Source organism: Pseudoduganella sp. R-43, assembly GCF_049913255.1.
Taxonomy (GTDB): Bacteria; Pseudomonadota; Gammaproteobacteria; order Burkholderiales; family Burkholderiaceae_D; genus Rugamonas.
On the sequence record NZ_CP183988.1, the window covers coordinates 2,039,404 to 2,489,090 of the forward strand.

413 protein-coding genes, 3 tRNA genes, 3 rRNA genes, 1 other RNA gene, 2 pseudogenes and 3 riboswitches (2 of these 425 only partly in view) are annotated in these 449,687 nt (G+C 61.9%); of the genes and pseudogenes, 225 read left to right on the forward strand and 197 right to left on the reverse strand.

Features of this window, described 5'->3' with window-relative positions; all coding sequences use genetic code 11:
- Positions 1-309: the 3' portion of a hypothetical protein gene (locus tag ACN9M3_RS09240; protein ID WP_426321981.1), read on the forward strand. The gene continues 153 nt to the left of window position 1, outside the view; only the last 309 of its 462 coding nucleotides appear in the window; its start codon lies beyond the left edge, outside the window; its stop codon occupies positions 307-309.
- Here ACN9M3_RS09240 and ACN9M3_RS09245 read toward each other — a convergent pair.
- A complete protein-coding gene (locus ACN9M3_RS09245) occupies positions 306-1,484 on the reverse strand; it encodes an MFS transporter (RefSeq protein WP_426321983.1) in 1,179 nt (392 codons plus the stop codon). The two genes, ACN9M3_RS09240 and ACN9M3_RS09245, sit on opposite strands and share 4 nt — an antisense overlap.
- Before the next feature lie 55 nt (positions 1,485-1,539).
- Here ACN9M3_RS09245 and ACN9M3_RS09250 point away from each other — a divergent pair, with 55 nt between their 5' ends.
- The 3 genes from ACN9M3_RS09250 (at position 1,540) to ACN9M3_RS09260 (ending at position 4,828) form a co-directional block, all read left to right on the forward strand.
- Complete coding sequence (locus ACN9M3_RS09250) at positions 1,540-2,253, forward strand: substrate-binding periplasmic protein (protein WP_426321985.1); 714 nt, start codon at positions 1,540-1,542, stop codon at positions 2,251-2,253.
- A 4-nt stretch (positions 2,254-2,257) separates the two neighbouring features.
- Complete coding sequence (locus ACN9M3_RS09255; RefSeq protein ID WP_426321987.1) at positions 2,258-3,754, forward strand: dipeptidase; 1,497 nt, start codon at positions 2,258-2,260, stop codon at positions 3,752-3,754.
- A gap of 132 nt (positions 3,755-3,886) precedes the next feature.
- Complete coding sequence (locus ACN9M3_RS09260) at positions 3,887-4,828, forward strand: TraB/GumN family protein (protein ID WP_426321989.1); 942 nt, start codon at positions 3,887-3,889, stop codon at positions 4,826-4,828.
- Here the strand turns inward: ACN9M3_RS09260 and ACN9M3_RS09265 are convergent.
- The 3 genes from ACN9M3_RS09265 to ACN9M3_RS09275 form a co-directional block, all read right to left on the reverse strand.
- Positions 4,825-5,184, reverse strand: coding sequence for a hypothetical protein (locus ACN9M3_RS09265; RefSeq protein ID WP_426321991.1), 360 nt, complete (start codon positions 5,182-5,184; stop codon positions 4,825-4,827). The two genes, ACN9M3_RS09260 and ACN9M3_RS09265, sit on opposite strands and share 4 nt — an antisense overlap.
- Before the next feature lie 76 nt (positions 5,185-5,260).
- The gene (locus tag ACN9M3_RS09270) at positions 5,261-5,659 is read right to left on the reverse strand and encodes a VanZ family protein (protein ID WP_426321993.1); all 399 of its coding nucleotides are present in this window, start codon (positions 5,657-5,659) and stop codon (positions 5,261-5,263) included.
- A 143-nt stretch (positions 5,660-5,802) separates the two neighbouring features.
- Positions 5,803-7,665 carry a methyl-accepting chemotaxis protein gene (locus ACN9M3_RS09275; RefSeq protein WP_426321995.1) on the reverse strand — a complete coding sequence of 621 codons (1,863 nt, stop codon included), beginning with the start codon at positions 7,663-7,665 and terminating at the stop codon, positions 5,803-5,805.
- A gap of 190 nt (positions 7,666-7,855) precedes the next feature.
- On the opposite strand from ACN9M3_RS09275, the gene ACN9M3_RS09280 reads away from it, so the two are divergent.
- The 3 genes from ACN9M3_RS09280 to ACN9M3_RS09290 are packed head-to-tail and all read left to right on the forward strand — an operon-like array spanning position 7,856 to position 8,961.
- Positions 7,856-8,059: a hypothetical protein gene (locus ACN9M3_RS09280; RefSeq protein WP_426321997.1), complete on the forward strand. Its 204-nt coding sequence runs from the start codon at positions 7,856-7,858 to the stop codon at positions 8,057-8,059.
- A gap of 2 nt (positions 8,060-8,061) precedes the next feature.
- On the forward strand, positions 8,062-8,517 hold the full coding sequence (locus ACN9M3_RS09285) for a hypothetical protein (protein WP_426321999.1): 456 nt from the start codon (positions 8,062-8,064) through the stop codon (positions 8,515-8,517).
- Between the two features lie 6 nt (positions 8,518-8,523).
- Positions 8,524-8,961, forward strand: coding sequence for a hypothetical protein (locus ACN9M3_RS09290; RefSeq protein ID WP_426170135.1), 438 nt, complete (start codon positions 8,524-8,526; stop codon positions 8,959-8,961).
- A gap of 135 nt (positions 8,962-9,096) precedes the next feature.
- Here the strand turns inward: ACN9M3_RS09290 and ACN9M3_RS09295 are convergent, their stop codons facing one another.
- The 4 genes and pseudogenes from ACN9M3_RS09295 to ACN9M3_RS09310 all read right to left on the reverse strand — a co-directional run bounded on the left by ACN9M3_RS09295 (position 9,097) and on the right by ACN9M3_RS09310 (position 12,286).
- Complete coding sequence (locus ACN9M3_RS09295; protein ID WP_426322001.1) at positions 9,097-9,861, reverse strand: SDR family NAD(P)-dependent oxidoreductase; 765 nt, start codon at positions 9,859-9,861, stop codon at positions 9,097-9,099.
- A gap of 32 nt (positions 9,862-9,893) precedes the next feature.
- Complete coding sequence (locus ACN9M3_RS09300) at positions 9,894-10,418, reverse strand: TPM domain-containing protein (protein ID WP_426322003.1); 525 nt, start codon at positions 10,416-10,418, stop codon at positions 9,894-9,896.
- A 587-nt stretch (positions 10,419-11,005) separates the two neighbouring features.
- Positions 11,006-11,497: pseudogene (locus ACN9M3_RS09305) on the reverse strand (TPM domain-containing protein); the annotation flags it as partial.
- 195 nt (positions 11,498-11,692) lie between these two features.
- On the reverse strand, positions 11,693-12,286 hold the full coding sequence (locus tag ACN9M3_RS09310) for a LemA family protein (RefSeq protein ID WP_426322005.1): 594 nt from the start codon (positions 12,284-12,286) through the stop codon (positions 11,693-11,695).
- A gap of 121 nt (positions 12,287-12,407) precedes the next feature.
- Between ACN9M3_RS09310 and pyrF the strand changes: the two genes are divergently transcribed.
- Positions 12,408-13,229, forward strand: coding sequence for an orotidine-5'-phosphate decarboxylase (gene pyrF, locus ACN9M3_RS09315; RefSeq protein WP_426322007.1), 822 nt, complete (start codon positions 12,408-12,410; stop codon positions 13,227-13,229).
- 79 nt (positions 13,230-13,308) lie between these two features.
- Here pyrF and sbcB read toward each other — a convergent pair whose 3' ends face one another.
- Positions 13,309-14,754, reverse strand: coding sequence for an exodeoxyribonuclease I (gene sbcB / locus ACN9M3_RS09320; RefSeq protein WP_426322009.1), 1,446 nt, complete (start codon positions 14,752-14,754; stop codon positions 13,309-13,311).
- Positions 14,755-14,804: 50 nt separating this feature from the next.
- Between sbcB and ACN9M3_RS09325 the strand changes: the two genes are divergently transcribed.
- The gene (locus ACN9M3_RS09325; RefSeq protein WP_426170155.1) at positions 14,805-15,365 is read left to right on the forward strand and encodes a DUF5610 domain-containing protein; all 561 of its coding nucleotides are present in this window, start codon (positions 14,805-14,807) and stop codon (positions 15,363-15,365) included.
- 80 nt (positions 15,366-15,445) lie between these two features.
- On the opposite strand, the gene ACN9M3_RS09330 is transcribed toward ACN9M3_RS09325, so the two are convergent.
- On the reverse strand, positions 15,446-16,417 hold the full coding sequence (locus ACN9M3_RS09330; RefSeq protein WP_426322011.1) for a diguanylate cyclase: 972 nt from the start codon (positions 16,415-16,417) through the stop codon (positions 15,446-15,448).
- Between the two features lie 66 nt (positions 16,418-16,483).
- Here ACN9M3_RS09330 and ACN9M3_RS09335 point away from each other — a divergent pair, with 66 nt between their 5' ends.
- Positions 16,484-17,257, forward strand: coding sequence for a helical backbone metal receptor (locus ACN9M3_RS09335; protein ID WP_426322013.1), 774 nt, complete (start codon positions 16,484-16,486; stop codon positions 17,255-17,257).
- Positions 17,258-17,260: 3 nt separating this feature from the next.
- On the opposite strand, the gene ACN9M3_RS09340 is transcribed toward ACN9M3_RS09335, so the two are convergent.
- The 4 genes from ACN9M3_RS09340 to ACN9M3_RS09355 all read right to left on the reverse strand — a co-directional run bounded on the left by ACN9M3_RS09340 (position 17,261) and on the right by ACN9M3_RS09355 (position 20,644).
- Positions 17,261-17,617, reverse strand: coding sequence for an HPF/RaiA family ribosome-associated protein (locus ACN9M3_RS09340; RefSeq protein ID WP_426170162.1), 357 nt, complete (start codon positions 17,615-17,617; stop codon positions 17,261-17,263).
- Between the two features lie 54 nt (positions 17,618-17,671).
- Entirely contained in the window at positions 17,672-18,316 is a 645-nt protein-coding gene (locus ACN9M3_RS09345) for a DUF1345 domain-containing protein (protein WP_426322015.1), read from the reverse strand.
- Between the two features lie 13 nt (positions 18,317-18,329).
- Complete coding sequence (locus ACN9M3_RS09350) at positions 18,330-19,553, reverse strand: MFS transporter (protein WP_426322016.1); 1,224 nt, start codon at positions 19,551-19,553, stop codon at positions 18,330-18,332.
- A 65-nt stretch (positions 19,554-19,618) separates the two neighbouring features.
- Positions 19,619-20,644, reverse strand: coding sequence for a CDP-6-deoxy-delta-3,4-glucoseen reductase (locus ACN9M3_RS09355; protein ID WP_426170170.1), 1,026 nt, complete (start codon positions 20,642-20,644; stop codon positions 19,619-19,621).
- Between the two features lie 12 nt (positions 20,645-20,656).
- Here ACN9M3_RS09355 and ACN9M3_RS09360 point away from each other — a divergent pair, with 12 nt between their 5' ends.
- The 3 genes from ACN9M3_RS09360 to ACN9M3_RS09370 all read left to right on the forward strand — a co-directional run bounded on the left by ACN9M3_RS09360 (position 20,657) and on the right by ACN9M3_RS09370 (position 22,267).
- Entirely contained in the window at positions 20,657-21,541 is an 885-nt protein-coding gene (locus ACN9M3_RS09360; RefSeq protein ID WP_426170173.1) for an SDR family oxidoreductase, read from the forward strand.
- Positions 21,542-21,586: 45 nt separating this feature from the next.
- Positions 21,587-21,811 carry a hypothetical protein gene (locus ACN9M3_RS09365; RefSeq protein ID WP_426170175.1) on the forward strand — a complete coding sequence of 75 codons (225 nt, stop codon included), beginning with the start codon at positions 21,587-21,589 and terminating at the stop codon, positions 21,809-21,811.
- A gap of 213 nt (positions 21,812-22,024) precedes the next feature.
- Positions 22,025-22,267: a hypothetical protein gene (locus tag ACN9M3_RS09370; RefSeq protein ID WP_130315086.1), complete on the forward strand. Its 243-nt coding sequence runs from the start codon at positions 22,025-22,027 to the stop codon at positions 22,265-22,267.
- A 79-nt stretch (positions 22,268-22,346) separates the two neighbouring features.
- Here ACN9M3_RS09370 and ACN9M3_RS09375 read toward each other — a convergent pair whose 3' ends face one another.
- The 3 genes from ACN9M3_RS09375 to ACN9M3_RS09385 form a co-directional block, all read right to left on the reverse strand.
- Positions 22,347-23,516 carry a glycine-rich domain-containing protein-like gene (locus ACN9M3_RS09375; protein WP_426322019.1) on the reverse strand — a complete coding sequence of 390 codons (1,170 nt, stop codon included), beginning with the start codon at positions 23,514-23,516 and terminating at the stop codon, positions 22,347-22,349.
- 335 nt (positions 23,517-23,851) lie between these two features.
- On the reverse strand, positions 23,852-25,636 hold the full coding sequence (locus tag ACN9M3_RS09380) for a CHASE domain-containing protein (protein ID WP_426322021.1): 1,785 nt from the start codon (positions 25,634-25,636) through the stop codon (positions 23,852-23,854).
- 120 nt (positions 25,637-25,756) lie between these two features.
- Entirely contained in the window at positions 25,757-27,508 is a 1,752-nt protein-coding gene (locus tag ACN9M3_RS09385) for a glutamine--tRNA ligase/YqeY domain fusion protein (RefSeq protein WP_426322023.1), read from the reverse strand.
- Between the two features lie 233 nt (positions 27,509-27,741).
- Between ACN9M3_RS09385 and ACN9M3_RS09390 the strand changes: the two genes are divergently transcribed.
- Genes ACN9M3_RS09390 through ACN9M3_RS09405 form a run of 4 tightly spaced genes read left to right on the forward strand, consistent with a single transcriptional unit; the run spans position 27,742 to position 30,209 of the window.
- Entirely contained in the window at positions 27,742-28,035 is a 294-nt protein-coding gene (locus ACN9M3_RS09390; RefSeq protein ID WP_426170185.1) for a DnaJ domain-containing protein, read from the forward strand.
- A 22-nt stretch (positions 28,036-28,057) separates the two neighbouring features.
- Positions 28,058-28,558 (forward strand): hypothetical protein, encoded by a 501-nt coding sequence (locus ACN9M3_RS09395; protein WP_426322026.1) that lies wholly within the window; start codon positions 28,058-28,060, stop codon positions 28,556-28,558.
- 2 nt (positions 28,559-28,560) lie between these two features.
- The gene (locus ACN9M3_RS09400; RefSeq protein ID WP_426170189.1) at positions 28,561-29,337 is read left to right on the forward strand and encodes a hypothetical protein; all 777 of its coding nucleotides are present in this window, start codon (positions 28,561-28,563) and stop codon (positions 29,335-29,337) included.
- Positions 29,337-30,209, forward strand: coding sequence for a hypothetical protein (locus ACN9M3_RS09405; protein WP_426170191.1), 873 nt, complete (start codon positions 29,337-29,339; stop codon positions 30,207-30,209). Before ACN9M3_RS09400 ends, ACN9M3_RS09405 begins: the two co-directional genes overlap by 1 nt.
- A 58-nt stretch (positions 30,210-30,267) precedes the next feature.
- Here ACN9M3_RS09405 and ACN9M3_RS09410 read toward each other — a convergent pair whose 3' ends face one another.
- The gene (locus ACN9M3_RS09410; protein ID WP_426170194.1) at positions 30,268-31,158 is read right to left on the reverse strand and encodes a LysR family transcriptional regulator; all 891 of its coding nucleotides are present in this window, start codon (positions 31,156-31,158) and stop codon (positions 30,268-30,270) included.
- A 76-nt stretch (positions 31,159-31,234) separates the two neighbouring features.
- Between ACN9M3_RS09410 and ACN9M3_RS09415 the strand changes: the two genes are divergently transcribed.
- Both ACN9M3_RS09415 and ACN9M3_RS09420 read left to right on the forward strand, forming a co-directional pair.
- Entirely contained in the window at positions 31,235-32,434 is a 1,200-nt protein-coding gene (locus tag ACN9M3_RS09415; RefSeq protein ID WP_426322029.1) for an MFS transporter, read from the forward strand.
- Between the two features lie 73 nt (positions 32,435-32,507).
- Positions 32,508-32,837 (forward strand): hypothetical protein, encoded by a 330-nt coding sequence (locus ACN9M3_RS09420; RefSeq protein ID WP_130315077.1) that lies wholly within the window; start codon positions 32,508-32,510, stop codon positions 32,835-32,837.
- 136 nt (positions 32,838-32,973) lie between these two features.
- Here the strand turns inward: ACN9M3_RS09420 and ACN9M3_RS09425 are convergent, their stop codons facing one another.
- Entirely contained in the window at positions 32,974-34,200 is a 1,227-nt protein-coding gene (locus ACN9M3_RS09425; protein ID WP_426170199.1) for a CaiB/BaiF CoA transferase family protein, read from the reverse strand.
- 70 nt (positions 34,201-34,270) lie between these two features.
- Here ACN9M3_RS09425 and ugpQ point away from each other — a divergent pair, with 70 nt between their 5' ends.
- The 6 genes from ugpQ (at position 34,271) to ACN9M3_RS09455 (ending at position 42,002) form a co-directional block, all read left to right on the forward strand.
- Positions 34,271-35,023, forward strand: a complete 753-nt coding sequence (ugpQ, locus tag ACN9M3_RS09430; RefSeq protein ID WP_426170202.1) for a glycerophosphodiester phosphodiesterase — start codon at positions 34,271-34,273, stop codon at positions 35,021-35,023.
- A 123-nt stretch (positions 35,024-35,146) separates the two neighbouring features.
- Positions 35,147-37,759, forward strand: coding sequence for an alanine--tRNA ligase (gene alaS / locus ACN9M3_RS09435; protein WP_426170204.1), 2,613 nt, complete (start codon positions 35,147-35,149; stop codon positions 37,757-37,759).
- A gap of 189 nt (positions 37,760-37,948) precedes the next feature.
- Positions 37,949-38,176 (forward strand): sulfurtransferase TusA family protein, encoded by a 228-nt coding sequence (locus ACN9M3_RS09440; RefSeq protein ID WP_426172164.1) that lies wholly within the window; start codon positions 37,949-37,951, stop codon positions 38,174-38,176.
- A 147-nt stretch (positions 38,177-38,323) separates the two neighbouring features.
- On the forward strand, positions 38,324-39,073 hold the full coding sequence (locus tag ACN9M3_RS09445; RefSeq protein WP_057261578.1) for an electron transfer flavoprotein subunit beta/FixA family protein: 750 nt from the start codon (positions 38,324-38,326) through the stop codon (positions 39,071-39,073).
- An 84-nt stretch (positions 39,074-39,157) separates the two neighbouring features.
- Complete coding sequence (locus tag ACN9M3_RS09450; protein ID WP_426322032.1) at positions 39,158-40,090, forward strand: electron transfer flavoprotein subunit alpha/FixB family protein; 933 nt, start codon at positions 39,158-39,160, stop codon at positions 40,088-40,090.
- 121 nt (positions 40,091-40,211) lie between these two features.
- Positions 40,212-42,002: an acyl-CoA dehydrogenase gene (locus ACN9M3_RS09455; RefSeq protein ID WP_426322034.1), complete on the forward strand. Its 1,791-nt coding sequence runs from the start codon at positions 40,212-40,214 to the stop codon at positions 42,000-42,002.
- A 29-nt stretch (positions 42,003-42,031) separates the two neighbouring features.
- On the opposite strand, the gene ACN9M3_RS09460 is transcribed toward ACN9M3_RS09455, so the two are convergent.
- The 4 genes from ACN9M3_RS09460 to ACN9M3_RS09475 form a co-directional block, all read right to left on the reverse strand.
- Complete coding sequence (locus ACN9M3_RS09460; RefSeq protein ID WP_426322036.1) at positions 42,032-43,090, reverse strand: bifunctional transcriptional activator/DNA repair enzyme AdaA; 1,059 nt, start codon at positions 43,088-43,090, stop codon at positions 42,032-42,034.
- On the reverse strand, positions 43,077-43,271 hold the full coding sequence (locus ACN9M3_RS09465; RefSeq protein ID WP_426170216.1) for a hypothetical protein: 195 nt from the start codon (positions 43,269-43,271) through the stop codon (positions 43,077-43,079). Before ACN9M3_RS09465 ends, ACN9M3_RS09460 begins: the two co-directional genes overlap by 14 nt.
- A 93-nt stretch (positions 43,272-43,364) precedes the next feature.
- A complete protein-coding gene (locus ACN9M3_RS09470; protein WP_426170219.1) occupies positions 43,365-44,273 on the reverse strand; it encodes a polysaccharide deacetylase family protein in 909 nt (302 codons plus the stop codon).
- Positions 44,270-45,259: a proline dehydrogenase family protein gene (locus ACN9M3_RS09475; protein ID WP_426322039.1), complete on the reverse strand. Its 990-nt coding sequence runs from the start codon at positions 45,257-45,259 to the stop codon at positions 44,270-44,272. The genes ACN9M3_RS09470 and ACN9M3_RS09475 overlap by 4 nt, the downstream gene beginning before the upstream one ends.
- A 60-nt stretch (positions 45,260-45,319) precedes the next feature.
- Here ACN9M3_RS09475 and ACN9M3_RS09480 point away from each other — a divergent pair, with 60 nt between their 5' ends.
- Positions 45,320-45,940, forward strand: a complete 621-nt coding sequence (locus ACN9M3_RS09480) for a LysE family translocator (RefSeq protein ID WP_426170224.1) — start codon at positions 45,320-45,322, stop codon at positions 45,938-45,940.
- Here ACN9M3_RS09480 and ACN9M3_RS09485 read toward each other — a convergent pair.
- Positions 45,937-46,350 carry a glycine zipper 2TM domain-containing protein gene (locus ACN9M3_RS09485; protein ID WP_426322041.1) on the reverse strand — a complete coding sequence of 138 codons (414 nt, stop codon included), beginning with the start codon at positions 46,348-46,350 and terminating at the stop codon, positions 45,937-45,939. The genes ACN9M3_RS09480 and ACN9M3_RS09485 overlap by 4 nt on opposite strands.
- 147 nt (positions 46,351-46,497) lie before the next feature.
- Between ACN9M3_RS09485 and ACN9M3_RS09490 the strand changes: the two genes are divergently transcribed.
- Genes ACN9M3_RS09490 through ACN9M3_RS09500 form a run of 3 tightly spaced genes read left to right on the forward strand, consistent with a single transcriptional unit; the run spans position 46,498 to position 49,613 of the window.
- Positions 46,498-47,433, forward strand: coding sequence for a glycosyltransferase (locus tag ACN9M3_RS09490; RefSeq protein ID WP_426322043.1), 936 nt, complete (start codon positions 46,498-46,500; stop codon positions 47,431-47,433).
- A 4-nt stretch (positions 47,434-47,437) separates the two neighbouring features.
- A complete protein-coding gene (locus ACN9M3_RS09495) occupies positions 47,438-47,821 on the forward strand; it encodes a GtrA family protein (protein WP_426322045.1) in 384 nt (127 codons plus the stop codon).
- Positions 47,814-49,613, forward strand: coding sequence for an ArnT family glycosyltransferase (locus tag ACN9M3_RS09500; protein ID WP_426322047.1), 1,800 nt, complete (start codon positions 47,814-47,816; stop codon positions 49,611-49,613). The genes ACN9M3_RS09495 and ACN9M3_RS09500 overlap by 8 nt, the downstream gene beginning before the upstream one ends.
- On the opposite strand, the gene ACN9M3_RS09505 is transcribed toward ACN9M3_RS09500, so the two are convergent.
- Positions 49,610-50,026: a hypothetical protein gene (locus ACN9M3_RS09505; protein WP_426322049.1), complete on the reverse strand. Its 417-nt coding sequence runs from the start codon at positions 50,024-50,026 to the stop codon at positions 49,610-49,612. The two genes, ACN9M3_RS09500 and ACN9M3_RS09505, sit on opposite strands and share 4 nt — an antisense overlap.
- 186 nt (positions 50,027-50,212) lie before the next feature.
- Here ACN9M3_RS09505 and rpsP point away from each other — a divergent pair, with 186 nt between their 5' ends.
- From rpsP to ACN9M3_RS09550, 9 genes are all read left to right on the forward strand, one after another.
- Positions 50,213-50,458, forward strand: coding sequence for a 30S ribosomal protein S16 (gene rpsP / locus ACN9M3_RS09510; RefSeq protein WP_057261569.1), 246 nt, complete (start codon positions 50,213-50,215; stop codon positions 50,456-50,458).
- A gap of 15 nt (positions 50,459-50,473) precedes the next feature.
- Complete coding sequence (gene rimM, locus ACN9M3_RS09515) at positions 50,474-51,016, forward strand: ribosome maturation factor RimM (RefSeq protein WP_426170238.1); 543 nt, start codon at positions 50,474-50,476, stop codon at positions 51,014-51,016.
- Between the two features lie 14 nt (positions 51,017-51,030).
- Entirely contained in the window at positions 51,031-51,777 is a 747-nt protein-coding gene (gene trmD, locus ACN9M3_RS09520) for a tRNA (guanosine(37)-N1)-methyltransferase TrmD (RefSeq protein WP_426322051.1), read from the forward strand.
- 105 nt (positions 51,778-51,882) lie between these two features.
- A complete protein-coding gene (gene rplS, locus ACN9M3_RS09525) occupies positions 51,883-52,263 on the forward strand; it encodes a 50S ribosomal protein L19 (protein ID WP_426170243.1) in 381 nt (126 codons plus the stop codon).
- A gap of 74 nt (positions 52,264-52,337) precedes the next feature.
- Positions 52,338-53,000, forward strand: a complete 663-nt coding sequence (locus ACN9M3_RS09530) for a CoA pyrophosphatase (RefSeq protein ID WP_426322054.1) — start codon at positions 52,338-52,340, stop codon at positions 52,998-53,000.
- A 44-nt stretch (positions 53,001-53,044) separates the two neighbouring features.
- Positions 53,045-54,004, forward strand: a complete 960-nt coding sequence (locus ACN9M3_RS09535; protein WP_426322056.1) for a CobD/CbiB family protein — start codon at positions 53,045-53,047, stop codon at positions 54,002-54,004.
- 82 nt (positions 54,005-54,086) lie between these two features.
- On the forward strand, positions 54,087-54,392 hold the full coding sequence (locus tag ACN9M3_RS09540; protein WP_055936782.1) for a DUF3579 domain-containing protein: 306 nt from the start codon (positions 54,087-54,089) through the stop codon (positions 54,390-54,392).
- A gap of 40 nt (positions 54,393-54,432) precedes the next feature.
- Positions 54,433-57,126, forward strand: a complete 2,694-nt coding sequence (locus tag ACN9M3_RS09545; protein WP_426322058.1) for a M16 family metallopeptidase — start codon at positions 54,433-54,435, stop codon at positions 57,124-57,126.
- The gene (locus ACN9M3_RS09550; RefSeq protein WP_426170253.1) at positions 57,123-57,917 is read left to right on the forward strand and encodes a hypothetical protein; all 795 of its coding nucleotides are present in this window, start codon (positions 57,123-57,125) and stop codon (positions 57,915-57,917) included. The genes ACN9M3_RS09545 and ACN9M3_RS09550 overlap by 4 nt, the downstream gene beginning before the upstream one ends.
- Before the next feature lie 3 nt (positions 57,918-57,920).
- On the opposite strand, the gene ACN9M3_RS09555 is transcribed toward ACN9M3_RS09550, so the two are convergent.
- Positions 57,921-58,661 carry a GntR family transcriptional regulator gene (locus ACN9M3_RS09555; protein ID WP_426322060.1) on the reverse strand — a complete coding sequence of 247 codons (741 nt, stop codon included), beginning with the start codon at positions 58,659-58,661 and terminating at the stop codon, positions 57,921-57,923.
- A 280-nt stretch (positions 58,662-58,941) separates the two neighbouring features.
- On the opposite strand from ACN9M3_RS09555, the gene ACN9M3_RS09560 reads away from it, so the two are divergent.
- The 3 genes from ACN9M3_RS09560 (at position 58,942) to ACN9M3_RS09570 (ending at position 63,663) form a co-directional block, all read left to right on the forward strand.
- The gene (locus ACN9M3_RS09560; protein WP_426170258.1) at positions 58,942-61,590 is read left to right on the forward strand and encodes a TonB-dependent receptor; all 2,649 of its coding nucleotides are present in this window, start codon (positions 58,942-58,944) and stop codon (positions 61,588-61,590) included.
- 70 nt (positions 61,591-61,660) lie between these two features.
- The gene (locus ACN9M3_RS09565) at positions 61,661-62,599 is read left to right on the forward strand and encodes a glycosyl hydrolase (protein WP_426322062.1); all 939 of its coding nucleotides are present in this window, start codon (positions 61,661-61,663) and stop codon (positions 62,597-62,599) included.
- Positions 62,596-63,663: an acyltransferase family protein gene (locus ACN9M3_RS09570; protein ID WP_426322064.1), complete on the forward strand. Its 1,068-nt coding sequence runs from the start codon at positions 62,596-62,598 to the stop codon at positions 63,661-63,663. Before ACN9M3_RS09565 ends, ACN9M3_RS09570 begins: the two co-directional genes overlap by 4 nt.
- Here the strand turns inward: ACN9M3_RS09570 and ACN9M3_RS09575 are convergent.
- The 7 genes from ACN9M3_RS09575 to tssK are packed head-to-tail and all read right to left on the reverse strand — an operon-like array spanning position 63,653 to position 69,991.
- A complete protein-coding gene (locus ACN9M3_RS09575; protein WP_426322066.1) occupies positions 63,653-64,717 on the reverse strand; it encodes a M949_RS01915 family surface polysaccharide biosynthesis protein in 1,065 nt (354 codons plus the stop codon). The genes ACN9M3_RS09570 and ACN9M3_RS09575 overlap by 11 nt on opposite strands.
- Entirely contained in the window at positions 64,710-65,201 is a 492-nt protein-coding gene (locus ACN9M3_RS09580; protein ID WP_426170268.1) for a hypothetical protein, read from the reverse strand. The genes ACN9M3_RS09575 and ACN9M3_RS09580 overlap by 8 nt, the downstream gene beginning before the upstream one ends.
- A complete protein-coding gene (locus ACN9M3_RS09585; protein ID WP_426322071.1) occupies positions 65,198-66,457 on the reverse strand; it encodes a hypothetical protein in 1,260 nt (419 codons plus the stop codon). The genes ACN9M3_RS09580 and ACN9M3_RS09585 overlap by 4 nt, the downstream gene beginning before the upstream one ends.
- Positions 66,454-67,068 carry a hypothetical protein gene (locus ACN9M3_RS09590; RefSeq protein ID WP_426322073.1) on the reverse strand — a complete coding sequence of 205 codons (615 nt, stop codon included), beginning with the start codon at positions 67,066-67,068 and terminating at the stop codon, positions 66,454-66,456. Before ACN9M3_RS09590 ends, ACN9M3_RS09585 begins: the two co-directional genes overlap by 4 nt.
- 16 nt (positions 67,069-67,084) lie before the next feature.
- Positions 67,085-67,831, reverse strand: coding sequence for a hypothetical protein (locus ACN9M3_RS09595; protein ID WP_426322075.1), 747 nt, complete (start codon positions 67,829-67,831; stop codon positions 67,085-67,087).
- A 47-nt stretch (positions 67,832-67,878) separates the two neighbouring features.
- On the reverse strand, positions 67,879-68,637 hold the full coding sequence (icmH, locus tag ACN9M3_RS09600; RefSeq protein ID WP_426322077.1) for a type IVB secretion system protein IcmH/DotU: 759 nt from the start codon (positions 68,635-68,637) through the stop codon (positions 67,879-67,881).
- A 13-nt stretch (positions 68,638-68,650) separates the two neighbouring features.
- Complete coding sequence (tssK, locus tag ACN9M3_RS09605) at positions 68,651-69,991, reverse strand: type VI secretion system baseplate subunit TssK (protein ID WP_426170274.1); 1,341 nt, start codon at positions 69,989-69,991, stop codon at positions 68,651-68,653.
- 204 nt (positions 69,992-70,195) lie between these two features.
- Between tssK and ACN9M3_RS09610 the strand changes: the two genes are divergently transcribed.
- Genes ACN9M3_RS09610 through tssH form a run of 8 tightly spaced genes read left to right on the forward strand, consistent with a single transcriptional unit; the run spans position 70,196 to position 79,444 of the window.
- On the forward strand, positions 70,196-70,810 hold the full coding sequence (locus ACN9M3_RS09610) for a tetratricopeptide repeat protein (RefSeq protein ID WP_426170275.1): 615 nt from the start codon (positions 70,196-70,198) through the stop codon (positions 70,808-70,810).
- A gap of 26 nt (positions 70,811-70,836) precedes the next feature.
- On the forward strand, positions 70,837-71,340 hold the full coding sequence (gene tssB, locus ACN9M3_RS09615; RefSeq protein WP_426170277.1) for a type VI secretion system contractile sheath small subunit: 504 nt from the start codon (positions 70,837-70,839) through the stop codon (positions 71,338-71,340).
- Between the two features lies 1 nt (position 71,341).
- The gene (gene tssC, locus ACN9M3_RS09620) at positions 71,342-72,823 is read left to right on the forward strand and encodes a type VI secretion system contractile sheath large subunit (protein ID WP_426170279.1); all 1,482 of its coding nucleotides are present in this window, start codon (positions 71,342-71,344) and stop codon (positions 72,821-72,823) included.
- Between the two features lie 30 nt (positions 72,824-72,853).
- Positions 72,854-73,345 carry an Hcp family type VI secretion system effector gene (locus ACN9M3_RS09625; RefSeq protein WP_426170281.1) on the forward strand — a complete coding sequence of 164 codons (492 nt, stop codon included), beginning with the start codon at positions 72,854-72,856 and terminating at the stop codon, positions 73,343-73,345.
- A gap of 41 nt (positions 73,346-73,386) precedes the next feature.
- Positions 73,387-73,848 (forward strand): type VI secretion system baseplate subunit TssE, encoded by a 462-nt coding sequence (gene tssE, locus ACN9M3_RS09630; protein ID WP_426170283.1) that lies wholly within the window; start codon positions 73,387-73,389, stop codon positions 73,846-73,848.
- 1 nt (position 73,849) lies between these two features.
- Entirely contained in the window at positions 73,850-75,694 is a 1,845-nt protein-coding gene (gene tssF / locus ACN9M3_RS09635; protein ID WP_426322081.1) for a type VI secretion system baseplate subunit TssF, read from the forward strand.
- A complete protein-coding gene (tssG, locus tag ACN9M3_RS09640; RefSeq protein ID WP_426322083.1) occupies positions 75,658-76,749 on the forward strand; it encodes a type VI secretion system baseplate subunit TssG in 1,092 nt (363 codons plus the stop codon). Before tssF ends, tssG begins: the two co-directional genes overlap by 37 nt.
- Positions 76,750-76,759: 10 nt before the next feature.
- The gene (tssH, locus tag ACN9M3_RS09645) at positions 76,760-79,444 is read left to right on the forward strand and encodes a type VI secretion system ATPase TssH (protein ID WP_426170289.1); all 2,685 of its coding nucleotides are present in this window, start codon (positions 76,760-76,762) and stop codon (positions 79,442-79,444) included.
- On the opposite strand, the gene tssA is transcribed toward tssH, so the two are convergent.
- The 5 genes from tssA to ACN9M3_RS09670 form a co-directional block, all read right to left on the reverse strand.
- On the reverse strand, positions 79,445-80,485 hold the full coding sequence (gene tssA / locus ACN9M3_RS09650) for a type VI secretion system protein TssA (protein WP_426322086.1): 1,041 nt from the start codon (positions 80,483-80,485) through the stop codon (positions 79,445-79,447). It abuts the gene before it with no gap.
- Between the two features lie 14 nt (positions 80,486-80,499).
- The gene (locus ACN9M3_RS09655) at positions 80,500-81,249 is read right to left on the reverse strand and encodes an OmpA family protein (RefSeq protein ID WP_426170292.1); all 750 of its coding nucleotides are present in this window, start codon (positions 81,247-81,249) and stop codon (positions 80,500-80,502) included.
- A 1-nt stretch (position 81,250) separates the two neighbouring features.
- The gene (gene tagF / locus ACN9M3_RS09660; RefSeq protein ID WP_426170293.1) at positions 81,251-82,228 is read right to left on the reverse strand and encodes a type VI secretion system-associated protein TagF; all 978 of its coding nucleotides are present in this window, start codon (positions 82,226-82,228) and stop codon (positions 81,251-81,253) included.
- Positions 82,225-86,067 carry a type VI secretion system membrane subunit TssM gene (gene tssM, locus ACN9M3_RS09665; RefSeq protein WP_426323722.1) on the reverse strand — a complete coding sequence of 1,281 codons (3,843 nt, stop codon included), beginning with the start codon at positions 86,065-86,067 and terminating at the stop codon, positions 82,225-82,227. The genes tagF and tssM overlap by 4 nt, the downstream gene beginning before the upstream one ends.
- A gap of 160 nt (positions 86,068-86,227) precedes the next feature.
- On the reverse strand, positions 86,228-87,067 hold the full coding sequence (locus ACN9M3_RS09670) for a M15 family metallopeptidase (protein WP_426170295.1): 840 nt from the start codon (positions 87,065-87,067) through the stop codon (positions 86,228-86,230).
- Positions 87,068-87,446: 379 nt separating this feature from the next.
- On the opposite strand from ACN9M3_RS09670, the gene ACN9M3_RS09675 reads away from it, so the two are divergent.
- Positions 87,447-88,067, forward strand: coding sequence for a hypothetical protein (locus tag ACN9M3_RS09675; RefSeq protein WP_426322089.1), 621 nt, complete (start codon positions 87,447-87,449; stop codon positions 88,065-88,067).
- Between the two features lie 27 nt (positions 88,068-88,094).
- On the opposite strand, the gene ACN9M3_RS09680 is transcribed toward ACN9M3_RS09675, so the two are convergent.
- Genes ACN9M3_RS09680 through ACN9M3_RS09695 form a run of 4 tightly spaced genes read right to left on the reverse strand, consistent with a single transcriptional unit; the run spans position 88,095 to position 91,523 of the window.
- A complete protein-coding gene (locus ACN9M3_RS09680) occupies positions 88,095-89,015 on the reverse strand; it encodes a hypothetical protein (RefSeq protein ID WP_426322091.1) in 921 nt (306 codons plus the stop codon).
- Positions 89,016-89,021: 6 nt separating this feature from the next.
- The gene (locus ACN9M3_RS09685; protein WP_426322093.1) at positions 89,022-90,014 is read right to left on the reverse strand and encodes a hypothetical protein; all 993 of its coding nucleotides are present in this window, start codon (positions 90,012-90,014) and stop codon (positions 89,022-89,024) included.
- 24 nt (positions 90,015-90,038) lie between these two features.
- Positions 90,039-91,001, reverse strand: coding sequence for a hypothetical protein (locus ACN9M3_RS09690; protein WP_426322095.1), 963 nt, complete (start codon positions 90,999-91,001; stop codon positions 90,039-90,041).
- Complete coding sequence (locus ACN9M3_RS09695) at positions 91,002-91,523, reverse strand: hypothetical protein (protein ID WP_426322097.1); 522 nt, start codon at positions 91,521-91,523, stop codon at positions 91,002-91,004.
- 107 nt (positions 91,524-91,630) lie between these two features.
- Here ACN9M3_RS09695 and ACN9M3_RS09700 point away from each other — a divergent pair, with 107 nt between their 5' ends.
- The gene (locus ACN9M3_RS09700) at positions 91,631-92,731 is read left to right on the forward strand and encodes an RNA-guided endonuclease InsQ/TnpB family protein (RefSeq protein WP_426322099.1); all 1,101 of its coding nucleotides are present in this window, start codon (positions 91,631-91,633) and stop codon (positions 92,729-92,731) included.
- Between the two features lie 30 nt (positions 92,732-92,761).
- On the opposite strand, the gene ACN9M3_RS09705 is transcribed toward ACN9M3_RS09700, so the two are convergent.
- The 13 genes from ACN9M3_RS09705 to ACN9M3_RS09765 form a co-directional block, all read right to left on the reverse strand.
- A complete protein-coding gene (locus ACN9M3_RS09705) occupies positions 92,762-94,456 on the reverse strand; it encodes a PoNe immunity protein domain-containing protein (RefSeq protein WP_426322101.1) in 1,695 nt (564 codons plus the stop codon).
- A gap of 164 nt (positions 94,457-94,620) precedes the next feature.
- Entirely contained in the window at positions 94,621-95,913 is a 1,293-nt protein-coding gene (locus tag ACN9M3_RS09710) for a tetratricopeptide repeat protein (RefSeq protein ID WP_426322103.1), read from the reverse strand.
- Between the two features lie 95 nt (positions 95,914-96,008).
- Positions 96,009-97,106 carry an ABC transporter ATP-binding protein gene (locus ACN9M3_RS09715; protein WP_426322105.1) on the reverse strand — a complete coding sequence of 366 codons (1,098 nt, stop codon included), beginning with the start codon at positions 97,104-97,106 and terminating at the stop codon, positions 96,009-96,011.
- Between the two features lie 3 nt (positions 97,107-97,109).
- Positions 97,110-98,399 (reverse strand): MFS transporter, encoded by a 1,290-nt coding sequence (locus tag ACN9M3_RS09720; protein ID WP_426322107.1) that lies wholly within the window; start codon positions 98,397-98,399, stop codon positions 97,110-97,112.
- 16 nt (positions 98,400-98,415) lie between these two features.
- Positions 98,416-99,903: a glycoside hydrolase family 3 N-terminal domain-containing protein gene (locus ACN9M3_RS09725; RefSeq protein ID WP_426170310.1), complete on the reverse strand. Its 1,488-nt coding sequence runs from the start codon at positions 99,901-99,903 to the stop codon at positions 98,416-98,418.
- Positions 99,900-100,703, reverse strand: coding sequence for a carbohydrate ABC transporter permease (locus tag ACN9M3_RS09730; protein ID WP_426322110.1), 804 nt, complete (start codon positions 100,701-100,703; stop codon positions 99,900-99,902). The genes ACN9M3_RS09725 and ACN9M3_RS09730 overlap by 4 nt, the downstream gene beginning before the upstream one ends.
- A complete protein-coding gene (locus ACN9M3_RS09735; RefSeq protein WP_426322112.1) occupies positions 100,700-101,539 on the reverse strand; it encodes a carbohydrate ABC transporter permease in 840 nt (279 codons plus the stop codon). The genes ACN9M3_RS09730 and ACN9M3_RS09735 overlap by 4 nt, the downstream gene beginning before the upstream one ends.
- Positions 101,536-102,900, reverse strand: coding sequence for an ABC transporter substrate-binding protein (locus ACN9M3_RS09740; RefSeq protein WP_426322114.1), 1,365 nt, complete (start codon positions 102,898-102,900; stop codon positions 101,536-101,538). The genes ACN9M3_RS09735 and ACN9M3_RS09740 overlap by 4 nt, the downstream gene beginning before the upstream one ends.
- A gap of 17 nt (positions 102,901-102,917) precedes the next feature.
- Positions 102,918-103,931: an SIS domain-containing protein gene (locus ACN9M3_RS09745; RefSeq protein ID WP_426322116.1), complete on the reverse strand. Its 1,014-nt coding sequence runs from the start codon at positions 103,929-103,931 to the stop codon at positions 102,918-102,920.
- Entirely contained in the window at positions 103,921-105,033 is a 1,113-nt protein-coding gene (gene nagA, locus ACN9M3_RS09750; RefSeq protein ID WP_426322118.1) for an N-acetylglucosamine-6-phosphate deacetylase, read from the reverse strand. Before nagA ends, ACN9M3_RS09745 begins: the two co-directional genes overlap by 11 nt.
- Positions 105,030-105,707: a GntR family transcriptional regulator gene (locus tag ACN9M3_RS09755; RefSeq protein ID WP_426172167.1), complete on the reverse strand. Its 678-nt coding sequence runs from the start codon at positions 105,705-105,707 to the stop codon at positions 105,030-105,032. Before ACN9M3_RS09755 ends, nagA begins: the two co-directional genes overlap by 4 nt.
- 60 nt (positions 105,708-105,767) lie before the next feature.
- On the reverse strand, positions 105,768-106,637 hold the full coding sequence (locus ACN9M3_RS09760; protein WP_426170319.1) for a BadF/BadG/BcrA/BcrD ATPase family protein: 870 nt from the start codon (positions 106,635-106,637) through the stop codon (positions 105,768-105,770).
- Between the two features lie 283 nt (positions 106,638-106,920).
- Positions 106,921-108,285, reverse strand: a complete 1,365-nt coding sequence (locus ACN9M3_RS09765) for a GIN domain-containing protein (protein WP_426322120.1) — start codon at positions 108,283-108,285, stop codon at positions 106,921-106,923.
- A gap of 193 nt (positions 108,286-108,478) precedes the next feature.
- Between ACN9M3_RS09765 and ACN9M3_RS09770 the strand changes: the two genes are divergently transcribed.
- The 8 genes from ACN9M3_RS09770 (at position 108,479) to ACN9M3_RS09805 (ending at position 114,469) form a co-directional block, all read left to right on the forward strand.
- The gene (locus ACN9M3_RS09770) at positions 108,479-108,664 is read left to right on the forward strand and encodes a hypothetical protein (RefSeq protein ID WP_057261510.1); all 186 of its coding nucleotides are present in this window, start codon (positions 108,479-108,481) and stop codon (positions 108,662-108,664) included.
- Positions 108,665-108,667: 3 nt separating this feature from the next.
- Positions 108,668-109,144, forward strand: coding sequence for a hypothetical protein (locus ACN9M3_RS09775; RefSeq protein ID WP_426170322.1), 477 nt, complete (start codon positions 108,668-108,670; stop codon positions 109,142-109,144).
- A gap of 9 nt (positions 109,145-109,153) precedes the next feature.
- On the forward strand, positions 109,154-110,824 hold the full coding sequence (locus tag ACN9M3_RS09780; RefSeq protein WP_426322123.1) for an AAA family ATPase: 1,671 nt from the start codon (positions 109,154-109,156) through the stop codon (positions 110,822-110,824).
- Position 110,825: 1 nt separating this feature from the next.
- Complete coding sequence (locus ACN9M3_RS09785) at positions 110,826-111,698, forward strand: general secretion pathway protein GspB (protein ID WP_426322125.1); 873 nt, start codon at positions 110,826-110,828, stop codon at positions 111,696-111,698.
- Positions 111,695-112,216: a molybdopterin-guanine dinucleotide biosynthesis protein B gene (gene mobB / locus ACN9M3_RS09790; RefSeq protein WP_426170326.1), complete on the forward strand. Its 522-nt coding sequence runs from the start codon at positions 111,695-111,697 to the stop codon at positions 112,214-112,216. Before ACN9M3_RS09785 ends, mobB begins: the two co-directional genes overlap by 4 nt.
- 52 nt (positions 112,217-112,268) lie before the next feature.
- Entirely contained in the window at positions 112,269-112,469 is a 201-nt protein-coding gene (locus tag ACN9M3_RS09795; RefSeq protein WP_426170328.1) for a YjfB family protein, read from the forward strand.
- Between the two features lie 116 nt (positions 112,470-112,585).
- Positions 112,586-112,852: a DUF2282 domain-containing protein gene (locus tag ACN9M3_RS09800; RefSeq protein ID WP_426322127.1), complete on the forward strand. Its 267-nt coding sequence runs from the start codon at positions 112,586-112,588 to the stop codon at positions 112,850-112,852.
- 3 nt (positions 112,853-112,855) lie between these two features.
- Positions 112,856-114,469, forward strand: coding sequence for a DUF692 family multinuclear iron-containing protein (locus tag ACN9M3_RS09805; protein WP_426322129.1), 1,614 nt, complete (start codon positions 112,856-112,858; stop codon positions 114,467-114,469).
- Here the strand turns inward: ACN9M3_RS09805 and ACN9M3_RS09810 are convergent.
- From ACN9M3_RS09810 to fumC, 3 genes are read right to left on the reverse strand one after another with little or no spacing between them, the layout of a single operon-like run.
- Complete coding sequence (locus tag ACN9M3_RS09810) at positions 114,449-114,736, reverse strand: DUF883 family protein (RefSeq protein ID WP_426322131.1); 288 nt, start codon at positions 114,734-114,736, stop codon at positions 114,449-114,451. The two genes, ACN9M3_RS09805 and ACN9M3_RS09810, sit on opposite strands and share 21 nt — an antisense overlap.
- Positions 114,737-114,761: 25 nt before the next feature.
- Positions 114,762-114,992, reverse strand: coding sequence for an RNA-binding S4 domain-containing protein (locus ACN9M3_RS09815; protein ID WP_028100522.1), 231 nt, complete (start codon positions 114,990-114,992; stop codon positions 114,762-114,764).
- A 53-nt stretch (positions 114,993-115,045) separates the two neighbouring features.
- The gene (gene fumC / locus ACN9M3_RS09820) at positions 115,046-116,443 is read right to left on the reverse strand and encodes a class II fumarate hydratase (RefSeq protein WP_426322133.1); all 1,398 of its coding nucleotides are present in this window, start codon (positions 116,441-116,443) and stop codon (positions 115,046-115,048) included.
- 125 nt (positions 116,444-116,568) lie between these two features.
- Between fumC and ACN9M3_RS09825 the strand changes: the two genes are divergently transcribed.
- Positions 116,569-117,777 carry a type IV pilus assembly protein FimV gene (locus ACN9M3_RS09825; protein WP_426322135.1) on the forward strand — a complete coding sequence of 403 codons (1,209 nt, stop codon included), beginning with the start codon at positions 116,569-116,571 and terminating at the stop codon, positions 117,775-117,777.
- A gap of 331 nt (positions 117,778-118,108) precedes the next feature.
- On the opposite strand, the gene ACN9M3_RS09830 is transcribed toward ACN9M3_RS09825, so the two are convergent.
- Together ACN9M3_RS09830 and ACN9M3_RS09835 are read right to left on the reverse strand one after the other, a co-directional pair.
- Positions 118,109-118,375, reverse strand: a complete 267-nt coding sequence (locus ACN9M3_RS09830) for a flagellar protein FliT (protein ID WP_426170339.1) — start codon at positions 118,373-118,375, stop codon at positions 118,109-118,111.
- 162 nt (positions 118,376-118,537) lie between these two features.
- Positions 118,538-119,353, reverse strand: a complete 816-nt coding sequence (locus tag ACN9M3_RS09835; RefSeq protein ID WP_426170341.1) for an HDOD domain-containing protein — start codon at positions 119,351-119,353, stop codon at positions 118,538-118,540.
- A gap of 232 nt (positions 119,354-119,585) precedes the next feature.
- On the opposite strand from ACN9M3_RS09835, the gene ACN9M3_RS09840 reads away from it, so the two are divergent.
- From ACN9M3_RS09840 to ACN9M3_RS09850, 3 genes are all read left to right on the forward strand, one after another.
- Positions 119,586-121,631 (forward strand): M13 family metallopeptidase, encoded by a 2,046-nt coding sequence (locus tag ACN9M3_RS09840; RefSeq protein ID WP_426322138.1) that lies wholly within the window; start codon positions 119,586-119,588, stop codon positions 121,629-121,631.
- Between the two features lie 9 nt (positions 121,632-121,640).
- Positions 121,641-122,255, forward strand: coding sequence for a class I SAM-dependent methyltransferase (locus ACN9M3_RS09845; protein WP_426322140.1), 615 nt, complete (start codon positions 121,641-121,643; stop codon positions 122,253-122,255).
- Positions 122,256-122,335: 80 nt separating this feature from the next.
- Positions 122,336-122,542: a CsbD family protein gene (locus ACN9M3_RS09850; protein WP_057261494.1), complete on the forward strand. Its 207-nt coding sequence runs from the start codon at positions 122,336-122,338 to the stop codon at positions 122,540-122,542.
- 51 nt (positions 122,543-122,593) lie between these two features.
- Here ACN9M3_RS09850 and ACN9M3_RS09855 read toward each other — a convergent pair whose 3' ends face one another.
- From ACN9M3_RS09855 to ACN9M3_RS09870, 4 genes are all read right to left on the reverse strand, one after another.
- A complete protein-coding gene (locus ACN9M3_RS09855; protein ID WP_426170347.1) occupies positions 122,594-124,720 on the reverse strand; it encodes a hypothetical protein in 2,127 nt (708 codons plus the stop codon).
- Between the two features lie 155 nt (positions 124,721-124,875).
- Entirely contained in the window at positions 124,876-125,538 is a 663-nt protein-coding gene (locus ACN9M3_RS09860; protein ID WP_426322142.1) for a glutathione S-transferase family protein, read from the reverse strand.
- 637 nt (positions 125,539-126,175) lie between these two features.
- Positions 126,176-128,392: a DPP IV N-terminal domain-containing protein gene (locus ACN9M3_RS09865; protein WP_426322144.1), complete on the reverse strand. Its 2,217-nt coding sequence runs from the start codon at positions 128,390-128,392 to the stop codon at positions 126,176-126,178.
- 80 nt (positions 128,393-128,472) lie between these two features.
- Positions 128,473-129,840 (reverse strand): MATE family efflux transporter, encoded by a 1,368-nt coding sequence (locus tag ACN9M3_RS09870; RefSeq protein ID WP_426322146.1) that lies wholly within the window; start codon positions 129,838-129,840, stop codon positions 128,473-128,475.
- 97 nt (positions 129,841-129,937) lie between these two features.
- Between ACN9M3_RS09870 and ACN9M3_RS09875 the strand changes: the two genes are divergently transcribed.
- The 5 genes from ACN9M3_RS09875 to ACN9M3_RS09895 all read left to right on the forward strand — a co-directional run bounded on the left by ACN9M3_RS09875 (position 129,938) and on the right by ACN9M3_RS09895 (position 135,043).
- Positions 129,938-130,624 (forward strand): beta/gamma crystallin-related protein, encoded by a 687-nt coding sequence (locus ACN9M3_RS09875; protein WP_426322148.1) that lies wholly within the window; start codon positions 129,938-129,940, stop codon positions 130,622-130,624.
- 175 nt (positions 130,625-130,799) lie between these two features.
- Positions 130,800-132,623, forward strand: a complete 1,824-nt coding sequence (locus ACN9M3_RS09880; RefSeq protein WP_426322150.1) for a hypothetical protein — start codon at positions 130,800-130,802, stop codon at positions 132,621-132,623.
- Between the two features lie 401 nt (positions 132,624-133,024).
- Positions 133,025-133,213: a hypothetical protein gene (locus tag ACN9M3_RS09885; RefSeq protein WP_426170357.1), complete on the forward strand. Its 189-nt coding sequence runs from the start codon at positions 133,025-133,027 to the stop codon at positions 133,211-133,213.
- Positions 133,214-133,861: 648 nt separating this feature from the next.
- Entirely contained in the window at positions 133,862-134,728 is an 867-nt protein-coding gene (locus tag ACN9M3_RS09890; protein ID WP_426170359.1) for a DnaJ C-terminal domain-containing protein, read from the forward strand.
- A gap of 3 nt (positions 134,729-134,731) precedes the next feature.
- Entirely contained in the window at positions 134,732-135,043 is a 312-nt protein-coding gene (locus ACN9M3_RS09895; RefSeq protein ID WP_426322153.1) for a chaperone modulator CbpM, read from the forward strand.
- Between the two features lie 12 nt (positions 135,044-135,055).
- On the opposite strand, the gene ACN9M3_RS09900 is transcribed toward ACN9M3_RS09895, so the two are convergent.
- Both ACN9M3_RS09900 and ACN9M3_RS09905 read right to left on the reverse strand, forming a co-directional pair.
- Entirely contained in the window at positions 135,056-135,370 is a 315-nt protein-coding gene (locus ACN9M3_RS09900) for a hypothetical protein (RefSeq protein WP_426322155.1), read from the reverse strand.
- A gap of 92 nt (positions 135,371-135,462) precedes the next feature.
- Positions 135,463-136,380 (reverse strand): LysR family transcriptional regulator, encoded by a 918-nt coding sequence (locus tag ACN9M3_RS09905; protein ID WP_426322157.1) that lies wholly within the window; start codon positions 136,378-136,380, stop codon positions 135,463-135,465.
- 100 nt (positions 136,381-136,480) lie between these two features.
- Here ACN9M3_RS09905 and ACN9M3_RS09910 point away from each other — a divergent pair, with 100 nt between their 5' ends.
- From ACN9M3_RS09910 to pncB, 3 genes are all read left to right on the forward strand, one after another.
- Complete coding sequence (locus ACN9M3_RS09910; protein WP_426322159.1) at positions 136,481-137,095, forward strand: FMN-dependent NADH-azoreductase; 615 nt, start codon at positions 136,481-136,483, stop codon at positions 137,093-137,095.
- Between the two features lie 141 nt (positions 137,096-137,236).
- On the forward strand, positions 137,237-138,079 hold the full coding sequence (locus ACN9M3_RS09915; protein ID WP_426322161.1) for a cysteine hydrolase: 843 nt from the start codon (positions 137,237-137,239) through the stop codon (positions 138,077-138,079).
- The gene (gene pncB, locus ACN9M3_RS09920; RefSeq protein ID WP_426322163.1) at positions 138,079-139,269 is read left to right on the forward strand and encodes a nicotinate phosphoribosyltransferase; all 1,191 of its coding nucleotides are present in this window, start codon (positions 138,079-138,081) and stop codon (positions 139,267-139,269) included. Before ACN9M3_RS09915 ends, pncB begins: the two co-directional genes overlap by 1 nt.
- On the opposite strand, the gene ACN9M3_RS09925 is transcribed toward pncB, so the two are convergent.
- Both ACN9M3_RS09925 and ACN9M3_RS09930 read right to left on the reverse strand, forming a co-directional pair.
- On the reverse strand, positions 139,257-140,219 hold the full coding sequence (locus ACN9M3_RS09925) for a GlxA family transcriptional regulator (RefSeq protein WP_426322165.1): 963 nt from the start codon (positions 140,217-140,219) through the stop codon (positions 139,257-139,259). The genes pncB and ACN9M3_RS09925 overlap by 13 nt on opposite strands.
- Before the next feature lie 2 nt (positions 140,220-140,221).
- On the reverse strand, positions 140,222-141,202 hold the full coding sequence (locus ACN9M3_RS09930; RefSeq protein ID WP_426322167.1) for an SLAC1 anion channel family protein: 981 nt from the start codon (positions 141,200-141,202) through the stop codon (positions 140,222-140,224).
- 223 nt (positions 141,203-141,425) lie between these two features.
- On the opposite strand from ACN9M3_RS09930, the gene ACN9M3_RS09935 reads away from it, so the two are divergent.
- Complete coding sequence (locus tag ACN9M3_RS09935; protein ID WP_426322169.1) at positions 141,426-142,766, forward strand: trypsin-like serine peptidase; 1,341 nt, start codon at positions 141,426-141,428, stop codon at positions 142,764-142,766.
- Between the two features lie 9 nt (positions 142,767-142,775).
- A complete protein-coding gene (locus tag ACN9M3_RS09940; RefSeq protein ID WP_426322171.1) occupies positions 142,776-143,855 on the forward strand; it encodes a hypothetical protein in 1,080 nt (359 codons plus the stop codon).
- 82 nt (positions 143,856-143,937) lie between these two features.
- On the opposite strand, the gene ACN9M3_RS09945 is transcribed toward ACN9M3_RS09940, so the two are convergent.
- The 6 genes from ACN9M3_RS09945 to ACN9M3_RS09970 all read right to left on the reverse strand — a co-directional run bounded on the left by ACN9M3_RS09945 (position 143,938) and on the right by ACN9M3_RS09970 (position 148,388).
- Positions 143,938-144,237 (reverse strand): hypothetical protein, encoded by a 300-nt coding sequence (locus ACN9M3_RS09945; protein WP_426170375.1) that lies wholly within the window; start codon positions 144,235-144,237, stop codon positions 143,938-143,940.
- 56 nt (positions 144,238-144,293) lie between these two features.
- Positions 144,294-144,725 (reverse strand): YybH family protein, encoded by a 432-nt coding sequence (locus ACN9M3_RS09950; RefSeq protein WP_426170376.1) that lies wholly within the window; start codon positions 144,723-144,725, stop codon positions 144,294-144,296.
- Positions 144,725-145,024 (reverse strand): antibiotic biosynthesis monooxygenase family protein, encoded by a 300-nt coding sequence (locus ACN9M3_RS09955; protein WP_426170377.1) that lies wholly within the window; start codon positions 145,022-145,024, stop codon positions 144,725-144,727. The genes ACN9M3_RS09950 and ACN9M3_RS09955 overlap by 1 nt, the downstream gene beginning before the upstream one ends.
- Positions 145,025-145,072: 48 nt before the next feature.
- Positions 145,073-147,160 carry a TonB-dependent receptor gene (locus ACN9M3_RS09960; protein WP_426322174.1) on the reverse strand — a complete coding sequence of 696 codons (2,088 nt, stop codon included), beginning with the start codon at positions 147,158-147,160 and terminating at the stop codon, positions 145,073-145,075.
- 100 nt (positions 147,161-147,260) lie between these two features.
- Positions 147,261-147,539: a hypothetical protein gene (locus ACN9M3_RS09965; protein ID WP_426322176.1), complete on the reverse strand. Its 279-nt coding sequence runs from the start codon at positions 147,537-147,539 to the stop codon at positions 147,261-147,263.
- Between the two features lie 57 nt (positions 147,540-147,596).
- Complete coding sequence (locus tag ACN9M3_RS09970; RefSeq protein WP_426322178.1) at positions 147,597-148,388, reverse strand: substrate-binding periplasmic protein; 792 nt, start codon at positions 148,386-148,388, stop codon at positions 147,597-147,599.
- A 71-nt stretch (positions 148,389-148,459) separates the two neighbouring features.
- Here ACN9M3_RS09970 and ACN9M3_RS09975 point away from each other — a divergent pair, with 71 nt between their 5' ends.
- Positions 148,460-148,744: a HigA family addiction module antitoxin gene (locus tag ACN9M3_RS09975; RefSeq protein WP_426170384.1), complete on the forward strand. Its 285-nt coding sequence runs from the start codon at positions 148,460-148,462 to the stop codon at positions 148,742-148,744.
- On the opposite strand, the gene ACN9M3_RS09980 is transcribed toward ACN9M3_RS09975, so the two are convergent.
- From ACN9M3_RS09980 to ACN9M3_RS09995, 4 genes are all read right to left on the reverse strand, one after another.
- Positions 148,724-148,969, reverse strand: a complete 246-nt coding sequence (locus ACN9M3_RS09980; RefSeq protein ID WP_426170386.1) for a hypothetical protein — start codon at positions 148,967-148,969, stop codon at positions 148,724-148,726. The two genes, ACN9M3_RS09975 and ACN9M3_RS09980, sit on opposite strands and share 21 nt — an antisense overlap.
- Before the next feature lie 57 nt (positions 148,970-149,026).
- Positions 149,027-149,395: a hypothetical protein gene (locus ACN9M3_RS09985; protein WP_426170387.1), complete on the reverse strand. Its 369-nt coding sequence runs from the start codon at positions 149,393-149,395 to the stop codon at positions 149,027-149,029.
- A 2-nt stretch (positions 149,396-149,397) separates the two neighbouring features.
- Positions 149,398-149,805 (reverse strand): hypothetical protein, encoded by a 408-nt coding sequence (locus ACN9M3_RS09990; protein WP_426322181.1) that lies wholly within the window; start codon positions 149,803-149,805, stop codon positions 149,398-149,400.
- A gap of 81 nt (positions 149,806-149,886) precedes the next feature.
- Positions 149,887-150,240, reverse strand: coding sequence for a gamma-glutamylcyclotransferase family protein (locus tag ACN9M3_RS09995; protein ID WP_426322183.1), 354 nt, complete (start codon positions 150,238-150,240; stop codon positions 149,887-149,889).
- An 85-nt stretch (positions 150,241-150,325) separates the two neighbouring features.
- Between ACN9M3_RS09995 and ACN9M3_RS10000 the strand changes: the two genes are divergently transcribed.
- Complete coding sequence (locus ACN9M3_RS10000) at positions 150,326-151,471, forward strand: alpha/beta hydrolase family protein (RefSeq protein ID WP_426322185.1); 1,146 nt, start codon at positions 150,326-150,328, stop codon at positions 151,469-151,471.
- A gap of 200 nt (positions 151,472-151,671) precedes the next feature.
- Here ACN9M3_RS10000 and ssrA read toward each other — a convergent pair.
- The 5 genes from ssrA to ompA form a co-directional block, all read right to left on the reverse strand.
- Positions 151,672-152,034: a transfer-messenger RNA gene (ssrA, locus tag ACN9M3_RS10005) on the reverse strand.
- Between the two features lie 41 nt (positions 152,035-152,075).
- Complete coding sequence (locus ACN9M3_RS10010; RefSeq protein ID WP_426322187.1) at positions 152,076-153,050, reverse strand: hypothetical protein; 975 nt, start codon at positions 153,048-153,050, stop codon at positions 152,076-152,078.
- A gap of 84 nt (positions 153,051-153,134) precedes the next feature.
- Positions 153,135-153,827, reverse strand: coding sequence for an HAD family hydrolase (locus ACN9M3_RS10015; RefSeq protein WP_426322189.1), 693 nt, complete (start codon positions 153,825-153,827; stop codon positions 153,135-153,137).
- Positions 153,828-153,874: 47 nt separating this feature from the next.
- Positions 153,875-154,570: a bifunctional 2-polyprenyl-6-hydroxyphenol methylase/3-demethylubiquinol 3-O-methyltransferase UbiG gene (gene ubiG, locus ACN9M3_RS10020; protein WP_426170405.1), complete on the reverse strand. Its 696-nt coding sequence runs from the start codon at positions 154,568-154,570 to the stop codon at positions 153,875-153,877.
- 147 nt (positions 154,571-154,717) lie between these two features.
- Entirely contained in the window at positions 154,718-155,440 is a 723-nt protein-coding gene (gene ompA / locus ACN9M3_RS10025; RefSeq protein ID WP_426322191.1) for an outer membrane protein OmpA, read from the reverse strand.
- A gap of 265 nt (positions 155,441-155,705) precedes the next feature.
- Between ompA and gyrA the strand changes: the two genes are divergently transcribed.
- From gyrA to ACN9M3_RS10120, 19 genes are all read left to right on the forward strand, one after another.
- A complete protein-coding gene (gene gyrA / locus ACN9M3_RS10030; protein WP_426170408.1) occupies positions 155,706-158,327 on the forward strand; it encodes a DNA gyrase subunit A in 2,622 nt (873 codons plus the stop codon).
- Positions 158,328-158,412: 85 nt separating this feature from the next.
- Positions 158,413-158,937 (forward strand): DUF2059 domain-containing protein, encoded by a 525-nt coding sequence (locus ACN9M3_RS10035; RefSeq protein WP_426322194.1) that lies wholly within the window; start codon positions 158,413-158,415, stop codon positions 158,935-158,937.
- Positions 158,938-158,947: 10 nt separating this feature from the next.
- On the forward strand, positions 158,948-159,454 hold the full coding sequence (locus ACN9M3_RS10040) for a DUF2059 domain-containing protein (RefSeq protein WP_426170411.1): 507 nt from the start codon (positions 158,948-158,950) through the stop codon (positions 159,452-159,454).
- A gap of 11 nt (positions 159,455-159,465) precedes the next feature.
- Entirely contained in the window at positions 159,466-160,548 is a 1,083-nt protein-coding gene (serC, locus tag ACN9M3_RS10045) for a 3-phosphoserine/phosphohydroxythreonine transaminase (RefSeq protein WP_426322196.1), read from the forward strand.
- Positions 160,549-160,679: 131 nt separating this feature from the next.
- Entirely contained in the window at positions 160,680-161,753 is a 1,074-nt protein-coding gene (gene pheA, locus ACN9M3_RS10050) for a prephenate dehydratase (RefSeq protein ID WP_426322198.1), read from the forward strand.
- A gap of 21 nt (positions 161,754-161,774) precedes the next feature.
- On the forward strand, positions 161,775-162,893 hold the full coding sequence (gene hisC / locus ACN9M3_RS10055) for a histidinol-phosphate transaminase (protein ID WP_426322200.1): 1,119 nt from the start codon (positions 161,775-161,777) through the stop codon (positions 162,891-162,893).
- Positions 162,886-163,884, forward strand: a complete 999-nt coding sequence (locus ACN9M3_RS10060) for a prephenate dehydrogenase (RefSeq protein ID WP_426322202.1) — start codon at positions 162,886-162,888, stop codon at positions 163,882-163,884. The genes hisC and ACN9M3_RS10060 overlap by 8 nt, the downstream gene beginning before the upstream one ends.
- A gap of 9 nt (positions 163,885-163,893) precedes the next feature.
- Positions 163,894-165,225, forward strand: a complete 1,332-nt coding sequence (gene aroA / locus ACN9M3_RS10065; RefSeq protein ID WP_426322204.1) for a 3-phosphoshikimate 1-carboxyvinyltransferase — start codon at positions 163,894-163,896, stop codon at positions 165,223-165,225.
- A 136-nt stretch (positions 165,226-165,361) separates the two neighbouring features.
- A complete protein-coding gene (gene cmk, locus ACN9M3_RS10070; protein ID WP_426322206.1) occupies positions 165,362-166,030 on the forward strand; it encodes a (d)CMP kinase in 669 nt (222 codons plus the stop codon).
- Positions 166,031-166,107: 77 nt separating this feature from the next.
- Complete coding sequence (rpsA, locus tag ACN9M3_RS10075; RefSeq protein WP_155453574.1) at positions 166,108-167,784, forward strand: 30S ribosomal protein S1; 1,677 nt, start codon at positions 166,108-166,110, stop codon at positions 167,782-167,784.
- Between the two features lie 16 nt (positions 167,785-167,800).
- Positions 167,801-168,106, forward strand: a complete 306-nt coding sequence (locus ACN9M3_RS10080) for an integration host factor subunit beta (RefSeq protein WP_028100433.1) — start codon at positions 167,801-167,803, stop codon at positions 168,104-168,106.
- Positions 168,107-168,326: 220 nt separating this feature from the next.
- Positions 168,327-168,632 carry a LapA family protein gene (locus ACN9M3_RS10085; RefSeq protein WP_426170425.1) on the forward strand — a complete coding sequence of 102 codons (306 nt, stop codon included), beginning with the start codon at positions 168,327-168,329 and terminating at the stop codon, positions 168,630-168,632.
- 7 nt (positions 168,633-168,639) lie between these two features.
- Positions 168,640-169,815: a lipopolysaccharide assembly protein LapB gene (gene lapB, locus ACN9M3_RS10090; protein WP_426170427.1), complete on the forward strand. Its 1,176-nt coding sequence runs from the start codon at positions 168,640-168,642 to the stop codon at positions 169,813-169,815.
- Positions 169,816-169,863: 48 nt separating this feature from the next.
- Complete coding sequence (gene rfaE1, locus ACN9M3_RS10095; RefSeq protein WP_426322209.1) at positions 169,864-170,796, forward strand: D-glycero-beta-D-manno-heptose-7-phosphate kinase; 933 nt, start codon at positions 169,864-169,866, stop codon at positions 170,794-170,796.
- 169 nt (positions 170,797-170,965) lie between these two features.
- Entirely contained in the window at positions 170,966-171,934 is a 969-nt protein-coding gene (locus ACN9M3_RS10100) for an OmpA family protein (protein ID WP_426322211.1), read from the forward strand.
- Positions 171,935-172,034: 100 nt separating this feature from the next.
- Positions 172,035-172,340, forward strand: coding sequence for a ComEA family DNA-binding protein (locus ACN9M3_RS10105; RefSeq protein ID WP_426170433.1), 306 nt, complete (start codon positions 172,035-172,037; stop codon positions 172,338-172,340).
- Between the two features lie 143 nt (positions 172,341-172,483).
- The gene (locus tag ACN9M3_RS10110) at positions 172,484-173,062 is read left to right on the forward strand and encodes a transcriptional regulator (RefSeq protein WP_426322213.1); all 579 of its coding nucleotides are present in this window, start codon (positions 172,484-172,486) and stop codon (positions 173,060-173,062) included.
- Position 173,063: 1 nt separating this feature from the next.
- Positions 173,064-174,107: a sensor histidine kinase gene (locus ACN9M3_RS10115; protein WP_426322215.1), complete on the forward strand. Its 1,044-nt coding sequence runs from the start codon at positions 173,064-173,066 to the stop codon at positions 174,105-174,107.
- On the forward strand, positions 174,104-174,850 hold the full coding sequence (locus ACN9M3_RS10120) for a LytR/AlgR family response regulator transcription factor (protein ID WP_426322217.1): 747 nt from the start codon (positions 174,104-174,106) through the stop codon (positions 174,848-174,850). The genes ACN9M3_RS10115 and ACN9M3_RS10120 overlap by 4 nt, the downstream gene beginning before the upstream one ends.
- Here the strand turns inward: ACN9M3_RS10120 and ACN9M3_RS10125 are convergent.
- Positions 174,837-176,549, reverse strand: coding sequence for an FAD-dependent oxidoreductase (locus tag ACN9M3_RS10125; protein ID WP_426322219.1), 1,713 nt, complete (start codon positions 176,547-176,549; stop codon positions 174,837-174,839). The genes ACN9M3_RS10120 and ACN9M3_RS10125 overlap by 14 nt on opposite strands.
- Before the next feature lie 64 nt (positions 176,550-176,613).
- On the opposite strand from ACN9M3_RS10125, the gene ACN9M3_RS10130 reads away from it, so the two are divergent.
- Both ACN9M3_RS10130 and cysM read left to right on the forward strand, forming a co-directional pair.
- Entirely contained in the window at positions 176,614-177,174 is a 561-nt protein-coding gene (locus ACN9M3_RS10130) for a GNAT family N-acetyltransferase (protein ID WP_426170438.1), read from the forward strand.
- 23 nt (positions 177,175-177,197) lie between these two features.
- A complete protein-coding gene (gene cysM / locus ACN9M3_RS10135) occupies positions 177,198-178,100 on the forward strand; it encodes a cysteine synthase CysM (RefSeq protein ID WP_426170440.1) in 903 nt (300 codons plus the stop codon).
- Positions 178,101-178,151: 51 nt separating this feature from the next.
- On the opposite strand, the gene ACN9M3_RS10140 is transcribed toward cysM, so the two are convergent.
- The 5 genes from ACN9M3_RS10140 to ACN9M3_RS10160 form a co-directional block, all read right to left on the reverse strand.
- Complete coding sequence (locus ACN9M3_RS10140; RefSeq protein ID WP_426170441.1) at positions 178,152-178,493, reverse strand: hypothetical protein; 342 nt, start codon at positions 178,491-178,493, stop codon at positions 178,152-178,154.
- 246 nt (positions 178,494-178,739) lie between these two features.
- On the reverse strand, positions 178,740-179,852 hold the full coding sequence (mltB, locus tag ACN9M3_RS10145; protein ID WP_426322222.1) for a lytic murein transglycosylase B: 1,113 nt from the start codon (positions 179,850-179,852) through the stop codon (positions 178,740-178,742).
- Positions 179,843-181,858, reverse strand: a complete 2,016-nt coding sequence (locus ACN9M3_RS10150) for a transglutaminase TgpA family protein (RefSeq protein ID WP_426322224.1) — start codon at positions 181,856-181,858, stop codon at positions 179,843-179,845. The genes mltB and ACN9M3_RS10150 overlap by 10 nt, the downstream gene beginning before the upstream one ends.
- Positions 181,855-182,790: a DUF58 domain-containing protein gene (locus tag ACN9M3_RS10155; RefSeq protein ID WP_426322226.1), complete on the reverse strand. Its 936-nt coding sequence runs from the start codon at positions 182,788-182,790 to the stop codon at positions 181,855-181,857. The genes ACN9M3_RS10150 and ACN9M3_RS10155 overlap by 4 nt, the downstream gene beginning before the upstream one ends.
- Positions 182,791-182,839: 49 nt before the next feature.
- Positions 182,840-183,760 carry an AAA family ATPase gene (locus ACN9M3_RS10160; RefSeq protein ID WP_426322228.1) on the reverse strand — a complete coding sequence of 307 codons (921 nt, stop codon included), beginning with the start codon at positions 183,758-183,760 and terminating at the stop codon, positions 182,840-182,842.
- Positions 183,761-183,833: 73 nt separating this feature from the next.
- Here ACN9M3_RS10160 and ACN9M3_RS10165 point away from each other — a divergent pair, with 73 nt between their 5' ends.
- Both ACN9M3_RS10165 and ACN9M3_RS10170 read left to right on the forward strand, forming a co-directional pair.
- On the forward strand, positions 183,834-184,760 hold the full coding sequence (locus ACN9M3_RS10165; protein WP_426322230.1) for a histone deacetylase family protein: 927 nt from the start codon (positions 183,834-183,836) through the stop codon (positions 184,758-184,760).
- A gap of 1 nt (position 184,761) precedes the next feature.
- Positions 184,762-185,364, forward strand: a complete 603-nt coding sequence (locus ACN9M3_RS10170; protein WP_426170447.1) for an energy transducer TonB — start codon at positions 184,762-184,764, stop codon at positions 185,362-185,364.
- Between the two features lie 8 nt (positions 185,365-185,372).
- Here the strand turns inward: ACN9M3_RS10170 and ACN9M3_RS10175 are convergent, their stop codons facing one another.
- The 6 genes from ACN9M3_RS10175 to ACN9M3_RS10200 form a co-directional block, all read right to left on the reverse strand.
- On the reverse strand, positions 185,373-185,651 hold the full coding sequence (locus ACN9M3_RS10175) for a PAAR domain-containing protein (protein WP_426170448.1): 279 nt from the start codon (positions 185,649-185,651) through the stop codon (positions 185,373-185,375).
- A gap of 175 nt (positions 185,652-185,826) precedes the next feature.
- Complete coding sequence (locus tag ACN9M3_RS10180; protein WP_426322233.1) at positions 185,827-187,329, reverse strand: tetratricopeptide repeat protein; 1,503 nt, start codon at positions 187,327-187,329, stop codon at positions 185,827-185,829.
- Positions 187,330-187,412: 83 nt separating this feature from the next.
- Positions 187,413-187,796 (reverse strand): phospholipase D-like domain-containing protein, encoded by a 384-nt coding sequence (locus ACN9M3_RS10185; protein ID WP_426322235.1) that lies wholly within the window; start codon positions 187,794-187,796, stop codon positions 187,413-187,415.
- Between the two features lie 162 nt (positions 187,797-187,958).
- A protein-coding gene (locus ACN9M3_RS10190; RefSeq protein WP_426317910.1) for an IS3 family transposase occupies positions 187,959-189,127 on the reverse strand; the annotation gives its coding sequence in 2 pieces (ribosomal slippage) (positions 187,959-188,860 and positions 188,860-189,127; 1,170 coding nt in all).
- Between the two features lie 59 nt (positions 189,128-189,186).
- Positions 189,187-190,719 carry a phospholipase D-like domain-containing protein gene (locus tag ACN9M3_RS10195; protein ID WP_426322237.1) on the reverse strand — a complete coding sequence of 511 codons (1,533 nt, stop codon included), beginning with the start codon at positions 190,717-190,719 and terminating at the stop codon, positions 189,187-189,189.
- A 35-nt stretch (positions 190,720-190,754) separates the two neighbouring features.
- Entirely contained in the window at positions 190,755-193,484 is a 2,730-nt protein-coding gene (locus ACN9M3_RS10200; RefSeq protein ID WP_426170451.1) for a type VI secretion system Vgr family protein, read from the reverse strand.
- Positions 193,485-193,667: 183 nt separating this feature from the next.
- Between ACN9M3_RS10200 and ylqF the strand changes: the two genes are divergently transcribed.
- Positions 193,668-194,615: a ribosome biogenesis GTPase YlqF gene (ylqF, locus tag ACN9M3_RS10205; RefSeq protein WP_426322239.1), complete on the forward strand. Its 948-nt coding sequence runs from the start codon at positions 193,668-193,670 to the stop codon at positions 194,613-194,615.
- A gap of 124 nt (positions 194,616-194,739) precedes the next feature.
- On the opposite strand, the gene ACN9M3_RS10210 is transcribed toward ylqF, so the two are convergent.
- The 3 genes from ACN9M3_RS10210 to ACN9M3_RS10220 are packed head-to-tail and all read right to left on the reverse strand — an operon-like array spanning position 194,740 to position 198,594.
- The gene (locus ACN9M3_RS10210) at positions 194,740-195,528 is read right to left on the reverse strand and encodes a DODA-type extradiol aromatic ring-opening family dioxygenase (protein WP_426322241.1); all 789 of its coding nucleotides are present in this window, start codon (positions 195,526-195,528) and stop codon (positions 194,740-194,742) included.
- Between the two features lie 19 nt (positions 195,529-195,547).
- Positions 195,548-196,408 (reverse strand): hypothetical protein, encoded by an 861-nt coding sequence (locus tag ACN9M3_RS10215; RefSeq protein ID WP_426322243.1) that lies wholly within the window; start codon positions 196,406-196,408, stop codon positions 195,548-195,550.
- A complete protein-coding gene (locus tag ACN9M3_RS10220; RefSeq protein ID WP_426322245.1) occupies positions 196,405-198,594 on the reverse strand; it encodes a M1 family metallopeptidase in 2,190 nt (729 codons plus the stop codon). Before ACN9M3_RS10220 ends, ACN9M3_RS10215 begins: the two co-directional genes overlap by 4 nt.
- 84 nt (positions 198,595-198,678) lie before the next feature.
- Positions 198,679-198,874, forward strand: a riboswitch (cobalamin riboswitch).
- 72 nt (positions 198,875-198,946) lie between these two features.
- Here ACN9M3_RS10220 and ACN9M3_RS10225 point away from each other — a divergent pair.
- The 3 genes from ACN9M3_RS10225 to ACN9M3_RS10235 all read left to right on the forward strand — a co-directional run bounded on the left by ACN9M3_RS10225 (position 198,947) and on the right by ACN9M3_RS10235 (position 201,978).
- Entirely contained in the window at positions 198,947-200,890 is a 1,944-nt protein-coding gene (locus ACN9M3_RS10225; protein WP_426322247.1) for a TonB-dependent receptor, read from the forward strand.
- A 116-nt stretch (positions 200,891-201,006) separates the two neighbouring features.
- Entirely contained in the window at positions 201,007-201,663 is a 657-nt protein-coding gene (locus ACN9M3_RS10230) for a thiol:disulfide interchange protein DsbA/DsbL (protein WP_426170461.1), read from the forward strand.
- Positions 201,664-201,666: 3 nt separating this feature from the next.
- Complete coding sequence (locus ACN9M3_RS10235; protein WP_426170463.1) at positions 201,667-201,978, forward strand: hypothetical protein; 312 nt, start codon at positions 201,667-201,669, stop codon at positions 201,976-201,978.
- A 29-nt stretch (positions 201,979-202,007) separates the two neighbouring features.
- Here the strand turns inward: ACN9M3_RS10235 and ACN9M3_RS10240 are convergent, their stop codons facing one another.
- Positions 202,008-202,505: a transcriptional regulator, SarA/Rot family gene (locus ACN9M3_RS10240; RefSeq protein ID WP_130314940.1), complete on the reverse strand. Its 498-nt coding sequence runs from the start codon at positions 202,503-202,505 to the stop codon at positions 202,008-202,010.
- A gap of 297 nt (positions 202,506-202,802) precedes the next feature.
- Between ACN9M3_RS10240 and ACN9M3_RS10245 the strand changes: the two genes are divergently transcribed.
- Both ACN9M3_RS10245 and ACN9M3_RS10250 read left to right on the forward strand, forming a co-directional pair.
- Positions 202,803-203,117 (forward strand): hypothetical protein, encoded by a 315-nt coding sequence (locus ACN9M3_RS10245; RefSeq protein ID WP_426322250.1) that lies wholly within the window; start codon positions 202,803-202,805, stop codon positions 203,115-203,117.
- 193 nt (positions 203,118-203,310) lie between these two features.
- Positions 203,311-206,184, forward strand: a complete 2,874-nt coding sequence (locus ACN9M3_RS10250) for a TonB-dependent receptor (protein ID WP_426322252.1) — start codon at positions 203,311-203,313, stop codon at positions 206,182-206,184.
- Between the two features lie 69 nt (positions 206,185-206,253).
- Here ACN9M3_RS10250 and ACN9M3_RS10255 read toward each other — a convergent pair whose 3' ends face one another.
- Entirely contained in the window at positions 206,254-207,228 is a 975-nt protein-coding gene (locus ACN9M3_RS10255) for a LysR family transcriptional regulator (RefSeq protein WP_426170468.1), read from the reverse strand.
- 106 nt (positions 207,229-207,334) lie between these two features.
- Here ACN9M3_RS10255 and ACN9M3_RS10260 point away from each other — a divergent pair, with 106 nt between their 5' ends.
- Positions 207,335-208,360, forward strand: coding sequence for a zinc-dependent alcohol dehydrogenase family protein (locus tag ACN9M3_RS10260; protein ID WP_426322254.1), 1,026 nt, complete (start codon positions 207,335-207,337; stop codon positions 208,358-208,360).
- A gap of 211 nt (positions 208,361-208,571) precedes the next feature.
- Here ACN9M3_RS10260 and sodB read toward each other — a convergent pair whose 3' ends face one another.
- Complete coding sequence (sodB, locus tag ACN9M3_RS10265) at positions 208,572-209,150, reverse strand: superoxide dismutase [Fe] (RefSeq protein WP_426322256.1); 579 nt, start codon at positions 209,148-209,150, stop codon at positions 208,572-208,574.
- A gap of 67 nt (positions 209,151-209,217) precedes the next feature.
- A complete protein-coding gene (gene xseA / locus ACN9M3_RS10270; protein WP_426322258.1) occupies positions 209,218-210,561 on the reverse strand; it encodes an exodeoxyribonuclease VII large subunit in 1,344 nt (447 codons plus the stop codon).
- Positions 210,562-211,455: 894 nt separating this feature from the next.
- Here xseA and ACN9M3_RS10275 point away from each other — a divergent pair.
- From ACN9M3_RS10275 to ACN9M3_RS10375, 21 genes are all read left to right on the forward strand, one after another.
- Complete coding sequence (locus tag ACN9M3_RS10275) at positions 211,456-212,061, forward strand: MotA/TolQ/ExbB proton channel family protein (RefSeq protein ID WP_426170474.1); 606 nt, start codon at positions 211,456-211,458, stop codon at positions 212,059-212,061.
- Between the two features lie 21 nt (positions 212,062-212,082).
- The gene (locus tag ACN9M3_RS10280) at positions 212,083-212,502 is read left to right on the forward strand and encodes an ExbD/TolR family protein (RefSeq protein WP_057260354.1); all 420 of its coding nucleotides are present in this window, start codon (positions 212,083-212,085) and stop codon (positions 212,500-212,502) included.
- Entirely contained in the window at positions 212,502-213,581 is a 1,080-nt protein-coding gene (gene lpxK / locus ACN9M3_RS10285; RefSeq protein ID WP_426322261.1) for a tetraacyldisaccharide 4'-kinase, read from the forward strand. Before ACN9M3_RS10280 ends, lpxK begins: the two co-directional genes overlap by 1 nt.
- Complete coding sequence (locus ACN9M3_RS10290; RefSeq protein ID WP_082507565.1) at positions 213,562-213,738, forward strand: Trm112 family protein; 177 nt, start codon at positions 213,562-213,564, stop codon at positions 213,736-213,738. The genes lpxK and ACN9M3_RS10290 overlap by 20 nt, the downstream gene beginning before the upstream one ends.
- Positions 213,739-213,741: 3 nt before the next feature.
- Positions 213,742-214,500, forward strand: coding sequence for a 3-deoxy-manno-octulosonate cytidylyltransferase (kdsB, locus tag ACN9M3_RS10295; RefSeq protein ID WP_426322263.1), 759 nt, complete (start codon positions 213,742-213,744; stop codon positions 214,498-214,500).
- Positions 214,501-214,578: 78 nt separating this feature from the next.
- Positions 214,579-215,235, forward strand: a complete 657-nt coding sequence (gene adk / locus ACN9M3_RS10300) for an adenylate kinase (RefSeq protein WP_426170479.1) — start codon at positions 214,579-214,581, stop codon at positions 215,233-215,235.
- Positions 215,236-215,439: 204 nt separating this feature from the next.
- Positions 215,440-217,650, forward strand: a complete 2,211-nt coding sequence (locus ACN9M3_RS10305) for a sodium-translocating pyrophosphatase (RefSeq protein ID WP_426322266.1) — start codon at positions 215,440-215,442, stop codon at positions 217,648-217,650.
- A 56-nt stretch (positions 217,651-217,706) separates the two neighbouring features.
- Complete coding sequence (locus ACN9M3_RS10310) at positions 217,707-218,213, forward strand: hypothetical protein (protein WP_426170481.1); 507 nt, start codon at positions 217,707-217,709, stop codon at positions 218,211-218,213.
- Between the two features lie 64 nt (positions 218,214-218,277).
- Complete coding sequence (locus ACN9M3_RS10315) at positions 218,278-219,039, forward strand: 3-hydroxyacyl-CoA dehydrogenase (RefSeq protein ID WP_426322268.1); 762 nt, start codon at positions 218,278-218,280, stop codon at positions 219,037-219,039.
- Between the two features lie 117 nt (positions 219,040-219,156).
- The gene (gene ggt / locus ACN9M3_RS10320) at positions 219,157-220,899 is read left to right on the forward strand and encodes a gamma-glutamyltransferase (RefSeq protein WP_426322270.1); all 1,743 of its coding nucleotides are present in this window, start codon (positions 219,157-219,159) and stop codon (positions 220,897-220,899) included.
- A 75-nt stretch (positions 220,900-220,974) separates the two neighbouring features.
- Positions 220,975-222,144, forward strand: coding sequence for a patatin-like phospholipase family protein (locus ACN9M3_RS10325; protein ID WP_057260261.1), 1,170 nt, complete (start codon positions 220,975-220,977; stop codon positions 222,142-222,144).
- Between the two features lie 44 nt (positions 222,145-222,188).
- Positions 222,189-226,367, forward strand: coding sequence for a two-component regulator propeller domain-containing protein (locus ACN9M3_RS10330; protein ID WP_426322272.1), 4,179 nt, complete (start codon positions 222,189-222,191; stop codon positions 226,365-226,367).
- A gap of 18 nt (positions 226,368-226,385) precedes the next feature.
- A complete protein-coding gene (locus tag ACN9M3_RS10335; RefSeq protein ID WP_426322274.1) occupies positions 226,386-227,093 on the forward strand; it encodes a response regulator in 708 nt (235 codons plus the stop codon).
- Between the two features lie 129 nt (positions 227,094-227,222).
- Positions 227,223-228,869 (forward strand): AMP-binding protein, encoded by a 1,647-nt coding sequence (locus tag ACN9M3_RS10340; RefSeq protein WP_426322276.1) that lies wholly within the window; start codon positions 227,223-227,225, stop codon positions 228,867-228,869.
- A gap of 8 nt (positions 228,870-228,877) precedes the next feature.
- Positions 228,878-231,253 carry a bifunctional salicylyl-CoA 5-hydroxylase/oxidoreductase gene (locus ACN9M3_RS10345; protein WP_426322278.1) on the forward strand — a complete coding sequence of 792 codons (2,376 nt, stop codon included), beginning with the start codon at positions 228,878-228,880 and terminating at the stop codon, positions 231,251-231,253.
- Between the two features lie 5 nt (positions 231,254-231,258).
- A complete protein-coding gene (locus ACN9M3_RS10350; RefSeq protein WP_426323725.1) occupies positions 231,259-232,050 on the forward strand; it encodes an SDR family NAD(P)-dependent oxidoreductase in 792 nt (263 codons plus the stop codon).
- Between the two features lie 13 nt (positions 232,051-232,063).
- A complete protein-coding gene (locus ACN9M3_RS10355; protein ID WP_426170495.1) occupies positions 232,064-232,549 on the forward strand; it encodes a MarR family winged helix-turn-helix transcriptional regulator in 486 nt (161 codons plus the stop codon).
- Entirely contained in the window at positions 232,546-233,400 is an 855-nt protein-coding gene (locus ACN9M3_RS10360) for an enoyl-CoA hydratase family protein (protein WP_426170497.1), read from the forward strand. Before ACN9M3_RS10355 ends, ACN9M3_RS10360 begins: the two co-directional genes overlap by 4 nt.
- A gap of 1 nt (position 233,401) precedes the next feature.
- The gene (locus ACN9M3_RS10365; RefSeq protein WP_426322281.1) at positions 233,402-234,562 is read left to right on the forward strand and encodes an acyl-CoA dehydrogenase family protein; all 1,161 of its coding nucleotides are present in this window, start codon (positions 233,402-233,404) and stop codon (positions 234,560-234,562) included.
- Positions 234,563-234,571: 9 nt separating this feature from the next.
- A complete protein-coding gene (locus ACN9M3_RS10370) occupies positions 234,572-234,964 on the forward strand; it encodes a RidA family protein (protein ID WP_426322283.1) in 393 nt (130 codons plus the stop codon).
- A gap of 42 nt (positions 234,965-235,006) precedes the next feature.
- Positions 235,007-235,798 (forward strand): PEP_CTERM-anchored TLD domain-containing protein, encoded by a 792-nt coding sequence (locus ACN9M3_RS10375; RefSeq protein WP_426170502.1) that lies wholly within the window; start codon positions 235,007-235,009, stop codon positions 235,796-235,798.
- On the opposite strand, the gene ACN9M3_RS10380 is transcribed toward ACN9M3_RS10375, so the two are convergent.
- From ACN9M3_RS10380 to ACN9M3_RS10430, 11 genes are all read right to left on the reverse strand, one after another.
- Positions 235,719-235,967, reverse strand: coding sequence for a hypothetical protein (locus ACN9M3_RS10380; RefSeq protein WP_426170503.1), 249 nt, complete (start codon positions 235,965-235,967; stop codon positions 235,719-235,721). The genes ACN9M3_RS10375 and ACN9M3_RS10380 overlap by 80 nt on opposite strands.
- A 139-nt stretch (positions 235,968-236,106) precedes the next feature.
- Entirely contained in the window at positions 236,107-236,370 is a 264-nt protein-coding gene (locus tag ACN9M3_RS10385) for a PAAR domain-containing protein (RefSeq protein ID WP_426170504.1), read from the reverse strand.
- Between the two features lie 134 nt (positions 236,371-236,504).
- Entirely contained in the window at positions 236,505-237,899 is a 1,395-nt protein-coding gene (locus ACN9M3_RS10390) for a hypothetical protein (RefSeq protein WP_426322286.1), read from the reverse strand.
- 228 nt (positions 237,900-238,127) lie between these two features.
- Positions 238,128-238,682: a hypothetical protein gene (locus ACN9M3_RS10395; RefSeq protein WP_426322288.1), complete on the reverse strand. Its 555-nt coding sequence runs from the start codon at positions 238,680-238,682 to the stop codon at positions 238,128-238,130.
- 43 nt (positions 238,683-238,725) lie between these two features.
- Positions 238,726-239,511: a putative type VI secretion system effector gene (locus tag ACN9M3_RS10400; protein WP_426322290.1), complete on the reverse strand. Its 786-nt coding sequence runs from the start codon at positions 239,509-239,511 to the stop codon at positions 238,726-238,728.
- A gap of 82 nt (positions 239,512-239,593) precedes the next feature.
- A complete protein-coding gene (locus ACN9M3_RS10405; RefSeq protein WP_426322292.1) occupies positions 239,594-240,376 on the reverse strand; it encodes a hypothetical protein in 783 nt (260 codons plus the stop codon).
- A 99-nt stretch (positions 240,377-240,475) separates the two neighbouring features.
- Complete coding sequence (locus tag ACN9M3_RS10410) at positions 240,476-241,267, reverse strand: putative type VI secretion system effector (protein ID WP_426322294.1); 792 nt, start codon at positions 241,265-241,267, stop codon at positions 240,476-240,478.
- A complete protein-coding gene (locus ACN9M3_RS10415) occupies positions 241,264-244,152 on the reverse strand; it encodes a T6SS effector BTH_I2691 family protein (RefSeq protein ID WP_426322296.1) in 2,889 nt (962 codons plus the stop codon). Before ACN9M3_RS10415 ends, ACN9M3_RS10410 begins: the two co-directional genes overlap by 4 nt.
- 22 nt (positions 244,153-244,174) lie before the next feature.
- Entirely contained in the window at positions 244,175-245,071 is an 897-nt protein-coding gene (locus ACN9M3_RS10420; protein ID WP_426322298.1) for a DUF4123 domain-containing protein, read from the reverse strand.
- Positions 245,072-245,078: 7 nt separating this feature from the next.
- A complete protein-coding gene (gene tssI, locus ACN9M3_RS10425; protein WP_426322300.1) occupies positions 245,079-247,835 on the reverse strand; it encodes a type VI secretion system tip protein TssI/VgrG in 2,757 nt (918 codons plus the stop codon).
- Positions 247,836-248,126: 291 nt separating this feature from the next.
- Positions 248,127-248,201, reverse strand: a tRNA-Arg gene (locus tag ACN9M3_RS10430).
- A 78-nt stretch (positions 248,202-248,279) separates the two neighbouring features.
- Here ACN9M3_RS10430 and ACN9M3_RS10435 point away from each other — a divergent pair.
- The 44 genes from ACN9M3_RS10435 to ACN9M3_RS10650 all read left to right on the forward strand — a co-directional run bounded on the left by ACN9M3_RS10435 (position 248,280) and on the right by ACN9M3_RS10650 (position 302,342).
- Positions 248,280-250,193 carry an ATP-binding cassette domain-containing protein gene (locus ACN9M3_RS10435; protein WP_426322302.1) on the forward strand — a complete coding sequence of 638 codons (1,914 nt, stop codon included), beginning with the start codon at positions 248,280-248,282 and terminating at the stop codon, positions 250,191-250,193.
- Between the two features lie 128 nt (positions 250,194-250,321).
- Entirely contained in the window at positions 250,322-251,062 is a 741-nt protein-coding gene (locus tag ACN9M3_RS10440) for a CAAX prenyl protease-related protein (protein WP_426170534.1), read from the forward strand.
- A 23-nt stretch (positions 251,063-251,085) separates the two neighbouring features.
- The gene (epsL, locus tag ACN9M3_RS10445; RefSeq protein ID WP_426170535.1) at positions 251,086-252,273 is read left to right on the forward strand and encodes an XrtB/PEP-CTERM-associated polysaccharide biosynthesis outer membrane protein EpsL; all 1,188 of its coding nucleotides are present in this window, start codon (positions 251,086-251,088) and stop codon (positions 252,271-252,273) included.
- A gap of 15 nt (positions 252,274-252,288) precedes the next feature.
- Entirely contained in the window at positions 252,289-253,671 is a 1,383-nt protein-coding gene (locus ACN9M3_RS10450) for an undecaprenyl-phosphate glucose phosphotransferase (RefSeq protein ID WP_426170537.1), read from the forward strand.
- 60 nt (positions 253,672-253,731) lie between these two features.
- The gene (locus tag ACN9M3_RS10455) at positions 253,732-254,613 is read left to right on the forward strand and encodes an EpsD family peptidyl-prolyl cis-trans isomerase (protein ID WP_426170538.1); all 882 of its coding nucleotides are present in this window, start codon (positions 253,732-253,734) and stop codon (positions 254,611-254,613) included.
- Positions 254,614-254,633: 20 nt separating this feature from the next.
- The gene (gene epsE, locus ACN9M3_RS10460) at positions 254,634-255,425 is read left to right on the forward strand and encodes a polysaccharide export protein EpsE (protein ID WP_426170540.1); all 792 of its coding nucleotides are present in this window, start codon (positions 254,634-254,636) and stop codon (positions 255,423-255,425) included.
- Positions 255,426-255,434: 9 nt separating this feature from the next.
- Positions 255,435-256,841, forward strand: coding sequence for a chain length determinant protein EpsF (gene epsF / locus ACN9M3_RS10465; protein WP_426170541.1), 1,407 nt, complete (start codon positions 255,435-255,437; stop codon positions 256,839-256,841).
- Between the two features lie 10 nt (positions 256,842-256,851).
- A complete protein-coding gene (gene epsG, locus ACN9M3_RS10470) occupies positions 256,852-257,724 on the forward strand; it encodes a chain length determinant protein tyrosine kinase EpsG (protein ID WP_426170543.1) in 873 nt (290 codons plus the stop codon).
- Positions 257,725-258,609 (forward strand): exosortase B, encoded by an 885-nt coding sequence (xrtB, locus tag ACN9M3_RS10475; RefSeq protein ID WP_426322306.1) that lies wholly within the window; start codon positions 257,725-257,727, stop codon positions 258,607-258,609.
- On the forward strand, positions 258,606-259,292 hold the full coding sequence (gene epsI / locus ACN9M3_RS10480; RefSeq protein ID WP_426322308.1) for an exosortase-associated protein EpsI, B-type: 687 nt from the start codon (positions 258,606-258,608) through the stop codon (positions 259,290-259,292). Before xrtB ends, epsI begins: the two co-directional genes overlap by 4 nt.
- 9 nt (positions 259,293-259,301) lie before the next feature.
- Positions 259,302-260,834: a hypothetical protein gene (locus ACN9M3_RS10485; RefSeq protein ID WP_426170548.1), complete on the forward strand. Its 1,533-nt coding sequence runs from the start codon at positions 259,302-259,304 to the stop codon at positions 260,832-260,834.
- A 153-nt stretch (positions 260,835-260,987) separates the two neighbouring features.
- The gene (locus tag ACN9M3_RS10490; RefSeq protein WP_426170549.1) at positions 260,988-263,363 is read left to right on the forward strand and encodes a heparinase II/III domain-containing protein; all 2,376 of its coding nucleotides are present in this window, start codon (positions 260,988-260,990) and stop codon (positions 263,361-263,363) included.
- 25 nt (positions 263,364-263,388) lie between these two features.
- The gene (locus ACN9M3_RS10495; protein ID WP_426322311.1) at positions 263,389-264,897 is read left to right on the forward strand and encodes a hypothetical protein; all 1,509 of its coding nucleotides are present in this window, start codon (positions 263,389-263,391) and stop codon (positions 264,895-264,897) included.
- The gene (locus ACN9M3_RS10500; protein ID WP_426322313.1) at positions 264,894-266,015 is read left to right on the forward strand and encodes a glycosyltransferase; all 1,122 of its coding nucleotides are present in this window, start codon (positions 264,894-264,896) and stop codon (positions 266,013-266,015) included. Before ACN9M3_RS10495 ends, ACN9M3_RS10500 begins: the two co-directional genes overlap by 4 nt.
- Positions 266,012-266,986, forward strand: coding sequence for a glycosyltransferase (locus ACN9M3_RS10505; protein WP_426322315.1), 975 nt, complete (start codon positions 266,012-266,014; stop codon positions 266,984-266,986). The genes ACN9M3_RS10500 and ACN9M3_RS10505 overlap by 4 nt, the downstream gene beginning before the upstream one ends.
- Positions 266,987-266,989: 3 nt before the next feature.
- On the forward strand, positions 266,990-268,243 hold the full coding sequence (locus tag ACN9M3_RS10510; RefSeq protein ID WP_426322317.1) for a glycosyltransferase: 1,254 nt from the start codon (positions 266,990-266,992) through the stop codon (positions 268,241-268,243).
- Positions 268,224-269,570: a phenylacetate--CoA ligase family protein gene (locus ACN9M3_RS10515; RefSeq protein WP_426322319.1), complete on the forward strand. Its 1,347-nt coding sequence runs from the start codon at positions 268,224-268,226 to the stop codon at positions 269,568-269,570. The genes ACN9M3_RS10510 and ACN9M3_RS10515 overlap by 20 nt, the downstream gene beginning before the upstream one ends.
- On the forward strand, positions 269,567-270,634 hold the full coding sequence (locus ACN9M3_RS10520; RefSeq protein ID WP_426170558.1) for a glycosyltransferase family 4 protein: 1,068 nt from the start codon (positions 269,567-269,569) through the stop codon (positions 270,632-270,634). Before ACN9M3_RS10515 ends, ACN9M3_RS10520 begins: the two co-directional genes overlap by 4 nt.
- Entirely contained in the window at positions 270,631-272,589 is a 1,959-nt protein-coding gene (locus ACN9M3_RS10525) for an alginate lyase family protein (protein WP_426322321.1), read from the forward strand. Before ACN9M3_RS10520 ends, ACN9M3_RS10525 begins: the two co-directional genes overlap by 4 nt.
- Positions 272,586-273,896 (forward strand): nucleotide sugar dehydrogenase, encoded by a 1,311-nt coding sequence (locus ACN9M3_RS10530; RefSeq protein ID WP_426170561.1) that lies wholly within the window; start codon positions 272,586-272,588, stop codon positions 273,894-273,896. Before ACN9M3_RS10525 ends, ACN9M3_RS10530 begins: the two co-directional genes overlap by 4 nt.
- Complete coding sequence (locus tag ACN9M3_RS10535; protein ID WP_426322323.1) at positions 273,880-275,121, forward strand: glycosyltransferase family 4 protein; 1,242 nt, start codon at positions 273,880-273,882, stop codon at positions 275,119-275,121. The genes ACN9M3_RS10530 and ACN9M3_RS10535 overlap by 17 nt, the downstream gene beginning before the upstream one ends.
- Positions 275,118-276,272 (forward strand): sugar phosphate nucleotidyltransferase, encoded by a 1,155-nt coding sequence (locus ACN9M3_RS10540; RefSeq protein ID WP_426170564.1) that lies wholly within the window; start codon positions 275,118-275,120, stop codon positions 276,270-276,272. Before ACN9M3_RS10535 ends, ACN9M3_RS10540 begins: the two co-directional genes overlap by 4 nt.
- Entirely contained in the window at positions 276,269-277,684 is a 1,416-nt protein-coding gene (locus ACN9M3_RS10545; RefSeq protein ID WP_426170566.1) for a mannose-1-phosphate guanylyltransferase/mannose-6-phosphate isomerase, read from the forward strand. Before ACN9M3_RS10540 ends, ACN9M3_RS10545 begins: the two co-directional genes overlap by 4 nt.
- Entirely contained in the window at positions 277,665-278,660 is a 996-nt protein-coding gene (locus ACN9M3_RS10550) for a TIGR03790 family protein (protein WP_426322326.1), read from the forward strand. The genes ACN9M3_RS10545 and ACN9M3_RS10550 overlap by 20 nt, the downstream gene beginning before the upstream one ends.
- Before the next feature lie 106 nt (positions 278,661-278,766).
- On the forward strand, positions 278,767-281,760 hold the full coding sequence (locus ACN9M3_RS10555) for an ExeM/NucH family extracellular endonuclease (RefSeq protein ID WP_426170570.1): 2,994 nt from the start codon (positions 278,767-278,769) through the stop codon (positions 281,758-281,760).
- A gap of 11 nt (positions 281,761-281,771) precedes the next feature.
- On the forward strand, positions 281,772-282,383 hold the full coding sequence (locus ACN9M3_RS10560) for an NF038129 family PEP-CTERM protein (RefSeq protein WP_426322328.1): 612 nt from the start codon (positions 281,772-281,774) through the stop codon (positions 282,381-282,383).
- A gap of 191 nt (positions 282,384-282,574) precedes the next feature.
- Positions 282,575-283,264, forward strand: coding sequence for a winged helix-turn-helix domain-containing protein (locus ACN9M3_RS10565; RefSeq protein ID WP_426322330.1), 690 nt, complete (start codon positions 282,575-282,577; stop codon positions 283,262-283,264).
- Positions 283,258-283,953, forward strand: coding sequence for a LuxR C-terminal-related transcriptional regulator (locus ACN9M3_RS10570; protein ID WP_426322332.1), 696 nt, complete (start codon positions 283,258-283,260; stop codon positions 283,951-283,953). Before ACN9M3_RS10565 ends, ACN9M3_RS10570 begins: the two co-directional genes overlap by 7 nt.
- A 194-nt stretch (positions 283,954-284,147) precedes the next feature.
- Positions 284,148-284,873, forward strand: coding sequence for an NF038120 family PEP-CTERM protein (locus ACN9M3_RS10575; protein WP_426322334.1), 726 nt, complete (start codon positions 284,148-284,150; stop codon positions 284,871-284,873).
- Between the two features lie 49 nt (positions 284,874-284,922).
- Positions 284,923-288,087, forward strand: a complete 3,165-nt coding sequence (locus ACN9M3_RS10580) for a S8 family serine peptidase (RefSeq protein ID WP_426322336.1) — start codon at positions 284,923-284,925, stop codon at positions 288,085-288,087.
- 143 nt (positions 288,088-288,230) lie between these two features.
- Positions 288,231-288,587 (forward strand): hypothetical protein, encoded by a 357-nt coding sequence (locus ACN9M3_RS10585; protein WP_426170578.1) that lies wholly within the window; start codon positions 288,231-288,233, stop codon positions 288,585-288,587.
- Positions 288,588-288,941: 354 nt separating this feature from the next.
- Positions 288,942-289,613 (forward strand): NF038120 family PEP-CTERM protein, encoded by a 672-nt coding sequence (locus ACN9M3_RS10590; protein WP_426170579.1) that lies wholly within the window; start codon positions 288,942-288,944, stop codon positions 289,611-289,613.
- A gap of 31 nt (positions 289,614-289,644) precedes the next feature.
- Positions 289,645-292,818, forward strand: a complete 3,174-nt coding sequence (locus ACN9M3_RS10595; protein ID WP_426322339.1) for a S8 family serine peptidase — start codon at positions 289,645-289,647, stop codon at positions 292,816-292,818.
- Positions 292,819-292,983: 165 nt separating this feature from the next.
- Entirely contained in the window at positions 292,984-293,418 is a 435-nt protein-coding gene (gspG, locus tag ACN9M3_RS10600) for a type II secretion system major pseudopilin GspG (protein ID WP_426322341.1), read from the forward strand.
- 19 nt (positions 293,419-293,437) lie between these two features.
- On the forward strand, positions 293,438-294,622 hold the full coding sequence (locus ACN9M3_RS10605) for a type II secretion system F family protein (RefSeq protein ID WP_426170585.1): 1,185 nt from the start codon (positions 293,438-293,440) through the stop codon (positions 294,620-294,622).
- Positions 294,619-296,304, forward strand: a complete 1,686-nt coding sequence (locus ACN9M3_RS10610; protein WP_426322343.1) for a GspE/PulE family protein — start codon at positions 294,619-294,621, stop codon at positions 296,302-296,304. Before ACN9M3_RS10605 ends, ACN9M3_RS10610 begins: the two co-directional genes overlap by 4 nt.
- A complete protein-coding gene (locus tag ACN9M3_RS10615; RefSeq protein WP_426322345.1) occupies positions 296,297-297,076 on the forward strand; it encodes a hypothetical protein in 780 nt (259 codons plus the stop codon). Before ACN9M3_RS10610 ends, ACN9M3_RS10615 begins: the two co-directional genes overlap by 8 nt.
- A complete protein-coding gene (locus ACN9M3_RS10620; RefSeq protein ID WP_426170588.1) occupies positions 297,073-297,618 on the forward strand; it encodes a hypothetical protein in 546 nt (181 codons plus the stop codon). The genes ACN9M3_RS10615 and ACN9M3_RS10620 overlap by 4 nt, the downstream gene beginning before the upstream one ends.
- A complete protein-coding gene (locus ACN9M3_RS10625) occupies positions 297,615-298,145 on the forward strand; it encodes a hypothetical protein (protein ID WP_426170589.1) in 531 nt (176 codons plus the stop codon). The genes ACN9M3_RS10620 and ACN9M3_RS10625 overlap by 4 nt, the downstream gene beginning before the upstream one ends.
- Entirely contained in the window at positions 298,142-298,702 is a 561-nt protein-coding gene (locus ACN9M3_RS10630; RefSeq protein ID WP_426170591.1) for a hypothetical protein, read from the forward strand. Before ACN9M3_RS10625 ends, ACN9M3_RS10630 begins: the two co-directional genes overlap by 4 nt.
- Complete coding sequence (locus tag ACN9M3_RS10635; protein ID WP_426170593.1) at positions 298,699-300,720, forward strand: secretin N-terminal domain-containing protein; 2,022 nt, start codon at positions 298,699-298,701, stop codon at positions 300,718-300,720. Before ACN9M3_RS10630 ends, ACN9M3_RS10635 begins: the two co-directional genes overlap by 4 nt.
- A 2-nt stretch (positions 300,721-300,722) precedes the next feature.
- Complete coding sequence (locus ACN9M3_RS10640; protein WP_426322348.1) at positions 300,723-301,193, forward strand: prepilin-type N-terminal cleavage/methylation domain-containing protein; 471 nt, start codon at positions 300,723-300,725, stop codon at positions 301,191-301,193.
- Positions 301,187-301,561 (forward strand): type II secretion system protein, encoded by a 375-nt coding sequence (locus tag ACN9M3_RS10645; protein WP_130314880.1) that lies wholly within the window; start codon positions 301,187-301,189, stop codon positions 301,559-301,561. Before ACN9M3_RS10640 ends, ACN9M3_RS10645 begins: the two co-directional genes overlap by 7 nt.
- Positions 301,527-302,342: a type II secretion system protein gene (locus tag ACN9M3_RS10650; RefSeq protein WP_426322350.1), complete on the forward strand. Its 816-nt coding sequence runs from the start codon at positions 301,527-301,529 to the stop codon at positions 302,340-302,342. The genes ACN9M3_RS10645 and ACN9M3_RS10650 overlap by 35 nt, the downstream gene beginning before the upstream one ends.
- Positions 302,343-302,354: 12 nt before the next feature.
- Here the strand turns inward: ACN9M3_RS10650 and murJ are convergent, their stop codons facing one another.
- Positions 302,355-303,905, reverse strand: coding sequence for a murein biosynthesis integral membrane protein MurJ (gene murJ, locus ACN9M3_RS10655; RefSeq protein WP_426170598.1), 1,551 nt, complete (start codon positions 303,903-303,905; stop codon positions 302,355-302,357).
- A 195-nt stretch (positions 303,906-304,100) separates the two neighbouring features.
- Here murJ and rpsT point away from each other — a divergent pair, with 195 nt between their 5' ends.
- On the forward strand, positions 304,101-304,367 hold the full coding sequence (gene rpsT, locus ACN9M3_RS10660; protein ID WP_055937377.1) for a 30S ribosomal protein S20: 267 nt from the start codon (positions 304,101-304,103) through the stop codon (positions 304,365-304,367).
- 88 nt (positions 304,368-304,455) lie between these two features.
- Here rpsT and ACN9M3_RS10665 read toward each other — a convergent pair whose 3' ends face one another.
- Both ACN9M3_RS10665 and ACN9M3_RS10670 read right to left on the reverse strand, forming a co-directional pair.
- On the reverse strand, positions 304,456-304,740 hold the full coding sequence (locus tag ACN9M3_RS10665) for a hypothetical protein (protein WP_426322353.1): 285 nt from the start codon (positions 304,738-304,740) through the stop codon (positions 304,456-304,458).
- Between the two features lie 79 nt (positions 304,741-304,819).
- Positions 304,820-305,383 carry a pseudouridine synthase gene (locus ACN9M3_RS10670; RefSeq protein WP_426322355.1) on the reverse strand — a complete coding sequence of 188 codons (564 nt, stop codon included), beginning with the start codon at positions 305,381-305,383 and terminating at the stop codon, positions 304,820-304,822.
- 102 nt (positions 305,384-305,485) lie between these two features.
- Here ACN9M3_RS10670 and icd point away from each other — a divergent pair, with 102 nt between their 5' ends.
- Together icd and ACN9M3_RS10680 are read left to right on the forward strand one after the other, a co-directional pair.
- Entirely contained in the window at positions 305,486-306,739 is a 1,254-nt protein-coding gene (gene icd, locus ACN9M3_RS10675) for an NADP-dependent isocitrate dehydrogenase (protein WP_426322357.1), read from the forward strand.
- 135 nt (positions 306,740-306,874) lie between these two features.
- Positions 306,875-307,564, forward strand: coding sequence for a hypothetical protein (locus ACN9M3_RS10680; protein ID WP_426322359.1), 690 nt, complete (start codon positions 306,875-306,877; stop codon positions 307,562-307,564).
- Here the strand turns inward: ACN9M3_RS10680 and ACN9M3_RS10685 are convergent.
- Together ACN9M3_RS10685 and cspE are read right to left on the reverse strand one after the other, a co-directional pair.
- The gene (locus ACN9M3_RS10685; RefSeq protein WP_426322361.1) at positions 307,561-308,073 is read right to left on the reverse strand and encodes a GNAT family N-acetyltransferase; all 513 of its coding nucleotides are present in this window, start codon (positions 308,071-308,073) and stop codon (positions 307,561-307,563) included. The two genes, ACN9M3_RS10680 and ACN9M3_RS10685, sit on opposite strands and share 4 nt — an antisense overlap.
- 83 nt (positions 308,074-308,156) lie before the next feature.
- Complete coding sequence (cspE, locus tag ACN9M3_RS10690) at positions 308,157-308,360, reverse strand: transcription antiterminator/RNA stability regulator CspE (protein WP_130314874.1); 204 nt, start codon at positions 308,358-308,360, stop codon at positions 308,157-308,159.
- Positions 308,361-308,685: 325 nt separating this feature from the next.
- Here cspE and clpS point away from each other — a divergent pair, with 325 nt between their 5' ends.
- A complete protein-coding gene (clpS, locus tag ACN9M3_RS10695) occupies positions 308,686-308,988 on the forward strand; it encodes an ATP-dependent Clp protease adapter ClpS (protein WP_055937573.1) in 303 nt (100 codons plus the stop codon).
- Positions 308,985-311,285 (forward strand): ATP-dependent Clp protease ATP-binding subunit ClpA, encoded by a 2,301-nt coding sequence (clpA, locus tag ACN9M3_RS10700; protein ID WP_426170608.1) that lies wholly within the window; start codon positions 308,985-308,987, stop codon positions 311,283-311,285. The genes clpS and clpA overlap by 4 nt, the downstream gene beginning before the upstream one ends.
- A 49-nt stretch (positions 311,286-311,334) precedes the next feature.
- On the opposite strand, the gene ACN9M3_RS10705 is transcribed toward clpA, so the two are convergent.
- The 6 genes from ACN9M3_RS10705 to prpR form a co-directional block, all read right to left on the reverse strand.
- Positions 311,335-312,093 (reverse strand): LytR/AlgR family response regulator transcription factor, encoded by a 759-nt coding sequence (locus tag ACN9M3_RS10705; RefSeq protein WP_426322364.1) that lies wholly within the window; start codon positions 312,091-312,093, stop codon positions 311,335-311,337.
- Positions 312,090-312,731, reverse strand: a complete 642-nt coding sequence (locus tag ACN9M3_RS10710; protein ID WP_426322366.1) for a LytR/AlgR family response regulator transcription factor — start codon at positions 312,729-312,731, stop codon at positions 312,090-312,092. The genes ACN9M3_RS10705 and ACN9M3_RS10710 overlap by 4 nt, the downstream gene beginning before the upstream one ends.
- The gene (locus ACN9M3_RS10715) at positions 312,728-313,768 is read right to left on the reverse strand and encodes a sensor histidine kinase (protein WP_426322368.1); all 1,041 of its coding nucleotides are present in this window, start codon (positions 313,766-313,768) and stop codon (positions 312,728-312,730) included. The genes ACN9M3_RS10710 and ACN9M3_RS10715 overlap by 4 nt, the downstream gene beginning before the upstream one ends.
- 115 nt (positions 313,769-313,883) lie before the next feature.
- On the reverse strand, positions 313,884-314,348 hold the full coding sequence (locus tag ACN9M3_RS10720) for a DUF6328 family protein (protein ID WP_426170616.1): 465 nt from the start codon (positions 314,346-314,348) through the stop codon (positions 313,884-313,886).
- Positions 314,318-316,297, reverse strand: coding sequence for an acyltransferase family protein (locus ACN9M3_RS10725; protein WP_426322371.1), 1,980 nt, complete (start codon positions 316,295-316,297; stop codon positions 314,318-314,320). Before ACN9M3_RS10725 ends, ACN9M3_RS10720 begins: the two co-directional genes overlap by 31 nt.
- A gap of 79 nt (positions 316,298-316,376) precedes the next feature.
- On the reverse strand, positions 316,377-318,005 hold the full coding sequence (gene prpR, locus ACN9M3_RS10730; protein ID WP_426322373.1) for a propionate catabolism operon regulatory protein PrpR: 1,629 nt from the start codon (positions 318,003-318,005) through the stop codon (positions 316,377-316,379).
- Positions 318,006-318,151: 146 nt separating this feature from the next.
- On the opposite strand from prpR, the gene prpB reads away from it, so the two are divergent.
- The 4 genes from prpB to prpF are packed head-to-tail and all read left to right on the forward strand — an operon-like array spanning position 318,152 to position 324,001.
- On the forward strand, positions 318,152-319,039 hold the full coding sequence (prpB, locus tag ACN9M3_RS10735; RefSeq protein ID WP_426322375.1) for a methylisocitrate lyase: 888 nt from the start codon (positions 318,152-318,154) through the stop codon (positions 319,037-319,039).
- Positions 319,040-319,064: 25 nt separating this feature from the next.
- Positions 319,065-320,216, forward strand: coding sequence for a bifunctional 2-methylcitrate synthase/citrate synthase (gene prpC / locus ACN9M3_RS10740; protein WP_426170623.1), 1,152 nt, complete (start codon positions 319,065-319,067; stop codon positions 320,214-320,216).
- Between the two features lie 2 nt (positions 320,217-320,218).
- Positions 320,219-322,816 carry a Fe/S-dependent 2-methylisocitrate dehydratase AcnD gene (acnD, locus tag ACN9M3_RS10745; RefSeq protein ID WP_426322377.1) on the forward strand — a complete coding sequence of 866 codons (2,598 nt, stop codon included), beginning with the start codon at positions 320,219-320,221 and terminating at the stop codon, positions 322,814-322,816.
- Positions 322,817-324,001, forward strand: a complete 1,185-nt coding sequence (gene prpF / locus ACN9M3_RS10750; protein ID WP_426322379.1) for a 2-methylaconitate cis-trans isomerase PrpF — start codon at positions 322,817-322,819, stop codon at positions 323,999-324,001.
- A 35-nt stretch (positions 324,002-324,036) separates the two neighbouring features.
- Here prpF and ACN9M3_RS10755 read toward each other — a convergent pair whose 3' ends face one another.
- The 7 genes from ACN9M3_RS10755 to tssI (ACN9M3_RS10785) are packed head-to-tail and all read right to left on the reverse strand — an operon-like array spanning position 324,037 to position 330,396.
- A complete protein-coding gene (locus ACN9M3_RS10755; RefSeq protein WP_426322381.1) occupies positions 324,037-324,456 on the reverse strand; it encodes a hypothetical protein in 420 nt (139 codons plus the stop codon).
- The gene (locus ACN9M3_RS10760) at positions 324,431-324,856 is read right to left on the reverse strand and encodes a hypothetical protein (protein WP_426322383.1); all 426 of its coding nucleotides are present in this window, start codon (positions 324,854-324,856) and stop codon (positions 324,431-324,433) included. The genes ACN9M3_RS10755 and ACN9M3_RS10760 overlap by 26 nt, the downstream gene beginning before the upstream one ends.
- On the reverse strand, positions 324,853-325,224 hold the full coding sequence (locus ACN9M3_RS10765; RefSeq protein ID WP_426170630.1) for a hypothetical protein: 372 nt from the start codon (positions 325,222-325,224) through the stop codon (positions 324,853-324,855). The genes ACN9M3_RS10760 and ACN9M3_RS10765 overlap by 4 nt, the downstream gene beginning before the upstream one ends.
- 52 nt (positions 325,225-325,276) lie before the next feature.
- Positions 325,277-325,660 (reverse strand): hypothetical protein, encoded by a 384-nt coding sequence (locus ACN9M3_RS10770; protein WP_426322385.1) that lies wholly within the window; start codon positions 325,658-325,660, stop codon positions 325,277-325,279.
- Entirely contained in the window at positions 325,661-326,902 is a 1,242-nt protein-coding gene (locus ACN9M3_RS10775; RefSeq protein ID WP_426170633.1) for a PAAR domain-containing protein, read from the reverse strand.
- Between the two features lie 2 nt (positions 326,903-326,904).
- A complete protein-coding gene (locus tag ACN9M3_RS10780; protein WP_426170635.1) occupies positions 326,905-327,735 on the reverse strand; it encodes a DcrB-related protein in 831 nt (276 codons plus the stop codon).
- Between the two features lie 12 nt (positions 327,736-327,747).
- Entirely contained in the window at positions 327,748-330,396 is a 2,649-nt protein-coding gene (gene tssI, locus ACN9M3_RS10785; protein ID WP_426322388.1) for a type VI secretion system tip protein TssI/VgrG, read from the reverse strand.
- A gap of 249 nt (positions 330,397-330,645) precedes the next feature.
- On the opposite strand from tssI (ACN9M3_RS10785), the gene ACN9M3_RS10790 reads away from it, so the two are divergent.
- Complete coding sequence (locus ACN9M3_RS10790; protein WP_426322390.1) at positions 330,646-333,942, forward strand: sensor domain-containing protein; 3,297 nt, start codon at positions 330,646-330,648, stop codon at positions 333,940-333,942.
- On the opposite strand, the gene xth is transcribed toward ACN9M3_RS10790, so the two are convergent.
- Positions 333,939-334,703: an exodeoxyribonuclease III gene (gene xth / locus ACN9M3_RS10795; RefSeq protein WP_426170640.1), complete on the reverse strand. Its 765-nt coding sequence runs from the start codon at positions 334,701-334,703 to the stop codon at positions 333,939-333,941. The genes ACN9M3_RS10790 and xth overlap by 4 nt on opposite strands.
- A gap of 364 nt (positions 334,704-335,067) precedes the next feature.
- On the opposite strand from xth, the gene ACN9M3_RS10800 reads away from it, so the two are divergent.
- Positions 335,068-335,415 (forward strand): hypothetical protein, encoded by a 348-nt coding sequence (locus ACN9M3_RS10800; protein WP_426170642.1) that lies wholly within the window; start codon positions 335,068-335,070, stop codon positions 335,413-335,415.
- A gap of 10 nt (positions 335,416-335,425) precedes the next feature.
- Positions 335,426-335,884: a hypothetical protein gene (locus ACN9M3_RS10805; protein WP_426322393.1), complete on the forward strand. Its 459-nt coding sequence runs from the start codon at positions 335,426-335,428 to the stop codon at positions 335,882-335,884.
- A 47-nt stretch (positions 335,885-335,931) separates the two neighbouring features.
- Here the strand turns inward: ACN9M3_RS10805 and ACN9M3_RS10810 are convergent, their stop codons facing one another.
- Entirely contained in the window at positions 335,932-337,428 is a 1,497-nt protein-coding gene (locus ACN9M3_RS10810) for a leucyl aminopeptidase (protein ID WP_426322395.1), read from the reverse strand.
- 42 nt (positions 337,429-337,470) lie between these two features.
- Between ACN9M3_RS10810 and lptF the strand changes: the two genes are divergently transcribed.
- From lptF to ACN9M3_RS10835, 5 genes are read left to right on the forward strand one after another with little or no spacing between them, the layout of a single operon-like run.
- Positions 337,471-338,586, forward strand: a complete 1,116-nt coding sequence (gene lptF / locus ACN9M3_RS10815; protein ID WP_426170646.1) for an LPS export ABC transporter permease LptF — start codon at positions 337,471-337,473, stop codon at positions 338,584-338,586.
- On the forward strand, positions 338,583-339,752 hold the full coding sequence (lptG, locus tag ACN9M3_RS10820; protein WP_426170648.1) for an LPS export ABC transporter permease LptG: 1,170 nt from the start codon (positions 338,583-338,585) through the stop codon (positions 339,750-339,752). Before lptF ends, lptG begins: the two co-directional genes overlap by 4 nt.
- A 1-nt stretch (position 339,753) precedes the next feature.
- Positions 339,754-340,134, forward strand: a complete 381-nt coding sequence (locus ACN9M3_RS10825; RefSeq protein ID WP_426322399.1) for a sirohydrochlorin chelatase — start codon at positions 339,754-339,756, stop codon at positions 340,132-340,134.
- Positions 340,124-340,366: a nitrilase-related carbon-nitrogen hydrolase gene (locus tag ACN9M3_RS10830; protein ID WP_426322401.1), complete on the forward strand. Its 243-nt coding sequence runs from the start codon at positions 340,124-340,126 to the stop codon at positions 340,364-340,366. Before ACN9M3_RS10825 ends, ACN9M3_RS10830 begins: the two co-directional genes overlap by 11 nt.
- Positions 340,363-340,881, forward strand: coding sequence for a nitrilase-related carbon-nitrogen hydrolase (locus ACN9M3_RS10835; protein WP_426322403.1), 519 nt, complete (start codon positions 340,363-340,365; stop codon positions 340,879-340,881). The genes ACN9M3_RS10830 and ACN9M3_RS10835 overlap by 4 nt, the downstream gene beginning before the upstream one ends.
- On the opposite strand, the gene ACN9M3_RS10840 is transcribed toward ACN9M3_RS10835, so the two are convergent.
- Genes ACN9M3_RS10840 through ACN9M3_RS10870 form a run of 7 tightly spaced genes read right to left on the reverse strand, consistent with a single transcriptional unit; the run spans position 340,878 to position 347,575 of the window.
- Complete coding sequence (locus ACN9M3_RS10840; RefSeq protein WP_426322405.1) at positions 340,878-341,612, reverse strand: hypothetical protein; 735 nt, start codon at positions 341,610-341,612, stop codon at positions 340,878-340,880. The two genes, ACN9M3_RS10835 and ACN9M3_RS10840, sit on opposite strands and share 4 nt — an antisense overlap.
- Before the next feature lie 31 nt (positions 341,613-341,643).
- Positions 341,644-342,360, reverse strand: a complete 717-nt coding sequence (gene cobA, locus ACN9M3_RS10845; RefSeq protein WP_426170654.1) for a uroporphyrinogen-III C-methyltransferase — start codon at positions 342,358-342,360, stop codon at positions 341,644-341,646.
- A gap of 26 nt (positions 342,361-342,386) precedes the next feature.
- Positions 342,387-343,694: a sulfate adenylyltransferase subunit 1 gene (locus ACN9M3_RS10850; protein ID WP_426322407.1), complete on the reverse strand. Its 1,308-nt coding sequence runs from the start codon at positions 343,692-343,694 to the stop codon at positions 342,387-342,389.
- The gene (cysD, locus tag ACN9M3_RS10855; protein ID WP_426322409.1) at positions 343,694-344,617 is read right to left on the reverse strand and encodes a sulfate adenylyltransferase subunit CysD; all 924 of its coding nucleotides are present in this window, start codon (positions 344,615-344,617) and stop codon (positions 343,694-343,696) included. The genes ACN9M3_RS10850 and cysD overlap by 1 nt, the downstream gene beginning before the upstream one ends.
- Positions 344,618-345,331: a phosphoadenylyl-sulfate reductase gene (locus tag ACN9M3_RS10860; protein WP_426170659.1), complete on the reverse strand. Its 714-nt coding sequence runs from the start codon at positions 345,329-345,331 to the stop codon at positions 344,618-344,620.
- 2 nt (positions 345,332-345,333) lie between these two features.
- Positions 345,334-345,891 carry a DUF934 domain-containing protein gene (locus ACN9M3_RS10865; RefSeq protein ID WP_426322411.1) on the reverse strand — a complete coding sequence of 186 codons (558 nt, stop codon included), beginning with the start codon at positions 345,889-345,891 and terminating at the stop codon, positions 345,334-345,336.
- Positions 345,884-347,575: a nitrite/sulfite reductase gene (locus ACN9M3_RS10870; RefSeq protein WP_426322413.1), complete on the reverse strand. Its 1,692-nt coding sequence runs from the start codon at positions 347,573-347,575 to the stop codon at positions 345,884-345,886. The genes ACN9M3_RS10865 and ACN9M3_RS10870 overlap by 8 nt, the downstream gene beginning before the upstream one ends.
- A gap of 148 nt (positions 347,576-347,723) precedes the next feature.
- Here ACN9M3_RS10870 and ACN9M3_RS10875 point away from each other — a divergent pair, with 148 nt between their 5' ends.
- From ACN9M3_RS10875 to ACN9M3_RS10885, 3 genes are all read left to right on the forward strand, one after another.
- Complete coding sequence (locus ACN9M3_RS10875) at positions 347,724-348,665, forward strand: CysB family HTH-type transcriptional regulator (RefSeq protein WP_426170664.1); 942 nt, start codon at positions 347,724-347,726, stop codon at positions 348,663-348,665.
- On the forward strand, positions 348,662-349,114 hold the full coding sequence (locus ACN9M3_RS10880) for a hypothetical protein (RefSeq protein ID WP_426322415.1): 453 nt from the start codon (positions 348,662-348,664) through the stop codon (positions 349,112-349,114). Before ACN9M3_RS10875 ends, ACN9M3_RS10880 begins: the two co-directional genes overlap by 4 nt.
- 89 nt (positions 349,115-349,203) lie before the next feature.
- Positions 349,204-350,286, forward strand: a complete 1,083-nt coding sequence (locus tag ACN9M3_RS10885; protein WP_426170666.1) for a porin — start codon at positions 349,204-349,206, stop codon at positions 350,284-350,286.
- A gap of 79 nt (positions 350,287-350,365) precedes the next feature.
- Here the strand turns inward: ACN9M3_RS10885 and ACN9M3_RS10890 are convergent, their stop codons facing one another.
- The 3 genes from ACN9M3_RS10890 to ACN9M3_RS10900 all read right to left on the reverse strand — a co-directional run bounded on the left by ACN9M3_RS10890 (position 350,366) and on the right by ACN9M3_RS10900 (position 353,311).
- Positions 350,366-351,037 carry a sensor histidine kinase gene (locus tag ACN9M3_RS10890; RefSeq protein WP_426170668.1) on the reverse strand — a complete coding sequence of 224 codons (672 nt, stop codon included), beginning with the start codon at positions 351,035-351,037 and terminating at the stop codon, positions 350,366-350,368.
- A gap of 71 nt (positions 351,038-351,108) precedes the next feature.
- On the reverse strand, positions 351,109-351,876 hold the full coding sequence (locus ACN9M3_RS10895) for a LytR/AlgR family response regulator transcription factor (protein ID WP_426170669.1): 768 nt from the start codon (positions 351,874-351,876) through the stop codon (positions 351,109-351,111).
- Between the two features lie 64 nt (positions 351,877-351,940).
- The gene (locus tag ACN9M3_RS10900) at positions 351,941-353,311 is read right to left on the reverse strand and encodes a sensor histidine kinase (RefSeq protein WP_426170671.1); all 1,371 of its coding nucleotides are present in this window, start codon (positions 353,309-353,311) and stop codon (positions 351,941-351,943) included.
- Positions 353,312-353,757: 446 nt separating this feature from the next.
- Here ACN9M3_RS10900 and ACN9M3_RS10905 point away from each other — a divergent pair.
- The 5 genes from ACN9M3_RS10905 (at position 353,758) to rrf (ending at position 358,764) form a co-directional block, all read left to right on the forward strand.
- Positions 353,758-355,288, forward strand: a 16S ribosomal RNA gene (locus ACN9M3_RS10905).
- 67 nt (positions 355,289-355,355) lie between these two features.
- Positions 355,356-355,432, forward strand: a tRNA-Ile gene (locus tag ACN9M3_RS10910).
- A 7-nt stretch (positions 355,433-355,439) separates the two neighbouring features.
- Positions 355,440-355,515: transfer RNA gene (locus ACN9M3_RS10915), tRNA-Ala, on the forward strand.
- A gap of 178 nt (positions 355,516-355,693) precedes the next feature.
- Positions 355,694-358,565, forward strand: a 23S ribosomal RNA gene (locus tag ACN9M3_RS10920).
- Positions 358,566-358,651: 86 nt separating this feature from the next.
- A 5S ribosomal RNA gene (rrf, locus tag ACN9M3_RS10925) occupies positions 358,652-358,764 on the forward strand.
- The 16S, 23S and 5S rRNA genes sit together here with 2 tRNA genes alongside, the layout of an rRNA operon.
- A gap of 66 nt (positions 358,765-358,830) precedes the next feature.
- Here rrf and ACN9M3_RS10930 read toward each other — a convergent pair.
- Positions 358,831-359,604 (reverse strand): LytR/AlgR family response regulator transcription factor, encoded by a 774-nt coding sequence (locus tag ACN9M3_RS10930; protein WP_426322419.1) that lies wholly within the window; start codon positions 359,602-359,604, stop codon positions 358,831-358,833.
- Between the two features lie 112 nt (positions 359,605-359,716).
- On the opposite strand from ACN9M3_RS10930, the gene ACN9M3_RS10935 reads away from it, so the two are divergent.
- The 3 genes from ACN9M3_RS10935 to ACN9M3_RS10945 all read left to right on the forward strand — a co-directional run bounded on the left by ACN9M3_RS10935 (position 359,717) and on the right by ACN9M3_RS10945 (position 363,185).
- Positions 359,717-360,721, forward strand: coding sequence for a formylglycine-generating enzyme family protein (locus ACN9M3_RS10935; protein WP_426322421.1), 1,005 nt, complete (start codon positions 359,717-359,719; stop codon positions 360,719-360,721).
- 19 nt (positions 360,722-360,740) lie between these two features.
- On the forward strand, positions 360,741-361,940 hold the full coding sequence (locus ACN9M3_RS10940) for a sensor histidine kinase (protein ID WP_426170676.1): 1,200 nt from the start codon (positions 360,741-360,743) through the stop codon (positions 361,938-361,940).
- Between the two features lie 111 nt (positions 361,941-362,051).
- A complete protein-coding gene (locus tag ACN9M3_RS10945; RefSeq protein ID WP_426322423.1) occupies positions 362,052-363,185 on the forward strand; it encodes a tetratricopeptide repeat protein in 1,134 nt (377 codons plus the stop codon).
- 41 nt (positions 363,186-363,226) lie between these two features.
- On the opposite strand, the gene ACN9M3_RS10950 is transcribed toward ACN9M3_RS10945, so the two are convergent.
- Both ACN9M3_RS10950 and ACN9M3_RS10955 read right to left on the reverse strand, forming a co-directional pair.
- Positions 363,227-363,808 (reverse strand): C39 family peptidase, encoded by a 582-nt coding sequence (locus tag ACN9M3_RS10950; protein WP_426170679.1) that lies wholly within the window; start codon positions 363,806-363,808, stop codon positions 363,227-363,229.
- Positions 363,809-363,820: 12 nt separating this feature from the next.
- A complete protein-coding gene (locus ACN9M3_RS10955) occupies positions 363,821-364,465 on the reverse strand; it encodes a hypothetical protein (RefSeq protein WP_426170680.1) in 645 nt (214 codons plus the stop codon).
- Positions 364,466-364,620: 155 nt separating this feature from the next.
- Positions 364,621-364,715: riboswitch (glycine riboswitch) on the reverse strand.
- Between the two features lie 169 nt (positions 364,716-364,884).
- Here ACN9M3_RS10955 and ACN9M3_RS10960 point away from each other — a divergent pair.
- The 8 genes from ACN9M3_RS10960 to ACN9M3_RS10995 all read left to right on the forward strand — a co-directional run bounded on the left by ACN9M3_RS10960 (position 364,885) and on the right by ACN9M3_RS10995 (position 375,138).
- Positions 364,885-366,108, forward strand: coding sequence for an ABC transporter substrate-binding protein (locus tag ACN9M3_RS10960; protein ID WP_426322426.1), 1,224 nt, complete (start codon positions 364,885-364,887; stop codon positions 366,106-366,108).
- Positions 366,109-366,123: 15 nt separating this feature from the next.
- The gene (locus ACN9M3_RS10965; protein WP_426323727.1) at positions 366,124-366,942 is read left to right on the forward strand and encodes a carbohydrate ABC transporter permease; all 819 of its coding nucleotides are present in this window, start codon (positions 366,124-366,126) and stop codon (positions 366,940-366,942) included.
- A complete protein-coding gene (locus ACN9M3_RS10970; RefSeq protein ID WP_426322428.1) occupies positions 366,939-367,784 on the forward strand; it encodes a carbohydrate ABC transporter permease in 846 nt (281 codons plus the stop codon). The genes ACN9M3_RS10965 and ACN9M3_RS10970 overlap by 4 nt, the downstream gene beginning before the upstream one ends.
- Positions 367,785-367,788: 4 nt before the next feature.
- Positions 367,789-368,883, forward strand: a complete 1,095-nt coding sequence (locus tag ACN9M3_RS10975) for an ABC transporter ATP-binding protein (RefSeq protein WP_426322430.1) — start codon at positions 367,789-367,791, stop codon at positions 368,881-368,883.
- Between the two features lie 16 nt (positions 368,884-368,899).
- Positions 368,900-369,931 (forward strand): LacI family DNA-binding transcriptional regulator, encoded by a 1,032-nt coding sequence (locus tag ACN9M3_RS10980; RefSeq protein ID WP_426322432.1) that lies wholly within the window; start codon positions 368,900-368,902, stop codon positions 369,929-369,931.
- 81 nt (positions 369,932-370,012) lie between these two features.
- The gene (locus tag ACN9M3_RS10985; protein ID WP_426322434.1) at positions 370,013-371,380 is read left to right on the forward strand and encodes a GH1 family beta-glucosidase; all 1,368 of its coding nucleotides are present in this window, start codon (positions 370,013-370,015) and stop codon (positions 371,378-371,380) included.
- Positions 371,381-371,391: 11 nt separating this feature from the next.
- Positions 371,392-373,872 (forward strand): glycoside hydrolase family 3 N-terminal domain-containing protein, encoded by a 2,481-nt coding sequence (locus ACN9M3_RS10990; RefSeq protein ID WP_426322436.1) that lies wholly within the window; start codon positions 371,392-371,394, stop codon positions 373,870-373,872.
- The gene (locus ACN9M3_RS10995) at positions 373,873-375,138 is read left to right on the forward strand and encodes a sugar MFS transporter (RefSeq protein ID WP_426322438.1); all 1,266 of its coding nucleotides are present in this window, start codon (positions 373,873-373,875) and stop codon (positions 375,136-375,138) included.
- Here the strand turns inward: ACN9M3_RS10995 and ACN9M3_RS11000 are convergent.
- From ACN9M3_RS11000 to ACN9M3_RS11015, 4 genes are all read right to left on the reverse strand, one after another.
- On the reverse strand, positions 375,096-376,619 hold the full coding sequence (locus ACN9M3_RS11000; protein WP_426322440.1) for a tryptophan halogenase family protein: 1,524 nt from the start codon (positions 376,617-376,619) through the stop codon (positions 375,096-375,098). The two genes, ACN9M3_RS10995 and ACN9M3_RS11000, sit on opposite strands and share 43 nt — an antisense overlap.
- An 11-nt stretch (positions 376,620-376,630) precedes the next feature.
- On the reverse strand, positions 376,631-377,662 hold the full coding sequence (locus ACN9M3_RS11005; RefSeq protein WP_426322442.1) for a cupin-like domain-containing protein: 1,032 nt from the start codon (positions 377,660-377,662) through the stop codon (positions 376,631-376,633).
- The gene (locus ACN9M3_RS11010) at positions 377,646-378,353 is read right to left on the reverse strand and encodes a SapC family protein (protein WP_426322444.1); all 708 of its coding nucleotides are present in this window, start codon (positions 378,351-378,353) and stop codon (positions 377,646-377,648) included. The genes ACN9M3_RS11005 and ACN9M3_RS11010 overlap by 17 nt, the downstream gene beginning before the upstream one ends.
- 64 nt (positions 378,354-378,417) lie before the next feature.
- Entirely contained in the window at positions 378,418-381,336 is a 2,919-nt protein-coding gene (locus ACN9M3_RS11015) for a TonB-dependent receptor (RefSeq protein ID WP_426322446.1), read from the reverse strand.
- Positions 381,337-381,717: 381 nt separating this feature from the next.
- Between ACN9M3_RS11015 and ACN9M3_RS11020 the strand changes: the two genes are divergently transcribed.
- Genes ACN9M3_RS11020 through ACN9M3_RS11030 form a run of 3 tightly spaced genes read left to right on the forward strand, consistent with a single transcriptional unit; the run spans position 381,718 to position 385,103 of the window.
- A complete protein-coding gene (locus tag ACN9M3_RS11020) occupies positions 381,718-382,206 on the forward strand; it encodes a hypothetical protein (protein WP_426170701.1) in 489 nt (162 codons plus the stop codon).
- Positions 382,207-383,613 (forward strand): DUF2868 domain-containing protein, encoded by a 1,407-nt coding sequence (locus ACN9M3_RS11025; RefSeq protein WP_426322448.1) that lies wholly within the window; start codon positions 382,207-382,209, stop codon positions 383,611-383,613.
- Entirely contained in the window at positions 383,610-385,103 is a 1,494-nt protein-coding gene (locus ACN9M3_RS11030) for a DUF3482 domain-containing protein (RefSeq protein WP_426322450.1), read from the forward strand. The genes ACN9M3_RS11025 and ACN9M3_RS11030 overlap by 4 nt, the downstream gene beginning before the upstream one ends.
- On the opposite strand, the gene ACN9M3_RS11035 is transcribed toward ACN9M3_RS11030, so the two are convergent.
- A complete protein-coding gene (locus tag ACN9M3_RS11035; RefSeq protein WP_426170705.1) occupies positions 385,055-385,783 on the reverse strand; it encodes an SDR family oxidoreductase in 729 nt (242 codons plus the stop codon). The genes ACN9M3_RS11030 and ACN9M3_RS11035 overlap by 49 nt on opposite strands.
- A 103-nt stretch (positions 385,784-385,886) precedes the next feature.
- Here ACN9M3_RS11035 and ACN9M3_RS11040 point away from each other — a divergent pair, with 103 nt between their 5' ends.
- Both ACN9M3_RS11040 and ACN9M3_RS11045 read left to right on the forward strand, forming a co-directional pair.
- Entirely contained in the window at positions 385,887-386,810 is a 924-nt protein-coding gene (locus ACN9M3_RS11040; RefSeq protein WP_426170706.1) for a LysR substrate-binding domain-containing protein, read from the forward strand.
- A 51-nt stretch (positions 386,811-386,861) separates the two neighbouring features.
- Complete coding sequence (locus ACN9M3_RS11045; protein ID WP_426170708.1) at positions 386,862-387,785, forward strand: exopolyphosphatase; 924 nt, start codon at positions 386,862-386,864, stop codon at positions 387,783-387,785.
- A gap of 55 nt (positions 387,786-387,840) precedes the next feature.
- On the opposite strand, the gene ACN9M3_RS11050 is transcribed toward ACN9M3_RS11045, so the two are convergent.
- Complete coding sequence (locus tag ACN9M3_RS11050; RefSeq protein ID WP_426170709.1) at positions 387,841-389,100, reverse strand: nitronate monooxygenase; 1,260 nt, start codon at positions 389,098-389,100, stop codon at positions 387,841-387,843.
- Positions 389,101-389,113: 13 nt separating this feature from the next.
- Positions 389,114-389,599 (reverse strand): YajQ family cyclic di-GMP-binding protein, encoded by a 486-nt coding sequence (locus ACN9M3_RS11055; protein ID WP_057262600.1) that lies wholly within the window; start codon positions 389,597-389,599, stop codon positions 389,114-389,116.
- 134 nt (positions 389,600-389,733) lie between these two features.
- On the opposite strand from ACN9M3_RS11055, the gene murB reads away from it, so the two are divergent.
- The gene (murB, locus tag ACN9M3_RS11060; RefSeq protein ID WP_426322454.1) at positions 389,734-390,759 is read left to right on the forward strand and encodes a UDP-N-acetylmuramate dehydrogenase; all 1,026 of its coding nucleotides are present in this window, start codon (positions 389,734-389,736) and stop codon (positions 390,757-390,759) included.
- A gap of 81 nt (positions 390,760-390,840) precedes the next feature.
- On the opposite strand, the gene ACN9M3_RS11065 is transcribed toward murB, so the two are convergent.
- The 13 genes from ACN9M3_RS11065 to ACN9M3_RS11125 form a co-directional block, all read right to left on the reverse strand.
- Entirely contained in the window at positions 390,841-391,857 is a 1,017-nt protein-coding gene (locus ACN9M3_RS11065; RefSeq protein WP_426170714.1) for a diguanylate cyclase, read from the reverse strand.
- A gap of 9 nt (positions 391,858-391,866) precedes the next feature.
- A complete protein-coding gene (gene cheB, locus ACN9M3_RS11070; RefSeq protein ID WP_426170716.1) occupies positions 391,867-392,895 on the reverse strand; it encodes a chemotaxis-specific protein-glutamate methyltransferase CheB in 1,029 nt (342 codons plus the stop codon).
- Positions 392,892-395,189 carry a hybrid sensor histidine kinase/response regulator gene (locus ACN9M3_RS11075; protein ID WP_426322456.1) on the reverse strand — a complete coding sequence of 766 codons (2,298 nt, stop codon included), beginning with the start codon at positions 395,187-395,189 and terminating at the stop codon, positions 392,892-392,894. The genes cheB and ACN9M3_RS11075 overlap by 4 nt, the downstream gene beginning before the upstream one ends.
- Complete coding sequence (locus ACN9M3_RS11080) at positions 395,186-395,857, reverse strand: chemotaxis protein CheW (protein WP_426322458.1); 672 nt, start codon at positions 395,855-395,857, stop codon at positions 395,186-395,188. Before ACN9M3_RS11080 ends, ACN9M3_RS11075 begins: the two co-directional genes overlap by 4 nt.
- Before the next feature lie 15 nt (positions 395,858-395,872).
- Positions 395,873-397,186 (reverse strand): CheR family methyltransferase, encoded by a 1,314-nt coding sequence (locus ACN9M3_RS11085; RefSeq protein WP_426322460.1) that lies wholly within the window; start codon positions 397,184-397,186, stop codon positions 395,873-395,875.
- Positions 397,183-397,641, reverse strand: coding sequence for a chemotaxis protein CheW (locus ACN9M3_RS11090; protein ID WP_426322462.1), 459 nt, complete (start codon positions 397,639-397,641; stop codon positions 397,183-397,185). Before ACN9M3_RS11090 ends, ACN9M3_RS11085 begins: the two co-directional genes overlap by 4 nt.
- The gene (locus ACN9M3_RS11095) at positions 397,638-399,449 is read right to left on the reverse strand and encodes a methyl-accepting chemotaxis protein (protein WP_426322464.1); all 1,812 of its coding nucleotides are present in this window, start codon (positions 399,447-399,449) and stop codon (positions 397,638-397,640) included. Before ACN9M3_RS11095 ends, ACN9M3_RS11090 begins: the two co-directional genes overlap by 4 nt.
- A 96-nt stretch (positions 399,450-399,545) precedes the next feature.
- On the reverse strand, positions 399,546-400,778 hold the full coding sequence (locus tag ACN9M3_RS11100; RefSeq protein ID WP_342119563.1) for an argininosuccinate synthase: 1,233 nt from the start codon (positions 400,776-400,778) through the stop codon (positions 399,546-399,548).
- A 59-nt stretch (positions 400,779-400,837) separates the two neighbouring features.
- On the reverse strand, positions 400,838-401,764 hold the full coding sequence (argF, locus tag ACN9M3_RS11105; RefSeq protein ID WP_426322467.1) for an ornithine carbamoyltransferase: 927 nt from the start codon (positions 401,762-401,764) through the stop codon (positions 400,838-400,840).
- Between the two features lie 45 nt (positions 401,765-401,809).
- Positions 401,810-404,644: an ATP-binding protein gene (locus tag ACN9M3_RS11110; RefSeq protein ID WP_426322469.1), complete on the reverse strand. Its 2,835-nt coding sequence runs from the start codon at positions 404,642-404,644 to the stop codon at positions 401,810-401,812.
- A 10-nt stretch (positions 404,645-404,654) separates the two neighbouring features.
- Complete coding sequence (rsgA, locus tag ACN9M3_RS11115; protein WP_426170731.1) at positions 404,655-405,554, reverse strand: ribosome small subunit-dependent GTPase A; 900 nt, start codon at positions 405,552-405,554, stop codon at positions 404,655-404,657.
- Positions 405,551-405,892 (reverse strand): 4a-hydroxytetrahydrobiopterin dehydratase, encoded by a 342-nt coding sequence (locus tag ACN9M3_RS11120; RefSeq protein ID WP_426170732.1) that lies wholly within the window; start codon positions 405,890-405,892, stop codon positions 405,551-405,553. Before ACN9M3_RS11120 ends, rsgA begins: the two co-directional genes overlap by 4 nt.
- Complete coding sequence (locus tag ACN9M3_RS11125) at positions 405,889-407,160, reverse strand: M48 family metallopeptidase (protein ID WP_426170734.1); 1,272 nt, start codon at positions 407,158-407,160, stop codon at positions 405,889-405,891. The genes ACN9M3_RS11120 and ACN9M3_RS11125 overlap by 4 nt, the downstream gene beginning before the upstream one ends.
- 57 nt (positions 407,161-407,217) lie before the next feature.
- On the opposite strand from ACN9M3_RS11125, the gene orn reads away from it, so the two are divergent.
- A complete protein-coding gene (gene orn / locus ACN9M3_RS11130; protein WP_426322472.1) occupies positions 407,218-407,805 on the forward strand; it encodes an oligoribonuclease in 588 nt (195 codons plus the stop codon).
- A gap of 28 nt (positions 407,806-407,833) precedes the next feature.
- On the opposite strand, the gene ACN9M3_RS11135 is transcribed toward orn, so the two are convergent.
- The 8 genes from ACN9M3_RS11135 to ACN9M3_RS11170 form a co-directional block, all read right to left on the reverse strand.
- Complete coding sequence (locus tag ACN9M3_RS11135; RefSeq protein WP_426322474.1) at positions 407,834-409,195, reverse strand: DUF3526 domain-containing protein; 1,362 nt, start codon at positions 409,193-409,195, stop codon at positions 407,834-407,836.
- Entirely contained in the window at positions 409,196-410,629 is a 1,434-nt protein-coding gene (locus tag ACN9M3_RS11140; RefSeq protein ID WP_426170740.1) for a DUF3526 domain-containing protein, read from the reverse strand.
- Positions 410,626-411,351 (reverse strand): ABC transporter ATP-binding protein, encoded by a 726-nt coding sequence (locus tag ACN9M3_RS11145; RefSeq protein WP_426322476.1) that lies wholly within the window; start codon positions 411,349-411,351, stop codon positions 410,626-410,628. The genes ACN9M3_RS11140 and ACN9M3_RS11145 overlap by 4 nt, the downstream gene beginning before the upstream one ends.
- Positions 411,352-411,368: 17 nt before the next feature.
- Positions 411,369-413,477 carry a TonB-dependent siderophore receptor gene (locus ACN9M3_RS11150; protein ID WP_426322478.1) on the reverse strand — a complete coding sequence of 703 codons (2,109 nt, stop codon included), beginning with the start codon at positions 413,475-413,477 and terminating at the stop codon, positions 411,369-411,371.
- 60 nt (positions 413,478-413,537) lie between these two features.
- A complete protein-coding gene (locus ACN9M3_RS11155; protein WP_426170743.1) occupies positions 413,538-413,876 on the reverse strand; it encodes a hypothetical protein in 339 nt (112 codons plus the stop codon).
- A gap of 68 nt (positions 413,877-413,944) precedes the next feature.
- Complete coding sequence (locus tag ACN9M3_RS11160) at positions 413,945-414,277, reverse strand: hypothetical protein (protein WP_426170745.1); 333 nt, start codon at positions 414,275-414,277, stop codon at positions 413,945-413,947.
- Positions 414,278-414,351: 74 nt separating this feature from the next.
- Positions 414,352-415,173 carry a crotonase/enoyl-CoA hydratase family protein gene (locus ACN9M3_RS11165; RefSeq protein ID WP_426322481.1) on the reverse strand — a complete coding sequence of 274 codons (822 nt, stop codon included), beginning with the start codon at positions 415,171-415,173 and terminating at the stop codon, positions 414,352-414,354.
- Positions 415,174-415,187: 14 nt separating this feature from the next.
- Positions 415,188-415,877, reverse strand: coding sequence for a UPF0149 family protein (locus ACN9M3_RS11170; RefSeq protein WP_426170748.1), 690 nt, complete (start codon positions 415,875-415,877; stop codon positions 415,188-415,190).
- A 66-nt stretch (positions 415,878-415,943) separates the two neighbouring features.
- On the opposite strand from ACN9M3_RS11170, the gene ACN9M3_RS11175 reads away from it, so the two are divergent.
- Positions 415,944-416,921, forward strand: a complete 978-nt coding sequence (locus ACN9M3_RS11175; protein ID WP_426170750.1) for a serine/threonine protein kinase — start codon at positions 415,944-415,946, stop codon at positions 416,919-416,921.
- 187 nt (positions 416,922-417,108) lie between these two features.
- Entirely contained in the window at positions 417,109-419,397 is a 2,289-nt protein-coding gene (locus ACN9M3_RS11180) for a hypothetical protein (RefSeq protein ID WP_426322483.1), read from the forward strand.
- Between the two features lie 76 nt (positions 419,398-419,473).
- Here the strand turns inward: ACN9M3_RS11180 and ACN9M3_RS11185 are convergent, their stop codons facing one another.
- Together ACN9M3_RS11185 and ACN9M3_RS11190 are read right to left on the reverse strand one after the other, a co-directional pair.
- Positions 419,474-419,836 (reverse strand): hypothetical protein, encoded by a 363-nt coding sequence (locus ACN9M3_RS11185; protein ID WP_426170753.1) that lies wholly within the window; start codon positions 419,834-419,836, stop codon positions 419,474-419,476.
- A complete protein-coding gene (locus ACN9M3_RS11190; protein WP_426170754.1) occupies positions 419,836-420,867 on the reverse strand; it encodes a DUF475 domain-containing protein in 1,032 nt (343 codons plus the stop codon). The genes ACN9M3_RS11185 and ACN9M3_RS11190 overlap by 1 nt, the downstream gene beginning before the upstream one ends.
- Positions 420,868-420,935: 68 nt before the next feature.
- Here ACN9M3_RS11190 and ACN9M3_RS11195 point away from each other — a divergent pair, with 68 nt between their 5' ends.
- From ACN9M3_RS11195 to ACN9M3_RS11215, 5 genes are all read left to right on the forward strand, one after another.
- On the forward strand, positions 420,936-421,358 hold the full coding sequence (locus ACN9M3_RS11195) for a divergent PAP2 family protein (RefSeq protein ID WP_426170755.1): 423 nt from the start codon (positions 420,936-420,938) through the stop codon (positions 421,356-421,358).
- Positions 421,359-421,583: 225 nt separating this feature from the next.
- Entirely contained in the window at positions 421,584-422,768 is a 1,185-nt protein-coding gene (locus tag ACN9M3_RS11200; RefSeq protein WP_426170757.1) for an efflux RND transporter periplasmic adaptor subunit, read from the forward strand.
- A gap of 39 nt (positions 422,769-422,807) precedes the next feature.
- On the forward strand, positions 422,808-426,020 hold the full coding sequence (locus ACN9M3_RS11205) for an efflux RND transporter permease subunit (protein ID WP_426170759.1): 3,213 nt from the start codon (positions 422,808-422,810) through the stop codon (positions 426,018-426,020).
- A gap of 81 nt (positions 426,021-426,101) precedes the next feature.
- The gene (locus ACN9M3_RS11210; RefSeq protein ID WP_426322487.1) at positions 426,102-429,311 is read left to right on the forward strand and encodes an efflux RND transporter permease subunit; all 3,210 of its coding nucleotides are present in this window, start codon (positions 426,102-426,104) and stop codon (positions 429,309-429,311) included.
- Between the two features lie 156 nt (positions 429,312-429,467).
- Positions 429,468-430,916 (forward strand): OmpP1/FadL family transporter, encoded by a 1,449-nt coding sequence (locus ACN9M3_RS11215; RefSeq protein ID WP_426322489.1) that lies wholly within the window; start codon positions 429,468-429,470, stop codon positions 430,914-430,916.
- A gap of 45 nt (positions 430,917-430,961) precedes the next feature.
- Here the strand turns inward: ACN9M3_RS11215 and ACN9M3_RS11220 are convergent, their stop codons facing one another.
- Positions 430,962-432,185, reverse strand: a complete 1,224-nt coding sequence (locus ACN9M3_RS11220) for an NADH:flavin oxidoreductase/NADH oxidase family protein (protein WP_426322491.1) — start codon at positions 432,183-432,185, stop codon at positions 430,962-430,964.
- A 133-nt stretch (positions 432,186-432,318) separates the two neighbouring features.
- On the opposite strand from ACN9M3_RS11220, the gene ACN9M3_RS11225 reads away from it, so the two are divergent.
- On the forward strand, positions 432,319-432,750 hold the full coding sequence (locus tag ACN9M3_RS11225; RefSeq protein ID WP_426322493.1) for a MerR family transcriptional regulator: 432 nt from the start codon (positions 432,319-432,321) through the stop codon (positions 432,748-432,750).
- A 45-nt stretch (positions 432,751-432,795) separates the two neighbouring features.
- Here ACN9M3_RS11225 and ACN9M3_RS11230 read toward each other — a convergent pair whose 3' ends face one another.
- From ACN9M3_RS11230 to ACN9M3_RS11285, 12 genes are all read right to left on the reverse strand, one after another.
- Positions 432,796-433,122, reverse strand: coding sequence for a hypothetical protein (locus ACN9M3_RS11230; RefSeq protein ID WP_426322495.1), 327 nt, complete (start codon positions 433,120-433,122; stop codon positions 432,796-432,798).
- 41 nt (positions 433,123-433,163) lie between these two features.
- A riboswitch (SAM-I-IV-variant riboswitch) is annotated at positions 433,164-433,266 on the reverse strand.
- Between the two features lie 115 nt (positions 433,267-433,381).
- Positions 433,382-434,026: a GNAT family N-acetyltransferase gene (locus ACN9M3_RS11235; RefSeq protein WP_426322497.1), complete on the reverse strand. Its 645-nt coding sequence runs from the start codon at positions 434,024-434,026 to the stop codon at positions 433,382-433,384.
- Between the two features lie 147 nt (positions 434,027-434,173).
- Entirely contained in the window at positions 434,174-434,656 is a 483-nt protein-coding gene (locus tag ACN9M3_RS11240) for a hypothetical protein (RefSeq protein ID WP_426170766.1), read from the reverse strand.
- Between the two features lie 17 nt (positions 434,657-434,673).
- Positions 434,674-434,940 (reverse strand): hypothetical protein, encoded by a 267-nt coding sequence (locus ACN9M3_RS11245; protein ID WP_426170768.1) that lies wholly within the window; start codon positions 434,938-434,940, stop codon positions 434,674-434,676.
- Between the two features lie 18 nt (positions 434,941-434,958).
- Positions 434,959-435,318: a helix-hairpin-helix domain-containing protein gene (locus ACN9M3_RS11250; protein WP_426170769.1), complete on the reverse strand. Its 360-nt coding sequence runs from the start codon at positions 435,316-435,318 to the stop codon at positions 434,959-434,961.
- A 289-nt stretch (positions 435,319-435,607) separates the two neighbouring features.
- A complete protein-coding gene (locus ACN9M3_RS11255; RefSeq protein ID WP_426322500.1) occupies positions 435,608-436,339 on the reverse strand; it encodes an ATP-grasp domain-containing protein in 732 nt (243 codons plus the stop codon).
- A gap of 326 nt (positions 436,340-436,665) precedes the next feature.
- Positions 436,666-436,953, reverse strand: a complete 288-nt coding sequence (locus tag ACN9M3_RS11260; protein ID WP_426322502.1) for a barstar family protein — start codon at positions 436,951-436,953, stop codon at positions 436,666-436,668.
- 127 nt (positions 436,954-437,080) lie between these two features.
- On the reverse strand, positions 437,081-437,488 hold the full coding sequence (locus ACN9M3_RS11265) for a hypothetical protein (protein ID WP_426322504.1): 408 nt from the start codon (positions 437,486-437,488) through the stop codon (positions 437,081-437,083).
- 84 nt (positions 437,489-437,572) lie between these two features.
- Entirely contained in the window at positions 437,573-437,959 is a 387-nt protein-coding gene (locus tag ACN9M3_RS11270; RefSeq protein WP_426322506.1) for a hypothetical protein, read from the reverse strand.
- Positions 437,960-438,348: 389 nt separating this feature from the next.
- Entirely contained in the window at positions 438,349-438,756 is a 408-nt protein-coding gene (locus ACN9M3_RS11275) for a hypothetical protein (RefSeq protein ID WP_426322508.1), read from the reverse strand.
- A 513-nt stretch (positions 438,757-439,269) separates the two neighbouring features.
- Positions 439,270-439,737 carry a hypothetical protein gene (locus tag ACN9M3_RS11280; RefSeq protein ID WP_426170774.1) on the reverse strand — a complete coding sequence of 156 codons (468 nt, stop codon included), beginning with the start codon at positions 439,735-439,737 and terminating at the stop codon, positions 439,270-439,272.
- Between the two features lie 17 nt (positions 439,738-439,754).
- Positions 439,755-440,123 carry a transposase gene (locus tag ACN9M3_RS11285; RefSeq protein ID WP_426170776.1) on the reverse strand — a complete coding sequence of 123 codons (369 nt, stop codon included), beginning with the start codon at positions 440,121-440,123 and terminating at the stop codon, positions 439,755-439,757.
- A 644-nt stretch (positions 440,124-440,767) separates the two neighbouring features.
- Between ACN9M3_RS11285 and tnpB the strand changes: the two genes are divergently transcribed.
- From tnpB to ACN9M3_RS11300, 3 genes are read left to right on the forward strand one after another with little or no spacing between them, the layout of a single operon-like run.
- Positions 440,768-441,118 carry an IS66 family insertion sequence element accessory protein TnpB gene (gene tnpB / locus ACN9M3_RS11290; protein WP_426170777.1) on the forward strand — a complete coding sequence of 117 codons (351 nt, stop codon included), beginning with the start codon at positions 440,768-440,770 and terminating at the stop codon, positions 441,116-441,118.
- Positions 441,070-441,621 carry a transposase domain-containing protein gene (locus ACN9M3_RS11295; protein WP_426170778.1) on the forward strand — a complete coding sequence of 184 codons (552 nt, stop codon included), beginning with the start codon at positions 441,070-441,072 and terminating at the stop codon, positions 441,619-441,621. Before tnpB ends, ACN9M3_RS11295 begins: the two co-directional genes overlap by 49 nt.
- A complete protein-coding gene (locus ACN9M3_RS11300) occupies positions 441,590-442,090 on the forward strand; it encodes a hypothetical protein (protein ID WP_426170780.1) in 501 nt (166 codons plus the stop codon). Before ACN9M3_RS11295 ends, ACN9M3_RS11300 begins: the two co-directional genes overlap by 32 nt.
- A gap of 418 nt (positions 442,091-442,508) precedes the next feature.
- On the opposite strand, the pseudogene ACN9M3_RS11305 reads toward ACN9M3_RS11300, so the two are convergent.
- The 5 genes and pseudogenes from ACN9M3_RS11305 to ACN9M3_RS11325 form a co-directional block, all read right to left on the reverse strand.
- Positions 442,509-442,904, reverse strand: a pseudogene (locus ACN9M3_RS11305) (IS66 family transposase).
- A 2-nt stretch (positions 442,905-442,906) separates the two neighbouring features.
- Positions 442,907-443,194, reverse strand: a complete 288-nt coding sequence (locus tag ACN9M3_RS11310; protein ID WP_426170781.1) for a hypothetical protein — start codon at positions 443,192-443,194, stop codon at positions 442,907-442,909.
- A gap of 103 nt (positions 443,195-443,297) precedes the next feature.
- Positions 443,298-443,678: a hypothetical protein gene (locus tag ACN9M3_RS11315; protein WP_426322511.1), complete on the reverse strand. Its 381-nt coding sequence runs from the start codon at positions 443,676-443,678 to the stop codon at positions 443,298-443,300.
- 24 nt (positions 443,679-443,702) lie between these two features.
- On the reverse strand, positions 443,703-444,221 hold the full coding sequence (locus tag ACN9M3_RS11320) for a hypothetical protein (RefSeq protein ID WP_426170784.1): 519 nt from the start codon (positions 444,219-444,221) through the stop codon (positions 443,703-443,705).
- A 360-nt stretch (positions 444,222-444,581) separates the two neighbouring features.
- Positions 444,582-444,899, reverse strand: coding sequence for a hypothetical protein (locus ACN9M3_RS11325; protein ID WP_426170785.1), 318 nt, complete (start codon positions 444,897-444,899; stop codon positions 444,582-444,584).
- Between the two features lie 823 nt (positions 444,900-445,722).
- Between ACN9M3_RS11325 and ACN9M3_RS11330 the strand changes: the two genes are divergently transcribed.
- Positions 445,723-448,026 carry an alpha-amylase family glycosyl hydrolase gene (locus ACN9M3_RS11330; RefSeq protein WP_426322514.1) on the forward strand — a complete coding sequence of 768 codons (2,304 nt, stop codon included), beginning with the start codon at positions 445,723-445,725 and terminating at the stop codon, positions 448,024-448,026.
- Between the two features lie 46 nt (positions 448,027-448,072).
- Here the strand turns inward: ACN9M3_RS11330 and ACN9M3_RS11335 are convergent, their stop codons facing one another.
- The 3 genes in view from ACN9M3_RS11335 to ACN9M3_RS11345 are tightly spaced (at most 15 nt apart) and all read right to left on the reverse strand, a layout consistent with a single transcriptional unit that may run on beyond the window.
- On the reverse strand, positions 448,073-448,423 hold the full coding sequence (locus ACN9M3_RS11335) for a hypothetical protein (RefSeq protein ID WP_426170789.1): 351 nt from the start codon (positions 448,421-448,423) through the stop codon (positions 448,073-448,075).
- Between the two features lie 15 nt (positions 448,424-448,438).
- On the reverse strand, positions 448,439-448,798 hold the full coding sequence (locus ACN9M3_RS11340) for a hypothetical protein (RefSeq protein ID WP_426170790.1): 360 nt from the start codon (positions 448,796-448,798) through the stop codon (positions 448,439-448,441).
- A 12-nt stretch (positions 448,799-448,810) separates the two neighbouring features.
- A protein-coding gene (locus ACN9M3_RS11345; protein ID WP_426170792.1) for an NAD(P)H-hydrate dehydratase crosses the window boundary here: on the reverse strand, positions 448,811-449,687 show its 3' portion. It continues 50 nt past the right edge of the window; only the last 877 of its 927 coding nucleotides appear in the window; its start codon lies beyond the right edge, outside the window; its stop codon occupies positions 448,811-448,813.

Consider the following 449,687-nt stretch of genomic DNA (forward strand, 5'->3'; position numbering starts at 1 on the left):
GGCGCCGTGACCGACAGCCGCCTGTCGCTGGGCTTCCACGATGGCGGCCAGCCGCGCTACATCGTGCTGCGCAATGTGCGCGGCACGGTCGACATGTTTGCCATCGGCCTGAACGTACAAGCCCGCCCCGACGGCAGCGGCGATTACATCGCCATCACGCTGCCGTCGCAAATGCGCTACACAAACTTCGGCTTCGAATCAATGAGCGTGCAGAACGACCCCAACGCCGCCGTCACCGGCAACCTTGGCAGCGTCAATATCAACGGCAACTTGCAGATGCAGGGCGAGTTCCGCATGTGGGCGCATTAATCGCGGCGCTCGGTCGCGAACAGCAGCAGCGCCAGCAAGGGAAACAGCAGCCCCGCCACCAGCACGCCGTTCCAGCCGTAGCGGGCCCAGGTCCAGCCGCCAAGCCACGAGCCGAAGGCTCCGCCGGCGAAGAATATCGAGATATACAGGCCATTCAGGCGGCTGCGCATTTCCGCGCCCAGTGCGAAGATGGCGCGCTGGCCGACGACCAGGTTGCCCGAAGCGCCCATGTCCAGCACGATCCCGCACAATACCAGCAGCACCAGCGTGAACTCTCGGCCGCCATGCAGCAGGAGCGGCGCGCCAAAAGCTGCCGCAGCGGCCAGCAGCGCCATCAGGGTGGTCGAGCGGCTCTTGCCCTGGTCGGCGCGCCGGCCGGCGATCGGCGAGGCGATCGCACCTGCCACGCCAAGCAGCGCAAAGATTGCGATGCCGGTTTGCGAAAGGTTGAAGGCGGGGCTGGCCAGCACCAGCGGCACCGTGGTCCAGAACAGGCTGAAGGCGGCGAACATGCAGGCCTGGTAGGCCGCGCGCCGGCGCAGCACAGGCGTGGTGCGCAGCAGCGTCCACATGGAGGCTAGCAATCCGCCGTAGCGGTAGCCGCCCTCCGGCCGGCGCTGCGGCAAGCGTAGTTGCAGCACCACGGCCAGCACCGCGATGGCAGCAGTGGAGATGAAGAAGATTGCATGCCAACCCAGCGCGTCGGTCACCAGGCTTGATACCGGCCGCGCCAGCATGATCCCCAGCAGCAGCCCGCTCATTACCGTGCCCACCGTCTGGCCACGATGTTCCGGCGCCGACAGGTGGGCGGCAAACGGCACCAGAACCTGCGCTGCCGCCGAACATAGCCCGATGAAGAAGGCCGCCGCGAGGAAGGTCGCGGCATTGCCCGCCATCGCTGCGCCGAGCAGCGCCAGCGAGGTTGCGCCCAGCAGCGTCACGGTCAGGCGGCGGTTTTCCAGCAGGTCGCCCAGGGGCACGATGAAAGCCAGGCCCAGGCAGTAGCCGATCTGCGTCAGCGTGACGATCAGGCCCGCCGCGCCGGGTTCGATCCCGGTGGCGCGGCTGATCGGGCCCACCAGCGGCTGGGCGTAATACAGGTTGGCGACTATCAGTCCGCTGGCGACAGCCAGCAGCAGGATCATGGCTGGGGTGATGTGGTGCTCTTGTTTCATGGCGCAGGAGGATAGCACCGAAACAAAAAGCCTGCTGGTGGGTTAATATTTCCAAATGAAAGCCATTTCCGCCATCGTGTTCTCCCTGCTGACCGCTGCTTCGGCGCGCGCCGAAAAAGTGGTCATGCTGGTCGATACCGGCACTGAAATGCCGATGGCGGATATCCGCGGCGGCGAAGTCGTTGGCGGCATCCACAAGGATCTGGCAGAAGCGCTGGCGCAAAAAATGGGCCGCACGGCGGTGACGCTGGCGATGCCGCGCAAGCGCATCTCGATGGCGCTCGAATCGGGGCAGGGCGACGTTCTGTGCATGTACCTGCCCGAATGGCTGCAGGGGCGCTTCGGCTGGACGCAAGCCTTCATGCCGCAGACTGAAACAGTCATTACCTCGCGGACTGTGGCGCAGCCGCAAAGCCTGCTTGAACTGTGGGGCCAGCCGATCGGCACGGTGCTTGGTTTCCAGTATCCCGAAATGGAAAAGGCGATGGGGACCGGCTTCGTGCGCGCCGACGCGCACTCCAACCTGGCCAACCTGCGCAAGCTGGCAGCCGGCCGCCTGCGCCACGTCGCCACCATCAAATCGTTCTACGATTACCAGCTGCACAGGGGCGAGAAGGTCAACGTCCATGAACCGCTGGCAGTGCGCAGCTACTATACGCGCTGCGCCGTGTCGGAAAAGGGCCGCGTGGCCCTGGCCGAGGTCGACGCCGCCATCACCCAGCTGGTGCGCGAAGGCGCCATCAACAAAATCCTGTCCAACTACCAATAGCACAATGATCAAGAGACTCGCACTAGCCACCACGCTGGCCTTTGCCACCGCCCATGCCGCAACTCCCCTCAGCAGCGACGCCACGGCAGCCGCGCGCCACGCCCGCCAGGCATATGGAGAAAAGGTGATCGACAGCCTGGCCAATATGGTCAGCTTCAATACCGTGGCCAACGACAAGGTACCGTTCGAGAAGAACCCCCAGCACATCGGCTTCAAGCGCTTCATCAAGGAAGAAGCCAGGCACCTGGGGCTCGACTTCACCGACCATGGCTACATCATGGTGGTCGGCCTGGGCGAAGGCAAGGAGCGGGTTGGCGTAATCACCCACGGCGATGTGCAGCCGGTCGACCCGAGCAAGTGGAAGCAGTCGCCATTCAAGCTTGATCGCACCAGCGAAACAGGCTTGCTGCTGGGACGCGGCACCGAGGATGATAAAGGCCCGATCGCCACCGCCATGTATGCGATGAAGGCGATCAAGGACCGCAAGGTGCCCTTGAAAAAACGCATCGAGCTGTATATCTACATGGCCGAGGAGTCGGACTGGGCGCAGCTGGAAGACTTCCTCAAGACCCATACGCCGCCGCAGACCAACATCACCATCGACGCCGAATATCCAGCGGTGACGGCCGAAAAGGGTTGGGGCGCCGTGCGCGTGACCTTGCCGGACATGGCGCCGGCGCCGGGCAGGGGGGCGCTGGTGACAAGCTTTACCGGCGGTTTCTTCGACAGCCAGATCCCGGAAGATGCGCGCGCCGTGATCGACAATGCCGATGTGGCGCTGGAGACAGCGATCCGCACCCGCGCCGCGCAGCAGAAAGGCATGCGCTACCAGTACGCGTGGCAGGGAACGCGACTGACCGTCACCGCCAAGGGCCTGGCCGCCCATTCTTCCAAGCCGGAGGACGGCGTGAACGCCATCGCCATGCTGGCCGATGCGCTGGACGTGCAGCACTGGGGCGCCAGCCAGGCCGGCATGATGGTCGATTTCGTCAACGACATGATCGGCACCGGCCTGAAAGGTGAGAAGTTCGGCAAGATTGCCTACAGCGATGACTTCATGGGGCCGATGACGGTAGCTCCGACCACGTTGAAGGCAAGCGACAAGGGGCTGGTCCTGGGCATCAACCTGCGTCGCCCGCGCGGAAAAACAACAGCCCAGCTGACGGCGGAAATCAATGAGGCCTTTGACGCCTGGAAGGCGGAAAACCAGCCGCGCGCGACCCTGGCCGCGCAGATCGGCGAGCCGTGGGTGCAGGACAAGGCGCCGCAGTTGCCAACCCTGATGAAGGTGTTCTCGCACTACACCGGCATCAAGGATCCCCAGCCGATCGCCATTGGCGGCGGCACCAACTCGCGCCTGTTCCCGCGTGCAGTGAGCTTCGGCCCAACCATGCCGGGCAAGGTCTATACCGGCCACTCGGAGCATGAGTTCATAACGGAAAAGCAATTACTTCTCAACCTGGAAATGTACACCGCAGTCCTGGTCGAGCTGGCGAAGTAAATGTCGACATTGTTGGCGAAACGAGTATTGCTTTACGGCAGCAAATGACCTTACCATGGGCAACAAGGCTTTCGCACCGGAAGCCTTCAGCCCATGCCTGGCTGCGCTACAGGCATCCCATGAAAAGATGCCATGTTCCGCAAGCTTGTCTTCCTGACTGCATTGTCATTTTCCCTGTCGGCACACACCATGGATATGAGTATCCCGCCGGCGAATTCCGCCGGGCCCGCGGATGCCATCCAGGTCAACGACGTGCCGCGCCGCGGCACGCTGTACCGCGTGCATCACGAAGGCAAAACCTCTTACCTGTTCGGCACCATCCACGTGGGCAAGCAGGACTTCTTCCCTTTAGAGCCTGAAGTCACCGAAGCGCTGGCCAAGTCCAGTTCGCTGGTGCTCGAACTCGACGTGCGCGCCAGCGGCCCTTATTATCGCGCGCTGGAACGGCATGGCCAGTACCCGGCCGGGCAAACCATTCGCAACCACTTGTCGCCCGCCGCCCTGGCCAGGCTGCAGGCCGCGTTGGACAAGGTCAAGCTGCCGCTGTCCAGCGTCGAGCATTACCGCCCATGGGTGGTGGCGAATATCCTGGTAGGACAGGAAATCGAAAAGGGCGGCTTCAACCGCGGCCTGGGCGTGGAAGGCTATTTGCTGAGCAACGCCACGCGGCAAAAGAAGCCACTGCAGGAACTGGAAACCGCCGATTACCAGCTTAGCCTGTTCGGCTCACTGAGCGATGCGCAGCAGGAAGCCTACCTGCTGGAGAACATTGCCGATATCGACAGCGGGGCAGCGCTGCGCAAATCGGCAGGCCTGGTGGACGCATGGGGCGCGGCCGATGCTTCACGCATCGCGGCGCTGACGCGGGAGTTGACCACGGGCGACACGGTGTCCGCCCGCTTCATGGACCGCACCTTGCTGGGCAAGCGCAATCCGGAAATGGCAGCCAATATTGAAGCGATCATGCGCAAAGGCGATGCCTTCATCGGCATCGGCCTGTTGCACTTGGTGGGCGACAAAGGCGTGCCGGCCTTGCTGCGCCAGCACGGCTACCAGGTCGAAAAGGTCTACTAATATTTCGGGCTGGTGCTCAGCGAGCCGTTCGCATAGCGGACGTTGTCGCCCACGCGATAGCTGGGCATGCTGTCCACATTCACGGTCTCGATGGAGCCGTCGGCCTTTTTCACGGTGACGCGGTAACCGCTGCCGCTGCCGGCCGCTGCTGCGCCAACCGCACCGCCTGCCGACATCGAACCTGCCGGGTCGATCGACTGCACCACGCCATCCCAGTTGCCGGCAAGCGGGCTTCCTTCCGAAGCGCTGGCCGTCGAGGTGCTGGTGTCTTGATCCATGCTGGCGGTTTTCTTGCTGCTGTCATGGGCGCAGCCCGCCAGGGCCAGGCTCACCAGCATGATTACGGAAAGTTTCATACATCCTCCATAAGAAGCCCACGTAAGGTCTGCGCGCCGGGGAAGTGTACGCCGTTCCGTCAACGGCCGACGCACGTCAAGCGGCGGGGCGCTTGCGCAAGCTCCACAAGGCCCACATCAGCGTCGAGGCGATGATGGCAGCCGACATGTCGACCAGCCAGTCATCCACCGAGCCGTGGCGGTAGGGGAAGAAGGATTGAACGAATTCATCGATGGCGCCCATGACGGCGATGCCGAACACCGCCTTCAGCGCGCGCTGCGCCGGCTCGCCCTTGCAGCCGGTGAACAGCATGAAAGCCAGTACCGAATAGCCGAAGCTGTGCAGCACCAGGCCGCTGGCATATTCCGCCGCTTCGGCACGGGCGCCGGGAATCGATCCAACGATGCAGTTAAGTACGAAGAGGGTGATGGCGCCCCAGAAGCGCAAGCGTGCGTGGGCGTCGCTGAGGAACAGCAGGGTCAGGAATTTTTGCATGGGTGGGAAGATACCACGGAAGCGGTTGCGCCGGCACAAGGCCGGCGCACCTTCTGGCGCCACGCATATCGATTGCGTGTGCAGCAGATGTGTCCATTATAGGGATTGGCTGTGACAGCACCATGACATAAATCAATCTTCGTTCAAACTTTGAAGAAAGCCACAGCGTCGAGCAGGATGTCGGCCTGGCCCGCCAGTTCTTCCGCAGTGGCCGCAAGCTGTTCGGCGGCGGCGGCATTGCGCTGGGTGGTTTCGCTGAGCTGGTTGATCGCTTCGCTGATCTGGCTGGCGCCGCTGCTTTGTTCGCGCGAAGCCGCGTTGATCTCTTGCACCAGCTCGGAAGTCTTGCGGATGCCGGGCACGATTTCCTTCAGCAGCTTGCCGGCGAGGTTGGCCACGGCCACGCTGTCCTGCGCCACGCCGCTGATCTCCTGCGCAGCGGCCTGGCTGCGCTCGGCCAGCTTGCGCACTTCCGCCGCCACCACGGCGAAGCCTCGTCCATGTTCGCCCGCGCGGGCGGCCTCGATGGCGGCATTCAGCGCCAGCAGGTTGGTCTGGTAGGCGATATCGTCGATGATTGCGATTTCCCTGGTGATCTGCTGCATCGCCGTCACGGTGCGTGCCACGGCGTCGCCGCCTTCATCCGCGTAGCCGGCCACGCGTGCCGCCATCTCGTCCGTCACGCGCGAGTTCTCATGGTTCTGGAAAATCGACGCGCTCATTTCTTCGATTGAAGCGCTGGTCTGTTCCACGCTGGCTGCCTGCTCGGTGGAACTGGTGCTCAGGGCTTGCGCAGTGGCGCTGGCCTGTGCTGCCGCATTGGCCAGCGTATCAGCCGACTGGCGCACGCTGGTCACGGTGGCGTGCAGGCGCTGGGCCATGTCCTGCACCATATAGGCCAGGCTGCGGCGGTCGTCGCGACGCAACTGCATGCGCTGCGTCAGGTCGCCCTGCGCGACTTGCTGCAATACCTGGCATACCTCCGATGGCTCGCCGCCGATCTGGTAAATCAGGTGGTGGCTGATCGCGTAGCCGACCAGGATCGCCAGCGTGGCAATGGCGATGATGCCGCCGGTGAGCAATTGGCGTGTCTTGTTTTGCTCATGCAAACGCTGTTCGATGTGGGCCGACAGCAGGGCGAAGGCGGTATCGTTGGCGCTGAATTGCTGGTCGATGGCGCGCGTGGTGGCGGCGATGTAATCCGGCGCGGCGTAGTCCAGCGTATCGGCCATGACGATGCGGGTGCGCGCCAGTTCCGTCACTTCGGCGGCGGCAGCGGCGGCGGCGGTGACCGGAATGTCCAGCTTCTGCTTCAGCACAGGATTGGCGGCATAAGCCTTGCCCATGGTGCGCTGCATGCCGGCGCTGGAATGGCGCGCCTTGCTGAGCAGGCTGTACATGATGGCGCGGCCTTCGATATCGATCTTGCGGGTGGCCAGGAAGCCGGCGCCGCGGGCACGCATCTGACCCAGGTCTTCGGCCACGCGCGGCAGGTCGAAATACGTGGCGCGCATCAGGTAGTAGGAGTCGGCGTCGGGATCGAGCGAGAGGCCGGACTGGTCGGCCAGCTGTTCGATGAAGAGCAGGATGAATTCGCACAAGGCGGTATGGCGCTGGTAGCTCTCCACCGTGGCCAGGCTGCGCGTGCTGACATCGCGCGCCAGGGCGCTCCACTCGTCGCGGATGCGGGCGAACATTTTGCGGTCCTGGCCATCGCCCTCGGCCAGCATGGACGACATGCCAAGCAGCAGGCGGTTGACTTCGGCCTCCTTGGCGCTGCGTTCACTGGCGAGCTGGCCGGCACCGACGAAGGCTGCCGACAGACCACGGTGCTGCTGGATGCTTTGCAGCAGGTCGAGCGCCTGGGCGCCCGGTTTGAGACCAGTCTGCTCGACGGCGGAAAAGTGGAGGCTGCGGCTGTTTTCCGATAAGAACAAGTAGAACGGTGGCGCGACCAGCAACACGGCAATGATGCCCAGCACTACAAAGCGTTGCCATAGTTTCATCCTATCCAGCAGGGTGGCCACCGCGTTCTCCCAGGATTGGCAGGTCTGATCAGTGTAGCCGGGAATCGCTGGGCCGGATACCGCGGCAAGCCGTGCCGATTCTCGCTGCTATAATTCCGTGCGGAAAAATTGCAGTTTATTTAACTCTGGAATCGTCAGCGCAGAATCCATCCATTCGCGAGACTTGAAAATGAAGAAAAGTACTATAGTCGTTGGGCTCCTGCTGGCAGCAGGCCTGGCACAAAGCGCCTTTGCCGCTGCCAAGGCGCCGCTGCTCAAGCGCAGCGCGGTCATGCAATGTGCAGACCGCAAGATTGAATTGAAGGGCGATTGCTCCAAGCAAGATGAGATCGCCGGCTTGTCCTGCACCAGGCAGCGCCTGAGCAAAGTCTGAATATGAAATCCCTGTTGAAGGCATCGCTTTCGATGATCGCGTTTTGCTGCATGGCGCAGGCAAAAGCAGCAGATGTTTATTCTCCTTACGGCTTGCATTGCCCGGCCGTCTCCACGCCATCTGATGAAGATATCAGCAAGGTTACAGGAAGTCTCGATCAGCGCTACCGTGCAGCCTGGGGGAAAGAGCGGAAGCCTGGCCAGCCGATTCCTACCAAGGCTATCGATCCCAGGTTAATGGAAGAGATTGCAGCAATCTCGGCGTGCGGCGCACTCATGGATCAACCCTCCTGCTCACAGTATTACGACCCTGAGTTTGGCGGGAAGGTTAGCGTCTTGATGGACCTGCGCGCTAAAGCTCCGGTCCGCAGGCAATTTGACGAAGCAATTGCGGCGCTGCCATCTGTCGAGGCGAGGAAGGCAGCCCTGCACTGCATCAAACTAGTTGGAAGGAAATAAGTTCGCATGAAGCCTGCATTTTTAACGGCACTGAGCCTTCTTTTGTCTTGCGCGGCGGCACCAGCGATCGCGGGTGAGGCTTACGCGCCGTTTGGCCTGCGTTGTGTCGCCGCAGCGACGAACGCAGACTCTACAAAAGTTGCGGAAAGCCTCAGCCTGCGCTTTTCGAAAGTCTGGGGAAAAGACTGGCTGACGAAGCCAACGCCGCCCGGCCAGATTGATCCGAAGGTCATGGAAGAAGTTGTCGCCATTTCGGCATGCGCAGCAATCGTAGATTGCCCGAATTACTTTAACCGCGAAATCGGTGGCGACCTGACGGTGTTTACCGACATTGGAACCAAAGTGCCATTGCGCAGGCAATTTGATGCAGCGGTGGCCGCGCTCCCTGCGTCGGAAGGCAAGACCGCGCTGCAAAGTTGCATGAAGCTCGAAGCCAAAAAATAAAAAAAAGCCCGCTGGTTAAAGCGGGCTTAAACTATTTTCTTGGAGGAGAATAGTGGAGACATGTGCAATTATGGTGCGCCGCCACATATTAGTCCAATTTTCGTTTTCGATAATCGTTATTCAGATTTCGTATAACTAATCTTTTACTGGTACAACGTAGTTCAGCGCCATGCGGCCACCATCAACGAAAAGCGTCTGTCCGGTCATATAGCTGGCATCGTCGCTAGCGAGGAAAGCGCATATCGAAGCGACCTCTTCCGGCTCACCGCAACGCCCCAAAGGAGTGCGCGACAAAATGGTGCGTTTTGCTTCCGGGCTGGCCAGGACCGCCTGTTTTGCCAGTTCGGTCAGGATGGTGCCGGGGCCGATGCCGTTGACACGGATGCCATAAGGCGCCAGGTTCAGCGACATGACCTTGGTCAACTGGTTCACGCCACCTTTGGACACCACATAAGGCACTTGGTCCGGGATTGCCAGTTCCGAGTTCACGCTTGACATATTGATAATGCAGCCGCTCTGCTGCTTGACCATTTCGCGTGCCACTGCCTGGCCGCACAGGAACATGGATTTCAGGTTAATGCCAAGCACGCGGTCGAAGTCGGCTTCCGCCAGGTCGAGGAAGCTGCATTTGTGGGTCACGCCGGCGTTGTTGACCAGGATGTCGATGCGGCCGAAAGCGGCCAGGGTGGCAGCGACCAGGGCGTCCACGTCGGCTTTCTGGCTGACGTCCGCGGTGAAGAAGCGGGCCTGGTCGCCCAGGGCTTCGGCAGCCTGGGCCCCTTCCGGCTTGATGTCCACCAGCATGACCTTGGCCCCTTCGGTAATGAGGCGCTGGGCGCAGGCCAGGCCGATGCCCTGGGTTGCGCCGGTGACGATGGCTACTTTATTCGTTAATTTCATAGTGCTTCCGCGGTTCGGTTAGGAAGCTTATTTTAGAGGATGACCGCGTCGTTGGGCAGTTGGTTGGGGCGTGTGCCGTCGGCGGGATAGTGGCGTGCCAACAGTGTGTTGAGCTGCTCCAGTGCCGAAAGAGTGGGGGCGTGGTAGTCGCCCTGGGCGAAGCCGGTGGTCATGGTGCGGCAGATGGTTTGCCATTCGGTGTCGGCAACCAGTCTGCCGACATGGCGGTCGGCCACGATATCCACTTCGCGCGCGGCGAGGTTGATGTAGATGAGGACTCCGCAGTTTTCCTCGGTATCCCAGACGCCGTATTGCGCGAACAGGGCGCGGGCGCGCTGGCGGTTGCTGACGTTGTTGAAGGCTGAAAGGGCGTCCAGGCCCGGTTCCACGATCAGGCGCACTTCGGCGCGATGGCGTTGTTCGCCTTGCGTGATGGCTTGTTCGATCGCTTGCAGCGTGGCTGGCGGGAAGGCGCGCTTGCCCACGCTTGTGCCGCTAGTCATATGCCGCCAGGCGCGCTTGCAGCGGCCGAAGAAACTTGTAGCTTGGGTTGTCATCACCAGTCTCCCGAGGCGCCGCCGCCATCGAAGCTGCCACCGCCGCCGCTGAAGCCGCCGCCGAAGTCGCCGCCACCGCCCCAGCTTCCGCCGCCGCTACGGCTTGCCGCGGCACTCAGGGCATTGCCCAGCGCGGCGCCGATCAGCACGCCTGTTGCGTCCGAACCCCAGCCGCCGCGCCGCAGTCCCCGGCGCGAACCGCCGCGCATCATCGGCAGGATGACGAAAACGCCAAACAGCAGCAGGGGCAAGAGCCAGCCGGCCGACCAGCCGCCGCCATCGCGCCCGCCACGTCCGCTATCGCCATCGCCCGCATTGCGACGGCCGGCCTGGCCCGTGCCTTCATCCGGGCCGCCTGGTGACCGGGTCTCGCCAGCGCTGCCCGGGACATCGGCGCCGCCGGTATCCGCTGCGCTGCGCGCCAAGCCCGATTCTCCGCTGCCTGGAATGCCGCCTGCCCCCGCTGCTGCCGCCATACCGGCCACGCCAGCGTTTCCAGCTGCAGCGCCGCCGGCCGCCGAGCTTTGCTGCGCGCCGCCCAGCGTAGCTCCTGGCGCTGACGCGGATGCGGTGCGCTGTCCTCCCGGCGGAGCAGGGAAGTGCTCCTTATCAAGCAAGGTCGCGATCGAGCTCACGCCGGCCGCCAGCCCACCGTAAAAATCCCCTTGTCGAAAATGCGGCGCTATCACATCCTGCAGGACGCGCTTGGATTGGGCATCCGTCAGCGTCCCCTGGACCCCGCGGCCAGCCTCAATCCTCAGCCTGCGCAGCGAAGACGGATTATCCTTGGCCACTACCAGCAGCACACCATCATCAACGCCCTTGCGTCCCAGCTTCCACGCCTCTGCCACGCGAATGCTGTACTGCTCGATCGCCTCCGGCGCCGTGGACGACACCAGCAGGATGGCAATCTGGCTGCCCGTCTTGCGCTCATAATCGGCCAACACCCCATCGAGGGACGAGCGTTGCTGGGCGGTCAACATGCCCGCCTGGTCGGTAACGCGGGCCGCGTGCGCCGGCACGGCGGCGAAGCCATCGGCCGCCTGTGCGCCGGTGACGACAAGCGCAAGCAGCGCCATGATCGCCAGCCCGATCACCACCCTCAGCCACGGCGAGCCAGGCAAGATGGTCCAGCGCCGCGCATGCTCCGCCAGCCCGCCAGTACGCCGCGCCAGGTCGCGATCGATGAGCGGATCGCTCAACCGATCCTCATCGCGGCTGGAAGCCTTGCCGCCGCCGCGGGTATGCCGAGGTGTAGTCGCCATTGCGACTCCTTACTTCTTGTTGAAGTCCACCGTGGGAGCAGTTGAAATGGATTTTTCGTTCTCGACGGTGAAGCTGGGCTTCACGTCGTAGCCGAACATCTTGGCCGTCAGGTTGGTCGGGAAGCGCCGTGCCAGGACGTTGAAGTCCTGCACCGAGGCGATATAGCGCTGGCGTGCCACGGTGATGCGGTTCTCCGTGCCTTCGAGCTGCGATTGAAGGTCGCGGAAACTGGCATCGGCCTTCAGTTCAGGGTATTTTTCTGCCACCACCATCAGCCGCGACAGGGCATTGGTCAACTCGCCCTGGGCCTGCTGGAATTTCTGCAGGGCCCCCGGATTATTCAGTACATCCGGCGTCACCTGCATACTGGTGGCCGAAGCACGGGCCCGGGTCACCGCCTCCAGCGTTTCGCGCTCGTGCGAGGCATAGCCCTTCACCGTGTTCACGAGGTTCGGGATCAGGTCGGCCCGCCGCTGGTACTGGTTGACCACCTCACCCCACTGGGCCTTGACCGCTTCGTCCTTGGCCTGGAACTCGTTGTAACCGCAGCCGGACAGCAAAACCGTTGCCAGCACACCCATTGCCAAAAATTTTCGCATCATTCGCTCCTTGGAACGTATTATCGAAATATACACGCAATCAGCCGGCGGCCATGTGCGGCAATGCACACACCCGGCCCGTTATAATGGTGGGTTTGCAACGCAAAGAATAAAGAGGCCCGCTGTGACATTTATCGAAAAATTATCCGCTGCCTGGGCAGCCAACGATTCCCTGCTGTGCGTTGGCCTGGACCCGGATATGGCGCGCCTGCCTGCGCAATTCCAGAACAATCCGCAAGGCATTGTCCAGTTCTGCACCGGGATCATCGACGCCACTGCCGACCTGGCATGTTCGTTCAAGCCGCAGATTGCCTATTTCGCGGCACTGGGGGCGGAAGGCCAGCTTGAAAAAATCTGCGCTTATGCCAAGGAAAACTATCCGCATATTCCGTTGATCCTGGACGCCAAGCGCGGCGACATCGGCGCCACCGCCAAGCAATATGCGCGCGAGGCGTTCGACCGCTATGGCGCGGATGCGGTGACCGTCAATCCGTACATGGGTTCCGACTCCGTTGAGCCTTACATGGAGTGGAGCGACCGTGGCGTGATCATCCTGTGCCGCACCTCGAATGCGGGCGGCTCGGACCTGCAGTTCCTGAAGGTGGACGGCAAGCCGCTGTACCAGCATGTGGCCAAGCTGGTGGCGGAGAAGTGGAATGCCAACGGCCAGTGTGCGCTGGTGGTGGGGGCGACCTTCCCGGAAGAACTGGCGCAGGTGCGCGGAATTGTGGGCGACATGCCGCTGCTGGTGCCGGGGATTGGCGCGCAGGGCGGAGATATTGAGGCGACCGTCAAGGCGGGCCGTACTTACAACGGTACCGGCATGATGATCAATTCGTCGCGTGCGATTTTGTATGCGGCGCCGCAAGGCGGGGAGGATTTCGCGGCCGCGGCACGCCGCGTAGCGCTGGAGACGCGCGACGCGATCAATGCACATCGCGCCTGAAACCGGCAAACCAATGTCAGACCCATAGGGTCTGACACTAGGTGTCTGACCCTGTGGGTCAGACAACGCCGTACCGGTTTCAGTAGCGCTCCGGCGCAATCATTTCAACGTATTCGTACAAAGCCCCCAGCACCTCCTGCCCCCGCTCATCGGTCTCCGCCCCAAGCCGATCCAGCTCCGAGAACAACTCATCGACTGTCCGCGCCCCGCCGGCACCTTCAAACAAGCGCGCCGCACGATGCTGTTCCCAATGCTCATGCTCTTCCTCGGACAAAGTCTGCGGGAAGTTACGCGCCCGGTAGCGGAAAAACAGTTCGCCCAACCGGTCATCCTGGAAATGCGGTGACGCCGACGCCAGCTTGGCCGGATGCTCGCGCCGCAAGGATTCCAGCAAGCGCTTGTCGCCATTGCTGACAAAGCCGCCATACAAATCCTCATCGACATCCGCCGGCTCGCCGACAGGGCGCCAGAACACCTGTTCCCAGATCGCCGACATATCCGGCCCTGCCGCAGCACGCGCAGCATGGGCACGCGCCGCCTCCAGGTCCAGTCCCCAGCGCTCGGCCAGTTCCGGCCGCAGCGTCTTCAGGTTCGACACCAGCATTGGCGACTTGTTCAGGTGGATGCTCTTGATCGGCAGGCGCGTCATCCCCTCCGGCATGGCGTCGGCGCGGGTAAACATGCGGATGCGGATCGTCTCCGCATCCAGCGCAAACAGCTCCTGCGGGTCATAAGTGCAATCCCACACCAGCAACTCGTTCTTGTTGGATGGATGCGGCGCCAGCGGCCACACCAGCGCAAGGCAGCCGCGCTCCGCCGGGAACATGCCCGACACGTGCAGGAAAGGCTGGCGCAACTCGCGCGCCAGGTGCAGCCCGATCTCCTCGGAGACGCGGTCCTTCTTGTGCAAGGCCAGGCAGAAATCGAACAGCTTCGGATGCTTCTGGCGGATCAGGCGGGCCAGGGCAATCGTCGCGCGCACGTCGGACAAGGCATCGTGCGCAGCCTCGTGCACCAGGCCATTGGCCTTGGTCAAATGCTCAAGCTTGAAGCTCGGTTTGCCGCTATCATTAAGGGGCCACTCAATACCTTCGGGGCGCAACGCATAGGTCATCCGCACCACATCCAGCAAATCCCAGCGCCCGCACTGGTTTTGCCACTCGCGAGCGTAGGGATCGATCAGGTTACGCCAGAACAAGAAGCGCGTCACTTCGTCGTCAAAGCGGATAGTGTTGTAGCCTACGCCTATGGTGCCAGGCTCCGAAAAAGCCTTCTCGACGGTTGCCGCGAATTTGTGCTCCGGCACGCCCTGTTGCAAAGCTTGCTGTGGGGTAATGCCGGTAATCAGGCAGGCGACCGGGTCAGGCAGGTAATCGTTGGCTGGTTGGCAGAACAACATGATCGGCTCGCCGATTTCGTTCAGCTCTGCGTCGGTACGGATTGCAGCAAACTGGGCTGGGCGATCGCGGCGTGGCACGGCGCCGAAAGTTTCGTAGTCATGCCACAGGAAGGTATGGTTACTCATGGTGCAAATGTTGGTTCTCGTTATCGAATGCTGAGGCAAGGAGGACTGCTGTGTCAAATACCATTTCCGTCAATACCCGTGCCACGCCCGCCGCCGCGAGCAGCGACACGGCCATTTCGGCGTCCACCCGCGCCAAGATGCAACTGAACGTGTCGATCCTGCAGGAATCGGCCTCGGTTTCGCTGAATTCCGAAAATGATCCGCTGGCGCTGGTCTACAAATCGGCAATCACCTCGATCAACGAGCAGCTTGAGTCTGATTTCGGGCCGGATGCGATCCAGAACGCCACCGGGCAGGACAACTCGCCGGAAGGCACGGCGGGGCGCATTGTATCGCTATCGACGGCCTTCTTCAGCGCTTTCCAGCAACAGCACTCCGAGCTGGAGGGGGATGACGCCCTGAATCGCTTCATGGACACGATCAAGGGCGGCATTGAAAAAGGCTTCAAGGAAGCCCGCGATATCCTGAAAGGCCTGAAGGTGCTGGGCGGCGACATTGCCTCCAACATCGACAAGACCTACGAGCTGGTGCAGAAAGGCCTGGATGCCTTTGCTTCGAATCAAAGGCAAGCTTCCTCCACCGACGAGTCCCAAAGCGGCAAGGTGGCGTAATAAAAGTCGGGGTCAGGTCTGGCAATCCGCCATTGCGCGAAGCGCAAAGTTCCTCGAGAAGCCAGACCTGACCCCGACTTTTATTTTGCGACTTCAACGCGGTTGCGGCCGGAATCCTTGGCGCGGTAGAGGGCCGCATCGGCGGCGGCGATGAGGGCCGTTTCGTCCTGGCCGGGACCCAGTGCTGCGACGCCGAAGGAACTGGTGATGTGCGGCAGCGGCAGGCGCATATCGCTGAAGACTATCGCGTCGCGCATGCGCTGGCACAGGCGGCCGGCCACGGCTTCGGCCACCTGCACATTCGTCTCGGGCAGCACCACCATCATTTCTTCGCCTCCGTAGCGAACCGCGAAGTCGGTTGGCCGCAAGGCGCCGGTGAGCACTTGCGCGGCCGCGCGCAGGGCTTGGTCGCCTTGCAGGTGGCCGTGGCTGTCGTTGAATTTCTTGAAGTGGTCGATGTCGAGCATGATCAGCGACAGCGGCTGGCCGGTGCCCTGGGCGCTGGCGACCAGTTGCGGCAGGAAGTCGTTCAGCCAGGCGCGGTTATACAGGCCGGTCAGGCCGTCCACCATCGAGAGCTGGCGATAGAACTCGCCAAGCTTTTGGCGCTTGCGCATCTGCGCGTTGGCGGCGCGGATACGGAAGGAAAGCAGGCGTAACAGATTGCGCGCTACGCCGTTGGCGGCGTCGATCAGTTCCCACGCCAGTTCCGATTCGATCACCAGCAGTTCGCTTTGCTCCAGCGCGGTAATCGCGGCCTGGTTGGCTTCTTCGTCGAGCACAGCCTGTTCGCCGACGCTCTCGCCGGGCAGGACTTTGCTGATGGTGCCGTCGGACATGCCGGTACTCATATCGGCCGCCACCGACAAGGCGCCGCGCAGTACGATGTACAGGCGGGCGCGCTGCGGGTCTGAGACCACTTCGCCTTGTTCGACCTGCACGATCGGGCAGTCCTTCAACAATGGTGCGATGCGCAGGCTGTCGGCGCCGCGGAATAGTTGCAAGGCCTGGATCTGGTAAGCGGAAGTGCCGAAGGTGCCAATCGGTTTCAAGATGAACTTTCTTACTGCGGTATCAACAGGTGTTAATGATAGCCTAAGTGTGGTTCAATATCGGCCATGACTTTTACCGACATCCTGGGCCAGCAACATGCGGCCGCTCCAAACGCGCGCATCGTTTCGCTGGTGCCTTCGATTACCGAGCTTCTTTGCGACCTGGGCCTGGCGCCGCAACTGGTGGGCCGAACGGGTTTCTGCATCCATCCGGCGGACGTGGTGCGTAATATCCCGAAGGTCGGCGGCACCAAGGACGTCAACATCGAAAAGATCCGCAAACTGGCGCCGACCCACCTGGTGGTGAACATCGACGAAAACGAAAAGCCTACCGTCGACAAGCTTGCGGAATTCGTGCCGCATATCGTGGTCACGCATCCGGTCGAGCCGCGCGATAACCTGGCGCTGGTGCAGTTGATGGGAGGCGTGTTCTGTGCGATGGAGCGCGCGGATGCCTGGTGCGGCGAGTACGAACGCGAACTGGCGCTAATGCAAAAAGGCCGTCCGCAGCGCGTGCTGTACTGCATCTGGAAGGACCCGTGGATGACGGTCTCGCGCGATACCTATATCGCCCGCATGCTGGCGCTGATCGGCTGGTCGGTTCCCGAGATCGGCGACGTGCGCTATCCAAGCTTCCAATGGAGCGATGCGCTGGTGCATGACGTGGACCAGGTGCTGCTGTCGTCCGAGCCTTACCGCTTCACGGAAGAACACGTGGACGCACTGGAGCGCCAGATCGGCAAGCTGGTGCAGTTGGTCGATGGGGAAATGATGTCCTGGTACGGCAGCCGTGCCCTGCAAGGTATCCGATACCTGAAAGGCCTGGCCGCCGCGGGTTAGGAATTACTCTTCAGCCTCTTCGAAGTTGGGCTGGGACGTGTGGCGCTTGCCATCGTTCAGGCGGCCCAACGCGCTGTCGATGGCTCGTTGCAGCTTGTCTGCTGCGCCGTTGATGGATTGATGCAGGGTTGCGTCGTGGTCGGTGACGGCAATCGGCTGGTAGCCGTTGACGCGCGCCTCGATCATGCAGCGGATATCTCCGTCAGAGGACTTCTGTGCATTGCCTTCGCTGAGGTGGACGTCGACGCGTCCGATGTGCTCGCCGAACCGGTGGAGTGCAGTCTTGACCACTTCTTTCACATGGTCTTCCAGGCCTGCAGTACGTTCGATGGTTTTGTCGGTGTTCACACTGATTTGCATATGCTGCTCCCGTTTGTTAACCAAAACGTGTTGCCACGCGATTTCATCATACGCCTACATCAGCGAAGCCGCCATATTCACAAATAAACCCAGGATAAGAAGATTGAAGAAGAAGCTCAGCACAGACTGGCCCAGCACCAGTTTGCGCATGGCGGGTGCTTGCACCGACACGTCCGAAGTCTGCGCGGCGACGGCAATCGTGAAGGAGAAATACAGGAAATCCCAGTAATCGGGCTGGGTCTCGCCGCCAGGGAATGACAGGGGGCGCTGGCGCCCCTCGGCCTTGTAATAAAGGTGGGCGTAATGGAAGCAGAACAAGGTACCGACCAGGAACCAGGAGCCTACCAGCGTCATCACCACAAAGGCGTAATGCAGCCCGCGTTCATTGGTGGGCATGTCGCGCAGGCTGGCCAGTTCGCTGCTGATGGCGATCATGCTGGCGACCGTGGCGATTACCAGGCTGGCCAGGATGGTTGCTGCGCGTTCATCCTGGCGTGCGGCGATGCGCTTCACCTCGCGGTGGTCGGCGCGCATCATCATCCAGCCAACTGTGAACAGGTACATCCAGACCGAGATGTCCCAGGCAGACAGCACGCGCACCAGCGGTTTCCAGTGCGATGGCAGGAACACCCCCGCCAGTGCGCCGACCGCGATGGCGGCGCTCAGGTGCGGGCGGCTGCGAACGATGTGGTAGCGCATGCGGTCAATCTTACTACTTGTCGTGATGGGGGAAGCGGTCCATGCGCGACAGGACAGGGAAGCGCCAGGCCCAGATGCCCGTCACGGCCAGCGTGGCGACGCCGCCGAAGACCACGGCGCGCGTGAGTCCCAGCCAGCCGGCAGTGACGCCGGATTCGAATTCGCCGAGTTCGTTGGAAGCGCCAATGAACACTGCGTTCACGGCGCTGACCCGGCCACGGATTGCATCGGGCGTTTCGAACTGCACCAGCAAATGGCGAACGTAGACGCTGATCATGTCGCCTGCGCCCAGCAGCAACAGGCAGGCGAGGGCGAGCGTGAAGCTGGAAGTGGTGCCGAGGATCACGGTGCAAATGCCGTACACGGCGACGCCGCCGAACATCCAGATGCCGACGCGACGGGTAATCGGCCAGAAAGCCAGTGAAATCGAGCACAGTGCGGCGCCAGCACCGGGCGCGGTGCGCAGCAGGCCAAGGCCGGAGGGGCCGATGTGCAGCACATCGTGCGCCAGTGCCGGCAGCAGCGCCGTGACACCGCCAAACAGCACGGCGAACAGGTCGAGCGAAATTGCCCCCAGCATGATGGGGCGCGACCAGACGAAGCGCAATCCTTCCAACACGCTGTGCCAGGTGGCCGGCTCCTTGCGCGTGGCCTGCGGGGCGGGACGGGTCAGGCACATCAGCACCACGGCCATCAGCAGCATGACGGAAGTGACGGCGTACACCGTTGCCGGGCCATACACGTAGAGCAGGCCGCCCAGCGTCGGGCCGAGGATCACGGCGACCTGGAAGGTCGAACTGTTCAGGGCCACCGCGCGGCTGAAGTCCTCGGTGGGGACCATGTTGACCAATACTGCCTGGCCGGCGGGGCTCGAGAAGGCGCGCGCGCTGCCGTACAGTACCAGCACCGCAAAGATAGGCCAGACGGATTCGAAGCCGCTGTGCGTGTAGCCCAGCAGCGCCAGCCCGCACACCAGTTGCGCGCCGAGGCAGGTGGCAATGATGTTGCGGCGGTTGTAGCGGTCGGCGGCATGGCCGGCGTACAGGATCAGCAACAGGAAAGGCGCGAATTGCGCCAGGCCGATCATGCCGAGGTAGTACAGGTTCTTGGTCTGTGCATAGACTTGCCAGCCGATGGCGACGTTCTGCATTTGAACGGCGATGGTGCCGAGCAGGCGGGCTGACAGGTAGAAGGCGAAGTTGCGGTGACGGAGGACGGAGAAGCCGTTGGATGACATACGTTTGCGTGCTTGGGGAGCCGTGGAGCGCTGCGCGCCCCACGGCACGCAGCGCGGGGAAAATCTCAAGGTTGCTGGAGATCCGCTTCGGATGTGAAGGCGTCTGCAAAGAACTCGTCTTCCGGCAGCTTGCAGTCCTTGACGAAATCGCGCTTGGCCGATTCAACCACGATCGGGGCGCCGCAGGCGTAGACCTGGTAGCCCGACATGTCCGGCAGGTCGTCGATCACTGCCTGGTGGACGAAGCCGGTGCGGCCGCTCCAGTTTTCTTCCGGCAGTGCATCGGAAACCACCGGCACGTACTTGAAGTGGGGCAGTTCTTGCGCCCATTGGCGGCACAGCGCGTCCATGTACAGGTCTTGGGGGCGGCGGCCGCCCCAGTACAGCGTCATCGGGCGCTTGGAGCCGCTGGCGCGTTCGTGTTCGACAATGGCCTTGATCGGCGCGAAGCCGGTGCCCGAGGCCAGCAGCACCATCGGCTTGTCGGAATCGTCGCGCACGAAGAAGGTGCCCAGCGGGCCTTCGAAGCGCAGGATATCGCGCTCCTTCATGGTGCTGAACACCTGGTCGGTGAACAGGCCTCCCGGCATGTGGCGGATGTGCAAGGTGATCGCGCCGCCTTCCGGTGCGGTGGCAATCGAGTAGGCGCGGCGCTTGCCGTCGCGCAGCAGGAATTCGAGGTACTGGCCGGCCTTGTACTGGAAGGTTTCGTTGGCAGGTAGCTGCAGCGTCAGCACCATCACGTCCGGCGCCATTTTCTCCAGAGCGTTGACGCGGGTCGGCATTTTCTTGATCGGGAATTCGCCGCTGCCGACCACTTCGCGCGCTTGCAGCACCAGGTCGGAATGCGGAATCGCACAGCAGAACAGGGACATGCCGGCTGCTTCTTCTTCCTCGCTCAGGGCGCGGCGCTGGTGCGCCTTGTGGCTGACGGAGCCCGACACCACCTTGCCCTTGCAGGAACTGCAGGCGCCATTCTTGCAGCCGTAGGGCAGGCCGACGCCGGCGCGCATGGCTGCGGCCAAAACGGTTTCATCGTCTTCGCAGGTGAATTGGTGGCCGCTAGGCTGAACAGTTATTTGGAAAGACATACAATCTTAAAAATGGAAATCAGTAAAAAATTCAACAAGCCGCGCCTGCTGGTCATTGGTTGCGGCGATGTGGGCATGCGTCTGCTGCCTTTGGTGCGCGCGCATTACCGTGTATTTGCCGTGACCAGCCAGCGCGAGCGTTTTGCCGAATTGCGTGCGGCGGGCGCCGTTCCCCTGCTGGCCAACCTGGACCAGCCCGAATCGCTGCGTCGCCTGGCCGGGCTGGCGCACCAGGTCGTGCACCTGGCTCCACCGCCGGGCGAGGGTGTGCTGGATCGGCGCACCCGCAATGTGACCGCCATTTTACCTGACCGGGCGCAAGTGGTTTATGTGAGCACCACCGGCGTGTACGGCGACCTGGGCGGGCGCTGGGCTGACGAAACCCAGACCGTTGCTCCTCGCAATACGCGGGCGCTGCGGCGGGTTGATGCGGAGCAGGTGCTGCGGGACTGGGCGTGCCGCGCGCAAGGGCGACTGGTAATCCTGCGCGTGCCGGGCATCTATGCTGCGGACCGTTTGCCAATCAAGCGCCTGGAGCAGGGAACGCCAGCGCTGCGTCCGGAAGATGACGTTTTCACCAACCATATCCACGCCGACGACCTGGCGCGTGTTGTTTTGGCGGCCTTGCGCAAAGGATTTTGTAACCGTGTGTATCACGCAGTGGATGACACGGAACTCAAAATGGGGGACTATTTCGACATGGTGGCCGATCATTTCGGCCTGCCGCGCCCTCCGCGCCTGGATCGGGCAGCACTGGCGCAGGCCGTGGCGCCAACCCTGTTGTCTTTCATGTCGGAATCGCGCAGGCTGGCGAACCGGCGCCTGAAAGAGGAGTTGCAGGTACGGCTGCAGTACCAGGATGTTGCAGCCGCCTTGAGATGCATCAAGCGCCCGTGATGCTGCCGGCGCTATCTTGTGCCAACGTCTGCCAAGGAGGGCGCCATGTATAGCCATCCCACCAAGGAACAAGTCCGTGCTTACCTGGCCCAGCGCGGCCACGCCCACCTGCCTCCGCCTTCACCCGAGGAAATCAGGCGCCGCCTTGACTGGCGTTCGGAGTACACTCCCATGCCGGCTGCCCTGATGTACCTTCCCCCCGCACTGGCCTGGATCACGTTTGCCTGGCTCTGCTTGCCGTTTACTTTAGCAATAAACGACCATCAGTAGTCTTTTTGTTAAACAAGATGAATTCCTAGCACAGCTTTGTGCGCTACAATCTATCAAAATCTCACGGCGTTAAGCGAACGGCAATAAATCGGTGTATGATACCGTCCGTGTGCCGAAAATTGCGTCAATAACGGCTTTTTCTGGCGCTCTTTGTCGAAAATTCCGCCAATAATTTTGTTGCGACCACGCAACGCATTGAAAAAGTACCCAGTCATGAGCTCTCTGAAAGAAATTACTGCATCGTCGACCTACAATCCGAACCGCGTTCTGGACGCCATCATCGAAAAGCTGCAACTGAAAAATGACGCAGCCCTGTCCCGCGCGCTGGAAGTTGCTCCACCAGTGATCAGCAAGATCCGCCACAACACGCTGCCAATCGGCGCGACGATCCTGATCCGCATGCATGAAATCAGCGATTTCAGCATTCGCGAACTGCGCGAACTGATGGCGCACTGAGCTTTCGCCAGGATGTAAAAAAAACGGCCGCACCTGCTTGGCAGGTGGCGGCCGTTTTCATTTGCGCGCTCGATCGGGCTCAGGCAGCTGCCAGGCGAGGACGGGCGGTGTAGAACAGCGATTGCGATGCGGCCTGGGCTTCGGCGCTGACGCGGCCGGAATAGGCGGTTTTCGCTTCGGCGGCGACACGGCCGGAGTAAGCGGTTTGCGCTTCAGCCGCCACGCGGCCTGAGTAGGCCGTCTTCGCTTCGGCTGCCACGCGGCCTGAGTAAGCGACTTGCGGCGCTGTCCCCGATGCGACGCGTCCGGAGTATGCCACTTGAGGCGCGGCTTCAGCTGCCACGCGGCCCGAGTAGGCCACCGCGACACGGCCGGAGTAGGCGACCTTCGGTGCAGCTTCGGCAGCGACACGGCCCGAGTAAGCCACTTGCGGCGCGGTTTCAGCAGCGACGCGGCCGGAGTAAGCGACCTTTGGCGCCGCTTCGGCGGCGATGCGTCCCGAATAGGCGACTTGCGGCGCGGCATTCGCGGCGACACGGCCCGAGTAAGCCACTTGCGGCGCGGTTTCAGCAGCGACGCGGCCGGAGTAAGCGACCTGCGGCGAAGCCTCGGCAGCGACACGGCCAGAATAGGCTACCTGCGGCGCGGCTTCAGCAGCCACACGGCCCGAATAGGCAACTTGCGGCGAAGCCTCGGCAGCGACGCGACCCGAGTAAGCGACTTGCGCGCCCGCTTCTTCGGCAGCCACGCGGCCGGAGTAGGCCACCTGCTGGCCAGCTTCATCTGCCACGCGGCCCGAGTACGCAAGCTGGGCGCCATCCGCTGCAGCCTCGGTTGCGACACGGCCCGAATAAGCAACCGCGCTGCGGAAATAGTCTTCGCCGAAGGTTTCTTCATACAGCTCCTTCATGCGGTTGCCCACGCGTTCATGCGCCTCTTCATCGTCTTCGCCGCGCAGGCCGATGTACGGGAAGTGGTGCAGGTAGTAGCCGAACACATTTTCGCAGTCGATGAAATACTTCATCGTGTCGAGGATGTGGTAGTGCCAGAAGATGTCCACGTCCATCAGCGGAGCGGTCTGCTCGTTGGGGAACATTTTCATCAGGTACAGGAAGCGACGGTATTCGAATTCGATTGCGTTAACCTTTTCCAGCGACCAGCCTTCGCCAGATTCCACATGCATCAGTTTCACCTTGATAGGTTCGAGGTCCAGGTCGGCAATAGCCTTGAAGCTTTCAGCAGAAATCATGAGTGACATCCCTTTATGGTGAGCGAATTTAAGACTGACTGAAGAGAGAGAAGACGCCGTTCTAGGGGGCTGGTGTTGTACTGCCTGGCATCTGAGGCGTTCGGAGTTGGGAACGCGTGTTGATGTAGATCAACTAGCTCAAGTATAGACATGGCCCCCGCTAATGCAAGTAACAATTCAAGCGTGCGCGGATTAAACAACACAGGAATGCTCCTTTCAAATCAATAGCTTGTCGCATCGCCAAATGTTACAAATGCATTTTTGCTGAGCTAGGGAAAGGGAGTTTGATTTGGATCAACGACGGCAGGCAAAATCCTACCGAGTGGTAAAAATGCCTAAGCGCTGAGGCGCATATCGTCGGCCGGCGCCACGCGGTAGCCGACGGGGACAGCAATGCTGACCGTGGTGCCGCCGTGTGCAAGGCTGGTGATCGAGCAGTTCCCGCCAAGCAGGCTGATGCGCTCCTCGATGCCGACCAGGCCGAAAGAGCCGGCCTTGTGCCGGCTGGCCGTATTGATGCCGATGCCGTTGTCGCTGATGGTCATGCGCAGCATGCCATGCGACTGGTGCAGTTCAACCCGCACCATCGTGGCCGATGCATGCTGGTGGATATTGCTGAGCGATTCCTGCAGCACGCGGAAAAAGGCGGTCGCGCAATGATCGTCGACGCCATGATCGGCCACCGCGTCTTCAGTGAATTCGCACTTGATGCCGGAGCGCAGGCGGAACTGCGCGATCTGCCATTCCACGGCAGCCGACAGTCCGAGGTCCAGCACGTTTGGCCGCAAATCGTTGATGATCTGGCGCACGCTGCGGATGGTATTGTCGATCTGGTGCAGCGTGGCGCGCGCCCGCGCATGCAATCGCGGATGGGTTTTTTCAGTGCGCGTGGCGAGGATATCGGCTTCAATGCGCAGGGCCAGCAGGTTCTGGCCCAGGTCATCGTGGATCTCGCGCGCGATACGCTTGCGCTCTTCTTCCTTGATGTGGTCCGCGTGCGCGGCCAGGCGGCGCAGGCGATGGTGCGACAGCTGCAGGCGCGCCTGGCTGTCGCGCAACTCGCGCGTCATGGCGCGCGCCAGCTTGACGGCGCGGCGGCGCGAAGAGGCCAGCGTGACAAACAATGCATAAATCAACACGCTTGCACCGAAACCCATGCTGCCTGCCAGCGCGGGCAGGTATTGATCGAAAGTCGAATACAGTGCGCGCTTCGGCACGCTGAACTGGGCATGCCAGGTGCGGCCATGGAACTGTATCGGCAGCTCGGTGATGAAATGGCTGCTGTCCGCGCCAGGCATATTAGGCTGGCTGTCGAACAGCAGGGTGGCTAGCCTGCCGATGCTGCTGCTATCGCGCAAGACAACGCGCACGGTGCGCACCGGCATTTCACCGAGCGCCACATCGACCAGGCGCGGCACGCTGAAGCCCAGGCCTACCGACCCGATGCAGGCAAGGCGCCGTTCTGCGACCGTGGTGACCGGCATGCCGTTGCGGTAGATCGGGATGCGCATGGCCATGCCAACATGGCTTGGCGCGCTGCGCAAGGGGATGGGCTGGCCGGAGCTGCTCAAGGCGCCCTGGTCGCGCGCCGAGAACAGGGCGCCCGCGACGCCTGGCCGGGCCGCAATATCAAGCCCATAACGGTCGCCGAAGCCTTCGAGCGGTTCGATCAGCGTCAGCACCGCGTATTCGGGACGTTTTCCTTCAGGGTGGAGGCGGTAGGCGGGGTAGAGCTTGTCTGTGAGCTGGCGCTGGCGGGCTTCCGCCGCCGGACGTTGCTCATCCGTGTAGTACTCGGCGAAGTTGATGTTGTCGATGGCCGGGTAATTGTGTTCCAGGTCCAGGCCTTGCACGTAGCGGTGGAAGGTTTGCCTGGTGACTTCGCCGCCGGCCTGGAAGTAGCTGGCCGCGGCTCGCAAGACATCGGTATATGCCTTGATACTGGTATTGATATTGAACTGCGTATTGCGGGCCTGGTTATGAAAGCGGGTGCGCGCTTCGCTCTCGACGGAGCGGGTGGCAACCGTAAACAGTCCGAGGCCGACGCCCAGCGATAGCGCAATGCCCAGCCACCACAAGGGTTTGGACGGAGAAAACAGGCTGAGCTGTAGGCGGGTCATTGCGCGACTATAAGAATTTCTCCTATTCAAGGTCAAGTTGCAAAAACACCACTTTGATTGAAATCAAACTAACAATAAAAAACCGCCCGAAGGCGGCTTTTTAGTCACAGTTTGGGTCAGTTATTTTGCCCAGCTATCTTTCAGCGTGACGATGCGGTTGAACACCGGCTTGCCTGGCTGCGACAGCACGCGGTCGGCCACGAAGTAACCGTGGCGCTCGAACTGGAAGCGCTGCTCGGCGGTGGCGTCCTTCAGGCCCGGCTCCAGGTAGGCTTGGACGATTTCCAGCGCTTTCGGGTTCAGGAACTCCTTGAAGTCCTTGCCGCCGGCGTCCGGTTTCTCTTCGGTGAACAGGCGGTCGTACAGGCGCACTTCCGCTTCCAGGGCCGCTTCGGCGCTGACCCAGGTGATATTGCCCTTCACCTTGTAGGTGTCGGCGCCCGGGGTGCCGGACTTGGAGTCTTCGAAGTACTTCACGCGCACGGCGGTGACCTTGCCGTTTTCATCCTTGTCGTAGCCGGTGCATTCGGCCACGAAGCCGTATTTCAGGCGCACGCGGGCGCCCGGCTGGTCGCCGACAGGAGGGGTGAAGCGGAAGTAGCCCTTGGCCGGCACTTCCATGAAGTCTTCTTCTTCGATCCACAGTTCGCGGGTGAAGGGGAAGGTGCGGTGGCCCAGCTCAGGGTGGTGCGGGTGGACCGGCGAGGTGCACTCGACCGACTGGCCTTCCGGGAAATTCTCGACGATCAGCTTCAGCGGGCGCAGCACGGCGATGGCGCGCGGGGCTTTCGGGTCCAGGTCTTCACGCACGGCGCCTTCCAGCACGCCGAAGTCGATCCAGCCGTCGGACTTGGTCACGCCGGTGCGCTCGCACATCAGCTGGATGCCCTCCGGGGTGAAGCCGCGGCGGCGCATGCCGGCCATGGTCGGCAGGCGCGGGTCGTCCCAGCCGTCCACGATGCCTTCTTCCACCATCTGGCGCAGCTTGCGCTTGGAGGTGACGATGTAGGTCAGGTTCAGGCGCGCGAATTCGTACTGGTGCGGCACCGGCTTCTTGAAGAAGCCGCCCTCGGACAGGGTTTCCAGCAGCCAGTCGTAGAACGGGCGGTGGTCCTGGAATTCCAGGGTGCAGATCGAGTGGGTGATGTTTTCCAGCGCGTCCGAAATCGGGTGCGTGTAGTCATACATCGGGTAGATGCACCAGTCGTCGCCCGTGCGATGGTGGTGGGCGTGGCGGATGCGGTAGATCGCCGGGTCGCGCATGTTCATGTTCGGCGAGGACATCGCATCTTCGCTGATCTTGGCGCGCAGTGCGTGCTCACCGTCCTTGTATTTGCCCGCCTTCATGTCGCGGAACAGCTGCAGGTTTTCTTCCACCGAACGGTTGCGGAAAGGCGAGTTGGTGCCGGCGACGCCGAAACCGCCGCGGGTGTTCTTCATTTCCTCGGCGCTCTGGCTGTCGACGTAGGCTTTGCCGACCTTGATCAGGTATTCGGCCATTTCGTACAGCTTGTCGAAATAGTCGGAGGCGTAATACAGGTGTTCGCCGGCGCCTACCGGGCCTTTGTAGTTCCAGTCGAAACCGAGCCAGCGCACGCTGTCGATGATGGAATCGACGTATTCCTGTTCTTCTTTTTCAGGATTGGTGTCGTCGAAGCGCAGGTGGCAGCGGCCGCCGAAATCGCGCGCCAGGCCGAAGTTGGTGTAGATGGACTTGGCGTGGCCGACGTGCAGGTAGCCGTTTGGCTCCGGCGGGAAGCGGGTGATGACCGGCGGCAGGCCTTCGCGGGTATGCGCGCCGGAGGCCAGGTCGGCTTCAACGATATTGCGCAGGAAATTGGGCGCTGGGGCGTGGGTTTTGTCGTTGCTCATGTATGTTTTAGTCTTTAAAACCGGTAAACAGGGTCTGACCCGCAGGGTCAGACCCCGTCAGCTCCACCGCCTGGGGCTTGGATTGAAACCCAACCCCCAGCCGTTGAACAGACAGGGTGAGACCCTTGGGTCTGACCATGGTTTACCGGTTTTAGGGTGATATTCAGCGTAAACAGGGCATTTTATAGGATAATTCGACATTACGCGTTTAAAAACCGGCCCGGAGTTGCAATATGGAAAATTTATATAATGTGCTCGGTGTCGCGCCCAATGCCTCTGACGAGGAAATCAAGAAGGTCTATCGTTCCCTGGCCATGCGTTTCCACCCGGACCGCAACCAGGAACCGGGCGCCGACGCCCGCTTCAAGGCCATCGTCAAAGCTTATGAAGTGTTGTCCGACCCCGAAAAACGGGAAGAATACAACCAGAGTGTGCACCACCGCATCATCATTGACCCGGAAGCGGAAGCCTACCAACAATGGCGTTCCATCTTCAGCGTCAACGGCGTGACGATCCCCGCCGCCTGAATCAACAGAAAGACAGCAGCAAATGAGAAAAGTACACCCAGAGTTCGCCTACCAGGCGCGCGAACTGGAAGGGCAGATCGAGGGCATCCTCGGCGATCCGCCTGACCACAAGAACTACAAGAAGATGGTCGAAGCGCTGCGCACCGAATACCTGAACGGCGGCGGCATCGACGATTTGAACATGATGGCATTCGCCCTGGTGGATGTGATCGAATTCCACGACCCGAAGGCAGCTTTTGCCGACGCCGAAGATTTCGAATACGGCGACCCGGCCCGCGTGTTCGGCGCGGCCACCTGCCCGAAAGCGGAAGGCCTGCTGGAAGCGCTGGAAGAGAACCACCCGGACCTGGGGCGCCAGGCCATCATCACCGCGCTGCTGCACAAGCATCCGCGCATGTGGGACGACGAGGACACTTCGCTCGACCGCCTGGCTGAAGGCGACGAGGGCGATGATGAAGACGATTACGCGGATGATGTCGCAACCGACGACTTCACCGGCATCTTTGACCAGCAGGAGGATTGAGCATGACCGACAAGAATCTGCCAGCCATTCGCAAGCAGGTCACCGAACTCGTTCTGGCGGGCTCCCTGGAGCACGCCGAGCGGGCCTTTGCCGAAGCAGCGGACACCCACGGCGACCTGGCCGTGGTCGAAGTGCTGCAAGAGCTGCCGCCGCATGTGACGGCGCTGCACATGTCCGGCTTCGACGGCGGCAAGATGTCGCTGGCGACCCTGCTGGTGCCGCCGAAGCAGTGGGCCGAAAGCCTGGCATACATCGCCGCCACCTGGCCGGACGACATGATCGAAGACGACCCTGAGCGCATCGCCGAATCGCTGTTCGCCCACATGCACGGCGTGATCTTCGGCACTGAAGACGAAGAGCGCCGCGCCGAGCTGCTGAAAGAAGCGTCGGCCACCGACTGGGGCTGCACCGCGTTCGCAATCCTGTTCTCGCTGGCGCCGAAAGAGGTGCTGGAAGTGGCGGGCGAAGTGATCTCGAAGGGTGCCTACCTGACCGGCCAGACTTCGTCCGACAACGACATCGTTCCCGTTGCCGTCGCCCTGGCGCAAGCCAATGAAGACGGCTGGGACCGCGCCCTGTTCGAATTGTTCCCGGAATTCCGCCACAGCGCCGACCTGGCCGATGCGGAATTCAGCGACGATCCGGACGAAGAGCCCGAGCACCTGCAGCGCTCCACCAAGGAGCTGCTGTACCGCCTGCGCAAGCAAGTGCCGACCACCCGCAGTGGCACCGGCCGCGAACGCGCACGCCGCTCGATCGGTACGGGGATCTTCGGCTGATGCTGCCCGCACTCGTCAAAGAAAGCCTGCCGCGACTGACCCGCGCCATCAAACTGCTGCCAGGCGACGACCGCGAAGATGCGGCCAGCATCCTGGCGGAAGAGTTGAGCGGCATCACAGCCATGGTCGCGGACAAGTTCACCAACAACCGCACTGCGGAAGGCATCCAGAAGGCAGTCAACCTGACGGTTGGCGGCGTGTCGCTCGGCCTGGAGCAGGTGCTGACCGTCGATTCCGACGAGCTGGCGCTGGACTACCTGGTGGAGCAGGGCGCTGAGCTGGCCTTCCAGGCGGGCTTCCGCCAGTTGAAAGACCTGGCTGCGATGCCGGAAGATACGCTGATTGGAGAGTACGACAACGACCCGATGTATGCACAGCGCCGCCTGCGCGACCTGTTCTTCGACATCTGCTTCACCGAGCCCGGCGCCAACTGGGATGGACCATCCAAGTACCAGGCGCAGTTGAAGCAGCGCCAGGAAGTGCAAGCCGTGGTGCGCCTGGCGAACTGGCTGCGCCGCCACAACCTGGAAGGCGCAATCAAGGACCCGGACCTGAACGCGGAAGGCGTGATCGCGCTGGCGATCATCTTCGCGGTGGAAGGTGGTGGCCGCATCGTCGCCCGCACCGGCCAGAAGGAGTTCGAACGCTTCGTGAAGGCTGTGCGCAAGGCCAAGCCGGATTACGAAGCGGGCTGGCAAGCGCTGGTCGCAGCGGTGCCCGAGCAGCATCACCCGGTCCTGCTGCATCGCATCGACCTGTACCGCCGCACCTGCACCGTGCTGCAAAAGTTGCCGGGCCGCTACGCAATGAAGACGCTGTGGACCGAGCTGGAAAACTACGCCGGCTCCGAGCTCGACGCCGACTACGATTGATAAACTGGACCAGCGCCAGACGAGCATGCGTGTCTGACCCTGTGGGTCAGACACCGGTTTACCGGTTCTCCTCCAGCGCCACCCGGACAAACGCCTCCACCAACGCCCCGCCATCCCCCCGCCGCTGCGCCAATTGCAGCGAAGTGACCGCCCCCGCATCATCCAGCGGCCGGAACACCACTCCCTCCAGATGCATCGACTGGAACGGCGAAGGCAGCACCGACACCCCAATCCCCGCCGCAACCAGCCCGATAATGGTTGCCGCCTCGCCCGCTTCCATGGCCACCTGCGGCACGAAGCCCGCCGACCGGCACATGCCCAGAATGGCGTGATTGATGCCCACGCCAGACTCCTTCGGATACATTACCCACGGCAGCTCCGCCAGGTCAGCCACCTTGATCATGCGCTTGCGCGCCAATGGCGAATCGCTCGCAAGCACCAGCAACAGCGCATCGCGGCGCAGCGTCGTCAGCTCCAGGTGCTCCGGCAAAGCCACCTCCGGCGGCCGCACGAAACCAAGATCTATCTTGCGAGCCTCCAGGGCATCGATTTGATGCAGCGTCGTCATCTCATGCAAGGTAAGCGCCACGTCCGGATAAAGCTGGCGATAGCGGCGGATCGCGCGCGCAAACAGCGGCGTGAAAGGCGTGGAAAACGTAAAGCCCACACGCAGTTCGCCAGCCTCGCCACGCTGCGCCCGGCGCGCCCGCTTGGCCGCGCGCTCGGATTGCGCCAGGATGGCCCGCGCATCTTCAAGAAACAGCTTGCCGGCTTCGGTAAGGCGCACCCAGCGCTTGCTGCGATCGAAGAGACGCGCGCCCACTTCCGCTTCAAGGGCCTGGATTTGCTGGGACAGCGGCGGCTGGCCGATATGCAGCCGCTCAGCCGCGCGAGTGAAGCTCAGTTCCTCGGCCACAGCCACGAAATAGCGCAGATGACGCAATTCCATAATATGTTGAAGCGATTAATAACGCCTTAAATATATATTGGACAGTAATACAGGGCAATCCTAAGATGAATTCACGATGAAATCCCTCAGCCACCCCACCAATCGCGCCATGTTCTTTGGCGGCTTTTCCTGCTTCGCGCTGTTGTACTGCGTGCAACCCTTGATGCCGCTGCTATCCAGCGAATTTGCGCTGACGCCCGCGCAGAGCAGCCTGTCCTTGTCGCTGGCCACGGCGGCGATGGCAGTCTCGCTGCTCGCGTCGAGCGCCATTTCCGACCGCTTCGGCCGCAAGCCCTTGATGGTGGGAGCGCTCGCGATCTCCGCGATCATGACTTTGCTGTGCGCTCTGGCCGATGGATACGGCCAGCTGCTTGTCGCGCGGGTTTTGCTCGGCGTGGCGCTGGGCGGCATGCCAGCCGTCGCCATGGCATACCTGGCAGAGGAGATCGAACCCGAATCCTTGGGGCTATCGATGGGTCTTTACATCAGCGGCAGTGCGTTCGGCGGGATGGTCGGGCGCATGGTGACATCGATACTGAGCGACTTTTTCTCCTGGCGCGTGGCGCTGGTGGCGATGGGCGCGGCCGGAGTATTGGCTGCAGTCGAATTCTGGCGCAGTCTGCCGGAGTCGCGCCGTTTCCACCGGTCGCCCGGAGGCTGGCGCGCGCTGCCGGAGAATGCGCTCCGCCACCTGCGCGATGACGGCCTGCCTTGGCTGTTCACCCTGGCCTTCCTGTTAATGGGTTGCATGGTCAGCGCCTACAACTACATCAGTTACCGCCTGCTGGCCGTGCCGTTCGAGCTGCGTCAAAGTGTGGTGGGTGGAATTTCGTTTCTGTACCTGCTGGGGATTTTCAGTTCGGTCTGGGCAGGCAAGCTGGCGGACCGTTACGGCCGCAAGGGCGTGCTGTACCTGGTTCTCAGCTTAATGCTGACAGGCATTGTGTTGACCTTGTCGAGCTGCTTGCCGCTGGTAATCGCCGGGCTGGCCCTGTTCACCTTCGCTTTCTTTGCAGCGCATTCCATGACAAGCAGCTGGGTTGGCCGACGTGCTCGCGGGGCGGCATTGGCATCCGCGCTATACCTGTTCTTCTACTACCTCGGCTCCAGCGTGATTGGCTGGGCTTCAGGAATACTGTGGGGAAGGGCAGGCTGGGCGGGCGTGGTGCTGTTGCTTGCAAGCTGCCTCGTCGCAGCTGTCGCGATCGCAATCCACCTGCGCCGGTTGACGCCAATCACGCCAATGTTGAGCCAGATCAAAGCTGAGGCAGGGTGATTGAACCGCCGAGCGCGAACGATCTCCAAGTCCCACCGGCACGCTGGGTGCCGTTTTGAGCGAGGAGATCATCATGATGCACGATCGAGAAATCCGTATCAGGCTCAGCAACATCCAAATGGCTGTCAGCCAGGCCGCGCAAGCCTTATCGGCCGAACGCCACCTGACAGGCGAGCTGCGCGATACGATCCAGAAGCTGGACCGCCGCTCCGACGACATCAGCGAAATGCTGGTGAGTGAAGACTACGCCAACGTACCCAAGTTGGTAGACGACATGGAAATGCTCGGCGCCCGGGCCCGGCGCGTCTGCGCCAGCGAGCGCATGCAAGTGACGCCCGAGATGAAGGCCGCAGTCAACTTCATGCATCGCGAATTATTCGACTTCAAGCAGCACCTGCACTAAAGGCGTACCAGCCGAGCCCGTGTCACACCATGGGGTCACACCCCAGGTGTGACACGGGCTCTTCCGCACTGCGGTTGGGCTCGTGTCACTCTCGGGGTGTGACCCCAAGGTGTGACACGGGCTCGGCCGTAACGCGTTACAGGATGCCTTTGGCGCGCAGGGAGGCGATGTCGGCCTCGCTGCGGCCGAGGACTTCGCGCAGCACTTCGTCGGTGTGCTGGCCAAGCAGGGGCGGGGCCATGTCGGTTTCTGCGGGACTGGCGCTCAGGCGCATTGGGTTGCGCACCAGTTTCACTTTGCCGGCGGTCGGGTGGGCTGTTTCAATCATCATGCCGCGCGCTTGCACTTGCGGGTTCTTGAATACGTCGTGCAGGTCGTTGATTGGGCCGCATGGCACGCCTACCGCTTCCAGCTGTTCGATCCACCAGTCGCGCGGTTGTGACTTCACCATGTCAGCCAGGATCGGCACCAGCTCGTCGCGGTTCTTCACGCGCAGTGGATTGGTGGCGTAGCGTTCGTGTGTGGCAAGGTCGGGGCGGCCGCCCACTTCCACGAATTTCTGGTACTGGCCGTCGTTGCCGGTGGCGACGATGATGTAGCCGTCGGCGCAGGCGAAGGTCTGGTACGGCACGATGTTGGCGTGGGCGTTGCCCCAGCGCTTGGGCGCTTTGCCGCTATTCAGGTAGTTGGAGCCCATATTGGCCAACATCGCGACCTGCACGTCCAGCAGCGCCATGTCGATATATTGACCTTCGCCGGTCCGGTCGCGGTGGGTCAGGGCGGCCAAAATTGCGATGGTGGAGTACATGCCGGTCATCAGGTCGGTCAGGGCCACGCCGGCTTTCTGCGGGCCGCCGCCCGGCAGGTCGTCGCGCTCGCCGGTGACGGACATCAAACCGCCCATGCCCTGGATCAGGAAGTCGTAGCCGGCGCGGTGTGCGTAGGGGCCGTCCTGGCCAAAGCCGGTTACGGAGCAGTAGACCAGGTCCGGCTTGACGGCCTTCAGCGATTCATAATCCAGGCCATATTTTTTCAGCTGGCCGACCTTGTAGTTTTCCAGCACCACGTCGGCGTGCCTGGCCAGTTCGCGGATCAGGGCCTGGCCCTCCGGCTTGGAGATGTCGCAGGTGACCGAGCGCTTGCCGCGGTTGGCGGACAGGTAGTAGGCGGCTTCGGTGGTGTCGGCGCCGGAGGCGTCCTTGGCGTAGGGTGGCCCCCAGGCGCGGGTGTCGTCACCGCTGCCCGGCCGCTCGATCTTGATCACGTCCGCGCCCAGGTCGGCGAGGTTCTGCGAGCACCAGGGGCCGGCCAGCACGCGGCTTAAATCCAGTACGCGAATGTGTCCAAGGGCCTTCGGGGTCATGTTGTCTTCTTCCTACTGTTTTCAGGGAGCGTTAGCTTAACGCATCCAACCGTGTTAGTGTCTTAATCCTATGTGGCCCTACCCAAAAATCGTTGCGCATCGCGGAGGCGGCACGCTGGCTCCGGAAAACACCATCGCCGGCTTGCGTGCCGGCCTGGCTTATGGTTTCCGCGCGGTGGAATTCGACGTCATGCTGTCATCCGATGGCATTGGCGTGGTGATGCATGATCCGCACTTTGGCCGCACGATCTATGGCGATGGCTATGTGCCGAACTTTTCGGCAGCCGAATTGGCGAAGATGGATGCCGGGCGATGGTTCGGCCCTGAGTTCCGCGGTGAGCCAGTGCCTTTATTCCTGGAGTGGGTCGACTACTGCAAAGAGCATAAGATCTGGATGAATATCGAGATCAAGCCGGCTGAAGGCCATGATGAGGCGACCGGCCGTTGGGTGGCGCAGACTGCGCGTGCCCGTTTCGCTGCCGAGGTGGCGGCCGGCGATCCGGCGTCAATGCCTTTGCTCTCGTCCTTCAGCATGCCGGCCTTGGCGGCGGCGCGCGATGCTGCGCCCGAACTACCGCGGGCTTGTCTGTTTGATAAAATTCCCCCCAATTGGCTGGAAACGGCGCGCGACCTTGGCGCGGTGGCGATCCATACCAACCACAAATACCTGACACCGGACCAGGCAAGAGCGGTGAAGGCAGCAGGCCTGGGCCTGTTTTGCTATACCGTCAATACGCCGGAACGAGCGCGGGAAATCCTCGCGCTCGGCGTAGACGCCTTCTGCACCGACCGCATCGACTTGATCGGGCCGGACTTCGCTTGATAAATGGGGACGCACCCCATCTAGAGGAAATTTCCCTCTAAATGGGATACGTCCCCATTTATCAGGCGAACTGTTCACGTATAATCAACCCTTTGCACCAGCCTGCAACCTACCTTTTACGACATGAAATCTGCTGAAATTCGCGAAAAGTTCCTGAAATTCTTCGAATCCAAGGGCCATACGATTGTCCGTTCCAGCCCGCTGGTGCCAGGCAACGACCCGACCCTGCTGTTGACCAACTCCGGCATGGTGCAGTTCAAGGATGTGTTCCTGGGCCAGGATGTGCGCCCGTATTCCCGTGCCACCACCGTGCAGCGCTGCGTGCGCGCCGGCGGCAAGCATAACGACCTGGAAAACGTCGGCTACACCGCGCGTCACCACACCTTCTTCGAAATGCTGGGCAATTTCAGCTTCGGCGACTATTTCAAGCGCGATGCCATCCAATACGCGTGGGAGCTGCTGACCAAGGTCTATGGCCTGCCGCCTGAGAAGCTGACCGTCACCGTCTACATCGAGGACGACGAAGCCTACGATATCTGGGCCAACGAAATCGGCGTGCCGAAAGAGCGCATCATCCGCATCGGCGACAACAAGGGTTCGCGTTACGCGTCGGACAACTTCTGGCAGATGGCCGACACCGGCCCATGCGGTCCTTGCACCGAGATCTTCTACGACCACGGCGCCGACATCTGGGGCGGTCCTCCGGGCTCGGACCAGGAAGACGGCGACCGCTTCATCGAAATCTGGAACCTGGTGTTCATGCAGTTCAACCGCGACGAAGCGGGCGTGATGCACAAGCTGCCGAAGCCTTGCGTGGATACCGGCATGGGCATGGAGCGCCTGGCTGCCGTCCTGCAGCACGTGCACTCGAACTATGAGATCGATTCCTTCCAGGCCCTGATCAAGGCTGCCGCCCGCGAAACCGGCGCGACCGACCTGGAAAACAAATCGCTGCGCGTGATCGCCGACCACATCCGCGCTGCTGCTTTCATGATCGTCGACGGCATCATCCCTGGCCCTGAAGGCCACGGCTATGTCCTGCGCCGCATCATCCGCCGCGCACTGCGTCACGGCCACAAACTGGGCCAGACCAAAGCCTTCTTCTACAAGCTGGTGGCAGACCTGAACACCGAAATGGGCGTTGCCTATCCTGAGCTGGCGGAAGCCAAGGACCGCGTGGCCCAGGTGCTGAAGGCGGAAGAGGAGCGTTTCGGCGAGACCCTGGAAAACGGCATGAAGATCCTGGAAGCCCAACTGGCCAAGGATCCGAAGAACCTGGATGGTGCTACCGCCTTCACCCTGTACGACACCTACGGCTTCCCACTGGACCTGACCGCCGACATCTGCCGCGAACGCGAAGTGACGCTGGACGAAGCAGGCTTCAACGTCGCCATGGAAGCGCAGAAGCAGAAGGCGCGCGAAGGCGGCAAGTTCAAGAAGATGGCTGCCAACGTTGAATACTCCGGCGAGAAGAACAAGTTCGTCGGCTATGACCAGCTGCTGCATGATTCGAAAGTGATCGCCCTGTACGCCAACGGCGCACCGGTGCAGGAACTGAAGACCGGCGAGCAGGGCATCGTCGTGCTGGATACCACCCCGTTCTACGCCGAATCCGGCGGCCAGGTGGGCGACCAGGGCCTGATCACCGGCGCCACCGGCCGCTTCGACGTGGAAGACACGCTGAAGATCCAGGCTGACGTGTTCGGCCACCACGGCGTGGTGGCACAGGGTTCGCTGAAAGTGGGCGACGCTGTCGGCGCTGCTGTGGACCAGCATTCGCGCGGCCGCACCATCCGTAACCACTCGGCGACCCACCTGATGCACAAGGCCCTGCGCGAAGTGCTGGGCTCCCACGTGGCGCAGAAAGGCTCGCTGGTTGATCCGGACAAGGCGCGTTTCGACTTCTCCCACACCCAGCCGATGACCGCCGAGGAAATCGCCAAGGTGGAAGCCATCGTCAACGCCGAGATCCTGGCCAATGCTGCGACCCAGTCGCACCACATGTCCTTCGACGACGCCGTGAAGCATGGCGCCATGGCGCTGTTCGGCGAGAAGTACGGCGACGAAGTGCGCGTGATGGACATCGGTTCCTCGAAAGAGCTGTGCGGCGGCGTGCACGTGCACCGCACCGGCGATATCGGCCTGTTCAAGATCGTATCGGAAGGCGGCGTTGCTGCCGGTATCCGCCGCGTGGAAGCCGTGACCGGCGAAGGCGCCTTGGCGCTGGTGCAGGGCATGGCTCGCAAGCTGAACGAAGCTGCTGCCGCGCTGAAGTCGAACCCGGAAGAACTGACTTCCAAGATCGCCGCCGTGCAGGACCAGGTGAAGTCGCTGGAAAAAGAACTGGCTGCGTTGAAGTCCAAGCTGGCTTCCGGCCAGGGCGACGAACTGGTCAACAAGGCGGTCGACGTCAAGGGCCTGAAGGTGCTGGCTGCAACCATGGAAGGCGCCGACGTGACCGCGCTGCGCGAAACCATGGACAAGCTGAAAGACAAGCTGAAGTCCGCTGCCATCGTGCTGGCTTCCGTCAATGACGGCAAGGTCAGCCTGATCGCCGGCGTGACGGCGGACTCGATCGGCAAGGTCAAGGCCGGCGAGCTGGTCAACTTCGTTGCACAACAAGTGGGCGGCAAGGGCGGTGGACGTCCTGACATGGCGCAAGCCGGCGGCACCAATCCGGATGCACTGCCAGGTGCTCTCGGTGGCGTTGCAGCATGGGTGGAGTCGCGTATCTAAAAGCTGCCAGGGGCCCGCGCTTCCTAGTGCGGGCCTTTCCGATATTGCAAGGTCGTTGTGATTTTGCAACGCAACATTAACTATTTTGGTGCAGTGCGTCAGACGCACAAAATTGGAGTAGTATGTCGGAACCAGTTGTACAGAAGCGAGATATTGATGAGCGAAACTCTTACTCTCGAGTCCGAGACCATGGAATTTCATAAGGACCTCGACGCCCGCGGCCTGAATTGCCCGCTGCCTATTCTGAAAGCCAAGAAAGCCTTGGCGGAATTGGAAAGCGGCCAGGTGTTGCGTATCGTGGCTACCGATCCAGGGTCAGTGCGTGACTTCCAGGCCTTTGCCAAGCAGACTGGCAATGCACTCTTGTCCTACGTCCAGCAGGGCACTGAATTTACGTTTTTGATGCGCCGCAAGTAAAAACTGCGGTATGCTACCGGTTGCTGATTTTCGGCGCCGGATTGTACTTAAAAAACGCACGACCGTGCTTTTATTCGATAAGTGATATCGAATTCCAATATAATCTAGCCCACTAATTTTACTTATCTCTTTTTCAAAGGCACACCTATGAAAGTCCTGGTACCTGTCAAGCGCGTCGTCGACTTCAACGTGAAAGTGCGCGTCAAATCCGACGGCACTGGCGTAGATATCGCCAACGTCAAAATGTCGATGAACCCGTTCGACGAGATCGCACTGGAAGAAGCGACCCGCCTGAAAGAAGCTGGCAAAGTAACCGAAGTGGTTGCCGTGTCCGCCGGCGTGACCCAATGCCAGGAAACCCTGCGCACCGGCATGGCGATCGGCGCCGACCGCGGCATCCTGATCGAAACCGGCGTTGAACTGGAGCCGCTGGCTGTAGCCAAGCTGCTGAAGGCCGTTGCCGACAAAGAGCAACCGCAACTGATCATCCTGGGCAAGCAGGCTATCGACGACGACTCCAACCAGGTTGGCCAGATGCTGGCAGCGCTGCTGGGCTGGCCGCAAGCGACCTTCGCGTCAAAGGTTGAGCTGGGCGACGGCAAAGTCACCGTGACCCGCGAAGTGGACGGCGGCCTGGAAACCCTGGCGCTGCAACTGCCAGCCATCGTGACCACCGACCTGCGCCTGAACGAGCCGCGCTATGTGACCCTGCCTAACATCATGAAGGCGAAGAAGAAGCCGCTGGATACCGTCAAGCCGGAAGACCTGGGCGTCGACGTGACCCCGCGCCTGAAAACCCTGAAAGTGGCCGAGCCTGCCAAGCGTTCCGCTGGTATCAAAGTGCCTGACGTAGCGACCCTGGTGTCCAAGCTGCGCACCGAAGCTAAAGTCATCTAATTATTTGCTAAAACCGGAACTGCAGGTGTCTGACCCATTGGGTCAGACACCGGTCTGCCGGTTTTCACTCAAGGAAAAAATATCATGGTCGCACTCGTAATCGCAGAACACGACAACGCATCCCTGAAGGGCAGCACCCTCCACACCGTTACCGCCGCCGCCAAATGCGCAGGCGAAGTGCACGTGCTGGTCGCTGGCTCGAATGCCGGCGCCGCTGCTGCCGCCGCTGCCAAGATCGCTGGCGTCACCAAGGTGCTGCACGCAGACGCAGCTTACTTCGCGGACGGCCTGGCCGAAAACGTCTCCGAGCAGATCCTGGCGATCGCTGGTGGCTACACCCACATCCTGGCTCCGGCAACCGCTTACGGCAAGAACATCCTGCCGCGCGTTGCCGCCAAGCTGGACGTGGCTCAGATCTCCGAAATCACCAAGGTTGACGCGCCTGATACCTTCGAGCGCCCAATCTACGCCGGCAATGCGATCGCGTACGTGCAATCGTCGGACAAGGTCAAGGTGATCACCGTACGTAGCACCGGCTTCGACGCTGCTGCTGCCGAAGGCGGTTCCGCTGCTGTGGAAAGCGTGGCTGCAGCCGCTGATTTCGGCAAGTCCGCTTTCGTTGGCCGCGAAGTGGCCAAGTCGGACCGTCCGGAACTGACCGCTGCCAAGATCATCGTTTCCGGTGGCCGCGGCATGGGCTCCGCTGACGCCTTCAAGATCCTGGAACCACTGGCCGACAAGCTGAACGCCGCCATGGGCGCATCGCGCGCTGCGGTGGACGCAGGTTTCGTGCCGAACGACTGGCAGGTTGGCCAGACCGGCAAGATCGTTGCTCCTTCCCTGTACATCGCCGTCGGTATCTCCGGCGCGATCCAGCACCTGGCCGGCATGAAGGACTCCAAGGTCATCGTGGCTGTGAACAAAGACCCTGAAGCTCCTATCTTCTCCGTTGCCGACTACGGCATCGTGGGCGACCTGTTCGAGGTTGTGCCTCAACTGGTCAAGGAACTGGGTTAAACCGGTAAAGCAGTGTCAGACCCTCAGGGTCTGACACTGGCTCGCGACGGCCGCCTGATCGGGGTCTGACCCTTGGGTCAGACCCCGTTTTTCAGGTTTCTGGAGATTTTTGGAGACATCAATGAGCTATCAAGCCCCAATGAAAGACATGCTGTTCGTGATGAACGAACTGGCAAACCTGGCTAGCGTGTCCGCGCTGCCAGGCTGTGAAGATGCAAACGCGGAAACCGCGGAAGCCGTACTGGAAGAAAACGCGAAGTTCGTGAGCGGCGTGATCGCCCCGCTGAACCACGCGGCAGACAAAGAGCCTAGCTCCTGGGCTGATGGCAAGGTCATCACCTCGAAGGGCTTCAAGGAAGCCTTCAAGCAGTTCGCGGAAGCCGGCTGGCAAGGCCTGCAGCACCCGACGGAATTCGGCGGCCAGGGCCTGCCGAAGCTGATCGGCACCCCGTGCGTGGAAATGCTGCACGGCTCGAACCTGTCGTTCGCGCTGGTGGCGCTGCTGTCCGACGGCGCGATCGAAGCGCTGCTGACCGCCGGTTCCGACGAGCAGAAGGCGACCTACCTGGAGCCGCTGGTGACCGGCAAGTGGACCGGCACCATGAACCTGACCGAGCCGCAGGCCGGCTCCGACCTGGCTGCCGTGCGCACCCGCGCCGTGCCGCAGGGCGACGGCACCTACAAAGTATTCGGCACCAAGATCTTCATCACCTACGGTGAGCACGACATGGCCGAGAACATCATTCACCTGGTGCTGGCGCGTACTCCTGATGCGCCTCCAGGCGTGAAGGGCATCTCGCTGTTCATCGTGCCGAAGTTCATGGTCAACGCCGACGGTTCGCTGGGCGAGCGCAACGACGCGCACTGCGTGTCGATCGAACACAAGCTGGGCATCAAGGCTTCCCCAACCGCCGTGCTGCAATTCGGCGACAATGGCGGCGCCGTTGGCTACCTGGTGGGCGAAGAGAACCGCGGCCTGGAATACATGTTCATCATGATGAACGCGGCCCGTTTCGGCGTCGGCATGCAGGGCGTGGGCCTGGCGGAGCGCGCTTACCAGCAGGCTGTGACCTTCGCCAAGGACCGCGTGCAGTCGCGCGACCTGAACGGCTCTCCAGCCGGCGTGGCGATCATCAACCATCCGGACGTGCGCCGCATGCTGATGTCGATGCGCGCCCAGACCGAAGCGGCGCGTGCGCTGGCTTACGTGGCTGCCGGCATCCACGACGTGGCTCATCACCACGCCGATGCGGAAGTCCGCGCTGCGAACCAGGCTGTCTACGAATACCTGGTGCCGATCGTGAAGGGTTGGTCGACCGAGATGTCCGAGAACGTGACCCGCGACGGCGTGCAGGTGCACGGCGGCATGGGCTTCATCGAGGAAACCGGCGCGGCGCAGCACTACCGCGACGCCAAGATCCTGACCATCTATGAAGGCACCACCGCGATCCAGGCCAATGACCTGATCGGCCGCAAGACCGTGCGCGATGGCGGCGCTTTGGCCAAGTCGATCATTGCCCAGGTGCGCGCGACTGCCGAAGAACTGGCTGGCGTGAACAGTCCTGACTTCGCGGCGATCCGCAAGCACCTGGTGCAGGGCGCGGACGACCTGGAAGCGGTGGTGGACTTCGTCGTCAACCACGCCAAGTCGGATATCAAGGGCGTATTCTCCGGCTCCGTGCTGTACCTGAAGCTGGCCGGTATCGTGTTCGGCGGCTGGCAGATGGGCCGTGCTGCGCTGATCGCGCAGTCCAAGCTGTCGGCAGGGGAGGGCGACGCTTCGTTCTTCCACGCCAAGATCGTGACCGCGCGTTTCTTCGCGGACCACATCCTGTCCGGTTCCACCGGCATGCGCACCGCCATTGTTGATGGCAGCGCCGGTGTGCTGGGCCTGGACGTCGAGCAGTTCTAAGCCAGAACCATGGTGTCTGACCCAATGGGTCAGACACCGCTTTGCCGGTTCTGCAGTTCATGCGCAAGGAGCCACTTCTTGCGCGCCAATCCCCCTCCGTATCCCGTCAGCGAACCATCCTTGCCGATAATCCGGTGGCAGGGAATGATGATCGCAATCCGGTTCGCCCCATTCGCTCCAGCTACCGCCCGCACCGAGTTGGGTGCACCCAGGCGCGCTGCCAGGTCGGCATAATGCGTCACTTCCCCGAACTTCATTGCGCGCAAGGCATCCCAGACGCCGCGCTGGAAATCGCTGCCCGGTGCGTCCAGCGCCACGCTGAACTGCTGACGTTTGCCTTCGAAGTATTCCGCGGTCTGGGTCTCGGCTTCTCGCGTGTGTGCGTTTTCTCCGGCCAGGATGCGCGCCTTGAACAGGCGCTGCAAATCGCGGAACTCGGTTTCCAGCATGCGTCGGTCGGTGAATTCCAGTAAGCACACGCCGTTCTCGCTGGCGCAGACAAACATTGGCCCAAGCGGCGTCGCAAAGCGGTGCAGCACTAGTTGCTGTGCGCCCTGGCTGGGCGCATTGCCGGTCATCTTCTTGTAGGTATAGGCGAAGCCGCTGAGCGATTCGTAACCGCTGTCGAGCGCTACTTCGGTGGCGCTGCGACCCTCCTTCAGTTCCGTCATGGCCAGGTTGATGCGCAACATGCGCTGGTAGGCCTGGAAGCTGAAACCGTGGTGTTTCTTGAACCAGCGCCGCACCAGTTCCGGGCTGATGCCCAGTTCGCGCAGTTCGGCATCCTGGATGCGCCGCTTGGGATGTTCCCGCACCAGCGCGACTGCGCGGGCGACTTGCGGCGGCACGTCGGGTGCATTTTCGGTCGGGCGGCACACCTTGCAGGGGCGGAAGCCAAGCGCCAGCGGCTCCTTGATGTCGGAGAAAAAGTCGACATTTTCCGCCTTCGGTTTGCGCGCGCGGCAGGTCGGCAGGCAGAAGATGCCGGTGGTCTTGACCGCTGCATAAAAAGCGCCGACATGCTCGGGCGAGCGCGCGACCAGGGCCTGGTAGCAGCGCTGGATGTCGGCGGGATCAGTGAATTTCATCGGCGAACAGGGGCGAGAAGGATTGCTGGTGGCGGGTCGACTCAAGCATGGCCTGCAGTTGCCGCGTCATGGCGCCGTGCACGAAGTTGCCCATGCTGAAACGGGCGGCAGCATACGCGCGGCCACGGGCAACGGTTTCCTCAAGCGCCGCGGCGCGCCAGGCAAAGAAAAATAGAGGCATGAAATGGATTCCGGTTGCAGTGATGGCTGGAGCTTAGCGAGGCTCCAGCTTTGGCGACAACCGAAAAACAGACGACTATTTTTATGCCGGGCGTTACAGTCCTTTCTTTGCCAGTTCGGCGATTTCGTAATCGCCGTCATCGACCAGGCGCTCCCCTCCAGGCGTCAAACCCAATCCCAGGGTGCGCCCCAGCGACAGCAACTGGCTCTGTCCTGCGGCCTTGCGCACCGGCTCCAGCATGTAGACCGGATCGGCAAACGCTTCCGCCGGCGTGATGATCTTCCAGCCCATTTCCTTGAACTGTGCCAGCACGTCGTCCAGCCACAGCGCGTTGAGCAGGTTGTGGTGCAGCAGCAGGACTTGCGAAATATCGCGCCCCTGCAGTTGCTGCGACAGCTCGCGGTAAGCCAGCGCGCGTTGCCTGACGTGGGTCAGGTAAGCGGTCCGGATAGCGCTGATGTCGGCATTTGGATCCTTCTTCAGTACTTGCTCCAGCTTTTCGTTAAGGCGCCAATCGCTGGTGTCCAGGCTCACGCGAGCGTTGCGGTAACCATGGTCGCGCAGGAAGGTGCGCATGCCGTCGATCTTTTCAGGCGTGTTCCCCTCGCGCAGGTAAGTGAAGCGCAGCCATTTCTGGTAGCCGGGCTGGGTGCTGATCAAGCGGTCGCATTCCATCACCTGGCGCTGGTACTCGGCCAGTGGGATTCTTTCCAGGTCCGGATGGGTCACGGTGTGATTGCCGATGGCATGGCCCGCCTTGCTCCAGGCTTGCAGCAGCGGCAGGCCTTGCGGCGTGTTGGCGCCGAAGCCGGAGGTGACGAACAGCGCGGCCTGCACGCGGTGCTTGGCCAGCGCATCCAGAATGGCCTGGTTGCGTTCCGGGGCCGACATGCGGGGCGTGCTGCCTGCGTTCGGACCATCATCGATCGTGATGGCTACCGATTGCGCTTGCGCTGCGCTGGCAGCGGCCAGTGCAGCGGCGGCGAGAAGGCGGCGCATCATACGGCACCCAATGCGTCAATGACGGCCTGGTAGACGCGTACGGGTTCCTCAGAGATGCGGTTCAATACGTACAGGAAGTACTCCTTTCCAAAAACTGCGTATTCACGCGTCGGAAATCCGGCGTCGCGCAGGTGGGCGATGTTCTGCTCGCCCAAGCCTATCAGGGATTCGAATTCATAGGGGCCTGCGGCGATGCCTTCTGCGCGGATCATCGCCGTCAGCTCATCCTGGATCGCCCGGTCATGCGTGGCAATCGAACATTTGTGGCCGCTGCGCAGCAACAGTGCGGCATAGCGGCGATAGGCCGATGCCAGTTCGGGACTATTGCGGGGATAAGCAATTTCCACCGGTTCGAACATCGCGCCTTTGACCAGGCGGATGCGGCCGGGATGGCGCAGCAGCGCGGGGAGATCGTTGGCGGTGCGATGCAGCTTGGCCGGTACCGTGATGCCGACGTTCGACAGGCCATCCTTTTCGTGCAGGCGGCCGTAGATCTCGTAAATGCCGGACGTGCGGTCCGAGGCCTCCATCGAGATCATCACTTCCTGCCCGATTTCACTGGCGGCGCGCGCGATGCGGCGCGCGTTCTGGTAGCCCAGTTCGGGATCGACCAGCGAGCCGACGTGGGACAAGTCGAAGGAGATCGAGCAATCAAGACGCTGCTCGCCGATGGCCTGGACCAGCTGCAAGAAGACGCCAGTCTCCGCATTGGCGAAGGCTTCGTTACGCACGCTCTCGCCCATGTATTCGGCGGAAGCGCGGTGCCCGTTCTGGTTGATCATGGCAGCGCGCACGATCGCGTCCGACACGGTGCTGCCGGCAACGTAGCGCTGCGACACGCGGTCCATGTAAGGGCGCAGCAGCGGGTCTTCGAGGAATCGGGCCTTGGCATCTTCATTGACGGCCAGTTCGCGCAAGGCGCTGGCCGCCCGGTCGACCAGGGGTTGCCACTGGGGCGGGAAATGCGGCGTGGTATTGTCTGTCACAGTGTCTCCTTGCGCGTTTGGACGTTGTATATTAGCTAAAATTTCAATATGGAGCCGGCCATGGATGCTTCAACCCTCATGCTGTTCGTGCCTGCCTGTTTTGCGCTGAACATGGCGCCGGGGCCGAACAACCTGCTATCGGTTAGCAATGCCACGCGCTATGGCTTTCGGCGCTCCTGCCTGGCTGGTGCCGGGCGACTGGTGGCATTTGCGGGAATGATCGCCTTGGCATCGGCAGGGCTGGCAGCGGTGCTGCATACTTCGGAGCTGCTGTTCTACGGGATCAAGACCGTCGGCGCGATCTACTTGTTATACCTGGCCTGGCAATTGTGGCGCGCGCAGCCGGGCGTGCAGGTGGACAACGCTGCGTCGGCGCCAGGCTGGTGGCAGTTGGCGCGGCAGGAGTTTTTTGTCGCATCGGGCAATCCGAAAGCGATCCTGATCTTCACGGCGTTCTTGCCGCAGTTCGTCGATCCCGCCGGGCCGGTAGGCGCACAGTTCTTTGTGCTCGGGGTGTTGTTCCTGCTGCTGGAAGTGGTGGCGCTGGCAGCTTACGCCTGGATGGGCGCACGCCTGCAGAGGTGGTTTGCGCAACCGCGCGGGAAGAGGGTATTCAACCGGATTTGCGCCGGCCTGCTGGCCGGCGCGGGGATGGGCTTACTGCTGTCGCGAAGGACTTAGATGCGGTTCAGGCCGCCGTGCTCGCGCTTGACGTGGTCGCCGTTACGCAGGTTTGGATCGTTCTTCAGGACGACGGTGCCGACCTTGCCGGTTTCGTAGCGGACAGTCACGTGCCATTCCTTGACCTTGTTCATCTTGCCTTCGATCTTCTTGCCAGCGTAAGCGCCGCCTGCAGCGCCAGCAACGGTGGCCAGGGTCTTGCCGGTGCCGCCGCCAACCTGGTGGCCCAGCAGGCCGCCAGCAATACCGCCGGCAACGATGCCGGCTGCGCTGCCTTCGCCGTCTTTTTCGATCATTTTCACTGCGGTCACAGTGCCGCAATCAGCGCAAACAGCGCGCTTTGGCTGTGCGTAAGCGCCAGTCACCGTTACGGCCAGGATGGCTGGCAAGAGGAATTTAATTACTTTCATATGGGTTCTCCAAAAGCGTTGTGGTGTTGGTGAGTATAGGCCATTAGTTTCCTTCTGGAATGCTAATTTGTGACAAGGCGTTGCAGAGGGTGATATGTAAGAACGGCTATAATCGCGGATTGTTAATGCCTTAATTGATTTTTTACTATGATTGGCCAGTCATCCGCGCGCGTCGCAATTTTGGTGCCTTGTTACAATGAGGCGCTTACCATCGAAGCCATCGTGCACGATTTTCGCGCTAGTTTGCCGCAAGCGACAATCTACGTCTTCGACAATAATTCAACCGACGGCACCGCCGAGATTGCCCGTCGTGCAGGAGCCAGCGTGCGCCTGGTACCGCATCAGGGCAAGGGCAGCGTTGTACGCCGCATGTTCGCCGATATCGAGGCTGATGCCTACATTATGGTGGACGGTGACGACACTTATGATGCCGCGATTGCCCCACAATTGGTCGCTAAGCTGTTTGATGAAGGCCTGGACATGGTGGTTGGGAATCGTGTCACCGAGGAACAGGCTGCCTATCGCCTGGGACACCGCTTCGGTAACAACCTGCTGACCGGCTGTGTGTCCATGTTGTTCGGACGTACCTTTACCGACATCCTGTCCGGTTATCGCGTGTTTTCTCGCCGCTACGTAAAATCGTTTGCCGCCCATTCCACAGGTTTCGAAATCGAGACCGAGCTGACGGTGCATGCCCTCGAGTTGCGCATGCCGGTGGCAGAGGTCGAGACCGTATACAAGGCTCGGCCAGAGGGCTCCTTCAGCAAACTCAATACCTACCGGGACGGATGGCGCATCTTGATGACCATCTTGCGCCTGTTTAAGTCGGAGCGCCCGTTGGCATTCTTTGGCATCGGTTTTATGGCTTGCTTCCTGCTTTCGGTCGGCTTGGCCGTGCCACTACTAAGCGTCTATTGGGATACTGGGTTGGTACCGCGACAGCCTACCGCCGTATTGTGCTCGGCCATCATGCTGTTTGGCGTGGTGCTGCTGGTCTGCGGCATTGTCCTTGATGCAGTGACCAAGGCGCGTATTGAACAAAAGCGCTTTGCTTACCTGGCTTACCCGGCCCATGGAAACTAAGGGCGTGCGCCAGTTCCTGCGCTTTGGCATCAATGGAGTTGCCGGTGCGGGGGCCGACATGGGCGCTTTGTACCTGGCGCTGGCGTTGGGTTCGGGGCCGTACCTGGGGCGCCTGCTGTCTTTTCTGTTTGCGGTTTGGGTCACCTGGCGGCTGAACCGGCGGTTTACTTTCCGTGCCACGGCATCGGTCTGGCGTGAATGGTGGCGCTATTTGACGGTCATGGTTGGCGGCGGCGTGATCAACCTGGGCACCTATATGGTGCTGTTGCAGTTTTTGCCTGAAGCGCGCTGGGCACCAGCCGTTGGCGTGGTGGCTGGCTCGCTGGCCGGCATGACTTTCAACTTCATTTCCGCAAAATATTTCGTATTTCGTGAGCTCCATGATTAATAAACTCGTCTACACGCTATCGCATTATTTCGCCTTACTGATCTTCCTGGGGGCATGCTGGGGAGTTGGCCGCGCCATGCTTCGCCGCTGGGCGTCGGAGGTAATCCAGCAGGAACCCGAAGAAGCCCTGCTATGGCATGCCATTGCAGCCACGCTCGGCATGGGACTGTACATATGCGTACTGCAATGGCTGGCTATCGCCGGACAGTTGCGCATGATTCCACTGGTATTAGTGCTGGTGCTCGGCCTCGGTCTATGCCTGGCTGAATGGCGTGCGCTGCAGGGCCGCTGGTGGGCCGCCATGGTTCCGCAATGGCGTGAAGCAAACTGGCCTGCGCGCGGCACCGCCTTGCTGATTGCCTTGATGGTTTTCCCGACCCTCGTCGCTCCGTTGTGTCCGCCAATAGTATGGGATGAGGTGATGTACCACCTGCCGCACGCTCAGGAATGGGCTCGGAGCGGCAGGCTGACTGTCAATGACTGGCTGCGATATCCGTGGTTTCCCTATAATGCAAACCTGCTGTTTGCCGGAGCCATGATCGCCTATGACGATGTGATGACCCACCTGATCAGCGCACTGATGGCGTGGCTTACCACCGTTTTGGTATATGTCACCGGCAAACGTTACGCTGGCCAAGGTGTCGCCAGCATCGCCACCCTTATCTACCTGTATTTGACGCGCAGCCTGTACGATAACGCGATGGTCGATGCCGCCGTCACGCTATTCATTTTTGCGGGCTGCCTGGTCTTCTATCGTTGGCAGCAGCAACCTCAGCGGCGCGCATTGCTGGCGATGGCTTGCTTCTTGTTGGGCGTTGCCGTCGGCATCAAGTACCAGGCGTTGCAGTTACTCCCCGTGCCGGCGATCGTTTTGTTGGTGCGGACACGTTCCCCGCGAGACTGGCTCATCGCGGCGGTCGCGCTGCTCCTGCCTTGCGCATACTGGTACGCCCGGAATTATGTGCTGACCGGTGACCCAGTCAATCCAATCGGTGGCAAGCTATTCGGTTTTAGCGATTGGAACCTGGGGGATTTCCAGCATCAATTCGAAGATCTCAAACGCAACGAGGGGTGGCCGGTGTGGTTTATCTGGCCAGCATTGTTGGCGCCTGTGATCGCCAGCGTGCGCCGCTTGCCAGGCGTGCGTGCCGGAAGCATGCTGGCGGCTCTCAGCATTACGTTGTGGTTGCTGAGCTCGCATTACCCGCGCTACCTGATGCCGCTCTATCCTGTCCTGGCACTGTTGGCGGCGGCAGTCTGGTACTGGCTTTTTGTCGCCGTATGGAAGCTGCTGGCCCGTGGGGAAACGTCGAAGCTGCAAAGCAAGGCGGTCGCAGCTTGTGTCGCCTTGGGGCTCCTGGCCGTTCTGCCAGGTGCACTTAAAACCGTACACAGGACCTGGAAGCTTGTTTCGCCGACAACTGCTGCCCGCGAGGCGGTTTTGCAGCAGAGGATTACCGGCTATCCAATGCTGGTCTATCTGCGCGAGCATCCGATGGGCCGTACCTACCAGTTTGGTCTGGAGGACTCAATCTATTACGCTCCACCGCGAACGGGCGGTGACCATTTTGGCCCGGGGCGCTATCGCGATCACGCCGATCTGCCTCCTGCTGACCTGGCCAAAGCCTTGCGTCGTTCCGGTTATGCCAGCCTGTTGATCCATACGGTGCGTTGGCCGGGCATCGAGACCAAGCCGGGATTCGCGCAGTTCTTCACGCTGGTACATCGGGACGGCCCGGTTTCCTTGTACCGGATTGCAGAACCTGCGCCGAGCGCCGCGCCGGCCAATTAACCGTAGATGCCGCCGGTGTAGAGCAGGTCGAACAGGCGGGCGATGGCGGCGATCAGGCCGAAGGCGCCAAACATCAGGGCGGCGACCAGCACGATCGCCAGCGGCCAGCGCGAGCTGGTTTGCCTGGCGCTGCCAGCGTTGAAGGTGGCGTCCCACTTCTCGTCGGGCATCAGGCCCAGCACGAGGGCTTCGAGGACGCCGGCCAGGATCGACAGGATCAACGGCAGCAGCAGGAAGTAGGGATCGGCTTTCGGCCATAATGCAAACACGGCTGCGACGCCGAGCAGGCTGGCGGCGTGCAGCCAGCCCCATTTGTCAGCCAGGCCGCGCAGGTAGAAGCGGTGCAGGCCGATGCCGCCGGCAACAGCGGCGAGCAGGGCGGCGAATGTTTTGTTCTTGTGTAAAACAGACATGATTGCAGCCGAGAAGTCCGAAAAACCGGCAGTATCGCACAACAAAGCTGTTGCCGACGAGGCCAGTTCAGGGGATAATCCCGGATTGTCCAATTCCCCACCAATTTGATTAATCTTGCCGGTTGGAGTTAAAGCGCGCTATAATTTGCGGCTTTTTCCGACTCAGCACACTTTTTTGGAATTATTATGGTCGTTATTCGTTTAGCTCGTGGTGGCGCCAAGAAGCGTCCTTTCTACAACATCGTTGCAACCGATTCCCGCAATCGTCGTGACGGCCGTTTCGTAGAGCGTATCGGCTTCTTCAACCCAATGGCTACCGGCCAAGCAGAAACCTTCCGCGTTGCTGCTGACCGTCTGGCTTACTGGCAAGGCGTTGGCGCTCAGCTGTCCCCAGCTGTTGCCAAGCTGGTTGCTGGCCAGAAGGCTGCTTAATAGTAGCTTCAAGTTTTGAGCAGCAAGACCGCATCTGGGGCGCAAGCCCCGGCTGACCTGGTTCAGGTTGGCTTTGTTTCTGGTGCCTACGGCATCACCGGCGGGGTCCGTGTCCGACCCTTCTCCACCGAAGCAGATGCGCTGCTGCATGCCACCACCTGGTGGCTCGACAAGCCAAGCCTGCGTGACGTTGAAGTCAAGCGGGCTAAGCTGCATGGTGGCGACGTGGTCACCACGATCGTCGGGATGACGGACCGTAACGAAGCAGAAGCGCTGAAGGGTGCATCGGTGTTCGTGTCGCGCGCCGATTTCCCGCAGCTGGAAGACGATGAATACTACTGGGGCGACCTGATCGGCCTGGCAGTTCAGAATCAACAAGGCGAGAGCCTTGGCACGGTCGCGGACATGATGAGCAACGGACCTCAGTCCATCCTGCGCGTCGAGTACGAGGCCGAAGGTAAGGCGCAAGAGCGCCTGATCCCGTTTGTAAGCCAGTTTGTTATCAAGGTGGACAAGGACGCGAAGCAGATCATCGTGGACTGGGGCCTGGATTACTAATCCGGAACCGCACAATGCAATTCGACGTCATTACCCTGTTCCCTGAGATGTTCGCTGCCTTGACGCAGTCCGGCGTGACCCGCCGCGCGTTCGAGCAGAAGCGCTGGGGCCTGTCGCTGTGGAATCCGCGCGATTTCACCACCGACAACCACCGTACCGTGGATGACCGCCCGTATGGCGGTGGCCCGGGGATGGTGATGCTGGCCAAGCCGCTGGAGCAGACCATCGCGGCCGCGAAGCAGCGCCAGGTGGTTTCCGGCCTGCCGGCGCCGCGCGTGGTGTACATGTCGCCGCAAGGCAAGCAGCTGACCCACGAACGCGTGATGCAGCTGAAGCAGGAACCCGGCCTCGTGATCCTGTGCGGCCGTTACGAAGCGGTGGACCAGCGTTTGCTGGACCGCTGCGTCGATGAAGAAATCAGCCTCGGCGATTTTGTGCTGTCCGGCGGCGAGCTGCCTGCCATGGCCCTGATGGATGCCGTGGTGCGCCAGCTGCCAGGCGTGCTGAATACCGATGCCTCCGCAGTCGAAGACTCCTTCGTCAACGGCTTGCTGGATTCGCCGCACTATACGCGGCCAGAAGTTTACGAAGGCGAGGCCGTGCCGCCCGTGCTGTTGGGCGGTAACCACGCCGAGATCGAGAAGTGGCGCCGCGAGCGCATGCTGGAGGCGACGGCGCGCAAGCGTCCCGACCTGCTGGTAAAGGCCCGCGAAGCCGGCCTGCTCTCGAAGAAGGACGAAAAGTTTTTGACGGGTTTATAAAAACCCGTTGTAGTACCGTGGCAGGCATGTTGCCTGCCGTGTTTCAACCCCATCCTCTACCGGGCATCTTTTTGGCGCCGGCAAGATGGTAATAGGAGTTTTAAAATGAACCTGATCCAGCAACTGGAACAAGAAGAAATCGCTCGCCTGGGCAAGAACATCCCTGAGTTCGCCCCTGGCGATACCGTGGTTGTCAACGTGAACGTAGTCGAAGGCACCCGCAAGCGCGCCCAGGCTTACGAAGGCGTTGTTATCGCCCGTCGTAACCGTGGCCTGAACTCGAACTTCATCGTTCGTAAAATCTCGTCCGGCGAAGGCGTTGAGCGTACCTTCCAGCTGTACTCCCCACTGATCGCTTCGATCGAAGTGAAGCGTCGTGGTGACGTTCGCCGCGCCAAGCTGTACTACCTGCGTGAGCGTTCGGGCAAGTCCGCACGTATCAAGGAAAAACTGCCAAACCGCAAAGTTGCGGCAACCGCAGCGTAATCCATACCCCGGTATCGGATTCGGAAAGGACGCCTTCGGGCGTCCTTTTTTTTCAGCTTGGTACAATGCCGCCTATGCCAAAAACACCTTTCGACCCGACTCAGCTACCGATTGAAGCGATTGCCGGCGAAGCCGCGGTGCTGCTGGAGCATCTTGCGCCGGATTGGCTGCGCCAGCGTTTTGCGCAGCCGCCGGAATGGACGCCCGAACCATCCGAGCCGCCGCTTGGCCTGCATCGCGGCGAGCCGACACCGGCTTCCGTGCTGGTGCCCTTGGTGCTGCGCGAGGACGGCGTCTACCTGCTGCTGACGATGCGCACGGCGCATTTGAACGATCATGCAGGGCAGGTGGCGTTTCCCGGCGGCCGTGCCGAGCCTGCCGATGCGGATGCGATCGACACGGCGCTGCGCGAAACCGAGGAGGAGATTGGCCTGGATCGCCGCCATATCGACGTGATCGGCACGCTGCCCTTGTATTACACCGGCACCGGCTATGCAGTGACCCCGGTGGTGGGGCTGGTGACGCCGCCGTTCGAACTGAAGGCCGATCCGTTCGAGGTGGCGGAGATCTTCGAGGTGCCGTTCCAGTTCCTGATGGATGGCGCCAACCACCAGCGCCTGGCGGCCGAACTTCCGAATGGCTGCCGCACTTTTTACGCAATGCCATACCAGAACTATTTTATCTGGGGCGCAACGGCCGGCATGCTGCGCAACCTGTTTCATTTCTTGCGCGCATAAGCTATCGTAGCGGGCATTGTGGTACTGCTAATCAAAGGATTTAGATGACTTTTCTCTCCATTCTCGTGGCCTTGCTGTTTGAGCAACTGAAGCCCCTGCGAGCGGACAACCCGATCTGGGCTGAATTCAAGCGCCTGGCCGTACGCATGGAGCAGTGGTTCAATGCCGGGCATGCGAGCCACGGCCGCATGGGCTGGTTCCTGCTGGTTGGCGCGCTGACGCTGCCGGCCGGCCTGGTGTACTGGCTGTTGCTGCGCTATAACCTGATACTGGCTGCCTTTGCCTGGAATGTGCTGATTGTTTACCTGACACTGGGCTTTCGCCATTACAGCCATTACTTCACGTCGATCCAGCTCGCGCTGAACGCGGGCGACGAGAGCCAGGCGCGTGCGCTGCTCGCAGAGTGGTGCAAGATCGACACCGTCGGCATGGAGCTGACCGAGATTTCCCGCATCGCCGTGGAAAAAGCGCTGGTCACTACCCACCGCAATGTATTCGGCGTGTTCTTCTGGTTCCTGATGCCGCTCGGTCCTTGCGGCGCCATCCTGTACCGCGTATCCGAATACCTGGCGCGCGCCTGGAACGAGCCGGAACACATGCGCCAGGAAGCTTTCGGCATCTTTGCCGCCAAGGCCTTCTACTGGATCGACTGGGTCCCGGCGCGCCTGACTGCCGTAGCTTTCGCCGTGGTCGGCAATTTTGAAGACGCGATCTACGCCTGGCGCAATTTCGCCCACCGCTGGAAGGATGAGGCGATCGGCATCATCCTGTCGGCCGGCGGCGGCGCCATGGGGGTGCGCCTCGGTACCCCGAATGAAAATGCGGCCAAGATCATCCCGTCCGATGCGGCGACCGTGGATATCAGCGACATGGAAGTGGACCAGCTGCCGGGCGACGAGCCGGGCGTGCGCGCCCTGCAAAGCACGGTCGGCCTGGTATGGCGCGCGTTGTTGCTGTGGATGATGCTGCTGCTGTTGCTGTCCGGAGCGGTGTGGCTCGGCTAAAATGACCTGAACCCGGAGCCCCGTTCAAGTCTTCTATAAGATATAATACTGGGGTTCCTTACAGCAACCGGGTTTCAGGTATATGGCCAGCGAGTTCTTCATTCTTGGGCTTACGACCGACGGCAAACAATTCCGTCCAAGCGACTGGGCGGAACGACTGGCCGGCGTGCTGGCGTGCTTCCGCCCGGAAGGCTCTGGCGGCCGCCACGCCCACCTGCAGTTCTCGCCTTACGTCACGCCGACCGTCGTCAATGGCATCAAGGCCGTCGTCGTCAACGAAGGCCTGCGCGAAATCCAGCCGATGGCTTATAACTTCGTTAAGGAATTCGCCAAGGATAACAAGCTGCAGGTCGTCGAGGCTTGTCTGATACCTGACGAAAAAGCTTAAGTGTCGTAGGATAGGGTTTTGCCAACATGAGCAGAACCCCATGCAAATCAAATACGTCGCAGCGCTGCTGCTGACCGCTTCTTCAGCTTTCGCCCAGACCTTGCCCGCCGGTGTCGCCAAAGGCCCTTCGGTCGAAGGCATCACCGAATACCGCCTGCCCAACGGGCTCAAAGTCCTGCTGTTCCCCGATGCATCGAAACCGACGGTGACCGTCAACGTTACCTATCTGGTCGGCTCGCGCCATGAGAACTATGGCGAGACCGGCATGGCGCACTTGCTGGAGCACCTGATGTTCAAGGGCGCGCCTAACCATCGCAATATCCCGCAGCAGTTCTCCGAACGCGGCATGGAATTCAACGGCACCACTTCGCTGGACCGCACCAACTACTACGAAGTATTCCAGGCCAGCCCGGAAAACCTGAAGTGGGCGCTGGACATGGAAGCCGAGCGCATGACCAAATCCTTCATCGCCAAGAAGGACCTGGATTCGGAAATGACCGTGGTGCGCAACGAGTACGAGAGCGGCGAGAACAGCCCGTTCGAAGTGCTGTACAAGCGCCTGGAAAGCATTGCTTACGACTGGCATAGCTACGGTCGTTCCACCATCGGCAACCGCAGCGATATCGAGAACGTCAAGATCGAGAACCTGCAAGCCTTCTATCGCACCTACTACCAGCCGGATAACGCGGTGCTGCTGGTGGCAGGCAAGTTCGATCCTTCGCAAACGCTGGCCTGGATCAGCAAGACTTTCGGCGCGATCCCGAAGCCGAAGCGCAAGCTGCCGCAATTCTGGACCGTGGAGCCGACCCAGGACGGCGAGCGCCAGTACGCAGTGCACCGCAAGGGCGACGTGCAGATCGTCCTGGTGGGCTACAAGATTCCATCGGGCCTGCATAACGACGCCGATCCGCTGGCCTTCATGGGCCAGGTGCTGGGCGACACGCCAAACGGCCGCCTGCACAAGCAGCTGGTCGAAACCGGCAAGGCGGCACAGGTGTTTGCAATGATCCAGCCCGGCATTGCGCCAAGCCTGCAAGTGTTCGGCGCCGTGGTGAAGATGGGCCAGCCGATCGGGCCGGTGCGCGATGAACTCATTGCTGCAGTGGAGGGCTTTGCCAAGGCGCCGCCGACCGAAGAGGAAATGGAGCGCACGCGCCGCGAATACAGCAACGCGATTGAAAAGGCGCTGAACAATCCGCAGCAGGTGGGCGTGGCCCTGAGCGACCATATTGCTCTGGGAGATTGGCGGCTGCTGTTCCAGGGCCGCGACGGACTCGCGTCCATCACTTCGGCGCAGGTCGCAGAAGCGGCAGGGCGCTACATGAAGCGCGATAACCGCACTGTCGGTACCTTCGTTCCAGACGACGCGCCTCAGCGCGCGGAAATCGGCGCGGCGCCGACGGCGGCCGAACTGCTCAAGGACTACAAGGGCAAGGCTAGCGCACTGACGTCCGAGAATTTCGATCCGAGCCAGGACAACATCATGGCGCGCACGGAGCTCAAGGAAATCGGCAATCTGAAGCTGGCGCTGCTGCCGAAGAAGAATCGCGGCGAGACCGTGGCGGTGGACATGCGACTCCATTGGGGCGACGAAAAGAACCAGTTCGGCAAGCAGATGCTGTCGGCGGCAGCGGACCAGATGCTGGCGCGCGGCACCAGCAAATATTCGCGTGCGCAACTGGCCGATGCGATGTCGAAGCTGAAGATGAGCGGTTCGCTGTACCACTTTGAAACGACGCGCGAGCACCTGCCTGCCGCGCTGCGCCTGGTGGCGCATGTGCTGAAAGACGCTTCATTCCCCGAGACGGAGTTCGAGCAGATGCGCCAGCAATGGATCGTCGGCATCGAGGCTTCGCGCAACGACCCGCAGGCGATGGCCGGCAGGAAGCTGGCCGAATACTTCGACCATTGGCCGAAAGGCGATCCGCGCAGCGTGATGACGCTCGACGAACAGGTCGAGGCGGTCAAGGCGATGAAGCTGGCCGATGTGAAGGCTTACCACGCCGAGTTCTACGGCACCTCGCGCGGCGAGCTGTCGGTGGTAGGGGATTTCGACAAGGCTGAACTGGTCAAGGTGGCGAGCGAGGAACTGGCGGGCTGGCAAAGCAAGGCCGCTTACACGCCGATCCTGGACAAGCATGTCGAGAAGGCGCCGACCCGCATCACGCTGGATGCACCGGACAAGGAAAACGGCATGTTCGCGGCGCGCATCAACATCCCGCTGCGCACGGATGACCCGGACTACGCCGCACTGGAGGTGGCGAACTACATCTTCGGCAATGGCGGCCTGAAGTCGCGCCTGATGGACCGGATTCGCCAGAAGGAAGGCTTGTCCTACGGCGGCGGCTCGTCCCTCGATGCGGGCGACCGCGACGATGCGGGCGGCTTGACCATTGAAGCGATCGCAGCGCCGCAGAACATGGTCAAGCTGGAAGCTGCCGTTCGCCAGGAACTGGAGCGCGCCGTGAAGAGCGGCTTCACCGCTGCCGAAGTGGCAGGCGCCAAATCGGGCCTGATGCAGCAGCGCGTGCAGAACCGTTCGAAGGATGACGTGGTGGCTGGCGCCTGGTCGCACTTCCGCTACCTGGATCGCACTTTCGTGTGGAGCAAGGAGTATGAGGCGAAGCTGAAGGTGTTGACTGCGGAGCAGGTGAGCGCGGCCTTCCGCAAGCATATCGATCCTGCCAAGCTGTCGGTGGTGATCGCCAGCGACGCATCGAAAGCCAAGCGATGAAAAGGGCGCTTGCATTGATACTGGCGCTGGCGGCGGGCACTGCGCTGGCCGGTCCTCCGAACCAGTTATACCTGATCAAGCCGGACGGAAACGCTGCGCCGCTTGCGCGCATCGTTTCCGGCGGTTTCGAGTCCCTGAGCCTGGGCGACGACGAAACGGGCAAGCCGCCGCGCTCACTGCATGTCTATCTCGGCGCCCGGCATGCGGGCAAGGTCAAGGTCGGGGCGGCAGCAAGCCCTGACGACAGCGGCTGCAGCGATGGCGAAAGCCTGGCCCTCGCGCCACTGGCCGGCAGTGAGGTGCCGGGCAGCGGCCTGGCCACATCGCGGCCATTGACCTTGCGGCCGGCACGTCCTGAAATTGCCTTGACGCCGACAGACCTGCGAGGGCTTTCCCAGCTTGCCAGTGCGTGGATGGAAAAGCACGGCGTCAAGCGCAAAGATCGTATTGCCGCATTAAAGACACTGGAGGCGAACGACGCCGGCCAGGCCGTGGCGGTATCGATCAACTACGACAATATCGATGCGAACCAGATGGTGACCCTGTTCTTCCTGGCTGAAAAGCGGGCGGGCGGGGAATTTTCAATGGTGTATGAAGACTCTTACGTCGGTCCTCATGGCGAGGCGGAAAAGGCGAACAAGAAGTACCTGGAACACCTGGACCTTGATGCGGATGGCGTGGATGAAGTCGTGATTTCCGGCAGCGCTTATGAGTCCTGGTTCTACAGCATACTGAAACGGCAGGGCGGCAAATGGGTGGCGGTTCACTCCCAGGACGGCGGCGGTTGCTGAGCATCAGGGCGTGCTGAGCTCCGCCACGAAATCGTACATATCGCCGCGGAAGATCGAGCGGCAGAATTCCACTGCGCGGCCATCGCGCAGGAAGCCAAGGCGTTCGACGGCTAGGCCGGCGTCGCCTTCCTTGGCCTGCAGCAGCTTGGCCTGTTCGCCTGTCAGCAACAGGGCGGACAGGCGCTGCAGCGCGCGTACCGGCCTGTGGCCCGCCGCTTCCAGCGCCTCGTACATCGACACATCCACTGATTCCAGCGACGGCAGCGCATCGGCAACGATGGTCGCGTACTCGACGCACATCGGCACTTCGTCCGCAAAGCGGATGCGGTGATAGCGGTAGACCGGTGCGCCCGGGCTAAGCCGCAGGCGCAGCGCCTCTTCCGGCGTTACCGTGCCTTCCGATTTCTTCAGCCACACGCTGCGCGGGGTACGGCCGCGCGAACGCATATCCTCCGAGAAGGACGTCAGCTTGGCGAAGTTCTTTTCAATGCGGGTGTTGATGAAATTGCCGGAACCTGGCCGCCGCACGAGCAAGCCTTCTTCCACCAGGCCGTCGATGGCCTTGCGTACTGTGATGCGGGAGATATTCAGGTCGGCCGCCAGCACACGTTCGGCCGGCAGGGCCTCGTCGGGGCCGAACACATGCAGGTTGATCGCTTCACGCAAGGCGCGTTGCAGAAGCTGGTAAAGCGGCTGGCTACTGGTCTGCACCAGGTCTTGCATGATCTGCGCGAGCGATGCCATTTAGTCTCCCTTTGTGTGCGGCTGATAATACCAAAAAAAGACCTTATGACCAGCGGTATGCTGCCACCTGCATCCGGCTCCCTCCTTGGATAGCGCTAACAGCAGGGCTTTCTGGCCAAAGTGGTATGTCTTTTCAGTACAACATATGAAAAAAATATGCAAATTGGTAGTGTTCTGGTATTCAATCGGGGTATATTGGCGTCCAATTGGTTTGAACGTGGTTTTAGAAACTGGTAACAACAGACCGGGCTTTGAGACAGCCCATACTTAGGGGGAGTAAATGAACCGCAATATGACACCGATCGCGACTGCAGTCGCCATCCTGACCGCCACCACCGGCATGGCGCAAGCACAGCAGGCTGCTCCGGCCGAGCAGAACGTCGTGATCGTGACCGGCGTGCGTGCCGCACTGGCACAATCGATCAACCAGAAGCGCAACGCCGACTCGCTGGTTGAAGTGATTACCGCTGAAGACGTGGGCAAGATGCCGGACAAGAGCGTGGCCGACTCGCTGCAGCGCGTGCCGGGCGTATCGGTTGCCACGGCCGGCGGTTCGGAAGGCGGCTTCGGCGAGAACGACCGCGTCAGCCTGAAGGGCACTCCCTCCAACTTGGCGCTGACCACCCTGAATGGCCACACCGTGTCGAGCGGCGACTGGTACATCTCCAACATCACCAATGGTGGCCGCTCCGTCAGCTACTCGATGTTCCCATCGGAGCTGATCGGCCGCGTGACCGTGCACAAATCTTCGCAGGCCAACCTGATCGAAGGCGGCGCATCCGGCAACGTCGACATTGAAACCCGCAAGCCTCTGAGCTTCAAGGATCCGCTGACCCTGATGGGCGCCGTGACCGGCGTGTACAGCGAAGGCTCCAAGAAGACCGATGCGCAGTTCAGCGCTCTGGGCAACTGGAAAAATGAACAGAACAACGTGGGCGTGCTGGTCCAGCTGTTCGATGAAAAGCGTACCCTGCGCCGCATCGGCCAGGAATTCCTGTGGTGGGACAAGCTGAGCGCAGGCTATGCGCCGCAGTGGGTGGCCGCCAATCCTGAAGTGGAAGGCAAGTACATCTCCCTGCTGACCGGTACCGCCATGTTCAACCAGGAGCGCGAGCGCAAGGGCGGCATGATCGACGTGCAGGTCAAGGTCAACAAGGAGTTTGACTTCGACATCAACGGCTTCTACACCCGCCTGGATGCGGACAATATCAACGCCAACTTCATGCTGGCGCCATACCAGCCGCTGACCAACAACTGGTCCGGCGTGGGCGGCGTGATTCCTTCCAAGTGGACCGTCACCGGCGACACCATCACTTCGATCACCTTCCCAAGCACCTGCCCGGTGGCGGACTGCTCGAAGATGGGCCCGTCGGTGCAAGACATCATTGCCCGTCCTGGCTCCTATAGCGATTCGAAGTTCGTCAACTTCGACTTCAACTACCGTCCTACCCAGGACCTGAAATTCAAGGGCCAGATCGGCACCACCCGCGGCACCGGCTACGCCCGCGACTACGGCTACGAAGCCTGGCTGGCTTATTCGGGCAGCAGCCTGACCACCCACGGCCTGGATTCGCCAGCCACCGTGACCGTGGATAACGCCGGCACCTTCAACCCGCGTACCGGCGCCGACTTCTTCGGTGGCTGGGCTTCCGACGTGACCGCGAAAGACAAGGAAACCTACGGCCAGATCGACGGCCAGTACAAGACCCAGTGGAATGGCGTGCCAACCCTGCATTTCGGCGTGCGCAACGCGAACCACGAGCGCTCCCTGACCTGGCTGGGCGGTACCGTTGCAGCTGCAGGTTCGCAGCTGGCCAACCGTCCTACCGGCTTGACCAGCTTCCCGAGCAGCCCTCTGCCTAACCTGCTGAGCAATGCGTGGACCTTCGATGCCGAGTCGATGAAGGCCTGGGGCGACAAGTATGTCAGCTTCGCCAACCACGCCTATCAGAGCGAATTCCTGATCAAGGAAAAGGCCACGGCAGCCTACGTGATGGGTGACCTGGAGTTCGGCAACTTCGGCGGTAACGTCGGCGTGCGCTTCGTGAAGACCAAGATCGACGTCGACAACGGTTCGCCGAACAATGTGTGGAACCCGACCCACAGCTCCAACACCTATAACGACTTCCTGCCAAGCATCAACCTGTACACCAACCTGACGCCGGACCTGAAACTGCGCGGTGCCGCCAGCCGTACCCTGGCTCGTCCAGACTTCGGTTCGCTGGGTGCACTGAGCCTGAACGACCTGACCTTCTCCGGTTCCGGCGGCAACCCGAACCTGCGCCCGATCATGTCGAACAACGTCGATGTGGGCCTGGAATGGTACTTCATGCCGAAGTCCCTGCTGGGCATGAACATCTACAACATGAACATGGGTTCTTACGTGACCTTCGGTTCCTCGAAGGCTGACTTCTTCAACCAGTCGGTTGGCAAGATCACCACCTACAACATGAGCTCCGCAGTGAACACCAAGGCCCGTGTACGTGGCGTGGAACTGCAGTATGTACAGGACCTGGGCAACGGTTTCGGCCTGAACGCGAACTACACCTATGCCGACGGCAAGGAAACCGCCGCAGCGCCGAAATCGGCCTGTGCCGACCTGGGTGACTGCAGCATGATCGGCACTTCGAAGAACTCCTATAACCTGGGCGTGTTCTACGAGACCAGCAAGTTCAGCGCGCGCATCAACTACAGCTACCGTTCGGCTTTCCTGAATGGCCTGGACCGCAACAGCGCAATCTACCAGGATGACGTAGGCACCCTGTCCGCAGCCCTGAACTACAACCTGACCGACAACATCACGCTGTCGTTGGAAGGCAAGGACTTGAACGATCCGACCCTGAAGTCCTACGCAACGTCCCGTGACCAGCCACGCGCGTTCTACAAGAACGGCAAGCAGATCTTCTTCGGCGTGCGCGGCAAGATGTAAATGATCCCGATGTGAGAGTGTTATGGCAGGGTTCCTCCGGGGCCCTGCCTTTTTTGTATCCGGAGTTCGAATGCGTAAAGTAATGCTGGCGGTGCTCGCCGCCTTCTCGACTGTTGCCGTCGCGGCGCCGGCAGTCGTCCATAGCCCCTATAAATACCTGTCGCCGTGGGATCCTGCGCAGGGCGTCCAGACCTGGGCCTTCGCAAGCGGCGAATGCGGCGAAGAGCGTTGGGGCGAGGTTGACGGCGCCGCTGTCGCAGCAGCCAACGTGTCGCGCTTCGTCCAGGCTGGCGTTGGCTATATCGTTTCGACAGGAGGGCAGGGTAATATCTTCACCTGCGCCACTGACGAGGGCATCGAGCTGTTCGTGTCGCGCTATATGTCGCCACAGTTGATTGGCTTTGATTTCGATATCGAACATGGCCAGACGGCCGCGCAAATCGATTCGCTGGTGGCGCGCATCGCCCTGGCGCAGAGGGCGCATCCGCAACTGCGGTTCAGTTTCACCATTGCCACCCATGCCGCTTCGGACGGCAGCGCGCGCAGCCTGAATGAAACGGGAGAACAGGTGCTGGCCGCCTTGCGCACGCATGGCGTGCAGGATTACGTGCTGAACCTGATGGTGATGGATTTCGGGCCGGCCAGCCGTAGAGTATGCGTAGTGCGGCGTGCCCGCTGCGATATGGCCGCTTCCGCCATCCAGGCCGCGCAAAATGTACATCACAAGTACAAAGTGCCGTTCGCACAGATTGAACTGACACCCATGATTGGTGTGAACGATGTGGCGGAAAATGTCTACACCCTGGACGATGCGCGCGCCACAGTTACTGCCGTGCGCAAGATGGGCATGGCGGGAGTCCATTTCTGGTCGCTTGACCGCGACCAGCCTTGCGGCAAGCCGTCCAAGGGGGCGGAAGCGAATTGCAGCTCGATGGCGAACGTAGCGGCGGGCTCCTACCGGCGCATCCTGGCGCCGGCTGCGGCAATTCCGCGGGAGGCTTCACAATGACTGCCGCAGCCCGTTACCAGTCTCTGGACGTCCTGCGCGGCCTGACGGTCGCGTTGATGATTATCGTGAATACGCCGGGTGACTGGAGCCACGTCTACTCTCCCTTGTTGCATGCGCCCTGGCACGGGTTCACGATGACTGATTGGGTATTTCCGAGTTTCCTGTTCGTCGTTGGTAACGCGCTTGCGTTCACGCTTCCGCGCTATGAAGGCATGGGTGGCGCGGCCGTGCTGGCCAGGATTGCCAAGAGGACCATTACCATCGTTGCCCTCGGCCTGCTGCTATGCCTATTGCCCAAGCTGGGCGGGCCTTTAAGCGAGGTGCGCCTGCCGGGCGTGTTGCAGCGCATAGGCCTGTGCTTCGGCATCGCCGCGCTGGTGCTGCATTATCTCGGCGAACTCGGTGCAGTGGTGTTCAGTGTCCTCGCTTTGCTCGGCCACTGGCTGGTCATGGCGCTGTTTGGTGACTATAGCCTCGAAGGCAATGCTGGCCGGGCTATCGACCTTTGGGTATTTGGCGCAGGCCACCTGTACCAAGGGGAAGGCCTTCCCTTCGATCCGGAAGGCCTGCTCGGTACTTTGCCCGCCACGGTAAATGTCATCGGGGGATATTTCGCAGGCCGCTACCTGCGCGGGCATGGCGCGACCGTGCGAACGCTCGGTGTGCTGGCCGGCGCTGGCGTCGTGCTGTCGGTTTTGGCGCTGTGCTGGGCTCCGCTGCTGCCGATTAATAAGAAACTGTGGACTGGCAGTTACGTGCTGCTGTCGACCGGCACCGCACTGCTGGTGCTGGTGGCACTGGCGTGGATCATCGAAGTACGCGGCGCCCGGCGCTGGACCTACTTCTTCGAAGTGTTCGGTAAAAACACGCTGTTCATCTACATGCTGTCGCAAGTGGCTGTGGTAGTGCTGGACAAAACCCGCACTTACGCGCCCTTGGCCGCAGCGCTGGAGCCGGTCGGCAGCCCTAAAGCCGCCTCGCTGGCGTTTGCGCTGCTTTTCATGCTGGCCTGCTGGCTGGTGGGGTATTGGCTGGACAAACGGAAAATCTACATCAAGGTGTAGTTTTCACGAACTCGAGGCGATTGTTTTCATATTTCCATTCGTTGTACGGTCCAAAGACTCGCAAGTTTTCCGGACTAACGGAAATCTGCTGCGCGCGCTTCAGTCGCCTGGACAGCGTTCCATCGCTTGGCGGGCCACTGGCCGGCCTGAACGAATCAAGCTTATACAGGCGTTTTCCATCAACGCTCACCATGGCCAGGGCGATCTCGCGCGGCGCTGGACTGAAGTAAATGCGCCTGACAGTCGTGTTTCGGTCCTGCAGATAGACACCGTCGTTGTGCCACTTTGCAAAAAAATAGTCGTCACATGCAGCCTTCGGCGTGTGCTTCCATTCACAGGCGAGCAGGATTTTCACATGGCGGTCATCCAGCCTTTTGATGGAGATGTGCGCCTTGCTATAGCCCCATTTGTCTGGTGACGAATGAAGGCTGTATTCGCCTTCCAGCTCCTGCAATGGGGAGCGTGGCGCGTTCTCGCGTGCGACGCTGCCGGAAGTTTCGTTCCAGATGTTACGCAGGTGATCCAGGAAGGCCGCGTTTTCCGGCAGCAGCAATGCGGCATCCGGCTTTGGCGTTCCGCCGCTTACCGGCTGGGCGGACGTGAAAACAAGTGCCTGTCCCCGCATCGCGTACTTGTCGTCGCCCTGGCGCATGATGGCTTTGATTTCCGATGGCTCCGACTCTGTTCCACAAGTCAGGCTGTATGCGACGGTTACTTCTGCGGTGCCATCGTTATTAAGATCTGTCACCGGGGCGGCATTGGGGAAGAATGTCGGCTTTGCTCCGGAACCTGCGGGACACTCTGCGCCATCCCGGACGATCCATTCCCGCGCCCCGTTCTTGTTGAACGACATGGCGGCAAGGTTGAAGGCCTTTCCAGCACCGCTTTTGGACGCCAGTTCCCGTTCGGTCAGCAGGAGCGTATGGTCGCCATGGTGGTCGCTGTAGCGAACCAACGATACGACTTGCTCGTTTGGCTTCAAGCCTTCCTTGAGCATGGCAGGGATTTCGGATGTGCAGCAAGCGGCCATTAAAAGGCCCAGGAGATTATTCATGAACTTGAGGGGCCAAGGGCAGATACACCAATATCTTTCCAGAAGAGTTACAGGCAACGCCAACAAGCTCTCGGCCAGACTTCGTGACCGTCGTCACATATTTTCTGCAATTGGCGCGGCTGGAGAGAATTGCTGTCGAATTCTTGTTCCTGTTCAGGAGATCGCGAAATTCCCTGGTGAGCCAGGGACGCGCGGCTTCGGGAACAATGAAAATTTCCCGGGCCGGCTCTTTGAGGGAGCTGAACCAGTCTTGTTCCTGCTCCAGCTCCGCGATTAAGGTGTGGAAGTCAGTGGGGCCAGGCACCCAGCCGGAGTCGTCGGGAGTTCCAAAGATCTCCCAGCGGGCGGATTTGACCTCCATCGGGAGATTGACGATTGCGCGCAACGCGGCAATGTCTTCCGACTGCGGCTTCGGGTCTCCGAAGGAGCATCCGCAGAGGAGGAAGATGGTGGCGGCAATGAGAATTCGATTCAGGGTTTTCAATTCTGGATTCCGATCCGGTTGAATACTGCCTCAGTCTTATCATGGCTGGCACTAATCGTTAGAGCGTGAAAACTGCGTGGATACTTTTCGCTCACACTGGAAACGTCTGGCCTTGCCTCAAACCTGAACTTGATGTTCGCATTGCGCTGGAGCGCAAATTCAAACACGTTCACGTTCGTGACCGGCTCGTGTTCCCGTTTCTCGGGAAAGGAGCCGGTCGAAACCAGGTCGGCGAAGAACGTCTTTGGCAAGCCCATACTGTACACACCGATGGGGAAATTCCTCGGGTGCACGGACAGTGTCGCGCTTTCCCAAGTACTCTTCGGAGTCTTGCGATGAAAGTCCACGGAGATCGACCTGAATCCAAAATTCTCCACTCCGAACCACAGTGCTGTTTTGATGGGAGCTCCTGGCTTCTTCGGCCAAAAGTACCTCCCCTCACCGAACACAGGATCGGATTCTTGCAGTGGCCTCTTGTTTTCGATCACCTCACGCATCGTTTGCGTAATGAGGGTCAAATGCTCCCGCTGTTCTGGCGACATCGGAACAGTGGTGGGAAGCTCCCTTGGGTCCATTTTGTCGAAGTTGACCGGGCCGCTTTGATCCATGTTTCTGGTTTCGGTGAATGGATTTCCCAAGTCCTGCGTGCGCACCCACGCAGTCGTGGTTCTGGCAGTGGCAGGGTGTACGTAGCGGATGCGCGTATAGGAATCGTCGCCTTCTAGGGCTGCGACCACGTCGCCGGCAACGAGCAAGCCCTTTCGTTCCTTAATGGTGCCGCCATCTTTGTCGTTAAGTTTTGTCGTTCTCAGAACAACGCGAATACCGATGGCTGGCATCTTCTTCAAGATGGTGTAGCGTGTCGGATGGTCGTCGTCCGGGCCTTTGTCAAAAGTTCCAGCAGCGCTACCGCAACCGGCCTGCGGTTCGTCGGTCTGGATGATCCATTCTCCGTTCTTCTCCCAAACCCTGCCCGGGATGTCATCTTCCTTGCTTCCATCTTGAATGGGAAAAGAATTAATGACGATAGGAGAATTGGCTCGACGGCCGGTCTCCTTGAACAGGAAGCTGCAGGAAAAATGCAGGACCTGGTGCGTCATGCTGAAGGACCCGCGAATGCCTTTGTTGGAAATGGTGGCGATCAGGTGCGAATGATCAAAGACCAGCAGTGTCTCGTTCGCGGCGGTGCTTACGGCCGAGGCGGGACTAGCTGCCAGGCATGCCAGCAGAAACGTCAAATGGGCTTGGATCTTCATTGATCGGTTTGCGAGAATTCAAACTGGCGAAAATCATCGGACAGTATGCCAGTTGGCGAGCCATCGACTTCCGGGTAATTGCTGAACTTGACCGCCAGCCTGCCATTCTGGATCGAATATGCGGAGAAAGCCGTCTCATTTTCCATATGATCGGGGAAAATCGAGCGAGAACAGCTCTCGACTTGCACCTTGCCGAGCACTTTGACTTTCGCATCGCTGATGCTCAGGGCATTCACGAACATCTCGCCACCCGATCCACACTGCCCCATGCCTTCGCCGCCGCTGCTGCGAACCACGGAATTGAACAGGACCACATTGCGTGACAGGTAGGGCTGCAATGCCAAAGGCAGGAATCGGATGTATTTTTCCATGCCGATCAATTCCGGGCCGTAGTTCATGTCGATTCGTTCTACGGTATGCGAGCGGCCGTTGACTGCGATGCTGACAGTGCGGGCTTTCGGCTGATAGTCCAGCGTCAGTGTCCTGCCAGGCAGGCAAAGGGAGGCTCCTGGCTGCTGTTGCTTGGCGCCGGCCGCGCAACCGAAGTCTTTTAACCCGGTCGCTTGCGCAGAAAAAGCTGCGAAGCAAGCGAGTACTGTGATCATGCGCATCAGGTTACTCGCAAGTTTAGTCGTTGATATGTCTCGACGTGACGAGAGGCGGCCGCTCCCCCTCACAATAGCCGGCCTCAGTGCCTTTGCCTTCAGTTGCGGCGTTATCGATGCAGGTCAGATTGCCTGCGCCATTTCGCAAGTAGCTCGTGTGGATTTCCGCAGGTCCTTCCGAATTGTTGCCTATGCGTTCGGATTTCCAGTCAAATCGGTAACCGTTTGGAAGCGAGCGTAATACTGGAACCGGTTTTGCAACGGGCAGCGGCGCGCCTTGATTCGTGACCTCGTTATGCCAAATCGCACGCATCGAGGCCGTCTCTGCGTCGTAAATGAAGTAGTCGACGCTGGCTAAAAAGTGATTAGGACGATATTCGTATTCGTTGCAAACGCGTCGCAGCAGGGCATGTTTTGCCGATGCATCGATTACACGTAAGTTGTACTTGGCGCAGACCGTGCGCCTCGCATTGCGCGCTGCAGCGATGGCGAAGACTTGGACGCTTCCTTTGGAGCTGAATTCAAGATGGCCGCGCGACGGATCAAGTTTCATCCACAATCCGACGTCCTTGATCAGCGGCATAGCCAAGTCTTCAGGGGCCTCCGCATCCGAATAAAGCGAGATACGTGCCCATCGCTGCTTATCGTTATCACCTTGCTTGATGCGTTCGCTCATCGCTTCGCTTTCGCGCTGAGATTTATCCGCGGGGTTGGCAATGGCGGCGCAGCAGGCGAATGGCAGGATGAGGGCGAACAGGATTCTCTTCATTGAAGCAGGCGGCCTTGCCGGGACAGGCCGTCCCGGCAGCAAGTGCATTACGGCAGGGTAATCGTGACGTGGGCTTGTCGCGGCGCCATGCGCACGACGTCGTTATAGGCGCTCACTTGCTGCGCCGTATGGCTGGACAGCGAAGTGCGCAAGCCGATATACGCCAGCGCGGAAATCAATGCGAACACGGAGCACAGCACCCACAGCGGCAGGTCGCTGCGCAGCTTGTGCATGACCTGGTCGGGACGTTCGGCGTGCGGCGCGAAGCCGGGACGGCGGCCCTTCATGTGGGCGATTTCGTCGCCCAGGCGGCTGGTCAGGTAGCCCAGCTTTTCCGAGCCTTCCAGGATGTAACGGCCCTGGAAGCCAAGCAGCAGGCACATATGGAACACCTCCAGCGCTTCCACGTGCTCGCTGCTGCGGGTGCGCAGCGCATCCAGGCGGTTGAAGAAGTTTTCGCCGGCGAGCTGGTCGCCGAACAGGGTCAGTTGCAGCGGCTTCAGTTCCCACGCATCGCGGATGGAAAAGTGGGAGCGAAGGATGATCTCGTCGACCGCGGCGCAGAAGGCGTACTTGGCGGCGTCGATATCGTCGGCAGAGGCGTTCTTCTTGCGCGCATTGCGGCCGAAGTCGTCGAGGAAGCGCGTCATGCGCGACTGGAACTCGGCGTGGTCCTGCGGCGCGCTGCCGTTTTTCAGCATGAAGAGGGCGTAGAAGCCGTCGTACATCATGTCCAGCAAGGAGCCGCTGGCGGCCGGTGCGGCAACTGGGTCGGCGATAAGTGAAGGTGGGGCGATGGTGTTCATGTTCTGCTCTGATTCAGGAGTTCACGGCAATCAATTCAAGTCTCAATTCGCGCATGCCGGCCGGGGCATAGATTTCGATGGACTGGGCCTGCAGCATGCGCTCGTACAACGGGCCTTTGGAGTCCAGGGTGAAGTAGCAGGTGTCCGGGCGCACCGGCACCGCGGCCGGGACTTGCGGCGCATGTGCCAGCCGCACGCCAGGCATGGCGGAGAGCACCAGCTTTTCGACGTCGTCCGGTGCGCCGACCTTGAAGCGCAACGGCACGACTTCCACCAGTTCGACGGCCGGCATCTCGGCGCCGACAGCCAGGTAGAAGGTGGTGTCTTCGCTGATCTTGCCGGAATCGAGCATGCCGCGGTGGTGAGCCGGCTTCGGCTGCGACAGGGCGATGGCAAAGTAGCGCGAGGAAATCACGGTATCCAGCAGTTCGCGCACGATCATGTAAAGCTGCGAAAACGCGGGCCCCGGATCGTCGTGGCGATAAGGCGGCAAGTCCGACAGCGACCAGCTGCGCGAGTACGTCATCAGCGCGCCCGCCAGCGACAGCAGCTGTTCGTACAGGCGTTCCGGATGCAGCTCGGGGTTATGGTAGTAGTGCGACAGCGAAGCGAAGGCGGTGCTGGCGGTATGCAGCAGCCAGAAAGTGGACATGTCGCCGCTGCGGAATTCGATCACGTTGCGGCTAGGCTCGCGATGGTGGCCGTACAGCGCATTGACCTTGGCCTGCAGCGCATCGAGCAGGCGGCGCAGTTGCAGGAACAAGGGCTGGGCGGTGCGAATGGTCAGGCTTGGCGGCACGAAGCTCGGATCGAGTTCGAAGCCGCCGGTGGACAGGCGGCGCAGGCGCAGCAACGGCAGGCACACATAGCCTTCGCGCGGTTCGGCATCGGACACCAGGCGCAGGGATTTTTTCAGGTAGGCCAGTTCGGCTTGCGCAGCCTGGGTGTACAGGTCGGGCGTCTCGGCATTCGCTTGCGAGAAGCGGGCGCCATTCGCGGGCTGGCCGGCTTGCGCGAAATTGCCGCCGAAATGCTTGAACACGGGCAGGGCGGCGTACCAGGTCACGCTGTGCTGCGATTGCGCGAGCTGGCCCAGGTCGATCGCTTCCGGCAGGTTGTCATGGCCCGGCGCTTCAATCAATTCGCCATCCGGCAATACCAGCGACAGTTCGAGCAGGCGCAGCGTGTTATGCGCCAGGGCTTCCATGTCGATCGACAGGCGATCGACGCCCCACGCATACGGATGCACGGCTTTTACGCTGCGATGCAATCGGTGCTCGTGATAGCGGTCCTGCTGCTGGAAATGCTGAGGGCGCAAAAACAGACCTTCGCCCCATAACACCTTGCTGGCCATCTGTGATCCTTCTGATAATTGTTTTCTGGTAAGTGCCAGAACAATAACACTTCCTGAGAAAGCCTGTATTAAAAGGCTCAATCGTGCGCGGGGATGTGGAAATTGGTGAGATTCAATTGTGCGTAGGTAATATTTTTTTTCTGCTAACGTTCGTCCGACGCAATTATTGTAAAAAAGCTATTTGTCCGTTCGATGAGGTTAGTTATGAAGAAAATCACTGTTATCTCCCGTATTTTGTGCATCGCAGCAATCGCTGCTTCCCTGTCTGCCTGCCAGACCATGGATACCGCTAAAGTTGCCGTTCCGGTAAAACCGAAGCTGGAAGACATGCTGGCCCGGGCTACCGAAGCCAAAGTGGCCGGTAAACAAGAGCAGGCCATCACCCTGTGGAAGGAAACTGCCAACGCCTACCCTGCCGATAAGTCGCCATGGGTGAACATCGCCCAGTCCCGCTATGACGCAGGGCAATATGGCGAAGCGATCGTGAGCGCCCAGGAGATCCTGGTGCGCGATCCATCCGACCAGCTGGCCAACAGCATCATCGCCATTTCCGGCCTGCGCCTGTCCACCCGTGCCCTGGGTGACCTGAGCCGCCAGAACAACCTGTCCGGTTCGATCCGTACCGAATCCCAGGACCTGGCCAAGCTGCTGCGCGAGAGCCTGGGCGAAACCGTGCTGGTGCCAAATACCGATAAAAAGCCGCAGGCGCGCAGCAACAACACCGCCAATGCCGCTGCCAATGCCGTCCGGACCAGGGCCCAATCTGCCCGGACGCCTGCATCGACCCCTAGCGCCGACCCATTCGGCGCACTGAAATAACCACCAAGTCCAAAGAAGGAGAAGCCATGTCCAAGAACGAAAGCGTCCAGAAGCGCCTGCAGAAAATCCGTCCGCCACGGGTCCAGATGACCTATGACGTGGAAATCGGCGACGCAATCGAAAACAAGGAACTGCCCTTTGTGATGGGGGTTGTCGGCGATTTCGGCGGCAATTCCGAGGTGGAGAAGAAGCGCCTGAAGGATCGCAGCTTCGTCAACATCGACCGCGACAACTTCGACGAAGTGATGAAGGGCGTGGAACCGCGCGCTGCCTTCCGCGTGCCGAATGAGCTGGGCGGCGAAGGCCAGTTCGGCGTCGACCTGAAATTCAAGGCCATTTCCGACTTCCGTCCGGAGTCGGTGGTGGAGCAGGTGGAGCCGCTGCGCCAGTTGCTGGAAGCGCGCAACAAGCTGGCCGACCTGCGCAACAAGCTGGCCGGCAATGACAAGCTGGAAGACTTGCTGAACGACGTTTTGCGCAGCACCGAGAAACTGGCCGAGTTGGGCCAGAAGCCTGAACAAGGAGAATGAGATGTCGGCACAATTGAACGCCGCCGGTGCACTGGCCACCGCAGAAGTAAACCTGCTCGACCAGATCGTCGAGCAGAGCAAGGTCGCCAAGTCGACCAGCGAGCACGCACGTGCGAAAGACATCATCTCCGAACTAGCGCAGCAGGTCATGGCCGGCACCGTGGTGGTGTCGGATAACCTGGCCGCCACCATCGACGCCCGCGTGGCGGAACTCGATCGCCTGATCTCCTCGCAACTGTCGGTCATCATGCACGCACCGGAATTCCAGAAGCTGGAAAGCAGCTGGACCGGCCTGCATTACCTGGTCAAGAACACCGCGACCAGCACCGGCCTGAAGATCAAGATGCTGAACGCGACCAAGAAGGAGCTGGTCAAGGACTTCCAGGGCGCGCTGGAATTCGACCAGAGCTCCATGTTCAAGAAGGTCTACGAAGAGGAATTCGGCACCTTCGGCGGCGCCCCGTTCGGCGCCTTGCTGGGCGATTTCGAAATCACCCGCCAGCCGGAAGACATGTACTTCATCGAGCAGATGTCGCACGTGGCGGCTGCCGCGCACGCGCCTTTCATCAGCTCCGCTTCGCCCGAGCTGTTCGGCCTGGAGACCTACGCCGACCTGGGCAAGCCGCGCGACCTGTCGAAAGTCTTCGACACCGTGGAATACGCCAAGTGGAAGTCGTTCCGCGAATCCGAGGATTCGCGCTACGTCGGCCTGACCTTGCCGCGCTTCCTGGGCCGCCTGCCGTTCAACCCGGCCGATGGCGCCACGGTGGAAGGCTTCAACTACGTGGAAGACGTGGACGGCACCGACCACGAGAAATACCTGTGGTGTAACGCCGCCTACGCCTTCGGCGTGCGTCTGACCCGCGCTTTCGAGGACTTCGGCTGGTGCGCGGCCATCCGCGGCGTGGAAGGCGGCGGCCTGGTGGAAGACCTGCCAACCCACACCTTCAAGACCGACGAAGGCGAAGTCGCGCTGAAATGCCCGACCGAAATCGCCATTACCGACCGCCGCGAGAAAGAGCTGAGCGACCTTGGCTTCATCTCGCTGGTGCATTGCAAGAATACCGACTACGCGGCCTTCTTCGGCGCGCAGTCCGCGCAGAAAGCGCGCAAGTACAACACCGACGCTGCCAACGCCAACGCCGTGCTGTCGGCCCAGCTGCAGTACATCTTCGCCGTATCGCGAATCGCCCACTATATGAAGGCCATGATGCGCGACAAGATCGGCAGCTTCGCGGCTGCTTCGAACGTGGAGGATTACCTGAACCGCTGGCTGACCCAGTACGTGCTGTTGGACGACAACGCCAGCCAAGAGCAAAAAGCGCAGTTCCCACTGCGTGAAGCTAACGTGCAAGTGTCTGAAGTGCCTGGCCGTCCAGGCGTGTATCGCGCTGTGTCCTTCCTGCGTCCCCACTTCCAGCTCGACGAGCTGTCCGTTTCACTCCGTTTGGTCGCGGAGCTGCCGCAATCGACCAAGTCGTAATTTTTATCTTTAAACACAGAAAGGAATACCATGGCAATCGACGTTTACCTGCAAATCGACGGTATCAAAGGCGAGTCCACCGATACCGCCCACAAGGATTGGATCGAAGTCAAATCCGTCCAGTGGGAAGTCCTGCAGCCAAAGTCGGCCACCGCATCTACTGGCGGCGGCCATACCGCGGAACGCACCGAGCACCGCGATATCGTCATCAACAAGCTGGCCGACCTGGCTTCGCCACTGCTGCTGCAGAATTGCTCCTCGGGCAAAACCCTGCCAAAAGCGAAAATCGAATTCATGCGTGCTGACGGCCAGGGCGACCGCGTCAAGTACTTCGAAATCGAACTGGAAAACGTGCTGATCTCCAGCGTCGCTCCAGAAGTTCGCCAGGGCGACATCCTGGGCGAAGACGTTTCGCTGAAATACTCCAAAGTCAAGTGGAAGTACACCCAGCAGAAAGTCAACGGCGGCACCGGCGGCAACACCTCCGGCGGCTGGGACCTGTCGACCAATAAAGTAGCTTAAGCGGGGACTGAATGACGGTAAGGGGATTTGCGCCGGGGCTGATGGACCGGTTGCTCCAGCCTGGTGATGGCTCCGGCAGTGCGGCCGTCTACCGCATGTCGCTCGACGAGATGAAGGACTCCGTCGCGCGCGACCTGGAAGCATTGCTGAATACCCGAACCGTCATCCCTGAGCATCTGCTCAAACGCTTTCCGGAGTGCGGTCGTTCCATCGTCAGCTATGGGCTGAACGATTTCGCCGGCATGTCGTTGGCGAGCCCGGACGACCGCGCTGCCATTTGCCAGGGGCTGGAACGTGCCATTGCACGGCATGAGCCGCGCCTGCGCAATGTACGAGCCTCACTTGAAATGCAAGAGGGCGGCATCGACCGCCTGAATTTCGCCATTACGGCGCTGCTGGTGCTGCACGCGGCACAGGAGCCGGTCAACTTCGACGCGGTCCTGCAGCCATCCAGCCTGCAATACACGATTAGCAAGGCACGCCGCGCGCTGCCGGGAGCATGATTTGGAAGAGTTACTGCCGTATTACGAGCGCGAACTGGGTTTCCTGCGGCGCTATGCACGCGAATTCGCCGAGCGCTATCCCAAGATTGCTGGCCGCCTGCTGATTGGCGGCGAGGTATGCGAAGACCCGCATATCGAACGCATGATCCAGTCCTTCGCGCTGCTGAATTCGCGCGTGTCGAAGCGCCTGGACGACGATTACCCCGAATTTACCGAAGCACTGTTCGAGGTGCTTTATCCGCACTACCTGCGCCCATTCCCGTCCTGCTCGATCGCGCGCATGGACTATGCCACCACCGCCGCCCAGTTGACGGCGGCCAGCGAGATTGCGCGCGGAACGGTGCTCAACACGCGGCCCGTCAACGGCGTCGCATGCACTTTCCGCACTTCCTATCCGGTGACGGTAGCGCCCCTTGTGCTGAGCCACGCCTCGTTCACCGCGGCGCTGGCCTCGCCGGAATCGGTGCAACTGCCTCCGGGCGCCGGCGCCGGCCTGGCGATCACGATCGATTCGGTGTCCGAGCAGATTGGCCTGCCTGCGATGGGCGTATCGAGCCTGCGCGTCTTCATCGACGGCGAACCCTCGTTCTGCGCCGCCCTGCGCGATGCGCTGTTCATGCGCAGCGCCAAAGCCTGGGTCGAGTGCGATGGCGACGGCCGCTGGCTGCCGCTGGCGCGCATTCCCGTCGCGGCCGCAGGCTTCGAGGAGGAAGATGCGCTGATTGATTTTTCGGCGCGCTCGCACCAGGCTTACCGCCTGCTGACCGAGTATTTCTGCTTCCCCGAGAAGTTCAATTTCTTCGATATCGACCTCGCTGCCCTGTGTGCGCTGCTGCCGATCGGCACCAAGCGCCTGACGCTGCACATCGCCATGAACGGCATCCGTCCCGATTCGCATGTGGCGCGCATGCTGGCGACGCTGTCGACCAACAACCTGCTGCTGGGCTGTACCCCTGTGGTCAACCTGTTCCACCAGCGCGGCGAGCCGATTCGCATTTCGCATACGGCTGCCAGCTATCCAGTGCTGGCCGATGCGCGCCGCGCCTATGCCTACGAGGTTTACTCCATCGACGCGGTGCGCATGGTGCGCCAGACCCCGCAGGGCGAATCGATCGTCGAGTTCCGGCCGTTCTACTCGCTGCGCCACGGCGAGACGCCGGAAAAGCATGGCCATTACTGGGTGATGCGGCGCGATGAACAGATGGCGCACAAGAGCCCCGGCTATGAGACCGAGATCACTGTTGTCGACATCGACTTCGATCCGGCGGAGGTGGAAACGGATACCCTGAGCCTTCAACTGACTTGCACCAACCGCGACTTGCCGGCATCGCTGGCCTATGGCCTGCGAGGCGGCGACTTGTTCCTGGAAGGCGGCTCCAGCGTACGCAGCATCAGCTTCCTGCGCAAGCCGACGCCTTCCCAGCGCTTCGAGCGCGGACATGGGGCGCACTGGCGCCTGGTGTCGCACCTGTCGCTGAACCACCTGTCGCTGTCGGGCGGCGGCCTGCAGGCTTTCCAGGAAATGCTGGGACTGTACGACTTGCCGCGCTCGGCGGCGACCCAGCGCCAGATTCGCGGGCTGGAATCGGTGGAATACAAGCCGGCCAACGCCTGGCTGGCGGGAAACCCGTTCGCCTGCGTGGTGCGCGGCATGGAAGTGCGGCTGACGATCGACGAAGAAGCTTTCGTCGGCAGCGGCATCCATGCCTTCGCCCAGGTGATTGAACGTTTCCTGGGCCTGTACGTGCATGCCAACAGCTTTACGCAACTGGTCGTCGTGGCCGAGAGGACTGGGGAGGAGCTGCTGCGATGCACACCGCGAAGCGGCGATTTGAGCCTGCTGTAATCGAGCGCCTGTTCGCCGAGCCGTTCCGCTTCCAGTTCTTCCAGGCGGTGCGGATGGTGGAGCTATGGCTGCGCCGCAACGGCGTGGCGCAGGAGGGCGCGATCGCCAACTTCATGCGCTTCCAGAACTCGGTGACGCTGCGCTTCCCGGCCAGCCAGCTCGAAACGCTGCATCCGGAGCCGCGCGAGATCCTGCCTACCGCGCCGGCGCTGGCGGATGCCTTGCAGAGCAAGCAGCTGCGCTACCTGCGCATGACGCCCAATTTCATGGGCTTCCTGGGCAGCTCGGGAGCGTTGCCGGCGCATTACACGGAATCCATTGCGGCGCACCAGCTGTACGCGAAGGACGAGGGGCCGCGCGCCTTCCTCGATGCGTTTTCGACCCGCTCGCTGTCGCTTTTCTACGAAGCCTGGTGCAAGTACCGGCTGGAGCTCAAATACCAGGTCGATGGGCAGGACAGGTTCCTGCCGCTGCTGCTGGCGCTGGGCGGGCTTGGCAACAAGGGGCTGACGCAAAGGCTGTCGGGCCGCGAAGCCCAGGCTTCCGGTGCGGTGCGCGACGAGTCGCTGGCTTACTTTGCCACGGCGCTGCGCCAACGTCCGGCTTCGGCATCGACCATGGCGCGCGTGCTGGGCGAATACTTCCGCGTCGATATCAAGGCAACGCAGTTTGTCGGCTGCTGGTGCGAGGTGCCGGCGCTGCAGCAGACCATGCTGGGCGGCGTGCAGGCGCAACTGGGCGCCACCGCCATGATCGGCTCGCGCGTCTGGCAGCGCGACTTGCGCATGCGCCTGACCATCGGCCCGCTGCGGCGCACAGATTTCGATGCTTTCCTGCCCGGTGGTACTGCTGCGCGTGCCCTGGAAAAGCTGCTGTCGATGTTTACCGGGGTCACGCTGGAATACGAAATCTGCCTGGTGCTGCGCGCCGAAGACGTCTCCGGGGCGTCGCTTGGCGCCGGCGCGCGGCTGGGCTGGGACAGTTTCATACCGGACGAGGGTGCAAGCGAAGACCGCACCGATGTCCGCTACTTCATCCATGGATTAACAATGTGAGGACCGCTCGATGAGCATCAACCTGAAAACCCTGATCGGGAAACTGAATGACACTTGCCGCAATGCGGCCACCCGCGCGGCCAGCATCTGCGTTGGCCTTGGCCAGTATGAAGTAGACCAGGAACACCTGCTGCTCGCATTGCTGGAGAACCCGCGCAGCGACATGGTGGCCCTGGCGCGCCATTTTGAAGTCGACACCAGCCGCCTGCAGGCCGACCTGCAGGCCGAGATCGCGCGCTTCCGCAGCGGCAATGCGCGCACCCCGGTGTTTTCGGCGCGCCTGCCGAAGCTGTTCGAGCACGCCTGGCTGATCGCCTCGCTCGACCTGCAGGCCGGCCAGCAAGTCTTCATCCGCAGCGGCCACCTGCTGCAGGCCATGCTGACGGATCCCGAACTGTCGCAGCTGGCTTACCGCAGCTCGGCCCTGTTCCATCGCTTTGAGGCCGACGATATCAAGCACCACCTGGACAAGCTGACCGCCAATTCGGAAGAAGCCGAGGCGGCGGCCGCCACGCGCGCCGCGGGCGCGGGCGGCGACGGCGACCTGGGCGGCGATCCGGTCGGCGAAATGCAGCAGCCCGCAGGCAAGACCCCGGCGCTGGACCAGTTCACCACCAACCTGACCGAACGCGCACGCGCCGGCAAGGTCGATCCTGTGATTGGCCGCGATGCGGAAATCCGCCAGGCCATCGACATCCTGATGCGCCGCCGCCAGAACAACCCGATCCTGACCGGCGAGGCCGGCGTCGGCAAGACTGCCGTGGTGGAAGGCCTGGCCCTGCGCATTGCCCAGGGCGACGTGCCGGACGTGCTGAAGGGCGTGGCGATCCACACCCTGGACATGGGCCTGCTGCAGGCCGGCGCCAGCGTCAAGGGCGAATTCGAGAACCGCCTGAAGAACGTGATCGACGAAGTGCGCAAGAGCCCGACGCCGATCATCCTCTTCATCGACGAGGCGCACACCATGATCGGTGCAGGCGGCCAGGCCGGCCAGAACGATGCGGCGAACCTGCTCAAGCCGGCGCTGGCGCGTGGCGAACTGCGCACCATCGCGGCGACCACCTGGGGCGAGTACAAGAAGTACTTCGAGAAGGATGCCGCGCTGGCACGCCGCTTCCAGGTGATCAAGGTCGAGGAGCCGAGCGAGGAACTGGCTTGCGCCATGCTGCGCGGCATGGCTCCGCTGATGGAGCAGCATTTCAATGTGCGCATCTTCGACGAAGCGATCACCGAGGCAGTGCGCCTGTCGCATCGCTACATCATGGGTCGCCAGCTGCCGGACAAGGCAATCAGCGTGCTCGATACCGCCTGCGCCAAAGTGGCGCTGGGCCAGAGCGCCACGCCGGCGCTGATCGAGTCGCTGCAGCGCCGCCTGGAGCGCATGGCAGCTGAGACGGGCGCGCTGGAGCGCGAACTGGCGGCCGGTGGGGCGCATGAAGAGCGCCTCCAGGAACTGGCTGGCCTGCGCAGCGTGGCACAGGAAGAACTGGCTGCACTGCAAGCGCGCTGGGAGCAGGAGAAGGCGCTGGCAGCGCAGATCGGCGAGGCGCGTGCCAGCGTCGAGGCGGCATCTGCGCAGCAGGCCGGCGCCGGCGGCGCAGCGAGCCAGGCGCACGACATCCAGGCGATGCTCAAGGAGCTGCGCGCGCTGCAAGGCGAAGCGCCGATGGTGCCGGTGCAGGTGGACGGCAACGTGGTGGCTGAAATCGTTGCCGGCTGGACCGGCATCCCGCTGGGCAAGATGGTGAAAGACGAAATCCAGGCCGTGCTGAAGCTGCGCCCTGCGCTGGAAGAGCGCGTGATCGGCCAGCCGCACGCCATCGAAGCGGTGGCGCAGCGCGTGCGCACGGCACGCGCCAACCTGGACGACCCGAACAAGCCTAAGGGCGTGTTCCTGTTCGTCGGCCCGTCCGGCATCGGCAAGACCGAAACCGCGCTGGCCCTGGCCGACGCGCTGTACGGCGGCGAGCGCAAGATGGTGACCATCAATATGAGCGAGTACCAGGAAGCGCACAGCGTCTCCGGCCTGAAAGGCTCGCCGCCAGGCTACGTCGGCTACGGCGAAGGCGGCGTGCTGACCGAGGCAGTGCGCCGCAACCCGTACAGCGTGGTGCTGCTCGATGAAGTGGAAAAAGCCCACCCGGACGTGCTGGAACTCTTCTTCCAGGTGTTCGACAAGGGCGTGATGGACGACGCGGAAGGCCGCGAAATCGACTTCCGCAACACCATCATCATCCTGACCTCCAACGTCGGCTCGGCGACCATGATGCAGGCTTGCCTGAACAAGGAGGCGGAAGAAATGCCGTCGCCGGAAGAACTGGAAGCGGCGATCCGCCCGCAACTGGTGAAAGCCTTCAAGCCGGCCTTCCTTGGCCGCCTGAAAGTGGTGCCGTACTACCCGCTGGGCGACGATGTCCTGGCCAGCATCATCACGCTCAAGCTGGACCGCATCGGCCAGCGCGTGGCCGCCAACCACAAGGCGACCTTCCATTACGACGATACGCTGGTCGAAGCCGTGCTGGCGCGTTGCACCGAAGTCGATTCCGGCGCCCGCAATGTGGACAATATCCTGAATGGCACCTTGCTGCCTGAGATTGCGGAAGCGGTGCTGGCGAAAATGGCGGAGGGCAGTGCGATCGGCCGCATTGAAGTAGCGGCCGACCAGCAGGGGAATTTCAGCTACAGCGTAGTCTGATCAGTTGGACGAGGAGATGCCCAGCATCTCCTCGATATGCTGCAGCGAGTTGGAGTCTTTCACCACGCTGCGCAGCCAGGTGTGCAGGTCCTGCTCACCGGCGTCGGCGGCCTTGTCCGCGAAGTACGAGACGGGGCTGTGCGGCTCGGTGCGGCGGAAGAAGCTGGCGATCTCGCGCAGTTGCGTGATGGCCTGGGCGCGCGAAGCAATCGGGCCGCTCGCTTGCGGCGCAACGCCGGCCACCGGCTGCGCAATGATGATCTGCTCGCCGGCGGGAGCCGTGCCAAGCGGCGTGCCGACCGTGGCCGGCAGGCTGGCGTGCGACGGCATCGCGTCGATCATGGCCTGCACGGCATCGCGCGCTGCTGCAAAGCCGGGGCTGTCATTGCCCAGGAATTCATCGGACACCTGTTCCAGTTCTTTCAGGGCATCCATGCAATAGCGCGCATCGGTCGCGAATTGTTCGCGGAAGCGCGGCGAATTGCGCGAGCGAGCCGTCTCCATGTCGGCCAGTTTTGGCCAGTCCGGATTGCGCGCATGCTCCGGCAGGCTGGCCTGCTTGCGGGCCATGTCGAAGTCGATGGCGGAAAACGCCGTGCCCTGGCCTTCGGTCAGCGGCATTTCACGCAGCAGGGTGGGGGTGCGGCCCAGGATCCAGGCCAGGTTGCCGACGCGCTGCTCCATATCGTCGCCGTCCGGCTCAGGATACAAGCCGTTGTTCCAGAATTCACGGATCAGGCCCGCCAGCAGGCGGAAGGCTTCGCCCAGGCCCTGCATGCGGTGCTGCTTGGCCGCGGCTTCCGCCAGCCAGACCGCCACGCGCAGGTCTTTGCTCTTTTCGCCCAGCAGGGTGCTGCAGCGCTTGACGACGAAGTCCCAGTCGGCCTCTTTCAGTTCGGTGACCCATTCGCCCTGCTCCAGTGAAGGGTCGTCAAAGCGGCGCGCCTGCGCAATGGCGTCGAAGTCGCTGGAGAAGGACAGGTCGTCGCCGGCCGGTTGTGCCGGCGAGATCGGCGCCAGCAAGGTTTCTGCGTTAAACATGGATATCTCCTCGGTTACTGCGCCATGCGGAATTCAATACGGCGGTTGCGTGCACGGCCTTCGACCGTGTCGTTGCTGGCGATCGGGCGATCCGGGCCGGAGCCGGAAGCGACCAGGGTCTCGGCAGCAATGCCCTTGCCGGTCAGGTAGTTGCGGACTGCTTCGGCGCGCGCTTGCGACAGGTTCTGGTTGCTGGCGCGCAGGCCCACGTTGTCGGTATGGCCGATGATTTCAACCTTCTGGCCTTTGAGCTTCAGCATCGCGGCGCCCATTTCGTCGAGGATGGCCCTGCCGGTTGGCGTCAGCACGGCCTGGCCGCTTTCGAACTCGACGATGCGGTTGGCCAGCGTGCGATCGAGCACGCCCTGGTCGGCGGCCGACACGCGCAAGCCGTTGGTGACGGTATAGGTAGGATTCAGCCGGGTGGCAAAGTCGCTGGCAATGCGCTGGCGCTGGGCTTCGTTGGCGACTTCGCCGCGCACGGAAACCGTGGTGCCGTCGATCTTGAGCTGGCCGCGGCTGACCTGTTTCAGGTCGGGCGTAATGAGCTTTTGCACGTAATCGCTCCAGTTGGCCGGCGTGGTGACCTGGCCCACGTTGATCTGGTCGAGCACCTTGTCGGCGCCATAGACTTCGCGCAGCTTGGCCAATACTGCAGCCTTGCTGGCTTCATCGGCCACGGTGCCGCTGGCGACCACCTGGCCGGGTACTTGTGCCTGCGCCGCAAAGGCGGCGCACAGCAGGAGGAGGGGAAGGTAACGCATATCAGTTTCCAATAAAGGAAGTACGCAACGAGTCGTGCGCAGATTTCAGGGAAAGTCCGGGATTGGCGAGGTAGGCCGACACCCTCTGGATCGCATGGTCTTCATTCACCTGGTCCTCGACCCAATTGACCTCGTCGAAGGCGATATGGTGGCCTTCGCCGACCTGCGGGTCCATGATGCTGAGCAGGGTTTGCGGCGAGGCGCCGCTGAAACCGAGCACCAGCACCGGCTTGTCATCCAGCCGTGTCAGGAACAGCGACAGCTCGAAGTCGGCGCGCGCCAGGAATGGCGTGACCACGTGCATCCAGAACGCCGCCACCAGGTAGCGGTAGATCGGGTCGGTAGGCAGGGGCAGCACCAGGCTCTTTTCCAGGCGGCTCGAGCTGCTTGCCATCACCGGTTGCAGCAGGATGCCAAGCGCCAGCAGCACCTGGCGCACGCTGCCGGTGAAGCCGGCCTGCGCCAGCATGGCGTCCAGGCCGCCGACAGTCTGCAGTTCGAGGAAATCGGCAAAGGCGGCATCGTAGGCGCTGGCATGGGTGTCCAGTTCCACGGTGTTGCCGTTCAGGGCTTGCAGCGGCGCGGCCGCATCCTCGGCAGACAGCACGCCGCCGCTCAGGTTTTCCAGGCGGTTCCACAGGCGGTTCAGCACCAGCGGGCTGTTGGCGGCAAAAGACGACGGTTCATCGACGTCGATGCTGCCGGCCATCAGGAACGGAAAGCGGCGGCTGGACTGGTCGCTGCTGGCCGCGATATGGCCGGCGATCGCCGCGCGGCGGCGCGGCCCGAACAGCGCAAAGTGCAGCGGCTGCACGGCGTCGTAGGTCAGTTTCCAGCGCGCGTCGGTGCTCAGCATGTCCATCGAGCGCGCCATCCAGTCGTCCATCATCTGCAGCACTTTCGGGTCGCTGCCGCCTTTTACGAAGTCAGCCCGGCTCGGAATCTTGCCGAAGTAACCGATAGCAGCAGCGCGACTCATTGCGCACCTCCCGCGGCGGCAATGGCTGGTTCGCCACCGGCGCCGGCCGGGGCCGGACCGCCAACCACGGTGTCAGGCAGGCGCAGCTTGCGGAAGCCCTGGCTGGCCTGGGCCGGTGCTGCAACCGGAGCAGGCGCCGAAGGCAACAGGCGCAGGTTGGCTGCCACGGTCACGCCGCCGTTGGTCCAGTTCAGTTCAAAGCTGCCATCCGGACGGCGCTTGCGCTGCGCCGCATCGATCATCTTCTTCAGGCCGAAGTGTCCATTCTCTTCCAGCACCACGACCTTCCTGCCGTCCGGCGTGAAGGCGGTAATGCGCGAACCGGGCACGCCTTGCGGGTTAGGCCAAACCATCGACACCCACGGCTGTTGCTGGCCTTTCCAGCGTACCGACTGGCCATCGATCTCGATGGTGTATTCGCTGACGCCCGTCACGGCCACGGTCTGCAGTTCGAAGCGGGTTTGCGCTTCCTCGCTGCTGGCGGCCTGGTTGGCGACGCCGTTCGCACTGAGCGGCGCAATCCAGCCCGGGAAGGCGGTAGCGACGGCAGGCGAGAGGGTAATGCCCATATTGGCCCAGGTCTTGGCGCTCAGGGAGTCGCCGCGGCGCACCACCAGCGGGCCGATGGTCGTGTTGAAGAATTTCGCCACGGCGCCTTCTGGACCGAACACCTGGCCGATTTCGGCATTGCTGGCTTCCTGCCTGGATTCGGCCGCGAACGGATACTTGGTCTGCAGGTCGCGGCGGAACGGCTCCAGCACCTGCGCCGCCCATACCTTGTTGATCTCGGCTTCGGTCGGCTGCACGATGACAGCAAAGGTTTGCATCAGTGGGCGCACCAGCAACGGACGGATGGCCTGCTTCTGCGGGTCGCTCATGCCGACCAGCATCTGCTCGTCGACATATTTCAGGGCGTCGGCCAGTTCGGAGCCGCTGCCATCCAGCGTTTGCTGCATGAGCTGCTTGGCGCCGGGGCCCGGGTCGCCCTGGTTCTTGATCTGGTTGAAGCGCGCGCGCAGCTTGCCCAGGCTATCCATATAGCCGCGCATCAGCGACGCGTTGTTGTCCTTGACGACCACCAGTTGCGCCACGCCGGCGAATTCCCGGCCGACAGGACCGAGCGGCAGCGGTGCGCCAGGCTGGCCTTGCGGATTTGCCGGCAGGTTGATGTTCACCTGCGAAGGCTTCTGGCGCAGGATGGTTTCGCGGAACCAGTCGCCGATGCCGCGCTGGGCACGCTGCAGGCCGCTATCCAGCAGGGTAGGGTTATCCCACGAGGTTTCCTGGTACACGGTGGTGACCAGCTTGGAAATCGGCGAAGTCTGCGGATCGCCCAGGCGATTCATCGCGGTTGCCGCCGCTTCGAAGCCGTTCAAGTCCTTGATCGCCACGCCCTGCAGGAATTTCTGCCATTCCTTGGCATAGTCGTTCTTGTACAGGTCGACCAGGGCTTTCTGGATCTGCTCAGGGCTGCCTTCCAGCGTCAGGTCGTCCTTGGCGGCGGTCTTCAGCACCCAGTCGGCGCTTTGCAGCTCGTGGTTGGCGGCTTCCTTGAAGGCGTCGCGCACATAGCCTTCCCAGGCGGCACGGGTGTAGGCGCCCGAAATCGAATAGCTGCCCACGACCAGTTCGCGGTCCTGGTCGCCAACGATGCGAGCCACGGTCATGGACGGGAAGCGGGTCGAGGCGCGGGCCTTGACGTCCGCATACACGCGTTCGCGCGCCGGCATGCCGCGCACCACGCCGCGCAGGGTGTTGCGCGACTGGTCGACCAGCGCCAGGCGGTTCTCGACGGTCGGCCAGGAAGGATCGTTGATCTCGGACAGGTAGAAGGCGATCAGGCGTTCGGCGCTGCGGATCATCTGCTCGCGCGGCATCGCCCCGCGATTCGACTCCAGCCATACGCGCCAGAAGCGGGTCAGCTGGTCGTTCAGGTGGCTCGCTTCGGCGCGCGACTTATCACCCAGCATCAGGTAGGTTTTCAGCGCGTTGTAGGCGTCTTCCACGTTTTCTGGTGAGGCGTCCTTGAACTGCTGCGGCCCGGCGTGTGCCACGGCAGGCGCCGGCGTTGCAGGCGCAGTGCCTGGCGTCGCGCCTGGCGCTGCAGGCGCCGCTGCGGCTGCCGGCGTGGCCGCGGCATTGCGCGCCAGCGGTTGCAGGCGCTCGGCATTGGTATTGACTTCGCCCAGGAAGGTTTCCAGGGATTGGCCAACGGGTTTCAGCATCACTTCACGAACGCCGGCGAAGTATTCTTCGCGCAGCTTGCGTTCCAGATAAGCACCCTGGTACAGGCCCAGGCTGACCGACAGTGGACGGTTGTCGCGGAAGCGGTCCAGTTGTTCGATACGGTCCTGCAGGATTTCCAGCGCCTCCAGGCGTGCCGCCAGGTCAGGGCGCTGCTTTTGCAGCTTCACGACTTTGTCGAGATCGGCCTGCACATTGGCCACCAGGGTGCGGTTGCCCATGTAGGACCAGCTCCAGCCGCCCAGCAGCAAGCCGCTCAGCGCCACCGCGCCGAAGAAGGCCGCATAGCGCATGCGCACTTTTGCCGGGCTGGCGTATTGCGCCACCAGGTTCTTGTCCGCAAAGATCACGTTGCGGAACAACTTGAGCAGGAAGTAGCCATGCTGCTGTTCGCTGCCGTGGTGCTCTTCGCGTTGCAGGCTCAGGTCGAAACGCTGCGCCACGCGGTGCGAGGTGGCGGAGACGCCTTCGCCTTCCTGCAGCGCGCTGGTGAAGTAGAAGCCGCGGAACACGGGCTTGAACTGGAAGGGGTTTTCTTCGAACAGCGTCGCGATGAAGGTGCGCAGCGGCGCCTTGACTGAGTTGAACTCCAGCGGGAATGTGAACACGCCGGACGGCAGGCGTTCGCGCCATTGCAGGGCCATATTGGCCAGGCTCATTTCCTTCAGGCCTTCATACAGCTCGTCAAAGCGCGCATCGAACTGGCGCAGCAGGTCTTCGTTCGGCTGGTTCTTGTGGTAGGGCAGGGTGGCGCCCCAGACGCGGTCGCGTTCGCCGATTTCGGAATCGTGGAAGAAGTCGGTGAAGCCGTTGATCAGGTCGGCCTTGGTAAAGACGACGTAGACCGGCGCATGCACTTCCAGCTTTTCGGTCAGCTCCTGCACGCGCTGGCGCAGGTTCTTGGCCAGTTCGATCGCGAATTCCGGGCGCTTGCCGGTCAGCTCGGCGATGCTGACGGCAATGATGATGCCGTTGATCGGTGCTTTCTTGCGGTACTTCTTCAGCAGGTTGAGGAAGCCAAACCATTCGGCGCGGTCTTCGTCGTTGACCGCATAGCGGCCGGCGGTATCGAGCAGGATGCCGTCGGTGGTGAAGAACCAGTCGCAGTTACGGGTACCGCCCACGCCTTGCACGATACGGCTGCCGGCCAGCGGAAACTGCAGGCCGGAATTGGCGATCGCCGTGCTCTTGCCGGCGGCCGGATTACCAATGATCATGTACCAGGGCAGCTCATACAAGGCAGCGCTGCCGGAGCGCAGGCCCAGCTTGGAAGTCTTGATGGTCTGGATCGCATCGAGCATGCGCTTGCGCAGGGCTTCCGTTTCGTGGCGCGGCGCTGGTTCGGCCTTGGCAGGCGTTGTGACGGCCTGCTGTTCCAGCATGCTGCCCAACTGGGTGGCGGCGCGGCGCGCGCGATAGCGACGCCACGACCAGACCATTATGCCAAGCAGCAGGGCGGCTGCCAGCACGGCAAAGGCCAGGGTGTATGGCAATTCCAGCAGCACCGCCGCCACTAGCAGGAATGCCGCGAAGGCAAGCCAGCCGTAGATAAGGAAGGCGGTGCGCGAGGTCAGGATTTCCCGGATTCTGTGCATCATTTTTCTACTCTTGCAAGGTTAGCTAAGGGATTGCGCTTTATTTGCCGGGGCCGGGTGCGGCCGGCCAGCAAGGCGTAACGTTGGGGTGGGGCGCTGTTGGCCAGCGTGAGCGCAAGGGCGCCGCGTCTTGTAAATGTGCTCCAGGCATTCCGAATTCCTATTTCCTTCTCACGCCGTCCACACGCAACTCCGTGTGGCCGAAATCCATCATCTTCCAGCGGCCGCCCCAGGTCAGGCCCAGGCTTTCCGCCACTTCACCGAACAGCTGGTATCCGCGCATGGCCCATGGATCACGCTCCGAGATCACGAGCTTGCCGTCGCGCAGGAAGGCGCAGTCGGCGGCCAGGCCGTATTGGTGCCAGCTCTGGAAGGCCTTGGCATTGGTCACGTTGCTGCCTTGCGCCGCCAGCGCGTCCTGGCGCTCAGGACTGCGGTAGCCTTCCAGGATGGCCATGTCGTAGCCATGGCGCTCCTTCATGATGCGGAACGCCTGCAGCAAGCGCTGCGAATAGTCCTTATCCAGCAAGGCCCAGTCGCGGCTTGCCGACACTAGGCCAGGGCGCACGATTTCGACTTCCGGTGTCATGAACAGCATCGGAGGCAGGGGAGCCGGCGGCACCAGCTGCTCACCGTGCAGCAGCTCCGATACCTGCTGGTTCGCTTCGCGCACCGGCGCATCGAAGCCGCCCACCATGGTGCGGCTGCTGGCCATCCAGGCGACGACTGCCGGCAGCAGCATGATGAACAGCGCCGCAAGCGCGGTCCATTTGTGTTCGCGCAGGAAGTTTCCGCCCTGGCGCATGGCCAAGGCCGATTCCGAACCCAGTGCACCGGCCTGCTCGCCGCCGCGGCGCGCGATGTTCTGCACGCGGCGCTGGAAACGGCTGCCCACCAGCTCCAGGCGGCGCGAGACATAGGCCCGCCCGGCAGGGAACAGGACCATCCAGCTCAGCGCGCAAGCCAGCAGGAAATACAGCACGACAGCGACGAACACCACAATTGACCTCTGGAATCTAAATTACTAATTTGATAACATCGCGGGCGCGTGTCGCCTTAGCAATAAATTATTGCGGGAAAGTATATCTTGAAGTTCTGATAATCTGCTTTTACTTGGATTTCAATCGTGCGCGCCCCCGTTAAAGGCGGTCTGCCCTAGAGTGCGCACCTTTTTCCTGGGATAAAGTATATTAATGATAACCTTTGCCAGGAGTAATCCATTGTCATCAAGCAACGAAACCCGGAAACCGGCAGGCCGTCCAAGCCTGCTTTCGGCCGAGCAGCAAAATGCTCTAGAGAATCAACCAGCTTCGCCGGCAGCGTTTGAGCCGCCGCCTGCGGAAGCTCCGCGTCGCAAACACTTGTGGATTGCCGGCGGCGTGAGCGTCCTGCTGATCGCCGTCGCCCTGGCGTTTGTGTCGTTCGGCGGAAGTGAACCGGCTGCCGAAACAGTGGCTGCCGCAGCGGCGCCTGCAACAGCGCCGGCATCCGCAGCAGCGACCGCGCCTGCTGCCGCACCTGCCGGTGCAGCAGAGCAGCCCGCACAGCCAGCAGACAATTCGCCGCTAGGCGCCTTGAATGCGCCACAAGTCGCAGCCATCATCGATGAATCGCCGCCGCCTGTCGTCGGCAAGCCAAAGGAATCGCTGAAGCAGATGCTGGAAAGCGGGACTCCGGCCGCAAGCAAGCCCGCTGCGGCAAAGGCGGTACGCAAGCCGGCCAAGGAAAAACCAGCCAGGGAGTCCGAGCAGGAAGCCACGCAGCCATCCGCGGAAGAGGAGAATGACGTCCAGCTCCTGGCGGCGCTGGTGGCCCACGCCAAGTACGACACTTCAGCAAACGCCCGCATGTCCTTGTCTAAGGCGCTCGACCAATGCAAGAAGCAGGGCAAGCAGGATGCGGCCCGCTGCCGTCTCCGTGTCTGCGAAGGTCGCTGGAAGAAAAACGAATGCCGCGTTTACAGCCGCAGCAAGCTTGAAAAGGCCGCGATGGGCGCGTGAGGCCCTGAGCTTGGGAGGCGCGGCCCTTCAGTTCGTCGCCGGCATTGCGCGACCTTCGTCATAGTGCGCGCTTGGCAGCAACGACAGCATCAGGATTGAGAGGGAATTGTTGGCGGACCGGATCGCGCCTTCCGACGGAAGGCCGAGTGCTCCGTCATAGCCACATGCCAGGACGGCAACCGGCCGTGAGTCCAGCCATCCGCGCCTTGCTTTCTCGATCGTCACATGCGCGTTTTCCATTTTCAGGAAGGGCAGCGGGAATTGAAAGACTTCTGCCAGCACGCCCGTTTCTTCCGGGGCGGCCCGGTGGACTAGCTCCTTCAGCATTTCGGGATCGCCGCAATGCTGTTCAACCAGTTGCGAGAAGTTGTCGGAATCCAGACTCTCAGTCCCGAACTGAGGCAATGCCGAATACGTGATCTTTTCAACGCCAGTTGATTCGGGCGCAATCCGCGCGCTCCAACCGAAGGTTACCTGGCTTTGCCAGTTGTCGATGCGGATGCCCTGTAGCAGCGGCAGCTTCTCGAGCTTTTTCCAATGGATCTCGTTCGAGTAAATCCGGCCAAGGCCAGCCTTGCGCAGGACAGGGGTGATGTCCTGCCCGAGGAAGAAGGCCCGTTGAGTACTCGTTACGCGCAATGGGGCGCCGTCATGGAACGCCTTCAGATCGCGGAAGGTCTTGTCTGCATACGCTTCGCCTTCGCCAAGGTACTCGAACAGGGGAGTCGCGGCGTAGAGACCGGCATACTGCGGATGCTTCGTCGCGTTGTGAAAAGAGAGCGCCAGTTCCACCTCATGGCCGTTCAGGCGAATCCGGACGTCGTTGATCCTTGTCTCGCCCAGCTGGACGCCGACCGTCAATGGCACTGCATTCTCGAAGTCGTAAGCGAAGCCTGTGCTGGCGAAGCAGGCAGAAATGATGAAGGCCAGGGTGGTCTTAAGCCGCATGTTTGATTAATTTGCTGGTCTGATTCGCTTGAATTTACCGCTTTCGAGAAGCTGGTATTCCGGGTTGCCGTCCTCATCGACGCAGATATATTCTTCAGTGAGGTTGCAGCGTACATTGAGCTGATCGACGACCTTTCCGGATTTAATGGAGAGGTAAGCGCCACCCATGACATCGCGGCCTCTGTTCTCGCCTGCCTCAAGGTCGTTCACTCGAACGACGACAATGCCTTTGAATGGTGGGAGAACGTTAAAGACCGGGTGCAGGCCGTGTGAGAAAGGCGTTGCGTAGTCATCGGCAAAACTTGCGCCACCTTTTCGATAGTCGTGGTGGCCAACAAGCTGCGCGATATAGTTCGCGCTCTCTTTCCTGGCGATATAGGGGTTGAAAACCGGCGAGCATTGACTGGTTTCCCGCAAACCTCCGCCGCGGCCGGCCAGATGGCTCTCGCAATGGTTTGCAAAAATCTCGGCATCGAACGGCAGGTGAGATGGCGAGAGTCCCGCTAACTCGGGCTGGCGGGCTTCGTTGTTCGCGGCCATGCCTCCAGCGCGCACAAAGCTATAAAAGGTCTCGCCACCGGCTGCGACCAACAATCTATCTCCGTCAACCAATACATCTTCGAATTCTTCGCTGCAGTCCTGCGAGGGGCCTTCCAGATGGTAGTAGAAACCGTTCTTGGGGAGTGCAACATCAAACTCTTTCCTGATGAAGGCGCCCAGGGCAGTCTCGCTTACCCCTCCTTTAAGCGCCAACTGAAAGAGTTCGCTGTAATAGTACTTTTTCCGCTGGTACGTGCCTAAGCAACGCGGATCAAAGTTGGTTCGATTGTTGACGATCTGGAGTATCTTTTTGCCGGGTGATCGAACAGTTTTCTGATGACGGTAGTAAGCGCTGGCCTTTTCAAATCGCCAGGTGCCGGAAAGGTCCGCGGCAGACGAATGAGAACAGGGAAGGAGAGCCAGAAGGTAAAGAAGAGTGAAGGATGTTAACCGGTTCATTCGCGTGGCGATCCAGGGCTTTTGTTAGAAGTGCTTGAACTTGCCTGTCGGCTGAAGCTGGTATTGCCTGGTTTCGCCCGCCATGCAGATGTAGTTCTCATTCATGACGCACGTGGCGTTGACCTGGTCGACCACCTTGCCGTCTTTGATCGACAGGAATACGCCGGACATCACTTCGCGTTCTCCATTCTGCGGCTCGAGGTCTTCCACATGAACCACGGTCACGTCTTTCATTAGCGGCAAAACCGTATACACGGGATGAAGCTTGTTCGCAAACGGAGGAGCGTAGTCTTGCGCCATCTGTGCTCCTCGTTTCTCGTAATTATTACTGCCAATTAGCTGTGCGAGCCTGTTCTTGCTTTCGCTATCTGCCACATATGGGTAATAGACGGGGGCACACTTCGTGGTCGCACTGGGTTTGCCGCTCTGGCCAGTGATGTTGGCGGCACAGAGCTTGTAGAAGCCAAGGGTATCGTAAGGCAGCTGGGAGAATCGATGGCCGTCCGCGATCGTCGAGGGCGGATTCGAATTGCCCTGGCCGGCGCCCGTGCGCCGGTAAACGCGAAGAACAACGCCGCCAACAGGAACGAGCAGGGTGTCGTCCTGGACCAGAAGCCGTTTGTAATCATCGCCGCACATGGGTGAACCGACGTCGGATTTGAAGTAGACGGCCTTCGGGCCAAGGTCGAATGAAGCCTGACCCTTCAGGAAATCCTTCAATTTCGCTTCATTGAAGCCATTCCTTAACAGCAGCTGGAAGGCTTCCGAATAGTTGAACCTCTCCTTGTTCGCTTTTCCAGAGCAGTTTTCATTCACCCAGACCCCATTGTCAACAATTTGCAGATAGGGATTTGCAGGGGGCTTCGGTGAATCCATGACCTGGAGAGGGTCGAGGCTGCGTGCATACTTCCAGGTGCCATTGACGTCAGAACCGGAAGCTGCCTGAATTGAGAGTGCGCCGACCAGGGCTGCAGTAAAGCGCATCATTTACTTGAACAGGCGGGCTGCTTCCGCGGACATTGCTTCGTTCACGTCACAGAAATTGCGCTTGCTGGCGACCTTGCCAACCTCTCGGAAGGCCAGCGCCGGTGCGTCCACCGTCTCGGGATCATCATTCTTTTTCAATTCCAGCACCGTGAAGTTCACGCGGCGCTCGTCTGCCCACATGCCATCGCGCTCGGCATAAACCACACGCAGGCCAGACTTTGTCTTGAAAGCGCGGAATCCGCTGATGGCGCAATCGGCGCCAGATTCCAGTTGCAGCGCTGGTACGAAGCGCTTCTTGATTTCGAAGGGAATCTGCTGTGCTGGACCCTTGTCATTGGCGCGGAAGAAGGTAATGGCGCGCAAAGTGTGGGGCGTGTTCCTGTCGATGTCGGTGTACAGCATTTGCAGTTCCATGCCGTTTGTCGAAATGCTTGTGATGTCGCGTTGTGGGGTGATGAATTGCTGCGCGTGCAGCGGCAGGCCGATGGCGAGCAGCAGCGCGCCAAGGAGATGAGCTTTCATGTGATTTGCTCCGAGAAACCCCGTCCTTCAGGGCGGGGAGTGAAAGGAGCCGGCCGCAACGCGGCCGTTCTCCTTGAGATTTGTGAAATACTGTATAAAATTACAGTATGATTCTCGTCTACCGTTTCCGTGTGAAATCGAAAAACGGGCTGCTTGATCTGCAAGCCCGTAAGGTGAATTTCGTCTGGAACTACTGCAATGACCGGCAGAAAGATGCCTTGCGGTTTGAGCGCCCCTGGCTGTCCGGCTTTGACTTGAACAAGCTCACGACCGGCAGCAGCAAAGAATTGGAACTGCACTCCGGTGTGATCAATGCCGTATGCGAACAGTTCGCCAAATCGCGTGCCCAACACCGTCGTCCCTATCTGCGTTTCCGCGGTCGGAAGTCTTTGGGATGGATTCCTTTCAAAGGCCGCGACCTGCATCGGGAAGGCAACGCGTTTCGCTTTGCAGGTAATACGTTCCGCGTGTTCTACTCTCGCCCGCTTCCTGAAGGGAAGATCAAGGACGGCAGTTGCTTTGCGCAAGACGAATTGCGCAGCAATTCGGGCCCCGTGAAAAGCTTTGCCAGCCGCGGTAACTGGTTCCTCAATATTGTGATCGAGGTAGCCGAGCCGCCGGTCCGGCCACTCGACCACGGTGTCGGTATCGATCTTGGCTTGAGGGATCTCGCTACCCCGTCCGAGGGAGAAAAGATTCCGGCGCCGGGCTTTTATCGTGAGGCGGAAGCGGCGCTGGCGGTAGCGCAGCGAGCCCACAAGCGGCGCAGCATCAAAGCCATCCAGGCGCGCACGGCGCGGCGACGGCTGGACTTCTTGCATAACAGGTCGGTGGAGCTTGCCCGCGCTTTCGACCATATCGCTGTTGGCAATGTGAATGCCAGTGGACTCGCCCAAACCAGCCTGGCGAAGTCCGTGCTTGATGCAGGCTGGTCGTCCTTCCGCAAGATGCTGGCGTACAAGGCCATGAGGCATGGCGCACGGTACGTGGAAGTAGACGAACGCTTTACCACCCAGACCTGCTCGAATTGCGGAACCCCAAGCCACATTCGCGCGCCAAGGCGGGGACCGAGAGGTATCGCAGGCCTTGGAATAAGAGAGTGGGAATGCAGCGAATGCGGTGTGGTACATGATCGTGATCGTAATGCTGCGTTAAACATTCTCCGTCGCGGACGTGCGACGCTGGAAGCAGGAATCCCCGTCCTTTAGGGCGGGGGGGACGTCAAGTGATTCTCCGGGTTATGCGATGTGCGAGCGAGCGAAGTCGATCAGCTCGCGCGGATAGAAGTGGTCTTGGCGGTAGCTGGCGTCGTCGATGCCCAGCACGAAGCTGATGGCTGCGGCTTCCAGCGACCAGTAGCCGAAGAACTGGACGCCCTTGCGGTTGGTGCCGAAATACGGTTCGTCTTCGCTCATGTCGTACCAGGCACGCATGTAGCCGGCCATCAGGGCGGGGCGCATTTCGGGAGCTGCGGCGAAAATCGGCAGGGCTTGCGAGTAGGGTCTGCCCCGCGTACATTTTTTTGGCGGGGCTTCGCGGCCAGGCACGAAAGGTGCGACCAACTGCTCCAGCAGCGCGTCGCGACGACGGTTGCCATAATCAAGGATAGGCATGATGCGGGCCAGCTTCTCTTCATGGCCCAGCAGGATGGCGAAACACACCAGCGACAGGCCGGTGTGATAGTCATCGTCTTGCAGGTCCAGCCAGTGCTTGTAGCAGTCCTCGTCCTCGCCGCTCTCCGGCCGTGTAAATGGCGTTAGGAAGCGCGCGTAGTCTTCCCAAAAGCTGAGAGCCAGCGGAAAAAAAGTATTGAGGTCCTCCAATGCATGGCCGGCGCTGTAGCTATTGCGCAGGTGATTCACGGACTCCCATGCCAGCAGGTGTGCTCCGTCATACTGATCCGGGTCGGCGCATTCGTAACGGACCTTGTCGGTGAAGTGCGCCAGGTTTTCCTCGTAGCTGTCATAGCGCATGCGGCTGGAGCGGCGCCGCTGCTCGAAATCGGCAGGGGACAGCTTCTTGTGCCGCCAAAACATGGCCAGGTCTTCGAGCGTATCGGGCGGCGCCAGTTCGGCGCTTTCCACGATGGATGCGGCGACGTACGTCGGCATCTTGCCTGCATTGGCCTGGCGTGCAAAGGCGGCCATGTGCGCCGGATAGTAGGGCAGGTGGCGATAGCTCGCATCGTCGATGCCCAGCACCAGGGTGATGGCGGCCGCCTCCCACGACCAGTAGCCGACGAACTGGTAACCAGATTTGTGCAGGTCGTAATAGTTTTCGCGGCGGCTGGCCTCGTACCATTCTGCGAGATATTGCGCCATCAGTGCCGGCCGTTCGGCGGGCTGCGCGGCAAAGATGGGGAGAACCTTCGAATACGGCAGGTTGCGGCGGCAGATGCCGACAGACGGATCGCGCCCTTCGACGCAGCAACTGAGCAAGCGTTCGACCAGCGCGTCGCGCTTCTCATTGCGGTAGTCGATCAGCGGCACCAGGCGATGCAGCATATCCTGCTTGCCGAGCAGGAGGCCAAGGCAAACCATGGTCAGCGCCTGATGGTACTCCGGACCGGCCAGCGCAACATGCGGCCAAGGAGTCTCGCGATCATTGCTGTCGTTATAGGCTTGGTTGTAGTGGGCGTAGGTTTCCCAATGTTCGACCGCACGGTCGTAGAAAGCTTGAAGCTGGGCGATGTCATGCCCGCCGCTATAGCAGTTGACCAGGAACGCGGTGGCGTCAGTCGCCAGGCGCTTGGTCGTGTTCATCAGGTTATAGAGCGGGATCGCCGAGATCATCTCGGGCGGTTGCTGCAGGCGTTCCCTCACATGCTCGAACGTCTCGAGCTGGTCATGGAAGTTTTCTTCGTAGCCGTGATACCTAAGCAGGGGTTCGCGCAGGGACTGGTGAAAGTCGCTTTCTGACAGCGGGGCATGCATGGGTGTTGCTCTTTCTGTAACGATGCGGACCGCCATTACAGCCTAGAATTTCGTGAACGGCAAGAGTGATTCAATTGAATCGGGGGTGGCAGGCGAAAAAAAGCGGGAAGAGCCCGAAAGCCAATCCCGCTTTGTTGTATTGCATAGACGTTCAGGCGTCCTGCTTAGCCTTGTTTCTCGTCGTCGCCAGCAGTCGCTGGGTACGGACGGTTGACCCACAGGATCCAGTAGCGCGCCAGGTCGGCACGGCCATCGGCGCCTTGCACGGTTTCCAGGATCTTGATGGCTTCATCCTTCTTGCCGGCCATCGCGTAGGAGTAGCCCAGGCGCAGCTTGGCATCTTCCGCGTTTTTCAGGCCGCCCTTGGCGATGCCGTCCTGGATCAGCTGGATACCCTTGTCATACTGGCCCATGGTCACGAACGCGTAACCAAGGTTGACCATGCCGGTGCCGTTCTTGGCCTTGCGGGCCGAAGATTCGGTGGAGGCGATGTTCTTCATGTCGTCTGCGGCTTGCCTGTCAAGTTCGCCCTTCAGCTTCTTGATCTTGGCGTTCTGGGTCACAGCACCGTTGGCGATGCCGGCATCCAGGACGGCCTTGCCTTCGATGAACTGGCCTTCGAGCTGGTCGACTTCGGCCAGTTCCACGTAGTCCTGTTCTTCCATCTTGGTGGTGGCCACTTTCTGCAGGCGAATGATGTCAGCCGAGAAGCGGGTGGAGTAGTTTTCCTTGCCGCGGGTGCGGTACAGCATGTCCGACCAGTAGCGGTCACGTGGATGCCAGCGCACCAGGCCTTCCAGCGCCGTCAGGTAGGTAGCCTTGTCCTTCAGGCGATGCGAGGCGTCGGCCAGCATGTGAAGCTCTTCGCGGGTCATTGGCTGGTTAGCCTTGATGCTGTCGTTCAGCTTCTTCAGTAGGTCGGCCTGCACGCCCTTGTAATCGCCCGATTCGAAGCGGATCGCCATGATCTGGCGCGCCACTTTCGGGTCGCCGGACAGTTCGCCGTACTTCTGCAGGTTTTCGATGGTCTTGGGGTAGTTCTTCTGCTCCTGGTAGTAGCCCGCCAGCGCTTGCGTGAACTTGGCCTTCTCATCTTTCTCCAGGCGGCCCGAAGCCAGCACGTACTCCAGCATTTCGATCAGCTTCGGCTTGTCGCCCATGCCAAGGGCGGTGGCCAGGCGCATGCGGTTGATGAAATACTGCTCGTAGGAGGATTTGTTCGGCATTGCATCTGCCTGGTCCAGCAAGGCGTTCACTTCGCCATATTTTTTGGCATCCAGCAGAGGGGCCAGGATTTTGCTGTCCAGGAATTTAACCATCTCTTTGCGCACCGTCTCTTGTGGAGCCGCGGCAGCCTGTTTGTCTTGCGCGTGTGCGGTCTGGACCAGCGCCGGGACGGCGCCCAGGCCGATGGCTGCCAGCAGCAGGCCGATACGTGCGAAACGATGTTGGGTCATGGTATGTGATCCTTCTTGTGGTTGAGGCAAACGTCTATTCTCCCATAATTTCGTCATGGGACCGGTTTTCTGAAGTAGCCAATTGTAACGATATATTATGGCCGGTCGAGAGCCGTGCCGTCAGCCGCAAACAGCATGCAGCGCTCCGGCGGCAGGAACAGCGTGGCAGCTGCGCCGGGTGCTGGCAGCGGATGATCCTGTGCCAGTTTCACCGCCAGCGCCTCCGCCATGCCGGGCAAGGCCGCGTAAACGATGGACTGATCGCCAAGATACTCCACATGGCTGATCGCGACAGCGGCCGCATTGTAAGCTTCTTCCCGCATTTGCAGGTGTTCCGGACGCACGCCAAGCGTGACGCTGGCGCCGCGCTCGACCTCGCCGGGCAGGACCGCCACTTCGACGATGGCGCCGCCCGGCAGTAGCACCGCCACGTGCGTGGCGCCTACGGCCATCACTTCGCCCGGGATGAAGTTCATGCGCGGCGCGCCGAGGAAGCCGGCCACGAACAGGTTGGCCGGGCTGTTATACAGTTGCTGCGGCGTGCCTGCCTGTTCAACCTTGCCGCCGTTGAACACCACGATGCGCTGGCCCAGCGTCATTGCTTCCACCTGGTCGTGCGTCACATAGATGGTGGTGGTGCCCAGTTCCTTGTGCAGCCGGCCGATTTCCAGCCGCATTTGTACGCGCAGGCCGGCATCCAGGTTGGACAGCGGTTCGTCGAACAGGAACAGCTGCGGCTTGCGCACGATGGCGCGGCCAATGGCCACGCGCTGGCGCTGGCCGCCGGATAGTTCCTTTGGCTTGCGATGGAGCAGGTGGCCGATCTGCAGCGTGGCGGCGGCGCGTTCCACTCCCGCGCGCAATTCGGCGGCGGGCGTGCCGGCCAGCTTCAGGCCGAATGCCATGTTTTCATACACCGTCATGTGCGGGTACAGCGCATAGGACTGGAACACCATCGCCAGTCCTCGCTGGGCCGGCGGCACGCTGTTGGCGAGCCGACCGCCGATATGCAGTTCGCCGCCGCTGATTTCTTCCAGCCCGGCGATCATGCGCAGCAGCGTCGACTTGCCGCAACCGGACGGGCCGACAAACACGGTGAATTCACCGTCCGCGATGTCCAGGTTTATGCCCTGGATGACCGGGTCATTGTCGCCATAGCGCTTGGCGATATTGCGCAGCGAGACCGATGCCATGAATCAGGCCGCCTCGGGCACGGCGTCGCCGCCGGATCGCTCGCGCGACTCCATCGGAATGAACTGCGACAGGACGGTGACGGGGATGGCAGCCACCAGTACCCACAGGAAGAAGTTCTTGTAGCCCAGCGCCATCTGGATATCGCCGCTGATCCAGCGGAATAGTACAAAGCCCCCCTGCATCACGCCGGTAGAGAAGGCGTAGTGCGCCGTGGTGTACTTACCCGGCGCTACGACTTGCATCATGTACAGGATGACGCCGACGAAGCCAAAACCGTAGCCGAACATTTCCACGCTGAGGGCGACGCCGATCGTGGTCAGGTCGGTCGGCAGGGAGTGCGACAGGAAGTAGAAAACCAGGTTTGGCAAGTTCATCGCCAGGATCAGGAACAGGATGGCGCGGCGCAGCGACAGCCAGGACGTGAAATAGCCGCCGGCGATGGAGCCGATGATGAAGGCGATAGTGCCGCTGGTGCCGTAGACGGCGCCTACTTCGGCAGTGCTCAGGCCAAGGCCGCCCGCCTCGCGCGCTTCACGCAGGAACAGCGGGCCAATCGTCTGCACCTGCGCCTCGCCGGCACGGAACAAGATGATGAACAGGATCGAAATCAAGATGCCCGGTTTGCGGAAGTAGTCGGCAATCACTTCCACCAGGGTGCGCGCCACGCCGCCCACGGTATGGTCGTCCATGCGGGCGTTGGGGCTGAGGGGCAGCGCCCAGAGGTTATATGTGCCCAATGCGCACATCGTCAGGCCGAGGATGCCGAAGATGACGGTCCAGGCGGCGGTAACGCCCTGGGTCTTCTCCAGGTAGCCAGCCAGCATCAGCAAGCCGCCTTGTGCCAGGAATCGGCCGGCATTGAAGAAAGTACCGGTCCAGCCGGCGTATTGCGCCTGTGCCTTCTTGTTCAGGCTGGCGATGTACAGCCCGTCACAGGAAATATCATGGGTAGCGGAGGCGATCGACACCAGGAACAGCACGCCGATGCTGGCGCTGAGCCAGAACGGGAATTGCAGCGCGAGCGCCACCAGGCCAAGGCCCACGCCGCCGAACAGCTGCAGGCTGACCACGACCAGCTTTTTGCTGGACGCCAGTTCCAGGAATGGACTCCACAAGGGTTTGAAGATCCAGGCGCCGCCGAGGAAGGCCAGCCAGTGGCTGATTTCCGCGTTCGACATGTTCATGCTCTTCATCATCTGGCCGAAGACGAGCGCAATGGCGAAGTAGGGCAGGCCCTGCGCCAGGTACAGCGTGGGGATCCATTTCAGCGGGTTGTGGCGTGCGGCGTCCATCTTCTCTCCTTAAGCCTTAAGCAAAGCCGGGAACCGGGCAGCGGCCGGTGGCTTCAAGTTCGCCCGACAGCCAGGCGTTGACGGCTTCCAGTGCGGGAGCGGCGAAGCCATAGGTCATCAGGGCCGGGGACTGGATGTCCAGCGCCTGGTACGGGTTCCACAACGCCAGGTGCAGGTCCGGCTTCCAGTTGTTGCGGGCGTTGTCGCCGTAGCGCAGGCGCGATGTGGAGGCCAGCACGGTGAAGCGGCCATCCTGCGGCAGCGCCGACCAGTCAAAGGTGTTGGCGTCGGCGAAGGTGACCAGGTCCACGTCGTACAGCTTGCCCAGCGAAGCGGCCACGGTGGCTGCCGGTACGCCGGCTTCGGAAACGCCATCGCTGACCACATCCTGCCGTACCACCAGGCGCAGTTTGCTGCCCGGCGCGGGACGTTGCGGATTGCCGCGTGCTGTCAATGCGCGACGCCAGCCTTCGGCCATGATCACGCGGTCCGCGGCATCTTCCTTATAGGAGCGCTGCTGGCAAGGATAGGCTTGCGCCAGCGCGTTAAGGCGCGCCAGGCGTTCGTCGACAGCAGACTGCGACAGCGAGCCATCGGCCAGCGCAGCCGCGATGGCGTCCAGGGTTTCGTTCTGGGTTTCGGTGGTGCCAAGCGCCATCACCATGTCGGCCCCGGCCAGCAAGGCGCGCACGGCGGCGTTGCCCACGCCGTAGCGGCCGGCGATGGCGTGCATGTCCATGCCGTCGGTGATGATAATGCCCTTGTAGTTCCATTGCTTGCGCAGGATGCCGTCCAGGATGGCCGGCGACATGGTGGCGGGATTATCCGGATCGATGGCAGGGTAGACGATGTGGGCGGTCATCATGGCCGGCGCCACCGGGGCGGCGGTGCGAAATGGCGCCAGCTCCAGCAGGTCCAGTTCCGGCAATGCCTTGTCGACGGTCGGCAGGTCGCGGTGCGAATCGACGTGGGTGTCGCCGTGGCCGGGGAAATGCTTGACGCAGCAGGCGACGCCTTCGGCATGGCTGCCGGCCATCCAGGCCATGGCCAGTTCCACCGCGCGTTTCGGCTCGGCGCCGAAGGAGCGCTCGGCGATCACAGGATTGTCCGGATTGTTGTTCAAGTCCAGCACGGGCGCGAAATTCCAGTTGAAGCCGAGCGACTTGGCGGCGCGCGCCACGGCAGCGCCGGTGCGGTAGGCCAGGTCGGCATCGTCGGCCGCGCCCAAGCCCATTGCCGCAGGCGGCGCCGGCACCCAGGTCGAACGCACCACAGCGCCGCCTTCCTGGTCGATGGCGATCAGCGCGTTCGGGCCCATGGCGTCGCGCAGGTCGGCGGTCAGCCTGGCCAGTTGCACGGAGTCGGTCATGTTCCCACGGAACAGGCACACGCCGCGGATGCCGTTCGCGCGGATGAAATCGGCAGTCGCCTGGTCCAGCACCGTGCCGGGAAAGCGGATCATGATCAGTTGTCCCGCGATTTTTCGTAGTTCTTGTGTGCTCATTTGACTGCTCCGTCCATGCCGCGCATGAAGTAACGTTGGGTGAAAAGGAATGCCGCCAGTGTCGGCACTATGGTGATGATGGTACCTGCCGCGATCACGCGCGTGCTGCTGCCGAAGGTGCCGCGCAAATACAGCACGCCCACCGACAGCGGGAATTCGTCCGGCTTGCTCATGACGATCGATGGCCAGATGTATTCGTTCCATGCTTCGACGGCGGTCAGGATGCCGACTGTCGCCAGCCACGGGGCGATCAGCGGCAGCATGATCTTGCTGAAGATGGTCCATTCCGAGGCGCCGTCGACGCGGGCAGCATCGACCAGGTCTTGCGGCACTTCCTCGAAAGCCTGTTTCAGCAGCAGGATCGCGACCGCATTCACCACGTTAGGCAGGATCACGCCCGAGTAGGTGTCGACCAGCCCCAGTTCCGTCACAGTGATGAAATTGACCAGGAAGTTGACTTCGGACGGCAGCACCATGGTCGCGACGATCAGGCCGAATACCAGCTTCTTGCCCCTGAAGTGCAGGCGCGCCAGCGGGTAGGCAGCCATGGAGCACAGCACGAGTTTCCACAGCACGGTGCAGGCCGTGATCAGGATCGAGTTTTTCAGGAAGGACCAGATCGGGATGACGCGGAATACCTCGGCGAAGTTCTCCAGCGACGGCTGCCTGGGCCAGAAAGTCGGCGGGTAGGAGAAGATATTGCCTTCTGTGGACAGCGCCGTGACCAGCGTCCACCAGAACGGAAAGATGCACAGCAGCGCGATGGCGGCCAGCAGCAGGTATTGTGCGGTCTTTTTCATCGGTGCTTTGGCTTCAGGTAGCGCAGGCAAAGCAAGGCGATGCCGATGCAGATCAGGGAAACGATGAAGCTTGCCGCCAGGGCGCGCGGCAGCTTCAGGTGCTTGAGTCCCTGGTCGTAGGCGTAGTACAGGGCGGTGAAGGTGGAATTCATCGGCCCGCCCTGGGTCAGGACGTCCACTTCCTGGTAGGCCTTCAGCGCGCCCAGCACGGAAAGGATGGTGCAGACCATGATGGTCGGGCGCAGCATCGGTACCGTGATATGCCAGAAGCGCTGCCAGCGCGAGGCGCCGTCGAGAATCGCCGCCTCCTGCATTTCCTGTGGCACCGATTGCAGCGCGGCCAGGTACATCACCATATACCAGCCAAGGCCGCGCCACAGCGTGACGAACATGATCGCGGCCAGCGCAAAAGTATCGTCCTGCAGCCAGCCGATGCGGGTGCCGAGGATGTAATTCAGCGCGCCCTGTTCGTGGAACATGAAACCCCACATGATGCCGACCACCGAGACAGTCGTCACCACAGGCACGTAATACGCGGCGCGGAACATCTTGACGCCCGGGAGCTGGTTGTTCACCAGCACAGCCAATGTAATGGCGCCGAGCTGCACGCAGGGCACGATCAGCAGGAAAACCAGCGAGTTTTTCAGGCCGGTGACGAACATCTCGTTATTGAAGATGTAGCGGAAGTTGTCCAAGCCGGCCCAATGCGTCGGCCGCACCAGCGAGAAGTCGGTGAACGCCAGCACGGAGCCGAAAAGCACCGGCCAGAACGCAAAGACGGCCAGCAGCACCAATGCCGGTGCGAGAAACAGCCAGGCAGCCAACCAGCGCTTCATTGTCCGTCCCTTACAGCTAACAAGTCGGGGTCAGGTCTGGCAATCGGACACGGGCTCAACCGTAGGCAGGGCCTACGGTTGAGCCCGTGTCCGATTGCCAGACCTGACCCCGACTTTATTAACGCAAGCTTGCGGTTCCAGATGGCGACTGCGGCGTTGAGCGCTTGTTGGATATCCTGGCGGCCGGTGACGCCGGCTTCGACTGCCTTCACCAGCGCGCGCCGCAGTTCGTCGTAGTCTTCGATGCCGGCCACGTACATCGTGCGGGAATAGGGCATCGATACGGCGCCGGCGGCAACGGCTTTTTCCGCTGCGCCAGCATTCGGCGGCACGGCGGTGAAGAAGGGATCATTGGCAGCCTGCGCCGAGGCTGGAAACACGCTGGCCTGGCGCGCGAATTCAAGCTGGTTCGCATCGCTGGTGAGGAAGCGGGCGAACTTGCCGATGCCGGGCAAGTCCGCCGCTGGCACACGGGCCGGCACGCCAAAGTGGATCAGCCAACCGCCGTCGGCGATCCCGGTCGGCCCCAGCGGCGCGGGCGCCACATCGGTGTGGGCGTAGACTTCGCGCGCATCGGCCTGGATGCGCTTCAACGCCGTCGGCGGCGCCAGCAGCATTCCCAGGCGTCCGCTCTTATAGGCCTCCACCGCAGGCGGGAAGTTATCCTCGGCAAACAAGCCATCCTTCAGCAGGCCTCCAGCGCGATAGGTCTCGGCCAGCTTGGCGACAAAGGCGACGTGCGCAGGCGTGTTGAATACCGCCCGTCCGCCAGCCAGTACCGGAAGGCCTTGCTGCAGCATCAGGCCATCAACCTTTGAAAGGGCGGGGCACAGGCCGGCCTTGCCGGTACGCTGGGCGATCTGGCGCGCGAACGCGAGCTGTTGATCGAGATTGCGCGGCGCGTGTGGAATGCCGGCGGCGCGGAAGATCTCGCGGTTATAGGCGATCACAGCGACATTGCTGTACATCGGGAAGCCGTAAGTCTTGCCCGAGAACGAAAGATCGCGCAAGGTGCTTTGCAGATAGCGTGCGCGATCGGCGCCCAGCAGCGGATCGACAGGCGTCAACAGCCCGGCGCGCGCGAACTCCTCGGCCCACGGCACGTTCAGGTTGACCAGCGCCGGCGGCTTACCCGCCACGATGCGCGTGACCAGCTTGGTCTGGATGATGTCCCAGGGGAAGTCGACCCATTCGAGCTTGACGCCGGGATTTGCGGCCTCATAGCGCTGTACCACGTCCTCGAAGTAGGGCGTGAAGCGCGGCTTCATGCTGAAGGTCCAGAACTCGATATGCTGCACCGGCGCGGCGAATGCGGCGCCGGCAACGGCCATCAATGCAGCAAGCAGGAGTCTGTTCTTCATTGATGGCCGCGCGCAAATCAGTGGGTCTTGGTGACTTTGTTCAGGTGGCGCGGACGATCCGGGTCCAGGCCGCGCGCTGCGGACAGCTTGGCCGCCATCACGTAGAAGGCCTGGATCGCAACAATCGGGTCGAGATCCGGCGTGGCCGCAACCGGCAAGGTCAGGTCGCGCGTTGCCACGTCCTCCGGCGCCGCCAGCAGCACGCGCGCGCCGCGGCCGCGCATTTCTTCCGCCAGTGCCAGCAAGCCAGCCTGGGTCGGGCCGCGCGTTGCGAAGATCAGCAGAGGATAGCCTTCCTCGATCAGCGCCATCGGGCCGTGCTTGATTTCCGCGCCGGAGAAGGCTTCCGCCTGCAGGGCCGAGGTCTCCTTGAATTTCAGCGAAGCCTCCAGGGCGACCGGGAAGCTGATGCCGCGCCCGACCACCATGATGTTGCGGGCCGGGGCCAGGACTTCAATGGCCGGCGACCAGTCCACATTGCAGGCTGCGCGCAGTGCATCCGGCAGGGCCGCCAGGCCTTCCAGCAGGTCCGGGTCGTTCTGCCAGTGCGCAACGAGGCGCGCGCCGGCGACGAGGGACGTGATGAAGCTCTTGGTGGCGGCCACGCTCTGCTCCTTGCCAGCGCGCAGCGGCATGGCCCATTCGGCGCTGTGCGCCAGCGGCGATTCAGCGTCGTTGACCAGTGCTACGGTGGTCGCGCCGCCGTCGCGGAAATAGCGGATTGGTTCTACCACGTCCGGGCTCTGGCCGGATTGCGAGACCGACACCACCAGCGTATCGCGCGTGATCAGCGGCGATTTGTGCAGCGTCACCAGGGACATTGGCAGCGAAGCGACCACCCGCCCCAGGCGCGACATGATCAGGTAGGCGATGTAGTTGCAGGCATGGTCCGAGCTGCCGCGCGCCACCGTTAGCGCGGAGTTGAACGGCGTGCTCCTCAGTTTGCGGCCCAGTTCCGCGTAGCGGTCGGTGTCGTTCGCCAGCTGCTGATCCACGCAGTCGGCGGCAGACAGGGCTTCTTTAAGCATCATTGAGGTCACAACGTTCTCCTTCGATATAAACGGCTTTCAGTTTCAAGTCCCGGTCCATCACGACCAGGTCGGCATACGCGCCGCGTGCCAGGCGGCCGCGGTCCTGCAGGCCGAGGTAGTCGGCTGCATGGGTGGAAACTCGTTTGGAGGCGTCGGCCAGGTCGAGGCCCAGCCCGACCAGGTTGCGCAGCGCCTGGTCCAGCGTCAGCGTGGAGCCGGCCAGGGTGCCGTCGGGCAGGCGCACGCCGCCCATGCATTTATGGACGATGTGGCGGCCCAGCATGTATTCGCCGTCCGGCATGCCGGTGGCAGCCGTCGAATCGGTCACGCAATACAGGCGCGGGATGGCGCGCAGCGCGCCCTTGATTGCGCCCGGATGCACGTGCAGGAGATCGGGAATCAGCTCGGCGAATTCGGCGTGCGCCAGCGCGGCGCCGACCATGCCGGGCTCGCGGTGGTGCAGGCCGCTCATCGCGTTGAACAAATGGGTGAAGCCGGTGGCGCCGTGGTCCAGCGCCGCCACGCCTTCCTCATAGGAGCCCAGCGTATGGCCGATCTGGACGCGCACGCCGTGGTTGGCCAGGTCGCGCACCAGTTCCAGGTGGCCCGAGATTTCAGGCGCCACGGTGATCACGCGCATCGGCGCCAGCGTTTCCAGTCGATGGACTTCTTCAATGGTGGCGGCGCGCGCAAAATTTGGCTGCGCCCCGAGCTTGCCGCTATTGATATAAGGGCCTTCCAGGTGAGCCCCCAGCACGCGCGCTTCGCCCTTGCCGCGCTGGCGCACGGCCTTGCCGATGGCGGCCAGCGCCACGTCGATGTCTTCCGGCGGGGCCGTCATGGTGGTGGCCAGCATGGAGGTGGTGCCGTGGCGCGCGTGGATTGCCGCAATGGCGTGCACCGCATCGCCGCCCTCCATCACGTCCTTGCCGGCGCCGCCGTGCACGTGCAGGTCGATAAAGCCGGGCAGGATATAGTCGTCGCCGTTCGCTGCCGGGTCGGTGCTGCTGCCCGCGACGTCCTCGATCCGCTCGCCGAAGGAAATCGTTCCGTTCAGCCAGCCGGACGGTGTCAGGATATTGCCTTTGATTGCCTGGTTCATCGACGCGACTCCGCTACAAATTCATAATAGTCACTCCGGCAGTAGGAGTGGGTAAGTTCTACCGCTGCGCCGCTTTCCAGGTAGCTCACGCGCGTAATGTGCAGCATGGCGGTGCCGGGCGCGATATTGGCCAGGCGCGCCTGCTCGGCATTGGCATTGATGGCGCGGATGTGCTGCAGCGCGCGCATCGGTACATTGCCGCTGGCTTCCAGGTAGCCATACAGCGAGCCGTGCACCGTGCCGGGATCGGGCATGTACATGGCCGGAATGGTCGAGGTCTCGATCGCCATCACCACGTCGTCGGCCGTGCGCAGGCGCTTCAGGCGCGCCACCGGCATGTTGGGCGACAGGCCGAGCGACAGCAGTTCCAGCGGCGCCGCCACGCCGATCTCGCGCTGCAGCCAGCGCGAGCCGGCGGTAAAGCCGCGCTGGCGCAGCTCTTCCGAAAAGCTGGTCAGGCGCGACAGCGGCTGTTCCAGCTTGGGCGTGATGTAGGTCCCGGAACCGCGGCGGCGCGTCAGCATGCCGCGCGCGCACAGCATGTCGATCGCCTTGCGCGCGGTCACCCGCGAGATATTGAGTATTTCCGACAGCACGCGTTCGGAAGGCAGCGCCTCGTTGGCGCGCCAGTCGCCGCTTGCTATGCCATCGGACAGCTTGTTTGCCAACTGCATGTACAGAGGGGTGTCGCTGTCGGCGTCAGGCCGGAAATCGCTCAACTGGGATAGCACGGGCTACTCCTTCAAATGTTGTTGGATCAGGCGCAGGCCACCCGCGGCCGAATCGCCCCTGGGGGGAACAATCCGCTGCAGCAGGGCAGGCGGCAGGAAAGCGCGCAGCGGCTCACCGAGGCCGCCGCACAGGGCGATAGGCAAGGTGCCGCTCGGGTCCAGGCCATGGGCGATCAGCGCCACCTGCTGGCCAGCTTCGGACAGGATGCCGCGCGCGGTCGCATCGCTTTCCCCAAATTGCAGCACGATGCGAGCCAGTTGCGCAAAGGCGGTCTGGTTGGCATTTGCCAGCCAGACCTGGATGCGGTCACGGCTGCCTCCGCACGCCTCGGCCACCGCCTGCGAGAAGGCGCTGCCCCGGACCCGGCCGTCGACCACTTGCTGCACATGGTTGATCGCCTTCATGCCGATCCATGCGCCGCCGGCTTCGTCGCCGGAAGGGAAGCCCCAGCCGCCCACTTCATGGCGCGCGCCATCGGCATGCAGGATTTCGCCCACGCTGCCGGTGCCCAGGGCGATGATGGCGCCCGGCTGGCCTTCGTGAGCACCGAGCACCGTGGTAAACGCATCGGTTTCCAGCGCCACCGCGGCAAAACCGGGATTGGCGGCCACGAAATTGGCGGCCCACTGCTTGTTGTGCACGCCGGCCAGCCCCAGCCCGATCGCAATGTGTTCGCGCGCCGGTTGCGTCACGCCGGCCGCTTCGAAGGCGCGCCCCACGGCTTCTTCAACGGCAGCCCATGCATTCTTAATGCCGTGCAGCAGGGCAGATGGACCGGCTTGGCCTTCGCCCAGCAACTGTCCGTCGGCCCGCGCCAGGCGCACCCGTGTGCCGCTGCCGCCGCCATCGACGCCTATCAGGAATTCGATCATTTTTTCAAGGGATGAAAAGAACTGTGGCGACTATATGAGGAGCACACCAGCTTGTCAACAGGTATTTAACTGGTATTGTTTAGGTCTGCGGCTAAACTCGGATTTGCAATCACAAGTCTTTGATTTGTAATTGAAATTGTGCTGTCGCTAATGGTATGCACTTTGGTATGGACTGTGGTGCCAAAGTTGCAATATGGACGAAAAAAAGCCCGGCACGCTGGCCGGGCTCGGGAGAAAAGCTAATCGCTGCCGGCGCCTCAGGCGTCAGCAGCGATTTCGTCAATCATTCGGCGTGGGCGCCACGACGGTCGACCGTCAGCACACGCTGTTTGTCGGAAATCAATTGCTGGCCCTGGGCTGCGACCTTGCCTTCCACATTAACCGTGGCGTTGCCTGGACCGCGTACATTGACTTCTGCCTGCTTGGCCAGCATGTCGCGTGCATCAAGGCTGCCCGAGCCGGTGAGCTGCGCGTTAAGCGTGCCAGTCCAGCCGCGCAGCTGCACGCCGCCAGGGCCGCTCATCGTGACCTTGACGTCCTTGCACTCCGGTTCGGCCTTCAGGTCGCCCGAGCCGCGCACGTCGGCATCCAGCGAATCGCTTACCTTGCTCAGGTAGATATTGCCGGGGCCCTTGCTGCGCGCAATTGCCTTGGCTACCCGGAGCTGCTTGGCATCGAGGTCGCCGGAACCGCTGACGTCCGCGCTCAGGGTCTCGCTGCTGCCGGACAGGTTCATGCCGCCGGGGCCGCTCAGGCTGACGCGCGTATTCTGGGTTTGCAGGCCGCGCGCTTCCAGGTCGCCGGAACCGTGCACCTCGGCGTCGAACTTCCTGATCTGGCCGCTCAGGCAAGCGCTGCCCGGCCCATTCAGCATGGCGCTGACGTTTTCGACCTGCATGCCGCACGCTTCCAGGTCGCCCGAGCCGGAAATCTCGACGCGCAGGTCGCGGCTGCTGCCGCGCAGTTCGACCGAGCCGGGGCCGCTCATCGCTGCGTTCACTTTATTGGCGCGCACGTCGCCCGCTTCCAGGTCGCCGGAGCCGGACAGCACGGCATTCAGGTCGCCGGTAATCGCCGGCGCACTGACGTCGCCAGGGCCGCTCATGACCAGGTTGACGTTGGTGGCCCGCATACGGTGCAGGTGCATGTCGCCGCTGCCGCTGGCCTTGACGGTCAATTCGGTGGCGGTGCCGGAAGCGCTGACGTCGCCCGGGCCGGTGGAGATCAGCTTCAGTTCAGTGCTGTCCACGCGTTCCAGTTCCACGTCGCCGCTGCCGCTGTTGCTCAGGGCTTTCAGGCCCTTGGCGCTGATTTTAACGATCACCGGTTCGCGCTGTTTGCCGAAGCTGAACACCCAGTGGTGGCGGCGCAAAGGCCGGACGTGCAGGGTATCGCCCTGGACCACGGTTTCCAGCTGTTCGACCTGGCGTTTCGGCCCGCTGACTTCCACCGCAGGCTCGCCTTGGGCATTGATCAGCACCTTGTAGGGGCCGTCCACCTCGATGCGCGAAAAAGCCGTCACCGGGCGGTTTTCCCGGGTCGGCGTGGCATCGGCCTTCTTTTCGCTTTCCGGAGGGCTCGCGTGCAAGGCCGTAACGCCCAGCGCGATCAGGGAAGCAGCGGCGCCGTAGGTGATCAGCTTATTCATTTTGATTGTCACTGTTCAGGATTGGTGATGCTGCAACGATAGGCGAATCGGCGTCGCCGCCGGGCCGGAAAAAGACAGACGCGCAAAAACGAGGAGCCAACTGCATTTTTCCGATACTGAAATGCACACGGTACCGGGCAAAAAGTTGTGATTTCGCCTTGAAATGTCATAATGCTCGTCAGGAGAGACACTTATGATCAAGTACTTGGGAACCAAAAAGACCGACCAGGGTGGAACGGTATACGTGTTCCTGATCAATGGTTTGCAAAAGGAAGTCCGCGAGGGTTCCCTGAAGCAATACCCTGGCTGCTATGAAGCGTTGCCTCCCTCGGCCAAGGCCAAGATCAGTGCCAACCGCGCCTGGTTCCAGAAGTTGTAACTGATGCGTCGATTGCGCTTCCTCACGGCGGCAGGCGTGCTCGCCGCCAGCCAGGCGACGCAGGCAGCGCCGCCTTCCCACTTCGGCGACGTGCTTGGCAATGGCCTGCTGTGCCGCGACCAGACCTCCAACCGTTATTATTTCGACTACCTCAGCCAGTATTTCGGGCGGCCTTACAAGCGCGAGGGCGGAGCCTACTGGTTCCGTACCAATGACGCGATCCTGTGGGGCTTTCCCGTGCTGGAAGTGATGATCAGCGACGAGAGCTTCCCCTACAGCTTTGTCGGCGCCGTGACCGACACCACGCCGGAGGAGCTCGAAAAGGCCATCCTTCGCCAGGACGGCCAGGCCTATGCGAAAATCGACACTTCGCGCTACCCGGTGCGGGAGTCCAAGCCGGGCAGCCGCATCGTCTATTTCAATACGCGCTCCAAGATATACTGCGCCAAATTCAAGCAACTGCCGCCCGCGCTGCGCTAAGCGCCCACCATGTACACGCAATACTTCAACCTCAGACAGCAGCCGTTTTCGATTGCCCCCGACCCGCGATACCTGTTCATGAGCGAACGGCACCGCGAGGCGCTGGCGCACCTCCTGTATGGCGTGGGCAGCGGCGGCGGCTTCGTGCTGCTGACCGGCGAGATCGGCGCCGGCAAGACCACGGTGTGCCGCTGCTTCATCGAACAGATTCCGGCCGACTGCCGCCTGGCCTATATCTTCAATCCCAAGCTGACGGTGGAAGAACTGCTGCAGTCGGTGTGCGATGAATTCGGCGTGGCGCCGGAAGGGGCGAGCGTCAAGTCCTATGTGGATGCGGTCAACAGCTACCTGCTGGAGTCGCATGCGGCGGGCCTGAATAATGTGCTGGTGATCGACGAGGCGCAAAACCTGTCGGCCGACGTGCTGGAGCAGTTGCGCCTCCTGACCAACCTGGAAACGAGCGAGCGCAAGCTGCTGCAGATTATCCTGATCGGCCAGCCGGAACTGCGCCAGATGCTGGCGCGCCCCGAGCTCGAGCAACTGGCGCAGCGCGTGATCGCGCGCTATCACCTGGGGCCATTGTCCGAGGCGGAAGTAGGCAGCTATATCCAGCACCGGCTGGCGGTGGCTGGCGCCGGGGCGGTGGAGCTGTTCCCGCGTGGCCTGCTGCGGCGCATCCACCAATTGAGCAAAGGCGTGCCGCGCCGGATCAACCTCTTGTGCGACCGGGCTTTGCTTGGCGCCTACGTTGAAAATCGTGCGCAGGTCAATGCCGTCATCCTGCGCCGCGCGGCGCAGGAAGTGTTTGCAGGCGAGAGCGCTCCAGTCGGGGCGCGGGCGTGGCGCGTGGCTGCAGCCGGAGTCTTGGCGGGGGCTGCGCTGACAGCCGCCGCGGCCTGGCAGCTGATGCCGTCGGTGCGCTCGCCGTCCGCTACGGGGGCCGCCGCCGCGCCGCGTGCACCCGCTGCCGCGCAGGCTGCTGCCCGTGCCTCTCAGGCGGCTGGCCGCGTGACGCAGGCCGCCGCCGCAAGTTCCGCTTCGGCCGCTGCCACGGCGCCGCAAGGGGCTGCATCGCCAGCGACCCTCGTCGCGCCAAGCTGGCTGACGATGGATGCCGCCCTGGGACAACTGGCGGCGAAGTGGGAAGTGGCATTGTCGGAAGGCGAAGGCTGCGCCGAAGCTTCCCGGCACAACCTGCGCTGCATGCAAGGCAAGGGCGGCCTCGAAGAAATCCGCAATCTCGACCGCCCCGCCATCATCAAACTGCGCGACGGCGATTCGCTGCCGCGCAATGTCCTGCTGACGGCCATCGACGGCAAGAGCGCCACGCTGGTTGGAGCGCGCGGCAGCGAAACGGTCTCGCTCGACGCCCTGGACGCCCGCTTCGACGGCACCTTCACCACCTTCTGGCGCGCGCCGCGCTCCTGGCGCGAGGAAGTCAGCGAAGGCGATAAGGGCCCGGACGTCGACTGGCTGGCCCGCCGCCTGGCACAAATAAACGGGGTCAAGAAACCGCGCGAGAACCTGCCACTAGCCGGCGAAACTTTGCGATACTTGCGCGAGTTCCAGCTTGCCCAGGGTTTGAAGGCCGACGGCGTGGCGGGACCGCGAACTTTCATCCGCCTGTCGCAGCCGGGCCGGGAGACCGAGCCGCACCTGTTGGCCAAGGCGGGTAATTAACATGTCCTATATTCTCGAAGCACTCAAAAAGGCGCAGGCCGAACGCCAGATCGGCAGCACCCCGACCATCCACGCACCCACGCTGGCCAGCGTGCCGGCCGGGCAGGGGGCGCGCAGCAGGCGTACGCCGGTGATCGTGGCCATGGCCCTGATGGCAGCCGCCATCGCCGGCCTCGCGACGATGCTGGTGCGCCAGCAGCCGGCCGCGAGCCAGCAGCCCGCCGCAAGCGCGCCGGCTCCCGCCGCTCCGGCCGCGGGTCCAGCGGCCGCCAACGGCAGCGCCACGCCTGCGGCCACGGCTTCCGGCCTGGGCGGCAACGCCCACAGCGCACCGGCAGCTCCTGCAGTCACCGTTGCCGGCGCCGCCCCGGCAGCGCCGGCCGCAGCGGTCACCGCAAGCCAGGCGCCAGCACGCCCAGGAGAAGCGCCTCCTGCACAGCAAGCTCCCGGCCAGCCAGCGGCCAACCAGCGTGCTGCCGACGCCCACGTCGCCGCTGCGCCACCCCCCGCCCACGCCGCGGAGGCGCCCCGGTTGCCCGCCCAGAAGCAAGCCGGAAACGCGGCCCGCGGTGCAGACGTGACGCAGGCGGTCCCGGTCGCAGCGCAACCGCAGGCTGCAGTCCCGGCGCCAGCGCCGGCAGAAGAACAGGTGCAATCCCTGCGCGAGCTCCCTGAACCAATCCAGCGCGCCATCCCCCAGATCACCCTTGGTGGCTACATGTATTCGAAAAATCCCGCCGATCGCCTGCTCCTGATCGACAAAGTGCTGCGCAGGGAGGGCGAGGAAGTCGCCCCCGGCCTGATCCTGGACAAGCTCCAGCCCAAGCAAGCCATCTTCAGCTTCCGCGGCTACCGCTATCGGGTACCGCTATGAGCAGCAAGCAGAACGTCGTCGGCGTCACCGGCCCCTCGGGCAGCGGCAAGACCACCCTGATCGAGTACCTGGTCACCGAGCTGGCCGCGCGCGGCTGGAAAGTCAACGTCATCAAGCATAGCCACCATGACTTTGAGCTCGAGCCGCCAAGGAAAGACAGCGCCCGTTTCCGCCATGCCGGCGCCGCCGAGGTGATGATCGCCTCGCCTTATCGTTTCGCCATCATCCATGAACTGCGTGGAGCCGAAGAACCCGGCGCCGACGAGCAACTGGCCCGCCTGCAGCCCGCCGACCTGACCCTGGTGGAAGGCTTCCATGCATGGCAAATCGACAAGCTGGAAGTTTACCGCGCCGTCGCTGGCCAGCCGCCGCGTTACCTCGACGACCATACGATTGTCGCCGTCGCCTCCGACCAGCCCGCCCCGGAAGGCCTGCCGCCCCGCCTGCAATGGCTCGACCTGAACCGTCCCGACACCGTTCTGGCCTGGTTAATCAAAAAAATCCCGCGCCAGACCTAAAGTTCGCCAAATCCCATCCGTAAATCTGGATAGATATCAGTGGGAGGTTTAAATGGATGCGATGAGCATTGCAAAGCTGGCAACAACAATGGCCGATACGAGCAATCGTACCGAGGTTGGTTACGCCGTGTTAAAAAGAGCAATGGACGTGCAAGCCTCCAGCGCCCAGGCCCTGATCGAAGCGATTCCGCCAGCGACGCCTGCCGCCAACCTGCCATCCCACCTCGGCCAGAACATCAACACGACCGCCTGAACGCCGGTCGCCAGACCTCGCGCAGGCCGCAACGAACCCGCCGCACCGGCACCGGTGTCAGCGGGTTTTTTTTATGGTCTAATCGCAGACCTGCAAACCTACAGAGGAGACTCCGCATGAAAAACCGCCAAGCCCTGATCGCCGCCGCCCTGGCCACCGTCTGTGCCGCTACCAGCAGCGTTGCTTCCGCAGCCCAGGACAAGCCAGCAGCGGAAAAAGAAAAGTGCTACGGCATCGCCAAGGCTGGCCAGAACGACTGCGCCACCGGCACCCATGGCTGCTCCAACCAGGCCAAGACCGACAATATGGCAGGCGAATGGAAATTCGTCGCCAAAGGCACCTGCGAAAAAACCGGCGGCAAGACCGCTGCGCCAACCAAATAATCAATGACGCAGCAGGCCGTGGCGCGAGGAGCAGGCATTGGATTGCGGGCGCCGCACTACCGCCAGTTCCTCGAGCAGCGGCCACGCGCCGCCTGGCTTGAAGTTCACACTGAAAACTACCTCGACCAGGCCGGCGGCGACTTCCACGTATTGCAGGAACTGAGGCGCGACTACGCGATCAGCCTGCACGGCGTAGGCCTGGGCCTCGGTTCGGCACGCGGATTCAGTGCCGGTCACCTGGAGCGTGTCGTGAGCCTCGCCCAGCGCATTGAACCGGCGCTGGTCTCCGAACACCTGTGCTGGGGCGCCATTGTCGACCGCCACCTCAACGACCTGCTGCCGCTGGCGCTGAACCACGCCGCGCTCGACCTGATGGCGGAGCGGGTAGGACGCATGCAGGACGCCCTTGGGCGCGCCATCCTGCTCGAAAACGTTTCCAGCTTCGTGCGCTTCGCCGACGACGCAATGAGCGAAGCAGAATTCCTCGCTGCGCTCGCGCGCCGCAGCGGTTGCGGCCTGCTGCTGGACGTGAACAACCTCTACGTCAACCAGCTGAACCACGGCGAAGACGCCATGGCGGCGCTGCAAGCGATCGCCCCCGGCACAGTCGGGGAAATCCACCTCGCCGGACACCTCGTCACACCCGATGCCGTGGTCGACCATCACGGCGCAGTCGTCGCCGATCCGGTCTGGCGGCTGTACGAAGCAGCGTTAAGCCGCTTCGGCGCCGTCCCCACGCTGATCGAATGGGACACCGATATCCCGCCCCTGGAAGTCCTGCTTGGCGAGGCCGGCAAGGCAGCTGCGATTGCCGAACACTTCCCGCCTCCTGAGAAAGTCGACTGGGGCTCCGGGAGCCGGAGCGGGCAATGCCTGCCGGTCGGCTGCGACGCCTTGGCCGCGCAGCAGCAAGCATTTTCCGACGCCTTGTTCTCGCCTGCTGCCGAGGCCACGCTACAGCTCAGGCACGGCGAACGCTTCGGCCTGTACCGAGGCAACCTGGCTTCGACCTGGACCAGGGCCCTGGCCGCCGCTTATCCTGTGATTGCGCAACTGGTGGGCGCAGAATTCTTCGCCGCCCTGGCGCGCGAATACGGCCGCGCCCACCCTTCCGACAGTGGAGACCTGAACCGCTTCGGCGCACACTTCGAGCCCTTCCTGCGCAGCTTCGAGCACGTCAAGGACTTGCCCTACCTTCCAGACATGGCGTGCCTGGAATGGCAGCTGCACCGCATCCATTACGCGCGGCACGAGCCCGCGCTGCAGGCGAAGGACATCAACCCGCAAACGGTGGAGGGCCAAAGCTTCCCCTGGCAGCCTACCGCCAAGCTATTTGAATCGGAATGGGCAGTCGTGCCCCTCTGGCTGGCCCATCAGGGCATGCCATTCCCACGGAAGATGGACGAGCCAAGCCGCGCGCTGCTCAGCCGCCCCGAATGGACAGCCCAGGTCACGCTGCTGCAAGTGCCGCAATACGCAGCGCTGCAGGCATTAAAAGAAGGGAAGGCATTCGGCGACGCGCTCGACGCCGCCTTTGCGCTGGATGAGAACTTCGACGTTGCCGCCAGCCTCCAGCAATGGCTGCAGCAGCAAATCCTAGTTAAACGCCCGCATTAACTTGTCTTCGCCGGACAAGTCCCGGTGCAGCAGGTTGGCGCGGTGGGTCGCCTCGATCATGCGCAGGAGCTGCGCGTCTTCACACCGTTCCAGTTCCTCGTTGGCGGCCAGCAAAGCCTGGGCGAGCTTGGCGCGCGCCGACTGGTACAGCACGCTGGTGTAATGATCGGTATTCTTGAGCAGCTCCTCGGCATTCTCGATGACCTGCCGCAGGTCGCCGATCAGTTGTTCCTGGGACTGCACTTGCTTCTCGTCGGGACCATCCATGGAGCTAACCCTCCGCGCGGATCAATCAGGCCGCACTGCCCTCGGCATGAACGTCGATCTGCACGTCGCCCAGGCGCACCTTCTGGCCCGCCCGGATCTTCGCCGTCTTGCGCAACTCCTGTTTGCCGTCGACCTTGACGTCGCCGCTAGCCACGATCTGCTTGCCGGCGCCGCCGCTGTCGCACAGGCCGACCACTTTCAGGAGCTGGTTCAGCTCGATGTACTCGCCTGTCAATTCGAAATCTACTTTCTGCATTTTAATCCTCTTTCTGTTGGGTTGGCGCGGAGGTGTTGTATTCCCACCTGGCATTAACCCTTGCCGCCTGGCTTGGTCATCTCCAGTGGAACAATCCACTCGTTGAACTGGCTTTCGTTCACAAAACCAAGGGCCAGTGCGGCTTCTTTCAAGGTCGTGCCCTCGTGCTGCGCCTTCTTCGCGATTTGCGCGGCGCGATCATAACCGATATGCGGGGCCAGGGCGGTGACCAGCATCAGCGACCGTTCCATCAGTTCTTCGATGCGGCCCAGGTTCGGCTCGATACCGTGTGCGCAATGCTCGTCGAAGCTGCGCATGCCATCGGCCAGCAGGCGGGCGCTTTGCAGGAAGTTGTGGGCGATCAGCGGCTTGAAGACGTTCAGCTCGAAATTGCCGGACGAGCCGCCAACGGTAATGGCCACGTCGTTGCCGAACACCTGGCAGCACAGCATGGTCAGTGCTTCGCTTTGGGTGGGGTTGACCTTGCCCGGCATGATCGAGCTGCCCGGCTCATTCTCGGGGATGCTGATTTCACCGAGGCCGGAGCGCGGGCCGGAAGCCATCCAGCGCACGTCATTGGCCAGCTTCATGAGTGCCGTGGCCAGGGTTTTCAGCGCGCCGTGAGCCGATACCAGGGCGTCATGCCCGGCCAGTGCGGCGAACTTGTTGTCGGCGGTGCGGAAGGGGAGTTTCAGGCGGCTCGCCAGTTCGGCTGCGATACGGCTGGCGTACTCGGGGTGCGAATTCAGTCCCGTGCCCACCGCGGTGCCGCCGGCTGCCAGTTCCAGCACGGCGGGCAGGGTGGCTTCGATGGCTTTCTCCGCATAGTCCAGTTGGGCGACGTAGCCGGAAAACTCTTGGCCAAGGGTGAGCGGCGTCGCATCCTGCAGGTGCGTGCGGCCGATCTTGACGATGCCGTCGAACGCCTGCGCCTTCGCCTGCAACGTGGCGCGCAGCTGGCGCAGGGCTGGCAGCACATTGTTCGCGACTGCCTGTGCCGCCGCCACATGCATCGCGGTGGGGAAAATGTCGTTCGACGACTGGCCTTTGTTGACGTCATCGTTCGGGTGCAGCTTGCGCCCTTCGCCGCGCTCGCCTCCCATCAGCTCGGAGCCGCGGTTGGCCAGCACCTCGTTCATATTCATATTGGACTGGGTGCCCGAGCCGGTTTGCCACACGGCCAGCGGGAACTCGCCCGGGTGCTTCCCATCCAGGACTTCATCGGCGGCCTCCATGATGGCCTTGGCTTTGACGCTATCGAGCACCCCGAGGTCGACGTTCACCTTGGCCGCCGCGCGCTTCACGCTGGCGAGGGCGGCGATCAGTTCGGCCGGCATGCGTTCGCTGGAAATGCGGAAGTGCTCGAGCGAGCGCTGGGTCTGCGCACCCCACAACTGGCTGGCTGGAACTTCAATCGGGCCAAAGCTGTCGCGCTCGGTTCTGCTGTTCATGTACGGCTCCCTCGTTGGAAAGTGATGACTGGATTCTAACGCCAATGCTGCTTACTCTGCCGAGGCCTACAAAATCGGGATATTCTGCCGTTAATGAGTACATTGAAGTAATAGGCCTGTCCTCCATGTTAAGCAAACGATTGATCATTCGCGCCTTTGCGCTGCCGGTCTGCGCTGCTGCCCTGTGCGGTTCGCTGCGGGCGGCCGAGCTGGGCGAAATAAAGGTCAATTCCCACATTGGCCAGCAGCTTTCGGCGGACATCGAATTGGTCGACCTGACGGCGGCCGACTTGGCCGACATCCAGGCTCGGCTCGCCAATCCGGACGTGTTCAAGGGCGCCAATGTGGCCATGCCGCCTGCGCTGGGCGGCCTGTATATCTCGATTGCCAAGCGCGACAACAAGCGCTTCCTGCACCTGACCACGCTGCAGCCAGTGAATGCCGAGGCCTTGCATCTTTTCCTGGAGTTGAATAGTGGAGGGCGGCAGATCATCCGAGCCGCTTCGCTCTGGCTGACGCCGGAACCTTCGGGCCAGCGCGCTGCGGCTGTGGCCGCGATGCCGGCGGCGGAGCCGCTGCCTATGGCCGTTGCAGCAAGCAAGCCGGCCGCAGCCCCTCCCACATCGGGAGACAACGGCGAGGCGGGATTGAATGAAGCCGCCCAGCGTGCCTTTGCCCACCGCCAGCAGGTCGCCTTGGCGAAGGCACAGGAGCGAAGTGCCAACCCTGCGCCGCAAGCTGCACTGGTCACCGGCCCGAAGGCGGGGCCAGGCCTTGGGTCCGGGACGACGGCGCCTGTCCGCCAGCCAACCTCCAAACCGGCACAGCTGCCCACAGCCGTTCCCGCTGCGCCGGCGGCTTCCGCGCCCGCACAGTCTTGCGCCCCTGCGCAGCAGGTGGAAGCCCAGCTCCGTCAATGTGAAGCCATGACAAGCAAGCTGGCCGATATCGAAGGCAAGGTGCATCGCCTGCAAACCGCCATGGTGGCGCCTGCTGCCGCTGCGCCTGCGCGAACAGTCGAGTTGAAACCCGAAGCCGCGCCTGCCAAGCCAGCCGTTGCCCCGAACAAGCCAGGCGCGACGCCAGCCAAGCCGGGCGCCACTCCTGTCAAGCCCGGCGTTGCAGCAGATCTCGCGGCCAACCCGCGCAGCCGGCTGGCCATGATCGCCGGTGGTGTGCTGGCGGGGTTGGCGGCGCTCGGCGGCCTGATCTACTTCCTGCGCAAGCGCCAGGCGAAAGGCCCGCTGAAGATCTGGCAATCCTTCCGCAAGAAAGGGGGCGCGGAGGATGACGTGCCAACGCTGGAGGACGCAGTGGAGGTTGCTGCACACTAGTAACTACCGTTGCATTCCAGTGCTGGACAAGATTTTTTTACCTGCGTTATACTGGGCTCACACGGACCGGGTTCTGCCGCAGTCACCACCGATAGCGTGACGCGAACCGCAGAGCGACGTTGAAGAAACGACCCCGTCTGGAAGCAGTTCATAGCCGACTGAGGCGATATGAACGCCGGGTGCAACCGGCGCTGAGGCGACGCCAGGAGATACCTGGTGCTCGCCCCTCCGAATTCCAGGGCGCCCCAAGTGGGCGCCTTTTGTTTTAAAGGGTACGTCCCTTTAAAACAAAAAAGCGCCCGGAGGCGCTTTTATTGAGGGGCAGGCCGACTTAGCCGTTCAGGCGACTCTGCCAAGGATCGGTCACTTCGCGGATGGTGCGGTCGTTGGCCATGATCTGCTTCAGCAGTTCGATCTTGCGCTTGCGGGCGTCACCCTGCAGGGGAGCGGCACCGCCCATCAGGGCTACCGAAGCCGCAGCGCACTGGTTTTCCATGCTGTCGAGCGAATCCCAGTCGCTGGCTTGCGCGGCGCCCACCATCTGGCTGGTCAAACCGGCAATTTTTTCGTAGGTAGCGAGAATTTGGGTCGAGGACATTTTGAGCCTTGGATTCTGTGCGCGGAGTACCGCATGTCAGGATTAACGTCAGGCTCGGAAGGAACTTTAGGGTCTTTCTGAAAAATATTTGAGAAAATTCCAAAAAAATGCCGTTGCGCCCCCATCCCAAGGGTCACAACGGCAGACATCAAGCGAAATCGATTAGCTGATCAACTCATCCAGGCCGGCGCTCAGCTCGTCCAGCGATGGCATCTGGTCAATCAGCGCGTTCTCTTCCAGGCCCAGGCTTTCGGCAACTTCGGTCGGGTAGCAGGCCGCGATTGCGTCCGGGGACAGTTTGTTCTCGTCGACGCGGGCACGCCAGGCCGCCAGGTGAATCACTGCAGCCAGTTCGTTCTCGCCGGGATTAGGGATGGCGGCAATGGTCTCGCCAAAGGTTGGCGGGAATTTCCAGCGGTTGGCCAGTTCGGCGCCCACGTCGGCATAGGTGTAGCCCAGCGCGTTCTTTTCAATTTCCAGGCGGCGCTCGTCCAGCGGGCTTGCCACTTTGTCGAGTGCCTGCGCTTGCTCGGACATGCCGGCATGGATTACCAGCTGGCCGATCGCATGCATCATGCCAATGGTGAAGGCGAGGTCGGTGTTTTGCTTGCAAGCCTTGGCGATGAACTTGGCGCCCACGGCGGTGCGCAGGCTGTAGCGCCAGAACTGGCGCAAATCCATGCCGGGAACGGTCTTGAAGCCGCTCACCAGGCCGGAGCTGATCACCAGCGTGCGCACGGTGACAAAGCCCAGCATCAGGATGGCATCTTCAACGGTGCCAATCGAACGCGACACATGGTAGTAGGCGGAATTCGCCAGGCGCAGCAGTTTGGCGCTCAGCACGGGGTCGGCCGACAGCTTCTTTGCAATTTCCTCGGTGGAGACGCTGGCCTTGTCGAAGCTGCTGATCAATTCGTCAACAACCTTCGGGGCGGTTGGCAACGCAGTTGGATTCTGGAACAGTGCTTCGAGCTTCATGAAAAATCTCCTCTAAATTCGGCGTTGCTGTGGGTGAAACTATATAGCGATTCCAGAGGGGAGTGCAGCAAGTTTTTAACATTCGTTGGCCGCGCTGCACAGCATTCCCAGCTTTCTGCATTTGATCCCCGAAATTTGCAGTCTGTCGCAACGGGGCGATGTCACGCTTGCGTTGCAGTTAGAGTGCAGCCTGGCTCATTCCGCCACTTATAACTAGATAGGGATACAAAAAATGCAAGCATCCAACCGCGTTACGCCGCTCAAGCTGGCCCTTACCCTGGCCTTCTGTGGAGCCACCTTTGGATTGGCCCCGGCGATTGCCCAACAGGCAGCCCCGGCCGCGCAAACGCAAGACGCCGTCCCGCTGCCGGGCGACGATTTCTTTGGCCATGTGAACGCCGAATGGCTGGCCAAGACCCAGATCCCGGCCGACAAAGGCAGCTGGGGCGCCGGTTCGGCGCTGGGCGATGCGACCAACGAGCGCATCGTCAAGCTGATCGACGAAACCGCCGCCAAGTCGCCAACCGGCGACACCCGCCGCGTGACGGACTTCTACCGCAGCTTCATGGACGAAGCGGCAATTGAAGCGCATGGCCTGAAATCGCTCAAGCCGGAACTGGAAAAGATCGACGCCATCAAGGACAAGGCCGCGCTGGTTCGCGCCCTGGCTACCTCCATCCGCGCCGACGTGGATCCGCTGAACTCCACTAATTTCTACACCGAGAACCTGTTCGGCATCTGGATCGCACAGGGCCTGACCGACCCGAAGCACTACACTCCATACATCCTGCAGGGCGGCCTGGGCATGCCGGACCGTGCCTACTACCTGGACGACAACCAGCGCATGCACCAGCTGCGCACCGCCTACCAGGCCCACATCGCCGCCATGCTGAAGCTGGCCGGCTATAGCGAGCCGGAAACCCGTGCCGCGCGCGTGTATGAGCTGGAGCGCAAGCTGGCCCAGGCCCACGGCAGCCGCGAGGATTCGGCCGACATCCAGAAAGCCAACAACACCTGGACCATGCGCGACTTCGCCGCCAAGGCGCCAGGCATGGACTGGCGCGCCTTCTTCCGCGCCGCCGGCCTGGGCAAGCAGAACAAGTTCATTGTCTATCACCCGACCGCAATTACCGGTAGCGCCGCCCTCGTGAACGAGATGCCGCTGCAAGCCTGGAAGGACTTCCTGGCCTTCCACACCGTGAACCACTTCGGCGGCTTCCTGCCGAAAGCCTTCGTCGACCAGCGCTTTGAATTCTACGGCCGCACCATGAACGGCACGCCGCAACTGTCGCCGCGCTGGAAACGCGGCCTGAGCGCAGTCAATAACGCGCTGCCGGATGCCGCCGGCAAGATGTACGTCGAACGCTACTTCCCGGCTGAAGCCAAGGCGCGCCTGCAAACCATGGTGGCCAATATCGTCGACTCCTTCCGCAAGCGCGTCGATGCGCTGGACTGGATGGCGCCTGCCACCAAGAAGGAAGCGCAGGAAAAACTGCGCACCCTGTACGTTGGCGTGGGCTATCCGGACAAATGGACTTCCTACGAAGGCCTGGAAATCAAGGCTGACGACGCCATGGGCAACGCCCTGCGCGCCGAGCAGTTCCACTACAAGCAGCAGCTGGCGAAACTGGGCAAGAAGGTTGACCCAACCGAATGGTGCATGCCGCCGCACGTGGTGAACGCCGTGAACATGCCGATGCAGAATGCGCTGAACTTCCCCGCCGCCATCCTGCAGCCGCCATTCTTCGACATGAAGGCCAGCGATGCGCTGAACTATGGCGCGATCGGCGCCGTGATCGGCCATGAGATCAGCCACAGCTTCGACGACCAGGGCGCCCAGTTCGACTCCAAGGGCCGCCTGCGCGACTGGTGGACCAAGGAAGACGGCGAGCACTTCAAGCAGGCAGCCGCCAAGCTGGTGGCACAGTACGACGCCTATGAAGCCTTCCCGGACCTGAAGTTGAACGGCACCCTGACCCTGAGCGAAAACCTGGCCGACCTGGCGGGCCTGGCTGCAGCCCTGGACGCCTACCACGTTTCGCTGGGCGGCAAAGCCACCCCGGCGCAGGACCGTGACTTCTTCAACGGCTACGCCGCAAGCTGGGCCAACAAGGCCCGCGACGCCTCGCTGCGCAACCAGGTCATGACCGACGGCCACTCGCCGGCCAAGTGGCGCACCTACACCGTGCGCAACCTGGACGCCTGGTACCAGGCCTACGACGTGAAGCCTGGCCAGAAGCTGTACCTGGCGCCTGAACAGCGCGTGCGCGTCTGGTAAAGTAGGAGGATGGACGACATCGAGCAGATCACCCGCCGCACGCTGGAACACTACGAGCGCAACGCGCAAGCCTTCCTCGAAGGCACGCGCGACCACGACGTAAGCCAGAACATTGCGGCGCTGCTCGATGCGATTGAAGGAACGCCTCCGTTCCGCATCCTCGACCTGGGTTGCGGCCCTGGCCGCGACCTGCGCACCTTCAAGGCGCTTGGACATGAGCCGGTCGGCCTCGACGGCTCAGCCCATTTCGTGGAAATGGCGCAGAACTGGAGCGGATGCACAGTCCTGCACCAGGATTTCGTCGCGCTGGACCTGCCGCCCGTGTCGTTTGACGGCATCTTTGCCAACGCCTCCCTGTTCCACGTTCCCAGTGCCGTGCTGCCCGATGTGCTGAAGCGCCTGCATGCAGCGCTGAAACCGCGCGGCGTGCTGTTCAGCTCCAACCCTCGCGGTCACAATGAGGAAGGATGGAACGGTCCTCGTTATGGCTGTTACTACGATTTCGAGACCTGGTTTGAAGTCGTCACCGCAGCCGGCTTCGAGCCCATCACCCACTATTACCGCCCGGCAGGCTTGCCGCGCGAACAGCAGCCATGGCTGGCTTCAGTCTGGCGTAAAGCCTAGTTCTGTTAGCTTGCGTACAGTGGGTCTCGATGCCGATTCGTATCATTTGCTCGTCTCACTTTTTTAATGAGGAGCGCATCATGAACAAGGACCAAGTGAAGGGCAAAGCCAAGGAAATCGGCGGCAAGATCCAGGAAGAAACCGGCGAACTGGTCGGCAGCTCGAAACAACAGGTGAAGGGCGTCGCCAAGCAGGTTGAAGGCAAGCTGCAGAAACAGCGCGGCGACCTGCGTGAAGCCATCGACGATGCCACGGACGAGCTGATCGACCGCGGCAACCGTCAATAAGTGAACACACGGCAAGGCCGGCCCTCCCGGAGCCCGGCCTTGCTGTGCTAATCAGCTACAGGTAGGGCAGGGCTTGGCGAGCGCGAATGCGGCGTGGTCGTGGGCGTCATAGGTATAAATCTGCCCGTAGCCGTTGACTGCCCAAGCCTGGACCGACAGCGCTTCCGAAAATGCCGCGTTGTCGCATTCGCCCAGGATGTCCGACACCGTGACGTCTTTCCCGTAGACGAAATCCGCGCCTTGGGTAAAGCCATGGGTCCCCGCAGGGTCGCCACTTCTGCCGGTCGTGTCCGCGGCCCCGCTGCTGATTGATGTCGCCGCCCGAGTTGTCTGGAACGTGAACGTGGCAAAGTGGTTCGGATGCCGGGCCAGGAATGACACGTGCGCCTGGCTGTCCGGGCCGGCGTACAGGTGGAAACCGCATTCCGGGTCTGCCGAGACTCCCCCATCCACTGGCAGGATATCCGCCGCGCAGCGGTTGTTGTCGACGCGCAGTACCATGCGGAAGGCGCAGGTCTGTCCTGCTTCGCGCACCCTGTTGTACTCTGGTGCGCTGCTGGTGGTCAGGACGGGTGCTCCGGCCGGTTGATCCATGACGCGCAAATCGATATGCCGGGCATCCCAGTCCACGACCCTCGCGCCGGATGAGTCAAACAGTTCCAGCTTCACTTCATACAGGCCGGCGGCCATGTCTTCCGCCAGCACTGCGTCGGCTCGCGGCGCGCCGGGCAGGATATCGGTTTCAAAGTAGGCCGTCGCCTTGTCAATATGCTCCGACATCTCGTACCAGTAGCCTGAGGTGGACGGGGGATTTGCGGGCTGGATCCTGAACAGGTTTTCGGGACTTGGGCCGACAGCGGGCACTGGACCCATTGGTTCGGATGGATAGCTGTCGCCGTCGCGGTAATAGCGGTAGACGGCATGTGTCATCACGCGCCAGTCGCCCAGCGGAACCGAACCGGGAGCGACAATGGTTGATGTGCCGTTCGGCCCGGTCAAGCGCCGATATGACCATTGATAGTAAGGAATCCCCATCGCGATCAGCGTGGTCCGGCTGAAGTCGACGCGCATTTCCAGGGTGCCGCCAAGCGGTGCTCCGCCCAGGGTCGTGCCCTCCGTGCCGGATGTTTGCAACTGGTTCACCGTGATATTGGAGCCGATGGTGTTGAAGATCAACTGGCAGCCGGACAGGTCAGGGTTCGGGTCGCACGATGGCACCCTGGGGTCGGTGATACGGATCGTCACCTCGCTGCCGCAATGGTAATTCCAGTAAGTGTGGCAAGCCATGGCGGGCCGGTAGACCGTTTCGTAGCCTGCGCCAAAATTGAACTCAACCCAGAAATACACGTCGGGCTGGTCGCCGTGGCAAGGGATGATCAGGGTGGCGTCGAAGTGGCCATTCCCGTCAGTTTCGACGACGGCCATCTCGTCACAGCGCAGCCGGTGCCACCAGTGCGGCCAGTAGCAGAACCATGGAATCAGCACGGTCCAGTTCTCACGCAACATCGCCCTCAGGTGTGTCGACGACGCGCTGCGCAGCATGCGCGGCAAGCCGGCCGGCATGTCGGGCATCTGCAGCGCCATGTCGTTCATTGCCTGTGCTGCCTTGGAAGGAGCCGGTTGTGCAAAGCGTAACGGCAAGCGCAGGGGACCGGGATCGGGGTCTGGTACGGGCGGGAAGCGCAGGATGGCCAGCAAATCGTCGCGCAGGTGGAACAGGTCATGATCGGGCAGGGTATCGATCCAGAACGGAATGCGGTCCACTTCGCAGATGTGCACTCGCGCATGGCAGATCGGGCGATTATCGTCGTTTCGCACTACGCGGCCGCGCACACGGCAGAAGCAGAACGGCCAGATGTCGATCAGGGAGCCTGGAATGTCGATCAGGCTCTCCAGGCGGCCTTCGACATGCAACACAGGTTCATAGGCGCCCATGCGTTCCAGCCTGGCCGGTGTTGCCTTGGCGTCGAGCCGCTCGTTGAACGGTGCGACGAACAGGCGCATATGCCCCAGTCCTCCCGGTGGCAGCGCAAGTTCCGCCTTGCCTTCCTTCACTTCAACGCGCTGCTTGAGTTGCTGTCGGGTGTCGAACAGGTAAAGCACCAGGGGATGTTTGAAGTCGGGACGTTCCTCGCTGGTGATGTGGAACGTAATGGATTTTTCGGCGGACTGAGCCATGGCACACCTCGCTAATGTTGACAATCCAGGGGATTTGCCACCCTGGGTTCCAGGGCGGCATAGCGAGCAATGTATTGCGCATGGGCCTGATGCGAATTGGTGCTGGCACTCAGATTTCGGTGATGGCCCTACTCAGTTTTCGCCGTTTGCGGCGCTTATTCCTCGCCTGCCGGGACGCCCAGCGGGAACATATGGCGGTACGGCTTGGCCTCGGCCCAGGCCCGGGCGAACGAGGGGCGCGCACGCAGGCGCGCCAGATAGGCCAACACATGCTCATGCAGGGCAGGAATCGGATGTGACCAGTGCGCATACAACAGGAAGGGGGCGGCTGCGCAATCGGCCATGCTGAATTCCTCGCCGGCTGCCCAGATGCGATGTGCCATCACGTTGTCCAGCCACGCGTAGGCCGTATCGAGCTTGCGCCGCGCTTCGGCCGTGCCGTAGCCATCGTGCTCGCCTTCGGGGCGCAGGACGTCGGCCACCAGTTTTTGCTGCGGCGTGGCGATGTGGTTGTCGAAGAAGCGGTCCATCATGCGTACTTCCAGCGCCGCCTTCGGATCAGTGGGGAGCAGCTTTACCGTCCCGGGATAGTGAAGCGCCAGGTGTTCGACCACGATGCTGGCCTCCACCACCATGCGCTCGCCGTCCAGTAGGATGGGGAATTTCTGGATCGGCCACAGTCCGGCAAACTGTGCGCAGTTTTCAGGATGTTCCGGCGACAGCATGCGGTACTCGAACGGCGTGCCGTTTTCATATAGCGCAATCAGCGCCTTCATGGAATAGGATGAAAGGGGATGGTAGAAAAGTTGCAGGGACATGAGGACTCCGTCGGTGGTGGTTGGATCGTACCACTACGACGGATGAGACTTTCTTAAATCGACATCTCGCTTCACTTCATTAACATCAACGCGGCCAGTGACCCCAAAAGGCAGGTAAAGCTTAGTCCTGCAATCCAGTTAAGGATGACTCTCGATGCTCGTTGCTCGTCTTTGAGAAATGCGGTGATTCTTTGCTTCATATCTTTTCCTTCGTGGGTACTCCCAGTCTGGCAGGGGAATGGCTATTTGCAAGCGAGCCCGAGCGCAAAAAGAACGACGCAATGCAAAACTGCGGCAATAATCATTGTGAATGTAGATACGCAAAGTAGTCGGTAGTGAAGGAGACAGGCGGCGACCGATCTAAACGTGATTGTCGGTTCGGCTACTGGGATTAGCGCTCCCAAGACGGCGAGCATGCAAGACCACCCGCGAGGCAAATGGTTCGATAGGCGTGCAGATCTTGCCGGCGATGAAGAGCAATGCCAGCGGGGCGAAAACCGGTAGCATGATATTGATGGAGAACCAGCCCATCTTATAAGCGTAGCGCGGCAGTATCGGCACGGGCTTGAGGCGCAGCAAAGAAAAAGCCCGCCGGATTGCGCGGGCGGGCTTCAGGGCAGGGCGCTTGGTCCGGGCCTTAGTTCGATTCCGGCTTCAGGTGCTTGCGGAAGAAGGCGTCGATGTAGGTTTGCACGTGGCGCTTGGCCAGGCGGTTCGACACGCCGTGCTTGGCGCCCGGGTAGGTCATCAGCTCGAACTGCACGCCGCGGTTCACCAGCGCATCGATCATCTTGGTGGTGTTGGTGAACAGGACGTTGTCGTCCGCCATGCCGTGGATCAGCAGCAGCTTCGACTTCAGCCCGTCGACGTGATAGAACACGTTCGATTGCTTGTAGCCTTCCACGTTGTCGGATGGGCGGTCCATGAACTGCTCGGTGTAGTGGGTGTCGTACAGGCCCCAGTCGGTCACCGGTGCGCCGGACACGCCGGCTGCGATCTTGTCCGAGCCTTGCGACAGCAGGCGCAGGGTCATGAAGCCGCCATAGCTCCAGCCGTACACGCCGATGCGCTTGGCGTCCACGAACGGCTGCTGGCCCAGCCAGTCGATGCCGGTCAGCTGGTCTTCCACTTCCACCTTGCCCAGGTTGCGGTAGATGGCGTCGGTGAACACGCGCTCGCGGCGCGAGGAGCCGCGGTTATCCAGGCGGAAGACCACATAGCCTTGCTGCGCCATGTACTGGTCGAATTGCTGGCTGTCCCATTTGCGGGTCACGTGCTGCGAGTGAGGGCCGCCGTAGGTGGACAGGTAGACCGGGTACTTCTTGCTGGCGTCGAACTTGTACGGCTTGATCATCGAGTAGTACAGGGTCTGGCCATCCTTCGCCTTCATGTTGCCGAATTCGACCGGCAACTGGTCCGATTTGTACTTGAAGTAGGGGTGCGACTCGTTGACTTCATTCTTTTCCAGCCAGCTCACCAGCGCACCGTCCGGACGGCGGATCGCGACTTGGGGCGGGGTGGCAGGATCGGACCAGGTATCCACGAACACTTCGCCATGCTTGGAGAAGGAGGCGTCATGCCAACCGTCAGCCTGGGTGATGCGCTTTGGCTTGTCGGCGGTCGAGCCGTCCAGCTTCAGTTCATAGACCTGCTTGTCGTAGACTGCGTCCTTGTTGGAGGAGACGAAGACCTTGCCCGCTTTCTCGTCCACTGCCAGCACATCGTCAAAGCCCCATTCGCCTTTGGAGATGGCGTGTTTCAGCTTGCCGTCCATGCCGTAGAAGTACAGGTGATTGCGGCCAGTGCGCTCGGACGACCAGATAAAGCCCTTGCCGCTTTCCAGGAAGCGCAGGTCGTCGTTGATGGTGGTCCAGGTTTTCGAGGTTTCGGTCAGCACAGGGCGCTGTGTCAGCGTGGCCGCATCGACTGCGATCAGCTCCAGCGTCTTCTGGTCGCGCGACTGGCGCTGGAAGAACAGCGACCGGGAGTCCTTGCTCCAGTCGGCACGCACCAGGTAGATGTCCTTGTTGGCGCCCAGGTCCACGTCGCGGATCTCGCCGCCGGTTGGCGACACGATCTTCAGGCCGACGATGGCATTCTTGTCGCCGGCGGCAGGGTAGCGCTGCTCCACGACGTCGGTGCGGTCGGCATAAATCTCGAAGCGGCGCGCCACCGGCACCTGCGCTTCGTCATACCAGCGGAAGGCAATGGCGGAATCGTCCGGCGCCCAGTAGTAGCCGGTGAACTGGTGCATTTCTTCTTGCGCCACGAATTCTGCTTCGCCGTTATGCACGGTGCCCTTGCCGTCAGTGGTCAGCTGGCGCTCCTTGCCGGTAGCCAGGTCGATCACGAACAGGTTCTGGTTGCGAACAAAGGAAACGTATTTACCCTTCGGCGAAATCTTCGGATCGATGACGCTGCCCGAAGCCACCAGGCGCGCGCTGTCAGGTTTCGACAGGTCGACCAGGTACAGATTGCCGGCCAGCGGCACCAGCAACTGCTTGCCATCAGGTGACCAGTTGTAGGAAATAATGCCTTTCAGGGCCGCGGTGCGGGCGCGTTCGCGCAGTGCTTTTTCAGCGTCGGACAAGTTCTCGACCGGGACCAGGGCCTTGGAGTCGACCAGGCGGCGCGTGGTCTTGTCCTTCATGTTGTATTCCCACAGGTCCATCTGGTATTGGTCGTCCGCGCGGGCGCGCAGGAAGGTGACGCGGGCGCCATCCGGTGAAACCTTGAGGGCGCGCACGCCAGGGCCGGACAGTGCCGGGTCGGCGTACAGGCGCTCCAGTGTCAGGCGTTCAGCGGAAGCGGTACCGGCAGCCAGCAGGGCTGCCAGGGTGAGGATAAGGCGCATTGTTTGTCCCGGAATGGTTTACTTACGAATCGCAAGACAATACCAGAACCCGCCCCCGCTGAAATTCGGAATGCAACGCCCTATGCCGTTTTTCCTTCGGCCACCCGGGAATTCGACAGTGTGCGCAGGTAGGCCGTAAGCAAAATGGCAGCAATTGTCAGGCCGAGCACCAGCCCGATCCAGAATCCGGCTGCCGCCATTTCCTTCCACAAGCCCAGCAGGCAGCCGACCGGCAGCGCAAACACCCAGAACGCCAGCAGCTGGATCAGCATCGGCCCGCGCGTCACCTTGTAGCCGCGGATCGCGCAAGCCGCCGCCACCTGCGTCGCGTCGGACAACTGGAACAGCGCGGCAAACAGCAGCAGGGTGACGCACGTCTGCTGGACTGCGACATCACTGGTGTAGGCGGCCGCGATCTCATTGCGGAATGCGGCAATGAACGCAGCCGACACCACGGCAAACGCCAGCGACATGCCGAGCCCGACCCATGACGCCGAACGGGCACGGCGCGCATCGCCTTCGCCCAGCGCCTGGCCCACGCGCGTCACCATGCCGATGCCAAGGCTAAGCGGCACCATGAACACCAGCGAAGAGAAGTTCAGCGCAATCTGGTGCGCCGACTGTTCGATCACGCCGAAGCGCGCCACCAGCAGCGCCACCGCGCCGAAGGCGCTCACCTCGGCGAAGTAGGTCACGCCGATCGGCAGGCCAAGCCGCAACATGCTGCGGATTTCAGGCCAGTGCGGTCCCTCCCAATGCGTGAAAGGATAGGTGGCGCGATAGGCGCGCGAAATACGCATCCACGCCAGCATGGCGCCCAGCATCAGCCACATGCAGATCCCGGTCGACACCGCGCAACCGACGCCGCCCATGGCCGGCAAGCCCCAATGGCCGAAGATCAGCAGCCAGTTCACGAACACGTTGAAGGCCAGCCCGAACAGGGCAATCACCATCACGGGCTTGGTCTGGTTGATGCTGGCGCTGTAGCCATACAGTGCGCGATAACAGGCGAACGGCGGCAGGCCGATACTGATGATGTGCACGAACAGCGAAGCGCGCTGGTTGACTTCCGGCGCCAGTTGCAGGTGGTCGAACAGCAGGGTGCAGAGATTGGCCAGCAGCATGGCCACAATGCCGACGCCCAGGCCTTTCCACAAGCCCTGGCGCACCAGGTGCGGGATGCGCTGGTAATTGCCGGCGCCCACTTCATGCGCCACCAGCGTATTCATGGCCATCATGGTGCCCATCACGGTCACCAGCACGATCGACCAGATCGCAGCGCCGGTCGACACTGCAGCCAGCTCGGAAGCCCGGGTGTGGCCGGTCATCGCCACGTCCGCCACCGCCATGCCGACCGTGGCGAGTTGCCCAATCAATACCGGCCAGGCCAATTTCCATAATGCTGTTGCTTCGTTGCGTAAATTAGCGGTCGAAATTGTCGTCGGCATGTGTTGCACAGTAGGAATTTGTTACAAGGTAGGGTAGTCTAACGGCCTTTGCGCCGCGTTAGAGCGCTTAGGATGCCTGAATATCGGAGATTTAGTAATGAAGAATACCTTGACCGCCGCTATCCTGCTGGCCGCTTCCCTTCTTGGCCAGGCCGCTTCGGCCGGTGAACTGCAACTCTTCTCGCGCGAAGACTTTCGCGGCCAGCGCGTGGTGATTGCCGACGGCGCCGCCGACAACTTCCGCGACTTCGATTTCAACGACCGCGCTTCGAGCCTGGTGGTGCGTTCCGGCACCTGGGAATTGTGCGAGCACGTTAATTTCCAGGGCCAGTGTGCCGTCTTCGAGCGCGGCGAATATCCTAACCTGCGCCAGTTCAACAACAACTTTTCTTCTGCCCGCGAGATCGAGCGCCGCCGCGACCGTGGCCAGGGCTGGGGCTGGGGCCGCGATAATCGTGATGACCGTGATGACCGCTGGCGTGAAGAGCGTCGCGAAGAACGCCGCGACTATCGTGGATATGAGCAGGAGCAGCGCGGTCCGGCGGTGGAGCTGTTCAACGACAACGGCTTCCGTGGCCGCATCGTGCAGGTCAATAACGACTTGAGTACCCTGCGCGATGTCCATTTCAACGACAACGCGAACTCAATGGTCGTCAACTACGGTACCTGGGAAGCATGCGAACACGCCGACTTTGGCGGCCAGTGCCGCACCTTCGCCCCAGGCCGCTACCCGGACCTGAGGGACTTCAGCGACCGCATCTCCTCGATCCGCCGCGTACGCTGATCGGAAACTGCTCCCAAGAAGAGCGCGCTTCACAGCGCGCTATTTTTTTCGCAACGCCGGAATTGAGCCGGGTTCCAGGGCTGTGCTAGCATTGTCTAATAGTATTTATAATTTCCATATGGAAATATTAATAATGTCTATTAAATAATCTAAATGCTAACAACCTGAGGGCAGAATGAAGTTCAATAAACTGATTTTGGCAAGTGCCGTGAGCATGGCCTTGGCCGCATGCGGCGGCGGCAGCAGTTCAAGCAGCGAAACGACGCCGCCACCGGTACAGACGTCCCCGGTTTCGGTGGTATTCAGCGGTACGGCAGCAGTGGGCGCGCCACTGGCCGGCAGCGTCACCGTCAAGGATTCGAAAGGCGCCACCAAAGTCGCCCAGATTGGCGTCAACGGCGCGTATTCGGTCGATGTCACCGGCATGACCGGCCCGTTCGTGTTCCGCGCCTCTGGCTCGGCCAACGGCCAGGTCTACACCGTGCACTCGATCGCCACCAGCGCCGATGCCTCCGGCAAGATCAATATCACCCAGCTTACCGACCTGATCGCCGCGAATGTAGGCGGCCAGCTTTCGGCGGATTACTTCGACCAGTTCGATAAAAACGCCGCCACCGCAACCGCTGCGACGATCGATGCTGAAGCTGCCAAACTCAAGGAAAAGCTGCAAGCGATTCTGACCGCGCTGGGCGTCGATGCCAACGCCGACCTGCTGCGCACGCCCTTCGTTCCATTGTCGAGCCCGCTCGATAAGGCACTGGACGCAATCCACGTCACGGTAGACTCGAGCACGGCCGTAGCCACCATCAGCACCAGCGCCAACACCTCGGTGATCACCGACGACCTGAAGCAGAAGGCAGCCGTCGAAACCAACCCGACGAAACTGGCAGCGGACAATATCAGCACCGCCACCACCGATGCACCGCTGGTGAAGAAGGCGCTGACCGACTTCATCGCCAAGTTCGCCGACGGCCTGCCGACGGTAGATGCGCTGCTCCCATTTGCAACCACCGGCTTCCTCAGCGACGACGTGGATGCCTCGGCCTTCTTCCGCCACCTGGTGAGTGAACCTGCCCTGGTAGGCGCCACCTTCAGCGACATTGAAATCCACCAGATCGATTACAGCGATCCGGCCAAGATCACTGCCCGCGTATCGTTCACCGTGAAGACCAAGTCTGGCCAGATCATGGACCGCCTGGAAAACTGGAAGATTCGCAAGAGCCCGACCGACGGCGTATGGCGTCTGCACGGCAACCAGCGCGCACTGGAGCTGGAAGCGTTTGCCAGCATGAGCAAGATTGTTGCCGCCAGCGGCACTTGCTACCGCACCGGCATCAATTTCAATATTACCGACCGTACCCTGAACAACAATACGACCGCTGGCACGCTCGACCACATCGTCATCACCGGTCCTGGCATGCCGCTGGCAGGCCTGCGCTACAACGCGCCAGGCGTGGGCGAAAGGTGGGTCAACGCTGTCAACTCGTCGGGTACCTATGTGATGGGCACCGACTGCGGCGGCAATTCTCCAATGGGCGACGATGGCATTGGCCGCCTGCCTGACAATGCGGTGTATGTGCTGACTGCGTATGACGCCGCCAATGCCAAGCTCTCCTTCGCTTCCGGCAGCGCCGACGGCACTTACGTCCTGAAAGTGCAGCGCCGTCCACTGAACCTGACCGAAACCAAGGCCAGCACCGCCTTCGCAACGCTGTCGGAGCAGAGCCTGGCAGCACTGTCCAGCTACAGCACCCGTGACCTCACGCTGGCAGTCTCCAGTGTCAACCCGGGCACAGTGACCTGGCTCTCCATCACCGAGGAAACCTCGAATGGCCGCACAGGCCTGGAGTCGACCGAGTCGCCGACCGCGGCGGGAACCTTCAGCACCAGCTTCAAGCTTCCAGCGCTGGCGACTGGCGAGACTGTCAAGGCGCGCACCGTCTGGATGGAGTCCCGGGACAACTACCAGCGCATCATGGAGACTGTGTATAAGCGCTAATCTGCAGTAATGCCAGGCCAGCGGCGTGCCAGCGCGCCGCTGGCTCTGGGCGCGGCTTCGCTGACGAAGTCACTGAGGCCGCTATCGGGACTGCTTTCTCCGGTCAACTTGGGCATCTGTGCCTGGCACGTGCACGCGGACTTTTGATGCTGGCCGACCAAACACCTCTTCCGCCAGCGGCGCATGGACGCCGTAGAACAAGGCGGAGCGCAAACCTGCCTTAGCACCAAATGCCGCTCGAGTGAGCAGTGCAATGGACATTCGTTCTGCGGTAATAGTGTCGTGGCGCCGTGTCATGACATTTATGCTACAGCCGGACTCAAGAATAGGTCGCCACTTTGGAGTAAACGCGCGCATACTATCGGTATCAAGAGCACCTGCCATTTGACAAGAGGGCTGCCATGTCATCGGAACGGCCAGACCACAACAAGTGCGCGTTAGCCGATGACGCCATTGCGATTGCAAACAGCCAGTCTCGACTCGCCGCCGTTGAATTCCTGTTTGAGCACGGCTGTACCCCAGAGGTCATTGCCCACATCCTGGCGGCGCACATGGAAACTCAATTATCAAATCCGGCGACCGTGGCCTGACGGACCTTACAAAACAGTTGTTTTCGCACGCTCGTATTGTGAATATCCAAGCAAGCCATCTGACGTGTGCATATACTTTCTTTCGGCAAGGAGGTGCATATGTCTAACAGCTTAAGCAAGCCTCAACGGCGGCAAGATCACGAAATGGCGAAGATAGTGCAATGCGGCCTGTCGCTGCTGTATTTGGCAGGTGTGGCGGAAGCTTGCCAGTACATGACTCGTGCAGGGATATCGGGTCATATTGTCGAACGCATTGTGACAGCGCGAAATGTACGTGGGGCCAAGATTCCTGTCCGCGTGAGCGTTAATCGGAGCCCATGACTGGCGGTCTACTTTTCCTCGACCACTCCCCCCGATAAGGCGCCTGGGCGCAAATCCGATGGCTCACCTTACCTAGGGTGCATCATTGAACGCCGTTGGTGGAGGAGACCGAAGACACAGTCGAGAATGCTATTGCGCTATGCCCGAATGCCATCGTGAATCGCACTTCGGGTAGGCGGTTTTGCTAGTATTGTCATCGTATATCCCTTGAGTGAGCTCAATATTCTGTAGTCGTCATTCTGCGCCGTGGCACATGAGAATGCGGCAACGGACGTTTGTGGGCGTTTTCCGCTAGACTGGCAAGGACGCCATTTCGGGAGCGTGTACGTGGAATACAAGGACTACTACGCCACGCTGGGAGTCCCCAAGACTGCCAGCGAAGACGAGATCAAGAAGGCTTATCGGAAGCTGGTCCGCAAGTATCACCCGGACGTCAGCAAGGAAGCCGATGCCGATGCCCGCACCAAGGAGCTGAATGAAGCTTACGGTGTGCTCGGCGATGCCGAAAAGCGTGCCGCCTACGATTCGCTGGGCAGCGGCCAGTACCGCGCCGGCCAGGAATTCCGCCCGCCGCCCGATTGGAGCGCCGGCTTCGGAGGTGGCAGCGCCGAAGATTTTTTTGCCGACCTGTTTGCCCACGTGGGTGGACAGCGCGGCGGCCGCCAGGGTTTCCGCATGCGTGGAGAAGACATTCATGCCGTTCTCGAAATCAGCCTGCACGACGCCTACCACGGCGCCCAGCGCGAGATTTCGCTGGGCCGCGAACGGACGCTCAAGGTGAATATCCCGAAGGGCGTGACGGCCGGCCAGCAGCTGCGGCTGGGAGGACAGGGCCAGCCCGGCATGAATGGCGCCGAGGCAGGCGACCTGTACCTTGAAATCGCCTTCCAGTCCGATGACCGTTACCGTGCCGAGGGCCGCGACGTCTACGAGAAAGTCCCGATCCCGCCATGGCTTGCCGCGCTGGGCGGCGAGCGCGAAGTGAGCACGCCTTCGGGCCGCGTGACCGTGACCGTGCCGCCCAATTCGCAAAGCGGCCGCAAGTTGCGCCTGAAAGGACGCGGCATTCCCGCAGCCAACAGCTCGGGCGTGGCGGGCGACCTCTACCTGATTCTTGAAATCTTCGCCCCGCCAGCCGATACGCCCGCGCGGCGTGCGCTATACGAACAGATGCAACGCGAAATAGGAGGATGAGCGATGCCCAAGGAAGAGATTGTGGAAGGCGTGCCGCTGGAACACCAGGCGCTGACGCTGGATGAACTGGCGCGTGCCTGCGCTGTCGAGCCGGAATGGGTCGTGCATCACGTACAACGCGGCATCCTGGTCGGAAGGGAAGGGGCAAGCATCGAAACCCTGCAATTCACCAGCGTGGACCTGGGGAGGGCGCGTCGCCTGGCCCAGCTTGAACGGGATTTCGATGCGGACGAAGATTTGGCGGCGCTGGTGGTGGATTTGTGCGACGAGGTCCGCCGCCTGAAGTCGCGCCTGCGCGCCGCCGGAATGGCTTAGCTGCGTGACAGCTTAGCGTTGCTGGTCTCGACCGCCGCGATTGCCGCGGTTGCCGGTATTGCCTTCTTCCTCATCCAGCAAGTCATCGCGGCTGCCCTGGCGCTGGCCCTGGCCGATGTCGCTCTGCTTGTTGCCGCGCTCCTGATCGGATTGCTTGCTGCCGCGGTCCTGGTCGGATTGCTTGTTGCCGCGGTCCTGGTCGGATTGCTGGTTGCCACCGGTCACGTTTTCGCGCTGGCCTTGTTGGCGATTGCCGCCGCTCTGGCCAGCTTGCCCAGCCTGGTTGCGCCAATCGTCCGATTGCTCACTGTCCTTGCGTGGTGCCATGATCGCTCTCCTTTATGGTTGAAGCGAATCCATGCTAGGCCGAAGTGGCAGGCAAGCCTGTAGGTGCACACGCCGCTGGCCTGTAGGAATGTTTAGAAAGCGTCCGGCGGCAGCGTATGGTCGATGTCGATGAATTTCTGGCGCAGCCATTTGCCGGCCGGCCCCAGCTCATCGTCGCCGCGGTGGATCACAAACAACGGGTAATCAAGCTCGCGGCCCTCCTGGGTGTGCAGGCTCAGCAGGCGTCGTTCGGCCAGGTCGCGCATGACCATGTGTTCGGGCATATTGCCCCAGCCCAGGCCGCCTAACAGCAGGGCGTGTTTGGAGCCGAGGTCGCCCAGCCGCCAGTCGCGCAAGCCCAACACGCCGAAATCGCGGCCTTCGGTCAACGGGCTGCGGTCGGTCACCACGAGTTGCAAGTGCTCGCGCAAGACCGCAGTCGGGATCGGCGCCCGTTCACGCGACAATGGATGGAGCGGCGAGCAGACCGGCATCATTTTGACGAAGCCGGCGGCATGGCGCTCGATATTGACGGGCGCGGTGGCGGCCATGCCGGCCACGCCCAGCTGGCAGCGGCGGTCGGCCACCATCTGCGCCACGGCGCCTAGCGCCTCCGTATGCAGGCGCAACGAGACGGTCGGGAACTCGCGCTGGAATTGCTCGAGCGCGCGTACCAGCACGCAGGCCGGGAACATGACGTCGACCACCACGCTCAGCTCTGCCTCCAGTCCCATGCCGAGGGCCTTGGCGCGCGAGCGCATGCCATCCACCTTGCTGGTCACCGCGCGCGCATCGGCCAGCAGGGTCTTGCCCGCTTCGGTCAGGGTCGGCTTGCGCGTGCTGCGGTCGAGCAGGGCGATATTCAGCTGTTCTTCGAGGTTGGCGATGGTGTAGCTGATCACCGATTGGGTACGGTGCAAGGCCCGCGCGGCATGGGCAAAACCGCCGTGGTCGATCACCGCGATGAAGACGCGCAACTGGTCGAGGGTGGGAAGGCCGGGATCTCGCATATCAAGAAAATCGATAATTTCTATCGTTATAAAACCTATTTCATCGATAATAAACCCGTTCTAAGATGGCCGCAATCATCAACTTTCTTGGAGCAAGTACATGGCAAACGTTCTCTACATCAATAGCAGCGTGCGTAGCGCTGGTTCCCTGTCCCGCCAACTGTCGGCTGAGTTCATCGCCAAGTGGAAGGCTGCCAACCCCGCTGATACCGTGGTCGAGCGCGACCTGGCCGCCAATCCGGTGCCGCACCTGACGGAACAGATGATGGGCGCCTTCTTCACGCCCGCCGAAGCGCGCAATGCGGAACAGGCGCAGGTGGTCAAAGTATCCGACACCCTGGTTGACGAACTGTTTGCAGCCGACGTGGTGGTGATCGGCGCCCCGATGTACAACTTCTCCGTGCCATCGTCGCTGAAGGCCTGGATCGACCACGTAGCCCGCGCCGGCCGCACCTTCCAGTACACCGCCAACGGCCCGGAAGGCCTGCTGAAGGGCAAGAAGGTCTACGTCTTCACCGCCAGCGGCGGCGTGTACAGCGAAGGCGCGGCGGTCGCATACGACCACCTGACCACCTTCCTGCGCACCGTGCTGGGCTTTATCGGCCTGACCGACGTGCAGTTCATCCGCGCCGAAGGCGTAGCGATGGGCGAACAAGCCGTCGCCGATACGCTGGCCAAGGCCCAGAAGTCGATCGAGCAACTGATCGCAGCCTGATACAGCCCAGCCCGTGTCACACCCTGGGGTCAGACCCCAGGGTGTGACACGGGCTCGACCATTCACTCTCCCCGTAGTGGACTTGGCAGCATCGGCCCGCCGGCCCATGCTGCCTTTTTTATCATTTGCTATCATTGCAAAATGAAACGCCACTACCACTTGCTCATCATCGATCCGCAGAACGATTTCTGCGATTTGCCCGTCGAGGCCAATTCTTCTGCCGTACCGGCCTTGCCGGTTCCCGGTGCCCACCAGGACATGCTGCGCGTCGCCAGCCTGATCGACCAGGGCGGCGCCGGGCTTTCGGCCATTACGGTCACGCTCGATTCCCACCATCGCTATGACGTGGCGCATCCGACCTTCTGGCGTACGGCCGAAGGCACGGCGCCGGGGCCGTTCACGCAGATTTCCGCTGCCGACGTGCGCGCCGGCCACTTCGCGCCGCGCAATGAAGCCGCCTTGCCGCGCGCGCTGGCTTACCTGGATGCGCTGGAATCGGCAGGTCGCTATCAGTTGATGGTGTGGCCCGTCCATTGCGAAATCGGTAGCTGGGGCCACAATGTGCACGACGCCGTGCGCGCTGCCTACAACGCCTGGGAAGAGGCGCGCCATGCCGTAGTCGCCAAGGTCGGCAAAGGCTCCAATCCGTGGACCGAGCACTATTCCGCCGTCATGGCCGAAGTGCCCGATCCAACCGACCCTGGCTCGCAATTGAACCGCGAACTGATCGCCAGCCTGTCGCAAGCCGACACCGTCTACATCACCGGCGAAGCCGGCAGCCATTGCGTGAAGGCGACCACCGAACATATCGCCGATCACGTCGACCCGCGCAAGCTGGTGCTGGTGACCGACTGCATGAGCCCTGTGTCCGGCTTTGAAACCCAATACCTCGAATTCGCGCAAGCCATGCAGCGCCGCGGCGCGCGCCTTGCCACTTCGGCTGAAGTCCTGCCGGAACTGCTGGCCAATGCGGAGAACAAATAATGATCCCTGTCGTCCGCAGCCTGCTTGAAACCGACCTGTATAAGTTCACGATGTGGCAGGCTTTGCTGCATAGCCACCCAAGCGCCCATGCCGAATATGAATTCGTATGCCGCAACCAGACCGTCTTCCCGCTGTCTGAGCTGAAGGAGGAAGTCGAGGCGCAGCTGGACCACCTGTGCGGCATGTCCTTCACCGAGGACGAGCTGAATTACCTGCGCTCCCTGCGTTATATCAAGAGCGACTTCGTTGACTTTCTCGCCGTGTTCCGCTTCCAGCGCAAATTCATCGAAATACGCGCGGAAGGCGATACCCTGGTCATCCACGCCGAGGGCCCCCAAGTGCACATCATGGCGTATGAGATCTTCGTGCTCTACATCGTCAACGAGTTGTACTTCCGCCGCGCCGGTACGCCGGCCGCGCTGGAAGAAGGGCGCAAGCGCCTGGGCGAGAAGATCGCGCAGTTAAAGGCTTTCGGCACGACGCCGGCGCTGCGCCACCCCTTCGAGTTTTCCGACTTTGGCCTGCGCCGCCGCTTTTCTTCCGCATGGCACGATGAAGTCGTCGAGCGCCTGGCACGCGAGGTGCCGCAGTGCTTCAAAGGTACTTCGAACGTCTATATCGCGAAAAAATTTGGCCTGATCCCTATCGGCACCATGGCCCACGAGTACATGCAGTCCTTCCAGGCGTTCGGCGTGCGGCTGCGCGACTTCCAGAAAGCCTCGCTCGAGGCCTGGGTGCAGGAGTACCGCGGCGACCTCGGTATCGCGCTGACTGACGTGGTGGGCATGGACGCCTTCCTCAACGACTTCGACCTGTACTTCGCCAAGCTGTTCGACGGCTTGCGGCACGATTCGGGCGATCCGATCCTGTGGGGCGAAAAGGCCATCGCGCATTACCAGGCCTTGCGCATCGATTCCAATACCAAGCGCCTGGTGTTCTCTGACGGCCTGGACTTCGACACGGCGTTCCGCCTGTACCGCCAGTTCGCCGACCGCATCATGGTGGGCTTCGGCATTGGTACCTGGCTGACCAATGATGTCGGCATCAAGCCGCTGAACATCGTCATGAAGCTGATCCGCCTGAATGGGCAATCGGTCGCCAAGCTGTCCGATTCGCCGGGCAAGACCTTGTGCAAGGACGAGACTTTCCTGGCCTACCTGCGGCAGGTGTTCAACCATCAGGCGTCCTGAGGACGGAAGCGCAGGCGGTAGTCGCCCGGCGTTACGCCGAGGCGGCGCACGAAGGCCCGCCTTAAGCTGTTCTGGTCGTGGAAGCCGCTGCGTGCCGCTATCCGCTTGAGCGGGTTGGCGGTTTCCTCCAGCAAGCGCCGCGCTGTATCGAGCCGCGCGGCTTCGACAAAATCGGCCGGGGTTTCACCAGTATCGCTCTTGAATGCGCGCGAGAAGTTGCGCACGCTCATGCCCGCTTGTGAAGCCAGCTGGTCCACGGTCAGGTCCTCGTCCAGGTTTTTCAGCACCCATTCCTGCACTTGCCGGATCGGGTCGCGTTGCGCGGTTTGCGCGGCCAGGTGGGCGCTGAATTGCGACTGGCCACCAGGGCGCTTGATGAACATTACCAGTTCGCGCGCCACGGCCAGCGCCACGTCGCGGCCAAGGTCTTCTTCGACCAGGGCCAGCGCCAGGTCCATGCCGGCCGTCACGCCGGCCGAGGTATAGAGGTTCCCGTCGCGGAGGTAGATCTGGTCGTGCTCGACCCGCACCTTTTCGAAGCGCCGCGCCAACGAGGCCGAAAGATTCCAGTGGGTGGTGACGCGGCGGCCGTCCAGCAGGCCGGCGTGCGCCAGCAGCCAGGCGCCGGAGCATACGGAGCCGATGCGGCGCACCGCGGCCGCTTGCCGCTGCAGCCATTGCATCAGGCGCGCGTTGCCGGTGACGTCCTGCACGGCGTGGCTGCCGGTGACAAGCAGGGTGTCGACCGCGTGGTCCAGCGTATCGATGGTGGCCGTCGGCTGGAACAACATGCCGTTGTCGGCGCGAACCGGACCTTCCTCCAGCGCGACCAGGTCGAACTGGTAAGCGCCTGGCTTGCCCGACTGTCGGGACGCTTCGTGGAAGACATCCATCGGCCCGGCCACGTCGAGCAATTGCACGCCAGGGAAAACGAGTAAAGCGATACGCATGGTTAGCCTGCCAGGAGTTTGCCGGTGTACAGCGAATATAAGGTACGCACCAGCAGCGCGGCAATCGTCACCGTCAGGAAGGCAAGCAGCACGCCGGCCAGCACCACCACGCCAGCGCTATCGGCCACGGTGGCATATTTGATCGCGGCGTTTACCAGTGCGGCGATCGGGAAGCTGATAGCCCACCAGGCAGGGCCGAAGGGCACCGAACGACGGAACACGCGCGGGGCCAGCACCAGGAACATGAACAGGCCAAAGTAGAACAGCATGGCGGCGAACATGTCGACGTGTTGGGTGACGTTGACGTAGGCCAGGAAGCCGACTTCGAATGGCGCGATCATCACCATCAGCGATGGCAGCATGCCGGCCGGCAGCGCGTCGCCGTGCACCAGGCGGCTGAAGATCATCACGTAGAAGACGATGGCGATGGCCGTGCCGATGCCAAGCGCGATCATGTTCATTTCATGGCCCCAGGCGCCGCCGGTGACGGCGATATCGAGCGAAGCCACGCCGGGAATCAGCCAGGCCGGCACTACATTGGCCGGCGTGATATTCCCTTGCAGGACGCGTGACACCACCACATAACCCAGCACCAGCGTGGCGACCGAACCGACAGTCCACACCAGTTTCTGGAGCTGCTCGCTCCAGGGCGCCACAACGCTTGAAAGCAGCAGCACAGCGATGGCAATCGTGCCGAAGAAGTTGCTCGCCACCGGGTGCGAGAATTCGGCCTTCACAGCATCAGGGAACGCAGCCAGTTTCGACAGGTAGCCCACGGCCAGCACCGCAAACACCAGCAGCGACAGGATGCCGACGCCATCGGCGATCAGCGTGCTGCTGCCGAACAGGTGGGCGGCGCCGCGCCAAGCCAGGGCCAGGCCGGCGATGCCCATGACGGAGCCAAACAGGTTGACGGGGAGGTTTTTGACCGAGGCGCTGCCGGCGGGCAGGGCGGCGATGGTAGTGGTTTGCATGATTTTCATCCGATGGATTTGCGATGAATCCATTATCGGACGGCAAGCTTTTGGCCGATAGTGTGTGCATGCATCATTTTCGGCCAACCCTGCGCCACCCTCGGCCAAGGCCATTCCTTTCGGGGTGCGCCGGCCCGACAATGGCCGTCCCCAAACAAGTTGCATCTTTACAACCCCAGCCCACTTGCTTAGTTGTATATTGAATAATTATTTCTTGGCAATGGGGACTTTTATGTGGAAGTCGCAATTTGCTGCATTGAGTTTGGCGCTGCTGGCCAGTGACGCGATAGCGCAACAATTACTGGCGAAAGAGGAAATTCTGCAGATGAAGAGCGGAACTAATTTCACGCTGAATAATTTGGAGAATGGGCAGACACAAAGCTTCAAGAAATCGCAGTTGAGTGGGCCGCCTCACGTAATTTTGCAAGATCTGGAGGGCAACGTTGTCATGGAGTCGAAACTTTCCGTGAGCCCAATGATGAAATCTGTTCTGGATAAGCTTCATTCACGGCCAGAAATTATGCAAGTAGTTTCGCCGGACGGAATCATCAAATTAAACGAACAGCAGCCGCGTGACGGGCTCATTTCTGCATTTTGTGACCAAGCCGACCAAACCTGCAAGGATGCAATCAAAGCATACGGCACAAGGGCAAAAGAATATGCCTCTGCCATTTCACAAGAGTGCAAGGAGGCAAAAGTCGCGTTAGCAAAAAATGATGCGATGACTAATGGTGATGCTGACAGTATCGATACCAATGACCTTGCATTGGTGCGTACTTACTATGAGAAGTGTACCAGCCATGTTTTTCCAAGCGAAATGCGACAACGAATTGGCGTCATTGTCGACCTGGGCGAGTCGTTGGGCGATGGTCATTCAGGGATCGTCATCAATAGCAAGACTTATCTGCCAATAGGCATGGCTGTACAACTGGCGCCAGACCGAATTTATACGGCAAGGCATGTGATTTTTCGTTGGGCATCTGATGATGGCGCGCTGCAAAGTAAACGACAAATCAGCAGTCTGGTCTTCATTCCCATGAACGCACCGCAGCGTGTCATAAGTCTGATGAGCGAGCTCGGCTCAGCAGAGGATAATCGAGATGACGGCCTGGTGGCCTTTGACCAAGTTATGTTGAAGCTTCAACAGCCGTATAACCCAGGTGGGTTATGGCCAATTGTTCGCGATGAGCGCTCCAAAGTGAGTAGCGAACCGCCAGAAGTAATATTGGCTGGCTTTCACGCCCCGTTTGCTCGAGCGCTTGCAGCGCCATCGTCGAAGCCAGCAGCCATTAAGTTGGCCGACTGGCCGCAATATGTCCGATTTGATTCCTCACTTTCTTGTCGCATCGTCACCAAGAGTGTGGATGGATGCATGATTCATGCGTGCGACACGATTGGCGGCGTCAGCGGAAGCCCAATTTTCCTGGCCAGACTTGAAAGTGGCAGGCCGGTCGTCGTAGGTGTGCATCATGGTACTGCATTCAATACCCAGCACCGCGCTTGCGCCGCTGGAAATACTGGAGTCGTGTTCAATATGGGGGCGATTCCACTCAAAACGGCAATCCAAAACTAAAGGGAATATATGAAAAAAATACTGTGTTTCGCGATGTTGACGGGAGCCTTGTCGTCCGTTGCTCTCGCTGCAGATGAGAAAAAGGAAGTTTCGGCCACCGCAGCGCCACAATTCCCTCGCGCCGATCCGCCCCTGTTCATCGACGTCAGCAACAAATGCCCGGTTACGAAATCCGGGCAGGACGACTCGCCTATGCTGTTGATCGCAGGCGCTCTCCTTAAACCGCTGGTCGATACCGTTGTGCCAGCGGCGACGGGGTGGTTGTATGACAAGGGCGTTCAGGCTCTCGCGAAACACAACGAGAAAAAGACTTCATCTTCTACCGCAGTACAGACTACGATGTTGTACTCGCCAGATGCCAAGAAATTCAGCTTCGGTTGCATCACGTTGATACGTGCCCCTCATGGCAAGGCGGAAAGCGATAATTATTTGAAATTGTCGAAAGATCTCAATGCGAAATTGAGTGCTGACAGCCCTTGGCATGCAATCGACAAGGACAGTGCGATTGGTAAGCTGAATCTCGCGCGCGTGCCTGATTTTTATATGGAGTTGACACTCGGTTCTGAAAAATCTTCCCCTGCACCAGTTGCTCCAGCTGCAGCAAAGAAAACTCCCCCGCCTGAAGCTAAGCAGCCACGTACCTTATATCGTACGTTGCGCCCGGGCCGTTTGGATTACTTCAACACGGGGGCGGAAGATGGCAAGCGCAAACATGTCAGCGTTGAATTGCACATGGATATTATGGAAGCCAATGGCGAATGGAAGCCCTTTTACGCGAAGACGTATGATCTGGGGATGCTAAGCGTCAACAGCGAGAATGTAGATTTGCAATCTCAAGGTAAAGATACATTCCTGCCTCCGTTGCCTCGTACTACTGCGGACGGCTATATCGATCCGATTCCTTTGCGTATTACTGCCGTGTTGACCGAAACCGAAGATAACCTGGATCTAGGACGCGCTATCGAGACTGCCCTTAAAGAAGATCAGCACCGTAAAGCAGTGGTTGATGCAGCGTCTACATCAATCGGCGACGCAATTAAGGATGCTATTGACAAGAAAACTGGTACAGCGTCGACTCCCGCCAAATAATTCTCCAAAGGCCTTGCGTTGGGCCCAACTTCGATGCATGGATTAATTGGTGCGAAATTGGTCTGCGTGGCGCCTTTGGTTGTCACGCTTCCTGCGCGCCGAAGCGCGACATGATGCGGTCGGCCTGCTCGCGCTGGGCGTCATCATCGACGTCCACCGACAGCAGGGCGGCAGGGCGGTCCGGCTTGTCGGTGTTGTCGACATCGTCCGGCGTGAGCGAATCCATGATGTTCTGCACCGCCGAAGCAGTAGTGCTCAGTGGGCGTGCTTCATGCAGGTTCAGTTGTACGGCCGAATTGGCAAAGCCTTCGGCCAGCAGGGCGCTGCGTGCGCCTTCGGCATCGGCGATCTGGCGGAAATTTCGGTAAATGGTGCTTGGCATGATTAGTCTCCTGTTTGGCGGGATTGTCGCGTAAGGCGCTGCGACGTGGCGCGCGCTTACTTCGCCTGCGACTTGCGTGACGACCAGTGCAAATGGACGATCTGCCAGCCGTCGCCCGCTTTTTCCAGCACGGCGGTTTCCAGCCCGAACAGGTGAATCTCGGCATCCTTGTAGCTGCCGGTGGTTTCCGTCTCGCGCATGACGATTGCGGTCGCGCCATCGCGGCGTTCTTCATGGCGCAGCAGGCGCGATTTTGTCGTGCGCAGGAAGTCGATATCGCTGTCGAGATGGTGCGCGGCATATTCGTCGCGGCTATTTTCGGTATAGCCCGATTCGAATATCTTCACCTTGGGACTGAGCAGGGCAAGCGCCGCATCGCGCTTGCCTTCGGCCAGCGCGCGCTGGAAAGCGTCCATCGTCTCGGCCGGCGTGGCGGCCAATGCAGGCAGGCTGGCCGCAGCCAGCATCAGGCAGGCGAGGATTCGCATCAGAATCCGGCGACGACGTTGCTGGTGTGTTCGACGCGCGGGGTGTTGGCGAAGTATTGGCCAACCATGCCGCGCCATGCCTGGAAGTCTTCGCTGCCGCGGAAGTCGACGGTGTGGTTCTCCAGCGTTTCCCACACGATGACCAGCATATAGGTGTTGGCGCGCTCGATCACGCGCTCCAGCCGCATCGACTTGCAGCCTTTGGCGCGCTGGAACAGCGGCACGGCCTTCTGCACCGCTGCTTCAAACTCGGCACCCTGGCCATCCTTGATCTCAAATTCCGCCAGCTCGTAAATCATCGGGACATTCCTTTCGCAAAGTAATGTCCCGATTGTGCCTCAGATGGATCAGAAGCGGTAGCGGGCCGTTACGCGGAAATTGCGCGGCGCGCCCGGCAGGTTAAGCAGCTTGCTTGACCCGTGGCCGGAAACGATGTACTCGCGGTCGAACAGGTTGTTCACGTTCAGCTGCACGTCGTACGACGCGGTGCGGTAAGCCACCATGGCATCGACCACGGTGTAGCCGGGCAGGGTGGTTGTGTTGCCCGGGTTGGCAAAGCGGTCGCCCTGGTAGTTCACGCCGGCGCCGGTGAACCAGCCGCCGCCCAGTGCCTTGTTCAGCCACAGGTTGGCGCTGCGCTTGGGCGTCAGCGTTGGCTGCTTGCCTTGTACGTTCTGGCCGTCGTCGCGGGCGATGGACTTGATGATTTCCGCATCCAGCAGCGCCAGGCCGGAAGCCACTTGCCAGCCCTGGCCCAGTTCACCGGTGAAGGTCAGCTCAAGGCCGTCGGTACGCTGGGTGCCGACCGGCATGACGACGTTGGTGATTGGATCGGTGGCCTTGATGCCGGTGCGCTGCAGGCGGAACAGCGATGCGCCAACAGTCGCCTGGCCATCGAACAGGTCGATCTTGGCGCCCACTTCCTTGTTGGTGGTTTCTTCCGGTTCGATGGCTGCGTTGCTGGCGGCCAGCGCAAAGGTTTCACCCGAAGGCTGGAAGGACTTGCTGAACGAAGCGTAGTAGGAGACCGTGCCGCTTGGCTGGTACACCAGGCCGGCGCGCGGGCTCCATGCGCGGTCGGTGCGTTCCAGGTTCTTCTGGCCGACGCGGCGCTCGCGCGTCTCCTGGCTGAAATCGTCGTAGCGCACGCCTGCCAGCAGTTTCCACTGCGGCGTCAGCGTCGCCAGGTCCTGCACGTAGACGCTCTTGTTCTTCATGATGCCCAGGTTGTCGGTGCCTGGAGCCACGTTGGCTTCCAGTTGCAGCACCGGCAGCACCGGCTTGAACAGGTTGACCGTGGCTACATTGGTCTTGGAACGGTTGACCTGGTCCTTGTCCTGCTTGCCGATTTCAATGCCGTACAGGAGCTGGTGCTGCATGCCGAAGAATTCCGCGCGCTGGGTCAACTCGGTCTGGTTGAAATAGCCGTCTTCCTCGCGGCGCACGTTGCCGTGGGTGAGGGAAGCGGTTTGCGCTGCCTCATTGACGCTGCCCACCAGGGTGTTGTTGCGGTTCAGCGAGTAATCGTAGCGGCGGAAGGCATTGCGCAGCGACCAGTTGGCGTTGAGGCGGTGATCCAGCACCACGGTCAGCGATTTCACGCGCGCCTGGCTGAAGTCCGTGTCGCGCGCATTGGCGGCGCCGTAATAGGTGCCTGGATCCACGTCGACGGGCAGGCCTTTGTAGGATGGGATGCCGAAGTCGGTCAGGCGGCGGTCGGACAGGTATTCGCCCTGCACCAGCAGCGAGGTATCGGCGCTCAACTTCCACAGCAGGGAAGGCGACAGCGCCTCGCGCTTGAGGAATTGCTGGTCGCGGTAGCTGTCCGAATCTTCCTTGGCGCCGGTGACGCGGAAGGCCACGCCGCTGTCCTTCAGGTTGCGCGCCACGTCGAACTCGCCGCGCTTCTTGCTCCAGCTGCCGAAGGTCACGCTGGCTTCCGTGCGGTCAATGCCAGGCTTCTTGGTGATGCGGTTGATCATGCCACCCGACGAACCGCGGCCATACAGCACCGAGGCCGGGCCCTTGATCACTTCGATCTGTTCGACATTGGACAGGTCGCGGAAATACAGCGCGTCGTCGCGCATGCCATCGATGAACTGGTCGGCGATCGCTGTGAAGCCGCGGATGGTCACCTGGTCGCGCTGGCCGTCGCCGTGCGACAGGCCGACGCCCGGGATACCCTTCATAGCATCCTCCATCGAGCTCACGCCTTTGTCGCGCAGCAGTTCCTGCGGCACCACGTTCACAGTTTGCGGAATGTCGCGCAGCGGCGCGTCGATCTTGGTGGCGCTGGTGGCCGTGCCCGGGTTGTAGGCAGCTTCGCGGCCGGCGGTGACGGTGACGGAGGGGAGGGTGGCTTCTTCGGCGAATACGGCGAAATGCGGCAACGCCAGCGCAATGGCAAGCGCCAGCGGGGACTTGTTCAACGACATGCTATTTCCTAAGTGGCTACGTAATGAGAATTGTTATCATTCTCAATTATGCGCCACCCAGGAAATTTGTTCAACAGTAAATCTTGTACTGGATTAAGAATTAGCGTTCGCTGCGGCGGACGGTATCGGGGCCGGTTTGCCGCGCGTCGCCTTGCCGATATTGCGGACCGGTCTGGAAACCGTGCTCGCGTTCGTCCTCATCGACACAGCCGGATAGCAGGTCGTCGGTACGGCCGGCCGTGTCGGCCGATTGCTGGTTGCCTTGCTGGGATTGCGACAGGTTGCGGCGGCCAGTGCAGCCGTCGCCCATGGTCGCAATGCTGCTGGTGCCATCGTGGGTTTGCTGCGCCAGGCTGCGTCCCTTGTTGAGTGTGGACATGATTGCCTCCTTGTAGCTAGGGCCAAAGTTCATTGTAGGCCTGCGGGGAGGAATCTCCTAGTTCTCGGTGTACTTGCGGAGCAGCAGGTTGAAGCGTTTGTTGCCCTCGGTGCCCATCCAGTTCCAGAGCGTATCGACGTCGTGGCGGTGGGCCTCGTAATAGGCGGTATTGGTTGCGATCCAGTTAAAGGATTTGAGCACGGGTTTCTCCAACCGGACCAGTTGGCCCTTGTAGCGGTCGGCCACATACTTGTCGAGGTCCGTCGCGGTGAGCATCGGCACCACAAAGGCATCGATGCGGCCAAGCTGGAGCTTTTCAAAATTGCTCGGGACAGTGGGGGCGCCCTGGTCGATGACGGCGCCGGCCTTCTCCAGCCGCACCGCATAGGACGAGCCAAACATCACGCCCACCCGTTTGCCGCGCACCATTTCCATCGGGTCGAGGTCGCGCGGATAGCCATCTTTGGCGCGCACGAAGGCGGCCACGACCAGGGTGGTGGCGCGCTTGGTGTCTGGCTTGCCCTGTGCATCGCGCGGGATCACGATGCCCGGCTGACCGTCGGCGGTGATGTCGACCGGCACGAAGTCCACGGCGCCGCTGATGAGCGAGCTGCGCAAGCGCATCACCGGCAGTCGCACCAGCTCGATCGCACAGCCACCGCTGGCGGCAAACTCGCGGATCCAATCAACGTTGGCGCCGGGCGGATCGGGCACGGTGGGGCCATTGCCCAGCCAATATGGGGGGCGGTGCTGGTCGGGGTAGGCGTAACGGATCGTGCCGCAGGCGGCATGCACGGTGTTGGCAGCGAATGCGAGGAGAGCAGCCGCAATGAAAGCTATGCATTTCATACTGCTACTATTCTAAGCCAACAGTACAGCGGCAGGCTGGGCAGAGTAGAATCTTATGGAAGGAGGCGACTATGGAAACCACTATGCGCCCGATCCATCCGGGCGAAGTCTTGCTGGAAGAATTCATGGACCCAATGGGGCTGACCGCGAGCACGCTGGCAGGCGTGCTGCACCTGGAACCCGGCTACCTGACTGGCATCGTGCGGCAGGAGCGCAGCATTTCGCCCGCCACCGCCCAGCAACTGGCCAGCTATTTCGACACCACGCCGGAGTTCTGGCTCAACCTGCAAACCACCTATGACACGCGCCGGGCCTTGCTAAAAGGGCGGCGCGCGCTAAAACGCACGCTGCATTGAATCGCCGCGGCGGTCGCTGGAGTGCCAGGGCAGGGATGCGACCGAGCGAACTTGCGTCGGGAAGCGCTCGGCGAAGGAGCGGATCAGCATGTGCTCCACGCCGCACAGGGCAAGGTAGGTATATGCTGCACCCTGGTCGAAAGCCAGGGCTGTGCGCACTGCCATGTCAAAACGTTCGGCAGTGCCGCTGTCGTTGCGTCGTTCCTGGTGACTTCGTTTTTCCACGCTGCCTCCTCGACCAAGCGCTTAGGCTACTGTGCGCGAGTTGGTGTGGTCTGTGCGTCAGTCCACATCGTGCAGCCAATAGCCTTTGTAGCCCGGATCAAGTTTGACTGCGGCGATGCCGACCAGCAGGCCTATGGCGCTTGCGATGAGTGCAGGTGTGGCCGACGTTTGCCAAAATGCGATGACAGGTAACCCAAAAGAGCCAGCAGCGGCAAGTATGGTCGCTATCGACAAAAAGAATGGCTTGCGTTGCGGCGAAGGAGAGTTGTGGACCGTTTTCGCTTCTCTCTCCTCCATGCAAATGATTGCTTCTTCAAGGAGCTTTGCCTCGTTCTCCGAAATGCTGACATTGGAGCGATTCGTCGCGAATCGGTCACGTAGCTTCATCAGGATGTATTGCCGATTTTCAGTATCGTTCTCGGTCATGTTTAAGCTCCCTCTTGTGCGAAATAGCCTAAAGATAGTACTCCAATGACCAAGAGGCTTGCGAAGACCTTGAGCGGCAGTCGAGGTTGCCAGCCTGAAGCTTGCCCGCGTTGATTCATTGCAGCCAGCAATAGCATTAGACAAAATCCTGCACCAATCATACACCCCCATGTTAGGAGTGAACGTTCGGCCCTTCCGACCGCACTTCTGATAGAAGCCTGAATTGCAATGATTAATGCACCGTAAAGCCAACCTAGCGGATCAACCGCTTCACGCCAAGCAAATGCCGGTTTCCAAGACCCTCTCGCTATGGCGATCAACAGGCCCCATAGGCTATAAAGGACGCCAGCGCCGAAAATTGGGAGCAGCCCTTCGAAGATGAGCCATTTCATCGGACCGTCGAGTGCCATTGTGGTATCCCTGGTCTGCAGTAGACCCAGGATACGCGTGAGTCAATCGGTTCGATTGAGCTTGCTCAATGGCTGGTGGCTTCAGCCTAAGTCGCGGGCGTCGACGTAAGCCCACGCAACAGTTCCGGATGCCAGCGTGACGCTGTGCCGACGATACGCTGCCACCTCGTACGAGTCCGCTTGTCGTAGCTCCTCAGGTGTGACAAGGAGTACCGAACCCGTGACAGCATCCTCCTCGCTGCGACTGCGCGAAATGATCGGATGGTGCGTCTTGCCGCTCGTCGCAACCACGGCAGGATCATCGATCTCCTGCAGCCCGAGCTTATACCCGTTCAACTTGTCTGCCATGCCTTCAAGCTTGCGCCCAAACGTCGCAAGCTGAACGTCTTCCTGTTGCAGCGTCCCATAAGAAAACAGCCTCTCAAACTTTTCCATCTCGCCTCCGATGCGAACATTGAATTGTTTTAATGATAATGTAACGCGGCTGTCCACCATTCAAACACCAATACCGGAGCAAAGAATGCGACAAGATATCCAGCCACGTTTCCGATCATTCCTGCGCGTGTTCAGCGGCCTGCTGCTGATGGCCTCCGCAGGCTTCGCAGCCGCAGAACCATGCCGCAAGATCAGCACAGAAGCCGAACTTTCCAGCTACACCCAAACACAGGGAACCCAGGCCACAGTAGCCAGGGACATCTGCTATGCCGAGGGCACAGCGTGGGAGGAGAAGTCGCCAGCCGGTGCTTACGACGTTACGCTGGACCAGCGCTTCGACTTCTATCGACCTGCTTCACTGCCTGCATCGCAAAGGCTGCCCTTGATCATCTGGGCGCACCCGAACGGCATGACCGATAACTTGCCGCAGCAGGGCGACCTTTATGCCAAGCTGGTGACGCCCGCGCTGGCGCTGGGCTTCGCGTTCATGTCGGTCGAATTCCGCCACCCGGTTGCGAGCCAGAGGTATGGCCAGCCGCCCAATCTCGATATCCCCAATACGGACATCGCACGCGCGGTGCAATGGGCGCGGCACCGCTCCGGCATGCTCGGCATTGATGGCATGAATATTTTCATCGTCGGCCAATCACGCGGCACGCTTGGGCTGATGAACGCGTTGTCGAAGAACCTGGCCGATGACCAGAGCCCGTTCCCGTACCAGACCAAGTCTTCGCGTGTCAGGGCCGTGTATGCGGTGCAGGCGCAAACGAGCTACGAGAAAGACCAGGTCAAGGAGACCTTTATCCACCCGGACAGTTGGCCGGCATTCGATGAGCTCTACGCAAACTTCCACCAGCCGGGTAGTGCGATCAACGAAATCTCCACCGACGACCCACCCATCGCGATGCGATATGAGCGCATGCCGACTGACCAGTCGCTGCAGACAGTCGTGCCCCTTCATCTACCTGCGCAGAACGGCAGCTGTGCTTATCCGGAGGGATGCTTCGACTTCCATCATCCGAACTTCGGCTTGAAACTGCACTTGGCATTCAAGGCGCTCTCACCAACCCAGCCGGCTTCGAAATTCGACATCGCGTACAACGTGCCGACCGGGTATCTCTACGTTGACCAAGCGACCAACCGCCCCTATGCCTGCTTCTTCGCGAAGAACCTGACGCTGGAAGGTCGTGCGAATCTGAGCGCTTATGCAGTTGAGGCATGCGGACTGTAAGCGGAATTCTGCGAGGGAAAACGACAAATCACCCTGAAAATGCGAGGGAAAACGACAAATCCGTCTAGATGAGCTGGAAAATGCGAAGGAAAACGGCAAGTCAAGCAATTCTATGAGCGAAAACGACATACCGCTAGAATTGGTGTGCGCCAAAAAACTGGGGCTCCAAGCTTGGCTTGGAGCCCCAGTTTTTGTTCGGTTGGTGGAGACGGCGGGAATCGAACCCGCGTCCGCAAGCACTCTACAGACAGTTCTACATACTTAGCACTATCATTTAATTTAACCTGTACGGCACGGATGTGCACGTTCCGGACAAGCGATTCACCTTAGATTTAGAGCTACTCGAAGTGAACCCTCGTAGCTCGATCCCTTCTAAATGACCCAACACGGCCTTGCGGCCACACCCGAAGGGCGAGGTGTTGTCGGGCAGGTCAGCGATTAAGCTGCCAGTGCGTACGAGTTATCGTTTGCAGTTAGTTTGTTTCTGGATGTATTTACGAGGTGACCAGCCCTCGGTATGCCCTGTTCTGCTTTGCAACCCACGTCGAAACCAGGTCGTCCCCACAGAAGGAAGCTCTATTTTACATGAATCTTTTCCGCCGCGTCACTCTTCGAGCGAAACCAGCGGGCGGGCATCCTCGGGCAGGCGATTGGCGTGGATCTCGCCGCCGGGGCCGAAGGTGAATTCGACCAGGTGGCGGCGCGAGACTGGCACGTTGGCGGACTTCAGGTCGTGGAAGCTGTCGGCTTCCTTGAAGCCGAGGTCGACGGTCAGGCTCTGCAGCTGGTAAGTCTCGACCAACTGCTCCACGCGGTTGCGCCGGTTGTTGCTTTCGATAGTACCGTGGTGGGCAGGTTTTTCGCCTTCGAAGTAGCGGATCAGCGCGCCTTCCATGACTTCGACGTGCGAGCGGGTGGTGGCTTCGCCGAGCGGGTCCTGGGTTGCGGTTTCCACTTTCACATCCATGCGCTTGATCAGCAGGAAGGTGTCGCGCGCGCCGTCATTTTCTTCCACGATGCGGTTGACGGACGGCAGGCGGCCCTTGGCCAGGCGCGATTGCGGATCGCGCGTGATGCCGACGTATTCCACCGTGCTTTCGTACTTCAGGTCGTTCGGGAATTTCTGCAGCAGGTCGTGCGCGGAATAGCATTCCGTCAGCGCGCCCCAGTTCAGCGTGATGTATTTGTCGTGCAAGGTGACGATCGGCTTCTTGAAGGTCGCTTCAAACGGCACTTCCAGCTCGATCGTGAGCGATTCCTTGCGGTTGTCGGTGCCGGCCAGCAGGGGCACGGTCAGTTTCAGGCCGAAGAAGCCCCAGCTCGTGCCTTTCTTGATGTCGAAGCGCAGGCGCGGGCGGGAGACGACGAAGAACAGCAGCTGCTTTTCCATGGTCGCGTCGAGCGCGAACTGCATGCGGCGCTGGTAGCGGCCGATCGGGGCGCGGAAGTCGGGCTCGAGCGGGTCGTTGACCAGCAGGTCGTACCAGTAGAAGCGGCTCTCGGCAACGGAGGCATCCCAGACCTGCGGCGCGCTGCTGCGCGGTGGGAGCGCCGTCTCGATGTTGTCGTCCCCGTCCATAAAATCTCCAGTTGCCTTTTTCTGTAATCGCTACTGACTATAGTATAGAAATTTATTGCCGTTGGGCAAGTGATAACGTAGTTTCTAGGCTGCCAACGGTGTCGGGGATGGTACGGTTGCGCGAATCAGGTCCAGCAAGTCGGCCGGTGAGGCCAGCAGGTGGTCGGCGCCCCAGGCTGCGGGTTCGACCGCGCCGCAATAGCCCCACTGGCAGGCGACGGTGCGCATTCCGGCGGCATGGCCGGCCTGGATGTCGCGCAGGTCGTCGCCGACGTACCAGCATTCTTCCGGCGCCAGGCCAAGGCGGGAAGCGGCTTCCAGCAATGGGGCGGGGTGCGGCTTTGCGTGGGGAGTCGTGTCGCCGGAGACCACGCAGCTTGCCAGTTCCAGGCCGATTTGCGGCACCAGCGGGTCGGTGAAGCGGGCTGGCTTGTTGGTGACGATGCCCCAGCGCAGCCCGGCTTCGGCAATCCCGGCCAGCATTTCGTGAATGCCGTCGAACAGGGTGCTGTGCACTGCCATCGCCGCTTCGTAATTGGTGAAGAAGCCGTCGCGCAGTTCTTCAAAGCCTTCGTCCTGCGGCTTGAGGCCGAAGGATACGCCGATCATGCCGCGGGCGCCGTGCGATGCCTGTGGGCGCAGCACCTCGTACGGCGTCGGCTCCAGTCCGCGCACGGTGCGCAGCAGGTTGATTGCGGCGGCCAGGTCGGGCGCGGTGTCGGCCAGGGTGCCATCCAGGTCAAACAAGATGGCGCGCGGGGCTGGGAACAGGCTCATGGTAGGGAAGGGGCTTTCGAAGCAGGCGGCGCGCAGGCCGCCTGGCTTTATGCGGGGCGGGTGCAGGCCACCAGGTAATTAACGCTGGTGTCGTTGTTCAGGGAGTAGACCTTGGTGAGCGGATTGTAGCCCATGCCCTTCAAGGCATCTACTTGCAGTCCAGCAGTGCGCACATATTGCGACAGTTCGGCTGGAGTAATGAACTTTTCATAATCGTGCGTGCCCTTGGGGAGCATGCGCAGCAGGTATTCTGCGCCAATCACCGCGAACAGGTAGGCCTTGGGGTTGCGGTTCAGCGTGGAGAAGAAGACGTGGCCGCCCGGCTTTACCAGGGCGGCTGCTGCGCGCACGATGGCGCCCGGGTCCGGCACGTGCTCGAGCATTTCCATGCAGGTGACCACGTCGTACTGGCCTGCTTCCTGGGCTGCCATTTCTTCGGCGGCGATCAGCTTGTAGCGTACCGGTACGCCGGATTCCAGGCTGTGCAGGTCGGCTACTTTGAGGGCTTTTTCGGACAGGTCGATGCCGGTGACCTTGGCGCCTTTGCGGGCCATGGACTCGGACAGGATGCCTCCGCCGCAACCGATGTCGATCACGTTTTTCCCGGCCAGCGGGGCGCGGGCGTTGATCCATTCCAGGCGCAGCGGATTGATCTCGTGCAGGGGTTTGAATTCGGACGTGGGGTCCCACCAGTGATGGGCCAGTTCGCTGAATTTTTGCAGTTCTAATGGGTCGGCGTTCATAGGGCGGATGATACTTTAGATTCTTCCGGTGCCCAAGCACAAAACCGGTGAATCTGGGTCTGACCCAAGGGTCAGACCCAGATTCACCGGTTCAAAAAAAAAAGCCCCGCTCAGGGCGGGGCTGCAATAGCGCTTTAGCGCCGGGAATTACTTCTTGGTGCCAACAACCTCGATTTCCACGCGGCGGTTCTTGGCGCGGCCTTCGGCGGTCGTGTTGTCCGCGATTGGCTGCTTCTCGCCCTTGCCTTCGGTGTACACGCGGTTGGCTTCAACGCCCTTGCTCAGCAGGTATGCCTTGACGGCTTCTGCGCGGCGCAGCGACAGCTTGTCGTTGTACTGGTCGGTGCCCATGGAGTCGGTGTGGCCGACGCCGATGATCACTTCCAGGTTGATGCCGTCCAGCTTGCCAGCCAGTTCGTCCAGCTTTTCTTTCGCTTCTGGCTTCAGCACGGCCTTGTCGTAGTCGAAGAAGGCGTCGGCTGCGAAGGAAACTTTCTCAGCGGTCGGTACTGCGGTCGGGGCTGCCGGGGTTGCGACTGGCGGTACGGCGACTGGCGGCTGCTCTGGTGCTGGTGGCGGTGGTGGCAGCACGCACTTGCCATCCTTCAGCTCTTCCGGTGGGGTGCAGAGCGGCAGGTCGCAACCTGGCACGGCATCGGCCGGGGTCCAGTAGCCGGTGCGCCAGCACAGGCCGAACGGATTGCGGGCGATGACGCCGCGGGCATCCTGCACATAGGCGCTCTTTGGCGTCGCGGCCTTGATGTCCTGGGTTACTGGTGCGAACGGAGGAGCGGTTGGCTTGTCTTGTGCTAGCACAGGGCCGGCCAGAACGGAAGACGCAGCAAACACGGTGGCGAGGATTTTCTTCATATTGGTCTTTTCCTTAAACGGGGTGTCACGCAAATAAAACTAGCTTTTTCATTAGTTTCTCGACCATTTTGCCATATTTTGCAAAACCGCATCAAAACTGGGAGAAAAGGGCAGTTTCGCGTATCTGACCAAAATGTTGTTTTGTTGCAACGCAGCGGTCATAATAAGGTGCATTTGTGTCAACCAGATGACTTTCATCCGGCCGCCTTGGCGCCATGCTAAAATCGCAGGCTTGTACGCCTGGACACTATAGATCGACCCGCCAATGGATCAATTCGCAAAAGAAACAATCCCAATTTCCCTCGAAGAAGAGATGCGCAAGAGCTACCTCGATTACGCCATGAGCGTGATCGTTGGCCGAGCTCTGCCGGACGCTCGTGACGGTCTGAAGCCAGTACACCGCCGCGTCCTGTTCGGGATGCACGAACTGAACAACGTGTGGAACCGTCCTTACGTGAAATGCGCCCGCGTCGTGGGTGAAGTCATGGGTAAGTACCACCCGCACGGCGACGCGTCGATTTACGACACGCTGGTGCGCATGGCGCAGGATTTCTCGCTGCGCTACATGCTGGTCGACGGCCAGGGTAACTTCGGTTCCATCGACGGCGACAACGCCGCGGCGATGCGTTATACCGAGTGCCGCCTGGACAAGATTTCGCAGGAACTGCTGGCCGACATCGACAAGGAAACCGTCGATTTCGCGCCGAACTACGACGGCAAGGAGAAAGAGCCTACCGTCCTGCCGACCAAGATTCCTAACCTGCTGATCAACGGTTCCTCCGGTATTGCAGTGGGTATGGCGACCAATATCCCGCCGCACAACCTGACGGAAGTGATCAACGGCGCGCTGCACGTGCTGTCCAACCCGGATTGCTCGATCGATGAACTGATCGAGATCATCCCGGCGCCGGACTTCCCGACCGGCGGCACGATCTACGGCGTATCCGGCGTGCGCGATGGTTACCGCACCGGCCGTGGCCGCGTGGTCATGCGCGCCAAGACCCACTTCGAGGAATACGGCAAGGAAGGCGGCCGCACCGCGATCATCGTGGACGAGCTGCCATACCAGGTCAACAAGAAGTCCCTGCTGGAGCGCATCGCCGAAAACGTGCGCGACAAGAAGCTGGAAGGCATTTCCGACATCCGCGACGAGTCCGACAAGTCGGGCATGCGCGTGGTGATCGAGCTGAAACGCGGTGAAGTGCCGGAAGTGGTGCTGAACAACCTGTACAAGCAGACCCAGTTGCAGGATACCTTCGGCATGAACATGGTCGCCCTGGTGGACGGCCAGCCGAAGCTGATGAACCTGAAGGACCTGCTGGCCACCTTCCTGTCGCACCGCCGCGAGGTGGTGACCCGCCGTACCGTATTCGAATTGCGCAAGGCGCGCGAACGCGGCCACGTGCTGGAAGGCCTGGCGGTTGCACTGGCCAACATCGACGATTTCATCGCCATCATCAAGGCGGCGCCGACGCCGCCGATCGCGAAACAGGAACTGATGGCGCGCGGCTGGGATTCGTCCATCGTGCGCGAAATGCTGAAGCGTACCGGCGAAGAAGGCCAGGGTGGTATCGAAGCCTTCCGTCCGGAGCACCTGCCGAAGCACTACGGCCTGCAGTCCGACGGCCTGTACAAGCTGTCCGACGAACAGGCAGGCGAAATCCTGCAGATGCGCCTGCAGCGCCTGACCGGCCTGGAACAGGACAAGATCGTCAACGAGTACAAGGACGTCATGGCCCTGATCGCCGACCTGCTGGACATCCTGTCCAAGCCTTCGCGCGTGACCGCCATCATCACCGACGAACTGAACGCCTCCAAGCTGGAGTTCGGCGAGAAAGATCCTCGCCGCTCGAACATCGAGAACAACGCGACCGATCTGGAAACCGAAGACCTGATCACGCCGCAGGACATGGTGGTGACCCTGTCGCACATGGGCTATATGAAGGCCCAGCCGCTGTCCGAATACCGCGCCCAGAAACGCGGCGGCCGCGGTAAGCAGGCAGCGGCAACCAAGGATGAAGACTGGATCGACCAGCTGTTCATCGCCAACACCCATGACTACATCCTGTGCTTCTCCAACCGCGGCCGCATGTACTGGCTGAAGGTGTGGGAAGTGCCGCAAGGCTCGCGCACTTCGCGCGGCAAGCCGATCGTGAACATGTTCCCGTTGCAGGACAACGAGAAGATCACCGTGGTGCTGCCGCTGTCCGGCGAAAACCGCACCTTCCCGGAAGACCACTACGTCTTCATGTCGACCAGCCTGGGTACCGTGAAGAAGACCCCGCTGAAGGACTTCTCCAATCCACGCAAGGCCGGCATCATCGCGGTCGACCTGGACGAAGGCGACTTCCTGATCGGTGCTGCGCTGACCGACGGCAAGCACGATGTGATGCTGTTCTCCGACGCCGGCAAGGCAGTGCGCTTCGACGAAAACGACGTGCGTCCGATGGGCCGTACCGCGCGCGGTGTGCGCGGCATGAACCTGGAAGAAGGCCAGAACGTGATCGCGCTGCTGGTGGCAGAGAACGAGCAGCAGTCGGTGCTGACCGCAACCGAGAACGGCTTCGGCAAGCGTACCCCGATCACCGAGTACACCCGCCACGGCCGCGGCACCAAGGGCATGATCGCGATCCAGACCTCCGAGCGTAACGGCAAGGTGGTGGCGGCCACCCTGGTGCAGGCAACCGACGAGATCATGCTGATCACGACCGGCGGTGTGCTGATCCGCACCCGGGTATCGGAGATCCGCGAGATGGGCCGCGCGACCCAGGGCGTGACCCTGATTGCGGTGGAGGATGGCACCAAGCTCTCGGGCTTGCAGCGGATCGTCGAGGCAGACGCCGACGAGCCTGAAGCAGAAGCCGAAAACGGCGACGCGGCCGAATAAGGCCGACCCGCAACGGGCCCCGTCTGAGTGATCAGGCCGGGCCCGTTAGTTTTTTCAACTACCAAATTCGAAAAACGGATAAGCAATGAAGAACATCGTCGTAGCCTTGATCGCTTCCCTCGCCCTGGTCCAGGGCGCATTGGCTGCCGACCCGGCGCCGGCCAATGCCGCCGCAGTGCGCGAACTGCTGGACGCAATGAACTACCGCACCATGTGGAAGGCATCGATGGAGCAGATGTCGAAGACCCTGCCAGGCATCATGCGCCAGCAGATCGAAGCCACGATCCAGGCCGACACCACCCTGACCGAGGCGCAGCGCAAGGAAAAGCTGCAGCAGCTGCAGGCGCAATTGCCGAAAATGACTGAAATACTGAACAGCGTTTTCACGGACCCGGGCCTGATGGCGGATATGGAAGCCGAAATGATCGCGCTGTACTCGCGCCATTTCACTGCCGACGAACTGAAACAGATCGCGGCTTACTACCGCACGCCGGTCGGCATGAAGAGCATGCAGTTGATGCCGCAAGTGATGGCAGAATCGATGGCGATTGGCCAGCGCGTGACCATGCCGCGCATTCAGAAGGCAATGGAGCAGTTCCGTTATAAATAAGGGAGCAAGCATGAAGAAGATCGCCTTTGCAGCTGCAGTATTCGCTTTCGCCGCCTCAGTCCATGCCGCCCCGGCAAGCGAAGCATCGGTCCGTGAGCTGATGGAAACGACTGGCGCCCGCGCCAACATGGCTATTTCGCTGCAAAACCTGGCGAAGACGCTTCCGCAGATCCTGCGCATGCGTGCGGAAACGATGGCGCGCAATAATCCCAAACTCAGCGAGGAGCAGCGCAAGGCGGAACTGGCGACTGTGGAGCGCCGCATGCCGGCCATTACCATCGCGCTGCAAAAGGACCTGAACGATCCGAAACTGGTCGACGAGCTGTACAACCAGGTGGTGCCGCTGTACACGCGTCATTTCACGCAAGATGAAGTGAAGGCATTGACGGCTTTCTACCGCAGCCCGGCCGGCAAGAAATCGCTGGAAGTCATGCCTGTCCTGATGGGCGAAAGCGCACAGGCTGCACAAAAGCTGGTGCAGGAGCGCGCCAAGCGCATTGTCGAACAAACGAAGTGAGGAGTATCGAAGTGACGAACATCTACAATTTCTCCGCCGGCCCGGCCGTGCTGCCTAAGGAAGTGCTGCAACAGGCGGCCGCTGAAATGCTTGACTGGCAGGGTAGTGGGATGTCCGTCATGGAGATGAGCCACCGCGGTCCGGAATTCATTTCGATCTATAGAGCGGCCGAGCGTGACCTGCGCGAGCTGCTGGCCGTGCCGGACAATTACAAGATCCTGTTCATGCAGGGCGGCGGCCTGTCGCAGAATGCCGTGCTGCCGATGAACCTGTGCGGCGGCGCCGACAGCACTATCGATTTCGTGCAGACCGGCTCCTGGTCCAGCAAGTCGATCAAGGAAGCGGCGCGCTATGCCCGCGTCAATGTGGCTGCCTCGTCGCAGGCTACCGGCTTCGACCGCGTGCCGGACCAGAAGGACTGGAAGCTCACGCCGGGCGCGTCCTACCTGCACATCTGCACCAACGAGACCATCGACGGCGTTGAATTCAACTTTGTGCCGACCGCGCAGGGCGATACCGATATCGTGGCCGACATGTCGTCCCACATCCTGTCGCGTCCGGTGGACGTCAGCAAGTACGGCGTGATTTTCGGCGGCGCGCAAAAGAATATCGGTCCGGCCGGCGTGACCGTGGTTATCGTGCGCGATGACTTGATCGGCAAGGCGCTGCCATTCTGCCCATCCGCCTTCGACTTCAAGAACGTGGCGGATAATGAATCGATGTACAACACGCCACCGACCTACGGCATTTATATTGCCGGCCTGGTGTTCCAGTGGCTGAAGAAGCAGGGCGGCGTGGCCGCCATGGAAAAGCGTAATATTGAGAAAGCCGAGCTGCTGTACAACGCGCTCGACGCCGACGACTTCTACCAGAATCGCGTCGCAAAAGGATACCGCTCGCGCATGAACATCCCGTTCTACCTGCGCGACGAATCGAAAAATGAAGCATTCCTGGCCGGTGCGAAGGCGCGCGGGCTGTTGCAGCTGAAGGGCCACAAGTCCGTCGGTGGTATGCGGGCATCGATCTATAACGCGATGCCGATCGAGGGCGTGCAAGCGCTGGTCGATTATTTGAACGAATTTGCTGGCCGTTAAAACCGGCAAACCGGTGTCTGACCCACGGGGTCAGACACCGATACGCGCCCGCCGCAGGCCGGAGGTGCCTGACCCTGCGGGTCAGGCACCGGGTTACCGGTTTAAGCCAGCACAAAAGTGAACGCAAACTAATGACAGACAAACTGAAACCCCTCCGCGAAAAGATCGATTCGATCGACGCGCAAATCCTGGCGCTGCTGAACGACCGCGCCAAAGTCGCGCAGGAAGTCGGCCACGTAAAAGCCGAAACCAACGCGCCCGTGTTCCGTCCCGAGCGCGAAGCCCAGGTGCTGCGCGGCGTGGCCGACCGCAACCCTGGCCCCCTGGGTGCACGCGAAGTGCAGACCATCTTCCGCGAAATCATGTCGGCATGCCGCGCCCTGGAGCGCCGCGTGACCGTGGCCTATCTCGGCCCGGCCGGCACCTTCAGCGAACAAGCGGTGTACGCCCAGTTCGGCACAGCAGTGGATGGCATCCCTTGCGCCTCCATCGACGAAGTGTTCCGCGCGACGGAAGCCGGTACCGCCGATTTCGGCGTGGTGCCGGTCGAGAATTCCTCCGAAGGAGCGGTGAACCGCACCCTGGACCTGATGCTGGCGACGCCTTGCCTGATCTCCGGCGAGATCGCCATTGCGGTCCATCACAGCCTGATGACCAAGACCGGCACCATGGAAGGCGTGCAGGTGATCTGCGCCCATTCGCAGGCCTTGGCCCAATGCCAGGTCTGGTTGAACCAGAATTATCCGCACATCGAGCGCCGCGCCGTGGCCTCGAATGCTGAAGCGGCACGCATGGCGGGCGACGACCCGACCATCGCTGCCATCGCCAGCGAACACGCCGGCGCGCAATATGGACTGGGCGTGGTCAATGCCCACATCCAGGACGACCCGCACAACCGCACCCGCTTCGTGGTGATCGGCAGCCTGCAGACCAACCCGTCCGGCCGCGACCACACTTCGATGGTGCTGGCGGTGCCGAACAAGGCCGGCGCCGTGTACCAGTTGCTGGCTCCGTTGGCCAAGCATGGCGTGTCGATGACGCGCTTCGAGTCGCGCCCGGCCCGCATCGGCACCTGGGAATACTATTTTTATGTAGACGTAGAAGGGCACGTACAAGACCCGTCCGTGACAAAGGCATTGGCTGAACTCAAGGACAATGCTGCCTTCTTCAAAGTGCTGGGCTCTTACCCGACCAGCCTCACCTGACCTTTAAAAGAGATTAGAAACATGTCCAAGACTTACGGCCCTGAATACGTTCGTGCAATCGCTCCTTACCAAGCGGGCAAGCCTATCTCCGAGGTGGCGCGCGAATTTGGCCTGAAAGAAGAATCCATCGTCAAGCTGGCATCGAACGAAAACCCGTTCGGCGTGCCGGAATCGGCGCAGAAGGCCATGGCCGCTGCCGCCGCGGAACTGGGCCGCTACCCGGATGCCAACGCCTTCGACCTGAAGATGGCGCTGTCCAAGCGCTACGATGTGCCGATGGATTGGATCACGCTGGGCAACGGCTCCAACGATATCCTGGAAATCGCTGCACACGCTTTCGTTGAGCGCGGCCAGTCCGTCGTGTACTCGCAGTACTCGTTCGCCGTGTACGCATTGGCGACCCAGGGCATTGGCGCGCGCCATATCGTGGTGCCGGCCAAGGACCATGGCCACGACCTGGATGCGATGGCTGCCGCGATTGAGGCGGACACCAAGCTGGTGTTCATTGCCAACCCGAACAACCCGACCGGCACTTTCGTCTCCGGCGCCGAGATCGAAGCTTTCCTGCAGAAGGTTCCGGCGCACGTTGTCGTGGTGCTGGACGAAGCTTACAACGAATTCCTGAAGAAGGAAGACCAGTACGAGTCGGCTGCCTGGGTCAAGAAGTACCCGAACCTGCTGGTGTCGCGTACCTTCTCCAAGGCCTATGGCCTGGCGGGCCTGCGCGTGGGCTTTGCGCTGGCGCAGCCCGAAGTGACCGACCTGATGAATCGCATTCGCCAACCGTTCAATGTCAACTCGCTGGCGCAGGCTGCGGCGATTGCGGCGCTGAACGACAAGGAATTCCTGGACAAGTCGGCTGCCAACAATGCCGCGGGCTACGAGCAGTTCGTGGAGGCGTTCAAGGATATGGGGCTTGAGTTCGTGCCGTCGTACGGTAACTTCGTGCTGGTGCGCGTGGGTAACGATGACGCGGCTGGCGCGCGCATCAACCTGGCGCTGCTGAAGCAGGGTGTGATCGTGCGCCCGGTGGGCAATTACGGCTTGCCGCAGTGGCTGCGTATTTCCATCGGCCTGCCGCAAGAGAATGCGGTGCTGATTTCTGCGCTGCGCAAGGCGCTGGCGGAGGATCGTGCTTAACAAGGTCGTCATCTTTGGCGTTGGCCTGATCGGCGGCTCGTTTGCGCGAGGGCTGAAGCAGGCTGGCGCTGCTCGGCATATTGTTGGCGTTGATCGCTCGGAGGCATTCCTGGCGCGGGCGCTTGAGTTGGGCATCATCGACTCGGCCGCCCAGACCGGTAACCCGGTGCCTGACCCGCAGGGTCAGGCACCGATACGCGACGGCCGCATACCGGTGTCTGACCCTGCGGGTCAGACACCGCTTTACAGGTTTGAAGACGCAATAAAAGGCGCCGACCTGATCCTGCTCGCCGCGCCAGTCGCGCAAACAGCCCGCATCCTGTCATCGATCCTGCCGCACCTGGACGCCACCACCATCGTCACCGACGCCGGCAGCACCAAATCCGACGTCGTTGCCGCCGCCCGCGCCGTGATGGGCGACAAGGTCAATCAATTCGTCCCCGGCCACCCCATCGCCGGCCGCGAAACCAACGGCCCCGACGCCGCCATCGTCGACCTGTACAAAGGCAAAAAAACCGTCCTCACGCCCCTGGCCGAGAACGCCCCCGCCGCCATCGAGCGCGTGGCGCAAGCCTGGAAAGCCTGCGGCGCCGTCATCCACACCCTGACCCCGGAAGAGCACGACAAAGTGTTCGCCGCCGTCAGCCATCTTCCCCACCTGCTGGCCTACGCGCTGGTAGACGACATCGAACGCAAGCCCCACTCGGATTTGCTGTTCCAATATGCTGCCAGCGGATTCCGCGACTTCACCCGCATCGCCGGCAGCTCGCCTGAAATGTGGCGCGACATCAGCCTCGCCAACCAGGCCGCACTCCTGACTGAGCTGGATGCATATCTGGCACAATTAACCCGTTTGCGCGCCAGCCTTGCCGCTGGCGACGCCGCCGCCCTTGAAGCGACCTACGCCAACGCCCAGCGCGCGCGCCGGCAATGGATCGAGACCATCGAGGCGGCTGAGCCGCCGCAGCCGAAAGACGCGGCGGCAGAATAAGGAACACGCATGACTGATTATCCGCATTACCTCGACCTGCTGCCGGTCGCCCGCGCCGAGGGCACGGTGCGCCTGCCAGGTTCGAAATCCATCTCCAACCGCATCCTGCTGCTGGCCGCGCTGGCCGAAGGCGAAACCCGCGTGATCGACTTGCTAGCCTCCGACGACACTGCCGTGATGCTGGCCGCCCTGCGCTCGCTGGGCGTGGAATGGACCGAGCATCGCGAAGGCGAAAGCACAGTGCACGTGGTGCAGGGCGTGAAAGGCAGCTGGCCGCTGCGCACTGCCGACCTGTTCATGGGCAACGCCGGCACCGCGATCCGCCCGCTGACCGCTGCGCTGGCCGTGATCGGCGGCGACTACAAGGTGCACGGCGTGCCCCGCATGCACGAGCGCCCGATCGGCGACCTGGTCGACGCGCTGAACGCCGCCGGCGCCGATATCGAATACACGATGAACAAGGGCTACCCGCCGCTGCACATCCGCACTGGCGAGTTCAAATCGCAGCGCTTGAAGGTGCGCGGCGATGTGTCGAGCCAGTTCCTGACCGCGCTGCTGATGGTGGCGCCGCTGATGGCGCGCGAGCATGCGGTGACCATCGAAGTGGAAGGCGAACTGATTTCCAAGCCTTACATTGAGATCACCCTGAACCTGATCCGCCGCTTTGGCGGTGTGGTCGAGCAGGATGGCTGGTCGTCGTTCACTACTCCGGCCAGCCAGACCTACAAGAGCCCGGGCACCATCCATGTGGAAGGCGATGCCTCCAGCGCCTCCTACTTCCTGGCTGCCGGCGCGATTGGCCGCGGCCCGGTGCGGGTGCAGGGCGTGGGCCGCGATTCGATCCAGGGCGACGTGCGCTTTGCGCAGGCGCTGGAGCAGATGGGCGCGACCATTGTCATGGGCGATAACTGGATTGAAGCCAGCGCGCCTGGCCCGCTGAAGGCGGTCGACATGGACTTCAACCACATTCCGGATGCGGCGATGACCATTGCCGTGGCGGCGCTGTATGCCGAGGGCACGACCACCTTGCGCAATATCGCTTCGTGGCGCGTGAAGGAGACCGACCGGCTGTCGGCCATGGCGACCGAGCTGCGCAAGCTGGGCGCAACGGTGGAGGAGGGGGTCGACTGGCTGTCCGTGACGCCGCCGGCTACACTGCTGCCGGCTGCCATTGATACCTATGACGACCACCGCATGGCGATGTGCTTCTCGCTGGCTTCCCTGGATGGGTTCATCCGCCAGGGCGCCAAGGTTCGCATCAATGATCCAAAATGCGTCGCGAAGACGTTCCCTGAGTACTTCACCGCGTTTGCGTCTATCGCTAAGCGTGGTAGCGTTTAACTTTTAGCCAAGACCTGGAAAACCGGTAAACCAGTGTCAGACCCGCAGGGTCTGACACTCGGCCTGCGGCTGCCGCGTCATAGGTGTCTGACCCTGTGGGTCAGACAACGGTTTACCGGTTTTAATGATTAAATTTATGCTAACATCGAACATCCCAGTCATCACCATCGACGGCCCGACCGCTAGCGGCAAGGGCACCGTGGCCCACAAGGTCGCGGATAAGCTTGGCTTCCACCTCCTCGATTCCGGCGCCCTGTACCGCCTGACCGCCCTGCAGGCCCTGCGCCGCGAAACCAACCTGAACGACGAGCACGCCCTGGCCAAGCTGGCCGAGCACCTGAACATCCATTTCGCTGGCGACGCCATCTACCTGTCGCAGGAAAACGTCACCGATGCCATCCGCGCCGAGGAAGTTGGCAATACTGCATCGAAAATCGCTGCTTTGCCCGCCGTGCGCCAAGCCCTGTACGGCCTGCAGCTGAGTTTCCGCAAGACCCCAGGCCTGGTGGCCGACGGCCGCGACATGGGCTCGGTCATCTTCCCGCACGCCCCCCTGAAGGTGTTTTTGACCGCCTCCGTCGAAGCGCGCGCCGATCGTCGCTATAAGCAATTGATCGGAAAGGGAATTTCTGCTAGTATGCAAGACCTGCTGATGGATTTGAAAGCGCGCGACGACCGGGATATGAACCGGGCCATTGCACCGCTGGCGCCGGCAGAGGGTGCGTACCTCCTCGATACGTCTGCCATGAACGCTGATGAAGCGACCGAGCAGGTGTTGAAATGGTGGGCTGCCGCCCATAAATAAATAGCTGTTTTTGTTCAACCCTCAACCCAGTTGAAGCCGCATAGTGCGGGCCTTACTGGCTAACCTGGAAATAAATAATGGAAAGTTTTGCAGCCCTCTTCGAAGAGTCCCTGTCGCGTCAAGACATGCGCTCTGGCGAAGTGATCTCCGCTGAAGTCGTGCGTCTGGACCACAACTTTGTGATCGTTAACGCAGGCCTGAAATCGGAAGCTTTCATTCCTGTTGAAGAATTCAAGAATGACCAAGGCGAACTGGAAGTCAAAGTAGGCGACTTCGTTTCCGTGGCCATCGAATCGCTGGAAAATGGTTTCGGCGATACCATCCTGTCCCGTGACAAGGCCAAGCGCCTGGCATCGTGGCTGGCACTGGAAAAAGCAATGGAATCCGGCGAAATCGTCGTTGGTACCGTCAATGGCAAAGTCAAGGGCGGCCTGACCGTTCTGACCAACGGCATCCGCGCTTTCCTGCCAGGTTCGCTGGTAGACACCCGTCCAGTCAAGGACACCACCCCATTCGAAGGCAAGACCCTCGAGTTCAAGGTTATCAAACTGGACCGCAAACGTAACAACGTGGTTCTGTCCCGCCGCGCCGTCATCGAAGCTTCGATGGGCGAAGAGCGTCAGAAACTGATGGAAACCCTGAAAGAAGGCACCGTGGTGACCGGCGTCGTCAAGAACATCACCGACTACGGTGCGTTCGTTGACCTGGGCGGCATCGACGGCCTGCTGCACATCACCGACCTGGCATGGCGCCGCGTGCGTCACCCTTCGGAAGTCCTGACCGTTGGTCAAGAGATCACCGCCAAGGTCCTGAAGTACGATCAAGAGAAGAACCGTGTGTCCCTGGGCGTGAAGCAACTGGGCGACGATCCTTGGACCGGTCTGTCCCGTCGTTACCCACAAGGCACCCGCCTGTTCGGTAAAGTCACCAACCTGACCGACTACGGTGCGTTCGTTGAAGTTGAACAAGGCATCGAAGGCCTGGTTCACGTGTCCGAAATGGACTGGACCAACAAGAACGTGGCTCCTAACAAAGTCGTTCAACTGGGCGACGAAGTTGAAGTCATGGTCCTGGAAATCGACGAAGAGCGTCGTCGTATCTCCCTGGGCATGAAGCAGTGCAAGGCAAACCCTTGGGACGACTTCGGCATGACCCACAAGAAGGGCGATAAGGTCAAGGGCGCCATCAAGTCGATCACCGACTTCGGCGTGTTCATCGGCCTGCCAGGCAACATCGACGGCCTGGTGCACCTGTCCGACCTGTCCTGGACCGAGTCCGGCGAAGAAGCCGTACGCAAGTTCAAGAAAGGTGACGAACTGGAAGCCGTGGTTCTGGCAATCGACGTTGAGCGTGAGCGCGTTTCCCTGGGCGTCAAGCAACTGGAAGGCGATCCATTCAACAACTTCGCAGCCATGAACGACAAGGGCTCCCTGGTGACCGGTACCGTTAAGTCGGTTGAGCCAAAAGGCGCCGTGATCGCCCTGTCCGAAGAAGTTGAAGGCTACCTGCGCGCTTCCGAAATCTCCCGCGACCGCGTGGAAGATGCCGGCACCCACCTGAAGGTTGGTGATTCCGTGGAAGCCCTGGTGATCAACATCGATCGCAAGGCACGTTCGATCCAGCTGTCGATCAAAGCTAAGGACAACGCAGAAACCGCTGAAGTGATGTCGAAGATGGCTGCTGATTCCAGCGCCGCATCCGGCACCACCAGCCTGGGCGCGCTGCTGAAAGCCAAGTTCGACAACAAGAACTAATCTACCGAGCACTTAGATGACTAAGTCCGAATTGATCAACCGACTGGCTGAGCGGTACTCCCAGCTGGTGGCCAAAGATGCGGAGTATGCCGTCAAGACCATCCTCGATGCGATGACCAACGCTTTGGCCGACGGCCAGCGCATCGAGATCCGTGGTTTTGGCAGCTTTGCCCTGAATTCGCGGCCGCCACGCATTGGGCGCAATCCCAAGTCCGGCGACAAGGTGATGGTCCCTGAAAAACGGGTGCCGCACTTCAAGCCGGGCAAGCAGCTGCGCGAGCGGGTCGATGCGATGGTCGGGCAACCGATCATTGAGGACTGAGTCTCTGGCACAGTAGAATGAAGGGGCGGGCATTTGCCTGCCCCTTTTTTTGTTGTTAGAACCGGTAAACCAGGTTTCGAAGCCGCGGGTTTGGTTTCGAGGCCTTTGATCTTTTTCGAAAGTCAAAAGCTCAGAACCAACACCAACGGCCGTCGAGCAGACAGGGTCTGACCCTGCGGGTCAGACCCTGGTTTACCGGTTTTAAAGATAGGAACCAAGAATGAAATTTATTTCCACCGCCTTCGGCGTTGTCCTGTTTGTCCTGTTCTTTGGTTTTGCGTTAAAAAACACGCAGGAAGTCGACCTGCACCTGTTCCTGAATTACGAGCTGCGCGGCCCACTGGTGCTGATGCTGCTGGCCTTCTTCGTGGCCGGCGCCGCCCTGTGCATCCTTGCGCTGACTCCTACCTTGTTCCGCCAGCGCCGCGAATCGAACAAGCAGAAATCCACCATCCAATCCCTGCAGACCGCGGCCATGCAAGTAAACGAGCGCCCGCTGCCGGACAGCATCAACCCCCAGCGCTAAGATAAATATGGATTTTGAACTCTGGTGGCTGCTGGGCATCCCAGCCATGTTTGCCCTTGGCTGGATCGCCGCACGCGTCGATATCCGCGCCGTGGTATCCGAATCGCGCACGCTGCCGCGCGGTTATTTCCGAGGCCTGAACCATCTGTTGAACGACCAGCCGGACAAGGCCATCGATTCCTTCATCGAGATCGTCAAGCTCGATCCCGAAACCGCCGACATGCACTTCGCACTGGGCAACCTGTTCCGCCGCCGCGGCGAAACGGAGCGCGCTATCCGCGTGCACCAGAACCTGCTGTCGCGCCCAGACCTGCCGGCCGAGCAGCGCGCCCATGCCGAATATGAGCTGGGCCAGGATTACCTGAAAGCCGGCCTGCTGGACCGCGCCGAAGAAACCTATACCCGCCTGCTGGACACTTCCTACGCCGTGCAAGGCCGCAAGGCGCTGCTGGAAATCTACCAGCGCGAAAAGGAATGGAAGCGCGCCATCGAAGCCGCGCTTGCGCTGCAGGAGTCCGGTGCCGGCTCGCGCCAGAAGGAAATATCGCAGTTCTACTGTGAACTGGCGCAGGACGCACTGGTGCACATGAAGCCCGAAGAAGCGGAAAGCCTGCTGGAACAAGCCCTGCAGGCCGACCGCAGCAGCGTGCGCGCCACCATCCTGTGCGGCGACGCGCAGCTGGCGAAAGGCGACACCGAAGCCGCGCTGGTCACCTGGCGCCGCGTCGAGCAGCAATCCGTGCCGCATACCGCGCTGGTCGCAACGCGCCTGATGGACGGCTACCGCAAGGTGGGCCGCCCGCAGGAAGGTGTCAGCCTGCTGAAGTCCTACCTGGAACAAGCATCCTCGATCGACCTGCTGGAAGTAGTGTTCAAGGCCGTCATCGAACTGGAAGGCGTGGACGCCGCCAAGCAAGTGGTGCTCGACGAACTGCGCCGCACGCCGACCCTGCTCGGCCTCGACAAGCTGCTGGAAGCGCGCATGATGGACGCGCCGGCCTCCGTGCTGTCCGAGCTGTCAATGGTCAAGAACCTGGTGCACGGCTACACGCAAAAGCTGGCCCGCTACCAGTGCAGCCACTGCGGCTTCAAAGCCCGCCAGTTCTACTGGCACTGCCCGGGATGCAGCCGCTGGGATTCCTACCCGCCGCGCCGCACCGAAGAACTCAACGTGATGAATTAATAGGTGCCTGACCCTGCGGGTCAGACACCGGTTTACCGGTTTTCAAAAATGACCACTAAAAAAGCGCTCGCACTCGACAAAGTACGCATCCTGGTCGCAGGCGACGTCATGCTGGACCGCTACTGGTTCGGCGACGTCAGCCGCATTTCGCCGGAAGCCCCGGTACCCGTGGTGCGCATCGAACGCCGCGAAGCCCGCCTGGGCGGCGCCGCCAACGTCGCACGCAATGCCGCAGCCTTGGGCGCACACGCCGGCCTGCTGGGCATCGTCGGCGCCGACGAAGCAGGATCGGAAGTGGAGCTGCTGCTGCAAAGCGGCGGCATCCACAGCTACCTGAAGCACGACAACGCCATCTCCACCATCATCAAGCTGCGTGTGATCGGCCGCCAGCAGCAGATGGTGCGCATCGACTTCGAAGAGCCGCCAAGCGACGCCGTCTTGCGCAACAAGCTGGTGCAGTTCAAGACCCTGCTGCCGGAATACGACGTGATCGTGCTGTCCGACTACAACAAGGGCGGGCTGGTCGACGTGGCGGAAATGATCGCCACCGCACGCGCAGCCGGCAAGATCGTCATGGTCGACCCGAAAGGCGACGACTTCTCGCCATACAAAGGCGCCACCGTACTGACCCCGAACAAATCGGAACTGAAGCGCATCGTCGGCTCGTGGAACAGCGAAGAACAGCTGGTCACCAAGGCACAGAACCTGCGCGCAGAATTGTCGCTGGACGCGTTGCTGCTGACCCGATCGGAAGAGGGCATGACCCTGTTCACCGACGAAGGCATCTTCAACGTGCATGCCAGCGCCCGCGAAGTGTTCGACGTCTCCGGCGCAGGCGACACCGTGATCGCCACCATGGCCGCCATGCTCGGCTCCGGCGCCGGCTGGCAAGAAGCCGTCGAGACCGCCAACCGCGCCGGCGGCATCGTCGTCGGCAAGCTCGGCACCGCCACCGTCACCCGCGACGAGCTATTCGCATAAAAGTCGGGGTCAGGTCTGGCAATCCGCCACAAAAGGCACGAATGTGCCTTTTGTGGCGGATTGCCAGACCTGACCCCGACTTTTATGGTAATTGCCGCGTGAGATTACCGGCGCGGGAGGGGAGGGATCTTTGTTATATTGGCAATCCGCTCACTCTTCCCGAATTGCCATGCGCCCGATCATCCTTTCCCTGCTGGCTGCCGTGTCGCTGCAAGCGAACGCGCAGCCGAACTTCAATAAAGACATCGCGGGCGGCAGCGACCATCCGCTCGTGCACCGCTATCAAGGTTCGATGCTCTACATGGTCGGCGGCGAAAACCTGGGCCAGGCTAAGGTCGTCGATACCGAAGCCGGCAAGCCGGTACTGAAAAAGGTGGAAGGCAAGACTGCCAACCGTTATTACTGGGGCCCGAAAGGCCGCAGTCCGCTGGAAATCCATCGCAACTACCAGCAGGCGCTGACTGCCGCCGGCTTCAAGGTCCTGTACGCCTGCGAGACCGACCAGTGCGAAAAGGCCAAAGTGCAGAACCTGGTCCAGGAGCTTCCGCGTGAAGTGAACTGGAAATCGTTCGACGCGTATATCAGCAGCACCTTTAATAGCGCCAACCAGCCGGGCTTCCATCTGGTGAGCGCTGCCAAACCGGGGCCCGGTGGAAACACCTATGTCATGGTCGCACTGTCCGAGTACACCGACTTCCAGCGCGTGCGCCAGTTCGTGCAGATCGTCGAACCGACCGTGATGGAGGGCGGCAAGGTCACCGTTGACACCCGGGCCATCCAGGAAGGCTTGCAGCGCGACGGCAAGGTGGCGCTGTATGGCGTGACCTTCGACACCAACAAAGCCGTGATCCGCGAGCAATCGAGCGAACAACTGGAGCAGATGGCCAAGGCCCTGCAGGCGCAGCCCAAGATGAAAGTCTTCATCGTCGGCCATACCGACGACCAGGGCGAGTTCGAAGCCAACATGACGTTGTCGCAGAAGCGCGCCCAGGCCGTGGCCGATGCGCTGGCAGGCAAGTACGGCATTCAGGCCAGTCGCATGATGCCGCGCGGCGTTGCCAACATGGCGCCGGTGGCCAGCAACGCCAGTGATGAAGGGCGGGCAAAGAACCGTCGTGTGGAATTAGTTGTGCGTTGATTGATCTGCCTCAAACCGCGCGCGGCCCGTGTCAGCCGGGCGGCGCGGGCTGCGTTGTGGCGAAACGAGGTCTTCTCGTGTCCACTTTATGGAGGCAATCATGATCAGGAAACTGCTGCTCGCCGTCGCTACGCTGGTCGCTTGCATGGGCATGGCATTCGCCCAGGTTGACGTCAACAAGGCCGACCAGGCCGCACTGGATAGCGTCAAGGGCATTGGCCCGGCCAAGTCCAAGGCCATCATGGCAGAACGCGCAAAAGGGGAGTTCAAGGATTGGGCCGACCTGGAACAGCGCGTCAAAGGCATCGGCGAGAAAAACGCCATCAAGCTGTCGGAAGCTGGCCTGATGGTCAACGGCAAATCGCGCGAAGGCGCGGCGCCACGCAAGGAGACTGCGCGCAAATAAGCCAGGACTCGCCGCGTTAATCCGCAGGCAGCGCCATTTATCGGGACGGGGAGGCGTTCATCGCATGCTTCCCCTGGCGCCAGCGGCATGGGGCACAGTTATGGACATGACAATGTCGTCATGCCATGAGAAACTAACGCCCCATGAAACCCCACGTTGTATTCCTCGCCGCAGTCGCCTCTGTTTCTTTGCTTGCATTAGCCCAGCCCACCGCAAGCCTAGACAAGAGCTGGTACCTCGCCGGTGAAAACCCGGACCTGTACGAAATAGGCGCCGACCCCAATGGCTACCGCCGGGGCAGCTTTGCGAAGTTCCTGCGCGCGAAAACAGATGATCGCAAAGCATGGGCAACGCTGATGCAGACCATCGCTGCCGACAAGTACCGCGGCAAGCGCGTGCGTTTATCTGCGCAGGTGCGTGCCGACAGCATCGGTGCCTGGAGTGGCCTGTGGATGCGGGTGGACCTGGAAAATGGCGAGACGGATGGTTTCTACAATAGCCAGGATAAGCCAATCAAGGGTAGTGCTGATTGGCAGTTGCGCAGTGTGACGCTTGATGTCGCTGAAAACGCGGACGTTGTCTTATTTGGCGTGAATGGCGTCGGCGGCGGCACGGTGTGGATCGATGACCTCAAAATGGAAGTGGTGGACAAGAGCGTGCCGGTCGATAAAATGCCGCCGCGCGAATACTGGCGTGCCCAGCACACCAATCCAAGCTTGTAATATGCAGAACGGACCCAAGGCCGCCTTGCGCGCCCTCTTATCCGTGAGCCTGCGGGAAGGCGCTTCCAGCGCCTGCATATTTTTGCTGGTGGCCGGCTGCGCCGTGTTTGCTGGCTCTTACGACCGGCTTGCCTTGTTCGGCGCGCTCTTGCTCGATGCAGCGATCGTGCTGGCCGGTGCGCTGGCGCTGCGATGGCTGCTGCCGTCAAAGGCTGGCTGGACCTGGTGCTGGGCAGCCCAGCCACTATTGCAACTAATCGCTGCCATGGTAGCGATGCAGGCTTACGCCAAGGGGACAAGCTACTTCCTGCTACTGGCGCTGTCGCCCTTGCAAATGCTGGGGAGTGCGCTGGCTTTCGGAACCATCGTGCTGACGGTCCCGCTCATGTATGCCCATCGCCAGGCGCGTGCCCTGGAAATTTCGGAGTTGCAGCGCGCAGCCTTGCAGGCGGAGTTGAGGTCCCTCCAGGCGCAGGTCGAGCCGCATTTCCTTTACAACACGCTGGCCAATACGCGCTACCTGGCGCGCCATGCGCCGGAACGTGCGGTGGACATGCTGGACCACCTGATCGCCTATTTGCGCACGGCCTTGCCCGACATGCGGACATCGTCGTCGACGCTGGCCCGGGAGTGCGAACTGGCGGGCCATTACCTGGCGCTGATGGAGATCCGTTTCGGCTCGCGCCTGGCCACCAGCATCGATTGCCCGCAAGGGCTGGGCGAGCTGCCGGTGCCGCCGATGATGCTGATGTCATTGGTGGAGAACGCGGTGCAGCACGGAGTGGAGCCGAAACCGGGCGCCGTTTGCGTGAGCGTGGCAGCTGGACTGCGGGGCGATGGCCGGTTGGGCATCATCGTGCGCGACGATGGAGCTGGTTTGCAGCGCGAACAAGGCGCGCAGCTGCTGGGCAGCGGAGTTGGACTGCGCAATGTCCGCGAAAGGTTGCAGGCGTTATACGGCGGCCAGGCCGCGTTCGAACTTCGCCAGGCAGGCGATGGCGCCACCGAGGCGGAACTGTTGTTGCCGGTCGGGGGCGCTGCATGAAACCGCGCATCCTGATCGCTGACGATGAACCGCTGCTGCACGCCGAGTTGCGCGAACTGCTGGCTGCACTGTGGCCCGAAGCGCAGCTGCTGCCCGATGCGGCGGATGGTTTCGAGGCGTTGCGGCTGGCACGCGAGCTGGCGCCCGACGTGGCTTTCCTTGATATCCGCATGCCGGGGCTGGATGGCCTGCAGCTTGCGGCCACCTTCGGCTCACGCACGCACGTCGTATTCGTCACCGCGTACAACGAACACGCACTGGCCGCCTTCGAGCAGGGGGCGCATGACTATTTGCTGAAGCCGGTCGATGCTGCGCGGCTGGCTCGCACTGTCGAGCGGCTGCGCGAACGTGTGTTGCTGCCGCCGCCGGACTTGCGCCGCATCGCCGGCGTTCGCGCGGCAAGCGCCGCTCCAGTGCAGCCGCCGTCATGGATCCAGGCTTCGGTGGGGCAGGCGGTGCACTTCATCGCACTGTCCGACATCCTGTACTTCGTGGCGGAGGACAAGTACACGCGCGTGGTGGCGCTGGGCTTGGAGGCGCACATCCGCACTCCGCTCAAGGAATTGGCCGAAACGCTGGAAGGGGAGGGATTTTGGCAGGTCCACCGCAGCTACGTGGTGGCCGTGAAGCGCATTGCCGCCGCCGTGCGCGACGGCGACAACGCCATGTGGCTTTCTTTGCGCGGGCATGGAGCGCGGCTGCCGGTCAGCCAGCGCTTCCAGCACCGCTTCAGGACGATGTGACAGGCAGGTTGGCCAGGAAAGCGTGGATCTGCGACACCACGGCCGCGCCCTCGCCGACGCCGGCTGCCACGCGCTTGGTGGAGCCGGAGCGCACGTCGCCGATGGCAAACACGCCGGGCACGCTGGTTTCCAGCGGCGCGCGCTGCGGCGCGTCGGCCAGCGTCATCTTGGCGCGGCACTGGTCCTTGATGGCGTCGAAGCCGGTGCGGATGAAGCCCTGCGCATCGACCTCCACGCCGCAGTCTGCCAGCCATGCCGTGTTCGGGTCGGCGCCGATGAACAGGAACAGGCGGCATACGTCGCAGCTATCGACTTCGCCGGTGTCCTTGCAGCGGAAGGTCACGCGCGACAGCCCGTCGTCATTGCCCTCCAGCGCCACGATCTCGGTATGCGTGTGCAGTTCGATATTCGGCGTGGCCTTGATGCGATCGATCAGGTAGGTCGACATGGTGGCCTTCAGGCCGTCGCCGCGGATCACCATATGCACCTTGGAGGCGAAGCTGGACAGGAATACTGCCGCCTGGCCGGCCGAGTTGCCGCCGCCCACCAGCACCACTTCTTCCGACTTGCATAGCTTGCCTTCGATCGGCGAGGCCCAGAAATAGATGCCGCGGCCTTCGAATTCGCCGATATTGTCGAGGGCAGGCCGCTTGTAGCGCGCGCCGCTGGCCAGCACCACGGTCTTGGCGCGCACCACCTGCCCGCCGGCGATCTCGACGCGCAGCGGCCAGCTGTCGCACAGCAGGCGGGTGGCTGGCGCGGGAATGGCAACTTCGACGCCGAACTTCTGCGCTTGCACGAAGGCGCGGCCGGCCAGGGCGCCGCCGGATATGCCGGTCGGGAAGCCGAGGTAGTTTTCAATGCGCGCACTGGCGGCGGCCTGGCCGCCAAAGGCGCGCTGCTCCAGCGCCAGCACGGACAAGCCTTCCGAACCCGCGTAGACGGAAGTCGCCAGGCCGGCAGGGCCGGCGCCAACCACCACCACGTCCCACAGCTTTTCGGTATCGATGTCCGGCAGCAGGCCGATGCAATAGCCTACTTCCGCATTGCTCGGGTTCTTCTTCACCACACCGTCCGGGCACACCACCAGCGGCCAGTCGTCCGGGCCCGGCTCGTAGTACTCGCACAGCGCGCGCGCCTGCTCGTCGTCTTTCGGATCGAGGATGCGGTAAGGGTAGCCGTTACTGCTCAGGAAGCTGCGCAGGTGGAACAGGGCCGCATTGCCGGCCGGGGAAACCAGCACCAGGCCGCCGCCTTCCCTTTCCAGCAGGCCGACGCGGCGCAGGATCAGGGCACGCACGATGCGCTCGCCCAGTTCCGCTTCCGCGATCACCAGCGCCCGCAGGTTTTCCGGCGACACTTCCAGCACTTCGACATCGTCCTTGGCGGTCGCATTGACCAGGGAAGGGCGGCCGGACAGCTGCGATACCTCGGCGGTGAATTCGCCGGGACCATGCTCGGTCAGGAATTCGGAATTGCCAAGGCCGTCGTATTTGCAGATCGTGATCGTGCCTTTCAGCCCGATGATCAGGCCGAAGCAAGTGTGGCCCGCTTCGAGGATGCGCACGCCGCGCGCATACTGGCGCACCGTGCCGAATCGGTGCAGGCGCTTGATTTCCTGCTCGGTCAGCACCGGGTTGACCTGGTGCCGGCGGCTCTCCAGCGTGGAGGGCATGGATATGACTTCGGTGTCGCTCATGGGGTAGGGCTCCTGTGTTATCCGGGTAGTTTAATTCAATTACCCCGGCCTGCTATGATTTGTCATGACCTTTACCATCCGGCCGCTGCATCCAGAAGAATTGGCCGCCTTCTTCCGCTACCTCAACGACCACCTGCTCGATAACGGCCGCGATGGCGCTCCCCTGTTCCAGCCCATGTCGCGCACCAGCGCCGGCTTCCCGCCGGAAAAGGTGAATGGCTTCAGTACCGGCCTGCAGGCCAGTTTTGGCCAGCAAGGCTGGCGCCGGGTCTGGGTCGCGCTGCGCGATGGAGAAATCATGGGCCATATCGACCTGCGTTCGCGCCCCGAGCCGGCGGCACGCCACCGCTGCTTGCTGGGCATGGGCGTGCACCGCGCTGCGCGGCGCAGCGGCCTTGGTACGGCGCTGGTGGAAGCGGCTGCCAACTGGGCGCATGGCCAGGGGCTGGAATGGGTCGACCTGGAGGTTTTGGCGGGCAACCAGCCGGCCAGGGCCCTGTATCGCCGCTGCGGCTTCGTGCAGACGGGCGAGATTCCCGATTTGTTCCGGATCGACGGCGAGAGCCTGGGCTATGTCTTCATGTCCCTGCAGCTCGCCGCTGGAGCGGATAGAATGGGCGTTTGACAGAACAATTCATAGCAGGAACCATGGCATACAAAACAATCGCCGATACCATCGGCAACACGCCGCTGGTGCAGCTGGTGCGCATCCCCGGCGCGGAAGCGGCCGCACGCGGCAATATCATCCTCGGCAAGCTGGAAGGCGACAACCCGGCCGGCTCGGTGAAGGACCGCGCTGCCATGTCGATGCTGCGCCGGGCCGAAGAGCGCGGGCAGATCAAGCCGGGCGATACCCTGATCGAAGCAACCAGCGGCAACACCGGCATTGCGCTGGCCATGGCTGCTGCCATCAGCGGTTACAAAATGATCTTGCTGATGCCGGAAAACCTGAGCGAAGAGCGCCGCATGAGCATGGCCGCCTATGGCGCCAACATCATCCTGACGCCGAAAACCGGCGGCATGGAATACGCGCGCGACCTGGCCGAGCAGATGCAAAAGGATGGCAAGGGCATCATCCTCGACCAGTTTGCCAACGGCGACAACCCGCGTGCCCACTACGAAGGCACCGGTCCTGAGATCTGGCGCGATACCGAAGGCCGCGTGACGCACTTCGTGTCCGCCATGGGAACCACCGGCACCATCATGGGCGTGTCGCAATACCTGAAGGAACAGAACGGGAACATCCGCATCATCGGCGCCCAGCCTGAAGAAGGTTCATCGATCCCGGGCATCCGCAAATGGCCGGAAGCCTACCTGCCGAAGATTTACGACAAGGCGCGCGTGGACCAGGTGGAATACGTGTCGCAGGCCGCGGCGGAACGCATGGCGCGCCGGCTGGCTGCTGAAGAGGGTATCTTCTGCGGGATTTCGGCAGCGGGTGCCTGTGAGATTGCGCTGCGCATTTCGCAGCAAGTGGAAAACGCGACGATCGTGTTCATCGTCTGCGATCGTGGCGACCGCTATCTGTCGACCGGGGTGTTCCCAGCCTGAGCATAGGGCCGCTCACCCTCCCCGGGCGGGGAGGGTCAACCAGGGCTGGAATCAGCCCTCGTTTTTCGAGCCGCCGGCGCCTTCTTTCGGCTTGAACTGCTTGTCGCTGATGCGGAACTTATTGCGGCGGTCGCCCATCAGGTAGCGCAGGTCACGGATGCTCAGGTCGGAAACCTCGTGCATGCGGATCAGCAGCGATGCGCCAACCGGCAAGCGGTGGTGGCGGATCTTGGAGATCACAGGCGGCGCCACTTCCAGAGCGCGCGACAGGGCCGCATCGTTCTTCAGGCGCAGGTTTTCGATCAGGGTGTCGAGCAGACGGTTCGGATTGTACTGCAGCAGATCATCGCCTTCCGACTCGTTGTTCATATCGTTACCGACTTGGTTGGTCATGTCTTCTGTTCCTTCTCTAAAGTTGTCCTGCTAACGACCCACGTCCTGCGACGGATTCCTGTTTAACAAGTTTCATAATATATACACAATTGTACAACAGTGCGGTCAGCAGTACTGGCGTGCAACAAAAAATAGTATATTGCTCTCGAAACGCGTTGTCCTATCGCAACATTCTGAGAGAATTCTACCTGAATTTTTGTGTTAGGGTAATTCTCTACTCTTGTATTTCACACAAGTTACACGCAGTTACAAAGTTTCTTTCATTGAAAGCTTTACGGCGCGCCCAAGTTCGACTACTGACATGGCATAGAAATAACTTCGGTTGTACTTGGTGATAGAAAAGAAATTATTGCTGCCAACCCAGTACTCGGTCGGTTCAGGGCCGTTTTGCAGGTCGACCAGGCCGTACAGGCCCGGCGGCAGGTCGGCGTCCGGGTGCACGCCGGCAGCCAGCAGGTCGGCGCCGCTATATTGGGCTTCCAGTCCGGTGCCCAGGTATTTTTCCCAGCCGCGTTCGGGCGATACGGTTGCCGGATAGGCCAGCCGCGCCGGGTCGTCGCGCTTCCAGCCATGAGCAATCAGGAAATTGGCCACGCTGCCGATCGCGTCGGCTGGCGAATTGCGCAGGTCGACCTTGCCGTCGCCATCGAAGTCCACACCCAGCTTGTAGATATTGCTCGGCATGAATTGCGGCATGCCAACCGCGCCGGCGTAGGAACCGGTCAGCGATAGCGGGTCGATTCCGGTCTGGCGCGCCGAAACAATGGCTGCTTCCAGTTCGCCGCGGAAGAATTCCATGCGCGCTTCGCGGTTCGGCGTCAGCGGGTAGGAGAAGGCCAGGGTGGCCAGTACGTCGAGCACGCGGAACTTGCCCATGTCGCGGCCGTAGATGGTTTCCACGCCGATGATGCCGACGATGATTTCGGCCGGCACGCCATACAGCGCCTCGGCCCGCGCCAGTGTGTCGCGGTTGGCAGTCCAGAACTCGACGCCCGCATTGATGCGCTTGGGTTCGATGAAGCGGCTGCTGTAGGCTTGCCAGTTTTTCGGCTTGCCCGGCGGCGCCGGCTTCACCAGCTGCACCGCGGCGTCGATATAGCGCAGTTCGAGAAACAGCTTTTCGGATTCGGCGATCGGCACGCCATGCTTCAGTTCCAGGTCGCCCATGAACTGCTGCACGTCCTTCCATTGGCCGAAGTTGACGAATTCGCCGCTGTAGTCAATGGCTGGCTTCTTTGGCGCTTTCTTGACCTTGGCCGGCTTGTGGATGGCGGCGTCGGCCACTGGCGCCAGTGCCAGGCCAAGGCAAGCCAGGGCGAGCGTAATGGTGGGGAATTTCTTTAGAAAAGTCATCGGCATTGCTTCAGCAAACTATTCAGTCGTGCGACCGAGTTATCGTTTTGCGCCACCGGTGCGCCATATTTGAGCGCGCCGTATAGCTCCAGGAATCCTGTCATGGCCGCTATTTTCTCGCGGGGCAGGTTCAGCTGCCGCACGCGTTGGGCCAGGCCCAGCGGGCCTTCGTCCGGCGCCTTGTGCACGCCATGCCGCGCCAGCTGGCGGCAGAAGGCGAGGTAAGCAGCATCGACGGGGTCGCGCGCGCTTTCGCTGCGGCGGTATTTGATCATCAGCCACAGCCCGGCGCACAGGGCCAATGCCGCAAGCAGGCGCCAGTCGCCAAAGGCCGTGGCTAGTTCTCTGAGGAAATCTTGCTGCCTGTTTGGATTGTAGTCGAGGATCCATTGATTCCAAGCATTATTCATCGCGCTGATGCCAAAACGCATCTGCGCCAGCCAGGAATCCTGGTCGCGCGCCAGGTCGGCCAGGCCTTGCAAGCCGAAAGGTGCTGCTTGCGGCAAGGTTTGCGCCAGGCTGGTGCGGATGCGTTCCGGCGCCACCGCGGCAGTCGGGTCGATGCGCATCCAGCCGCGCTGGGGGCCCAGCCAGACTTCGCTCCAGGCGTGCGCATCGGACTGGCGCACCGTATAGTAGCCATCGACCGGATTGAGTTCGCCGCCCTGGTAGCCGGTCACCACCCGGGCCGGCAGGCCGGCCGCCCGCATCACGTAGACGAAGGCGCTGGAATAGTGTTCGCAAAAGCCCTTGCGGGTATCGAACAGGAACTCGTCGATTTCATCGCGGCCCAGGCGGCCCGGCTCCAGCGTGTATTCGAAGCCTTTGCGGAACATGTCCAGCACGGCAGCAATGGCGGCTTCGTCGCCGCGTTCGGCGCGCAGGGCCTGGATCTGCGCCGCATAGCGCAGCGTGCGCGGGTTGTAGCCTTTGGGGAGCTGCAGCCAGCGCCTCAGCGCCTGCGGCTCCAGGTCGGGTTGTGCGAGGTAATCCGGATGTGCCACGGAACTGTAGCGCAGGCGCTTGTCGCTGCTGGCCCGCACCAGCTGTTCCAGCTCGCCGGTATAGAACGTATCGCCGTCGCTGGTCCTGGCGCCCGGTTCGCTCAGTTCCAGCATGAACAGGAACTGATGGCGGCCCGGCTCCAGCGTCACCTCGTAGGGATAGGACGGCCCTTTCCAGGCCAGTTGCCTGGAAAGGCGCAACTGGGCGCTTGGAAGCAGCGCCTGGGCGATGCGGTTCCAGGTGCGGCCGTCGTAGTTGCTCATCACCGGGCCGCGCCAGTACAGCAGCGCTTTCGGCGGTGCGGCGCCCTTGAAGCTGGCGCGGAACGCCACCTCTTCTGACAGCGCCAGGCTGCTCATCGAGCCGGGCGACATGGTGTCCGACATGCCGCTCTTGCCCGCGGCGTCGCCCGGCAAGCCCCACAACGGCCCCTGGATGCGCGGGAATCCGACAAACAGCAGCATGCCCAGCGGCGCGGCGATGAGAAAAATGCGTCCGGCCAGCTTCAGGCGTGCGGCCAGCGGTGGCACGGCGCCGGTGAACTGGAAGGTAATCTGCGCCGACAGCAGCACGATGATCGTGGCAATCATCGCCAGCGCCGTGAGAATCGATTGCGAGTAGAAGAAGTTGGTCAGCAGCAGGAAGAAGCAAAGGAAGATCACCACGAACAGGTCGCGCCGTGCATGCATTTCCAGGAGCTTGAAGGTCAGCAGCAGGGCCAGCATGGTGACGCCCGGTTCGCGCCCCAGCAAGGAGCGGAAGGTCAGGTAGACGCCAGCCATGGCCAGCAGCGAGACCGGCAGCAGCAGCCACATGGGCGGCAGGCGGCTGCCGCGCAGCGTGATGGCGCCGCGCCAGGCCAGGGTCAGGCAGACCGCAGCCGAGGTCCACAGCGGCAGGTGACCGAAGTGCGGCAGCAGAACCATCACGGCAGCCAGCAGCAGCAACAGGGTGTCGGCTTTGTCGCGTGTGAGGCGGTTGGCCATGCCGGTCAGGCGCGCAATCATGCACCCTCCTTGCCGTATAAGGCGAGAACGCGCAGGCAGTCGGCGCAATGCGCCTCGCCCAGGCCTTGCGCGATCTGGCGGTGGCCAACGGTCAGGGCGTAGGACAGGGCGCGCCGCTCCGCTTCCAGCACCCAGGCGGTCAGGCGTGACAAGCGTAGTTCAATATCGAGCTGCGGCGGCAGCGCGTTGAGGTCCAGCAGCAAGTCGGATACGGCGCCTCCTTCGAAATGCTTGCTGACCAGGTTGCCCCCATCGGCCGGGTGCAGGCGCGCAATCTGGCGCCAGGCCAGGTGGCGCATCGGGTCGCCCGGCTGGTAGTTGCGGATGCCGGAGAAATTATCCAGGCCCACGGTGCCGTGGCCATCCTCGCGTGCAGCGCCGGTGGTCGGCAGCGGCGGCGGCGCCACTTCCGGCTGCGGATAGACCAGTACTTTCAGGTCCGGTTGCCAGTACGACCAGGCACCGAACAGGCCAAGCGGGAAGCGGGTGAACAGGCGCACGCGCGGCGCCGCCAGCCAGCCGCGTTCCGTGGTGGGGCGCGACAGCACGATAGCCGCGCTGCCTTTCGACGCGACATCGATCGACTGGCGCGGTTCGCCGTCTTCCTGGAAACCAAGCCAGATCGCGTAGCGGTCGCGCGGCGTGGCGTTACGCACCAGCAGTTCGAACTGGGCCTCGTCGCCGGCAAACACCGGCTGGGCACGGCCCGGCGACAAGTGCAGGAAGGCCAGGTTCTTGGCCGTCATGTACATGTCGACGATGGCGCAGGACCCGGTGAAGAAGGTCAGCACGAAGCCCAGGCCAAGGGTGTAGTTGATGGAGCCGATCAGCATGATCAGCAGCAGGCCGATAAAAGCCAGGCCGGGCCTGGTCGGCAGGATGAACACGCGGCGCATCACCAACTGCACCTCGCCCGGTTCCCTTTCCTTCAACTGGAAGATCCAGCCCCTGAGCCATCTCTGCGTTGCAGCAAACATGGACTTAAACAGGTACGGATTTCTGCAGCTGCAGCACCAGGTCGCGGCTGGCCATCGCGGTGCCGTGCGAAGACTTGAGCGGGCGCAGGCGGTGCGCGCAGACCGGCACCAGCACGGCTTGCACGTCTTCCGGCATGACGTGGTCGCGGCCTTCCAGCGCGGCCCAGGCACGCGCCGCCTGCAGCAGGGCCAGCGCGGCGCGCGGGCTCAGGCCTTCGGCAAAGAAGCCGTTCTGGCGCGAAGCCTGCGCCAGCGCCTGGACGTAGTCGATCAGGGCCGGCGAGGCATGGATCTGGCGCAGCGACTGCTGTGCTGCAAAGAGTTCGGCCGGCGTCATGGCCGGCGCCAGGTGCTTGAGCATCTGGCGGCGGTCTTCGCCCATCAGCAGCGCGCGTTCGGCGGCAGCGTCGGGGTAGCCGAGCGAAATGCACATCAGGAAGCGGTCCAGCTGCGATTCCGGCAGCGGGAAGGTGCCGACCTGGTGGGTCGGGTTCTGCGTCGCGATCACGAAGAACGGTTCGGGCAGGGGGCGGGTCACGCCATCGGCCGAAACCTGGCGCTCTTCCATCGCCTCCAGCAGGCCGGACTGGGTCTTCGGCGTGGCGCGGTTGATTTCGTCGGCCAGCAGCACTTGCGTGAAGATCGGGCCCGGATGGAAGCTGAAAGCATTCAGCTCGCGTTCATAGATCGAAATGCCGGCCACGTCGGCCGGCAGCAGGTCGCTGGTGAACTGGATGCGGTTGAACTGCAGGCCCAGCGACAGCGCCAGGGCGTGCGACAACGTGGTCTTGCCGACGCCCGGCAAGTCTTCCAATAAAAGGTGGCCGCCGGCCAGCAGGCAGGTCAGGGACTGGCGCACTTGCAATTCCTTGCCGACGATGACCTGGCCAACCTGGCGTGCTACGGCGTGTAATTTGGTATACATGGTTTTGGTACGTGTTTTGGTGGACCTGCCGCCGCGTGGTAGATTAGTCGCATTCTATGCGAGAACGCGATTCATGAGCACAGCAATTTACAGCCATCCCGACTGCCGGCGCCACGAAATGGGCGATTGGCATCCAGAATGCCCGGCGCGCCTGCAAGCCATTGCCGACCAGTTGATCAACGCCCACATCGACGACCTGCTGGAACACCGCGAAGCCCCGCTGGCCGAGGAAGCTTCCATCGCACGCAACCACACTGCCAACGCCATCGCCATCGTGCGCGACCACCTGCCGGCTGCCGGCGACTACTACCCGATCGATGGCGACACTTCGCTCAACGCGCATAGCTGGAACTCGGCGCGGCGTGCGGCCGGCGCCGCGATTGCGGCCACCGATGCCGTGATTGACGGCGAAATCGACAATGCCTTCTGCGCCGTGCGCCCGCCGGGCCACCACGCGCGGCCGACCGAGCCGATGGGCTTCTGCCTGTTCAACAATGTGGCAATCGCCGTCAAGCATGCGCTCGACGTGCGCGGCCTGGAGCGCGTGGCGGTGGTCGATTTCGATGTCCATCACGGCAACGGCACCGAAGAAGCGCTGCTCGACGAGCCGCGCGCGCTGATGGTGAGCTTCTTCCAGCATCCCTTCTATCCGTATTGCGAAGTGCTGCCGGAGACGCCGAACCGCGTCAACGTGCCGGTGCCGGCCGGTTCCAAGGGCGACACGGTGCGCGCGCTGGTGCAGGAAAAGTGGCTGCCGGCGCTGCACGCGTTCAAGCCGCAGATGATCTTCATCTCCGCCGGCTTCGATGCCCACCGCGAGGACGACCTGGGCGGCATGGGCCTGGTGGAAGCCGATTACGCCTGGATGACGCAGCAAGTGATGGAGGTCGCGCGCCAGCACGCGCAAGGCCGCATCGTGAGCTGCCTGGAAGGCGGCTACAACCTGTCGGCCCTGGGCCGCAGCGTGGTGGCCCACGTAAAGGCCCTGGCCGAGATCTGACATGCTGTCGCTGCTGCTCGCGCTGGCCGGTGCCAGCGCTTTCCCCTATGAGTCGCTGGCCACCCCGGCCAGTTGCACCGTGCCCGAGTGGCCGCGCGAAGCCGTGCGCTACGAAATCGAAGGCACCACCACGCTGCAGTTCCAGGTCGGGCCCGACGGCGCCGTGCGCAATGCGCATGTGAAGCAGGGCAGCGGCTGGAGCATCCTGGACCAGGCGGCGCTGGCGGGCCTGGCGCGCTGCCGCTTCAAGCCCGGCCTGCTGGCGGCGCGCGAAGGCACGGTGTTCCCGCTGCAGTATGCGTGGACGCTGGAAGGCCCGGCGCCATTGCGGCCGGTTCTGATCCCGGGGAGCTGCAAGGCGGAGCCCCACATCGCCGGCTACGCCAACTTCGACCAGCAGGCGGAACTTCGCGCCGGCGTCAAGGTACGCTTCCTGGTCGGTTCCGACGGTGTGCCGCGCAATATCATTCCCGAACCGGGGCGCTATGCCCCACAGGTGGTGCGTGACGCAGTTGCCTACGTCGCCGGCTGCCGCTTCGGCATTGCACCTGGCGCCAGCGGCGAGCGCACCGATACCTCGTTTGGCAGGGTGCTGCTGAAGTAATCGTGCTATCAGCCGACCGAGGCGTTGGAGCTGCCAATCAGCTTGCATCCGCACTCAGTTTCGCAACCTTCCACCGCTACGGGAATTCCGCCGACTGTCAGTGACTCGTGGGCGGTGATGATCTTGTTGATCCCGTGTGGCTTGCCGCCCGGGTAGTGGTCCGGACAATCGACTGCGTCGCCTAGCCGTGCAATGGCCTTGCCGGCGATGTCGTGATCAGGCGAACCACTAATGACTTTGCCGTCATGGCTGGTTTTGTCGCCCACAGTGATGATTACTAAAGACATACTTCCCTTTCGAGGAGAACAGAACGCTTTTCCCGGACCGCATTGCTCGGGACGTGACGTGATCGCTGCATAGCTTGTTCAGCGGCATTGGGAGAGATATTTTGTCAGATGAGCGTAGGCCGCCGGAGGGTAGCTATGCATTCGGTGCGACAAGATGATTTCAATGTGGGTCAATTTAGCTGACCTGCGCATCGGCAGCATCCATTAGGTGCCACGTCAAATCCGTTGCTGGCAGGTCTAGTAGCCAGTCTTTGTCCGCTTGCGGGAAAGGCTGGCCTGCTGTGAGCCATGCCTGTCGCCAAGACTGATTGACGATGCAACTCAAAGCGTGATCTGGGTGCACCCACGGTTGCCAAGTGCCGGTGGCAGGACAAAGATCCTTGGCTGCGGCTGATTGGGCAAGAGGAAGCGGGGCGGTACGCGTAAGTCCGCTTGCCGCGCGTGGTGCGACCGAAGAGTGGTCGTGGCGGATGGTGTCCCAACGTTCCCATACCACGTCGCTGATCAAACGCCCGCCACCATTTGGCTGATAGAAGCGTTCGAAGGGCTCGTCCTGCAAGTACAGGCCTGGCGGGATAGCTGCCAGCGCTGCCTGGATCGTGGCATCCTGACCTGGCGCGGTAGGTTGCCAGTAGGCCGGAGCGGGCGCCAGCACTGCTGGGGCCTTGACTTCAGACTTGCGCAGCGTGAATTCGGCAGCCACGAAGTGTCGGCCTTTGAGTTGGGCCGCTGCGCTTGGTGGTGGTGCAACTGGTGGTGGATTCACACCCATCGCAGCTTTCAGCAAGGATTCTTTCTTGCCGTCCCAAGGAGGAAGTTTAGCTGGAGGCAGTGGCAAAATTTTGTCGAGGTTGGGGAACCGACGGTTGGGGTTAAAGCTCAAAGCATCACCAAGAATTCCATAGCGTTGCGCGCGACTCTTGTCAATTTGTGGTGGCAGCATCTTGGCTGGATCAAATGGCTCGCCGAATTCGATCTGCAATTTGTTAGCACAGTCTGCACAACCCAATTTGACCCCCTCGTGTAAAACCTTCAACGCACGTTCGTTGTTCTCTCGAGTTGGATTGCGGGCGATTTCGCGGTATTCGGACGCCAAGTAGTATGCCGCTGGACCGAAACCTTGTCCAAAGGCGCATTCGAGCATTTTTCTTCCAATAGGGATATTTGCCCAAAATCCATCCGCCGGACTGTCCCAAGTTGCCGTCAATTTCTCGCCAAGGAAAGTCATCGATTGTGGGTTACCCATTTCAGCTGCGCGCTGGAAAAATGAATACGCTTTGGTGGCGTCACTGTCGACTCCTGTGCCATTCATGTAATAAACACCCATGCGATCAAAGGCAGCAGGTACTCCGAGCTGCATCGCGTCTTCGACTAGCTTGATTGCATCTTGCGCGCCGTATTGGGGATCACGTTTTTCTAGGTAAAGGCTGGCCAGATTAAGCATCGCTTTCCAGTGATGTCGCTCGGCGGCCTGCCTCGTCAGCGCAACGATTTGTTTGTAATCACGGTCGTCTACGTAGATGGACGGGTCTTCGAGTTCAATGGCTTTTTTCAACCACGCATCGGCTTGCGCATCAATTGGGGGCAACTTATCAGCCTCGACCGTGCAAGTGAAATCTGGGCGGTGAGGGTTAAAAAGTGGAAGTTCTTGACTTCGCGGGCGGCTGTCATGTGTCATTTTGCAAGCGAATAACGTGAAACATAAGAATGCGAGCGCAGCAAGCGCCCTTAATCGTTGAAAGTTCTGTAGTAGTAGCATGACTAACTAAAACGAATTGTTGAACTGCGATTGTCACTGAAAGGAAGCAGGAAGCCGGTCATGCCTTGCCTCTTTGACTTCTGTATTTTGTTTGTCTTCATCAAATCGGCCCATTTCTTAAATGCTGAAGTAATCTCTTCCGCCGTGCCGTTCCCTCCTGATACTACGTCACCGCTATGCATCTTAAATATGCGCTGCCTCAATTCCGTCGCATGTCGCGGATCGTCGCTCGCGATATTGATCTCGCTGTCGACCGCCATGCTGCGCTGGTTTAAGTTGGCGCTGCCCAACGTGAAGAAACTGTCGTCAACTAACAGCAGCTTTGAATGGATGTAGATTTCGCGATAGCGCCAATGACCTTTGTCGACGCCGCTTGTTTGTAACATGGCAGTGCTCACCCTTAGGCCGAATTGATCTTCCAACATTTTCAGACTAGGCTTGCTGATGGTATTCGCGTACTGCACCACTTCAGGCGGCGGGGCCGGGCCTAAGTCGCGGGCGCCGGCTCGGGTGACTGAGGTGTACTGTCAATAGTGGACACTCTCGTCTCAAGCTGCCAGCACTTCCTTGTTGAAGTCTGCCGCAAAGCGTGCCGGCGATTTGTAGCCAAGGCGCGAATGACGCCGTTGGCGGTTGTAGAAGATCTCGATGTACTCCGTAATGGCCGCCTGCGCTTCAGACCTGCATGCAAAGCGACGATGATGAACCAGCTCATTTTTCAAGCTGCCCCAGAAGCTCTCCATCGGCGCGTTGTCGAAGCAGTTTCCCTTGCGCGACATCGAAGTCTTCATTCCGAATTGGTTCTGCAGTTTCCTGTATTTCTCGGCGCAGTATTGACTGCCGCGATCAGAATGATGGATCAATCCCGCCGCCGGTCTTTTGTTGCGCACAGCCCGCCACAAGGCTTGCGCCGTCAAGTCCTGCGTCATGCGTGGCCCCATCGCATACCCCACCAGCTCGCAGGTGAAAACGTCCTTCACGCCGGCCAGATAGAGCCAGCCTTCCTCAGTCGCGATGTAGGTGATGTCTGCCACCCAGGCTTCGTTTGGCCGCGTCGGCAGGAACGTTTGGTTCAACAAGTTCGGCGCGACCGGCATGTCATGCCCGGAATTGGTGGTGGCCTTGAACTTGCGCTTTTGTCTGCAGCGCAGACCAAGTTCTGTCCGCAACCTGGCGACGCGATCACGCCCGGCCTCAAATCCTTGCTCCTGGAGTTCAGGATGAACGCGCAGCGTGCCATAGGTTTCGCGCGATTGCTGATGCACGGCCTGAATCGCCACCTTCAGCTTGGCGTCCTCCTGAGCGCGGCGCGACGGCTTGCGCCCCTGCCATGCGTAAAAGCCGCTGCGAGAGACATTGAAGACCCTGCAAAGCAAATCCGTCGGGTATCCGTCGAGTCGCACCGACTTCATGAACGCGTACCTGGCAGCGACTCCCTTGCAAAGTACGCCGTTGCTTTTTTTAGCACTTCCTTCTCCATGCGTTCAACGGCCAATTCTTTGCGCAGCCTAGCCACTTCCGCTTCAAGCTCCGCCACGCTGCGACTACCGGGAGCAGCCCCAGTATCATTGCTTCGCTTTGCAGCGTTAACCCAAGTCCCCAGTGTTCCCTTAGGAATGTCAAGCCGCTGCGCGGCTTCCTCCAGTGTCAGTCCCTGTGCGAGGACTAGTTTGACCGCCTCTGCCCGGAACTCCGGTGTGTATGTCTTCGATTTCATAAATGCTTCTCCCGTTGCTAAGTTTAACAAACGAGAGTGTCCGAAAAAGTCAGGTTACCTCAGACTACGATGTGGCGTTTTGGGTTTTCATTGGCGTCTTTGATCAGCTTGCCTTGACCGGTCATGCCATCTTGTTGACCGAGTACGGCAAGGGTGTCGTAGGTGCGGGGAACCATCTGCGCGCGCTCGGGGGCCGGGATGACGATGAATACATGCATGTGGGGCATTTCTTCCATGCTTTTGCCGGCTTTTGCGCGGGCACGGTTCCAGGCGGCGACCACGCTTTTGCGCTTTTCGAGCAGGCGGCGCGACCAGTCTTCATATTGGAAGTACTGGTTCTCCATATACAAATAGCCACCGCCGAGGGCGGCGATATCGGTGGCCTGGAAATAGACCTCTTTGATCGTCATGTCATCATTTTCTTCGGGTTGGGTGCGTACGATCTGGACGGTAGAATCGTCGGGCCTTGCCGGGCGCGCCAAGCGGGCGGGCGGGGCACTGCAGCCATCTTGCCAGCTCGTGCAGGCGCGTTCCGCTGCGCGCGTTCGGTCGTCGACGGCGCGATCCCAAGCAGTGACAAAATTCTTGTACAGGCAGTGCAAGGCAGCGCCTTCAACTCGGCATGCGTAGTCCTGGTAGGGCTTTAGCGTGGCAAAGCCTTGGTCAGGATTAACTATTGCAGTGCCGTCGGCAGCGCTAAGTTGCACGGCCTCCTCGGCTTCTTTCTCGCCCCCACATTCGCGGCGAGAGTCTTCCAGCAAGTGTGCCGTGGTACACCAGTAGTCGGTGACGGAGTTGAGGCCCATAACGTATCCGACGGCTTTCGCCCCCTCATTGTGGGCGTAATCGATCAGGATCGGTTTCTGGTGGTGGGTGCCGCCGTGCACCAGGAGCGCACGTTCGACTTCGCCATCGCGCAGCCTGCCGGGTTTCAGCCTTTCCATGCCAAGGGCGGAGTTGATGGCACTCGCATCTCCTGTACGGACCCGAACTTTAATCAGGCCCAGCAAGCCATGCATCGCCGCCTTGTACCAGCTGCAGCAATATTCGGTGCGAGCATCGGAGTGAATGTTCTCCTGCTTGAGTCTGCTGAAGAAGCCGGGGTCCTTCTGCGCAGCCTGGCGCCGCGCCAGGCTATTTGCAGCGCTAAAGTGTTCCCTGTCGACCCGGTCATCGGTCCAGGGATCATTATCGTGTGAATAGCCCGGCATGTTTTTTTGCAGCCAACTTCCAATGGTGTCGTGCCAAATTAGCAGACGAACTGTGACGCCACGTTTGGCCGCCGCGATTAGCAGGTCGCCGTAGGTAGGTCCTCGTGGCCAGGTTTTCCCCGTGCGCACCAGTTCCATGCCGGGGTCGAAGCCCCAGCACACCAGGTCGATGCTCTGTTGGGCGGCTGCGATTTCTGCTGCGATGTCGGCGAACCCTTCCTGGCCGCAGATGAACAACTTAAGTTGATTGTTGTGCGTGATCGGATGGCTTGCCGCGCCTTTTTTGTTGCGATTTTCGGCAAACCATTGCACTGAACCATTGGCGGTGCGGTTTGTTTCGCAAATGTGCGAGGTTTCAGTTCGTTTGATCGGATCGGTCATGAATTGCTTGAATTACTCTGTCAGATGGTGCCGGTTTAAACATAGGTGCGGCTTTGCGCTTCGCCGTCGAGGGCGCGTGAACCGCGATTGGAAAGCGTTTGTTCCGCATGGGCGGCGTCGCCCGCCTGGGCCAATTGCTCTCTGACGGCCACCACGAACTCTTCGCCGGTCGGCAGTTTGACTTTATATTGCGGCGTTCCTGGCTCGTGATCGATGACGATGCGGCCGAACTCGTCGCTGAGGCCATCCTCGACCTTGGCGTCGCCCTTGTACAGCTCGTAGGGGACGTTGGCGAAAGGCCGCCCGCCGGCGCGCGATCGAATGGTGTAGTGCAATTGCTCTGGTGTGGGCTTGAGGTCCTTGTCAACCAAGGTTGGCGGTGTCGCGTTTTGCGGCCCCACGAGGCTATGTTTTGCGGCGTGGGCGACGAAGTCCCCATTGGTACCATGCTCAATGCCACCGGCTTTATAGATGCTGTAGCTACCCCCGCCGATGATTTTCAGTTCTTCCTTGGCACTGATGGTGATGCGATTGGCAGTCATGCTGATATCGAGTTTGGCGAGCATGTGGATGTTGTGCTTCAGTGCCTGAATGTCGATATCGCCGCTGTAGGCTAGCAGTTTCATGCCCAAGTTCTCGACGAAGAGGCGGAAAGTCTGTTTGACGCTGGCGAACAGGCTGCCGCCGCTGGCGAGCGACAAGTTTTTGCCGGTCGTCAAGGCGGTATCCTGGTCGCTGGCGATATGCGTGGACTGGGCGGTTGTTGTTGCGATGCCAGCGGGGCTGGCCAGCACCAGCAAGGGCTTGCTCAGTTCCGGGAAGGGGCCACTGCCACCCCGGATGGCGTCGTTTTGCTGCTGGATGCCAGCCGCCACGATGGCTTGTTGCTGTGCTTCCTGGGCACCAGCCTGCTGCGCCAGGTCAGCCAGCGCGGCATGGTTTTCGCTCGCCACGTCCAGTCGCCGGGCGGATTCACCCATGTCCTTCACAGTGCCGCGCGCGCGCTCGCGCGCTTCGGTCGAAACCAACATGCCGAGACCGGCCCGGATCACGCCCCAAGCACCGGTGGCGAGTTCAAACCCTTCGCCACGCGTATCTTTGCGTCCGGCATTGTCTTCGATGCGGGTGATCTTGCCGAGGCTGAGTTGGCTGTGCTGGTGATCGCTCTTGAGCTGGGCCTGGATGTTCTGGTTGGTGTCATCGAGGATCAGATGGTTGCTGCGTCCGCCGGCCTGATTGCCGCCGCCCGGTGCCAGCTCGCGGCTGCGCATGCCGGTCAGCGCTTGTTGTTCGGGCAGCTTCCACGCCGGCATATTGTCCTGGTTGCTGACGGCTCCCATGATGATGGGGCGGTCAGGTGAACCATCCAGCCACTGCACGACGACTTCGCTGCCGACCCTTGGCGTTGCGGGGCTGCCCAGTTGGCTGCCTGCCCATGGATTGACGACCCTGATCCAGGCCGAGCTGCGGTCGTCGTGCTGGCCAATCCGGTCCCAATGGAATTGCACGCGGACCCGTCCAAATTCGTCGACGTGGATGCTGTCGTTTCCGTTTGGCCCGACCACCGTCGCTGTCTGTGGCGCAAAGATTTTGGTGTCGATGCTGTTGAAGCTGCGTCCTGGCCGCCATGGAATCATCTTGCGGATGCAGCTCAGGCTATTTGCATACTCGACGGCGTACTCAGGCTCTTGCAAGTAATTATTGGTGGCTATGTGGCGAACCTGAAGAACCAGGAACTCGTTCTGGTTCGAGGTGGCGTTGCCGAAATCCGCAGTGTCATCGAAATGGCCGGTCAAATGGAAGGCGCGACCAGGCATCATGAAGCGGTTGTTACCAGCACCGTCAAAGTGCTTGCCAAGCGCTTCCATCTCTTGCATGCGCAAGGTTGCCAGACCATCGCCGTCCTGGTCTTTGAACCCGTAAGCGCCGGTGTATTCGTAAGATTCGATATCCAGCACCGAGCCTTGCTTGTTCAAGGTGGGAGCAGTGCTTTGCATTTGCGGGCTTTGCAAAGGGTTCTTGAAATCGTACTGGGACAAGCGGACGCTGCCCGGCATAACCTGGCGTGTGGGCGACCATTCGCCTATGCCGTCTTCTTCGGTGGCGCCGCCGTGGCGCTGGAAGGGGGCACTGCCGCTGCCGTCGATGGGGGCGGCAGCCGTGGAGTCGTCCGTCAGGATCAGCTTATGCCCGGTGCTGCTGTGCTCATACCAGTAAAGCAGGCCAGCAGCCTCCCATCGGCGGCTGAGGTAATTGTGGTCGCTTTCGGCAAACTGGCAGGCGTCTGTCATTTGCGGATCCATTCCGGCGACGCGCCAGTCCCAGTCGGGGAGGGCACCGTAGCTGCCCAGGATGGTTTCTGTCTGGCCGTGCAGGTTCTTGTTGTGGAAGAGGTAACTATTCTTACGCAGGCTCAGGTATTTCAGCCAGGGACCGAGCTGAGCCTCGTAAAATGCCACCGCTCCGTCGGTCCGCTTCAGGCGGAATGCAAAGCAGTAACCTGTGAAATAGCGCAGAGTGCCATCGCCCCTGACCAATTCGATGCAAAGGAGCTTTCCTTGAAGTTGTTTGAGTTCCAGGGTGGCGCTGCCTGAGAGGAGTTCGACAGTAAATTCGAAGTCCCGCGACAGGCCCTCGTCCGCGTCGAGGCGGTTTACCAGCAGTTGCGCGGCAGGGCCGTCTTTATGCGGGAAAGCCAGGCGCAAAATACGGTTGTGTTGAGGGGTACTAATGAGTTCCCTGAAACTCTGGATGAACTTACTCATGCATTTTCGGCCCAACCACGAAGGATTGGTGTTGCAAATTGACAATAGTTACAAACTTTACCACATTATCAAAAATCTTCGGGATGGGCAGCGGGCAATCGTGTGAGCCCAAGTGTATGTGGGTAAAAGGCTGTGGCGCCATGTAAAATAGCGGATTGTTTATTCGATTTTTAGGGCAAGAGCATGTCTATCCAATGGTTCCCCGGGCATATGAACGCCGCCAAGAAAAAGGCGGCGGAACAGATGGCCGACGTCGACGTCGTCATCGAAGTGGTTGACGCGCGCCTGCCTGCGGCCAGCTGCAATCCTCTTGTGGAAGAGCTGCGCAAATTCCGCTCGCGCCCTTGCCTGAAGATCCTGAACAAGATCGACCTGGCCGATCCCGATGCCACCGCGGCCTGGATTCGCCATTTCGAGCAGGACAAGACCGTCACTGCCTACGCGATGACGACCAAGAAGCCGTCCGACGTAGCCAAGGTGATCGCCAAGGCGCGCAAGCTGGCGCCGCACCGCAATGAGCCGACCAAGCCATTGCGCATGATGATCATGGGAATTCCCAACGTCGGCAAGTCGACCCTGATGAACGCGCTGCTCAAGCGCCGCGTGGCGAAGGTGGGCGACGAGCCGGCCGTCACCAAGCAGCAGCAGAAGATCTACCTGGATATGGAAACGGTGCTGATCGATACGCCGGGCCTGCTGTGGCCGAAGATCGAGATGCCGTCCGACGGCATGGCGCTGGCGGCCTCGCACGCGATCGGCGCCAACGCGCTGATCGAGGAAGAAGTGGCGGTTTGGCTGGCGGAAGAACTGTTGAAGCGCTATCCGGAATTGCTCAAGGCGCGCTACAAGGCCGACGTGTCGGCGATGGATGGCGTGGCGCTGATCGAACGCGTGGCGCAATTGCGCAGCTACCGCTTGAAGGGCGGCGACTGGGATTTCGAGAAGGCGTCGCATATGCTGCTGCAGGATTACCGCAGCGGCGCACTGGGTCGCATTTCGCTGGAAACGCCGGCCACCCGTGCCGAAGCGCTGGCAGTCCACGCGGAGGCCGAGCGCATCAAGGCGGAAGAGGCGGAGCGCAAGGCCGCAGAGAAGGAAGCAGAGCGCATGAAGGGCAAGCGCGGGACCTGAAACCGGTAAACCCGGGTCAGACCCACAGGGTCAGACCCGCCTGCTCACCTGCAAACTGGAAAGTCTCCAGCAGCAGCTGATTTGACCGGGTCAGACCCTTGGGTCTGACCCTGGTTTACCGGTTTTAGCCGAGCTTAAAGCTGGACACCGCCAGCGCCCCCATGAAACGGTCTTCGTGATACACCACTTCGGCGGCTGCATCCTCGGCCGCACCCACCACCACCATCAAAGGCAGCAAATGCTCTTCGCGCGGATGCGCCATGCGCGCGGCAGGCGCCCGTTCCCATTCCAGCAAGCGCGCCGTGCGTTCACCCGGTGCTGCCGCCATGGTCTCGCGCAACCACGCATCGAACAGGCGTGAAGCCTCTGCGCCAGCGGCGTTGAACGCGCGCAGGTTGTGGAAACTCAGGCCGCTGCCGACGACCAAAATACCCTCGTCGCGCAAAGGACGCAGCAAGCGGCCAATCTCCAGGTGCTCCGCCGGATCCAGCCCGTGGCGCAGCGAAAGCTGCACGATCGGCACATCGGCTTCAGGAAAGGCGGGATACATGGCGCTGAACGTCCCATGGTCGAAACCGCGCTCCGGATCGAGGCGCGCCCGCCCGGCAAGCAGTCCTGCCACGCGTTCGGCCAGTTCCGGCGAGCCGGGGGCGGGGTACTGGATCTGGTAGGTATGCGGCGGAAAGCCGCCGTAGTCGTAGATCATCGGCGGCCTGGCCGACGATGAAACGAGGAAGTCGCGTCCCTCCCAATGGGCGGTGACGACCAGCAGGGCCTTCGGCTTGCCGCCGGCCTGGCGCGGCAAGTCGCGCAGCGATGCATCGAGTTGGTCGTAAGCGTTGCCGAACTGGTCACGCATCCAGGGCCATGGGCCGCCGCCGTGGGACAGGAAGAAGGTGGGCAAGGTAGTCATGCCCACCAATATACTCTGGTCAGCGATTCGTTGCAGACAGCGACATCAGCGCAAACAGGCGGGCGGCGCGCATCCACGCCATCGCCAGGGCGATCAGCTGTGCCAGCACGAACGCAGCTACCAATAGCGCGGCATTGCTGCCGGCCACATTCAGCCGTGCCACTGCCAGCACGGCCGCCAGCAGCAGGCCGCCCGCAGTCAGCGCCGTGTAGGCGCCCAGCATGGCCACGGGCCGGCGCAAGAGAAGCTTGACGCCCCGCCACCAGGCCTTGACGGCAGACGTGCGGCGGCGGTCGATCGCCAATTGGGCGCGCCCGGCATCGAGCGTCAGGTTGGTCAGCGCCACCAGCAGGGCTGTGACGACCGTGGCTGCCAGCTGCCAGCGTGCCGCATCGGCTTCCAGTACTGCCTTGCCGGCATAGTTCTCGGCAGCTTCCGCCAGCGCACCGCCCAGTGCAAACGCCACGCCCAGCGGCACGATCGCCCACAGCAGCATGCGGAACATGCGCGGGTATTCGGCGACCCCGCCTGCGCACAGTTCGCGCAAGGTGGCGGTTTGCTGCGCACGGCCGGCAGTGACGATGGCGCTGGTCAGGAACGGCGACAGAAGCAGGGTCAGGACCAAGGCAGCGATGCCGCCGGCTTGCAGCGAAACGGCGTTGCGCCGCAGTTCGGCGGATATGTCGGTGAAAGCGAGGCCGTCGAGCGCGCGCGCCAGTTCGGGGGCGCGCACCGAGTTGTCCAGCAGCGGCGCCAGGCTATTCCAGATGGGCAGGGCCAGCAGGGCTGTCGGCAGCAGCATGGCGATCAGCCAGATCAGCATCAGGCGCCATTGCAGGGCGGCGCGGGCGGCGTGTTTGAGGTTGGTCGTCAGCTTCATACAGTGGCGATGAAAGAGAGCAGGGTCTGGATGATGGCGGCCAGGTCGAAGGTCCAGCGGCGCGACGCGCTGCCGTCCTTCTTCAGGGTGCGGCTGTCATCGAGCTTGCTGACGTCGAGCAGGTGTTTGCCCTCAGGGTCGAGCTGGGCGGATACCGCTTTCACGGGCTTGGTCCACTCGTAGGTATGCCAGCGCTGTTCGCCGCCCCAGAATACGGTCTCCTTGGTGCCATCGGCAAACGTGACCACCAGCGTCTGCAGGACATCGGCGCCGCGCCGGCGCACGGTGACCCGCGTCAGGTAGGGGAACGGGCCGGTGCCTGGCTTGGCTTCCGGGTTGGCCTTTTCCCATGCATCGCGCAGCTGTTCGACGTGCTTGTCGACCTGCTCTTCGCTCAAGTCGGCAAGCTTGCCGCCCTTCATTTGCCGGCCCGGCAGTGGCAGCACCTCTTCGCTGGTGAAGGAGGAAATGCGGTCGTCCACGCGCGTGGTGGCATAGACCTGCTGCGCGAAGACGGTTTCCACCAGCTGGCGCTGGCCGCTGACTTCTGCCAGCGTCTCACGGAAATCAGCCACGCTTGGGTGGCGGAATTTCCAGCGGCGGTAATACTCCTTGAAGGCGCGCTCCATGGTTTCCTTGCCCAGCTGCGCTTCCAGGTCGTGCATGACCAGTGTGGTGCGCGAATACACCGGGCCAATGCCTTGCAGGCGGGTATAGGCATTCTGGCCCAGCGGGTCGGATGGCTCGTCACGCGGCGTGCCCTGGCGTTCGAACTCGAAGCCCTTGATGGTGGGCGCAAATCCGATCGCGCGCAGGAACGGCGTCGTGAGGTAGGCCTTGCGGCCCGTATCGCGCAGCATGCGCTGGTTCCAGTACTCGTTCAGGCCTTCGTCCAGCATCGGCTCTTCGAACTCGTTGCTGGCGAGGATGCCGTAGAAGTAGCCATGGCCGAATTCGTGAATGGTGACGAAATCCAGCGCCGCCGATGCGAACGTGCCCGGCTTCAGGCCGGCAAAGTTGTCGACAGTGAAGAAGGTGGGGTACTCCATGCCGCCCGCTTCGCTGGCGTTATGCGGAGGAATGACCACAGTCACGGTTTTGTACGGATAGGGGCCGAGGGTCTTCGAGAAGTAGTCCAGCGAATCCTTGGTGGCCTGCAAGGCAGGCGCCGCGTTGGATGCGAATTCCGGCGGATAAAGCACGGTGATCTTCACTTGCGGGCTGCCGGGCCCGGTCCAGGTGCCGGTCAGCGGTGCCGCAGTGCGCTTGTCGGCGGTCCACGCGAAATCGTGCACGTCGCCCTGCACGAAATGGTGGGTCAGCTTGCCGTCCTTTTCCTGCGGGGCGCCCTGCAGTTCGCCGGTGGCTCCCACGGTATATTCCCTGGGGACGGTGAGCTTGACGTCATAGCTGCCAAAGTCCGCGTAATACTCGGATTCCGCGTGGTATTCATGCGCGTTCCAGCGCACCGCGGTGGCGCCCCGTTCGCCCGGCAGTTCCAGCACGGCGATCTTGGGGAACCATTGCGCCACCAGGTGGAAGCTGTCGAAGTAGCCGCTGCGCGCCATCACGCGCGGAAGCTGGTCGAAAAAGGCGATATCGAGCGTGGTGCTGGCGCCCGCTGCGACAGCCTGCGGCAGGTCAAGGCGCACCACGGTCTGGTCGGCCGCCGGGCCGCCGTCGGGATGCACGAAAGTCCACGGCACCTTGGCGCCGCCTTGCTGCACGCTGCGCAATTCCGTGTAGCCCCATTCTCCATCTTTGCTCAGGGCGCTGTTGCGAATGCCGCTGCCGGTTTTGCGCTCCTCGGTGTGGAATGTGCTGTAGCCGTTCTGGAAGGCATTCAGGTACAGGTGCAGGTAGACGCTGCGCACCGGTTCGGCGCTGCGGTTGCGCCAGGTCAGGCGCTGCTTGCCGTCGATGGTGTGCTTGACCGGGTCCAGGCTGGCTTCGATCTGGTAGTCCACCACGCGGTCGGACAGCGTGGCCTCCTGGCCGGTGCGGATGCCGCCCCAGGCGCCGGGAGCGCTGGGCTGCATGACGGCGGCCGCCTTGGCTGGCGCCAGTGCGATGCCGCTACCGGCTTCCGGCACGGTGGCGGACGTCGCGCCACCGGCCCACAGGCTGGCCTGGACCGCGACCCCGCCCAACAGGGCGGCCGCGGCCAAAAGGTGAGTGATGCGCATAAGACTCCATTGGGTTTTTTGCAACACCAAAATATAGCCCGGGTGGCGGCCGATTGCCAAACTTTTATGCCAACTTTAACCGGCGTATAATGGCGGCGCCTTGGTGCCCGCCTCCTGTTCATGGAGGCAGTTAAACGGGAAACGCAATGTGCTGCCCCCGCAACGGTACGCAAGCGCCGTCATTGAGACGGCAGGCCGCGCCAATTAGCCACTGCTGCTGCAGGAAGGTGGCCCGGTCAGTCTTGCCAGCCCGGATACCGGCCAGGGAGGTGGAAGCGCGCCCGCGCAGGGTTCGTCTTCTGTGGATTCCGGCTGCGGGGACGCAGGCGGATACTCTTTCTACTGATTTGCCATGACCTTCATCACTTCGCGCTGCGCCGTTGCCGCAGCGGTTGCCCTGTGCTTTGCCGCAGCGGCCCAAGCCCAATCGAACACCGTTGTCGTTTCCGGTTCCCGCTTCGCCAGCGATCCGTCGCTGCTGCCGATCGGCGCCACCACCATCACCGCGGCCGACATCCGCCGCGCCGGCGTGTCCGACGTCAACCAGGCGATCCGCAAGATCGGCGGCGTGTACGGCCGCCAGAGCCTGACCGGCAGCCCCGACTTCGGCCTCGACCTGCGTGGCTTCGGCACCAACAGCGACCAGAACGTGGTGATTGTGCTGGATGGCGTGCGCCTGAACGAAAACGAGCTGTCCAGCGCAACCCTGTCCACCATTCCGATCGACATGGTGGAGCGCATCGACATCATGCGCGGCGGCGCCAGCGTGCTGTATGGCGAAGGCGCCACCGGCGGCGTGATCCAGATCACCACCAAGCGCCCGCAAGCCGGCGAGCGCAGCGGCAATATGTTCACTGAGCTGGGCCAGTTTGACAGCGGCGAGGTGCGCGCCAGCGTGGCACAGGGCTTCGACGGCTTTGCCTTCGACGCGTCGGCCGGCCACCAGCGCTCCGACAACTACCGCGACAACAATGAATTCAAGCAGTCGCGCCTTAACGGCGGCGTGAAGTTCAGCACCGGCGTGGGCAGCTTCTCGCTGCGTGCCGACATCGCGCGCCAGGACCAGCGCTTCGCCGGCAGCCTGACGGAAGCGCAATTCAACGCCAATCCGCGCCAGACCCTGACCCCGAACGATTTCGGCAAGCTCGATAGCGACCGCTATACCGCCGCCTGGGAGCACAAGGTAGGCGCTTTCGACCTGGCTGCGGAGCTGTCGCATCGCAAGAAGGAAGCGGAAGCCACTTACTTCAGTCCATGGGGCGTTTCCAGCTCCGCCTACGACACGAAGCAGACCCAGTTCTCGCCGCGCGTGCGCCACCTTGGCCAGTTCGACGGCATGCTGAATGAACTGGTCGCCGGCTTTGACTTCGGCCGCTGGAACCGCGTCACCACCGCGTCCTTCTCCGCCGCCGACGCCAGCCAGCGCAGCAAGGCTTTCTACCTGCGCGACGAAATGAAGTTCTCCGGCCCGCAGCAATTCCGCCTGGCCGCCGGCGTGCGCCGCGAACTGTTCGACAAGGATTCGATCGATCCAGTGCCATTCACCACCGCCACCTACAGCGTGAAGCAAGCCAACAACGCCTGGGAAGTGCAGGGCAGCATGCTTGCCGCGCCGGGCCTGACAGCGTGGGCCAAGATTGGCCAGAGCTACCGCGTCGCCAACTCCGACGAGAACGGCTTCACTCCGCAGGCCAACAAGCCGCTGGAAACCCAGACTTCGCACGATGTTGAAATCGGCCTTGGTTATGCGCAGGGCGCCGCCAAGCTTGACGCGCGCATTTTCCGCCACAACCTGGACAACGAGATCTATTACGACCCGACCGCAGGCATGTTCGGCGCCAACACCAACCTGGCGCCAACCCAGCGCAAGGGCTTCGAGCTCGATGGCAGCTACCGCTTCGCGCCGGAATGGCAGGTGCAGGGCCACTTCCAGCAGGTGGATGCCGAGTTCCGCTCCGGTCCGAACGCCGGCCGCGAACTGGCGCTGGTGCCGAAGAACATCCTGACCGTGCGCCTGGCCTGGCTGCCGTCCGACGGCCAGAGCGCCGACATCGGCGTGCAGCGCGTCGGCAAACAGCGCTACGGCAGCGATTTCGACAACAGCTGCGACGCCCGCATGCCGGCGTACACCGTGGTCGATGGCCGCTACGCGCGCAAGTTCGGCCAATGGGAACTGGCTGTGACCGCGCTGAACATGTTCGACAAGGAGCATTTCAGCCAAGCATTCAGCTGCCGCGCAGGCATCTACCCGAACAGTGGCCGTCAACTGAAAGTATCGGCACGCTACGACTTTTAAGCGCTTAAAACAGGCTTAAAAATGCCCCGTTGGCGCCTTTTTGGCCCACGGGGCTGATCACGGCGCGCAAAAAATGGTAATCTCGCGGCGTTTACCATTTACCTGTAAGGATGACCATGCGTTTGCTGCGACTGCTGCTTGCTTCTGCCGCCCTGATGTTCACCGCTGCCGGCGCCTATGCCGCCGAGCCGAAACAAGGCGTTGACTATACGGTTCTCGACACCCCGGTGCGCACCGAAGCCCAGGGTAAAAAGGTCGAGGTGGTCGAGTTCTTCATGTTCACTTGCCCGCACTGCAATGCGCTCGAACCGCGCATGTCGGCCTGGGTCAAGCAGAACGCCGACAAGATCCACTTCCGCCGCATCCACTTTGCCCGCGGTGAAAAAGACGTGCTGGCACGCGCCTACGTCACCCTGGAAACCATGGGCACGCTGGAACCAGCCAGCCAGAAGCTGTTTGACGCCATCCACAAAGAGCACAAGCGCCTGATGCGCGAGGACGACGTGACCGCCGTGGTGGTAAGCGCCGGCGTCGACAAGGCCAAGTACGAAAGCGTCTACAAATCCTTCAGCGTCGAGTCTAAAATGAAGCGCATGGAGACCATCATCGCCCAGTACAAGGTGGACAGTGCGCCAACCCTGGTGATCGATGGCCGTTACGTGACTTCCCCATCAATGGCCGGTCGTCCAGGCCAGCCGGAAGACCAGTCCCAGGCAGCCGCCCTGGCAGTTGCGGACTACCTGGTAGCCAAGGCTGCAGCGACCAAGAAGTAAGACATGGATCAACGTGAAGAAGGCGTGATGCGTGCGTTCCGGGAGTCGGCCCCTGACGAGGCCGGCCTGGTGCAGCGCACCTGGGTCAACCATTTTGCCTGGACGCTGGTGGTCCTGTTGTCCGGGCTGGTGTTCTGGCTCGTGGTGGCCGTGGTGAATGCCGAAAACCAGCGCAATGCGCTGGCCAATATGCAATGCCGCGACCGCGTCTTCAAGGAAGAGATCGACCGCCAGTGCATGCTGAGCGTGCAGTCACGCGAGCACTGGTGGCAGCACCTGGTCTACGCAATGAAGCACACCAAGCCCCAGAAATAAAAAAATGGGGACGTACCCCATTTTTTTAATCAGGCTGTGACGTCGAGGTTGGCTAGCTGGCGCTTGAAGAGCTGTTCCTGCACGCGGATATCGTCGCCGTTGTAGCCGTCGTAAGCGCGGGTGGTGCGCGACCACACTTCCGGCATCACCTGCTCGATCAGGTTGCGGCCGGCATCGGTGAGGGTAATCATCACGCAGCGGCGGTCGCCCGGGCGGTTGCCGCGGGTGATCAGGCCTTGCGCTTCCAGGTCGTTGCAGACCCTGGTCAGGTTGGCCGGCTTTTCCATGCAGGCTTCGCCCAGGTTGGACGCCGTCGAAGTTTCATTCTCCGACCCATACAGCACCGCCAGCACCATGTAGCTGGCATCGACCAGGTCATACTTGCGCAGCACCGAATTCGCCAGGTCCTTCATGCGTTTCTGGACGTGATAGGTCATGCGCAGCAGGCGTACCAGGTCTTCCGGGAATTCCGGGATGCGAGTATGAATATTTTTCAGGCGCTTATTGGTTGCGTCAAAACTACTCATTCTGCAGGCACTCCTGTGCAATTTGTTCAAGCCTGAATTGTACTAGTGTTGACCTAAGGTAAATGCCTTTTTGATCTGTATCAAACCCCAAACGAAAGCTTCGGTGACGCTCGGGTTGCGTCTTTTTTGAAAGTTACATATTGGGAAAACCTTATACTTAAAGGGGAAATTTGGTACAAGCTGGATACGGCCGAAGATGTTTCAGCTTTATTGCCCATGTAACATAGTGTTGGCAACTTCCAACACTGCGCCGCTTGGCCCCTGTTTTCGTTAGATTATTGGAAACAGGAGGACACCATGTCAGGAACCAGTACCCTTGACCCGGACAATATGCCAGCCCAGCCTGACCGCGAAGTCAGCAAGGGCCATGGCACCGGGGCTCTTGGCCCCAGCGATTCGTCCGATTCCGGCAGCGACCTGCAAGGCGCGCGCCCGCCAGGGCCCGGCGACACTGAACTCGACAGTGATTCCGATGCCCAGGGCACCGGCGAACGCGCCAGCGTCGGCCGCGATACGCCGGCCCCGGATGGCGGCGATATCGATGTCGACCATGTCGAATCGCTGCCGGACGCCAAACGCCAGGAACACGACGACGTCGAACGCGGCAGCTAAAGGCTGTTGCTACAAGACTACAACCCACCCCGGCAGGGCGGTCGGGAAGAGGCACGAACGTGCTTTCTCCTCTGGGCCGCGCCGCTGCTCGATATCAAAACTGGTATTAAAGTCGGAAAAGATTTAATTGGATTGCATCCCGCTTGATCCCCTACATTCGGTTTTAACAAAAACCAACTCAGGGAGACCGCAAATGCAACACCAGTTAAATTTGAAAACCACCGTCGCCTGCATGCTGGCCACTGGCCTGCTGAGCAGCGCATCGGTCTGGGCCCAGGAAGCCGCCCAGGCCAATCCTGACGTCGTCGCCGAAAAGAAGGAGGCGACTGACAACGCGACCGTGATCGTCACCGGCGTCAAGGCATCGATGATCAAGAGCCTGGCGATCAAGCGCACCAGCGACCAGGTCCTGGAATCGGTCGTTGCCGAAGACATCGGCAAGCTGCCCGATAATAATGTCGTTGAAGCGCTGCAGCGCGTGACAGGGATCCAGGTCACCAACCGTTCCGGCGGCGAGGTCGGCACCTTGTCCATCCGTGGCCTGCCGGACGTGCAAACCACCTGGAACGGCCGCAACATCTTCACCGCGTCGGGCACCCAGGTCGCGCTCCAGGACATTCCTTCGACCCTGGTGCGCCAGATCGACGTCTACAAGACGCGCGACGCCAGCCAGCTGGACACCGGCATTGCAGGCCAGGTTGACGTCAAGTCGCTGCGGCCGTTCGATTTCAAGGGGCCAAAAGCTTCGCTGTCGGTGCGTGAAACCTATCTCGATCCCGCGAAAAAGGCGAACCCGCAGCTCAGCGGCATGTTAAGCAACCGCTGGCAAACCGGCGTCGGCGAAATCGGCGCCCTGGTCAATCTGTCGGTCAACAAGACGAATTACCGCAATGAAAGCGTGACCCCGGGCGCCATGGTGCCGTTCACCAGCCCCAATGCCGGCGAAGTTCCCCCAGGTTACATCCCGTTGCAGCGCATCTTCGATAATAAGATCTGGACGCCAGGCACCCATGCCGGCTTGCCGATGGCCGAGGGTTCAACGCTGGATTTCAACGGCAAAGCTTATCCTTACTACCTCGCGCGTGACGCCGTTTTCCAGAGCGACACCCACGGGGAGCGAAAGCGTCCGGCCGCCAATATCGCCTTGCAGTGGAAACCGAACGCCGATTCGGTCTACACCTTCGAATCGATGTACAACGGTTATCGTGACAAGTCCTTCAACCGCTTGCTGTTCAGCTTTGTTGACTGGTGGGGGGATCTCGGCAGCAACCCTGCGGGGACCATTACGACGTACCCGGGAACCAACGTTATCAAGAGCCGTCAAGTCAATAACGTCTATGGCTTCAACAGCGGCGACTACACCACGTCGGCAACCGATTCTCGCATATATGCCCTGAACGGCAAGTGGGACCTTGGCGATCGCCTGAGGCTGGAAGGCGACCTGTCGTACCAATCCAGCACCTATCACTCGGAATTCACGGCCACCCGGATTGATCGCGTTGCACCGTCGATCAACGTCAACTTCAATGACGGCGGCAACAATACGGCCTTCCACTTCAACAACGATGCCGACCTGACCGACCCGGCCAAGTGGAATGTTGCACAGTTCTACGATAACGCCAACCGCAACAAGGGCAGCGCCGCGACGGCCAACCTGTCGGGCGTCTACGATGCCAACTGGGGTGCGCTGGAGACGATCCAGTTCGGCGTGCGCTTCGACGACCGCAAGGCGTCGGAGGCCAACCGGACGCAATCGGGCAACCTGGGCCGCACGCTCGCCTCGCTGGGCCCGGCGTATTCCTCCACCAACTTGAACTTCGGCACGGACATTTCGGACGTTCCGCGCTCATGGGTGGAGCCGAATGCCTATTACATCCGCGACCACATCGACGACTGGCGCAAGCTTTATAACTCGGTCGATGCCAACTTCCTGACGACAGACAAACTGAGCCTGCAGAAGACGTTCGAGGTCGATGAAAAGACGAACAACCTCTTCCTGATGGGGAATACCCAGAACGAATTGTTCGGCCGTCGCCTGCGCGGCAATTTCGGTGTGCGCTACGTCAAGGTCGATACCGACATGACCTTCTATAAGGTCGATCCCACCACCAAGGCAGTCTCGTCGTCTACTGCCAGCAAGTCGACTAGCAAGGTCCTGCCTAGCATGACCCTGATTTATGACGCATCCAAGGACGTCGTGACGCGCTTCAATTATGGTGAAACCTTGCGCCGTCCGAAGTTCAGTGACCTCAACCCTATCCTGCAGCTCAACGACGACGTTTCGAAGGTGGGTTATGGCTCGGGCAGCGGCGGCAATCCGGACCTGAAACCGACGCACTCGAAAAACTTCGACCTGACGGCCGAGTGGTATTTCCAGAAGGACAGCGCACTCTACGGCACGCTGTTCAAACGCAAGATCGACGGCTTGACCGTAGACTTGCGCCACAAGGTTCACGTCGATCCGGCGAACGACCCATTCCGCAACTCGACCGCGGGCGGCGACCATACGAACGGCTATGACTACGTCATCAACTCGCCGGTCAACGCCTCCAACGGCACGATCAAGGGCGCCGAGCTCGGCTTCATTTACTTCCCGAAGGGGCTGCCGAGCCTGCTGGACGGCCTGGGCGTCCAGGGCAGCTATACGCGACTGACCTCGTCGCAGAACGTGCCTGACGCCAATGATGCCGGCGTCATCGTCTCGCAACTCGAAACGCCGTTCTTCGGCGTGTCCAAGAGCTCCTATAACGCCACCCTGGCGTACGAAAAGGGCCCGGTCAGCGCGCGCTTGTCCTATGTCTGGCGCTCCGGCTTCCTGGACCGCAACGAAGCCGCCTTGTTTGCCAATCCGATTGGTATCTGGCGTCATCCGGAAAAGAGCGTGGACATGCAGATCTCGTACAAGATCAACGACAACATGTCGTTCGATATCAGTGGCGTCAACTTGACGAACGAAATGCAGCAGCAGTACTACCACTTCGGCAATGCGGGTAACGCGCAGTTGACCAATTTCGGCACGGTGCAGATCGGACGTTCGGTTTCGGCAGCGTTGCGTTGGAGGATGTAAGGCTAGACGGTCAAGAAGACCCCCTAGCCACGCAGGGCGTTGCTCGGTTCACACCGGCAACGCCCTTTTTCATGCACTCGGCCGGTCCCGGCGCTGGTGCAGGTGATCTGCCGCCAGCGGGACCGCAGGGTTCTCCTCCGCGCTCGCGAGGTAGATCGGCGTAACCTCAAGCAGCGTGTCGATTGCGACCCGCAGCTTGGCGGGCATGTAGGGAGTATGGGGCCACACCAGGTGCATGCGCGAGGCTTCCATTTCTCCGCAATCGAACAGCACCTTCAGTTCGCCCCGTTTCACGTACGGGGCCACCAGCCAGCAGGGCAGCCATGCCAGACCCATGCCGCGCGCTGCCGCGTCGGCAATCACCTGCAAGTCATCCACCAGCATGCGCTGCCGCGGCAGCAAGTCGTGCGTGCGGCCGTCCGGCATGGCGACCGTCCATTCTTTCACCACGCGTCCGCGCGAGTACAGGATGCCATCGCGCTCGCAGACTTCCTGGATGTCCAGTGGTTCGCCGTGCGCCTGCAGATAGGAGGGCGCGGCGCAGATCAGCATGCGCTGCTGGCCCAGGGGGCGCGCAGCCAGGCTGGTACTGTTCGGCAGCGGACCGACGCGCAGGCCGAGATCGAAGCCTTCATCCAGCAGGTCCACCACCCGGTCGCTGAACGAGATATCGATGGTCAGTTGCGGGTAGCGCTGGGCCAGGTCCATCATCAGCGGCGCCACAAACTGCCGGCCGAACAGCACCGGCACGCTGATGCGCAAGCGGCCGGTCGGCTCGCTGCGGCCGGTACCGATGCAGGCTTCGCCCGCATCCAGTTCGGCAAGAGCGCGCACGCAGCGCTCGTAATAGGACTGGCCCGCTTCGGTCAGGGCTTGGCTGCGCGTGGTGCGATGGAACAGGCGCACGCCCAGCCGTTCTTCCAGCCGCGCGATGGCCTTGGCCACGGCGGAGCGGGTCTGGTGCAGCCGCGTGGCGGCCGCCGAAAAGCTGCCTGCTTCCACGGCCTGCACGAAGACATTGATGCCATTCAGGCGTTCATTCATATTGTTTCCCTTGGGGCGACAATTTGTCGATAAAACTCCACCACTGTGGATCACGTGGAAACTATATAGTTCTTCTCACTTAACCACAACTTGTAAGGAGATCCAAATGCATGCATACCAAATCACCCCCGGCGGCGGTATCGACAGCCTGGAAGCCGTCAAGCTGCCGAAACGTGAACTGCAATACCACGAGGTTCGCGTAAAGGTGCGCGCGGTTTCGCTGAACTATCGCGACCTGATGGTGGCGCAGGGCACTTACCCGACCAGCGGCGAAGGCGCAGTGGTGCCGGGTTCCGACGCGGCCGGTGAAGTGGTCGAGGTAGGCCCGGGCGTTGAACGATTCCGCGTCGGCGACCGCGTAGCGACCGCGTTTTTCCCTGAGTGGGAAGAAGGCAAGGTCACGCCGGGCAAGACGGCGGTGACGCTGGGGGCGGGCAGCAATGGCGTGCTGTCCGAAGAACTGGTAATCAAGGAAGGCGGGCTGGTCGGCGTGCCGGCGCACCTGAGTTATGAGGAAGCGGCGACCCTGACCTGCGCCGGCGTCACAGCCTGGAATGCGCTGTTCGTGGAAGGCGGCGTGAAAGCTGGCGATACGGTGCTGCTGCTTGGCACCGGCGGCGTGTCGGTGTGGGCGCTGCAACTGGCCAAGGCGGCAGGCGTGCGCACGATCGTCACCTCGTCCAGCGACACCAAGCTGGAACGGGCACGCGCCTTGGGCGCCGACGTGTTGATCAACTACCGCAAGACGCCTGAATGGCAAGACGAAGTGCTGCGCGCCACCAACGGCGAAGGCGTCGACCTGGTGCTGGAAGTGGGTGGCCAGGATACGCTGGCGCGCTCGATTGCCTCGGCCGGCATGGGCGGCAAGGTGGCAGTGATTGGCGGCTTGGGGGGCGGCTTCGAAACCAGCGTTCAACTGCTTGGCATTGTCATTGGCGGCAAGAGCATGAGCGGCATTTACGTCGGCAGCCGCAAGATGCAGGAAGACTTGTCGCGGCTGGTCTCCCAGCGCAACATCAAGCCAGTGGTGGACCGCGTGTTCGACATCCACGAGGCGCGCGAAGCCTACCAGCACCTCGCATCCGGCAACCACTTCGGCAAGGTCGTGATCAGCGTCAAGCCGCGCTATTGATTCTTCAATTCGGGGTCAGGTCTGTCATTTGGACACGCGTACAGTTTGTTTGACAAATCTCAATACGCAAATTCCGTGGAATTAGCGTATTGAGAAATATCAAATGAGAGCGCTAGCTGTCCGAATGACAGACCTGACCCCGAATTTGACCCCGAATTTGGTCGAAAAAAAGCCCGCTCGTAGCGGGCTTTCGATGGGCGAAGAACCGCGATCAAGCGAAGTTCTTGGCCACGAAGTTCCAGTTCACCAGGTTCCAGAAGGTTTCAACGTACTTAGGACGTGCGTTGCGGTAGTCGACGTAGTAGGCGTGTTCCCATACGTCGCAGGTCAGCAGCGGCTTGTCGGCGCCGGTCAGCGGAGTGGCGGCGTTGGAGGTGTTGACGATCTCGACCGAGCCGTCAGCCTTCTTCACCAGCCAGGTCCAGCCGGAACCGAAGTTGCCCACGCAGGACTTGGTGAATTCTGCCTTGAAGTTGTCGAAGGAGCCGAACTTGGCGTTGATGGCGTCAGCCAGGGCACCAGCTGGTGCGCCGCCGGCGTTGGGAGCCATGCAGTTCCAGTAGAAGGTGTGGTTCCAAACCTGGGCTGCGTTGTTGAACACGCCGCCGGAAGACTTCTTCACGATCTCTTCCAGGGACAGGTTTTCGAACTCGGTGCCCTTGATCAGGTTGTTCAGGTTGGTGACATATGCCTGGTGATGCTTACCGTAGTGGAATTCCAGGGTTTCCTTGGAGATGTGCGGCTGCAGTGCGTCCATCGCATACGGCAGTGGTGGCAGGGTATGTTCCATGAATGTTTCCTTTTGATTGAGACGAAAAGTTATTTTTGCCGAAACGGCCACTATTCTAATACGAACGCTAGGTAAGCGTCGGTTGCACGTTGGCCACGCCGATTTGGGCGCTGCCTTCGGCCAGGCGGACGCCCAGCGGCTGCCCCGGTTGGATATGCGCCGGGTCGCGCAGTACGGCGCCGGCGGCATCGGTGACGATGGCGTAGCCGCGTTCCAGCGTGCGCTGGGGATTCAGTAATTCCAGTTGCGCCGACAGCGCATTCAGGGCATCGCGCCGCTGCAGCAGTTGCGCACGCATGCTGGCGCCGGCGCGATGCTGCAAGGCTTCCATTGCGGCACGTGCCTTGCTCGCGTCGGGCTTGCGCGCGGCCAGGCGGCCGGCCAGCCGGTCGACCGTGAAGCGGGCCTGCTGCAGCGGGTTGCGCGTGGCGTGCATCATGGCGGTGGACAGGCTTTGCAACTGCATGCGCTGCTGGGCGATGCGGGCCGTCGGGCTGAGCAGGCGGCGCTGCAGGTTGTCCAGCGTCTGCGTGGCGTCGCTGAGGGCGCGGCGCATGGCGCGGCGCAGGTCGGTGGCGTCGGCGCGCAATGAACCGAGCCAGTCGGCACGCGGCGTTGCTGCCAGTTCGGCTGCGGCGGTTGGCGTGGCGGCACGCACGTCGGCGGCGAAGTCGCAGATGGTGAAGTCGGTTTCGTGGCCAACTCCGGACACTACAGGGACATTGCAATTGGCGACGGCGTAAGCGACCACTTCTTCATTGAAGCACCACAGGTCTTCCATGCTGCCCCCACCACGCACCACCAGCAGCACGTCGCATTCGGCACGGCGCGAGGCAGTTTCGATGGCGGCCGCAATCTGGGCGCCAGCCTGCTGGCCCTGTACCAGGGTAGGGTAGAGCACTACGTTGACGTGCGGCGCCCGGCGGCGCAACGCAATCAGCACGTCGCGCAGGGCGGCTGCCTGGGGGCTGGTGACGATGCCGATGGTGCGCGGGAACAGGGGCAGGGCGCGTTTGCGCTCGGTATCGAACAGGCCCGCCGCCGCCAGGCGCTCCTTGAGGCGCTGGAAGGCTTCGAACAGGGAGCCGACGCCGGCCCGGCGGATTGCTTCTACATTGATCTGGTAGTCGCCGCGTGGCCCGTACAGGGTGACCAGGGCCCGCACCTCGACCTTGTCGCCTTCGCGCGGCACGAAGCCGGCGTACTGGGCGCGGCCGCGGAACATGACGGCGCGCACCTGGGCGGCATCATCTTTCAGGGTGAAATACCAATGGCCCGAACTGGCGCGCGTGAAATTCGAGATTTCCCCAGATATCCACTGCAAGGGGAATGAGCGCTCCAGCAGGCGCGCGACTGCCTGGTTGAGGGCGCTGACTGAAATGACCTGGTTGGGTTCGGGGCTATTGATCATGGACCTGTCCACACTTTTTGAAAGCGGTCATGCTTATGTCATATATCACTTCATATCGCAAGTATTTTTTGTAAACACATGATTATTAAGGGTAAACGCCAATGCCACATAAGCGGGCAATTGTTGAATTTCCTTATAGATCAAGGACTTTGCGATAGCGCGTGGCTGTTACGCACAAAGATATCCACAGAATGTGTGAGGAACTTCTCGGCCCGAAGCCTTGCGTGATGAAAATGTTTGCAGGGTAACTTTCATTTTAGAAATCAACGGCTTGGCACTCCAGTCTGTCCCTTGCTAACAATTTTATCCACAGAAGCTGTGGGGAAAAACGCTGCCTAAATTTTCAGCTCGAAGTGATTGTCTTTCCATATCAAAGACTTGCGCTACCTCCTGTGGCCTTGCTCACACTTTTGTCCACAGAATTTGTGTATTTCGCTGAAAATGTGTCTGGAATGCATCGGGAAATCAGCGTGCGAGATTTTTACGCACGGCAAGAAAACCCTTATAGATCAAGTACTTTACCGCTCGAGCATAGCCTTGCTAACAATCTTATCAACAGAATATGTGAAGAAGTGCACAGATGGGGAAAAGCAGGAAAAGTGCCAATGCGCATTTTTTGTGCTTGAGAATAATTCGCTTTCCTTTCAAAGGCTTAGCATATAAAAGCCACCATTCCCCACAATTTTGTCCACAGAATATGTGTAGAACTGCGCTGAGCGAAGCTGATGAAAATTTTTGCATTAGGAAAAATCATAAACAAATCATGGGTTTAGGGTGAATTAGTTGGATTGCCAACAATGTTGTCCACAGAAAATGTGAAGAATGCGCACACTTGCCTGATAGCTCTCGACACGCTACATTGCGCGTTTAGGTTTTCTTTCTTAGGAGTATGTCTTGCTCGCAATTTTCCAGGCCGCCGGCTGGCCTATCTGGCCTCTGCTGATCGCTTCCATCGTTGCCCTTGCTCTGATCGTTGAGCGCCTGATGTATCTGCGCCGTTCGCGCATCATTCCGAAGACACTGCTGGACGAGGTGGTTCGCGTCTATCGCAGCGGAAACATCAATAACGACATCATCACCAAGCTGGAAAAATCGTCCCAGCTGGGCGTTGTTCTTTCGGCAGCGTTGCGTAACGTCAACGCCCCACGCGATGTGATGAAAGAGTCGATTGAAGAGGCGGGCGGCGCCGTGGCGCACGAGCTGGAGCGCTTCCTGACCACCCTCGGCACCATCGCTACCCTGGCACCGCTGATGGGCCTGTTCGGTACCGTGGTCGGCATGATCGAGATCTTCGGTTCGCAGAATTCCGCCGGCGCCAACCCTGCGCAACTAGCGCACGGTATTTCGGTGGCGCTGTACAACACCGGTTTCGGCCTGGCGATCGCGATGCCGACCCTGGTGTTCTATCGCCACTTCCGCGCCCTGGTTGACTCCTTCGTCATCGACATGGAGCAGCAGGCGGTCAAGTTCGTGGACGTGGTCCACAACTCCCGCAAGTAAGCGAGGGATCAGTTTATGGCGATGAATTTCCGCCGAGGCCAGAAGCGCGAAGATCCCGAGATCAACCTGATCCCGTTTATCGACGTGCTGCTGGTGATCCTGATCTTCCTGATGATCACCACCACGTACAGCAAGTTCACCGAGCTGAAAATCACCTTGCCGACCGCCGATGCGGAAAAGACGGTGGAGCAGCCGAATGACCTGAATGTGACAGTGGATGCCAAGGGCAACTACACCATCAACGGCACGCCGGTTGCGTTCCACGACGTAGCCGGCCTGGCCGAGCAGATGAAGGCTGCCACCAAGGATGCCAACCCGATCGTCAAGATCAACGCCGACCAGTTCGCGATGCACCAGATGGTGATCAACGTGATGGAAGCGGCGCGCGTGGCTGGCTTCGAGCGCGTGACCTTCGAGGCACAGACCGCCCAGGCCAGGTAATGGCCTCTTCCCTCGAGACGACGTTCTCGCGCGAGTGGTTGCGGCGGGGCGCGCTGGCATGCGTGCTCTGGCCCTTGTCCCTGCTGTTCCGGGGGCTGGCCGCCGTGCGCCGCGGCCTGTATGCGCTTGGCGTCTCGCACGCCGAGCGCTTGCCGGTGCCGGTCGTCGTCGTGGGGAATATCTTCATTGGCGGTACGGGAAAGACGCCGCTGACCATCTGGCTGGTCGATGCGCTGCGTGCGGCCGGTTTCCGGCCGGGCGTTGTGTCGCGAGGCTTCGGCAGCACGGATGCCGCGCCGCGCGAAGTCAGCGCCGTGTCGACGCCGGCCGAGGTGGGCGACGAACCAGTCCTGATTGCCGTCCGTACCGGCTGCCCGGTTTTCGTTGGCCGTGCGCGTGCGGCGGCGGGCGAGGCGCTGCTGGCGGCTTACCCCGAAGTCAACGTTATCGTCACGGATGACGGCTTGCAGCATTACGCCCTGGCGCGCGACATCGAAATCGTGCTGTTTGACGGCAGGGGAGTTGGCAATGGCTGGACGCTGCCGGCCGGGCCGCTGCGCGAGGCGCCGTCCCGCAAACGCGATTTCACCGTGGTCAACGCGCCCGAACTGACGGCAGCGCTGTGCACCGCCATCGCGCCACCCGGCGCTGTCCGCGGTGGCGCACCGGGTGCTCCCTGGCAGATGCGCCTCGCCGGCGACGTTGCAGAACGGCTGGCTGAGCGCAGCGAGCGCATGACGCTGGCCGAACTGGCTCGCCGTGCGGGGCAGGGCGACGGGCTGCGCGTGGCCGCGGCGGCGGGCATCGGCAATCCGGGCCGTTTTTTTGCCATGCTGCGCACCGCAGGACTTGAGCCGCAGGAGTTGCCGCTTCCCGATCATCACGACTTTAAAGACCGCCCGTTCGCGAATGTCGAGGCCGACTTTATTCTGGTGACGGAGAAGGATGCAGTAAAATGCTGGCAAATTGAAGAACTACGCAACGATCCAAGAATCTGGGTCGTTCCAGTCAGCGCCCGCATCGACGCGGCGCTGGCCGATCAAATTGTGGAGAAACTACGTGGACGCACGCCTGCTTGATATCCTGGTCTGCCCTGTGTGCAAGGGCCCTCTGGAGTACGACAAAAAAGCCCAGGAAATGATTTGCAAAGGCGACCGCCTGGCATACCCGATCCGCGACGGCATCCCGATCATGTGGGCCGACGAAGCGCGCTCCCTGCCAGACACCACGGAGTAAGCGGTGTCCTTCATCGTCATCATCCCGGCCCGCCTGGCCTCGACCCGCCTGCCCAACAAGCCCCTGGCCGACCTGGGCGGCAAGCCGATGGTGGTGCGCGTGGCCGAACGCGCGAAGGAAGCCGGCGCGGCCCGCATCGTTGTCGCCACCGACCACGCCTCTATCAAAGAAGCCTGCGAACAGCATGGCATCGAAGCTTTCATGACCCGTGCCGACCACCCGTCCGGCACCGACCGCATCGCCGAAGTGGCGCGCGCCATGAATTTGCCGGCCGACGCCGTCGTGGTCAACCTGCAGGGCGACGAGCCCCTGATCGAGCCGCAACTGCTGAAGGCTGCCGCCGCCCGCATCGGCGCCGACGTGCCGATGTCCACCTGCGCCCATCCGCTGCACGACGTGGCGGACGCCTTCAACCCGAACGTGGTGAAGGTGGTGCTGGACAAGCAGGGCCGCGCATTGTATTTCAGCCGTGCCACCATCCCGTGGCACCGCGATGCCTTCGCCAAGGACAAGTCGGCCCTGCCGGCCGGCTACGTTCCCTTGCGCCATATTGGGCTGTACGCCTATAGAAACGACTTCCTGCAGGCCTATCCGGCGCTGGAAGTGTCGCCGCTGGAAGGGATTGAAGCCCTCGAGCAGCTGCGCGTCCTGTGGCATGGATACCCCATTGCCGTACACGTGACCGATTCCGCCCCGGCGGCGGGCGTGGACACCCCGGAAGACCTGGCGCGTGTACAAGCACTCTACAAAAGTGGCGGATAAGCCAACTTCTGTGGTAAGTTTCTAGCAAGGTGGCTAAGGCATCATCAAAAATTATTATTAAATCGTTTAGGAACATTCATGCGTCTCATTCTGTTAGGAGCACCAGGAGCCGGTAAGGGCACCCAGGCCAACTTCATCAAGGAAAAGTACAACATCCCTCAGATTTCCACCGGCGACATGCTGCGTGCGGCAATCAAGGAAGGTACTGAACTGGGCCTGGCCGCTAAAAAAGTGATGGACGCGGGCCAACTGGTTTCGGACGACATCATCATCGGCCTCGTGAAAGACCGCCTGAAAGCGGCCGATTGCGCCAATGGCTACCTGTTTGACGGCTTCCCGCGTACCACCGCGCAAGCCGACGCGATGAAGGACGCAGGCGTCAAAATCGACTACGTGCTGGAAATCGCCGTACCGGACGACCAGATCGTCGAACGCATGAGCGGCCGCCGCAGCCACCCGGCTTCGGGCCGTGTGTACCACGTCAAATTCAATCCTCCTAAAGTCGAAGGCAAGGACGATGTCACCGGCGAAGACCTGGTGCAGCGCGACGACGACAAGGAAGAAACCGTCAAGAAGCGCCTGGACGTCTACCACAACCAGACTGAAGTCCTGCTTGGCTACTACGGCGAGTGGGCCAAATCGGGCCAGCCTGGTGCGCCGAAATATCGCAAGATCGAAGGCGTTGGTCCAGTCGAAGAGATTCGCGACCGTGCGTTCGCGGCTCTGAACAGCTAATACTTATGAAGCGGGCTCCTGGCCCGCTTTTTTCAAACCGGTACGCGACAGTCGCGTCGCAAGTGTCAGACCCTGCGGGTCTGACACTGGTCTACCGGTTTGGCGGCCCCCTGGCCGTGAAGTGTCAAAGTTTTGCAGTACGTAGTTCGGTCGTACCGAGTTCGTTTTGTGGCTTTTGATTCTAATAACGTAAGGGGGCAATCTATGGCAGCAAGTTTGTGGTTCGCGATTGCGTGCGGCGTGCTCGCGGTGGTGTACGGGCTGTGGGCGCGCAGCTGGATTCTTGGACAGAACGCGGGCAACGCCCGCATGCAGGAAATCGCGACAGCCATCCAGCAAGGTGCTGCGGCCTACCTGGCCCGCCAGTACCGCACCATCGGTATCGTCGGTGTTGTTCTGCTGGTAGCCATCGGGGCGGCGATCGATATGAAGACCGCCATCGGCTTCCTTCTTGGCGCCGTGCTTTCCGGCGCTTGCGGCTTTATCGGCATGAATGTGTCGGTGCGGGCCAACGTGCGTACCGCGCAGGCTGCGTCGGTGGGCATGAACGAGGCGCTCAATGTCGCCTTCAAGGGCGGCGCCATCACCGGCATGCTGGTGGTCGGCCTCGGGCTGCTGGGCGTAGCCGGATTCTACTGGGTGCTCACCGTGATGGGCGCTCCGGGCGCGCCTGACCCGACGCACAATGTGCATGAAGTGCTGAAGCCGATGATCGGCCTGGCCTTCGGCGCTTCCCTGATCTCGATCTTCGCCCGCCTCGGTGGCGGCATCTTCACCAAGGGCGCCGACGTGGGCGCCGACCTGGTGGGCAAGGTGGAGGCGGGCATTCCCGAGGACGATCCGCGCAATCCGGCGGTGATCGCCGACAACGTGGGCGACAACGTGGGCGACTGCGCCGGCATGGCGGCCGACCTGTTTGAAACCTATGTGGTGACCCTGATCGCGACCATGCTGCTTGGCGCGTTGATGATCACCAGCGCGCCGGCGCAGGCGGCCATCTATCCGATGCTGCTGGGTGCCGTGTCCATCATCGGCTCCATCATCGGCTGCTCCATGGTCAAGGCGAAACCGGGCAAGAAGATCATGTCGGCCCTGTACACTGGCTTGTGGTGGGCCGCCGGCCTGTCGCTGATCGGCTTCGTCATCGTAACCTGGATGGTCTGGCCGGATGATGAGATGCGCTACAAGATGCTGGGTGCAACGGTTGTCGGCATCGTGCTGACCGGCCTGATGGTCTACATCACGGAGTTCTATACCGGCACCGAATTCACGCCGGTGCGCCATATCGCGGAAGCTTCCACCACCGGCCACGGCACCAATATCATTGCGGGCCTGGGCGTGTCGATGAAATCCACCGCATGGCCAGTGCTTGCCGTGTGCGTGGCGATCCTGGTTTCCTTCAAGCTGTCCGGCCTGTACGGCATTGCGATTGCGGCGACCTCCATGCTGTCGATGGCTGGTATCGTCGTGGCGCTGGACGCCTACGGCCCGATTACCGACAACGCCGGCGGCATCGCCGAAATGTCGGGCATGCCGGATTCCGTGCGCGCCATTACCGACCCGCTGGATGCGGTGGGCAACACCACCAAGGCGGTGACCAAGGGCTATGCGATCGGCTCGGCCGGCCTGGCTGCGCTGGTGCTGTTTGCCGACTACACCCACGCCCTGCAGTCGCGCGGCATGGAGATGTCCTTCGACCTGTCCGACCCGATGGTAATCGTCGGCCTGTTCATCGGCGGCCTGATCCCTTACCTGTTCGGCGCCATGGCGATGGAGGCCGTCGGCCGCGCTGCCGGCGCCGTGGTGGTGGAAGTGCGCCGCCAGTTCCGCGACATCAAGGGCATCATGGACGGCACCGGCAAGCCGCAGTACGACAAGGCCGTCGACATGCTGACTGCCTCCGCCATCAAGGAAATGATCGCGCCTTCGCTGCTGCCGGTGCTGGTGCCTATCCTGGTCGGCATGCTGCTCGGCCCGCGCGCGCTGGGAGGCCTGCTGATGGGCACCATCATCACCGGCCTGTTCGTGGCGATCTCGATGACCACCGGCGGCGGCGCCTGGGATAACGCGAAAAAGTATATCGAGGACGGCAACCATGGCGGCAAAGGTTCCGACGCGCACAAGGCGGCGGTGACCGGCGATACCGTGGGCGACCCGTACAAGGATACTGCCGGTCCGGCCGTCAACCCGCTGATCAAGATCATCAACATCGTGGCGCTGCTGCTGGTGCCGCTGTTGCCGGTCACCGGCATCCTGTCGGTGACCATGGCGCCGATGCAGGCGCAGCAACAGGTGGTGGCCCCGGCTTCGGCTGCGGCGCCGCAGGTGGCAGCGCCCGTGGCTGCGCCAGCGGTGGCTCCCGCCATGGCCGAGGTGCCGGCCCAAGCCGCAAGCGAGACGCCGGCGGCGAAGTAAGCCGCGCCGCGTCAACCCTCTGCGGCGTATGATGTCTGTACGCTGCGGAGGGCAACATGAACTATCCACTCCTGCTGGCGCTGGCCGCCGGGCTGTCCGGCCCGGCCGCTGGCGCCGAATCCCTTGACGAGTACCGGCGCTTGCCGGAATGCCGGCTCAGCGCAGATGGCAAGCGCCTGCTGCAGGAGCCTTGCCGCACGGCGCCTGCCCGCAAGAATATGCCGCGCCGCCCGGTGCCGCTGACTGTCACGCCGACGCCGCGCATTGCGCCGGCCCCCGATCCTTCGCTGACCTGGGCGCCCGTGCTCACCAGACGCGATCCGCATGCGGCGCCGACGGCGATCGCCCAACTGCCGCGTGCGGGCCAGCCGTCGCTGCCGCCGGGCGCCGTCTTGCCGCCAGCCACGCCGCTGCCCGGCCCCAGCGCACCGATCCCGGTCCAGTGCGACGCGGGCGGCTGCCGCGACACCAGCGGTACCTATTACCACGGGCCGCCCGGCCAGGTCATCAGCCCGAGCGGAAAAGTGTGTTCCCAGAGCGGAGGATGGATGACTTGCTACTGATTTCGGCTACAATACGCCTCGATTGACGTTTACGTAACGTAAAGTGAATAGGGGAGACAAAAGCATGCAAATCAAGGACCAAGTATTCATCATCACCGGCGGCGCGTCGGGTCTGGGTGCGGCGACCGCGCGCATGATCGTCGATAACGGCGGCAAGGTCGTGCTGGCCGACGTGCAGGTGGAAGCCGGCGAAAAGCTGGCGGCAGAACTGGGCGCAGCAAAATTCGTCAAATGCGACGTGACTTCGGAAGCGGACGGCCTGGCTGTGGTGGCTGCGGCTACCGCCATGGGCACCCTGCGCGGCCTGGTCAACTGCGCCGGCGTGGCGCCGGCGATCAAGACCGTGGGCAAGGATGGCCCGCACCCGCTGGATTCCTTCGCGCGCACCATCAATATCAACCTGGTCGGCACCTTCAATATGTGCCGACTGGCTGCTGATGCCATGGGCAAGACCGAAGCGGCGGAGTGGGGCGAGCGCGGTGTGATTATCAATACTGCATCGGTGGCCGCGTTTGATGGCCAGATCGGGCAGGCGGCTTATGGCGCCTCCAAGGCTGGCGTGGCCGGCATGACCTTGCCGATGGCGCGCGACCTGTCGCGTTCGGGCATCCGCGTGATGACCATTGCGCCGGGTATCTTCGAGACCCCGATGCTGCTGGGCATGCCGCAGGAAGTGCAGGATGCGCTGGGCAAGATGGTGCCGTTCCCGCCACGGCTGGGCAAGCCGTTCGAATATGCTTCGCTGGCCAAGTCCATTATCGAAAATACTATGCTGAATGGTGAGACGATCCGTTTGGATGGCGCGATTCGGATGCAGCCTAAATAAACCGGAAAACCCGTGTCTGACCCGCAGGGTCAGACACGAATACGCGGCCGCCGCATGCCGAGTGCCAGACCCTATGGGTCTGGCACTGAATTGCCGGTTTTGGTGTAGCATGGCCGGATGAAAGCACTAGCCCTTGCCGCAGCACTGCTCTGCACCCTCCCGCTCCACGCCCAAGACAACCGTGCTCCTGAAATCGCCACTGGCTGGCAGGATAAAGCCGGTTGGTCCGCACAGAAATTCATGGTCGCCGCGGCCAACCCGCTGGCCACCGAAGCCGGCTACCAGATGCTGAAGCAAGGCGGCTCCGCCGTTGATGCAGCGATCGCCACCCAACTGGTACTGACCCTGGTCGAGCCGCAATCTTCCGGCATCGGCGGCGGCGCCTTCATGATGCATTGGGACGGCAAGAAAGTCCGTTCCTTCGACGGCCGCGAAACCGCGCCCGCCGCCGCCACCGAAACCCTGTTCCAGGACGCCAACGGCAAACCCTTGCCGCGGCCGGAAGGCGTAGTAGGCGGCCGTTCGGTCGGCGCCCCCGGCGTGCTGCGCATGCTGGAACTGGCGCATAAGGAGTACGGCAAGCTGGCCTGGTCCAAACTGTTCGCGCCCGCCATCAAGCTGGCGGAAGAGGGCTTCGCCGTCAGTCCGCGCCTGAACGCCTTGCTGACCAGCGAGCGTTACCTGCAGCGCGACCCGGTCGCTGCCGCCTATTTCTTCGACAAGGACAAGAAACCCTGGCCCGTCGGCCATGTCCTGAAAAATCCGGCACTGGCCAAGACCCTGCGTGAAATCGCTGCCGAAGGCGCCGATGCCTTCTACCGTGGCCGCATCGCGCGCGACATCGCTGCGAAAGTGCAGGGCCACCCGACCAATCCCGGCGGCCTGACGGCAGCCGACATCGCGGGCTACCGGGCCAGGGAACGCGAGCCGCTGTGCACCGACTACCGCGCCTACAAGGTGTGCGGCATGCCGCCGCCGTCGTCGGGCGGCGTAGCGATCGCGCAGATCCTGGGCATCCTGGAGAACAGCAAGATCGGCGACTATGCGCCAGTCGACGGCGTGATCAGCGCCGACGCCATCCACTTGATGACGGAAGCCGAGCGCCTGGCTTACGCCGACCGCAACCGCTACGTGGCCGACACCGACTTCGTGCCGCTGCCCGGCAAGGGCGCCAGCGGCCTGCTCGACAAGTCCTACCTGCGCCAGCGCGCCGCCCTCATCGGCGACAAGTCGATGGGCCGCGCCCGCGCCGGCGTGCCGGCTGAAGTCAAAGTAGCCTGGGGCGATGACACTGCGCTGGACAAGCCGTCCACCTCGCACCTGGTGGTAGTCGACGGCAACGGCAACGCCATTTCCATGACCACTTCGGTGGAAGACGCCTTCGGTTCGCGCCAGATGGTCGACGGCTTCCTGCTGAATAACCAGCTGACCGACTTCTCCTGGGATTCGGTGGACGAAAACGGCCCGATCGCCAATCGCGTGCAGCCTGGCAAGCGCCCGCGCAGTTCGATGGCGCCGACCCTGGTCTTCGACAGGCAGACCAGGCAACTGGTGCTGGCCACCGGCTCGCCGGGCGGCTCGACCATCATCAACTACGTGGCCAAGGTGCTGGTTGGTGCGCTTGACTGGAACCTCAATGTGCAGCAGGCCATCAGCCTGCCCAATTTCGGCAGCCGCAATGGCCCCACCGAGCTTGAAGCGGGCAAGTTCCCGGGCGAGGTGGTGGATCAGTTGAAAGCGCGCGGCCACGAGGTGCGCCAGGTGGAACTCAACTCGGGCCTGCAAGGCTTGCAGCGCACGCCGGCCGGCTGGTTCGGCGGTGCCGACCCGCGCCGCGAAGGCATCGTGCGCGGCGAGTGACGAGCGCGCGACAGGCTGCTGGCGGGCAGGGCGCAAGTCATTCCCGCCCCGCAGCCAGCATGTTACCCTTGATAAATGGGCATGAAAAAGAAAACGGGCTTGATCCTGACGGGCGGCGGCGCCCGGGCGGCTTACCAGATTGGCGTTTTGCAGGCGATTTCCGAAATCCTGTGGGAAGAGGGATGGCCGCCGGCACGTAATCCCTTCCAGATCATTTGCGGCACTTCGGCTGGCGCCATCAATGCCACCGCGCTGGCCTGCCGCGCCGACAATTTCGGCGAAGGCGTGCAGAAACTGCTCGATGTATGGAGCAATTTTGAAGCGAACCAGGTGTATCGCGCCGATTCGCTGGGCGTGCTGCGTTCGGGGGCGCGCTGGCTGTCGCTGCTGTCCTTCGGCTGGCTGCTGCGCAAATGGCGCGCCGCGCCGCCGCAGTCGCTGCTCGACAACACCCCGCTGGTGAACCTGCTGCACCGCATGCTGGACTTGCCGCGCCTGGACAACTGCCTGCAGGAAGGCCTGCTGCACGCGGTAGCCGTCACCGCATCGTCCTACACCGGCGGCCAGCACATCACCTTCTACCAGACCGCCGCCGAAATCGCACCCTGGGTAAGGATGCAGCGCGTGGCGATGCAGGACCAGATCGGCGTCGAGCACCTGCTGGCGTCGTCGGCGATTCCCTTCATCTTCCCGGCCACGCCCCTGTACATGGGCGGCCACCTTGAGTATTGCGGCGACGGTTCGATGCGCCAGCTGGCGCCGATTTCGCCGGCCATCCACCTTGGGGCGCAGAAGGTGCTGGTGGTCGGCGCCGGCCGCCTGACCGAGCCGCCGCGCCAGATGACGGAAACGCCGCGCTACCCGAGCCTGGCCCAGATCGCCGGCCATGCCATGTCCTCCATCTTCCTGGACGGGCTGGCGGTCGATATCGAACGCCTGAACCGCGTCAACCAGACCTTGTCCGTGCTGCCGGAAGACCTGCTGGCCAAGACTCCGCTGCGGCCCGTGGAACTGCTGGTAATCGCGCCGTCCGAACGGCTGGACGACCTGGCTGCGCGCCACATCGGCAGCCTGCCGGCGCCGATTCGCACCATGCTGTCCGGGATCGGCGCCACCGAGGCGCGCGGTTCGGCGCTGGCCTCCTACCTGCTGTTTGAAGCCAGCTACACCCAGGAGCTGATCCGGCTCGGCCAGCGCGATACCCAGGCCCGCCGCGCGGACGTCCTGGCATTTTTCGGGTCCTGATGGCGAGCAATAGTAAAATGGCAGCTTTTGCCCATTTCTGAACCGTGGCTGGAATAGTTCGTCGTCTGCTTCCTCGCCTGGCCGCACTGGCCCTGGCTTGCACGCTCGCCCTCCCGGCGCTGGCGGCGCCGCCGCGCACCCTGCGTTTCGAGCAGCTGGACGTGGACGACGGCCTGGCTCAGGAGTCGGTACTGGCGATCATGCAGGACCGCCAGGGCTTCATGTGGTTCGGCAGCCAGGCGGGCCTGAGCCGCTTTGACGGCTACAAGGTCACGGTTTACCGCAATATCGTTGGCGACCAGCGCAGCCTGGCCGAGAACTGGGTCGGCGTGCTGCACCTCGATCCGCGCGGCCGCATGTGGGTCGGCACCGACGGCGGCCTTGACCTGTTCGACCCCAGAACCCAGTCGTTCAGCCACCATCTGCCGCGCGAGCCGGAAAAGCGCGGCAGCGGCAACCGCCATATCAAAGCCATCATCGATGACGGCGCCGATGGCCTGTGGATCGGCACCGCCGACGGCCTGCAGCATTTCGATCCGTCGACGGGCAAGTTCCTCATTTACCACCACGATCGCGCTGAAGCGGGCAGCCTTGGCCACGACCAGGTCAATGCCCTGGCGCGCGACAAGCAGGGCAGGCTGTGGATTGCCACCTCGGCCGGCGTCGACATGCTGGAGACGGGGGCGCGCACCTTCATCCACTATCCGCTCAAGGCAGCGGGCGCCCGCGGCGCCCAGTCCCTGCTGGTGGACCGCGACCAGGTGCTGTGGGTCGGCACCCAGAACGGCATCGAGCGCTGGACGCTGGAAGGAAAATATCCGCAGCGCCGGGTGCTGGGCGCGGCGGAAGGCCTGCCGCAAAGCACGGTCAAGCGCATCTACCAGGACCAGGATGGCACGCTGTGGGTCGGCAGCCAGACCGGCGGCTTGTTCCGCTGGCGCCAGTCGGACGACCGCTTCGTGCAATACCGCCACCAGCAGGGCGACCCGCACAGCATCGCGGACAACTATGTGTTCTCGCTGTTCCGCGACAACGTCGGCACCTTGTGGGTCGGTACCTGGTATCGCGGCGTCAGCCGGGTCGACCTGGGCAGCGGCGGCTTTGCTCGCCTGGTCAAGGACCCGGGCCAGCCCTTCACGCTGACCGACAACAAGGTGCGCGCCTTGCTCGACGCAGGCGACGGCAAGGTCTGGGTTGGCAACAGCGACGGCCTCAATTACTACGATCCGGTGACCGGCAAGACCGTGCTGTATCGCACCGGCAGCGGCAACGACAGCCTGGAATTCCAGGTCACGGCCTTGCTGCACGACCCGCGCGACCGCAATGTGCTGTGGGTTGGCAGCCGCAACGGCGTGCGCCGCTTCGACATCAGGGCGCGCCGCTTTGGTCCGCTGATGCTGTCGCACGGCGATCCTGAAAACGATGTGATCCGCTTCCTGTACGGCGACCGCGACGGCATGGTCTGGGCGTCCGCCCGCAATGGCCTGCACCGCATCGACCCGTCCAGCAACGGCGTGCTCACCTTCCGCCACGATCCGGCCGACATCCACAGCATGGCCGACAGCGTGGTGCGCCCGGTGCTGGAAGACCGGCGCGGCAACCTCTGGATCGGTACCTTCAACGGCCTTGACCTGCTGGACCGCAAGACCGGCCGCTTCACGCACTATCGCAACAACCCGAACGACCAGGGCAGCTTGAGCCACAACGAGGTGCACTACCTGTTCGAGGACGACGATGGCATGCTGTGGATCGGCACCGCGGCGGGCCTGAACCGGATGGAGCGGCGCCCCGACGGCAGCGTGCATTTCCGCCGCTTCCTGCGCAAGGACGGCCTGGCCGACGATGCGATCGCCGGCATCCTGCCGGACCGCGGGAAATACCTGTGGCTGTCCACCAATACCGGCATCTCCCGCCTCGACATGGGCAACGGGCAGGTGCGCAATTACTCCGGCGTGGACGGCACCATCGAAGGCGCCTATTTCGACGGCTCGGCCTTGCGTGCGGCCGACGGCACCCTGTACTTCGGCGGCTTCAACGGCATCACCGCATTCGATCCGCAGGAGGTGCGGGAGAACAGTTCGGCGCCGACTGCCGTCATCACCGATTTCCAGATCTTCAACAAGCCGGTGCGGCCGGGCCAGGGCGGCGCCAACAGGGGCGTGCTGCAGCAGGCCATCGAATACACCAGCTCCCTGTCGCTGCGCGAAGGCGACTCCGTATTCTCGTTGGAATTCGCGGCGCTGCACTACGCCGCGCCGCAGCGCAACCGCTTTGCCTACCAACTGGTCGGCTTCGACAGGGACTGGGTGGTGACCGATGCGGGCAAGCGCTTCGCGACCTACACCAACCTTGACCCCGGCACCTACCAGTTCCGCGTCAAGGCCGCCAACAAGGACGGCATCTGGAACGACAACGCCGCCACGCTGGAAATCAATATCGCGCCGCCGTACTGGAAAACCTGGTGGTTCCGCCTGTGCATGCTGGCCGCCGCGCTGGGCGCCGCCTGGGGCGCTTACCACATGCGCGTGCGCGTCCTGCGCAGCCAGCAGCTGCAGCTGGAAAAGCAGGTCAGCCTGCGCACGGCCGAAGTGGAGCTGAAGAACCAGCTGCTGGAAGAGCAGAAGCGCGAGCTGGAGCAGCGCGACAAGCACCTGTCGCTGGCCAAGCAGAGGGCTGAGGACGCGACGCGCCAGAAATCCGAATTCCTGGCCAATATGAGCCACGAAATGCGCACCCCGCTGGCCGGGGTGATCGGCATGCTGGGCTTCGCCCTGCGCGACAATGCGCTGGCCGAGCGCACCCGCGAGCAGATCGAACGCGGCCAGGGCAATGCGCAGTCGCTGCTGGCCATCATCAACGACCTGCTGGACTTCTCCAAGATCGAAGCCGGCAAGCTGCACATCGAGTCGATCGATTTCGCGCTGGCCAGCATGGTGGAGAACGTGGTCAGCCTGTTTGCCGAGCACACCATGTCCAATATGGTGGGTTTCGAAGTCGACTTCGCGCCCGACCTGCCGGAATTCGTGGTCGGCGACCCGACTCGCCTGCGCCAGGTGCTGGTCAACCTGGTCGGCAACGCCTTCAAGTTCACGGAGCGCGGCAAGGTATCGCTGCGCGTGGAGCGCGAAAGCAGCGGGCCGCAAGGGCACCGCATCCGCTTCACGGTGGAAGACACCGGCATCGGCATTCCGCCGGACGCCTTGCCGCGCCTGTTCCAGAAATTCGAGCAGGGCGACACCACCACCACCCGCCGCTACGGCGGCACCGGCCTGGGCCTGGCGATCAGCAGCCAGCTGGTGGAGCTGATGGGCGGCCAGATCGATGTGGTCAGCGCGCCGGGCGCCGGTTCCAGCTTCGCCTTCACCGTTCCGCTGCGCGACGGCGTGGCGCCGCCGCTGGCGCCGCACGTGGCGCGCGAGCCGCATACGCATCAACTGCGCGTGCTGTGCGCAGAAGACTTCCCCACCAACCAGATCATCGTGCGCATGATGCTGGAAGACCTGGGGCACAAGGTCGATATCGCCGGCAACGGCGTGCTGGCGCTGGCCGCCTGCGCCCAGCAGCGCTACGACCTGGTGCTGATGGATGGCCGCATGCCGGAAATGGACGGCTCCACCGCGACGCGCCTGATCCGCTCCGGCGGCCCGCGCGAAGCGCCGGTGCTCGATCCGCACCTGATGATCGTGGCCCTGACGGCCAACGCCAGCGACGAAGACCGCAGCCGCTACCTGGCCGCCGGCATGGACGATTTCCTGACCAAGCCGATCGACGAGGGCGCGCTGCACATGCAGCTGGAACGGGCCATCGAGCGCCAGCTGGCGCGCGGCATCAAACTGCCGCCGTTGCGGGCGCGAACGACCGAACTTCCTTCGGTGGCGGAGCTGGATGCCATGTTCGGCGTGTGCGACCTGCCTCCGCCGGCGCCGATGCCGGGCCAGGCCGGACAGGCCCTCAAGCTGCGCCTGCGCGATGCCTTCATCGCCGACTTGCCGGCGCGCCTGCGCGAACTGGACCAGGCCCTGGCCTCGGCCGACGCCGATGCTGCCGGCCGCCTGTTCCATGGCATGAAGGGCAGTGCCGCCTACCTGGACGAGGCCGAACTGCATGCCCTGTGCGGTGAACTGGAACGGGCCGCCGACCGCGCCATGTGGCCGGCGATCCGCGAAAAGCTGCCGCGCTTGCGGCAGCTGCTGGAACACGTCGTATCCCCAACGCGTCATTAAAACAAGAGCGGAGAGAGCATGAAAGTAATGGTAGTCGACGACGACGTAGTCTCACGCATGGTGCTGATGCACCTGATCGATGGTTGCGGCAAGTTCGAGATCGTTGAAGCGGAAGACGGCGCCGACGCCTGGCAGCAGCTGGAGGGTGGGATGCGTCCGGGCATCGTCTTCTGCGACCTGCGCATGCCGCGCCTGTCCGGCATCGAATTGCTGCAGCGCGTGCGCGGGCAGGGCGACCTGGCCGAAGTGCCGTTCGTGCTGGTGTCCTCCGCCACCGACAAGGAAACGGTGCAGCAGGCCACCCTGGCCGGCGCCACCGGCTACATCGTCAAGCCGTTCCAGTCGGAGCAGGTGCGCGCCCACCTTGGCGCTTTCCTCGACCAGGCGGCCAACGGCTATGAGCACCGGGCGGAAGAGCCGGCCGCCACCCTGGCGCGGCTGGGCATTGCCGCCGACCGTTTGCTGGTCTACCTGACCGGTTTCCAGAACCAGCTCACGGCAGCCAGCAACGAGATCGATGCGCTGCTGGCGCACGACGAACAGGCCGAGGTGCGCGTGCGGCTGGAGCGCCTGCATACCGGCTGCACCACGCTGGGCTTGCACGGCGCCGCAGCCTCGCTCAAGCCCCTGATCGGCGCCCACGTCAGCAACGAAGCCGTGCAGGCGGCGCTGACGGACGTGATCCGGGCGGTGCTGCACCAATCCTCGCTGGTGCGCCAAAGCTGAGAAAACCGCCAGCCCGCTTGCGGGAAAATCCTCCCGCCGGGCTGGCGCGGCCTTGCGGTAAATATAGTTTAGGTTTAAAGTAGTCTGCACCGCAGGCTGTACTTTCAACCGAACCTTACCCAGGCGACCATGAACAGACCCACTGCAGCAGAACCGAGCGCGCATCTCGACCAGTTCGCGCGCCAGCATCTACCTCCGGTTGAACAATGGCCGGACCTGGTGTTCGATCTTCCCGAGTTGCAGTACCCGGCGCGCCTGAACTGCGTGGCCGAGATCCTCGACCAGGCCGTGGCGGCGGGCAGCGGCGCGCGCATCGCCCTGCACGGCGAAGGCTTCAGCTGGACTTATGGCGAGCTGCAGCAGCAGGTTGACCGCATCGTCAACGTCCTGCGCGGCCCGATGGCGCTGGTGCCCGGCAATCGCGTCCTGCTGCGCGGCGCCAACCATCCAATGATGGCCGCCGCCGTGCTGGCCGTGCTCAAGGCCGGATTGATCGCGGTGCCCACCATGCCGCTGCTGCGCGCGCGGGAGCTGGGCGTCATCATGCAGAAGGCGCAAGTGCAGGCGGTGCTGTGCGCCCATGCCCTGCGCGAAGAGATCGAGGCTGCGCCCAACCGCCCTGGACGCACCCTGTGGTTCAACGTGCCGGCCGAGGCGCAGGCTGCCGCCACGGCGTCCGGGCATTCGCTCGAGGCCATGATGGATGCGCAGCCGGCGAGCGCCGCGGCATGCGACACGGCGGCCGACGATATTTGCCTGATCAGCTTCACGTCCGGCACCACCGGCGTCCCGAAAGGCACCACCCACTTCCATCGCGACGTATTGGCCATCTGCGACTGTTTCCCGCGCCATGTCCTCGAGTCCCGCGCCGACGACCTGTTCATCGGCACGCCGCCGCTGGCCTTTACCTTCGGCCTGGGCGGCCTGCTGCTGTTCCCGCTGCGGGTGGGCGCCGCCGCCGTGCTGCTGGAAAAGCTGACGCCGGAAACGCTGCTGCAGGCGATTGAAAAATACCGCGCGACGATCTGCTTTACCGCGCCGACCTTTTACCGCCAGATGGCCACGCTCGCGGGCAAATACGATCTTTCGAGCCTGGACAAGTCCGTCTCGGCCGGCGAGGCGCTGCCGGTGGCAACGCGCGAAGCCTGGCAGCAGGCCACCGGCTTACGCATGATCGACGGCATCGGCGCCACGGAGATGCTGCATATCTTCATTTCCGCAGCAGGGGACGATATCCGGCCGGGCGCCACCGGCAAGCCGATTCCCGGCTACCGCGCTTGCGTCCTCGATAACAAGGGCCAGCCGGTAGGCCCCGGCGTTGTCGGCCGCCTGGCAGTGAAAGGCCCGACCGGCTGCCGCTACCTGGACGACCCGCGCCAGCGCGACTACGTGCTGGACGGCTGGAACCTGACCGGCGACGCTTACGAAATGGATGCCGACGGCTACTTCTTCTACCGTTCGCGCACCGACGACATGATCATCTCCGCCGGCTACAACATCGCCGGCCCCGAGGTGGAGGACGCCTTGCTGCGTCATCCCGCCGTGGCCGAGTGCGGCGTGGTCGGCAAGCCGGACGAGGAACGCGGCCAGGTCGTGGAAGCGCATGTCGTGCTCAAGCCGGGCTTTGAAGCAACGCCCGACATGGCGGCGCAGCTGCAAGACTTCGTCAAGGAACAGATCGCCCCGTACAAGTATCCGCGCTCGATCCGCTTCCTGCCTTCGCTGCCGCGCACCGAAACCGGCAAGCTGCAACGCTTCAAACTCCGTAGCACTTGAGGAACAGCATGAATATCGTTTGTATTGGCGGCGGCCCGGCCGGCCTGTATTTTGGCCTGCTGATGAAAAAGCAGGACCCGTCGCACCGCATCGTGGTGGTGGAGCGCAATCGGCCTTACGATACCTTCGGCTGGGGCGTGGTGTTTTCCGACCAGACGCTGGGCAACCTGGTGGCGGCCGACGAAAAGACTGCGCGCGAGATCCTGCAGTCTTTCAACCATTGGGACGACATCGACGTCTTCTTCAAAGGGCAGAAAGTCACCTCCGGTGGCCACGGTTTCTGCGGCATCGGCCGCAAGCGCCTGCTGAACATCCTGCAGCAGCGCTGCGAAGAACTGGGCGTGGAGCTGGTGTTCGAGACTGACGTGCAGGACGACCAGGAACTGGCGGCGCGCTTCAACGCAGACCTGGTGATCGCTTCGGACGGCCTGAATTCGCGCGTGCGCGCTCGCTACGAGGCGACGTTCCAGCCGATGATCGAAGCGCGCCAATGCCGCTTCGTCTGGCTGGGCACGACGAAGAAGTTCGACGCCTTCACCTTCGACTTCCAGCAGACGGAACATGGCTGGTTCCAGGCCCACATCTACCAGTACGACGGCGAGACGTCGACCTTCATCATCGAGACGCCGGAATCGGTGTGGCGCGCCGCCGGGCTGGACGACATGCCGCAAGAAGAAGCGCTGGCCTGGTGCGAGAAGCTGTTCGCCGAGCGGCTGGAAGGGCATAAGCTGATGTCCAACGCCGCCCACCTGCGCGGCTCGAATGTCTGGATCAAGTTCCCGCGCATCGTGTGCCAGAAGTGGGTGCACTGGAATGGCGACGTGCCGGTGGTCCTGATGGGCGATGCGGCGCATACTGCGCACTTCTCGATCGGTTCCGGCACCAAGCTGGCGCTGGAAGACGCGATCGAGCTGGCGCGCTGCTTTGCTGCGCATGGCAGCGCACGCGACGCGCTGGCTGCCTATCAGGACGTGCGCGCGGTCGAAGTGCTGAAGATACAAAGCGCAGCGCGCAATTCGATGGAGTGGTTCGAAAACGTGCAGCGCTACTCCGCGATGGAGGCGCCGCAGTTCGCCTACTCGATGCTGACGCGCAGCCAGCGCCTGTCACACGAAAACCTCCGCGTGCGCGACAAGGATTACGTGGCTGGCTTCGAGCGCTGGCTGGCCGAACGTGCTTTCGCACAGGCCGGGGTGCCGCAGCCGGCGGCTGGCCGCCCCGTGCCGCCGATGTTCACCCCTTACAAGGTGCGCGGCCTGGTGCTGAAAAATCGCATCATCGTTTCGCCGATGGCGCAATACAGCGCAGTCGACGGCTGCGTTGGCGACTGGCATATGGCTCACCTGGGATCGCGCGCCATGGGCGGCGCAGCGCTGGTGATGGCGGAGATGACCTGTGTTTCCGCCGATGCCCGCATTACGCCGTTCTGCCCCGGGATGTACGCCCCTGCGCACACCATGGCCTGGAAACGCATCGTCGATTTCGTCCACCGGAACACGGACGCAAGGATCGGATTGCAGCTCGGCCACGCCGGTGCCAAGGGTTCGACCCGCGCCATGTGGGACGGCATTGACCTGCCGCTTGACAAAGGCAACTGGCCCCTGCTGGCGGCCTCGCAGCAGCAATACCTGGCCGGTGTGTCGCAGGTGGCCCGCACCGCGAGCGCGGAGGACATGCGGCGCATCGAGGCCGACTTAGTGCGCGCCACGCTGGCGGCCGAGGAAGCGGGCTTCGACTGGCTCGAGCTGCATTGCGCGCACGGCTACCTGCTGTCGTCCTTCATCTCGCCGCTGACCAATGAGCGCGGCGACGAGTATGGCGGCTCGCTCGAGAACCGTTGCCGCTTCCCCCTGCGCGTGTTCTCGGCCATGCGCGCGGCGTGGCCGGCGCATAAGCCAATGAGCGTGCGCATTTCGGCCCATGACTGGGTCGAAGGCGGCATCACGCCGGATGATGCCGTGCAGGTCGCGCGCCTGTTCAAGCTGGCGGGCGCGGACATGATCGACTGCTCCTCGGGCCAGGTCAGCAAGCTGGAAAAGCCGGTATTCGGGCGCATGTTCCAGACGCCGTTTGCGGACCGGGTGCGCAACGAGGCGGGGATTCCGACCATTGCAGTCGGCTCGATCTTCGAAGCCGACCATGCGAACGGCATCATCGCGGCCGGCCGCGCCGACCTGTGCGCCGTGGGCCGCCCGCATCTCGCAAACCCTTCCTGGACGCTGGCCGAGGCGGCCAGGCTTGGCTACACGCCCGTGACCTGGCCGAAGCAATACCTGGCCGGCAAGCAGCAGCTCGAGCGCAATCTTGAGCGCGAACGCCAGCTGGCCGCCGCCAATGCCGGGCTGACGCCGCAGCAGGTCGCGGCGAAATTGCTGGAGGGCTGACGATGATGCTCTCTGGCCAGCATGCATTCATCACCGGCGGCAGCAGGGGCATCGGGCTGGCCTGCGCACGTGCATTGCTGGCCCAAGGCGCCAGCGTGACGATTGCCGGACGCGATGCGGTAGCGCTCGAACGCGCGGCGGACTCGCTGCGTACCGGGAACGCTCGAAGCGGGACGCAGGTGCCGCGTGTGGACATCTGCGTGCTGGACGTTACCGACGAAGCGGCCGTCCACGCGGCCATCGCCGCAGCCGCGCAGCAACTCGGCCCGATCACCATCCTGCTGAACAATGCCGGGCAAGCGCAGCCCGCGCCGTTCGCGAAAACCACCAGCCGGCACTGGCAGCAAATGCTCGACGTGAACCTGACCGGCGCCTTCCACTGCACGCAAGCGGTCCTGCCGCAGATGCTGGAAAAAGGCTGGGGAAGAATCGTCAACATCGCCTCCACGGCCGGCCTGAAAGGCTATAAATACGTCAGCGCCTACGTCGCCGCCAAGCACGGCCTGGTCGGCCTGACCAAGGCGCTGGCGCTGGAACTGGCGACAAAGAACATCACGGTGAACGCCGTCTGCCCCGGCTACACGGAAACCGACATCGTGCAGGACGCAATCGCCAACATCATGCAAAAAACTGGACGCAGCGAGGAGCAAGCGCGCGCCGAGCTGGCGGCCGGCAACCCGCAACAGAAGCTGGTGCAGGTCGAGGAGGTCGCCAACGCCGTGGCCTGGCTTTGCCAGCCATCCTCCAGTGCAATGACCGGCCAATCCATCGCCGTCGCCGGCGGTGAAGTCATGTAAGGAAACAGGAACAATGCAATTAGACCTGGAAAGCCGCCTGACCAAGGACCACCACCAGTCGCTGAAGCTGTGGCTGCGCATGCTCTCCTGCACTACCAAGATCGAAACCGAAATCCGCAGCCGCTTGCGCACCGAATTCGGCATCACGCTGCCGCGCTTCGACCTGATGGCGCAGCTTGAGCGCCACCCCGAAGGCCTGCGCATGGGCGAACTCTCCAAACGCATGATGGTCACCGGCGGCAACGTCACCGGCATCACCGACCAATTGGAGCAGGAGAACCTGGTCGTCCGCGTACCCGACCCGAAAGACGGCCGCGCCTTCAGTGTCAAGCTCACGCCCGCTGGACGCAAAGCCTTCGCGCAAATGGCCGCAGTCCACGAAAGCTGGGTTGCCGAACTGCTGCAAGAGATTTCGCAAGAAGACAAAGGACAGCTCATCGAATTGCTGTCGCAAATGAAGGGCCACCTGTACGCCCGCGAACCAAAGGACAAACCATGAAATACCTGCAAGGGGAACCGCAACACCTGCCGGGCAACCGCGCGCAACTCGCCGCCTACCAGGCCAGGCACTTCCAGTTCACGGTGGAGCAGGGCGTCGCCACGCTTACCCTGGACCGCCCCGAGCGCAAGAATCCGCTCACCTTCGACTCCTACGCCGAGCTGCGTGAACTGTTCCGCGCACTGGCCTATGCCGATGACGTCAAGGTCATCGTCATCACCGGCGCCGGCGAGAACTTCTGCTCCGGCGGCGACGTGCATGAAATCATCGGCCCCTTGACCAAGCTGGACATGCCTGGCCTGCTGGCCTTCACCCGCATGACCGGCGACGTGGTGAAAGCCATGCGCGCCTGCCCGCAACCGGTCATCGCCGCCATCGACGGCGTGTGCGCCGGCGCCGGCTCCATGCTTGCCCTGGGTTCCGATATCCGCCTCGGCACGGAGCGCAGCAAGACCGCCTTCCTGTTCACCCGCGTCGGCCTGGCTGGCTGCGACATGGGCGCCTGCGCCTTGCTGCCGCGCGTGATCGGCCAGGGCCGCGCCGCAGAACTGCTATACACCGGCCGTTCCATGTCCGGTACGGAAGGCGAGCGCTGGGGCTTCTTCAACAGCCTGCACGCGCCGGAAAGCCTGCTCGCCGCAGCGCAAGCCTTTGCCCAAGGCCTGGCCAGCGGCCCGACCTTCGCGCACGGCATGACCAAGAAGATGCTGCAACAGGAGTGGAACATGGGCGTCGACGAAGCCATCGAAGCGGAAGCGCAGGCGCAAGCCATCTGCATGGCCACCAACGACTTTCACCGAGCCTATCACGCCTTCGTGGCGAAACAGAAACCGGTTTTCGAGGGCGATTGAGATGGCTGATAAATCCTACCTTGGCTGGCCCTTCTTCGAACAACGCCATGCGGTGCTGGAGCGCGACCTGGACGCTTGGGCCGCCGAACATGTGCGCGACGCGCACGGCAGCGACACAGACGCCCAATGCCGTTCCCTGGTGCGCGCCCTCGGCGATGCGGGCTGGCTGCGGCACGCCATCGGCGGCACCGCCTATGGCGGCGCGCTGGACGCCATCGACACCCGCGCCATCTGCCTGATCCGGGAAACCTTGGCCCGTCATAACGGCCTGGCCGATTTCGCCTTCGCGATGCAGGGCCTGGGCTCCGGCGCCATCAGCCTGTTCGGCAGCGACGCCAGCAAGCAAGCCTACTTGCCGCGCGTCGCGAAAGGCGAAGCGATTGCCGCCTTCGCGCTGTCCGAGCCGCAGGCCGGCTCCGACGTCGCCGCCATGCAATGCGCCGCCGTGCCGGATGGCGACCATTATGTGCTCAATGGCGAAAAGACCTGGATCTCCAACGGCGGCATCGCCGACTTCTATGTGGTCTTCGCCCGGACCGGCGAGCAACCCGGCGCGCGCGGCATCAGCGCCTTCATCGTCGACAAGGACACGCCAGGCTTCGCGATCGCGGAGCGTATCAACGTCATCGCCCCGCACCCGCTGGCGCGCCTGGAATTCAGCAACTGCCGCATTCCCTCCAGCCAGCGCCTTGGCGAGGCAGGGCAGGGCTTCAAGGTCGCAATGGCAACGCTGGACGTATTCCGCACCTCGGTCGCCGCCGCCGCGCTGGGCTTCGCCCGCCGTGCGCTGGACGAAGCGCTGGCCCATGCCCAAAGCCGCAAGATGTTCGGCCAGGCGCTGGCCGACTTCCAGCTCACGCAAGCCAAGCTGGCGCAGATGGCCACGGGCGTCGATTCTTCCGCCTTGCTGACCTACCGCGCCGCCTGGCAGCGCGACCAGGGCCAGAAAGTGACGAAAGAAGCCGCCATGGCCAAGATGACCGCGACTGAGACTGCCCAGCAGGTGATCGACGCCGCCGTACAAATGTTCGGCGGCATGGGCGTGGTCAGCGAACATCCGGTCGAGCGCCTGTACCGTGAAATCCGCGCGCTGCGCATTTATGAAGGCGCCTCCGAAGTACAACAATTGATCATCGCGCGCGAACTGCTGCGCGAAGGCTAAGGAGTCAGTATGCAAGTATTACAACCGCCGGGTTGGGCACGTCCACGCGGCTATTCCAATGGCATCGCAGCGACAGGCCGCATGGTGTTTGTCAGCGGCATGATCGGCTGGGATGCAAATTGCGAATTCCAAACAGATGATTTCGCCGGACAAGTACGCCAGGCCATTGAAAACATCCTGACCGTGCTGAAAGAAGCGGGTGGCGGGCCTGAGCATATTGCCCGCATGACCTGGTATGTGGTGGACAAGCATGAATACATGGGCGCCTATAAAGAGATCGGCGCCATCTATCGCGAGCTGATCGGCAAGCACTATCCGGCCATGACGGCAGTCGAGGTCGCCGGGCTGCTGGAGTCGCGTGCAAGGGTGGAAATTGAGGTGACGGCAGTCGTGCCCGCGTAGTTTTAATGAAGTGCTATAGTCCGGCCGTGGAGGTGCAATCCCATGGCCAAACTTCTCTCGCGCCTGCTTGGCGCAATTTTCCTGCTAGTCCTGTCGACCGCGCAAGGCGCAACGCCGCTGTTGACGGAGGCTGACATTGCCCAGCTATCGACCTGGCTTGGCAATGGCCCGATCAGGCTGGAGCGCTTGTACAAGAAGCGCGATGGACAAACCGCAGCGGATTTCCACGCGGCAGTTGACGGCAAGGGCCGTACGTTTACCGTGATGGAAGCGACCAATGAGCTGGGGCAACTGTTCAAGGTCGGCGGCTATAACCCGCAAAGCTGGGACTCGTCCGGCAAATTCCACATCACGACCGAAGATGAAAAGCGCACCGGCTTCCTGTACAACCTGACGTCGCGCCAGATGCATCGCCAGACGCCGCGCACCTATGCGCTCGATACGGTCGGCTCCTTCCAGACCTGGAACGATGCCAGGACCGGCCCGGTGTTCGGCGCCGGCCATGACTTGTACGTGCCGTGGGACCTGACCAACGGCGGCTACTCGATCATGTATTCCTACATCGATCCCGAACGCAGCAATTTCGATTCCAGCCTGCTTGATGGGAGGGATTACAAGTCGCCGAACATCACATTCGGCGATATGGAAGTGTGGCGCGTCTTTGCTGTTCCCGAGGCCGACACCTGGTTGATGCTTGTAGCGGGCCTCGTCATACTGGGCTTTGCTGCTCGCTTCGCCCAACCCTTAAGACCGATCAGTAAAGCCCCGCAATGCGGCCCATCAAGCCAAGCAGAAAGAGGAAACCGGTCAGGAATGTCCCCATTGTCCACCTGAAATTTGTGTTTGCCTCGCGACGCAATTCCGCAATCTGCGCTTGCTGCTCATTGAAGCGCCGATCCATCGTGTCGCGCAGCGCAGTAATTGCTTGCGCATTTTTTTCGACCAGCTCTTTAAGTAATTCCACCTCAACCTCGACTTTTGCGAGACGATTCTCCGAATTCATTTCTATCTCCCAAAGCAGTTTGGCTAACTGTGGCGTGAAACAAGACCGGGAGATTTGAGATTGGACAGGCGGGAAGGAAAAAAGTTCCGCATGGGAGCTGATTAGTCCGCCCAATTAGATCGTTGAGAGCCGGGAATGGCTATGCCTTGCGGAGGTTCGGCAGCGTCGAAATCAGCACCGCACCGCAACTTACCTGATGACCTTCGTACGCCACTTCGATGCCGCCAATGCGATGCGTCGGATCGCCTTCCACAATGACGCAGTTGGTATGGCCAGGGTGCGGACAGGTACAAGCATCTCCCTTGCGTGCCACCTTGATGCCCATGATGCTGAAATTGTCGGAGGCGGAAACAACCTTTCCGCCATGGCTGGTCGGGTCACCCAATCGAATAATTCTACGCATAGAAAATCTTCCAGTGTTAAAGGACAAAAATGACGACCTTCATGTCGCCGCGTGCTATTGCAGGCAACGTACCTCAGCCGCCGGCCGCTGAGGCGAGGATGTCAAATTGCATAGGTCCTGGCGACGCATATCGGTCATGCGGCTTTTTGCATAACGTCTTGTGGCGCTTTCTCAGAAGGCGGAGCAGCGAAAAACATCGCAACGGACTCGTCCTGATTGAATTCCGTACACATTACCGGCTGCTTCAACATGGCACTTTGCATTGCCGACAGAGCGAGCATGCCGACGCCGTTCGCTTTGCCAAAATCGCCGAGGACGATGGCCACATTGGTCGCTTTGTCCAACGGGTCGACATTCATCTTGTGATGGTTCATTGCCGTCGCGGTTGCAGCCAAGCGGGCGCCCATGACGCCGACACTCCCGGCGTTGTGAATCAGCCAGCCGCATTCCAACTTGTCATCAGCCCTGTTGGCACTGTCGGATGCGGCCGGTTCGCCTACCGCTTCGCCATCAGCAATTGACGGCTGATCCGGCCAACCGGCATGCGCTTTGGCACGCTCCAATAAAGTGCTCAGCGCGTTATGCAAGGCCGGCGGGCGCGCTGGGGTTTCGGGCTTGAGGACGATGGCAGTGCCGCGCCGGATCTGCGCCATGACAGGCAGCTCTATCAGCTGTTCGCGGGCCGCATGGTAAGCCTCCGCTAGTAGCTTGATCGCCAGCTGCTCGGCCGATGGGCGTCCAGCGTACCTATTTTCTTCTTGCGTGCTCTGCACCGGCAGCGGTGAAAGCCCCGCCGGGGTCATCAGCAGGGCGATCACGCCTTGGCCCGGTGGCCCAGCCCATCGTTCCTGCGGCGTGGCGCCGGAACCCGTTTTCTGTGCCTGTACCAGCGGTGAGTCGAAGGCCAGAATCACTGCGCCAGGAAGCGCAGAATCGTTTTCGAATACCGACAGCACGGCATCTGCAATATTGCCGTCAACACGCAAGAGGCGAATAAAAGCAGGGTCATTCGGGACAGTGGGCGCAGGCTCCATTGCTTCCGCGATTTCCTTACGGATGCGGCCCAGTCCAGCGGACATCTGTGCCATGTCCATCTGATCCGACGCCACGACATAAATCGGCAATGCGATGCTCGCGGGGCACTTATCATAGAGATGCTGAAGTGTGTCGTATATCAACGGCGCAAATCCGTCGACAGCCAAGGCCGGATCGGCTTTCTTCATCGCCTCGAATACGTCCGACTCATCGCCTTTAGGCTGGGCAAGTTGAAGCACGACGTTGGGCAGATCAATATCGAACAACGTTTCCGGCGCCAGCGCCTTGGCTTGCATGACGATCGCGCGGCATTCGCAATGAGAACGACGGCTGGAGCATTCCTGTTCGTGGCGCAATTGGGCCGCCTCCATGTTTGCCTGTTGTTTGATGGCCGCCTCGTCTTCCTTTTCCTGGTCCTCGCTCCGCCACTGACGAAGCAAGCGCCAGCCACCCCAGGCCAGCAATGGGGGCGCCACGTGCATGACGATCAGCACGACTGCACTCCACCGCGCGAAGTTGAGAGTGATGCCGAACCATAGGATGGCTATCCACGCTACAGCTGCGACGAATAGGATAAAGAGATTGATTAAGAGACTGGTGATCACGATAAAGTCGAATGCTAATGATTAAACCGGAGCGAAAGAGTAGTCGGACGCACGACGGGGCCTGAGGGTGTGATGCAGGATGAACTCGTTACTGCCGTATCAACTAAAAAGGCCACATCAACGTTTGCCGCGAGAACTGGCGCGGCGCGGTTTCTTGGCTGACTTCTTTTCGGTGGGCAGGGCAGGCTTTCGGTCAAGGGTAGGCTTTCGGTCGCGTAGTAGGGGATAATCATCGAGCCGCTTCAAGAGTTCAATCCTCGCTGACTCATAGTCCGGAAAAATATCTTCCCAATTCGTTTTCGTCATCACCCGCGTACCGTCAATTTCAACTTCGTGTTGGATTCCGATAATGAATCCGGTGTTCGCCTCCGCAATGTGAAAATCATATCGAAATCCATCCTGATCGCGGACGCTTTCAAGCGGCACCGATTCGAAAACCGGAAAATTACGCGCGTAACGCCTGTCTTTTGCACCGAGCAAATACATCCATAAAAAAAAGCATACGAACGTTGCCACTATCGCAAGGAACATTCGCCAACCAATCATCAAAAAAAGGCCAATGGTTATGAGCGGGGCATAGACGAGGAAAGCTCGGTAGCTTAAAAGAAAGAAAAGACTGATTAAGGAGCCGGAAACAAAGAGCGCAGTTCCTGTTAATTGATAGTTGTCCATGAAAAAAAGGCTTTACTCGGCGGTAGATTGAGATCAATGGTGCTTATTTTTCATTGAGTTTTTGGATCATCAAATCAGCTTGCCAAGCAAATTTCCACCCCGTTTTTCCAAGATTCATGCTCCCAATTTTTAAAAGATCAATATTATTTGGCTGTGGAAAATTGAATATTTTGAAAATTGCTTCTGCATAAAAACAGGTATATTTGAATGTGCGGTATGTCCAGATTTCCATTGTGAAACTTAGGAAAAAAGTCCCTAATATAAAAACTGAAGTCAAGATCAACTGATCCATTTTTCCAATATTTTCATATTTCCCATCATACAATCCCAAGAAATAAGATATTGCAAGAAAAAGAATTGAGCCTGCCGAAGCTAACCGGCTTGCGGTACGCATGCAGCTTTTAAAGAAGGCGTCTTTGCCCGCAAATACGTTCGGTGGCATATAAAATTGCCCGCTTTTTGCCTGCATGATGGCATGTACATAAAATATGTCGCCTCGCTGTGACACCACAGCCTTAACCGGTTCGCCATTCTTGAACTGGTCGGCATGTTGCAGGGTGCCGCATACCATATGCTCACCTAATGCAGCAGCAAAGTTGTACGTGTCTTCTCCATCATACAACGCCAACGCGGCGGCATTGGCTACCACGCCGTGCATGCCACCGACCACACCGGCTGCCCCACTTGCGACGTTTTTTGCTTGGCTATTTTTCTCAATTTGCGCCATCAAATTTACGGCGGTGCGGGCGATTTGCAATTCACTAAGTGTGCCTTCAGCTAGGAAGAGTTTTTCGCCGTCGAATGTCACCAGCGGTAAGTCGGTATTCATTGAAATTCTTCACCTCTTGTGCTATATGCAATGCTTGAATGCGAGCTTGAATGCAGAAGTAGGCAGCATGAGGCCAATATTTTTATTTTGCATTGAGTTTCTGGAGCATTAAATCTGCTTGCCATGCATGTTTCCACCCTGTGCTTTCATGATTCAGGAAACCCACTTTGGTGAGGTCAATGTTATTTGGCTGTGGGAAGTCAAATAGTTTAAAAATTGCCTCTGCATAACTCCCAGTATATCGAAAACTGCGGTATGTCCAGATTTCCATAATAAAACAAACGGGAAAAGTCCCTGCTATGACGACTGAAGTCAATAGCAATTGTTTTTCTTGATTAATATTTTTATATTTACCATCATATAGTCCAATTGAATAAAATGCCGCAACGCAAGCAATTGATGTTGCTATAGCTAATCCATTGGCCACACGCATGCAGTTTTTTAAAAACGCCCCTTTGCCCGCGATTACATTCAAAGGCATATAAAATTGCCGGGTTTTCGCCTGCATAATTGCATGGACATAGAGCACATCACCTCGTTGTGACACCACCGCTTTGACGGATTCGCCATTCTTGAATTGGTTGGCATGCTCCAAGGTGCCGCATACGATATGCTCTCCTAGTACGGCGGCGAAGTTGTACATGTCTTCGCCATCGTACAACGTCAACGCAGCGGCATTGGCAACCATGCCGTGCATGCCGCTGACCACACCGGCAACGCCGCTGACGAGGTTTTTTACTTGGTTGTCTTTTTCGATTTGCGCCAGCAAATTTACGGTGGTGTGGGCGATTTGCAATTCACTGAGCGTACCTTCCACGAGGAAGAGTGTTTCGCCGCCGTACATCGAGGATGGAGACTGTGTCATGGGACCATTGCCTGATAGGCTCTTTCAAGTTCTCGTAGCTCTTAAATGCAATGCTTTAGTGCCACCTTCAATCGCATAGGGGAGACTGGTCGTCGCCGACTATTTAGTATCGAGCTTTGGGAGTAGTAAATCCGCTTCCCAAGCCCTTTTCCACCCCGTATTTTTAAAGTTAATGCTGCCTACCTTAAAGAGGTTAATTTTATGGGGTTGGGGGAAACCAAATACTTGAAATATTGCTTCCGCGTAAAAACCGGTATATCGGAAGGTGCGGTATGTCCATATTTCCATAATAAAACAAAGAAGAAAACTCCCCGTGATAACAACTGAAGTTAGTATCAACTGTTGCATGCGATTAAGGTTGTTGCCCTTTTCATCATATAGGCCGAAGAAATAAAATGCCACAATGAACACGATGGAAACCGCTATAGCCGATCTATTTGCCACACGCATACAGCTTTTAAAAAATGCTTCTTTACCGGCAAATACATTCAAGGGCATATAAAAATGCCGAGTCTGCGCATGCATGATGGCATGGACGTAGAGCACATCTCCTCGTTGAGACACCACGGCCTTGACAGGGTCGCCATTCTTGAACTGGTCGGCATGCACTAGGGTGCCGCATACGATATGCTCACCCAGTGCGGCGGCAAAGTTGTGCGTATCCTCTCCATCGTACAAGGCCAACGCAGCAGCATTGGCAACCATGCCGTGCATGCCGCCAACCACACCGGCTGCCCCACTTGCGAGGTTTTTTGCCTGGATGTTTTCTTCGATTTGTGCTAGCAAATTTACGGTGGTGCGGGCGATTTGCAGTTCACTTAGCGTGCCTTCAACGAGGAAGAGTGTTTCGCCCTCATACGTTGCAGATGGAGAGTTGATAAATGGTGTCATTGGGCGATCGCCTTATAAGCTTTTTCAAGTTCTCGTAATTCAATAGTTGCATCGGGATAGGGCTTTTCGCTAAGCCAACCTTTGCTTCTGTCTTTTCGGAAACAACAGGCTTGACACCAATTTTCCAGATCGTCGTCCATGATCCAACAGCGGTAAATAACTTCTCCCGCCGTGAAAGCAAAACCGATCAGATTAAATCTTGCCAGCCGGATGAGCCAGATGGTGCGTGCAGCCATAAATTTTTCTGCATAAAACATGCCTTTTGTAAGCAATGGGGCGAAGCGTTTAGCAATGACGGTGCCGTTTTCTGATATGCGTGTCAAGATAGGAACGGTATAAGAGAAGGCTGCGATTAAACCTATTCCGGTAGTTAATAGACTCACGCCTGCTCGAGAGAAATATAAGCTTGCCAATACCCAGTTCGTTCTATCCTTTTTGGCTTCTGTCACTCCTGAATATATGTCTAGCAGCATCGAAGTCGCCCCTGCCGCCGCACTGAAGGTTCCTGCAGCCATTTTGAGCCCGCCACGAATCAGGTCCGCAGCCGTATCCACGGTCGCGATACTCTTGAGCGGTGCAATCTTCACAGTCGCCATACTCTTGAACGGTTCAATTTCGCGAAGGGATTTGGTAACGGCATACACTAGATCAAGCGTCATGCCGATAAGCGAAAATGCGGAGGCGACCACTTCGGCCTTGCCGCGATAGGTCAGCTCTTTGTTATCGGTCAATTTCAAGGTCAGCGCCAAGCCTTCGATGGACATGAGCAGCACCCCCATGCGCGCCTGGCGGAAGTTATTAGTTTCAGGGCGCTTGCCCTTGTCCAATTCGTCTAGCGCAATTTTGACTTTGTCCCTGACTTTTCTTTGTTCATCGCGAATCAAGACCTCGATCGGGTCCTCCATAAACAATTGTCGCGGAGTGCGGCCAGCTTTTTTCGCAGCATCGCGCTCGGCCAGTTCAAGGTTGCGTTGTGCGGAACGTTTTCTGTAGCCTTCAGCTAGCCTGTCTGGCGGCACCTTGAGCATGAATGCTTCAAAACTGATTTCTTCCGCCAGTTTGCCGAGCCTCCCATAAAGCATCATGCCTACAACGGCCTGAATGCCTTTATCCATTTTCCCAGCCTTGTTGGACAAGGCTTGTGACCATTCGGCAATCCTGGCGTACATTCTCCCTTCGTTGCTGCGATGGAAGGTGGAAAGGTTGTGAAGGCGATCGCCGGATTTGAACTCGATCGAACCGCTTTGAACACCTTTAACCACTTTATCGCGAAGCCATTCGTCCCATGCTGAGTCGGTTTTCTTCAGCACGTCAATCAAGCCCTTGCCAGCCTTGAGCCACGGTGCGCTTGCCACAGCACCTAAACTGCCCGCCGTCGCAACAAGTTGCCTGGCTTCGGTAAAAGCTTTGGCGGCTTCTTCTTCCAGCGACTTATGGTTATACAAATTGGCGCGCATGTAGAGGTTTTTCCGCTCCACCTTGCTGACATTCATCCATTCAGCCAATTTGGGTTTGTTCTTATCAATGCCAAACATGCCGAAGGTGCATACAGAGTGTTCTTGCGTAAAGCAGAAACCACTCCCCAGGTTGTTGGGGTCATATGTGTCAAAGGCATCAACCAGCCTGTCAGCGACAAGCCATTGCAGATGATCGTCTGCGCGGCTGTCGGCTTTTTTTCCGCAAGCTTCGGACAGTGCAGCAAGATCGTCTCCGAATTTTTTGATGCCGTCCATATCGAGCAGCTTGGCATACTTATTTTTCCATTCGCGCTCTGCGTCGGCACCCGACAGTATTTTCTGGCGATTGGCTTCGCGTGTTGCATGACTTCTCTTTATGTCTTCTTCGACTTTTTCTGCCTCTGCTATCCGACCCATACTGCGCAGATTTTTGGCGGTATTTTCCCGGAAGTCCGGCATGTGGCGAGAATCCATAAATTCGACCTGTTTTTGAGCCAAGCCGATGCCGTGCTGCATAAAGCCATATTTGATGTCTTCGATGGCATGTGCCACGTCCATCTTGCGTCTGTTGTCGACGCCTTCGCTGTCCTTTGTCTCAAGAAACTGTTCGATTGGTTCTAGCGCAGCATTCCTGAAATTATTGAGTTCCTGCGTAATGCCGATATGGTCGTACACGACGAAGCTTGCGGCACCACGGTCGCGCATGCTGAGATAAAGGGGCGTCAGCCGATCCGCAGCGGGGATTGCGCCCACTAGGCCCAAATCGGGCTTAGGAGATGCGGCCGGCGGGAATAACTGGTTTTCAAGGCCGGGGCCCAGCCGTGATTGCCACCATTCCTGTTTGCTTTGCTTGTGCAGTATCCATTCCGTGGTGTGCGTGTGCATTTCGTCAGCCTGCATGGCATGCGGCTGGTTGGTCGATCCTGCCAGCCATGCCTTCGGATTGAAGACTTGCATCTTCCCTTGTCGGGCCAGTTCCGTTGCGTTTTTCTTGTATTCGTCCAGCTTGGCCTTGGTCATGGCAGTGGGCGTAAACAGGAAGTAGACTTTTTCGATCTCGCTGGCGTGCTCAATCGAGATCATCGACGCGTCGATGCCGCAGCTATTGGGCGCGCAGGTGAATTCGACCTTGGTCTGCGGTGGAACATCCACCGGGAATTTGTAAAGGTAAGCGTCTTGGGTGACCTGATAGCCTTCCCAGCTTTTGATGCCTTCCCGGTCGATCAATACGTATAGGTAGCCGGACCGCAGCATGGCCGGAGCATACTTGCCCTTGGTAAGGACCAGGTCGCTTACGCCTTTGCCAAGGGTCGACGGCAGCGCTGGTATGGCGCGTAAGGATGCCATGTCGTCGGCAAGCGCCACGCTGTAACGCAGCGGCAGGATCATCAATCCTTTTTTGTCGCAAAATTTGCAGTCTTTTTTCATCAGAATTATTTGTTGGCAGGTGTTACTCGTGCTGGGCGGCCGGCGATACAAGCGCGATGCCAGCGGCTTCCAAAACGTCTCTAAGTGCGAAGGCGCGTTCGCGCACCAGGCTCAGTGCGCGCTGCCACTGCGGCTGGCGCAGAATGTCTTCGCTGCGACTGATAACGTGGCAAGCCAGTGTTGCTCGATCTTCCTTCGTCGACAATCCGCAGGAGTGGGCGGTCTTCAAGGCCGCATGCAGCGCAGCTTCGGTCTTTTCATCCAGTGCATATCCCTCCTGCCATAGCGTGTGCAATGCGAGGTTGAAGGTTTCGATCTCTTGCAGGGATGCCGATTGGGCGCTGCTGAGGCTCATGCGAACATAAGCAGGTTTGTCGGGCAGGGGGCCGTAGTGTTGCGCCTTGAGCGCAATGCGCCGGTCGCTCCAGTGCGGGTAGGTCCAGTAGTCTATGCCATTGAGCAGTTGCGCCATTTCCGCCGGCTGAAGCAGACGCGGCAAATGGTGCATCACGCGCGGATCGAAGAACCGGAAAAAAACACGTTTGCCGGTCTTGATGCGAAGATCGAGCTGGCGGGTCAGGTGCCCGGCGAGTTTTTCACATGGCAGATGGCTGAACAGGAAGGCGCAAATCGCTTGTCCTTGTCCAGGCCTTTGCGCTTCCTCTGCGGCGAGGGCAAGATAGCTCTCGATGAGGCTTGATGCATCCACCGACAGGCGCACCAGAAGCGGCGCCTCATCGGGAATCGTCATAAACAGCGGATCGATCAGCGGCAACGACTCTGCCAGATGGCCTTTCAGTGCTTCCAGTTCTTCGCGCAAGGGAAAGCCGCGCATCCGGTCGATGACGATGTCGCAGTGTCCGTATTCTTCCAGATGCGTGTGGAAAGACGTGGCGATATTGGGGGACGGGAATGACATGGCAACCTTACCTTTCTACAAAGGCTGCACCGGCGTGACTCGCACCTGATAATTTCATCTTGCACGGTTTGGCCGTTCCAGTGGGCAGTGTCAACGACGTGCTGCTGCTGGCCGGTCCCGCCAGGTCAAAGTCAGCCGCCTTGAGCGACAGGGCGCCAGGGTTATGGATATCGATCCGGTTGCCCACATGGATCAACCCGCCTTCTCCCTTGATCCATACCCCTTGCTCCGCCTCGATAATATATTTGCCCCTGGTCTTGAACACGATATCGCCGTTCGATTCGACCTCGTATTTCCCGGCCAGCACGCGCTGCAGCATGTCGCCCTTGGCGACGGTGGTCTTGAACGTGTATTTGATCTTCGCCTTGCCGCCGTCAATGAACAGGCTGGCCGACTCGCCGACATTGTGAATCCAACGCCGCCCTGTCGTCTGGTTCGTGTCGCGTTGCGCAACCTGGTCGAGGTTGGTGTTGGCCGCCATGGTCACGCTGCCCTGGCTGGTCAAGGCTGTGCCATCGGTGGAGCCGAGCATGAGAATGCCTTGCTTGCCGCGCTGCCCGCCTTGGCCGCTGCTGCCCTTCGGGTCGGTATTCCAGCCGCGCTCCAGGTTGTCGACCGCTTCCTTTAATTGGGTTTGATGACCGGCGTCGGTCTTGGCGCCGGGTTTGCTGTCTTCTTCGACCAGCATGTTATCGCGGCCCGTTTCCGGCAGATTGGCTTCGACTTCGCCGGCATGATCGCCTTGGCGCTGCACTTGGTCCAGTGCTGCGGTGAGCACTTGAATAATGGCTTCGCGCATCAATTGCGGTCCGGAGCCGCCTTTTTGCTGTTCGGCCGTCAGCAGCAGGGAACATGCGCGCAAGGCACCGGCAGCTTCGCTCGCCACTTCAAATCCTTCACCTCTCGGTTCGGCTTTGCCGTCGGCTCTCGAGTGCGTCAAATAGCCGAGATTCAGCTCGGTGTTCCCGTGTTCGCTCGCCAGTTGTGCACTGATCTGGCCGTTGGTATCGTCCAGGCGCAGCTGGTTATGGCGGGTTCCTTGCAGCTCCTGGCTCAGGAAGCCCGACAGCGATTTATTGCCGGGCAAGCTGCCCTGGCGGCTGAACCTCGGCGGCAGCGCGCGGCCGTTGAAAGCACTGCCGACAATAATCGGCTTGTCGCAGTTCCCATTAAGAAATAGAACAGTCACTTCGTCGCCAGCCCGGGGCAGGGCAATCATGCCGTAGCCTTCCCCGGCAAAGGGCGTGGCTACGCGCAGCCACGCTGAGCCAGGAACGGTGCTGTGGGCGATTGAATCGCCGCCGCGGGTGTCAGTGCGGCTGCCGGCTTCGATCGTGTAGCCCGGAAAGCGGACCTTGACGCAGCCCAGTTCATTGCACAGGATTTCATCGCCTTCGGCATCCCCGGCGACCACAATGGCGCTCATGGGATGGACGGCCGGCAGATCGGTGCGCGGATCGTAGGACGGGACGATCGGAATGCCGCGCCGAACGCAAGTGAGGCGGTTGCTGTAGCGCGCGTTGCGTTCGCCGCTGGCTTGTTCCAGCGCTGCGGGGTCGAAGCCAGTCGCCGATGCTGTGTCCCAGCCGTTGCGGGCGAACAGGCGGCGCGCCTTGTCGCTGAGATCCGGATGGACGTTATTTTCAGCGGTGACGTGCAGTTCAGTGATGACGAATTCGCGTTCCTCGGCCGGGTGGGCATCGATTTCGGCGTGACCGGTCAGGCTGAATGAGGCGCCGACGCAGGCTGTGCGCTGGTCGGATTCGGCATAGAATTTCTTGCTCTCGTATTCATGATTCTGGATGCGCAGGCGGGTCAGGTACTGGAAATCCGCGCTGTCTTCGCCAATATGTGGCGCCTCGACCAGGGTGTCGGTGAGGCTGGCGGCGCACTGGTTGCCCAGCTCGCCTTGGTCGAGGGCGGTCGGGTCGCTGTATGAATCCAGCTGCACCGTCTTGTAATCCCAGGTGTGGCGCGTGATGTTGCCGGGCGCGAGGGTGCGGGTCGCGCTCCAGGCGGTGACGCTGTCGGCTTTTTCGGTGCCATCGGCGCGGTGGAAGCGCCAGGCAGTGGAGTCTGCCTGAGGGAGCGTCCTGACGTCGTCGAACATGACCAGGACATGGGTGGGTACGTGGTCGCTGCCGGAGTTGCTGGTGGGGCCGGGGCGGGTGAACCAGGCAATGCCCCGCCGGCTAAGCAATCGTCGGATGAACTGGGAATCGCTTTCGTTCGCCTGCATGGTGAACGCCCGCGCCGGATGCTTGGCGGCGCTCACGCCTGACAAGTCGAAGCTGAAGGTGCGCGCAAGCACCGGGTTGGTCTGGCGCCATTCGCTCAAGATCTGCTGAACAATGTCGACTTCGCTCATATTGACGAAGACGCGGGTATTGGTGTGCAGTGCCTTGAAGGCCAGGGCATCGCGCATGACGAGTTCATACGTGGCCCAGCCGCCGTCGCTGTGACCTTCCGTGGCGCTTTGGACGATGCCGCATACGGAGCGCAGGGCGCCCGCGGCGGTGACGAACTGCACTTCGGCAGGCATCGCGACGAATTGCTTGAGGGGCAAGCCGGCTTGGGTGGAAACACAGAGCAGGCGATATTCGATACCATCGCCGCACATCGCTTCGACTCCACTCACGCATTGGACCATGAGCATATCTTCGGCGGCGAGGGCGCTACCCTTGGCGGGGAACAGGCGCAGACGGATGGGGCGGTTGGCTTGGGTGAAGCGGTCTCGTGATGCGAATGGATCGGACAAGTCCATGAAACTCCGTTTAAGTCAAATTGAGCGCTTGGGTCGTCAGGCGGCTCAGGGCAAGATATTTCTGTCGGTCAACTTGCAACTTTAGCATGATATAAAAAAAACAGCTCGCACAGTACGAGGCTCCCGATCCACCGGACTGGACGCGGCAGCGGGCATACGGCTTCAGGCCTAAATGTCGGAGGCGGATTGTGATGGAATGGCAGGCGGAGACAGCGCAAAACGACTGGAAACGCGCTTGGCCTTGAGTTGCGGGATGTGTGAGGTGAGGGGGAATGCGGTGAGAGTGCCGATTGGTCCCCCCGACTGGAATCGAACCAGTATCCCACGCTTAGGAGGCATGTGCACTATCCATTGTGCTACGGGGAGGACGCAAAGCGAGCGCAATTATAGCTGACAGGCTAGCAACAGGTAAAATGCTTGTTTTTCTGTCCCTATTTGCACCCCATGGCTGTCATTTCCTTAACATCCGCACAACTGGCTTTTGGCCACCACGCCCTGCTGGACCACGCTGAATTTTCCCTCGAGACTGGGGAGCGGATCGGCCTGATCGGGCGCAACGGCACCGGCAAGTCCTCCTTGCTGAAAATTATCGCCGGCATGCAAAAGCTGGATGACGGCCTGCTGGTGATGCAGCAAGGCCTGAAGATCGTCTACGTGGAGCAGGAGCCGCAATTCGAGACGGGCCATACCGTGCACGATGCCGTCGCCGCGGGCTTGGGCGAACTGCCGACGCTGCGCAAGGAGTATGACGCGCTGACCAGCCAGTTCGGCCAGGGCGACGATGACAAGCTGATGGAGCGCATGCACGACATCCAGGTCCTGCTGGATGCCGGTGATGCCTGGAACCTGGATAACAGGGTGGAAAACGTGCTGGGCCGCCTGAACCTGGATGGCTCGGTGCTGGTGGAAACCCTGTCGGGCGGCACCAAGAAGCGTGCCGCGCTGGCGCGCGCCCTGGTTGGCGCACCGGACGTGCTGCTGCTGGACGAACCGACCAACCACCTGGACTTCAGCTCGATCCAGTGGCTTGAGAGCCTGCTGCGCGATTTCAAGGGCAGCATCCTGTTCATCACCCACGACCGCTCCTTCCTGGATAACGTGGCGACCCGCATCATTGAACTGGACCGCGGCATCCTGCTGTCCTACCCTGGCAACTTCAGCGCCTACCAGACGCGCAAGCAGGAGCAGCTGGCGATCGAGGAAGTGGAGAATGCCAAGTTCGACAAGGTGCTGGCGCAGGAAGAGGTGTGGATCCGCAAAGGCGTTGAAGCACGCCGCACGCGTAATGAAGGTCGGGTGCGCCGCCTGGAGCGCCTGCGCGAGCAGCGCTCTGCGCGCCGCGACCAGCAAGGCCAGGTGCGCTTGGAAGTGGGCACTGGCGAGCGTTCCGGCAAGATCGTGGCGGAACTGGAAAACGTCAGCAAGGACTTCGGCGAGAAGGTCATCGTGCGCGACTTCAGCGCGATCATCATGCGCGGCGACAAGGTCGGCTTGATCGGTCCGAACGGCGCCGGCAAGACCACGCTGCTCAAGCTGATCCTCGGTGAAGAGCAGGCTGACGCCGGCACCATCAAGCAGGGCACCAAATTGCAGGTGGCATATTTCGACCAGATGCGCGCGCAGTTGAACGACAATGCCACGCTGGCCGATACCATTTCGCCCGGCTCGGACTGGGTCGAAATCAATGGCCAGCGCAAGCACGTCATGAGCTACCTTGGTGACTTCCTGTTCGAGCCGCAACGCGCGCGCTCGCTGGTGAGTTCGCTGTCCGGTGGCGAGCGCAACCGCCTGCTGCTGGCGCGCCTGTTCGCCAAGCCTGCCAACGTGCTGGTGCTGGACGAACCGACCAACGATCTCGACATCGACACGCTGGAACTGCTGGAAGAATTGCTGGAGGATTACGCCGGTACCGTCTTCCTTGTCAGCCACGACCGCATGTTCCTCGATAATGTCGTCACGCAAGTGATCGTTGCCGAAGGGCAGGGCAAGTGGAAAGAGTATGTGGGCGGCTACAGCGATTGGGAACGCGTGCGCGACGCCAGCGTTGCCGCTGCACCCGCGCCGAAGAAGGCTGAAGCAAAACCCGCCGCAGCACCGGCCGCGCCCGCGGCACCGGCGCCAGCCAAGGCAAAAAAACTCAGCTACAAGGAACAGCGCGAGCTCGAAGAATTGCCGCAACTCATTGCCAAACTGGAAGACGAACAAACCGCGCTGAACCTCACGCTGTCCGATCCGGACTTCTATAAGAAGACGCCAGCGGAAGCGAAGCGCCTCAACGAACGCATTGCGCAGATTGAAGAAGAGCTGATGGCAGCGCTGGAGCGTTGGGAAGCAATCGAATCCCGCAACAACGTTTGATGTAACTCAATCCACTCTTTGCACTTTCTCACTTTCGTGCGCTTGCGCACGATTGCCCGCTGTAATATCTGACAACCTTAATGCCGAGGCAGTCCTGCTTCGGCATTTCCAACGGGAAGGCAGATATCGTGACTTTACAGCAGCCACCTAAGCGCATTTCCCAACAGCCGCAGGCCAGCGCGGCTGCCGCGCCTGTGCTCGCACTGCGCGCCCGCAGCGGCGCCATGCCGCGCGTGCTGCCGTTTGCCACCTTCATTATTTTCATCATCTTCGCCGACGTGCTTGAACGATTCGGTGCGCACGCTAACACCATGCGCTGGCTGTATCCCGCCAAGATTGCGCTGGTGCTGGCAATGCTGCTGGCGTGGCGCAGGCATTACCGCGAATTGCGCACGCTGCCTGCCAGGCGCGACGCCTTCGTTGCCGCCGGCATCGGCGCCGGTGTCTTCGTTTTATGGCTTGCACTCGATGCGAGCTGGATGCAGATTGGCGCTGCGCGCGGTTTCGATGCCGCCGGCAGCGATGGCCGCATCGACTGGCCGCTGGTTGCCGTGCGTGCATTGGGCGCGGCCCTGGTGGTGCCAGTGATGGAAGAACTGTTCTGGCGTTCCTTCCTGCTGCGTTGGCTGGAACAACGTGATTTCCTGTCGTTGCGTCCGGCAGCTGTCGGCCTGCGTGCAGCAGCGATTTCGATTCTTCTGTTCGGTATCGAACATAACTTGTGGCTGGCCGGCATTGTCGCGGGCCTTGCCTACACCTTGTTGTACATGCGCAGCGAAACGCTGTGGACTCCCGTCCTGGGGCATGCCGTGACGAACGGCTTGTTGGCTGCCTGGATCATGGTGACCGGCAGCTGGACCTATTGGTAGTGTTACATAAGGCTAAAAATAATATGCGCATCCTGCCAACTCCATTGGCGCTGGCTGCCGCACTGGCGTGCAGTCCTGCGCAGGCGGACATCAGCGAAACCTTCAAGCCCTTTATCAGCGTGGGCCAGACCTACGACGACAACCTGCTGCGCCTGCCGGACAATACGCCGGACGGCATCCAGCGTTCCGACCGCGCCACGCAAGCCATTGCCGGCATTGCGCTGGATCGCCCCATCGGGCGCCAGAAGATTACCGGGCAAGCGAAAGTCTCGCGCGTGACTTTCGACCACTACGACCAGCTTGATTACAACGGCAAGGATTTCAGCCTGGACTGGGCCTGGGTGGTGGGCAACCACTTCGACGGCAATATCGGCGGCAGCTACCAGCAGGTGCTGACGCCGTTCAACGATTTCCACTCGGAAGAACGCAACCTGCGCACGCAGCGCCGCGAGTACGCCAACGGCGGCTGGCGCATGCATCCGAGCTGGCGCATTTACACCGGCTTCCAGCGTGACCGTTTCGACTACGAGCTGGAAGCGCAAAGCCTGAACAACCGCAAGGAAGACCGTAGTGAAGTCGGCATCGACTATCATGCGTCGAGCGGCAGCAGGGTAGGCCTGGTGGCACGCCATATCAAAGGCAACTTCCTGAACCCGCGCCGAATCGGAGCCACCTTCCTCGACCAGAACTATACGCAGGATGAGCTGAAAGCCAATATCAATTGGCTGTACAGCGACATCACGCAGTTGCAATTGCTGGCCGGCTACGCCAAGCGCAAGCACGATACCTTTACCGAGCGTGACACCAGCGGCCTTAACGGCCGCGCCACGCTGAACTGGCGGCCGCGCAGCAAGCTGCGCTTTTCCGCCGAGACCTGGCGCGAATTCGCGGCGGTGGAAAGCATCGTGGTCAACAACAGCGTCAACAAGGGCGCCAGCCTGAATGCCACCTGGGACCTCTCGGCCAAGGTGCAGGCCAACGCCGGGATCAAGCGCGAGAAACGCAAATTCGAACGCATGCCCTACGTCACCTTCAATGGCGACCCGAGCGATACCACGCGCAGCACCAATGTCGGCGTGGTCTACCAGCCCTGGCGCAAGGTCCAGCTGAGCGTGACTGGCTTCAAGGACCGCCGTACCGGCACGCCGCTGATCGGCACCGGCAGCTACAAGGCCAAGGGCGTTTCCTTCATGGCCACAGTGCAGTTCTGATGACAAGGAGCGACGATGACGGTAAACGATATTCCCCTGGTCTCCTTTTTCCAGCGTGTGCTCGATCCGCTGATCATCATGGGGATGCTGTACGCCACGTCGATGGTGTATGGGGAGCCGTTTACCGGGTATTCGCTGGTGCTGATGGTACTGGCTTTCTTCATCTCGTCGGCGGTGTACCAGCACGTCGATCCTTACCGCACCTGGCGCAGCGGACGGATCACCGCCTATGCGCGCGATATCTTCATGGGCTGGATCGTCACCGCCGTGATCCTGGTCTTCCTCGGCAATGTCAGCGGCCTGGCTTACCACTACGATGAGGCCGTAGTGTTCAGCTGGTTCCTGGCGACGCCGTTCGCGCTGCTCATGAGCCACCTGGCGGCACGCCATGTCGGTACCGACCCTGCCAAGGAAAGCGAGGTGCGCTCGGTGGTCATCGTCGGCGCCAATGAAGTGGGCACCAAGTTCGCCGCCACCGTGGAGCGCATGCCCAACCTGTTCCTCAGCGTGCGCGGCTTCTTCGATGACCGTACTGCCGACCGCCGCAAGTCGGGCCTGTCGCACCCCGTGCTGGGCAATATGGGCGAGGTGGCCGGTTTCGTGCGCGACCACCACATCAAGATGATCTTCATCAGCCAGCCGATTTCGGCCCAGCCGCGCATCCGCAAACTGCTCGATGAATTGCAGGACACCACGGCCTCGGTCTATTTCCTGCCTGATATCTATGTGTTCGACCTGATGCAAGCGCGTTTCGACAGCGTGGGCGGGATGCCGGTGGTGGCGATTTGCGAAACGCCGTTTGTCGGATTCGACGGCATCGTCAAGCGCGCCAGCGACGTGCTGATCGGCAGTGCGATCCTGATGGCGCTGGCGCCGCTGATGCTGGTGATTGCGCTGGCCGTGTGGATCAGTTCACCAGGCCCGGTGATTTTCCGCCAGCGCCGCTACGGCCTGTATGGCGAGGAAATCATCGTCTACAAATTCCGCTCGATGCGCGTGACGGAGGACGGTCCGGTGGTGAAGCAAGCCACTGCCCATGACGCGCGCATCACGAAGATCGGCGCCTTCCTGCGCCGCACCTCGCTGGATGAATTGCCGCAATTTATCAACGTGCTGCAAGGAACGATGAGCATAGTCGGGCCACGCCCGCATGCCGTTGCCCACAACGAACAATACCGCAAGCTAATCAAGGGCTATATGTTGCGCCACAAGGTCAAGCCGGGCATTACCGGCTGGGCCCAGGTCAACGGCCTGCGTGGTGAAACGGAGACCCTGGAAAAGATGGAGGCGCGCATCCGCTATGACCTGGACTACCTGCGCCACTGGTCGCTGTGGCTCGACCTGTGGATCATCTTGCGGACAGTCAAGGTGGTGTTGAAGCGGCAAAACGCGTACTGAGTCAATCGTGCGCGCTGGTCGCGCTATTAGAATGAGTTGCAACAGTCGAGGGAGGATATTTTGAAGCACATCAACCCGAATATGGCTTTCGCGGGCATGCTGGTGGTCCTCGTTTCCGCCTGCAGCAGCAAGGCGGAACAGAAACCGGGCCAGGCCCTGGCCAACGTCAATGGTGAGGAAATCACCGTGATGCAGTTGAACGACGAACTGTCGCGCAGTAACGCTCCGGCCGCGCAACAGGAAGCCGCGCGCAAGCAGGCACTGGAGGCCCTGATCGACCGCCAGTTGCTGATCGGCGAAGCGGCGAAAGAGAAGGTCGACCGCGATCCGCGCGTGGTGCAGGCGATCGAGAGGGCGCGCTCGGTGATCCTGGCGCAAGCCTATATGCAGAAGCGCCTCGGCACGCCGGCCAAGCCGACCGCGGCGGAAGTGGAAGCCTATTACAGCCAGAACCCGCAATTCTTTGCGCAACGCAAGCATTTCGACATGCGTGAAATCATCTTGCCGACACGCGAGGTGAACGATGAGTTGAAGGCGGTAATGGACAAGACCCGTTCGCTCGATGAGGTGGCAGCCTGGCTCGACCAGCACAAGGTCAAGTACCAGAAGGCGCAACTGAGCCGCAGCGGCTCGGAGCTGCCGCCGGAACTGTCGGCCAAGTTGCTGGCGCTGTCGAAGGGCCAGCTCTTCATCGTGCGCGAGGGCGAGCGCAGCATGCTGGTCACCATTGCCGATATCCGTTCTTCGCCGGTGGAACTGGATGCGGCCAGGCCGCAGATCGAGCAATACCTGGTCGCCAAGAAGGGCAAGGAGTCGGCCGAGGAGGAGGTCAAGCGCCTGCGCGCCAGCGCCAAGATCGCCTATATCAACCAGCCCTCGCCGGTAGCGGATGCGGGCGCCCCGGCCACCGCACTGGAACGTGGTGTGGCCGGCCTGAAATAATACTGGATCGAGGAGCAATCATGAAACGACTACTGATGTGGATGGTGGCGATGGCTTTCGTACTGGGTGCAGGCTTTGCACAGGCGGCCGACCTGACGCTGGGCGCAGGCGACGTGATCAAGGCTTCCGTGTTCGGCAACCCGGACATGGCGACAGAGACCCGGGTCAGCGAATCGGGCAAGATCACCTTCCCCTTGCTGGGGGAAGTCAAGGTCAGCGGCATGACAGTGCAGCAGGCCGAGCGGGCGATTGGCGAGCAGCTGGTCAAGAAGGGCTACCTGAAAACGGCGCAGGTCAGCATCATCGTCTCGCAGATCCAGAGCGCGCAAGTGTCGGTGCTGGGCATGGTGAACCGTCCGGGGCGCTATCCGCTCGATGGCGGCAAGCGCGGGGTGATGGACATGCTGGCGCAGGCCGGCGGCTTCAATGCCGATGGCGGCGATACCGTGAGTGTGGTGCGCACCCGCGATGGCAAGACCACCAAGACCGTGATCGACGTGGTCGACATGGTGCGCAATGGCGCGCTGGACAAGGAGATCGAGCTCGGCCCCAACGATGTGATCTATGCCGAGCGTTCGCCGCGCTTCTACATCTATGGCGAGGTGCAGCGCCCCGGTTCCTTCCGGCTGGAGCGCACCATGACGGTCAGCCAGGCGCTGGCGGTGGGCGGCGGCCTGACCCCGCGCGGCACTGAAAGCGGCATCAAGATCAAGCGCCGCGGCGGTGACGGCACGGTGCAGGTGATCGCCGCCAAGAACGAGGACGTGGTGCAGACCGACGACGTCATCTTCATCAAGGAAAGCTGGTTCTAAGGAGGTGTCATGAATTTCGCCCAGTTCCTGCTGATCCTCCAGGCGCGCAAGAAGATCGTGCTGCTGACCTTGCTGGTCACGGTGGCCGCCACCCTCGTAGTCAGCCTGCTGCTGCCCAAGACGTATGAGGCGACCAGTTCGCTGGTGATGAATTACAAGGGCGTCGATCCGCTGACCGGCATGGCCCTGCCGGGCCAGCTCTTGCCCGGCTATATGGCGACGCAGATCGACATCATCAGCAGCAAGAATGTCGCGCTGCGCGTGGTGGACCAGCTCAAGCTGGCCGAAAGCCCGGCCGTCATCGCCCAGTTCAATGAGTCGACAGGCGGCAAGGGCACAGTGCGCGATTGGCTGGCCGACCTGCTGCAGAAGAAGCTCGATATCGTGCCGGCCAAGGAAAGCTCGGTGCTGAACGTCACCTTCAAGGCTTCCGATCCGCAGTTTGCCGCCGCGGTGGCCAATGCCTTCGCCGACGAATACCAGAAGATCAATGTGCAGCTCAAGGTCGAGCCGATGAAGAAGGCCACCAATTATTTCAACGCACAGTTGAAAGTGCTGCGCGATAACCTGGAAGTGGCGCAGGCCAAGCTGTCGAAATACCAGCAGGAGCACGGCATCGTCAGCGTCGACAACCGGCTCGACGTCGAATCGATGCGCCTGAACGACCTGTCGGCGCAATTGGTGGCGGCGCAGTCGCAGGCGATGGAAGCCAATTCGCGGCAGTCGGTGGCGCGCGGCTCCGGCAGCGCTTCGCCGGACGTGACGGCCAGCCCGGTGGTGCAGAACCTGCGCGTCAACCTGGCGCAGCAGGAATCCAAGCTGGCGGAAATGGGCCAGCGCCTGGGCCGCAACCACCCGCAATACCAGAGCGCCGCGGCCGAAGTGGCGCGCCTGCGGGCCGGCCTCAATGAGCAGACCGCCCTGGTTACTTCCTCGGTCAGCAACAACGCCAATGTCTTTGCCCAGCGCGAAGCAGCGTTGCGCACGGCGCTGGCCGACCAGAAGACCAAGGTGCTGCAGCTGAACCGCCAGCGCGATGAAATGAATGTGCTGAACAAGGATGTCGAGAGCGCCCAGCGTGCCTTCGACAATGCCTCGCAGCGCTCTTCGCAGACCCGCATCGAGGGCGGCTCCGACCAGTCCGACGTGTCGGTGCTGAACCCGGCCGTGGCGCCGATCGAGCCGGCTGGTCCGCGCGTGGTACTGAACACGGTGCTGTCGCTGCTGCTGGGGAGCATGCTGGGCATCGGCATTGCGATGCTGTCTGAAATGTTCGATCGCCGCGTGCGGTCGGAAGCCGACCTGGCCGAAGTGGTGCACATTCCGGTGCTGGCCACGATCGACTGGAATCCGCCGCGCCAGCGCCGCTTCGGCCTGCCGCACCTGCATGCGCCGCGCACGCTGCGGCTGAACTGAGGAGGTGCTGATGAACAGCCCATTGCATTTCAATCCCGCCTCGCCGCACGGCGTGGGCGATGCGACCATCGGCGCCCTGCTGCAGGAAGCGGGCAAGCTGACGCCGGAAAATACCGATGCCGTGCTGCGCATGCAGGAGGAAACCGGCGTGCGCTTCGGCGAGGCGGCGCAGGCGCTGGGCATGGTCAGCGCGGCCGACATCCAGCAAGTGCTGGCGCGGCAGTTCGACTATCCCTATATCCCGGCCGGGGAAAAGTATTTCTCTTCGCGTCTGGTCGCTGCCTACGATCCCTTCAGCCGCCAGGTCGAAAAGCTGCGCGCAGTGCGCGGCCAGCTGATGCTGCGCTGGTTTGCACGCGGCCACAAGTCGCTGGCCATCGTCGGCGTCGAGCCGGGTTCCGGCACCAGCCTGTTCGCCGCCAACCTGGCGGTGGTGTTCTCGCAGCTGGGGCAGAACACGCTGCTGGTGGACGCCAACCTGCGCCAGCCCTCGCAGCACGAGATCTTCAACCTGCAGGGCAAGACAGGGTTGTCGGACATGCTGGCCGGGCGCGCCACGATGGCGGCGGTGACGCGCATCGACGCGTTCGAATCGCTGTCCGTGCTGGGCGCCGGCACGCTGCCGCCCAATCCGGCCGAACTGCTGGCGCGCAAGGACTTCACCGGCCTGAATGCCCAGCTTGAGGCGCTGCACGATGTCGTGTTGTACGACACCTCGGACGTGCTGACGGCGCACGACTCGCTGCCGGTTATGGCGCGGGCCCACGGCGTGCTGCTGGTGGTGCATCGCAATGCCACCTCGCTGTACGAGGTGGCGGCGCTCAGCGAGCAGGTGCGCTATGCCGGGGCCGAAGTGGTAGGTTCCGTGCTGCTGGAGTTCTGAGTGGACCCGGGCCTGGCCATCCGCCCGCAAGCCGCAGCGCGTGCGGCCCTGCGTGATGCGCTGCCCGATTGGGCGCCCGTCCTGGTCGGCATGCTGGTGCTGTATGTCCCCACCTTCTATCGCCTGTTCAGCGGCTTGTGGGCGACCGAGGAGCAGGCCCATGGGCCGATCATCCTGCTGCTTGCGCTGTGGCTGATGTACCGGCAATGGCCGGCCATGCTGGCGCGCGCCGATGGCCAGCCCGCCGCTGCCGGCTGGCCGGTGCTGGGCGTGGGCCTGCTGGCCTATATCCTGGGCCGCTCGCAAGGCATCATCGCCTTCGAAATTGCCTCCTTCGTCCTGTTGCTGGCCGCGGTGCTGATGCTCAAATGCGGCCATGGCGCGCTGCGCGTGCAGTGGTTCGCCTTCTTCTTCATGGCCTTCATGGTACCGCTGCCCGGGCCCCTGGTCGGCATGCTGACCATGCCGATGAAGATGGCGGTGTCCTGGGCGACGGAGCACATGCTGTATGCGGCGGGCTATCCGATTGCGCGCAGCGGCGTGATCCTGCAGGTGGGCCAGTACCAGTTGCTGGTGGCCGATGCCTGTGCCGGGCTGCAGACCCTGCTGACGCTGGAGGCGCTCGGGCTGTTTTACCTGAACGTGGTGCGGCATTCCTCGGCCTTCCGCAACGTGGCGCTGGCGCTGCTGATCATCCCGATCTCCTTTACCGCCAACGTGATCCGCGTGATCACGCTGTCGCTGGTGACCTACTACCTGGGCGATGCGGCAGGGCAGGGCTTCCTGCACGGCTTTGCCGGCATGGTGCTCTTCATCACGGCGCTGCTGCTGATTATCGGCGTGGACGCCTTCCTGCAATGGTTCGTCAGGTGGCGAAACTCATGAAAAAATCAATGATGGTGAGCTTGGCGCTGGGCGCGCTGATGGTGTGTTCCGCCGCGCTGACTCGGGCCTTGACCCCGACGGCGCGCATGGCCGATGCGGCTGGGCGCTTCAGCCTGGAGCAGATGGTGCCGCGCACCTTCGGCGAGTGGCAGGTCGATACGCGGGTGATGCCGCTGCAAGTCGATCCCGCCACGCAGGCCAAGCTGGACAAGATCTACAACCAGACCCTCGGCCGCACCTATGTCAACCGCAATGGCGAGCGCATCATGCTGTCGATCGCTTACGGTGGCGACCAAGGCGACAATATGGGCGTGCACAAGCCTGAGGTCTGCTATACGGCGCAGGGCTTCACCGTGCGCGATGGCCGGAAAAGCAGCCTCGATACGGGACTCGGCGTGCTGCCGGTGAAGCGCTTGTTTGCCGTTGCCGGTGCGCGCCAGGAACCGATTACCTACTGGATCACGGTCGGGCGCAAGGCGACCATGCCCGGCGTCGACCAGCGCCTGCAGGAATTGCGCTACGGCTTGAGCGGCACGGTGCCGGATGGCATGCTGGTGAGGGTGTCGAGCATCAGCGCCGATTCCGCTCCGGCTTACGCGCTGCATGACCAGTTCGTACGCGCACTGCTGTCTGCGCTCGACAAGCCCGCGCGCGAGCGCCTGGTCGGCGTGTTCGAAGGATAGGGGGCGACGATGCGCATGCCATTGTTCCACCGGGCTGCAGCGGGAACTGCCGTCGCCGCCGGACCGCGCGCGCTGGTTCGTCCCAATCGCGGGCTGCCGCTGATGCTGCTGCTCCCCTTCCTGCTGCTGGCGGTCTTCGTCGGCGTGGTCGGCGGGCTCGATTCGCCGCCGCTGGTGGCCATCGTCGGCACGGCCGTCTTGTCGGTGCTGATGGTGTTCGTCCTGCCGCTGCATGGCATGTTCTGGTGCCTGTTCGTGCTGACCTTCCTGCTGCAGGGTTCGGCCGTCTACTTCCTGAAATTGCGGCCGGCCGCCTGGCTGGCCTTCGGCCTGGCCATCTTGTTCTTTTGCCGCGCACTGCTTGACCTGGTGGTGCACAAGCGCGAGCAGCAGCGCATGCGCAAGGGCGACGGCTCGACCGTTGAGCTGGCGGCTGTGTTGTTCGTGGCGGCCTTCGTGATCAGCCTGGTGTTCAACCGCGTGCCGAAGTCGCAGATCTTCTCGGCGGCGAAAGCCATGCTGCCGATGTTTTCGGTGCTGTTTGCCCTGTACTGGTTTCGCTGGAAGGAGCAGCACCTGGAGCTCAGCTGGCGCATGATGTTCTGGGTCGTGCTGGTGCAGGTGCCTGTGGTGCTGTACCAGCACTTTTTCGTCGCCACGACAACCACCTTCGATTCCATCGTGGGGACCTTTGGCGGCACGCCTGGCTTTGGCGGCAATAGTGCAATCATGGTCTTGTTCACCGTGCTGGCCATGGGCTATGCCGCTTCGCGCTGGAACGCGGGCCAGATGTCGGGCAAGGCGATGTGGGCTTTCCAGGCGACCGGCTTTGCCATCATCCTGTTGGGCGAGGTGAAGGCTGCTTTCGTCTGGTTGCCGCTGGTGCTGGCCTGGGTGCTGCGGAAGCGCATCCTGCGCAGCATCGGCGCCTTCATCGGCTTTGCCGTGCTGCTAGCAGCCTTCGTCGGCACCACGTACACCGTGTACGAAACGCTGTACTGGGGCAAGAAGGTGCAGTCGGCGCATAGCATGGCCGAAAAGCTGGACCGCGGCGGCGGCTACTTCTTCGACCCGAACAACGTCAATTACCGCACCGGCGAGATCAGCCGCGCCGCTTCGCTTGCGCTGTGGGCGCATGACCCGCTGGCTTCGGTGCCGCGCCGCCTGGTCGGCTACGGACCGGGCGCCAGCAAACCGTCCGGCCTGCTCGGCGCGGGCGAGGTCGCCAAGCGCTACCAGCCGCTGCATCTCGATGCCACGGCGCTGGCGATCCTGCTCTGGGATGTGGGCCTATTGGGCGCTCTCGCTTATAGCTCCATGCTACTGTTTTCACTGCTAGCTGCCTGGCGCTACGTGCGCCGAAAACAAGGTAGCGTGGCCCAGCTCGCGCTGGCAGATACCTGTGTCGCAGCCATGCTGCTGTTCCTGATGATGCTCGTATATAACCGCGCGCTGATGGATGAACCCACCGCCCAGCTGCTCCTGATGATGTGCATGGGGACGATTGTCCAGTTGTGCCGTTTCGGCTCGTCCCAAGGCTAGGGGATTGTGTCATTTCTGAGCGACACTGTTACAAAAATTTTGTCGCACGGAAACGAATTTGTGAAATGCGTGATGTTAGACTTTCCTTGTTGTGCCGGATCAAAAAGTCGTTAACTTATTGATTCGCAAACGAAATTGTCTGGAGAGTATCACATGAAATTCGTTAAATATTCCCTCTTGCCCCATGCAGTCTTCGCCGCCCTGGCCACGTTCGCAAGTGCGAGCCGCGCCGACTGGGCGATTTCCCCCAACATCGAAGCTGTGCGCCCGGCGCCGGACAAGATGCAATTGCAGCCACAGAATCCGCCGGGATTTTCCTGGTCGCGTTATCCGATCGCTACTTCGTCCACCTGGTACCTGGTCATCATCCAGCCGCCCGGCACCGCCTCGCCCATCAAGCACGTGGTGCCGCGCAACTGGCTGCTGCCGACCCACGCTTTCGCCACAGCCGGCATCTATACCTGGAAGGTGGCGCCGTTCACCCGCACCCAGGCCATGAACGATGCCGACGCGGCAGCGCGCGCCAAGGCCAAGGCTGCCGGCTCGAACCTGGCGCAGATCGAAGCGGCAGCCGAAGCCGCAGTGGTGCCGCTGGCTGAAGCGGTGGCCAAGGACTGGTCGACCGTGCGCAGCTTCACCATCGACAGCAGCGCCATCAAGTTCGAGGTCTACGACAACGCCACCCTGCGCGACAATGTGCTGCGCCATGGCCGCTCGCGCACGCTGGCGCCGAACTTCCTGCCTTACCTGAAGTGGACCTCGGCCATGGTGACCGAGCGCGGCGACCAGGTGCGGCGCCTGATCGAGACCGTGCAGTCGCGCCTGACCATGGCGCCGGTGCGTGACAGCGATTGGCCGCTGATCAGCAGCGGCACCATGACCACGGCGCTCAGCAACCAGAACTCCGATATCCGCAACCGCATCAACCGTACGGCGCACCAGGTGGAAGCGGCTGCCTTGTTGTACCGCCTGAAGCAGGGCGAGGCCATCGCCACCGCCTACCTGAACGAAGCGATCAAGCGCGGCGACGAACTGGCTGCGCTGAGCCCGACCGGGCCGACCAGCTATGCCAACCAGGACCAGGCGACGCGCACCATCGCGCTGTCGCTGTCGAAGGCGCTCGACATGCTGTGGAATAACCTCGACGCCACGCGCAAGGCAAACTGGCAAGCTTCCATCGCGCGCCGTACCACGGATATCTACAACGACCTGGCCGGCAGCAATGGCCGCATGGACCAGTACCCGTATGACGCCCACGGCGGCAACACGCTGGGCTTCCTGGCGCTGATCGCGGCGCTGAACCTGGGCGACGTGCCGGCGGCGCAGACCTGGTTCGACTTTGCGGTGCGCACCTACGTGCACCAGGTGTACACCTGGAGCGGTCCGGAAGGCGGCTATGCCAACGGCACCGCCTATGGCCAGGCGGCGGCCGATTTCTCGATCCAGATCTGGGACCCGCTGAGCCAGGCGCTGGGCGTGTCGATCTACCGCAAGCCATGGTCGGACGGCTTCCTGCGCTTCATGGCGCACTTCGTCCCGCCAGGCACGCCGAACCACGTGTTTGGCGATGGCCACGAAGACGTGCCCAACACCTATCTGCTGAAGGCCTTTGCGTCGCGCTTCAATACGCCGGCGGCAAAATGGTACTTCAGCAGCATGGTCGGGGTGGAGGATCCACTGACCCTGCTGCAGGCGCCTTCGCCGCTGCCGGTCAATACCGTGACGACCGCGCTGCCGCCGCCGAACGGCGCCTTTTATCCGAGCGTGGGCTGGGCCGCCATGCACAGCTCGCTGGCGGACGTGAAGCGCACTTCGTTGTACTTCAAGTCCAGCCCCTACGGTTCGTACAACCACAGCCACGGCGACCAGAATTCAATCGTCCTGAACAGCGGCGGCAAGCGCCTGCTGATCGAGGCCGGGTATTACGACTGGTACGGCTCGCCCCTGTGGAGCAGCTGGTACCGCGCGACCAAGTCGCACAATGCGGTGACCTACGACAACGGCGTCGGCCAGCGCATCGAGGGCAACACGGTGAACCTGGGCCGCAACGGCAAGATCACCGGCTTCTCGACCACTTCCGCCATGGATTATGTGGAGGGCGATGCCACGCCGGCGTTTGAAGGCGCGTTGTCGCTGAACCGGCGCAAGGTGTGGTATTTCCGCAGCCAGGACGCGGCAGTGGTGATGGATACGCTGACCGCGCCGGTGGCCCATTCCTGGGAATGGAACTTCCACGCGGCGGTTGCCATCACGGTCAACGCCGACGGCACGGCAACCATCGTCAACGGCGACCGCTCGCTCTGCGTGCGCTCGATCACGCCGGGGGCCACCCTGGTCAAGCGTGACGGTCCGGCGCCGCGCACCGGTATCGAGGAGCATGCGGCGTTCACGCGCCCGGCCGCGCTCAAGGGCGAGTTCGTGATCTTGCTCGATGTGGGCTGCAAGAAGCCGGCAGTCAAGCTGACCACCGGCACCACCAGCCGCGTGCTGACGGTGGGCAGCCAGACCATTACGCTGCCGCTGCCTTGAGCCGCCAGGGGGACTGAGCCATGCTATGACAGCACCATACTCGGGCCCCCAGACGCGGCGTAATATCGCCGCTTTCCTGGTAGGCAAGGTGCCTACCGCCGTGCTGACAGCCTGCGTGCTTGGGTTGTCGGCACGGGTGCTGCCGTCCGCCGAGTTCGGCCACTACGTGGTCGGCATGGCGCTGGTGGAACTCGTCCTCGGGCTGTCGAGTTTCGGCCTCGACTGGGTGCTGCTGCGCTTCCTTCCCGAATATCGCTTGCGCGGCAGCCGCCAGGCGCTGCTGCGCCTGGTGCTGGCGGTCGCCGCCTGCCGCATGCTGGTGCTGGCCCTGGTCGCTGGCGGGCTCCTGCTGGCGCGCGGCGCCGGCGTGCTGCCCGTTTCGTTCCCGGCCGAACTGGCCAGTGTGGCGGCCATCCTGTTGGTGGTGGAGGGCGTGATGCGCATCCTGCGCGACAACACGCTGGAGGCGCTGGCCCTGCAATCGCGCATGCAGCTGGTCACGGTGCTGCGCGGCGCTGTGATCGCCTGCGCCTTGCTGGCGATGGGCAGCGGCACGGCACGCCAGCTGCTGCTGGCGGAACTGGCGGCCAGCGCCGGTGCGCTGCTGCTGGCGGCGGGCTTTGTGGCGCATGCGGCGCGCAGCTTGCCGGTTCACGCGCATGCCGGTTGGCCGCCGCCCACGCAGGCGCAAATGCGCTCCGTAGCCTTGCATAACTATGCCAGCGGCATTGTTGAATACCTGTATTCGCCGTCCTGCCTGATCCTGCTGCTGGCGCGCAGCCAGGCGCCGGAAGCCATGGCGGGACTGGGATTCGTCCTGCGTTTGACGGATATCATCCGCAACTACATGCCCGGCATGGTAATTTTCTCGGTAGTGCGCTCGCGCATGATCGGCGCCTATGCGGGCAATCGTGACTACGGCGAATTGCAGCGCTGGGCGCACTTCGTCTTCAAGGTCAGCGCCCTGAGCTTGCTGCCGGTGCTGGCGGTGGCGGCAGTGTATGGCGACCTGGTGCTGCAGCTGGCCAGCGGCGGGCGCTTTGGCGAATACCGCCTGCTGTTTGCGGTGCTGTGCGGCTGGCTGGCGCTGCGCCTGCATCGGCTGATCCTCAACGTGGTATGCAATGCGGTTGGACTGATGGGCATGTGGGCGCTGGCCTCGCTGTGTTCCTTGCTGGTGCTCCCCTTGCTGGCCTGGCTGGGCTCTGCGGCCCTGGGCTTGTGGCTGGTGCCTGCCGCCTTGCTGGGCAATGAGCTGATCGTCAACGGGCTGGTGGTGACGGGCATGCGGCGGCGCGGATTCGCCTGGCCGCTGGGCTTGCGCTGGTGGGCGCGCGCACTGCTGGCAATTGGTGCGGCGGCTTGCGTGGCCTGGCTGTTGCCGGGGCAGGGCGTGCTGGGCGCAGCGGTCGGAGCCATGCTGCTGTGCGCCGTTTTTGCTGTAGCGCTGCTATTGTCGGGTGCAATTGATGAGAAAGATCGACAGCTCATCAACCGAGTACTGGGACGCAAACTACTGCGCGAGGCCTCATGAAAGTGCTTGCCATCTATCCAGGATTGAATCCAACCTTCGACGAAGTAGCCTATGTGCTGCCGCCCCTGGTTGCGAAAGGCGTGGCGGTGCAGGTTGTGACGTCGCGCGTGTCGGCGCTCAAGAGTTCGGAGCCGGGCGAGGCATACGAAAATTTCCAGGGCGTACCGATCCACCGCATCTTTCCTAGCCTGCGCGCGCTGTCGCACGAAGCGGGGCGCTACCTGCCGCAAGTGCGCGAGATTGTCGATGCCTTCCGGCCGGATGTGCTGCTGGTGAATTCCTTCCACAGCCTGCCGTTGCTGGAGTTGTTGCGCCCCTTGTATCCGGTGCCGGTGCTGCTGCGGGTGGAGTCGGCCGACCCGGTGCAGCTGCTGCGGCGGCGCTATTACGGCGGCGTGCCGGCGCTGGGGCGGGTTGCGGGGCGCATGCGCTGGTGGCAGGTGTGCGGGCAGGTCGATGCGCTCATGAGCAACGATCCGGCGGACCTGCCGCAACTGGCCACGCTTGGCTTGCGCGGGCGGCGCGCCTACTACGCGGCGCATTGCGCGCAGCGGCCGGCGGACTGGCGGCCAGCGCGCGAGCGGCGGCAGGGCGAAATGATCTATGTCGGTTCGCTGATCCGCCACAAGAATTGCGAACGCTGGCTGGAGACGGTGCCTGCCATCCTCGAGCACACGCCGGTGGAGCGCTTCGTGGTGATCGGCCGCGGGCCGTATGCGCATATTGTCAAGCAGCTGCAGGAACGGCTTGGCGATCGCGTCGAGCATGTGGAAGGGGTGACGCGCATCGAGGCGCTGCAACGCCTGTCGTCGGCCTGGTTCGCCTATACGGAGAGCCATTCGGGGTGGGGCTTCCTGTGCGATGCGTGGTCGACGCGCACACCGGTGCTGTGCCCGCAATCGACTTTCAGCATCGTGCCTGGATGGACCGGGATGATGCCGCAGGACGTGCCGGCAATGCTGGCGACCATCAACCGCCTGTATGACGATGCCGAGTACTACAGCACCTTGCAGGATGGCGGCGCGCTGCGCTACGCCTCGGAACATACGGCCGAGGTGGTGAGCCGGCAGTATATGCAGATCTTGCGCGAGGTGGTGGCGGAGGGGCGGCGGCCATGATCCATGTCCTGCTTCCGCAAGCGAGCAGCTATCGCGACATCACCGGCTACCTGCGCGAACGCGGTGCGCGCGTGACGATCGTGGGCTCCGGCGCGCAGGGCATGAGCGGCAAGCTGTCCATCGTGATGTCGATGTTCTCGCCGAAGCTGCTGCGCTGTTTCGGCTTGTGGCAAAAGACCGACCGCTTGCTGGTGGTTGGCTGGCAGGCGCTACCTGTGCTGGCGCTGGTCAAGGCGGGCTTGCTGCCGCGGCCGCAGCGCCTGCTGGTCATGAGCTGCTTCGTCCACGGCAAGCGCGCGCGCCGCATTGCCGACCGCGTGCTGCGCGCGCTGCGCGTGCCGGGCCTGGGCTTCATCGCCTTCTCGCCGGGGGAGGCGCGCAACCTGGTCCAGAACGTCGGCATGGCGCCGCAGGACGTGCATTGCCACTTGTGGCGGCAGGAGCTGGATGGCCGGGCCGCGCAACAGGATGATGACGGCAGTATTTTCGCAGGCGGTTTCTCCAATCGCGATTACGACCTGTTGCTGGAAGCAGCCGAACCCCTGCCGGCACCGCTGGTGATCGTCGCTTCGCAGCGCAACCAGATACGCCAGCCGGCGCGCGGCAGCACCCGCATCCTGCGCGACCTGCCGGAGGCTGAATTCGAAGGTTTGCTGGCGCGCAGCAGCGTGGTGGCGATGCCGCTGCGCGGCGTTGGCGAGGCCTGCGGCCAGAGCGTCCTGCTGCGCGTCCTGCGGCATGGGAAGCCGCTGGTCGCGACCCGCCACGAGTCGATTGAAGCCTATCTCGGCGAGGACTACCCGGGCTTCGTCCCGCATGACGACGTAGGCGCGATGCGCGAAGCGCTGGCGCGTGCGATCGAGCAACCGGCGCGGCGCGCCGAACTTGCACAGCGCGTGCGGCTGGCGGCGGGAAAGCTGGAAGGGCGAGGCGAACCGGGCGCTGAAATCGAGCAGTTCTTGCTAGGATGAAGCATGGCTCGCCCAGTACGCATCTTGCAGCTGGTGCCGGAACCCTTGCCGACTTTTCGCGCCGACGTGGCGACCCTTTTCGGAAAATACCTGCCGCGCCATGGCGTGCAATGCCACCTGGTCGGCAAAGGCAGCGCGGCGCCAGCCGATAACCAGGGCTTCGCTTCTTCACGGCGGGCACGAGTTGGTGCGCGCTGGAAAGCGGAACTGTCTTTTCTCTGGCTATGCCTGCGCGCCTTGCTTGGCGCTAACCGCCGCACCCACGATGCGCTGCAGGTGCGCGACATGGTCAGCATCGGCTTGCTGGCGTTGCTGGTGGCGCGCATGAAGGGGATGCCGATGATGTATTGGCTGTCATACCTGATGAGCGAAGGGCGTATCGAGCGGGCTCGCGATGAGCTGGCGCGGCTGCAGGGGCGCCCTGGCTGGCGGCGCCTGCGGGCGCGCCTCGTCCTCGCCAAAGGCCTGGCCGAACGCTGGCTGCTGTACCGCGTGCTGCTGCCGCGCGCCGATCACGTGTTCGTGCAAAGCGAGGCGATGGCGCGCCTGGTGGCGCAGCATGGCGTGCCGGCAGGACGGATCAGCGCGGTGCCGATGGGCGTCGACATGGAAGCCCTGGCGCGGCCCGAGCTGCGGCCCGCGGCCCGTGCCTGGGCCGGCTGGCAAGGGCGGCCGGTGGTGGCCTATCTCGGTACGCTGGACCGGGCGCGCTGCCTTGAGCGCGTGCTGGATGCGCTGGTGCTGGTGCGGCGCGAGCTGCCGGAGGCGAGCTTGCTGCTGATCGGCAGTTCGCCGCAGCAGGGCGACGTGGTGCAGTTGCTCGGCGCCGCGCGCGAACGCGGGCTGGAAGAAGCGGTGCAGGTCACCGGCTGGCTGCCTCCCGTGCAAGCCTGGGAATACCTGCTTGGAGCGCAGGCGGCCATATCGTATGTGCCGCGCGGCGCACTGTATGACGTCAGTTCGCCGACCAAGTTGCTGGAATACCTGGCGTTGGGCATGCCTTGCGTGGGCAATGACATCCCTGACCAGGAGGCCGTGCTGGCGGCAAGCGGCGCCGGCTGGCTGGCGGCAAGCACGCCGCAAGCCATGGCCGAGGGCCTGCTGGCGATCCTGCGCGATCCGCAAGCGGCGCGGGCACGCGCTGCGGCCGGCCCGGCCTATATCGAGGCGGCGCGCAGCTACCGCGTGCTGGGCGAGGCGGTGGCGCAACGCTACCGGAACCTGGTTGGAGGCGATCATGCTGGCCGAATTGCGTAAAGAGTTCCTGTACGGCGGGCGCGCCCTGGTGCGCGACAATGCGCTGAGCCAGCGCCTGGTGCGGCGCCTGCGGGGGCATGAGCTGATGGACGATTACGCGCTGAAGGTGATGGGCGACCGGCTCCTGCACCGCAGCCTGCAGGCCGCGATCGAGAAGCTTCCATACTACGCCCACATCACGCGCGATTTCTCGCCTGTCGAAGCGCGGCAGGCCTTGCGCGAGCTGTTCCCGATTGTCGACAAATCGGCCTTGCTCGAGCATCCGCTGGCGCTGTATCCGAACGGAGGCAGCAAGCGGCCGTGGCAGGCGCTCGGCAAGACCAGCGGGACCACGGGCACGCCGCTGGTGATCATTCGCAGCCTGCAGTCGGTGCAGATGGAGCAGGCCTTCATCAAGCGCCATTGGACTTGGGCCGGCTATGTTGACGGCATGCCGCGCGCGACCTTGCGCGGGGACATGGTGGCCGGCCTGGACCAGGCGCGCCCGCCCTACTGGTTCGAGAACCGCTACAACCGGCAGTTGCTGCTTTCCTCGCGCCACCTGACCGATCATTGTGTCGATCCCATCATCGACAAGCTACGCGACTATGCGCCCGCCATGATGCAGGCTTACCCGTCCACCGCCTACACGCTGGCGCAGCAACTCGAGCGGCGCGGCATGCGCTTGCACGTGCCCTACCTGTTCACCGCGTCGGAGCCGCTTTACCCGCACCAGAAAGAGCTGATTGGCGAGCGCCTGGCGGGAAAGATCATGGACATGTACGGCATGGCGGAGCGGGTTGCCTTCGCGACCCAGTGCGAGTATGGCTCCATGCACGTCAATCCGGACTATTCCCACGTCGAAATCCTCGACGAGCATGGCGAGCCAACCGACGGCTACGGCCATGTGGTGGGCACCACCTTGCATAACCTGGCGATGCCGCTGGTGCGTTATCGCCTGAGCGACCGCACGCGCTGGAGGCATGGCCATTGCCTTTGCGGCCGGCCGTTCCCGATGATCGAGCCTGTCACCGGCAAGCTGGAAGACCGGATCACCGGCGGCGATGGCTCGGAAGTCAGTCCTTCCGTGCTGACTTTTGCCTTCAAGGGCGTGGAAAACGTGCGCAAGTCGCAGGTCGCGCAGGTCGGCCCGGGCTTGTGGGAACTGCGCCTGGTGCCGGATGCGCGTTTCTCGCAGGCGGACCAGGACAAGCTGCTGCGCAACATCGCCCAGCTGGTCGATGCGACGGTGCAGGTGAAGGTGGTGCTGCGCGACGAGTTGCCAAATACCGCTGCAGGCAAGTTCCGCTGGGTCGTCAACGAATGGCAGGACGGGCGGCGCTCATGAAAACCATCGTGATGCTGGGCACCGGCATGGACACCATGGGTGGCATCGCTTCCGTGGTCAAGGTGTATGAGCAGGCGGGCATGCTGCGGCGTTTTCGCGTGCGCTACCTGGCTACGCATTGCGACGGCAGCAGGTGGCGCAAGCTGCGCGTGATGCTGGCGGCCTACGCCGTTTTCGCGGGCATGCTGTTGCGCGGACAGGTCGGGCTGGTGCACGTGCACCTGGCTTCGCGCGCGAGCTTCTGGCGCAAGTCGGGCTTCTTCCTGCTGGCTTTCGCCGCCGGGGTGCCGGCGATCCTGCATTTGCACGGGGCCGAGTTTGCGCAGTTCTATGGCGAGGAGTGCGGACCCTGGCGCAAGCGCTTCGTACGCTTCATCTTCGATCGCAGCACGCGCGTCGTGGTGCTGTCGGAGGCCTGGCGGCGCTGGGTGGAGGGCATGTCGCGCAACCGGCATGTGCAGGCGATCTATAACCCGGTGCTGCTGCCTGCCGCCAGTGCGTGGGAGCAGCGGCGGCGCGGTGCGGTGCTGTGCCTGGGGCGCCTGGGGCGGCGCAAGGGCAGCTACGACTTGCTGCAGGCGGCGGCGCGCGTGGCGCCGCAGGTCTCGGCGCTGGAGTTGCGGCTGGGGGGCGATGGCGAGCTTGATGCCGTACGCGAGCGGGCGGCGCAACTGGGCATTGCCAACCAGCTCAACCTGCTCGGCTGGGTCGGGGCGGAAAGCCGCCAGCAGCAGCTGGCGCTGGCCTCATTGTTTGCGCTGCCTTCGTATAACGAGGGCCTGCCCATGAGCGTGCTGGAAGCGATGGCGGCGGGCTTGCCGGTGCTGGCAACGCCGGTCGGCGGAATTCCGGAAGCGGTCGCCGACGGCGTGGAGGGTTTCCTCGTCGCGCCGGGCGACGTCGATGCGCTGGCTGCGCGGCTGGCGCAGCTGCTGGAAGACGATGCGCTGGCGCGGCGCATGGGGGAGGCAGCGCGGCGCAAGGTGGAATCCACCTTCTGCAGCGATGCCGTGTTGCCGCAGCTTGAGCGGCTGTATCGCGAACTGGGGTTCTTGCCGCAATGACTGCACTTGCCTGGAAAATCAATCGCCTCAAGCTGATGGGGCCTGCCGAAGTTGTCTGGCGCGTGCACCAGCTGGCGCGGCGCAAGGCCGCGGCCATGGGGCTGGGACTGGCGAGCTATCCGCCGGTGCCGGCGCTGGACCGCTTTGGCGCGGCCTTCCTTGCCGCGCCGGCGGGCGTCGACCAAGCCGCGCTTTGCCTGGCCGCCGACTCGCTGCTGGCAGGGCGCTGGAACGTGTTTGCGCTGCAGGGCGTGCAGCTGGGCTTCCCGCCGCAGTGGAACCGCGATCCACGCACCGGCACCACGTCGCCGATGGCGCCGGGGCCTTCGATCGATTACCGCGACGCCTCGCTGGTGGGCGATATCAAGTACCTGTGGGAGCCGAGCCGCCATCTGGAACTGGTGACGCTGGCACAGGCGTGGCGCAGCTCCGGCGAGCGCAAATACAGGGACGGCGCGCGTACGCTGCTGCTTTCCTGGCTCGACCAGTGTCCTTATCCGCAAGGCGTGCACTGGGCCAGTTCGCTGGAACTTGGCGTGCGCCTGCTGAACTGGTCCGCCGCCTGGCAGCTGCTGGCCGGCAGCCTTGACGACGACTGGCGGCATCGCTGGCTCAACGCGGTCTACAAGCATTGCCACTTCATCAGCCATCACCTGTCGCGCCATTCGTCGGCCAACAACCATTTGCTTGGCGAGTACATGGGCTTGTACATCGCGAGCGTGCAATGGCCTTGCTGGAGCGAGAGCGTGCGCTGGCGCGCCCTGGCCGAACGCGGCCTGGTCGAGCAGGGCTTGCAGCAGAACTGGGAGGACGGCGTCAACAAGGAGCAAGCCATCTACTATCACCACGAAGTGATGGACATGATGCTGCTCTGCCAGCTTGCGGCGCAAGCCAACGGCAGCAGCTTCCCGCCTGCATGGCTGGCGCGCCTTGAGCGCATGGCGGAGTTCCTCGCGGCCGTGATGGATGCCGGGGGCAACGTGCCGATGATTGGCGATGCCGACGATGCGCGCATGCTGCGGCTGGACGGCTCGGCTGGGCCGCCGTACCGCTCCCTGCTCGCCAGCGCGGCGCTGCTGTTCGGGCGCGCCGACTTCAAGGCAAAGGCGGGCGTGCTCGACGAGCGCAACCGCTGGCTGTTCGCCGATGCCGACGCGCGCTGGGCCGCCTTGCCGGCGCCTGCGCCCGGCGCAAGGGAGACACCGCGCCTGGCGTTTCTGCAGGGCGGCTACTACCTGCTCGGCAAGGACTTTGGCACGCCGCAGGAAGTGCGCATCGTGGTCGATTGCGGCCCCCTGGGCTATCTTTCGCTGGCGGCGCACGGGCATGCCGATGCGCTGGCCTTCACGCTTTCCATGGGCGGGCAGGAGATGCTGGTCGATCCCGGCACGTATGCCTACCACACGCATCGCCAGTGGCGCGATTACTTCCGCAGCACGGCTGCGCACAACACGGTGCAGGTCGATGGGCTGGACCAGTCTGAGATCGGCGGCAATTTCATGTGGCTGCACAAGGCCAATGCGCGCGCGTTGTCGCACGATGCACCACATTTCTTCGAGGGAAAACATGATGGCTATATGCGCTTGCGCGATCCCGTCATGCATCGCCGCACCATTCGTTTCGATTCCAAACGGAACACGGTAAAAGTTGAAGATACCCTAGAATGTTCTGGCGAGCACGAGGTAGCCCTGCACTGGCATTTTGCGGAAGGCTGCCATGCCGAAAAGGTTGGGCAAGCTTTGCATGTCGCCAGGCGCGACAAGGGCTTGCACATGGCATGCCATTTCGGGAATGGGCCGCAACTCCATTGCGCCAGCACGGCGCCAATCGCGGGATGGATCTCGCGCAGCTTTGACAGCAAATCCGGCATCGCGACAGCAGCGTGGCGCGGAACGATACGCGGCACCAGCACGATCGTGACCGAAATTACCTTACTGGAAGGAGCGTCATCGTGAAGATCAGTATCTTTGGCATGGGCTACGTAGGTGCAGTGTCGGCAGGCTGCCTGGCGGCAGAAGGCCATACGGTGATCGGGGTCGATCCGAACCGCACCAAGGTTGGGCTGATCAACGAGGGGCGCACGCCGATTATCGAGAAGGATATCGGCGAGATGATTGCCGGCGCGGTGCGCGATGGCCGCTTGCGCGCCACCGACAGCGTGCGCGATGCCGTGATGTCGAGCGAGATTTCGCTGGTGTGCGTCGGCACGCCATCGCAACTGAACGGCAATCTCGACCTGAGCGCGGTGCGCAAGGTGTGCGAACAGATCGGCCATGCGCTGCGCGAGAAAGACGGCTTCCATGTCGTGGTGGCGCGCAGCACCATGTTGCCCGGCTCCATGCGTTCGCTGGTGATTCCGACGCTGGAGGAGGCGTCCGGGAAGCGCGCCGGCATCGATTTCGGCGTGTGCAGCAACCCGGAATTCCTGCGCGAGGGCACGGCGGTGCATGACTACCACCACCCGCCGAAGACGGTGATCGGCGAGACCGACGAGCGTTCTGGCGAGCTGTTGCTGCAACTGTATGCCGGCATGGATGCGCCGGTGGTGCGCACCGACGTCGAGACGGCTGAAATGGTGAAGTACACCGACAATACCTGGCACGCGCTGAAGGTCGATTTCGCCAACGAGATCGGCAACATCTGCAAGGCAGTCGGCATCGACGGGCACGAGGTGATGGAGATCTTCTGCAAGGACACCAAGCTGAATCTCTCGCCCTATTACATGAAGCCCGGCTTCGCCTTTGGCGGTTCCTGCCTGCCGAAGGACGTGCGTGCGCTGGTCTACAAGGCGCGCCAGCTCGACCTGGAGCTGCCCCTGCTGAACGCCATCCTGCCGTCCAACCACAAGCAGGTGGAAAAGGGCCTGAAGATGGTGATGGAAAAGCCGGGCAGGAAGGTCGGCATCCTCGGCTTTTCGTTCAAGGCGGGAACCGACGACTTGCGGGAATCGCCGCTGGTGGACGTGATCGAACACCTGATCGGCAAGGGCTATGAGCTGCGCCTGTACGACAAGAACGTGAAACTGGCGGCGCTCACCGGCGCCAACCAGGACTACATCATGAATATCATTCCCCACATCTCGCGGCTGATGGTCGACTCGATGGACGCGGTGCTGGCCTTTGCGGATACGGTGGTGATCGGCAACGGTGCGCCGGAGTTCCAGTCGGTGCCCGACCGGCTGCGGCCCGGGCAGCACCTGGTGGACCTCGTGCGCGTCTCCGGCAAGCAGAGCGAGGGGGCATACGATGGCATCTGCTGGTAAACGCACGGATCAGCGCCGAGTCCTCATCATCGTCGAAAACCTGCCGTCGCCATTCGACCGGCGCGTATGGCAGGAGGCGACGACCCTGCATGCCAACGGCTACCAGGTGGCGATTATCTGCCCGACCGGCAAGGGCTACGAGTCGCGCTACGAGGAGCTGGACGGCATCCACATCTACCGCTACAAGCTGCCGATGGAGGCCGAAGGGGCGCTGGGCTACGCCATCGAGTATTCGGCCGCCCTGTTCCACAGTTCGCGGCTGGCGTGGAAGGTCCTGTTCCGCCACGGCTTTGACGTCATCCATGCCTGCAATCCGCCCGACCTGCTGTTCCTGGTCGGGGGCTTCTTCAAGTTCGTGCTGGGCAAGCGCTTCCTGTTCGACCACCACGACATCAACCCGGAACTGTACGAGGCCAAGTTCGGGCGGCGCGACTTCTTCTACAAGCTGATGGTCTGGCTGGAACGCCTTTCGTTCCGTACCGCCGACGTCTCGATTGCCACCAACGATTCGTACAAGCGCATCGCCATCGGGCGTGGCGGCATGGACCCGGACAAGGTGTACGTGGTGCGCAGCGGGCCCAAGCTGGACCGCCTGCGCGTGCTGCCCGCGGTGGATGCGCTGAAGCAGGGCAGGCGCTTCCTGGTCGGCTATGTTGGCGTGATGGGAGCGCAGGAAGGCATCGACCTGCTGCTGCAAAGCGTGCGCGTAGTGGTGCACGACATGGGCCGGCGCGACGTGCATTTCGGCCTGGTGGGCGGCGGCACTTCGCTGGAGGACATGAGGTCACTGGCGCGCGAGCTTGGCGTGGCCGACTACGTGACCTTTACCGGGCGCGTGCCCGACCAGCAATTGCTGGAAATGCTGAACACGGCCGATGTGTGCGTGAATCCGGATGTGGCGAACGAAATGAACGACAAGTCCACCATGAACAAGATCATGGAGTACATGGCGCTGGGCAAACCGATCGTGCAGTTCGACCTGACCGAGGGCCGGGTCTCGGCACAGGAAGCTTCGCTGTACGCGGCAAGGAACGACCCGGTCGACATGGCCGTGAAGATTGTGGAACTGCTGGACGATCCGGAGCGGCGCGCCCGCATGGGTACCTACGGGCGCAACCGCGTGGTCAACGAACTCGAATGGGAGTACGAGGCGCCCAAGCTGCTGGCGGCCTACGAACGCCTGTACTCCGCTCCCGAGCTGGTGTTAAGAAAGGACAACCCATGAAAGCGATGATTCTGGCGGCCGGCAAGGGCACGCGGGTGCGCCCTTTGACCTATGAACTGCCCAAGCCGATGATCCCGATCCTCGGCAAACCCGTCATGGCCTATCTCGTCGAGCACTTGCAGCGGCATGGCGTCAGCGAGATCATGGTCAACGTCAGCTACCTGCATGAGAAGATCGAAGAGTATTTCGGGGAAGGGCACCAGTTCGGGGTGCAGATCGGCTATTCCTTCGAGGGCTATACCAACGACAAGGGCGAAGTGGTGCCGCAACCGATAGGCTCGGCCGGCGGCATCAAGAAGATCCAGGAGTTCGGCGGATTTTTCGACGAGACCGTGGTGGTGCTGTGCGGCGATGCGCTGATCGACCTGGACCTGAAGTCGGCCCTGTACGAGCATCGGCGCAAGGGCGCGCTGGCGACCGTCATCACGCGCGAGGTGCCGTGGGACAAGGTGAGCAGCTATGGCGTGGTGGTCAGCGATGACGATGGCCGGGTGCTGGAATTCCAGGAAAAGCCCGCGCGCGCGCAAGCGAAGTCGAATTGCGCCAGCACCGGCATCTACCTGTTCGAACCGGAGGTGATCGACCTGATTCCCTCCGGCCAGGAATTCGATATCGGTTCCGAGCTGTTCCCACTGCTAGCCCAGCGCGGCCTGCCGTTCTACTGCCAGACGCGCAAGTTCGACTGGATCGATATCGGCAGCGTCAAGGATTACTGGGAGGTGCTGCAAGGCGTGCTGACCGGCGGCGTCGCGCACATGACCGTGCCGGGCGTGCAGGTGGAGCAGGGCGTGTGGGTCGGCCTGAACACCAGCATCGACTGGAACGGCACGCGCATCATCGGGCCGGTGTACATAGGTTCCGGCTGCCGCATCGAGGCCGGCGCCACCATCATCGGGCCGACGTGGATTGGCCACGGCAGCCACATTCGCAGCGGGGCAAGGGTAGTGCGCAGCGTGTTGTTCGAATATACTCGAGTCTTACCAGACGTTACGCTCGACGAATTGATCGTGTTCAAAGAGTATAGTGTCGACCGCGCTGGCGAAATGCAGCATATTTCGCAGGCAGAAGGCGGGGGCTGGGCGAATGCGCGGGATCGACGCGCGACCCGGCGTGCCGCGCACAATGTTGCCAAAGAGACAACTCTAATATGAAAATTTATCCTGTCATCCTGTCCGGCGGCGCCGGTACCCGGCTGTGGCCCCTGTCGCGCGCGGCCTTGCCGAAGCAGTTGCTGCCTTTAGTGTCGGACAAGACGATGTTGCAGGAGACCGTGCAGCGCCTGGGCGGGCGCAACGGCATGATGGCGCCGCTGATCGTGTGCGGCAATGAGCACCGCTTCCTGGTGGCGGAACAGATGCGTGAGATCGGCGTGGCCCCGCTTGGCATCCTGCTCGAGCCGGTGGGGCGCAATACGGCACCGGCGGTAGCCGCCGCAGCCCACTACCTGAAAGCGATCGACCCGCAGGCGGTCATGCTGGTGCTGCCGGCCGACCACGTGATCAAGGACGTCGATGCTTTCTATGCCGCGATCCAGCGCGCCGCCGGCCTGGTGGAGGAGGGCGCGCTGGCCACTTTCGGCATCGTGCCGACCGCGCCGGAGACCGGCTACGGCTATATCCAGAGCGGCGAGACCTTGTCGTCTGAAGGCTGCTTCAAGGTGGCGAAGTTCGTCGAGAAGCCAGACCGAGAGACGGCACAGGGCTTTATCGCTGCCGGCAATTTCTTCTGGAATAGCGGCATGTTCCTGTTCCGCGCCGACGCCTACCTGAAAGAGCTGGCGCAATTCCAGCCCGACATGGCCAGGTTCAGCGAGGAGGCGGTGGGCAAGGGCTATCGCGACCTGGATTTCTGCCGCCTCGACGAAGCGGCATTCACGGCATGCCCGTCCGATTCCATCGACTACGCGGTGATGGAGCACACCCGGCAGGCGGTGGTGGCGCCGGCCTCGATCGGCTGGAACGATGTCGGGTCCTGGTCTGCGCTGGTGGACGTGCTGCAGGCCGACGGCGACGGCAACGTGACGCGGGGCGACGTGTACACCGATAACGCCAGGAACTGCCTGGTGCGCGCCGAAGGCCGCATCGTGGCAGCGATCGGCGTGCAGGACCTGGTGATCGTGGAAACCTCCGATGCGGTACTGGTGGCGCACAAGGACCATGTGCAGCGCGTGAAGCAGGTAGTGGACCACCTGAAGGCCAATGGCCGCACCGAGCACCTGCACCATACCAAGGTGTACCGTCCGTGGGGATCCTACGAAGGCATCGACATGGGCGACCGCTTCCAGGTCAAGCGCATTATCGTCAACCCGGGCGGCAAGCTGTCGCTGCAAATGCACCACCATCGCGCCGAGCACTGGGTGGTGGTGTCGGGCACGGCGCGCGTGACCTGCGGCGACAAGGTGACCCTGCTGACCGAGAACGAATCGACCTACATCCCGATCGGTATGAGCCATCGCCTGGAAAATCCCGGCAAGCTGCCGCTGCACCTGATTGAAGTGCAGTCGGGCAGCTACCTCGGCGAGGACGATATCGTTCGCTTCGAGGATGTCTACCATCGCGGCTAAGCGCTGCGCCTTTGCCGCGCTCCTGCTGATTGCAGCCGGGGCGCGCGCCGAACTCCAGCCGGCCCAGCTTGGGCTGGTCATCAACGATGCCGATCCTGCCAGCGTGGCGCTGGGCGCCTACTATGCGCAGCTGCGCGGCATCGCGCCGGCGCACATTGCCCACGTCAGCATTCCCGGCAAGCCGCACCGCCTCGATGCCGAGGCTTTTGCGCGGCTGAAAAGCGAGATCGACCAGCAGCTGCCGGCGGAAGCACGCGCCGTGCTGTTCGCGTGGACAGCGCCTTACGCAGTCGAATGCAATAGCCTGACATCGGCCTACACCCTGGGTTTCGATGCGGCGCAATGCGAGCGCAGTTGTGCGCCCGGCCGCAAGAATCCCTATTTCAATGCCAAGGCGCTGCCGCCCGGCATGCGACTGTCGATGCTGTTGCCGGCCGAGCCGCTGGACGTGGCGCGCGCCGTGGCCGAACGCGGCAAGGCGGCCGGCTTCAGCTTGCCGCAGGCGGGCGCCTACTTCCTGCAGACCAGCGAAGCCGCGCGCAATACCCGGGCACGCTTCTTTCCCCCCAGCGGCGCCATTCCCGCACGCAAGCTGACCATCCATACGCTGCAGCAGGATGCACTGGAGGGCGCGCAGGACATCATGTTCTACCAGACCGGGCTGGCGCGCGTCGGCAAGCTGGAGACGCTGCGCTTCTTGCCCGGCGCCCTGGCCGACCACCTGACTTCCTACGGCGGGGATTTGCTGGGCAGTGGGCAGATGAGCAGCTTGCGCTGGCTGGAGGCGGGCGCCACCGCCAGCTATGGCACGGTCAGCGAACCGTGCAACCACTGGCAGAAATTTCCCCATCCACAAATCCTGTTGCAGCATTACCTCAGCGGAGCCACCGCCATCGAAGCGTATTGGCGCAGCGTGGCCTGGCCGGCGCAGGGCCTGTTCATAGGAGAACCGCTGGCGCGGCCCTATCCCCGTTAGTCCGTTCGGACTAATCGTGTGTCACCAACTAGTCATATCAAACAGTTAATATGCAAAAGAACAATAAAAAATCCTTTTGGTAAAAACTCTGGGGGTACACCTTTTCATGGACAAACGCATTTCCTTGCGCGCTACCGCGCTGGCCGCCCTGTTGGCCTGCCAGCCGGCATTCGCTGCCGACGTGGTGATCAGCCAGATGTACGGCGCGGGCGGCAACAGCGGCGCTACCCTGCGCTACGATTACGTTGAACTGTTCAACCGCGGCAGTGCTGCCGTGGCGGTGGGCGGCTGGACCATCCAGTATGCGTCCGCCAGCGGCACCAGCTGGGGCCGGGCAGAACTGCCGGCCGGCACCAGCATCGATCCGGGCAAATACTTCCTGGTCAAACTGGCCAGCAGCAATACCGCCGTCGGCGCCGACGTGGCGGCCGATTTCTTCAGCGGCAGCGTGAACATGAGCGGCGCCTCCGGCAAGGTGGCGCTGGTCAACAACAACACGGCGCTGACTGGCGCCCAGCCGAGCAGCGCTGCGATCCAGGACGTGGTCGGCTACGGTTCGGCGAATTTCTCCGAAACTGCGGCGGCGCCGGCAATGAGCGCCACCACCAGCCTGCTGCGCGCCAATAACGGCTGCACCGACAGCAACAATAACGCTGCCGACTTCACTGCCGTCGCGCCGCAATTCCGCACTGCCGCTTCGCCGGCCAATATGTGCGATGGCGGGCCGTTGCCGCAACCTGTCGTGCCGGTTTGCCCGGCCAGCGCCAAGCTGACTTTCGGCACGGGCGGCAGCATCGCCTTGTCAGCCTCGGACGCAGACGGCATCGTCAACGGCGCTGTGATCACGTCGGCAGCCGTGCCAGGCCTGAGCCTGGGCAGCCTGACTGCAGCTGGCGGCATCGGCGGCAGCGCCAGCGTGTCGCTGGTGGCGTCGCCATCGGTGGCAACCGGCACGTATCCGGTGGCCGTCAAGTTCAGCAACGACCAGGGCCAGGACGCCAGCTGTACCGTCAGCGTGACCGTGGAAATGGGAGCCGGCACCGTGGTGCCGGTGCCCCAGGTGCAGGGTTCGGGCGCCACCAGCCCGTACAACGGCGTGAAGCTGACCACCGAAGGCGTGGTGACCGCCAGGGTTGGCAGCGGTTTCTTCATCCAGGACCTGGCTGGCGACGGCGATCCGAATACCTCGGACGGCATCTTCGTCTACATGGGCTCGTCCCCGGTTACCGTGGCGCAGGGCGACCTGGTGCGCGTAAGCGGCACCGTGACCGAGTACAAGCCCAGCGGCGCCACGCGCTCCTACACCGAACTGTCGACTGTGACCAGCGTCGTCACCCAGAGCACGGGCAACAGCATTACCCCTGTCAATATCGACCTGCCCGGCACCAACCTGGCCAATGTGGAAGGCATGCTGGTACGCTTTCCCGCCAAGTTGACCGTCAACGGCACCGAATCGCTGGGCAGCCGCGGCGAACTGGCCTTGGCCGATGGCCGCCGTGAAGTGCCGACCAACCGCTATCCGGCACGCAGCGCCGAAGCCATTGCCATGGCAGCCGCCAACGCGGCCAATATGATCACCCTGGATGACGGCCTGTTCGTTACGCCCGATAGCGTGCCATATCTCGGCCAGGACGGCACCGTGCGCAGCGGCGACACCGTCAGCGGCCTGACCGGCGTCATCGATTTCGGCGCGCTTGGCAGCGGCGGCGCCGGCTTCAAGCTGCAGCCGACTGAAACCCCGGTCTTCGCGCGCGAGAATCCGCGCAGCCTGGCTCCTGAAGTGGCGGCGGGTAACGTGAAGGTGGCCAGCGCCAACGTGCTGAACTTCTTCACCACCTTCACCGACGGCACCGACGTGCTGGGCCAGTCCGGCCAGGGCTGCACCCTCGGTTCAGGCACCAGCAAGAGCAACTGCCGCGGCGCCGACAATATGACCGAGTTCGTTCGCCAGCGCGACAAGATCGTGGCGGAATTGAAGGCGATCGATGCGGACGTGGTCGGCCTGATGGAAATCCAGAACAATGGCGACTATGCCGCCAGCTACCTGGTCGACAGCCTGAACGCCGCATACGGCAAGGTGGAATATGCCTACGTGCCGAAGCCGGACGCGACCGGCACCGATGCAGTTCGCGTGGCGATGATCTACAAGCCTGCCAAGCTGGCACTGGTGGGCGGCGCGCTGTCCGACGCGAACAGCGTCTACGAGCGTCCGCCGATGGCGCAGACCTTCAAGGCCGCCAACGGCGCGAAATTCAGCCTGGTCGTCAACCACCTGCGGGCCAAGCGCTGCAATAACGCCAGCGGCGCCAACGCCGACCAGGGCGATGGCCAGGGCTGCTACAACCCGGTGCGCATGGCTCAGGTGCAACAGTTGTCCGACGGCTTCGTGCCGCAAGTGGTGGCCGCGTCCGGCGACGCCGACGTGCTCCTGATCGGCGACTTCAACGCCCATGGCATGGAAGACCCGATCCTGTACCTGGCGTCGCAGGACCGCCAGGTCCGCTTCGAAAACCAGCTCGAGCGCTTCGTGCGTCCGAACGGCATTCCGCATTCCTATGTGTTTGGCGCCGAGAGCGGCTACCTGGACCAGGCATTGGCCAGCACTTCGCTGAGCCAGCAAGTGGCCGGCGCCGTGCTGTGGAATGTCAACGCCGATGAACCGGAAGTGCTGGACTACAACCTCATTGGCAAGAACGCTGCAGCCCAGGCGCTGTACAACACCCTGCCTTACCGTGCCTCCGACCACGACCCGGTGGTGGTCAGCCTGAACCTGCCGGCCGCGTATGTGGATGTGACGTCCAGCGTGCAGATCCAGCGCTCCGGCCTGGTACAGGGCCGCTTCAGCAGCGTCGGCACCGCGACTGCCTGGATCACCAACACCAGCGGCGCCGACATGGCCGCGCCGGTGCATTATGTGCTGCAGGGCCTGCCGGCCGGCGTGACCCTGGCCAACGCCACCGGTTACGTCAACGGCATGCCCTACATCACCGCCGCGCCGGCGCTGGCTGCCGGCGCCCAGGCCACCGTCCAGCTGCAATTCAATAATCCGAGCCGTGTAGCCGTCAACTACACGCCAAAAGTCTACAACGGCAGTTTCTGAGGACAGCAACCATGCAAAACACATTCATCACCCGTTTCCTGCGCAGCTTGGCGCTGCTGCTGGCTTTTAGCGCCAGCAGCCACGCCATGGCCGACGTCGTGCGCCTGGTGACGCTGGATACCGCCATTTATGGCGCCGGCCGCGCCGGCTACCTGGACTTCACCTTCAATGGCGTCGATGGCGCGCCGGCCGTGACTGCGACCATGTCGCAACTGCAGGGCTTTGACATGGACCCGGCCAATTTCTCGCCATGGGGCGATGCCGCCGCCGTGCCGGGCGGCTTTGCCCTGTTGAATACTGCCACCCCCAACGATGTGCTGTACCAAGGGGTGTTTGGCGGCGTGTTCAGCTTCCTGCTGACCATTTCCGGCGATCCGTCGGCATTGATGTTTTCCAATTTCGGCGTCCTGGCCCTTGACGATGCCGGCGTCCAGATCAAAGGCAAGGTCCTGGACCTGATGTTTGTCGCCGCGGCGGACGGCAGCCCGGACCTGCAAATCCTCAGCATCAACGACGCGGTGGCCAGCGTTGCGGCGCCGGCCGCCGTGCCGGAGCCGGCTTCGCTGGCCCTGGCGGCACTGGGCTTGCTGGCGCTGGCCTGCGAGCGCCGGCGCCGCGCTTGAATACGGCCGGTTGCACAAACACCACAAGCATCCTGGGAGTTTCGGCTTCCAGGGTGCTTTTTCATTTGGATGGCACAGAGTGAAGCGGGGTATTTATTTCGGCAGAATATTAATACTTAATTAAAATTGTATTAGCGCGCAGGACTTGGCATGATTCATAGTTTTCCGCATAACGACCTGCGTTTTTTGCCATGTCCTTCAACATTCTCGTCATCGACAGCGACCCCGCTGTGCAGCAACTGCTGGCCCATAACCTGGGGCAGGCGGGCTACGCGGTGCAATGCCACGGCGATGCGATGAGCGCGCTCGCAGCGCTGCAGGGGACGTTGCCGGAAGCGGTGCTGCTGGAGTGGGATTTGCCGGGCCAGTCGGGCCTGTCGCTGATCCGTCATGTGCGTGCCGCGCCGCGCACCAGCGAGCTGCCGCTCCTGATGCTGAGCGCGCGCTGCGCCGAACAGGACAAGGTGCTGGCGCTGGAAAGCGGCGCTGACGATTTCATCTGCAAGCCCTTCGGGCCGCGCGAAACCATCGCCCGCCTGCATGCGGTGCTGCGGCGCCGGCGCCCGGCTGGCATGCCGGGGACGCTGCAGGTGGCGGGCCTGCGGCTCGACCCGCATACCCTGAGCGTGACCGCGGGCGACCGCCAGTTGAACCTGGGACGCGTCGAATTCCGCCTGCTGAACTACCTGATGCACCATCCGGGCCGCGTGCACAGCCGCGCGCAGTTGCTGGACCAGGTGTGGGGCAGCCACGTCTTCCTTGACGAACGCACGGTCGACGCCCACGTCGGGCGCTTGCGCAATGCGCTGCAACCGAGCGGCCTGCACCAGGCGATCCAGACCGTGCGTGGCAGCGGCTACCGCTTCCACACCCAATGCTGAGCCCCGACGCCCGCGAACAGGAATACCTGCTGCACGCCATCGATGGCGCGCATGGCCTTGCCACGCTGGGCGAGTTATTCCTGTGGAGCCAGGGCGCCTTGCAGGCCTTGTTGCCGCATGGCGTGCTGCTCTGCATGCAGCTCGACGAACAGGGGCGGGCGCGCAGGGTGGACTGCCTGCACAGCACGATGCTGGCGCCGGCCGAGCGCGCCTTGCTGTGCGATGCGCGGCAAGGGCCGGTGCCGGCCTGGCTGCGGCTCTGGCAGCAGGCCGGCGGCCGGCCGCTGCCACTGCAGGCCGGCGCCATGGGCCATGGCCTGCTGCACGGCAGCGGGCCGCTGGCCTCCGGCGGCAGCGCCGTAGCCCTGCTTGGCCTGCCCGCGGCAGCCGGCTTGCGCGAATGCTGGCTGCTGCAATTGCTGCTGCCCTACCTGCACCTGGCGCTGCAGCGTATCGCCACGGCGGCCCAGGCCCCGACCATCTCGCCGCGCCAGGCGGAAATCATGCAATGGCTGCGTGAAGGCAAGAGCAACGAAGAAATCGGCCGCCTGCTCGGCATCAGCCCCTTGACCGTCAAGAACCACCTGCAACGCCTGTACCGCCAGCTCGGCGTGAGCAACCGCGCCCACGCCGTGGCGCAATTCCCCATCCTGCCTCTCCCCGATTTGTCGAAGATCTTTACAGTTTGATTAATTGCCAATAGTGGCATGACAGCAAGCGATTGATTCTTTTGGAAATGTTGTTTTGGCATGTTTTTTGCGTGCGCCGTCCCCCACGCACAAGTATCCGTGCGTAAAGTTGTGTTGTAGGCAATAGATTGGAGTCAGGCACCTATCCACGAGGCAGGCGCCATTTTCGAGAGTTCAACCATCCAGGGGATTCCGTGGCTAATTTTTCTAAGAACCAAACACATCGCGCAGGCAAGGCGATCAAACAATTCCTGTGTGCGGCAGCGCTGGCAATGGGCAGCGTGGCGCAGGCAGGGGTACTCGATTTCGAAGGCCAGGTAGATTCGCCGTTCGTCTTCGCCGGCGACCACATCAAGGTCGGCTCCTATTGGATCGAGTCGTATGGCGGCAGCCTGACTTCCGACCTGGTCGGCGCCTTTGTCGACGGCAGCGATCCTGCCAGCTGCTTCGGCGTCAGCTGCCCGGTCAACAACGCGTCGCAGTACTACAGCGGCCTGGATGATGGCTACTTCTACTTTGGCATGAATAACGATTCCCTGTTCCGGCTCGGCAGCCTGCGCGCCAGCTTCATCGGCAACGGCCAGGCCAGCTTCCCGGCCGTCGCCGGCATGCTGGTGCTGCAAGGTTTTAATGCCATGGGCCAGGCGGTGGGCGCGGCGCGCCAGCTCGGCCTGTCCGGTCCTGTCGGCGGCCAGTTCCGCTTCGGCACCTTCGACCTCAGCTCCATCAAGGAACAATTCGCCTTCGTGCGCGTGCTTGGCTATGCCTGCGATGCCGCTGGCAGCTGCAACCGCAATTCCAACCTTGCCAACTTCGCCATCGACGATATCGTCACCGTTCCCGAACCAGGCAGCCTGGCGCTGTTCGGCCTGGGCGTGGCCGGCCTCGGCCTGGCCAGCCGCCGCCGCCGCGCGCGCTAAGCCGACGCTCTTTCGCTAACCTGAACCGGGAATCCAAATGAAAATGACCATGAAACTGCGTCCTGCGGCACTGGCGGTGCTGGCCGTGCTGTCCTGTCTGGCCGTGAGCGCCGGCGCGCAAGAGGCGCGCAAAACCTATATCGTGCAATTGAGCGACCAGCCGGCGACGACCTATGTCGGCGGCATCAGCGGCTATCCGGCTACCCAGCCGGCGCCAGGCGCGGTGTTCGACTACCGCGATCCCAACGTGCAGAACTACGTGCGCTACCTGGGCGACCGCAAGGCCGACGTGCTGGCCAGCGTCGGCAATCCGACCGTGATCGCCAATTACGATGTGGTGCTGAACGGCTTTGCCGCGCTGCTGACCGACAGCGAAGTGCTGGCCCTGAAGAACAATCCCGCCGTGGCCGATGTGCAAGCCGATTCGGTGCGCCGCATGGAAACGATTTCGACGCCGCGCTTCCTGGGCCTGAGCACCGCCGGCGGCCTGTGGTCGCAATTTGCGAGCGGCAGCCAGGTCAAGGGTGAAAACCTGGTGGTCGGCATCGTCGACGGCGGCATCTGGCCGGAAAACCCGGCCTTCGCCGACCGCGTCGACGGCAACGGCGTGCCGACCTTCGATGCCGGCGCCAGCCTGGCCTACACCGCGGCGCCGGCCACGTTCACCGGCGGCTGCGTGGGCGGGGAGGGCTTTGATCCTGCCACTCACTGCAACAACAAGCTGGTGGGCGCCAAGTACTACAACGCCGGCTTCCTGGCCAGCGGCCGCCCCAAGAACTGGACGGAATTCTATTCGCCGCGCGATTCGAACGTCGGCAGCAATGGCGTCAGCAGCGGCCATGGCGGCCATGGCGACCATACCGCCTCCACCGCGGCCGGCAACAGCAATGTCCCTGCCGTGGTGGCAGGCATCCCGATGGGCCCGGCATCGGGCATCGCCCCGCGTGCGCGCGTGGCCGCCTACAAGGTGTGCTGGACCTATGACGATCCGGCGGCCGACGACGGCACCGGCGCCTCCAACGGCTGCTTCAACTCCGATTCGGTGCAGGCCATCGACGACGCCGTCAAGGACGGCGTGAACGCCATCAACTTCTCGATCAGCGGCGCCCAGAACACGGTCAACGACCCGGTCGAACAAGCCTTCTACCGCGCTTCACTGGCGGGCGTGTTCGTCGCCGCTTCGGCCGGCAACAGCGGTCCGGCCAACGCGGTGGCCCACATCAGCCCGTGGCTGACCACGGTGGCAGCTTCCACCCATGACCGCAGCCTGGTGGCCGACGCCACCACCGGCGGCGGCGTCAAGTACACCGGCGCTTCGCTGAACACCCATGCGCTGCCGCAGACGTCCCTGGTGCGCGCCGAGGATGCCGGCGTGGGCGGCGGCAACGCCAGCCTGTGCTTCAGCAGCTCGCCGCCTGCTGGCCAGGTGCTGCTCGATCCAGCCAAGGTGGCCGGCAAGGTGGTGATCTGCACCCGCGGCACCAACGCCCGTGTGGACAAGAGCCTGGCCGTGCTGAACGCCGGCGGCGCCGGCATGATCATGATGGACAACGGCGCCGGCCTGGTGGCCGAGGCGCATTCGGTGCCGAGCGTGCACGTCAGCTCCGCCGACGGCGCTGCCATCAAGGCTTATGCGGTGGCCCAGGGCGCTGCTGCCACCAGCGCCATCGGCACGTTCTACCCGGGCAGCAAGCCGGCGCCGGTCATGGCCGGCTTCTCGTCGCGCGGGCCGAACATGGGCGACGCCAACGTGCTCAAGCCCGACCTGACCGCGCCGGGCGTGGACATCATCGCCAGCGTGTCGGCAGCCTTGACACCGGCCCAGCACAACGCGGTGGTGGCGGGCAGCTTCGTGCCGCCGGCGGCTTACGAGTCCTACCAGGGCACGTCGATGTCGAGCCCGCACGTGGCGGGCCTGTCCCTGCTGCTGCGCCAGGCGCATCCCGACTGGTCGCCGGCCGCCATCAAGTCGGCCCTGATGACCACGGCCTATTCGACCCTGAACGACGGCCTGGCCGGCGCGCAGAACGGCTTGCTGCCATGGTCGCAGGGCGCCGGCCATGTGGACCCGAACAAGGCGGTCGACCCGGGCCTGGTGTACGACATGGGCAAGGCCGACTACGTGCAGTACCAGTGCAAGGTCAACCGGCCTGCCGTGCCGGCAGCCGATTGCACCGCCTTTGGCACGCTGGACGAGACCTATAACCTGAACCTGCCGTCGATCACGGTCGCTTCGGCACTGGGCGGCGTCGGCACCACGGTGCGCCGCAAGGTGACCAATGTGGGCCCGGCAGCCACTTACACCGCCAGCGCGGTGCTGCCAGGCTTCACCGCAGTGGTTTCGCCGTCGTCGCTGACGCTGGCGACCGGCCAGAGCGGCAGCTTCACTGTCAAGCTGACCCCGAACGGCGCCCCTGCCAACGCCTGGCAGTTCGGCAGCCTGACCTGGAACGATGGCAGCCATAGCGTGCGCATTCCGGTGCAGGCCAAGGTGGGCAAGGCGGTGACGGCGCCAGCCATGCTGAGCGGCGACAAGGTTTCCGGCAGCCGCCTGTTCCCGGTCCTGACCGGCTTCTCCGGCCGCATGGGCTATGCGAAGGGTGGCCTGAAGGCTGCCAGCTATGGCGATGCTGTGACCCTGGAAGCCCAGGCGATCAACTCCGCCACCCTGAAGACCCTGTGCACGGCCGGAGTCGATACGGCCAACGTCAAGGTCTACAAGGTCAGCGTCCCGGCCGGCGCCGTGGCTGCCAAGTTCGCCCTGTTCGGCAAGGACTCCGGGGCGACCGACGACCATGACCTGGGCGTGCTCTCGCCAGGCGGCAGCTGGGGCTACTCCGGCAACGACGGCAGCAACGAGTCGGTGCAACTGGCAGCACCTGCGGCCGGCACCTACAATGTCTGCGTGGTGGCATACGGCAGCACGACGCCGCAAGCCATGCAGCACAAGCTGGCATCGTGGGTCGTGACCACGGCGGACGCTGGCGGCAAGTTCGTGGTGGCAGTGCCGAGCAAGGTGGTGGCGGGCAACAACACCACCGTGGGCGTCAGCTGGTCCGGCCTCGACAATGACCAGAGCTATGTCGGCGCCGCCCAGTTCATGGACCTGAATGGCGTGGTGCAGGCGACCACCCTGGTCAATGTCAACACCGGTACCGCGGCCGTTCCGATTGCCGAGACCGACCGCGTGGCGGCTGCCAAGCTGAAAGACTAAGGCCTGGCAGGAGGCATCAGCTCCGCCCTGGCATGCGCAGCAGCGCATGCCAGGGCGGTTTTTTTTTGCGGCGGGCTGCCGGCACGGTTGACCGGGCGGGCGGCGGGGCCGATGATAGGCCATCGCCTTTGGAGCAATATGTCATGAAACAGTTTGCCATCCTGCTGGCCTGCCTGGGCGCCGCTGCCTGCAGCCACGCCACCCCCGACACCTTGTCGCAGTTGCGCGCGATGGGCCGCGATGCTGGCTGCGACAGCGACCAGCAGTGCCGGACTGTGCCGCTCGGCGCCAAATCCTGCGGCGGGCCGGAAGGCTACCTTGCCTATTCCACTGTGCGCAGCGACCCCGCCAAGGTCGCGCAGCTCGCCGAGCGCTACCGCAAGGAGCGCAGCGATGCCAATGCCCGCTCGGGCATGGCCAGCGACTGCCGCTTCATGGCCGATCCCGGCGCTGCCTGCGTGGCCGGCAAATGCCAGTTGGGCGGCGCGCTGGACCGCTGACCTCCTTTCTTCCTCCCCCGACCAAGCCGGCCAAGTGTCGGCTTTTTGTCGTGCATTCGTATGCAAAGTGTCGGAAATCTTTACACTTTTTGTAGTTAAATAAATCTTGCCAAGATAACATATTGATTCTTTTGATAATTATTTCCTTGGCATGAAATATGCTTCCTACCGGCAACTTGTGGTTAGAAAATTTTCCACAAGTAAAGTTGCTCGATAAGCAACCGTGTTGTAGTGGAGCCGGGCGGTGCGGAGCAAAAGTTCCGCCATCGCCTGTCATGATGATAATTCGCAGAGGAATCGAAGTTGAAATTTTTTAATAATCAAGCACCTCGCGCAGGAAAAGCATTCGGTCAAATGATGTTGGCGGCAACGCTGGCCATTGGCGGCCTCGCCCAGGCAGGAACCTTGAGTTTCGAGGGCAAGCCGCAATCGCCATGGGTGACGGCTGGCCAGCATGTCCAGATTGGCGACTATTGGATGGAAGCCTATGGCGGTAGCCAGCTGGGCGATCTGGTGGGGGTCTTTGTCAAAGGCAGCGAGCCGGAAACGTGCGTCTCGGCCAGCTGCCCCGTCAACAATCCCAGCCAGTATTACGCCGGCCTGGACGATGGTTATTTCTATTTCGGCCGCAATGACAATACTTCCTTCCGCCTGGATAGCCTGAACGCCAGCTTCGTGGGCGCCGGCCAGCAGAGCTTCCCGGACATGGCCGGCCAGCTGCTGCTGCAGGGCTTTGATGCCGCGGGCAAGGAACTGGGCCCGCTGGTGCGCCTGGCCCTGGCCGCGCCGGAAGATGGCCAGTTCAGCTTCCAGCATTTCAACCTGGGCAAGCTGACCGATTACTACAACTCCGTGCTGGTGTTCGGCCTGCAGTGCGACGACGTTGGCCAATGCTTCCGCGGCGCCGGCATGGCGAACTTCGCGATCGACGATATTGCGACTATCCCGGAACCGGGCAGCCTGGCGCTGTTTGGCCTTGGCATGGGCGGCCTGGCCCTGGCCAGCCGTCGCCGCCGCGTGCGCTGAACCTCCCGCTAACCTGAACCGGAAAGATTCCATGAAACTGAATTTGAAACGCCGTCCAGCCGCCCTGGCAGTGCTGGCGCTGCTGTCCAGCTTTACCCTGTCCGCCGCCGCGCAAGAAGAGCGCAAGGCCTATATCGTGCAACTGCAAGACCAGCCGGCCGCCACCTATACCGGCGGCGTCACCGGCCTGGCCGCCACCCAGCCGGCCAAGGGCGAAGTCTTCGATTACCGCTCGTCCAAGGTGCAGAACTACGTCAGCTACCTGGGCGCCAAGAAGGATGAAGTGCTGGCCAGCGTCGGCAATCCGACCGTGGTCGGCAATTATGACGTGGTGCTGAACGGCTTTGCCGTGATGCTGACCGATGCCGAAGTGCTGGCGCTCAAGGCCAATCCGGCCGTGGCCGACGTGCAGGCCGACGCCGTGCGCCGCATGGACACCGTGTCCACTACCCGCTTCCTGGGCCTGAGCACCATCAATGGCCTGTGGTCGCAATTTGCCGGCGGCAGCCAGGTCAAGGGCGAAAACCTGGTGATCGGCGTGATCGACGGCGGCATCTGGCCGGAAAACCCGGCCTTTGCCGACCGTGTCGATGCCAACGAGGTGCCGACCTTCGACCCGGCCGGCACCCTGGCCTACACCGCGCCGCCGTCGACCTTCAAGGGCGGCTGCGTGGCGGGCGAGGGCTTTGACCCGGCCCAGCATTGCAACAACAAGCTGGTGGGCGCCAAGTTCTATAACTCCGGCTTCCTGGCCACCCGCAAGCCGAAACACTGGACTGAATACTTCTCGCCGCGCGATTCGAGCTCCGGCACCGACGGCCATGCCATCGGCCACGGCGGCCACGGCGACCATACCGCGTCGACCGCAGCCGGCAACGCCAATGTGATGGCCACCATCGGCGGCGTTCCGATGGGGCTGACTTCCGGCATGGCGCCGCGCGCCCGCGTGGCCGCCTACAAGGTGTGCTGGAGCACGGCCGAAGAGGGCGCAGCCGACGGCACCAATGTCAACAACGGCTGCTACAACTCGGACTCTGTGCAAGCGATCGACGACGCCGTCAAGGATGGCGTCAACGTGATCAACTTCTCGATCGGCGGTTCGCAGACCAGCACCGGCGATGCCGTTGAACAGGCCTTCTACCGCGCCTCGCTGGCAGGCGTGTTCGTGGCTGCGTCGGCCGGCAACGCAGGCCCGGCCAATACCGTGGCCCACATCAGCCCATGGCTGACCACCGTGGGCGCATCGACCCATGACCGCAAGTTCCAGGCCGACGTCAAGCTGGGCAACGGCAGCAAGTATTTCGGCGCCTCCAACAACCTGAACAGCCTGCCCGATACGGCCCTGATCCGCGCCGAAGATGCAGGCGTGGGCGGCGGCAACGCCAGCCTGTGCTTCAGCGCCGCGCCGCCGGCCGGCCAGGTGCTGCTGGACCCGGCCAAGGTGGCCGGCAAGGTGGTGATCTGCACCCGCGGCAACAACGCGCGCGTCGACAAGAGCCTGGCCGTGCTGAACGCCGGCGGCGTCGGCATGGTGCTGAGCGACAACGGCACCGGCCTGGTGAGCGAGATCCACTCGGTGCCAACCGTGCACGTGAGCGCCGCCGACGGCAGCGCCATCAAGGCCTACGCCGTGGCGCAAGCTGCCGGCGCTACCGCGTCCCTGAGCGCCTTCTATCCTGGCACCAAGCCGGCGCCGGTCATGGCCGGCTTCTCTTCGCGCGGCCCGAACATGGGCGACGGCAATATCCTGAAGCCGGACGTCACCGCGCCGGGCGTGGACATCATTGCCAGCTACGCGGCACCGCTGAACCCTGCCGAAACGGCAGCGGTGGCAGCCGGCGCGCCGGGCCAGCAAGCCTATGCGTCGATCCAGGGCACTTCCATGGCCAGCCCGCACGTGGCCGGCCTCGGCCTGCTGCTGCGCCAGGCGCATCCGGACTGGTCGCCAGCGGCCATCAAGTCGGCGCTGATGACCACGGCATACGATACGCTGGACGACGGCCTGGCAGGCGCGCAAAACGGCAAGCTGTCATGGTCGCAGGGTGCCGGCCATGTGGCGCCGAACAAGGCCAACGATCCTGGCCTGGTGTACGACATGGGCAAGGCGGAACTGGTGGCCTACCAGTGCAAGGTGAACCGCGCACTGGTGCAGCCGGCTTCCGACTGCACCACCTACGGCACGCTGGATGAGACCTACAACCTGAACCTGGCATCGATCACGGCCGGCGCGATCCAGAACAGCGTCACCATCAGGCGCAAGGTCACCAATGTGGGCGGCGCAACGGCCACCTACAATGCCAGCGCCTCGGTGGCCGGCTTCAGCACCGTGGTGACGCCTTCCACGCTGACCCTGGCGCCTGGCGCCACCGGCAGCTTCACCGTCAAGCTGACCCGCACCACGGCGCCGGAAACCGCGTGGCAGTTCGGCAGCCTGGTATGGAGCGATGGCAACCACGTGGTGCGCAGCCCGATCCAGGCCCGCACCGCCAAGCCGGTCATTGCGCCGGCGCTGATGACTGGCGACAAGGCTGACGGCACCCGCCTGTTCACCGTGCGCACCACCTTCAGCGGCCGCATGACGGCGCTGAAGGGCGGCCTGAAAGCGGCCACCTTCGGCGACAGCGTCACGCTGGCTGCCCAAGGCCTCAGCTCGGCGGCACTGAAGACGGCCTGCGCGGCCGGCGCCGATACCGCCAACGTCAAGGTCTACAACGTCGCCATCCCGGCCGGCGCGGTAGCGGCGCGCTTCGCACTGTTCCAGAAGGATACCGGCAACGCCAGCGACGACCATGACCTGGGCATGCTGGCGCCGGATGGCAGCTGGAACTATTCCGGCCATGACGGCAGCGCCGAAGCGGTGCAGGTGGCATCGCCGGCAGCTGGCAACTACAAGGTGTGCGTGGTGGCTTACGGCGGCGAGAACCCGGCAGCGATGCAGCACAAGCTGGCATCGTGGATCGTGACCCCGGGCGACAGCGGCGGCCAGTTCACAGCGGCCCTGCCAGGCCGCGTGTACAGCGGCGCCAACGCGATCGTGGGCGTGAGCTGGGCCGGCCTGGACGAGAACCAGAGCTATGTCGGCGGCGTGCAGTTCCAGGACCTGAGCGGCACCGTGCAGGCGACCACCCTGGTCAACGTGAACACCGGCAGCGCCACCGTGCCGGCGGCGGACTCGGACCGCGCCCAGGCCAAGCTGCAGGACTGATTGCGGCTGGCTGAGTGAAAAACCGCCTGGACGCATGCCGTCCGGGCGGTTTTTTTTTTGCCATTGACTGCAAAGACACACACTATTGCGCAAAATGTTGTTGAATACTTAAACCGCATGGTAGGCTTGCGAGTTTCTTCAGCGGTCATCATAGGAGTCGTCCGGATGCAAGTAGCAAAGTTTCAAGGTCAGCGCCGCGCCACCGGCTTCACCCTGCTTGAGTTATTGGTGGTGATCGTCATCATCGGCCTGCTGGCCGCCTATGTTGGCCCAAAATATTTCTCCCAGCTGGGTAAATCCGAAGTCACGGTCGCCAAGGCGCAGATCGAAGCCTTCGACAAGGCGCTCGACACCTACCGCCTGGATGTCGGCCGCTATCCGAGCACGGAAGAAGGCCTGGCTGCGCTGCTGACGGCGCCGGCCACGGCGGGCGCCAAATGGAATGGCCCCTACCTGAAGAAGGTTGTGCCGGCCGATCCATGGGGCCGTCCTTACCAGTACAAGGCGCCGGGCGCCAAGGCTGAATACGAGATCATCTCCCTCGGCAAGGATGGCCAGCCGGGCGGCGAAGGCGAGAACGCCGACATCGGCGCCCAGTAAGAACAGCGCAGACTGGATTATGCAGTTCGACGTTCGCACCCTGTCGCCGGACATGGCTATCGGCCAGATGGTGGTCGACGGCCGCGACGAGGCCGATGCCCGCCGCCAGGTAGAAGCGCGCGGCCTGTTTGTCAGCGCCATCACGCCGCGCAGCGCCGGCCTGCGCGCCGGCAAAGCCAAGGCGCTCTCGCTGGTGCTGTTCAGCCAGGAGCTGCTGGCGCTGCTGAACGCCGGCCTGGGCGTGGTGGAGGCGCTGGAAGCCTTGCTGGAAAAGGAATCGGCGCCGGCCACGCGCGGCGTGCTGGAACGCCTGCTGGCCGGGCTGCGCGAGGGCCAGCGTTTTTCCACGGTGCTGGCGGACCAGCCGCAATTGTTCCCGCCGCTGTATGTGGGCATTGTCAAGGCGGCCGAAGGCACCAGCGACCTGCCGCGCTCGCTCGAACGTTTTATCGATTACCAGCAGCGGGTGGACCTGGTGCGCGCCAAGCTGGTGAGCGCGGCCATTTATCCGTGCATCCTGCTGCTGGTGGGCGGCGGCGTGTCGCTGTTCCTGATTGCCTATGTGGTGCCGCGCTTTGCCGAGGTCTACCAGGGCGCGGGGCGCAACCTGCCGTGGATGTCGCAAGTGATGCTGAGCTGGGGCCAGTTTGCGGCCGCGCATACGCTGCCGCTGCTGGCCGGCATTGCCGCGGCGATCGGCAGCGCGGTATTTGGCGTGCGCCAGCTGGTGCGCAGCGGCGGCATGGCGCGCCTGCTGGCCCGCCTGCCGGGCGTGGGCGAACGCGTGAAGATTTACGAGTTGTCGCGCCTGTACCTGACGCTGGGCATGCTGAGCGAAGGCGGCATCACCATCCTGAATGCGGTGGACACGGTGCAGGCCATGGTGTCGGCCAATGTGAAAGAGGGCCTGCAGGGCGCACGCGCCATGATCGAGGCGGGCTTGCCGCTGTCGTCGGCCTTCGAGGCCAACGGACTGACCACGCCGATTTCGCTGCGCATGCTGCGCGTGGGCGAGCGCACCGGTGAGATGGGGGCGATGCTGACGCAGTCGGCGGCCTTCTACGACGGCGAGATCGGGCGCTGGATCGACCGCTTCACCCGTACTTTTGAACCGCTGCTGATGGCCGGCATCGGCCTGGTGGTGGGGGCTATCGTGGTACTGCTGTATATGCCGATTTTTGACCTGGCCGGAGAAATGGCATGACCTTGCCGGTGCTTGACGCAACCCTGCTGTCGAAGGCGCGCGCGCAAAGCGCGTTGTCGAAACGCAGCCTGGTGGAGGAGCTGGAAGAATTGTCCGGCATTGAACCGCGCATGGCGGTGCGGGCGCTGGCCCAGCCTTTCGGCCTGGCCGTGCTGGAAACGGCGGACATGCTGGCTTTCGCGCCGGCCTTCGACCTGCTGCCGCTGTCGCAAGCGATGGCGCGCCACTGCGTGCTGCTGCGTTCACACGAGGGGGCGGCGGTGGGCGTGATTGCCGATCCTTTCGACCTCGATTTGCAGACCTGGCTGGCGACGCAGGCGCGCTGCTCGGCGGCGGCGCCGCTGCAATTGCGGCTGGCGCTGCAGGCCGATATCCAGGCCTACCTGTCCAAGCAGGAAGAATCGGCGCGCGCCGTCGACACCCTGGTGTCGGGCGCGGAGGGCACGCGGCGCGACGGCAAGACGGCTGCGGTGCTGTCCTTTGCCTCGGTGTCGGAGGGCGCCAGCCCGGCCGTGAGGCTGGTGAATTCAACCCTGTACGACGCGCTGAAGGCGGGCGCTTCCGACATCCACCTGGAGTCGACCGCCGGCGGCCTGGCGGTCAAATACCGCGTGGACGGGGTGCTGGACCATGCCACGGCCGTCAACGGCATCGACGTGGCGGAGCAGATCATTTCGCGCCTGAAGGTGCTGGCCGAACTGGACATCGCGGAGCGGCGCGTGCCGCAGGACGGCAGCTTCCGCGTCGAATCGATGGGACGCGAGATCGACTTGCGGGTATCGATCATGCCTTCCATCCATGGCGAAGACGCAGTGATCCGTATCCTGGACAAGCGCGCCATGATCGAATCCTATGGCTCGCTGACGCTGGAAGCGCTGGGCTTCGACGAGTCCTCCCTGTCGACCTTGCGTGCGCTGGCGCAGGAGGCATACGGCATGCTGCTGGTGACCGGGCCGACCGGTTCCGGCAAGACCACCACGCTGTATGCGGCGCTGACCGAGATCCACAATGGCCGCGAAAAGATCATCACCATCGAAGACCCGGTGGAATACCAGCTGCCGGGCATCCTGCAGATCCCGGTCAACGAAAAGAAGGGCCTGACCTTTGCCAAGGGCCTGCGCTCGATCCTGCGCCACGATCCGGACAAGATCATGGTGGGCGAGATCCGCGACCGCGAAACGGCGGAAATCGCCGTGCAATCGGCGCTGACCGGCCACCTGGTGCTGACCACCGTCCACGCCAACAACGTATTTGATGTGTTCGGTCGCTTTACCCACATGGGCATCGATCCCTACGCATTCGTGTCGGCCCTGAACGGCATCTGGGCGCAGCGCCTGGTGCGCATCAACTGCCCGCATTGCGCGGTCGAAGTGACGCCGTCCGACGAGGAACTGGCCAGCGTGGGGCTGGCGCGCGCCGACGTCTACGAATACAGCTTCAAGGAAGGCAAGGGCTGCGGCGATTGCCGCGGCACCGGCTACAAGGGGCGCCGTTCGATCGCCGAGATCCTGACCCTGAACGATGAAATCCGCGAACTGATCGTGGAAAAACGGCCGATCCGCCAGATCAAGGCGGCCGCCTATGCCAACGGTACGCGCAGCCTGCGCCACGCGGCGCTGGAAGTAGTGCGGCGCGGCGATACGACCCTGGCAGAAATCAAGCGGGTGACCTTGCATGCTTAAGAATTTCACGCAATCGCTGCGCATCGACGTCACGCCGCAAGCCTTGCGCCTGCTGCGCGTGCGGCGCTGGAGCCCGGCCGCGCCGGAACTGCTGGCCGGTCAAGGCCTGGCCGCCGGAACCGCAGGGCCGGCCGGCGTGGCAGAAGCCTTGCCTGGCGCGCTGGCCGCGCTGCTGGCGGGGCAGGACGCCGCCGGCATGTGCGCCAGCTTTGTCCTGTCCGATGAACTCGTGCGGCTGTGGCAGGTAACCCCGCCGGTGCAGGCCGCCCGCCTGGCCGACCTGGAGGGCGCCGCCGCGCTGCGGTTTTACACGCTGTACGGTGAAACCCCTGCCGCCTGGCACGTCAGCGCGGACTGGAACGCTGCCGCCCCCTTCATGGCCGCTGCGGTTCCGCGCTTGCTGAAGGCCGCCATTGAAAACGCCGCTGCGCAGCATGGCCTGGCCGTCATTGCCATCGTTCCGCATTTCGTGGCGGCCTGGAACCGCCATGCCGGCGCCTTGAAGAACGACGCCTGGTTCGGCGTGGCACAAGACAATGTGCTGGCCTTGGCGGCCTGCGAAGACGGCAAGTTGCGCGCCGTGCGCCACGTCGCGATTCCGCATGGCGCCGATCATTACTGGCTGACGCAAGCGGCGCAGCGCGAGGCGCTGCTGCTTGGCCTTCAGCCGCCGGCGCTGATCCAGTTGAGCGGCGACATCCCGCCGGCGCTGGCAAAGCCGGCCGGCAGCGACAAGCATATCGCCACCGCCGCGCTGGGAGTGGCAGCATGAGGCCGATGCAGATCGATTTCGCCGCTGCGAGCTGGCGCGGCACGCTGTATCGCGTGCATCCGGCCTTCCTGGCTGCCGGCGCGCTGGGCGCCGCATTGCTTCTGGCCGGCGCCGCCTTCGGAATGCAGGCCGCAAAACAGCAAGCGCTGCGCGAAGAAAGCCTGCACGCCCAGCAGCGCAAGCAAGCCGCCGCCGTGCGTGCGCCGGAGCGCAAGCCGGAAACCGTGATTCCGGAAGCGCAGGCCGTGGCCGTCAACGCCGCCATCCTGCAATTGAACCTGCCATGGCGCGACCTGCAGGACGCCGTTGCAGCCGCCAATACGCCGGCCGTGGCCTTGCTGGCGCTGGACCCCGACCCGCGCAAGCAAACGCTGAAAATCACGGCCGAGGCCAAGAACAGCGACGACATGGTTGGCTACATCGAACAATTGAAGCAGCAGGAATTCTTCGCCGGCGCGGCGCTCTTGCGCCATGAAATCAACGACCAGGACCCGAACCGCCCGCTGCGGTTCCAGGTGGAAGTGCAATGGAGGGCGCGATGAACCTTGCCGCCCTGTTGCTGCGCCTGCGCCTGGTGGCGATGCGCCTTGGCGTTGCCGGCTGCGTTGCGCTGGCGCTGCTGCTGGCGGGGGCTTGTGCGCTGGCATGGTCGCTCAAGGCGCGCCAGCAGGCAGCCGAGCCTTTGCCGCCGGCGCCGCCGGTGCTGGTGCAAGCGGCGCCGCCGCCAACTGCCAACGAGAACCTGGCCCATTTCTATGCCACGCTGGGCGAAAAGCGCCTGGCGGAGCAGCAGGTCAAGCAACTGTTCGACATCGCTGCCAAGACCGGGCTGGCGCTGGAGCAGGGCGATTACAAATTCAGCGTAGACAAGGCCAGTGGCGTGTCCGCCTACCAGGTGACGCTGCCGCTGAAAGGCGCCTACCAGAATATCTGGCAGTTCAGCATGCAGGCGCTGTCGGCGATCCCGTTCGCGGCGCTGGACGACATCGCCTTCCGCCGCGAAACCATCAGCGAACCGGTGGTCGAGGCGCGGATGCGCTTTACGCTGTACCTGAAGGAGAAACCATGAAGCCTCGCCACATGCTGATGGGCGTGGCGCTGGCGGGGGCTGCCGCGCTTGTGCTGTTCGGCGACAAGGCGCCCAGCGACACGGTGGCGGAAGCGGTCGAACGCAAGCCTGCGCGCGCCCCGGCAACCAGCGTGGCGCCCGCCACCAAGGCGGACAGTGCGGCCAAGGGGGCGCTGGGCGAAGCATCGATCCTGCGCCTGGTGCCGCGCGAAGAATTGATTGGCGAAGTTGGCGAAGGTTCCTTCAAGAGCAAGGACGGGGTGTTCGGCGGCCAGAACTGGAATCCGCCACCGCCGCCGCCAACGGCAGCTGAACTGAAGCCGCCGCCCCCGCCGCCGCCCACCGCGCCGCCGCTGCCGTTCCAGTTCCTGGGCAAGGCGGCCGCCGACGGCCAGTGGGAAGTCTACCTGGGCCGCGGCGAACAAACCTTTGTTGTGAAAAAAGGCATGCAGATTGACGGCACTTACCGCGTGGATGCCATTGCACCGCCAACCCTGACGATGACCTACCTGCCCATGAACCAGGTGCAGCAGTTAAATATTGGAGTGATTGAGTGAAGCCAAGTCTGAGAACGCTGTCGCTGTCCGTGCTGGTCCTGGCACTGTCCGGCTGCGCGGCCGAAATGGCCTACCGCGACGGCCGCAACCTGGTCGAAAAGGACCAGGTGGAAGCGGGGCTGCTGAAATACCAGGAAGCGATGCGGAGGGAACCGGACAACGCGATCTACCGCTCCGCCTACCTTGACACCCGCGACCGGGCCAGCGCGCGCCTGCTGGTGCAGGCAGACCAGTTCGTGAACGAGGGCAAATACGTCCCGGCTGCACAAAATTTCCAGCGCGTGCTGTCGATGGACCCGCAGAACGAGCGCGCGCGCGCCGGCTTGCGTTCGCTGGAAATGGCCGATCGCCATGATAAGCTGCTGGCGCAGGCCGGCGCGTCCCTCGAGCAGAAGGAATTCGAAGCGGCGAAGAACCGCATCGGCACCATCCTGGCCGAGAAGCCTGACCATGCGCGCGCCCGCGCCATGATGCGCGAGATCAATGAGCAGATGCCGCAGCCGCCGGCTGAAAGCGGCCTGTCCAAGGCCTACAAGACGCCGATCACGATCGAATTCCGCGAGGCGCCGCTGAAGCAGGTGTTCGACATCATTTCGCGCCGCTCGGGACTGAACTTCATTTTCGACAAGGACGTCAAGAGCGACGCCCGCACCACCATCATGCTGAAGAACAGCACGGTGGAATCGGCGATCTACTTCCTGCTGATGACGAACCAGTTGGAACAGCAGGTGATGGATGCCAACACCATCCTGATCTACCCGAACACGGCGGCCAAGCTGAAGGAGTACCAGGAAACGGTGGTGCGTACCTTCTACCTGTCGAACGCGGAAGCCAAGACTGTCGCCAACACGCTGAAAACCATTCTCAAGTCGCGCGACGTGGTGGCCGACGAAAAGCTCAACCTGGTGATCCTGCGCGACAGCGCCGACGCGGTGAAGCTGGCCGAGAAAATCATCGCCACGCAAGACCAGGCCGAGCCCGAAGTGATGCTGGACGTGGAGATCCTGGAGGTCAAGCGCAGCCGCCTGCTGAAGCTGGGCGTGGATTGGCCGAACACGGTAGGGCTGTCGGTGCTGAACAGCGCTGGCGCCGGCGACAAGCTGAGATTGCGCGACCTCGATTCCATCAACCGCGATACCATCGGCGTGTCCGCGCTCGGCACGACCGTCAATATCAAGAAGACCGACGGCGACACCAACCTGCTGGCCAGCCCGCGCATCCGCGTGCGCAACAAGGAAAAAGCCAAGGTCGTGATCGGCGAAAAGGTGCCGGTGATTACCACCACCATTTCGCCGGGCACGGGCGGCTTCGCCTCGGAGTCGGTGAGCTATGTCGACGTCGGGCTGACCCTCAATGCGGAGCCGATCATCTACCTGAACAACGAAGTGGGCATCCGCATTGCGCTGGAGGTGTCGAACCTGATCGACCGGGTGACCACCGCCACCGGCACCACCGCCTACCAGATCGGCACGCGCCAGGCCTCCACTTTCCTGCAACTGAAGGATGGCGAGAACCAGGTGCTGGCGGGCCTGATCAACAGCGAAGAGCGCAGCACGGGCAACCGCGTGCCGGGCCTGGGCGACCTGCCGATCCTGGGCCGCCTGTTCGGCACCCAGACCGACGACAACCAGAAAACCGAAATCGTGCTGTCGATTACGCCGCACCTGGTGCGCAACCTGCAGCGCCCGGAAATCTCGGCCGCGGAATTCTCGGCCGGCACCGAAGCGAACTTCCGCCGCAAGCCTGATGTCGCGCCGCGCCAGGCCGTGGTGTTGCCGGGTGCACGCCCGGCCGGAGCCGCTCCGGCACAGGAGGCGGCACCGGCAGCCGTGCCGACCGCCGTGCCGACCCCTGGCGCCGCACCAGCAGCCCCGGCCGACCTGTCCGCGCCGCAGAAGCTGCCTTTGTCGAACACTCAGCCCGGCCCCGCGTCTAGCGTGACCAAGCCGCTGCCGCCGCCGGCGCCCGCGCCGGCCAACACCGTGCAGCCGCCTGCCAGCACGGAGCGTAAAGAGTAAGCATGCGCGCGCGCGGATTCACCCTGATCGAACTGCTGGTGACGCTGGCCATCCTTGGCCTGCTCGCCGCGCTGGCGATCCCGGTCGGCCAGACCGTGGTCCAGCGCCGCAACGAGCAGGAGCTGCGCAGCGCGCTGCACGTGATCCGCAAGGCGCTGGACGATTACAAGACCGCCTACGATGAAGGACGCATTGCCAAGTCCATCACCGGCAACGGTTACCCGCGCACGCTGGAGGTGCTGGTGGAAGGCGTGGTCGACGTGCGCAGCCCGAAGCGCGCCAAGATCTTCTTTCTGCGGCGCATTCCGCGCGACCCTTTCAACGCGGACTCGAACGCCAGCAATGGCCAGAGCTGGGCCAAGCGCAGCTACGCCAGCGATGCCGACGATCCGCGCGAAGGCGAGGATGTTTTTGACGTGTATTCGACTTCGGAGCAGGTGGGCCTGAACGGCGTGCCTTACAAGAAATGGTGAACAAGAAGGGCTTCACGCTGATTGAACTGCTGGTGGTGCTGGGCATCATCGCCTTGCTGCTGACGCTCGCCGTGCCGCGCTACTTCCCGAGCGTGGACAAGACCAAGGAAACCATCCTGGCCGACAACTTGCGCAGCACGCGCGCCATCATCGACCAGTACTACGGCGATACCGGCCGCTTCCCGGACAGCCTGGAACAGCTGGTGGAAAAAAAATACCTGCGCGCGGTGCCGATCGACCCGATCACGGAGAAAAGCGACAGCTGGACCATCGTGCCGCCGGACGACGTCGGCAAAGGCGGCGTGGCAGACATCAAGAGCGGAGCGCCCGGCAATGACCGCAGCGGCAAGCCTTATTCGGAATGGTAGGCAGCACGGGTTCACCTACGTCAGCGTAGTGATCCTGGTGGCGATAATCGGCCTGGTTGGCGCCATGTCGCTGCGGCTTGGCACGACCATGCAGCGGGCGGCGGCCGAGCAGGCCCTGCTCGATATCGGCATGGAGTACAGCAATGCGCTGGCCAGCTATGCCGCCGCCACGCCACAGGGGCAGCCCAACTATCCGAAGTCTTTTGCCGAACTCCTGAAGGATCCGCGCTTCCCGCAGTTGCGCCGCCATTTGCGCCGCGTGTATGTCGACCCGATGACAGGCAAGGCTGAATGGGGGCTGGTGAAGGCCACCGAAAACGGCGGCATCCTGGCCATCTACAGCCTGTCCAAGGCCACGCCGATCAAGATCGGCAATTTCCCGCCGCGCTTCGTCGCATTTGAAGGCAAGACCAGCCTGGCGGACTGGAAATTCAGCGGCGAAGGCGTGCAGGTCGCGGGAGCCAAGGGTGGGGACGGACAGCAGCCCGCCCAGCAGCCGGGCCAGCCGGCCAAGCCTGGATCGGGCATGCAGCCAGGCAGCCCGCTGACCGGCATGGACGGCACCCAGCCGGGTGGCTTGAATGGCACGCCGCCCGGCAGCAAGACCGGCACGCCGCAAGAGCCGCCAAGGCCGGCCGAGCCGCCAGAGCCGCCACAGGAGCCGCAGGAACCACCGCAAGAACCGGCACAGGAACCGCAGGAAGCGCCGCAAGAGCCGCCGCCAGGACAGTCCGGCGAGCAGCCGCGCGAGGAGCCGCCAGCACCGCCGCCGCGGCGCTGAGGCTGCGCCGCCTTATTTGGCGCGGCGCTTGAAGTCGCGCAGGCGGAAACCGAGAGCGAACAAGGTGCCGAAGTACACCACCACGCAAGCGCCGATCACCAGGAACAGCGCACCTGCGCGCAGGAACGCATGGTGGCGCATGGCCAGCCAGTCAAACTGCTGCGCACCGAACCAGCCGGCAAGGCCCATCAGGACGACAGCCAGCAGCAGGCGGGCCAGGAACTTCGGCCAACCCGGTTGCGGCGCGTAGATGCCCTTTGCGCGCAGGCCGCGGTACAGCAGGGCAGCGTTCAGCAGTGCCGCCACGCTGATCGACAGCGCCAGGCCGGCCACCTTGAACTGCCAGACGAAAGCCAGGTTCATCACCTGTGTCGCGAGCAGGGTGATGATGCCGATGCGTACCGGCGTGCGCACGTCCTGGCGCGCGTAGAAGGCCGGCGTCAGCGACTTGACCAGGATGATGCCGAGCAGGCCGACCGCATAGGCCAGCAAAGGCTGGGCCGACATCACGGCAGCGAAGTCGGTGAATTTGCCGTTGTGGAACAGGGTCGCCATCAGGGGCAGGGCCAGCACGGCGATGCCTACAGCCGCCGGCATGGCAAGCAGGAAGGTCAGGCGCAGGCCCCAGTCCAGCAGGGCCGAATATTCCGCGTGGTCCTGTTCCTGGCTGGCCTTGGACAAGCTTGGCAGCAGGATGGTGCCGAGCGCCACGCCGAGCAGGGCGTTGGGAAACTCCATCAGGCGGTCGGCGGCGGTCAGCCAGGAAACGCTGCCTTCCTGCATCCAGGACGCATAGGTGGTGTTGATCATCAGGCTGATTTGCGCCACCGAGACGGCAAACAGGGCTGGCACCATATTCTTCAGCATGCGGCGCACGCCCGGATCGGCCAGGCCGGCGCGCGGATTCCACGACAGGCGTGGCAGCATGCCGATCTTCACCAGCGAAGGCACCTGGATCGCAACCTGCAGGATGCCGCCGACCATGACGGCAATCGCCATCGCGTAGACCGGCTGCTTCAGGTGCGGCGCCAGGAACAGCGCGGCGCTGATGAAGGAAATGTTCAGCAGCACCGGAGTGAAGGCCGGGATCTTGAACTGGCGCCAGGTATTCAGCACGCCGCTGGACAGCGCGACGAAGGACATGCAGGCGATATAAGGGAACATCAGGCGCGTCATCCAGACGGCGGCGTCGAAGGATGCCGGATCCTTGCTCAGGCCCGAACCAATCAGGTAGATGAACAGCGGGGCGCCTATAATACCGACTGCGCTGGTGAGCAGCGTGGCCCAGACCAGCACGGTCGCCACATGGTCAACCAGGGAGCGGGTCGCTTCTTCGCCCTGTTTGTTTTTGTATTCTGCCAACATTGGCACAAATGCCTGCGAAAACGCGCCTTCGGCAAACAGGCGGCGCAGCAGGTTGGGAATGCGGAAGGCAATGTAGAAGGCGTCGGTCATGCCGCCCGCGCCGAAAGCGCGGAAGAACAGGACTTCACGAAGCAGTCCCGTAATGCGGGACAACATTGTCATGCTTGAAATAGCGGCGAGGGTCTTGAGCAAGTTCATGGGCGCTGATTATAGCGAAAGCGGCAACGCCCCGATATTTAGAATTGCCCTGGCAGCAAAACCCCGTTATAATTTAAGGCTGTACAGAATTCAGTAAGGCAGGCAGCGACGTTCAGCCGGCTCTGAAAACACCGCACCGGTTTGGCAAACGCTATTGTTTGCAAACGAACTTTGACAACGAATTAGGATTCTCAAATGGCAAATACCGCACAAGCGCGCAAACGCGCTCGTCAAGCAGTCAAGCAAAACGCTCACAACTCCGCTCAGCGTTCGACCCTGCGTACCGCTATCAAGGCTGTTCGCAAGGCAATCCAGGCTGGCGACAAAGCTGCTGCTACCACCATCTTCCAGGCTTCCGTGTCGACCATCGACTCGATCGCTGACAAGAAAATCATCCACAAGAACAAGGCTGCTCGTCACAAGAGCCGTCTGGCAGCTGCCCTGAAGGCACTGTCCGCCTAAGTTCGTGTGCTGGCGGCATTAGCCGCCAAACAGGTGTACCGGAATAACCCGCATGGCATTGCGCCATAGCGGGTTTTTCGCTTTGTGCTTACTTCATCGAAGCAGCTGCGGAAGCAGCGGAAGCGGCCGATGCGGCAGCGGAGGCTGCGGCAGAAGCGGCTTTCCTGGCTTTCTTGGCCGATTTCTTGGCGGAGGCAGCATCCGAGGCGGCGGCGGAAGCGGCCGATGCGGCGGAAGCCATTGGCGCGGCGGAAGCCATCGAGGCGGCGGAGGCTGCGGCCGAAGCGGAAGCCGAACCTTTCATGTGATGGTCGGCAGCGAAGGCGGAGAGGGAAAGCAGGGAGGCAAGCAGCGCGACAGTAGTCTTAGACATGACGAACTCCTTTTATAGTGGGTGCAGGTTCAGGTGAACCTGATTCATCAACGCTGCTGCAAGTTGCCTGGTTGACTTATTAGCGCGTGCTGAGGTCGTCTGGCGACACTTCGGCCCACTCGCCTGGCAGCAGCGGGTGGCTGGCCAGTGAGATGCCGCCGATGGCCGAGCGCACCAGGCGCAGGGTGGGGTGGCCGATGGCGGCCGTCATGCGGCGCACCTGCCGGTTCTTGCCTTCCTGCAGGGTGATCGCTAGCCAGGAGGTTGGCTGGCCGGCACGCTGCCGGATCGGCGGATTGCGCGGCCACAGCCAGACTGGTTCAGCAATGCGCACCGCCTTGCAGGGCAAGGTGGTGAAGTCGCCCAGGTCGAGCGGCGCCTGCAGGCGCGCCATGGCGCCGGCATCCGGCACGCCCTCCACCTGCACCAGGTAAGTCTTGGCCTCCTTACGGTCGGGGTGGGCGATCTTGTGCTGCAGCTTGCCGTCGTCGGTCATCAGCATCAGGCCTTCGCTGTCGTAGTCGAGGCGACCAGCGGGATAGACGTTCGGGATCGTGATGTAGTCGGCCAGCGTTTCCTTATCTCCAGAGGGGGAAAACTGGCACAATACCTGGAAAGGTTTATTAAAAAGTATCAGAGGCATAGGTAGCTAGTATAGCGCCCAGTAAAATACTGGTGCATAATGTGGAACGCTAGTGTCTTATGTCTTATAGAAGACTGCCAAAACCCTTCTTCGGAGAACACGATGTACCAACATATCAAAGTACCTGCCGGCGGCCAGAAAATCACCGTTAACGCCGACTTTTCCCTGAACGTGCCTGACACCCCGATCATTCCTTACCTGGAAGGCGACGGCACCGGCGTGGACATCACCCCGGTGATGATCAAGGTGGTGGATGCTGCGGTTGCCAAGTCCTACGGCGGCAAGCGCAAGATCAGCTGGATGGAGATCTTCGCCGGCGAGAAGTCGACCAAGGTCTACGGCCCGGACGTGTGGCTGCCGGAAGAGACCCTGAAGGTACTGAAGGATTATGTGGTGTCGATCAAGGGCCCGCTGACGACCCCTGTCGGTGGCGGCATCCGTTCCTTGAACGTGGCACTGCGCCAGGAACTGGACCTGTACGTCTGCCTGCGCCCGGTGCGCTACTTCAAGGGCGTGCCTTCGCCAGTGCGCGAGCCTGAGAAAACCGATATGGTGATCTTCCGCGAAAACTCGGAAGACATCTACGCCGGCATTGAGTGGCAGGAAGGCTCGGAAGGCGCCAAGAAGCTGATCGAGTTCCTGACCAAGGAAATGGGCGTCAAGAAGATCCGCTTCCCGGGCACCTCCGGCATCGGCGTCAAGCCGGTTTCGCGCGAAGGCACCGAGCGCCTGGTGCGCAAGGCGATTCAGTACGCGATCGACAACGACAAGCCATCGGTGACCATCGTCCACAAGGGCAACATCATGAAGTACACCGAAGGTGGCTTCCGTGACTGGGCCTACGAACTGGCGCAGAAGGAATTCGGCGCCGAGCTGATCGACGGCGGCCCATGGTGCAAGTTCAAGAATCCGAAGACCGGCCGCGAGATCACCGTCAAGGATTCGATCGCCGACGCGTTCCTGCAGCAGATCCTGCTGCGTCCGGCGGAGTACTCGGTGATCGCCACCCTGAACCTGAACGGTGACTACATTTCCGACGCGCTGGCGGCACAGGTAGGCGGTATCGGCATTGCGCCGGGCGCCAACCTGTCCGACTCCGTGGCCATGTTCGAAGCGACCCACGGCACCGCGCCTAAGTACGCGGGCAAGGATTATGTGAACCCTGGCTCCCTGATCCTGTCGGCTGAAATGATGCTGCGCCATATGGGCTGGACCGAGGCGGCGGACCTGATCATCGCCTCGATGGAGAAGGCGATCACCTCCAAGAAAGTTACCTACGACTTCGCCCGCCTGATGGAAGGCGCGACCCAGGTGTCGTGCTCCGGCTTCGGTGACGTCATGATCGAGCAGATGTAAGCCAAGCTCGTTTCCATGCAAACCCCGCCATCCGCAAGGAGGCGGGGTTTTTTGTTGTGCGCCTGACGCGGCTCAACATGGCGGCGTGTGAAGCGGCAGAGAATAAACCGCTTACGCTCACTCGAGGAGGCTGCCATGCCGCAGAGCTTGCTTGACGATGAATCGTCCCCGTCCGAAGATGATGATGACGCGCGACTTCACCGGCTGGAGAAACAGGTGGATACCCTTAATTGCGAACTGGCCTTATTACGTCAGCACATGGACAGTGGCTTTGCCCTGGTGCGGTCCGATATGGCGGCGCGCTTTGCCGAAGCCGACCTCAAGAGCTCCGAGCGCTTTGCCGAGGCGGAATGCAAGAATATGGAGCGCTTTGCCGAGGCCGAACGCAAGAATATGGAGCGCTTTGCTGAGGCCGAACGCAAGAATACGGAGCGCTTTGCCGAGGCCGACCGCAAGAATACGGAGCGCTTTGCCGAAGCCGAACGGAAGAATCTCGAGCGCTTTGCCGAAGCCGATCGGAAGAATCTCGTGCACTTTGCCGAAGCCGAACGGAAGAATCTCGTGCACTTTGCCGAAGCCGAGCGCACGACCTGCGAGCGCTTTACCGAGGCGCGCCGAGAGTCGGAACAGCGTTTCATTCGGCAGGATGACAATATGAAGGCGCTAATAGGCCAGTTGCAAACGCAGATGCTTGAAATGGACAAGCGTCATGATGCACACATGGTCGAGATGAGACGTCGGCACGATACGTTCAGCCGCTGGATGGTAGGTCTGACGCTCGGCGTCGTTGTGTTGGTGGCGGATCTGGCCAGCCGCATGTTTTAGCGAATTGCGCGAGCGTGACAAAAGTGCAGGCAATCGAGTGCGCTGCCGGCGACTTCTGCCTGGATAGGGGAGGGGCCGGCAAAGATGAAGCCGGCCCGCTGCAGGACGCGGGCGGAGGCAGCGTTGGCGATAGTAACGTGGGCGTCGAGGCCACGTAGCTGCCAGTGGCCGTAAGCCAGTTCCATCAAGTGTGCCAGCGCGGCGCCGGCAAGCCCCCGGCCGCAGGCATAAGAGGCGATCCGGTAGCCGACTTCGGCGCGCAATGAGACCTGGTCGATACCTTTCAAGTTGCAACGGCCTATAATCTCCCCGTCTTCAACCAGCAGGCAGGGATGCATGGTGCCGCTCGCATGGCGCGCCAGGTAGTCTTCGATATGCGCAGCCACGCCGATAAGATTGTAAAAGTCTGGCGCACGGGCATCGACCTGGGATTCGAACCAGTCGCGGTTGGCGAGCTCGAATTCCAGCAGCGCGGACGCATCGGCTGTTGTCAAAGTGCGGATTTGCATGACGAAATCGGCATAGTGCAGGTATGGTGGCAGGCGAAAAAAAACCCCGCGGGGCGGGGCTTTTCGTTGTCCGAGGCCAGGGATTAGTTGGTCTGGATGTTGGAAGCTTGCTTGCCTTTAGGGCCCTGAGTAACTTCGAACTGCACTTTTTGACCTTCTTTCAGGGTCTTGAAGCCGTTCATGTTAATCGCGGAGAAGTGTGCGAACAAATCCTCACCGCCATCATCAGGAGTGATGAAGCCAAAACCTTTGGAGTCATTGAACCACTTAACGGTACCAGTTGCCATTTTAAAAAAACTTTCAATAAAAACGAATCACACGAGCCATAAAAGCAAGAAGCTTCCTGCCCCCTCCTCGACAACTCACTTCTTACCAACATGTACAGATCTGCACAAAGTCGATATCGCATTGTTGGCGGAACAATTTTTAATGTCAAGCGCTTTCACTAGCACATGGTGAGCTTTTTGCAACAGCTTTTTTTCGAGCCCTTGATTTTGACCAAGCTGACCGCCATCTGCGGCAATCGGCGAAAACGCGTAAGATGAGTACTGGTGGAAATGGCCCTCTGAAATGGGCGTTGCAACTAGTCTGAAAGCATTAGAATATAAGCGTATGGCAACCAAGCATGACACCGAAACCGTCCTGGAACGGCAGGCGATAAAGCCGCCACCTATGTACCAGGTGGCGCTGCTGAACGACGACTACACTCCAATGGAGTTTGTGGTCGCCATCATCCAGGAGTATTTCAATAAGGACCGGGAAACGGCCACACAAATTATGCTGAGTGTCCATCGCTACGGCAAAGGCGTGTGCGGCGTTTTCTCTAAAGATATAGCTTCAACCAAAGTGGAGTTCGTTTTAACGCATGCACGCAAGGCGGGGCATCCCCTGCAATGTGTGATGGAGGAAGTATGATTGCGCAGGAATTGGAAGTAAGTTTGCATATGGCGTTTGTCGAAGCGCGGCAGGCGCGACACGAGTTCATCACCGTGGAGCACTTGCTGCTGGCGCTGCTCGACAATCCATCGGCAGCCGAGGTGCTGCGCGCCTGCGCAGTGAATATTGAGGACCTGCGCAAAACGCTGACCAACTTCATCGGCGACAACACGCCGACCGTGCCTGGCACCGGCGAGGTGGACACCCAGCCTACGCTGGGCTTCCAGCGCGTGATCCAGCGCGCGATCATGCACGTGCAGTCGGCTTCCAACGGCAAGAAGGAAGTGACCGGCGCCAATGTGCTGGTGGCCATCTTCGGTGAAAAAGACTCGCACGCTGTTTACTACCTGCACCAGCAGGGCGTCACCCGCCTGGACGTGGTCAACTTCATCTCGCACGGCGTGCGCAAGGACCAGCAGATGGATTCCGGCAAGGCATCCGAGGGCGTGGAAGAAGGCGCCGCGCCGGAAGGCCAGGCCAAGGAATCGCCGCTGGACCAGTTCACCCAGAACCTGAACAAGTCTGCCGCCGAGGGCAAGATCGACCCGCTGATCGGCCGCGAAGACGAAGTGGACCGCGTGATCCAGGTGCTGTGCCGCCGCCGCAAGAATAACCCGCTGCTGGTGGGCGAAGCCGGCGTGGGCAAGACCGCCATTGCGGAAGGCCTGGCTTACCGCATCACCCAGGGCGACGTGCCGGAGGTGCTGTCGAACGCGGTGGTCTACTCGCTGGACATGGGCGCGCTGCTGGCCGGCACCAAGTACCGCGGCGACTTCGAGCAACGCCTGAAGGCCGTGCTCAAGCAGCTGAAGGATAATCCGAATGGCATCCTGTTCATCGACGAGATCCACACCATCATCGGCGCCGGCTCGGCGTCGGGCGGCACGCTGGATGCGTCCAACCTGCTGAAACCGGCCCTGGCCAACGGCCAGCTGAAGTGCATCGGCGCGACCACGTTCACGGAATTCCGCGGCGTGTTCGAGAAAGACCATGCGCTGTCGCGCCGCTTCCAGAAAGTCGACGTCAACGAGCCGACCGTGGAACAGACCGTGCAGATCCTGCGTGGGCTGAAGTCGCGCTTCGAGGAGCACCATGGCGTGAAGTATTCGTCGTCGGCGCTGTCGACCGCAGCCGAATTGGCGGCGCGCTTTATCAATGACCGCCACCTGCCGGACAAGGCCATCGACGTGATCGACGAGGCGGGCGCCGCACAGCGCATCCTGCCGAAGTCGAAGCAGAAGAAGACCATCGGCAAGACCGAGATCGAGGAAATCATTTCCAAGATCGCGCGCATCCCGCCGCAGACCGTCAACCAGGACGACCGCAGCAAGCTGGCTACCATCGACCGCGACCTGCGCAACGTGGTGTTCGGCCAGGACCCTGCAATCGAAGCGCTGGCATCTGCGATCAAGATGTCGCGCGCCGGCCTGGGCAAGCAGGACAAGCCTATCGGTTCCTTCCTGTTCTCCGGCCCGACCGGCGTCGGCAAGACCGAGGTGGCCAAGCAGCTGGCCTTCATCCTGGGCATTGAGCTGATCCGCTTCGACATGTCGGAATACATGGAGCGCCATGCGGTGAGCCGCCTGATCGGCGCGCCTCCTGGCTACGTGGGCTACGACCAGGGCGGCCTGCTGACCGAAGCGATTACCAAGAAGCCGCACGCCGTGCTGCTGCTGGACGAGATCGAGAAGGCGCATCCGGATATCTTCAATATCCTGCTGCAGGTGATGGACCACGGCACGCTGACCGACAACAACGGCCGCAAAGCCGACTTCCGCAACGTGATCATCATCATGACCACCAATGCGGGTGCGGAAAGCCTGCAGAAGCGTTCGATCGGCTTCACCGACAGCAAGGAAGCGGGCGACGAGATGGCGGACATCAAGCGCATGTTCACACCGGAGTTCCGCAACCGCCTGGATGCGACCATCAGCTTCCGCGCGCTGGACGAGGAAATCATCCTGCGCGTGGTGGACAAGTTCCTGATGCAGCTGGAAGAGCAGCTGCACGAGAAGAAGGTGGAAGCCATCTTCAGCGAGAAGCTGCGCAAGTTCTTGGCGAAGAAAGGCTTCGATCCTTTGATGGGCGCGCGCCCGATGTCGCGCCTGATCCAGGACATGATCCGCAAGGCGCTGGCCGACGAACTGCTGTTCGGCCGCCTGGTGTCCGGCGGCCGCGTGATTGTCGACCTGGACGAAGCGGAAGCAATCAAGCTGGAGTTCCCGGAACCGGATGCGGCGCCTACGCCGCCACCGGAGACCGTCGAAGTCGAATAAGCAGTGTGCCGCTTCGAAAAACCCGCTCGCCGAGCGGGTTTTTTTTCCTTCAGAATTCCTGGAGTTGTTTCAATGCCGCCACGCGGCGGCGCGACACCTCTACGCTCATGCCGTCGACGCGCAGCAGGACGGCGCCACCGTCGCCATTCTCGATGCTGCACACGGCGGCCAGGTTGACGATGTGGCGGCGATTGGCGCGGAAGAACTGCTGTGGATCGAGGCGCTGTTCCAGTTGCAGCAGCGAGCGCGCCAGCAACGGCGCGGCGCCGTCGAAGTAAAGGCGGGTGTAATTGCCCTCCGATTCGAACAGGCGGATGTCTTCCAGCCGCACGAACCAGCAGCGTTCACCGTCGCGGATGAACAGTTTTCGCGGAATGGTGCTGGGCGCAGGCGCGAAGCCAAGCCGCGCAGCGGCACGCTCCAAAGCCGCGGCCAGGCGTCGCGGCTCGATGGGCTTCATCAGGTAGTCGAGCGCACTGGCTTCGAAGGCCTGCAAGGCGTACTGGTCGAAGGCGGTGGTGAAGATCACCTCGGGCGGGTCGTCGAGCGCGGCCAGCAGGTCAAAGCCGCTGGCGCCGGGCATTTGCACGTCCAGCAGCAACAAGTCGGGCTGCAACGCAGCCACCTGAAGCGCCGCTTCGGCGGCATTGGCCGCCTCTCCAACCACGGCGACGCCGGCGTGGCAGGCCAGCATGCGCCGCAGTTCGGCGCGAGCCAGGCGCTCGTCGTCAACGAGCAGGACGCGTATCATGCGGCCCGTACCGGCCAAGCTTGCCAGAAGCGGATGCAGGGTGTCCGCCATTGTCATTGGGTGGCACCCATGACTTCCACAGCCACGCCCGCCACATTCAGCGCCAGTGAACCGCCGGCGGTTTGCACGATGCGATCGACATCGGCCAGGTTGACCAGGTGGCGGCTGCTGGCGCGGAAGAATTGCTGGCGGTCGAGCATTTGTTCGAGCTGCTGCAGGGAGCGCGGGATCAGTGGCGCAGCGCCGTCGAAATAGGCGCGCGTATGCTCGCCTTCCGCTTCGAACAGGCGGATGTCGGTCAGGCGCACGAACCAGCAGCGATCCCCCTCGCGGATGAACAGCTTGCGTGGCCTGCTGCCCATGCCGGCGCGGACGGCAGCACGTTCCAGTGCGGCGGCAAGGCGTTGCGGGTGGATCGGCTTGAGCAGGTAGTCGGCCGGGCAGTGGCCATGGCCCGTGGTGAAAATAACTTCCGGCACGTCGTCCAGCGCATCGAGCAGGTCGAAGCCGCTGCCGCCCGGTATCTGCACATTCAGCAGGAGCAGGTCCGGCGCCAAAGCCCTGGCCCGCGCGATGCCATCGGCAACATCGGCGGCCTCGCCGACGATTTCAAATTGCTGCTGGCCTGCCAGCAGGCGGCGCAGCTCCTTGCGGGCCAGCCGCTCATCGTCGATAACCAGCACGCGCATCGTCATGACAAAGGGAAGCTCAGGGTGGCGCGTACCCAGCCATCGCGCTCCACCAGTTCAAGGCTGGCGTTGCCGCCCTTGGCATGCAGCAGCCTTTTGCGGGCGTTGGCCAGACCGACGCGCGTCGAATCGCCTAGCCTTGCCAAGGCGCCGCGGTTGGCCACCTCGATAGCGGCGTGGCCGTTGGCATGGCTGGCACTGATGCGGATTTCCGTGCCGGCGCTGCTTTGCTCGACGCCGTATTTCACCGCGTTCTCAACCAGCGTCTGCACGGCCATCGGCGGAATGGTCACGCTATCCATGCCGTCGGCGATGCAGACGGTGACGTTCAGGCGCTCTTCGAAGCGGATCTTTTCGATGGCCAGGTAGGATTCAACAGCTTCCATCTCTTCTTGCAGCGGCACCGTATCGGCATAGCTGGCAGCCAGCGTATAGCGCATCAGCGTTGCAAGCTGGTCGATCATTTGCGCGGCCGATTGCTGGTTCTCGAAAATCAGGGCGCGCACGCTGTTCAGGCTATTGAAGAAAAAATGCGGGTTCACCTGGGCCTGCAGGGCCTTCAGTTCGGCTTCCTTGGCGAGCACGTCGAGCCGCAGCGCTTCCGATTCGAAGCGGTTGGCGCGCCGCAGGGCCGTGGCAGCCATATATGAGACCTGCCATGCTGTCATGATGCCGGACCAGAACAGCAAGAGCATGGGCAGCCAGCTGCCGCCGTCTGCCGCGCCGACCAGCGAACGGGCAATGATGGTGACGAGCGCCAACTGCACGGGGCCGAGGATGAAGATGGCGACAAGGACCTGCCGCCAGTCCACGCGGCGCGTGTTCCAGTCGCGCAGCTTCATGTAGCGGCGCCACAGGTCCGTCAGCAGCAGGCCGCTGGCGCCGTCCAGGATGCAGGTCAGGACGGCGCCCGGCCGCGCCAGGAACGGCCCGTTGACCAGCATGAGGAAGGCAATCACGGCGCTCCAGCCAAGCCCTTGCAAGATCCAATACCAGTTGAGCCGCGCCAGCAGCGGCATGTCGCTGCCGTCGGTGCGGTTCATTTGGTCGTTTTCCGTCCCGGTGAGTGCTCTTTTCATGGCATGGGAGCATACCGTATCCATCCAACTGGCGCTCCAGCGATATGACGAGCGGTCGAATCGGATGACAAGCGGTTGCTCAGGAGCTGTGCCGGCGGCGCCGGGCGCGCAGGGGGAAGACGAACCACGTGCCGATCAGCAGCAGGAAGGCGGCCAGTCCTCCGGCCGCGCTGCCCATATCGCTGCCGGTGACCATGTAGAGCACCACGGCGATGTCCAGCGCCAGGCCTGCGGCCAATGGCGCGAGGGCGTAGCAGATGGCGCGCGAAGAAATGGTGATCGCATGCATGGAAACCTGGCCTGGTTCGGCGAGGCGATGGTAGGCGGCCGGCAACATGACCAGCGCGATGGCCACCACCACCAGCGCCAGGGCAGCAGCGTGGCAGTCCTGGGCATAGACCGGCAGCTGCTCGAAACGGTCGTTGAAGACGGCAATGGCCTGGAAGCCGAACAGGGCCTGGATACCTGGCAGTATCATGCGCGCCTCTTCGATGATGCGGCCCATCTGCTCTTTCAATGACTCTTGCTCGGTGTGCTCGTCCATGCCGTCGATTCTAGCGAGCAGCCGTTTTGACAGGCGCGCGCCTGTGCTGCCACGACCTGCTGCGCCACCAGCCCGGCGCCGTAGCTGGACATGTGGTCATCATCGAAATACAAGGCCTTGCCATCCTTGACGGCGTAACAGCGCGCAGCGTCACAGAACAGCGTTTCCGGCCGCAGGATGCGCACGCCTGCAGGCAATTCACCCAGCCGCTGCTCCACGAAGGCGCTGCGGCGGCGCCACCAGTCGGTCGTGACCCCATCCACCGTGCGCGGATCGTCGGCCTGGCGTATCAGCTTATCCACCTGGCGCGGGAGTTCGGGCGCCTGCAATACCACGGTGACATGCTTGCCCGCGCTGGCAAAGTGGTTCAATATCGTCTTGTACGAGGCCCAGATGGCGTCGCGCTTGGCATCGCTGAATTCGTCCGGCAGGCGCGGGTAAATGCCTTCATGGTCGCCAAACAGGGCACTGTGGATGCGGTAGCTGACCACGACCTCCTTGATATGCGGATCGGCGGCGATGAAGTCGACGGCCTCGCGCGTCCAGTCGCTGCAGCCGGGATTGGTGTCGGCGCGCTGGTAGGAAGGCGAGCAGCCGCTGAAGCTGAACTGGCGCACACCCTGGTGGCGGCCGTTCAACTGTACCGCCAGCGCGTGCGCCAGTTCGATCGCATGGCTGTCGCCGAACACTGCCCATTCCCCGGCGGGACCGTTGAAGGCGCAGGCGTCTTGCGGCTTGCGGTACTCCAGACCCTTGGTATGGCAGGCAGCGCGCTCCGGGCTTGCAGTGACAGTGCGCAGCACCTCTTCCTGCTGCGGGGTGGTCTTGACGCTGCGCATGCCGTTGGTCTTGTGGCCCGCCATGCCGATGCCGAAGAACAGCAGCGAGCCGGCAATGGCGAAGGCGAATATTTGTTGCCGGCCAAACCTGCTGCGGTTGCGGAACGGCTTTTCGACGAATTGCCAGCTAAGATAGGCCAGCACCAGCGTCAGCACCACCAGCGCGGCCATCAGGGCCGGACTTGGCCCGTCCAGGCTACGGTGGCGTGCGAATGCAAGGATAGGCTGGTGCCACAAGTAGGCGCTGTAGCTGACCAAGCCGACGCCAACCATCAGCCGGCTGCCCAGGATCTTGCCGACCGTGGTCGACGGGACTGCGAACAGGATGATCAGCGCTGCGCCGACCGTGGGCAGGAGCGCGTACACACTGGGGAAGGGCGTGTATTTGCTGAAAGCGAAAATGCCGGTGCCGATCAGGCCGAGGCCGGCAAGGCTGGCAAGTTCGCGCGTGCGTTGCGAATGCCGGCTGGCGCCGGGGCGCGACATGTAATAGGCGCACAGCGCGCCGATGGCCAGCTCCCAAGCGCGTGTGGGCAGCAGGAAGAAGGTGGCGGAAGGGTCCCTGGCCACACCCCATTGCGCCGCACCGAGGCTGGCCAGCGCCGTGCCGACCAGCACCGCCAGCAGCAGGCGCTGGTCGCGGCGCCAGAACAGCATCAGGAACAAGGGGAACAGCAAGTAGAACTGTTCTTCGACCGCCAGGCTCCAGGTGTGGAGCAGGGGCTTGAATTCGGCCGAGCTGTCGAAGTAGTCGCTCTGCTCCCAGAACAGGATATTCGACGCGAAGGCGGTGACGGCCACCAGGCTTTGCGCAAAGCCTTTCAGGTCGTCCGGCACCAGCCAGAGCCAGGCGAACGGCAGGCAGGCAAACAGCAGCAGGAATAGCGCCGGCAGGATGCGGCGCGCCCGTCTTTCATAGAAATTGAGGATGGAGAACTGGCCAGCTTCCAGCTCGTGGATCAGGATCGTCGTGATCAGGTAGCCGCTGATGACGAAAAAGACGTCGACGCCGACGAAGCCGCCGCCAAAGAACTGGAACCCTGCGTGAAACAGGATTACCGGCAGGACGGCAACCGCCCGCAGACCATCGATTTCCCTGCGATATTCCATGTAATGCCCCTGAACTCAACGCAAGAAGATACTACGGGATTGTCATTGATGCAATATGCTGTGGCGTCGACGCCTCGGCTCAGGGTTCCTGCTCTTCGCGCAGGCGGCGCCACAGCGTCGTGCGGCTGATGCCCAGGTAGTCGGCGGCGGCGTCACGGCGGCCGCCGAAGCGGGCCAATACTTCGGTGACGCTGTTCGGCGCGGGGGCGGATGCATGGGGCGCAGGCAGTTGCGTTGCCGCCTGCGGCAAGGAATGCAGTTCGGGCGCGACGCCTGCAACGAAGCTGGGCGTCAGGGCCTGCAGCGGTTCGGCGGCGAGGAACAGGGCGAGGCGTTCGGTCAGGTTGCGCAGTTCGCGTACATTGCCGGGCCATTCATAGCGCAGCAGCAGGGGCGCGCAGGCGGCCAGTTCGGCCGGCAGGTTCGGATGGGCGCGCGCGCCCAGGCTGGCCAGGGCGGTACGCAACGACCATTCGGCCAGCGGCAGGATGTCGGTCGGGCGCTCGCGCAGCGGCGGCAGCGACAGGCGCAGCACGGCCAGGCGGTAGAACAGGTCGGGGCGGAAGCGGCCCTCGCGCACCCTCGCTTCAAGGTCGCAATGGGTGGCGCTGATAATGCGTACATTGACCGGAATCGGCCGCGTGCCGCCGACCCGCACCACTTCGCGTTCTTCCAGCACGCGCAGGAGCCGGGTCTGCAGTGCAAGCGGCATTTCGCCGATTTCGTCGAGGAACAGGGTGCCGCGGTTGGCTGCTTCGAACAGGCCGGCGTGGCCGCCGCGCCGGGCACCGGTAAAGGCGCCTTCCTCATGGCCGAACAGTTCCGACTCCAGCAGCGATTCGGCGATCGCGCCACAGTTCACCGCGACAAAAGGACGGTTGGCGCCGCCCAGCGTGCGCGGGGATTCGCGGTGGATGGCTTGCGCCACCAGTTCCTTGCCGCAGCCGGTTTCACCCTGGATCAGCACAGTGGCAGGCGACTTCGCGTACAGCACGACCGCCTGGCGTACGCGCTCCATCGCCTCGGACTCGCCGCGCAGGTCGGCCAGTCCATGCTTGGCGCGCAAGGTGTCGGCCACCACGTGGCGCCTGCTACGGTTGGATTCCAGCTGCGCCAGGCGCGCCAGTTCAAGTGCGTCGTCGAAGGCCTGGCGGATCGATGCGGCGGAATAGACAAAAACGCCGGTCAGGCCGGCTTCTTCGGCCAGGTCGGTGATCAGGCCGGCGCCGACGATGGCCTTGATGCCGGAGGCCTTCAGGTCATTGATCTGGGCGCGTGCATCTTCCTCGGTTGCATAGGTGCGCTGCTCGATCGGCACGCCGAAGGTGGCGGCGAATTCCGCCAGCGCCGGCATGTCTTCCTGGTAGGTGATCACGCCGATGCGGTCGGAAACCTTGCGGGCGCGCGCCAGGGCCTGCATGAAATCGAAGCCGCTGGCCTTGGCGATCACCACGGGTACCGACAGGCGTCCCTTCAGGTAGGCCGCATTCGAGCCGGCCGCAATGACGGCATCGCAGCGCTCCGTCGCCAGGCGTTCACGGATATGGCGCGCAGCCTCGTCGAAGCCAAGGTTGATCGGTTCGATATCGGCCAGGGCGTCGTATTCCAGCGTGATGTCGCGGAACAGCTCCGACAGGCGCGAGACGGAAACCGTCCAGATCACCGGCTTGTCGGCCGGGTCGAAGGGCAGGGGAGTGGAATGTCGCATGTTTCACCTGAAACGTTTCACGTGTTTCAACCTGAAACATTATACTCTGGCGCCCGCGTTGCAAGTGCTTGATTTTGCTGGGAAGCCACGGCTGGCATGCCACTTGCACTATGGACGGCAAACATTCCTCACACAGAAAGGACATCATGAGCCAATATTCCGCAGGCGGCGCCTTCCGCAAGGCCGTTCAAGAAGAATCCCCGCTGCAGGTGGTGGGCGCGATCAACGCCAACCACGCCCTGCTGGCCAAGCGCGCCGGCTTCAAGGCGATCTACCTGTCGGGCGGCGGCGTGGCTGCGGGCTCCCTCGGCCTGCCGGACCTGGGCATCTCCAACCTGGACGACGTGCTGACCGACGTGCGCCGCATCACCGACGTGTGCGACCTGCCGCTGCTGGTGGACGTGGACACCGGTTTCGGCGCCTCCGCCTTCAACGTGGCGCGCACCGTGAAGTCGATGATCAAGTTCGGCGCCGCCGCCATGCATATCGAAGACCAGGTGGGCGCCAAGCGTTGCGGCCACCGCCCCGGAAAGGAAATCGTCTCCAAGGGCGAAATGATCGACCGCATCAAGGCTGCCGTGGACGCACGTACCGACGAAAACTTCGTGATCATGGCCCGTACCGATGCGCTGGCCGTGGAAGGCCTGGACGCCGCAATCGACCGCGCAGTGGCCTGCGTGGAAGCCGGCGCCGACATGATCTTCCCTGAAGCGATGATTTCGCTGGAAATGTACAAGCAATTCGCCGCAGCGGTAAAAGTCCCGGTGCTGGCGAATATCACCGAATTCGGCTCCACCCCGCTGTTCACCGTGGAAGAACTGAAGTCCGCCGACGTGGGCCTGGTGCTGTACCCGCTGTCCGCCTTCCGCGCCATGAACAAGGCTGCGGAGAATGTGTACACCGCGATCCGCCGCGACGGCACCCAGCAGAACGTGGTCGACACCATGCAGACCCGCGCCGAATTGTACGAGCGCATCAACTATCACGATTTCGAACAGAAGCTGGACGCCCTGTTTGCAGCCGCCAAAAAATAATTCGACGATCCGAGGAGAGACCAAAATGACCGAGCAAGCCCCAACCTTCAAGCCTAAGAAATCCGTCGCCCTGTCCGGCGTCGCAGCCGGCAATACCGCCCTGTGCTCCGTAGGCAAGACCGGCAACGACCTGCACTATCGCGGCTACGACATCCTGGACGTGGCCACCACCTGCGAATTCGAAGAGATCGCCTACCTGCTGGTGCACGGCAAGCTGCCGAACATGGCCGAACTGAAAGGCTACAAATCCAAGCTGAAATCCCTGCGCGGCCTGCCGCAAGGCGTGAAGTCGGCGCTGGAAGCGCTGCCTGCATCGGCTCACCCGATGGACGTGATGCGTACCGGCGTTTCCGTGCTGGGCTGCTGCCTGCCTGAGAAGGACGACCACAATATCGCCGGCGCGCGCGACATCGCCGACCGCCTGATGGCTTCCTTCGGTTCCATGCTGCTGTATTGGTACCACTACAGCCATAACGGCAAGCGCATCGATGTGGAAACCGACGATGAAACCATCGGCGGCCACTTCCTGCACCTGCTGCACGGCGAAAAGCCGTCCGAATCGTGGGTGCGTGCAATGCATACCTCGCTGATCCTGTACGCGGAGCACGAGTTCAATGCCTCCACCTTCACCAGCCGCGTGATCGCCGGCACCGGTTCCGACATCCATTCCGCCATCACCGGCGCGATCGGCGCGCTGCGCGGTCCCAAGCACGGCGGCGCCAACGAAGTGGCGCTGGACATCCAGCAGCGCTACGAAAACGCGGACGAAGCGGAAGCCGACATCCGCAACCGCGTCGCCAACAAGGAAGTGGTGATCGGCTTCGGCCATCCCGTGTACACCGTGTCCGACCCGCGCAACGTGGTGATCAAGGAAGTGGCGCGTTCCCTGTCGCAGGAAGCCGGCTCGATGAAGATGTTCGACATCGCCGAACGCCTGGAGTCGGTGATGTGGGAAGTCAAGAAGATGTTCCCTAACCTGGACTGGTTCTCCGCCGTGTCGTACCACATGATGGGCGTTCCGACCGCCATGTTCACCCCGCTGTTCGTGATTTCGCGCACCTCCGGCTGGTCGGCGCACATCATCGAGCAGCGCATCGACAACAAGATCATTCGTCCAAGCGCCAATTACGTCGGCCCTGAAGACCTGGCCTTCGTACCGATCAAGGATCGCAAGTAATCATGAACTCCCAATACCGTAAGCAACTCCCTGGCACCAAGCTGGATTATTTCGACGCGCGCGAAGCGGTCGATGCGATCAAGCCGGGCGCCTACGCCACGCTGCCGTACACCTCGCGCGTGCTGGCGGAAAACCTGGTGCGCCGCTGCGATCCGGCCACGCTCGCCGCGTCGCTGTCGCAGCTGATCGAACGCAAGCGCGACCTGGACTTCCCATGGTTCCCGGCCCGCGTGGTGTGCCACGACATCCTGGGCCAGACCGCGCTGGTCGACCTGGCCGGCCTGCGCGATGCCATCGCAGAGCAGGGCGGCGATCCTGCCCTGGTCAATCCGGTAGTGCCGACCCAGCTGGTGGTCGACCACTCGCTGGCAGTGGAATGCGGCGGTTTCGATCCGGACGCCTTCAACAAGAACCGCGCCATTGAAGACCGCCGCAACGAAGACCGTTTCGACTTCATCAACTGGACCAAGAAGGCGTTCCAGAACGTCGACGTGATCCCGCCGGGCAACGGCATCCTGCACCAGATCAACCTGGAACGCATGTCGCCGGTCATTCAAGTGAGCGATGGCGTGGCCTATCCGGACACCCTGGTAGGCACCGACTCGCACACTCCGATGGTCGACGCGCTGGGCGTGATCGCCATCGGCGTGGGCGGCCTGGAAGCGGAAACCGTGATGCTGGGCCGCGCCTCCTGGATGCGCCTGCCGGACATCATCGGCGTTGAGCTGAGCGGCAAGCCACAGCCCGGCATTACCGCGACCGACATCGTGCTGGCGCTGACCGAGTTCCTGCGCAAGGAGAAAGTGGTTTCGGCCTATCTGGAGTTCTACGGCGAAGGCGCCGCCGCACTGACCCTGGGCGACCGCGCCACGATCTCGAACATGGCGCCGGAATTCGGCGCCACTGCCGCGATGTTCTCGATCGATGCGCAGACCATCAAATACCTGAAGCTGACCGGCCGCGACGACGACCTGGTGGCGCTGGTTGAAACCTACGCGAGGCACACCGGCCTGTGGTCGGACGACCTGGCCAAGGTGGAATACGAACGCGTGCTGAAGTTCGACCTGTCGACCGTGGTGCGCAATATCGCCGGCCCGTCGAACCCGCACAAGCGCGTCCCAACCTCCGAATTGGCAGCGCGCGGGATATCGGGCGTGGTGGAAAACGAGCCAGGCAAGATGCCTGACGGCGCCGTGATCATCGCTGCCATCACCAGCTGCACCAACACCAACAACCCGCGCAATATGATCGCGGCAGGCCTGCTGGCCCGCAACGCGAACAAGGCCGGGCTGCTGCGCAAGCCGTGGGTCAAGTCTTCGCTGGCGCCAGGCTCGAAAGCCGTGACGCTGTACCTGGAGGAAGCAGGCCTGATGCCTGAGCTGGAAAAGCTGGGCTTCGGCGTCGTGGCGTACGCCTGCACGTCCTGCAACGGCATGTCCGGCGCGCTCGACCCGGTGATCCAGAAGGAAGTGGTGGAGCGCGACCTGTACGCCACCGCAGTCCTGTCTGGCAATCGCAACTTCGACGGCCGCATCCACCCGTACGCCAAGCAGGCCTTCCTGGCATCGCCGCCGCTGGTGGTGGCCTACGCCATCGCCGGCACCATCCGTTTCGACATCGAGAAGGATGTGCTGGGCCACGATGCCGCCGGCAAGCCGGTCACCCTGAAGGACCTGTGGCCGAGCGATGAAGAGATCGACGCGATCGTGGCAAGCAGCGTCAAGCCGGACCACTTCCGCAAGGTCTACATCCCGATGTTCACGCGCAGCGAAGAAGCTGCGGAACGCGCCGAGCCGCTGTACGACTGGCGTCCGCAATCGACCTACATCCGTCGCCCTCCTTACTGGGAAGGCGCGCTGGCAGGCGAACGCACGCTGAAGGGCATGCGCGCGCTGGCCGTGCTGGGCGATAACATCACCACCGACCACCTGTCGCCATCGAACGCGATCATGATGGACTCCGCTGCAGGCGAATACCTGCACAAAATGGGCCTGCCGGAAGAGGACTTCAACTCCTACGCCACCCACCGCGGCGACCACCTGACCGCGCAACGCGCTACTTTCGCCAACCCGACGCTGAAAAACGAAATGGTGCGCAATGCCGACGGCAGCATCAAGGCCGGTTCGCTGGCCCGTGTGGAGCCGGAAGGCAAAGTGACCCGCATGTGGGAAGCCATTGAAACCTATATGGACCGCAAGCAGCCGCTGATCGTGATCGCCGGCGCCGATTACGGCCAGGGCTCTTCGCGCGACTGGGCAGCCAAAGGCGTGCGCCTGGCGGGCGTGGAAGCCATCGTTGCCGAAGGCTTCGAGCGCATCCACCGCACCAACCTGGTGGGCATGGGCGTTCTGCCGCTGGAGTTCAAGGCTGGCGTCAACCGCCTGACCCTGGGCATCGACGGCACCGAAACCTTCGACGTGATCGGCGAACGCGCGCCACGCGCCACGCTGATCCTGGTGATCAACCGCAAGAACGGCGAACGCGTGGAAGTGCCGGTGACCTGCCGCCTCGACTCGTCGGAAGACGTATCGATCTATGAGGCAGGCGGCGTGCTGCAGCGCTTCGCGCAGGACTTCCTCGAAACCGCAAAGGCTGCGTAAATGGCACACAAACCGCAAATCAAGGTAGCTGCCACGTATATGCGTGGCGGCACCAGCAAGGGCGTGTTCTTCCGGCTGCAGGACTTGCCGGAAGCGGCCCAGGTGCCAGGCAAGGCGCGCGACGCCTTGCTCCTGCGCGTGATCGGCAGCCCGGACCCGTACGGCAAGCAGATCGACGGCATGGGCGGCGCGACATCGAGCACCAGCAAGACGGTGATCCTGTCCGCCTCCACCCGCGCCGGCCACGACGTGGATTACCTGTTCGGCCAGGTCAGCATCGACAAGGCCTTTGTCGACTGGAGCGGCAACTGCGGCAACCTGTCGGCGGCAGTGGGCGCGTTTGCCATCAGCGGCGGCCTGGTGGCGCCGGCCCGCGTGCCGCGCGACGGCATGGCCGTGGTGCGCATCTGGCAGGCCAATATCGGCAAAACCATCATCGCGCACATTCCGATGACCAACGGTGAAGTGCAGGAAACCGGCGACTTCGAACTAGATGGCGTGACCTTCCCGGCGGCCGAAGTCCAGCTTGAATTCATGGACCCTGCGGCGGAGGAAGAGGGGGCAGGCGGTTCGATGTTCCCGACCGGCCGCCTGGTCGACGACCTGGAAGTTCCGGGCGTCGGCACGCTGAAGGCGACCATGATCAACGCCGGCATTCCGACCATCTTCATCAACGCGGATGCCATCGGCTACACCGGCACCGAGCTGCAGGAAGCGATCAACGGCGATGCCGCTGCCCTGGCAAAGTTCGAGACGATCCGTGCGCACGGCGCAGTGCGCATGGGCCTGATCAAGGACGTGTCGGAGGCGGCCACCCGCCAGCACACGCCAAAGGTCGCCTTTGTCGCCCCGCCCACCGGCTATGCCGCGTCCAGCGGCAAGCAGGTGCAGGCCGGCGATATCGACCTGCTGGTGCGTGCGCTTTCGATGGGCAAGCTGCACCACGCGATGATGGGTACCGCCGCCGTGGCAATCGGCACGGCGGCGGCGATTCCCGGCACGCTGGTCAACCTGGCCGCCGGCGGCGGTGAACGCGAAGCAGTGCGCTTCGGCCATCCATCCGGCACGCTGCGCGTCGGCGCCCAGGCCAGCCTGGAAAACGGCGAGTGGACCGTGAAGAAGGCCATCATGAGCCGCAGCGCGCGGGTCTTGATGGAAGGTTGGGTACGGGTACCGGCCGAATAAGCCTTGCGCGCCCGGCTGCCGGCCGGGCGCGCATTTTAAAGCTGCAGTGAGAGCGCGTCCAGCATGCGGGATACCGCCGCACCGGCGTTGGACCTTGCTTTGGCGATGGCGTCCCGCAGTTGCGTGGCTTGGCCGCTGATGTCCAGGCCGTAGCAGGCCAGGGCATTGATCGAGTCGAGCGCGGCGATCGTCACCTCATCGTCTCCCTCTTGCATCAGCCGAAGCAACAAATCGAAACTCCGAGTCTGATTCGTGACTTCGCTGAGCGTTTCTGCGCATGAGCGCTGCCAGAGCCGGGGGCGTTCTGCCAGCAGGTCTTGCAACATGATCCACTCTTGGTCGGAAAATGCCTCCAGGAAGGCAATGGCGTCGAGGATACCGACGTCAGCCCAGTAGTCATCGCATTCGCGCACGACCCTCAGCAGGGCATCATAATTTTTCAGCGTGTAGTTCATCCGAACAGACCGAGATCAGACCTTGCACGTCTTCTGCACGCGTGCTGTGGCGAGAGGTCAACTGATCCAGTAATTGCTGCAGCCTTCCTCGCAGGGAAACTGGCAGTTGAACCTCCATATCGTCTAGTTGGCTGGCAGCGATTGCCGCGACATCGAGGCAGGACGATGACATAAGCAGCGTCGTCAAAACGCCAATTCCATCGTTGCTCCTGGACTCGCCAACTGCCTCGGCACAGCGCTCCTGAAGGCATGCGGAAAATGACAGGACCCTGGACTGCAGGTCGCTCCAGTCATCGGAGGTAAATTCATTCAAGGCTTCGCTAGCGATCTCCAGGTTGTATTCAAACCAGGGGGAGCTTTCATTGCCAAGCAGTCTTTCAAATTCACCTGTACTCATCATCCGATATCGTCTTCATCATAGAACTTTCCGGGAGGGCCATATTCCCCGTTCTCTAGTACCGGACACCAGCCAAAGCTTGTGTCGAACATGGCCAGGTCGATGATCTTGTAAATGCCCGGCTGCGCAATTTCCAGGGTCACCATGCCAAACGTGTAATGGGTGTACAGACCGCCAATGCCCGAAATAACCCGCTCGTGAAGCAGCTTCCAATCCCAGCCCTGCACAACACCTGTCGATCCCGGTAATGGATCCAAAAATTCGATCTCGAATTCCTCGGCTACCTTGCAAAGGCAAGGGATGTTTTTTTGCCGGGTCACTTCTTCCGAACTGAGGTTCTTTGGCAAATCAATTTGCAGGTACAAACTCACTACTTCTCCTGGAGCTCATTAGCAGTGCATCGTATCTGCTTAGCGCTGGCCCTCATCTTCCGAAATCGTCTTCTTCGTCATCATCAGAGAATTTTCCTGGGGGAGCGTAGTCTCCGTTTTCCAGGATCGGGCACCAACCAAAGATTCTGTTAAAGAACGCCAAATCGACGATCCTGTAAACGTCCGGCTGTACCTGGTCGAGGGTCACGAGACCAAATGCATAGTGCGTATAAAGCCCTCCCGCGCCGGCGACAGCACGTTCATCGAGCAATCGCCTGTCCCAGCCCTGAACCACGCCGGTCGCCTCTGGCAGCGGGTCCATGAATTCGATCTCGAATTCCTTGGCTACTTTACATAGGCACGGGATATTCTTTTGCCGGATCAGGTCAGCGGTGACCAGGTTCTTGGGCAGAGAAATGTTTAACTGCAGACTCACTTATTTACTCCTCGGTACTATGACTTCCCGCGTATAGTTTTTCTCAAATGTGCTAACCGGGCTGAAATACTGCTTGCCGTGAGGGTCCCGGATCGCAACAACCGGTACGCCGTTCCTCGTCGTCACGCCATCGACAACAATGAAGTGACGGAAGCTGGAACCGCCCGTTCTATCTTCAATGACAGCAACGACAGGTGTTCCATCCTTAGTATAACGTGCCAGGTCATTCACGTTGCGCCCAGTCCTGTAATTGGCGCGAACGCCTTCGGACTTGAACAGGGCAACGACGTCCTGCGGATAAATGCCATCCTTGCCGGGTGGGATGCGTTCAATCAGCGCGCCAATCTCAACGGGTTTTCCCATCGTGTCCAGGACCATGCCGCAGGAATTATGGCCGCAGGTCGGTACCCGCCCCTGGTTGACCACCAAGCGGTCCCCATCGCGCGGCATCGCATCGTCCTTCAGCGGGTTGCGGGCCGGGTTGGTATTGACAGTCGGTTCGCCTGCAGGACTCTTTGGAGACCAGAGCTTGCCGCCTTTGGCACCCAACAAGCCACCCAGCAAACCGCCGCCCAACATCGACCACTTCTGTCCATCGGACCCTTCGCCAAAGACTTTTCCACCCACCCAACTGCCGCCCATGCCACCAAGTATGCCGCCGGCAAGGCCGCCAATCGCTACGAGGGGCGCCGCCAAGACAAATGCAGCGCCTGCCCCCACGACGAACATGGTCACATGTACCCAGGTGGGCACCAGGTCTTCGGCGTGAATTTCGTCGGTCTGCACAGTCTCGCCGCCGATGTTCACGTTGGGAGAACCCTTGGTGATGGTGGCGCTGCAGGTCGTCTTGTCGTCGACACGCGCGGCAGGCCAGCTGTTGATGAACACCTTATTGCTGCCGGTCGCCACCTTTTCAGTGTCCGTATGCTTGTCGCATTTTGCCGTGTCGAGATGGGCACGTATGGCGCGCAGGCTGTTGGTGAAGACATTGGGCGAGCCAGTCGTGGTTATATTTCCCACTTCTTCCTTGGGAGCCCAACTCATGGTGCTCAATACTTCGCCGATGCCGCCGCCGGCGGCGGCAGCGCCGCCAATGATGGCAGCGGCAGCCAGGCCGCCAGTGCCGACGACAGCAACCGCCGTCACGGCGATGGCCGCGGCGGCAATCACGCCGGCCAACAGCCAGCTCATGGTCGGGCTATGGCCGATCGGGTCATTCAGCCTTGCAGCAGCCTGCGCCATGGCTAGCCTGCCTGCCGCTCAAGGAAGCTGCGCACCGCATCGAGGTGCGGAAGGCCCGGGATGTCCATCGGGGGATCGTAGATAGCCGCCAGGTGCAGGTTGTCGAGCAGGGTGGCCGCATCAGGATCGGAATGGGCGGCGAGCTGGTACATGCCTGTGTTGCGCAGCCCCGGATCGTAGGAATTGGGCGCCGTGAAATGCGGCTGCAGACGGTTGCCGGCAGCGTCGAAAAACGCCCAGGTTTCCAGCTCCACTTCGCGCGGATCGGTCCTGCGGCAGGCCTCGCCCTGGTTTGCGAAGACGTGCAGGCTGCGCCGGCGGGCGGAAAGCGCGAAGGTATAGGGCTGCGTGGCCACGACGACCTTGCGTTTTGGAGCTGCCGCGGCCACGCTCAAGGGATTGCGCAGCGTCATGCTGGCGAGGAGGCCGTCGAACGCTGCGTTCCATTCGTCGCTGAAGGCATTCAGGCAGGTGGCGGCGACCATCATGGCTTGCCGCGTGCCGGGCGCTGGCCCTTCGACCAGCACGATGGCCTGGCGCTGGTGCATGAAGTTGCCGTCCTTGCGCCAGCTATAGGCCAGCTCGATCGCCGGCGAGCCGCCGACTTGGCATTCCTTCAGGCCCCGCAGCTGGAAGCGGGGCAGGGCGCGGCCCAGTTCCTTTTGCAGGCGGTCGCCGAAGTCGGCCAGGCTCTCTTCCCGCTGAACGTCGGCTTGGGTGATCACTACGCTGAATTCACTGGGCCCGTCGTCGCGCACGACGAACATGTGCATGGACTTGTCCTTGAGCGGTGCCGGAAGCTCGAAGGTGGCGCTGTTGGTGTGATATTGCATGGTTGTCGGCTCCTACTTGTTCAGGTCGATACGGTCGCTACCGACGATGTCGACATACTTGCCCTGGATCGTGATGGTGCCGTCGGCGCGCAGTTCGATCTTGCTGGCGCCGACCTGCAGCGTGATGTCGGTGTTGGCCGTCAGGTGAATGTGCTGGGTGTCGGATTTAATGTCGACAAATTTGCTGGCGCCCACTTCCACGTGCTCGGTTTCGGCTTTCAGCTGGATGTGCTTTTTCGCCGTGGCGGCAATGTGTTCGGTCTCCGCCTTGAGTTCCACGAATTTCTTTGCCGTGGCGCCGATATGCTCCGTTTGCGCCACTACTTCGACATGTTTTTTCGCGGTCAGGGCGATATGTTCGGTCTCCGCCGTCAGCGCGATATGCTGCTTGGCCCGCTGGTCGATATAGGATGTCTCGGAAACGATTTCGATCTGCTGCTTGACCGTGTTGCGCTGGTAGCCTTGGCTCACCGTGTTGGTCTGGTGCGGGCCATTGACGGTCGTCGCGTGCGCATTCTGCACGGTCGTGACCATGTCCTTCTGCGCGTGGATGTTGATCAGCTCCGAGCCCTTGGAGTCGTGGATCACCATTTCGCTGTAGCCGCCACCGCCCGGCGTGGAGCGGCTCTTGAAGCCCATCATATGGGCGCCGCCGGGCAGTGCGTAAGGCGCCGGCTGGTCGGCGTTGAACAGGCGGCCGGTACAAACCGGGCGGTCCGGATCGCCTTCCAGGTAGTCGATCAGTACTTCCTGCCCGATGCGCGGGATGGAAACCGTGCCCCAGCCCTTGCCGGCCCACGGCTGCGAGACGCGGATCCAGCAGGAACTGGCTTCGTCGCGGCGGCCGTAGCGGTCCCAGTGGAACTGCACCTTGATGCGGCCATACTGGTCGGTGTGGATTTCCTGCCCCTTCGGGCCGACCACGGTGGCGGTCTGCGGGCCGGGCATGCGCGGCGAACGATGCTCGCGCACCGGGCGATAGGGGATCTTGCGGCGGATCGCCGTGAAGCTGTTGCGATAAACGTCGCTCTGGTCGCTGCCGAAGAAATTGTTGCGGCAGTTGATTTGCACGCAGATGACCAGGAAATCGTTGTCCTTTTCGTCGGTGACGTCGAACCAGTGGTGGCCGTGCAGCTTGAAGGTGTGGCCCGGCGCCAGGCCGCGGCAATCGGATTCGCCTGCAAACAGCTTGGCCTGCCATTCCATGGCTTCCATGCGCAGCTGCGCCTCGCGCTCGCCGCTGTCGCGGTCCTTGTAGGAGAAGGCCGGGTTGCCGTCGTAGACCTCGAGCGTCGGCACGTCACCCTGTCGCGCGGCGGTCGGCAGTTCCACATATTGCACCGTGTTGGGCGACTTGAAGTCGAAGGTATTGAGGGCGACCTTGGTCGGTTGCAGCACACGCCGTGCGGTGAAGGCAGTGACGGCATCGCGGTCGTGCCAGCGGTTGCCGCCATTGAATTCGATGTCGGCATGTGCGAACTGCGGCGGGCAGAACGAGCTGTCACGCGAGTCGTCGCTGATCACCATGACGTGGCCTTCTTCGCTGTGCTCGAAGTAGTAGAACAGGCCATACTTCTCCATCAGGCGGCTGGCGAAGTGTTCGTCGGTTTCGTCGTACTGGACGATGTAGTTTTCCGGCAGGTAGGTCCGTGCGGTGCGGAATTCATAGGCCGCCAGGCTGCCGTAGTCGGAGCTGAAGATCTGCGTCAGCACATCGACCACGCTGGCGTCCTGGAAGATCCGCGAGTTGGTGCGGCGCTGCAGGAAGGCCAGCCAGGGCACGATTTCGGCGTGGTAGAAGGCGAACCCGCCATCCGATCGGGTGAATCCGAATACGTTGACATAGCCGTTGATGAAATGCTCGCTGCCGTCGGCCAGGCGCACGCCGACGCTGACGTTCTTGCCCAGCAGGTCTTGCAGGTCGATGCTGGAGCTCTTGGAGAGCAGGCCTAGCGTGTAGCGGTAAGGCGACGACAGCCTGGCTTCGCCGGTGACCGTTTCGACCAGCAGGGCCTTGTCGCCCTCCAGCGGCGAGTAAAAGCGCAGCAGGCGGCTGCCTTCGTGGAATGCGGCAAAGGGGCCGCTGCCAACTGCCTCCTGTAATGCCGCCAGGTGCGGCTTCATGACGGCCGGCGCATATTGAGGGGCCGGAGACATGAAGTCCTTGATGGCCAGGCCGGCCAGCGGGTGTTCTTCGATTTGCAGCGCCCTGGCAACTGCCGGCGTGGCGACGGGCGCGGCTTGTTCGGCAGCGTACGTCCCCGCGGCACCAGGCTCGGGGGCCCGGCCTTCAGCAGCGTGGAGCCGGACGGCCTGGGATCCGGCAGTCAGCGCCTCCCCGGCAACCGCCGCCTCTTCCGGCGCGAGCATGCCGCCGAGGCTTTGCACGGCCAGGGCGGTCGCGCCTTGCGTCAGCGCGCTCGCCGGCGCTGCAGCAGGCGCGTCGCCGCTTGCGTTCGTGCCAAATCCGGCGCCAAGTCCGCCGATCGCGGTTTGCGCCAGTTGCGCAGCAGCGGGTGGGATTTTGTCTTGCGCCGCCATCTCAACTGCAGTGGGCACGATGTTGTCGGCCAGCTTGCCGACCAGCGACGATGCGCCAGGCGCTTCGCCCAAGGGCGACGACGCCAATGCTGTCTTGCCATCCAATGGTCCAAACGACATTCAGGCAACTCCTATCAATTATCAAGTTGCGACAAGCGCGTATCTAACGTACTTATCAAATAAGCAAACTTGCGGACGATACCAAATTGCGCCGAATTACTTCGCACGGTTGAAACTGGATGGTGGATTACTGCGTGGCGGCAAAAAGACATGTTTTTGTTGTAACAATGTCAGCAAGCCCGGCCTTTTCTTTGACTAGCCAGGTTTGTACGCTATGATCGGCTGGATACCCCCGGAGTCCAGGCGTACATGAATTCTGTTTCGAGTAATGTTGAAGTTGTGGCCAATGCCTTGCAATTGGTCGGAATGCCAGCCTGCGCCTGCGATGCGGACGGCCTGGTGTTCGCTTCCAACGCCGAATTCGACGCCTTGCTGCAATCCGATCCGCGTGGCCGCAACGTGGTGGAAATGTTTGCCCGCCATGTGCGCGCCGAAGCGAATGCGCAGTTGAATGCCGCGCTGGTGGTGTCCGCGGCATTGCCGAACATGGCGCCGCGCACAGCGCCCAAATGGGACAGTGTGCTCACCAACGCCAGCGGCAATTACGTCGCGGTGCAACTGACCGTCAAGGCGCTGCCGGGCGGGCTGGATGGCGGCGCCACCATCATCTTCAACGATATCAGCAGTGCCCAGCGCGACCAGCGTGCGCTGCGCAAGGCCATGCTGGAGCAGCAGGCCATCCTGGAAAATGCGGCAGTTGGCATCATCCTTGCCAAGAACGGCTATATCGTCGAGTGCAATATGCGCGCTGCCGAAATGTTCGGCTATGCACGCCAGGAGCTGGAAGGCGCGCCAAGCGAAATCCTGTACTCGACGCCGGAAGAAGCGCTGCGCATCCGCACCGAGTATTTCCCGATGCTGGCGAAAGGCACGCCGCTGACGCTGGAGCTGCAGTTGCGGCGCCGGGACGGCAGCCTGTTCTGGTGCCGTTCCAACGGCCGTGCGCTGGACCCGGCCGATGCCCGCGAAGGCACCGTGTTCATCCTGGAAGACATCAATGAGCAGCGCATGGCGAACGAAGCAATGGGCCGACTGTTGCTCGAGCAGAAGGCGATCCTGGACAATGCCTCGGTCGGCATCCTGTTCACCAAGAACCAGGAAATCATGACGGTCAATCCGCGCATGGCTGAAATGTTCGGCTATACGCTGGAAGAGCTGCGCGGCCGCCACGCTTCGCAGCTGTTTGAAAACGTGGAGCAGCACACGGCCTTCGGCCTGCAGGCGGGGCCCTTGCTCGCTGCCGGCCAGCTGTTCGAACTGCGCGAATGCCAGCTGGTGCGCAAGGACGGCAGCATCATCTGGTGCCGCGTGCGCGCCCAGGCCGTGGACCAGGAGCACAACGCAGGCGGCACCATCTGGATACTGGAAGACGTGACCGTTTCGCGCCAGACCCAGATGGAAGTCGAGGCCATCATGACCAATGCCTCGATCTCCATCCTGTTCACCAAGAACCGCCTGATCACGCGCTATAACCGCGGCTTTGCCGACATGTTCGGCTACCAGGGCGAGGAAGCGCTTGGCATGCCGGGCCGCGCCATTTATCCGGACGACGAGACCTATCATCGGGTCGGCGCCATTGCCGGCCCCCTGCTTAGCCAGGGCAAGCACTTCCACTGCGAAACGCTGATGCGCCGCAAGGACGGCAGCGACTTCTGGGCGCAACTGATCGGCTATGTCGTGAATCCGGAAGATCCGACCCAGGGCACGATCTGGATCATCGAGGATCGCACCGCGCAAAAGCATGACGAGGAATCGCTGCGCAATGCCTTGCTGGAAAACCAGGCAATCCTGGACAGCGCGGTGATGGGCATTTCCGTCTGCGAGAAGGGGCGCAACCTGCGCTGCAACGCCAAGATGGAAGAGTTGTTCGGCTACGGCCCGGGCGAAATGGCCGGCGTCAGCGTGCAGACCTTCTACCCCGACCTGGCTGCCTGGGACGCGGCGCGCAAGGCCACCGAAAAGGACTTCCTGGCGGGCCATGCCAGCTCCTACGAATACCAGCTTGTGCGCAAGAATGGCAGCAGATTCTGGGCACGCCTGTCGGGGCGTCCATTCGACATGGCCGACCCCAAGGGCCGCTCGGTATGGCTGATCGACGACGTCACCTCACGCCGCGAAGCCGCCGAAGCAGTGCGCCGTGCGCGCGACGAACTGGAGGTGCGAGTGCTGGAGCGCACCGCCGAACTGGCCGGCGCCAACGCGCAACTGCAGGCTGAAATCGTGGAACGCCGCCAGGCCGAGGCCCGCGTGCACCATATGGCCTACCACGACAGCCTGACCGGCCTGCCCAACCGTGCACTGCTGGCCGATCGCCTGGATCGCGCCATGCTGGCCGCGCAGCGTTCGGAGCGCCGCCTGGCCGTGATGTTCATTGATCTCGACCGCTTCAAGACCATCAACGATTCGCTGGGCCACATGACCGGCGACGCCTTGCTGAAGGAAGTGGCGGGGCGCCTGGTGGGCGCGGTGCGCGCCAGCGATACCGTGGCGCGCCTGGGCGGCGACGAATTCGTGGTGCTGCTGCCGGGCATCCACGGCACGGACGAATCGAGCCACGTCGCGCAAAAGATCATCGACCTGCTGTCCGAGCCGATTGCGCTGGAAGGGCGCCTGCTGCATATCACGCCGTCGATCGGCATCTGCACCTATCCCGACGACGGCGGCGACGTCGCCACCCTGATGCGCAATGCCGATGCGGCCATGTATCACGCCAAGGCTTCCGGACGCAACAACTACCAATACTTCAACGAAGAGATGAACACGGCGGCGGCCATGCATTTCGAAATGGAGAGCGCGCTGCGTTCGGCGCTGCAGCTCGGCCAGTTCGAATTGCACTACCAGCCGATCATGGATATCGCCACACGCCGCCTGGCCACGCTGGAGGTGCTGCTGCGCTGGCGCCGCCCGGCCGGCGGGCTAGTGATGCCGGACCAGTTCATCCCGCTGATCGAGGAAAATGGGCTGATCGTGCCGATCGGCGAATGGGTGCTGCGGCGCGCCTGCGAGCAAAGCATGGAATGGCAGCGCCAGGGCATGGCGCCGGTGCCGATGGCGATCAACCTGTCGGCGCGGCAGTTCATGCACCGCGGCCTGGTCGATTCGATCCGCCGCACGCTGGAAGACACGGGCATCGATCCGGCGCTGATCGAATTCGAAATCACCGAAACAGCGCTGATGCAGCATGGCGAACAGACGCTGGCTATCCTGGGCCAGATCAATGCAATGGGGATCCGGCTGTCGATCGACGACTTTGGCACCGGTTATTCTTCGCTGGCTTACCTGAAGCGCTTCCCGGTGCGAAAGATCAAGATCGACCGCGCCTTCATCAAGGACCTGGAGCAAAGTGCGGAGGACCGCGCCATCGTGGCCGCGATCGTCGCCCTGTCGGACAGCCTGCAGCTGTCGGTGGTGGCCGAAGGGGTGGAGACGGAAGGGCAGTTCCAGCTATTGCGCGAGCAAGGCTGTACTTATGCCCAGGGCTACCTGTTCTCGAAACCGGTGCTGGGCGTGCGCGCCCAGCTCATGATGGAGCGCCAGGCCGCTTAGGCGCCCAGGGTTGCAATCACCGGCGCGTGGTCGGAGGGCTGCTGCCACTTGCGCGGTGCGCGGTCGATCACGCAGGAAACGCAGCGCTCCTTCAGCGGCGCGGACAGCAGCACGTGGTCGATGCGCAGGCCTTTGTTCTTCTGGAAGCCCAGCATGCGGTAGTCCCACCACGAGAAAGCCTTCTCCGGCTGTTCGAACAGGCGGAAGGAATCGTGCAGGCCGAGGTCGAACAAGGCTTGCAGGGCGGCGCGCTCCTTGTCCGAGCAGAAGATGTCGCCTTCCATCGCCGGATCGTGCGTGTCGCGTACATCGGGCACGATGTTGTAGTCGCCCAGCACGGCCAGGTGCGGGTTGCGCGCCATTTCTTCGCCCAGCCAGTCGCGGAAGCCGGCCAGCCAGCCCAGTTTATAGGTGTATTTGTCCGAGTCCAGCGCCTGGCCGTTCGGCACATAGGCACTGACCACGCGAATGCCGTTGATGGTGGCGGCCAGGATGCGCTGCTGTTCGTCCGGGTAGTGCGGATTGTTCTTGACCACGTCTTCCATCGGGTGGCGCGACAGGATGGCGACGCCGTTGTAGGTTTTCTGGCCGCTGAAGGCCACCTGGTAGCCCATCTCCTCGATTTCGCGGACCGGGAACTTGTCGTCGGTGAGCTTGGTTTCCTGGATGCAAAGCACATCGACCGGATTTTCGCCCAGCCATTTCGTAACGTGCGGCAAGCGAACGTTCAATGAGTTAACATTCCAAGTGGCTAATTTCATTTCAGTCTTTCTAATCAGGTGGGGGCAGATCTTATCAATACTCACTATGCTATGGGAAGCTGTCGTATTTGAGCCAAACAATGATTCTACGGTGACATCAAAATTGTGCTTTCTTGTCGCAAAAAAGGTGCCGCTGTAAAAATAATTTCCAATAGTGCTTCATAGTTATCAGATTGGTACTAAAATTACGGTATCAACAACCGTAAATGTCAATATAATTACAAGGTTGGTATCGAAGTTGTTTCCACGAAGCTGGGTGATTTTGCTTATTTGCAACGGATTTGAATGTTGTCCTGCGTCAATAAGTGGTAATATAGGGAAACTAATTCCGATTTAACGAGCACTGCAAACTAAAGGAATACACATGCGATCTGCATTCGAAGCATGGGCGCAGAAGGACGGCCAAATCGTCCGTCGGCGCGAAGACAAGCCAGAAGAGTATCTGGTCTATGAGACACAACGTCGTTGGCTGATCTGGCAAGCGGCGTTGGAACATGGCAAATCGCCAAGCGGCCGCAAGTCGGCCCGCGAGGCAAGCGCCCGCGCAGCGTCCCAGCGCCCGCAAGCGATTGCTACTGCTGACGCCGAGGTGCGTAACGAAGTCCTGAACGAAGTCCTCGATGCGTTCCAGGGCATCGGCGCGAACAGCATGGACGACATCATGCATGTCATCCAGGGGCTGCGTCAGAAAAGAGGCCAGTCGGCCGACTGAGCCCGACTGCATGCCATCCAGGCTGAGCCGATCCGCGTTCGCTGCGCTGTGCGCAGCGGCGTTGGTCGGCTGCGCCACGTTGTTCGACTCGACCGAGCAGTCGGTGCTGGTGCAAACCGTGCTGGATCACCAGCAGGTGTCAGCCATCGGCTGCGTGCTCTCCAATGACAGGGGGCGCTGGTTCGTTACTTCCCCCGGGCGGGTGACGGTGCACAAGAGCACCCAGCCGCTGGTGGTGGATTGCCGCCGCGAAGACGTCTGGGCTTATGACCAGATCGAAGCGCGCCAGAACGCCTCCAAGTGGGGCAACATCATCTTCACCCTCGGCGCCGGCCAGATAGTCGACAAGCAGACTGGTGCCGGCTTTGACCTGCCTTCCACGCTGACGGTCGTCCTGCAGCGCGGGGAGGGCGCCGCCGCGCGCGGTGCGCCGCCGCAGCAGCCGATGCCGGCATCGGCGATCTACTAAACAAAAAAGCCGGGTCTCCCCGGCTTTTTTGATGGTCACTCCAAATATCAGCCTGCGCGGCCGATCAGGAAGTTGGTCAGCAGCGGCACTGGACGGCCGGTGGCGCCTTTGGCAGCACCCGATTTCCAGGCGGTGCCGGCGATGTCGACGTGCGCCCATGGATACTTGCGGGTGAAGTTTTCCAGGAAAGCGGCAGCGGTGCACGATGCGCCGCCCGGGGAGCCGATATTGGCCAGGTCTGCGAAGTTCGACTTCAACTGTTCGTTGTACTGCTCGCCGATCGGCAGGCGCCATGCGGTATCGCCGGTTGCCTTGCCCGATGCCATCAGGGCGTCGGCCAGCGCGTTGCCAGCTTCGTCGTCGCGTGCGAACACGCCGCTATTGTGGTGGCCCAGGGCGACGATGCAGGCGCCGGTCAGGGTTGCCACGTCGATCACGGCGGCCGGGTTGAAGCGCTCGGCGTAGGTCAGGGCGTCGCACAGGATCAGGCGGCCTTCGGCGTCGGTGTTCAGGATTTCGATGGTCAGGCCGTTCATCGAAGTGACGATGTCGCCCGGCTTGGTGGCGCGGCCCGACGGCATGTTTTCGCATGCAGCGACGATGCCGACTACGTTGGACTTCAGTCCCATTTCGCCGATGGCGCGGAAGGTGCCCAGCACGGAGCCGGCGCCGCACATATCGTATTTCATCTCGTCCATGCCGGGACCGGCCTTGATCGAAATGCCGCCGGTGTCGAAGGTGATGCCCTTGCCCACCAGGACGGTCGGCGCATCCTTGGCCTTGCCGCCCTTGTGTTTCAGGACGATGAACTTGGGCGCCTGCTCGGAGCCGTTGGTGACGGACAGGAAGGAGCCCATCTTCAGGGCTTCCATCTGCTTGCGGTCCAGGATTTCGACTTCAAAGCCGAAGTCCTTGCCCAGTTTCTTGGCGACGTTGGCCAGGTAGGTCGGGGTGCAGACGTTGGCGGACAGGTTGCCCAGGTCCTTGGTCAGTTCCATGCCGTTGGCGGTGGCAACCGCTTGCGACAGCGCCAGCTTGTTTCCGGCGTTGTTCGCCACGGCCAGGGCCACTTTCCCGGGGCCGGCCCAGGCAGGGTCTTTCCTGGATTTCTGTGCGTCGGTGCGGTATACGGCGTCGCGGCCGGCCAGCACCACGGAACGGATCGCCCAGTTGGCGTCGCGGCCTTTCACTTCTTCCAGAGGCAGTGCGATAATAGCGTCGCTCGATGCGACGGTGCCCAGCGCCTTGATGGCGGCATTGATCGCGGAGCCGATGGCTTTTTCGGCGACTGCTTCATCGGCGCCCAGGCCTACCAGCAGCACGCGTTCCGCAGCGGCGCCTTTCAGGCCGCGCAGCAGCAGGGTGGTGCCGGCTTTGCCGGTAATGTCGCCGGATTTCAGTGCGGCGGTGATTTCGCCTGCGCTGTCGAGGGCTTTAGCCGCTTTCGAGAGTTTCTTGTTTTCGAAGACGCCGACCACGACGCAGCCGCTTTTGGCGCTGGCGATGGTGTTCTTGGCGTCGAGTGCTTTTATGCTAAAGTCCATTTGGTTTCTCCTTAATTTTGTAGAACGAATTATAAACGTCGAATGATTTTCCATCGCGCCCTCCGCCGTGAGCTGGTCAGCTCTGCCGGGGCTTCCTTTACGGTGCTGTTCTCGATCCTCCTGACGTGGACCCTGATCTCGATCCTCGGCAAAGCCGCAGGCGGCAAGGTCGCGTCCAGCGATGTCATCGCGCTCATTGCGTTCGCAGCCCTGAATTATCTGCCAATTGTCCTGATTTTCACCAGTTTTATTTCCGTGTTGATGGTGGTGACCCGCATCTACAAGGATTCGGAGATGGTGGTATGGTTTGCCGCAGGCGTCAGCCTGACTCGTTTCGTCAGGCCGGTGTTCCTGTTTGTCCTGCCGCTGGTCCTGCTGACCGGTGCGCTCAGTTTTTATGCAACGCCGTGGGCGCGCTCGAAGAGCGCCGAATATATTGAGCGTTTCTCCAAGCGGGAAGACCTGCAGAAGGTTTCCCCCGGCCAGTTCAGGGAATCCTCGTCGGCCAACCGCATCTTCTTCGTGGAAGGCGTTTCGGGCAGCAGCTCGGTGGTGCGCAATGTGTTCGTCAACCAGGTTGATGCCAAGGGTACTTCCGTCGTAGTGGCGAGCGAGGGCGTGATCGAGACGCTGCCCTCCGGAGATCGCCACCTGGTCCTGAAGAACGGTCGCCGCTACCAGGGCAAGCCGGGCGATGCCAGTTTCCAGAGCATGGAATTTGAGCGCTACAGCATGCGCGTCTCGCAGCAGTCGTCCGAGGGCGATGGCCAGAAGGAAACCAAAACCCTTCCGACGTTGGAGTTGATCGCCGCCGGTACCAATCCGGCCAAGGGCGAGTTGATGTGGCGCCTGTCGCTGCCGCTGGCCTGCCTGGCGCTGTCGATGCTGGCGATTCCGCTCGGTTTCGTCAATCCACGGGCGGGCAGTTCGGTCAACCTGATTCTCGCAGTGCTGATCTTCTTCACTTATAACAACCTGATAAACGTGTTCGAATCCGGTATCCGGCGCGGCAACTTCACGTTTGGCTTGAGCTGGTGGCCCTTGCACCTGGCGATGGCACTGGCAGTACTGGCATTGTTTGCCTGGCGCCTGAACGTGAATCACCGCTACCATCCACGCGCGATCTGGGCAGCATTCAAGCGAGGCGCGCGCAAATGAGCATCCTGCAACGCTATTTCTTCGTCTCGATCCTGCAGGCGGTCGCATTTGCACTGGCGGCATTGCTTGGATTGCAGGCATTCTTTGACCTGACCGGCGAGCTGCCAGTCGTCGGCAAGAACGGCTATGGCATGCAACATGCTGCCTTGTACACGCTGACGATGCTCCCTCAGCACGTGAACGAGGTGCTGCCTGTGGCGGCCCTGATCGGCACCATCTACACCATGGCGCAGTTCGCGTCGACTTCGGAATTCACGATCATGCGTGCCTCGTCCCTGTCCACGGGCAGGGCCGCGGTCATGGTCGGGAAGGTGGGACTGGTGCTGGTCGTTGTTGCCTTCATCTTTGGCGAACTGATTACGCCACGCCTGGCGCCGGTGGCGGAGAAAGTTCGCTTGATGGGCCGCGGCGCCACGGTGTCGTCGGAGTTCCGCTCTGGCATGTGGACCAAGGATATCATCAAGAGCGGAGGCATGACCGGCGATGTGCAGGGGACGCGCTTCTTCAATGTGCGCGAAGTGCGCTCGGATGGACAACTGGTGGATGTCAAGCTGTACGACTTCGACAACCGTTTCCGCCTGCGCACCCTGACGCTTGCCGAGACGGCCACTTTCAAAGGCAACAATACCTGGCTCCTGAATGGCGTGACGGAAAACATCTTCAGCAATCCGGCATTGCTGGCCGACGGCGCGCAAGCCAATCTGGCCAATAATTACGCGCAGGCGACCAGCTCGGTGGAGATCCAGCGGCATGCCAGCAAGGAGCTGATTTCGGAGATCACCCCGAAAATCCTGTCGGTCTCCGCATCCGATCCGGAACATATGTCGGCCAACGAGCTGGCGGTTTACACCCGCCACCTGCAGGAAAACAAGCAAGGTACGGAACGTTTCAAGATCGCCTTCTGGAAAAAGCTGTTCGACCCATTGGCCATCTTCGTGCTGATGGCGCTGGCACTGCCTTTCGCCTACCTGCATACCCGCTCCGGCGGCGTGAGCCTGAAAATCTTCATCGGCATCATGATCGGCGTCAGCTTCCTGCTGGTGAATACGCTGTTCTCGCATATTGGATTGTTGTCGGCGCTGCCGGCATTCCTGACGGCGCTAATGCCAAGCCTGCTATACCTGTTGCTGGCGCTGGGTGCCCTTTACTGGGTGGAGCGCCATTAGCATGGGCGGCCGCGCGCTGGTGCTGTTTGCCCACGGCGCCCGTTCCGCCAGTTGGGCGGCGCCGTTCGAACAGCTGCGCGACATGGTCGCGGCGCGCGCGCCGGGCATCGATGTTTCGCTGGCTTTCCTGGAATTGATGTCGCCGCGCTTGCCGGAGCAGGTGGCTGCGCTTGCCGCACTGGGCATCGACGACGTGACGGTGATTCCGGTATTCCTGGGACAGGGCGGGCATGTGCTGCGCGACCTGCCGCTGATCCTTGACGAAATGCGCCTGGCGCATCCGGGAGTGACGATACGCGCAGTCGGCGCGGTAGGGGAAGACCCCACGGTGCTGCGCGCGATGACGGACTACTGCCTCAACTCGGTGACCAATGGCGCCTGACGTGCCGCTGGTTGCGGCAATCCAGTCGCTTTCCATCAAGGGTGATATCGCCGCCAATGTTGCGCGCCACGTGGCACTTGCAAGCCAGGCTGCGGCGCTCGGCGTGCGGCTTGCGCTATTTCCCGAACTTTCCCTGACAGGTTATGAGCCTGAAATTGCGGCAGCCGCGGCGCTGCGTGGCGATGACCCGCGCCTTGCGCCGCTTCCTCGCTGGCCCGGCGCAGCGGAATGATTATCGTGACCGGCGCGCCGCTACGAATCGAGGGCGCACTGTACATCGGCGCCTTGTCCTTCCTGCCCGACGGCCGCGTGGCCGAATATACCAAGCAGCACCTTCACGCTGGCGAGGAGACCGTGTTCGCGGCCGGCAGCGGCGGCGCTTTGCTTGACGTCGATGGCGTCCCGGCCGCCTTGGCCGTCTGCGCCGATTTTGCGCATGCCAGTCATGCGCAAGCTGCAGCCAGGGCGGGGGCCATGCTGTATGCCGCCAGCGTCCTGGTCTCGCCAGCCGGCTATGCAAAGGACGGCGCAATCTTGCAAGGGCACGCCTCCCGCCACGCCATGCCCGTGCTGATGGCCAATCATGGCGGCCCTACGGGTGGGTGGCAATCGGCGGGGTGCAGCGCGCTTTGGGACGAAGGCGGGCAACTGGTGGTGCAGGCGGGAGAGGGCGAATGGCTGCTCCTGGCCAGCCGCGTGGCTGGCCGCTGGCAGGGACGGGCCGTGGCGGCCGGCCAGGCGGCTTAAGCGCCCTTGGCGTGGGAGACCATGGCGGCAATGGTGCTGCCCGGGTTGTCGAATTCGCGTTGCACAGCGTCGCGCAAGGCTTCCGACTTCAGGGAGTCGAGTGCCGCGGCGCTTGCCTTGGCCACTTCCTCATCTTCGCCCAGACGGCGGAACACTTCGACGATCAGGCGCACTTCCTTGGTGTAGTTCAACACGAACGCCAGCAACTGCGGGGCAGACGAGGTGTTGCCGCGCTTGGCCAGTTCTTCGGCGAAGTCGTTGACGCGCTTGGCCAAGGCAGCGATGCGTGCCACCGGGTCCGGTAGGTAGCGGCGCGCCAGCTGGAAATCCTCTACCGCCACCAGGGCCGGCAGGGCCAGTTCGGCACAATCCTTGGCTAATTCGGGCAGTTGGGCGTCGATCTGGGTGAACAGGTCGTGGGTGGCGCGTTCTTCGCCCAGCGCACTGTTGATGGCGCTGACGTCGTGGAAGCGGGCCAGGGTGGCGCTGCCGTTCAGGATGCGCTGCGTGTCGCGGTCGCGAATGGCCTGCAGTGCGCGGCGCGCCAGCGGGAATTGTTCGGCGAGGTAGATCCAGTCGCGCAGGGCGAAGGACAGGCGAACGCCCGCCAGGGTCGGGTCTTCGTCGAGCGCATGTTCGTGGAACCACAGGTGGTCGCGCAGGGCGTCTTCGTATTTGCCTGCCAGGCGCGCATTGCGGGCGCGCTCCAGGACTTCGTGGGCTTGGCTCATCTTGTTCCTCTCATTGCAAGAGGACGATATTCTACCGTTTTTGCTGCGGCCGCGGCGCCATAGCCTTGCCCAGCATGACCAGCACGGGACCGTGCGCGGCCGGCAGGCCATGCGCCAGCTCGGCCAGGGTGATGCGTTCGACGCGCTGGTCGGGGCGGCTGACATTTTCGATCACGACCACCGGCGTATCCGGCGAGCGGCCCTGCGACAGCAGATTGTTGGCAGTGGCAATCGCCTCGCGCCCGCCCATGTACTGCACCAGGGTGTCGGTGGAAGGGATAGTGAGTTCTTCCGGATGGCCCGGCGCGGTGGAGGAGGTGAAGAAAGCCACGCTGCGCGCCACGCCACGCTTGGTCAGCGGCTGCTGTGTTGCCGCGGCGGCGGCAACCGCGGTGGTGATGCCCGGAACGACTTCGACTTCGATGCCGTGCTGCTCAAGCGCCGTCAATTCTTCGTCGGCGCGGCCGAACAGCATCGGGTCGCCGCCCTTGAGGCGCACCACCAGGCGGTAGCGCGCTGCGCATTCGACCAGTTGCTGGTTGATGACGCCCTGGGCGGTGGAGCGTTGGCCGGCCCGCTTGCCGACTGAGATCTTCTCGGCCTGCGGGCACAGTTCCAGCATTTCTTCAGTCACCAGCGCGTCGTACAAAACGACGTCGGCTTGCGCCAGCAGCCGCGCGCCACGCATGGTGATCAGGTCCTGCGCCCCCGGTCCAGCTCCAATCAAATACACTTTCCCGTATGGCATGCGCAGGTTTCCTTTCTTGGCGAAGCTTACTCGCCGAGGCGGATCATGCCTGCAGCGACTGTCTGGTGCGTGACCTCATCGATCAGGATGAAGGCGCCGGTGGCGCGAATATCCGAATAGGCATCGGCCGCCAGCGGTTGCTGCACGGTCAGCGCAATGCGCGCCACGTCGTTCAGCTTCAACGCATCCGCATCGTGCCGCTGCTGGGTGTTGATGTCAAGGATCGAATCGATCTTCGTCACTTTTGCAGCGGTCTGCTTGGTGCCGTGCTTGATCCAGTATTTGCGGCGCAGGTCCAGCGGTTCTTCGGACAGCCAGCACACATCGGCGTTCACCTGTTTGAGCAGGTTGGCCGGTTGTGCGCTGGAGGCCAGCAGGTCGCCGCGCGACACGTCCACGTATTCTTCCAGCACGATGGTGACCGACTGGCCGGCGCTGGCCGTCTGCAGGGAGCCATCGAAAGTGACGATTTCCTTGACCGTGGCGCTTTGACCGGACGGCTGCACCACCAGTTTGTCGCCGACCGCGACGCTGCCGGCTTCGATACGTCCCATGTAGCCGCGGAAGTCATTGGCTTCGTGGCCGTTGTGGCGCGCCACCAGTTGCACAGGGAAGCGGAATGCGGAGTTGTGCGACTCATCGTACACCGACAGGTCTTCCAGCAGCTCGATCAGGGTAGGACCCTGGTACCACGGCATGCGTTCGCTTGCGTCGACCACATTGTCGCCGGCCAGTGCCGACAGCGGAATGGTCTTCACGTCCGTGATGCCCAGCGTTGCAGCGAATTCGCGGTAAGCCTTGACGATGCGCTCGTACACGTCCTGGTCGTAGTTCACCAGGTCCATCTTGTTCACGGCTACCACCACGTGCTCGATCTGCAGCAGGTGGGCGATGGTGGAGTGGCGCTTGGTCTGGATCAGCAGGTCCACGCCACCGTCTTCGCGCAGCTTCACTTTCGACACGTCGACCAGGATGATCACGGCGTCGGCGGTGGAGGCGCCGGTCACCATATTGCGGGTGTACTGCTCATGCCCCGGGGTGTCGGCGATGATGAATTTGCGCTTTGGCGTGGCGAAGTAGCGGTAGGCAACGTCGATGGTGATGCCCTGTTCGCGCTCGGCTTCCAGGCCGTCGGTCAGCAGGGACAGGTCGATGGTGTCGCCCACGGTGCGCTTGTGCTTGGCGCGCGACACGGCTGCCAGCTGGTCGGCGAAGATGCCCTTGCTGTCGAACAGCAGGCGGCCGATCAGGGTGCTCTTGCCGTCGTCGACGGAGCCGGCGGTGATGAAGCGCAGCAGGTTACGTTCGTTCAGGTTGTCGTTCAGTGCGTTCATCAGAAATATCCTTGCTTCTTGCGTTTTTCCATGGAGGCTTCGGAGGTCTGGTCATCCATCCGGGTGGCGCCGCGCTCGGTGATCTGGGTCACTGCGGTTTCGGCGATGATCGCGTCCACGTCGGCAGCGTCGGAAGACACCGGGCAGGTGCAGGAGATATCGCCCACGGTGCGGAAACGCACCACCTGGGTTTCGATTGTCTCGCCTTCACGGGCCGGGGTCAGGTCGGTCAGCGGCACCAGCAAGCCATTGCGCGGGATTACCTGACGCTCGTGCGCAAAGTAGATCGACGGCAGCGCCAGCTTTTCGCGGGCGATGTACTGCCACACATCCAGCTCGGTCCAGTTCGAGATCGGGAACACGCGCATGTTTTCACCAGGGTGGACGCGGGTGTTATACAGGTCCCACAGCTCCGGGCGCTGTGCTTTCGGGTCCCATTGGCCGAATTCGTCACGGAAGGAGAAGATGCGCTCCTTGGCGCGGGCCTTTTCCTCGTCGCGGCGGGCGCCGCCGATGCAGGCGTCGAAGCCGTGTTCGGCGATGGTTTCCAACAGGGTCACGGCTTGCGCGGCATTGCGCGAATCGGTGGCGGGATTGCGCAGGCGCACGGTGCCCTTCTTGATCGAATCTTCGACCGAGCCGACAATCAGGCGCTCGCCCAGTTCGGCCACGCGGCGGTCGCGGAACTCGATCACTTCCGGGAAGTTATGGCCGGTGTCGATGTGCACCAGCGGGAAGGGGAATTTCCCTGGACGGAAAGCCTTCTCCGCAAGGCGCAGCAGGACCACGGAATCCTTGCCGCCGCTGAACAGCAGGGCAGGGTTCGAGCATTCGGCGGCAACCTCGCGCAGGATGTGGATGGCTTCCGACTCCAGCGCGTCGAGGTGGCGCGAATTGACGTGTTGTTCTACCAGTGCGTTCATTTAGCCTACTTTCTTAATTCGAATCAGTTTGCCGTCTACCAGGTGCAAGCCGCATTCCTTCGAGTCCGGGTTTTCCCACCACCAGCGGCCGGCGCGTACGTCTTCGCCAGGCTGGATGGCGCGGGTGCAGGGTTCGCAGCCGATCGACGGGTAACCTTGGTCGTGCAGCGGGTTGTAAGGCACGTCGTTGGCGCGGATGTAGTCCCACACTTCCTGTTCCGACCAGTCGGCCAGGGGATTGAACTTCTCCATGCTGTGCGAACCATCATACTCCTGCACCGACAGGTCGGAGCGGGTTGCAGATTGGGCGCGACGCTGGCCGGTAACCCAGGATTTTTTGCCGCTCAGGGCTCGGCCCAGCGGTTCGACTTTGCGGATCTGGCAGCATTCCTTGCGCAGTTCCACACTGTCGTAGAAGGCGTTCACGCCTTTCTTTTCCACATAGGCGTCGATGTCGGCCTGCACGGGACGGTACAGCGCGATTTCGTAGCCGTAGCGCTCCTGCACGCGTTCGACCATGCCCAGGGTTTCCTTGTGCAGGCGGCCAGTTTCCAGTGAGAAGATGCCGATCGGCAGGCCAGCCTTCAGGATCAGGTCCGTCAGGACCATGTCCTCGGCGGCCAGGCTGGAGGCGAAAACGGCAGGCGAAAACTCTTCTGCAACGCGTTCGAGCGTGGCTAGCGTATCCCGCACGCGGGTGGCGAGCTCGCTCATGGTCAGGCCTCGGTGGTTACAGCGGCTGGCGCCGGGCGTGCGTGGCGGCGGAACAGCGGTACGCGCTGGTCGACCGATGCCTGGTAAGTCTCGCTGAACACAGTCAGGCCTTTCAGCGCGTCTTCGATGCTGCGGTCCGGACGGGTGTCGTAGGCGTCGAAGCCCACGCGCTGCATCGAGAACAGCTGGTCGCGCAGGACGTCGCCGATAGCGCGCAGTTCGCCGGTCCAGCCCAGGCGCGAGCGCAGGTTCCAGGCGTGGGAGTAGCCGCGGCCATCCGTGAATTTCGGGAAGTCGATTGCGACCAGGGCCAGGCGCGGCAGGTCGTCGTGCAGGGCGACCGGATCTTCGTCAGGCGCCAGCCATACGGCGATCTCGCCGGCGGCGGCGCGGGCAGACAGCGCATCGCGCTGCGCCAGCCAGGTTGCCAGCGGCAGGATTACGCGGCCTGCCGGCACAGCCAGCGCAGCCACGGTGGCGGCTTCGGCGCCTTCCTCGGCGCGCAGCAGGTTCCAGTCGTCGGCCACGATCGCGCGGCCCTTGATGATTTGCTTAGGCATATTCGTCTTCTCCTACCAGGCGGCCAGCGATTTCAATCGGCGTGGCGTATACATATTCCTTGAACGGGGCAATGCCCAGGCGCTGCGCGGTGTCCACGAAGCGCTCTTCCGGGGTACGCTCGCGTACATACACTTGCAGCAGGCGGTCGATCACTTCCGGCATCTGCTGCGCGGAGAACGACGGGCCAATAATCTTGCCGATGGCGGAGTTGTTGCCTTGCGCGCCGCCGATCGACACCTGATACCATTCGCTGCCGTCCTTGTCGACACCCAGCACGCCGATATTGCCGACGTGGTGATGGCCGCAGGCATTGATGCAGCCCGAGATATTCAGCTCGAAGTCGCCAATATCGTGCAGGAAGTCGATGCGGTCGAAGCGCTCGGCAATCGCTTGCGCGATCGGGATCGACTTGGCGTTCGCCAGCGAGCAGAAATCGCCGCCAGGGCAGCAGATGATGTCAGTCAGCAGGCCGATGTTCGGGGTAGCCAGGCCGTGCGCCTTGATCTCTTGCCACAGGTCGAACAACCGGGATTGCTCGACATCGGCCAGAACGATGTTCTGCTCGTGGGTCACGCGCAGCTCACTGAAGCTGTAGCGGTCGGCCAGGTCGGCCATGTAGTCCATCTGTTCCGCGGTCGCATCGCCCGGCGGCACGCCGGTCTTCTTCAGCGACAGCACCACGGCTGCATACCCCGGCACCTTGTGCGCTTTCACATTGCGCTTCAGCCAGTTGCCAAAAGCCTTGTTGTCGGCGTGGCCCGCGGCCGGGTCGATGGCTGGCAGCGACTTGTAGGCGTGCGGCTGGAAGTAGGCAATGATGCGCTCCATTTCTTCCAGCGTCAGGGTCTGCTCGGTGCCTTTCAGGTCTTCCCATTCGACTTCCACCTGGCGGGTGAATTCTTCCACGCCCAGGGCTTTCAGCAGGATCTTGATGCGGGCCTTGTACTTGTTGTCGCGGCGGCCGTGCAGGTTATACACGCGCATGATCGCTTCGATATAGGTCAGCAGGTGCTCTCGCGGCAGGAATTCGCGGATCACGCTGCCCAGGATCGGGGTACGGCCCATGCCGCCGCCGACCATCACCTTGAAGCCGATCTCACCGGCTTCGTTATGCACAACTGTCAGGCCGATATCGTGCACGGCGATGGCGGCACGGTCTTCCACGGCGCCATTGATCGCCACCTTGAACTTGCGGGGCAGGGCGATGAATTCCGGGTGGAAGGTGGACCATTGGCGCAGTACTTCGGCGTATGGACGCGGGTCGATGATTTCGTCGGCCGCTACGCCGGCGAATTCGTCCGAAGTCACGTTGCGAATGCAGTTACCCGAAGTCTGGATGGCGTGCATCTCCACCGAAGCCAGGTCGCTCAGGATTTCCGGCGTTTCTTCCAGCTTGATCCAATTGAACTGGATGTTCTGGCGGGTGGTGAAGTGGCCGTAGCCACGGTCATATTTGCGGGCGATGTGCGCGAACATGCGCATCTGCTTGGATGACAGCAGGCCGTAAGGGACGGCAATACGCAGCATATAAGCGTGGCGCTGCATGTACAGGCCGTTCTGCAAGCGCAACGGCAGGAATTCGGCCTCGGTCAACTCATCGTTCAGGCGTCGTTGAACCTGGTCGCGATACTGCTCGATGCGTTCGCGGATGATGAGGTGGTCGTATTGATCGTATTGATACATAGCTTTCCCAGTAAGGCATGCCCAAAGTGGAATCAATGGTAATAAACTGGGGGCTTATTCCAAACAACATAGTCTTTATTTGCTTATATGCTGTTAAGGCATAAGCATCAGCGTAAAATATGCGCTGGGGAGTCCAACGAGAGCGAGAATGAACCTTCACCAACTGCGATTCGTGCGGGAAGCCGTGCGCCAGAACTACAACCTGACCGACGCCGCCAAGGCCTTGTTTACCTCCCAGCCGGGCGTTTCCAAGGCGATCATCGAACTGGAAGAGGAGTTGGGTGTTGATATTTTCACAAGGCATGGCAAGCGGATTCGCGGCCTGACCGAGCCTGGCCGCCTGGTTTTGTCTTCGGTCGAACTGATCATGCAGGAGATCGACAGCCTGAAACGGATCGGCAAGGAATACGCGGCCCAGGACTCGGGCAGCTTCACCATCGCCACCACGCACACCCAGGCCCGCTATACCCTGCCGAAAGTAGTACAGGCCTTCATGCAGAAGTACCCGAAGGTGCGCTTGTCTTTATTGCAAGGCAATCCGAAGCAAATCGCGGAGATGGTGCAGCGCGACCAGGCCGACCTGGCCATCGCCACCGAATCCATTGCCGCCATCGATGGCCTGATTACGCTGCCTTGCTACCAATGGGAGCACGTGGTGGTGGTGCCTCCGGACCATCCGCTATTGAGGATCAAGTCCGTCACGTTGGAAGAAGTGGCCGAGCACCACATCATCACGTATGATGCCGCCTTCGCCGGCCGGTCGCGCATCGACCAGGCCTTCGAAAAGCGGGGCCTGAAGCCGGACGTGCTGCTGGAGGCGATCGATGCGGACGTGATCAAGACCTATGTGGAACTGGGCATGGGGGTCGGGATCATCGCCGGCATGGCCTTCGACCCTGAGCGCGACCGCAACCTGCGGGCCATTCCCGCCGGCCACCTGTTCGGCATGAATGTGTCGCGCGTGGCTGTCAAGCAGGGCGCCTACCTGCGATCCTATATATATACCTTCATCGAGCTGCTGGCGCCGACGTTGAACCGCAAGCTGATCGAACAGGCGATGAAGGGCGAACATGAGAACTACGAACTGTGATTAACGAAGAAGAATTGTACGAAGTGCGCGAGCACATCGAAGAACTGCTGGATGGCCACGAGGTCCTGCAGCTGGGAAGCGCCGACCTGTCCATGCTGGACGTTCAGCCGGGCCAGTACACGGCTGTCTACGCCGAATTCCTGTGGGCCCAGGTGCCGCGCGAGAACCAGGACAAATTCCTGAAACAATTGCGCGAGAAGGTCGGCAAGGATGTCTTGCTTGTCTTGATGGGTGAAGACTATGTCGACGGCGAGAGCTTCCCGGTCGCGCGCACCGACCAGCACGGAAATACCTACGAGTTTCAGAAAGATGACGACGGAAATCGCTTCGAAGTGATGAAGAACTACCCGTCCGACAGCTGGCTGCGCAAGCGTTTGGGCATCGCTGCGCGTGAAATCAAAGTGTTGCGGTCCGAATATTACTGGGTTGTTACATCACGCCTGAAGTAATTTTTTCCTGTCACATTGTTGAAGTAATTGAGGGGCAATATAGCTGCGTTTGAAACATTTCCCTCAACTTCAACAACGTAGGACAACAAGTGAAAAAACTTACTCTGGCAGCACTGATCATCAGCGGTTTCGCAGCACAAGCTCAAGCCCAGTCCAATGTGACCATCTACGGTATCGCTGACGCAGGCTTCGTCGCAGAGCGTGGCGGCGTAAACGGCAGCGTCAACAAGGTGACCAGTGGTGTGGGTTCGGCTTCCCGCCTGGGCTTCAAAGGTGTTGAAGACCTGGGTGGCGGCACTTCCGCTATCTTCACGATTGAATCCGGCGTCAAGATCGACACCGGCGACCAGGACACCGCAGGCGTGTTCGCACAGCGCCAGGCCTTCGTTGGCCTGAAGAGTGCTGAAGCCGGCCAGATCACCCTGGGCCGCCAGTACACCATGCTGTACAACGCCCTGTCGCAGGTTGCCGACCCATTCGGCGCCGGCTATGCTGGCAGCGCCAAGAACCTGTTCCCAACCGGCGGCGTCAACACCCGCCTGTCGAACTCCATCGTTTATAACTCCCCAGTGTTCTCCGGCTTCAGCGTCGATGCACTGTACGGCATGGGCGAACAAGCCGGCGACAACACCGCTGGCCGCCAGTTCGGCTTTGGCGTGAACTACACCAGCAAGGAACTGAATGTTCGCCTGGTGCACAACAACAAGAACAACGACACGGCTGCAGTGGGTGCCACTCCAGCCGTGCGTAAGGACAAAGCCAAGAACACCCTGTTGGCAGCCAACTACGATTTCGGTGTTGCCAAGGTCTACTTCGGCTACGAAAAGGACAAAGGCGCCGGCTCGGCACCACTGCCAGTGGCTAACGCCTACGGCCTGAAAGTTGCACCCAAGTCCTCCGCGGACAGCGCTGAATGGCTGCTGGGCGTAGGCGTGCCAATGGGCGGCGGCACCCTGGTTGCTTCTTACATCCATAAAGACGACAAGCAAAACGACCAGGACGCCAACCAGTTTGGCATCGGCTACCTGTACGCCCTGTCCAAGCGCACCACTGCCTACACCGCGATCGCCAAGATCAAGAACAAGAACGGCGCCGGTTACACCGTTGGCAACAACACTGAAGCGGGCACTGGCGACAAGGCATTCAACCTGGGCCTGCGTCACGCCTTCTAAGCAGTTTTTGTAGCAAGCAGTACCTCTCTCTCTCGAGGTGATTCATGATCTTTGGCGGGTCTTCGGACCCGCCCTTTTTTTATGCGCCTGCGGGGAGGGGAATGCGGATCGCGATGCGCGTGCCGCCGCCGCCGTCGACGTTCATGGTGCCGCGCAGTGCGGCGACACGTTCGCGCATGCCAAGCAGGCCAAGCGCGTCTGCCTTGGCCATGTCGCCGACAGCAATGCCGCGCCCATCATCCGAAATATTGATGAGCAGTTCCCGGCTGTCGCGCCGGACACGCACTTCGGCAGTGGCGGCTTCCGCATGGCGGGCGATATTGGTTAAAGACTCCTGCACCAGCCGATAGATGGCGGTGCTATAGCGCTCGTCAAGCACCAGGGTCTCTGGCCGCGCATCGAGCAGGCAGCTAATGCCGTGCCGTTTTTCGAACTCGCGCCGCAGCGATTCCAGTGCAAAGTACAAACCGCCTTCATCGAGCGCGCGGGGGCGCAAGTTGCCTGCAATGCGGCGCAGCGAACCAATGGCCGTCACGAGCAGGTTGTCCATGCTGGCCAGGCGCGCCTCGGCATCGGGCGAGCCCGGAGGCAGCTGCTTCAGGAGAGTGAGTTCGACGCGCAGGGTTGCCAGCAATTGCCCCAGGTCGTCGTGTAGTTCGCGCGAGATGTGGACGCGTTCATCCTCACGGATTTCCGCCAGCGCGGAATCTGTGGAGCGACGTCCCTGGACGCGGGTGCGGGGATTCTTCAAAGTTGGCCTCCTGGTGGCTGCAACCACCAGGACACCGTATTACAGCAAGCCGGTGGACGGCTTGATCTGGATCACATCTGCTTGAACAGATGGAGGAAGGAGCGGCTGACTTCCAGCTTATCGGGGCGGCCTTTGATCATAACCAGGTGGCGGCCGCGAATGTCGCGCGTTACGCCTTCGATGGCGTTCACATTGACGAGGGTCGCGCGGTGGATTTGCCAGAACAGGGAAGGGTCCAGCTCTTCGGCCAGGTCGCGCACCGGCTTGCGGATCAGCGCCTCGAATTTATCGGTCTGCACGCAGGTGTATTTTTCGTCCGAACGGAAGAACAGGATTTCCTCGACCGGGATCATGCGCAGGTCTGAACCGATGCTGGCCTGGATCCATTGCAGGTACTTCGGTTTTGGCGCTGCGATTTTCTCGGCAAGCTGGTTCAGGATCGCGGCCATGTCGGCGCCTTGAGCGGCGCTGGCTGCCGGCGAAGACAGGCGACCTTTCAGGCGCTCGACGGTGATCTTCAGCCGCTCCGGCTCCGGTGGTTTCAACACGTAGTCGACTGCGCCGCGTTCGAAGGCTTCCACGGCGTAGGCATCGTAAGCGGTGACGAAAACCACATTGCTCTTGTTGCCGATTTCGGCAGCTGCTTCCATGCCGGTCTTGCCCGGCATGCGGATATCGAGGAAGGTGAAATCAGGTTTCAGTTCGTCGACCAGTTCTACTGCTTCGTCGCCGTTCTTGGCTTCGCCGAGGATCTCCAGTTCCGGCCAGACTTGTTCCAGCCGCATGCGCAGTTGGTCGCGCATCAATCGCTCATCGTCGGCAATAATTGCTGTGGGCATAGTGCTCAATATGTGGAAATAAGAAGTATCAATTATTCAATGGATCGCAGCGTAAGGCAATCGCTTATTCCGAACGCGCCAACTGGTATGGCACCTCGATAATCGCGATCACGCCGCTCGGCTGGTTGGGCTCGATTTTCAGCGAAGCCTGGTCGCCGTGCAGCAGCTTAAGGCGTTCGCGGATATTGGTCAGGCCCAGGCCGGTGCCGGTGCTCGGCTTGGCGCCAAAGCCCAGGCCATCGTCGCTCACCGTCACGCGCAGCTTGCTGTGCGCCACTTCGGCGCGGACTCTCAGGTAGCCGCCCTCCGGCTTGCCTTCCAGGCCGTGCTTGATCGCGTTTTCGACCATCGACTGCAGCATCATTGGCGGGAAGGCGGCGGTGCGCAGTCCTTCCGGCACATCGAAGTCGATGGTGAGGCGCTCTTCCATGCGCATCTTCAGCAGGGCCAGGTAGGCCGCCACCATATCGGACTCGCTGCCGAGCGTGCTGGTCAGCTTGTTTTCACGCATTTGCGGCAGTACCGCGCGCAGGTATTTGATCAGGCTGCGCTGCATGGCTGAAGCGCGCGGCGGATCGGTCTCGATCAGATGCTCCACCGAAGCCAGGGTATTGAACAGGAAATGCGGTTCGACCTGGGCCTGCATCATTTGCATTTTGGCTTCGCTCAGTTGGCGCTGCATGGATTCGCGCTCGGCCGCGGCGTTTGCCACTTGCGCCTCGGCTTCTGCCTTCTTCTTGCCGCCAACCAGCGCTTTCATCGCGAACAGTGCCAGCAAGAGCAGGGTGATGAAGCTGGTGAACCAGGTCGACGCCTGCTTGTGGTAGCGCGAGACTTTTTCTTCGGCTGCACTATCGACAGCCTGCTCCAGTGCGTTTGACAGTTCTTCGCCGATCTGCGGCGGCAGTTCGATATGGACTTCTTCGCCAGGCATTGGCGCCACTGGAGCCGCCGGCGCCGCAGGAGGTTTAGCCCGACTGGCCTTCGGCGCCGGCGGGGCAGGGGGCGTTGGGATCGCGGCATCTGCCGGCTCGGCTGGCATCGCCGGCGCTGCTGCTTCGGCTGCCGCCGCTTCAACAGCATCCGCTGATTCATGTTCATTGGCCGCATCATCGCTGCTGGCTTCAGTGCTGGCTGGCTTCTTGATCTTCCCAGCGCGCGGATTGAAATGGATGCCACTGTCGTCAATCGTGATGTTTGGGTCCGCGTTACCTGATTTTGTACGCTTATGGGAGCGAATCACCATCTCTTCGTCGCGGGAGGGCGAGAACAGCTCATCCTGCAAGATCGATGCTGCGATCATCGACAGCGCCGCAAACAGGAAGAACTTCCACCAAGACAAGTGCGTAACCCAGCCGGTCGTCGCATCAAAGCCGCGGTGGAGCCAGGCCAGGATGGTTTTTGCTGTGTCTTGGGCTTTCGGAGTTGGAAACATGCGCGACTTTCTATTGAATATGGGGCAAGTGTAGATAACCTTGCGTAAAGCCGCCACCGATGTGCGACAGAATGCAGAAATACGGGAATAGAAGAAGGCCCTTGCGGACAGCCGGATCGTTTGCTATAGTTCTGTCCCTCGCAACGCAGCGCTGACAACTCAGCGAAGCGAAACGAGGAAAAGATGGGGTTGACGAGTTATACGAAACATTGCATAATCTCGCTTCTCTGCTGCAACGAACACAACGCTTCGTTAAATAAAAGCAGCGATCTTTAAAAATCAACAGTCGATAAGTGTGGGCGTTTGACGATATGCCCGGACCTTCGGGTCCGATGCTCAAAATATACGTTGTAACGCTCGCACAAAATTAAACGTAATCTCGAAAGAGATTTCGTCAGTATTTTGAGTGAGTGACCTGCCGCAGAAATGCGGCAAAAACAGAGATTGAACTGAAGAGTTTGATCCTGGCTCAGATTGAACGCTGGCGGCATGCTTTACACATGCAAGTCGAACGGCAGCGCGGGCTTCGGCCTGGCGGCGAGTGGCGAACGGGTGAGTAATATATCGGAACGTACCCAAGAGTGGGGGATAACGTAGCGAAAGTTACGCTAATACCGCATACGATCTAAGGATGAAAGCAGGGGATCGCAAGACCTTGTGCTCCTGGAGCGGCCGATATCTGATTAGCTAGTTGGTGAGGTAAAGGCTCACCAAGGCAACGATCAGTAGCTGGTCTGAGAGGACGACCAGCCACACTGGAACTGAGACACGGTCCAGACTCCTACGGGAGGCAGCAGTGGGGAATTTTGGACAATGGGGGCAACCCTGATCCAGCAATGCCGCGTGAGTGAAGAAGGCCTTCGGGTTGTAAAGCTCTTTTGTCAGGGAAGAAAAGGTCGTGGCTAATACCCACGACTGCTGACGGTACCTGAAGAATAAGCACCGGCTAACTACGTGCCAGCAGCCGCGGTAATACGTAGGGTGCAAGCGTTAATCGGAATTACTGGGCGTAAAGCGTGCGCAGGCGGTTTCGTAAGTCTGTCGTGAAATCCCCGGGCTTAACCTGGGAATGGCGATGGAGACTGCGAGGCTAGAGTTTGGCAGAGGGGGGTAGAATTCCACGTGTAGCAGTGAAATGCGTAGAGATGTGGAGGAACACCGATGGCGAAGGCAGCCCCCTGGGTCAAAACTGACGCTCATGCACGAAAGCGTGGGGAGCAAACAGGATTAGATACCCTGGTAGTCCACGCCCTAAACGATGTCTACTAGTTGTTGGGTCTTAATTGACTTAGTAACGCAGCTAACGCGTGAAGTAGACCGCCTGGGGAGTACGGTCGCAAGATTAAAACTCAAAGGAATTGACGGGGACCCGCACAAGCGGTGGATGATGTGGATTAATTCGATGCAACGCGAAAAACCTTACCTACCCTTGACATGGCAGGAATCCTGGAGAGATCCGGGAGTGCTCGAAAGAGAACCTGCACACAGGTGCTGCATGGCTGTCGTCAGCTCGTGTCGTGAGATGTTGGGTTAAGTCCCGCAACGAGCGCAACCCTTGTCATTAGTTGCTACGCAAGAGCACTCTAATGAGACTGCCGGTGACAAACCGGAGGAAGGTGGGGATGACGTCAAGTCCTCATGGCCCTTATGGGTAGGGCTTCACACGTCATACAATGGTACATACAGAGGGCCGCCAACCCGCGAGGGGGAGCTAATCCCAGAAAGTGTATCGTAGTCCGGATTGTAGTCTGCAACTCGACTACATGAAGTTGGAATCGCTAGTAATCGCGGATCAGCATGTCGCGGTGAATACGTTCCCGGGTCTTGTACACACCGCCCGTCACACCATGGGAGCGGGTTTTACCAGAAGTAGGTAGCTTAACCGTAAGGAGGGCGCTTACCACGGTAGGATTCGTGACTGGGGTGAAGTCGTAACAAGGTAGCCGTATCGGAAGGTGCGGCTGGATCACCTCCTTTCTAGAGTCGGCATCAGACTCAAACGTTCACACTTATCGACTGTTGTAATACGAAGAACAGCAATGTTGGGGCTGTAGCTCAGCTGGTTAGAGCACCGTGTTGATAACGCGGGGGTCGTTGGTTCGAGCCCAACCAGCCCTACCAAACCAATGGGGGATTAGCTCAGCTGGGAGAGCACCTGCTTTGCAAGCAGGGGGTCGTCGGTTCGATCCCGTCATCCTCCACCAAGTTTTCAAACGTAAGCGTAGCCGCTTAGGTTTGAACGCTTAAATGTTCAACGTTCTTTAACAATCTGGAAGAAGTAAAAGTTTTATTAAGCGATATCGAAAGATATTACTTAGGGTAGTAGTAAAACTCATCAAACACAGTAGTAAGTGCTTGAACCTGTAGCCGTCAAGGTTATAGGGACAAGTGAATAAGTGCACATGGCGGATGCCTTGGCGATTACAGGCGATGAAGGACGTAGAAGTCTGCGATAAGCTTCGGGGAGCTGACAAACAAGCTTTGATCCGAAGATTTCCGAATGGGGAAACCCGGCCTTATAGGTCATCACTCACTGAATACATAGGTGTGTGAAGCGAACGCGGCGAACTGAAACATCTAAGTAGCTGCAGGAAAAGAAATCAACCGAGATTCCCAAAGTAGTGGCGAGCGAAATGGGAAGAGCCTGTACGTGATAGTCGTTCTGATAGTGGAATCCTCTGGAAATAGGAGCCATAGCGGGTGATAGCCCCGTACACGAAATCAGAGCGGTGGTACTAAGCGTACGACAAGTAGGGCGGGACACGAGAAATCCTGTCTGAACATGGGGGGACCATCCTCCAAGGCTAAATACTCGTAATCGACCGATAGTGAACCAGTACCGTGAGGGAAAGGCGAAAAGAACCCCGGGAGGGGAGTGAAATAGATCCTGAAACCGTGTGCATACAAACAGTCGGAGCCTCGTAAGGGGTGACGGCGTACCTTTTGTATAATGGGTCAGCGACTTACATTCAGTGGCGAGGTTAACCAGATAGGGGAGCCGTAGAGAAATCGAGTCCGAACAGGGCGCCAGTCGCTGGGTGTAGACCCGAAACCAAGTGATCTATCCATGGCCAGGTTGAAGGTGCGGTAACACGCACTGGAGGACCGAACCCACTAATGTTGAAAAATTAGGGGATGAGCTGTGGATAGGGGTGAAAGGCTAAACAAACTTGGAAATAGCTGGTTCTCTCCGAAAACTATTTAGGTAGTGCCTCAAGTATCACCGACGGGGGTAGAGCACTGTTATGGCTAGGGGGTCATCGCGACTTACCAAACCATTGCAAACTCCGAATACCGTTGAGTGCGAGCTTGGGAGACAGACATCGGGTGCTAACGTCCGGTGTCAAGAGGGAAACAACCCAGACCGCCAGCTAAGGTCCCAAAGATTGGCTAAGTGGAAAACGAAGTGGGAAGGCTAAAACAGTCAGGATGTTGGCTTAGAAGCAGCCATCATTTAAAGAAAGCGTAATAGCTCACTGATCGAGTCGTCCTGCGCGGAAGATGTAACGGGGCTAAGCCAGTCACCGAAGCTGCGGATATCCGCAAGGATATGGTAGGAGAGCGTTCTGTAAGCCTGCGAAGGTGTCTTGTAAAGGATGCTGGAGGTATCAGAAGTGCGAATGCTGACATGAGTAGCGATAATGCGGGTGAAAAGCCCGCACGCCGTAAGCCCAAGGTTTCCTGTTCAACGTTCATCGGAGCAGGGTGAGTCGGCCCCTAAGGCGAGGCAGAGATGCGTAGCTGATGGGAAGCAGGTTAATATTCCTGCACCGTCGTATGATGCGATGGGGGGACGGATCGCGGAAGGTTGTCTGCCTGTTGGAATAGGCAGTTCCTGGTTCATAGAAGGCGCTTAGGCAAATCCGGGCGCGTAATTCAAGGGACTGGGACGAGCGAGCTTGCTCGCGAAGCAATCGGAAGTGGTTCCAAGAAAAGCCTCTAAGCTTCAGTCATACGAGACCGTACCGCAAACCGACACAGGTGGGCGAGATGAGTATTCTAAGGCGCTTGAGAGAACTCGGGAGAAGGAACTCGGCAAATTGGTACCGTAACTTCGGGATAAGGTACGCCTCGGTAGCTTGACCACTTTACTGTGGAAGGGCGAAAAGGTTGCAATAAACTGGTGGCTGCGACTGTTTAATAAAAACACAGCACTCTGCAAACACGAAAGTGGACGTATAGGGTGTGACGCCTGCCCGGTGCTGGAAGATTAAATGATGGGGTGCAAGCTCTTGATTGAAGTCCCAGTAAACGGCGGCCGTAACTATAACGGTCCTAAGGTAGCGAAATTCCTTGTCGGGTAAGTTCCGACCTGCACGAATGGCGTAACGATGGCCACACTGTCTCCTCCCGAGACTCAGCGAAGTTGAAGTGTTTGTGATGATGCAATCTACCCGCGGCTAGACGGAAAGACCCCATGAACCTTTACTGTAGCTTTGCATTGGACTTTGAACCAATCTGTGTAGGATAGGTGGGAGGCTTTGAAGTAGGGACGCCAGTTCCTATGGAGCCATCCTTGAAATACCACCCTGGTTTGTTTGAGGTTCTAACCTTGGTCCGTGATCCGGATCGGGGACAGTGCATGGTAGGCAGTTTGACTGGGGCGGTCTCCTCCCAAACGGTAACGGAGGAGTTCGAAGGTACGCTAGGTACGGTCGGACATCGTGCTAATAGTGCAATGGCATAAGCGTGCTTAACTGCGAGACCGACAAGTCGAGCAGGTACGAAAGTAGGACATAGTGATCCGGTGGTTCTGTATGGAAGGGCCATCGCTCAACGGATAAAAGGTACTCTGGGGATAACAGGCTGATTCCTCCCAAGAGTTCATATCGACGGGGGAGTTTGGCACCTCGATGTCGGCTCATCACATCCTGGGGCTGTAGCCGGTCCCAAGGGTATGGCTGTTCGCCATTTAAAGTGGTACGTGAGCTGGGTTTAAAACGTCGTGAGACAGTTTGGTCCCTATCTGCCGTGGGCGTTGGAAATTTGAAGGGGGCTGCTCCTAGTACGAGAGGACCGGAGTGGACGAACCTCTGGTGTACCGGTTGTCACGCCAGTGGCATTGCCGGGTAGCTAAGTTCGGAAGAGATAACCGCTGAAAGCATCTAAGCGGGAAACTTGCCTTAAGATGAGATTTCCCGGAGCCTTGAGCTCCTTGAAGGGTCGTTCGAGACCAGGACGTTGATAGGTCAGGTGTGGAAGTGCAGTAATGCATTAAGCTAACTGATACTAATTGCCCGTACGGCTTGTCCCTATAACCTTGACGGTTATGTAGCATTTACACAGTGTTTGAGAACCCTACCCCCACTTTACTTCTTCCACGATTGTTGACAAGTCATGCCTGATGACCATAGCAAGTCGGTCCCACCCCTTCCCATCCCGAACAGGACCGTGAAACGACTCTGCGCCGATGATAGTGCTGCAACCAGTGTGAAAGTAGGTTATCGTCAGGCTCTTATACCGAAGGCCCGCTAAGCATAAGCTAGCGGGCCTTTTTGCTTTCCGAGCAGGAAAATCAGCTACATCGCCTTGAACAAGTGTACGAACGCACGGCTGACCGGCAGTTCCTTCGCTTGCCCTTTCATGCGTACGAACAGGCGGCTGGCCTCGTCGCGCCGAGTGCCTTCCACGAAAGCCAGGTTAATCAGGGTGGAGCGGTGGACTTGCCAGAACTGGTCCGGATCGAGCTGTGATGCGAGGTCGGTGATGGTGGTGCGGATCAGGTGCTCGCCGGCGGCGGTGGTGACCACCGTGTACTTGTCGTCGGCATGGAAGAACATGATGTCGTCGACCGCCACCTGCGATGTCAGTTCGCCGCGCGCCGCGCGGATGTAGCGCAGGCGCGGTTGCTGGGGCGGCGCCATCAGGCGTGCCAGAGCATCGGCCAGGCGCGCGTCGGGTTGCACGGAGGCGCGCGCCGCCTTGATCCGCTCTAGCGTACGTGCCAGCCTTTCGTTCTTGAGCGGCTTGAGAACATAGTCCAGTGCCGCGTGATCAAACGCCTCGACCGCGTATTCATCATAAGCGGTCACGAACACCACGCGCGTTGGTCCTTCGATTCCCTGAGCCACCTCGAGTCCGGTCATGCCCGGCATCTGTATATCCAGAAATGCCAGGTCGGGCGCGAGCGCAGCGATACGTTCGGCGGCTTCAATGCCATTGCGCGCGACATGCACGATCTCGAGCTCGGGCCATAGCAATGCCAACTGGCTGCACAAGTACTGCGCCAGGTGCGGCTCGTCATCGGCGATCAAGGCGCGCCATGGCAATTGCGTATCCAGTTTAGAAGTCATGGCGGCATTGTAGCCATTCGTCGGCTCGATTGTCGATTCGTCGCTTGGTGCGTGGCGTCGCGTGCGGGTTCTGGAATCCTTCTTTCATCTCAACCAACGAAGAAGGAATGCAATGCCAAAAAATATCGTCCTGATGTCCGCCTTGCTTTGGGCGGTGCCCGCTTTCGCGACCGACAAGGTCATGCCGATCGAACCGCCGATGGTCACCATCAAGGCCGGCGAGTTCATGATGGGAAGCGATCGCAAGGCCAACTCGCAGCCGGTGCATGCGGTGGCCATCAAGTCGTTCAGGTTGGGGAAGTATGAAGTCACTGCCGCTGAATTCCAGCGTTTTGTCGAGGCCACCAATTACCGCATCCCGCGCATGTGCACACAAATGGCGTCGAGGAGCTGGTTTCTCAGCATTCCGGGAGAATATCCTGTGGCCACCACGCTGCAGTCGATGAGCAAGTTCGAACCGGCAACCTGCATTGGCTGGAACGGCGCCGACGCCTATGTCAAATGGCTGGCCAAGGAAACCGGCAAGAAGTATCGCTTGCCGACCGAGGCTGAATGGGAATACGCGCATCGCGCCGGCAGCACCCAGCGCTACTTCTTTGGCAACGACGAAGCCCAGGCGTGCCGCTATGGCAATCTGGGCGACCGCTCGGCCGAGGCGGCGATCCGGCGCGACTTCGGGCTGGAGTCAATGAACCACGTCGGCGTCATTCCGTGCGACGACAAAGCCGAGTACGCCAGTATCGTCGGCATGTACGAACCGAATGCTTTCGGGCTGTACGATACGCTTGGAAATGTCGCCGAATTCCTGCAAGACTGCGAACACGATGACTATAACGGTGCGCCGAAGGATGGCAGTGCCTGGGTGAGCGGAGCCTGCAAGGCGCGCGGACTGCGCGGCGGCACCTGGCACTGGCGCGGTTTCCACGCCTCGATGCGCGGCTTCACGGCGCCTGATTTCATCGGTGGCTTAGAGGGCTTCCGCATCGCCGAAGACTTGGGAGGGGTGCAGGCTCCCAGCGATAAGCCAAGCGCATTCGAAGTGGAGCTGGCGCAGGCACAGCGCATCGAGCGCGAACGGCGCAGCGCTCTTGCGGAAATCACGCCGCCCAGGAACTGAGCCGTTACACTGTCGCCCCATGACGATCATACAAACCCTGAAATATACGCTGCGCACCTTCCTGGTCCTGAAGAAGGAGCGCGTCGATCCGTGGTGGGCGCGGTTGCTGGTGGGGAGCGTCCTGGGGCTCAGCGTTGCAATGGCATTGATGGGGCTGTCGGTCTTCTTGATGGGCAGCGATGCCCAGGGCTGGATGGCCTCGTCGTTACGCACCAATCTGCTGCTCGGACTGTGCGCGGCATGCACAATGATGTTCATGCTGCGCGGCTTCGAACTGTTGCTGCCAGGCGCGAAGCTCGACGCGCTGTCGGCCCGGCCGGACTGGCGCGCGGCAGCAGTCGTGAGTGTGCTATTGATCGCAGGCATGGCCGTGGGCGTGCGCCTGGGCTATATGCTATTGGGGTATCCGTACAATCTCAACCTTTGGAAGAAGTTGTCTGCTGTCCCCATGGTCCAGCTCAAGTTCTTGATCTTTGCGCTTTTCATTGTGGCAGCGAACTGGATCTGGTGGCTGCTGCGGGCGAAGGAGAATGCGTTGGCACAGCAGGCGGCCGAATCGCAATTGCGCATGTTGCAGGCGCAGATCGAGCCGCACTTCCTGTTCAATACCCTGGCCAATGTACAAAGCCTGATTGCCATCGATGCGCCGCGCGCGCAGTTGATGCTTGAATCGTTTACCGACTATCTGCGCGCCAGCCTCGGCCAGATGCGGGCGAGCGACAGCACGCTGGACGTCGAGCTGGAGACTGCACACAATTATCTGCAATTGATGCAGATCCGGATGGGAGACCGGTTGCGCTTTTCGATCGACGTGAGCGAACAAGCGCGCAAGGCGGTGCTGCCGCCGCTGCTGCTGCAGCCGTTGGTTGAGAACGCCGTGCACCACGGGCTCGAGCCGAAGCTGGAGGGTGGCACGGTGCGCCTGTTTGCCGACGTCAAGGACGGGCAACTGAATATTCGAATCGACGACGATGGGCTTGGATTACATCATGCGCGGCGTCCGGTGCGACTGGGCAGCGGCGTCGCCCTGGCGAATATCCGGGCACGGTTGCACACCCGCTACGGCGCACAAGCCTCGCTGGAGTTGGCCGCGCTGGAAGAGGGAACACGGTCATCGCTTACCTTGCCTTACTCCGGCAGCCAGGCGTTTAAACAAGCTAGCGCTGAAACCGCTGTGAAAGCGGGCTATCGTCAGGCACTTATTGGAAAATCCCGCTAGCCATGTGCCAGCGGGACTTTGTTGTGGAAAAGCATCAAAGTTTTCATTTATATTATGTTGCTTAATGGAAAATTCATATAATTTTCATTTTCCACCTAGCAGAAACATAATATGGCGTTGAAGTTCCGGTACGTAGCACTCCTGGCTTGTCTGCACTTCCCCGTGCATTTTGCACATGCGCAGGCATTTTCCCGCACCCCTAATGAAGAGTACGCAAAAGGCAATTACGCGCGCGCTTTCCGAGGGTTCTTTGAGCAAGCCACACGCAGCAATGACCCGAACGTACAGTTCAACCTGGGCATGATGTACGAGCGCGGACAGGGTACCGACCAGAACGATGTCGAGGCCGTGAAATGGTACTCGCGTGCTGTGGACCAGGGCAGCGTACCTGCGATGCGCCAACTGGCTGGCCTGATGGCCGCTGGCCGCGGCATCAAGCAGGACGGCGCCGGTGCACTGGCCTTGCTGCGCAAGGCGATCGAACAGAATGATGTTGCAGCGATCGAGCAGGTGGCAGGCATGTATTTCGAAGGCCGGGGAGTTCCCGCCGACCAGGCGCAGGCAAAGCAGTGGTACCAGAAGGCCGCCGCCGCCGGCAGCAAGAGTGCACAGGAGGCGCTGGACCTGATCGCAGCAATGGAGCGCCAGGCGGCCGGTCCTCTTGCGCCAATCCGCAAGCGCGCCGTGACTGGAGATGCCAACGCCCAGTACGACCTTGCAGTGGCCTATCACACCGGTAACACGGTGCCGAAGGACCCTGCCCAGGCGCTGGAGTGGTACCTGAAAGCTGCCGCGCAGGGACATGCGATGGCGCAGTTCTACGCGGGGCTGCTGTATTCCAACGGCGACGGCGTTGCGCAGGACCTGGCGCAGGCCCGCGCATGGTTCAGCAAAGCTGCTGCACAGGACAACAAGGATGCCGCCACCAACCTCGCCGTCATGCTCGACCTGGGCAAGGGCGGCCCGGTCGACCTGGCGCAGGCCGCGGTGGTCTACCAGCAGGCGGCAAAGCTGGGTAGCGCGCAAGCGCAAGTCAGGCTGGCTGGCATGTACTGGATGGGGCAAGGCGTGAAAAAGGACTACATCCAGGCCGCAACCTATTATCGCCAGGCAGCGGAGCAGGGGGAAATTACTGCTATCCGCAAGCTGGTCTACCTGCTCGAGAATGGCGTCGGCACAGCCCGTAACGTCGACGAGTCGAAGAAGTGGGCCGCCAAGCTGGAACAACTGGGCGGCAGCAACTGACATGAAAAGCCCGCCAGGCGTTTGCTGGCGGGCTTTTTAGTTTAAGGGCTGACGTTCATGCGTTGCGTGTGCGTCCAATTGTGGTCATAGGCGCTGACTGCCGATGCAAAGGTGCGGTAGGTCTGTCCTTCGCCTGGCCACGGGTTCATGATGTAGATGTAGTTGGTTCCGTTGTAGGTTTCGTAACCGCGTCCCACCATGATATGCCCCCCGCCATTGGTCCAGCCGTAGCGGATCACGAAGGGGCGGTTGCCATTGATCTCATTCACCACCGAATTCCACGACAGGTAGTTGTTGATCGCCGTGTTTGGCACGCCCCAGTTGTACAGGATGTTCTGCACGCTGCCGGACGTGCCGTACATATTGTTCGGCCGGTTGGCGTAGCTGTTCCAGTTGAAGGTGCTGTTGCCGCAGGCGTAGTTGATGCCGTAAGCCCAGTTCACGATCTGGCATTGGCTGGGTGTGCGGCTGTAGTAGTTCAGGACCGCTTTGCTGGAGCCTGCCCAGCACCACTGGCTGTGTTCCTGCGTCACCAGCGGGACGTTCAAGGTACGCCATTGCGCGAAGGCTGAGGGCAGGGCAAGCACCAGCGCTGCACCGGCCACGATTTTTGCGATTTTCATAGTCGGTCCTCCTTAGCGAAATGCTTCAATGTTGGCTTTGACGGCGGCGCGCAATGGCTCCAGCAATTCCGTGCCGTCGACCAGCTGGTTGCCGTTCTTCTGAAGCAGCAGCGATTCGCGAGCCGAGTGCAGCGGCGCGAACTTGGCGTGGTCCACTTCCAGCAGGTCGGCGCGGGCCTGGTAGATGCGGATGAAGCGCAGGTTGGAACGCGCGCTGTTGCCGTGAACCGCCATCGCAGCATCCACGTCTTTTGCGAGGATGGAGGCGCCATAGGCGACGGTTTCATAACGGCCGTTCACACGCTGGACAGTCGCCAGTCCGATGGGCTTCCCGTGCAGGGAAATGACGAAGCGCCATTCGCCGGTAGGCTTGGCTAGGGATGCCAGGTCGCCGCGCGCCAGCAGGTCTTTCGGGTCGACGGTGTAGACCTCGAAACCGTGGCCGACCGTGGCTTGCTTCAAGTCGCCCACGTCCGTGATATCGAGCGGGAAGTCGACCGGTGCGCTGCCGGGGCGAATCGCCTGCTGGTGCTCGGCGAATTGTACGAGTCCGCGTTTGGCGGCCTGCAATGCCGCGCCGTTGTCTGCTTTTGCCAGGAACGGGGCGGCCAACATCGCTGCGCAGGCAATGCGCAGCCAGAGTCGATGCGTATGCATGTGACTACTCCTCTGAAGGTTGATCAGATGTTCTTGAGGTGCGAGGTGATTGCCCCCTCTGTGCTGGACCTGAGAGTTTCACAGGCGTTGGCGGCCTGCTTGCTCCTTCGGTGCGCCGGCGCTTACCCTTGCCGGCGGCTCTTCAGAGTTGTGAAAACACGCGACCGGTCCTTTGGCCTGAGAGATTCCGGGGGCGGCTTGCTCCTTCGGCGTTGTCCATGGGTGGGACAAACTCTCCCGATCGCGCGACCGGAATGCTCCGGCAGCGAAATCAGGATATCCCAGGGATTTATTCGATTTCAATCGTTTTCCGATACACGTTGCGTTTTCGCCAAGAAGGACTTTCCTGTTATTCTATTGACACTCGCCTGGGAAATTGGTAACGTTTCCAAAAATAAGCGGCACACAGAGGAGACGGGATGTTTAAGCAGTTATTTGCTTGTGCAATGGCGTTCGGCGCCACCTCCGCGCAGGCTGCCGGGCCAAGCGCAGAAGTGATCCATTGGTGGACGTCAGGCGGTGAATCCGCTGCCGTCAAGCAGCTCGCAAGTGCCTATCGTGCCGCCGGCGGCACATGGATCGATACGGCGATTGCCGGTGGCGAGCAGGCTCGCGCGGTGACCCTCAATCGCATGGTTGGCGGCAAGGCGCCTGCTGCAGCGCAGTTCAATATTTCCAAGCAGTTCCTCGATATAGTGGACCAGGACATGCTGGTGCAACTGGATGATGTCGCACGCCAGGAGCGCTGGGAATCCACGCTGCCGGAACCGATCGTCAACACCATCCGCATCGATGGCCATTACTACGCGATGCCGATGAACATCCACATGCAGACCTGGATCTGGTATTCCAGGGCCGCCTTCAAAAAGGCCGGCATCGCAAAAGAACCTGCAACCGTCGACGAACTTTTTGCCGCGCTGGATAGACTCAAGGCCGCGGGCCTGGTGCCGCTGGCGCATGGCGGGCAGGCGTGGCAGGAGCACATTCTGTTCGCATCGCTGCTGGCAAACATGGGAGGGCGCCAGCTCTACCTGCAAGTGATGCGCGATCGCGACCAGCGTGCGATCAATTCCGAACCGGTGCGCAAAGTGCTGCTGGCCTTCAAGCGCCTGCAATCCTATGTCGATCCCGCGTCACCGGGCCGCAACTGGAATGACGCGACCGCAATGCTGGTTAGCGGCAAGGCGGGCATGCAGATCATGGGGGATTGGGCCAAGGGCGAATTCAGCAATGCAAAAATGGCGCCCGGCGTCGATTACGGCTGCATCGCGGGCCTTGGCGCGAATTCGCCGTACCTGATCCAGGGCGACGCTTTCGTCTTTCCTCGTTCGGAGCAGGCGGTAGTGCAGCAGGCACAGAAGCTGATGACCAAAGTGCTGCTGGCGCCTGCGACACAGGTGAGCTTCAACAAACTCAAAGGCTCGGTGCCTCCGCGTGTGGATGCCGATACCAGCCAGCTCGACGCCTGCGCCCGCGCGGGCGCCGCCATCATGCGCGACCGCAATCGACAGGTCGGGGCGCCCGAAATCTACCTGACTCCCGACCAGAACGGTGCAGTCCAGGACGCGCTGACCGCGTACTGGAACACATCGATGACGGTTGACAAGGCGCAGAAGGCGCTTGCTGCGGCGCTGAGGAACTGAGCGGTGCGTCGAGCCATGTCTTATGCGGCGCTGTTGCCGATGTTGCTGACGGTATGCGTGGGCTACCTCGGCTCCTTCGCCTGGACGTTCTACGTATCCCTCACCAGTTCGCGCAGCATCGCGACCAGCAAGCTGGTTGGCATGGCGCAGTATGAGCGCCTGTTCGACAATGAGCGCTGGCTGCTGTCGCTGCACAACCTGGCGTTGTTTGGCGTGCTGTTCGTGCTGGCCTGCATGGTGATCGGCTTTCTGCTGGCTGCCGCGATCGATCGGCAGGTTGCCGGCGAGGGTGCACTGCGCACCCTGTTCCTGTACCCGTATGCGATGTCATTTGTCGCGACGGGGCTGGTGTGGCAGTGGATCCTGACGCCCGGCGGCATGCCGGGCGTTGAGATTGACTGGCTGGTGGACCAGGACATGGTGCTCTATACGGTGGTGCTGGCGTCGGTGTGGCAGGCATCAGGTTTCGTCATGGCGCTGATGCTGGCCGGCCTGCGCAGCGTTGATCCGGAAATATGGAAGGCTGCGCGACTGGACGGCATTCCGGCCTGGCGCGTCTATGTTTCCATTATTCTGCCGATGCTGGCGCCAACCCTGGCGACCGTTTTCATCCTGCTGGCGACCATGGTGGTGAAGTTATACGACGCCGTCGTGTCGATGACCCAGGGCGGCCCGGGTACGGCCAGCGAAGTGCCGGCGAAATTCATCATGGATCACCTGTTCCTGCGCGCGAATATCGGCCTGGCCTCGGCCGGCGCGGTGGTGTTGCTCCTGACGGTGCTGGCCCTGCTGGCGCCATGGGCTTATGCCCGCAGCAGGAGAGGTAGGGCATGAAGGCGGCGCGTATCGGGCTTTACGCCTTCCTGGCCAGCGCGGCGCTGTTCTTCCTGCTGCCGCTGTACGTGATGCTGGCGACTTCGCTGAAATCGATGGACGAGATCCGGCTGGGGAATATTTTCGCCTTGCCGCTGGCGCCCACACTGGACGCCTGGCGGGCTGCCTGGAGCGAGGCATGCACCGGCGCGGCTTGCGAGGGTGTGCAGGGCGGGTTCTGGAATTCGGTGCGTATCGCCGTGCCAAGCACGATGCTGCCGATTGCGCTGGGAGCGCTGAATGGTTATGCCTTGTCTTTCTGGCGGCCGCGCGGCGCGAATCTGTTGTTCGGCATCCTGTTGCTGGGAGCCTTTGTACCGGTACAAGTGATGATCTATCCGCTGGTGCGCATGATGGCCGGCCTGGGTGTCTTTGGTTCGTTGCCGGCCATTGTGATCGTGCACCTGGTGTTCGGCATGCCGGTGCTGACGCTGCTGTTCCGCAATTACTACGCGGCGCTGCCGCAGGAGCTGTTCCATGCCGCGCGTATCGATGGCGGCGGTTTCTGGCGCATCTTCTGGCACGTGATGCTGCCCTTGTCGGTACCTATGCTGGTAGTGGCGGCGATCATGCAGCTTACCGGCGTATGGAACGACTATATCCTGGGCCTGGTTTTTGCCGGGCGCGACAACTTGCCAATGACGGTGCAGTTGAACAATGTGATCAATACGACGACAGGCACGCGTCTTTACAACGTCAATATGGCGGCCACGATCCTGACGGCACTGGTGCCCTTGACGATTTATTTCCTGTCGGGCCGCTGGTTCGTGCGCGGCATCGCTGCCGGCGCTGTGAAAGGTTGAACGGATGTCGAACGTAAGTCTTAAAAAGCTGGACATTAGCCTTGGCGGCAACGCCATTATCCGGGGCCTGGATCTGGAGGTGGAGGAGGGCGAATTCCTGGTCCTGCTCGGGCCCTCCGGTTGCGGCAAGTCGACCTTGTTGCACAGCATTGCGGGGCTGACGGAAGCCAGCGGTGGCACGATCGAGATCGGCGGCAAGGACATGTCGCGCACGGATCCGAGCGATCGCGGGATCGGCATGGTATTCCAGTCCTACGCCCTGTATCCGACCATGACGGTCGAAAAGAACATGTCGTTCGGCCTGCGCATTGCGGGTGTGGCGAAGGAGGAAATCAGGCGCCGCGTTGACCGCGCGGCAGCCATGCTGCACCTGGGCGACCTGCTTGGCCGTAAACCGGCGGCACTTTCGGGAGGGCAGCGGCAACGAGTGGCGATTGGCCGCGCGCTGGTGCGCGAGGCCAGCGTTTACCTGTTCGACGAGCCGCTCTCCAACCTCGATGCGAAGCTGCGTACCGATTTGCGGCGCGAGCTGAAGCTGCTGCACCAGCAACTGGGCGCCACCATGATCTACGTGACGCACGACCAGGTGGAAGCCATGACGCTGGCCAGCCGCATTGCCGTCATGCGGGCGGGGCAGATCCAGCAGGTCGGCACGCCGGGCCATGTGTACGAGCGGCCGGCAAACCTCTTCGTCGCCGGCTTCCTCGGTGCGCCCGCCATGAACTTCATTGAAGGCGAAGTCGATGCCTCCGGCACGTTTGCGGGCGGCAGCCTGCGCTTGGCGATGGACGAGCATGCCGGGACTGGCGATGGGCGCAAGGCTGTATTGGGCGTCCGTCCGGAACATATTTCCCTGGTGCTGGCCGGCCCGATGCAGGGGCGCGTCACGCTGGTCGAGCCGATGGGAAGCCATCGCGTAGTATGGCTCGATTGCGGCGGCAAGCTGCTCTCCTGCATCTTGCAGGGCAGCCGCCCGATTGCGCCGGATGACATGGTCGCATTCGAGATTGATGCACAACGCGCTTCGCTGTTCGATCCGGATAGCGGCAGTCGCTTTGATTTGGCGGGCGCTTCAAGTATGCTCGCGATGACGTTATAAGAAGAAAAGGATTCCAGTGGCCACTATCAAAGACGTAGCCCGCCTTGCGGGTGTAGGACTGGGCACCGCCTCCCGTGTAGTCAGCGGCAAAGGTTCGGTGTCCCCAGCCACGCTTGAAAAGGTGAAGAAGGCGATTGACGAACTGGGATTCCGGCCGTCGCATGCGGCGCGCACGCTGCTGACCGGCACCAGCCAGATGATCGGTGTGTATATCCCGGTCCTGAGCGGCACCTTCTACACGCCGATCCTGCAGATCATCGATACCGAACTGCGGGCGGCCGGCCTGCACATGGTGGTGGCTTTCGGCGTCGGCCTGGGCGACGAACGCAAACAGGCCAAGGACGGCATCCAGTTCCTGATGGAGCGTGGCTGCGATGGCCTGATCGTGATGACCAGCGCCTTGCAGGACGAAGATATCGAGGCGCTGGGTACGCAGCAGGGCCGGATCGTGGTGCTGAACCACAGCCTGGCCAGCATTCCCGACCAGTGCTTCACCGTGGACCACAAACTTGGCGGCCGGCTCGCGGCACGCGCGCTTCTGGACCACAAGCACCGCGATATCGCCGTGGTGGCCGGACCGTCGCGCCTGGCCGACAACGTGGAGCGGATCGATGGCTTCATGGAGGAACTGCAGGACGGCGGCATCGACACCAGCCGCATGTGGGTCGCCGAGAGCGACTTTTCGCCGGCTGGCGGCTGGGCGGCGGCCAAGGAGCTGGTGGAGTCGGGGCACCGCTGCACAGCCCTGTTCTGCGCCAACGATGAAATGGCGGTCGGAGCGCTGTCCTATTTCCAGGAGGCGGGCATCCGCGTTCCGGTCGACCTGTCCGTCATTGCTTACGACGATACGCCAAGCGCGGAGTTTTCTGCGCCACGCCTGACTACCGTCCACATGCCATGGCGCGAAATGACCATGAATGGCCTGAGCGCCTTGCTCAACCGCTGTTACGACTTGCGGCGCACGGTTACGCGCAGCTTCCCCGTGACGGTAACGCTGCGTGCGTCCCTGGCCAAGGCGGCAAGCGCCAAGCGCCAGGCCGCTGCATGAACTGAACCAGTAGAAGGGCGCGTGCGCCCTTTTTTTTCGACTAGATATGGAAACCTTTCCAATTCCTGTACACTATTGAACATGACTACTCCAGACCAGATTGAACCAGGCGCCCCGGCGCGCAGCGACTTCGCCCGCGATTTTCTTTGGGGCTGCGCCACCTCGTCATACCAGATCGAGGGGGCCGGCAGGGAAGATGGTCGGGCCGAATCAATCTGGGACCGCTTTGCCGCCACGCCCGGCAAGGTGCGCGACGGCTCCAGCGGCCTGGTGGCCTGCGATCACTATCACCGCTGGCCGGAGGATCTGGACATCGCCCGCGACATGGGCTTGAACGCCTACCGCTTTTCGATTGCCTGGCCGCGCATCGTCTCCGGTTTGGGCGAGGAACCCAACCGGAAGGGACTGGACTTCTATTCGCGCCTGGTGGACGGCATGCTGGAACGCGGCCTCCAGCCCTGGGCCACCCTCTACCACTGGGACTTGCCGCAGTACTTGCAGGACCGTGGGGGCTGGGCCGAACGCGACACGGTGCGGCGCTACCTCGAGTTCGTGGACGCTGTAACGCGCCGCCTGGGCGACCGCGTGCAGCACTGGATTACGCACAACGAGCCCTGGTGCACCGCCATCCTGGGCAATTTCGAAGGCCTGCATGCGCCAGGGGTGACTGATTTCGGCACCGCGCTGCAGGTTTGCCACCACGTGCTGCTTTCGCATGGCAAGGCGGTACCCTTGATCCGCGAAAACGTGCCTGGGGCACGCGTAGGCATCTCCCTCAGCCTGCATCCGCTGCGCGCCGCCAGCTCCAGCGAAGAAGATCGCGCGGCATGCGAACGCCACGATGGCCTGCGTTACCGCTGGTTCCTCGACCCACTGCATGGCCGCGGCTACCCGGCGGCAGCGCTGGAGCGGTTTGGGGTGGCGGCACCGATGGTGCACGAGGGCGATATGGAGGCGATCGCGGTGGCGACCGACTTCATGGGCGTGAACTACTATTTTCCGGAAACGGTTGCCGACGCGCCCGGCCACGAGCCGCTGGATGCGCGCGTGCTGCCGCCTCCAGCCGGTGCGGAGACCACTGCGATGGGCTGGGAAGTGGCGCCGGAAGGTATGAGCGAGCTGCTTGGCCGCATCCATGCCGATTACGCGCCGAAGGAGTTGTACATCACCGAGAATGGCTCCTGTTATGACGACGAAGTGCTGGCCGATGGCAGCGTGGCCGACTTTGGCCGCCGCCGTTACCTGGCGCGCCACCTGGGCGCCATGAAGGATGCGATAGCGGCCGGAGTGCCGGTGAAGGGCTATTTTGCCTGGAGCCTGGTTGACAATTTTGAGTGGGCTGAAGGCTACCTGCGCCGTTTCGGCCTGGTCCACATCGATTACACAACACAAGAACGAAAGCTGAAGGAAAGCGGCAAGTGGTATCGCGCCTTCCTGCAACAGCCATAAAAGGAGGCAGGATGAAGCAGGTTTCAATGCTGGTCGCGGCGCTTGCAATGGCGCTACCGGCAGCGGCTGCGCCGCTGGCCGACTGGCCGCACGCAAGCAGCGCAATCAAGCGCGACCCGGCGCTTGAGAAGCGCGTCGCCGATATTGTCGGCAAGATGACGCTGGAGCAAAAGATCGGGCAAATGACACAGTCCGAAATCAAGGCCACCACGCCGGATGACGTGCGGCGCTACTACCTCGGCTCGGTGCTCAATGGCGGCGGTAGCTGGCCCAATGGGAACAAGCGTGCCAAGGCGGCTGAGTGGCTGGACCTGGCGCAGAAATACCATGACGCATCGATGGCCACCGACATGGCAGTCAAGGTGCCGGTAGTGTGGGGCATCGATGCAATGCACGGCAATAGCAATGTGTTCGGCGCTACCTTGTATCCGCACAATATCGGCCTCGGTGCGGCGCATGATCCCGGGCTCGCCTACGAGATCGGCGCGGCTACGGGCAAGGCCGTGCGCGCAACCGGCATCGCCTGGGTCTTCGGCCCGACTGTCGCGGTAGTGCGCGACGACCGCTGGGGGCGTACCTATGAAAGCTTTTCGGAAGATGGCAGGCTGGTGGCGCAATATGCCGGGCAATACGTGAAAGGCCTGCAGGGGCGATTCAGGTCCGATGCCAACGTGCTGGCCAGCGCCAAGCATTTTGTCGGCGACGGCGGCACCGACCAGGGCAAGGATCGCGGCAATACCAAGGTATCGCCGGCGGACATGGTCAATATCCACGGTGCAGGCTATGGGCCGGCACTGGCGGAAGGGGCGCAGACAGTCATGGCCTCGTTCAATAGCTGGAACGGTGTGAAAATGCACGGCAGCCGCGAGATGCTGACCGATGTGCTGAAGACCAGGATGGGCTTTGACGGATTCGTTGTAAGCGACTGGAACGGCATCGCCGAAGTGCCAGGCTGCCGTAACGATAGCTGTCCGCAGGCGATCAATGCCGGCATCGACATGATCATGGTGCCGGACGACTGGAAAGCCTTCATTGCCAACACCATCGCACAGGTGAAGGCGGGAGAGATACAGATGTCCCGCATTGACGATGCCGTGACACGCATCCTGCGCGTCAAGCTGCGTGCGGGCCTGTTCGGAAAGAGTCCTTCGCAGAACGCCCATGCCGGCCTGGACGCTGCCCTGCAGGACCGGGAGCTGGCACGCCGCGCCGTGCGGGAGACGCTGGTGCTGCTGAAGAACGAAGGACCGGCGCTGCCGCTGGCGCGCGGCAAGAAGATCCTGGTGGTCGGAAAGAGCGCCGACAATATCGCGAACCAGGCCGGCGGCTGGTCGTTGACCTGGCAGGGGACCGATAATACCAATGCCGATTTCCCGAATGCCGATAGCATCCTGGCCGGCATCCGCGCAGCGGCGGGAGAGGGCAACGTGGATTTCAGCGTGGATGCGCAAGGCGTCGACCTGTCGCGCTTCGATGCAGTGATCGCGGTCGTCGGTGAGCGCCCGTACGCGGAAGGCGATGGCGACATCGGACCGTCGGGCACGTTGCGCCACAGCAGCCGGCATCCGGAAGACCTTGCGGTCCTGGAAGCGGTGGCGGGCAGGGGCAAGCCGGTGATTACCGTATTTGTTGCCGGCCGCCCGCTGTTCGTGAACGACCTGCTCAACCTTTCCGATACCTTTATCGCGGCATGGCTGCCGGGTACCGAAGGCAAGGGCGTGTCCGATTTGCTGGTGGCTGGCCCGCGCAGCTATGACTTCCGTGGCAGGCTATCCTTTTCCTGGCCCGGAGCGGCATGCCAGACGCCGTTGAACTTTGGCCAGGCCGGCTATGCGCCGCTGTTCGCATTGAACTACGGCTTGCGCAAGGCGCAGCGTTCCAAGCTGGGCAAGCTGGATGCTTCCTATGCTCCTGGCGGCTGTGGATCGAGCAATAGCGTGCCAGTGCACGGCCAGGCCGACCGCGCCAGCTTCCCTCTCGTGATCCGCAGCGGCGGCGAGCAAATCGCGCTGGGCGCGGACCTGAACGCGACGTTCCGCCTGCCCGGCATCACGGTGCAGACAGCGCAGGTGAACACGCAGCAGGACGCCAAGCTGGTGACATGGTCGGCCGGCGCCCCGACCGGCGCCGCCCTCGTTGCGCGCGGCGCAAAGCCTATCGTATTGCCTGCCGCCGCCATGCGTGATGGCGCACTGCAATTTGATGCGATCGTCGCTGCCGCGCCGCAGGGAAAAGTCATGCTGGCGATGCAGGACACCGCATTGGATGCGACCCGGCTGTTCACCCGCATTGCGGGCAAGGGCAAGCAGTCAGTCAAGCTGCCTCTGGCCTGCTTCACGGCCCGGGGCCTGCAGCTGGAGCGCATGGATGCACCGTTCGCCATCAGCGCCGGGGCGCCGTTCGCCGTGGCCATTGCCAATATCGAAATCGCTGGCGGCGCAGCTACAGCTGCCGACGCGATACCTTGCGAAGAACTGGGACAGGAGAACTGAATGGCAAGCATCGCTCCCAACTCATCCCCCGCCACGCAGCAGGAGGCGGCCGGCGCCCGGCAGGACGGCGGCAACACCGGTGCCCTGGTGATCGTCACCATCCTGTTCTACATGTGGGGCCTGATCACTTCCCTGAACGACGTCCTGATCCCGCACCTGAAGTCGATCTATACGCTGACCTATGTCCAGGCAATGCTGGTGCAGTTCTGCTTCTTTGGCGCCTATTTCATCGTATCGATGCCCGCCGGCGCGCTGATTCGCCGCATCGGCTACCAGAAAGGCGCGGTGGCCGGCCTGCTGATCGCCGCCTGCGGCTGCGCGCTGTTCTATCCCGCATCGTTCGGCGGATATGGCCTGTTCCTGTTTGCTTTCTTTGTGCTGGCATCGGGCATCACCGTCCTGCAGGTGGCCGCCAACCCCTACGTGACGGTACTGGGCGCGGCGCGCACGGCGTCGAGCCGGTTGACAATGACTCAGGCCTTCAATTCGCTCGGCACCACGATCGGCCCGGCAGTCGGAGGCTTGCTGATCCTGTCGGCCGTTGGCGCGGCCGCCGGCGCGGCAGCGGATGCGGCGACGGTGCGCGGTCCTTACCTTGGCCTGGCTGCTGCGCTGGTGCTGCTGGCCGTCCTGTTCCATGCCGCCAGGCTGCCTCGGGTCGCCACCAGCGATGATCTGGCGCAGCCGGGGGACGGGCAAGGTTCCGCGTGGGCGCATCGCCATCTGGTGCTCGGCGCCATCGGCATCTTCCTGTACGTGGGCGCGGAAGTCAGCATCGGCAGCTTCCTGATCAATTTCCTCGGGGAGCCGCATATTGCCGGCTTGTCGCATGCCGAGGCGTCGCGCTACGTCAGCATTTACTGGGGCGGCGCCATGGTGGGCAGGTTTATCGGCTTCGCTGTGATGCGGGTTGTCAGCCCGGGCAAGACGCTGGCCTTCAATTCCTTGCTGGCGATTGCGCTGGTGCTGGCGGGGGTGTTCGGCAAAGGCAGCGCGGCGATGTGGGCGATCCTCGCGGTTGGATTGTGCAACTCGATCATGTTCCCGACCATCTTCAGCATGGCGCTGCATGGGCTCGGCAAGTACACGGGGCAGGGGTCGGGAATCCTGTGCATGGCCATTGTCGGCGGTGCGCTGGTGCCGTTTGCGCAAGGCGCGCTGGCCGATTCGATCGGTGTGCAGGCGTCCTTCATGCTGCCGGCCGCCTGCTACACCTTCATTCTTTACTTCGGCGCCAGGTATTCTTCCATGTACGCTGCGCAGTAGTTTTCCACGTACTGCTGGTGCGGCGGCAGCTGCGCTACGGTACGCGCCACATTGTTGCGGATGCTGTCGAGGAAATAGGACAGCTCCGCATCTCCCATCAGGTCCGCGGAAGGGTGGTGCTGGAGCGGCATGATGCCCTGGCCCAGCATCACCTGCACCCATGAGTTTTCGGCGAACAGTTCGTTCGACAGGCGGAACACGCGGCCCGTGTCGCGGAACATGTCAATACGCTGCTGCAGGGATGGGGGCACCTCCATCTCGGCGCAATGACGCCAGAAAGGTGCATCGCGGCGGTTCGTTGCCTTGTAGTGCAGGATGATGAAGTCGCGGATATGTGCGATCTCGTCCCAGGCTTGTTTGTTGTATTCGTCGACCTCGGACTGGAAAATGCCCGCGGAAGGGAACATCTGCAGCAGGCGGACGACGCTGCGCTGGATCAGGTGGATGCTGGTCGATTCAATCGGCTCGAGGAAGCCGCTGGCAAGGCCGATAGCGATGCAGTTCTTGCTCCACACCTTGCGGCGCTGGCCAGGCTTGAAGCGGATCAGGCGTGGCTGCACCAGTTGTTCGCCGACGATGTTCGACATGAGCTTGGCGCGTGCGGTATCGTCGTCGACGAATTTGCTGGAGTAGACGATGCCATTGCCGACGCGATGCTGCAGCGGGATGCGCCATTGCCAGCCCCATTCGTGGGCGATGGCCCGCGTATAGGGCACGGCCGCCCCCGTCGAAGACGTTTGTACTGCGATTGCGCTGTCGTTGTGCAGCCATTGCGACCAGTCTTCCAATGCCGCGCCCAGGGTTTCGCCGATCAGCAACGCCCTGAAGCCGGTGCAATCGATGAACAGGTCGCCTTCCAGCATGGCGCCGGAATCGAGTTGCAGCGCCGTGATATGGCCGATCGCGCCGTCGGTATGGACCCTGGCAATTTTTCCCTCGATCCGTTGGGCGCCGTAGCCTTCCGAATATTTGCGCAGGAAGCGTGCGTAGGCGCCGGCATCAAGATGGTACGCGTAGTTGATGCCTTCGCGCGGCAGGTGGCCAAAGCGGTTCAGCTGTGCCGCTTTCAGCTCCAGGCAGTAGTCGCCATAGTCGCCGGCCAGTTTTCGTTCGCGCCCCTTGCGCCAGAAATGATTGAAGCCGGCGGTCCAATGATCGGTGCCGGTCACGCCGAAGGAATGAATGTAGTCTTCATGTACGTTGCGCCAGCTCTCGAAGCTGATTCCAAGTTTGAAGGTGGCCCTGGTGGCGGCCATGAATTCCTGTTCATTGATCTCCAGCAGACGATGGAAATTCAACAGGCTGGGGATGGTCGCCTCGCCAACGCCGACGGTGCCGATTTCGTCGGACTCCACCAGCTTGATGTCGAGGACCTTGCCAAGGTTGCGGGAAATCGCCGCTGCAACCATCCAGCCTGCAGTGCCGCCGCCTGCAATGACAACGCGCCGCACTGGGCGGCGCAGGAACTGTTCGTCTCTCACTTCGGTCTCCGTTATCGGTTGATTTTCCTGAGAAGCTGGGCGCGCAGCATGCGTGCTGTGTCGTCGTCGATCGGGCCAAGAGCACGCCTTGCGCCAGCGGGGATGTGGGCTGCGGTTTTCTCATCGGCCTGGAATACGTAATGGCGGAAAATTTCCTCCCAGGCGTGGCGCTGCTCGGGCGGCAAGTCGCGGATCGATAGCAGCGAGAGCAACAGCGCATTGGCAGGCGTGTCCATGTATGCAGGCGACTGGCGCCACCAGTAATTGACCAGGACATTGAAGCACTCCAGCGCTTCCACATGGTGCCACCACATGCTGGGAATGAAGATGGCGTCGCCGGGCTCAAGTTCGGCGGCTTGTGCATGGCGCATCGCTTCCCTGAAGCGAGGAAAGCGCTCGAGGTCCGGCTGGCCCAGGTCGACCAGGCTGATTGGCTGGCCGGCCGGGGTGAAGTCCAGCGGGCCGATATACAGGTTTTCCAGCTGCGCCGGCGGGAACAGCGTGAACCTGCGCCGGCCTGCAGTGACGCAGGCCAGGTTGTCGGGCAGGTCATAATGGGCCGGAACGCGGGTCTGGTTGCCGATCCAGATGCTCGCGAGCGCGTCGCGCGGATGCAGGTTGAGCGGGTTTTCTTCGAGGTAGCCCGGCAGGGCCGTTTCTGCCGTGGTGGAGCCGACGTAGATGGCGGGTGGACGCGGGTTGCCGCGGTGTGCCGCCAGTTCGTTCAACACGTGGTCGAGGCGGGTGTGCACCGAGGTGAAATTGAAGCCGCTCAGGTCTTCGTTATAGAAAATGCGTCCGCCGATGGCGGGTGCGCCGAGCATGGCAACCACGCTGGCGTCGCGGCAGAAGCGGCGCAGGTAAGCGTCGGCGCTGGCTGCGCGTGCGATGCCGTCGGCGCCTTTGCGGCCAGCCTGCACCGCCGGCCAGCGCGCCACCAGGCCGCGCAGTACCAGCGGCCGCGTGGACGCCAGCACTTCATCGCCCAGGTCGGACGGGGTTACGCCGTGCAGTTCCCGGATTGGCTCAGCACTGGGCAGCATGGGCGCGGTTCTTGCGTTCGATCAGGGTGCGGAAGTTGGACATGGACGCGATCACCATGTAGACCGGCTGCAGGTAGCCGGCGCGGTTCAGGCGTTCCAGCACGTTGCCCGGCAGCGTAGCGAGGCGCTCTTCGTTGATGGTGTGGAAGCCGGCCAGCGGGCACTGTGCGCCATCATCGAGTTCGATATCGAATACAAAGGGCTCGAGCAATTGGTGCTCCAGGAGCGCCGCCAGAAAGCCTCGTGCCTGCTGCAGTCCCTGGTGGATGGCAAGCAGGGTAGCGTTGATGCGTTCCAGGTACTCGGAGGTGCCGCCATGCGGCAGGAATATGCGCTCGCCGCTGGAATTGCCGACGCGCGGGTTTTCGAGGTCGATGTGCACGGTCAATTCATCGCCGCTCACCCCGATCAGGAAAGGCTGGCGCTCGATTGCCAGCGGCACGTAAGGCGCCTCCCAGCCGTGCAAGCCGAGGAACAGGTTTTCGCCCTCCTGGAAGCCGAACAGCGCATGGGCCTCGAAGCCGCCGCCGGCAGCCCGGCGGAACACGATCGGGTAGCTGGCCTGCACGTCGCGGAATTCGGCCGGGAAGGAGAGGGCGGACATGACGTTGTCGCCGAAATGGGCGCCGCGCCCGGTCTGCACACGCAAGTCTTTGTGGTCGATATTATTCAGCAGGACAGCTCTGGCCATGGAGATCCTCGGTTGGACGGCGGGCCGGGTGGTGATGCCTCCCCGGGCACGCCGCCGCTTGTCATCAGAACTTGTAGCGGGCGCCCAGCATGTAGCGCGGCCCGGATTGGGTCACGAATAGCGCCATCGTTTCAGCGCGGCCGTGGACACGCTGGATTTCATTGGTCAGGTTGATCGCCTCGAACTGCACGCTGAGCTTCTCGTTGAAGGCGTAGCCGACGCTCAGGTCGAGCTGGCCGTACGCTTCCGTGTAGTTCGGATTGGGGCCTGCGCCGTCGAAGGTCGAGGACAGGAACTTGTCGCGCCAGTTGTAGGCCGCGCGAATCGACCAGTTCTTGTCTTCATAGATACCGACCAGGTTGGCGGAGTTGCTCAGGCCGACCAGCGCAAATTGCTCGCCAATCTTGAAGTTGTCGTACTTCAAGCCCGAATCGACCCAGGTGTAGTTGGCCGAGAGGCCGAAGCCCGAATTGCCGAACATATGCTGCACATTGATTTCTGCGCCTTTCAGCTTCTCGTTCTTCTGGTTGGCGAAAGAGTTGATCTCGAACGACATCACCGGATCGTTTGGCTGGCCGACGATGGTGCCGGTAGCATTGCCGCTGGCGTCGTCCGGACCGCGCGTCACGCCGGGAGCGGTGGGATGGTTGCGGAAGATGTAGTTGCGGATGCAGACACGGTCGGTGCCGCAATTACCCTGCTGGACAGCTTCGTTCCACAGCGCGCCGCCAACCGGGGTATGCAGGTTGAACGGGGTAGCCGTGATCTTCGATTGGCCGGCATAGTTGCTCAGGTCTTTGTGGAACAGGCCGATCGAGGCGAAGCTTTGCTGGCCGTAATACCACTCCCACGACAGGTCCAGGTTCTTCGACTTCACCGGCTTCAGTTGCGGGTTGCCCTGGCTGCCGGTGCCGCCGAAATCGCGCGCCAGGCGGTCCAGCGTGGTGCCGCCCTGGATCTGGTCGTAGCGCGGACGGCCGATGGTTTCGCCGTAGCTGGCACGCAGCTTCATGTCGGGACGGATATCGGCATCCCAGTCCACGGCGGGCAGCCAATGGCTGTATTTGCCGTCCAGCGTAGTGAAAGTCGGCGCGCCGAAACTGAGAGGGAACTCATTGGCCGACACCCAGCTGATGCCGGTCGCTGCGGGTACCAGCGCGGTCGAGATGACGTCGGTCTTTTCATAGCGCACGCCGATATTGGTATGCATCGGGATCGCGGTATCCCAGTCGGTGCCGAACTGGATATAGGCGCTTTTCGATTTCTCCTGGGTGCGCTGGTCGGAGTCGAAGGTACTCTTCGGCATGTACATGTCCGGCAGGCCGGTGACCTTGGCGGTCAGGGCGCGCACTTCGGCAAAATTGAAAGTGTAGAACTGGTTGAACAGGGCAGGGTTGCCGCTGCCGTTGATCTTGTCGTAGTACTGCCGCAGCGACTCCTGGTGGAACAGGCTGGCCGGGTAGTCCGATGCCGTCGACGCGCCGCCCCAGGAATCGCGCTGCTGGGTCGACATGGCGGAGCGGTTCTTCACTTCGATCGCACCGACGCCGAAGTTCAGGTTCGAGGCTTCCAGCAGCTTCATGCTGCCCTTGAACTGGGCCTGTTCGATCTCGCCTTTCATGTAGCCATTCTGGAATACGGAGCCCGTCACCTGTTGCGGAGCCCTGGCGAAATCCGCGCCCTGGATGCTCAACACCGGGAAGTCGTCGCGGAAATCGACGGTAGTGTCGCCGCGGCTGAAGCTTGCGGTGCCGATCACGTTGCTGGAGCCGAAAGGACTGTCGGCCTTGGATACGGCGCTGGACTTGTGCATGTCCAGCTCCAGCTTCAGGCCATCGGTCTTCCAGGCGGCGTTGAAGCCGAGCGATTTGTTCTGGGTCTTGGTGGCAAAGTCGGCGCCGCCCATGGCGATATCGCTGTTGGCCGCCGGCAGCAGTTCGGTGTAGACCAGCGGCGCGGCGACCGGTCCGTTGCTCCAGGTCGAAGTGGACGGGCCGAAGTTGAACCAGGCCGACAAGTCCTGGCGGCGGGTCTGGATCTTGTTCTCGGAGTAGGTGTAGTCCAGCGTGGTGGTGAGCTGCTTGAGCGGCGCCCACTGCAAGGTCAACTGGCCGTTGGTGCGCTGGCGCTGCACGCCGTTCATGTTGTAGTTCAGGTTTTGCGGCAGCGAGTAAATGTCGCTGTCTTTCGGATGGTTGGTGGCGCCGGCTTGCGGGACCGGCCCCGCATTGCCCTGGTAAGGGCCGCGCCAGCCGTTCGAAACGGCTGCCTGGTTGAAGCCCAGGTTGCGCTCCTGGTAGCTGGCGCTGAGCGCCACGCCGAAGCGGTTGTCGTCGAAGGTATTGCTGTAGATGCCCGACACCTCCGGCGTGGTGGCGCTGCCTTGCTTGACGTCGCCTGGCAGCTTGTTGTGCGAGGTGTCATGTACCGCCTTGACGCCGACGCTGGCCACCATGCCCGGGCGGTCGAGCGGACGCGCGGTCAGCACATTGACGGTGGCGCCGATGCCGCCGGTCGGCGTTTCGGCGCGGCCGGTCTTGTAGACCTGGATCTGCGAGATCGCTTCCGAAGCCAGGTTGGCAAAGTCGAAGGCGCGGCCATTCAGGTCGCCCAGGTTGGAGGTCGGCATCTGGCGGCCATTCAGCAGCACCAGGTTGAAGTCGGGACCCACGCCGCGCACGGTGATCTTGGAGCCTTCGCCGATGGAGCGGTCGATCGACACGCCGCTGATGCGCTGCAGCGATTCAGCGAGGTTAGTGTCGGGGAATTTGCCGATATCGGCTGCCACGATGCCGTCCACGATACCGTCGGCATTGCGCTTCAGGTTCATCGAGGAACCCAGGCTGGCGCGCAGCCCGGTCACAACCACCGTGGTCACGTCGCCTGTACTGGCAGGGGCGGGCGCGACCCCCGCCTGGTCCGATTCGTGCGCCTGGGCTGGTGCGATGAGCGCCGCGCAGGCGGTGGCTACTGCAAGGCTCATCAATGTCTGCTTCGCCTTTGGATAGTGCATTTGGTCTCCTTGGTTCTTATAGTCTGGCCGCCTCCCAACCAGGATGGAAACGTTTCCATAACATGCTTAAAAATACTAGGGGCAGCAAAATCGATTGTCAATAAAATACGCCGGGGATCGGCTGGAAGTGTGGGATTTTCGTCATCAAACTGGAAACGTTTCCACTCTGGTTGCCGCAATATAGCACTCCTCAAATTTTGAAGTCAACAGCCTTTCCGTGCCGTGTTTGCAACAAAAATGGGAACGTTTCCAGTGTGCGTGCGCGCTGACCCTCTGGCCGTCCTTGCAGTGGAAACATCGCCAGGCGATATTCGGATTTTTCACTGGAGAGTCTGGTGGTACACTCGGTGCATGAATGCAATCATTCTTGCTGCGGCAATGCTGGCCGCCCCGGCCACGCCGGAACAGGCAGTCGCCACCCTGTGGCGTTCTCTAAGCCACGCTGCCGGCCAGGCCGGGGATGAGGCGGCCCTGCGCGCCATCCTCCACCCTGACGCCATGGTCTACGGCGCCCGTTACCGCGACGGCGTCGCCGCGCTGTCCGTGGCGCGCGGCAGCGATTTCGCCGCAGGCATTGGACGTGCTGCTGAAAAGGGCTTCTACGAATGTGAAGTGGCGCGCGAAGTACGCCAGTACGACCGCTTCGCCACTGTCTACAGCGTGGTCGAATCGCGCAACGAGCGCAATGCGCATCAGGCCAGTTTCACGGGCGTCAACAGCATCCAGTTATACCGCGCCGATGATGGCTGGCGCATCATCGGCCTGTATTACCAGGTCGAACGGCCCGGCCAGCCGATCTCGCTGCAGGGCGGAAAATCCGGCGCCTGCCTGGAGGGCTGAATGAACGAAAAGACCGCCCGAGCCATCATGCTGGTCAAGGCCATCGAGGAGGCCGACCAGCACAAGGAAGTACTGACTGACGACGACAGAAAATTCGCCAGCCGCACAGCGCGTGAACTGGCGCACTGGCAGGCGGCCGAGCAGCGATCGGCGTCCACGCTGCCGGACTTCCTTTACCAACGCGCCGAGCAATTGCTCAAGCGCCTGGCCACACGCCACAAGCTGTTCGCCTCCGTCACGCAAGGCCACAGCGGCCTGTGGGGAGCAAGCTGGATGCTGCCGCTGGCGGCGTTGCTGGCTGGCGGCATGGCGGAGCGCTTCGGCGACCCGCACCGCGTCGACTTGCTGTCAATGCCGCTGCTGGGAATCATCGCCTGGAATATGCTGGCCTACCTGTTGCTCATCTTGTGGGCGCTGCTGCCTGCACGCCGGGCCGGCCTGCGGCGGGGCCTGGCCAACCGCATGGCGCTGGGCGGCGGCCATATACCGCGCCGGTTGCCGCACGCGCTGGCGAGCGGCGTGCTGCAATTCATGGTGGACTGGGCGCGCGTGGGCGCCCGCCTGAACCTGGCCCGTATCGCACGCATCCTGCACTGGTCGGCCGCCGCCTTTGCCGTCGGCGCCTTGCTGTCGCTGTACGCGCGCGGTATCGTCGAGAGCTACGCGGCGGGCTGGGAGAGCACCTTTCTCAGCCCGTGGCAGGTACACCATCTGCTGTCGGTGCTGTTCGCGCCGGTGGAATTCATCTTTGGCCTGGAAGGCTTCACGATGGACGAGGTGATGGGCTTGCAGAACTGGGAAGGATCGCGCCTGGGCAACGGCGCGCGCTGGGTGCACCTGTATGCTGCAAGCCTGCTGCTGTATGTGGTGCTGCCGCGACTTGCGCTGGGCGCCATTGCCGCGCTGCGCGCCTTGTGGCTGCGCCGGCATTTTCCGCTCGACCTGGACCATGCTTACTACCGCCAGCTATCGGCGGCTGCCGGCGGCGAACCGGGCCTGTTGCGCGTGCTGCCCTACAGCCTGACGGTGGACGAAGCGCGCAGCAAGGGACTGGATATCCTGGCGCAAGCGATGCTTGGCGAGCAGGCTCGCCTACGGCTGCTGCCGCCGGCCGCATACGGCAGCGAAGCGCCGGCGCTGGAGGCCGGAGAAGGCGTGACCAATGCAGTGTTGTTTGGCATCGCCGCCACGCCGGAACAGGAAAATCACGGCGTTTTCCTGGCTGCGCTGGGGCGCGGGCGCAAGCTCATTGCCTTGCTTGACCAGTCCGCGCTGGCAGCACGCATGGACGCCGCCCGCTTGAGCGAGCGTATCGAGTTATGGCGCGAGTTCTGCATACAGCACGGCGCCGAGCCCATGGTGGTCGATTTGCTGGCGCCCATGGCGGCAAGCGAGAATCCGGCATGAGCGGCGCGCCTGTCACCATCCAGCTTGCGCTGGTCTCCCACACCAACAACGGCAAGACCACGCTGGCCCGCACCCTCCTGGGCACCGACGTCGGCCAGGTGCGCGATGCCGCCCATGTCACGGCTTTCGCCGAATCGCATGCGCTGATGACGACCCAGCAAGGCGACCGCCTGGTTCTGTGGGATACGCCGGGCTTTGGCGACTCCATGCGCCTGATGAAGCGCCTGGCGCTGACCGGCAATCCGATCGGCTGGTTCCTGCGCGAGGTGGTGGATCGCTACCGCGACCGTCCTTTCTGGCTTAGCCAGCAAGCCGTGCGCACCGCGCGCGACGAAGCGGACGTTGTACTGTACCTGGTCAATTCCACCGAGAACCCGGGCGATGCCGGCTACATCCCGGCCGAAATGCGCATCCTCGACTGGCTGGGCAAGCCGGTGCTGGTGCTGCTGAACCAGATGGGGCCTCCACGGCCGCTGCCGGAAGAGCAGGCCGAACTGCTGCGCTGGAAAGACTTCATGCTGCAGTTCGGCCAGGTGCGCGAAGTGCTGCCGCTGGATGCCTTTGCCCGTTGCTGGGTGCACGAGCGCGTGTTTTACGATGCGCTGGGGGCGCTGGTCGGGCCGGAAAAGCAGCCGGCCTACGAGCGCCTGTTCTCCGTATGGGAAGACACCAATGCGCGCCGCTTCAAGCAATCCATGGCGGTGATGGCGCACCAGCTGGCCGATGCTGCGCACGACAGGCAGATCGTGGAAACGGTGGAGCGCGGCGTCATCGCATCGGCCCTGAAGATCATCGGCATCGGCAAGGGCGAGGACCGTAAGCGGCAGGACCGGGCCATGAATACGCTGGTGGCGCGGCTCAACCTCTCGATCGGCCAGGCGACCGTCAACCTGCTGGCGCTGCACAAGCTGGACCCGAGCGAGGCGCCCAAGATCAATGCCCGCGTCAGCAACAACTTCGTGGTGCTGGCGCCGGTCGACAAGGGACAGGCGGCGCTGCTGGGGGCCATCGTCTCGGGAGCGGCAACCGGCTTGTCAGCCGACCTGGCTGCCGGCGGCCTGACGCTGGGCACGGGTGCATTGCTGGGCGGCGTGATCGGCGCACTGACCTTTGCCGGCGCGGCCTGGGGCTTCAATGTCGGGATGGAGCGTGAAGTGCCGACCATGTCGCTGTCCGACGATTTCCTGCGCACGCTGCTGGTATCCAGCGTGCTGCGCTACCTCGCCGTCGCGCATTTCGGCCGCGGGCGCGGCAACTTCGTCGAGAGCGAAGCGCCTCCCTTCTGGCAGGAGGAAGTGGAGCAGGCCGTGGCGTTGCATGAAACGGAGGTTGCCGCCCTCTGGAAGACCCTGCGCGAGCAGGAAGAGCGCGACCTGGCGCCGGCCAGCGCCGTGATCACCGGCATCACGGCGCACGTGCTGGCACGGCTGTACCCCGAAGGTCAGGCGGCGAATCCGCCGTCGATATTGAGGCCGGCACCGGTCACGTAACCGGCATCGTCGCTGGCCAGGTAGGCCACCATGGCGGCGATCTCCTCGCCGCGCGCGTGGCGCTTGATCGGCATCAGGTCGTGCAGCGCCTTGGCAAAATCGCTGTGCGCCGGGTTCATGTCGGTGTCCACCGGGCCAGGCTGCACATTGTTGATGGTGATGCCGCGCGGGCCCAGGTCACGCGCCAGGCCTTGCACCAGGCCAGTCAACGCCGATTTGCTCATCGCATAAATCGAACCGCCAGGGAAGGGCATGCGCTCGGCATTGGTGCTGCCGATATTGATCACGCGGCCGCCGGCTTTCATATGCGCCACAGCTGCCTGGGTGGCCGCAAACACGCCGCGCACGTTGACGGCGATGGTGTGGTCGAAGTCTTCCAGCGTCAGTTCGGACACGTCGCCCAGGTGCAGCACGCCAGCGTTGTTGACGAGGATGTCGAGGCGGCCGAAGCGCTTGGCGATATCGTCGATGGCGGCGCGGGTTGCAACGGCATCGGTGGCGTCGACTTTCAGTGCGAGGGCCTTGCCGCCGGCAGCGGTGATTTCGCTGGCCAGGGCGTCGGCTGCTGCGCCGGAGCTCTGGTAGGTGAAGGCGACCGTGGCGCCATCCTTGGCCAGGCGGCGCACGATGGCGGCGCCGATGCCGCGGGAACCACCGGTAACGAATGCGATCTTGCTCATGATTTTGCTCCTGAATGTTGGTTGGGATGAAGCTAGTATGGTCGCGACATTGCATGCCGACTAGATGGTAATATTGATTATCACTTTCAACCAAATGTATCAAATGCAGCCACTGAATCTCCTGGAATCCTTCCTGCAGAGCGCCGAATGCGCCGGCTTTTCCGAGGCGGCGCGGCGCCTGGGACTGACGCCGGCGGCGGTCAGCAAGAACGTGGCGCGGCTGGAGGCGCAACTGGGCGTACGCCTGTTCCAGCGCAGCACGCGCCGGCTGGCCTTGACCGAGGCCGGCGAACGCTTGCTGCAGCAGGTGCGCGGCCCGCTGGCCGAATTGCAAGGCGCGATCGCAGGCGCGGCACAGGATGCGGGCGAACCGGCCGGCACCCTCAAGGTGGCGGTGGCGCATGGGGTGGGCCGCATGTACATCCTGCCGTTGCTGAAGGGCTTCCTGCAGCGCTATCCGGGCGTGCAGCACGACTGGCGTTTCGACAACCGCACGGTGGACCTGATCGGGGAAGGCTATGACGTTGCTATCGGCGGCGGCATCGAACTGGCCCCCGGCGTGGTGGCGCGCGAACTGGGGCGGCCGCGCATCCTGGTCACGGCCGCCCCGTCCTGCCTGGCTGGCCGCAAGCGGCCTTCCCATCCGTCCGAGCTGGCCGGGTGGAAAGGCATTGCGCGCCGCTCCGCCGAAACCGGACGCCTGCGCGAATACCTGCTGCGCAACGCGGCAGGGGAAGAGGCGGTGGCCCAATTCAGCGCAGTCGCCACCTTCGACGATCCGGAAGCGATGGCGCAGGCGGCCTGCATGGGGCTGGGCGTGGCGCTGCTGCCAGGGCCGCATGCGGCCCCGCTGCTGGAATCCGGCCAATTGGTGCGCCTGCTGCCGGACTGGCATGCGGAGGTGGGGCCGCTGTCGATCTACTATTCCAGCAAGAAGCTGTTGCCGGCCAAGACGCGCGCCTTCGTCGATTACGTGATTGCTCAAATGCGCGCAGACGACTTTGCGGGGCGGCTCGACAGGCTTTGAAAGATCACGGTAATATGGGCTTCCAATTCATCAGCGATAGGGGTGCCTTCCATGAAGTTCCGCCTTGTTACCCGCAGTGATTTTGATGGCCTGGTGTGCGCGGTGCTGCTCAAGCACCTGGACTTGATCGACGAGATCCTGTTCGTGCACCCGAAGGATATGCAGGATGGGAAAATCGCCATTACCAGCCGCGATATCACCACCAACCTTCCTTACGTATCCGGCGCTTATCTGGCGTTCGACCACCACCTGTCCGAAACCATCCGCAATACGGGCGAGCGGCAGAACCACGTGATCGACCCCGGTGCGCCGTCGGCCGCGCGCGTGGTGTACGACTACTACGGCGGCGGCAACAAATTCCCTTCGGCGTGGAACGACATGATGCTGGCGGTGGACAAAGGCGATTCGGCCCAGTTCAACCGCGATGAAATCCTCAACCCGCAGGGCTGGGACTTGCTGAACTTCCTGATGGACGCGCGCACGGGCCTGGGGCGCTTCCGTGATTTCCGCATTTCGAACTACAACCTGATGATGGACCTGATCGATTACTGCCGCTCGCACACGATCAGCGAAATCATGGCGCTGCCGGATGTGAAGGAGCGCAGCGATCTGTATTTCGACCACGCGGAAAAGTGCAAGGAGCAGATTCGCCGCTGCTCGAGCGTGCATAAGAACCTGGTGGTGCTGGATCTGCGCCATGAAGAGACGATTTATGCGGGTAACCGCTTTGTCATTTATGCACTGTATCCTGAGCAGAATATCTCTATCCACGTGCTGTGGGGCCTGAAAAACCAGAATACGGTGTTCGCGACCGGCAAGTCGATCCTGAACCGTACGTCAAAGACCAATATCGGGGCGCTGATGCTGGAATACGGCGGGGGCGGGCATGAGAATGCCGGGACGTGCCAGGTGGAGAACGAGATGGCGGAGGATGTGCTGGGCGCGCTGATCGTGCGCATCAACAAGGAAGGGTAGAACCTCTAACCGGTGCCCGACCCGCAGGGTCGGGCACCATTGCCCGGCAAGCGAATTAGAAGTCTTTTTCAGGTAAAGCTATAGAATTATCGGTCGAGAACTGGTAGTCCTTGAACACGTGCTCCGCAGTCAGGATCTGGTAGGAACCATCCGGCTTCCTGAACGAAGTGTCCTTCAGGCGGTAGGTGTAATGACCGCAAGTCCAGCAGTTGAAGTTGCGCATGTGGGTGCACAGGCAGGTCTTGTCCATCACCTTGATGCCCTTGTCGCTGCCGCCGTTGGCCATCACTTCACGGTTGTACGAATTGATGTAGGCGCAGTTGCCGGTGGCATCGAGCAGGTAACCGTAGGATTCGCAGCCCGGACGAATGCCGGCGCCGATTGCCGGGGTGCTCTTCAGCATGCGCATCGGATAGCCGGTCGGCGAAACGCCGTTGACGATGATGTCTTCCTCGCTGGCCTTGAAGTATTCCTGCTTCACGTCTTCAGGCAGGCCGCATTCCTTGGTTACGGTAAAGCGGGTCGCTACCTGCACGCCGGCCGCCCCCATCTCCAGGAAGGACACCGCATCGCTGCCGGTGAACACGCCGCCTGCGGCGATCACTGGAACGTCCAGGTTTTCCGCCTTCATGTAGTCCAGGATCTCTTGCACGATCTGGTGCAGGTCGAAATCCTTCCAGTCTTCCAGGCCGAAACCCAGGTGGCCGCCGGCCAACGGGCCTTCCACGATCACGTAGTCGGGCAGGCGGTTCAGCTTCTGGTTCTTGCGCAGGAAGATCTGCAGCGCGCGCACGGAGGAAACGATGATGCCCAGCTTCGCTTCGCGGAAGCGCGGGTGGTCGGCCATCAGCGCGAAGGAGCCGAAGTGCAGGCCGGCCGACAGGGTGATGCCGTCGATGCCCGCGTCCAGCGCCGCGTTCAGGCGCGTGCGCAAGGTTTCCTTCGGGCCGTTCATGGTCAGCTTTTCCATGCAGTTCACGAAGATCAGGCCAGGGCCTTCCTTGCGCTGCATGGTGTCGCCGATGTGGCGGCGCTGGGCTTCTGCCAGGCGTCCCAGGTCGAACTGCACCTCGGACTTGTCCATATTGTTGATGTTGTGCTTGTACAGGCGGGTCTTGTCCTTGACGAAGGTGGTGTCGAACTTGCGGTCCGAAACATCCTCCACCATGGCATCGGAAATATGGCCGATGCCGCCAAGGCGCGCTGCTTCCAGCGCCAGTTCGGTCGTGGAAATATCCACGCCCATCCCGCCGATCATGATTGGCACATACTCTTTGTCGCCAAACTTGAGGCGGAAATCGTCAACACGTTTCATTACAGTCCTTCGATCAATCGCGGAAATTGTTGAACTCCAGAGGCGTGTCCGGCACGTCCTTGCGCAGCAGCTGCATCGCAGCCTGCAGGTCGTCGCGCTTGGCACCGCTCACACGTACCGACTCGCCCTGGATGCTGGCCTGGACCTTCATCTTGCTTTCCTTGATTACCTTGGTGATCTTCTTGGCGGTCTCGGAATCGAGACCGTTTTTCACCTTGATGACCTGCTTGACTTTGTCCCCACCAATCTTCTCTACCTTGCCTTCGTCGAGGAAGCGCACGTCGACCTTGCGTTTGGCCAGCTTGTTGGTCAGCACATCGCGCACCTGGCCAAGCTGGAATTCCGAATCGGCGAATGCCGTCAGGTCGTTTTCTTTTTGTTCTACGCGCGCATCGCTGCCTTTGAAGTCGAAGCGGGTCGAGATTTCCTTGTTGCTTTGGTCGACGGCGTTGCGCACCTCGATCATGTCCGCTTCGGATACTACGTCAAACGATGGCATATTCTTTCCTTTACAATGAAGCACCCGCCCAAGGGGCGGATTCAAAAGAAGCGACATTTTAACGGACAAACAAGCGAACGCTCGGTCGTTTTTGTCATAATTGCACTATAATCGAGCAAAAACTTGATCTACCCATGCCTTTCCCTGATTTTCTCCAGCACGAATACCCACTGAAGCATTTAAATACGTTTGGTATTGATGTACGCGCCAAACATTACCTGCGCGTGACATCGCTGGAGCTGTTGCGCAGCGCCCTGGCCGATCCGCAACTGGCGGCCATGCCGCGCCTGGTGCTGGGCGGCGGCAGCAACCTGCTGCTGACCCGCGATTTCCCGGGCCTGGTGCTGCATATTGCGCTGGAAGGCCGCGAAATCCTGGCCGGCACAGCGACTCACCACCACGTCCGCGCCGCAGCCGGCGAAACCTGGCACGGCTTTGTGCAGTGGGCGCTGGCGCAGGGCGTCGGCGGGCTGGAAAACCTTTCGCTGATCCCGGGTACCGTGGGCGCAGCTCCAATCCAGAATATTGGGGCGTATGGGGCGGAAACCAAGGACTGTTTCCTGTCGCTGACGGCGTTCGACCCGGCCAGCGGCAAAGTGCGGGTAATGGACGGCGCCGACTGCCGCTTCGCCTACCGCGACAGCATCTTCAAGCACGAAGGACGCGAGCTGATCATCCTCGACGTGAGCTTTGCCTTGCCGCGCGCCTGGCAGCCTAACCTGCGCTACGCCGAACTGGCCAATGCCGTGGCGGAGCAGGGCCTGGCGGCGCCAACGCCGCAGCAGGTAGCCGACACTGTGATCGCGATCCGCCGCCGCAAGCTGCCCGACCCGGCGCAAATCGGCAATGCCGGCAGTTTCTTCAAGAATCCCGTGGTCAGTGCCGAGCACTGCGCCCAGTTGCTGGAGAAATTCCCAACGCTGGTGCACCACCGCCAGCCGGACGGCAGCGAAAAGCTCGCTGCGGGCTGGCTGATCGACCAATGCGGCTGGAAAGGGAAGTCGATGGGCGCCGCCGGCGTCTACCCCAAACAGGCCCTGGTGCTGGTGAATAACGGCGGCGCCACCGGCACCGAAGTGCAAGCCCTGGCCGCAGCCATCCAGGCCGATGTCTCGGCACGCTTCGGCGTATTGCTCGAACCCGAGCCAGTATTTATTTAAAAGTCGGGGTCAGGTCTGGCAATCCGCCATGTTTTTCGCATCGCGAAAAACATGGCGGATTGCCAGACCTGACCCCGACTTTCATTCTGCGTTGACGACGCGGTTGCGGCCGCCTGCCTTGGCGGCGTAGAGCGCGCGGTCGGCGGCCGATACCAGTTCACTCCACGATGATTGCTTGGTGGGCACGACGGTCCGCACGCCGATCGACATGGTGAGCACGCCGTAAGGCGCGGCATTGGCGTTTTCGATTTCCAGTTTCTCCAGCTGGCGCAGGCAGGACTGGGCCACGTTCATCGCACCGGCATTGTCGGTCTCCGGCAGGATGATGGCGAACTCTTCGCCGCCGTAGCGCGTGACCAGGTCGGCCGGGCGCTTCAGGTTCTCGGTCATGACTGCCGCTACCTTTTTCAGCGCCAGGTCGCCTGCCGGGTGGCCGTAGCTGTCGTTGAACTGCTTGAAATAGTCGACGTCGATCATCAGCAGCGACAAGGGTGTCTTGTCGCGCTTGCCGCGCTGCCATTCCAGCATCAGCGTTTCATCGAAACGGCGTCGATTGGAGATGCCGGTCAGCGGGTCGAGCGCGGCGAGCTTTTGCAGCTCCACATTGGCGGCGGCGAGCTTTTGCTGGCTTTCGCGCAGGAAGCGGAAGGCCTGGTCGCGCTGCAGGCGGTGGATGTGGGCATTCGAGTGGTGGCGTACGCGCGCCAGTAGCTCCAGCTTGTCGGGCAGCTTGACCAGGTAGTCGTTGGCGCCGACGGCAAAGCCGTGTGCTTTGAGCTTGGGGTCTTCGCGCGCCGACAGCACGATGATCGGAACATGCGCCAGCATTTCCTCGGCGCGGAAACGGCGGATCAGCTCAAAGCCGTCCACTTCCGGCATCACCAGGTCCTGCAGGATTACGGTAGGCTGCATCGAGTTGGCGACGGCAATCGCTTCGCGCGCATCGGTGATGAAGTGGAACTCGATGTCTTCCTGGTCGGCCAGCATGCGCCGTACCGCTTCCGCAATGATCAACTGGTCGTCAACCAGCAGCACGCGTACCTTGAAGTGGGTCAGGCTTGGCTCGGTTTCCAGGTTCAAGGTGAGTACGTCAGGCATCGCTTTCCTTTAAATCAGTTTGCCTCCGATCGTGCTTCGCAGGAATGGCCCGATCTTATCGAGAGGCAGGATGGTTTGCGCCGCGTCCAGTTCGATCGCGGCGCGCGGCATGCCGTATACCGCGCAACTGGCCTGATCCTGGGCAATGGTGTTCTTGCCCGCGCGGCGCAATGCCAGCATGCCCTCGGCGCCATCGCGTCCCATGCCGGTCAGCAGCACGCCGACTGCGTCGCCTTTCCAGTGCTGCGCCACGCAATTGAAGAACACATCGACCGAGGGCCGGTAGGCATAATCCTTCGGGTTGGCATCGTAACCCAGTTGGTGTTTTTCATCCAGTACCAGGTGGTCATTGCTCTTGGCGACCATGACGATACCACCCTGCAGGGGCGTGCGGTTTTCAATTGGGCGCACCGGTACCGCCAGTTGTTCCGACAGCCATTTGGCGAAATGGTCGGCAAAGTTTTCGTCGATGTGTTGTACCACGACGACGGCGCAATTGGCGGGCGGGGTCCAGCCGGCCAGGATGCGCGCCACTGCCATGGGCCCGCCGGTCGAGGCGCCGATCGCCACCAGCGTGTCGAGCACCGCTTCGCGCGGTTGCGGCAGCGTTGCGTGCCGGCGCGGCGGCATGGACTGGTTGCCGCCGCTGTGGCGGATCAGCTTGTCCATGGTCTTGATCTTGTGCAGCAACTCCGCGTCACCGCCTTCTTTCCCCTGCAGCACCGGGGTGGCCGTGACGTCCAGGGCGCCGGCGCCCAGGGCGCGGAATACCTGGTTGACGTTGTCCTGCGGGCGCCCCGTCACCACCAGAATGGCGCAGGGACTTTCCTCCATGATGCGGCGCGTTGCTTCAACCCCGTCCAGTTCCGGCATATTGAGGTCCATCAGGACCAGGTCAGGGCGGTCGGTTGCGCATTTCAGCACCGCTTCGAGACCGGTGCGGGCGATCCATGCCACCTGGTGTTCCTGCGTGCTGGCGACCACGCGCCGCAGCGCTTCAGCCGCCATCGGAACATCGTTGGCGATGGCGATCCTCATCGGTAAGCGTCGCCTATCAGGTCGGACACCGCATCCAGCAGCGTCTCGTCATGGAAGCTGCCCTTGGTCAGGTAATAGTCCGCCCCCGCAGCCAGGCCGCGTGCACGGTCTTCCGGCCGGTCCTTGTAGGAGACGATCATGACGGGCAGCTTATGCAAGTGCAGGTCTTTCTTGATCAGGGTGACCAGTTCAATGCCGTCCATGCGTGGCATGTCGACGTCGGTGATGACCAGGTCGTAGTCGCCGCTGCGCACCACGTTCCAGCCATCGATGCCGTCGACCGCGATGTCCACTTCAAAACCGCGCCCGACGAGCAATTTACGCTCCATCTCGCGCACTGTCAGCGAATCGTCCACGACAAGGATGCGTTTCATTCTACGCCGTCCGGCGTGGTCTGAGCGCGTAAGTTGATGCAGGCCGCCTTCTTCCAGCAGCTTTTCGACGGAAAGCAACAGGTCCGGTACGTCCAGGATCAATACCGGTTCGCCGTCGTCCAGCAGGGCGGCGGCTGAAATATCGCGCATCTTGCCGAAAATCGGGTCAATCGCCTGCACTGCCAGGCTTTCCTCGCCGCGGATCTTGTCCACTACCAGGGCGTAGCGGCGCGCGCTGCCGCCGATGACGACGACGGGCATTTCCTCGGCATGTTCCATATCGCCCAGCTCCAGTACCTGGGCCGCAGCCACCAGGCCAAGATGTTCGCCGTCATGGTCGAAGAACTGTTTGTTCTCCAGCGTGTGCACGGCGCTTTGCTGCACCATGAGGACGCGCTCCACCTTGACGATGGGAACCGCATAGGCTTCGCCCTTGACGTCCACCACCAGGGCGCGCACGATCGATTGCGTCAGCGGCAGCGTGATCGAAGTGCGGAAGCCTTTGCCCAATTCGGAATCGATGCGCACCGTGCCGTTCTGCTGGCGGATGGTGTCGTGCACGATGTCCAGGCCGACGCCGCGGCCTGAAATCTCGGTAATGCCCCCCTTCAGGCTGAAGGCCGGCAGGAACAGGAATTCCATCAGCTCTGCCTGCGACATGGCAGCCACCATCTGCTCGGTGGCCATCTTGCGCTCGATGACGGTGCTGCGTATTTTTTCCGGATCGACGCCGCAGCCGTCGTCGCTGATCTCGATATTCAGCATGCCGGCGCGGTGGCGCGCCTCCATCACGATGGTGCCGGTGGCTGGCTTGCCGGCTGCAAGCCTTTCTTGCGCGCTTTCCATGCCGTGGTCGACGGCGTTGCGCAGCATGTGGCTGAGCGGGCTCTCGATGCGCAGCAGGATGTCGCGGTCGACCAGCGTGTCTTCGCCTTCCACGTGCAGCACCACGTCCTTGCCCAGGTTGCGGGCCAGGTCGCGCACCATGCGCGGGAAGTGCTGGATGCCGTCGCGGAAAGGCCGCATGCGCAGCGACAGCACTTCATCGACCATGTTTTCGGAGCCAGTCAGCAGGCGGCGCTCGTAGTTTTCCATGTCGGTGATGTGCTCCAGCATGAATTGCTTGAGCGGCTGGCTTTTCTGGATCGCCAGCAGGGCCTTTTCCTTCAGTGCCGGGTCGCTGGTGCGGGATGCGGCTTCCATCACGTCTTCCAGCACCGCGAACAGGGCGGCCTGGTTGCGCTTGTAGCGCTGCATGCCCTGGATCAGGGGATGCAACTGGTGGGCGTTGATGCGGGCTTCGCTCGCCAGCGCGAGCAGGCGGTCGAAGTTTTGTGCGTTTTTCATCGGCGGCAGGGAGCGGCCGGGCACCGGCTGTTCCGCTACGCCGTCGGACTGCGCCGCCTCGACCAGACTCTCCGGCCGGATCTCAGGCGCCGGCTCCGCTGCCCGCGCCGCCTTGACGGCTGGCGCGGGCGGCGGCAGGGCAGCCGGCAGTTCGACCGGCTCGGGCAGGAAGGCAATGCCCTGCACATCGTTCATGGTCTTGCCGACTTGCGCGCTATTGGCCGCCAGCCAGGCATCCAGGTCGCCATTGAGGCGTGAGCACTGCACGATCAGGTCGACCGCAGCCAGCAGGGCGTCAACCCGGTTGGCAGTCAGTTTCAGCTTGCCTGCCTGGGCGGCGATGAATGCATCTTCCATGCCGTGGGCCAACTGCACGATCATCTCCAGCCCAACGATGGAGGCGGCGCCCTTGATCGAGTGCGCGGCGCGCATCATCGATTCCACGGCAGCCGGGTCGTTGCGGCGCTCGAAGGCCAGCAGGCCGTCGGTCAGGATCTGGGTCTGGCTGTCGGCCTCCATGCGAAACAGGTCCAGCATGGAGAACTGGCTCAGGTCATCCTTCTTGTCGGTCATCGCAAGGTCCTCGCTAGCTGGTGGCCGAGCAGGCTGTCGTCCAGGCAGCCCACCTGCATGTCCTGGTGCGGCAGCACCCCGGCCAGGTAACGCTCAATGCCCTTGTTGATGGTGGCGGCAGGTGGCTTCAGCTCGCTGGCTGCATAGCGAATGATGCCGTGCAGTTCCGCCACCGGCAGGGCGTAGGACTGGCCATCCCACTGCACCAGCAGCATGCGGGCGAAAACATGGCGGCCGCCGGTTGCCTCGCCGCCGGCTTCGTCGATGCCCAGCAGTTCGGCCAGCGAAATGCAGGGATACAGCTTGCCGCCAGCGTTGACGACGCCGCGCAGCCCGCGTGCATTGCGGTGCGGCAGGCGATGCGGAATGGCTTTTGGCGCAATCTGCTGGAACATATTGGTCGGCAGGGAGAGCCACTCGCGGCCAATGCGGAAGGCGACGCAGGAGCTGTCGTGGCGCGCGCCCTCGTCTTGCGGTGCGCGGAAGTGCTCGGCCCATTCGCGCAAGTAGCCAGGATCGACGGGCCGCTGCAGGTTGCGCAATGCGGCGCCGGCATACACGTCGCAATTGCGGCAGTGGACAGCCTTGTCGAGGATCTCGCAGCTATGGTCGCCGGCGACGCCGATACGGTTCCAGCAGGCGTCCAGGTCTTGGATTTGATCAGTCATTGTCTTGGTCTGCTATCACTGTGGCTGCTGGCGCTGGAAAGCGCGCGCGGCACGGGCCTTCAACGTAGCGGCGGCGCGGCCGTTGCCGCCTTGTTCCTGCAGCAGGGCCAGGTGGCACAGGGCTTCGTAGTGGTCCGGTTGCAGGTAGAGGCAGCGCTTCAGGTGTGCTTCGGCATCAGGCGGCTTGCCGGCGGATTCAGCCAGCAGGCCGAGGATGAAATACGCTTCGGCCGACTCGGGCAGCTGGGCAAGGAATTCACGGCAGGCGGCATCGGCTTCCAGCAGTTTGCCGGCGTCGGCCAGCTTGCGCGCGTGCGCGAGCAGGGATTCGTCGCCGGCAGCGACCGGACGGGACGTTGCGCTGGCGTTGGCGCGGTTGGCACGGGGCGGGTGCGGCGCTACCGGGGCAGGGCGGCTGCCGCGTGCCGGAAGGCTTGCCGGGGCCGGCGCAGCGGATGCGGTGGCTCGCTCCGGCGCGATGGCGGCGGGATGCGCGAGGCCGGCGCCGGACGGCAAAGGCGTGCCGGCAGGCAGGGCAGCCCGGGCCGGTGCCCCGGAGCGTTTGATGTCCTTGCGCAGGGCGAATGCCTGACGGTGCGGCAGCGGCGAAAAGCCGTGACGCACGAAGGATGGCACTTCTGCGTATCCGGCCAGGATCATGCCGTCTCTGGCCAGGTATTCAGACAACCGTGCAATGGCAGCAGCGGTGGTTGGCTCGTCGAAATAGATCAGCAGGTTGCGGCAAAAGATCACGTCATACTGGCGCGCCGTTCCAAGCTCGCCTTCCAGGATGCTGCCCTGGCCGAACCGGATGCGCGCCCGCAGCGCGTCATTGATGCGATACAGTTCGTCGTCGCCGGACCAGGTGAAATAGCGGTCGCGGAACGACATTTCCCGTCCACGGAACGCATTGCGTCCAAATACCCCGGCCTCGGCGCGCATGATGCAGGCAGCGCTGATGTCCACGGCATCGATCATGAACGCTTGCGGCTTCACGCCGGCATCGAACAGCGCCATCGCCATCGAATAAGGCTCTTCGCCACCGGCGCAGGGTACCGACAGGATGCGCACGAGCCTGGACCCATCGGCCAGCCTCTGGCGCACAAACGCGACCGCCGCGGCGAAAGCTTGCGGATCGCGGAACAGCCACGACTCCGGCACCACCACCAGCTCCACCAGCTCGCGCAGTTCCGCTTCATCCAGCCCGTCGACGTAAGCCTTGCGCTCCGTTGCGCGGGTCGCCTCCATGCGCCGCTTGACCGCCAGTTCGACCGTGTCGCGGGCCAGGTTCATACCGGTCAGGCGGCGCAATGTGGAGAGTACATTCATTCCGTCGCCACCTCCGCCGGGAACAGGCGCGCCCGCAACTCGGCCGGCAGCAGGTCATTGACCTCGACCAGCTGCACCATGCCTTGCGCATCGCCTGCGACCCGGCCCAGGAACGGCGCCGCCTGCACCCCGCTTGGCGCCAGGCCTTGCGGCGCGACGTCCTGCACGCCCTCCACCCGTTCGGCCATCAATCCCAGCGCGTGCACTGTGCCATCGGGCGCCGTGTAATCGGTCACCACGATGCGCGTGTCGTAGTGTTGCCGCGACGGCGCCCTGCCGCTGATGCGCGACAGGTCGATCACCGGCATCGGCGCGCCATGCAGGTTCAGCAAGCCCGCCACACTGTCCGGCGCCAGCGGGATGCCCTTCAGTTCCAGCAGGGGCAACACGCGCTGCACCTGCCGCAACGGAAGACCGTAGCGGTCGGCGCCAATGTGGAAGACTAATACTTTCATGCGTTCACGGCGAAAGTGGAGACGCTCGACTGCAGGTCGCCGGCCGCGTACTGCAGCTGGTGCACGGCCTCGCTGGTCGCCTTCAGCGATTCGACGGTCTGCTGGGTGGCGTCGTTTAGCTGCATCATGGTTTCGGTGATCTGCTGCGCGCCCACTGCCTGCGCCTGCATGCCTTGCAGCACCGCGTCGAATTGCGGGGCCAGTTTCTGCACCTGGTCCATCACGCCCGACAACTGGTCGGTCACCTGGCGCACCTCGCCCACGCTGCGGCGGATCTCTTCCGAGAACTTGTCCATGCCCATCACGCTGGCGGAAACCGCCGACTGCATTTCCTTCAGCATTTGCTCGATATCCCAGGTCGAGACCGAAGTCTGGTCGGCCAGGCGGCGGATCTCAGTCGCCACCACCGAGAAGCCGCGGCCCGCTTCGCCGGCCTTCTCGGCTTCGATGGCGGCATTCAGCGACAGGATGTTGGTCTGGTCGGCCACCTTGGTAATGGTGGTCAGCACGGAGTTGATGTTGGACGCCTTTTCCGACAGCGCAGCCAGCTTGGCATTGATCGAATCGGTTGCATTGACCATATTCTGCATGGTCTGGTCCATGCGGCGCAGGTTGCCCTGGGCCTCGGAGGTGGCGCTAGTGGTGTAGTCGGCCACCGCGGTCGCATCTTCCATGGTCTTCAGCAGTTGCGAGGTATTCGATGAAATCTCCTTGGTGGTGCTGAGCACCTCCACCGAAGTCTGTGCCTGCTCGACACCGGTGGCTTCCTGCTGCTTGGCCGAAGCGGCAATCTCGGTGGCCGAGGTGGTGACCTGGATGCCCGCCTTCTGCACATTGTTCAGCAACTGGCGCAGGTTGTCGAACATGCGCTGCAAGCCATCGCCCAGCTGGCCGATGGCGTCATCGCCGCCCACGGAGATCTTGCCTGTCATGTCGCCGCCGGCAGCGCGCGCCACAACGCCAAGCAGGGAATCGACTTTCGCGCGCAGCTCATTGGTCTGCGCCTGCTCGCGCAACGTTGCGTCCTGCAGTTGCTGCGCCATCTTGTTGAAGTCTTCGCTGACTTTCCCCAGCTCGTCGCCCGACGTCACCACGGTTCGGGCGGCCAGGTCGCCGCCGCCCAAGCGGGCTAGCCCAGCGGTCAGGTTGGCCAGCGGGCCCAGGATGGCGCGCCCCAGCGCATAGGCGATCAGCAGGGACAGCACGAAGACCGCCGCGCCGCCGCCCAGCAGCAGGTTGGTCTGGTTCGAGTGCAGGTCGACCGCTTTGGCGCTGCGCTCGGCCAGCAAGCGGCGCTCCTCTTCAGCCGCCTGGTCCAGCAGTTCGCGCGCGCTGCCGACGATGGCGCCGGCTTCCTTCAGCTCCGACGACTGCCCGAGGATTTCGGCCGCGCCCTTGGTGTCGCCGAGTGCGCGGCGCTTGTCGATCTGGCGACGGATATTGACGTCGGCCCAAGTCGTGAGCAAGGCCTGGGCGCGCTTCAGTCGCTCGTTCTGTTGCGGATTGTCTGCCGTCAGCTGGACTGCTTTGGCGATATGCTGCTTGAGTTGTTCCGCGTTTTCGCGCTCGCTGCCGATCAGGGCTTCGCTGCCGGTCAGGATATAACCGCGCGTGTCGACCTGGATTTGCAGGGACACGCTGTTGATGCGGTCGAGCTGAAGCAGCACCTCCATCGTGTGCCGGTCCCACCTGTTGGCATCGGTCAAGCTGGCGAAGTTGTTATAGGCCGTGATCAACAGTAGCAAGATGATTGCCACGATGCTGCCGAAGCCGATATACAGTTTGTTCTTGATGCTCAGATTGTTCATGCGCGGGTCTCCGGGGACGGGGGGCTTTCTTCCAAGGCAATGTAGCAAAAAAAACGGGCCGCGCAAAGCGGCCCGTCTTAGAGGAGCGGAGGCAGCTTACTGGCCGCGCTTGTTCCTTGCGTTGGCGGCGATGCGCATGCGCAGCGCGTTCAGCTTGATGAAGCCGCCGGCGTCGGCCTGGTTGTAGGCGCCGCCGTCTTCGTCGAAGGTGGCGATGGTCTGGTCGAACAGCGAGTCGGTCTTCGAATCGCGCGCGACGACGATCACATTCCCCTTGTACAGCTTGACGCGCACCCAGCCGTTCACGGTGGCCTGGGTGTGGTCGATCAGGGTTTGCAGCGCGACGCGCTCCGGCGCCCACCAGTAGCCGTTGTAAATCAGCGAGGCGTAGCGCGGCATCAGGTCGTCTTTTAGGTGGGCCACTTCGCGGTCCAGGGTGATCGACTCGATGGCGCGGTGCGCCTTCAGCATGATGGTGCCGCCAGGGGTTTCGTAGCAGCCGCGCGATTTCATGCCGACGTAGCGGTTTTCCACCAGGTCCAGGCGGCCGATGCCGTGCTTGCCGCCCAGGCGGTTCAGCTCAGTCAGCACGGTGGCAGGGGACATGCGCTTGCCGTTCAGGGCGACGATGTCGCCTTTTTCGAACTCGATGTCCAGGTATTCCGGCTGGTCCGGTGCAGCCTCCGGGCTGACGGTCCAGCGCCACATCGATTCTTCGGCTTCGGCGCTCGGGTTTTCCAGGTGGCGGCCTTCGAAGGAGATGTGCAGCAGGTTGGCGTCCATCGAGTAGGGCGCGCCGCCGTTCTTGTGCTTCATGTCGATTTCGATGCCGGCATCTTCCGCGTATTTCAGCAGCTTTTCGCGCGACAGCAGGTCCCACTCGCGCCATGGCGCGATCACGCGCACGCCTGGCTTCAGTGCGTAGGCGCCCAGTTCGAAACGGACCTGGTCGTTGCCCTTGCCGGTGGCGCCGTGCGAGATGGCGTCGGCGCCGGTCTGGTTGGCGATCTCGATCAGGCGCTTGGCGATCAGCGGACGCGCGATCGAGGTGCCCAGCAGGTACTCGCCTTCGTACACGGTGTTGGCGCGGAACATTGGGAAGACGAAATCGCGCACGAACTCTTCGCGCACGTCGTCGATGAAGATGTTTTCAGGCTTGATGCCGAACTTCAGCGCCTTGGCGCGTGCCGGCTCCAGCTCTTCACCCTGGCCCAGGTCGGCGGTGAAGGTCACGATTTCGCAGTTGTAGTTGTCCTGCAGCCATTTCAGGATCACGGAGGTGTCCAGGCCGCCGGAGTAGGCGAGGACTACTTTCTTTACGTCGCTCATGATTTTCTCAGTCAGTTGATATTGGTTGGTGTTGCCTGAAAAATGGGGTACGTCCCCATTTATTGAGCAATCTTGCCCAGCAGCAAATATTCGATCAGGGCCTTCTGTACGTGCAGGCGGTTCTCGGCTTCGTCCCACACCACGGATTGCGGGCCGTCAATGACGTCGGCGGAGACTTCCTCGCCGCGGTGGGCCGGCAGGCAGTGCATGAACAGGGCGTCCGGCTTGGCGCGGGACATCTTGGCGGCATCGACGATCCAGCCGTCGAAGGCCTTCAGGCGGGCGGCGTTTTCTTCTTCGTAGCCCATCGAGGTCCAGACGTCGGTGTTGACCAGGTCTGCGCCTTCGCAGGCGTCGGACGGGTTGGCGAAGAAGGTGTAGCGGTCGGTCGATACCAGCGACATGTCCATGTCGTAGCCGTGCGGCGTGGAGACATTGACGTGGAAGCCGAACACTTCGGCCGCCTGCAGCCAGGAGTAGAGCATGTTGTTGGCGTCGCCCACCCAGGCCACGACCTTGCCCTTGATCGAGCCGCGATGCTCGATATAGGTGAAGATGTCGGCAAATACCTGGCATGGATGATGTTCGTTGGTCAGGCCGTTAATCACCGGCACGCGCGAATGCGCTGCGAAACGTTCGATGATGTCCTGGCCGAAGGTGCGCACCATGATGATGTCGCACATGCGGGACATGACCTGGCCCGCGTCTTCCACCGGCTCGCCGCGGCCCAGCTGGGAATCGCGGGTATTCAGGTAGATCGCTGCGCCGCCCAGCTGGTGCATGCCGGCCTCGAAAGACAGGCGGGTACGGGTCGAATTCTTGTCGAACACCATGACCAGGGTGCGGTCGATCAGCGGGTGGTAAATCTCGTAGGCCTTGAATTTGCGCTTGATTTCCGCTGCGCGGGCGATCACATATTCGTACTCCTCCAGGGTCAGGTCCTTGAACTGGAGATAGTGCTTGATGCTTTTAGGTGGTATAGACATCTTTGCAAAGTTTTGCTGCGGTGGACTAAAGATTATACGGGCATTTCAATAAATCGTGGCCGGGCGTTCGGGGTCATGCCTCGGCGCCGATATCGGCAGGTCCAGCGTGAAGGTGGTGCCTGCGCTGCTGCTGTCGACGGCGATCTGGCCGCCCAGCAGGGAAGTGACGATGTTGTAACTGATTGATAACCCCAGCCCCGAGCCGCCCTGTCCCAGTTTGGTGGTGAAAAACGGGTCGAAGATGCGCGTCTGGTTCTCCGGCGCGATGCCGCTGCCGTCGTCACTGAACGATATTAGCACGCGGCCTTCCATCGGCGTGGTCGCCAGCAGGTGCAGCTGGCCCCCTTCGCGGCCGTCGAAGGCATGCAGCAAGGCGTTGTTGATCAGGTTCGTGATGACCTGGCCGAAGGGGCCGGGATAGCTGTCCAGCATGATCAGCTCCGGCACCTCGAATGCGATCGTGTGGCCTTCCTTGCGGATGCGGTTCATCACTGTCGCCACCACTTCATGCGTCACCTGCTGCAGGTTGAAAATGCGCCGCTGCTCGGTGGTGCGGTCCACCGCCACCTGCTTGAAGCTTGACACCAGGTCGGCCGCGCTGTGCAGGCCGCGCATGACCAGGGTGGAAGCCTTGCGCGCGTCGTCGATGTAGGCCAGCAGCTCGGATTTGCGCAGCCCCCGGCCATTGACCACTTCTTCCAGTTCGGTGGTTTTCTGTTCCAGCGTGCTGGCAATCAGCAGGCTGTTGCCGATCGGCGTATTCAGTTCATGCGCCACGCCTGCCATCAGCGCGCCCAGCGCCGCCAGCTTTTGCTGCGACACCAGCTGCGACTGGGCTTCCTGCAGCTGCCGGTAGGCAAGGGCGTTGTCGAGCGCGATGGCGCCGTAGGCGCACAGGGTGCGGAAAATCAGCCGTTCCCGTTCGCCATAGGCATTGGCATGCATGGCTTGCGCCGTCATTACGCCCAGCGCCCGCTCGCCCACCAGCAACGGCACGTACAGGGCGCTGCGGCTGGCTGCCGTGCCGGGCGTGACCGTGCTGTCGCGCTCGGGCGGGATCTGGTCGATGTACACCTCGCGCCGCTCGCGCAGGCATTGCGCGGTGTAGGCGGTGGGGTGGTCGAGCGGGATTGCGTTGCGGGGCAGGGCCTGGCCGGCTTCCACGCCGAAGGCACGTTCCAGCTGGCGGCCGGCCGGATCGACCAGGTAGACCGCGAAGGTATTGGCCGACAGCAGGGCGTGGGTGTGGCGGTCCAGGGCCTGGAATACGGCGCCGGCGTCGAGGTGGGTGGTGATTTCCTGACCGATGGCCGATAGCCGCTCCAGCAGCTTGGTGGTTTGCTGCAGCACTTCGGCGCGGCGCGCTTCGGACATTGCCAGTTCGCGATGATGCAGGCCTTCCGCACGCGCCTGTTCCGTCTGGTGGTGCACCTGCATGGCGATGGCGCGGCTGGTGGCGTCCAGCGTGTGGGTCTTTTCGCGCGCGGCGCTGGCGGCGGTCGCCATTTCGTAAGCACGGCCGAAATCGCCCAGGCGCGCGTACTCGGCGCCCAGTGCGTCATACAGGTCGCCCGGCACTGTGTAGCCTTTGATGGTCTGTGCCGCTTCCAGGGCCTGGTGCAGGTAATGCAGTCGGGCGTTGGGCGCCTGCATGCCGGGCGGCGCGGACAGCTGGAGCTGGCCGTGGATCAGGGCCAGCACCCGCAGTGCCGCCACGTGGTGGAAGGCATTATGGTGGCGCGATGCGCGTTCCACCGCCATCAGCGCCATGTCCAGTGCTTCCAGCGAACGATTGAGGAAGCACAGGGCATGGGCCTGGCCGCGCAGCGCTACGATCTTGAAGTCGCCCTGCTGCAAGGCTTCCGCGCGCTCAGACAGCCGCTGGAAAGCATCCAGCGCTTCGCCGTAATCCTTCTTGTCCAGGCACAGTTCGCCCAAGTGCTGCAAGGCGATGGCGTAGGTGCGGCCGTTCGCTTGCGGCGCCAGGATTACCAGCGCCTCGCGCAGCAGCTCTTCCGCCGCGCCAAGGCGGCCAAGGCGGCGCACGATGTCGGCCGTGTGCACCAGGCAGGAGCCGATGCTGCGCGGCCAACCGGTAGGTTTGGCCAGGTCCATGGCGCGCTGCATCCACTCCAGGCCGGAGTGGTGGTCGTTCAGTTGCGAGAATTTCTCCGCGATATTGATGGCGGCCGTGGCGGCTGCGCGAATCTGCCCCGTTTGCAGCGCGGCTTCATAGCTGCGGATGTAGAAGCTGGCCGAATTGCCGATATCGCCGGCCTGGCTGGCCGCGATGGCGAAAAAGTCGTTGATCCAGCATTCGATGCTGGGCGGCGCTTCCACCGACATGTTGAAACGCTCGCCCCAGCGCTCTGTCGCGGCGTGCAGGTCGCGCAATGCCGCCCAACGCGCCTGCACAGCATCCGCAATGGTGGCGCGCTGCTCGTCGGGCGCCGCATGGGCTGCGTTGGAACAGGCTTCCAGTTCAGCATCGCGCTGGCCATGGTTGCCGCGGTCGACCGAGATCCAGGCCTTCAGCCAATGGGCGTCGGCCCGGCCGATATTGTCGTTTTGTGCTTCGAACACCTCCAGCGCGCGCGAAGCGAGGCTGGCGGCGGCATCGAGCTCGCCAAGCAGCCAGCGGATTTCGCCGTCGACCAGGTGCAGTCGCGCTTCGAGCGAAGCGCGTGCATGGCCCGGCAGGTGAGCCAGGGGCAGCAGGGCGGCTGCTTCGCGCGCCAGTTCCTGCGCGCGCTTGCCGTCGCGCTGGCGCAAATGCCAGGCCAAGGGGAGCAGCACCGGAAGCCGCGCAATGCCGCGCAAGGGCAGCAATTCGAGCTCCCAGTGCGCAACGGCATCGTCATCGGCAAACAGAAGCTGCATTGGCGTCCCGTCAATAGAGCGTCTGCGAGGACTCGTGCAACAACTGGCCGTACAGCGTATGCCGCATTTTCGCGATCTTGCCTTCGTTGACGGCCTCCAGCACCGCGCATTGCGGCTCGCTCAGGTGGCGGCAGTTATAGAACCGGCAGCCGCCGAGATAGGGCTGGAAATCGCGGAAGGCCCGTTCCAGCATGCCTTCGCTCAGGTGGTAAAGCCCGAACTCCTGGAAGCCAGGCGAATCGATCACGCTTGAATCCGGGCCCACATGGTACAGGCGGGTGAAGGTGGTGGTGTGCTTGCCGGTGTCGAGCGCCTCGCTGATTTCTCGCGTGGCGATATCGGCGTCCGGCACCAGGATGTTGATCAGCGAAGACTTGCCCATGCCTGACTGGCCGATCAGAATCGAGGAATGACCTTGCAGCAGCGGCGCCAGCGTTGCGCCAGTCTGCTCGGGCTGGCCGGTGGCCGAGACTTCGATCACTTCGTAGCCCATCGCCGAATAGACCTGCAGGCGCTTGCGCGCGTGTTCCAGCATGTCGGTCACGTCAACCTTGTTCAGCAGCAGGCGCACGTGAATGCCGGCCGCCTCCGCAGCCACCAGGGCGCGCGACACCAGGTCGTCCGAGAAGCTTGGTTCCGTTGCGACCACGATGAACAGTTGGTCGACATTGGCGGCCAGCAGCTTGGACTTGTACTGGTCGGAGCGGTACAGCAGCGTCTTGCGCTCCTGGATCTTGTCGATCACCGCCTGGTCGGGCGAAGTCAGGGTCAGGTCAACGATGTCGCCGACCGCCACATTGGTCTTCTTGCCGCGCGTGACGCACTGCAGGCGCTGGCCGTCCGCTTCGGCCAGGTAGTGGCGGCCGTGGGCTGCGATGATGGTGCCGGTGCGTTTGGTCCCCTTGCTCATGCCTGGCCCAGTGCATCGGCCTTGGCGGCGCAAATGAAATCGTTGATCGACAAGCCGTTGACCGAGTGCGTGTCGTAGCGCACCTGGCAGGTCTTGTAGCCCACCACCATTTCGGGGTGATGATCTTCGCGGTGGGAAATATAGGCCAGCGCATTCACGAAAGCCATCGTCTCGTAGTAGTTGTTGAAGCCGAAAGTGTTCACCAGCTTGCCGCTGGCCATGCTCCAGCCATCCAACAACTGGACCAGGCGCAGCGCCTCAGGGGCGTCCAGGGCCTGCGTCTGGTGGCTGCAGCGCAGCGCGCGCAAATCGGCCGCGGTGTGGATATTCGCTGTCATTGAGATGCCGCCAGGTTGAGTTGACGAATCCGCACGCTGGCGGGCGGGTGCGAATCGTAGAAGGCCGAATGCAGCGGGTCAGGCGTCAGGGTTGACGCATTGTCCTCGTACATCTTGACCAGGGCCGACACCAGGTCGCGCGCATCGGTATGCCTGGCGGCGAAAGCATCGGCCTCGAACTCGTGCTTGCGCGAGCTGAGCGAAGTCAGCGGGCCAAACAGGAAGGTAAATACCGGCAGCACCAGCATGAACAGCAGCAGTGCCAGTGCGTCGTTGGACTGGCCGGGCACGATGATCGGATTCACGCCCAGGCCGGTGTAGAACCAGAGCTGGCCTTTCAGGTAGCCAAGCAGTGCGAGGAAACCCAATGACAAGCCGAACATCACCACGATGCGCTTGATGATGTGTTTCAGCTTGAAGTGGCCCAGCTCGTGCGCCAGCACCGCCTCGACTTCCTGAGGCGACAGGCTGGACACCAGGGTGTCGTAGAACACGATGCGCTTGGCCGCGCCGAAGCCGGAGAAGTAAGCATTGCCATGCGCGCTGCGCTTGGACCCGTCCATCACGAACAGGCCCTTGGAGGCAAAGCCGACGCGCGCCATCAAGCCCTCGATGCGCTGCTTCAGCGATTCGTCGGCCAGCGGCGTGAACTTGTTGAACAGCGGAGCGATCAGGTTCGGATAGAGCGCCATCACCAGCAGCTGGAAGCCGCACCACACGAACCAGGCGTACAGCCACCACAGGCTGCCCGATTTTTCCATCAGCACCAGGATGACCCACACCAGCGGCAAGCCGATCACGCCAGCGACGCCGACACCCTTGAGCAGGTCGATGAAGAACAGGCGCTTGCTCATCTTGTTGAAGCCGAAGCGTTCCTCCAGCTTGAACTGGCGGTAGTAGTCGAGCGGCAGGTCGACCAGGCCTGAGATGACGCAGACGGCAACGATCAGGCCAAGCTGGTAAGCCATGCCGCCGCCGGTGGCATTGAACAAGGTGGCCGAGAGCCATTGCAGGCCGCCCAGCAAGGTAAGGCAGATCAGCATGATGCTGGACAGCATCATGTTCAGCAGTCCCAGCCTGGTGCGCTCGATGGTGTAGTCGGCGGCTTTCTGGTGGGCCGCGAGCGGGATTTTTTCCGCGAAATCGGCTGGCACGGCGGCGCGGTTTTGCAGCACATGGCGGATGTGGCGCGAAGCGAGCCAGAATCGCACCACCAGAGTTGATGTTAAAAATGCAATGAACAAATACGAAAACGCGTGTGAATACATTCTGTGCCTGTGAGAAAATGGCGGATTAACCTGCCCTATATTGTCTTAGAGAGAATTATGTCACAAGCGAACGACACCCCAGCAACCCCGGTCACCCCGCAGCGCCCGAATGAAATGAACCTGGTGTGGGTCGACATGGAGATGACCGGCTTGGAGCCTGAGACCGACCGCATTATCGAAGTGGCAATGGTGGTCACCGACATGCACCTGAAGGTGCTGGCCGAAGGCCCGGTGCTGGCGATCCACCAGTCGGACGAAACGCTGGACAAGATGGACGCCTGGAACAAAGGCACCCACGGCCGCTCCGGCCTGATCGACCGCGTGAAAGCGTCGACCGTGACCGAAGCCCAGGCCGAAGCCGAATTCATCGCCTTCATGCGCCAATGGGTCCCGAACGGCAAATCCCCGATGTGCGGCAACACCATCGGCCAGGACCGCCGCTTCATGGTCAAGTACATGCCCAAGCTGGAGGCCTTCTTCCACTACCGCAATATCGACGTGTCGACCCTGAAGGAGCTGGGCCGCCGCTGGAAACCGGAAATGGTCGCCGGCTTCAAGAAAGCCCAGAAGCACACCGCCCTGGCCGACATCATCGAATCGATCGAAGAGCTCAAGTACTACCGCGAGAACTTCATCAAGCTCTAATCAGCCGAGCCCGTGTCACACCATGGGGTCACACCCCAAGTGTGACACGAGCTGTGCTGCGCAGCCCGAGCGCCAGCGCGGCGCCCGCCAGCAGGGCCAGCGCGCAGGCCAGCAGGGCAGGCGGAAAGCCGGCGCCCGGCGCCGGGACAAACACTGGCAACCGTGTAAAGTCCGCCGCGCCGAACGGCTTCTCGTCAAATACGTAAGGATAGAAGTGGCGTCGCACCCGCTCATGGTAGGCGGCCACGCGATCCTGGTAGGCCATGCGGGCCTGCATATCGGTTCCCGCCAGCCGATGCAGCAGCACCTGCACATTCACTCCCGCCAGAAATATTGCCGCGTTGCGCGTCCACTCTTCACGCGACCACAGTGCGTTGCGGTACTGGGCTGCCTGCCCAGCAACCATGTCATCCCCGGCCTGGTGCATGGCGTAATACCACTTCCAATGGAAGCCTTCAGGCAGCGGCGCCGTGTTTTTCCACTCAGGATGGGTGCGGAAGAAGCGCTGCATCGTCTCCTCCTTCGGTTTGTCCCATGCCGCATGCACCGCCTGGCGCTGCGCCAGGGCCAGTTCCGCGCCTTGCGCTACCGGGATGGCCCGCTCCAGCGCGGCGTTGACTGCCGTCGGCAGCACCAATGCGAGCAGCACGAAGGCGGCCAGCAGCAACGCGGCGCCCGCTGCTGCGTTACGCGCCACAGTCGCGCCCCAGGCGGCCACGCCGCACCAGAAAACAAGGTAGAGCAGCGCAGCACCCGCCATCAGGGCCGTTTCACCCGGTGCGGCGTCGGACAGCAGCGCACCGGCAAGCAAAGGCACAAGCAGGGCCGCGGCAAGCAGGGCAAGGCGCAGCAGCACGCGGCGCCGCCACAGCGCGCCGGGCTTGCCGGGCAGGGAGGACAGCAAGCGCAAGCGCCCGGCCTCGCGCTCGCCGCTGACCATGTCGTGCATCAGGGCGATGATGAACAGCGGCGCCAGGTAGACCAGCACAAAGGCGAAGTCGAATCGTCCCGGCGCAGCCAGCTCGGGATTGATCGCTTCCGATTCATAGAGCTGCGCTTGCAGCCCAAGGGCGCGCACCTGCAGCGCATAGGGCTGGACGTCGCGCTGCCCGATGGCGGCAAAGGCCAACGGTGACGCCGGGTCGAAGGTCAGGTGAGGCGTGTAGTAGGCCGTGAGCCCGGCATCGCCGTCGGCAGGCTGGCGTTCTGCCCGTTCTGCAAGGTCGGCGGCATGGACGGCGGCGATCCGCTCCAGCGCGACGCGCTGAGCGCCCATCGCCTGCATGCCGTTCCAGACCGACAGTGCGGACAAGAGCGCCAGCACCACGAGCGCCGCAGCCGCAGGCCGCGAGCGTAGCAACAGCAGAAGTTCAAATTTCCAGTTCTTCATTCAGATATTCCTTTCCAGGCGGCGCGCGACCCAGGCGGCCAGCAATGCGGCGGCCCCCAGCCAGCCGGCGAGGATGGCCAGCGCCGGCCATACGCGCTGCGCGACTGTGCGTTCCAGCGGCGAGGGGGGATGGCGGTAGCGCGGCAGTGCGCGCCAGTAGTCAGCCGAAATGCGCTGGGCGCGGTCGTCGTGATACTTCACTTTTTCGGCGTGCAGCCGGTTCAGCGCCTGGATCAGGCGATAGCGATAGTCCTCGCCGGCCAGAAGGAAGCGCTCATGCGCCGCCCGGTCGGTATCCGCCAGCGCCGCCGACATGCTGCGCAGGGCCAGCAGCGGCACCGCCAGCGCCGCCGTATCCAGCACGCTGCCTTGCGCGGCCTGGCGTGCGAAGTCGCGCTGCATGCTGGATAAAAACAGCTCGCTGGTCAGGCGCTCGCCTTCTTCGATCACCAGCCCCTTGTAGTTGACGGGCAGGTCCTCGACCTTGCTGACGCCATACCGTTTCAGCACGCTGTCGCGGAAACTGCGGAAGTAGGGATCGTCCGGGTTATGGCTGTCGCCGATGCGCGCCAGTTCGGCGTGGACGGCCGCTTCCATTTCGATGCGGGTAGGGCGCGGCACCATGCTGGAAGCCAGGTCGGGCAGCATGCGCGGCAGCAGCACCGCCATCAGGGCCCAGGCGCCAACCAGCAAGAGCAGCGCATCGCGCGCCCGCCGCGCCAGGGCGGAAAGCAAGACCGCAGCAGCCGACCACGATAGCAGGTAGGCGGCGTAGCCCAGCGCCAGCCAGCCGGCCGGCGCCACCAGCAGCGGATCGGCCGCAGCGATCAACAGCAGGGCTGCCAGCGCCGGCGCCGCCAGCATGAGGGCCAACGCGCCGTGCGCCGCCAGCTTGCCCGTCACCAGCGCGCCGCCGCCGACGCCATGCGCCAGCATCAGCCGCAGTTGATCGCGTTCGCGCTCGCGCGCCAGGGCGCCGAACGCCAGGAACACCAGCAGTAAAGGGGCCAGCACCTGCAGCACGAAGGCCGGCGTCAATTGCCCGAAGCGCAGCAACAGCGAAGACTGGCCGGCGTCGCTGAAGTTGGCGCTGTTCTGGCGGTGCCCTTCCAGGTACAGCGTGCTGCCGGTGAAAGGCGCCACGCCGAAGTCGAAGAAGGCGAGGGCGGTCAGCGGGCGGAACACGTAGTGCCCGTAATGCACCACCCGGTGCGGATGACGGTCCGGCTGGCTGTTCCACTGCTCGTCGGCCTGCTGCTGCAGGCGGGCACGCTGCGCTTCCACACTGTGGGCGCGTTCCAGGCTGACCATGATGGCCGCCAGCGTCAGCACCAGCAGCAGGCCCGCCGCAGCAACGGCGACCCTGCTGCGCCGCAGGGCGCGCCATTCCTCCAATGCCACGCGCCAAGCGGTGGCGGCAAACGCGGGCCTCATGCCGCCCTCCGTGCATCGGCATAGCGCTGGAACAACTGCTGGACATCGAAGCGCTGCGGCCCGTGCGCGGCCAGTTCATGGGCGATGCGGCCCCGGTCCAGGAAGCCGATGCGGTCTGCCACTTCGGCAGCGCCTAGCAGGTCGTGCGTCACCATGAACACCGTGACGCCGTGCTCGCGCAGCTTGAGCAGCAGGGCATTGAATTCGCTGGTGGCATGCGGGTCCAGGCCGGACGTCGGCTCGTCCAGCAGCAGTACCGGCACCAGGCGCGCCGCCGCCAATGCAATGGCAACCTTCTGGCGCATGCCTTTGGAGTAGCCGCCGAGACGACGGTCCCAGGCCGCCGGGTCCAGGCCGACGTCGTCCAGCGCCGCCTCGATGATGGCGGGCGCGGCGTCGGCGCCGCCCATGCGCAGCAGGTAATCGAGGTTCTCGCGTGCCGACAGGTGTTCGTACAAGGCGACGTTCTCCGGTACATAGGCCAGGCTGGCGCGCGCCGCCAGCGGATCGAACGCGGGATCGATGCCGCACACGCGGGCATAACCCTCCGCCGGGCGGGCGAAGCCGAGGAAGGCGTTCAGCGTGGTGGATTTGCCGGCGCCGTTGCCGCCCAACAGGGCGTAGATCTCGCCCTGGCGTACCTGCAAGTCGAGGCAGTCAAGCACGCTGGCCGTGCCATAGCGGACCGTCAGGCCCACCGCTTCAAGTGCAATCTTGGTCATCTGTGTTCTCCTTTCAATCAGTAGGAAGCCTGCAGCCCCAGCGAGACAGCACGCGGCGTTCCGGGCGCGACCCAGGTGCGCTGGTAGGAACTGGTGTAGTAGGTCTTGTCGAACAGGTTGTCGATATCGAGCGACAGCCGCAGGCCGCGGGCGATGTGCCAGTGCGCGACCAGGCGCGCCACCGTATAGGCCGGCAGATCGAACGGCGCTGCACCGCTGCTGGCCTGGGCCTGGGTGCGTGCTTCGCCCAGGCGGCGGCCCGTGTGCGTCACGCCGCCGCCGACGCCGAAGCGGGCGCCGTTGGCCAGCGCGCCTTCGTACATCAGCATCAGGCTGCCGTTCACGCGCGGCACGTTGAGCAAACGGCCTCCCGTTTCCAGCGTGTTGTCGCGCACCACCTGGGCGTCGATCAGGGACAGGCTGGCATTGGCGCGCCAGGCGCGGCCCAGTTGCCCGGCCAGGTCGAAGTCCAGTCCCCGGCTGCGCACCTCGCCAGCCGCCACGGAATAGGCGGGTTGCTGCGGATCGGTGGTGAGGGCATTGCGTTTGCGGATGTCGAACAGGGCCAAGGTGGCGCCGAGCCGGCCGCCTGCCTGCTCCCATTTCAGGCCCGCCTCGCTGGCCTTGCCGCGCTCGGGCGCGAAGGCGGAGCCGCTGGCGTCGCTGCCCGTGTTGGGACGGAAGGAGCTGCCCCAGTTGGCAAACAGCGTCCACGCCGGCGTGGCGAGGTAGCTGGCGCCGATGCGCGGGGAAGTGGCGTTCGGCTCCTGGCGCGCAACCGTGCCGTTGCGCCGGTTGGCCAGGGTCTGCTCGTGCCGGTCGTGCCGCAAGCCGGCCACCACGCGCCAGTGCTGGCCGAGGCGCAGCGTGTCCTGCGCATACACCGCCACGTTGCGCTGCTTCTCCAGCGTGTCGGTAAACAGGGCTGGCACCGGCAGCGGCTGGCCGTAGACGGGCGCCAGCACGTCGATCGCATACGGCGCGGCGGCGCTCGGGCTGGCGCGGAACATGCGCAGGTCGTAATCAAAGCGGTAAGCTTCGGCGCCGAGCAGCAGTTCATGGCCCGGCGCCGGACTGCCCGCCAGTTCCATGTGTCCGCCCAGGTCGTCGGAGCCGTAATCGCGCAGGCGGCGCTGGCGGCGCAGCGTGCGCTGGTCTGCATTGAGGGCGGCGGCAGGTTCAGTGGAGTAGCCATCGAGCAGGCCGCGCTTCCACAGCAAGCCGCCGCGCAGTTGCCACGCGTCCGACAGTACATGCTCGAGCATCAGCTGCTGCGTGCTGTTGAAGATGCGGATATCGCCGTCGCCCGGTTCGCCGAGGAAGCGCCCGCGCGGCACGGCGCCCAGTTCATCGTTGACCGCTGCGATGCCGCGGTCCAGCGTGCCCACATGGCGCAGCAATTCGCCGCGGTACTCGAGGCGCGTGCCCGGTCCGGCCTTGATGCTGAGCGCCGGCGCCAGCAGGGTACGGCGTGAATGGACATTGTCGCGGAAACTGTCGCGCTTTTCGCTGGCAGCATTCAGGCGCCAGGCCAGCGCTTCGCCCAGCGGGCTGGTGGCGTCGAGGGCCGCGCGGCGCAGGCCGAAGCTGCCGGCCACCGCATCGAGCGCGTAGGCGGGCCGCCAGAGCGGCCGTTTGCTGACGATATTCAGCGTGCCGCCAGGTTCGCTGGCGCCGTACAGCGCCGCCACCGGGCCTTTCAGGAACTCGATGCGTTCGACGGCGGCCGTGTCGCGCGGCGCGTTGATGCCGCCGCGGTTGGCGGCAAAGCCATTCAGCAACAGGGCCATGCCGTTGTTCGGGTCCCCGGCCAGGCCGCGGATGGCGATGTTGTCCCACAGGCCGCCAAAGCTGTTCTGGCGCGACACGCCGCCAGCGTAATCGAGGGCATCGTCGATGCGCAGGGCGCCCAGGTCGTCCAGTACCTGGCGCGGCATGATGCGCACGGCTTGCGGCAGTTCACGCAGCGGCAAGTCGGTCTTGCTGCCCAGCGCGTCGCTGGCCAGGTAGCTGCCGGAGTCGCGGCGGCCCACGACTTCGACGGATTGCGGTTCTTCTGCACGAACCGACAGGGTGAGCAGTGTCAGCGCAGCCGGGATGGCACGCAGGCGGATTTTCTTCGTCATTTTTATCTTCTCGTCTTGCTTGATCAATGCGCCGCCGCACTGGGCGGCGCCGGGTCTTGGTCAGGGCAAGGCGTTGGCGGGCGGGCCGCGCGGGAGGTAGGGCGGTGCGGCGCGGCGGCCAGGCAAAGCCCGCTCGGCATAGGCCAGCGGGCGTGCCGGCGCCTGTGCCTGGGGCAGCAGGAGTGGCGCGGCCGGCAGGCGTTCGGCCAGCGTGGCGGCATCGTAAGCCAGGCAGGAATGCGCGTGCGCGACGTCGCGCACGTCCTTCTTCCAGGCGTGGGCGAGGCGGTGCTGCAGGCCGGCGGAAACCGCTGTCAGCAAGGCGGCCGCCAGCAGGGCGGCCAGCGCAATATGGATGGCACGCCGCGATGTCACGCGGGTGCGGCGGAATATGGGCATATCGGGTAGCGGCACGATGCCGCGGACGTAACAGGGAATCCTGCGCGCAAGCGGGCAGGGAGGTCAGGTCACGAAGCGATATGGGGCGGCGCCTGCCGCTGGGGGATCAGGTAGCGCTGGGGCGAAATTGCCGCTGGCGCCGAAGGCTGGCGCGCCAGGAAGTAGGCGACTGCCAGGAAGACCGCCAGGAGGGCGGGCGGCGTCGAAGGAACGTCGGCCGGGAAATGGCTGGCCATCTGGCAGGCCACGCAGTCATCCAGCTTGTCGGCCAGGTCGTGGCTGTGCGAGGACGCCGCCAGCAACTGCAATGCAAACACGATCGCGCACAACGCCAACAGCCAGCGCCACAAGCGATTGCCGTGGCGCAGTCCGGAACGTTGGGTATCGGGCCTGGTTTGCATAGCGAGCGAGTATAGCAACTTTTGTCCACTTTGTTCCTGACCCCAGGTGGACAAATTTTGCTGGTTGTTACTTGTCAGTCCTTGAACGCGGGCGGGCGCTTGGCCATGCCGGACATCATGGCTTCCTGCAGGTCGGCCGACATCAGCATGGCCGCGTTCCAGGTGGCGTTGTAATTGAGGCCGTCGGCAATCGAGTGGTCGCGCGCGTAGGTGATCATTTCCTTCACGCCCCGCACGGCCAGCGGCGCCTTGGCGGCGATATCGGCGGCAATGGCGCGCACGCCTTCGCGCAGCGCTTCCGGCGATTCGAACACGCGGTTGACCAGGCGGATTTCCCTGGCTTCCGCCGCCTCCACCTTGCGCGCCGTGTAGGCCAGTTCGCGCGCCATGCCTTCCCCGATCAGGCGCGGCAGGCGCTGCAGCGTGCCCACGTCGGCCGTCATGCCGATATCGATTTCCTTGATCGAGAACCAGGCGTCCGCCGAGCAGTAGCGCATGTCGGCGCAGGTGACCAGGTCGATGCCGCCGCCCACGCAGGCGCCATGCACGGCCGCCAGTACCGGCTTGCGGCAGCGTTCCAGGCTGGTGAGGGTGTCCTGCAGATCGAGGATGATGCGGCGCAGCGATTCGCGCATGCGGCCCTCGCAGTCGTTCTGGATCTGCTGGCCCAAGCCCATCATCATTTGCAGGTCGATGCCTGCCGTGAAGGCCTTGCCTTCGCCTTCCAGCACGGCGACGCGGATCTCGGGCGTGTCGTCAACGTAGCGGAAGGCGCTGCGGATGTCGTGCCACATGGCCAGGTTCATCGCGTTCAGCTTTTCCGGCCGGTTCAGGCGGACGGTGGCAATGTGGGCGTCAACGCTGATGGCGACAGTTTCGAGGACTGGAATGCTCATGGGGCTCTCCGTGCTTATTGCTCGGCGCCGTGGCACTTCTTGTACTTCTTGCCGCTGCCGCACGGGCAGTCGTCGTTGCGGCCGACTTTCGGCTCCTCGTGCTTGACGGTGGTCACGCCGGTCTTGCGGCGCGGCACCCACCATTTGTGGATGGCCGGCAGGTTGGCTTCGATGTCCAGCGCCAGTTGGTGGGCTTTCACCGGATCTTCCACTTCCGGCAGTTCTTCCGGCTTGATCTCGTCGGCGCCCAGCAGGTAGATCGGGCGCATCAGCGGAGCAGCTTCGGAATCCCAGATCTCGTCCCACGACCCCTCGCGCAGTTCCATGCCTTCCCAAAAGCCCCAGCACCAGGCCTCGGCGTTCAGCAGGACCTTGCCTTCATGTTCGTGCTCGACGAACAGCGGTTCGAATTCTTTCGGCGCCACTTCAAAGGTCACCAGCACTTCGTTCATGAAGCGGGTGATCAGGTTGTAGATGCGCTCTTCCTGCTTCGGGTTCTTGAACTTCGGACCGTGCTTGCGGTCCTCGCCCCAGATGCTCGGCAGCCATTCGGCCGGGGTAATCGGTTCCGGGCCGATGGCGATGGCGGTCAGGTAGCCATGCAGGTGGTCCATCGTCATGGAATCCTCCGGGCTCTGGTCGCCCAGCAGGAAGTTGTCGAGTTCGTCGAATTCTTTGTCGGTCAATGGCTGGTCGAGTTGCATGGCTTGGTGCTCTATATATTGGGTCGAAGGGCGACAGTATACGCCCTGGCCCTTACAATAGCGAGAATGACGCATCCATTCCTTGAATTGAGCCCGGACCGGGTACTCGACGCCCTGGCCAGCATCGGCCTGTATGGCGATGGCCGCCTGCTGGCGCTGAATTCCTATGAAAACCGTGTCTACCAGGTAGGCATGGAGGAGGGGCCGCCGGTGGTGGCCAAGTTTTACCGCCCAGGGCGCTGGACTGACGAGCAGATCCTCGAAGAGCACGCCTTCGTGCAGGAGCTGCAGGAGCGCGAGGTGCCGGCCGTGCCGGCGCTGGCGCGCGATGGCCGCACCCTGCATGAATTTGAGGGTTTCCGCTTTGCCGTCTTCCCGCGCCACGGCGGCCGTGCGCCGGAAATGGACGATCCCAAGGTGCTGGAGTGGACCGGCCGCTTCATCGGCCGCATTCACGCGGCAGGGGCGGCGCGGCCGTTCGCAACGCGCCCGACCCTGGACATTGCCTCCTTTGGCGAAGAGCCGCGCGACTGGCTGCTGGCCAACGATTTCCTGCCGCCGGAACTGGTGACACCCTGGCGCTCGGTGGTCGACCAGGCACTGGACGGCGTGCGGCGCTGCTATGAGCGGGCAGGGCAGGCCGAGCTGATCCGCCTGCACGGGGATTGTCATGGTGGCAATGTTTTGTGGACCGATGCAGGGCCGCATTTCGTCGATTTCGACGATGCCCGCATGGGGCCGGCCGTGCAGGACCTGTGGATGATGCTGTCCGGCGAACGGAGCGACATGGTGCGCCAGATGGGCGATATCCTGGCCGGATACGAGGACATGCGCGAATTCGACCCGCGCGAGCTGTACCTGGTGGAAGCCCTGCGCACGTTGCGCCTTATCCACTACTCGGCCTGGCTGGCGCGGCGTTGGGACGATCCTGCGTTCCCGGTGGCTTTTCCGTGGTTTAATACACAACGATACTGGCAAGATCGTATCCTCGAATTGCGTGAGCAAATCGCGCTGATGGACGAGCCTCCCCTCTGGCCAGTTTGAAAAACCGTAACCCGGTGTCAGGCCCTGTGGGTCTGACACCTGCCACGCGGCTGGCGCAAGTCCGCGTCGCGGGTTTACCGGTTTTAAAACGAGAATTGCCGGGAAATCCCCGCTTTCCTCAAGAGCTTCGCCCCTGTTGGACTCATCGATAATGGCAACATCACCCCAAAAGCCAAGCGAGATCCTCATGCAAGCACAACTGCCGCCAAATACCGACGCCGTCGCCAGCGACCGTGCTGAGCATGAGAAAGCCGAGCTGAAGGCGATCACCGAAGCCATCGCCCGCGTCGAAGCCGAGGCGAAGGCCCAGTGCGCCGCAGAATCGCGCGCTGTGGCCGAGGCCCGCGCCCGCGCTCTGGCCGAAGACCGCGCCGCCCTCGAATCAGCCGCTGCTGCTGCTGCGGTGCAGAACGCCGAAGCTGCTGAAGAAGCCATCAAGATCAACAGGGAGCGCCTGGAAACCCTGCGCGCCGCCGCATCCGCCAGCGTGGCCCGCCTGGAAGCCGTCAAGCAGGAAACCGCCGAACTGCGCGCCCGCGTCGATGCCGACATCCAGGTGCGCCTGGCCGCCGAGCAGCGTGCCAAAGCCGAAGAAGAGAGCCGCCGCCGCGCCGCCGAGCAGGTGGCGGAAGAAGCCAAGCTGACCGAAATGGCCAGCAAGGCTGCCGAAGAACTGGCCGCGCAAGCCGAGCAAGCCCGCCTGCAAGCCGCCGAACGTGCCGCTGCCGTGCAAGCCGCCCGCGATGAAGTGGTAGGCGTGGCTTCTGCCGACGCCCGCATGACCACGATTGCACGCGAGCGCGAACGCCAGGCCCACGCCGCCCGCTTGACGGCCGAACAACTGGCCCAGGCCGAAGCCGAGGCCCTGGAAGCAACCCGCCAGCGCGAGCGTGCCGACCAGGTGGCCCTGGAGGCCGCTTTCAAGCGCGCCGCCGCCGAAGTGCGCGCGCTGGAAGAAGCCCGCGCCTTGGCACACCTGGAGCAGGAGCGTGAACAGATCGCCTTGGCCAAGGCCGAATCCGACCGCAGCGCCGCCCAGTCGCTGCACCTGCGCCTGCAAACCGAAAAGGAAATCCGCGACGCCGCCCTGCACCGCGAACGCGTCGAAGCCATGGCCGCCGACGCAGCCCAGGCTCGCCGTGATGCCGACCTGCAGATCATCGCCGCCACCGAGCGCCGCGTAGACACCGACCGCCAGCTGCACGCCATCGCCATGGCCCGCGTCGAGGCCGAGCAGCAAGCCGATTTCGAAACCCGAGCCCGCCTGGAGGCGGAGGCGGTAGCGCTGGAGCAGGCCAAGCTGCGCGAACAAGCCGAGCAGGCCGCTGCCGAGCAGGCCCGCATCGAAGCCGAGGAACACCAGCGGGCGGCCGCCATCGCAGCCGAACGCCAGCAACTGTCAGCGCGCTCCGTCGCCGTGGCAGCGGAGCAGGCTTCGGCCGAGAAGATCGAGCGCGATGCCGTCGCTGCGCAACTGGCCGCCGCAGAACAAGCCAATGCCCTGGCCCAGGAAAAAGCCGCCGCCGCTGTGCGCCTGGCCGATGCCGAGCGTGCCCGCGCCGAAGCAGAGCAGGCGGCGCTGGATGCCATCAATGCCCGCCTGGCGGAAGCTGAACGCTGCCGCGCGGAAGCCGAGCAGGCCGCGCAGGCAGCGATGAATGACCGTATCGCCGCTGAAGAAGTGGCCACCGCAGCGGCCAAGGCGCGGGTCGATGCCGAACGCGCCGGCGCTGCCGAAGCTCGGCGCAAGGCGGCTGCCGATGCCCGCTTGCAGGTGGCGGCTGAGCAGGAAGCCTCGGCCGTGCGTGCAATGGCTGAGCAGGTTGAATTTGATGCGGCCAACAAGGCTGCTGCTGCCGAGGCGGCCGCTGCCCAGGCGCGGCTGGCAGGTGAACTGGTTAAGGCGCAGGCAGAGCGTACCAAGGCCGAGCAGGCCCGCGTTGCGGCGGAGGAGTCGCTGCTCAAGTCGGAGCTGGAGTTCGTGGCCAAGGAGCGTGAGACCCTGGCGCTGATCGACCAGAAGCTGGTGCAGCAGCGTGCGGCCAATGCGGCCGAGGTGCGTGCGGCCAAGGCGATCGAAGTGCGCGTTGAGCTGGAGAAGAAGGCAGCCGCGGCCGCAAAGGCGCGTGCGGATGCCGAGGAACAGTTGGTGGAAGTGGCGCGCCAGCGTGAAGCGGCTGAGGTGGCGGCCAATGAGGCGGAATGGGCCAAGCTGGCGGAGCAGAAGACCCTGGTCGATACTGTTCATGCGCATGCCGAATTGCAGCGCCGGGTGACGGCGACAACTGCGGCGATGGTGGAGTCGAAGAAGAAGCTACTGGAGCAGGAGGCACGCCGCCAGCATGCGGCGCAGAATATGCTGAGTGCGATGGAAGATAAGGCGGCGCATCCGGCCGACGAGCATTCGGAGACCATGGCGCGCGATGTGATTGGGCGGCTGAAGGAAACTGCTGGCGCCGTGTGGCGCGGCCGTTAAACCGGTAAACCGGTGTCTGACCCACGGGGTCAGACACCGGGCCAGCGGCCGTCGCGTCATAAGTGCCTGTACCGGTTTAAGGCTGAACGTTCACCGACTCAACAAAATACTGCGTATCGCCGAAGCACGAAGTCGGCAACCCCTTATGCTGCGCATAATGCAGCACCACCCGCTTGCCCGCGGCCGCCGCGATCTGCGACGCGACAGCATCATCGCGCACGGTAAATTCGAACTTCTCCGGAATCGCCCCCGGCATCGAGGTCAGAAGAATCTCCCCCTCCCAGGTCTTGCAAATCCACCCGCGTTTGGAAAACTTCTGCAAATAACCGGCGCGCTCGCCCTCCGAATACGAATAGCTCAACGCCACCCACACATACGCTGCAAACAGCAGCGCCACGGCGGCCAGCAGGCCACCGACAATCACCAGCACACGACCCATTAAGACTCCTGAGGATGTAATTTCTTGTATTTGAGGGAAGACCACAGCGACACGGCAATGAACGCCACCCCGGACAGGCCGGTGAACCACTCCGGAATGTGATACTTCACGCTGGCGAACATGATCAGCGCCAGGATGCCGATTGCGTAATGCGCGCCGTGCTCGAGGTAAATGAACTCGTCCAGCGTGCCCTTGTGCACCAGGTACACCGTCAGCGAACGTACGTACATCGCGCCAATGGCCAGGCCCAGCATGATGATCACGACGTCGCTGGTAATGGCAAAGGCGCCGATCACGCCGTCGAAGGAGAACGAGGCATCCAGCACTTCCAGGTAGAGGAAGCCGCCGATCGAGCCGCCGGCCACCGCCTTGCCCACTTCGCCATGGCCTTCTTCTTCCAGCAGGCTGCTGATCCAGCCCACGCCCACGTAAATCGCGGTACCGATCACGCCCGAGTACAGCACGGTATAGCGCTTGGCTTCCGGCACCATCTGTACGCACAGCACCACGGCAACCAGGGTCAGCAGCACGGCCAGGCTTTCGGTGCCGTATTTGCCCACTTTTTCCTCGAACCAGTGGATCCAGTGCACGTCCTTTTCTTCGTCGAACAGGAAGTTCAGGAAAACCAGCAGCAGGAAGGCGCCACCAAAGGCTGCCACTTCCTCATGCACCCCCAGCAGGTGGCGCGAGTATTCTTCCGGCGTCTTGAGCGCCATGTCCCACACCGACAGCATGTCCAGCCCGGTCGCCGCCGCCACGATGGCCAGCGGGAAGATCAGCCGCATGCCGAACACGGCCACCAGGATACCGACGGTCAGGAACAGTTTCTGCCAGAACGCGTTCCAGTTCTTGAGGACCGAGGCATTGACCACGGCATTATCAAACGAGAGGGAGACTTCCATCACCCCCAGGACGCCGGTAATCCACAGCGCGGTAATCGCAGCGGACATGCCGCCATGGTTATAGCCCCACCAGCCGGCCAGCCCCATCAAGACGATGGTGACAATAATCGAAATCCTGAAATGCTTCATTTTTGCTTGCTATTAATAATTGTTAGTGCGCCGATTATAATGGGGGATTGCACCTTAGGACGCTATAAATGGATCTCGCTTACCTGCTGACGCCTGTCTTGACCTGGATTACTGTCGGTCCGATCAAATTCCTGATTAACAGTATCAAAGCCCGCAAATGGGCATTCAACCTGGTCGGGAATGGCGGCTTCCCATCCAACCACAGTGCCGTGGTCTCCAGCATGGCCACCCTGATCGCCCTGCGCGAGGGCATCGGGCATCCGGCCTTCGGCGTGGCAGTCGCGCTGTGTTTCATCGTGATCATTGACGCCAACAGCCTGCGCCAGCACGTCGGCCGCCAAGCGGCGGCGATCAACCGCCTGGCCAAGGATGCCACGGACCATAAATGGCTGCGCGAACGGATGGGCCATACCGTGATCGAGATCACCGGCGGCCTGGCCACCGGCATCGCCATGGGCCACATCATCTTCGCCCTGTTCCCGCGCGTCTGATCCCTTCAAATACCCCTGGATTGCTACACTAATGTAGCAATCCTTTCTTGCAGTTCAGCCACCGTTTTTGCGGTTCATCCGCGAATCCTGCAGTCCAGCCCTAAAAACCCGCAGTCTGGCCCGCGGTGAATTGACACTCTCCCTCTGTAAAAGGATACTTTTGCACGCTGCAGAAGTATGCATTCCATATTCAAAAATAAGCCGTCCACCAAACTGGAGATTCACATGTTGCGTAAAACCCTATTAGCTCTCGCCGTTGCATCCGCGCTGGTCGCCTGCGGCAAGTCCGACAAGGCGCCTGAAGCCGGCAAGGCCAGCGCCTCGGCGACTGCCGACGCGAAAGGCAAGGGCGATGACAAGAAGCTTGCAACGCTGCAGGTTGCATCTGAAGATCTGGTGACGGTGGAAAGCAATGCCCTGTCGTCCGGCCCGGTGATCACCGGTTCCATCCAGCCTGAACGCAAGGCCGACCTGCGCGCCGAAGTTGGCGCCGTCGTGATGCAGGTGCTGAAGGAGAACGGCGAAGCGGTCAAGAAGGGCGACCTGCTGGTGCGCCTGGACGATACTTCCCTGCGCGATGCGCTGAATTCGGCCCAGGAAGCCGTGCGCGCCTCGACCCAGTCGCTGGACCAGGCCGAGCGCGTCCTGCAGCGCCAGAAAACCCTGAAAGCCTCCGGCATGGTGTCCTCGCAGGTGCTGGAAGACGCCGAAGTGCGCCGCAATAACGCCCAGTCCGACCTGTCGGCTGCCAAGGCCCGCCTGGTGGCGGCCAACCAGCAGCTGACCCGCACCCTGGTGCGCGCTCCGTTCGACGGCATCGTCTCCGAGCGCAAGGTCTCGGCCGGCGATACCGCGCAGATCGGCAAGGAACTGGTGAAAGTGGTCGACCCGGCGTCGATGCGCTTTGAAGGCCGCGTTTCCGCCGACTCGGTGGGCGTGGTCAAGGCAGGGCAGGGCGTTGTGTTCGCCATCAACGGCTACCAGGGCCAGAACTTCCTGGGCAAGGTCAAGCGCGTTGACCCGGCCGCCAATCCGGTCACACGCCAGGTGGAAGTGCTGGTCGATTTCGCCGACAAGAACCTGCCGCGCGTCGCCGGCCTGTTCGCCGAAGGCCGCATCGAAGCGGAAACCACTTCGGCCCTGATGGTGCCGGAATCGGCCCTGGTCAAGCAAGGCGACACCACCTACGTCTGGAAGATCAAGGACAAGGCCTTGTCCAAAGCCACGCTGCAAATGGGCGCACGCGATGCGCGCAGCGGCAACTGGCAGGTGCAATCGGGCCTGGCCAAGGGCGATATCGTGATGCGTACCCCGGCCTCCGGCTTCCGCGATGGCCAGAAAGTGGACCTGCAGATGAACAAGGCGGTTGCATCCGCTTCGGTGCCGGCCGATGCCGTCAAGGGCAACTAAAGAAGTATAAAAAACCAGGGAAACCGGGGAAACTAAGTCATGTTCCTTTCCAATTTCAGTATCAAGCGCCCCGTCGCCATGATCGTTCTGATCGTGGCGATGATGGCCATGGGCCTGCTGGCCCTGTCCAAGCTGCGCGTCAACCAGAATCCCGACGTCGAGATTCCGCTGTTGATCGTCAACATTCCGTATCCTGGCGCTTCGCCGGAGACGGTCGAACGCGAGGTGGTCAACCGCCTCGAAAAATCGCTGCAGTCGATCGCCGGCGTGACCGACCTGTATTCGACCTCGCGCGAGGGCAGCGCCACCATCGAAATGCGCTTCACGTTCCAGAAGAACCTGATCGAAGCGTCCGACGAGGTGCGCAACGCCATCGCCTCGGTGCGCTACAAGCTGCCGACCGAGATGCGCGAGCCGATGATCCAGCGCATCGACACCTCGGCCGACCCGATCATGCAGATGTCGCTGTCGTCCAAGACCCAGTCGCACGCGGTGCTGTCGCGCCTGGCCGAAGACAAGCTGGCCGACCGCTACCGCGCGCTGGACGGCGTGGCCGTGGTCAACGTCAACGGCTCGCTGCGGCGCGAGTTGTCGGTGCTGCTGCGCGCCGACAAGCTGCGCGAGTTCAACGTCTCGGTGGCCGAAGTGGCCAATGCGGTGCGCATGCAGAACACCAACGCCCCGGTGGGCAAGGTGCGCGGCGACCTGGAAGAAAAGGCGATCCGCCTGGTCGGCCGTATCGAGCGTCCGGAAGAATTCAAGGACGTGGTGGTCAAGCGCAACGGCGACCAGCTGATCCGCCTGGGCCAGGTGGCGACCATCGAAGACGGCTTCGCCGAGATCAATAACGTCAGCCTGCGGTCCGGCAAGCCGAACGTCGGCCTGGCCGTGATCCGCGCGCGCGATGCCTCCACCGTGTCGGTGGCCAAGGCAGTGCGCAAGCTGACCGAAGAAATCAACAAGGAATTCAAGGAAGAAGGCAACGGCACTTCGCTGGAAGTGACCCGCGACGGCGGCGAAGACGCGCAGGATTCCCTGAACAACGTGATCGAAGCCCTGGTGTTCGGCGCCGTGCTGACCATCTTCGTGGTCTACGCCTTCCTGAACTCCTGGCGCTCGACCCTGATTACCGCGCTGTCGCTGCCAACCTCGGTGGTGGCGGCCTTCATCGCGGTCTGGCTGTGCGGCTTCACGCTGAACTTCATGACCCTGCTTGGCCTGTCGCTGGCAATCGGCGTGCTGATCGACGATGCCATCGTGGTGCGTGAAAACATCGTGCGCCATATGCAGAATGGTTCCGACCGCCGCAAGGCTGCGCTGGAAGGCACGGCCGAAATCGGCCTGGCCGTGGCAGCGACCACCTTCTCCATCATGGCAGTGTTCATCCCGGTGGCCTTCATGGGCGGCATGCCGGGCGAATGGTTCCGTCCATTCGCGCTGACCGTGACCTGCTCGGTGGCGGTGTCGCTGTTCATCTCCTTCACGCTGGACCCGATGCTGTCGGCCTATTGGGGCGATCCGCCTGACCATCACAGCGCGCCGAAGAAAGGCATCGGCAAGGTACTGGACAAGTTCAACCACTGGTTCGACCACCAGGCCGACCGTTACGGCAAGGTGATCGCCTGGGCGCTGCACCATCGCCGCTGGATGGCCGTGATTGCCGTGGCGACCTTCGTTGGCGCGCTGGCGCTGCAGGGCACTATCGGCGGCTCCAGTTTCCTGCCGAAAGTGGACTTCGGCACCATCGCCATCGACGTGCGTACGCCTTCCTCGTCCAGCCTGGACTACACCAAGACCAAGATGGACAAGGCCGCGCAGATCGCCCACACCATTAAAGAAGTGAAGGCGACCAGCACCTACGTCAACCTGTCGGGCGGCCGTATCTGGGTCGACATCGGCAAGCGCAAGGAACGCAAGCGCGATGCCACCGAGATCGGCATGGAACTGCGCCAGAAGCTGGCCGGCCTGGTGGGCGGCGAGTTCGTGGTGCTGGAAGACATCAACAACGGCGCCCGCAAGCCGGTGCAGATCGACTTCGTCGGTCCCGATTCGCGCAAGCTGATGGAGATCACCAACCAGTACATGGACAAGCTGCGCCAGGTCAAGGGCGCGGTCGATGTCGGCCTGTCCGAGCAGGATCCGAAGGACGAGCTGCAGATTGAACTGAACCGCGGCCTGGCCAACTCGATGGGCATTTCCGCCGGCGATGCGGCGCAGTCGCTGCGCGTGGCCTTCGCCGGCATCGAAGTTGGCGACTGGGTCGACCCCACAGGCGAAACCCGCGACGTGGCAGTGCGCCTGCATCCGGAAGACCGGGTCAGCCCTGACAATATCGAGCGCCTGCCGATCGCCGTCACCGGCACCAACCAGATGGTGCCGCTCGACCAGATCGCCAAGATCACCATGGGCAAGGGCCCGGCCACCATCCGCCACAAGAACGGCAAGCGCATGGTGTCGGTATCGGCCAACGTGGAAGGCCGCTCGAACGGCGAAGTGATCAAGGAAGCCCGCGAGCTGGCTGAAAAGATGGACTACCCGCCAGGCTTCGGCATGGACGTGGGCGGCTCCGGCAAGGACCAGGCGGAAGTGTTCGGCGCGATGGGCATTGCCCTGGTATCCGGCATCGGCCTGATGTACCTGGTGCTGGTGATGCAGTTCGGCTCCTTCACGGCGCCGGGGGCGGTGATGCTGTCCTTGCCGCTGTCGCTGATCGGCGTGGTGGTGGGCCTGCTGCTGACGGGCGGTACGCTGAACCTGATGAGCTTTATCGGCGTCATCATGCTGATGGGCCTGGTCGCCAAGAACGCCATCCTGCTGCTCGACGCGGCGCGCAAGCGTGAGGAAGAGGGCTATGGCCGCGAGGATGCACTGATGTATGCGGGCCGCATGCGCTTGCGCCCGATCCTGATGACGACCTTCGCGCTGATCGCGGGCATGATGCCTGTGGCAATCGGCATGGGCGACGGCGGTGAGTTCTATCGCCCGATGGCGGTGGCCATTATTGGCGGCACCATCACTTCGACCCTGCTGACCCTGCTGGTGGTGCCGACCTTCTACGACAGCATCGAGATTACCCGCGACCGCATGGTGGCCAAGTTCAAGTATCGCGAGCAGCGCTGGAATACGGCAGTGGCCTTTGTGCTGACCTTCGTGGAAGCGATCCTGGCGCTGACCTTTGTGCGCCTGGTGTTCCGACTGGTGATGAAACTGGTTGGCCTGGTGACCGGCCGCCGCCAGCCATCGGCAGCGTAAAGCGCCTGAAACGCGTCAAGCGCGTACCAAGAAGGGCCTTCGGGCCCTTTTTTTGAACCAATGAGTTAAGGAAAATGCAAGATGTTCCTCTCCAATTTTAGTGTCCGGCGCCCCGTCGCGACGATCGTCCTGATCATCGCCATGATGGCCATGGGCTTGCTGGCCCTGTCCAAGCTGCGCGTCAACCGCGAGCCGGACGTTGAACTGCCGATGTTGTTCATCAATATCCCCTATCCGGGCGCCTCGCCGGAAACCGTGGAACGGGAAGTGGTCAACCGCCTGGAAAAGTCGCTGCAGTCGATTTCCGGCGTGGACGACCTGTTCTCCAATTCGGGCGAGAGCATGGCGACCTTCCAGATCCGCTTCAGCTTCAACAAGAACCTGATTGAAGCCTCGGACGAAGTGCGCAATGCCATTGCCGCGGTGCGCTACAAGCTGCCGACGGAAATGCGGGAACCGATGATCCAGCGTGTCGATACCGCGGCCCAGCCCGTGATGCAGCTGGCGCTGTCGTCGAAAACGCTGTCGCATGCCGCCATTTCGCGCCTGGCGGAGGACAAGCTGGCCGACCGCTTCCGCGCTTTGGACGGCGTGTCGGTCGTGAACGTCAACGGCGCGCTGCGGCGTGAGCTGTCGGTGCTGCTGCGCGCCGAGAAGCTGCGCGAGTACAACGTTTCGGTGGCCGAGGTCACCAGCGCCTTGCAGATGCAGAACACCAATGCGCCGGTGGGCAAGGTGCGCGGAACCCTGGAAGAAAAGGCGATCCGCCTGGTAGGCCGCATCGAGCGCCCGGAAGAATTCAGGGACGTGGTGGTCAAGCGCAATGGCGAACAGCTGGTGCGCCTGGGCCAGGTGGCGCAGATCGAGGACGGCTTCGCCGAAATCAATAGCGTCAGCCTGCACAGCGGCAAGCCGAACGTGGCACTGCATGTGATTCGCGCCCGTGATGCATCCGCCGTGTCGGTGGGCAAGGAGGTGCGCAAGCTGACCGAGGAAATCAACAAGGAACTGGCCGACAGCGGCACTGTGCTGGACATCACCGAAGACGGCGGCAAGGAAGCCCAGGAATCGCTGGACAACGTGATCGACGCGCTGGTGTTCGGCGCCGTGCTGACCATCTTCGTGGTGTACGCCTTCCTCAACTCCTGGCGCTCCACCCTGATTACCGCGCTCTCGCTGCCAACCTCGGTGGTGGCGGCCTTCATCGCGGTCTGGCTGTGCGGCTTTACGCTGAACTTCATGACCCTGCTTGGCTTGTCGCTGGCGATCGGCGTGCTGATTGACGACGCCATCGTGGTGCGTGAAAACATCGTGCGCCATATGCAGAATGGTTCCGACCGCCGCACGGCTGCGCTGGAAGGCACGGCCGAAATCGGCCTGGCCGTGGCCGCGACCACTTTCTCGATCATGGCGGTATTCATTCCGGTGGCCTTCATGCCCGGCCTGGCCGGCGAATGGTTCCGCCCATTCGCGCTGACCGTGACCTGCTCGGTGGCCGTGTCGCTGTTCATCTCCTTCACGCTGGACCCGATGCTGTCGGCCTTCTGGGGCGACCCGCCGGACCACCACAGCGCGCCGAAGCAGGGCCTCGGCAAGGTGCTGGACAAGTTCAACCACTGGTTCGACCGCCAGGCATCCCGCTACGGCAAGGTCATTGCCTGGGCGCTCGACCATCGCCGCTCGATGGGCGCGATTGCACTGGCCAGCTTTGTCGCCGCCATTGCGCTGCAGGCGACGGTGGGCGGCACCAGTTTCATGCCGAAGCAAGACCACGGTGCCCTGAAAGTCGAGGTGCGCACCCCTTCCTCGTCCAGCCTGGCCTACACGCGCGGCAAGATGGAGAAGGTGTCCGCTGTTGCCATGGGCATCAAGGAAGTGAAGTCGACCGAGGTCTACATCAACCAGGCCAGCGGCAATATCTGGATCGATATTGGCGAGCGCAGCGAACGCAAACGCGGCGCCGGCGAGATCGCCTCCGAACTGCGCCAGAAGCTGGCTGGCATGGTGGGCGGCGAGTACACCGTGATCGACGATTTTGGCGGCGGTGGCGGCGGCAAGGCTGTGCAGATCGACTTTGTCGGCCCGGACTCGCGCAAGCTGATGGAGATCACCAACGAGTTCATGGCCAAGCTGCGCCAGGTGCCGGGTGCGGTCGATGTCGGCCTGTCCGAACAGGATCCGAAGGACGAACTGCAGATCGAACTCAATCGCGGCCTGGCCAACTCGATGGGCATTGCCGCCGGCGATGCCGCCACCTCCTTGCGGGTAGCATTTGCCGGGGTGGAAGTGGGCGACTGGGTCGACCCGACCGGCGAAGCGCGCGACGTGGCTGTGCGCCTGCATCCGGATGACCGCCTGAGCCTGGAACATATCGAGCGCCTGCCGATCAAGGTGGCCGGCACCAACCAGATGGTGCCGCTGGACCAGATCGCCAAGGTCTCGATGGGCAAGGGTCCGGCCGGCATCCGCCACAAGAATGGCATGCGCACCATCGCCGTCACCGCCAACGTGGAAGGGCGCGCGGCAGGCGAGGTGCTGGCCGACGCCAAGAAGATTGCCAAGGAAATGAATTTTCCGCCGGGCTTCGGCCAAGGCGTGGGCGGCGCCAGCAAGAACCAGGGCGAGATTTTCTCCGCCATGGGCGTCGGCCTGCTGTCCGGCATCGGCCTGATGTACCTGGTGCTGGTGATGCAGTTCGGCTCGTTCACGGCGCCGGGCGGCGTGATGCTGTCCTTGCCGCTGTCGCTGATTGGCGTGGTGGTGGGCTTGATCGTGACCGGCGGCACCCTTAACCTGATGAGCCTGATCGGCGTCATCATGCTGATGGGGCTGGTGGCCAAGAATGCCATCCTGCTGCTTGACGCGGCGCGCAAGCGCGAAGAGGAGGGCGCCAACCGTCACCAGGCCCTGATCGAAGCGGGCCAGATGCGCCTGCGCCCGATCCTGATGACCACGTTTGCCCTGATTGCCGGCATGATGCCGGTCGCGATCGGCATGGGCAACGGCGGCGAGTTCTACCGGCCGATGGCAGTGGCCATCATCGGCGGCACCGTCACCTCGACGCTGCTGACCCTGCTGGTCGTGCCGACCTTCTACGACAGTATCGAGATCGCCAAGGAGCGCATGGTCGCCAAGTTCCAGCGCCGTGATGAACGCTGGGGCGCCGCGCTGGCCTTCATCCTGACCCTGGTAGAAGCGATCCTGGCCCTGGTTATCGTGCGCCTGGTCTTCCGCCTCGTTATGAAGCTGCTCTCGTTTGTAACCAGAAAGCAACGGAGTCAGCTCGCCTGATTCCCCTATGACAGAGGGCTTTCGGGCCCTCTTTTCTTAAACTATTTTCAATTAAAAAGCACCGTCGTACGGTTTTGGTGTAGACTGCGGTGCCCTCGCGCATTTCTTATGACGCAAGGTTGAACATATATCAATAACGAACAGCCGAGACCTACCTTGAACCCAAAATACCTCTCCCTGATGGTTGCTGCCGCCCTGTCGGCCGCCGCAATGAACGCAAACGCATCCGGTTACCGCTTCGGTTCCCAGTCCGTGTCCGGCCAGGGCACTGCGGATTCCAACACCGCTGAAGCTGCCGATGCTTCCACCATTTTCGCCAATCCAGCCGGCCTGTCCCGTCTGGAAGGCACCCAATTCTCCGGCGGCATCACCGCCGTGGTACCGCACTCGACCTACGACGACCAGGGCTCGCAGCGTTACGGCAAGGTCGGCTCGACCGGCGGCGCAGCGCATCAGGATGACTACGCTCCAAGCGCGGTGGCGGCTCCTTCCTTGTACATCTCCCACAAGCTGAACGACAAGTGGGCGTTGGGCTTCGGCGCCTTCGTTCCTTACGGCGCGAAGCTGGACTATGACAACAACTGGGCCGGCCGCTACGCGCTGACCAGCATCGACCTGAAGTCGGTGACCCTGAACCCATCCGTCTCGTTCAAGCTGGACGAGCGTCACTCCTTCGGCTTCGGTATCGATGCCGAGTTCATGAAGGCCGAGCTGGGCCAGGGCGTTGACGTGCCAGGCTCCATCATGTTCCTGAGCGCCAACGCTGCCACGAACCCTGAGATTGCAGCGCGCCGCACGGCCCTGTTGCAAACGATCGTCGCCAAAGGCGGCAGCCTGGCCGCACTGGCAGCTGCCAAAGACGGCCACGCAACCATGGACGGCAAGGACTGGGGCGTTGGCTTCAACCTGGGCTACATGTTCAACCTGAACAAGGACACCCGCTTCGGCCTGTCCTACCGTTCCTCGATCCACCACAAGCTGAAAGGCGACGCGGTATGGGACTTCTCCACCGTGACCACCGACCCGGTTGTGAACGCGGTTCTGCAAGCTTCCTCGCGCAAGAAGAACTCGCCAGCCCTGGTTGACATCAAGACCCCGGAAACCCTGTCGGCCAACGTATTCTCGCAGATCGACGACAAGCTGGCTCTGATGGCTGACCTGACCTGGTCCCGTCACTCCCGCATGAAAGACCTGCATATCGAGTTCGTCGGCACCGGCGAAGGCGATGAAGTGATCCGCCAGCAGTGGAAAAACACCATGCGCGCATCGCTGGGCATGAACTACAAGCTGAATGACGCCTGGATGCTGCGCGCCGGTGTGGCAATCGACGAATCCCCAGTGGAAAAAGCATCCCTGCGCCATCCAGCACTGCCTGATTCGGACCGCAAGCAGCTCTCCTTCGGTGCAAACTGGAAGGTAACGGCTAATTCGTCGATCGACCTGGCTTACAGCTACCTGAAGTTCGACGACGCGTCGTCCACTTACCAAAACCAGTGCAGCACCCTGGCTCCTGCCGGCACCTGCACCGGCAACGGCGAAACCACCGTCGGCACCTGGAGGACCCACATGTCGCTGGTTGGCCTGTCGTACAACTACAAGTTCTAATCCTCCCCGGATGAACCGAGAAGCCGGCGCTTGCGCCGGCTTTTTTCATGTTTGAGTCCACTGGCGGTATCGAAAATTCCCGATCGTGGTGGCCCATTGCTGCTGCAACAGCGCGAGAGCGGGTGCCACGTTGGGGTTGGCCGGCTTGCCACGGCTCAGGCGGCGCAGCTGGTGCTTCACCATCGCCATGTAGGTCACCGAAGCGAGCACCTTGTTCTTCCAGGTGATGGCGCGCAGCAGGGGCGCCTGCGCCTTGTCCGTGCGCCAGGCATTGGGCAGTTGCGGGTCGAGTGCGAGTGCGGTGCCGATGCCCGCCATGTCGATGCCGCTGGCCAGTACTTGTTCGACGACTGCAAAGCGGCGGATGCCGCCGGTGACCATGACCGGCATGCGCGCCACCGACCGGATGTCCTTCGCAAATTCAAGGAAATAAGCTTCGCGCGCCAGCGTACGTCCATCGCGCGCCTCACCCTGCATGGCCGGCGCCTCGTAGCTGCCGCCCGAGAGTTCGATCAGGTCCACGCCTAGCGGGTTGAGTATCCCGACCACCTTCTTCGCATCGTCGGTACTGAAGCCGCCGCGCTGGAAGTCGGCCGAATTAAGCTTCACGGCAACCGCGAAACTGCTGCCCACCACAGCGCGCACGCCTTTGACGATGTCGATCAGCAGGCGGGCACGGTTTTCGAGCGAGCCGCCCCAGCGGTCATCGCGCTTGTTGGTGATAGGGGAGAGGAATTGGCTGAGCAGGTATCCATGCGCCGCATGGATTTGCACCCCATTGAAGCCGAACCCCTCAGCCAGTTGCGCGGCCTTGATGAAACGCTCCTTCACTTCGGCGATATCTCCCTCCGTCATCGCGCGCGAGGCTGCGAACTGCTTCGAAAAACTCCCCAGATCCATCGCCACAGCGGAAGGCGCGATGGTCGGCTGCCCCAGGGCGGCCGGCATCTGCCGGCCCGGGTGATTAAGCTGCAGCCAGATGTGGGCGCCATGGGCTTGCGCAGTTGCCGCCCAATCCTGGAAGCGGTCGCTGTGCAGCCAGGAATCCAGCACAACGCCGCCCGGCCCGGTCATGGCGCGCCGGTCGACCATGACGTTGCCGGTTATGAGCAGGCCCGCGCCACCTTCAGCCCAGGCGCGGTAAAGCCGGATCAACTGGGCGGAAGGAGCATGGTCCTTGTCCGCCATATTCTCTTCCATGGCGGCTTTGGCGATGCGATTCGGGATGACTGCGCCATTGGGCAGTGCCAGTGATTCGAAAGGGTTCATCGAGGAGTCCAGTGAGTTGCGATGGCTCCACCTTAGGATTAAAGTTCACTTGAAGGTCAAGCATTTATTCCGGTCATTGACCTTCAAGTGGGCTTTAAGCTTATAGTGATGCCGTGAACGGCGGGTGGACACTATGAAAATTGGGGAACTGGCCCGGCAAACAGGCTTGGCTGCATCGGCGATACGCTTCTATGAATCGAAAGGGTTGTTGAAGGTAGGGAGCCGGCAATCGAACGGTTACCGCGAATACCCGGAGGAAGCGGTAATGGTGCTGAAGATCATCAGCGATGCCCAGCATGCGGGCTTCTCGCTCGAAGAAATCGCCCAGTTGTTGCCGGACGAGGCTTCGACGTGGAAGCACGATGAATTGCTTGCGGCCTTGCGCAAGAAGATCGCCGACATCGAGGTGCTGGAACAGCGCCTGGCGCGCAGCAAATCCGAACTCCAGTCGCTGGTGGAACTGATTGATTCAAAGCCCGCAGACGTTGGCTGCAAGGAGAATGCCGAACGGGTGATAGCCGCCATGGAAGGGCGCAGGCGATCGACGCTGCCGAAGCAGCCCTGAGCTGGCTCCGTCTTCCGGCAACCAATGTACCGTTTGACTTTCGAATCAGCGTTGCGCCGCGTCGCTGTCAAAGTGGAGCATGTGCTCGACATGCACCTTGATCTCGCCATTCAGGCTGGCCAGTTCCGAGCGCAGCTCACGCGCCGATTCATCGCCAATGCCTTTCACGGTAATACAGTGATCGTAGCAGCCTGCGCGGCGCGAGATAACCCATTTCTCGATTTGGGCGTTTGAGTTTTTCAGCGTGGCTTCCAGCTGGCCCGCAACGGGTTCGTTGGTTCCCAGCGAGAGATGGAACGTGTGGGTCATGCGGAACTGGTTGCGCCAGGCGCTGAGGTCCAGGGAGGAAGCAGGGGAGGTGTGAGTTGTCATGGTTTCTCCTGAGAGCTTGGCCCGATTCGGAGCAAACCATGTCGCACCCGCTTCGTTGCCGTTAATAGGCCGCATCGCCGTGATGGCTTCCACCTTGCCCGGGGAGGCAGGTTGGCGTCGAAAATTCGACTCTTGATGCTGATTAGTTGATAACAAACGTCGCTAAACGAATTTCGTTATACAGAACTTGCGTTCAATATAGCGGAATTTCTTTGGTTGAGCAACAAATCATTGTAGTGGTGAGCAAAGCACTAATATTTCACCTGCCAGCCGCTGGTAGAACTGCAGTAGACCACGGAGAAATGACGCTCCAGCCAAGGCGGGTATAGAGCGCCCGACCATCCTCGGTCGCCACGAGCAGCCGTTCGGTTACGCCGGCTTCGGTCGCGAGGGCATCGAGCGAGTGCATGACGACACTTCCCAGGCCGCGGCGTCGATGGGATTCTGCGGTTTCGATCTGGTCGAAAATGGCGGTCTGGCCGTGCAGCACAATACGGCCCGACGCTGCCAATTCCTGGCTTTCGTGAAGCACTCGCACAACGTGCGCGCCGTGTTGGGTTTCGACAGTTTTCCGGTAACCCGGAGGCATCGCCACTTTGATGTTTGGCTGCGAAGGTCCGGCCATGAGGTAGCCGCGCCCTTCAACACTCCAATGCGCTGGCAATGCACGCCGCAAGTCCTCCGGTTCGACAGGGGCCTTGAGGAAAATGAATGGATCCCGTATGCGATCCGCGCATGCTTGAAGTGCTTGCCCCGCATCGGCAAACACGTAGCGCCGCAATTGCGCCGGCATGCCGACTTCAACGACCAGGCCACCATCATAGGGCACTGGCAAAGGCACGCCGCGCGACAAGCTCCAGCCCATAAGCCAGCGTTCGATCAGCGCAAGGTCGATATTCTTCAAGCCGGTTTCTCCGATTGAGATCAGGACGTTAGCCTAACATCAAACGCGCGCCGTTGCTTGGAGCCTCGCCGCCCAACCGCCGCCTTTGCAGTGGCAAGGCAAATTCCAGATCAATCGGGGGTAGGCAAGGGGCGGGTCAGCGCGCGTTCATTTGGCCTCGCAGAAGCTGTTGCCCGGACTGTCTCCTGGCACGTATCGAAGTTGCTCGATGTCGCGAATTTTCAAGTAGGGCCCTTCTTGCCGATCGCTGTATCCAACCAGGATGACGCATGCGTCTTGCCTGAGAACGCTGTATAGCTCGTAGAAGTGGCCAGCTTTCGGCTGGAAACTGGAGGTGATGCGGCAGGCGTAATCGCCTTTGGTAAGGTAGGCCGTAAACGTGAGCTGGCGATCCGCAGATAACTGCAAGGGATTTTCAAGCCGCCGAACGCGCCTTGGCGAACGGCAGGTGTTCGGGTCGTCATAGATGACAAGACCGGAGATCGCAGCGGAGCCACCAACGGCAACCTGAAGTTGTGCAGTCCTTCCTTCAGTGGGAGAAACGAAGTCTGGAACAGGGCTGTACTGCGCGGCTGCCGGCAAAGCTACAGCCATCAGCCCAACTAGAGCGAAGTGAGTGAAGTTGAACACGAAATGAGACCTTGATGTCACGAGCGACGCACAAGGCGTGAAAAATAACCCAGATCATCCCATGCAGCTGCGCCAGAAACGATTGCCTGGGCAAGCTCGGGAGCCAAAGCGTCCGCTCCGATTTGGCCCATAAGACTGAGCATACTCACTTGGTATCCCGCCACTATTTCAGCGCGTCGCTCCGGACTATGCCCAGACCACATGTAACCCTTGTCGTTGTACATTGCCGCTATATCGAGAACGTCGATCAGTTCTTTCTTTAAATCTGAGATTTCGTCGGCCATAGAATTTATTTGGTCAAATCAATCGGCTGCCGGAACGCACAGCGTCGAGGCAGAAGACAATGTCAGGGGTTCACCAGCGGCGACTGCTGGCAAATTGCCGTATTTTCGTTTGCGCAGTTCGGTGAAATGCCACCAAGGCTTGGGCGCACCCCCGCCCAGGAAATCAGTCACCGACATGAATACGTCCAGAACGCATGGGTCATGACGCGTGCCCGTGACGACGCAGAGGGATTCGTAAAGGTGAAGTGGGTCAGCACCAGCCAATTGGGCGGGCTTACTAAAACCTAGCAACTCGAAGTCGCGTGCTGCAGCTGGACCGATGTTGGGAAGGTCGGTGAATCGCCGGATTTTTTCTCGAACGACTTTTTGAGGGTTCATGATTGAACGTGTAGCGTGCAGGCAGTCCAGTTCACTGCAAGTTGGGAGATTCGGACGACGTCATACTATTCAAAGAGAGGAAGATGTTAGTCCTTAACTTCGTCGCGGCGAAGATCAGAGGCACAGCCTCGAAGCCAGCTACGTACATCGCAAAAATGTGCCGAGGCGCCCCAGCGGCGGAGTTTCGTCCCTGTTTCCTAGAGGTTGGGAATTTCTATGATGCCCTGAAAGGGTTCGCACAACAATTTGTATGCGAACGACCGCGCCGCCAATTCAGTTTCGAGTTCCATCACTTCGAAGTCTTCGTTCGGAAGTCTTCCCAGCGAGCCTCAATGATTGAGCTGTAAGGCAAAGAAGGGAGTCCATAGCAGCCAAGTGAAAATCCCTCATTGACCTCAACCAAGATTGTTTCGCCGCTTTCAGTTACGGCGAAGTCGATTCCATAACCTGACGGCGAATCTGCATAGGCAAGGACCGCGGACTCGATGAGCTTGAAGTCCGGGAATGCCCGGAAGTCCCCCTTGTAGTGGCGGCATCCAACGATGGTCCCTCTCAGTACAAAGACGCGATACTCAGAAATCATTGAAACGGGTTCTGAGCAAATAACAGGATAGCCGCCCGGTAGCGATGCGGTTATAGCCAGGTCCCGATAGTTGGTGACGACTTTTCCGGCGAAGAGCTTTCTATCGTTGGGGAGCGGCTTGATAAAAATGCTGCCGCCTCGATCCACAATGCTTCGCACCTCGCCCATCGAGCCTTCCCAAGTACGGCGCCCGGCAAATGAAGAAATTGACTCAGGGATTGAAACTAATCCAGGAGGGGTAATGCCAAGGCGTGTCAAGGCGCTCACTACTACTGGGATACCGCCAACGACTATGGTCTCGTCATCAAGCTCTTTGGAACTGAGCTCTTCGAACTCAAAGAACTCAATAAAGTATCCCTTCTCGGCAAAGCCGAGAAAGGCAGTTAGAACATTGATATTCGCAAATTCGCCGCGATGCTTTTGAATGAGGGCTTTCATTTGGCTGCGCCTAACGAGGCTGTATAAAAAAACGGTTCACAAGCGACACCTCGCGCGCCCCATGATCTTCACCAGCGATTCTGGTTGCAAAAACAGTCATGACGGCAGTTTGCCCTATGGCCGCCCTTTATGGCAAGCGCAATACACGGCCCCCTGGAAACGGCAGGTTTGCAACGATACAGGCCTTTATTTTCCCTACCCGTGCAGCGCCAACTTCCAGGAGTTCATCTAGTTTTCGTGGCGCGCTGGAGTCATGCCCATACCGTGCGAATCACTGGCGGATGAAGCGTAGCGCGTAAGCTGCCCAGTTGATTACAAATAGAAGGTTAGGTAAATGTAATCGTTGATGCCGATCGAGGAAACTCCTCTGCCATCTCTTGAAGACACGTCAGTAAATGCTTCGCCTCGTTCGGTAGCCGCGCAGAAAAGATCTTCCAGTTCTCGAATTCGAGCAATTCCGGCATTTCAACCAGTCCAGTGATCGCGTCCCAGAAGGCATTCCAATTGCAGCCATACCAGCCAGGGAAATCCAGACGTTCCATCAGTAAGTGGTGAAGCTCGCGAGCATCGCTCACTGTGCCAAGATCAATTGATATTTTCGATAGCCGTGCCATAGAATGCCTGAGTGTGCGATAACCTGCGGCTGGAGCGCAAAGCGCAAGTCCGCTTGCCGTGGTAGCGGAAAACGCCCATGCATTAACAAGCGCGTTTTGCGCGTCCGTTTGGATGCAGCGTTCGGCATTAATCCCACCAAACCGCCAGTGCTGTCTTGCCAGATTCGCCGAGCAGTGCCTCGGGTGCGCCGAAATCCTCAGCCGCACCGATTTCATCAGGCTCGAGCGCAGAGAGTTCCGAGGCCAAGTCTTCAGCCGCTATTCTGCCGACCACGATGACAGTGTCCGAGAACGGCCAGCAGTCGTCTCCAGGATCTACCTCCGCAATTTGAGCGAAGACGGCATCTACATCCTCTCGCTCACTAAGGCGTGCAAAAGTCGCACGAAAAGCCTCGATGCCAGGATGATCCAGAAGATTGCAGCCAATCGAGCCGAGATCATCGTTCCCGTCAAAAAATACGTCGATAGGAACGAGTTGCGGCTCGTGCTCTGAACTAAGCTTTTCAACTAATGCGTTGCGTTTTTCAGTATTCATGATTATTCGAATTTGGGCCAAAGCAGACGTTCAGCGGCGCCGTCGGGCGCCCCGCTGGATTGAATGGTTGGGAAGTACGCCCAACTATGAGGCATTCCATGGCTTCATGATTTGACCGTTCCAGGGCGTAAAAAGGTAACCCGATGAAGCATCCTGTAAAGCGCCTTGGGCCTCCATCAGCGAGTTGATTTCGTCCATAGCCGCATCCAGATCGGAAATAAAGAGTTCGAATCGAGATCCGCACTTAGACAGGAATTGTTCGTGCTCCGATCCTTGGCCTATTTCCTTTGCCTCCAGCAAAACATGAGGAAGTTGGACAAGCGTGATCTTAAACTCCTGTGATCCAAGCCTTTTCGCGAATAGCGAGCCCCCGCTCGATCTCACGTCGAAGTCGTATTTCGTAAGTTCTTGCTCCGCTTGCTGGAGTGAGGACGAACCTTCGGGAAAGAAGATAAGGCATGTGCTATTCAATGTTTGCGCTCCTACGTGCGTGCTAATCGACGGCTTGAGCGCGCAACCCGCAAGCTATCCGATTGGCTTTAAGGTTTGGCATTTGCGTCCACCCGCTTGAGCCGAAAAAATTTACGAAGCACCCACAGGATAAGGCCAAGCAGGACAAAGAACGACGCTTGCAACGAGTACACTTGAACCGTTGAAGGGCAGCCCCAAGCGCAGACTGATATATTGAGCGCAGCGGAAAAAGCTAGCGCGGCGATCAGTACAGCCAGTATAAGGAAGTGCTGCACCTTCGTCATGGGCGTCCTAGTAGCCACCGGCCGCCGCAGCGCGCAGCGATGCAGCGGTTCGGTGGACGGAATTGTCGGGTAAGAAACTCAACAAAGATTGGTGCGCGCAGTTGCTCACGGCGCCTTGGATACGCAACGGAACTCAAGGGAGAACGCTGCGCTTCTCGCAAAGCCGGAATTTGTCTCGTCGGCCTTAATCGTTTCCACAGCCTTCCCATCCTTCGAGCAGAAGGCATTTGCTTCAGCATACACCTCACCTTTAACACCGATAGGTGGGCCAAACCCGACCTGCGGGCTTTTCTTCGCAATCAGGAATGTGTCTTTTTCCATTTGCACGACACCCGTACTCGCGCATCCCGCCAACAGTACTACGAAAAACAAACCAAGCAGTTTCGAACAATTCTCCTTCTCTCCTCGTCCTACTACATTAAATCGCGGCGCAACGAGTGCGATAACGGCGGCTGAAGTGCTCAGTGCGTAAGCCGTCCGTTTGATTGAAAGGTCGGGCAAATGGGGACGCATCAAATTCCCCTCACTTGCACGAGTCCGAAGTTCATAAGCAGTTCGTCAGGGATGAAACCAATTTCGCATCGAACGCACCAATAACCCTTTACGAAGCCCATCGCCGGCACCAGTTCCGTCGCAGGATCCTTCCAGTCAAATTCAGTCGGCAAAGCATGAAGCTTGCGCGTGACATGATCCTCGGATTTACAACGAGGGCAACTTACTCTGTCCGGAATAGAATGCAACGGTTTCGTCATTCTTCAGTTGGCCCAACGAATGTAAGGGCCTTCCCCCGTCCCACATGCGCAGCCAGGTACTTGCTGCAAGCACCTGCGGTCTAAAGATTTGGAAGTCCTCCTCATCATTGGTCCACAAGGGGGAGTTATGAATAAGATTAGCACTTTAGCAGCAAATGGGAATGGCGAAAACGTTCTGACTGTGATCGGCATCGATCTGGCATGCAGGCTTATACCGCATGCCGAACCTATTGATGAACCCGTTGTACTCTCGGGGGCGTCCATATCTGAATTGTTAGGCCGCAGGCTGTGATGCCAGCCAAACGGTTTGTCGGCGTCTGAGCATGCCATGGCAATATGGACAGCTTTGAAGCGGCAGTTCATTGAACTCGTCCCAGACCTTCTGTGGGTCTACGCTGGTCCCCGCGTACGATACGCTGTCGGGCGTTGCGGATGCTCCGCATCGTCTATCGCAGTGTTCGCAGATGACGTCTTCGTAGTGGACGCGATAGTAGCGACCGTCAAGGCGAAGCATGGGAACGACGAGCCAGCCAATATGGTGAGGTTTGTGAACGAGTCCAAGGTGAGCGACGTGGAACTGGCCGTACTCATCGAGCCATCTCTTGATCCAGTCTGGAATGGGCAATGCGATATCTCCCAGTGCCGCATCCCTAATAATCTCTGACCAGGCTTCCAGCGATGGGAAGTGCACGATCTGGCCGTGAATGACTTCAGTGCGAATGCGTGGATCAGCAATTTCCATGTGCTGTGCTCTACGGCCTAACGAGGCTGTAGAAATATCCCTTTTCGGCGCGAGTTTGCGCAAACCTCAGGGATTTCTGCCAGCAGCTCAGTTGATTTTTTAATCATTCCGCCAGTTTGCCGCAAACTGCCAGTTTCAGGCAAGTAAAGGCAGTTGGCTTCAGCCCTTTTAGCGTTTCTTAGGCCGCGTATCCGTTCCTTGCCAGCTTTTCGATATTGTGAACCTAGGCAGTAGAGATGCCATTGAGTGTTCACCTTTGCCTGGCTTCGCAACGTAAAGCGGTCAAGCCGCTTGTTGTAGCGCAGGTTAGCGAAGACCGGCTCCATGGTGGCCATGCGCCGACTATACAAAGCGCGGCCACGTGGTGTATCGATTGCCTGTCGCATGGGCTGCACGTAGGTGAGTGGTGACGCCTGCCCTTCCTGAAGAAGGCCACTTGGCGAACCTGCGTGCGCTGCGGATGGCGCGCAGCTTTGCTTGGCGCCTGTGAATTTGTGATGCTGACGGCCGTTGGCAGTGCAGTTCGTGCCACTGCGGTAAAGGTGCTCACCTGCCGGGTAAATGCAGCTCTTGGTTTTTCCATCGAGCTGAAAGTCGGCCGGTCGGAAATGTATGGTGCGCTTTGGCAGCGAGGCACCGCGCTTGTCGTAAAGCGGTAAGCGTCCAGCCCTACCACCTGTAATTTCTTGTTGAACGGTTCAATACTCCTGTCTTTTTTGGAGACGGGAATGTCGGGACAAGACAACAGCAACTGTGGCAAGAGCGGTTAGATGCGGGGCGAGTCAGCGGCGAATCGATGCGTAGTTTTGCAGCTCGCCAAGGCTGGGCGCCCGCGCCAAATAGCATGGTGGAAGAAGCGCTTGGCAGAAGCAGCGGCCTGAACCCATGCCGCTGTTGCCGGTAAAAGTGAAGGCGATAGTGGCAAGCGGCCCGATTCGCCTGTCTGCCCGAATTGGTCGCTCGATTTGCCCAACACCACGCCAGCAGCGTAGTTGGCAGAATTGCTGCGCAGTCTGTGATGCAGTTGCAGGTGAACGCGGTCCGACTGGCCACACAGCCGGTCGATATTCGTGCCGGAATTGACCGGCTGTCGCTGCATGTGCAGCAAGCGCTGGGCAGGGCTCCTTGCGATGGCACGGCCTACGTCTTTGCCAACCGGCGCCACACGCGCCTGAAGGTAGTGTGCTGGGATGCCAACTGCGTGTGGATGTGCGTGCGGCGCCAGCATCATGGCCAGTTCGTTTGGCCGCAAGCCGGTGACACCAGTTGGGAGCTGACGGCCGAACAATGGCAATGGCTGATGGCCGGTGTGGACTGGCAGCGCTTGTCGAGTTGGCCTACTACCGCCGCATTTGGTTTGGCAAGAAGAGCGAAGCCTTGACCGGTGAGCAGCGCGAGCTGTTTGAGGAAACGGTCGATGCCGATCTGGCGGAATTGTCCAACGGTTCCGCCGCAACCGTGACGCGTGATTTCATGGTCCAAGTGTTGGGCGGCAGCGATTGCGGCACGCCGACTGGGCTGAATCCGTATGTCTGCTATCTGAACGATACGTCGGCCATGACGGTGCAGGTGGATGTGTCGGCCACGGCGACGCCGCTGGCGCCGATCGTTGCCGGTGCGTCGATCGTGATTCCTGGCGTGCAAGTGCAGGCGGACGTCAGTGAGCTGTCGATGGAGGCGTGGCTGCAGCAGTTGAGCCAGTCCCTGGCTGGATCTTGCTGGCGCAGATGGCGCAGTTGTCCGGTCCGCAAGGCTGATCGCCTGCTGACACCAGGTAGTCCGCAGGCCGTCAGGCTCGCGGGCTGCCGAGATTGGGATAAAATAATTGCATGTTGGAAATTTGTGGGGCGCTGTGAAGAAAAATCTGAAGCAAAGAGTGAGTAGGTGGAAGCGTTGTGTAGCCGTCGTGATAACGATTGGTGCATGCGACGTATATGCCGTGGAAAGTGGATATGTCGGACGAGATTACAGCAAGCTTTATACAGAATGCGAAGTGTTGCAGACCGGCATGGTGGTCAACGGCGGGTCGCAATTCCACATTGCGCAATGCAAGGCTTCGCAGGGGCCAAGTGGCAAGCTCCGCATCTGGAGAGTGGATTCGCTGCCGGTGAAAGGCAGGGAGGTGGTAATCGTGACTGCCGAGGTTGTCTTGCCTTGGCGGAAGGTTCGGCCGGTTGAGTATCAATTCGTTGATTGTAAGCTGAAGGGACAGCAAGATTATCAGGTCGCCGGTTTCGTTCATCCATATGACCGCCGCTGGAGTAATGCGCTTTATTACTTCGATCCGGCCCGCTCCGACCTCAAACAGATTCCCTCTTCTGCGATTGCGGACTGTATTTTCCCTGAAGGGTAAGTCAGTGGGCCGCGACTTCGGTGAATCATGAAGTCCGCAACGACGCTTCCAGTTGCACTTCGCTGCTTGAGTAGTTGTCGGGAGAACTCAAGGAAAAAGCCTGCAAGGCGCGAACCTTGCAGTTTTTTTGTCAGCTGTGAGGCTGTTGGCTATTACATCATGCCGTCCATGCCACCCATACCGCCTATGCCGCCGGCTGGCTTGTCTTCTACGACTTCGGGTAGGCGTCCAGCGAAGCCACCTGTTCGGTGGAGTTAAGCTGGCGTAGAGTTCGGGAATGGCAGCAACGAATCGATCTGGCTGTTCGCGCACGTCGGGAGACATTCCAATATGCTAGCCAGCCAATGCAGCGATTGAGACCATTGAGCCTGGCGGTGCCGAGCAAAGTCTGGATGGCGGCAGCGCGTCGGCCGGCGCGCTACGAGCCGGCGAAGAACCAGTTTTTCTTGCCGATGGCAATCGGGTGGACCGTATTCTCGATTGCGTTGTTGTCGATCGGGGGCGTGCCCGAGTCGGCGTAACGCACCAATGTTGGCCAGCGCTTGAGCGAATGCTCAATGGCTTTGCCAGTACCGCTGCCGGTGGCCACGACCTTCTGCATGCTCACCAGCCACGCGTGCAGCGCCCCCAGCGCAGGCTATGCATGCTCTTGCCGCATCCGCAGGCGTTCGTCGGCGTTCATGTTTTTAGCTTGCTGCTCAATGGCATACAGGGCGGCGATGCGCTGCAGTGCTTCCGCAGCTACTGGGCTGCCATTGGCAGCGGAGGCAGTCCAGTTGACTGCATTGTTGGGCAAAGCATCGCTAAGCTTCAAAGCTAGATCCTTGAGAGGAATTCAAGGCCACCTATACGATGTCCGGTGAGGACATCGACGATGACAGTACCAAAATGGGGGTGTTCAAGAACGACATTTGTTTCGAACTGCCATTCTGCACCAGCAGCATGTGCATTTTGCGCTGAGATGTAGCGAACGTATGCTGCGCTTTCCCAGGCGCCGGCCCCGCAGTCTTCCAGCGCGTGCGGAAGCCACGGGTATTCCGGCGCTTGAACCCTTGCAATCGCAGCTAGAATTTGCGGCGTGAATCCACAGCTCAAATCAGCCATGTCATTTCCTTTGCGGCCCAACGTTGGACGTAACCGGCCGCAGCAGCGCGCAGCGATGCGGAGGTCCGGTTGACGGAATTGTTGGGCGATTTTAGGCAAGTGCTCACTTGGGGTTGATCCAGTGACGAATAGCTTTCCCGCTGTGACTTACCATGATGTAGGTTTGGCCACCGAACCGGCTTTGGCAACACCCGACCTCCCAACCTTCCTCATTAATTTGCAACGTAAATGCAGGCTTCCAACGCAAGGAATTGGCATTTGCGTATTCACGAGCAATCACCAACGCGAGCGCGGGTTCTAGTCTGTCCGATTCGTCTAGGACCCGCCCATTCTCGCCGTTGATCCGAGTGATCGATTCATTCTCAGCTTGAACTTGCCACTCACCTGCATCGAAGCCAATAAAAAATGGCGGTCGCCATGCCCAGCTTCGATCCTTTGCGGTGGCGCAAGCAGTCCTAAACACTTCGATTTCATCAATGGTCATGGCTGAAGGGCGCAACCGTCGAGCTCAGTGGCGACGCTGTGAAGCAGCGGCATCCACTGGGGCGTCAGGTTCGGCAGGTTGAAAAAGCCACGGCTCGCCTTTTGTGCAGCCAAGCATCAGGCGCCTTTGAGTAAACAAAAAACGGTTTACGCGAGAACGTAGGTCACCAATTCGGAAGGACCAAACAGGTCTTTCGCAAATGCGCAGGCTCCATTGATCATTTGTGCCGTAGAACCCGAAATTCAGCTCAAGCTCGGCCGGGCTTTCAACATCTTGAAGGAACCCGAAGTAGTCAGGAGTCGACACGATGTCTCGGACTCTTCCCTCGTCGTCAATCAGATGAAACCAAGTTCTCACGCCGTCAAAGTAGTCGTAGTTTGTAACAAAAATGGTGAAGGCGCCGCACAAAAACTGTGCGGCAATCTCATCTCCATCGACCACCACCCAGGTTGGTTTTCCATCGCGAACCAACCGGCGTTTGAACGCTCTGAAAGGGTACCAAGCGGGAAGCACTTGAAGTGAATATCGTTCAATCGGTTTCATGCGAATTTCTACGCCGAATGTGGCGCTAACCGGCGGCTGGAGGGCGCAGCGCGTAAGTCGTTCGGTTGAGCTAGATGTTGGACACGCGCGTGAACTGGCCGAGAAGGCTCAGACGATAGCGTGTCTGCGAATGCGCCAACACGAACGGGCGCAAAACGCGCATGCTGGCCCCTGCCACCGACCTGGGAGCAGCCAGCGGCCCAAACGCCACCGATAGCCACGGAGGCCGAGCAGTGGGCCTTGGAGCCAAGCGGAGAGGACGAAGCGTGCATCATGTTCACAGCGATGACCAACGTTCAAAGTAGCTGGCCTCAGGAACGGGCAGCGTGGAGGCAGTCCAGTTGACTGCAATGTTAGAGATTAGTCGGCAATCCCGTACAGGCCAAGTTGTTTCCATTTTGCGTATGACAGTACCGAGATCAGCTTATGCAAGAAGGCCTCTTCATCAGGGCGCAAGTCCAACGTGAGCAGGGGGAGCAATTGCGGAAGTGCCTGCTCGATCTCTGCGACAGAAAAAGCCTGATCTTCTAAAAGATTGGAGATCCGTTGAACGAATGAAGATTCGACTCGTTCAAGCAGACGCAATATGGCTGGAAGTTCGGCGAACTCAATTCCACCCACTATATCCGGCGCGTCCTTGACCTTGCTCCCTCGGCCAACTACCAAATCGTATGCCATTGGTGATCTTTAACGTGGTTGTTCAGCGGCGCCCTCAGGCATCCGCTGGAACTTGTGGTTGGGACGGCTGTCTTGCATCCGACTGGCATGGCCTGGATTCTGCCAAGAGCCCCTCGCTTCCGCCGACTCCCGCCAAACGGATCGCCTTGTGGCACTCCGGGCAAATAACGAAGTATTCGCTTTTCGCAGGATCGACCGTGGCTGACCCTCTGCGGAGAGTGAAGTTGGATTCATGAGACGCGCTTTGATCAAGTGGGCAAATAGTTTCAGCGCTCATAGAAGCTCCCAACGTGGTGCTAACCGGCGGCTGGAGCGCGCAGCGCGTAAGCCGTCCGGTTGAGCTAGATGTTGGACACGCGCGTGAACTGGCCGCGAAGGACCAACCGACAGCGTGTCCGCGAATGCGCCCGCACGAACGCGAGCAAACCGCGCGTGCAGGCCCCTGCCACCAAGCTGAGAACTGCCAGCGGCCCAATTGCCAGAAGTAAGAGCTGAAGCCTGCATCATGTTCAAAGCGATGACCAACGTAAAGTCGACGTCAAATTGACGTTTTAATAAATTTCATAATGCCGTCTTTTGGCAATTTATGCAATGCCAAGCCCCAGGTTTTGGCAATCTGCGCGCATAAAACCTCCCAAATTTAGATAAAAGCGTCGATTGGTAGGCTTCGAAGGCAACTACGGCTGAAGGCGAGCAAAAAAGATGGGTGTAGTTGAATTACGTCACGCCAATTCAGCTTGGGTGAGTAAACAAGAGCTAAGGCGCAAAATCGATTCGCTGTTACGTAGTAGAAGTACATAAACCAATAAAATAGGGAGATTATATGAAGGTTCGCCGTGCCCTCGGGTTGGCGACGTTGGGCTGCGCCATGCTTGGCAGTCCGCTCGTCGTTCGAGCCGCAATCAATGCCAACAATCTCGGCGCCGCCTATGACGCCACGAAATCCAGCATCAACTTCAAGATCTACTCCAGCCGTGCCACCCGCATTGACCTGTACCTGTATGGCGCCGCCACCGGCCAGCAGGAAAAAGTAAGCTTGCCGATGACCCTCGGCACGGGAGGCATCTGGAGCCTGAACGTCACCAGCAGCCAACTGGCCGGCTACGGCATCACCGGTACCGTCTACTATGGCTACCGCGCCTGGGGACCGAACTGGCCCTATAACGCGACATGGGCCAAGGGCTCATCAGCCGGGTTCATTGCGGACGTCGACGCCAATGGCAACCGCTTCAATCCTAACAAGCTGTTGACCGATCCCTATGCGCTGGAAATCAGCCATGATCCGACCACGTCCACAATGAGCAACGGCACGATCTACGCCAGCGGCGCGCTTTACCGCAACATCGACAGCGGCAGCAGTGCTCCGAAAGGCATCGTGCTGCAGGGCGATGCCCAATCGATCGGCACCAAGCCCACGCGCGCTTTCAAGGACGATATCGTGTACGAAGCCCATGTGCGAGGGCTGACGAAGAACGACAGCAGCATCACGGCCGCTTATCGCGGCACCTACAAAGGCGCGGGGTTGAAAGCGCCATATCTCGCAAGCCTTGGCGTGACCGCAGTCGAATTCCTGCCGATGCAGGAAACCCAGAATGACACGAACGATGCCGATCCAAATTCAAACACGGGCGACAACTACTGGGGCTATATGACCCTGAACTACTTTGCGCCGGATCGTCGTTACAGCTACGATCGGACGGCCGGCGGCCCGACCCGCGAGTTCAAGGAAATGGTGAAAGCCTTCCACGACAACGGCATCAAGGTGTATATCGACGTGGTCTATAACCACACGGGCGAGGGCGGCCAGTGGAATGCCGGCGACAAGACCACCTACAACATCTATGGCATGCGCGGGCTCGATAACCCAACCTATTATTCGCTGACCAGCGACTTCCAGAATTCCTGGGACAACACCGGCGTGGGCGGCAACTACAACACGCGCAACATGGTGGCGCAGAACCTGATCGTCGATTCGCTGGCTTACTGGCGCGACAAGCTGGGCGTTGACGGCTTCCGCTACGACCTGGCTTCGGTGCTGGGCAACACTTGCCAGCATGGCTGCTACAACTTCGACAAAATGGATAGCGGCAATGCGCTCAACCGCATCGTGGCGGAGCTGCCGGCACGCGCGGCCGCTGGAGGCAGCGGTGTTGACCACATCGCAGAACCATGGGCAATCGGCGGCAACTCTTACCAGGTTGGCGGCTTCCCGACTGGCTGGGCGGAATGGAACGGCATCTACCGCGATGTGATCCGGCAGGACCAGAACAAGATGGGGCAGGTGGCCATCACCCCCGGCACGCTGGTCACGCGTTTTGCGGGTTCCAGCGACTTGTATGGCGACGATGGACGCAAGCCCTGGCATTCGGTGAACTTCATCACAGCCCATGACGGCTTCACGCTCAAGGATCTGTATAGCTGCAATTCGAAGAACAATACCCAGGCCTGGCCTTATGGCCCAAGCGATGGTGGCGAGGACAATAACAACAGCTGGGACCAGGGTGGCGTTGCGGGCGACCAGCGCAAGGCCGCGCGCAACGGCATGGCGTTGATGTTGTTGTCGGGTGGCGTGCCGATGATGGTGGGCGGTGACGAGTCGCTTCGCAGCGTCAACTGCAACAATAATCCCTACAACCTGGACTCCGTCGCCACGTGGCAGAACTGGAGCTGGACTGCGGACCAGTCCAATTTCCAGTCCTTTACCAAAGGCCTGGTCGCGTTCCGCAAAGAGCACCCTGCGCTGCGTCCTGCGAATTTCTATTCTTCGACGGACGGCAACGGCAACGTGATGGAGCAACTGCGCTGGTTCAAACCGGATGGTGCAGTGGCCGATGCGACGTACTTCAATGACAGCAATAACCACGCGATTGCCTGGCGCATCGACGGCAGTGAGTTTGGCGACAGCGCTTCCGCCGTCTATGTTGCCTACAACGGCTGGAGCGGCAATGTGAACTACACGCTGCCGTGGCCGGGTACGGGCAAGAGCTGGTACCGCGTGACCGACACTTGCACCTGGGCCGAAGGCCCCGGCCAGGTTCGCACGCCAGGCGCGGAAGACTTCATCGGCGGCGAAAACTATGTCTACGGCGTTTGTGGCCGCGGCTTGCTGCTGCTGATTGCGAAGTAGAAAGCTTGGATGGGTAAAACGCCGACGCTGTGACGCCGGCGTTCCGCTATCGGCCTGGTTGCTGGCCGCTGGGCGGCGTTGACGTTCCCGGTGTGTTGGCCGGGCTGGTCGCAGGCGTCGCGCCGCTGGCGGGGGCCGTTGGCTGCGTGCCCTGGGTGGCGGCGCTGCCGCCGCTGGCGCCGCTGGTCGAATTGCCGGCGCCGGTGGCAGGCGGGCTGGGAAGCGCGGCTGCTGGCGCTGGTGCGGTACCGGTGCCGCCAGTATCCGGCGTGGTCTGGGTTCCGATGCCTGTTGGCGGGTTGGCAGGGCTTTCGGCGTTATGTTTGCTGCAGGCCGGGAGGACGGCTGCAAGCAGGGCGCCCAGCATCAGGGCGCCCGCATGGCGGAGAATCGGCATGGCAGGGCCTCCGTTCTAATAAGTTGGGCGTCGATCGCGCTGCATGTCCTTCTGGTCTGTCTTGTCGGGCACAGTGGACGGCGGCTGGGCGGCGCCTGTGGTGCCTTGCGTGCCGCTGGTCCCGCTGGTTCCTGGCGTGGCTCCGCTTGCTGGCGTTGTCGTGGTGTCTGGTGCTGGCGTCGTGGAGTCGGACGGTGGCGTGGTTGGCGTCACGGGTGCCGGGGCAGGGGTTGCCGGCGGCGGCGTTGGCGTTGTTGTTTCTGGCGAAGTTACCGGCGCAGGCGTCGTGTCTTCCGTGCGGTTTTTGCAGCCGGCCAGGCCGGCGGCCAGGACTGTGCCCAGCAACAGGGCGCCTGCTTTGCTCATGGTGTTCATCTTGAATCTCCTTTATTGGGCAGCCAGCACCCGCAACAATGCCGGTACTTCGGCTGCAATTTCACGCGCCAGGTAGCCCAGTGGGCCGCAACGCAGCGCCAGTTGCTCGCCGGCGGCCGCGTGCAGCACCACGCCCCAGGCCGCAGCCTGTTCCAGCGAAGCACCACGCGCCAGCAGCCCGGCGATGATGCCGGCCAGGGTATCCCCCGAACCGGAAATGGCCAGGCCGGCATTGCCGCCCTGGTGTTGCCACAGCTTGCCGTCCGGCGTCGCCAGCACCGTGGTAGCACCTTTCAGTGCGAGGACGGCATTCCAGCGGTCGGCAGCGGCTTGCGCGGCGCCATGCGGCTCCCGCTCGATATTGCCGCGCACACCGCCCGTCAGTCGCGCCAGTTCGCCGGCGTGGGGTGTCAGCAGTACAGGCGTGGAAAAACGGAAGTGCTCCCAATCGACTGCTTCGTCCAGCAAATGCGGCTCGCCACGCGGATGTACCGCGCACATGGCGATGGCATCGAGTACGATGGGAATGGCGCTGAAGCGCTGCAGCAGCTGGTGCACCAGTTCCACGCAGCTGGCTTCGTCCTCCATGCCGGGGCCGACCAGCAAGGCATCAGCCTTGCCGGCCAGTTCAGCGAGGCGGCGCGCGCTGTCGGCCTGGAAGCCGTGTGCCGCGGTTTCGCCCAGGCTGATCACGCGTGCTTCGGGGATGGCGGCGCCCACTTGCGGCGCCACGCTGGCAGCGGTAGCGATGGTCAGCTTGCCGGCACCGGCGCGCAGGGCCGCTTCGCCGGCGAGGATGGCGGCGCCGGGCATTTCCGCCGAGCCGGCAACCACCAGCACGTGGCCGCGCACCTCCTTGTCGCCATCGAAGCCGGGTTGCGGCAAGGGC

What these genes read in the sequence shown, in the direction of transcription:
- ACN9M3_RS09500 (WP_426322047.1), top strand. Translation starts at nt 47,814, where the DNA reads ATGATTAATAAACTCGTCTACACGCTATCGCATTATTTCGCCTTACTG.
- ACN9M3_RS10210 (WP_426322241.1), bottom strand. Translation starts at nt 195,528, where the DNA reads ATGACTACCTTGCCCACCTTCTTCCTGTCCCACGGCGGCGGCCCATGG.
- ACN9M3_RS10305 (WP_426322266.1), top strand. Translation starts at nt 215,440, where the DNA reads ATGGCAGCAAGTTTGTGGTTCGCGATTGCGTGCGGCGTGCTCGCGGTG.
- ACN9M3_RS09335 (WP_426322013.1), top strand. Translation starts at nt 16,484, where the DNA reads ATGACTTTTACCGACATCCTGGGCCAGCAACATGCGGCCGCTCCAAAC.
- ACN9M3_RS09725 (WP_426170310.1), bottom strand. Translation starts at nt 99,903, where the DNA reads ATGAGCACACAAGAACTACGAAAAATCGCGGGACAACTGATCATGATC.
- ACN9M3_RS09775 (WP_426170322.1), top strand. Translation starts at nt 108,668, where the DNA reads ATGCGTCGATTGCGCTTCCTCACGGCGGCAGGCGTGCTCGCCGCCAGC.
- tagF (WP_426170293.1), bottom strand. Translation starts at nt 82,228, where the DNA reads ATGAGTCGCGCTGCTGCTATCGGTTACTTCGGCAAGATTCCGAGCCGG.
- ACN9M3_RS11280 (WP_426170774.1), bottom strand. Translation starts at nt 439,737, where the DNA reads ATGGAAATTGCTGATCCACGCATTCGCACTGAAGTCATTCACGGCCAG.
- ACN9M3_RS10375 (WP_426170502.1), top strand. Translation starts at nt 235,007, where the DNA reads ATGGCCAAACTTCTCTCGCGCCTGCTTGGCGCAATTTTCCTGCTAGTC.
- ACN9M3_RS10595 (WP_426322339.1), top strand. Translation starts at nt 289,645, where the DNA reads ATGAAACTGAATTTGAAACGCCGTCCAGCCGCCCTGGCAGTGCTGGCG.
- ACN9M3_RS11285 (WP_426170776.1), bottom strand. Translation starts at nt 440,123, where the DNA reads ATGCGACAGGCAATCGATACACCACGTGGCCGCGCTTTGTATAGTCGG.
- cobA (WP_426170654.1), bottom strand. Translation starts at nt 342,360, where the DNA reads ATGCCATACGGGAAAGTGTATTTGATTGGAGCTGGACCGGGGGCGCAG.
- ACN9M3_RS10245 (WP_426322250.1), top strand. Translation starts at nt 202,803, where the DNA reads ATGTCAGGAACCAGTACCCTTGACCCGGACAATATGCCAGCCCAGCCT.
- ACN9M3_RS09765 (WP_426322120.1), bottom strand. Translation starts at nt 108,285, where the DNA reads ATGAATAAGCTGATCACCTACGGCGCCGCTGCTTCCCTGATCGCGCTG.
- ACN9M3_RS10490 (WP_426170549.1), top strand. Translation starts at nt 260,988, where the DNA reads ATGAAATTCGTTAAATATTCCCTCTTGCCCCATGCAGTCTTCGCCGCC.
- ACN9M3_RS09585 (WP_426322071.1), bottom strand. Translation starts at nt 66,457, where the DNA reads ATGAAGATCCAAGCCCATTTGACGTTTCTGCTGGCATGCCTGGCAGCT.
- ACN9M3_RS10540 (WP_426170564.1), top strand. Translation starts at nt 275,118, where the DNA reads ATGAAAGCGATGATTCTGGCGGCCGGCAAGGGCACGCGGGTGCGCCCT.
- ACN9M3_RS09390 (WP_426170185.1), top strand. Translation starts at nt 27,742, where the DNA reads ATGGAAAATTTATATAATGTGCTCGGTGTCGCGCCCAATGCCTCTGAC.
- ACN9M3_RS10405 (WP_426322292.1), bottom strand. Translation starts at nt 240,376, where the DNA reads ATGACACAGTCTCCATCCTCGATGTACGGCGGCGAAACACTCTTCCTC.
- ACN9M3_RS11265 (WP_426322504.1), bottom strand. Translation starts at nt 437,488, where the DNA reads ATGAATACTGAAAAACGCAACGCATTAGTTGAAAAGCTTAGTTCAGAG.
- ACN9M3_RS10560 (WP_426322328.1), top strand. Translation starts at nt 281,772, where the DNA reads ATGCAAAACACATTCATCACCCGTTTCCTGCGCAGCTTGGCGCTGCTG.
- ACN9M3_RS10580 (WP_426322336.1), top strand. Translation starts at nt 284,923, where the DNA reads ATGAAACTGCGTCCTGCGGCACTGGCGGTGCTGGCCGTGCTGTCCTGT.
- ACN9M3_RS09265 (WP_426321991.1), bottom strand. Translation starts at nt 5,184, where the DNA reads ATGAAACTTTCCGTAATCATGCTGGTGAGCCTGGCCCTGGCGGGCTGC.
- ACN9M3_RS09485 (WP_426322041.1), bottom strand. Translation starts at nt 46,350, where the DNA reads ATGAAAGTAATTAAATTCCTCTTGCCAGCCATCCTGGCCGTAACGGTG.
- ACN9M3_RS10995 (WP_426322438.1), top strand. Translation starts at nt 373,873, where the DNA reads ATGGCAAGCATCGCTCCCAACTCATCCCCCGCCACGCAGCAGGAGGCG.
- ACN9M3_RS10610 (WP_426322343.1), top strand. Translation starts at nt 294,619, where the DNA reads ATGACCTTGCCGGTGCTTGACGCAACCCTGCTGTCGAAGGCGCGCGCG.
- ACN9M3_RS10645 (WP_130314880.1), top strand. Translation starts at nt 301,187, where the DNA reads ATGGTGAACAAGAAGGGCTTCACGCTGATTGAACTGCTGGTGGTGCTG.
- ACN9M3_RS09455 (WP_426322034.1), top strand. Translation starts at nt 40,212, where the DNA reads ATGAGCTATCAAGCCCCAATGAAAGACATGCTGTTCGTGATGAACGAA.
- ACN9M3_RS09885 (WP_426170357.1), top strand. Translation starts at nt 133,025, where the DNA reads ATGTCATCGGAACGGCCAGACCACAACAAGTGCGCGTTAGCCGATGAC.
- tssI (WP_426322388.1), bottom strand. Translation starts at nt 330,396, where the DNA reads ATGTCGTTTGGACCATTGGATGGCAAGACAGCATTGGCGTCGTCGCCC.
- ACN9M3_RS09280 (WP_426321997.1), top strand. Translation starts at nt 7,856, where the DNA reads ATGAAGAAAAGTACTATAGTCGTTGGGCTCCTGCTGGCAGCAGGCCTG.
- ACN9M3_RS10105 (WP_426170433.1), top strand. Translation starts at nt 172,035, where the DNA reads ATGATCAGGAAACTGCTGCTCGCCGTCGCTACGCTGGTCGCTTGCATG.
- ACN9M3_RS11220 (WP_426322491.1), bottom strand. Translation starts at nt 432,185, where the DNA reads ATGAACCCTTTCGAATCACTGGCACTGCCCAATGGCGCAGTCATCCCG.
- ACN9M3_RS09810 (WP_426322131.1), bottom strand. Translation starts at nt 114,736, where the DNA reads ATGGATGGTCCCGACGAGAAGCAAGTGCAGTCCCAGGAACAACTGATC.
- pncB (WP_426322163.1), top strand. Translation starts at nt 138,079, where the DNA reads ATGATCCCTGTCGTCCGCAGCCTGCTTGAAACCGACCTGTATAAGTTC.
- ACN9M3_RS11185 (WP_426170753.1), bottom strand. Translation starts at nt 419,836, where the DNA reads ATGGGTCGTGTGCTGGTGATTGTCGGTGGCCTGCTGGCCGCCGTGGCG.
- ACN9M3_RS09595 (WP_426322075.1), bottom strand. Translation starts at nt 67,831, where the DNA reads ATGAAGAGAATCCTGTTCGCCCTCATCCTGCCATTCGCCTGCTGCGCC.
- ACN9M3_RS11275 (WP_426322508.1), bottom strand. Translation starts at nt 438,756, where the DNA reads ATGCGTCCCCATTTGCCCGACCTTTCAATCAAACGGACGGCTTACGCA.
- ACN9M3_RS11175 (WP_426170750.1), top strand. Translation starts at nt 415,944, where the DNA reads ATGACGCATCCATTCCTTGAATTGAGCCCGGACCGGGTACTCGACGCC.
- ACN9M3_RS10725 (WP_426322371.1), bottom strand. Translation starts at nt 316,297, where the DNA reads ATGGAATATCGCAGGGAAATCGATGGTCTGCGGGCGGTTGCCGTCCTG.
- ACN9M3_RS09780 (WP_426322123.1), top strand. Translation starts at nt 109,154, where the DNA reads ATGTACACGCAATACTTCAACCTCAGACAGCAGCCGTTTTCGATTGCC.
- ACN9M3_RS09395 (WP_426322026.1), top strand. Translation starts at nt 28,058, where the DNA reads ATGAGAAAAGTACACCCAGAGTTCGCCTACCAGGCGCGCGAACTGGAA.
- ACN9M3_RS10840 (WP_426322405.1), bottom strand. Translation starts at nt 341,612, where the DNA reads ATGAGCCAAGCCCACGAAGTCCTGGAGCGCGCCCGCAATGCGCGCCTG.
- ACN9M3_RS09970 (WP_426322178.1), bottom strand. Translation starts at nt 148,388, where the DNA reads ATGAAATGCATAGCTTTCATTGCGGCTGCTCTCCTCGCATTCGCTGCC.
- ACN9M3_RS10515 (WP_426322319.1), top strand. Translation starts at nt 268,224, where the DNA reads ATGCTGGCCGAATTGCGTAAAGAGTTCCTGTACGGCGGGCGCGCCCTG.
- murJ (WP_426170598.1), bottom strand. Translation starts at nt 303,905, where the DNA reads ATGAACTTGCTCAAGACCCTCGCCGCTATTTCAAGCATGACAATGTTG.
- ACN9M3_RS10545 (WP_426170566.1), top strand. Translation starts at nt 276,269, where the DNA reads ATGAAAATTTATCCTGTCATCCTGTCCGGCGGCGCCGGTACCCGGCTG.
- ACN9M3_RS10685 (WP_426322361.1), bottom strand. Translation starts at nt 308,073, where the DNA reads ATGCAAATCCGCACTTTGACAACAGCCGATGCGTCCGCGCTGCTGGAA.
- ACN9M3_RS10850 (WP_426322407.1), bottom strand. Translation starts at nt 343,694, where the DNA reads ATGAACGCACTGAACGACAACCTGAACGAACGTAACCTGCTGCGCTTC.
- ACN9M3_RS10100 (WP_426322211.1), top strand. Translation starts at nt 170,966, where the DNA reads ATGCGCCCGATCATCCTTTCCCTGCTGGCTGCCGTGTCGCTGCAAGCG.
- ACN9M3_RS09505 (WP_426322049.1), bottom strand. Translation starts at nt 50,026, where the DNA reads ATGTCTGTTTTACACAAGAACAAAACATTCGCCGCCCTGCTCGCCGCT.
- ACN9M3_RS09680 (WP_426322091.1), bottom strand. Translation starts at nt 89,015, where the DNA reads ATGCGGCTTAAGACCACCCTGGCCTTCATCATTTCTGCCTGCTTCGCC.
- ACN9M3_RS11020 (WP_426170701.1), top strand. Translation starts at nt 381,718, where the DNA reads ATGAATGCAATCATTCTTGCTGCGGCAATGCTGGCCGCCCCGGCCACG.
- ACN9M3_RS09360 (WP_426170173.1), top strand. Translation starts at nt 20,657, where the DNA reads ATGGAAATCAGTAAAAAATTCAACAAGCCGCGCCTGCTGGTCATTGGT.
- ACN9M3_RS10410 (WP_426322294.1), bottom strand. Translation starts at nt 241,267, where the DNA reads ATGACACCATTTATCAACTCTCCATCTGCAACGTATGAGGGCGAAACA.
- ACN9M3_RS11315 (WP_426322511.1), bottom strand. Translation starts at nt 443,678, where the DNA reads ATGACCATTGATGAAATCGAAGTGTTTAGGACTGCTTGCGCCACCGCA.
- ACN9M3_RS09310 (WP_426322005.1), bottom strand. Translation starts at nt 12,286, where the DNA reads ATGATGCGAAAATTTTTGGCAATGGGTGTGCTGGCAACGGTTTTGCTG.
- ACN9M3_RS11225 (WP_426322493.1), top strand. Translation starts at nt 432,319, where the DNA reads ATGAAAATTGGGGAACTGGCCCGGCAAACAGGCTTGGCTGCATCGGCG.
- ACN9M3_RS10520 (WP_426170558.1), top strand. Translation starts at nt 269,567, where the DNA reads ATGAAAACCATCGTGATGCTGGGCACCGGCATGGACACCATGGGTGGC.
- ACN9M3_RS09825 (WP_426322135.1), top strand. Translation starts at nt 116,569, where the DNA reads ATGTTAAGCAAACGATTGATCATTCGCGCCTTTGCGCTGCCGGTCTGC.
- ACN9M3_RS10000 (WP_426322185.1), top strand. Translation starts at nt 150,326, where the DNA reads ATGCGACAAGATATCCAGCCACGTTTCCGATCATTCCTGCGCGTGTTC.
- ACN9M3_RS09590 (WP_426322073.1), bottom strand. Translation starts at nt 67,068, where the DNA reads ATGCGCATGATCACAGTACTCGCTTGCTTCGCAGCTTTTTCTGCGCAA.
- ACN9M3_RS09935 (WP_426322169.1), top strand. Translation starts at nt 141,426, where the DNA reads ATGTGGAAGTCGCAATTTGCTGCATTGAGTTTGGCGCTGCTGGCCAGT.
- ACN9M3_RS11195 (WP_426170755.1), top strand. Translation starts at nt 420,936, where the DNA reads ATGGATCTCGCTTACCTGCTGACGCCTGTCTTGACCTGGATTACTGTC.
- ACN9M3_RS11190 (WP_426170754.1), bottom strand. Translation starts at nt 420,867, where the DNA reads ATGAAGCATTTCAGGATTTCGATTATTGTCACCATCGTCTTGATGGGG.
- ACN9M3_RS09535 (WP_426322056.1), top strand. Translation starts at nt 53,045, where the DNA reads ATGACTTTTCTCTCCATTCTCGTGGCCTTGCTGTTTGAGCAACTGAAG.
- ACN9M3_RS09805 (WP_426322129.1), top strand. Translation starts at nt 112,856, where the DNA reads ATGACGCAGCAGGCCGTGGCGCGAGGAGCAGGCATTGGATTGCGGGCG.
- murB (WP_426322454.1), top strand. Translation starts at nt 389,734, where the DNA reads ATGCCTTTCCCTGATTTTCTCCAGCACGAATACCCACTGAAGCATTTA.
- ACN9M3_RS11250 (WP_426170769.1), bottom strand. Translation starts at nt 435,318, where the DNA reads ATGAACCCTCAAAAAGTCGTTCGAGAAAAAATCCGGCGATTCACCGAC.
- ACN9M3_RS10830 (WP_426322401.1), top strand. Translation starts at nt 340,124, where the DNA reads ATGGCGCCTGACGTGCCGCTGGTTGCGGCAATCCAGTCGCTTTCCATC.
- ACN9M3_RS09540 (WP_055936782.1), top strand. Translation starts at nt 54,087, where the DNA reads ATGGCCAGCGAGTTCTTCATTCTTGGGCTTACGACCGACGGCAAACAA.
- ACN9M3_RS10900 (WP_426170671.1), bottom strand. Translation starts at nt 353,311, where the DNA reads ATGTTTCCAACTCCGAAAGCCCAAGACACAGCAAAAACCATCCTGGCC.
- ACN9M3_RS10400 (WP_426322290.1), bottom strand. Translation starts at nt 239,511, where the DNA reads ATGAATACCGACTTACCGCTGGTGACATTCGACGGCGAAAAACTCTTC.
- ACN9M3_RS10240 (WP_130314940.1), bottom strand. Translation starts at nt 202,505, where the DNA reads ATGAGTAGTTTTGACGCAACCAATAAGCGCCTGAAAAATATTCATACT.
- ACN9M3_RS11165 (WP_426322481.1), bottom strand. Translation starts at nt 415,173, where the DNA reads ATGAGCATTCCAGTCCTCGAAACTGTCGCCATCAGCGTTGACGCCCAC.
- ACN9M3_RS10670 (WP_426322355.1), bottom strand. Translation starts at nt 305,383, where the DNA reads ATGCCTCTGATACTTTTTAATAAACCTTTCCAGGTATTGTGCCAGTTT.
- ACN9M3_RS09275 (WP_426321995.1), bottom strand. Translation starts at nt 7,665, where the DNA reads ATGAAACTATGGCAACGCTTTGTAGTGCTGGGCATCATTGCCGTGTTG.
- epsE (WP_426170540.1), top strand. Translation starts at nt 254,634, where the DNA reads ATGAAACGACTACTGATGTGGATGGTGGCGATGGCTTTCGTACTGGGT.
- ACN9M3_RS09755 (WP_426172167.1), bottom strand. Translation starts at nt 105,707, where the DNA reads ATGCAGTTGGCAAACAAGCTGTCCGATGGCATAGCAAGCGGCGACTGG.
- ACN9M3_RS09870 (WP_426322146.1), bottom strand. Translation starts at nt 129,840, where the DNA reads ATGCCGACGACAATTTCGACCGCTAATTTACGCAACGAAGCAACAGCA.
- rpsT (WP_055937377.1), top strand. Translation starts at nt 304,101, where the DNA reads ATGGCAAATACCGCACAAGCGCGCAAACGCGCTCGTCAAGCAGTCAAG.
- ACN9M3_RS09985 (WP_426170387.1), bottom strand. Translation starts at nt 149,395, where the DNA reads ATGACCGAGAACGATACTGAAAATCGGCAATACATCCTGATGAAGCTA.
- ACN9M3_RS10160 (WP_426322228.1), bottom strand. Translation starts at nt 183,760, where the DNA reads ATGTATACCAAATTACACGCCGTAGCACGCCAGGTTGGCCAGGTCATC.
- ACN9M3_RS09760 (WP_426170319.1), bottom strand. Translation starts at nt 106,637, where the DNA reads ATGATCGAATTCCTGATAGGCGTCGATGGCGGCGGCAGCGGCACACGG.
- ACN9M3_RS10810 (WP_426322395.1), bottom strand. Translation starts at nt 337,428, where the DNA reads ATGGACTTTAGCATAAAAGCACTCGACGCCAAGAACACCATCGCCAGC.
- ACN9M3_RS09415 (WP_426322029.1), top strand. Translation starts at nt 31,235, where the DNA reads ATGAAATCCCTCAGCCACCCCACCAATCGCGCCATGTTCTTTGGCGGC.
- alaS (WP_426170204.1), top strand. Translation starts at nt 35,147, where the DNA reads ATGAAATCTGCTGAAATTCGCGAAAAGTTCCTGAAATTCTTCGAATCC.
- prpR (WP_426322373.1), bottom strand. Translation starts at nt 318,005, where the DNA reads ATGCGACATTCCACTCCCCTGCCCTTCGACCCGGCCGACAAGCCGGTG.
- mobB (WP_426170326.1), top strand. Translation starts at nt 111,695, where the DNA reads ATGAGCAGCAAGCAGAACGTCGTCGGCGTCACCGGCCCCTCGGGCAGC.
- ACN9M3_RS09270 (WP_426321993.1), bottom strand. Translation starts at nt 5,659, where the DNA reads ATGCAAAAATTCCTGACCCTGCTGTTCCTCAGCGACGCCCACGCACGC.
- ACN9M3_RS10370 (WP_426322283.1), top strand. Translation starts at nt 234,572, where the DNA reads ATGCAAGTATTACAACCGCCGGGTTGGGCACGTCCACGCGGCTATTCC.
- ACN9M3_RS09445 (WP_057261578.1), top strand. Translation starts at nt 38,324, where the DNA reads ATGAAAGTCCTGGTACCTGTCAAGCGCGTCGTCGACTTCAACGTGAAA.
- ACN9M3_RS10040 (WP_426170411.1), top strand. Translation starts at nt 158,948, where the DNA reads ATGAAGAAGATCGCCTTTGCAGCTGCAGTATTCGCTTTCGCCGCCTCA.
- ACN9M3_RS10535 (WP_426322323.1), top strand. Translation starts at nt 273,880, where the DNA reads ATGGCATCTGCTGGTAAACGCACGGATCAGCGCCGAGTCCTCATCATC.
- ACN9M3_RS09260 (WP_426321989.1), top strand. Translation starts at nt 3,887, where the DNA reads ATGTTCCGCAAGCTTGTCTTCCTGACTGCATTGTCATTTTCCCTGTCG.
- ACN9M3_RS10930 (WP_426322419.1), bottom strand. Translation starts at nt 359,604, where the DNA reads ATGACTTCTAAACTGGATACGCAATTGCCATGGCGCGCCTTGATCGCC.
- epsG (WP_426170543.1), top strand. Translation starts at nt 256,852, where the DNA reads ATGAACAGCCCATTGCATTTCAATCCCGCCTCGCCGCACGGCGTGGGC.
- ACN9M3_RS09575 (WP_426322066.1), bottom strand. Translation starts at nt 64,717, where the DNA reads ATGAATAATCTCCTGGGCCTTTTAATGGCCGCTTGCTGCACATCCGAA.
- ACN9M3_RS10380 (WP_426170503.1), bottom strand. Translation starts at nt 235,967, where the DNA reads ATGAATTCGGAGAATCGTCTCGCAAAAGTCGAGGTTGAGGTGGAATTA.
- ACN9M3_RS10680 (WP_426322359.1), top strand. Translation starts at nt 306,875, where the DNA reads ATGCCGCAGAGCTTGCTTGACGATGAATCGTCCCCGTCCGAAGATGAT.
- ACN9M3_RS10170 (WP_426170447.1), top strand. Translation starts at nt 184,762, where the DNA reads ATGCTGTCGCTGCTGCTCGCGCTGGCCGGTGCCAGCGCTTTCCCCTAT.
- ACN9M3_RS10565 (WP_426322330.1), top strand. Translation starts at nt 282,575, where the DNA reads ATGTCCTTCAACATTCTCGTCATCGACAGCGACCCCGCTGTGCAGCAA.
- ACN9M3_RS10500 (WP_426322313.1), top strand. Translation starts at nt 264,894, where the DNA reads ATGAAAGTGCTTGCCATCTATCCAGGATTGAATCCAACCTTCGACGAA.
- tssH (WP_426170289.1), top strand. Translation starts at nt 76,760, where the DNA reads ATGAGCATCAACCTGAAAACCCTGATCGGGAAACTGAATGACACTTGC.
- ACN9M3_RS10825 (WP_426322399.1), top strand. Translation starts at nt 339,754, where the DNA reads ATGGGCGGCCGCGCGCTGGTGCTGTTTGCCCACGGCGCCCGTTCCGCC.
- orn (WP_426322472.1), top strand. Translation starts at nt 407,218, where the DNA reads ATGTCACAAGCGAACGACACCCCAGCAACCCCGGTCACCCCGCAGCGC.
- ACN9M3_RS10650 (WP_426322350.1), top strand. Translation starts at nt 301,527, where the DNA reads ATGACCGCAGCGGCAAGCCTTATTCGGAATGGTAGGCAGCACGGGTTC.
- ACN9M3_RS10710 (WP_426322366.1), bottom strand. Translation starts at nt 312,731, where the DNA reads ATGACGATGCGCGTGCTGGTTATCGACGATGAGCGGCTGGCCCGCAAG.
- ACN9M3_RS10200 (WP_426170451.1), bottom strand. Translation starts at nt 193,484, where the DNA reads ATGAGTAAGTTCATCCAGAGTTTCAGGGAACTCATTAGTACCCCTCAA.
- ACN9M3_RS10705 (WP_426322364.1), bottom strand. Translation starts at nt 312,093, where the DNA reads ATGACAATGGCGGACACCCTGCATCCGCTTCTGGCAAGCTTGGCCGGT.
- trmD (WP_426322051.1), top strand. Translation starts at nt 51,031, where the DNA reads ATGCAATTCGACGTCATTACCCTGTTCCCTGAGATGTTCGCTGCCTTG.
- ACN9M3_RS10115 (WP_426322215.1), top strand. Translation starts at nt 173,064, where the DNA reads ATGCAGAACGGACCCAAGGCCGCCTTGCGCGCCCTCTTATCCGTGAGC.
- ACN9M3_RS09425 (WP_426170199.1), bottom strand. Translation starts at nt 34,200, where the DNA reads ATGACCCCGAAGGCCCTTGGACACATTCGCGTACTGGATTTAAGCCGC.
- ACN9M3_RS10180 (WP_426322233.1), bottom strand. Translation starts at nt 187,329, where the DNA reads ATGACACATGACAGCCGCCCGCGAAGTCAAGAACTTCCACTTTTTAAC.
- ACN9M3_RS10570 (WP_426322332.1), top strand. Translation starts at nt 283,258, where the DNA reads ATGCTGAGCCCCGACGCCCGCGAACAGGAATACCTGCTGCACGCCATC.
- ACN9M3_RS10945 (WP_426322423.1), top strand. Translation starts at nt 362,052, where the DNA reads ATGGCGTTGAAGTTCCGGTACGTAGCACTCCTGGCTTGTCTGCACTTC.
- ACN9M3_RS11135 (WP_426322474.1), bottom strand. Translation starts at nt 409,195, where the DNA reads ATGAAGAACTGGAAATTTGAACTTCTGCTGTTGCTACGCTCGCGGCCT.
- ACN9M3_RS09770 (WP_057261510.1), top strand. Translation starts at nt 108,479, where the DNA reads ATGATCAAGTACTTGGGAACCAAAAAGACCGACCAGGGTGGAACGGTA.
- ACN9M3_RS10630 (WP_426170591.1), top strand. Translation starts at nt 298,142, where the DNA reads ATGAAGCCTCGCCACATGCTGATGGGCGTGGCGCTGGCGGGGGCTGCC.
- ACN9M3_RS11065 (WP_426170714.1), bottom strand. Translation starts at nt 391,857, where the DNA reads ATGCCTGACGTACTCACCTTGAACCTGGAAACCGAGCCAAGCCTGACC.
- rpsA (WP_155453574.1), top strand. Translation starts at nt 166,108, where the DNA reads ATGGAAAGTTTTGCAGCCCTCTTCGAAGAGTCCCTGTCGCGTCAAGAC.
- tssK (WP_426170274.1), bottom strand. Translation starts at nt 69,991, where the DNA reads ATGGCCAGCAAGGTGTTATGGGGCGAAGGTCTGTTTTTGCGCCCTCAG.
- ACN9M3_RS11085 (WP_426322460.1), bottom strand. Translation starts at nt 397,186, where the DNA reads ATGAATGTACTCTCCACATTGCGCCGCCTGACCGGTATGAACCTGGCC.
- lptG (WP_426170648.1), top strand. Translation starts at nt 338,583, where the DNA reads ATGAGCATCCTGCAACGCTATTTCTTCGTCTCGATCCTGCAGGCGGTC.
- ACN9M3_RS09350 (WP_426322016.1), bottom strand. Translation starts at nt 19,553, where the DNA reads ATGTCATCCAACGGCTTCTCCGTCCTCCGTCACCGCAACTTCGCCTTC.
- ACN9M3_RS11030 (WP_426322450.1), top strand. Translation starts at nt 383,610, where the DNA reads ATGAGCGGCGCGCCTGTCACCATCCAGCTTGCGCTGGTCTCCCACACC.
- ACN9M3_RS11125 (WP_426170734.1), bottom strand. Translation starts at nt 407,160, where the DNA reads ATGTATTCACACGCGTTTTCGTATTTGTTCATTGCATTTTTAACATCA.
- ACN9M3_RS10310 (WP_426170481.1), top strand. Translation starts at nt 217,707, where the DNA reads ATGAACTATCCACTCCTGCTGGCGCTGGCCGCCGGGCTGTCCGGCCCG.
- ACN9M3_RS10835 (WP_426322403.1), top strand. Translation starts at nt 340,363, where the DNA reads ATGATTATCGTGACCGGCGCGCCGCTACGAATCGAGGGCGCACTGTAC.
- epsI (WP_426322308.1), top strand. Translation starts at nt 258,606, where the DNA reads ATGAAAAAATCAATGATGGTGAGCTTGGCGCTGGGCGCGCTGATGGTG.
- ACN9M3_RS11245 (WP_426170768.1), bottom strand. Translation starts at nt 434,940, where the DNA reads ATGGCCGACGAAATCTCAGATTTAAAGAAAGAACTGATCGACGTTCTC.
- lpxK (WP_426322261.1), top strand. Translation starts at nt 212,502, where the DNA reads ATGGCCTCTTCCCTCGAGACGACGTTCTCGCGCGAGTGGTTGCGGCGG.
- ACN9M3_RS09975 (WP_426170384.1), top strand. Translation starts at nt 148,460, where the DNA reads ATGGAAACCACTATGCGCCCGATCCATCCGGGCGAAGTCTTGCTGGAA.
- hisC (WP_426322200.1), top strand. Translation starts at nt 161,775, where the DNA reads ATGTCCAAGACTTACGGCCCTGAATACGTTCGTGCAATCGCTCCTTAC.
- ACN9M3_RS09845 (WP_426322140.1), top strand. Translation starts at nt 121,641, where the DNA reads ATGGACGACATCGAGCAGATCACCCGCCGCACGCTGGAACACTACGAG.
- ACN9M3_RS10965 (WP_426323727.1), top strand. Translation starts at nt 366,124, where the DNA reads ATGTCTTATGCGGCGCTGTTGCCGATGTTGCTGACGGTATGCGTGGGC.
- ACN9M3_RS09930 (WP_426322167.1), bottom strand. Translation starts at nt 141,202, where the DNA reads ATGAAAATCATGCAAACCACTACCATCGCCGCCCTGCCCGCCGGCAGC.
- ACN9M3_RS09830 (WP_426170339.1), bottom strand. Translation starts at nt 118,375, where the DNA reads ATGTCCTCGACCCAAATTCTCGCTACCTACGAAAAAATTGCCGGTTTG.
- ACN9M3_RS11080 (WP_426322458.1), bottom strand. Translation starts at nt 395,857, where the DNA reads ATGACTGATCAAATCCAAGACCTGGACGCCTGCTGGAACCGTATCGGC.
- ACN9M3_RS10950 (WP_426170679.1), bottom strand. Translation starts at nt 363,808, where the DNA reads ATGAAAATCGCAAAAATCGTGGCCGGTGCAGCGCTGGTGCTTGCCCTG.
- tssM (WP_426323722.1), bottom strand. Translation starts at nt 86,067, where the DNA reads ATGCACAGAATCCGGGAAATCCTGACCTCGCGCACCGCCTTCCTTATC.
- gyrA (WP_426170408.1), top strand. Translation starts at nt 155,706, where the DNA reads ATGGATCAATTCGCAAAAGAAACAATCCCAATTTCCCTCGAAGAAGAG.
- ACN9M3_RS10110 (WP_426322213.1), top strand. Translation starts at nt 172,484, where the DNA reads ATGAAACCCCACGTTGTATTCCTCGCCGCAGTCGCCTCTGTTTCTTTG.
- ACN9M3_RS09480 (WP_426170224.1), top strand. Translation starts at nt 45,320, where the DNA reads ATGGATGCTTCAACCCTCATGCTGTTCGTGCCTGCCTGTTTTGCGCTG.
- ACN9M3_RS10975 (WP_426322430.1), top strand. Translation starts at nt 367,789, where the DNA reads ATGTCGAACGTAAGTCTTAAAAAGCTGGACATTAGCCTTGGCGGCAAC.
- ACN9M3_RS09490 (WP_426322043.1), top strand. Translation starts at nt 46,498, where the DNA reads ATGATTGGCCAGTCATCCGCGCGCGTCGCAATTTTGGTGCCTTGTTAC.
- clpS (WP_055937573.1), top strand. Translation starts at nt 308,686, where the DNA reads ATGGCAACCAAGCATGACACCGAAACCGTCCTGGAACGGCAGGCGATA.
- ACN9M3_RS11100 (WP_342119563.1), bottom strand. Translation starts at nt 400,778, where the DNA reads ATGAGCGACGTAAAGAAAGTAGTCCTCGCCTACTCCGGCGGCCTGGAC.
- ACN9M3_RS10435 (WP_426322302.1), top strand. Translation starts at nt 248,280, where the DNA reads ATGGCTGTCATTTCCTTAACATCCGCACAACTGGCTTTTGGCCACCAC.
- lapB (WP_426170427.1), top strand. Translation starts at nt 168,640, where the DNA reads ATGGATTTTGAACTCTGGTGGCTGCTGGGCATCCCAGCCATGTTTGCC.
- ACN9M3_RS09795 (WP_426170328.1), top strand. Translation starts at nt 112,269, where the DNA reads ATGGATGCGATGAGCATTGCAAAGCTGGCAACAACAATGGCCGATACG.
- ACN9M3_RS09840 (WP_426322138.1), top strand. Translation starts at nt 119,586, where the DNA reads ATGCAAGCATCCAACCGCGTTACGCCGCTCAAGCTGGCCCTTACCCTG.
- ACN9M3_RS09340 (WP_426170162.1), bottom strand. Translation starts at nt 17,617, where the DNA reads ATGCAAATCAGTGTGAACACCGACAAAACCATCGAACGTACTGCAGGC.
- cysD (WP_426322409.1), bottom strand. Translation starts at nt 344,617, where the DNA reads ATGAACGCACTGGTAGAACAACACGTCAATTCGCGCCACCTCGACGCG.
- ACN9M3_RS11325 (WP_426170785.1), bottom strand. Translation starts at nt 444,899, where the DNA reads ATGGCATACGATTTGGTAGTTGGCCGAGGGAGCAAGGTCAAGGACGCG.
- ACN9M3_RS09940 (WP_426322171.1), top strand. Translation starts at nt 142,776, where the DNA reads ATGAAAAAAATACTGTGTTTCGCGATGTTGACGGGAGCCTTGTCGTCC.
- ACN9M3_RS09245 (WP_426321983.1), bottom strand. Translation starts at nt 1,484, where the DNA reads ATGAAACAAGAGCACCACATCACCCCAGCCATGATCCTGCTGCTGGCT.
- ACN9M3_RS10495 (WP_426322311.1), top strand. Translation starts at nt 263,389, where the DNA reads ATGACAGCACCATACTCGGGCCCCCAGACGCGGCGTAATATCGCCGCT.
- ACN9M3_RS10385 (WP_426170504.1), bottom strand. Translation starts at nt 236,370, where the DNA reads ATGCGTAGAATTATTCGATTGGGTGACCCGACCAGCCATGGCGGAAAG.
- ACN9M3_RS09925 (WP_426322165.1), bottom strand. Translation starts at nt 140,219, where the DNA reads ATGCGTATCGCTTTACTCGTTTTCCCTGGCGTGCAATTGCTCGACGTG.
- ACN9M3_RS10620 (WP_426170588.1), top strand. Translation starts at nt 297,073, where the DNA reads ATGAGGCCGATGCAGATCGATTTCGCCGCTGCGAGCTGGCGCGGCACG.
- ACN9M3_RS09565 (WP_426322062.1), top strand. Translation starts at nt 61,661, where the DNA reads ATGCGTAAAGTAATGCTGGCGGTGCTCGCCGCCTTCTCGACTGTTGCC.
- xseA (WP_426322258.1), bottom strand. Translation starts at nt 210,561, where the DNA reads ATGATCAATAGCCCCGAACCCAACCAGGTCATTTCAGTCAGCGCCCTC.
- ACN9M3_RS11090 (WP_426322462.1), bottom strand. Translation starts at nt 397,641, where the DNA reads ATGAAAGTATTAGTCTTCCACATTGGCGCCGACCGCTACGGTCTTCCG.
- ACN9M3_RS09400 (WP_426170189.1), top strand. Translation starts at nt 28,561, where the DNA reads ATGACCGACAAGAATCTGCCAGCCATTCGCAAGCAGGTCACCGAACTC.
- ACN9M3_RS11335 (WP_426170789.1), bottom strand. Translation starts at nt 448,423, where the DNA reads ATGCCGATTCTCCGCCATGCGGGCGCCCTGATGCTGGGCGCCCTGCTT.
- ACN9M3_RS09530 (WP_426322054.1), top strand. Translation starts at nt 52,338, where the DNA reads ATGCCAAAAACACCTTTCGACCCGACTCAGCTACCGATTGAAGCGATT.
- ACN9M3_RS11110 (WP_426322469.1), bottom strand. Translation starts at nt 404,644, where the DNA reads ATGCAGCTTCTGTTTGCCGATGACGATGCCGTTGCGCACTGGGAGCTC.
- ACN9M3_RS10525 (WP_426322321.1), top strand. Translation starts at nt 270,631, where the DNA reads ATGACTGCACTTGCCTGGAAAATCAATCGCCTCAAGCTGATGGGGCCT.
- ACN9M3_RS10280 (WP_057260354.1), top strand. Translation starts at nt 212,083, where the DNA reads ATGAATTTCCGCCGAGGCCAGAAGCGCGAAGATCCCGAGATCAACCTG.
- ACN9M3_RS10870 (WP_426322413.1), bottom strand. Translation starts at nt 347,575, where the DNA reads ATGTATCAATACGATCAATACGACCACCTCATCATCCGCGAACGCATC.
- ACN9M3_RS09255 (WP_426321987.1), top strand. Translation starts at nt 2,258, where the DNA reads ATGATCAAGAGACTCGCACTAGCCACCACGCTGGCCTTTGCCACCGCC.
- epsL (WP_426170535.1), top strand. Translation starts at nt 251,086, where the DNA reads ATGCGCATCCTGCCAACTCCATTGGCGCTGGCTGCCGCACTGGCGTGC.
- ACN9M3_RS11200 (WP_426170757.1), top strand. Translation starts at nt 421,584, where the DNA reads ATGTTGCGTAAAACCCTATTAGCTCTCGCCGTTGCATCCGCGCTGGTC.
- ACN9M3_RS09895 (WP_426322153.1), top strand. Translation starts at nt 134,732, where the DNA reads ATGCCCAAGGAAGAGATTGTGGAAGGCGTGCCGCTGGAACACCAGGCG.
- ACN9M3_RS10800 (WP_426170642.1), top strand. Translation starts at nt 335,068, where the DNA reads ATGCGATCTGCATTCGAAGCATGGGCGCAGAAGGACGGCCAAATCGTC.
- ACN9M3_RS10360 (WP_426170497.1), top strand. Translation starts at nt 232,546, where the DNA reads ATGAAATACCTGCAAGGGGAACCGCAACACCTGCCGGGCAACCGCGCG.
- gspG (WP_426322341.1), top strand. Translation starts at nt 292,984, where the DNA reads ATGCAAGTAGCAAAGTTTCAAGGTCAGCGCCGCGCCACCGGCTTCACC.
- ubiG (WP_426170405.1), bottom strand. Translation starts at nt 154,570, where the DNA reads ATGAACGCCGACCCATTAGAACTGCAAAAATTCAGCGAACTGGCCCAT.
- ACN9M3_RS10420 (WP_426322298.1), bottom strand. Translation starts at nt 245,071, where the DNA reads ATGTCATTCCCGTCCCCCAATATCGCCACGTCTTTCCACACGCATCTG.
- ACN9M3_RS11015 (WP_426322446.1), bottom strand. Translation starts at nt 381,336, where the DNA reads ATGAGCCTTGCAGTAGCCACCGCCTGCGCGGCGCTCATCGCACCAGCC.
- ACN9M3_RS10715 (WP_426322368.1), bottom strand. Translation starts at nt 313,768, where the DNA reads ATGAACCGCACCGACGGCAGCGACATGCCGCTGCTGGCGCGGCTCAAC.
- ylqF (WP_426322239.1), top strand. Translation starts at nt 193,668, where the DNA reads ATGTCTATCCAATGGTTCCCCGGGCATATGAACGCCGCCAAGAAAAAG.
- ACN9M3_RS11230 (WP_426322495.1), bottom strand. Translation starts at nt 433,122, where the DNA reads ATGACAACTCACACCTCCCCTGCTTCCTCCCTGGACCTCAGCGCCTGG.
- ACN9M3_RS10895 (WP_426170669.1), bottom strand. Translation starts at nt 351,876, where the DNA reads ATGCCCACAGCAATTATTGCCGACGATGAGCGATTGATGCGCGACCAA.
- ACN9M3_RS10615 (WP_426322345.1), top strand. Translation starts at nt 296,297, where the DNA reads ATGCTTAAGAATTTCACGCAATCGCTGCGCATCGACGTCACGCCGCAA.
- ACN9M3_RS09380 (WP_426322021.1), bottom strand. Translation starts at nt 25,636, where the DNA reads ATGACCCGCCTACAGCTCAGCCTGTTTTCTCCGTCCAAACCCTTGTGG.
- ACN9M3_RS09955 (WP_426170377.1), bottom strand. Translation starts at nt 145,024, where the DNA reads ATGATTTACGAGCTGGCGGAATTTGAGATCAAGGATGGCCAGGGTGCC.
- ACN9M3_RS09465 (WP_426170216.1), bottom strand. Translation starts at nt 43,271, where the DNA reads ATGCCTCTATTTTTCTTTGCCTGGCGCGCCGCGGCGCTTGAGGAAACC.
- ACN9M3_RS11050 (WP_426170709.1), bottom strand. Translation starts at nt 389,100, where the DNA reads ATGAAACGTGTTGACGATTTCCGCCTCAAGTTTGGCGACAAAGAGTAT.
- ACN9M3_RS09730 (WP_426322110.1), bottom strand. Translation starts at nt 100,703, where the DNA reads ATGAAAAAGACCGCACAATACCTGCTGCTGGCCGCCATCGCGCTGCTG.
- ACN9M3_RS10555 (WP_426170570.1), top strand. Translation starts at nt 278,767, where the DNA reads ATGGACAAACGCATTTCCTTGCGCGCTACCGCGCTGGCCGCCCTGTTG.
- ACN9M3_RS11010 (WP_426322444.1), bottom strand. Translation starts at nt 378,353, where the DNA reads ATGGCCAGAGCTGTCCTGCTGAATAATATCGACCACAAAGACTTGCGT.
- ggt (WP_426322270.1), top strand. Translation starts at nt 219,157, where the DNA reads ATGAAAGCACTAGCCCTTGCCGCAGCACTGCTCTGCACCCTCCCGCTC.
- sodB (WP_426322256.1), bottom strand. Translation starts at nt 209,150, where the DNA reads ATGGAACATACCCTGCCACCACTGCCGTATGCGATGGACGCACTGCAG.
- ACN9M3_RS09410 (WP_426170194.1), bottom strand. Translation starts at nt 31,158, where the DNA reads ATGGAATTGCGTCATCTGCGCTATTTCGTGGCTGTGGCCGAGGAACTG.
- prpF (WP_426322379.1), top strand. Translation starts at nt 322,817, where the DNA reads ATGGCACACAAACCGCAAATCAAGGTAGCTGCCACGTATATGCGTGGC.
- ACN9M3_RS09385 (WP_426322023.1), bottom strand. Translation starts at nt 27,508, where the DNA reads ATGAGCAACGACAAAACCCACGCCCCAGCGCCCAATTTCCTGCGCAAT.
- cmk (WP_426322206.1), top strand. Translation starts at nt 165,362, where the DNA reads ATGCTAACATCGAACATCCCAGTCATCACCATCGACGGCCCGACCGCT.
- ACN9M3_RS09960 (WP_426322174.1), bottom strand. Translation starts at nt 147,160, where the DNA reads ATGTCGTTGAACAAGTCCCCGCTGGCGCTTGCCATTGCGCTGGCGTTG.
- ACN9M3_RS10220 (WP_426322245.1), bottom strand. Translation starts at nt 198,594, where the DNA reads ATGCGCATCACTCACCTTTTGGCCGCGGCCGCCCTGTTGGGCGGGGTC.
- tssA (WP_426322086.1), bottom strand. Translation starts at nt 80,485, where the DNA reads ATGTTTAACGCAGAAACCTTGCTGGCGCCGATCTCGCCGGCACAACCG.
- ACN9M3_RS11205 (WP_426170759.1), top strand. Translation starts at nt 422,808, where the DNA reads ATGTTCCTTTCCAATTTCAGTATCAAGCGCCCCGTCGCCATGATCGTT.
- ACN9M3_RS10035 (WP_426322194.1), top strand. Translation starts at nt 158,413, where the DNA reads ATGAAGAACATCGTCGTAGCCTTGATCGCTTCCCTCGCCCTGGTCCAG.
- ACN9M3_RS10625 (WP_426170589.1), top strand. Translation starts at nt 297,615, where the DNA reads ATGAACCTTGCCGCCCTGTTGCTGCGCCTGCGCCTGGTGGCGATGCGC.
- ACN9M3_RS10085 (WP_426170425.1), top strand. Translation starts at nt 168,327, where the DNA reads ATGAAATTTATTTCCACCGCCTTCGGCGTTGTCCTGTTTGTCCTGTTC.
- ACN9M3_RS10175 (WP_426170448.1), bottom strand. Translation starts at nt 185,651, where the DNA reads ATGTCTTTAGTAATCATCACTGTGGGCGACAAAACCAGCCATGACGGC.
- ACN9M3_RS09250 (WP_426321985.1), top strand. Translation starts at nt 1,540, where the DNA reads ATGAAAGCCATTTCCGCCATCGTGTTCTCCCTGCTGACCGCTGCTTCG.
- tssE (WP_426170283.1), top strand. Translation starts at nt 73,387, where the DNA reads ATGGACCGGTTGCTCCAGCCTGGTGATGGCTCCGGCAGTGCGGCCGTC.
- ACN9M3_RS09900 (WP_426322155.1), bottom strand. Translation starts at nt 135,370, where the DNA reads ATGGCACCACGCAAGGACAGTGAGCAATCGGACGATTGGCGCAACCAG.
- cspE (WP_130314874.1), bottom strand. Translation starts at nt 308,360, where the DNA reads ATGGCAACTGGTACCGTTAAGTGGTTCAATGACTCCAAAGGTTTTGGC.
- ACN9M3_RS10335 (WP_426322274.1), top strand. Translation starts at nt 226,386, where the DNA reads ATGAAAGTAATGGTAGTCGACGACGACGTAGTCTCACGCATGGTGCTG.
- ACN9M3_RS09995 (WP_426322183.1), bottom strand. Translation starts at nt 150,240, where the DNA reads ATGGAAAAGTTTGAGAGGCTGTTTTCTTATGGGACGCTGCAACAGGAA.
- ACN9M3_RS10365 (WP_426322281.1), top strand. Translation starts at nt 233,402, where the DNA reads ATGGCTGATAAATCCTACCTTGGCTGGCCCTTCTTCGAACAACGCCAT.
- ACN9M3_RS09545 (WP_426322058.1), top strand. Translation starts at nt 54,433, where the DNA reads ATGCAAATCAAATACGTCGCAGCGCTGCTGCTGACCGCTTCTTCAGCT.
- acnD (WP_426322377.1), top strand. Translation starts at nt 320,219, where the DNA reads ATGAACTCCCAATACCGTAAGCAACTCCCTGGCACCAAGCTGGATTAT.
- ACN9M3_RS09690 (WP_426322095.1), bottom strand. Translation starts at nt 91,001, where the DNA reads ATGATGCGCTTTACTGCAGCCCTGGTCGGCGCACTCTCAATTCAGGCA.
- ACN9M3_RS09950 (WP_426170376.1), bottom strand. Translation starts at nt 144,725, where the DNA reads ATGCGAATCCTCGCCTGCCTGATGCTGGCTGCGGCCAGCCTGCCTGCA.
- ACN9M3_RS09745 (WP_426322116.1), bottom strand. Translation starts at nt 103,931, where the DNA reads ATGATGCTTAAAGAAGCCCTGTCTGCCGCCGACTGCGTGGATCAGCAG.
- ACN9M3_RS09300 (WP_426322003.1), bottom strand. Translation starts at nt 10,418, where the DNA reads ATGACAACCCAAGCTACAAGTTTCTTCGGCCGCTGCAAGCGCGCCTGG.
- ACN9M3_RS09715 (WP_426322105.1), bottom strand. Translation starts at nt 97,106, where the DNA reads ATGGCATCGGTCTCGCTGCGCAATATCGCCAAGCGCTATGGCGACAAT.
- ACN9M3_RS10755 (WP_426322381.1), bottom strand. Translation starts at nt 324,456, where the DNA reads ATGAACTACACGCTGAAAAATTATGATGCCCTGCTGAGGGTCGTGCGC.
- ACN9M3_RS10990 (WP_426322436.1), top strand. Translation starts at nt 371,392, where the DNA reads ATGAAGCAGGTTTCAATGCTGGTCGCGGCGCTTGCAATGGCGCTACCG.
- ACN9M3_RS11260 (WP_426322502.1), bottom strand. Translation starts at nt 436,953, where the DNA reads ATGGCACGGCTATCGAAAATATCAATTGATCTTGGCACAGTGAGCGAT.
- ACN9M3_RS09905 (WP_426322157.1), bottom strand. Translation starts at nt 136,380, where the DNA reads ATGCGAGATCCCGGCCTTCCCACCCTCGACCAGTTGCGCGTCTTCATC.
- ACN9M3_RS10510 (WP_426322317.1), top strand. Translation starts at nt 266,990, where the DNA reads ATGGCTCGCCCAGTACGCATCTTGCAGCTGGTGCCGGAACCCTTGCCG.
- ACN9M3_RS11120 (WP_426170732.1), bottom strand. Translation starts at nt 405,892, where the DNA reads ATGACAGCGAATATCCACACCGCGGCCGATTTGCGCGCGCTGCGCTGC.
- ACN9M3_RS09610 (WP_426170275.1), top strand. Translation starts at nt 70,196, where the DNA reads ATGAAGAAAATCACTGTTATCTCCCGTATTTTGTGCATCGCAGCAATC.
- ACN9M3_RS10960 (WP_426322426.1), top strand. Translation starts at nt 364,885, where the DNA reads ATGTTTAAGCAGTTATTTGCTTGTGCAATGGCGTTCGGCGCCACCTCC.
- ACN9M3_RS09990 (WP_426322181.1), bottom strand. Translation starts at nt 149,805, where the DNA reads ATGGCACTCGACGGTCCGATGAAATGGCTCATCTTCGAAGGGCTGCTC.
- ACN9M3_RS09405 (WP_426170191.1), top strand. Translation starts at nt 29,337, where the DNA reads ATGCTGCCCGCACTCGTCAAAGAAAGCCTGCCGCGACTGACCCGCGCC.
- ACN9M3_RS09440 (WP_426172164.1), top strand. Translation starts at nt 37,949, where the DNA reads ATGGAATTTCATAAGGACCTCGACGCCCGCGGCCTGAATTGCCCGCTG.
- ACN9M3_RS09570 (WP_426322064.1), top strand. Translation starts at nt 62,596, where the DNA reads ATGACTGCCGCAGCCCGTTACCAGTCTCTGGACGTCCTGCGCGGCCTG.
- ACN9M3_RS09470 (WP_426170219.1), bottom strand. Translation starts at nt 44,273, where the DNA reads ATGATGCGCCGCCTTCTCGCCGCCGCTGCACTGGCCGCTGCCAGCGCA.
- ACN9M3_RS09290 (WP_426170135.1), top strand. Translation starts at nt 8,524, where the DNA reads ATGAAGCCTGCATTTTTAACGGCACTGAGCCTTCTTTTGTCTTGCGCG.
- ACN9M3_RS10450 (WP_426170537.1), top strand. Translation starts at nt 252,289, where the DNA reads ATGACGGTAAACGATATTCCCCTGGTCTCCTTTTTCCAGCGTGTGCTC.
- ACN9M3_RS10355 (WP_426170495.1), top strand. Translation starts at nt 232,064, where the DNA reads ATGCAATTAGACCTGGAAAGCCGCCTGACCAAGGACCACCACCAGTCG.
- ACN9M3_RS11330 (WP_426322514.1), top strand. Translation starts at nt 445,723, where the DNA reads ATGAAGGTTCGCCGTGCCCTCGGGTTGGCGACGTTGGGCTGCGCCATG.
- ACN9M3_RS10395 (WP_426322288.1), bottom strand. Translation starts at nt 238,682, where the DNA reads ATGGACAACTATCAATTAACAGGAACTGCGCTCTTTGTTTCCGGCTCC.
- ACN9M3_RS10315 (WP_426322268.1), top strand. Translation starts at nt 218,278, where the DNA reads ATGCAAATCAAGGACCAAGTATTCATCATCACCGGCGGCGCGTCGGGT.
- ACN9M3_RS10485 (WP_426170548.1), top strand. Translation starts at nt 259,302, where the DNA reads ATGCGCATGCCATTGTTCCACCGGGCTGCAGCGGGAACTGCCGTCGCC.
- icmH (WP_426322077.1), bottom strand. Translation starts at nt 68,637, where the DNA reads ATGAACACCATCGCCCCACCTTCACTTATCGCCGACCCAGTTGCCGCA.
- adk (WP_426170479.1), top strand. Translation starts at nt 214,579, where the DNA reads ATGCGTCTCATTCTGTTAGGAGCACCAGGAGCCGGTAAGGGCACCCAG.
- rfaE1 (WP_426322209.1), top strand. Translation starts at nt 169,864, where the DNA reads ATGACCACTAAAAAAGCGCTCGCACTCGACAAAGTACGCATCCTGGTC.
- ACN9M3_RS09735 (WP_426322112.1), bottom strand. Translation starts at nt 101,539, where the DNA reads ATGAAGCGCTGGTTGGCTGCCTGGCTGTTTCTCGCACCGGCATTGGTG.
- ACN9M3_RS10120 (WP_426322217.1), top strand. Translation starts at nt 174,104, where the DNA reads ATGAAACCGCGCATCCTGATCGCTGACGATGAACCGCTGCTGCACGCC.
- ACN9M3_RS10195 (WP_426322237.1), bottom strand. Translation starts at nt 190,719, where the DNA reads ATGACCGATCCGATCAAACGAACTGAAACCTCGCACATTTGCGAAACA.
- ACN9M3_RS10345 (WP_426322278.1), top strand. Translation starts at nt 228,878, where the DNA reads ATGAATATCGTTTGTATTGGCGGCGGCCCGGCCGGCCTGTATTTTGGC.
- ACN9M3_RS10215 (WP_426322243.1), bottom strand. Translation starts at nt 196,408, where the DNA reads ATGAAGCTGACGACCAACCTCAAACACGCCGCCCGCGCCGCCCTGCAA.
- cysM (WP_426170440.1), top strand. Translation starts at nt 177,198, where the DNA reads ATGGCATACAAAACAATCGCCGATACCATCGGCAACACGCCGCTGGTG.
- ACN9M3_RS10340 (WP_426322276.1), top strand. Translation starts at nt 227,223, where the DNA reads ATGAACAGACCCACTGCAGCAGAACCGAGCGCGCATCTCGACCAGTTC.
- ACN9M3_RS09460 (WP_426322036.1), bottom strand. Translation starts at nt 43,090, where the DNA reads ATGAAATTCACTGATCCCGCCGACATCCAGCGCTGCTACCAGGCCCTG.
- ACN9M3_RS10260 (WP_426322254.1), top strand. Translation starts at nt 207,335, where the DNA reads ATGCATGCATACCAAATCACCCCCGGCGGCGGTATCGACAGCCTGGAA.
- pheA (WP_426322198.1), top strand. Translation starts at nt 160,680, where the DNA reads ATGACAGACAAACTGAAACCCCTCCGCGAAAAGATCGATTCGATCGAC.
- ACN9M3_RS11340 (WP_426170790.1), bottom strand. Translation starts at nt 448,798, where the DNA reads ATGAACACCATGAGCAAAGCAGGCGCCCTGTTGCTGGGCACAGTCCTG.
- prpC (WP_426170623.1), top strand. Translation starts at nt 319,065, where the DNA reads ATGACCGAGCAAGCCCCAACCTTCAAGCCTAAGAAATCCGTCGCCCTG.
- ACN9M3_RS10230 (WP_426170461.1), top strand. Translation starts at nt 201,007, where the DNA reads ATGCGTTTGCTGCGACTGCTGCTTGCTTCTGCCGCCCTGATGTTCACC.
- ACN9M3_RS11040 (WP_426170706.1), top strand. Translation starts at nt 385,887, where the DNA reads ATGCAGCCACTGAATCTCCTGGAATCCTTCCTGCAGAGCGCCGAATGC.
- ACN9M3_RS10235 (WP_426170463.1), top strand. Translation starts at nt 201,667, where the DNA reads ATGGATCAACGTGAAGAAGGCGTGATGCGTGCGTTCCGGGAGTCGGCC.
- ACN9M3_RS09965 (WP_426322176.1), bottom strand. Translation starts at nt 147,539, where the DNA reads ATGTCCACACTCAACAAGGGACGCAGCCTGGCGCAGCAAACCCACGAT.
- ACN9M3_RS09370 (WP_130315086.1), top strand. Translation starts at nt 22,025, where the DNA reads ATGAGCTCTCTGAAAGAAATTACTGCATCGTCGACCTACAATCCGAAC.
- ACN9M3_RS11155 (WP_426170743.1), bottom strand. Translation starts at nt 413,876, where the DNA reads ATGCCCATATTCCGCCGCACCCGCGTGACATCGCGGCGTGCCATCCAT.
- ACN9M3_RS09785 (WP_426322125.1), top strand. Translation starts at nt 110,826, where the DNA reads ATGTCCTATATTCTCGAAGCACTCAAAAAGGCGCAGGCCGAACGCCAG.
- ACN9M3_RS10970 (WP_426322428.1), top strand. Translation starts at nt 366,939, where the DNA reads ATGAAGGCGGCGCGTATCGGGCTTTACGCCTTCCTGGCCAGCGCGGCG.
- ACN9M3_RS09550 (WP_426170253.1), top strand. Translation starts at nt 57,123, where the DNA reads ATGAAAAGGGCGCTTGCATTGATACTGGCGCTGGCGGCGGGCACTGCG.
- ACN9M3_RS10860 (WP_426170659.1), bottom strand. Translation starts at nt 345,331, where the DNA reads ATGAGCGAGCTCGCCACCCGCGTGCGGGATACGCTAGCCACGCTCGAA.
- ACN9M3_RS09875 (WP_426322148.1), top strand. Translation starts at nt 129,938, where the DNA reads ATGAAGAATACCTTGACCGCCGCTATCCTGCTGGCCGCTTCCCTTCTT.
- ACN9M3_RS11005 (WP_426322442.1), bottom strand. Translation starts at nt 377,662, where the DNA reads ATGCTGCCCAGTGCTGAGCCAATCCGGGAACTGCACGGCGTAACCCCG.
- ACN9M3_RS10875 (WP_426170664.1), top strand. Translation starts at nt 347,724, where the DNA reads ATGAACCTTCACCAACTGCGATTCGTGCGGGAAGCCGTGCGCCAGAAC.
- ACN9M3_RS09720 (WP_426322107.1), bottom strand. Translation starts at nt 98,399, where the DNA reads ATGGACGCCGCACGCCACAACCCGCTGAAATGGATCCCCACGCTGTAC.
- ACN9M3_RS11180 (WP_426322483.1), top strand. Translation starts at nt 417,109, where the DNA reads ATGCAAGCACAACTGCCGCCAAATACCGACGCCGTCGCCAGCGACCGT.
- ACN9M3_RS11075 (WP_426322456.1), bottom strand. Translation starts at nt 395,189, where the DNA reads ATGACCGACAAGAAGGATGACCTGAGCCAGTTCTCCATGCTGGACCTG.
- ugpQ (WP_426170202.1), top strand. Translation starts at nt 34,271, where the DNA reads ATGTGGCCCTACCCAAAAATCGTTGCGCATCGCGGAGGCGGCACGCTG.
- ACN9M3_RS10125 (WP_426322219.1), bottom strand. Translation starts at nt 176,549, where the DNA reads ATGAGCGACACCGAAGTCATATCCATGCCCTCCACGCTGGAGAGCCGC.
- ACN9M3_RS10080 (WP_028100433.1), top strand. Translation starts at nt 167,801, where the DNA reads ATGACTAAGTCCGAATTGATCAACCGACTGGCTGAGCGGTACTCCCAG.
- ACN9M3_RS10665 (WP_426322353.1), bottom strand. Translation starts at nt 304,740, where the DNA reads ATGTCTAAGACTACTGTCGCGCTGCTTGCCTCCCTGCTTTCCCTCTCC.
- ACN9M3_RS10805 (WP_426322393.1), top strand. Translation starts at nt 335,426, where the DNA reads ATGCCATCCAGGCTGAGCCGATCCGCGTTCGCTGCGCTGTGCGCAGCG.
- ACN9M3_RS11145 (WP_426322476.1), bottom strand. Translation starts at nt 411,351, where the DNA reads ATGACCAAGATTGCACTTGAAGCGGTGGGCCTGACGGTCCGCTATGGC.
- xth (WP_426170640.1), bottom strand. Translation starts at nt 334,703, where the DNA reads ATGAAATTAGCCACTTGGAATGTTAACTCATTGAACGTTCGCTTGCCG.
- ACN9M3_RS10940 (WP_426170676.1), top strand. Translation starts at nt 360,741, where the DNA reads ATGACGATCATACAAACCCTGAAATATACGCTGCGCACCTTCCTGGTC.
- ACN9M3_RS10130 (WP_426170438.1), top strand. Translation starts at nt 176,614, where the DNA reads ATGACCTTTACCATCCGGCCGCTGCATCCAGAAGAATTGGCCGCCTTC.
- ACN9M3_RS10985 (WP_426322434.1), top strand. Translation starts at nt 370,013, where the DNA reads ATGACTACTCCAGACCAGATTGAACCAGGCGCCCCGGCGCGCAGCGAC.
- ACN9M3_RS09835 (WP_426170341.1), bottom strand. Translation starts at nt 119,353, where the DNA reads ATGAAGCTCGAAGCACTGTTCCAGAATCCAACTGCGTTGCCAACCGCC.
- ACN9M3_RS09345 (WP_426322015.1), bottom strand. Translation starts at nt 18,316, where the DNA reads ATGCGCTACCACATCGTTCGCAGCCGCCCGCACCTGAGCGCCGCCATC.
- ACN9M3_RS10590 (WP_426170579.1), top strand. Translation starts at nt 288,942, where the DNA reads ATGATGTTGGCGGCAACGCTGGCCATTGGCGGCCTCGCCCAGGCAGGA.
- ACN9M3_RS09420 (WP_130315077.1), top strand. Translation starts at nt 32,508, where the DNA reads ATGATGCACGATCGAGAAATCCGTATCAGGCTCAGCAACATCCAAATG.
- tssB (WP_426170277.1), top strand. Translation starts at nt 70,837, where the DNA reads ATGTCCAAGAACGAAAGCGTCCAGAAGCGCCTGCAGAAAATCCGTCCG.
- ACN9M3_RS10350 (WP_426323725.1), top strand. Translation starts at nt 231,259, where the DNA reads ATGCTCTCTGGCCAGCATGCATTCATCACCGGCGGCAGCAGGGGCATC.
- mltB (WP_426322222.1), bottom strand. Translation starts at nt 179,852, where the DNA reads ATGCCGATGACTTTTCTAAAGAAATTCCCCACCATTACGCTCGCCCTG.
- ACN9M3_RS09740 (WP_426322114.1), bottom strand. Translation starts at nt 102,900, where the DNA reads ATGAAGAACAGACTCCTGCTTGCTGCATTGATGGCCGTTGCCGGCGCC.
- ACN9M3_RS10225 (WP_426322247.1), top strand. Translation starts at nt 198,947, where the DNA reads ATGACCTTCATCACTTCGCGCTGCGCCGTTGCCGCAGCGGTTGCCCTG.
- ACN9M3_RS09560 (WP_426170258.1), top strand. Translation starts at nt 58,942, where the DNA reads ATGAACCGCAATATGACACCGATCGCGACTGCAGTCGCCATCCTGACC.
- ACN9M3_RS09710 (WP_426322103.1), bottom strand. Translation starts at nt 95,913, where the DNA reads ATGACCCAACATCGTTTCGCACGTATCGGCCTGCTGCTGGCAGCCATC.
- ACN9M3_RS11170 (WP_426170748.1), bottom strand. Translation starts at nt 415,877, where the DNA reads ATGCAACTCGACCAGCCATTGACCGACAAAGAATTCGACGAACTCGAC.
- ACN9M3_RS11045 (WP_426170708.1), top strand. Translation starts at nt 386,862, where the DNA reads ATGAAGTTCCGCCTTGTTACCCGCAGTGATTTTGATGGCCTGGTGTGC.
- ACN9M3_RS10790 (WP_426322390.1), top strand. Translation starts at nt 330,646, where the DNA reads ATGAATTCTGTTTCGAGTAATGTTGAAGTTGTGGCCAATGCCTTGCAA.
- cheB (WP_426170716.1), bottom strand. Translation starts at nt 392,895, where the DNA reads ATGAGGATCGCCATCGCCAACGATGTTCCGATGGCGGCTGAAGCGCTG.
- ACN9M3_RS09295 (WP_426322001.1), bottom strand. Translation starts at nt 9,861, where the DNA reads ATGAAATTAACGAATAAAGTAGCCATCGTCACCGGCGCAACCCAGGGC.
- ACN9M3_RS11140 (WP_426170740.1), bottom strand. Translation starts at nt 410,629, where the DNA reads ATGAGGCCCGCGTTTGCCGCCACCGCTTGGCGCGTGGCATTGGAGGAA.
- ACN9M3_RS11310 (WP_426170781.1), bottom strand. Translation starts at nt 443,194, where the DNA reads ATGGCTGATTTGAGCTGTGGATTCACGCCGCAAATTCTAGCTGCGATT.
- ompA (WP_426322191.1), bottom strand. Translation starts at nt 155,440, where the DNA reads ATGAAGAAAATCCTCGCCACCGTGTTTGCTGCGTCTTCCGTTCTGGCC.
- ACN9M3_RS09910 (WP_426322159.1), top strand. Translation starts at nt 136,481, where the DNA reads ATGGCAAACGTTCTCTACATCAATAGCAGCGTGCGTAGCGCTGGTTCC.
- ACN9M3_RS10865 (WP_426322411.1), bottom strand. Translation starts at nt 345,891, where the DNA reads ATGCCTAAGCAAATCATCAAGGGCCGCGCGATCGTGGCCGACGACTGG.
- ACN9M3_RS09880 (WP_426322150.1), top strand. Translation starts at nt 130,800, where the DNA reads ATGAAGTTCAATAAACTGATTTTGGCAAGTGCCGTGAGCATGGCCTTG.
- sbcB (WP_426322009.1), bottom strand. Translation starts at nt 14,754, where the DNA reads ATGAGTAACCATACCTTCCTGTGGCATGACTACGAAACTTTCGGCGCC.
- ACN9M3_RS09850 (WP_057261494.1), top strand. Translation starts at nt 122,336, where the DNA reads ATGAACAAGGACCAAGTGAAGGGCAAAGCCAAGGAAATCGGCGGCAAG.
- ACN9M3_RS10585 (WP_426170578.1), top strand. Translation starts at nt 288,231, where the DNA reads ATGAAACAGTTTGCCATCCTGCTGGCCTGCCTGGGCGCCGCTGCCTGC.
- lptF (WP_426170646.1), top strand. Translation starts at nt 337,471, where the DNA reads ATGATTTTCCATCGCGCCCTCCGCCGTGAGCTGGTCAGCTCTGCCGGG.
- ACN9M3_RS11025 (WP_426322448.1), top strand. Translation starts at nt 382,207, where the DNA reads ATGAACGAAAAGACCGCCCGAGCCATCATGCTGGTCAAGGCCATCGAG.
- epsF (WP_426170541.1), top strand. Translation starts at nt 255,435, where the DNA reads ATGAATTTCGCCCAGTTCCTGCTGATCCTCCAGGCGCGCAAGAAGATC.
- ACN9M3_RS10250 (WP_426322252.1), top strand. Translation starts at nt 203,311, where the DNA reads ATGCAACACCAGTTAAATTTGAAAACCACCGTCGCCTGCATGCTGGCC.
- ACN9M3_RS11160 (WP_426170745.1), bottom strand. Translation starts at nt 414,277, where the DNA reads ATGCAAACCAGGCCCGATACCCAACGTTCCGGACTGCGCCACGGCAAT.
- ACN9M3_RS09915 (WP_426322161.1), top strand. Translation starts at nt 137,237, where the DNA reads ATGAAACGCCACTACCACTTGCTCATCATCGATCCGCAGAACGATTTC.
- ACN9M3_RS11255 (WP_426322500.1), bottom strand. Translation starts at nt 436,339, where the DNA reads ATGAAAGCCCTCATTCAAAAGCATCGCGGCGAATTTGCGAATATCAAT.
- ACN9M3_RS11035 (WP_426170705.1), bottom strand. Translation starts at nt 385,783, where the DNA reads ATGAGCAAGATCGCATTCGTTACCGGTGGTTCCCGCGGCATCGGCGCC.
- tssC (WP_426170279.1), top strand. Translation starts at nt 71,342, where the DNA reads ATGTCGGCACAATTGAACGCCGCCGGTGCACTGGCCACCGCAGAAGTA.
- rsgA (WP_426170731.1), bottom strand. Translation starts at nt 405,554, where the DNA reads ATGAGCAAGGGGACCAAACGCACCGGCACCATCATCGCAGCCCACGGC.
- ACN9M3_RS09285 (WP_426321999.1), top strand. Translation starts at nt 8,062, where the DNA reads ATGAAATCCCTGTTGAAGGCATCGCTTTCGATGATCGCGTTTTGCTGC.
- tssI (WP_426322300.1), bottom strand. Translation starts at nt 247,835, where the DNA reads ATGGACTTGTCCGATCCATTCGCATCACGAGACCGCTTCACCCAAGCC.
- ACN9M3_RS11095 (WP_426322464.1), bottom strand. Translation starts at nt 399,449, where the DNA reads ATGAACAATCTGAGCATCAAGAACAAACTGTATATCGGCTTCGGCAGC.
- ACN9M3_RS09865 (WP_426322144.1), bottom strand. Translation starts at nt 128,392, where the DNA reads ATGCGCCTTATCCTCACCCTGGCAGCCCTGCTGGCTGCCGGTACCGCT.
- ACN9M3_RS09625 (WP_426170281.1), top strand. Translation starts at nt 72,854, where the DNA reads ATGGCAATCGACGTTTACCTGCAAATCGACGGTATCAAAGGCGAGTCC.
- ACN9M3_RS09355 (WP_426170170.1), bottom strand. Translation starts at nt 20,644, where the DNA reads ATGTCTTTCCAAATAACTGTTCAGCCTAGCGGCCACCAATTCACCTGC.
- argF (WP_426322467.1), bottom strand. Translation starts at nt 401,764, where the DNA reads ATGTCTATACCACCTAAAAGCATCAAGCACTATCTCCAGTTCAAGGAC.
- ACN9M3_RS10640 (WP_426322348.1), top strand. Translation starts at nt 300,723, where the DNA reads ATGCGCGCGCGCGGATTCACCCTGATCGAACTGCTGGTGACGCTGGCC.
- ACN9M3_RS09705 (WP_426322101.1), bottom strand. Translation starts at nt 94,456, where the DNA reads ATGCATGCCCCGCTGTCAGAAAGCGACTTTCACCAGTCCCTGCGCGAA.
- nagA (WP_426322118.1), bottom strand. Translation starts at nt 105,033, where the DNA reads ATGAACCAGGCAATCAAAGGCAATATCCTGACACCGTCCGGCTGGCTG.
- ACN9M3_RS10015 (WP_426322189.1), bottom strand. Translation starts at nt 153,827, where the DNA reads ATGAGCCTGTTCCCAGCCCCGCGCGCCATCTTGTTTGACCTGGATGGC.
- ACN9M3_RS10935 (WP_426322421.1), top strand. Translation starts at nt 359,717, where the DNA reads ATGCCAAAAAATATCGTCCTGATGTCCGCCTTGCTTTGGGCGGTGCCC.
- ACN9M3_RS09860 (WP_426322142.1), bottom strand. Translation starts at nt 125,538, where the DNA reads ATGTCCCTGCAACTTTTCTACCATCCCCTTTCATCCTATTCCATGAAG.
- ACN9M3_RS11150 (WP_426322478.1), bottom strand. Translation starts at nt 413,477, where the DNA reads ATGACGAAGAAAATCCGCCTGCGTGCCATCCCGGCTGCGCTGACACTG.
- ACN9M3_RS09695 (WP_426322097.1), bottom strand. Translation starts at nt 91,523, where the DNA reads ATGAAAGCTCATCTCCTTGGCGCGCTGCTGCTCGCCATCGGCCTGCCG.
- fumC (WP_426322133.1), bottom strand. Translation starts at nt 116,443, where the DNA reads ATGAACAGCAGAACCGAGCGCGACAGCTTTGGCCCGATTGAAGTTCCA.
- ACN9M3_RS10760 (WP_426322383.1), bottom strand. Translation starts at nt 324,856, where the DNA reads ATGATGAGTACAGGTGAATTTGAAAGACTGCTTGGCAATGAAAGCTCC.
- ACN9M3_RS09450 (WP_426322032.1), top strand. Translation starts at nt 39,158, where the DNA reads ATGGTCGCACTCGTAATCGCAGAACACGACAACGCATCCCTGAAGGGC.
- prpB (WP_426322375.1), top strand. Translation starts at nt 318,152, where the DNA reads ATGAGCCAATATTCCGCAGGCGGCGCCTTCCGCAAGGCCGTTCAAGAA.
- clpA (WP_426170608.1), top strand. Translation starts at nt 308,985, where the DNA reads ATGATTGCGCAGGAATTGGAAGTAAGTTTGCATATGGCGTTTGTCGAA.
- icd (WP_426322357.1), top strand. Translation starts at nt 305,486, where the DNA reads ATGTACCAACATATCAAAGTACCTGCCGGCGGCCAGAAAATCACCGTT.
- ACN9M3_RS09945 (WP_426170375.1), bottom strand. Translation starts at nt 144,237, where the DNA reads ATGCCAAGCACCATTTACCGAAATTTCCGCCAGATCGCCGATGCCGAA.
- ACN9M3_RS10605 (WP_426170585.1), top strand. Translation starts at nt 293,438, where the DNA reads ATGCAGTTCGACGTTCGCACCCTGTCGCCGGACATGGCTATCGGCCAG.
- ACN9M3_RS09555 (WP_426322060.1), bottom strand. Translation starts at nt 58,661, where the DNA reads ATGGCATCGCTCGCGCAGATCATGCAAGACCTGGTGCAGACCAGTAGC.
- rpsP (WP_057261569.1), top strand. Translation starts at nt 50,213, where the DNA reads ATGGTCGTTATTCGTTTAGCTCGTGGTGGCGCCAAGAAGCGTCCTTTC.
- ACN9M3_RS10010 (WP_426322187.1), bottom strand. Translation starts at nt 153,050, where the DNA reads ATGGACGGGGACGACAACATCGAGACGGCGCTCCCACCGCGCAGCAGC.
- ACN9M3_RS10185 (WP_426322235.1), bottom strand. Translation starts at nt 187,796, where the DNA reads ATGTTACAAACAAGCGGCGTCGACAAAGGTCATTGGCGCTATCGCGAA.
- ACN9M3_RS10165 (WP_426322230.1), top strand. Translation starts at nt 183,834, where the DNA reads ATGAGCACAGCAATTTACAGCCATCCCGACTGCCGGCGCCACGAAATG.
- tssG (WP_426322083.1), top strand. Translation starts at nt 75,658, where the DNA reads ATGCACACCGCGAAGCGGCGATTTGAGCCTGCTGTAATCGAGCGCCTG.
- ACN9M3_RS09375 (WP_426322019.1), bottom strand. Translation starts at nt 23,516, where the DNA reads ATGATTTCTGCTGAAAGCTTCAAGGCTATTGCCGACCTGGACCTCGAA.
- ACN9M3_RS11055 (WP_057262600.1), bottom strand. Translation starts at nt 389,599, where the DNA reads ATGCCATCGTTTGACGTAGTATCCGAAGCGGACATGATCGAGGTGCGC.
- ACN9M3_RS10325 (WP_057260261.1), top strand. Translation starts at nt 220,975, where the DNA reads ATGGGCATGAAAAAGAAAACGGGCTTGATCCTGACGGGCGGCGGCGCC.
- ACN9M3_RS09685 (WP_426322093.1), bottom strand. Translation starts at nt 90,014, where the DNA reads ATGAACCGGTTAACATCCTTCACTCTTCTTTACCTTCTGGCTCTCCTT.
- ACN9M3_RS09655 (WP_426170292.1), bottom strand. Translation starts at nt 81,249, where the DNA reads ATGCGTTACCTTCCCCTCCTCCTGCTGTGCGCCGCCTTTGCGGCGCAG.
- ACN9M3_RS09800 (WP_426322127.1), top strand. Translation starts at nt 112,586, where the DNA reads ATGAAAAACCGCCAAGCCCTGATCGCCGCCGCCCTGGCCACCGTCTGT.
- ACN9M3_RS11210 (WP_426322487.1), top strand. Translation starts at nt 426,102, where the DNA reads ATGTTCCTCTCCAATTTTAGTGTCCGGCGCCCCGTCGCGACGATCGTC.
- ACN9M3_RS09365 (WP_426170175.1), top strand. Translation starts at nt 21,587, where the DNA reads ATGTATAGCCATCCCACCAAGGAACAAGTCCGTGCTTACCTGGCCCAG.
- ACN9M3_RS10415 (WP_426322296.1), bottom strand. Translation starts at nt 244,152, where the DNA reads ATGAAAAAAGACTGCAAATTTTGCGACAAAAAAGGATTGATGATCCTG.
- ACN9M3_RS10140 (WP_426170441.1), bottom strand. Translation starts at nt 178,493, where the DNA reads ATGACCAACCAAGTCGGTAACGATATGAACAACGAGTCGGAAGGCGAT.
- ACN9M3_RS09815 (WP_028100522.1), bottom strand. Translation starts at nt 114,992, where the DNA reads ATGCAGAAAGTAGATTTCGAATTGACAGGCGAGTACATCGAGCTGAAC.
- ACN9M3_RS10955 (WP_426170680.1), bottom strand. Translation starts at nt 364,465, where the DNA reads ATGCATACGCATCGACTCTGGCTGCGCATTGCCTGCGCAGCGATGTTG.
- ACN9M3_RS10720 (WP_426170616.1), bottom strand. Translation starts at nt 314,348, where the DNA reads ATGGACGAGCACACCGAGCAAGAGTCATTGAAAGAGCAGATGGGCCGC.
- ACN9M3_RS10505 (WP_426322315.1), top strand. Translation starts at nt 266,012, where the DNA reads ATGATCCATGTCCTGCTTCCGCAAGCGAGCAGCTATCGCGACATCACC.
- ACN9M3_RS10780 (WP_426170635.1), bottom strand. Translation starts at nt 327,735, where the DNA reads ATGCAATATCACACCAACAGCGCCACCTTCGAGCTTCCGGCACCGCTC.
- ACN9M3_RS10255 (WP_426170468.1), bottom strand. Translation starts at nt 207,228, where the DNA reads ATGAATGAACGCCTGAATGGCATCAATGTCTTCGTGCAGGCCGTGGAA.
- aroA (WP_426322204.1), top strand. Translation starts at nt 163,894, where the DNA reads ATGACTGATTATCCGCATTACCTCGACCTGCTGCCGGTCGCCCGCGCC.
- ACN9M3_RS10150 (WP_426322224.1), bottom strand. Translation starts at nt 181,858, where the DNA reads ATGATTGCGCGCCTGACCGGCATGGCCAACCGCCTCACACGCGACAAA.
- ACN9M3_RS10550 (WP_426322326.1), top strand. Translation starts at nt 277,665, where the DNA reads ATGTCTACCATCGCGGCTAAGCGCTGCGCCTTTGCCGCGCTCCTGCTG.
- ACN9M3_RS09700 (WP_426322099.1), top strand. Translation starts at nt 91,631, where the DNA reads ATGATTCTCGTCTACCGTTTCCGTGTGAAATCGAAAAACGGGCTGCTT.
- ACN9M3_RS11320 (WP_426170784.1), bottom strand. Translation starts at nt 444,221, where the DNA reads ATGAAACCGATTGAACGATATTCACTTCAAGTGCTTCCCGCTTGGTAC.
- ACN9M3_RS10775 (WP_426170633.1), bottom strand. Translation starts at nt 326,902, where the DNA reads ATGGCGCAGGCTGCTGCAAGGCTGAATGACCCGATCGGCCATAGCCCG.
- ACN9M3_RS09855 (WP_426170347.1), bottom strand. Translation starts at nt 124,720, where the DNA reads ATGGCTCAGTCCGCCGAAAAATCCATTACGTTCCACATCACCAGCGAG.
- rplS (WP_426170243.1), top strand. Translation starts at nt 51,883, where the DNA reads ATGAACCTGATCCAGCAACTGGAACAAGAAGAAATCGCTCGCCTGGGC.